Origin of the sequence: Nakamurella sp. A5-74 (assembly GCF_040438885.1) — a bacterium.
Classification (GTDB): Bacteria; Actinomycetota; Actinomycetes; order Mycobacteriales; family Nakamurellaceae; genus Nakamurella.
Genome location: NZ_CP159218.1, coordinates 398964 through 860336, shown reverse-complemented (window position 1 = coordinate 860336; position 461373 = coordinate 398964). Strand labels below are relative to the sequence as shown.

The window sequence follows — 461373 nt, the reverse complement described above, 5'->3', positions numbered from 1 at the left end:
GTGCTGTAGTCCAGGTACGCGGCCAGCCAGGGCGGCTCCCCGCGCTGCGCGCGCCCGGGCTCGAACCAGACGAAGCACCCCCGGACGACCGGCGTGCCGCTGTTGCGGCGCCACGTCTCGGTCTGGCGCTTCCCGACTTCGATCCATTCGTTCACAGGTGCTGCGTCACCGTGTCGGTGGACGAACTCGCAGCACCGAGCGGGGCGTGGGCCACGCGGGCGGACACAGTCACGCAGGTGACGCTATCGGAACGCAGCACTCGCGCCGGCTGGTTCCCCGCTCGGGCACATCGCCAGATGCGTCAGGTCCCTGTGGGCAGTCCGTAGGACGCGGCGGGGTTCAGGATCTGTCGGCCCCACAGGCAGGCACCGTCGACGCTGCTCGGCCGCGCTCGGTCTGCGGCCAGGTCCCAGCCGCGGTGGACCGAGTCGATCAGGCTGTCGACGATGGCAGCTCCCTCTGTTCGACCCAGGTCATGTTGCGATGCGGAGGAGATGAGTGCGGCGAAGTTGGCGGCACTGATCTCCGGAGCGGGAGTAGCTGATGGCTTGCGAGGCAGTGTCTCCGGACCGCGCGGCAGGACCGAGGTCCTATGCGGGTGTCAGGTGGAGGCGTTGCCCGTCCCAGAATGCGGCGTGGTTGCGCAGGTGGTCGTCGGTGTTGGACATGGCGATGTTGAACGCGGTGCGGGCGAACATTTTTCGGCCGACATCGGGATCGGCGCTGGCTTCACGCAGCGTCTCGACCAGGCCAGACCCAGACGTAGACGTAGACGTCAGAAGTCGAGTCCGTCATCACCCGAGTCCTTCCTGGGCCGCACCCGCACGATCTTCCTCACGGACGATCCGGCTGCACAGCTCTCCCAGATCCGACGCCACCAACAGCAGCTCGAGACGCAGCGCCGACGACTGGAGCAGCTCACCGGCATTCTCGATCACATCCTGCTCTGCCCACACAGTGCGCTGACCGAATGCCGCACGTGCACCGAGATCCTGCGGACCCGATCGGAAGCAGGAGACGTGCAGTTGATGCCGGGCCGAACTGTTTCAGGACAACAGGTTTCGGCCGTCGTCTGACTTGATCTCGCGAGTCGGGCCGTCCGCCCGGATCCGCCGCCGAACATGTCCGAAGTCGTCAGAGGACGGCCGGCCGCGCAGCCTCGGGCGGAGTGCCGATCTCATCGACGTGGTGGCCGGCGCACGGGTGGCGGGTTGCGGTGGCGCGCTGGACACGGGACAGATCGAACCAGCGGATGTCCGCACGCAGCCGGCACCATCCGACGAGCAGCCATCTGCCGCCGTCGAGCGCGAAGACCATCGGCTCGACCTCGCGCTCAGTGGTGCGGGCTCGGGCGTCGTGGTAGGTCATGTTCACGGTGACCTGGTCGATCATGGCCTGCTCGAGCGCGTCCATGACCCGGCGGCTGGCGCTGGGGCCGACATTCACCCACACACGGTGGGACAGATCGTCGGCTCGGCGGCGGGCGACCGGATCAAGGACGTCGAGTACCTTGCGGGCCGCGGCGCGCGCCGAGTCGGAGAACGGCGCCTGGGCAGAGGCGGCCACCGCGGCGGCGAGCGCCAACGCCTGCGCAGCGGTGAAGTTCACCGGCGGAAGCGCGGAGAACTCCGTCAGCCCGTACCCACCGCCCGGCCCGGTCCTTCCCCACACCGGGAGCCCACCCACCTCGAGCGCAGCGAGGTCACGCTTGATCGTGCGGGCGGTCACGTCGAACTCCTCGGCCAACTGGTGCGCCGTCCGACCCCGGGTGCCGGCCCGCCGCAATGACTCGGTCAGGGCGTGCAGACGCGCTGTGCGGTTCACTCCGGAATCATCTCAAAAATAGTGACTGTATTGGTGACATGCGGTTGTCCGGTGCTGGACAGATCCTCTCGGTATGGACACCGACACCCAGACGACCAGCACCACGACCGCGGCTTCGATCGTGCTCATTCCCGGCCACTGGCTCGGGGCCTGGGCCTGGGATGCGGTGGCCGCCGAGCTACGCGCCCGCGGTCACCGGGTCACCGCGGTGACGTTGCCAGGACTGGACCCGGACGACCCCCAGCGAACATCGACGACGGTGTCTGACCAGGCCGAAGCACTGGGCGCCGCCGTGGGCGCTGCGGCTGAGAGCTCCCGAGTGGTGCTCGTCGCGCACAGTGGCGCAGCAATTCCTACGTCTGTGCTTCTGGACCGCGACCCCACCGCCGTCGCCCGCGTGATCTATGTCGACAGTGGACCGAGCGATGGATCGGCCTTCGACGACTCGATCCCGCCCGAGGCGACGGAGGTGCCGTTGCCGCCGTTCGAGCATCTCGCAGGCAGCATCGCCGGCCTCAGCGACTCAGACCTGCAACGGTTCCGCGAACGATCGGTCCCGATGCCTGCATCCGTCATGCGTGAGGCCGTGCACCTGCACAACGACGCACGCCGTGACGTCCCGGCCACGATCATCGCCTGCTCGTTTCCGACGCAGACAGTGCTGAAGATGGCCAGGGACGGGAACCCCATGATGGCCGAAGTGGCAACTCTCCGGCATCTTGAGCTGGTCGACCTGCCTACCGGCCATTGGCCGATGTGGAGCCGATCCGCCGACCTCGCCACCGCCATCGCCGACGCGGCCGCAGCTGGCTGACGGTCGTCTCGCCGCCTACCCGCTGCACCACACCAGGACACCACGATCGCTGTCACCCCTGCGCGGTGGCGATCTCGCGCCGCAGCCCGGGGCCGAGCGTCACATCTGCGACCAGGACCTCCAGCGCGAGTCGGTACGCGGTGTCGAGCGCGCTGTCGGCATCGACGGCGACGTCCGGCGTCACCCCGACTCCTTCCCAGTTCGAGTTCGACACGGGATTGCGAGCTGCGACGACCGGGACTGCCAGCTCGAGATGCGGGTGGAGGGTGAAACCCTCGCGAGCATTCGCACCCCCCTTCGTGGTCTCACCGACCACCGTCGCCCGGCCCAACTGTTGCAGGTCGTAGGCGAGCTCCTCGGCACCGCTGAAGGTCGCGGCGCTGGTCAGCACCCAGACCGGTTTGTCCGCACCGAACTTCGGGCCGGGGACCCAGGGCAGCGTCCACTGCTGTGCAGCCTTCGAGGGCTCCCGAGGCACCATCGAGTTCAGGTGCGTTCGCTCGTCGACCAGGTAGCTGATCACGAGTGCGACGGTGGCCGGATCGCCGCCGCGGTTCTGCCGCAGATCGATGATCAGCGCTCGAGTCTCCGCGATCAGCGTCATCGCCGCCGCCACGGCACCGCCCACGATCTCCGCCGAGTGGAGCATGTCGGCGAAGCAGACCAGCCCGACGTTGCCGGCCAGTCGCTCGACGCGCCGGATGCCGGACATGTCGTCGCGGGCCAGGGCAGCGTAGACCGCTTGCCGCGCATCATCTTCGGCCAGATCTGCCTGCGGATCGAGATGATGCTTGAGGCGCAGATGTCGGTCGCTGTTCAGCGACTGGAGATCGACGGTCACGAGCTCTGCGAGCTCGGCGACGGTGGTCGCAGTGGCGTACTGCCCGTTCGCCAGCTGCTCCAGGAGCAGCGCTGCAATCTGGTCGCCGACCTCGGGAAACACGTAGTGCTCGCGAACGAGTTGAGTCGCGCGGGTGGCGATCGCTGCGGCGTCGAACTCGGAGGTGTCGAATTCGGGGGCGTCCAATTCGGTGGAGTCGGAGCGGGCGGTCTCGATGTCCAGGGTCATGGGTTCCATGGGACCGCTCCGTTGACAGACTGTCAAACACTCTTGACACTTGATCCGTGGACAACACCGTCACCGACCTCGATCGCCACCGCGCCCTGGCGCATCCCCTGCGTCACCGGGTACTGATGGCCCTGCGCAGCGAGCAGGGGACGATCAGCGGCCTGGCTCGTCGACTCCAGGTCCACAAGGGCAGCATCGCGCATCATCTGGCTGTGCTCGTCGAGGCCGGCATGGTGCGGCCCGCTGCACGTCGACAGGTGCGCGGCGGCACCGAGCAGTACTACGAGATCGCCGTCGGAGCGATCAGGACGTCGGATCCGGACGCGACGACGGCGATGCTGACGGCAGTGGCCGCCCAGGTGACCACTGCCGATCGCGCCGCCGGTGATGACGTGCTGCTGCACCTGCGCCACGTCAGGCTCACCGAAGAGCAAGCACTGCGCGTGCGAGCGGCCCTGGAAGGGATCGTCGACGAGCTCCCGATCTCACCCGGAGGCCGAACCCACGGCGTGCTCGTCTCGCTCTACCCGATGAGTCCATGAGTGGCAGCCGCGGATGTTCAGCGCCGGCATGCACCGGCGCCGCAGGGACCCTCGACCTCGAGTCGGGTGCCGGTCGTCCGGACCGTCCCGGTCATGCCTGGTGGACCGTCACGGCGTAGCCGTCCGGGTCGAGGAAGGTGAAGGTGTAGCCGAAGGGCCCCTGGAACGGCTCGCCGACCATCGACACCCCCGCGGCTGCGAGGGAATCGTGCAGGGCCTCGGCGTTGTCGTCGCCCATCCAGAGCGCGACCCCCACCCCCGGCCGGGGTCGGATGGCGTCGAGGTCGACCCCTGGCAGCGGATCTCGCAGCGCAAACGTGGGCGTCGTGTCGAACACGACAGCGTGCGGCGGGCTCACCGCGGCACGGGTGAGACCGAGGTGTTGCTGGTACCAGCGGGCGGCCGCCTCGAGATCTCGTACCTGCAGAGCGATGAAGTCCGGTCCGGTGATGGCCATGGGTGTTCCTCCAAGTTGATGTCAATGTCCTGACACCGTTCAACGTATGTCATGATATTGACATGAGTCAACCTGCATCTGGCCCTCCCCTCGGTGTCGGTCCGCTCGCCGAGTCGATCGGTTACACGTTGAAACAGGCCAGCAGTGCGCTCAGGACGGCTATGGGCGTCGCGCTGAAGTCGTCGGCGCTGACGGTGTCCCAGTACTCGTGCCTCGAGCAGCTGGGCCAGAACCCCGGACTGTCGAATGCCGAACTGGCACGTGGCCTGTTCGTGTCTCGCCAGTCGACCAACGTCGTGCTTCGCGGTCTGCAGGAGCGGGAACTGCTGACGCGACCGGTTGCTGTCGAGCATGGCCGCGCCCGGCCCACCGAGCTCACCCCGGCCGGCGCCGCGCTACTGCGACGGGCCAGCGCGGCAGTGCGACAGGTGGAGGACCGGATGGTCGCCGCCCTCGATGCCGACGATCGAACACGGCTGCTGCAGAACCTGCTCACCTGTGCACGTACCGTCGCGGGCCCCGCAACGGACCTCCACCCGGTCGTGGAGCCAGAGCCGGGGAGGCTCGCGGCATACTGACCGAGTGAGTTCTTCGCGTTACGGGGCCCTGAACGACGCGCATCGGCGGGACCGGCCATCCGAGACGGCGATCGGCCCTTCGAGCCGATGAACCAGGGGAGCCAGCCCGAAGAGCTGCCGGCCGAGGTCCTGGACGACGTGGCCGGCATGGTCGGCGCAGAGGTCACTCTTCTCGGTCGGCTACCCGGAGGCGTGAACGGGGGTGCCGTGCGCGTCCAGTTGGCCGGAAGGGCCGATGCAGTTCTGAAAGCAGTGCCCCGGGCACACCCCGACCAGCTGGACGGGACGTTGCGAGCCCGGAGAGTGGCCGAGCACATGCGTCGGCACGCCTATCCCACCCCGGCCTGGCTCGCAGTGGGGGCCACAGCCACTCATGTGTGGCATCTGATGGACTTCGTCGACGCGGCTCCGGTGCCAGAGCTGACCCCGTCCATCGTCGAGCAGCTGATGGAGATCATCGAACTCCAGGCCGGCCAAGCTTCCGAGCCCTACGACCACTGGTCGTACGCCTGGCGGGTCGTCACCGGTCAGGGATCGGCAGTCACCGGGCCGGATGTCGACGAGACGTCCGAGCAGTCGCTTCTGCGCCAGTCCTTGGCCAGGCTTCCGGAGCATTCCTCCGTGGTGTCGGCCTTGGTCCAGCGACTGCGGCTCGGGTGTGCCGACGTCCCGCCACCACGAGAAGCCCCTGACATGGTCCATGCCGATCTCGCAACCCCCGGCAATGTCCTGGTCCGTGACGGAGCGGTGGTGGCGGTCGTGGATGTCGGGAACGCCGGGAGCGGCACGCGCGCGACGGACCTCACCGCGCTCGTCTGGTACACCTTCCACGATCCGCTGCTGGACGCTGTCCGAAGGCGGCTGTGGACGAGAATTCTCGACCTGGTCGGCTCGGAGAGCACGACGGTGCTCGCAGCGGCACACATCCTTCACATGCTCGAGATCCCCATTCGTCATGGGCGCCATGGTGTCGTTCCGGAGGTGGTCGAGCGCGGCCATCGCGCACTCGACGAGCTGAACGCGCTTCCCTAGCTACCGTGGCCGGATGCGAGCACTGCACGCCGTGCACCGGCCGACGCAGCTCAACTACCTCATCTTCGGCAACAAGGTCCCGCACCTGCACACCTACGTGCTGCCCAGGTACTTGGACGACAGCTCCCCCGGGATGCCGCTGGATCCGTTCATCGAGCGCCCGGTCGACCCGGCGGACTTCGAGGATCAGATCGCTCGACTCCGTGCGGTGGTCGGGGCCCGGAATGGGTCAACCACCTGAGCCCAGCCAGTCCGAGACGGTGGTGAAGATCTGCGCCAGGTACTGGTGGACCACGACGCCCAGACCGATGGCCAACACGATGCTGACCACCCGGCCGGCGATCGAGGAGACCAGCCGGATGGCCGCTGTGGGATCACGATCGCCGGCAGCACCATCACGACCACGGTGCGTACACCCGGGGCGAGGTCTGCGTAGCCGGCTCGTGCCTCGTCGATGACGTCGGAGGGTCGACCGGGTGAGGTCGGGATGCTCATGCTCGACATGTGCGCGGCAAGGTCCCCAGCCCATGACCGGTCATTCGCCCCGGGGCCGTTTGCATCCCACCCTGCAGTCGCTCACAATCCGTCGATGGGCGACTTCGCAGCGGTGTGGCAGGAGCAGGACGAGCAGACCCGCCAGTGGTTGATCGATCACAACGGCGAAGTGCTGCCGAGCGACGTTCTCAAACGCCTCACAGCTTCGGCCGGCGACGCGAGCGAACTCGGATGGCTGGACCTTCACGATCCCGACGAACCGGTCCTGACTGACTCGGCTGTCGACTGGATCGAGAGCACAGCCAACGGCGAGTAACGAGATCCGGCTCCCCCGCGGCCCTGTCGTCACAGAGCGAGCTCGGTGACCGCGTCGCTCGTCAACGGGTATGCCTCGCGGCGGTAGATGTCGACCTGGCGGGTGAGCGGAGACCGGCCTGCCGAATGATCGACGGTGTCGGGGCCGGCCCAGGTGACCTGGGTGACGAACCCGGCGCAGTGGATGCCCGCAGGCAGGCGACCGGGCCGCCGGGACGAAATCGGCAGGACGTTCCGGTCCGGGTCGGGGAAGATCCGGGCATGAGCAATCCACGGGTCAACGTGCTCGGGGTCCCGAACAGTGCTGGCGCGTACTGCGTCGGTGTCGAGCGGGCGCCGGCCGTAGTGCGGGACGCAGGACTCATCGAAGCGCTGACCGCTGCCGGCTGCGAGGTCCATGACCACGGCGACCTCACCGAGCGACTGTGGGTGCCGGACCGGTCCAACAGGTACGCACAGAACCTCGACGATGAGGTCGCCGCCACGCTGGAGCTGGCCGAGGCCGCTTCCAACTTCCTGTCGGCTGAGGCGAAGCTCCTCGTCCTGGGCGGAAGCTGCGTCGTTGCGGTCGGCATGTGCGCCGCGCTGGCCCGGCTCGGTCAGAGCCCACGGCTCATCTACATCGACCGCCATCTGGACCTCAACACGCCGCACTCCACGACCGAGGGCTCGCTCAGCTGGATGGGCATGGCTCACGCGCTCGACCTCGAGGGCGCGGCTCCTGAGTTGGCCGGGGTAGCGGGTGGAACTCCTCTGCTGGACCGCTCGGACCTCGTGTACCTGGGAGTGGACCTGTCACGGGAGACCACGGAGTGGGAACGAGACCAGGCAGACTCGCTCGGGCTCACCCTCGTTGATCAGCAGGTCCTCTGCAACGATCCGGGGCAGGCGGCCCGCGAGGCGCGAAACAGCCTGGGACCCGGGGCCTTCGTGGTTCACCTCGACGTCGACGTCCTGGACTTCCTGGACGCACCGATCGCCGAGAACGTCAACGGCCGCAACAGCGGTCCCACCATCGAGCAGCTCGGTCAGGCCCTCGCAGAACTGCTGCCGGATCCCGACTGCTGGGGTATCACGATCGGTCAGCTGGACCCGGCGCACGCCGCGGCGGACCCGACGGCAGTTCCGAGGCTGGTGGCGGCCCTGGCATCAGCCCTCACCGCTCCTCGGCAGGGGTAGATCCCCCGCTGCAAGCACGTCGAAGTCTGCTGCTCGGCGCGGGAACGGGGTTTCCCGTCGGTCGACAGGAGTGCGGTCGATCGGTTCGACGAGCACATCGACCGGACGGGTCCAGGTGCGCCGGAGCTCGATCATCGTCGTGATCAGCTGCACCTTCTCCGAGATCGACGCGGTGCGGTGGGCCCGCACACGATGCTCGTCGATGATGTCGGCGATGAGCCGCGCCCCACTCACGAGTCCGGGTTCGCTGTTCTGGAGGTCTGACTTCACAAGCCAGTGATCCGAGGCCGGAGTCCGGCGCGGATGGCGAGACCGGCTGAGACGCCACTCACAGCGTCGACGCCGGTCCCCGATGAAGTCGAACACCTGCCGGCCCGGGCGCCCCTGGAAGCAAGAAACCCCCGATCAGCGATGGTGCCGCTGACCAGGGGTTCGTGGCGGTAGCGGTGGGATTTGAAACCTCTGCCTTTCGCAGGTAGGGGTGACAATATGCCTTCTGACCTGCACGGTTAGGTCTAGCTCGACCTCACTCACTCAGTGATCGATAGCTGCACTGCGGGCCAGCTGCGGGATCCGGCCCGACTACAACCCTCAGTCGTCAGTGTCGGGTCGCGCTGTGTTGTTGGCGATCGACTCCAGCGCCTTGACCAACCTGTCGTGCTTCCGTCCGAGGATCGCGATCGAACCTTTGATGGAGGCGGACGAGGTGACGTGCAGCTCGTGATGCAGTGGCTCGACGTCCAGGACGTACGACTCCGTGAACTCGCGCCTCCCCTGACCCCGGTAAGTCAGGGCGACCGTGACCCGATCGGGCGTGCCCTCGGTGCGCGTCGAGTGCCACAACGGGGCGAGACGCTGACCGGGGCCCAGAGTCGCGATAGGAGCCTTGAACATGTTCAGCACGTACTCGGCCGCCGGATGGTTTGGCGACTCCCGGACAGGCGGGGCGAAAGTGACCCGAACGTCATGCGCCGGCGTGGGTCCAGCGTTGCGAATGACCATCAGGATCGCGTCGTTGTTCGAGTGGGGTGCGAAGTCCAGTTCCGCGATGAGCACGGGTCGCGTTCGAGCCCTGCTGTCACGGACTGTGCGATTCACACCCCAGATCGCCACCAGGGCTGTCACTGTCGCAGCAGTCGCAGAGATCCCCGGGCCGTTCGCGGCCAGCCAAGTCCACATGCGCGCGCACGCTACCCGCCGCAACCGACAGGGTGCTCATGGCGCGAGCAACCACCCGCGCCCGCATCTGCTCGGATCGTTCATCCTCCGACATCCCGAACCGGCGCCAGTGCGCGACGGCCCGGGCACTGCTGCGGCGCGCGTGCCCTTGGCGCAGAGAGTCGCCGGCCAACTCGCGGAGGCGTTGAGCGAGCTTGTCCGCGGCCAACGTCGACACCTGTGGCGCCTTTCCCTCACCGCCCGCTCCTGACAGTCGCACGAGGGGCTCAGGGCGCTGCAGCACCAGACCGAGCAGCAGCACGGTGTCCATCCCTGGACGGCGCGTGCCGGCCTCCAAATGGCGAATGGATCGCTCAGCCAGCCCGGACAGCTTGGCGACTTGGGCGACGCTCAGGTCAACCGCGGTCCGGGTCTCCCGCAGCATCCGGCCGAAGCCGTCGCGCAGATGCGAATGTTCAGCCTCGTCGATCGCACCTTCCTCGGAACCGACACGCACACGCGCACACGACCCGCGACTAGACGCGGCCGTATCCCGCTCGATGTCGCTGGGGTTGTCGTTCATGGTGTCTCCGTTTCTGCTGCAGGACAGGCGTTGTGGCCTGTCCCGCAGCACGGTGCGATCAGGACGGGGTCTGGCTGGTTGCGGTCTGGCGGTCGTAGACGACGTCGGCGATGGCGTCGTAGGCGACGGTGTCGTGCTGGTGCAGTGCGGTCAGGGCGGTCGGGTTGTGGGAGCCGGCGGCGGTGCCATCGATGACGCTGGCCCACATCTGGGATCGCTCGTTCTGGGTGCGCGCGGCGACCGCGTCGCGGAACACGCGATTGCTCGCCACGGGGTCGCCGTCTGCGAGGCGGTCGATGATCGAGTTCGTCAGTGCCGAGGTGTCTGGTTCGTCGATCTGGGTGGGGTGCACGCCGTCGGGTCGGGCCTGTTGGGTGCGCAGGTAGGTGGGTCCCCATTCGGCGATGGCGGCGAGGATCTCGGGGTCCGATTCGTTGGCGACGAGGACGTCGAGGGAGCGGCCGGCGTCCAGGAGCATCTGCGCGCGCTGCCAGTGGTGTTGGCGGGTGACGGCCTTCGCGGCGTCGGTGGATCGCAGGGCGGCCAGCGCCGCGGTGTGCGCTTGTCCTGCGGCGCTGATTCCCGTCTCGGGGTCGGCGGCCTGTCGGAGCTTGTGGACGGCCGTGTCGAGGAGCTGGGCGCGGCGGGCCTGGATGGCTTGAGCTGTGAGGTTCGGATCGGTCCACTTGCGTGCGGTGTCGCGGTCGCGTCCGAACTGTTGGATCGCTGCGATGAGCTGGGGGGTGTTCATGGTGTCTCCCTGTGGTTGTCCTGGCGGCTGGTTGCCGTCTGGAGGTCTCTGGTGGCGCCGCGGAATCGACGGCGCCAGGTTGCGGCTTCGGCGCGGAGATCGGTGATCTCACGCCGGATGAGGTTGGCGGCGTCGGGGTCGGTGGTGGTGAGCCTGGCGAGTACGGCGCCGATGCTGGCGCTTCGGTCGCTCACTGGGGTACCTCCCTGCGGAGGCACTGCCTGCACAGTCCGAGGAGGACGAGGATGGCGCCGACCTGGGTGGCGGCGGGATGGATTGGGTCTCCGAGGGCGGGGATGCATTGGCGGTGGCAGCGGTCGCAGGTGCGGTCGGACGCGGATCCGGTGGCGGGGAGTAGGGCGGCGGCGCAGGGATGGCAGGTGACGAATCCGGGTTGCCAGAGTGCGAACACGGCCGGGAGCTTCACGCCGCGTCCGGTGCGGATGTGGCGGCATCCGGGTTGCGCATCGTCGATGCCCTGGAGTTGGGCGCGGAGCCAGGCGGTGGGTTCGTGGTCGAGGGTGAGGGTCATGCGGCACCTCCGGCGGCGTCGAGTCGGCAGCGTTCGCATTCGGCGCGGCCGTCGTTGAGGAGCATCGGTTGGTGGCAGGTCTGGCACGGATCGATCAGTGCGCCGGTGGCGCGGTCGTCGATGTCTTCCTGTTGGGTCTCTGAGTGCAGTGCGCCACCTATAGGCGCACTGGCGCACTCAGATTGAGCGCGCTGGCGCACTGGCGGCGCACTGCGGCGCACTGACGCGGTGGAGGGGTTCAGGTAGTGCAGAACAGCATTGCGGGGTCCGTCTTCGGTGAGGATGTCCCCCCGCCTGATCCCTGCCCGGATACCTGAGCGAACCGCCGACCGCCCGTGCTCCGACCCTGCGAGACGCTGAGCGATCGCACGGCCACTCAGCGGTTCAGTCGACTCGTCGAGGACGGCCAGGATGTCCTCGACTGCCTCCTCAGCCTTCACGTCGCGGCGGTTCCCCCCTGTGAGCGTCAAATGCCGGGTGCTCGGGTCGAACGTCAGGGCGCCCTCGGGGACGTCGACGTCCCTGCCGAACGCTGCGAAGAACCGCGGCGCCGCAGGGTCGATCTCGTCGCCGTGCTCGGCGGACTGCCTGACGAGTCGCCACTCGACGTCCGGCCAGTCACGGATTCGGGAGTCACCGCGGGACCGTTCGCCGGTGTGGCCCATGTGGTGCACGAGGATCGCCTCGTCCACGCCTGCCGCGGCCAGGAGCGCATCGAAGGCGACGAGGAACCGGCCGGCCTCCCGCGACTCGTCCAGGCCCAGGGCATCGAGCACTGGGCGGAGGCAGTCGAAGATCACGAACCCGGCGCCCACGTTACGGAGAACGTCGGCCCATGCTTGGAGTGTTGGCGTGTCGAGGAGGTCGAAGGTGGACACGCGACCGCGGAGGCTGATCGTGATGACCCGCTCGGGGTGTTCGATGCCCTGGTCGCGCAACCAGATTCGAAGCTGGGAGGTGCTCATCTCGTTGTCGATAAGCACGATGCGCCGGCCGTCGTCGAGTGCGTCGACGGTGAACTCCTCGAGGAACGGTGTGGTGTCGGCGAGCGCCCGAATGGCGTTGCCGACGAGCGTGGTTTTCCCGGCCTTGAACTGTGCGGCCAGCACTGCACGCCCGCCTTTGGGGAGGAGCCTGTCCACGCGGTAGGTGACGGGTTCGTCGGGTTGCGCCAGGAGCTCGGACAGTGGGACGGTCGGCGGTCGCTCGGTGGCGTTCTGCCGGCGCAGCGCGGCCTGGGCGTCGGCTCGGATCTGCAGGCGGTTGGTTTCCTCGGCGACGAGGGCGGCGCGGTTGAACGTCGAGACTGTCCGCTCGTCGACGGATGGGGCTGCTTCGCGCAGGTCGTGCTGGATCTGACGGAGAGTGTCGACGCTGAGGAGCTGCGCTTTCAGGTGGTCCAGGACTGCCGATTCGTCGGCGACCCTGCCCATGCTGATGAGTTCCTTGATGGCGGCCGCGACCTGCCGTGTGGTCGAGTCGGTGTAGGTGTCGACGAACACGGGTCCGAGGTAGCTGGCTTGGATGTTCCTGGGTGCTTGGAGCAGCCAGGCCAGCGTGCGGCGTTCGTCGGTGATGGTGTCGGTGTGTGCGGAATCCGCTCCCATGAAGGAGTCCGTTCCGGGCCCGGCTGCGGGCCCTGTGTGTCAGGCGGTGCCGCTGCTGTGTGCGGCTGGTGCTCGACGCTTCGGGATCTACCCGCTGGTCGTGTTGCTGCGGTCCTGGGCGCCTGGCCCGGGGGTGATACCCGCCGCCCCGACGACGTCGTCGGGGCGGCGGCGGCTCTAGTGGCCGCGCATGCCGATCGGCATTGCGACGCGATAGCGAACCACGGTGCGCTGGGCGCATCCGAGTTGCTGGCCGATGCGCATCGCGGACCATCCGCGGAGGGTCAGGATCTGTACGGCCGCCTTCCTCTCGGGAACGTTGGAGCGCACGGGGATTCCGGCGATGAGGCGATCGATGACGACCTCGTCGATGTCGACTACGCGGCCTCGGTCGACGCCGTCTGGGGGCGGTTCCCAGTGGTCGGGGAACGTCTTCACGTGTGATCACCGGGCCGGTCACGGTCGATGCCTTCGGCGATGTCGGCCTGGCGGAGCAGTTGCGCTGCGTACATGCGCGCCTCTGCGACGGTGAGGGGTTGGTAGTACTCGCCTGCGTTGTTGTGGCCGGCGTAGATGAGGGGGTCGCGGTGCAGGTCCTGCTGGGACACCCAGGCGTGGAACTGGATCGCGGTCGGGGTGTCTGTCCCGGCCTCAGGGGTGGCGCGGGTGCACCACACGACGGTCGGGTTGCTCTGGTGGACGCGTCGGCTGTTGACCGCGTGTTCGGCGTCGCACCATGACGGGCAGTCCATCGTTTGCCAGAACGGGCGGGCTTTCTCGCGTGCCGGGTGCTGCTCGGCGGTGGCGGCCTTGGCCTCCTGGTCTTCGGCGAGGATCTCGATGGACTCCAGGATCTCTTCGTAGGTGGCGCCGGCGTCGTGGGCGACGGTGATGGCGTCGAGGATCTCCTCGGACGGCACGAGGTCGTGGGCGGCCCGCACTGCGGCGCTCATCGGGTTGCCGCCGCGTCGATGACGTCGCGCAGCTGGACGAGCTGGTTATCGGTGAGGATGAGGTTGACCGCGAGGTTGTCGAGGCTGATCTCGACGCCGCCGTTCGGACGTCGGCGCGATTCGATCGCGAGGTCCTGGTCGGCCCGGTAGTCGACGGTGATGTGGTTGATGCTCATCGGGTCACCCGCGGGAACCTCGTGGTGGCAATGCGGGCGGTGGCGGGCAGTCGCCGGCCGGCCACGATCGACTGCACGAACCTGTTCGGGACGACCGGGCTGACGGGGGTCTGTGGTTTCATGGCGTTGTCTCGCTCTCTGTTCCTTGCTGGGGATGGGTGTGTGGCACTGGCCCGCCCGGCGCTCCAACGCCGTGGCGGGCTTCTTGCTGTCCTGCTGGTGGGTCCGAGTCACGCGACGCCCGCGGTTTCCTGTGCGCGGATCCACCTATCGATCTCGTGCCGGCGGTAGACGACCCGCCGCCCGATTCGGAAGCTCTGGGGCCCCTCGCCCCGTCCTCGCCAGTAGACGAGGGTGCTGCCCGGTACGCGCATGAGTCGCGCGGCCTCGCCCGTTGTCAGCAGCTCGCTGTCGTCTTCCATCCGGTCACCTCTCCTCGAAGCATCACACCGAAGTGGTGTTGTGCTCAATGCTAGATCAGACTAGCTCTAGATTGGCATAGAACGCAACAACAGATTGGAGTAACTTCGACCTATGGCAGACGAGACGAACACCACAGGCACCGATCCCGAGGAGGCCTTTGCGGTCAACGTCAGAAGCACCCGGGACCGGCTCGACATGAGCCAGGCAGACCTGGCCGAGGCAGTCCGCCTGCGCGGGCACCCGTTCCACCAGACGACGATCTACAAGATCGAGACGGGCGCACGCCGGGTCAACCTTTCCGAGGCGGTCGCCATCGCTCAGGTGCTCGACACTCCCCTCAACGAGCTGGTGATCGACGCCGACCCTGTGAAACGGCAGATGCAACGATGGGCGAGCTACTCCCTCCGATCCCAGGAAGAGGTAGCGAGATTCCGCGAACAGCTCCCCATATGGGAGCGCACTCACCAGGCCGCGTCGGCCGTGTTCTTCGCCCTCAACAACCTGTTGCGAGCCCGTGACCAGAACGACAGCCCTGCCGTTCTCGACGCCCTCGTAACCATCAGGCGCCATGCCGGATTCCACGAGGGACCCCTCAGCGAAGCCCCCACCACGTCGGCGTTCGCGACCCTGAGTGGCACCGAGGCGCGCGAACTCCTCCTGTCGGTCGGAGCTCCGCGGGAAGTGGTCGAGCAGGCATGGAGGGACACTCTGAGCGACCCTGAGCCCGCTCGCTTCGACGAGATGGATGACGACGAGTACGAACGCATCGGCCCGCCCGCTCAGGCGTTCTTCGACAAGGTGCTGACCCGATGGGCGGCCCCAGATGCAGAGGCGTAACCGCCGCGGCGGCGTGGAGGACCGGTGGAAGCTCCGCGACGGCACACCGTCAGCGAAGGCCGGCACTGGGAAGCGGTGGCGGGCCAGGTACGTCGACCACAACGCGCGGGAACGCGAACGGGTCTTCGATCGGAAGGTCGATGCAGAGTCCTGGCTCGACGAGCAGACGACCGGCCTCGTCACGGGGCAGTACGTGGAGCCGAAGGCCGGCCACGTGACGCTGGGCGAGCTGGGCCCGTCTTGGCTGGGACGGCAGACCCACCTGAAGCCGTCTGCGTTCCGGCCGCTGGAGATCGCGTGGCGCCTGCACGTCGAACCGACGTGGGGACGGGCCCGGATCGTCGACGTCATGCACACCACGGTCCAGCAATGGGTGTCCGACCTGGCCGCCGGTCCAGTCGGTGACGACGGCGAGCGCAAGGCCCGGAGCGCAACCACAGTGCAGCGGGCCTACGGAGTCCTGGCCGCAGTGCTCGATGACGCGGTCAAGGATCGGCGCCTGATCACGAACCCGGCGCGCGGGGTGAAGCTGCCACGAAAGGTCCGCCGCGAACACACCTATCTGACGCACCGACAGGTCCACGACCTGGCTGCCGCTGCCGGCGACCGCGGGCCGATGGTGCTGCTCCTGGCCTATGGCGGTCTGCGGTGGGGTGAGGCGGCAGGGCTGCGGGTGCGGGATCTCGATCTGCTGCGGCGCCGCATCTCGATCTCCCAGAATGCCGTCGAGGTGGGCAGCCGTGTCGAGCTGGGAACGCCGAAGAACCACCGGCGCCGGACTGTGCCCGTCCCGGCGTTCCTGGCCCCGGTGTTGGCTGAGCAGTGTGTCGGGAAGGGGCGCGAGGATCTCGTGTTCCCCGGCCGGGCGGGGTTCATGCGTCCACCCAGGGGGACGGGCGGGTGGTTCGAGGGGGCTCGGATCCGGGCAGGGCTGCCACGCCTGACGCCGCACGATCTGCGGCACACTGCGGCGAGCCTGGCCGTGTCGGCCGGCGCCAACGTGAAGGCGGTCCAGAAGATGCTGGGACACGCATCGGCGGCGATGACCCTGGACGTGTACGCCGACCTGTTCGACGACGATCTGGAGGCCGTGGCCGACCGCCTGGACCTGGCGGTGACAGCCGCCGGGATCCTGTCCCGGACCGGCACCCAACGATGAAGGCGCGCCACGCGGGCAGCCCTCAACATCCCGACCACGTGACCAGCTGGACGCCGCGGCCGAGGAGATCGCGGTGGCAACCCGGACCGGAGCGAGGATCCTGCACGCGGGACGGCGGGGCTGCGATCCAACGGTGGATGGACGGCGAATCCGACGGTCCGATCGAGGACGATCTCGACGATGCTGCGGGCTGACTGCGGGATCCGGATACAGGTCGACCCGCGAGCCTGGGCGTCTGCGCAGGTCGCGGGTCGGATCCCGTTGGCGGTAGCGGTGGGATTTGAACCCACGGTGGACTTTCACCCACACACGCTTTCGAGGCGTGCTCCTTAGGCCGCTCGGACACGCTACCGGGACGAATGCTACCGGAGATCCGGCGAGCGCTCGCACCCGATACTTGATCCCGGAAGGCTTCACCTGACTTCGGGTTGCCGGTCCCGGCGGGCCATGGGACTTTGCTGAACGTGCCCATCCCCCGGAAATTTCTGACATCACTTGTCACCGCACTGTTGTTCGGTGCCGGCATCCTGGCCCCGGCCACCGCCGCGCACGCTGTCACCGCACCCGTTCGACCGACCTCGGCGGTCGCCACCACCGCGAGCATCTCCGTCGCGCAGGCAATCGCCGCGCAGGGCAGCGCCGGCACCGTCACCGGGTATGTCGTCGGTCAGCCCACCGGCTCGTCGACCGTCGTCACCTCAGGCTTTCCCAGCGACTACGCGCTCGCCCTGGCCGACACCGCAGGTGAGACCGCCACCGCCAAGATCCTCTACGTCCAGATCCCGAGTGCCTTCCGCGCTGGCTACGGCCTCAAGACCAATCCCACGTCGGTCGGGAAGAAGTTGGACGTCGCCGGCTCCTTCGCCTCCTACTTCAGCCACCCGGGCCTCGTCTCGGCGAGCGCTTTCGCCGTCCCGGCCGGCGGCGGAACCGACCCGGGTGATCCCGGCGGTGGTACCGGCGATCCCGGTGCCTACTACACCGGCACCTCGGGTCTCACCGGAGCGGCCCTGCGCTCGAAGGTGCACACGATCATCTCGACCGGCGTCACCACACTCTCCTACGACGAGGTCTGGGACGGCATCAAGGACGTCGACCAGGATCCGAACAACTCGGGCAACGTCGTCGAGCTGTACACCGGCCGCAGCGTTCCCAAGTCGAGCAACGGCAGCGGCGTGGAGAACTGGAACCGCGAGCACGTCTACGCCAAGAGCCACGGCGACTTCAGTACCGCCAACGGTCCCGGCACCGACCTCAACCACCTCCGCGCAGCCGATGTGTCCGTCAACTCTTCGCGTGGCAACAAGGATTTCGCCGAGGGCGGCACCGAGAACAGTGAAGCCAAGGGCAACTACTCGACGACCACGTCGTGGGAGCCGCGCGATGCCGACAAGGGTGATGTCGCCCGGATGATCTTCTACATGGACATCCGTTGGGAAGGCGGCGACGGCAAGCCTAACCTCGGCATCAACGACATCACCGGCAACGGCACTGCGCCCTACATGGGCAAGCTCTCCGCCCTGAAGAAGTGGAACGCGCAGGACCCGCCGGATGCGTTCGAGAAGACGCGCAACCAGAAGGTCTTCGACACCTGGCAGCACAACCGCAACCCGTTCATCGACCACCCGGAGTGGGTGGCCGCGATCTACGGGAGCTGACCCTGACCCTGTGACGAGGACATGGCCCTCGATACGCATTTCGGCAGGACGTCCTGCCCCCATGATCGTCGAGGGGCATGCTCTCGTCACTCGATGAGCGAGCCGGGTGATGCCGTGCCGGCAGTGACGGAGAACGGCCGCGCGCCAGATGTTTCCGCGGCGGCTCTTGCGAAATGCTGGGCGAGCGGCCATCTTGCGTCAGCTCGTCGTGCCCGGACGGGATCTCGACTCGTTCCTCGCTCGATCAACGATGCTCGGTGGTCGAGCGAACAGAGTGAGTCGAGACCGATCGTGACCGGACGGGATCTCGACACGCTCGTCCCTCGCTGCTCGATCAGCCGTCGCAGCCGGGCTTGTGCTGCGTCATCGATTCGTCGTGACCGGACAGGATCTCGACTCGTTCGTCGCTCGGCCGGCGACAGAGGGGTGGATCTCGATTCATCGTCGTGGACGCCGGTGATCCGCCGCGGCTGCGCCCCGGGTCAGGGAGTGGCTCGGGCATGGGCGGGAATCCGCCGGGAGAGCCTGCGAACCCGCGGATCCCCGCCGGGCGGGACCCGGGGCACAGCCGTGGCCGACTCCACAAGAAGGTTCCTGCGAACCGGCGCGGCCGAGCGTGTCTCGTCACGCTCGTTCCTCGCTGCTCGACAACCGGGCGGAGCAGCGTCCTCATCCGCGGCACTGGGAGAGGCCCGGTCAGCGTCTCCGGGCGGCGAAGAACTCGCGCATCAGGGTGGCTGCCTCGTCGGCGAGCACACCGCCGATCACCTCGACGCGGTGGTGGATGCGCGGATCGGTTAGCAAGTCCCAGAGTGAGCCTGCCGCACCGGATTTCGGCTCACGGCAGCCGTACACCAGGGTTCGCACCCGCGCCTGCACGAGCGCTCCGGCGCACATCGCGCAGGGTTCCACCGTCACGTACAACGAGGTGCCGGTCAGGTTCCACTGGCCGGTGACCGCGGCGGCGGCGCGCAGCGCGACGATCTCGGCGTGCGCGGTCGGGTCGTGCGCGTGCTCGCGTTCGTTGCGCCCGACGGCCAGCAGGGTGCCGTCCGCAGTGGTGATCACGGCACCGATCGGCACATCGCCCGCAGCGCCGGCCGCAGCCGCCTCCGACAGGGCCGTCCGCATCCACGCCTCAGCAGGATCCGCACCCGGCACGACAGCCTCCGGGGTCACAGCTTCTCGATCACCGCGGCGAACTGATCGGCGAAACCGCAAGCGGCAGCGATCATCTCGAGTTGTTCGTCGGGATAGAGCTCGGCCTGGTCGACGATGATCTGCATCTGCTCCTCGGGCACACCCAGGTCTGCGAGCAGCGTCAGATCACCCTCCGGCCATGGGTCGTCGTCGACGTCGTCCTCGTCGGGGATGGGGACCTGCAGCAGTTCGAGGATGTCGGCGGCGATGTCGTAGTCGAGTGCTGCGGTGGCATCCGAGAGCATGAGTGCAGCACCGCCGGGCACCGGCCGGACGACGACGAAGAACTCCTCGTCGACGCTGACCAGCGCGAACACCGCTCCGCTGCCGGACAGTCGCCGAAGGGCGGTGATCACCCCGTCGAGGTCGTCGACCAGATCTTCGGCCAACAGCGAGCACCGCCAGTCGGTCTCCTCGCGGATCACTGCAACAGCAAAACCTTCGGTGCTCACCGGTCCAACGTACGGTGTGCACCTTCGATGATGGAAGATGACCCCATGGATGACTCCCCGATCGACGCGGCGGTGAAGCGCAGTCAGGCTCTGCCTCAGGGACTGTGTGTTCTCGGCCTCGGTCTGATCGGCGGGTCCGTCCTGCGAGCGGCCTCGGATCTCTTGCCCGTCTCCGGCTGGTCACCCAGCGAGAGCACCCGCGCGGAGGCTGCCGCATCAGGCGCACAGATCCACCCGACCCTCGATCAGGCGCTTGCCTGGGCCGTCGACCGGGACGCTCTGGTGATGTTGGCCTCGCCGGTCACCGGTTTCGAGTCGATGCTGCGCAAGATCACCGCGAAGGCGCCGGAAGTCCTGCTGACCGATGTCGGCAGCGTCAAGGCGTCGGTGGCCAGGCAGGTCACCGCCATCGCACCACTTACTCGTTACATCGGCGGGCACCCGATGGCCGGGACCTCGGCGTCCGGCTTCGCCGCAGCCGATCCAGACCTGTTCCGCGGCGCGGCCTGGGTCACCTGCCTGCAGCAGTCGTCCAACCCCATCGCCTGGGACGGCGTCGCCGCCCTCGCCCTTGCGCTGGGCTCGCACGTCGTCCCGGTGACCGCAGCCGATCACGACAGCGCCGTGGCGCGCATCTCCCACCTGCCGCATCTGCTGGCCCTGGCCCTCGCTCAGGTGGCCGCGTCCGGGATTCCGCTCACCCGCACCCTGGCCGCCGGCTCGTTCCGCGACGGCAGCCGGGTCGCCGGCACCCGGCCGGAGCTGGTCCAGGCGATGTGCGAAGCCAACCGCGACGCGTTGGTCGACGCCTTCGACGAGTCGCTCGGCATCCTGGGAGTCGCCAGGGGCACGCTCGCCTCCACCGGATCGTTGGCCAAGACCGTCGAGGCCGGTCACCGCGGGTTCCTGAGCATGCAGCAGGAACCGGCGACGACGGAGGTCACCCTGAACAATCCGACGATCGACGACCTGCTGACGCTCGGAGCGGACGGCGGCTACATCACCGGCCTGCGCCGCACCGCGCAGGAACGCATCGTCACCGGGATCGGACCGGTCGACTGACCGCGGTACCGCCCGGCGCAGTGACAGTGACGCTCGCGACGATCTCGATCTCCGAGCGCAGTGAGTTCGCGATGAAGCAGTCCCGATGGGCCTGCTCGACGAGGGCGAGCACGGCTGCGGTGTCGGTGCTGCCGTCCGGACCGGCCGCTACGGTGATGCGGGGACGGAGCTCGATCCGCTCGATCGACATCGGCCCCCTCGACGGGGTCATGGTGCCGACCGCGTCGTCGGAGTAGTGAAGGACGTCGATCCCCCGGTTCGCCGCCAGCGCCAGGAACGACAGCAGCTGGCAGGACGCGGCAGCCATCACCAAGAGCTGTTCGGGGTTGTGGAACGCAGGATCGCCGCGGAAATGACGGTCTGCCGACACCGTCAGGTCCGGTGTCCCCTCCGTCGTACCCACGTGGGTACGCGAGTACCCGCGGTATCCGCTGCCCGTCGATCCGTCCCATCGGACGGTCACCGGGAACTCATGAGCCATCACAACAGTTTACGAAAGGAGGCCGGGCTACGCTCGGTCCCGACAGCGCCCGGCGCGGGTCCGCGGTTCGGACGTACACGACGAAGGAGACGACCCATGGTGGATTTCGGTGGCCTCAAGAACAAGGTCGAAGGCTTCATCGCCGACAACGACGAGAAGATCAAGAGCGGTATCGAGAAGGCCGGTGACTTCGTGGGCGGCAAGATCGGCCACGAGAAGGTCGACGGTGTCGAGGACAAGCTGACCGGGCTCGTCGACAAGCTGGCCGGCAACGACCAGGAGCCGACCGTGCCGCCGGCCGCGACCCCGCCGGTGACGCCCCCGGCCGCGACTCCCCCGGTGACGCCCCCGGCCGCGACCACCCCGCCGGTCACCCCGCCCGCTCCGACGACCCCCACGACGCCCGCGTCCTGAGAAATCGGCACGGCACCCACAGCGCCGTCCCGTCAGGCTGCAGAGCCGATGGGGCGGCGCTGTGTGTCGCGCACACCCCGAGACCTGACGAGCAGGGTGAGGGCGATCACCAGGGCCAGCCCGAGCAGCCCGCCGACCACGGCCACGGCTGCCGTCCATCCGGAACCTGAATAGACGACCCCGACCACGGAGCCGAGCACGGCGCTGCCGAGGTAGTAGGAGAACAGGTACAGCGCGGACGCCTCCGCGCGGTGGGTGACGGCGAGGATGCCCACCCACCCGCTGGCCACTGCATGCGCCCCGAAGAACCCGGCGGTGAACAGCACCAGCCCGATCAGGACCGGCGCTACGGCCGAGGTGAGGGTCAGCGCAAGACCGGCGCCGGACACCACCACGGACACGGTCAGCACCGGCGCCCGTCCCCAACGATCGGCGAGCCGACCGGCCCACCCGGAACTGACCGTTCCGGCCAGATACGCGCAGAAGACGAACCCGACGACAGCCTGGGGAAGGTCGAACGGCGCGCCCAGCAGCCGGAACGACAGCAGGTTGTAGACCGAGACGAAACCCCCCATCAGCAGGAACGCCAGCGCGAACTGCGCCGCGAGCGCCGGCCGACCCAGGTGCCCGATCACGGTGCGGGACACCGTGATCGGGCCGACCGGCACCGCACTGAAACGGCGTGAGGCGGGCACGGTCCGCAGGAACAGTGCGGTGAAGCCGATCGAGATCACGGCCGCCACTTCCAGAGCCCACCGCCACGACATGACGTCCAGCGCGAGCGAGGTGACGAGCCGGCCGGCCAACCCGCCGACCGTGGTCCCGGCGACATAGCGACCCATTGCCCTACCGACGGAGCCCGCGTTGACCTCTTCGGCCAGGTAGGCCATCGCCACCGCGGGAACGCCTGCCAACGCGATGCCCTGCAGGGCGCGCACCACCACCAGAACGGCAAAGCTTGGGGCCAACGGCACCAGCAGCCCGAGGACGCCGGCGGCGACCGCGCTGATCCGCATCACCTCGATCCGGCCGAACCGTTCGGAGAGCGCCGAGGACGGAATGATGGCAAGCGCCACCAGCCCGGTCGTCGCGCTCACCGCGAGGGTGCTGGATCCCACGTTCACGCCCAGGTCAGCCGACAACTGCGGGAGTACTGCCTGCGCGGAGTACATGGCCATGAACGTCGTCATGCCGGCCGCGAAGAGGCCGCGGGTGAGCGTCCGGTACTCGGCTGATTCCGGCAGGTGACCGCTGTCCATGCGCCAACTGTCCGCTGCCCGCACTCTGTGCGGAAATGCATCTATTGACACTGATCCATAGTCTGAACGCATGGATGATCGCGACTCCACCGACCTGCGCCGCCGACTGCGGTGGCCCATCGTGCTGGGCGACGAGCAGAACGTCACCGTGGCGGCTGCCGTGCTCGGGCTCAGCCAGCCAACGCTCTCCCGGGCGCTCGCTCGGCTGGAGGCTGAGCTGGGTGTGCGGCTGTTCGACCGGCAAGGGCGGTCGATCCGACTGAACGCCGCCGGCGCCGCGTTCCTGGAGCACCTGCGGAGCGCGGAGGCCGCACTTGCGGCAGCCGAGCTCGCTGCGCGCCGCATCGCCGGCCGCGCGGTGCCGCCGATCCGACTCGGATTCCTGCACTCCTTCGGGACCTGGCTGGTACCCGAGCTGATCAAAGCGCACCGCGCCCTCGACGCAGGCGGCGACTACCAACTGCAGCAGGGCGCGGCCGGTCTGATCACTGCAGCGGTGACCGCCGGTGAACTCGACATCGGGATCGTGTCACCGCGGCCGGAAGCACCGACCCTGCGCTGGCAGCTGCTGATGCGCCAACGGCTGCACCTGCTGGTCCCTGATGACCACCAGTGGGCGGGAGGGTCACCGGTGCCCGTCGAGGCGCTCCGCGGGGAACCGCAGGTGGTGATGTCTGCAGGATTCGGCATGCGGACCATCCTCGACTCCCTCTGCGCCGCAGCCGGATTCACCGCGGTCACGGCGATCGAGTGCCAGGACCTCAGCACCGTCCGGGCACTCGTCGGCGCCGGACTCGGGGTGGCTCTCGTACCCGACGAGGGACGGGCGTTGCCGCCGGGGACCGTCGCGCTCGAGCTGCGCGCCGAGGCCGCAGCCGCCACCCGCCGGGAGGTGGGCCTCATCTGGCGGCGGGACGCCGGCGGAATCGCGACCGCCTTCGCGGATCGGGCACGGACCTGGTCTGCGTCAGCCCGTGCGAGGAACCGCGACGACGCAGAACACCACTACCCCTGATCGGTGAGTGCGCTGATCGCCGTCCGGATCCGCTTGTCGGACACCGGGATCGCCGTGCGCATCGGCTGCGCGAACTGGGCCACCCGGAACTCCTGCAGCATCCTGCGCACCGCGGCGACATCCGGATCGTCACGCCGGGCCGGCCGCAGCACTGCCACCGCATCCTCCAACTCGGTCTGCAACCCGATGATCCCGGCCAGCCGTTCCCGGTCGCGCTCCGGGTTGCTGCGCGCCCGTTCCGCGCGGATCGCCAGAGCCTGCAGGTACCGCTCGAGGTCGGGCAGATGCGCGGCGCCGGTGCGGGAGATCATCCCCGGCCGGAGCAGTTCCTGGAGCTGGTTGCGCATGTCGACCGCGGCCGCCGCCAATGCTCCGCCCTGCACCGTGTCGACCTCGAGCCTCGCCACGTTCCCCGCGCGCAGCGCGGCCTCGGTCGCGACCACGACGTCCCCCACCGACCTGTCCAGATGCGGGGCGAGCTTCACCCGCACCGCCTCGAACTCTGCCGCCGTCCAGACGACACCGCCGGCCCAGTCCAGCAGAGCGTCCAGGGCGGCGTCGAGAGCGTCGGCGACCAACCCGTCGAACGAACCGTGCGGGGCCGTGGCGAGGGTCATCATCTGCGCGGACGTCAGCAGATGACGGATGTAGGGGCCGGGCGGACGACTGCCCAGGGCGAGCAGGCGCACCAGGCCGCGGCGCGCCGCGCGCTGTTGGTCACGCACGGTCGCGAAGACGGTGATCCCGACGGAGGTCCGCTCATCGACCAACGCCGGGAACGCCCGCAGCTCCTGACCGCCGATCGTCCGGACGATCTCCTTCTCCACCCCGTCCGGCGGAAACGTCCGCAGACCGTGCACCTCGGCGGTGGAGTCGGCGACCGCCTGCGCCACCGCATCCCGGGTACTGCCCCGCAGCTCGTCCTGCAGTTCTGCCAGGTTCTTGCCGACCGCGACCTCGACACCGCGGGCATCGACGATGCGGAAACGCATCCGCAGATGGTCCGGCAGCTTGGCCTCGTCGAAGTCGGCGACCCCCACCTTGATCCTTGTCATCGCAGTGAGACCGTCAGCGAACCTGGACGCGAAGCCCGCCGTCGCGTCGGAGGCATCCGGATCGAGCCTGGCCAACACGGCTCGGGCGAAGTCCGGCGCCGGGACGAAGTTGCGGCGCAACGTCTTCGGCAGGGTGCGGAGCAGGGCCACCGCCAACTCGTCGCGGTGTCCTGGAACGTGCGCGGAGAACGACCCGGGATCGACCCTGGCCAGCACCGGGAGCGGAATCGTGACCGTGACGCCGTCGTCGTCCCTACTGGGGTCGAAGACGTAGTCGAGGTCGAGGTCGACGCCGCCGGAGCTGAACCGATCGGGGAACGCCTCCGCGGACACCTCCTGGGAGCCGGCGGCCACCAACATCTGTGGCGTGAAGGTCAGCAGATCCGGGTGCTCCCGGAACTCTGTGCGCCACCACGAGTCCAGGTGCCGCCCGGTGGTGACATCGGCCGGGATGCGGGCATCGTAGAGTCCGAACAAGGTGTCGTCGTCGATGACGATGTCGCGTCGTCGAGCGCGGTCCTCCCGCTCGGAAACTTCTTGCAGCGCCGCGAGATTCGTTGCGAACCACGGATGACGGGTCTCCCAGTCAGCCTCCACCAGGGCATGCCGGATGAACAGCTCCCGCGACAGCTCCGGATCGATACCGTCATAGGAGACGGTCCTGGCCGCGACCAGCGTGACGCCGAGCAGTGTCACCTTCTCGGTGGCGACCACCGCACCACGCTTGGCGTCCCACCGGGGCTCGGAGTGGTTTCGCTTGAGCAGGTGTTCACCCACCTTCTCCGCCCACACCGGATCGATCCGGGCAACGGTCCGACCCCAGAGTCGCGTGGTCTCCACCAGTTCGGCAGCCATCACGAACCGTGGCTGCGACTTCGCCAGCGCCGATCCCGGCCAGATGATGAACTTCGTACCACGGGTGCCCTGGTACTCCCGCCCGGGTTCCAGCCGGAGCCCGATGTGGGTGATCAGGCCGGACAACAGGCTGCAGTGCACCGCCTCGGTGTCGACGCCCACCACCTGCGAGCCCCTGCCCTGCTGGGTCGCATTCGTGGGCTTCGTCGCGGTGCCGTCGGTTCCGAGATCGGAGCGGACCTCCGCCTCGGCCGCCGCTCTGGCCGCGGAGAAGGCGCTGGATCCCTTGCCCCGTCGGCGTCTTCCCCGGCCGCTCCCACCCGGTCCGGCACCGGGTTCCTCCCGCACCGGGCGCGCGGAGGCCGCGGCGGTCCGGTCGGGCGCATCCTCGTCCCGACTACTGACGTCGGTGTCCATGCCGAGTTGCCTGGCAACCTGCCGGAGTTGGGCGTGCAGGTCCTGCCATTCGCGGATCCGCAGGTAGTGCAGGTACTCGCTGCGGCACATACGACGGAAGGCGTTGCCGGACAACGTGGCTGCCTGCTCCCGCAGGTAGTGCCAGAGGTTCACCACCGCCAGGAAGTCCGAGTGCGGGTCGGCGAACCGCGCATGCACGGCGGTGGCCTTGTCCCGTTCCTCCAGGGGGTACTCCCGGACGTCCTGGACGGTCAGCCCTGCCACGATCACCAGGATCTCGGCGAGACAACCGCGCTGGTTCGCCTCGACGATCATCCGGGCGTACTGCGGATCGACGGGCAGGGCAGCGAGCTGCCGACCGACCGGGGTCAGCCGCACGGTGCGATCACCCGCACCGTCGGCGCCGCTGTGGTCGAGCGCGCCCAACTCGTCGAGAACCCTGACACCGTCGGTGATCTGCCGGGTGTCCGGCGGTTCGACGAACGGGAACGACTCGATCTCCCCGAGACCGAGCGAGGCCATCTGCAGGATGACCGCGGCAAGCGAGGTACGGGCGATCTCCGGGTCGGTGAACTCCGGCCGGGTCACGAAGTCGTCCTCGGCGTAGAGCCGGAGGCAGATGCCGTCGGCCACCCGGCCGCAGCGGCCCGCGCGCTGCCCTGCCGACGCCTGGGAGATCTTCTCGATCGGCAGCCGCTGGACCTTCGTCCGGGTCGAGTACCGGGAGATGCGCGCGGTGCCCGGATCGATGACGTACCGGATGCCGGGCACGGTCAGCGAGGTCTCGGCGACGTTGGTGGCCAACACGATGCGACGGCCGGAGTGGGCGGAGAAGACCTCGTGCTGCTCGGCTGCCGACAGCCTTCCGTAGAGCGGCAGCACTTCGGTGGTCCCCGGCCGGCTCTGCAGGTGCCCCCGCAGGATCTCGGCGGTGTCGGTGATCTCCCGTTCGCCGGACAGGAACACCAGGATGTCGCCGTCTCCCTCGCGGCCGAGTTCGTCGACGGCCTGACAGATGGCGGTGGCCTGGTCGATCGGCTGGTCCGGTGACTTCCCAGTGTTCTGCTTGCCGCGCGGCGTCTTCGCAGAGCCACTGTGCTCTTCCGGTTCGTCGGTGTCCTCAGCGGCCTCGTCGGGACCGAAGGGTCGGTAACGGACCTCGACCGGATACGTCCGCCCGGAGACTTCAACGATGGGGGCACCGCCGAAGTGCTGGGAGAACCGCACCGGGTCGATGGTCGCGGAGGTGATGATGACTTTGAGATCCGGTCGCTGGGGCAGCAACTGGGTCAGGTAGCCGAGCAGGAAGTCGATGTTGAGGCTGCGCTCGTGCGCCTCGTCGATGATGATCGTGTCGTAGCGACTCAGCAGTCGATCACGACCGATCTCGGCCAGCAGGATGCCGTCCGTCATCAGCTTGACGAGGGTGTCGTCGCGGGTGTGGTCGCCGAATCGGATCGTGTAGCCGATCTGCTCGCCGAGCACGGTGTGAGTCTCCTCCGCGATCCGCTCGGCCAGTGCGCGCGCCGCGATCCGGCGGGGCTGCGTGTGACCGATCATCCCGCGTACGCCCCTGCCCAGCTGCAGGCAGATCTTGGGCAGCTGGGTGGACTTCCCGGAGCCGGTCTCGCCGGCCACGATGATCACCTGGTGCTCGGCGATCGCCGCTGCGAGATCCTCGGCACGCGCGGCCACTGGCAGATCGGGATAGGTGATCTCGGGGACTGCCGCTCGCCGGCGCTCGATGCGCTGCTCCGCCCGCGTCACCTCGTCCGCGATCTGCCCGAGCGAACGATCCCGCTTCGCGGAGTCGCGGATCTTGCGCAGACCCTCCAGTCGGCGTCCGAGTCGGCGCTCGTCGATCAGGCTGAGGTCCTGCAGGCGCTGCCGCAGCCGGCCTGCGGACGGGGGTGCCGCTGCAGGGGTCAGGGCGGGGGTGGCAGTCGCCGCGGACTGGTCGGCAGCGGTGGCATCTGCAGTGCTGGGATCTGGGGACACGGACATGACCGCTCCAGCTTAGGTGGCGTCGCCACCGGGTTCTCCGCCGCTCAGCTGCTGCGCGCGTCCGGGTGGGTGCGCTTGATCTCCCGGGCCGGCTCGAACGGTGAGGAGATCCGTTGCCGACTCCGCATCGCCCAGTCGCGGACACCGACCAGCACCATCACGAAGAAGATGATGTAGACGACCCCCGAGAAGTACAAGCCGGACGTCCAGGCCAGCGGCACACCGACCAGGTCGACGGCCAGCCAGACGAACCAGAACTCGACGATCCGCCGACCCTGCGCCCACATCGCCGCCACCGAGCCGATGAAGATCCAGGCATCGGCGAGCACGATGTGCCACGGAGCCTCGGGGAAGAAGGATCCGTTGGTGGCTTTGAGGATTCCGCCGAATGCTGCCGTCCCGAGGAGCATCGCGACCACCAGGGCGATCCGCTGCCGACCTGTCGCCCAGTGCACCGAGATCTCACCTTCGGCCGAGCGGTCGGCGTTCCATCGCGTCCAGCCCCAGATCGCCCCCAGGATGATGACGACCTGGCGGGCTGCGTTGCCGGGCAGGTGCGCCGAGAGGGTGGCCGACAGCAGCAACAACGAACCGATGATCTGGACGGGCCACGCCAGGATCCACCGCTTCAGGGCGAGCACCACGGTGGCGAGCGCGAAGACGTTGCCGATCAGATCCGACCACTTCACCTGCAGACCGAAGATCGGCACGGTGTCGTTCAGCCAGTTCATGCCGCTCCTGTCGTCCGAGATCCCGCTGTTCGAATGCGCTGCAGCGAGTCTCGCCACTGGGCTTCACCGCGTCGGCCGGGTGCCCTGCGCACGATACGCACCCCACCCACGCTCCCACCCAGTCGTGGAGGACACAGTGACCGAGGAGACAGCCCAATGAGACAGTGATGCCATGGCTCCCGTTGTCCCGCCCACCGGCCCCGTCTTCCTCACCCAACTCACGCCGCTGAGCCTGCTGGAGCGATCCGCGGACGTCTTCGGCGACAAGACCGCGATCGTCCACGGCGAGCGGCGGATCAGCTATGCCGAGTTCGCCGCCGAGTGCACCCGGGTCGCCCGCGCCCTGCAGGCTTCCGGGATCCGTCCGGGCGATCGGATCGCCTACCTGGTGCCCAACCTGCCGGAGATGCTCATCGCGCACTTCGCCGTTCCACTGGCCGGCGGCGTTCTGGTGGCGATCAACACCCGGTTGTCGACCGAGGAGGTCCGCTACGTCCTGGATCACTCCGGGGCCACCGTGTTGGTCGTCGACGCCGCCCTGCACCCGATCGTCGCTCCGGTCGCCGGCGAGCTGCTCTCGGTCAGGGAGATCGTCACCGTGCTGGATCCGGCCGCGCCGGGCGACGGGATCGGGTCCGGGTTCTCCTACGACGAGTTGCTGGCACGGGGGTCCGACGAGCCGCTGCCCTGGGCGGTGGACGACGAGAACGCGACCATCAGCATCAACTACACCTCGGGAACCACCGGCACTCCGAAGGGCGTGCAGTACTCACACCGCGGCGCGTACCTGAACAGTTTCTCGGAGTTGGTGCACAGCAAGCTTTCCCCGGACTCGGTGTACCTCTGGACGCTGCCGATGTTCCACTGCAACGGCTGGTGCACACCGTGGGCGATCACCGGCATCGGCGCCACCCACGTCTGCCTTCGGGAGGTGCGCGGCGACGTCATCTGGGCGCTGATCGACGAGCACCGCGTGACGCACCTCAACGGCGCTCCGACCGTGGTCACCACGATCATGCGGGCTCCCGGAGCGCACTCGCTGGATCGACCACTGGTGATCACCACCGCCGGTGCGCCGCCGTCGCCGACGACGCTCAAGCAGATGTCCCGGATGGGGTTCACCATCGTGCACGTCTACGGCCTCACGGAGACCTACGGGCCACACACCGTCAACGAGTACCGCCGCGAGTGGGATGCGCTCGACGAGGACGCCCGGGCGAAATTGCAAGCGAGGCAAGGGGTCGGGATGATCCACACCGATCTGATCCGGGTCGTCGATGCTGACCTGCACGACGTACCCAGGGACGGCGCCACACTCGGTGAGATCGTGATGCGCGGCAACAACGTGATGACCGGTTACTACCGGGACGAAGCGGCGACCGAGCGGGCCTTCGCGGGCGGCTGGTTCCACTCCGGCGACCTGGCCCTGTGGCATCCGGACGGATACGTCGAGATCCGCGACCGGGCCAAGGACATCGTCATCTCGGGCGGCGAGAACATCTCCACCGTCGAGGTGGAGCAGGCGCTGATGGCGCACCCTGAAGTGGTGGAGGCCGCGGTCATCGGCGTCCCGGACGAGCAGTGGGGGGAACGACCGAAGGCGTTCGTCATCCTCGAGCGGGGAGCGGAGGTCGACGAGCGGGCGTTGATCGAGCACGTCAAGACCGCGATCGCCCGCTACAAGGCACCCCGGGAGATCGAGTTCGTCGACGCGCTGCCCAAGACGTCCACCGGCAAGATCCAGAAACAGGTGCTGCGCGGGCTGCCGTCCTGACCAGCGGGCTCAGCCGAACTGCCGCAGCACCGTACTGGACAGGGGGGGCCAGGAGTCGACAGCCCACGGCCCGAAACCCTTGCTCGCCAGGCTGACGCAGGCGAGCTGCACGTCCGGATCGACCCAGAGGAAGCTGCCCGACTGACCGAAGTGGCCGAAGGTGGCCGGTGAGTTCGCCGGAGCGGTCCAGTGCGGGCTCTTACCGTCCTTGATCTCGCAGCCGAGACCCCAGTCGTTGGTGGTCTGCCGACCGTAGCCGGGCAGCACACCCGGCAGACCGGGGAATGCACAGGTGGACGCGCCGACCACGACGCCGGGGAGGGTCTGCCGGGGGGTGAGCAACTCGGCGGCCAGCGCGGCCAGGTCGGCGATGGTGCCCGACATCCCGTGGGCTGCAGAGCCTTCCAGGGTCGACGTCATGCCGAGTGGCTCCAACACCCGCTGGGCCAGCAGCTCCTTCACCGACAGTGCCGCCGCCTCCGCGGCCAGGTCGGCGGCGATCTCGATCCCCCGGTTCGAGTAGATCCGCCTCGTTCCGGGGGCCGCGAGCACGTCATCCGAGTCCATCGCGACCCCCGAAGCGTGCGAGAGCAGGTGCCGCAGGGTTGCACCCTCGGGCCCGGCAGGCGTGTCGAGCGACAACAATCCGTCCGCGACGACGTCGAGCACGGCGAGGGCGGTGACCACCTTGGTCACCGATGCCCAGCGGAAGGTGCCGTCGTCGCCGGCCGCGGTGAGCACCCCGGAGGGTCCGATCACGGCGACGGCCGCCCGGTCGACCGGCCATCCGTCGAGCACCGCGCTGAGGTCCGAGGTCACAGCGACGAAGCTACCCGCCGGGTCGTCGGAGCCGGAACGTCCACGGCTGCGACCCCGGCTCGCTACGGTGTAGGCCTCCGATCAGAGGTCCGACGAGAGGAACCCCAGCCGTGCGTCCCGGTCTGCAGCACCGCATCCTCGTCCGTCCTGCCCGCCGCGGCCCCGTGGTCTCACTGCTGCTCGGGGTGACGGCCGCTCTGGCGATCGCCGGATGCGGCGCGAGCGTCGGCGGCGTCGCGGTGGATCCCGCCTCGTCGGCTCCTGCCCTGCCGACGACGGAGGGCTCGGCGGCCTCGTCCACGGACGAGTCGCCGACCAGCACACCGGAGCCGACCACCGAGCCGACCACCGGGCCGACCACCGAGCCGACCACCGAGCCGCCGGTGACCACGGACAGCACCACCACGACCTCCACCACGACCTCCACCACGACCTCCACCAGCGAGCCCCCCGACCCCGCCGAGCCGCCGGTGCTCGCCTTCGGTCAGAGCTACAGCTGGGCCAACGGGATCACGGTGACCGTCGCGGCGCCGAAGAAGTACACGCCGAAGGACGCTGCGGAGAGCAAGAAGTACGGCAAGGAGTTCGTCACCTTCGCCATCACCCTCGTCAACGGCAGCAAGCAGGCCTACCAGGCGCAGGAGCTGCTGTTCCGGGCCGACAGCGGTGGCGAGTCCAGGGGTCGCCGGTACTACGACGGCGGCCTGCCGAGCCCACCGGAGATCTCGTTGGTACCCGGCCAGAGCGCCACCTGGACCTGGGCGTACGGATTGAGCACGAGCAGCACCGTCGCGGTGCTCGTCGCGGCGGATTCCGACAGCGAGGAGGTCGGCTACGCGCTGGACGGAACCGGCAGGACCACGAAGGAATCGGGCAGCGGCTCCCCGCTCGCCGAGTTCACCGGGGTGCAGAAGCTCGGCGGGAAGTTCACCTTCGCCAGCGGGATCTCGGTGGCCGTCGGCACGTTCAGGGCCTACACGCCCGGCGAGGACGCCTACGGCGAGAAGTCGCCGCGCTACCTGCAGACCACCCTCACCGTGACCAACGGCTCGCGGGAGACGATCACCCCGACAGCTCTCAGCTACGGACTCGCCGAGAAGACGGTGCAGCGGGTCCAGGTCCGCGCGCGGTCGCAGAAGATCGGCTCACTGCCGGAGGGCCGCTACCCACCCGGTTCGACGTTCACGGTCAAGATCGCCTTCGGGCTGTCGGGCACCGCAGGCCTGGTGCTGGACGTCCGGTTCCGGGACAGCGGATCGGTCGTCTTCACCAATCTGCCCGCCCCGATCTACAGCACCACCGAACCCGGAGCGAAGACGCCAACCCCGCCGACCTCCGGCGGCACAGCGCCCGGTCCGGTGTCCGACGACATCGCCGTGCGCGGTGCTGCACAGGTCGCCTTCGGCTCCAAGATCACCTGGACGAACGGTGTCACCGCGCTCGTCAGCAAGCCGGCGAGCTTCACGGCCAGGAACACGACCCGCCAACCCCGCGGTGCTCGTGCGGTGAAGTACACGGTGACGATCACCAACGGTTCCAGGGAACCGATCACCTCGATCCTGTTGAGCGGTGTGGTCAGCGGCGGTTTCAGCTGTGAATCGGTCGTCGATTCGGCCTCGGGTGTCGGCGATGCACAGCTGTCGGTGGAGCCGGGGAAGACCGCGACGTTGACGCTCGGCTGCTGGGCGAAGGACCCAGCGGATGTCGTCGTCCAGCTCCGACCGGACCAGCCCTTCGACGTGGCCTGGGTGTCCTCCACGGGTCCCCAGAAGCCCCGATCCGTGGCGGCGTCGAAGGAAGCGGAGGGCGACGAGGCAGAGCGGAAGCTCGGTGACACCTTCGTCTACGCCTCCGGAATCTCGGTGGCGGTGCGCACCCGATCGGCGGTCCCGGTCGGTGCGGTCGCCGGCGACGGCACCACCTACCTCGCCGTGGAGGGCACGTTCACCAACAACACCGACACCCCGTTCCGGCTCAGCGGCTGGTCACCCAAGGTCTTCGACGGCGACGCGGCGGCCGAGACGTTCTACAACGAGCGGGATTTCATCGGTCCGGCCTCCGGCCTGTACCTGCTGCCGGGGCGGAGCCTCACGCTGGCGCAGGGCGCCATCCTGAAGCAGCCGGACAAGATCTCGGTGACGAGCCGAGACCCGTCCTACGAAGGTCCCACCATCACCTGGACTCCCTGACCCTGAGCTCGTCCAGCGCGGGTGCCCGACCAACGCGGAGCCCGACCAACGCGGAGCCCCACCAACGCGGAGCCCGACCAACGCGGAGCACTCACCGCGCCGCGGCGCACTCAGCGCACCGCGGCGCACTCAGCGCACCGCGGCGCACTCAGCGCAGGGCGGCGCCGAGTACCCGACCGATCTCTGCGGTCAGGTCCTCCAGCGCGCGCTCGGTCTGCGGGTCGACGTCGTGGGCGCCGTGATCGGTCGCGTCGGCGAACACCGCGACGACGGCCACCGGCTCGCCGGCGCGGAGCAGGATGCCGGCATCGTGCCGCAGGCCGTCCAGTGATCCTGTCTTGTGGGCCAGCATGATCGGCTCGGGGAGGTGGCGCGGCAGCAGGTCGATGTGCTGCTGACGCCGCAGCGCTGTCATTGCGACCTCGCGCAGCGCGCTGTCGGCGTAGACGCCTTCGGCGCGGGCGAGCTGGACCAATCCGTGGGCTGCGTCGGCCGCGGTCATCTCGTTGCGGACGCTCGCGAAGGCGGGATCGGTGGTGTTGAGTCTGCGCCGCAGCACCGTGGAGGTCAGACCGGCATGCTGCATCGACGCGTTCACCCTGTCCATCCCGACAGCGTCGATCAGCAGGTTGGTCGCCATGTTGTCGCTGATCACGATCATCAACGTCAGCAGGTCGCGGACCGACGGCGTGGGGACGTCCTGCAGGACGTACAGCACCCCGGACGGCTCGACCCGTTCCGCCTCGTCGACCGATATCGGCTGGTCCAGCGAGAGTCGCTGGGCAGCAACGTCTTCCAGCACGGCTGTCATCACCGGAACCTTGATGACGGAGGCCGCTCTGAACACCTGGTCGCCGTCGATCGAGAATCCGCCATCGTGGAGGTCGTCAACCGCCACCGAGACGGTGAATTCCGCCGGGGCTGCGGCCAGCAGGGCTCGGACGGCGGGCTCGGCTGCGATCAGGGTGTCGGTGAAGGTCATCCCGCAATCCTCCCTCGGAGCACCTGCCGGCACCCGCCGGGGCCACCGCCCGCACGGGAGTCGGATCAGTGCGTGACGGAGAACGGCCGCTCACCGAGCATCTCAGCAGAAGGTTCTGCAGGAATGCTCGGCGACGGGCCACTTGACGTCACCCGAGAGCGACACGACCCACGAAGGGGCCACCAGGTGCTCATCGACTCCCCGACCAGGTCGGTCTCAGCCGGCCTGCAGGGTGATCAGGCTCGGGTCCGGGCATCACCGTGGTGCAGGTGTGGCCGGAACAGGGTGCCCAGGATGAGGCTCGCAGCACCACGGGCCCAGGCGGTGTCGTCCGACTGGACGAGGATCAGGTCCGACTCGCTCATCGACCCGAACATGCCGCGCTGCAACGCTGTTCGGCAGTGGGCGAGGATCAGGTCGTGGTAGCGCATCCCCTCGCCCGCCAGCACCACCCGGTCCGGATCGACCAGGTTGACCACCGTGCCCAACGCGTCACCGAGCGCGGTGGCGAACACGGCTCGGAGCGTCTCGTTCCCGGCGCGGGCCCGCTCAGCGGCCCGGCGCTGGTGCGGCTCAGCGCTCCAGGATCTCCTGAACGGTCGACTGGCGGATCATCGGAGCGAACAGGGCCATCGCCTCCAGCGCCCGTTGGTGGTCCGCAGCGGTGGCCCCGGCGCAGGCGTCAGTGGCGATCGTCACCTGGATCCCGTCGTCCGCCGCCGCCAGCGCTGTCGCCAGCACGCAGCAGTCGGTGGACACCCCGCCCAGCACCAGCTCGGTGACGCCCGGCAACGCGGCGGCCGTCGCCGCGTCCCACTTGCCGAACTTGGGCCGGTCGATCGCCACCGCACCGGTGGTGTCGACGCCGTCGACCAGGTCGTACAGCGCACTGTTGGCGGGATCGGTGGCGAACGGCCAGTCCCGGTAGTACGGCTGCCAGGCACCCATGATCTGCTCCGGCAGGACGAACCGGGTGACGGCGACCGGCCCGTGCCAACCCGCCAGCAGCCGCCGGCAGCTGTCCGCAGCGGAATCGAAATCCGGTGCGGCCCAGGGGCTCTGTGGTTCGGCGAAGATGCGCTGGAGGTCGATCAGCATGAGCGCCGTTGTCATCGCGGCGTGGTGGCGATGAGGGGGAGCGCCTCCTGTCGGCGCACCGCGTCCCGACGCAGCACGAGCGTCACCACATACCCGAGCACCAGCGCGACCAGCACCCCGATGTTGGCTCCGCCGAGCGTCCCGGCCTTGCCGCCGAGGATGCCCATGAAGTACCCCTGCCAGCCGAAGCCCTGGTAGGTACTCACCACCAGGCCCCAGCCGATGATCGTCCCGACGACGACGAGGACCACCGCCGAGACGGTGACAGTGCCGTAGCGACCGGTGCGGGAGAACAGCTCGTCGATCGCGTAGGGCTGCTTCCGCAGCTGCACATCCGCCAGGAAGATGCCACACCACACCGCGATCGGGACGCCGAGGGTGATCAGGAAGCCCTGGAACGGTCCGAGGAAGTCATCGGCGATGAACACCACGTAGATCGCCCCGGCGATCATCAGCACCCCGTCGATGGAAGCGGCGACGTAGCGCGGCGCCTTCAGCCCGACCGAGAGAAGCGCCAGGCCGGAGGAGTAGATGTCCAGCACCGCACCGCCGATCAGACCGAGGATGGCGACGATGCCGAACGGCACCAGGAACCAGGTCGGCACCGTGGTGACGAGGGCACCGATCGGATCCGCCGCGATTCCGTCCCGCAGGTCCGTCGAGCTCCCGGCGAGCAGCAGGCCGAAGATCACCAGCAGGATCGGCGCGATCGAGCCGCCGAGTGTCGTCCAGCCGACGACACCCCTGGTCGAGGCGGACCGCGGGAGGTAACGGGAATAGTCGGCGGCAGCATTCACCCAGCCCAGCCCGAACCCCGTCATCACCAGCACCAGGGCTCCGATGAACGCGCCGAGCGAGCCGGCGGGCAGCGCGCTCACCACCGCCCAGTCGATCTTGTTCGCGACCACGATCACGAACACCACCGTGAGCACCCCGGTGACGATGGTGATCCATTTCTGCAGCTTCATGATGAAGTCGAAACCGAGGATCCCGCCGATCACGATGAGTGCGGCAACCACCACCAGCGCGATGATCTTCGCTCCGGTGCCGCCGCCCCAGCCGAGGGCGTCGAACACGGTGGAGGTCGCGAGCACCGCCAGCGCTGTCAGCGCGGTCTCCCACCCGACCGTCAGCACCCAGGAGATCAGCGACGGCAGCCGGTTGCCCTCCGTCCCGAAGGCAGCTCTGGAGAGCGTCATCGTGGGGGCGTTACCGCGTTTGCCGGCGATGGACACCAGGCCGCACAACAGGAACGAGAAGACGATACCGATCACGCCGACGATCAGCGCCTGCCAGAACGAGACCCCGGCGTACAGGATGAAAGCCGCGTAGCTGATGCCGAAGACCGAGACGTTGGCTGCGAACCACGGCCAGAACAGCTCCCGCGGGGTGCCCCGGTGTTCCGACTCGTCGATGGCGTTGATGCCGTTGGCCTCGACTCCGCGAGGGGCGGCCTGCGTCGGTTCGAGCTGTGTCATGACGGGGATCCTGCCACTGAGCACCAGGAACTCCCAGAGCCCCACCCGGTCCGGTCCTGCTCAGCCCGTCGGGACCATCACAGATCGGCGGAGCACGGCCGTGGCGAAGGACCGCACCCCGGCATCGAAGTCCACCGTCGGCCGATAGCCGATCAACTCACGCGCTGCCGCGGGATCAGCGACCACGTGCCTGACGTCACCGGCCCGGCCACCTCCCACGACCACCGGCTCCGGGCCGCCCATCGCCGCTGCCAGGGCGGCCGCCAACTCGCTGACCGTGTGCGGTACCCCGGAGGCGATGTTGAGCGGCGTCATTCGACCGGGCTCCTCGAGCGGACCCCTGGTCACCTGACCCAGGGCCTCGATCGCTGCGACGTTCGCGGCGGCGATGTCGTCGACGTGCACGAAGTCGCGCAGCTGCCGGCCGTCCTCGAACACCCGAGGCGCCTCACCACGCTCGAGCGCGGAGCGGAACAACGCAGCCACCCCCGCGTACGGGGTGTCGCGCGGCATCCGCGGACCATAGACGTTGTGGTAGCGCAACGAGATGGCGCGTCCGCCGGCGGCGATCGCCCAGGATGTCGCCAGGTGCTCCTGGGCAACTTTGGTGCCGGCGTAGACATTGCGCGGATCGAGCGATGCGCCCTCGCTGATCGCTGCCCAGGTCAGCGTGCCTGCGCAGTGCGGACACTGCGGCTCGAAGCTGCCGGCCGCCAACGCCGCTGCGGAGCGGGCCGGGGGCCGCACCTCCTGGTGGACGGAGCAGCGGTAGCGGCCTTCGCCGTACACCACCATCGACGAGGCCTGGACGAAACTTCCGACGCCGGCCCGGGCCATCGCTGCCAGCAGGGTCGAGGTGCCGACGACGTTGTGAGAGGCGTAGAGCGGTGCATCGTCGAGATCCACCCCGAGCCCGACCATGGCCGCCTGGTGGCATACGACGTCGATCCCGGCCACGAGGGAGTCGAGCAGGTCGCCGTCGCGCACGTCGCCGATCACGGTGTCTGCCGGCATCCACGGCGGCGGGCCGCCGTGCGCCTGGGGGATCAGCAGGTCGAGGCCGAGCACCTCGTGGCCGGCCTCCCGCAAGCGGTCGCAGACGGTCGATCCGATGAAACCGGCAGCACCGGTGACGAGAACTCGCATACCGACAGCAGATCAGTCGTCCGACGCCGGAACGAGAGATCCTTCCTTACGGAACAACAACATCCGCACGGGTGTCGCTCGCGGGCAGACGGACCTCGAAGCGGCAGCCCGGCCAACGGTTGGCCACCGCGATCGACCCACCGTGCGCCTCCACCAGCCCCCGGGCGATCGCCAGCCCCAGTCCGGCACCGGGACCGGTGACGGCCGATTCCTCATGCGGAGAGCGCGCATCCCCGCCCCGGAATGCGGTGTCGAAGACGAACGGCAGTTCGTGCTCGGGGATCCCCCCGCAGCCGTCCTGCACGACGAGCAGCACTGCCTCCTCGTCGTTGCCGACGCTGAGCCGTACCGTGCCGCCGCTGGGAGTGTGCCGGATGGCGTTGACCAACAGGTTGCCCAGCACCCTGGCCATCTCGCGGTGCGACGCCGAGACGGTCGGCCAACTCTCCCTGATCGCATCGGTGCCGCTCTCCAGTCGCACCTGGCGGACCTGCGCCGCGGGCATCGACGCGTCGAGCGCCTGGGTGACCAGACTCTTTGTCGAGAGCAGCTCGACGGCGAGAGTCAGCGTGCCCGAGTTGATCCTGGAGAGCTCGAACAGGTCGTCCACCATCGCCGAGAGCCGATGGGTCTCGTCGCCGATGCGGCGCGCATAGCGGGTGACGTCCTGCGGATCGGTGACCACGGCGTCCTCAAGGGCCTCGCTCATCGCCCGGATCCCGGCGAGCGGGGTGCGCAGATCGTGGCTGATCCAACCGACCAGCTCCCGGCGGGACGTCTCGGCGGACCGCTCGCTCGCGCGTCGACTCTCCGCCTCCAGCTCACGCCGGATCACCCTGCGGGCGAACAACACCGACACCGGTACCACCGTGACAGCGATGAGACCGCAGGCGACGGCCGTCCAGCCGACCTGGTCGGTGAACATGAATCCGCTGATCGCGACGACGAACAGGAGCACCGACAGCACCGGCATACCGACGAGTACGCCGACAGCCACCGGGATCGCCGATCCTCGCGCGGTGCGTTGGATCCAGCGCAGCAGGATCGCCTCGAGCAACACGATCGCCACCGTCGCGAGCAGCGCCCAGGGCAGGATGTGTGAGAGGTCGGTCATGGAGTTGGTCCTTCCGGGTCGAACCGGTAGCCGATGCCCCAGAGGGTGACGATCCTCGTCGGACGACTCGGATCGACCTCGATCTTCTCCCGCAGCCGACGCACGTGGACGGTCACGGTCGACTGGTCGCCGAACGACCAGTCCCACACCTGTTCCAGCAGAGCGGTCCTGGTGAAGGCCTGGCCCGGATGCCGCAGCAGGTGGACCAGCAGGTCGAACTCCCGGGTGGTCAGCGCGAGCGGTGCACCGGCTCGCTGGGCGATCCTGCTACGCGGGTCGACGATCAGGTCGCCGTCGCACATCACTTGCGGTACAGCAGGTTCCGTCCGGACTGCCTGGGAGCGTTCGAGGATCCGACCGACCCGCAGCGACAACTCGCGGGGCGAGAACGGCTTCACCACATAATCGTCCGCCCCGTACTCCAGGCCCACGACGCGGTCGGACTCCGCGCCCAGCGCCGTCAGCATCAGGATCGGAACCGTCGAGGTCCGGCGCAGGTGCCGGCAGACGTCAAGTCCGTCGATCCCGGGCAGCATCAGATCCAGCACGATGAGATCGGGGCGCTCCCGCGCGGCAAGTGCCAGCGCGTCGGCACCGTCGGCGGCCTCCAGCACCCGGTGTCCGTCGCGCACCAGGTAGCGGCGCACGACCTCGCGGACCGTCGGGTCGTCATCGACGATCAGCACGGTGGCGCCGCTGGGGCCGTCGGTCGCGGGACGCGGGGGATCCGTCATCAGATCACCAGTGTGTCAGCAGCAGATGATTGACGAGCAGCGCTGTACCGATCTGCAGCACCAGCAACCGCCAACGCCACTGCCGCGACAGCCCTACGACCCCACAGAGCAGCCAGACGCCGAACGGCAACCAGATCCGCTCCGTCTCGGCCTTGGACAGCCCGGACAGGTCGGCGAGCAGCACGGCGATCGCGGTGGCCATCGTCAGCAGCGCCGGGACACCGATCCGCCGGCGAGCGGCGCCCTCCGTCCGCCGGCCGTGACGGACACCGGCCCAGGCCGCTCGAGCGGCGGCTGTCACCGAGGTCGCGAAGGCGGGTCCGGCACAGACCACCAGCGCCGCCAGGTTCGCCCAGACGAAGTAGCTGTACGGCCGCGCGCTCGCGATCCCCTGGTAGTAGCGCGTCTGCAGCAACGACAGAGCGGAGAACCAGTGGAAACCGTTGGCGAAGAACCAGATCGCCACGGCCGCGACCCCGACGACGACCATCGCCCAGGCACTGCTCCACAGGCGCACCGACCCACCGCGGGTGCGCACCGATCGCCAGGAGCACCAGCACACAGCGGCGACCAGCACGATGGCCACCGCCAGGCCGTACGACAGGTACAGCGTCGCTCCCAGGAGCAACCCGCCGATCGACGACCAGGGGATGGCAGCCCGGGCCGAACGCCTGGTCGAACCCCAGGCGGCAGCAGCGATCCCGGCAGCAAGCACGCCGGCGAACATGCCGTCCGCGGACGTCCCGACCCACACGGCGCCGGGGAAGAAGATCCCGAACGGCACCATCGCTCGCGCGGCGCCGGCCGCACCCAGCGCCCGCAGGGTGATCGGTACCGAGACCGCGACCGTGCTCCCGACGACGATCACGGCGATCCCAGCCCAGGTCTGTCCGCCCAGCCCGATCCGGTCGAGTGCCCAGAAGAACAGCGTGGCCAACGGCGGATGACTGGAGACGTGGGTGGTCCAGCTGCCGGGCTGGAAATCCAGGATGTGGTCGGAGAAGGACGACAGGAATCCGTGGACGTCGGAGACCCGCGGCAGATCGTGCAGGTACTCGTCCTTCTCACCCAGGGGCGCTGCCCAACTCCGTTCGCCGGTGTCGATCAGCGACAGCGAGAACGTCCAGGCGAGCGCTCCGAGATAGCTCAACGGCAGCAGCCTCGACCACCGCAGCCGGCCCAGCCACCTGCGGGCGAGCACCACCCCGAGCAGTGCGAGCAGGATCGCGGCAGGTGTCCCCGGCCCCACGTGCGGAATCAATCGGGCGATCAGCGGCGGCGCGTCGACGTAGAGCCGACTTCCCGATCGGGTCAGGATGGCTCCGACCACTGCGGCGATGGTCAGCAGGAGTACCGCCGCCACCAACGGCACGACCACCCAACTCGTGGACGGAGCACGCCGGACCGCTGCTGCAGCACCCGCGGACGCGTCCTGGTCGACGGCAGCGCCGGACCCGACAGCAGCCGAGTCGGGAGTCTGCAGCACGCTCATCCGGTCGACGCTATTCACCCGGACCGGGCACAGGGCGATCCGAGGCCGAACGTCAGCGTTCCGTAATCCCCTGCGCAGCATGACCACTGCGCCGTAAGGAACGATTCCGGTTTCAGGAGAGGTTCCGCTCCTAGTGTCGATCGCATGGAAGAACTCGACGTCGCGCGTGCTCCGGTGGACGTCATCCTCCCGTGCCTGGACGAGGCCGCCGCCATCCCCGGTGTGCTCGCGTCCCTGCCTGCGGGTTGGCGAGCGGTACTGGTCGACAACGGCTCCGTGGACGGCAGCGCGTCGATCGGCGCGAAGCTCGGCGCGACGGTCGTCCATGCGCCGAACCGCGGATACGGGGCAGCAGTGGACGTCGGCCTCTCGGCGTGCACCGCCGAGTTCGTCGCGGTGATGGACTGCGACGGCTCGCTGGACGCCGCGGAGCTGCTCCCACTGCTCGACCTGGTCCGTCTCGGGGATGCGGACATCGCCTGCGGCGCACGACGTCCGGTCAGCGCAGGAGTGTGGCCGTGGCACGCGCGGCTGGCCAACAGTGTGCTGTCCGCGATGATCGGGCTCGGTGGGCCACGGTTGCACGATCTGGCTCCGATGCGGATCGCCCGTCGACAGACCTGGGTAGCGCTCGACGTCCGGGACCGGCGGTGCGGATACCCGCTGGAGACCTTCCTGCGCGCCAAGCAGCAGGGTCTGCGGATCGTCGAACGGGACGTCAGCTACCGGCGCAGGGCGGCCGGGACCCGATCCAAGATCAGCGGTACGGCCCGCGGCAGCTGGATCGTGGCCAAGGATTTCGCCGGAGTGCTGCTGCAGAGCCGCTCCTGGGATCGTGCCGAGAGCACCCGCCCGACCTCGGTCGCCCGGTGACTCGCACCCTGCTCGTCGTCGCCAAGGCTCCGGTTCCGGGCCTGGCCAAGACCCGCCTGATCGGAACCCTCACCGCGCAGGAGGCTGCCGAGCTGGCCTCGGCCGCGCTGCTCGACACCCTGTACAGCTCGCTGGCAGTGCCGCGCGCCCGCGTCGTCGTCGCGGTGACCGGCGACTTCCGGCAGGCGATGCGTTGCGAGGAGCTGCTCCCCGCACTGCGCCACTGCGCCGTGGTGGAACAACGTGGAAGCACCTTCGTGCAGCGGCTGGTGGCCGCCCACGCGGATGCCGGAGCCTTCGGTGGCCCCGTCCTGCAGGTCGGGATGGACACACCCCAACTCACGGAGCCCCTGCTCGACGCGTCGTTCGACACGCTTGCCGACACCGACGCGGTGCTCGGACGCGCCGAGGACGGTGGTTGGTGGGCGCTCGGACTGCACGATCCCGGGCACGCCGCCGCGCTGGCCTCGGTGACGATGTCGACCGATCGGACCGGCGACGACACCCTGGCCGCCCTCGCTCGCCGCGGTGTGGCGGTCGCGCTGCTGCCGACTCTCGTCGATGTCGACACCTGGGACGATGCCAGGCACGTGGCCGGCATCGCCCCCGCCTCCCGCTTCGCCGCGGCGGTCGCTCTGGTGCGGACGCACCCGGCACGGGGTGTGGCATGAGTACCCGCGATCGGGTCACCTCTGCGGTGCGGTCGGCAGTTCCCCCGTTCGCACGACGGTTCCCGCCCATCCCCGAAGAGGGCGACTACACCTCCCGGCTGCGGTCCGTCGACACCACTGTCCGGGTGGGTCGTTGGCTGGGGATCTGTGTACTGGTCTGCTTTCTCACCGGTCTGTACAGCCATTTCGTGCAGCATCCGTTGAGCTGGCTGACCCTCCCGCACCGGCCGGTCTGGATCTACCGGGTGACCCAGGGACTGCACGTCACCAGCGGGATCGCCGCGATCCCACTGCTGGGGATGAAACTCTGGGTGGTGACGCCGAAGTTCTGGCAGCGGCCGCTGTTCGGCGGCATCATCCGGCTCCTGGAACGCGGATCGATCCTGGTGCTCATCGCCTCGGTCGCCTTCGAGCTGATCAGCGGTCTGCTGAACGTCGCCGAGTTCTACCCGTGGACGTTCTTCTTCCCGACCGTCCACTACGCGGTGGCCTGGATCGCGATCGGATCCGTGATCGTGCACATCGCCGTCAAGCTGCCCGTGATCCGCACGGTCCTGGGCGCGGGTGCTCGCGCGAGCGCTGGTGCTCGAGCGAGCACCGACGAACCCGCCAGTCCAGCGAGCGCTCCCCCGGAAGGTGGTCGAGCAAGCGACGAAGGAGCGCGTCGAGACCCCGATTCCGCTGCGATCAGTCCCGACACTGCACCCCCCGCCGATGAAGATGGTCGAGCGAGCACGGAACAACCCGGTGGTCGAGCGAGCGCAGCAAGTCGAGACCCCGACTCCGCTCCGATCAGTCCCGACACCGGCACCGAACGCCGCGACCATCCGCCGGCCCTGAGCCGCCGCGGCTTGATGCTGCTCGGTGCCGGCGCCGTCGGCACCGTCACCCTGGCCACGGTCAGCGACCGCATCCCCGCGCTCTCCCCCATCTCGGTGCTCGCCCAACGCGGCGGATCGGGGCCGCAGGGACTTCCGGTCAACCGCACCGTGGCAGCAGCGGGGGTCGGCGCTGCCATTGCCGCCGCCGACTGGAAGCTGACGATCGTCGGCACCGGAGGTACCGGCCGGAGCTTCACCCTCGCCGAGCTGAGAGCTCTCCCGCAGCGCACGGCCGACCTGCCGATCGCCTGCGTCGAGGGTTGGGCGCGCACCGCGACGTGGACCGGTGTTCCACTGGGCGATCTGCTGGACCGGGCCGGCGTCACCCGCGGTGCGGCGCAGATGGTCTCGCTGGACTCGGGGCTGTACGGCCGTTCGGTGGTGCCGCCGGGTTCGGTGGACGACCCGCTGACCCTGATCGCACTCCAGCTGGCCGGTGAGGATCTGCATCCGGAGCACGGTTATCCGGCCCGACTGATCGCTCCCGGCAGACCCGGTGTGCTGCAGACGAAATGGCTGACCCGGATCGAGGTGGCGTCATGATCACCCGCATCGTGCTGGTCGCGGTCGGCATCGGCCTGGGGGTGATCGGCCTGCTGGAACTCATCGATGCGCTGGCCGGACCGGCCGACTGGTTCAGCTTCGGCAAGTGGTTCCTGATCCCACCGATCCTGTCCGATGCAGTGATCATGCCGGCCGTCGCAGTGGTCGGCTGGCTCGTCCTGCGGTTGCCGTTCGCGGCCCGCGGACCTGCGGTGGTCGGCGGAGTCATCTCGGTGGCGCTGCTGTTCGTGGGTGCGCCGTTCCTCACCCGGCCGGGGTTGCGGCTCGACAACCCGACGTTGCTCGATCGCGATTACCCGACAGGGTTCCTCGTCTACCTCGTCATCCTGTGGGCGGCCATGCTCGGCTGGTGGTTGGTGCGTCGTCGCGGGCACCAACCGGCTCCTTCGGTGCCGGTGACCGAAGGGTCGCCGCTGCGAGGACAATGAGCCTCATGGAAGACGTGAGTATCACCGGCGACATGATCCGCCTCGGACAATTGCTGAAGTTGGCCGGCGCGGTCGACAATGGCGCGGACGTGCGACCGCTGCTGGCCGACGGCGCAGTGACGGTGAACGGCGAGGTCGACACCCGCCGCGGACGTCAGCTGCACCGCGGCGATGTCGTGGTCTTCGACGGCATCGCGGTCCGCGTCAGCTGAGGTCGGCGATGCCGGTCCACGGAATGGAAGCCTCACACGAACCCGATGGCTACCACTGCCCGCTCTGCGCCCTGCTGGTCGGTGTCGAGAACGAATGGAACCGCGCGAGCGACCTCGTCGCCGTCGAACCGCTTGCCTTCGCCCGGATCTCGCCGAAGGCCTGGGTGGATCAACCCGGAAATGCGTTGGTGTGCAACACGGATCACGTCGAGAACCTGTACGGCCTGTCTGTCGCGCAGAACGCTGCGCTGTTCGGCCTCGTGCAACGGGTCGCTGTGGCGATGCACAGCTCCTACGGCTGCGACGGGATCTCGATTCGCCAGCACAACGAGCCGGCCGGCGACCAGGATCTGTGGCACGTCCATGTCCACGTCTTCCCGCGGTACGCAGGCGACGAGCTGTACCGCCGGCACGACGACACAGCCTGGATCGACGCCGCGGTGCGGGCCGGATGGGCTGAGCGACTGCGAGCGGGATTGACCCCACCGTCGTGAGCGGCCACCAGGCAGGAGCTCAGCGCTCCCTGGCCGCCTGCCGGCGCAACCCGTCCAGCAGCAGGTCGAAGCCTGCCCGGAACTGATCGGCATCGTCGTGGCCCTCGAACTCGTCGATGATCGTGTGCAGGAACGGATATGCAGTCGGATCGAGCGAACGCCACTGCGCTACGAAACGGGCGAGGTACTCGTCCCGACCGACCTCGCCACTGACCACTTCCTGCGGGGGATCCTGGCCCATGTCGGCTGCCAACCCGATGACGAAACCCACCACTGCTGACGCGGCATGGAATGTCTCGCGCGCAGTCAGGTGGAGTCGCAGGATCTGCCCACCGATCCGCTCGTACAGCAGCAGTGAGTTCGGTTGGAACTCGGTGTTGCGCATGAAGTAGTTGCCCAGCCAGGGTCGCACGACGGCGGCGTCGTAGAGGGTGACGCCGATCCCGCGGAGGGCATCGATCGGATCGTCCGCGTCGACAAAACGCTCGGTGTCCTCGAGCACGGTCGCGAGCACGTGGTCGGCTGCCCGGTCGAGCAGCTCGTCCTTGCTCTCGACGTACCAGTAGATGCTGCCGACTCCGCCACCGAGCCGGGCCGCCAGCGCCCGGAAGGTCAGTGCCGGCTCGCCCGATTCGTCCAACAGCCTGACGGCCTCGGTCAGCACCGCCTCCATCGAGTGCGATGCACGGCGACGGACGGCGGCTGCTCCTGGGCGATTCGGCGGCATGGTTGCACTCTACCGAACGGGGTTCTATAGTTCGAACCACGTTCGATTATCGAACGTCGTTCGATACTGGAGGTTCCTCATGACCACACCGAAATCCCCCTCACCTGCCGCGGCCGACGCTGTGCCGACCGATCCCGCCACGACCACGGGGTCGCGCTCCTACCCCTCACTGCGGGCCGCCTGGATCCCGCTCGCAGCACTCTGCCTGGCCTTCTTCGTCGAGATGGTCGACAACACCCTCTTGACGATTGCGTTGCCGACCATCGGACGCGACCTGCAGGGCAGCACCACGTCTCTGCAGTGGATCACCGGGGCCTACTCGCTCACCTTCGGCGGCCTGTTGCTGACCGCCGGCTCCATCGCCGACCGGTTCGGCCGCAGGCGGGTTCTGCAGGTCGGGCTGACCGCGTTCGGCCTGATGAGCTTGCTCGTGCTTGCGGTCACGACCACCGGCGAGTTGATCGCCCTGCGGGCAGGTCTCGGAATCGCGGCGGCGGCGACGGCGCCGATCACCAACTCACTGGTCTTCCGCCTGTTCGATGACCAGGCGCTGCGGATGCGCGCCATGACGGTGATGATCGTCGTCGGAATGAGCGGCTTCATCCTCGGGCCGCTGCTCGGCGGGACAGCGCTCACCCACGTCAGCTGGCAGTGGCTGCTGCTCATCAACGCCCCCATCGCGTTGATCGCGTTCCTCGGTGTCCGGCTCGGAGTCGATCCCGACCGTCCTGAGGACCTCACGCGCGACGTTCTGGACATCCCCGGCGCCGCGCTCACCATCCTCGGGATCGGCCTCGCCTGTTACACGCTGACCAGCGGCGTCGAGCACGGCTGGCTGTCCGTACCGACCCTGCTCTCGGCGAGCGGTGCGATCGCTGCCGGCATCGGCTTCGTCGTGCGCGAACGGAGGGCCGCTTTCCCGATGCTGGACCTGCACCTGTTGCACGACAGGACGATCCGCGGGGCGGCCCTGGCTCAGCTCGGCACCTCGATGGCGATGATCGGCGTGCTGTTCAGCCTCGTCCTGCACTTCCAGTACGCCTACGGCTGGAGCCCTATCCGAGCGGGTCTGGCCAACCTGCCTTTCATCCTGACCATGCTGGCCGCCACCCCGCTGACAGAACTGCTCGTGGCGCGCTACGGCCGTCGGGTGGCCTGCCTGATCGGCGCAGTGTCGTTGACCGTCTCACTGGCCTGGTTGTCCTGGGCCGTCGACCACGGCTACCTGATGATCGCCGTCGGCATGGTGATCATGACCGTCGGTCTGCGCACGGTGATGACGATCTGCGCAGTAGGTCTCATCGACGCGATGCCGAGCAACCGGACATCGCTCGGAGCAGCCCTCAACGACACCGCTCAGGAGGTCGGCACCAGCATCGGTACCGCCCTGGTGGGCACGCTCATCGCCGCGCTGGTGGTGACGGTGCTCCCGCTCGGTGCCTGGAGTCCTGCACTCGTGAGCTCCTACTTCCACGGGGAACGCGTTGCCTACCTGGCGCTGATGGTGCTGGTCGGGGTGGTCGCCGTTCTCGGCGCACTCACCATGGACGATTCGCGAACCGCCGAGGAACACCACGATCTTGACGCGGTCTGAGCAGTGAGCCGCTCGGTCAGGATCCGCCGATCCCGTTGTCCCGCAAGAAGTCCTCCCACGGAACGGGCCTTCCCAGATGAAATCCCTGCCCGAAGTCGACGTGCATGTCCCGCAGGGCCAGCGCGGTGGCCTCGTCACCGACGTACTCGGCGATCACCTGTCGACCGGTCCCTGCGCTGAAGGCCACGACCGAGGCGATCACCAGCCGGTCGAAGGTGTCGGTGGTACACGAGCGGACGAACTCACCGTCGATCTTGATGAAGTCGAACGGCAGATGCTTGAGGTAGTAGAACGATGCGTGACCGGCGCCGAAGTCGTCCAGGGCGAGCCGGCAGCCGAGGGCGTGCAGTCGGTCTGCGAAGCTACGAGCCCGCTCCATGTTCGCGATCGCCGCGGTTTCGGTGATCTCGAAGACGAGGTGCTGGGGATCGACTCCGGCCGCCCGGACCAGCTCCTCGATGCCATCGACGAAGTCGAGGTCATTGAGCGAGTGCGCCGAGACGTTCACCGACAACTCGACCGGTCGACCGATCTCCATCGTCTCTGCGAGCATCCTCACCGCCCTCGCGATCACCCATCGGTCGACGGCGGGTGCCAGCCCCATTCGTTCCGCGACGTGCAGGAACCGGGCCGGTGGGATCAGGCTCCCATCGTCGTCGAGCATCCGCAGCAACAGCTCGACCCCAGCCACCTCCCGCGTCCGCAGATCGACGACGGGCTGGACATGCAACACGAATCGGTCGTCGCGCAGCGCGTGCCGGATCCGGGTCGCCCAGCTGACTCGGGCGGCGGCGCGCGGACTGGTGCTGTCCCTGGCGTCGAAGATCTCGTAACGGTCCCGACCGGCGTCCTTGGCGTCGTACATCGTCATGTCCGCAGCCACCAGTAGCTCGGCCGCACTGGTGGTGGCCTCGCTGATCAGCACTGCCCCGACACTGACGGTCAGCGCACGCGAGAACGGTTGCTCGGCGGACGCGGCAAACGCCCGGATGCCCTCCACGATCCGCTGCGACACCTGCTCGGCCTCTGCCCTCCCACCGCGCGGCAGCAGGATCGCGAACTCGTCGCCGCCGAGCCGGGCGACGGTGTCCGAGTCCGGCAGCAGGGTCCGCACCAGATGACCGACCTCCACGATCAGCTGATCACCGACCCCGTGCCCGAAGGTGTCGTTGACCTCCTTGAACTGGTCCAGATCGAGCATCAGCACGGCGCCCTGGGATCCGGTCCGCGCGCACTCCGCGAGGTGTTCCGCCAATGCCAGGTCGAAATTTCGACGGTTGGCCAACCCGGTCAACGGATCGTGGGAAGCAAGATGCTGCAGTTGTTCCTGGAAGCCGCGAATCTCCGCCTCCCGGTTCTGGGCGGCGCTGACGTCCCAGGCCACCACCATGGCGCTGGTGCGCCCGTGGTGGACGAACGGCACGACCGTGACTTCGTGCAGAAGTCCGTTGGCCGTCGCGAACAGCTCGACGTCCCCGCGCTCCCCGGCCAGCGCGCCGCGGTAGAGCGGCTCGAGCAGGGCGATGTTCTCGGCGGAGGAGGTCTCGAACAGGGTCGAGCCGACCCAGCCGTCCATCCGCTCCCGAAGCGTCCCGGCGCCGGCAATCATCTCGTACCGCAGGTCGGCGTCAACGATGAGGACCACGCTGTCGGGCAGCTGGCTCGCGAACAGCTGCCACTGCCGGTCGGCCGCTTCCAGGTCGGCATTGAGGTCGACCAGTTCGCGCTCCCTCGCGGCCAGTCGACGGACTGCGGCCTGCACGAACGGAACGACGATCCAGACGACGGCCATCCACATCACCGCACGGCGCCACCCGGACGCGGGGTAGTCGGCGCCCCCGATCAGCACCAGCGGCACCAGGAACAGCAGACCGGTCGCCACGGCTGCGGCATGCAGTGCCCACCGACTGCCGAACAGGGCGAGCCAGAGCACCGGGACCGTCACGATCGGCGTCAGGACCGACGACGATCCGCCCGACAGATCCAGCATCACCGCGATCACGAGGAAGAACGACAGCGGCGGGATCGCGTGCGTCCAGGATGGCCAGCGTTCCCACGGCAGCACCACCGCGGCCACCAGGACGACGGCGAGCAGGAAGCCGCTGATCACGTACTCGGCGGATTCCCGTTCGTAGGGCGGGAACAACAGCAGCACGAAACCGACGGCGGTACAGACCGCGAACGGCAGCACGGCACCGGTACGCAGCGCAGGGAACTCTCCCGGCTGCTGCGGCGCAGCACTGTGCGATGCGGTGGTGCGGCTCATCCCGTCCCTCCTGTGCGGATCGAGGGTCAGTATTCACCGTGACCTCGGAATTCGGTGCCGTCAGGCGACCTCCGTCGGTACGGCTGTCGCCTTCACCTCAGCCAGAATTTTCGCCATCTCGACCACAGCGGACTCCGGGAACAGGCTCGTCGGACCGGTGGGCGCCTGGTCGGTGAACGGCGATTCGAACAATCTTCCCGGGTCCATCACCCCGTTCGCCGTGAGCTCCTCGACGATCAGGTTGACGAAACGGATCTGGTCGATGCTGAACCGGGTGCCGTCCAGGTAGCCGGCGAACGCCTCGGCCACCGCCTCGCGGTCCAGACCGACCAGAGATCGCACGAAAAGCCCCAAGCCCCCGGTCGACTCGCTGACCCATGCCATGTCCACCCGGTAGCTGCTGTCGCTGTCCCGCAGCAGCTCACCCAGTGCCGTGAGATCTTCTGCGGTGAGCTGCTTGTTGCGTCGAAGTCGTTGCAGCGTCAGATGGTTCTCGTGTTCCAGCAGGTATGCCCGCGCCTTCGCCCGGAATCGTTCGAAGTTCGTGCCCGGGGTGATGCCGGGCAGCACGATCTCGGTGGCCTCACCCAGCTCGTCCGCGAAGTCGGTGTAGATCGGGTTTCGCTTGGTCCTCTCGACGAACCGGATCAAACCGCGCAGCTTGAGCCGCGCGTGTTCCAGCATCGGCAACGTGATGTCGATCCACCATTCATCGCCGGCGACCGACTCCAGCAGGACTGATTGCTCGGCGATCGCCGGAATCGCCGTCCGGCCCAGAAGATCAACCGCAAGCGCCTGGACAGTCTCCCGGATCTTCTCCGCCGCCACAGCGTCGCCTTCCAGCTGCGCGAGCTGGCGCCGCAGGATCAACAGGTCGAACCGCTTCGCCGCTTCGTCGGCGTCCTTGACGCTGGATGGCAGCCCGGCCAGCTCCAGAGCCTCGGCCGCTTCCTCGTTGCTGAGCGATGCCCAGGAGTCAGCTGCGGCGAACTGCTCGACCGACTTGCGGTGCGCCCGTACCAGGACGTTGTCCAAGGTCATGCCCGCAACGAAGTCCCGCAGGGTGGATGCGGTGTCGGCGCGCAGGTCATCGAAGACGTGCGCACCATCCAGCGCGGTCACCAATCCCAGCCGCGACTCGAAGATGCGCTGGGTCAACGACTTCTGCAGGGAGCCCTGCGATCCGGGAAGGTCCTGGCTGAAGAACTCAAGGTTGCCGCAGAAGTCGAACACCAGGAAGTCCTTCTTGTCCGCGCCCGGGCCGAAGAGGTCGGGGCGCAGTCTGGTGCCTCGGCCGATCATCTGCCAGAACTTCGACTTGGAGCGCACCATCTTGAAGAAGACCAGGTTCACCACGTCCGGAACGTCGATACCGGTGTCGAGCATGTCGACGCTGATCGCGATCTGCGGGTCTTTGCCGGGCACGGAGAAGTCGTCGATGAGGCTCTGTGCGTACGGCGTCCCATGGGTGATGATCCGCGCGAGATGCCCTGCATACTCGGGCCACTGGAGGTCGAACCGTTTCTGGATGAACTCGGCGTGGGCCTGACTCTTGGCGAAGATGATCGTCTTACCGATCCGGTCCCCGCCCGCGACCTTGTAGCCGTCGGCCATCAACGAACCCAGGACTTTGTCGACGGTGTCCTCGTTGAACAGGAACCGCATGATCTCCTCGGCGCCGACCTCGCTCGGGATCGCTCCGTCGTCGTCCCAGTCGATCGCGTCCCATTCGTCTTTCTCCTCATCGGAGAGGTCGTCGTACTTGATGCCCTGTCGGAGGAACTTCGTCCCGACCGCAACACCCTTGGGCGGTACGAGATACCCCTCGGACACGGCCTCTTCGAGACTGTAGGCATCTGTCGGGACACCGTCCTCCAGGTGGAAGAGCCGGTACGTGTTGTGGTCGACCTCGTCCTTGGGGGTGGCTGTGAGTCCGACGAGCAGCGAGTCGAACCAGTCGAAGATCGCACCGTACTTGGCGTACACCGAGCGGTGCGCCTCGTCGATCACGATGAGGTCGAAGTAGCCGGGCCCGAACTTCCGGGTGCCGTCGAGCTGGTTGATCAGGTTCAGCATCGTCGGATATGTGGAGACATACACCCGGCCGTCGACGGCCTTCTCCGTCACCAGGTTGACGGTCGTCACGCTGGGCAGGTGGGTCTTGAAGGCATTGGCCGCCTGGTTGACGAGCGCAGTCCGGTCGGCGAGGAAGAGCACACGCTTGCACCAGTTGGCCTTCATCAGCTGTTCGACGAGCGCGATGACGGTGCGGGTCTTGCCGGAGCCGGTCGCCATCACCAGCAGGGCTTGTCGCTGCTTGCGATCGAAGGCATCGCCCACCGCCTTGATGGCGCGGACCTGGTAGGGCCGGCCGGCGACGGCCGCATCGACAATCCCCGTGCTCAACGGCAGCCTGGTGGTGCGTCGTTGGATCAGCAGATCCAGTTCGTCGCGCGTGTAGAAACCCTGGATCTCCCGCGGCGGATAGCCGCCCTTGTCGTCCCAGAGCCAGTGCTGATAGCCGTTGGTGTAAAACACGATCGGTCGTCGACCGAACTGCTGCTCGAGGCAGTCTGCGTACAGTTTCGCCTGCTGCTGACCGTGCAAGGCACTTTTCGTGGTGCGCTTGGCCTCGACCACCGCGAGCGGCAGCCCGTCAGCACCCCACAGCACGTAGTCGACAAATCCCTTGCCCGGCCCGTTGGGCATACCGGTGACGGGATACTCGCGATTCTGTTTGTCCACGAGCGGCCAGCCCGCCTCGTTCAGCATCAGATCGATGAACAGATCCCGAGTTTCCGCCTCGGAGTAGTCGTGATCGTCGACCTTCTGGTTCGCCGCCTGCGCGGCCGCGATCTGCGCTCGCAGCTTCGCGATCTCGGCCTCGTGGGCGAGCAGCAGATCGTTCTTCGCAGCCAGCTGTTGGGCGTGGGCTTCGTCCTGGACCTTGAATTTCTGGAACAGCGCGCCGATCTCGTCGCGGCTGAGCGGTGCGGCCTTGGCGGCCAGCGCCGGGTCGAACTGGGACCCGGTCGGCGAAAGCTGCGGAGCAGCCGAGTGGTGGAAGGTCGCCCAGACCATCACATCGAACAGCTGCTGCACGACCTGGAGCGCGGTGTGCGGCGAGATCGGCTGGCTCTTGTGGACAGCGTTGTTGCCCATCATCCGGATCAACGTCAGCTTCTGGGTGATTCCGAGACCGGTGATCTTCTTGAACCCCGGCGCATCCGTGCGGGCAGCCAGGTCCTTCTTGTACGGCTGCGGGAGATCCAGCACGTCGTACAGCCGCTCGACCAGCAGCTCGATGGCGCGCCGACTGTAGAAACACACCGACCGCGGGTCGCTGCTGAGGTACGACTCGGCTCTGGCGCAGTCGCCGTATACCGACGGCATCGCCGTCCTGAGAAAGGCGAAGTTGCTCATCCGGGACCCCCGCGTTGACCTTTGACGACTGCGTAGTGGGCTACGGCAGCTCGGGTACTGCGCCACACACCATCTGCGCTCTGGACGGCTTCGAGTCGCCCTCGCTGGGCTGCTTGTCGGAGGGCGGCCACCGAGAACTCGGCGTCGGCCAGCGCAGCCAGTGGTACCAGCCGGGCCGGGCCGGCAACCGCCGGAACGATGAATCGGTTCAGGTTGTCGAGCATGCCCCGGGCCAGAATCTCGCCGAGGGCACCGTGGTCTCCGTCATCGCTGCGCTGCAGCGCAGTCAGATAGCCGGGTCGCTGCTGCTTCAGCACCACCACCGGTGGAAATCCTGACCGGACGAGCACCAGGTTGAGAGCAAGACGTCCCGTTCGCCCGTTGCCGTCGAGGAACGGGTGGATCTGCTCGAAGCCGGAATGCAGCTCGGCCAGCAGTTCCGGGACGGGGATCGCATCAGACTGCCGGTCCACCAGCGCTTCCCGGCTCGCGTTCACCTTGTCGACCCAACCCGTCAGCTGAGCCGGTACCAACGGCCAGGTCGGCGGGACCATCCCGCTGCCGAACGGCGCGATCTCGTGTTCGCGGAACTGACCGGGCACCTCCCGCTCGGTGGCATCCGGATGCGGCGCGACCTGCCAGACGGGGCCGAGTGCCAACTCGTGGATGCGCCGAATTTCGGTGACGGTGATGAGCACGGCGTCGGGGTCATTATCCGCTTCGACCGCTTGGCTGTAGACCCAGTGGGCGGCAGCCGCGTATCCCTGCACCTCCAGGTATTCCTTGAGCGGCTTCGACCCGACGGCCCGGCCACGGTCGAGCAGTGCCTCCACTTCACGCAAGACGAGGGTGTTGCCCTCCAACGCGGTCGAGTGGTGGGCTTCCAGATGCCAGATGTCGTCCCAGACGAACTTGGCTTCCGTCGGTGACGGAAGGCCGCCGAAGCGGTGGTTGAGCTCGTTGATGGCACTCTCGAGACGGGCGTACACCGTGGCGCGCGACGGCCTGCCTCGTGTCATCTCGCTCCCCCCACGGTGGCCCGATGTTCAGCAGCGTCACCAGCCCGGATCTGAAGTTAATCAGGGCTCTGGCAACCGAATTGATCTTATCAACTGCAGCACGTCAGACGTGGGCTGGATTGGCTACGTCGACAGCCGGGCCGAGCAGCAACTCGCGGGGCATTACTGCGATCAGGACCAGGCCGAACGACCTGGACACCTGAGAGTGCTCAGGCCGACAGGGGAGCCCACAGACCGTCTCGGTCGAATGCGAATCCCTCGGGCGCAGGGTGATCGAGCTCCAACGTCAGCCGCAGATGCGGGGACCCTTCTCGGGCACCCACGCGTTCGACGCGGACCGAGACGTCACCACCCTCGAGCAGCCCACGAAAACTGGGCGCGAGGAACCGCGGCACCCACGCAACCGGGGTGGCGCCAGCGACAATCAGGCACGCATTCGCGTCATGCGCGTTCTCATCTTCGGGGACCACTCGGAGCGTGTCGCTTTCGTGGAGTGCGACAAGCTCCCGTTCTTGTCGGTCCCGAGACACCCGTTCAGATCTGCCATCAAAACGAAGCTCACCGTCCGGGATGTGCCGGACCCCATTGGCGAGGAAGGTCACGCGCGCATTGCCGCCGCGTACTTCGGGCACGACCAAGAACTGGAGTGTGTCGCCCTCTCGATGACCGCCTGAGCTGACGATCTGCTCCCATGGGGTCGCGTCCTCAGGATCGAGCCCCAGTGAACGGATGTAGCTCGCGTAGTCGGGGCGAGACCGAGCGAGCACACGCTGACCGAAGACCAGAGGTATCTCCGCCGATCGGTAGCTTCGCCGCAAGTCGGGCAAGCCGGGGAGCACTCGGAAACCTTGAATTTGGGCTGCCGCCTGGGTGTAGCTGAACGCAAAATCTGAGCCGTGGTGAGTCAAGCGACCGATGGGCGCGATCTCACGCGATTCGGGATGCTGCCACAGCACGAGGAGGTCCGAGCTGAGATGTGAGGCCCGGATCGGCGGGCGAAGATCAGCCAGCAGTGCCGATGCCATCGCGCAACCTCCTCAGGTTCACTCTCAGTAGCTCGATCGTAAACCTACAGGCGGGCCCCGACATCGAAGGCACCTTGATCTCCCCGAGCACCTCTGCCAGCTCGGAGAGATCCAGCTCCATGATGTGCATACGCCACCATGCACGAGCCGCTGGAGACGCCAGATCAAGAGCCCGGCTCGCGGCATCGACCAAGGAGGCGCGGGGTTCGCCCTTCCTGTGTTCCAGACGATGCGCCGTGCCCCTGCGAGCCCACTCTTCGAGACGATCCTGCGTCAGCATCGACTCTCGGTCCGTGTCGGACAGGTTGAACCCGAGGCTTCCACCGTGGTCGAACGAGGGCGCCAGCAACACCTGGCCAGGACTGATTCCCGGATCAAGAACCCCCCAGTTCTCGGTATGCCGGTCTCGGTTCGCGATCAAGGCGTCGAGCACGTGGTAGCCCGCCAACACGTCGAACCCGGTGAACGACTGGTTCAGAAAAGTCGGCGGTGGACCGACATCGACGAGAGCCTGGCGGTAGTTCTCGAGCGTGTGACCCGGTCGCTTGACGTCGGGCCGCGCCGGGTCAACTCCGTGGGCTTCCTCCGTGTGAGGGACGTAGTCAGGTATCAACTCGTTGAGCCACACATTGGCCGGCCAGAGCGAATAGCCCCTTGGCGCAACATCAAGCGACAGCGACCCACGACGTCCATCTCGTACACACAATCGGACGTCGGCGCAGGGCACGCCGAGCGCCCCAGCGACCTGCGAGGCGACCACCTCGGCCCAGTCTTCTCCCTGCTCGACACCGGACGCTTCCAGGATCGTTGTGTTCTTGTGCAACCAGGCACGGCGCGTGTCCGGTTGATCCAGCCAGCGAACAGAGTTCGACCCTCCTTGCTCGATCCAGCGTTCCGGCCAGGTCGAGACGTTCAGGAGCGCCCACCACGCATCAGTTTCATCGGGCCCGGTCATGACTGTTCTGATCCTCGCGATACCGCCGCCGCCTTCGATCGGCAGTGATCAGCACGAACCTGGCAAGGAAGACAAGCCAAAACTTCAGCCATGCCGAGGGCGACGTGTCATTCGAAGAAATCCTCGTCAATCTCGACGACGGTGAAAGTCCGCCTGGTCTGGACGCCGATGCCGTATCGGATCATCAGCTCAGCCAGCCGCGCACCGTCGATCAGCACGACCCGGGTGGCGACGCCGGCCGCATAGTCGATGGCGCCCTTGCTGAACCGGCCGGTGGTGATGAACACGCCCTGGTTGGCCTGTTGGCCGTGCAGCGCACCGACGAAGCTCTGGATGTCGGGGCGGCCGACGGGATTGTCCGGCGCATAGCGCTTCGCCTGCACGTACACCCGGCTGAGCCCGAGGATGTCCTGGTCGATGATGCCGTCGATGCCGTGGTCGTTGGACAGCTGGGTCCGGGTGACGGCGAGGTCGCCGCCGCCGTAGCCCATGCCCACCAGCAGATCGAGCACCGCCTGCTCGAAGAACGCCGGCTCCCGGGCATGAATCCGCAGCAGCAGCTCGTGCTTGACGTCGGCATGGATGCGATCGACACCCGTCTCGACCTGCTCGACCGGATCGAGCTCGGTCTGTGGCTCGGGCTGCGGAGTCTGCTCGACGGCCGCCCACGTGGTCGCTGCGGCGCCGTTGCCCGTCCAGGTGCGAAGGTTCCGCTCGGTGATGCCGTCCGGGTGTGACGCCAGCAGCTCACGGCCAGCAGCGGTGATCGCGTAGGTCCCCCGTGCCGGACGCTCCAGGGCACCCGCCTTGAACAGGTACGTGGTGGCCCACTCAATTCGATTCTGATGACGCAAACCGCCCGAGGGGAGCACCTCTGCCCGCTGGTCGTCCGAGAGCGACTCGGCATCGGCGACCAACTCGCACAACGCGCGGAGTCTGTGGACCTGTCCGTCCAGCGTTGCACGCAAGACGGGCACCATGAAGTAATCCCATGTGGGGAGGGCCATCAGAGCTCTCCCCTGAACGCGCGGGACTGGAGGGAGGCGAAGATCTGATTGATCTGCAACAGTTGCAGTTCAATCCTTGAACGTTGCTGTGCGATCTCAGTCATGCGCAACGAGAAAGTTTCCAACGCACTCCCTGACGGCAATGCTATCGGAATCATTTTCAGCTCGGAGGCCGAGATGTTCGCCTGATTGATGGCACCCTTGGCCATTCCGCGCAGGAGCGCTTTACCATACCTACTGTTCAGGTAGGAGCTGACGAAAATGGATTGGCGCTCGGCGGCGAATCGTACGCGAACCAAGTAGCCTGCCAGAACCAGAGGGATGTCCACATCGACCACCGCGGTCTTTCCTACCAACTCAGGACTGTTTGTCCTGTTGAACAGCAAATCACCTCGGCGAGCTCCGAACTTCTTAAAATCCTTCGCGTCCAGATCAATGTATTTGAGGTCTGTCAGATCCAACTTACCCGATCTGGTGACGTTTCCCATTCGAAGGATCGGGAACTCACCCACGGCACCTGATTTCTCCGAGGTGCCGTACTGGAACGACTCTGCTAGATCCGCGATGGTTGCCATTGACCAGCGCGCAGCCCAATGGCCCGGATCTCCGAAGACGGCTATGAAACACGCCTGCTGAAGCTCGTCGAGCATTGTGAGAGAACGAAGCCGTAGAGCTCGAATGGCCGCCGCCTTGTCGAGGATCGCAGCGATCCGGCGTTGTTCTCCGAGTGACGGAAGAGGGACTTTCAGCGCCAAAAAAAGCTCAGTAGGTAGCGAACGTCGTCGGGCGGTACTTCCGCGCAGCTTCGATTTGTAGTAACTCAGAGCGGCTTCTGACCTCAAAAACTTCTTAATATAATTCGGCGACATGCGCTCAGGGTTTCTCATATCCCACACGCCATAGGCAGGACTCACGATTCCGCGGTCGTAAATGGATTGGAAATCAACGACACCCTCATCGATGGGGAATCCGACAACCAGCTGCCCGCGCTGCACAACTTTGTAGCCCGACACGTCTTCGCTGGCGACGCGCTTCTTGAACTTTGAGCTCTGATCCACGAGTCCGTCGCGCATCGTCATCGAGAGTAACGGGAAATTTCCACTTCCTGCCCGTCTCACCTTTGCGGGAGCAATCAACTCACCAAGCGGAACCATCTTCACGACAGCATCGCCTTCAGCTCGGCAGTTTCTTGGGCGATTTCGCCCTCGAGCTTCTCGATGTCGGCGATGATCTCCAGCGGGGGGCGGAGCTCGGTGTCGTCATGCACAACTTCCTTGTACCGGTTGAGGGACAGGTCATAGCCCTGCGCCACGATGTCGGCCTTGGGCACGGTGAAGCTCTGCTCGGTGCGAGCCCTCTGCTGCTCGGGCGAGTCGGGCTGGGCCAAGGTCGACCACCGGGCCAACACATCCGACAGATCGTTGTCGGCGACAGGATTGCGCTTGTCGTCCAACGAGAACCCGTCGGCGCGCACGTCGTAGAACCAGACGTCGTCGGTGCCGCCGGAGTCGGTCTTGGTGAAGAACAGGATCGCCGTCGACACTCCCGCGTACGGGCGGAAAACACCGGAGGGCAGCTTCACCACGGCGTCGAGCTTCTGCTCCTCGACCAGGATGCGGCGCAGCTCCTTGTGCGCCTTCGACGAGCCGAAGAGCACCCCGTCGGGCACGATCACCGCTGCTCGGCCGCCGGGCTTGAGCAGCTTCAAGAACAGCGCGATGAACAGCAGCTCGGTCTTCTTCGTGCGGACTGTCTGCTGCAGCTCCTTGCTGGTCGCCTCGTAGTCGAGCGAGCCGGCGAACGGCGGATTCGCGAGGATCAGCGAGTACCGCTGCGCGTTCGCGGCGACGCTCTCGGACAGCGAGTCGCGGTAGCTGATGTCCGGGTTCTCGATGCCGTGCATCAGCATGTTCATGCTGCCGATGCGCAGCATCACCGAGTCGAAGTCGAACCCGTGGAACATGCTGTGGTGGAAGTGCTTGCGCTGGGCAGCATCGGTCATCAACGCAGGATGCTGCTTGCGCACGTGTTCGGAGGCGACCACCAGGAAACCGGCGGTACCGCACGCTGGGTCACAGATCTCGTCGGCGGGCTTCGGATCGGTCATCGACACCATCAGCTCGATGATGTGCCGGGGAGTCCGGAACTGCCCGTTCACGCCGGCGCTCGCCAGCTTCGACAGCAGGTACTCGTACAGATCGCCGTTGGTGTCGCGGTCGGTCATCGGGATGCCGTCGAGCTGGTCGACCACCTTGCTCAGCAGCGCAGCCGTGGGGATGGTGAACCTGGCGTCCTTCATGTGCTCGGAGAAGGTCGAGCCGTCGCCGCCGAGCCCTCGGAGGAACGGGAAAACCTGATCGCCGACCAGATGGTGCATCACGGCCGGCTCGAGGTTCTTGAAGTGGCTCCAGCGCAGCTGCTGCTGCCCGGGAAGGAAGATCGGGTTCACCACACCACTACCGGTGAGCTGGGCCTTCTGCTCCGCGAGCGTCTGCAGATCGTCCAGCCGCCGCAGGAACAGCAGGTAGGTGATCTGCTCGATCACCTCCAGCGGGTTGGAGATGCCTCCGGTCCAGAACGAATCCCAGATCCTGCCGATCTTGCCCTTGAGCTCTCCGGTGATCACCCGAGCACCCTATCCAGCGCCGGCTCGACCCAGCGGCATCTCGGCAGCATGCCATCGGCTGACCAGTTCGTTGCCCGACCAGGACAGCCGGATCTGATGCCCAGGAAGCCTGCGCGGTGGTCGCGCGGGCTCAGCGCTGGTCGCTGCTCCCGAACTACTCGCTCAGACCCTGTGCCAGCAGCCCCAGCTGCTGTCGGGACTCGAACTGCCACCACGAGGCGACCCCGACGATGGCAGCGACCAGCACGCCGCCGACCAGAACGACCGATCCGGAGATCATGACGGCGGTACCGCCGATCAGCGCGGGCATGAACAGGCCGATCAGCAGCCCGAGCGCACCGATCACGATCATCACGACGGAGGCTGCGACCAGGCCGCCGCGCTGCGTGGCCTGGGTGAGGATCACAGCGCCGGGATCTGGCCCGGGCACGTGAGTAGGCGGCATGGTCTGGTCACTTCCGAATGCCTGGTGGTCTCGCGGGTCGGTCCCCTGAGTCATGTCATCCCCGTCTCGTCGTCGGCCTGCTGGTCCCGGCGGGACGCCACGTCAGAATGTCAGCCCGCGCGCTCAGCTGCTGGGAACTGCACCAAATCGCCGTCCACGACGTCTCACCGAACCCACCGCCACCGCGCCCCAGCAACGAACAAGGCCCCCCACTCCGGCAGACCGTCGTCTGCGGGTGGGGGGCCTTGCTCGCCTGTCTCAACAGAGTGCGCCCGGAGGGATTCGAACCCCCAGTCTTCTGATCCGTAGTCAGATGCCTTATCCGTTGGGCCACGGGCGCTGGTAGTACCTGGGTACCGCGTTCAGTTGTACTGCTCCATCGTACTGCGGTGTGCTGCGCGGAAGCGGAGGGATTTGAACCCTCGGTGCCCGTTAAAGAGCACAACACATTAGCAGTGTGTCCCATTCGGCCGCTCTGGCACGCTTCCTGGTTCCCATCCCGACGACGCTGCGGATCGGGATGCGACCCAAGCGAGCCACCGCGAGGGGCACCGAGCAGCAAGGTTACCCGGATCGCAGGCCTGGAAGCAAAGCGGCTCGACGCCTCCGGTCGACCTGCAGTAACGGGCAGACTTCAGGTCACCCGACCCTCGCGCGCCGCGGCCAGGAAACCCTCCAGCGCTGCCGGATCGGCGAGCGCGTCGACCGAGATCGCCTGCTCGACCGGCGCCCCGGCCAGGATGCGTTTGACCGGCACCTCGCACTTCTTGCCGTTGAGCGTGCGCGGGATCGCCGGCACCTCGATCACCGCGGTCGGCACGTGCCGCGGCGAGAGCTCTTTGCGGACGGTCGAGCGCAACCGGCTGGCGACCCTGGAGAGCTCTTCGCTGCCGTCGAGCACCACGAACAGCAACAGGTCGCCCTCACCGCTGGCGTCGGAGGTGTCGATCACCAGCGAATCGACGACGCCCTGCTGGTCCTCCACCAGCCGGTAGAAGTCTGCGGTGCCCATCCGCACGCCGCCACGATTCAAGGTGGCATCCGAGCGACCCTCGATGACGCACGATCCGCGGTCGGTGATCCTGATCCAGTCGCCGTGCCGCCAGACACCCGGGTAGACATCGAAGTAGGCCTCGTGCAGCTTCTCGCCTTCGTCGTCCCCCCAGAAGTGGACCGGCATCGACGGCATCGGCTCGGTGATCACCAGCTCGCCCACCTCACCGATCAGAGCTCGACCGTCGGAGTCGTACGCTTCGACCTTCGCGCCCAGCGCTCGGCAGGAGATCTCCCCGATGCGCACCGGCACGGTCGGCGCCGACCCGACGACGGCGGTGCACAGATCGGTCCCACCGGACACCGAGGAGATCTGGACGTGTTCACCGACGGCATCCACGATCCACCGGAATCCTGCCGTCGTCAGTGGCGACCCGGTGGAGCCGATCGTCTGCAGCGCAGAGAGATCCAGGTCGGCAGCGGGGGTCAGCTCCTGCGCGCGGCAGGCGTGGATGAACGGTGCTGACGTGCCGAAGTAGGTGATCCGCAGCTCAGCGGCCAGCCGCCAGAGGTTCTCCAGCGATGGATACCCGGGATTACCGTCGTAGAGCACGATCGTCGACGACACCAGCAACCCGCCGACCAGGTAGTTCCACATCATCCAACCAGTGGTGGTGAACCACAGGAAGCGATCCCCCGGGCCCAGATCGGCATGCAGTCGCAGCATCTTGAGGTGCTCCAACAGGATCCCGCCGACCGACTGGACGATCGGCTTCGGCAGCCCGGTCGTCCCCGAGGAGTAGAGCACCCACAGCGGCGCCGCGAACGACATCGGGACGAACTCGACCTGGGGCTGTGCCGAGTCGGCGCGAGCGAAGGACTCCCAGCCGATCGCGCCCTCCGGCACGCCGGCACCGAGGACGTCGATCACCACGGTCTGTTTGACGCCTGTCAGTGCTTCCCGCACTGCCACAACAGTTTCCAGGATCGGGAACTGCTTGCCACCGTAGGTGTACCCGTCCACGGCGATGAACACCGACGGCTCGATCTGGGTGAATCTGTCAATCACCGACGACGCACCGAAGTCCGGCGAGCACGACGACCAGATGGCACCGGAGGCGGCGGTGGCCAGGAAGGCCACCAGTGCGTGGATGCCGTTCGGCACCAGCGCGACCACCCGGCTCCCCGGCCCGACGCCCGCCCGTCGCAGTCCCGCTTGGGCTCCCGCGACCCGACTGCGCAGCTGACCGAGGGTGAGCTGCACGATCACGTCCGGGTCGTCCTGCCAGTCCTCCTGCACCACGATGACGGCGACGTCGTCGTCACCCCGCCCCGGCGTGGCCGCGAGCGCGTGCTCGGCGTAGTTCAGCGTTCCCCCGCCGAACCAGTGCGCGTCCTCGACCCCTTCTCCGCGCCGGAGGACCTCGGTCGGCAGCTGCATCCAGCGAACCCCGAAGTAGTCCGCCAAGGTTGCCCAGAAGCCCTCGAGATCGGTGGTGGAGTACTCCCAGAGCTCCGGGTAGTCCGCGAACCGTCGGCCGACGCGATGACCCAGGAAGGTGGCGAAATCGCTGATCGCCGCCCGCTCGATCCGGTCGCGATCCGGGCTCCACAGCAGCTCGGGCAGCGCTGCGGGACCCGCATCGTGCGAACCGTGCGCTGGATCCTCGGACCGCCCCACTCCGGACGGTGACGCACCGGCATTCGTCATGCCATGTTGATACACGAGTCAGCGCGGCAGATGCACACCCGCGCTTCGCCATGGCCGGTTGCCGTCGCCCGGGCAGCAGGGGGTCCCGCGGTGCCCGATCACCCGCAGTGCCCGATCACCCGCAGTGCCCGATCACCCGAAGTGCCCGATCACCCGCAGTGCCCGATAACCTGGCAGGACCGAACCCGAGGCAACGCGAGGAGTACCGACGATGGCCGTCCGCATCCGCGAGGCGCTCGAGACTCTGCCCGCCTACGCCCCGGGGCGCACCGTCCCCGGCGCGATCAAGCTGGCCTCCAACGAGATGAGCTTCCCTCCACTGCCGGCCGTCGTCGACGCGATCATCACGGCGGTCACCGACGACAGCGCGACAGCGGTGACGGGTATCAACCGCTACCCGGACAACGGCGCAACGCTGGTGGTCGGGGCACTGTCCGAGCTGCTGCAGGTGTCGACGGACCGGATCATCGCCGGCTGCGGTTCGGTGGCGCTGTGTCAACAGATCGTGCTCGCCGTCGCGGGTCCGGGCGACGAAGTGATCTTCGGCTGGCGGTCGTTCGAGGCCTACCCGATCGTCACCATGATCACCGGCGCCACCCCTGTCCGGGTCCCCGTCACCGCCTCCCACGAACTGGATCTGGCCGCCATCGCCGCCGCGATCACCGGGAACACCCGGTTGATCTTCATCTGCACCCCCAACAATCCCACTGGCACCACAGTGCGGGCTGCGGACCTGGAGGCGTTCCTCGACGCCGTGCCGGAAGACATCCTGGTGGTGGTGGACGAGGCGTACCTCGAGTTCGACATCGCCCCCGATTCCCCCGACGGCATCGCCCTGGCGCTGGTCCGGCCGAACGTCCTGGCCCTGCGCACGCTGTCCAAGGCGTACGGCCTGGCCGGCGCCCGCGTGGGATACGCGGTGGCCGACCCGGACGTGATCGTTGCGCTGAAGAAGGTGGCGGTGCCGTTCGCACTCAACTCCCTCGCCCAGGCCGCCGCCGTGGCCGCTCTGGGACAGGTCCACCAACTGCGACCGCGCTGGCAGCAGGTCATCGACGAGCGCGCGCGGGTCACCGCGGCGCTGCGGAAAGGCGGTTTCGAGACACCCGACTCGCAGGCCAACTTCGTCTGGTTGCCGCTGCGCGAACGGTCCATGGAGTTCGCGGAGCACTGCGAGCAGCAACGGGTCATCGTCCGGTCGTTCGCCCAGCCGGAGTTCGGTGGGGTCCGGGTGACCATCGGCGCACCGGCCGAGAACGACGCGTTCCTGGCCGCAGCACTGTCCTTCGACCTCTGATCTGCAGTCTGTTGGGCCTCAGGCGAGCAGTCGCCAGATCGCCACGCAGCCCAGTACCACGATGATCACCCGCAGCGCGGGCGCCGGCAGCCTGCGACCGAAGGTCGACCCGAGGAACCCGCCGATCAGCGTGCCGGCGGCGATGAGACCTGCTGCGGCCCACTGGATCCGGTCGTGGGCGACGATCACGTAGGCGGCTGCGGCCACCACGTTGACGGCCAGCGTCAGGACGTTCTTCAGGCCGTTCACCCGCTGCAGGGAGTCGGGCAGCATCGCTCCCGCCGCCCCGACGAACAGCACTCCCTGGGCGGCGGTGAAGTAGCCCCCGTAGACACCGATCAGGAAGGTGGCGACGATCAGCAGCACCGTCTGCCGGCGGGTCATGATCGCGAGGTCGAGTCCCTTGGCCTCCTTGCGGCGCCGGACCGTCTTCTGGATCAAGGGCTGGGTGACGACCAGCACGAGTGCGAACACCAACAGGATCGGGACGATCACCTCGAAGACCGTCGGCGGCAGGTGCAGCAACAGCCAGGCTCCGGTGATCGCGCCGAGCAGCGAGGCCGGCATCAACTGCCTGATCCGCGGCCCCTGGCCCTTGAGCTCGTTGCGGTACCCGAAGCTGGCCGAGATCCCGCCGGGGATCTGACCGACGGCATTGGACATCGTGGCGATGACCGGGGGGTAGCCGAAGGCGACCAGGGTCGGGAAGGTGATCAGCGTTCCGGAACCCACGACGGCGTTGATCGTTCCGGCGCCGATCCCGGCGACGAAGATGACGATGATCTCGAGAGCACTCACTCGGCAGACCCTACGACCGGTCCGCGTCTCAGCTCTCGGCGGCCACTCCCGCGACGACGGCGACCACCACGACGACGCCCACCACGATCCAGGCGATGGACCACGGCCGACGCTCGAACAACGGCACCAGACCCGGATGACGCTGTTCCAACAGCTTCGGGGTGATCGCCTCGGAGATGACGTCCGAGCGACCCAGCGCGCGGGTGATCCGCATCAGGTCCTCAGCGTCGTAGACCTGGCCGGACAGCCGCAGGAACGGCTTCGTTCCCCCGGCCACGGCCGCGAACGTCGGCGCGATGCTGTTGCCCAACTGCTCGTACTGCTGCACGAGCACGGTCTTGGTCACGGCGCCCACCGGCACCCGCTTCTCGGTGCCGATCAGCCGGCGGATGACGACGTCGGGACCGATGATGCTGACCTGCGTGACCATGGTGGCGATCGCCGTCACCCCGACGACGATGCCGGCGCCGACGACGGTCCAGATCGCCCAACCGGGCAGGGCGTTGTCCTGCAGACCGAGGAAGCCGACGACGACGAGCGGCAGGAAGATCGCTGCCCGGAAGGCCAGACCCTTGCCGAACGCCTGACTGCTGGGCTTGATCGTCAGGTGCGGGGCGCCGGGCGGCTGCATCGGTTGCGACGGGTGCATGCCCCGAGTGTCGCAGGGGTCGTGGAACGCCGCAGCACCCGCGTCCGTGTCGGACGCGGGTGCTGCGGCACTGAGCTGCGGAGGCGGAGGGATTTGAACCCCCGAGGCTTTTGACACCTGACCGCTTTCAAGGCGGTTCCCTTCGGCCGCTCGGGCACGCCTCCAGTGCGATCAGGGTAACGCTTCGGCGAGATCCGCGGCGATCGAGCGACCGGTCTCGACTCCTACGTCGCTCGACCAGCGACCGGTCAGGTCCAACCGTCACCACCTCAGGCGCCGTACTCCCTGCGGAGGAACTCCCGTGCGCCGGTGGCCAGCTCCATCGAGTCGTCCCAGAGGTTCCGCCAGATCGCCAGCGTCGACGACAGCGTGGGGTTGACCACCTTGGAGGAGAACGACTCGAAGGTGACCACCCCGTCGTAGCGGACCTCGCGGAGCGCACCGAAGAATTGCTGCCATGGGATCGAGCCGGTGCCGAGCTGCCCGCGGTGCGACTCGCCGACGTGTACGTAGCCGAGCTTGCCGGCGGCCGCTGCCAGCCGGACCGGCTCCGCGAACGAGGTCTCCTCGATGTTCATGTGGTACGTGTCCAGGTGCGCCACCACGTTGTCCCGGTCGGTCGCCTCGATGAAGGCCAGCGTCTCGGCGCAGGTGTTGACGACGTTGGTCTCGTACCTGTTGCAGAACTCGATGCCGAGGGTGATCCCGGATGCCGCCGCTTTGTCGGCGAGCTGCGCGATCGACTCCACGGAGTTGGCGTAGCCGCGCTCGGTGACCGGCGCCGTGTAGCGGCCGAGCTTGGAGAAGATCACCCCACCCAGGTAGTCGGCGCCGATGTCGCGGACGTAGTCCAGCGCGGCCGAGAGCCGCGCCCGGCCGGCGGCGACTACGTCGTCGTCGTCCGAGGACACGTCCGTGGCATCGTCCAGACCCAGCGACAGCGCCGCCCCGATCCCGTGCTCGTCCAACACCTTCCGGGTGTTCGCGATGACCTCGGCGCTGGCCTGCTCCGGTTGCAGCACGGAAAGCTCGATCAGGTCGTAGCCGGCCTCAGCGGTCGAGGCGATGGCCTGCCGGGCCTGCGCGTCGTTCCAGCCGCCGACCCACACCAGTGAGTGCACGCCGATCCTGTTGCTGGGCCGCCAGTCGGCCGCGGTGTCCGGCGCGCTCATCGCAGGAACGCCTGGGTGACGCCGGAATCGACCGGGATGAGCAGACCGGTGGTGATCGGCAGCGAGCCGTCGGTCAGCGCGAGTGCTGCCTTGGCGATGTGCTCGGGCAACACCTCCTCCTTGAGGACGGTGCGCTGGGCGTAGTACTTGCCGAGGTCGTCCTCCGCGACGCCGTAGGTCTTCGCGCGCGAGGCGCCCCATCCCCCGGCGAAGATGCCGGATCCGCGGACCACGCCGTCGGGGTTGATGCCGTTGACCCGTACCCCGATGTCGCCGAGTTCGGCGGCGAGCAGTCGCACCATGTGCGCCTGGGCCGCCTTGGCCGAAGAGTAGGCGATGTTGTTGGGGCCGGCGAACACTGCGTTCTTGGAGCAGACGTTGATGATGTCGCCGCCCAACTTCTGGGCCCGCAGCACGGGTTCCGCGGCCCTGGCCACCAGGAACGAGCCGCGCGGCATGATCGAGTACTGCAGATCCCAGTCCCGCAGAGAAGTGTCCGCGAGCGAGCCGGCGCGGGTGATTCCCGCGTTGTTGATGACGATGTCGACACCGCCGAAGGCCAGCACCGCCTCGGCCAGGCCGGCCGTCACGGCGTCCGGGTCGGAGACGTCCATCGCCACGCCGACGGCCTTGTCGGGCCCGCCGAGATCGGCGGCCACCGTGGCGGCCTTGGCGGCGTCCAGGTCGGCAATCACCACACAGGCACCGTGCTGAGCGAACAACTCCGCCGTCGCCAAGCCGATCCCGGACGCACCGCCGGTGACGAGCGCAACCTTGCCCGCCAACGCCTTCGGCTTCGGCCGACGAGCCAGCTTGTCCTCCTCGAGCTGCCAGTACTCGACAGAGAACTTGTCCGCCTCGCTGACCGGCGCATACCTCGAGACGCCCTGGGCGCCGCGCATCACGTTGATGGCGTTGACGTAGAACTCGCCAGCCACCCGCGCGGTCTGCTTGTCCGCGCCGAAGGAGAACATGCCGACCCCGGGCACCAGGATGATCGCCGGATCCGCGCCCCGCAGCGCGGGAGTCGAGGCGGTCGCGTGCCGGTCGTAGTACGCCTGGTACTCGACGCGGTACTCGGCGTGCAGTTCGGCGAGCCGCGCCTGCACCTTCTCCAAGGGCGCGCCGACCGGTGTGTCCAGCAGCAGCGGACGCACCTTGGTGCGCAGGAAATGATCGGGGCAGGAGGTCCCCAGCGCGACGAGCTTGTCGAGCTTGCGGCGGGACAGGAAGTCCAGCACCACCGGGGAATCGGTGAAGTGCCCGACCATCCGGCGGTCGGCGGAGGCCACCGCGCGCAGGTGCGGGAACAGCTGGGCCGCCCTTGCCCTGCGGCCCGCCTCCGGCAGCGGGGTACGGGACTTCACCAGCGCGCCGAACGGATCCGGCTTCGATGCGGAGTCCAGGTATTGCTGAGCCTCCCGGATGATCTTCTTGCTCCGGCGCTCCACCTCCGCGCTCGTGCGACCCCAGGCGGTCAACCCGTGTCCGCCCAGCACTGCGCCGATGACGTCCGGGTTGGCGGACAGCTCACGCATCGTCTTGCCGAGTTCCCAGCCGGGTCGCTTCCACGGCACCCAGGCGACCGCACCGCCCCAGATCTTCTGCACCAGCTTCTCGCCGTCAGCCGAGCAGGCGAGGGCGATCACCGCATCCGGGTGCAGGTGGTCGACGTGGTCGAGATCGACCAGGCCGTGCATCGGGGTGTCGATCGACGGGGTGGCCCCGCCGGCGCCGAAGCTGCAGAACGGGAACAGCCCGACCATCTCGTCCTCGTGGTCGACGCCGCGGTACTGCGCGTCCAGCGCGACCAGTCGATCGCGTTCGATCGCCGCCAGTCCGGCGTACGTCAGCGTGCCGAGATCGCCGCCGGATCCCTTGACGTACAACAGCTCCACCTCCGTGCCGGTTGCCGGGTTGAGTTGCCGGACCTTGGCCGAGGTGTTGCCGCCGCCGTAGTTGGTGATCGTCGGATCACTGCCCAGCCGGTTGGAGCGGGCGATCAGGTCGAGCACTCCCTGCGGTAGGTCGGGTACGGCCGGTGCGGAAGGCGCGGTCGGTGCAGCAGCCTTCGCCGGTCGCTTCTTGACAGCGGTGCGCTTCTTCGCGGGCATCTCAGGCTCCCCATCCGGCGGCGGAGCCGCCGACTCGTTCCGACACGATCTTCTCGGTGTATCCGCTGGCGGCGAAGGCCGCCATCGGGTCGGGCGCAAGGCCCTGCTCCTCACGGACCGCCGCGAGCAGCGGTCGTACATCACTGGAGTAGGCGTCCATCACGATCGCGTTGGCGGCCAACACATCTCCGCTGCTGCGCGCTCCTGCCAGTGCAGCCAGGTCGACCAGCAGTGCCTTGGCGGTGGCCTCCTGGACGTTCATCACGGAGCGGATCTGACCGGGGATCTTGGCTTCGATGTTGTGGCACTGGTCGAGCATGAAGGCGACCCCGGCGTCCGGCAGCACAGCGCCGGCCTGGGCGATCTCGAACATGATGCGGAACAGTGCGAACGGGTCGGCGGAACCGACCATCAGGTCGTCATCCGCGTAGAAGCGGGAGTTGAAGTGGAACCCGCCGAGCCGACCCTCGCGCAGCAAGGTCGCGACGATCATCTCGATGTTGGTGCCGGGGGCGTGATGTCCGGTGTCGACCAACACCTTCGCCTGCGGCCCGAGGTGCAGGCAGTGCAGCAGCGAGGTCCCCCAGTCCGGCAGGTCGGTCGAATAGAAGGCCGGCTCGAAGAACTTGTACTCGACCAGCATCGTCATGTCGTCGTCCAGCGCGGCATACGTCTCGGCGAGGGCGGCCGCCAACCTGTCCTGACGTTCTCGGATCGAGTCCTGGCCGGGATAGTTGGTGCCGTCGGCGAACCAGAGCGACAGTTCCTTGCTGCCGGTCTCACGCATGATGTCGATGCACTCGAGCAGGTGCCCGATCGCCCGTCGTCGGATCGCCGGATCCGGGTTGCAGACGCTGCCCAGCTTGTAGGCATCGTCCTGGAAAGTGTTCGGGTTGACCGCCCCGATCGCCACCCCCTCGCTGCGGGCGTGCTCGGCCAGATCGGCGTAGCTCCGCCCGGCATCGGGGGTGTCCCAGGGGATGTGGATCGCCACGGTGGGAGCGACCCCGGTGAAACGGTGCACCTGCGCCGCATCGGAGATCTTCTCGAACGCGGTGCGGGGGATGCCGTCCTGCGCGAAGACCTTGAACCTGGTGCCGGAGTTGCCGTACGCCCAGGACGGGGTCTCGATGTGCTGCTGCGCCAGGGTGGCGCGGATCTGGTCGGGGTGCATGGTGCTCGTCCTCGAATCTCGAAGTGTCTGGCTGTCTGGTCTAGTAGTGGCTGGATGTACGGCTCTGGTCAGGGAGCCGGCACGGGAACGGCCCTCTCGCCGGCGGAATGCAGGTGTTCGAGGAAGCGCTGGTAGTTCTCCTCCAACCGGCCCGTTTCGCGTCCGTCGGGCTCGACCACGACACTGCCGCTGTCCCAGGCTCGGAAGACGTCCCCCAGGCTCCGCTGTTGCACGGCCGCTGCGGCGAGCAGCGCCGCGCCGCGACCGCTGCCGGCGGCGTGTGGAACCTGCACGGGGCAGCCCAGGACGGTGGCCCTGATCCGGTTCCAGACGTCGCTGCGGGCGCCGCCGCCGGCCAACCGGTGGGTACCCCGCCGCACACCCAGTGACTGCAGCCGTTCCAGACCGAGCCGCTCGACGAACGCGACCCCCTCGAGCACCGCGCGATGGGCCTCGACCGGGCCGCTGGGTTCGCAGAGCGTCCAGCCGACGAAACCGATGTCTGCGATGGGGAACCGCTCCCCCACCCCTGCCAGCGGATAGCGAACGGTATGGGCCGGCCCCTGCGCGGCGGCGGCCTGGTCGAGCGCGGCCAGGTCGGCATGGGACGTCGTCGCGGCCAGCACCCCGGCCCCGGAGTTCGAGGCGGCGCCCGGCCACCACGAACCGTCCGGCGCCCGGTGGGAGTAGATGCTGCCGTCGGGCAGGTCGATCTGCTCCGCGGCCACACCCTTGAGCACGAGGGTGGTCCCGAGCACGCCGACGGTGTCGCCGATCTCCACTGCGCCGCAGGAGATCTGCGCCGTACAGCCGTCCGTCATCCCCGCCACCATGGCGACGCCCGACGGCAGTCCCAGTTGCTGGGCGAGAGCGGTCCTGATGTTGCCCAGGACGGTTCCCGGTGCGGTCAGCTCGGGCAGCAGCCCACCGTCGACGCCGGCCCGGACCAGCGCTTCCCGCGGCCACGAGAGTGTCGCCGGATCGATCCCCACCTTGAGGAAGTGCGAGGTGTCGGAGGCGACGGGCTGTCCGGCGAGGTCGGCGAGCACCAGGTCCGCGGTCGAGACGACGCCGGCCACGCCGGGCACACGGGCCAGCAGTCCCATCCGCACCAGCACCGAACCGGCACCGTGCCGGAAGCCGACCGCGCTGAGGTGCTCGGCGAGCGAGCCACCGGAGATGTCGTCGTAGAGCACCGCATCCGTGACCGGTGTGCCGGCGGCGTCGATCCCGATCAGCGTGCCGGACGTGCCGGTGACGCTCAGGGCGATCACCTCGGAAGCCCGGTCCCCCAACAGCTTCGCCGTCCTGCTGAGCAGTTCACGGACGATCAGATGGTGATCGGCGCGCTGTCGCGACTCACCTCGGCCGCCTCGCGTCGGTGCAGCCAGCGGCGAACCGACGAATCCGAGGTCGGCACCGGTGGCGACGTCCACCGCGGTGACGCGGGCAGCGGAGGTCGCGAGATCGACGCCGAGCACGATGCCTGCACCCCGCTGCCCGGTCGTCACGACGAACGCCCCGCCAGCAGGACGTCGCCCAGTCCGTCGAGGTCGGCGACCGTGAGATCCGGCTCCGCCCGTTGTTCATCCGTCGGGTCGTCCGGGGCGTCGCCGCGCAGCACCCACACCGTTCCCAGGCCGAGAGCGGCGGCCGGGCGGACGTCGTTGTCGAGTCGATTGCCGACGTGCACGGCGCGCTCGGCCGTGGTGCCCGCCTGCGCCAGGCACCAGTCGAACAGTTCACGGCTGGGCTTCTCGTGTCCGACGACCGCCGACACACCCCAGATGTCGATGAGCTCGCCGACACCGTCGCGGCGCAATGCATCGATCACCGATGCTTCCTGGTTGGCCAGGATGCCCACCTGTACCCGGCCGCGCAGGGACTGCAGGAACGGGAGCACATCGGAGTACAGCGATCCGACCGGATGGTGCCAGTAGCGCTCGGTCCGCGCGTGCAGCTCGCCGCGCAGCGAGGAGTCCCCGAGCACCTCGGTGGCCAGTGCGGAACGGAAGGACCCGTTCTGCGCCACCCTGATCCGGTCGTAGACGCCTTTCACCTGCGCCCGCTCGGCAGGTCCCTCGCCTCGGTCGGCACGGATGTCGTCGAGCGCCAGCGTCACCGCATCGACGAACGTCTCGTCGTGGTAGATCGGGCCGCCGACATCGATGAAGACGACGTCGAGCTCGGCAGGCAGCGTCATGGACGCACCGAGCCATCGGCCGGGTCCGCGAGCGGAGAGGTCACAGCGATCCCTGGGAGATGTTCGCGACCCGCTCGGCGATGTCGGCGCGGGCGATGAACTTCGCGACCGATTCTTCCGACAGCGGTGCCACTCCGCCGACCGAGTAGCCGATGGTGCGCACCTGCGCACCCTTGACGGCCATCGCCGAGATCCCGTCCACCGCATCGGCGGTCGGCCCCACGGCGACGATGCCGTGATTACCGAGCAGGATGAGCGACGGCATCACCCCGGTCTCGGTGACCCGCTCTCGCAGCGTGCTGTGGAAGAGCTTGCCCAGCGCGATGCCGGGCATCGCGTACGGCACGAACAGTGGACGGCCGATCACCACCGCCTCGTCCGAATACACGTGCCGGTCCCAGGCGTGTTCGGCGTGGATCGAGGCCAGCAGGCCGACCACCTGAGTCGGGTGGGTGTGGCCGACGAACCGCGTCGCAGTCGGATCGGGCGAAAGTGCTTGCACCGAGACGTGCACCAGGGCCTCGATCGAGCCGCGGCGTTGCCTGCCGTTGATCACCCCGGCATCCAGCGCCGCCGTCACAGCGGCCTGATCGGCGGCCGGATCGTCGAGAAGCGCTGCCAGAGCAGAGATCTCGGCAACCACGAAATCGTCGACCGTCGCCGAGGCCATCCCGGAGCCGGAGGCCTTGACCACCAGGTGATCCGGGTCGATCCGTTCGCTGGTGTTGCCCTCCGCGATGATGATCAGGTCGCGTTCTGGCCTGCCCAACGACAGCGTCAGGGCGAGCAGATCTGCGGAGACGGATTCCGGATCATGCCGGACTGCGCTGGCGATCATGTGGATCCTCCGTAGCGTCGGGTGGCCACTCCGTTGAGCAGCGCGGCGAACACGAGCAGCACACCGAGGGCGAGCAACTGGTACTGGATTCCTTCGTTACCCGGGAACGACAGCTGGATTCCGAGGTTCAACCAGGTGACCAGCAGTGCGGCGAGCACGACACCGGCGACCCGGCCGATACCGCCGCTGATCGCCACCCCGCCCAGCACCGCGATGGTGATGGCCGGCAGCGCAAGCCCGCTGCCGGAGGTGCCGGTGTCCGGTCGCGCCGAGGAGAACTCGGCAACCATGTACACCGCGACCACGCCGGCGATCAGACCCGACAGCGCGTAGGCCCGCAGCCGGGTGCCGGCCACATCGATCCCGGCGAAGGTGGCTGCCGTGTCGTTTGTGCCGATCCCGTACAGCCGGCGGCCGTAGGTCCCGCGGGCCAACAGGATCCACACACCGACCACGACGGGGAGCATGTAGGTGAACACGCCGAGCGGGATGTTCGGGATCCAGTCGCCGATGAGCCACAGGTTCTTGTTGTCGACCGAGCTGAACAGACCCTGGATGGCCTTGCCGGAGATCGGCTTCTGGTCGTTGATCACCACCGCCAGCGACTTGTAGGCATACCAGGTGGCCAGTGTGGCGATCAGCGCCGGGAAGCCGAGCTTGGCCACCAGGAAGCCGTTGATCAGACCCAGCACGGTTCCGGTGACCGCGGACAGCAACAGGCCGGCCCAGAACGGCCATCCCCACTGCTGGTAGGCGAAGCCGAAGACCATGCCGGACAGCGAGACGATCGCCCCGATCGACAGGTCGATCCCGCCGCGCCCGGAGATGATGACGATCAGCTCGGCCAACGCCAGCATCACCAGGGGCACCGCATCGATCAGTGCCGACGCCATGTAGTCGAAGTCGTAGTCCGCGGTCAGGTAGCCGTTGGCGGACAACAGCATGTTCACGCCGATCACCGCGACCAGCAGGACGACAAGCAGCACGACGCGCTGGGTGAGGACGGCGCGGAGCAGGCCGGAACCGATCGAGGCGGAGCGTTGCTCGGCCCGGGTGACGGGCGGCTTCGTGGGTGGGGTCGTGGGGGACTCCGTGGTGGTCATCGCTGACTCCTGGTGGCCGAGGTGCGGGCGCGCTGACGGAGCAGGTCGGTGCCGACGGCGACGATGATCGCCAGTCCGACGAACAGGTCCGACAGCTGGGACGGCCAGCCGAGCTGGGTGACGCCGGAGGTGACGGTCTGGACGAGCAGAGCTCCGAGCAGCGTGCCGAGCACGGATCCCCGACCGCCCATGATCGAGGTACCGCCGATGACGACGGCGGCGATGACTGCGAGTTCGCGGCCGGAGCCGATCGACTGGTCCAGGGTCGAGGTGCCCTTGGCGAGATAGAACAAGGCACCGATCCCCACCAGCGCCCCGGTGACGAGGTAGACGAGCAGGGTGCGGCGGCGGACGCGGACACCGGCCAACCGGGCGGCCACCGGATCCCCGCCGATCGCGTAGAGGTGACGTCCTCCGACGGTGTGCCGCAGGTACCACCACGCGATGGCGACGAGCACCACCGTGATGAAGAACGAGTGCGGAATGCCCAGCGTCCTGCCGTTGACACCGCGACCGACGACGTCGAGCGTGCTCGGGATGCCGTTGACGGTGTTGGAGCCGAAGATCTGCAACCCGAGCCACTGGAACAGATTCGCGGTGCCGAAGGTGATGATGATGGCCGGCACCCGGCCGTAGGCGATCAGGAACCCGTTGACCAGGCCCAGCCCGGCACCGATGGCGACCGAGATCAGCAGTGCCACCCAGATGGACATCTCGTATGTCACCAGCGTCTGGGCGACCGTGACCGCGCACACCATGATCGCACCGCCGACCGAGATGTCGATGCCGCCGGTGATGATCACCATGGTCATCCCGATACCGATCAGCGCGACGGGCGCTACCTCCACCAGCAGCGGCTGCAGCGAGCCGGCAGTCAGGAAGGCAGGGGTGAAGAAGCCCAGTAGCACCCACAGCACGGCGATGACGCCGAGCAGCACGAGTTCCTGCCCGGTGACCGGGGAGGCGAGGACCCGGCCACGGGCCTTGACGTCCGGGGCGGTCGGGTCTGCCCCCGGGTCGGCGATGACGGTCATGAGCTGGTCCCGTCGTTCTTCGTGAGGGAGGTGGTGCCGGTGATGTCGGGGTGTTCTCCGGCGCCCCCGGCGGCAGCGGACAGCACGTCCACCTGGGTGGCGCCCGGGCCGAACTCCGCGACGACGGAGCCGGCTCTGATGACGAGCAGCCGGTCGGAGATGCGCAACGCCTCGGACAGGTCGGAGGTGGCGACGAGCACCGCGGTGCCCTGGTCGGCCAGCTCGCCGATGATCCGATAGATCTCCTCCTTGGCGCCGACGTCGACACCCTGAGTGGGCTCGGCGAGTACCAGCACCCGAGGACGCTCGACCAGCTGCCGGGCGAGCACGACCTTCTGGGCATTGCCGCCGGACATGGCCCCGACCGGTTGACGTTCGCTCGGCGTCTTGACCGACAGCTGCTCGATGAGGTCGACGGCGGTCTGCCGCTCGCGCGCCCGGTCGACGAATGCGCCGCTCTTGGACAGCAGCGGGAGGTGCCCGACGGAGATGTTGAAGGCGATCGACTGGAAGGAGAACATGCCCTGCAGCTTGCGATTCGCCGGCAACAGGGCGATCCCGAGCTTGCCGGCGTGACGCGGACTGCGCGGCCTGATCTGCTTGCCGTCCAACAACATTCGGCCACCTGTGTAAGAGTCGATGCCATAAACGGTGGAGGCGATCTCCGCCACGCCGGAGCCGACCAGACCGTAGAGGCCGACGATCTCGCCGGCCCGGACGTCGACGTCCACCTCGTGGAAGGAGCCCACCAGGCCGAGACGCTCCAGCCGCAGCAGGGGATCACCGTCGGGAACGGTCCGCTGGCCGGCGTGCTCGGTGAGCACCCCGCCGACCATCAGCTCGGCGATCCTGCGGACCGACAAGTCGTCGATCGGGTAGGTGCCGATGGTCTCGCCGTCACGCATCACCGTGACCTCGTTGGCGATCCGGAAGAGCTCGTCGAGCCGGTGCGAGATGTAGATGACCGAGACCCCGGAGGACGCCAACCGCCGGACCACGCCGAACAGGATCTCGATCTCCGCGTCAGTGAGGATCGCTGACGGCTCGTCGAGGATCAGCACCTTCGCGCGGCCGTTGAGCGCCTTCGCGATGGAGATCTGCTGCTGGGTCGCAATGGACAACTCGCCGGCGAGAACCGTTGACAACGACGCGGGCAGGCCCAGCAGGCCGAGCAGTTCGACCACCTTCTCGTTCTGCGCGGCCCAGTCGATACGGGCCCCCTTGCGGATCTCACGACCGAGGAAGATGTTCTCGGCCACCGTCAGTTCCGCGAACAGCTGCGGCTCCTGGTACACCGTGGCGATCCCGAGCTCGATCGCCGCCAGGGTGTTGCCGATGGTCACCGGCGCGCCCTCGTACTCGATCGTTCCGGTGTCGGCGATCTCGGCGCCCGCGATGATCTTGATCAGCGTCGACTTGCCGGCCCCGTTCTCGCCGACGAGCGCATGGATGCGTCCGGCACCCACGGTGAAATCGGCGTTGCGGATGGCGCGGACACCGCCGTAACGCTTGGAGACGCCGGTCAGGGACAGGCGCGCCAGACCGGAATCCGGAGGTGCGGACATGGGTGCAGACTCCTTGCGAGGGAAAGAGTTCGAGGGAGGATCTGCCGGCCGGAGGGATGGGCTCCGGCCGGCAGACCTGGCACTGCTACAGCACCGCTGTCACCGAGACGCTGGTGGCGGCAGGAATCAGTACTGGTACTGGTCGACGTTGTCCTTGGTCAGCTCCAGCGGCGGGCCGAGCAGCAAGACCTTGGTGGCGTTGTCGTAGCTGACGTCGGGAAGGTCGGCGGAGACCTGGGGCTTGGCGTCGATCTCGTTGCCCTCGGCCAGCTGCACGCCGGCCCACACCGTGAGGTAGCCCAGTCCCGCGACGTCCCAGAGGATCGAGGCGGACGAGGAGCCGTCCTTGAGGTACGGAGCCATCGACAGCGGGGTGCCCAGACCGACGGTGAAGACGGTGCCGATCTTGCCGGCGTCCTTCACTGCCTGCGCGACACCCGGGGCGGAGCTGGTGCACTCGCCGACCAGACCGGTGAGGTCCGGGTGGGCGGTCATCAGGTCGGTGGCCAGTGTGGCCGCCTTGCTCTGGTCCTCACCGGCATAGACGATGTCCACGATCTCCGCGTCCGGGTACTTGTCCTTGGTGACCTGCTGCTGCACCTTGATCCACGAGTTCAGGTTCTGTGCGGTCTCGCCGCAGGAGACGATCGCGTACTTGCCCTTGCCTCCCATCGCCTTGAGCAGCGAATCGGTCAGAGCGGTACCGATGCCCTCGGTCGAGGCCTGCGAGACGAACACCTGACGCGCCGAATCGGGGGCATCGGTGTCCGAGGTTCCGACCTTGATCCCGGCCCCTCCCGCCTGCGAGAGAACGGGTCCCATCGAATCGGGATCGTTCGGCGCGACGAACAACGCATCGACCTTCTGCTGGATGTAGCTGCGGGCGATCTGCGCCTGCTGCGCGGCGTCGGCCGTCGTCGGGCCCTGGTACAGCCAGGTGACCCCGAGGTCGGTGGCCGCCTTCTTGCCGCCGGCGTTCATCGCCTCGAAGTACGGGATGCCCTGCAGCTTCGGGACAAAGGCGATCTTGAAGTTCTTGGACGCCTTCGTCGGGGCGCCACCGCCGCCGGCGGAGCTGCTGCCGGTGGCATCGGAGCTGCTGCCGGTGGCTTCGGAGCTGCTGCCGGTGGCTTCGGAGGACGACTCGGACGGCGCCGAGGTGTCCGACGAGCTCGCACCACCGGTCTCCGACGAGCTCGCACCACCGGTCTCCGACGCACTGGTCTCGGCCGGAGCGGAGCTGCTCTCCGACGACGGCGCCGCGGCACTGGTGGTGGCCGGAGCGGCTGCCGAGGTGTTGGTGGTGGAGTCATTCTTCTTGGTGCAGGCCGTGAGCACGAGGGCGGTCGCGAGACCTGCGGCCGCCAGTGCGGTGAACCTCCTGGAACGTGTCATGGTGCTTGTTCTCCTTCCGCAACGATGCGGCTCTGTGGTGGAAACTGCCTGCCGGAACTACCTGACGGGGACTGCGGGCGGTGCGGGTGGCGCTGCCGTGGCACGGGGATCCCGGTCACGGCGTCCGGTCACCGGCTGGGCTCAGCCGGCCGGAATTCTCATGGCGCTGCAGGCGATGCAGCCGGCCGAGCGCATCGGCCCAGTCGCTCGATTGCACTGAGTTCGTGCGGTCGGCGAAGGGAAGGTAGGTGGTGATCGGTGAGCCGGCGGCGATCACCTGACGGATCTGCCGGACGTCGTCCAACTCCCCCAGGCTCACCAACTGGGCGGCGGCGTTGCCCAGCGCGGTGCCCTCGACCGGTCCACAGTGCACCGGCAGCCCGGTGGCGTCCGCGGTGAGCTGGGACAGCAACCGGTGGTTGGAGCCGCCGCCGACGATCGAGATCGACGGCGGCGTGCTCCCGGTCGCGATGGCCAGATCGTCCACGACCGCGCGGTAGCCCAGGGCCAGCGAATCGACGACGCAGCGCGCGATCTCGCCGACCGACTGCGGGACCGGCTGTCCGGTCGCCGCGCAGTACTCACGAACCCTGGTCGGCATGTCGCCCGGTGCGAGGAAGACGGGATCGTCGGGATCGATGACCGATCGGAGTCCCGGCACTGCTGCTGCGGCGTCGGCGATCTGGGCGTAGTCGAGGTCGGTACCGCCACTGGCCCACTGCCGGCGGCACTGCTGCAGGATCCACAAACCCATCACGTTGCGCAGCAATCGGATGGTGTCGCCGTACCCGCCCTCGTTGGTGAGATTGGCGGCGCGGGTCTGCTCGCTGACGACGGCCCGGGGGATCTCCATCCCGACCAGCGACCAGGTACCGGAGGAGATGAACACGGCGCCGGGGTCGACGAACGGGGTGGCCACCACCGCGCTGGCCGTGTCGTGGCCGGGCGGCACGATCACCCGCGCTCCGGTGAGCGCACCGGTGGCCAACTCCGGGAGCAGCGGACCGACGTCGGTGCCGGGGTCGACCACCTCGGGGAGCAGTGCGGTCGGGATACCGAGCTCGTCGAGAAGCTCGGTGGCCCAACGGTTACGGGTCATGTCGTAGGCGCCCGACGTCGACACCGCGGTGTACTCGGAGACCTGCGCTCCGGACAGGGCATGGTGGAAGAGGTCCGGCATCATCAGCAGCTTCGACGCGGCGCGCAGTCGTTCGGGTCGATCGGCCACGTCCGCCATCAGGCCGAACACTGCGTTGATGGACAGGATCTGCACTCCGGTCGCGTCATACAGGCGCTCGGCGCCGACCTGCGCCAGCGCACGGTCCAGGGAACGACGGCCCCGCTCGTCGCGGTAACAGACCGGATCGTCCACCCGGCTGCCCGCAGCGTCGAGCAGGCCGTAGTCGACACCCCAGGTGTCGACACCGACGGAAGCGATCTGCCTCGACTGCCGGGCCAGGGCCCCGAGACCGGCCCGGATGGAGGTCCACAGCCCGTCGAAGTCCCAGCGCAGCAATCCGTCCGACATCCGTGGCTGGTTCGCGAACCGGCCGGTGATGCTGAGCTCCAGCTGCTCGCCGTCGTAGTGCACCGCGGTGACGCGGCCGCTCTCGGCGCCGAGATCGACGGCAGCGACCGTGATCGGCGTACGCATCAGGCCCCCCGCTGGGTCGGATGAACATCGGAGCGCCGGTACTCGGGGAGGTCGGCGCCGTCCGCGTCGTGATCGACGGTGACCCGGTGCACGTCCACCCCGGCGGCGGTCCACTGCGCAGTCTGTTCGGCGTTGAAGGCGTCGTCGGTGAACAACCCGGTGATGGTGTCGGTGGCGGCAAAGGAATGCAGTCCGAAGCGGTCCACCTTCGAGGAGTCGAACAGCCCGTAGACCTCGTTGCACGAACGAGCGATGAACGCCTTCGTCTGGGCCTCCTCGACGACGATGTCCAGCAGACCGTGCGAGACCGAGAGGCCGATCAGACCGAAGAAGCCCTTGTCGATCCGGCCACGACCGGCCAGCACGTCACCGATCGGGCCGACCATCGAGGCCGCAGACCGCCGCAGCACACCGCCGGGCATCAGCACCATCGCAGACGACTGCTCCATGAGCAGCTCGGCCGTCCGCAGCCCGTTGGTGACGACGATCAGGTTGCGACGGTCGAGGATCTCGTGGGCGAGGTACCAGCACGTCGTCGAGGAGTCCATCGCGATGACGTCACCGTTGGACACCTCGGCGGCCACCGCCCGGGCGATCGCCCGTTTGGCCCGTGCCGAGTGCCGCAGGCGCATCTCGAACGCACCCTCGTCGGAGACACCGGTGGGGACGGCGCCGCCGCGGACCCGCCGCAGCATCGAGCGCCGCTCCAGCGCATCGAGATCCTTGCGGATCGTCACCGCCGAGACGCCGAAGCGCTGGGCCAGATCGGCCACCACCACGCGACCCACCCTGTCCAGCTCGACGATGATGGCCCGTTCGCGATCGAACTCGTCGAACGACATCGGGCCTCCTCATCGAGTGGGTGCACGGCAGTTCCTGTGGTCAGCATCGAAGCCGCGCTGAGCTGCAAGGTATGGCCGTTCGACAGCAAAGGTCAACCGGGCGAAAGGAAACGAAAGCAAGTCGCTTGCCAATGAGACCTGGAGCACTTGCGGAACGTACTCGACTACCCTTCTCCGAGGTAGCGCCCGCCAGTTCGTCGGGTGCGCTCGACCGGCAACCGGCGCGGCGACATGAGGAGACCTGTTCCGATGGTGAAGTTCAACGAGGGCGCCTCCCTGAACACCGGCCAGGTCTCGGATCGTCGCGGCAGCGGCGGAGGCGGGGGCGGGGGTATCGGCGGACTGGGGTCCCTGGGCAAGGCCGGCGGCGGGCTCGGCCTGATCATCGCGCTGGTGTTCGCGGCCATCCAGCTGTTCGGTGGTGGAGGCGGCAGCACGGGCGGCGGCAGCGCAACGGGCGGGCTGCTGAACCAGGCGGTCGACTCCGGCGGCACCGCCGACAGCGGAGAACTTGCCGCGAAGTGTCGGACCGGCGCCGATGCGAACACCGACGACGACTGCCGGGCTGTGGCGTTCATCAACTCGATCCAGGACTACTGGGCGAACGCGCTGCAGCAGAGCGGTCGTACCTACCCGGAGGCCACCACCGTCTTCTACTCGGGCTCGACGTCGACGGGATGCGGTACCGGCCAGTCCGGGATGGGGCCGTTCTACTGCCCCGCCGATTCCCAGGTCTACATCGACCTCAGCTTCTGGAACGACCTGAAGACCCAGTTCAAGACCAACGGTGGGGTCTTCGCGCAGGGGTACGTGCTGGCCCACGAGTACGGTCACCACATCCAGGCCACGCTCGGCACGTCCGACCGCGTCAAGGCCGGCGACAAGGGCCCGACCTCGGGCACCGTCCGCCTCGAGCTGCAGGCGGACTGTTACGCGGGCGTCTGGGCCAAGAACGCCACCACCACTCCTGGTCCGGACGGTCAGATCCTCATCTCGGACATCACCCAACAGGACATCACGGACGCCCTGGACACCGCTTCCAAGATCGGCGACGACTACATCCAGACCGAGATCGCGGGCGGACCCAACCAGCCCGACAACTACACCCATGGCACCTCGGCGCAGCGACAGAAGTGGTTCAACACCGGCTATTCCAGCGGTCAACCCGCCAGCTGCGACACCTTCGGAGCCAGCAGCCTCGGCTGACGGGGTCTCGACTCGTTCGTTCCTCTCTCGCTCGACCACCGTGGTTCGCGCGATCGCGCGAACGCCCCTGCGGTGATCGATCGAACGCAGGAAGTCGAGCGAACGCCTCTGCGGTGATCGATCGAATGCCCTCCGTGGATCGAGCGAACGAAGGAGTCGAGATCCTGACGCATGCACGACCGGGTCTCGCTGCACCCGGCCGCACGTGAGGCTGTCAGATCATCGGAGCACGAGACGGATCCGCGCCGAGCAGCGTCAGGACCTCCTCGGTCACGCCGTCCACCTGCAGCTGCCAGTCGGGTCGCCGCAGATCCTCCGGCGTGAGCAGGAACCGCTGGTTCTCCGCCGCCTCCCCCGGCCGGCGGACCAGGGTGCTCGATCCGTTGGGCCGGTATCCGAGCTTGGTGGTCACGTTGATCGAGGCCGGGTTGTCGAAGAATGCCTCGGTCTCCGCCCGCAGTGCTCCGAGGGTGTCGACGGCGAAGAGCAGGACGGCGGCACGCATCTCGGTACCCAGACCCCTACCCTGCGCCGACTGCGTCAGCCAGGATCCGGTGCCGACGGTACGGGTGACGGCGAAGTCGTTGGCATGCAACGACTGCAAGCCCAAAACCTCGCCCTCTGCGCGCACGACCCATTCCAGGTTCCACTCCTGCGGAGCGATGCTGCCCCGTACCGACCACCAGTACTTCAGGCTGGTCCTGACCAGCTCGTGCGGTGGCTGGTCGGTCCACGGCTGGGCGAACGGCATCACGGCCGGATCGTGGATCCCGGCCAGGACGGCCTTTACCAGCACGGCGAAGTCCGCCTCACGCAGCGGTGTCAGCGTCAACCGCGGCGTCCGCAGCCGAAGCCCGTCGGTCGGCCAGAAGTCGGTGAGCTGGGGTGACGTCACCCGACCAGCATCACCGCGTCAGGTACCCGCTGCCAACCCCATAAGCTGATCCTCATGAGGGCTGTGGAGATCGAGGACGGCGCGTTGCGCTGGGGCGAGGCCCCTCGACCGGAGGTCCGTCCCGGTGAGGTCGTGATCCGGGTGGCGGCGAGCGCCGTCAACCGCGCCGACCTGCTCCAGGCAGCCGGTCACTACCCCGTACCGCCGGGCGCCTCGGAGATCCTCGGCCTGGAGTGCTCCGGCACCATCGAGGCTGTCGGCGGCGGGGTCGACGGCTGGTCGGTCGGCGACGAGTGCTGTGCGCTGCTCTCCGGCGGTGGCTACGCCGAATTCGTGGCCGTTCCCGCTGTCCAGCTGCTGCCGATCCCGGACGGGGTCGACCTGGTGACGGCCGCAGCGCTGCCCGAGGTCGCCTGCACCGTCTGGTCGAACCTCGTGATGACGGCACGTCTTCAGCGCGGCGAACGCCTGCTCGTGCACGGCGGCGGGTCAGGGATCGGCACCATGGCCGTCCAGGTGGGGGTCGCGCTCGGGGCCGAGGTGGCGGTGACGGCTTCGCGGGATGCCGCCCTGCTGCGCTGCGCCGAGCTCGGCGCCGACCTGACCATCAACTACACGACGGACGACTTCGAGGTGGTGATGCGCGCTGCCACCGGTGGAGCCGACGTCATCCTCGATGTGGTCGGCGCGAAATACCTGCAGCGCAATGTGTCCGCCCTTCGTGAGGGAGGCCGGTTGGTGATCATCGGGTTCCTCGGCGGGAGCCGTGCCGAGCTGGATCTGAACGCACTCATGCAGATCCGCGGCACTGTCGCCTGCACCGCCTTGCGCAGTCGGCCGACGGTGGGTGCCGGCTCGAAGGCCGAGGTGGTCGCCGCGGTGCGTGAGCAGCTGTGGCCGATGATCGCTGCGGGTAGCGTGCGTCCGGTCATCGAGGACGTCCTGCCGATGACCGAAGCAGGCGAGGCGCATCGACGGATGGCGGCAGGCGGCCACATCGGCAAGATCGTGCTGGAGGTTCCGTGATGATGGACAGCAAGCACCGACGAAGGGGATTGAGCGGATGAGCAGCGCAGAAGCAGCAGGAGAACAGCGACGCGTTCTGGTGATCGGACCCGACGGGCAGCCGGCGGATGCCGAGGTCACCGAGACCGAACAGCCGGTCTCCCCCGGCGGCGCTGCTGAGCTGATCGGCGAGCCCGCAAAGGTGATGCGGATCGGCACGATGATCAAGCAGCTCCTGGAGGAGGTGCGCACAGCGCCGCTCGACGAGGCCAGCCGGGTGCGCCTTCGCGAGATCCACGCCAGGTCGATCGCCGAGCTCGAGGAGGGTCTCGCTCCCGAGCTGCGGGAGGAGCTCGAGCGGATCACCCTGCCGTTCACCGAGGACTCGGTGCCGTCCGATGCGGAGCTGCGGATCGCCCAGGCCCAGCTCGTCGGATGGCTGGAGGGCGTGTTCCACGGTCTGCAGACAGCTCTGGTTGCGCAGCAGATGGCCGCGCGCAGTCAGCTGGAGCAGATGCGACGCGGTCAGCTGCCCCCCGGTTCGTCGGCGGAAGAGGGCGGCCAGCCCAGCGGGACGGGCCAGTACCTGTAGGACACTCGTCGCAAGTCCATCGGGATCTCGACCCGGTCGTTCCTCCCTAGCTCGATCACCGAAGAATGGGATGCTCGCGGATCCCCCAGGGGCTGCCGTAGGCGGTGAGCAGATCGAGGAACGGCTGGGCGTCGAATGCCTCGGGGCCCCGAACGCCGGTGCCGGACCAGGTTCCGGCGGCGATCAGCTCCAGGGCCACCACCGGGTTGATGGCGGTCTGCCACACCACGCACTGGTGGCCGTACTCGCGCATCGACCACTCGTTGTCGACCACGTGGTACAGGTAGGTCGACCGCGGCGCACCATCCTTGCCCGTTCCGGTGACCCATAGTCCGGCGCAGGTCTTGCCCGTCATCCGCGGTCCGATGGTGGCCGGATCCGGCAGGCAGGCGGCCACCACGTCGCGCGGCGACACCTCCACGCCGCCCACCTTCACCTTCTCGGTGCTGTCCAGGCCCAGCGTGTGCAGCGTCCGAAGCACCCCGATGAACTCCTCGCCCAGCCCGTACTTGAACGTCACCCGCTCGGCATCGACCCAGCGCGGCATCAACAGCACTTCCTCGTGCTCGACGTTCACGCACTCCACCTCACCGATGCCCTCCGGGAAGTCGAAGACCTCGGCCTCCGAGAAGGGGGGCGTGGTGTACCAGCCGCCCTCAGGTCCGACACCGGTGGTCCGACTCCGTTCCCAGATGACCGGCGGGTTCAAGCATTCCTCGATGGTCGTCCAGATGGAGAACGACGGCGCGAAGATCTCGTTCCCGTCCTCGTCGTGGACGGCGAGGTTCGCACCGTCCCGGGTGCCGAGCTCGTCGATGTGGGAGAACAGGTGGTCGGAGGCGTAGCGGGCGAACACGTCGGAGAGCCCTGGCTCCACCCCCATGCCGACCAGCGCGAGCTGGCCGGCCGACTCCCATTGCGGGCTGAGAGCGAACTGCTCGTCGCCGAGCTTGACGCCGACCCGGGCATGCGGCTCGGTCGGATGACGCTGCGACAACGACATCGCCATGTCGAGATAGTCGGCGCCCGCATCGAGAGCGCCCTCGAAGATCGGCATCACGAACCGCGGGTCGACTGCGTTCATCACGTGGGTGATGCTGTGCTCGCGGCAGAGCGCGGACACCGCCGCCGCACCCGACGCATCGACCGCCGCCGCGGTGAACCGCGAATCCTGCAGTGCTGCCACGGCTTTCACGGACCTGGCCTCGTCGCGGTCAGCCACCACGATCAACTCGAAGAAATGGCGCCTCGCGGCGATGGCGGTGAACGCCGATCCGACTCCGCCCGCACCCACCAGCAGGATCCGCATGGGGGCGGTCATCCTCGCACTCCGGCTCCGGGCCGGACCGGTCCGAGGGCGGCCAATGCCACCTCGTCGGACACCCGCTCGAACCCTCTGCGGGAGAAGAACACTCGGCCGGCCGGGGTGAACCGCCAGGCCACCATGAGCACCACCCCGAGAACGACGAAGAACAGCGCGATTGCCAGCGGCACGCCGAGGCCGAGCACTGCCGAACCCGAGTAGGACTCCTCGGGGTCGGCGAGTTGGATCACCGACTCGACCAGCAGGTATCCCAGGATGAGAGCGCCGATCAACGGCCCGAGACCGATGAACAAGAACGCCTTGACGGAGGTGAACAACCGGTGGCGCCAGTAGATGACGCAGGCCAACCCGGTGAGCGCGTAGTAGAAGGCGATCAGCAGTGACAGCGCGGAGATCGAATCGAACAGGAAGTTGTCGCTGATGATGCTCGCTCCGACATACCAACCGATCGCAACGAGACCGATGAACCAGGTCCCGAATCCCGGAGTGCCGTACTTGGGGTTGATGGTCGCGAAGATCTTCGGAAACGCGCCCGCCGCTGCCATCGACAGCGAGACCCTGGAGGCGGGCAGGATCGTGGTCTGGGTGGAGGCGATCCCCGAGGTGATGATGGACAGCAGCAGGATGAACGACAGCGGACCAAGGACGAGATCCCCCAACGCACCGAACAGAGTCTCGTCCTCGTACCCCGTCACGAAGTCCACGCCGGCCACCGCGATGGTGATGATGCCGACGCCCAGGTAGGTGGCCACCAGGATGACGGTGCTCCACATCCCGGCCCGACCTGGTGCGGTGTCGCCGTCGCGCGACTCCTCCGACAGGTTGACCGCCGATTCCCAGCCCCAGTAGATGAACACGCCGACCAGCAGACCACTGGTGAGCTGGGTGGCGGAGAGCCCGACCGGGTTCAGCCAGTCCCAGGACGGCGCCACCGAACCCTCCGGCAGACTGCCGTTCGCCAACCGGATGACGCCGACGACGATGAACACCACGAGCGCGGCGACCTGCGCGAAGACCAGCACGACCTGCACCTTCGCCGAGGCCTCGGTGCCGACCACACACAACCACGTCATCACCAGCACGATGATGATCGCCAGGATCATCACTCGCGGGCGGGACTCGGCCCAATCGTCCAATCCCACCAGTACGTACAGATACTTGGCCGCGACATCCGCCAGCGAACCGATCACCAGCACGCCGGTGGTGAACACCGCCCAGCCGCCCATCCAGCCGAACCAGGGACCCATCGCCCGCGTCACCCAGGAGAAGGTGGTGCCGCAGTCGGTGTCGGCCCGGTTCATGTAGAGGAAGGCGCCGGCGATGAGGAACATCGGCACGAACGACACCCACAGCACGGCGGGCGCCTGGACACCGGCGATGACGACCACCGAGCCGAGCACTGCGGCGATCGAGTAGGCCGGCGCGGTGCTGTCCAGCCCGATCGACAGGCCTTCCCAGAAGCCGATCGCGGAATCCTTGAGGCCCTTGCTCTGCCTCGGCGCGGCCACTCGACCGGCTGGTCCGTTCCCGCTCGGGTTCGTGCTGCGAGAGTCCGTCATCTGCGCTCCTGTACACCGCTGGGGTTCCAGGGTCGCTGCTGTCAACGACCCGCCTGCTGGCAGACAGTTTCAGCCGCAGACTGCGATTTCCGCAAGATCCATCGGGTTACAACCATGATTTCTTCACCTTCGGACTTGGTTCGCTGCGGATTCCATGTTCAGATGGAGCATCGGCGGTGGGATCCCATCATTCGCACCGCCGATCACTGCTTCGCGGACGAGGAGGACGAAGTGACCACCCAGATCGAGCCGGACACCGGAACCGACACACTGGCGCATCTGCAGCAGCCGGCGCGTGACCACCTGTGGATGCACTTCACCCGGATGTCGAGCTACTCCCACGCCGACGTCCCGATCATCGTCAAGGGTGAGGGCGCCTACATCTGGGACTCGAAGGGCCGCCGTTACCTCGACGGTCTGGCCGGGCTGTTCGTCGTGCAGGCCGGCCACGGCCGCCGCGAACTGGCCGAGGCCGCCGCGAAGCAGGCCTCGGAACTCGCCTTCTTCCCGATCTGGTCGTACGCCCACCCCACCGCGATCGAGCTCGCGGCTCGGATCGCTGCCATGGCACCGGGCGACCTGAACAAGGTGTTCTTCTCCAGTGGTGGTGGCGAGGCCGTCGAGACCGCGTGGAAGCTGGCCAAGAACTACTTCAAGATCACCGGAAAACCGCTGAAGCACAAGGTGATCAGCCGCGCGATCGCCTATCACGGCACTACCCAGGGTGCGCTGTCGATCACCGGCCTGCCGCCGCTGAAGCAGCAGTTCGAGCCGTTGGTGCCCAGTACGTTCCGGGTCCCGAACACCAACCTCTACCGCGCCCCGATCCACGGCGACGATCCGGAGGCATTCGGGCGCTGGGCCGCCGACCAGATTGCTGTCGCCATCGAGAACGAGGGACCGGACACCGTCGCCGCAGTGTTCCTGGAGCCGGTGCAGAACGCCGGCGGGTGCTTCCCGCCGCCGCCCGGCTACTTCGCCCGGGTACGGGAGATCTGCGACGAGTACGACGTGCTGCTGGTCTCCGACGAGGTGATCTGCGCATTCGGTCGCCTCGGGGCGATGTTCGGCGCCGAGCGCTACGGCTACCAGCCTGACATGATCACCTGCGCCAAGGGACTCACCTCCGGCTACTCGCCGCTGGGCGCGACGATCATCAGCGACCGGATCGCCGAGCCGTTCCAGCACGGTGACGCCAGTTTCGCGCACGGCTACACCTTCGGCGGCCACCCGGTCTCGACCGCGGTCGCGATGGCCAACCTGGACATCTTCGAGCGCGAGAAGTTGAACGAGCACGTCCGCGCCAGCGAGGGCGCCTTCCGCGGCACCCTGGAGAAGCTGCTCGATCTACCGATCGTCGGCGACGTCCGCGGCGACGGATTCTTCTACGGCATCGAGCTTGTCAAGGACAAGGCGACCAAGGAGACGTTCGACGCGGACGAATCGGAACGAATGCTCCGCGGGTTCCTCTCCTCCGCCCTGTTCGAGGCCGGTTTGTACTGCCGCGCAGACGATCGCGGCGATCCGGTGATCCAGCTTGCGCCGCCGCTCATCTGCGGGCAGGAACAGTTCGACGAGATGGAGCAGATCCTGCGCTCCGTGCTGACAGAGGCCTGGACGCTGGTCTGATCCGGCCGGTGCGCAGCAAGAGGTCCGGGACGAGGACGATCAGGTCATGACCACATCCGGCGACCGCGGGCGACTCGACGATCTCTCGCGGCAGATCATCGCGCTCCTGCAGGTGGATGGCCGCGCGTCCTACTCCTCGATCGGCAAGGCGGTGGGGCTCTCGGAAGCTGCCGTCCGCAGCCGGGTGCAGAAGCTGACCGAGAGCGGCGTCATGCAGGTGGTGGCGGTGACCGATCCGATGGAGATGGGGTTCGCCCGGCAGGCGATGATCGGCATCCGCGCCTCCGGTCCGCTGGAGCCGTTGGCAGCTGCGCTGGCCGAGCTTCCCGAGGTGATCTACGTGGTGATCACCGCCGGATCGTTCGATCTGCTGATCGAGGTGATCTGCGAGAGCGACCTGCACCTGCTCGATCTGGTCTCGTCCCAATTGCGCTCCCGCGACGACGTGGCCAGCACGGAGACATTTCTGTACCTCAAGCTGCAGAAGCAGACGTACGCCTGGGGCCTGCCGGCGGAGTGACCGCCGATTTCGACGGTGTCGAGCGACTGACGTTGCGCGAGCGACGTAGGAGACAAGACCTGTTCTGTCCCAACGAAATCTCGACGCGCTCGTCTCTCGCTTGCTCGATCAGCGGACCTGACGCGGACTCGAGCGACTGACGTCGGTCGAGCGACGAAGGAGACGAGACCCCGTCGGATTCGAGGCTGACCATGACGTTCGCGCGGCGCGATCGGTGTGTGTTGTTAGGGCGCGGCAGCTCACTCAGCGTCCGGTCCGTTGGTTCGTCCGCACCGTGTCCGTCGAACGTTGTGGTGGACGTGCTCCGGCTGCGGCCAGTAGCCGCTGACATGGCTCGGAGAGCGGCCGCTCGTTGGACCAGATCGCGGTGAGCGGGCGGGTGATGGCCAGATCGGCGACAGGGATCTCGATGAGGGCGCCGGCCCCCAGCGCATCGGCGACGGCGAGTCTGCTGAGCACGGCAGGGTCGGCTGCGGCGATGACGGTCGCCCGGATGGCCGCGGCCGTGGGTAGTTCCGCCGCGGGCCGGACCATGATCTTGCCGTGATCGGTCAGCGCGACCTCCAGGGCGGTACGGGTTCCCGAACCTTTCTCCCGGACCACCAGAGGGGTGGCGGCCAGTTCCGCGGCAGTCAACGAGCGTCGACGGCTGGTCCAGGGATGGCCGGGACGGACGACCACGACCAACGTGTCGGTGGCCAGATGATGGGACGACAGGTCGGCAGGAATGTCCGGGGTCTCGATGAATCCCAGCTCGTGCGTTCCCCGGCGGACCCGTTCGATGACGCCGGCACTGTTGGTCGCCGTGAGGCGGATGGTGTTGCTGTCAGGTGCGAGGGCGCGCACATCGATCAGCCACCCGGGCAGGAGCTGTTCGGCGATCGTCAGACTGGCGGCGACATCGGCGGGCGTACCGTCGCCCTCACGCAGGGAAGCGACCGCTCGTTCGAACAGCCGAGCAGCCTGCAGGACGGGGGTTGCCCACGACGCGACGAGCAACCCGGCGTCGGTGGGTCGTGACCCGCGAGAGGACCGCACCAACAGTGTCAGTCCCAGATCCCGCTCGAGCGCGCGCATCTGCAGGGACGCTGCCTGCTGGGTGATGCCGAGGATGCGAGCTGCGGCGGACAGGCTGCCGGTGACAGCCACGGACGCCAGCAGATCCAGACCCGTCAGTTGGGCCGGTCGTGTCCTGGCCACCATCGATCACCTCCACAAGCGCTCCTTGTGACCGTACAAGTCCTTGCCTCTACCGCCACCCCACCCGCAGCAGGCAGCGTGGTCGGTATGAGCATGACCGTCGAGCAACCCGACTCACCACAACTCCCGCGTCCCGCCGGTCGACTGGTGTTGCGTGATCTGCAGGCTCCGGGTCAGGCCTTCGCGCACATCACGCCGAACTGGTTCGCCTCGGTGATGGGTACCGGCATCGTGGCCACCGCGGCGGCGACCTTGCCGGTGCAGTTCCCGGGTCTGCGCGGGGCGGCGACCGTGGTGTGGGCCCTGGCTGCGCTGCTGCTCATCTGGCTCACCGTCGCCACCGCAGTGCACTGGCGACGTCACCGCGCGGCAGCCGTCGCCCACCATCTGCACCCGGTGATGGCGCCCTTCTACGGCGCCCCGCCGATGGCCCTGATGACTGTCGGTGCCGGCACCCTGCTGCTCGGGACCGACGTGATCGGCAGTACCGCCGCAGTGGCCATCGACATGGTCCTGTGGACCGCAGGCACCGTGCTGGGTCTCGTCACGGCGGTCGCGGTCCCGTATCTCACGTTCACCCGCCACGACGTCGCGGACGACAGTGCGTTCGGTGGCTGGTTGATGCCCGTGGTGCCGCCCATGGTGTCCGCAGCTACGGGGGCTTTGTTGTTGCCGCACGTCCCGCCCGGTCAGCTGCGCCTGAACCTGTTGCTGGCCTGCTACGCAATGTTCGGGCTGAGCCTGATCTCGTCGCTGATCATCATCACCCTGATCTGGGCCCGGCTCGCCCGGCACCGGGTCGGACCCGCCGGAATGGTCCCGACCCTGTGGATCGTGCTCGGGCCGATCGGGCAGTCCATCACGGCCGCGAACCTGCTCGGCGGCAACGCGCATCTGGCTGTTCCCGCTCCGTGGTCGACCGGGCTCGAGGTGTTCGGTGTGATCTACGGCCTGCCGATGCTGGGATTCCTGCTGCTGTGGACCGCCGTCGCCGCCGCCATCACCGTGCGCACGGCACGGCAGGGGCTGCCGTTCTCGCTCACGTGGTGGTCCTTCACTTTCCCCGTCGGCACCTGCGTCACCGGTCTGAGTGGTCTGACCCTGCACACCGGTTCTGTGGTGCTGCGGGTGCTGGCCGCCGGCTACTACGCATTCCTCGTCGCCGCCTGGACGCTGGTCGCGGTGCGTACCTTTCACGGAAGTGTCATCCGGGGAACGCTGCTGATTCCCCCCGGCGCGACCCCACGACCGGACGGACAACCATGACCACTGACCTGATCCTGCTGGCACCCACCCGGTCCGCGGGCAGCACTCTCGACCTCGCCGCGCTGACATCGTGATGCCCGACGCACCCCCTCCGGTCGGGACCCGGGTGACACCCCCGGCCCCCGATGCGCTGGACGACCTCGTGAGCCGTTGGCGTGCGGCTGCTCCCGGACGATTCGTGCCGGCCTTCGACCCCGACAGTGGACGTACACGGGCACGGGTGCTGGTGTTGCTGGAGCGCCCTGCCGCCGACACGGTGGCCAGGGGTGACGAGGCAGTGAGCAGCGAGGACAACCCGAACCGGTCGTCCCGCGCTTTTCGCGACGCCCGCATCGCGTCCGGCATCACCAGGCGCGACTACCTGCGCTGGAACATGATTCCGTGGGCAGACCCCGGCCCGCCGGCCGTGATCAGGTCGGCCGAGCTCGACAGTGCCCGCGACGCACTTCACGAACTGATGACAGCGCTGCCGCTGCTGCGCAGCATCGTCACCCTCGGGCAGCCGGCCCTCGACGGCGTCATGCGCTACTTCACCCTCCACGACACCCCCGTCATCCGAACAGTTCTCGCGGCCCCCCATCCTTCGCCGGCCAACGGACGCCACCGTGCCGAACAGCACGTCCGCATCGTGGCGGCGTTGTCCCGGGCGATGCAGATCTGACGGGTCGAGATCTGAGTTCCCCCGCGGTGAACCATCTCGACCGCCGCGCCGTGTCAGCCGGTACAACCACCACACCAGCTCAGGAGAATCCACCATGACCTCACGCATCCTTCTCGGCACCCTCGGTCTGGCCGCCGCCGCCGCACTGGCCCTCACCGGTTGCGGCGCGGACACCCCGGCAGCCAGTTCGACCCCGGCAGTCGCATCCACGACCGCTGCGGGAGCATCGATGACCGGCCCCCCTGCCTCATCGGCCGGCACCGCGACGGGTCCTGTCACGCTGAAGACCGCGTCCTTGTCCCTGGGCAAGATCCTCGTCGACAGTGCCGGCAAAACCCTCTACGTGTTCGACAAGGACACCGCGAACTCCGGTTCCAGCGCCTGCGTCGACAAGTGCGCCACAGTGTGGCCGGCACTCGTTGCCGGCACGGACGCCACCACCGTCGACGGGGTCACCGGCAAGGTCGGCACCATCACCGGCGTCGACGGCAGCCAGCAGGTCACCCTGGATGGACGCCCCCTGTACTACTTTGCCAAGGACGCTGCTGCCGGTGACGTCGCAGGACAGGGCGTGATGGGTACCTGGTGGGTCGTCGGGACCGACGGGGTCAAGATCACCACCAGCGGCGCCCCGATGACATCCAGCAGTAGCTGACCCGTCCACGAGACCGGCGAGACCACCGACTCGGAACCGGAATCGGTGAGCAGAGGGTGTAAGGGACGGAGAGGGCGCACATGGCTGCGGAATTGACGGCTGACGCTGCGTTCGTGGAAGGAGTGCTCCGCGAACACGGCAGCATCCTGTTCGCGTTCTGTCTGCGCTTCACCGGCGATCGGCAGCGGGCCGAGGACGCGGTCCAGGAGGTCCTGGTGCGGGCCTGGCGCCAGGTCGACAGCCTCGAACTCGGCGAGCGGTCGCTGCGACCGTGGCTGTTACGTGCGCCAGAAATCTCCTGACGGATGCGCACCGGGCGTCGTCATCGCGACCCGTGCTGGTCCATGACGACGATGCCATGGCCGCCGCCGGAAACACCGAGAACGCCATCGATCGAGCCGTGGAGTCGGACGATGGCCGAGGCGTTGCAGCGGCTCTCCGACGAGCATCGCCAGGTCCTGGTGGAGTGTTTCTGGATGGGCCGCTCGGTCAGCGAAGCTGCCCAGGTGTTGGGTGTTCCTGTCGGAACGGTGAAATCGCGCACCTACTACGCGATGCGGGCGCTCCGGTCGGCGTTGACAGAGATGGGGGTCGGGCGATGATCGATCACACGCAGGCGCAGCTGTCGTTGGGCGCGTACGTGCTCGGCGCACTGGACGCGGGCGATCGCAGCGAGCTCGAGGAGCATCTCGCGGGGTGCGCGGACTGTCGACGTGAGCTGGTGTCCTTCGCCGGCCTCCCCGGTCTGATGGGCCGGTTGTCGCTCACCGAGGTGCAGCAGCAGGAGCCGACCCCGTCCGCCGCGCTGCAGGTGTCGACCCTCGCGGCCATCCGGTCGGAGCAGGACAGCTTTCGTCGCACGGTGCGACGATGGCGGGTGGTCGCCGGCGGCGGCCTGGCCGCCGCTGTCGCCGCCTGCGTGGCACTGATCCTCGTACTGACGAGCAGCGGTCCCGCGGTGGTCGATGCTGCGACAGTTCGCCGGGACCTGACCGCCGCCACCGGTGTCAGCTCCCGCGGCTCGTTGTCGTTGCTCAGCAAACCGTGGGGCACGCAGGTGCACCTGGTGCTCTCGGATCTGCCCCGCACCGGAGCGTTCTCGGTGCGCACGATCGACGACGAGGGTCGGCAGAGCACAGCCGCGACCTGGCAGGCAACCCAGAACGGCCAAGCAGAACTGACCGGCGCCACCCCGTCCAGGATCGACGACATCGACCGCGTGGAGATCGTCACAGACACCGGAATCACCGTGCTGTCGAACCGCTGACACCCGGACACTGGCATCCCACCGGACGTGCCATCCGATCACGGGATCAGGATCCCCGGCGACGACCAGTTCCCCACCTCCGGAGACACCGTTCGGAGCGACATGCCCGTCGGGCCGCACGGGCTGGGCTCGGGTGCGAGCGACAGGCACGTGGCGACCGCGCGGCAGGACCTGGGACGAGCCCGGCTGTCAACCCTTGCCCTCATCGGTCCGGTTCAGGCACGGCTGGGCTGTAGCTGCGGTTGGTGTCATGTCGTCGACCGGTGGGTATCCCCCAGGGGGTCTTCGTGCAGTTCGATCTGCTCCTTACCGACGGGTTCGGTGACGGTCCGGTCCTCGGTCACGGTTCTCGTGCTGACTCGGATCCGTTCGATGGCAATGTTTTCCATCGTCACGACGGGGCGTTCCGCGTACAGGATGATCTCGAAGTCCTGCTGTTCGTCGGCCGTCGGGAGTAATTCGTCGGCTGCGTCGGCGTCGGTGATGGGTTCTCGGTCGATGACGATCTCTTCCCGGGATACAGGGACGGTGATGGTCTGCATCTCGGTGACGATCTGTTTCCGCAGCCGGACCCTGGTGGTGGCCACCCGTTGGGTTGTGACGCGCAGGTGCTCCTCGGATCGAGTCATCCACGCATCGTCTGGGACAGCGCGGTCATCGGTCGCCCCGCGGTCGTCGGCTCCCTGGTGCGGAGCGAACTCTTCGGGGGTCGGAGCTGCAGTCATCTATTGCCTCCCTGGAACAAGGAATGGGCGCTGGCCGACCCACTGCCCGCAGACCTTACGCCGTAAGAGATTGAGTCGTGAGGTGGGGACAGTTCACGTACGTTGCACCTACACCTTCAGCACCGTGGGTGACCTGAGTGTCGAGGAGACCAGTGTGAGCACCGATGACCGTGTGGATCCGGACAGCCCGGAGGGCCTGGGGTCGGCAGCCGCCCCCACCTTGACCGTCGAGTCTCCGACCGGCCGGGCGCCCTTGGACCGTCAGAAGATCCTGCGCGCCGCAGTGGTGATGATCGATGAGAACGATCTACGCCATCTGACGATGCGCCGCCTCGGGGCTTCGCTCGGAGTCGAAGCAATGGCGCTGTACCACTACGTCCACAGCCGGGAGGACCTGCTGGACGGTGTGGTCGAGTTGGTGATCGACGATCTGTACGGCGATCCCGACGTCCACATGTCCGGCGATCAGTGGCAGGACTACCTGCAACGGTTGGCGCACGGGGTCCGGCGGATCGCGCTTGCCCACCCGCAGGTGTTCCCGCTGATCGCGACCCGACCACCGGCGGCGCCGTGGGTGCGTCCGCCGTTGCGGAGCCTGCGATGGATGGAGTCGTTCCTGGACACGATGAAACGGTGCCGGTTCACCGACGCCTCCTGCGTCGCGGCCTACCGAGCCTTCTCGAGTTTCCTGCTCGGGCATCTGCTGCTGGAGGTCTCCGCACAGGGCGACGACATCGGTCCCATCGAACAGGCCGACCCCGATGAAGTACCTCGCACCGATCTGAGCGAATACCCGCAGCTGAAGTCCCTCGAGTCGGAGCTGTCGCAGGACCATTCTGCCGAGGAGTTCGAGGAGTCCCTGGAGAGCCTGCTCGACCGGCTGGATCATCTGGAGCGCCATCCCCCGTCGACCGCAGGCGGACCGGCCTCCTGACGCGCGACGGCGAGGAGCTCTCTGCTCACTCTGGGCGCCGCCAGCCGCACCGTACAGCGTAATAAGCCCAGCCAGTAGGCTGTTTACAAGATAAAATCAGGGGTACTTTCCTCCTGCGCAGGCTCGTCGAGGCTGCGCATGTCCAGCCCCCGATGGAGGAGTCCCCCTTGAAACAGTCCCTGACGAATGCGTTGAGCAACATCGTCACGTTCCTGCCGAAGTTGCTGGCGTTCCTGCTGATCCTGTTGATCGGCTGGTTCATCGCGAAGATGATCGCCAAGGCCATCTCCAAGCTCCTGGAGAAGGCGGGTTTCGACCGTGCGGTGGAGCGCGGCGGCATCAAGAAGGCCCTCGAGAAGAGCTCGTTCGACGCCTCGGACATCGTCGCGAAGATCGTCTACTACGCATTGATGCTGTTCGTGCTGCAGCTCGCGTTCGGCGTCTTCGGGCCGAACCCGATCAGTGACCTGTTGACCCGGCTGATCACCTTCATCCCGGCCCTGATCGTGGCCATCCTGATCGTGATCATCGCCGCCGCGATCGCCGCCGCGGTGAAGGGCCTGATCCAGAACACCCTGGGTGGTCTGTCCTACGGGAAGGTCCTGGCCAACGTGGCCAGCATCTTCATCCTGTTCCTCGGTGTGGTCGCCGCCCTGAACCAGGTCGGCATCGCCACCACCGTCACCACCCCGGTACTGATCGCGATCCTGGCCGCGCTGGTCGGCGTCATCGTCGTCGGCGCCGGCGGCGGGCTCATCAAGCCGATGCAGCAGCGCTGGGAGAAGACCCTCGCCAAGTACGACGAGGAGAAGCCGAAGATGGCCGAGGCCGCCCGCAACGCCCCCTCCGTGCAGGCGCAGACCCAGCAGGCCGCCGCCCAGGCGAAGCAGATGGGCGGCAACACCCAGGGCGCATCCCCGCGCCGTCACTGACCCCGTCGGTACCCGCATCGCTGCAGTCGATACGGGTATCAGCCCCTACAGGAGGACCGATGGTTTTCGGTGAACGCATCACCCCGACCCGACCGCGGCCGGGTCCCTCCCTGCAGTCCGCAGTTCCGCAGGCCGTCCCGGCGGAATCCGCCACCGGGACACCCACCACATCAAGGAGTCACAGCATGAGCATCAACGTGCAGGACCCGAGCGAGATCATCGGCGCCACCGTCTACGGCCCGGACAACGACAAGATCGGCACCGTCGACACCGTCTTCCTGGACAACCAGACCGGCCAGGTCGCCTGGGCAGCAGTCAAGACGGGCATGTTCGGCATGAACGTGTCCCTCGTTCCCCTCAACGACGCAACCTTCAGCGAGGGTGATCTTCACGTGCCGTACAGCAAGGACCAGATCAAGGACGCGCCGAACCACGACGCCGACCAGCCCCTGTCCGAGTCCGACGAGGACGAGCTGTACCGGCACTACCAGATCGACGGCGGCCAGCAGTACGCCGGCGGACAGACCGACGTCGACATGGACGCGCAGACCGGTGTCGAGGGCCAGGACACCTCCGGTCCCAACACCGACAACGCGATGACCCGCTCCGAGGAGCGACTGAACGTCGGCACCGAGCAGGTCGAGGCCGGCCGGGCCCGGCTGCGCAAGTACATCGTCACCGAGAACGTCACCCAGACCGTCCCCGTCTCACACGACGAGATCGTCGTGGAGCGGGAGCCGATCACCGACGCCAACCGAGGCGACGCCATGTCCGGCGGCGAACTCACCGAAGAGGAGCACGAGGTCGTCCTGACCGCCGAGCAGGCCGTCGTCCAGAAGGAGACCGTCCCGGTCGAACGGGTCCGCCTCGGCACCGAAACCGTCACCGGCGAGCAGGAAGTCAACGCCGAGGTCCGCAAGGAAGAAATCGAGACCGTCACCGACGGCGACGACCGCACCCAGCGACCGGCGCAGCAGTAACAGCAACTCTCGGCACACGCTCCACACCGGTTGACACACAACCGATTCCGCATCGAGGAAGGAACCGCCATGCAGATCCCGAAGGACAAGATCATCGAGATGATCAAGTCACGCGGCGACACCACCCAGGCCGACCAGGCCAACACCGAACTACCCGACCAGGTCGACACCGACCAGCACCAGAACCTGCTGGAGAAGTTCGGCATCAACCCGGGCGACCTGCTCGGCGGACTGGGCAACAAGCTCGGCTTCTGAGTCACCCGTCTGTCAGCTGGGCCCCGTAGTCGCGCGCCGCACCACGCACCCGCGCAATGGAACCGTGGTGCGGCGCGTCCCCCTTTGTTTCCCACCCACCCGATCTGAGGTCACCTGATGACTCGTACCAACACCATTTCCCGGTTGCTGCACGATGTTGGTGCCGCAGCATGGTTCGGCGGCAGCCTCGCCGGAGCGGTCGCCCTCAACGGCGCCGCCGGCGACGTGAAGAACCCGGCGGAGCGCACCCAGGTCGCGGTCAATGGCTGGGCTCGCTGGGCCCCGGTGTCTGCGGCCGCGATCGGAGCGCACCTGCTCGGCGGCCTCGGCATCATCCTGGACAACCGCGGCCGCATCCAGGGCCAACACGGCGTCACCGCAGGCACCATCGTCAAGTCCGCCGTCACCGTCGCTGCCATGGGAACCACCGCCTACAGCGGTGTCCTGGGTGCCCGGCTGGCCACCGCGAACGCAGCCCACACCGACAGCGCCACCGAACCCAGCAGCAAGACACCCGATGACGTTGCCGCCATCCAGCAGCAGCTCCGGGTCCTGCAGTGGGTCACCCCCGTCCTCACCGCCGTGGTGATCGGCATCGGCTCCCTGATGGGTGAGCAACAACGCCCCGCGCAGGTGGCCCGCGGTGCGGTCAAGAAGGTCGCCGACAAGGTCTTGGACACCGTCCGCAACTGATCCCGCTGCACCCTCAGAGAGGCTCCCTCATGTCCCACCCCGTCACCCCCAGCAGCAGCGACTCCGGTCCCGACCGTCGCGACGACGACCACGACGACCACAATCGTCTGGACCCGCCCGCCCCGGCTCGCGACCACACCGACTGGTCCGACGAGCGCACATCGGCCTCGTCCACACCGCTGGGCACCCACAGCTCGTCCACTGATCGGAACTCTTCGGCACCGACGGAAAGGGTTGCACCGCAACACATCGCAACCACCCCCATTCCCGCACCACAGCGTGTTGTGCCCGCTGAAACCGTCATCGTCCGGGAAGCCGAACCGACCGACCTGCTCACCCAGGAGAAGGCCGAGTTCGGCGGTATCAAATTCGGATCCGCCCTCCTGGGCTGGCTCACCACCGTCGGCACCATCGTCGTGTTGGCCGCAGTCCTCGCCGCGATCGCCTCCGGCATGAACCTGGACAGCAACACCTCCAGCTCAGATCTGCGAGGCGTCGGTCTGGGCGCCGCGATCGCGTTGCTGGTGGTGCTCTTCCTCGGATATCTCGCGGGCGGTTACGTCGCCGGCCGGATGGCCCGCTTCCATGGCGTACGCCAGGGTCTCGCCGTCTGGCTGTGGGGCGTCGTCATCGCCATCGCGCTGAGCATCACCGCTGCCATCGTCGGCAGCCAGAGCACCATCCTCGTGCAGGCCAATCTGCCGCAGATTCCCTTCACCTCGAGCGGATTCACCTGGCAGGCCATCCTCGCCCTCGTCGCTGTCCTGCTGGTCACCCTGCTCGGCGCAGTCCTCGGCGGACTGATGGGTATGCGGTTCCATCGCCGCATCGACCGCTTCGCCGCCACCAACACCCTCAACTGACCCCTGCCCACTCACACTCGAGGAACTCCCTTGCGCGGCCTCATCATCGGGGCTCTGTTCTCCGGGGAACGACGAGCCGGCATGCGCGGTTCAGGGGCCCGAGGTGCCGAGCAGCTCAGAACCAACGTTCGAGCACCTGGGCGACGCCGTCCTCGTCGTGGCGGCCGGCCTGATCGGTCGCCGCGGCGAGGGCCTGGGTGTGCGCACCCTCCATCGCGTACGACCGCCCGGCCCACTGCAGCATCTCGATGTCGTTGGGCATGTCGCCGAACGCGACGGCATCGGCAGGATCGATCCCCCACTCCTGCGCCAACCGGGCCACCGTGACGCCCTTGTTGACGCCGCCGGCCATCACCTCGATGAGGCCGGCGTCGGTCGAGTAGGTGATGGAGACGCCGGGTACGCCCAGCCCGGCCGCGACCGCGGCGAGTGCCGACGAGTCGTTCCCGTACCGGACCAGCATCTTGATCGCCGGCTGGGCGAGCAGCTCGCTGCGGGCCTGCACCTCGAAGGACCCTTCGTCCCACGGATGGTCGTAGTGCGCCTCCGACCAACTGTCGATCTGCTCCGTACCGAGCCGCTCCACCGCGATCGCAGCGCCGGGCACCTCGGCCGTGAACGCCTCGGTGAAGGCATTCAGCGTCTCCGCAGACAGCGGGCTCGCGGCCAGCACCTCGCCGTCGCCGACGTGGTAGACCATCGCCCCGTTCATGCAGACCGCCGTTCCGGCAAAACCGGCCTGCCGCACCGGATCCAACCACCAGACAGGACGACCGGTGGCGATCAACACCTTCGCGCCTGCCTCCTGGGCACGTCGCAACGCAGCGGCGTTGCGCGCGGAGACCAGACCGTCGCGGCCGAGCAGGGTGCCGTCCATGTCGGTGACGACCAACTTCGGGGGGACGACCAACTTCGGAGCAGAATTCACTCCCCCAGTGTCCCAGAGCCACCGGGTCGGCAGGGGCGACCCGGGATGAGCGTCACGCGACGGGTTCGAGAACGTCCATGCCGAGGAACGGCCGCAGCGCCGCCGGGACGACGACACTGCCGTCGCTCTGCTGGTGGTTCTCCAGGATGGCGACCATCCAGCGGGTGGTCGCCAGGGTGCCGTTCAGGGTCGCAGCGATCTGCGGCTTGCCGTCCTCGTCGCGGTAGCGAACGGCCAGCCGGCGGGCCTGGAAGGTGGTGCAGTTGGAGGTGGACGTGAGCTCCCGGTACGCCTGCTGGGTCGGAACCCAGGCCTCGCAGTCGAACTTGCGAGCGGCCGATGTACCCAGGTCGCCGGCGGCGACGTCGATCACCCGGTACGGGAGCTCCATGTCGTCGAGCATCTCCTTCTCGAAGTCGAGCAGCCGCCGATGCTGATCTTCGGCGTCCTCCGGCTTGCAGTAGACGAACATCTCGACCTTCTCGAACTGGTGCACCCGGATGATGCCGCGGGTGTCCTTGCCGTAGCTGCCGGCCTCCCGGCGGAAGCACGAGGACTGCCCGGCGTAGCGGACCGGGCCGTTGCTCAGGTCGATGATCTCGCCCGAATGGTAGGCAGCCATCGGCACCTCCGAGGTGCCGACGAGGTACAGATCGTCGTCCTGCAGGTGGTAGATCTCAGCGGCGTGTTCGCCGAGGAAACCGGTGCCCTCCATGGACTCCGGCTTGACGAGTACCGGCGGGACCATCGGGATGAAACCGTTCGCGATCGCGCGGCTCATCCCGAGCTGCAGCATCGCCCACTGCAGCTGGGCGCCCACCCCGCGGAGGAAATAGAACCGAGCGCCGGAAACCTTCGCGCCGCGCTCCATGTCGATCGCGCCGAGTTTCTCGCCCAGCTCCAGGTGATCCAGCGGCGGAGCGTCGAAAGTCCTTGGCTCACCCCGTGTCTCGAGCACCACGAAGTCCTGTTCACCACCGGCGGGAACACCGTCGATGATGACGTTCGGGATCGCCTTGTGCGCAGCCTGCAACGCCTGGTTGGCGGCGCTCTCCTGCGCTTCGGCGGCCTTGACGCCCACCGAGAGCTCCTTGCCGCGCTCCAGCAGTGCGGGTCGGTCCTCCTTGGGCGCCCTGCCGACCGTGCGACCGAACGCATTCTGCTCCGCGCGCAACTCGTCGGCCCTCGCGACGGCCGCGCGTCGGTCGACGTCGGCGGACAGCAACGTGTCGACGACCGAGGGGTCGGCACCGCGGGCGCGCTGCGAGGCGCGGACGGCGTCAGGGTCATCACGGAGCAGTCGCAGATCGATCACCGCTGCAGCCTAGCGAGCGACCGGCGAGCCTCGCGCCCGGAATCCGCCGCCGCCGCTCGGCCGACACACAACGGTCGAGGGTTCTGGACGTTCCGCCAGGAACCGGACGGGTACGCGGTCGGCGAACATCGGATCGCTCCGCCCGGTTCCGTCGGCATCATGGACGTCATGCCCATCGAGATGTCACGACGCGACTTCGACGAACTGGTGAGCGATGCACTGGATCTGATCCCCGCCGAGTTCACGAAGGCGATGGACAACGTGGTGGTGCTGGTGGAGGACCGCCACCCCACCCGCAGCCTCTACGGGCTCTACCACGGTGTCGCGCTGACCGCCCGGACCTCGAACTACGCCGGTATCGTCCCGGACACCATCCACATCTATCGCGAACCGATCCTGTGGCACGCGCACTCCGAGCAGGAGGCCATGGAGCAGGTCGCGAAAACCGTGATCCACGAGGTCGCCCACCACTTCGGGATCGACGACGATCGACTGGACGAGCTCGGCTGGGCCTGAACCGCGACCCCGGGTGGCCGACCATTACGGTGTGCCCATGGCCACCATCGCTGTCGTCGGTGAGATCGTCGCCGACGCCGTCCTGCCCGTCGACGGGATCAGGGATGGAGCAGCTTCGCTGACCGTCCACCCCGGCGGCGGCCCGGCCAACAGTGCTGTCGCACTCGCCCGGCTCGGGACGACAGCACGCTTCGCGGGACGGATCTCGACGGGGTCGTTGGGTCAACTGGCCCGGGAGAAACTCGAGGCGTCCGGGGTCGACCTGTCCGCCTCGCAGGACACCCATGAGCCGCAGACCCTGGCGATCGCGAAGCTCTCCGCGTCCGGGTCGGCGACCTATGAGTTCTACACGGCCGGCACCGCCGACTTCGGCTGGACCGACGAGGGTCTCGCCCCGCTGATCGACGGTCCCTTCACCGACGACGTCGCACCGGTGGCCGTCCACACCGGCACGCTGGCATTGGCCCTGCAACCGTCCGGCCTGGTGATCGAGCGACTGCTGCAGCGGGCCAGGGCATCGATGACGGTGTCCATCGACCCGAACCTGCGGACCCTGCTGATCCCGGACACGTACTACCGCGAGGTGATCGACCGCTGGGCGTCGCTCGCCGACATCGTGCGACTGAGCTGGGACGACCTCGTCGAACTGTGGCCCGATTCCAGCCCCGAGCAGGCCGCTGAGCGGTTGCACGCCCTGGGCGTCCGGCTGGTCGTCGTGTCGCTCGGCGAGGACGGTGCCTTCGCCTCGTTGCGCGGGGAGCAGGTGCGGGTGCCGATCGCCCCGACGACCCTGGTCGACACCGTGGGCGCGGGTGATTCCTTCCACGGCGGGCTGCTGCACCACCTGGCCGAGCACGGCTTCCTCGGCGGTCGACTCGAGACGCTCGGCGTCGACAACCTGCGAGAGGCGCTCGAGTTCGCCTCGCGCGTCGCGGCGATCACCGTCTCGAGGCCCGGCGCGGATCCGCCCTGGGCCCATGAGCTCTGATTGAACGAAAACGTCGTCCAGGTCGAACCGGGGTCACTGTCTTAGGTCTGGCAGCGGGGACGGCATCTCGAACATGTTGCAGAACAACACATTGGGCCTCCCCTGACATACTATCTGTTATCGGTGATGTCAACGTGACCACTTTGTGGTCAAGGCAAGCCCTGTGGATCACCGCGCCGCGCCGCGCCAATAGTTGCGCCAGGCATAGACCGTCACGATCAGCCACGGCCGACTCGTAGGTCGATGCGGTTGTTCGAGCCCAGCGGCGAGTCGTGCGCTATCACGCATGACTCACCGCTGGGCTCGGAAGGACTGCTAGAACGATGCTGTAGACGATCCGGCACTGCCAGAGGCCGGGGTTGAAAATACATTGTTCGCCCCAGGTTGATAGGCATCGACCGTGTTCGGCACGCCTGCTTCCTGCCGTTTGATGCACTTCCACTCGACCGTGGAGTTCGGCGGGAGGTTGCTGACGGTGCCGGACCAGGTCGGGTAGCTCGTCGGGCTGAGCTTGACCGCGTCGGTCGCGGACCAAGCCCCCATCGAGGTGGCACTGCCCAGCGCATAGACCGACTGTCCGGACGTCGTCGTGCCGTTCTGGCACGTGATCGACGCGCTGACGGTGGCCTGACCGGTGGTGAAGACCAGCGTCTTCGCGCTGCTGACGGCAAGCGCTCCGGTCTTGGCCACGACAAGGTTGCCGCCGGCGTTGTACCAACCGCTGGTCGCCGCGTCGAATGCCGCCTTGTTGGCGCGCTGGGTCAGGGCAACTCCGCCGAGCGTCACCGCGGACGCCTGGCTGCCGTCCGTGATCAGCTCCACCACGTTGTCCCGTGTCGTCGGAGCTCCGGAGTAGGTTCCGGACGCGGCGCCGATGGTCACGGTCCGGGTGGAGCCGCTGACCGTCTGCCCGATGGTCGTGGTGCGTTTGGCGCCGCCCTGGTACGCGGTCGTGACCCCGTCATCCTCGACCAACGGGAAGGACGACGACGTCGCGGACGGATAGATCTTCGCGCGCAACTCATTCCGGGTGGTGCCGTCCGTCCGCTTGCCGAAGACGTTCATCGTCTTGTCGTCGACGAACATGGTCGGCAGCACCGCGCCGGCCCTCGCGAACACCGGCAGCTGGAACTTGCCGTTCACGTAGGCGGGCACATTGTTGAACCACTGTCCGGTCGAGACATACTTGGCATTCGTCCGGTAGTCGAACCAGGTCCCGGTCGGCAAGTACACGTTGCGCTGCCGCTCGTTCGCCCCGGCGACGACCGCCACCAGTAGGTCCTTCCCGATCAGCTTCTCGTTGCCCATCTCCCGCACGTTCGGATCGTTCTGGTAGGCCCAGACCAACGGCGGCACGACGGGATCGCCGGTGACGGCAGCCTGCTGCGCCAACGAGTAGTAGTACGGCGTCAACTCGTACCGCTGCCGCAGGTTCGCCAGGTTGCTCGCGGTGTCACCGATCTTGTTCGGCGATGTCTGGTAGCAGTTACACAGGTTCTCCGTGTGCGGCCGCAGTGGGATGTCGAACCAGGCGGAGTTGGCGAACCACTGGGTGTACAGCTCGTTCAAGTCCGAGTTCAGCATCTCGCGCCGGAACCCTCCGACGTCGGACCCGAAGTAGTCGATGCCGGACATCGAAATCTGCATCTGCACGTTCTGCTGGGAAGCCAACGCGGTCAGCTTCGAGCCGATGTCACCGGACCACATGGCGGTGCCGAATCGCTGGATACCGCCGGCTCCCGCCCGCGCGAGGACGAACGGTCGCTGCGTCGAACCGGCCGCGGTGTATCCGGCTGCGACGCTCTTGGCCCACTCCAGGCCGTACAGGTTGTGATAATCCGCGTGCGCGTGCTTCCCGGTGAGGATGCCCTGGGTCCAGTCGTTGGCGTCGTACATCTCGGGTTCGCCGAGATCCAGCCAGTGGCCGATGATTCCGCTGTTCACCAGCGGAACCCGCTTGTTCTGGGCCCAGTAGGCACCAGCGGCGGAGTCGGTCCAATCGATCATCCCGCCTCGACCCCACCAGTCGTTGCTGGTGAGGTACACCGGGGCGCAGGTCGAGCAGCCGGCACGTACCAGGTATCCCTGGTTGGCCAGGGTGGTGTGTTCGGCGAGCGCCTTGCCGACGTAGGACTCCTCGATGGTCATGAGGCCGATGCCCTTGGTGTCGCGATAGTCGGCGATCTTCGTATTCGGGTTGGGGAAGTTCGTGGTGTCGAACTGCAGGGTGCCCATCCTGGTCGAGTCGGACCCGGCAGTGACACCGCCGAACCAGTTGACGTCCAACATGAACCCGTCGATCGGGAAGCCGTCAGTCCGCATGCTCGCGAGCAAAGTGTCGATCTCAGCCCAGTTGTCGTATCCGAACTCCGAGTCCCACAGACCGAAGGCCTTCTTCGGTGGAACCGGCGGCCGACCACTCAGTTCGAGGTAGTCACGGCGCAGATCCGGTAGGTCCGGACCACCCATCACGTACCACCGGAGTTGGTCCCCGTAGGTGTCCATGGTCCATGGATCCCCGGTGAGATTCCAGCTCTGCTTGTAGACTTGGTCGACGAACATCGCATAGTTGGCGCTGTTCGCACCCACGGCGTAGAGCACTGGGATCTGGGTGTTGGCCACCGGCCCGTTGTCGGCGTCGTAGAGCATCGCGTTGCCGAAGCTCCCGGCGGACGAGCGGGTTCGGCCGTCCCAGTCGCCGTCGGCGCTGCCTCCGGTGAAGAACTGCTCACCGAGTCCGTAGGCGTTCTGCATCGAGCTCTTGGTGAACGACAAGCCCTTCCAGGCAGCACCGAGATTGCGGGGACAGACCGTCTGCAGCACCAGCACCGGGTTCCTGGTCAGGTCCGAGACGGTTGCGCAGAGCGTCGAGGTGTCGACCGCTACCCGCAGTCCTGCGGAGCTCACAGTGTTGCCGGACTGGGAGAACGTGCTGGGCCCGCTGTAGTTGGTCTTCGCGATCTGGTCGGTGACCGGGATCGCGGTCCCGGCGCCGGGTGGGGTGCCCGCTCCCATCTCGAAGTGCACCAGGTCGTCGTCGAGGAACTCGACCACCAGATAGCCGGGCGCGCCGGTGAACTGCACGCGCTGGACGGCAGCGTGGGCGGCCGGGGCCACGACCACGGTCAGCGCGGTGGCGGCCAGGACGGGCACGGCGACGCGGCTCAGCGCCCGGGCGAGTTGCCGCCGGCGGCGGGTCAGCGGCGCGGCGGGTATCCGCAGCGCCGAAGTGTGGAGATCAGTTCTGCTGCTCCGGTTCATGGACGTGCCACCACCATCGAGTCGAGGTTGATCGCGCCGGCGTTCGCCGACTCGTAGGCCAGCCGCACGGTGCGACGACCGGCGGTCAGCGAGGCGGTCAGGGTGGCCGTCCCCCAGGTGTCCCAGTTCGCCAGGGCCGGCAACGACACCGTGCCGACACTGGTTCCGTCGACCCGCACGGTGCGGGTGGCCGTCGATCCTGATCCGTTGGCGTACCTGAACTTCAGTACGTGCGAGCCGGTCGCGGCGACGTTGACGTCGAAGTCGAGCTGATCGCCGACCGCGTCGAAGCCGTCGACGAACCCGGTCCCGGTGTACCCGGGGTGGTTGGTGTTCGTCGAGACCCCGGTCTGGATGGAGAACTCGGCTTCGTACGCCGACTTGTCGACCCCCGACAGCACGATCGAACGGGTGGCGGCCGCCGAGGCCACCTTGACGAACGTGAACTGCCCCACCGAATCCCAGTACCAACCCTCGGCGTTCGAGATGAGGGCGGCGAGCGAACTGCGGGCGGTCAGCGCCGTGCCACCCCTGGTCACCCCGCTGGGCTGGGTGGTCGTCACCTGCAGCGTGCTGGTCGTGGTCAGCGCCGGCAGCGAGACCGTCACCTGGTGGCCGGCCCAGTTCTCGGTGACGGTGATCGTCCGCGAGAGAGCTGGTGCGTCGTCGAAGTAGGCATAGCTGGACGTCCCCGACGGATAGATCCGGAACACCAGGTTGGTGTACGAGGTGACGCTGTTGCCGATCGAACCACCGAGTTCGTAGTTCGCATTTAGGTTCAACGGGATGATGGCGCCGGCGCTCGCGTACACCGGGATCCGATCGGTGCCGGCGTAGTACGACTTGACGCCGGGTCCTGATGCCTTGCCGCCGAAGAAGAAGTCGTACCACTCGCCCGTCGGCAGCTGCACGGCCTTGGTGGTGGCGCCGGCGGCGACGATCGGCGAGACGAGCAACTGCCGGCCGCACATCCACTGGGTCTCCAGCGCCGCTGCGGTGGTGTCGGCGGGGAACGCGATCGACATGGCTTGCATCATCGGCAGGCCGCTGTCGGCAGCCTTCTTCGCCTCGGTGTAGAGGTACGGGATCAGGTTCATCCGCACGTTGGCGAACTTGCGGAAGGTCGGCACGACCGTGGTGTCGCCCGAGCGGGACTGTACGTTCCACGGGGTCCGCGCCTCGGACGGCGACGGGTTCGACTTCTCGGAGTGGTACTGCATGATCGGCATGAACGTGGAGGCCGAAGCTGACCGCAGGTATAGCTCGCTGCTCGGGAAGCTGCCGGTGAAGCCGGCCATGTCCCAGGTCCAGAACGGCACCCCGGAAGCGCCCGCCGACAAGCCGGCCCTGATCGCGTCCTGGAAGGCGGCGAAGGTCGACGCCTGGTCGCCGGCCCAGAAGATCGAGTTCGCCTGGCAGCCGGCGGTACCGGCACGGGAGAACAGCACGCCCTGGCTGGAGGTGCCGCTCGCGACGGCAGCGGCATAGACCCGGGTGTATTCGTTCGGATACGCGTTGTGCATCTCGTCGCCCTTGCGTCCGTCGGCGAAGGTGAGCCCGCGTCCCATCACCGCCTCGCTGCCGTCGGTCTTCATCCCGTCGATCCCGACATCACTGAACAGGTACTGCCGCTTGGACATCCACCACGCCGTTGCAGCGGTGCTGGTGAAATCGGGCATCAGGCTGTCGCCGAACCACTGCCCACTGGGGATCTTGTACTGACCGCCGGCACCGTCGCCGATCAGGTAGCCCTGGGCGGCCGCGTAGGAGCGGTCGTTGAGGTGCTGCTGCGGGGCGGTCGCCGGGTTGGTGTCGAAGTTCGTCTTCAGCACAGGGATCTGCCACAGCACCACCTTGACGTTCTGGTTGTGGGCAGCGGTCACCATGGCCTTGGGGTCCGACCACTCGCCGCCGGCGGGGAACGTCAGGTCTGCGTAGGTCAGGGCGGCGCTGCCGGCCTTGGGGGTGTAGGTGGCGCCGTGCCACAGGTAGAAGGTTGCCTCGTCGCTCCACTGCTCCAGCACCAGCACGCTGTGCGGGATGTCGTAGCTGGTGACGTTGGCCAGTTGGGCCTGCACCTCGGACTGGGTGTTCCACTCGTTGGCCGACATCCAGAGTCCGAACGCCCACTTCGGCGGCAGCTTCGGCCGGGCGGTGAGTGAGGTGTAGGTGTCGAGGATCTGGCTGCGGGTACCGGTGATGAAGTAGTAGTCGACGGTGGCGTTCGCTGCGCCAGAGGCGTCGACGGTGAAGCCCGCCATGTCCGACAGGTGCGTTCCGAGGTTGAACACCGAGTACCGGTTGCTGGGGACGTAGATCGCGTAGCCGGCGGAGTTCGTCATGAACGGGACGGACAGGTAGGTCCGGTGGGTAGTGCCCTGGTCCTGGTACTGGTTGTAGCTGTAGTGGTCGACGTCCTTCCCGCGCTGGTCGAGCGAGTCGTACCGCTCCCCCAAACCCTCCAGCCGCTGGCCGACGGGGATCTGCCAGTGGTCTTCGATCTTGCGGATGGTGGTCCCGGCGTCGGTGGCCCACCCGGTGTTGCGGAACACCGAAGGGTCGTACTGCCGTGCGATCAACGTCGTGCCGTCGGCCTGGAACACCGACACCCGATACGGGCTCTTCTGGATCCGGACCTGAATGGCGCTGGTGGTCAGTTGGAGGGTGGACGCCGAATTGGTAACGGAGTACGGAGTTGACCCCGAAATGCTGAGACCCGTTCCAGCGGGGGCGATCTGCGTCCGGAACGTGCCTGCAGAGGTGAAGGTAAAGCGGATCTTCGGGCTGAGCGCACCGGCGCTGTCCGTGACAGCGACGTCCACTGACGAGCCGTTGTCGACGTAGGAGGACACGACCGCCGCCTGGGACCAGTCGGTCACCTTGAAGCTGTAGGGCCCCGTGGTCTTGGTGCCGCCGCCGTCGACGTCGGCATTGACGGAGTAGCTGATCGCATCACCCTTGGCAAAGCTGCCGAGGCTGACCGTCCAATAGGAATTGCCGCCGGAGTTGTAGTCGAAACCCGCACCGACCGGGGTCTGCGCGATCCCGTTCTTGGTCCAGGTGATCCATACGGTCTGACCTGTGGAGATCGGCCACGTGGTCGCGTGCATCTGCACCGTCTGGCTGACCATCGGATCGCGCGGAGCGCGCTCTGTCGGCGTCGTGGCGTAGAGCTCGTCGTTGCCGGTCGGCCCGTGGAACACGCCCGTGAGGGTGCCTGCCTGCGCCACCCCCTGCCCGAGCAGAGACAGCGGAACGGCACCCAATACCCCGAGCACCAAGGTGCGGCGGGAGAACTGCACGGATGGGTTCGCAGGAGGACTTGGCGTTGACTTGGTCATGGTGCTCCATTCGCGATGAGCTCGCAGATGAGGGACGGGAGGATTGTTGGCGATCCGGATACCGCGGTGGCGCACGAAGGAATTCGAAGGCTGCGCACCGTGTGCGCTGATCGGATCGGGACTTCGGGTGTCGTTAATGCGGCGGAGTGACATTCCGTGGGATGCGTTGGGGTTCAGCCGCATGCGCCCCCGAGTGGTCGTCGACGCAGATCACGATCAGGTCGAGGACGATGTCCGCCCCGAGAGCGCTTCGCTGCGTGGCCGCGCCGGCACTGCGACGGGTGGCCGCGGTGGCCTCGCAGGCGGTCTGCGGTGGAAAAGCTGCGGAACGGAACCACGACAGCGTCGCGGTCAGGGCCTCGTCCGAGGTGTCCCGCATCGAGCGCGGCAGAATCGGCTGCCCGGGCTGCGACTCCGGACTCCCGCGAGCGCGGTAGCGACAGCCGACGGCGGAGGTCGAGTGTGCGCGTACGCGGAGTGCCGATTGCCGTTTCGGGCACGCTTCACGATCCGCACCTCCTTCCGCTTCGTTGCGAACTGACGTCGACACTTTCTTCAGTACTAAACAAAGTGTGACCCTCCGATCCTATGACCACAAACGCCTGTCCTGCAACAGATTGCGCTCGCCGATCTGCAACTCCTCGAGAGGTTGACAGGTACTTGGTTCACTGCTTAGCTCACCACTAAATTAAGTGCACGAAAGGGAAGAGGTCACGGTGGCGACGACGACGAGGTCGGTGGACAAGGGTGGTTCGACCCCATCCGCGTTGCTCGGCGTGCTGGCCAGCCGGGGTCCCGCGTCCCGGGCCGAGCTCGCGCGGACGCTGGACGTCAGCTCGGCCACCGTCACCCAGCTGACGAAAGACCTCTTGCGGGCGGGCATCATCAAGGAGCTGGCCACCGTCCCCTCGGACGGGGGGCGACCCGCCCGGCTGCTCGGTCTCGCACACTCCCCCGGGAACGCCATCGGGGTGAAGGTCACCGCAGACCATGTGGCGTTGGTCGAGGTGAACGCAGACCTCGCCATCGAGCGCAGCACCCGACTGCCGTTCGACCCGATGCGCGCGGATGCTGTCGACCAGCTCGTCCGGCTCGTCGAGGGCGAGGTGGCCGGCGTCGAGCACCTGTTGGGGGTCGGCGTCGGCGTGCCCGGTTCCGTCGACGCCCAGGACTCCGGCATCGTCGACGCGCACACCCTGGGATGGAGCGGAGCAACCCTGGGAGCACAGCTGCGCTCCCGGTTGCAGGTCCCAGTTCTGGTGGAGAACGACGTCAACACGCTCGCGGTCGCCGATCGGTTGTTCGGCGTCGGACGCAACCACCGCGACTACCTGATCGTGACCATCGGCAGGGGGATCGGCCTGGCGATGATCGTGGACGGCAACGTGTATCGCGGTTCGTCGGGCGGGGTGGGCGAGATCGGCCACATCTGTGTGATCCCGGACGGACCCGTGTGCAGCTGCGGTCTGCGCGGCTGCTTGGAAGCCGTCATTGGCGACCAGGCCTTGATCGATGCCGGTGTGGCAGAGGGAATCCTCCCCGTGGGCTCCGAACCGGCCGCGCTGCTGCGCGCCGCCGACGAGGGATCGACTGCGGCCCAACAAATTTACTCCGGCGCCGGCGATGTGCTCGGCAGGACCCTCGCGGGGATCGTGCATCTGGTCAACCCCGAGGTGGTGGTCATCCTCGGTGAGGGAGTTGCCGGCTGGGCGCACTGGTCGGACGGTTTCGCCGACTCCTTCCGCCGACACCTCATCCCCGCGCGTCGGCACGTCGGATTCCAGACCGTCGTCTGGGACGAGGACACCTGGGCCCTCGGGGCAGCGTCACTCATCCTCGCGTCACCTTTCGACGCACACGGTGTCGCCGGAACCCAGGGCAAACTCGTGCGGGAGCGGCTGCACGCCCACGCATCTCGGAGCTCCGGATGAGTGCCACCGTGTCCGCCGCGGCCACCACACCGGCCACCGGACCGAGCCCGATCGCCGGAGTACCGATGCGCACCGCCGGCTCCGGGACGACCGCGCGCCGGCGCACCCCGCTGCGCTGGGTGCTGTTGTTCCTGCTGCCCAGCGCGATCCCACTGATCGTCTTCACGTTCGTGCCGATGCTCGGCTCACTATGGATCAGCTTCCACAAATGGAACCTGATCTCCGACATGAAGTGGGTCGGGTTCGACAACTATGCAAAGCTGCTGGGCGATCCGAATACCGGCGAGGTCTTCCTGCACACCGCCGTCTACATCCTCGGGTACCTGCCGCTGGTCTACGTCGGCGGCCTGGCCCTAGCTCTGGCACTCAACACCAAACTCGCCGGACGCTCCTTCTTCCGGGCGGCGGTGTTCCTCCCGGTGGTGACCAGCTGGGTGGTGGTCGCGCTGGTCTGGCAGTGGCTGCTCAACCCGGCGAACGGTCTGGTCAACAAGATCCTCGGTGGCCTCGGCCTCGGCCAGCCCGGCTGGTGGACCGATCCCGACTGGGCACTGCCCTCGGTCATCCTGGCGTCCGCCTGGAAGGACCTCGGCTTCGTGATGGTGATCCTGCTGGCCGGCCTGCAGGCCATCCCTGGCGATCTGTACGAGGCGGCCACCGTCGACGGCGCCACCGGGTGGCAGCGGTTCCGACGGATCACCCTGCCGCTGCTGTCGCCGTCCACCTTCTTCGTCGTCGTGATCTCGCTGATCAACGGGTTCCAGGTGTTCGACCAGGTCTTCGTCATGACGGGTGGCGGGCCCCAGGGCTCCAGTCAGGTGGTCGTCGGCCAGATCTACAACCTGACGTTCCGCTACGGCAGAGCAGGTGAGGCTTCCGCACTGTCCTGGATCCTGTTCGTCGTCATCCTGCTGATCACCGTCGTCCAACTCCGCGGACAGAAACGGTGGGTCAACAATGTCTGACACTGCGGTGCTGCCAACATCTCTCGGTCCCGATCACCCTCCCCGTACCGATCGGATCACGATCGCGCCGGAGGGACCGTCGACCGGACGTCGAGTCGGGCGCGTCGCCTGGTACCTCGTCATGGTGACGTGCTGTTTCGCGATGCTTTTTCCGTTCCTGTGGACTTTCGTCACCTCGATCACCCCGGACGGCAACCTGTCCGAGGGCCCGTCGCTCCTGGTCCGGAACCCCACGCTGGACTCCTACCGCACCCTGTTCGAAGCGCTGCCAATGCTGCGCATCATCCTCAACTCGCTGTGGATCGCGGTGATCACCACCCTGGTGCAGCTGGTGACCGGCTCGATGGCCGCCTACGCCTTCGCCCGGCTCGACTTCCGCGGCAAGTCAGTCGTGTTCGCGCTGTACCTCGCCACCCTGATGGTCCCCTTGCAGGTGCTCGTCGTCCCGTTGTTCATCGAGATGCGGGAGTTCAAGCTGCAGGACACCTACTTCGCCCTGCTGGCGCCGTCGTTCGCGTCGGTCTTCGGGATCTTCCTGGTGAAGCAGGCCATCGAGAGCGTGCCGCGGGAGCTGGACGAGGCCGCGACCATCGACGGGGCCGGTCACTTCCGGATCTTCGCCACCATCATCATCCCGCTCGTCCGCCCGGCGCTGGCGACCCTGGCCGTCTTCGCCTTCATGGCCAGTTGGAACTCCTTCCTCTGGCCGCTGGTGGTGATCCGGTCGCCGGAGCTGATGACGCTGCCGCTGGGTCTTTCGACCCTGCACGGGCAGTTCACCACCGAATGGAACGTCGTGATGGCCGGCTCGGTGGTCTCGATCATCCCCATCGCGATCATCTACCTGCTCGCCCAGAGACACATCGTCGACGGCATCGCCCACACCGGAATCAAATGAGCGACCACGCTTTTCGGCACCCAGCACGTCCTGGCACCAGCACGTCCCGCACTGCGCACCGTCCCGCCTGTCACCCCGATCCATCCTCGAAAGGACAATGATGTCTTCCTCCCTCTCCTCCGTCGCACGTCGACGCCGACTAGCTGCCGGCGCGATCGGCATCGCCGGCGCGTTGGTCCTGACCGCCTGCGGTCAGGGCTCTGCCACCGCACCGCAGACCACCGCGGCGACCACCGCTCCGCCCGCCGCCAGCACCCCGGCGTCGTCACCGGAGTCCAGCTCCGCACCCGCGACGGCCTCCGAGGACCCGTCGTCCGCGCCATCGAGCGCGGCTTCGACGTCCGCGTCCTCCTCCGCCACCGGGGGTTCGACGGACACGTCGGTCACCGGCACGGTCAGCTATATGAACTTCTCCGCCAACGGTGGGCACGAGGCCGACATCAAGGCGATCGCCGATGCGTTCATGAAGCAGTACCCGAACGTCAAGGTGTCGCTCGAGACCGTCCCGTACGACGACTACTTCACCAAGCTGCAAACCGCGGTCGCCGGCGGGACCGCGACCGACACGTTCGAGTTGAACTACGAGAACTTCGTGACCTATTCGGAGAGCGGCGCGCTCGCCGAGCTCTCGGATGTCGACAAGTCGCAGTACCGGACCAGCCTGGTGGACGCGTTCGCCGCCGATGGCAAACAGTACGGCCTGCCCGAGTCGTTCTCCGACGTTGTGCTGTTCTACAACAAGACCCTGTTCGACAAGGCCAAGATCGCGGTGCCGACGGATGCGTGGACCTGGGCTGACGAGCAGACGGCTGCCGAGAAGTTGACCGACAAGGCAACCGGGGTCTGGGGCGACTACCAGCCCATCTCCTACAACGAGTTCTACAAGGCACTGGCGCAGACCGGCGGCACGTTCTTCAACGACGACAAGACCGAAGCGACGTTCGCCTCCGCCGAGGGTGTCAAGGCTGCCAACTGGCTGATCGGCAAGTCCGGCAAGACGATGCCGACCGAGGCGGACGGAGCCGGTACTCCCGACTTCGATTCCAACCTGTTCAAGTCGGGCAAGCTGGCGATGTGGCACACCGGCATCTGGATGTTCTCCGCCATGAAGGACGTGCCCTTCGACTGGGACATCGTCGTGGAACCGGGCGACACCACCAAGGCTTCCGCGATGTTCACCAACGCCGCCGTCGTCAACGCAAAGAGCAAGAACGCCGCTGCTGCCCAGAAGTGGATCGAGTTCCTGACCTCGTCCGAGACGATGGTGAAGGCCCGGTTGGCGAGCAGCTGGGAACTGCCGCCCACCGCGGACGACAGCGCGCTGACCCCGTACCTGTCGGCCGGCAAGCCGGAGAACCGCAAGGCCGTCTTCGACTCGCTGGAGAAGGCCGTGCTGCCGCCCGTCATCGCCTCGCAGCAGGAGATGCAGGACACCGTGAACGACGCCCTAACCGGCGCGGCCGCCGGCCGCACCGAGGTCGAGAAGGCGCTCACGGATGCGCAGGAGACCGTCACCGGACTGATCGGCAACTGACACAGGGAACCGCTCTGCTACAACGGTTCCGGTCGGTGCGGCACGTTGGATGCCGCACCGGCCGGAACCCGGCCGTTCGCTCGTACACCACCTCGCTATGCAGAAACCGACCACACCAGCACCAGGAGTAGTCCACTGTGATCCGGCATCGTCCACTCGGCTCCGAGCACCCGTACGCCACCACGGCCGACCAACGCATTCCGGTCCAGCCCGAGGTCGGGCAGGCGGTCGTGCTCGGCGTCCGCATGGCCGCGACGGTGACCTCCGTCCGCTGCGAGTACCTCGCGATCAGCTCCGCCGGCGAACAGTCGCACACCCTCGAGCTCCGTCCGGCCGAGCTGACCGAACAGGACAGAGCGGCCGCAGCAGGCGGCGAGGGCCATCTCGCGGCCGCGCAGGCCCGTGGCGCCGTCGGCAGTGGGCACTGGTCGGTCGAGTTGCCGCCGGCGGCCGCCGACACCGAGTACCGCTACCGCTTCGTTGCCGAGAGTGCTTCCGGCCTCCGGCGCAGCCGGTGGTGCTACTTCCGGGCAGCTGTCTGGACCTCGGATGCCGTAGCGGCGCTGCAGGTCCCCACCGACCGCCTGGTTCCCGACAGCGTCAGCTGGCGGATGATCGGCGATCGACCGGATCGCGTCCGGTTCTCTCTCCGGCTGCAGCCGGCGGAGCACGTCGTCGGATTCGGTGAGCGTTTCGACCGGGTCGATCAGCGAGGACACATCCTTGACTCCGTGGTGTTCGAGCAGTACAAGAAGCAGGGCGCGCACGGTCGCACCTATCTGCCGATGCCCTTCGCCCACGTCGTCGGCGGTGAGGACGGGTCGGGCTGGGCCTTCCACGTCCGCACCAGCCGACGCACCTGGTACGACGTCGCCGCCGCCCGCCCCGATGTCCTGGTCATCGAAGCGGCCCTGGGCGCCGACGAACCCGATCTGGACGTCGGGATCTACACCGGCTCCCCCACCGAGACCCTCGCAGCCTTCACCGCCGAGGTGGGGCGGGCGCAGGAACTGCCGTCATGGGTGTTCAAGCTCTGGGCTTCCGGCAACGAGTGGAACACCCAGGACCTGGTGATGGACCGGATGGACCATCACCGCGACCTGGACATCCCGCTCGGCGCCGTGGTCATCGAGGCGTGGAGCGACGAGGAAGGCATCACCATCTTCCGGGACGCCCGCTACGCCGTGAACGAGGACGGGACCGCCCATGCAGCAGGCGATTTCAGCTATCCGGAGGACGGCGCGTGGCCGGATCCGCACGGCATGATCGCCGAGCTGCACCGCCGGGGAGTCAAGGTGATTCTCTGGCAGATCCCCCTGCAGAAGATGCGACCACATCCCCGTGGCCAGGCCAGGGCCGATGCCGATGCGATGATCGCCGGCGACCTGGTGGTCCGCGAACAGGACGGCCGTCCGTACCGCAACCGTGGCTGGTGGTTCCCACAGGCGCTGATGCCCGACCTGTCGGTGCAGCGGGGCCGTGACTGGTGGACCGAGAAGCGCCGCTACCTGGTCAAGGATCTCGACGTCGACGGATTCAAGACCGACGGCGGGGAGCACGCCTGGGGCGGCGACCTGCGGTACGGCGACGGCCGCCGCGGCGACGACGGCAACAACCTGTTCCCGGTCCACTACGCCCGGGCCTTCGGCGACCTGCTGCGCTCCGAGGGCAAGGCACCGGTCACCTTCTCCCGCGCGGGCTTCACCGGCTCCCAGGCCCACGGGATCTTCTGGGCCGGCGACGAGGACTCGACCTGGGAGGCGTTCCGCTCCTCCGTCACCGCCGGCATCACCGCGTCGGCCTGCGGAATCCTTTACTGGGGTTGGGATCTGGGCGGCTTCTCGGGCCCGGTCCCGGAGTCCGAGCTGTACCTGCGGGCGGCGGGTGCGTCGGTGTTCATGCCGATCATGCAGTACCACTCCGAGTTCAACCACCATCGCAAGCCGCTGCGGGACCGCACTCCCTGGTATGTGGCGGACACGAACGACGACCAGTCCGTCGTCCGCGTCTTCCGGTCGTTCGCCCGACTCCGCGAAGCACTGGTGCCGTACCTGACCGCCCAGGCCGCGATCAGTGTTAAGTCCGGTGCCCCGCTGATGCGGGCGTTGTTCTTCGATGACCCGCACGACGAGCGGATCTGGGAGCACGCCGATCACTTCATGCTCGGCGAGAGCCTGCTGGTCCATCCAATCACCGAACCTGGCGCGACCGCCTGGGACACCTACCTCCCCGGCGGGGACTGGGTGCACGTGTTCTCCGGCGAGGCCGTCACCGGAGGATCGGTGGACCGACGGGAGTACTCGCTGGACCAGGTCCCCGTCTACTGCCGGGCCGCTGACTGGGACGCGCTGGCTCCCGCGTTCACGTCCGTCGTCGCGGGTGCGCGATGACCGCCGGGTTGGACCTCGACCGGTCGACCGCGACGGCAGCTCCGGAGCAGCCGTGGTGGCGGTCCGCGGTGGTCTACCAAGTGTATCCGCGCAGCTTCGCCGACTCCGACGGCGACGGCATCGGTGATCTGCGCGGCGTCGTCTCCAAGCTGGATCACCTGCAGCACCTGGGGATCGACGTCATCTGGCTGTCGCCGTTCTACCCCTCCCCCCAGGTCGACAACGGGTACGACGTCAGCGACTACACCGCCGTCGACCCGCTCTTCGGCTCGCTGGCCGATTTCGACGAGTTGTTGACCCAGGCCCACGCGCGCGGCGTCAGGGTGGTCATCGATGTGGTGCCCAACCACACGTCCGACCAGCACGCCTGGTTCGCCGACTCCCGGTCGTCACGGACGGCCGCCCAGCGTGACTGGTACGTCTGGCGACCACCCCGCGACGGCATGGTCGGCGGCGAACCCGGCGCCGAACCGAACAACTGGGCATCCTTCTTCTCCGGCTCGGCCTGGCAGTGGGACGAGCCCAGCGGCGAGTACTACCTGCATCTCTTCGCCGCCGAGCAGCCGGACCTCAACTGGGAGAACCCCGCTGTGCGGTCGGCCATGGCCGACGTACTGCGCTGGTGGATCGATCGCGGTGTCGACGGGTTCCGCTTCGACGTGCTCAACCTGATCTCGAAGGTCCCCGGCCTGCCCGACGGCGCACCGATCCCAGGAACTCCCTGGGGTGATGGCACCTTGTACTACACCAGCGGCCCGCGGGTCCACGAATTCGTCGCCGAACTCACCGCGGTGATCCGGCGATCGACTCCCGAGGTGCTGATGACGGTCGGCGAGATGCCCGGGGTGTCCGTGACGGACGGCGTGCTGTTCACCGACCCCGATCGCCGGGAGGTCGACATGGTCTTCCAGTTCGACCACGTCGACCTCGACCGCGGAGTGACGAAGTTCGACGTGCGTCCCTTCGATCTCGTTGCGCTGAAACGGGTCTTCGCACGGTGGCAGGACGGTCTGGGTGATCGCGGCTGGAACAGTCAGTACTGGAGCAACCACGATCAACCACGCGCTGTTTCACGCTTCGGGAATGACGGTGAGTATCGCCGCGAGGCCGCGACGCTGCTGGGTACCGTCCTGCACCTGCACCGGGGTACGCCGTTCGTGTACCAGGGCGAAGAACTTGGGATGACGAACACCGAACTACGAGGACGCGGCGACCTGGTCGACATCGAGTCGCTCAATGCTCTCGACGAAGCGATCGCCGGTGGCGGGGATGTAGACGCGGTCATGCGCGGGATCCGAGCGGCTGGGCGGGACAACGCCCGCACCCCGATGCAGTGGACCGCTGGTCACCAGGCGGGTTTCTCCACCGGAAAACCCTGGCTCGCAGTCAACCCCAACTTCACCGAGATCAACGCGAAGGCCCAGTACGGTGATTCGGAATCGGTGTTCGAGTACTACCGGCGGCTCATCGAACTGCGCCACACCGAGCCGACCGTGGTGCAAGGCGACTACACCCAACTGCTCCCCGAGCATCCCCGGTTGTATGCGTATCTCCGGGCGACAGACACCCAAGAGCTGTTAGTCCTGGCCAACTTCAGCGCGGACGAGCTGGGGCTCACCGCCACGTTTTCCCACTGGGCCAGCAGCTCTGTTCTCATCGCCAACCACCCCGTGTCCGAGCCGCTGACTATGCTCGGACCCTGGCAGGTACGAGTACTGCGACGATCACTCTGATCTTACGTCCGCTCCGATGGAGAAGTGGTGTGCAGCAGCCTGTTTCAGTCCCTACTGGCACCCCTGCGTATCGCGGTTGGACGTATTCCTTGCTGCATGGGTGTGAGGCGAGGTCTGACCGTCCGGTCGAACGCCGTCGAGTGTGACCGCTCAATACTGCTGACTGTCGGCGAGTGTCGCCCGGGACCTGCGATGATGGTCTCCATGGACCGCCTCTCAGCCACTGAGTCAGAGCAGGCGGTCGAGTGGTTGAGGCAGACGGGCCAGACCTCTGGGTTCATGACCGGATTCAATCCCGGTGGTTGGCCGGCGCAGGTATGGCTGTTGCACGCGATGTATCAGAACGCAGCGCTGATCGGCCCGCAAACACACCACGATGCTCGCCGTTCGGTCATCGACCGTGGCGCTGTCGAACCGCTCATGATCGGTGGTGTCGACCTGGATGCTGCAAGCACCGTCAGCGGGGTCCCACTCGGGTACGTGGCGAGGCCAAATGAACCCTGGATAAGGCTGCGGTGGAGCGAGTATCTCGATCAGATTGGTGGTTCGCTTCAATCGCCCCATGATGTTCCACCGAGCATTCGTTGGTTCCCGCGCGGATCGTGGGCGCAGTCAGTCTCGCCGCCGCCAGAGGGTTCGCTCGACGAGGTCACTTGGTACACGCTCATCGACGTCCTGTCGGAGGCAAGCCCTTTGGGACAGCAGTGCTTCGCCTTCTACGGAAGCTTGCCGAGCCGGGATTTCGAAGCAGTTGAGGTATGGCGGGGTTCAGTCGGGTCTCTGGCTACCTTCATTGATTCCAGCCTGCACGACTTCACTCCGACGAACGTCTGGGCCGCTGATAGGGGTTCGTCTATTCCGATTACGACCTCCTTGCGACCAAGATCAGCGGCCCACACCTCTTAATCGATCAATTGCTGAGCCGGTCCGAGGTCGAACCACTATTCTGGGACGATTCCAGCTGAGTATCGATCTTGGCTCTGGCGTTGTCAATACAACCGCATGCAGCCACGGCGCCGAGCGCACCAACGTGACCCGACCCGCAGCGTCAACCGCCATGATCAGCTCCCAACAAGACGTTCCATCAGATGAACCAATGTTGCACCCGATGCACCGTCATGGCAATACCTGCAGGTCAACTCCCTGCGCGGCGGGCCCACGCCCCCGACCGACCGGGCCGATCGATCCTCGCCTGGCGCCTCGCAGCCAACAATCAATTGCATCGACGCAGGTCACGACATGGACAATGCCAGGATAGGAGCGTCCCAGCAGAGTCCATCATGTTGCATCAGATGCAATACGCAGAGCTTATCCGGCTCATCACAATCCGCGGTGTAGTCGGGGTCTGAACCCGCCGGACTCCAGCAGTGATCGGGCGATGTAGTGGGTGAGGTTGCGGAAGCCGAGTGCGGATCCGCGTAGGTGTTCCAGGCGGCCGTTGATGGCCTCGGTCGGTCCGTTGGATGTGCCGGGCCGGTCGAAGTACGCCAGAACGTCTGCGGCTCGCTTGAGCAGGGTCCGGCCGAGCCGTCGCAGTTCGGTCAGCACTTTTGGGACGCCCTCTGCGAGGGAGGCGATCACTGCTTTCAGCTCGGTAGCGCCGGCGGTGCGGTTCGGGTTCCGATACGCGGCGACCAGCCGCTGATAGATACCCCATGTCGCCTCGACCTCAGCGTGGTCCAGGTCGGTGAACAGCGAGGCGAGCCGTGCTTTCTGCCGGTCGGTGAGCAGATCCGTGCCGGTGTGTGAAGCGCCCCAGGTTCCCTGCCGCATCCTTGTGAGTTGGAAGGATGAGCAGCATGCCGAAGAAGATCGATCCGGAGCTCCGCACTCGTGCGGTGCGGCTGGTGACCGAGCATCGCGGGCAGTACCCGTCATTGACGGCCGCAGCAGCGGCCGTTGCGAAACAGTTGGGCGTCGGGCAGGAATCCGTGCGCCGTTGGGTGATCCAGGCCGATGTCGATGCCGGCGGACGCGACGGGATCACCAGCCAGGAGCTGGAGGAGATCCGAAAGCTCAAGGCCGAGAACCGGCAGCTGCGTGAGGACGTGGCGATCTTGAAGGCGGCAACAACTTTCTTCGCGGGCGAACTCGACCCCCGCAACCGCTGATGATGGGGTTCATCGACACCTTGCGCAGCGAAGGTGACGCGGTCGAGTCGATCTGCCGAGTCCTGCGCGAGCAGGGCTGCAAGATCGCCGCGCGAACCTACCGGGCTTGGCGGGCCTGCCGACCGGCCGCCAGGGTCATCAGCGACGCGTACGTCGTGGACGCGGTCCGGTCCGCGGCCTGGACGATCGACAGCCAGGGTCGGCGGCAGTTGACCCCGGAGGGGTTGTACGGGCGGCGGAAGATGACCGCGTTGCTGCGCCGCACAGTCGGTCAGGATGTCAGTGCCGGCGCGGTGGATCGGGCGATGAAAGTGTTGGGCCTCAGCGGGGTTCGCCGGGACAAGGGTGTCCGTACGACGATCCCGGCGAAGGACGGCAAGCGTGCCGGCGACCTGCTGGACCGGGACTTCACCGCGCCGGCGCCGAACCGGGTGTGGGTCACCGACTTCACCTACGTGCGGACCTGGTCCGGGTGGGTGTACGTGGTGTTCATCGTGGACGTCTTCGCCCAACGGATCGTGGCCTGGCACGCCGCGACCTCGAAGGAAACCGAGCTGGTCATGGTCCCGCTGCGGATGGCGTTGTGGGAACGCGGCCGGCAGGGTCACCCCGCTACCCGGGGCGAGCTGGTGCATCACTCGGATGCCGGGTCGCAATATACGTCGGTGCTGCTGACCGATCACCTGGCGCTGGAGGGCATATCGCCGTCCATCGGGTCCGTCGGCGACGCCTACGACAACGCTCTGATGGAGTCGATCAACGGCCCGTACAAGGCCGAGTGCGTCCGGCCCACCGTGTTCCACACCGGGCCATACAAGAGCATCGCGGACGTCGAGTACGCCACTGCCGGCTGGGTCGACTGTTGAACAACCGGCGCTTGCATGGCACCCTGGGAACCGTCCCGCCCGTCGAGTACGAGCAAGCCCACTACGCGGCCCTCAACCGAGAGCCGCAACCCGTATGAGGGCGGCAGGGAACCTGGGGCGCTTCAGGTAGCTGGATCGATCGTAGGTGCTCGTCGAGGGCTTCAGCGGGTGTCTTCCACCCGAGGACTTTTCGGGGTCTGCTGTTGATCGCTGTCTGGACTGCCAGAAGGTCTTCCGCGGTCCAGCGTGACAGGTCGGTCCCCTTGGGAAAGTACTGGCGCAACAGGCCGTTCATGTTCTCATTGGTGGGCCGCTGCCAGGGTGAATGCGGGTCGGCGAAGTAGACCGCGATGCCGGTCTCGATGCGGAACTGGGCGTGCGCGGCCAACTCCTTGCCGCGGTCCCAGGTCAACGATCGCAGCAGCTCGGCCGGCATCGTCGCCATCGTCGCAGTCAGCGCGTCTTTCATCGCGACGGCGCCGTAGCCGCCGAGGGCCGGGCCGTTCTTCACCCGGGGCTCGATCCCGTAGCCGTCCAGGCGGGGCAGGTGAACGAGAAGGGTGTAGCGGCTGGTGCGCTCGACCACAGTCCCGATCGCGGATCGGTTGAGCCCGATGATGAGGTCGCCTTCCCAGTGCCCGGGCACGGCACGGTCGGCGACCTCGGCGGGGCGTTCGCTGATCACGACATCGGCGGTGACGTGTCCCTGAGCTTTGTTGCGGGAGCGCTGTCGGGGTACCCGCAGTGCACGACCGGTGCGCAGACAGGCGACAAACTCCCGCTTCAGCGCACCGCGGCCCTGGATGTAGAGCGCCTGGTAGATCGCTTCGTGACTGATCCTCATGTCCTGATCATCGGGGAAATCCTGAACGAGTCGGTGCGCGATCTGTTCCGGACTCCAAGCGGTGGCCCAGCAGAGGTCTTCCCGGCGGGGCTTGTTTCGCCCCTTCCAAGCGGTCTTGGGACCAGGCGCGACCGTCCCGTCCGGGCGTTGCAGCTGACCGCTGAGTCGTTGTTGCACATACTCTTTCAGACGCGGATTCTTGACCAGCTTCGCCGGCTTGGGTCGCTTCGCAGCAGCCTGCGCCTTCCACTGCGCGACCGAGGCCCGGTAGTCGAGCTTCCCGCCACGGGTCGCGGCGTTCCGCCGCAGCTCCCGCGATATGGTGCCCGGGTCCCGCGCCATCATCCGGGCGATCGCGCGGACGCCGTTGCCCTGCGCTCGCAGCAGAGCCAACTCCTCACGCTCCGCGAACGACAAGCAGCGGCCGGTCGGCTCGACCAGACTCAGAGGTGGCATCCCGCCACCGTGCCGGAACCAACGCGATCCGACCGGAGCCGACACACCCACCGCGACCGCAGACTCTTCGCTGCCCATCCCGCTGGCGATCAGTTGCCAGAACTTGCGCTCCACGTCTCTGGGCGGCGCCGGCCGACCCGGTGAACGCATCGCCGGTCGAATCGCTCGGTCTGCTTGTTGCTGACGTCTTGGCATCTGACACCTCCATGATCAGGAAGGTGTTGCGACGACCAGTTGAATCCGCCCTGCGAACCCCTATCACTATGTGCCACCACTAGGTTGACCGCATGATGTCGACGTGGGACGCGTCTTCGGTCGGGGTGCTGCGCAGTTGCCGTCCGGCCGGGTCGTACGGGGCGCGGTACGCCGGCCGCTCCCCGAACGGCGCGAGTTGCTGGAAATGCTCGCTGCGGAATGCACGCCTGCGTTGACCTTCCCCGATCACCGATGACGTCGAGCAGGCACGGGAGTGGCTGGCCAGCTACCGACCGGCGGGCATCGAGGGACAGGTCGTCAGGGTGCCACGAGCGGCTACGAACCCGGCGCCCGTGGGTGGTTGACACAAGAGCCGCGAGACAGCACTCAGTGAGCTGTGTTGGTGCCGAGTCTGGCGGTCCATTTTTCTTCGATGCGGCCGAATTTCCAGACGGCCAGGGCCAGGAGCCAGGTGATGATGAAGAGGGCGACGATGCCGTATCCGGCGTAGTCCAGGGGGATGTCGGCGATCGCGACCAGCGGACCGCTCTGAATGTTGGCTTGGTCGACCAGGACGCCGATGAGTTCGATGGTGCCGATGATCAGCGCGACGGCGACACTGAGTGAGGTGATGGTCATGTTGTAGAACACTTTTCGTACGGGTTTGGCGAAGGCCCAGCCGTAGGCGAAGTTCATGAAGATGCCGTCGGTGGTGTCCATCAGGCACATGCCGGCGGCAAACAGGATGGGCAGCACGAGGATCGCGTAGAAGGGTAGGTCGAACGCGGCGGCGCCGCCGGCCAACACCAGCAGGCCAACCTCGGTGGCGGTGTCGAAACCGAGTCCGAACAGGACGCCGATGGGGTAGATGTGCCAGGGTTTGCGGACAGATTTGGTGAGGCCGCCGAGGAAGCGGTTCATGAACCCGCGTTTGTTGAGTTGGTCTTCGAGTTCTTGTTCGTCGAAGGCTCCGGTGCGCATTTTGCGGAACACCCGGAAGATCCCGACCAACACGATGAGGTTGAGGATACCCAGGATCCACAGGAACAGCCCGGACACGGAGGCGCCGACGATGCCGGTAACGGAGTGAAGTTCTGAGCCGTCGTCCTCGACCTGCCCGGCCAGGGCTTTGACCCCAACGGACAGCAACAGGGCGAGACCGAAGACGATGGTGGAGTGTCCGAGGGAGAACCAGAACCCTACGGACAGCGGCTTTTTCCCGCCGTCGGCGAGGAGTTTGCGGGTGGTGTTGTCGACGGCGGCGATGTGGTCGGCGTCGAACGCGTGCCGCAGGCCCAGGGTGTAGGCCAGCACGCCGACACCGACGCCGTAGACGCCGGTGGTGCCGCCCAAGTCGTAGGCCTCGGGAACCACGAATCCGAGAAGCACCCCGAACCCGATGACGTGCAGGAAAATGATGAATCCGTACATGCCGGCCAGGGCAGCCCGGTCACGTCGGGACAGTGCGGCACGGAACTGCCGGAAGGCGGACTCGCGGGATGTTGGCGGGGCTGCCGGAGCAGGGCTGGCCACGATGGGACCTCTTCTCGTTGTGGCCGGACGCGACCGGTGAGTTGGCAGTCCACGATTCTACCCGTGTCCGATCGCCAGACCGTGACGGACCATAAGTCCACGTTCGTCAGTTACGCAAGAGTGTCCGGCTGAACATGTGAGGCGCTCTGACCAGCCCATCCGGTGGGCCGGTTGGCGGCGAACGAAGGTCATGAGTCCCAGACCCGGTCGACGCGCCTACCTGGTGGCGATGGCGTCCGGGACGGTCCTTGTGCTGCGTCGACGTTCGGTGTGAGCGTTGCTCACTCGATGCAGACTGCTGCCGATTCACCCGCGGCGTGCCGAGCTCATCATGGTCGATGACATCGGCCTCCTCCCGGTCGCTCCAGACGCCACCGAAGGTCTTTACCGCCTCGTCGACGCCGCCTACGAGAAACGGTCGTTGGCGATCAGCTCCAACCTGTACCCGGCCGGGTTCGACGAACTGATGCCCAAAACGTTGGCCACCGCAACCGTCGACCGACTGCTGCACCACGTCCACATCTGCCAAACCAGCGGCGAATCCGTCCGGCTCTCCCAAGCCCTCACGGGGCAGGGCGCCACCGCCCTCACCCGATGACCGCTGCGCTGCCCGTCGACCCAGTGGGCAAGTTTTCGTGGCCACCAGTGGGCAGAAACGGTGGCCACCAGTGGACAGGTTTCATGGCCGCCAATGGGCAGAAATTCGTGGCCCTTGACATGCCGGTGGAGATGCCGGCCGACGTGCTCGCGTCGACGACGATCAGCGGGGGCGAAGCTGCCCTACCGGATCAGCGGACTGCTCGAGCAAGCGCGCCTGTCCGAGCCTGGCCTTTCGCACGCCTCCACGGCCTGACCGGCGTCGTGATTGGCTCTCTTGCCCTGTCGGAGACCAACCCCTCGATCCGGCCCACCCTCGGGCGAACGCGTGCAGGTCAGCTTGGAACGTGTTTCTGACACGGCGTATCACCGCAGTCCCGCCCCGAGATGTTTACCGCCAGCAGCTGTCTGTGCCCAGTTGGCGACCTGAGCCGCCACAGTGGTGCTGACGGATGAAAAACGGGTACAGGGTGATGCCTGCGCCTTCGGCGACCCGTAGTGCCCTTGAGAGGTGACCTCGATGAGTGATGATCCACGCGACGATGCAGATGCGACCAAGCAGGCCGAGTCGGAGGACGCTGCCGATGTCGGCATGAAAGACCCGACAGACACCGATCACCCCACCGGGTCGCAGCAAGCTGAGGAAAACAAGGCAACCGAGTCGCCCAGCTGAGGTGCCGGTTCACGTTGTCCGACAGCTTCCGACCCGAGGTCGACAGGGTCCAACCCGAAGGAGTGCACCATGACGGAATCGTCCAGCGACGAAACGCAGGAACGGGTGGCAGCCGCGATCCGGGATGCTGATTCAGGGTCCAACCACCAGGCCGGGATGGACGGCGATGAAGCGAGCGCGGCGGACCGAACCGCCGACGACGAAGAGCCGCCCAACCAGTAAGCGCCCGCCGCGACCGTCGCTGCCGGCTTCGCGTTCGCGTGTTCACCGATGATGGCAGCCTTCGGGCATCACCCCGCAGGTAACGGCTGGTGATGGTGCTTCTGTAACGGTTTGGGGTACCGGTAGTGCGGTTGTTCGTGGTTGGGGGCGTACTCTTTGGCGGGTTGAGCTAGGCGGACCCGGACCTGCGTGGTGGGGTGGTGGTGAGCCGCCCGCGGGTAGCGCTGTGTGACCTCTTCCGGACACTGCCGGAGGAGCCGGTTTGTTCCTGAATGGAGAATGCCGTGGCTGATCGGTCTCGCCGTAGGTTCCTGCAACATGGCGCGTTGGGGGCAGTCGCGGTCGGTGCCGCGTTCACTCCCGCGCTGATGTCGGGGGTGGCTTCGGCGCAGCCCCCGGCCCGCGCGGCCGTTCATCCGGGCGCGGCTGTCCATCCGGAGGCTGTCGGAGCGCTGCCGGACCAGCCTTTCATCGCTTATGTCAAAGATCATCGCAGCGGTGAGATCGTCGTGATGGTCGGTGAGCGGGAGGTGGTGTACAGGGACGCAGAGTTGGCTTCCCGGCTGGCCCGCATCGCCGGTTCCGCCAAGAACGCCTGAAGGTTTCCCATTCCACCGTTGGAGAGGTAAGGCATGTCATCTCACAAAGAGGCTCCTGGAATTTCCGGTGACCCGGCCGCGGACAACACCGACGTGTACGCGTTCGTCAGTCCGGACAAGCCCGACACCGTCACGCTGATCGCGAACTTCGTGCCGCTGGAGGACCCGGCCGGCGGCCCGAACTTCTTCGAGTTCGGCGACGACGTCTTGTACGAGATCCACATCGACAACGACGGCGACGGCATCCCGAACGTCACCTACCAGTTCAAGTTCCACACCGTCTACAAGCTTCCGAACACGTTTTTGTACAACGTGGGGCCTATCGAATCTCTGGATAGCAAGAACTGGAACCGCCGCCAGTTCGGCTCGATCACCCGCGTCGCGGACGGGAAGAGTGAGGTGCTGGGCAGTGATTTGGCGTGCCCGCCGTGCAACATCGGGCCGCTGTCGACCCCTGACTTCGCTGCGCTGGCGAGCGCGGCGATTCACAACCTGCCCGGCGGCCGCACCCTGTACACCGGGCAACGGGCCGAAGGCTTCTACGTCGACGTCGGCGCGATCTTCGACCTGGGCAATCTGCGGCCGTTCCAGAATCTGCACGTCGGGTCGCAGATGCCGCAGGCCCCGGGCGTCAACGGGCTGGCGACGAAGAACGTTCACTCCATCATCCTGCAGGTACCCAAGACGGACCTGACCGCCGACGGCGCTGCCCCGACGGACGCGACCAAGCAGGGCTCGGTCATCGGCGTGTACGCCTCGGCCAGCCGGCAACGGTCGAAGATGTACGAGGCGGACGGCACGATCGTCAACAGCGGCCCCTGGGTGCAGGTGTCCCGGCTGGCCAACCCGTTGTTCAACGAGGTTTTGATCCCGATCCCCAAGAAGGACTTCTTCAACTCGCAGAAACCGGCCGAGGACAAGCAGTTCGCCTCGAACGTCGCCGCCCCGGAGCTGTCCCACCTGCTGCCGGTGTTGTATCCGGAGGTGTTCCCGAACCTGGCCGCGCTGAACGACTCCGGTAAGCCCCGCGCTGATCTGCTCGCGATCTTCCTCACCGGCCTTCCCGCCGGTGTCGTCCCTGGTTTCCAGAACTACACCGGGCCGACGCAGGCTGACCTGGTGCGGTTGAACATGGCGATTCCGCCGACCACCGACAATCCCAGCAACCTCGGCCTGATCGGGATGGACCCGGCCGGATATCCCAACGGCCGCCGAGTCTTCGACGACGTTGTCACCATCGAACTGCGCGCGCTGGCCGGAACCACCTATGCGCTGGTCGACAAGAGTTACACCCCGGACAAGGCGGCCGGCGCGGTCACCCAGGGCATCGCCTCCAGCAACACCGACGTGACCGCCGGGAACACCGTCCACTACCTGCCGACCTTTCCGTACCTGGGCACCCCGCACGGCGGCTACCACAACCCCGGCGTCAACACCCCGGCCGCTGACCTGGGTGACATGCCGATCCCGGTCGGCGGAGTCGACACCGGCGGCGGCGGCACCGCCGGCGTCCAAGATAAGGGCGGGCTCATCGCCGGTGGGGCAGCCCTGGTCGGGGCGGCCGTCGCCGGCACCATCGCAGCGACCCGGCCGCGCCACCCCGCACCCTCAGAGGAGCCCGCCGGCCAGACGTCATGAACGACAGCGGGCGGGCCGTTGACGCCGACAGCGTCGGCGGGCCGCCCGCAGTCGGCTCCCTTGCCCAGCCGCCCTTGGACACCGAACCCTGTTTGGAGCAGAGAAACAAGCGATGACCGAACAAAATCAGATGTCTGAACAGAACCAGTTGGGACCCAGCCGCGACGGCAGCGTCATGCTGGACATCGGCGGAGACATCGGCGCATTGGTCCTGCACACGTCCGCCGAGATGCTCGGCGTCGAGATCGAAATCAGCCCCACCGGGGACGACACCCACCACCGCACCCACGTCGCAGTGAGGGAACGCCGCGGCAGCGGCGGCACCCGCTACGCCGCCATCTACCCCGCTTTGCACGCCGGCAGTTACACGCTGTGGCGACCGGACGGACAACCCGCCCTGGAGGTCACCATCACCGGCGGTGCTGTCGCGCAAGCGCAATGGTCCTGAAAGGTCCGCCGGCCGCGTGACACATATCAAGGGCGCCGCTTCGACCGTTTTCCGTCTGCTGACCCTGTGGTGGGTCATCGCCGTCGTGTTGGCCGGTGTCGGTGGCGCCGCAATTGGTGGCGCCTTGGCCGGGCAGCAACATGCGCCGCAACCCACCGCCGCCCAAGCGAACCCCGCCCCAGCCCCGACCACAATCACCATCACCAAGAAAGCGACGGCGCAAGCGCCCGGCACCCGCACCGGCACGGGCGCATCGAGTTCTCCCCGGCCGAAGCCAACGCCGACCCGACCGACTCTGGCAGGGCCACCGACGGCATCCAGCACACCCACGCCGACTGCGCCGCTGGTGCTCGCCGCCTCGGCTCCGTTGGCGATCACCATCCCCTCGATAGGTGTGCAGTCCACCCTGGTGCAGCTTGGACTGAACCCCGACAAATCCATTGAGGTGCCGCCGTTGGACGACCCGGATTCCAAGGCCGGTTGGTACAAGTACTCGCCGACGCCGGGACAGATCGGCCCGACCGTGATCCTTGGGCACGTCGACTCCGTCAAATACGGGCCGGGCGTCTTCTTCAAACTCGGGGCCCTGCAACCCGGCGCCACCGTAGAAGTCACCCTCACCGACCGGGTCGTCGCCGTCTTCACCGTCGACAAGGTTGTGGCATACCCAAAGTCCGCGTTCCCCTCCTCCGCGGTCTACGGCGCCATCCACCACCCGGGTCTACGTCTGATCACCTGCGGCGGAGCCTTCGACCCGGCTGCCGGAAGCTACGAAAGCAACATCGTCGCCTACGCCACTTTGACAGCCCGCCGCCCGGCCACCTGACCGGTCCCGACCCTCGAAACAGAACCAGAGGTGCCGGATCGTCATCGCTTGATCTCGCAGAAGGCCTCGGAAGACCCCCGCGGGAGTAGGGGCCGAAGGTTCCTGCCGCCCCGTCGGACCGGCCCCCAGCGGCGGTGTCTTCGCGTCCGGTCTCATTCGGGGTCCGTTCCCGGCTTGACCGAACCAGGGCGTCGCAGTGAACCTCTTGGAGGCCGGGATCGTCAGCCGCGGATCCCCGCATCTCCCGGAAAGGCGGAACAGCGGCGACCATCACCGCAGCTCACTGGAAAGCGCACAACACCTGGTGACCGAGTTCAGCTACGCCGTTGTAGTCGAACTACTGTTCCGCGAATTCCACGGGCAGCACCCGCTGCCGATGATCGTCGACGTGGTGCGCGCCTGTCTAACCGACCTGGAAGGACAGGTACCGCCCGGAGCCCTCGCCGAACTGCTGGAACGGTCGGCCCGGCAACGCCTCACCTACACCTGGTGTTGACATCAAGTACCAGCAGTGGGTTCGCGACACCTGGCCCGGCTCCATGCACGGCGCAGGCCGAGTTCGTCGCCAATTGCGGGGGTCGGCATCGAGTGCGCTTCGTCGGGGGGTCCCGAGTCCGAGGCCATACCGGTCCGGCGGCGGGCATATTGGGTGATCCGGCGGCACCCGGAGGTCGAGCGAGGTTTTGCTGTGCTGTGGGGTAACACAGGGGCCTAGGCCGGATCCTCCGCGCGTCCGTAGCCGTAGGTGTAGCGGCGCGTGGGTTTGCGTCTGGCCAGGACGAACGCGATCCACAACGGCACCGCAGTCAGCGCATCGGAGAAGTTGTGGATCGTATCGGCCAGCAGCGCGACAGAGCCGGTGAGGATGACCACCACCAACTGTGCGAAGGCGGTGACACCTAGGGCCACCAGGCTGATTTTGACCGCCCGGATCCCCCGCCGCATTCGACTCCAACGCGTCATCGATCGAGTCGGCGGAGTCGTGACTGTGCGGCTTGAAGATCGACAGGACAAAGCCCTTGATCCCCGTTGGATGCTGGTGACCGCCGGGCCCGTGCGAGTGCCCGTGGTCATCGTGGCCATGAGGATGGTCGTGCTCAGCGTGGTCGTGTCCGTGGCCCAGCTCGGGTGTGCTCACGCCGATGCCTCATCCGGCTGATGATGGTGCCGGGGGGTGCCGTCCAGGGAGTGTTCGGCCTGGAAGATCGCGTCGGACACCAGCTGGCTCGCATGCTCGTTCGCCAAGCGATAGAACACCCGCGTCCCCTCCTGGCGGGTGGTGACGAACCGGGCCAGCCGCAGTTTCGCCAGATGCTGCGATACCGCCGCCGGTGACTTCTCGACGATCTCGGCGAGTTGATTGACCGGCATCTCCTCATCCCGCAGCGCCAGGATCAGCCGCACCCGGGTGGCGTCGGCGAGCATCGAGAACACCTCGACCGCCAACTCAACGTATTGACTGTCCGCTTCACGCCCAGAAAACTGCTTAGCTGCATCCATGCGCATATTATTGCACGGTGCCGCTCGTTATCGGACCGAGCTGATCAGACGGCGTCTCCCCGAGACAACCGACCTACGCACGGAAACGATCGTTTCCGTGCCATTGGCCTTGCGTTGTAAAGCTTCCCGTGTCCGCATGGTTTTCGAGGTTGTGAGACGTTGTAAAGCGGACACCACTTCCGCAACACTTTCACTCCGGCAGCACCAGTCACACCCAGCCGTTCCCACCGAGCAGCCACTCAGCGTGTCAGGCCGGAAAACACCGTTTCAGGACAGTCCCGCAGCCGCAGCCCGGTGATCAGTAGAGCTGGTGCCGGGTTCCTGCGGCGTGAGCGGACTGGCGGGGCCAGAGAACGTCGAGGGTGACAGCTATCCGCTGTGATCGTGTGGGTGTTCGGGATGCCATGGGGGCACCGTTGTCGGGTGGGTGGATTCGTTGCCTGTCGACGACGCCGACCGATCGCTGACCGATGAGGAATCCGGCGGTGAAGATCGTGACCGCGATGACGCACATGCCGAGTACGGCCCACATGGTCGATCACTTCCTTTTCCCTTGCCCGTCAAGACCGTTCAGGTTCCGTCCTGCGCTACCACGGCGGTGATGCCGGCTTCCGCAGCTGCGGGGTCGAGGTAGGTGCCGCCCGGGTTGCGCGGTCGCCAGTGGCTCAGGTCGTAGCGCAGCGGTATTCCGGTCGGCAGGTTGAGGTCCTCGATTTCGACGGGGCTCAGATCGTCGAGGTGCATGACGAGGGCGCGGAGAGAGTTGCCGTGGGCCACGACCAAAGGGGTGGCCCCCACGGCGATGTCGGCGGCGATGACGTCGTGCCAGTGGGGTAGCAGCCTGCGGGTCACGTCGGCCAGGGACTCCGTGCCCGGCAGGGCGTCCGGCGGGATCGCCGCATACAGCTGATCGCGGGCCGGATGGGCGGGGTCGGAGACGGCGAGCGGCGGTGGGGTACCGGTGTAGGAGCGCCTCCACCGGAGGTAGGTGTCGTGGCCGACCTCTGCCCGCACGTCTGCCTTCAGCTGGCCCTGCAGCGCTCCGTAGTGCCTTTCGTTCAGCCGCCAGGAGGCCCGGCGGGGCTGCGAGCTGAAGTCGAGCTGGGCAAGGACGAGGGTGGCGGTGTCGATGGCGCGGGCCAGCACCGAGGTGTGCACGGTGTCAGGCCGGATACCGTGCCGGGACAGCAGCTGTCCGGCGTTCCTGGCTTCGGCGCGCCCCCGCCGGGTGAGTGGGACATCCCGCCAGCCGGTGAACTCATCGGCAGCGTTCCCGGTGCTCTCACCGTGGCGGAGCAGGATGACGCTGCCGTCTCCCACCCGGCGTGCGGATCGCGCGTTCATCCCCGGGTCGTGCCGCCGATGCCGAACGCCATGTCGGGCTGCGCGTCGGCGATGGCCAGCAGACGGTTGTACTTGGCGACGCGTTCACCCCGGGCCGGGGCCCCCGTCTTGATTTGGCCGCATCCCGAGCCGACCGCGAGATCCGCGATGAAGGTGTCGTCTGTCTCCCCGGAGCGGTGGGACACCATGGCCGCGTAGCCGGCCTGACGGCAGATCTGCATGGCCTGCTGGGTTTCCGACACGGTGCCGATCTGGTTGACCTTGATCAGGGCGGCGTTGCCGACGTGGTGGGCGATGGCGTCGGCGATGATGGCCGGGTTGGTGACGAAGTTGTCGTCGCCGACGAGTTGGACCCGCTCACCCAGTCGGGCAGTCAGCGCGATCCAGCCGTCCTGGTCGTCCTCGGCGACTCCGTCCTCGATGCTCCACACCGGGAAGTCGGTGATGATCTGCTCGTAGCGGTCGATCATGTCGGTGCCCGACAGTGACTGCCCGGCCACCCGGTAGGTGCCGTCGTGGTGGAACTCGCTGGCCGCCGGATCCATGGCGATGGCCACTCCGTCCCGACCAGGGCTGTACCCGGCGTCGAGGATCGACGCGACCAGCAGGGTCAGAACCTCCTCCGGCGAGGTGATGTCGGGTGCGAAGCCGCCCTCGTCACCCAGTCCGGTGGCGAATCCTGCGGCCATCAGGCGCTTCCTGAGCGCCGCGTAGATCTCTGCGCCGGCGCGGACCGCCTCCGGAAAGCTGGGAGCCCCGAGCGGGGCGATCATGAACTCCTGGAAGTCGAGGCTGTTCGGTGCGTGGGCACCGCCGTTCACCACGTTGAAGTGCGGGACCGGCAGCCGGGGGGTCACCCCGGTCGGTGTCAGTGCCTGCCACAGCTGGACCCCGCGGGCCGCCGCGCAGGCGCGGTGCACCGCCATTGATATCCCGATGATCGCGTTCGCTCCGAGCCGGGCCTTGTTCCCGGTGCCGTCCGTGGCTCGCAGAACGTCGTCGACGTCGGTCGGGGAGGTGAAACGGTGACCGGCCACCGCTGCCTGCAGAGGTCCGTTCACGTTCCCGACTGCTGTCAGCACCCCGGCCCCCGCGTACCGGGCCTGGTCACCGTCGCGGAGCTCGACGGCCTCGGCCGTCCCCGTTGATGCCCCGGACGGGACACCGGCGCGAGCACTGGTGCCGTCCCCGAGGGTGGCGGTGATGGCGAGCGTGGGTCGGCCGCGGGAATCGAGGATCTCGACCGCGTGCAGCTCGTCGATCTCGAAAGAGTTGATCGTCATGGCGGATCCTTCGTTTGTGGAGCGGCGGAACCGACCGCGCCTGGCCGGATGAATGGGTGGATCAGAGTGCTGCCCAGGTCGTCATGAACCCGATCGTCGCGCCGAGGACACCGGCCAGGACACTCGCGATCGCGTTCACGAGCGCGACGCGATGGGCCCGCTGTTGCAGCAGACGGATCGTCTCGTACGCGAACGTGGAGTACGTGGTGAATGCTCCGCACACCCCGATCCCGAGCAGGAGTTCCCACTCGTTCGGCGCTGCTCCGGTGAGTGCGGCCGCGGTGACCGCCCCGAGGATGACGCTGCCGGCGACGTTGACGGTGAAGGTGCCCCACGGGAACACCGAGCGATGTCGTCCCTGGACGACACGGTCGACGAGGTACCGCAGTGGAGCACCGACAGCCGCCCCGGCAGCCACCAGCAGATACCCGATCACCGGGACGTCTGCTGTTCTCCGTCGACCGGATCCTCGAGATCGGGGTCGATGTTCTCGAGGCGACCCGTTCCGGTTCCGGACGCTCCCATGCGGGCGGCGGCCATCCCGGCCGCCGCGGCGAGGACGCCACCGATGCCGGTGATCACCAGGTATCCCGCCGCCGTGACCGGTCGATCCGCACGGATCAGCAGCACGGTGTCCACCGTGAACGCCGAGAACGTGGTGAAGCCGCCGAGGACGCCCGTTCCGAGGAACGGGCGTACCCAGCGGTGTGGCTGCAGACGTTCGGTCAGCAGCACCATCAGCGCTCCCAGCAGCAGACAGCCGGTCAGGTTGATCGTCACCGTGGCCCACGGCATACCAGCCGGCCGTGCAGGCCACCACAACCCGATCCGATACCTGGCCAGTGAGCCGATGATCCCGCCAGCGGCGATGACCGCCAGCACAGCACCGTGTTCGCGGCGCAGTTCCCGCCGCTGGACGGGATCATCGAGATCGACATCGGAGTCCACCGGTTCCAGAGCCGACAGCACCAACGGACGCACAGGATTCCTTTCTCCGGCCCCCATCGGCGGGAGCCATCGGTGTAGTGCGGGACGGCGATCCGTTACATCGCAGCCGGTTGAGCGAGCAGTGGCTCGCTGTGCCCGATCGTGGAAGCGCAGCCGGCGCAGACCAGCGCCCGCACCGGATGCGGGGTATGAATGCCGGGACCCGACGGCTGCGGGTACTCATGAACGGTCACCCGCGCATGAGCCGAACAGATGCCGGACCCGCAACTCGTACAGGCGCCGACAGCGGGCGTGGTGCGGTCCTGAGACGTGCAATCGAGACAGATCATGATGAATCTCCAAACGGAGCGAAATGAACTGGCGAGTGATGCTGGAAGACACTTGATGCCGAGGTGGCACACCGAATGCGAGCCGATCCGGAGAACCCAGGAGGGCTCCGGGCGCATCTGCCACCCGCCGACAGCAGCATGCCAACGGTGATCACATCGGGTCCTGGGAACGTCATCGCCGGCTCCTCTACCTCCGGTCCCGACGCGCACGTCGGAACGGTTGGTAGAAGCCATCAGCGGAAATCCGCGGTCAAAGGCGAGCCTCATCGCCTGTCCACCCAGTGTGCCCCCCCAACAGGCGCCGGTCAATCCCCAGGCAGCCGCCACCATCACGGGACCCCGCCACGGAGCGGGACCCCTGGTGGACTATTCGTTGGCAGGGTCCGACAGGGCCTCAGTGAGATCCTCCAGCGGCGGCAGGGCATCTCGTTCTGCAGCGGGCAGCTTGTCATAGGTGTAGGTCGCCACCGCCATGGGCGCCGCAGCAGCCCGCAAGGCGTAGCGGACCACCCGCTCGTTGCGGTCGGCGCACAACAGTATCCCGACGGTCGGTGCGTGGAAGTGGGGTTGGCGGAGTTCATCGTCGACCATCGCGACGTAGACGCCCAGCTGCCCGGCGTACTCCGGCTTGAACTTGCCGATCTTCAACTCGACGACGACGTATCTGACCTGCAGGACGTTGAAGAGCAGCAAGTCGACGAAGAACTCGTCGCCATCAATGTCGAACCGGACCTGTCTGCCGACGAAGGCGAAACCGCGGCCCATTTCGGTCAACGTGTCCTGCAGTCGATTCGTCAGTGCCTGCTCCAGGTCCCGCTCCGCGGATCGCTGCGTGAGATTGAGAACGTCGAAGACGGAGGGGTCCTTGACCATCTCTTGGGCAAGATCGGAATCCGCTGCCGCAGACCCGTGGCAACGTGGTGCTCTAAAGACGTGCGTGACCAGCCTGCGTCAACGGCGCAGCTGGCGTACCACTCTCGGTCGGCGCGGTCGTCAAGACGATCCAGCAGTGTGCGGACGTGTCCCCACGGCCGTTTCCCCACAGCTGTGGGGAAATTGCCCGGGGCCGGCCAGGCCGCGGCGAACGCCCGCATGTACTGCATATTCGTCGGCGACAGCCCCGTCATCCTCGGGAACTGGGCCTGTAGATCTTTCGACAGACGATCGATAACCTGGGCGACCCAGCCTTGTCGGTCCTGCCGCTCCAGGATCAGCGCGCCGATCCGCCAGTTCAGCGCGATCACTTCCGTTCCCGCGGCGGACAACGCGCGCAGTCTGGTGTCGCGCACATCTCGGGCAATCAGCGCCAGCACCTCGCCGTAGCCCGCCGGTGTCACAGGATCCATCACGGAACTCATCCTGCTCTGTGCAAGTTCAAGGCTCCGGCCGGGTGTGGTCAGCGGCTCTGCCAGTCTGTTCCGACTCATTCTCCCCGCAGCTGTGGGAAAACTCCAGAGCACCCGCCCCGGCCGCGATGAGCTGGGTATGTATCCGGGAAGCAGTGCCCCGGCCGGAGATGGGCCGCCTGGAAGGCAGCCTTCACCTCCGGCCCACCGACCAACGTCGATTCAGCAACACCGCCGATCCCGCCAGGCTCAGGATGTCGTGCCGCGACGTCCGCAGTGCCCGTTCTGCCTGAACGGACGCCGGCAGCGCAGCGGCCGAGTTCTGCAGGTAGATCGCGCCCAGACCCTCGAGTCGCCGCCACACCGTTGCTCGCAGCCTGGTTGGCTTCGACGGACTCGACACACCAGCACCAGCCATCGCTCCATCGCTCCATCACGCCTGTCCCGGTGGCTCCCCGAGGCTGCCGCACACCCGGAGCGGGTGGCGCATCCCTTCCCGAGGTGCTGGACCGAGCAATCACCACCATCGGAACAGATGAGCCGAGGATGAACTGCGGGTGTCGAATCTGCTCCGCGCAGGTGACCTCGGCTGGTCAGATCTCGGCCACCGGGAGTTCACCTGGCGATGCTTGGCTGGTGGATCAGGCAGTCGCACTGCCACCTTGCCCAGACCACCCGAGCAGCGAAGGGTCATTCATGGAACATCATGACCACGCACATCCGCATGACCACGATGATCACGCGGGTGGCCATATCCACCCGCACACCCACAGCCACGCCCCGACCGAACTCGAGCCGGCCCTCGACCTCCAGGTCGACGACAGCGAGCTGCCGCCGTCGGAGCTGGGCAGGCGGAACTTCCTGCGGAAAGCGGGTCTGCTGGGCGCCGGGCTGGCCGCGTCGAGTGTGCTCAGTACCGCCACCGCGGGAACCGCGGCTGCGGCCGGTGTTACGCCGCCCGCCGGCCGCCCGCCCGCCGACCCGCCGAGGGGCGGGTATCGCTGGTTGACCGGCGATCACCACATCCACACCCAGTTCTCCCCGGATGCCCAGTACCGGGTCATCGACCAGGTTCGCCACGCGAATGCCTACGGGCTGGACTGGATGGTGATCACCGATCACGGCACCGTGCAGCACGCCAAGATCGGGGTGGAGAAGGTCAACCCCGACATCGTGCTCGCCCGGCAGGCAGTCAAAGACACTCTGGTCTACCAGGGCCTGGAGTGGAACATCCCCGCCGCCGAGCACGGCACGGTGTTCGTGCACCCGGGACGCAACGAGGTATCGGTGCTCAAGCAGTTCGAGAACAGCTACGACGGGACCGTGAAGTCCGCCGGCGCCAACACCCCGCAGAACGAGGCGCTGGCCATCGCCGGTCTGCACTTCCTGGCCGACTCGATCGATCAGCGCCGGGTTCAGGACGCGCTGATGCTGGCCAATCACCCGGCCCGCAAGGGCATCGATTCCCCGCACGAGATCCGGGGTTGGCGGGACGCCGAACCGCGGATCGCCATCGGCATGGAAGGGGCTCCGGGACATCAAGCCGCCGGTATTCCAAAACCGTTCGGCCCCGGCTCGGGCCGCGGTTACTACGACAACAGCCCGGACCCGGTCGCCAGCTTCCCCGGCTACCCGCTGGAAAGTTACCGGACCTTCGGCGGTTTCGACTGGATGACCTCCACCGTCGGTGGGCTGTGGGACAGCCTGCTGGCCGAGGGAAAACCGTGGTGGATCACCGCCAACTCCGACAGTCACCAGGTCTGGGCGGACACCTCGCAGCGCGGCCCGGGCAGCGATTTCACCACCAACGGCTACTACAACGACCCGGTCCACATCACCGCACCGCAGCTGGGCAACGGTGATTTCTGGCCCGGCTACTACAGCCGCACCCATGTCGGCGCGAAGGGTTTCTCCTACGCCGCGGTGATGGACGGAATGCGGGCCGGACGGGTGTGGGTGGACCACGGCGGTCTGCTCGATTCGCTGGATGTCCGGCTGACCGCAGGCGGTCATCAGACCAGCCTGGGCGGGGTGCTGACCGCCCGCCGCGGTACCCCGGTCACCCTGCAGATCAGGATCAACCCGGCCCAGCATCCGAACTGGTCGCAGTTCCTGCCCGCGCTGGCCAAGGTCGATGTGATCCGCGGCGCCGTCACCGGACCGGTCAGCAACAAAGACACCTTCACCGCCCCGGAAACCCGAGTGGTCAAGACCTACGACGTCAGCGGACAGTCCAAGGTAATCGTCCTGAACTACAACCTCGGCCGACTGGACGACGGCTTCTACGTCCGACTCCGCGGCTCGGACGGCAAGCGGCTCGCGGTCGGCCTGAACGGGGCAACGGTTGATCCGGCCGGCCCGAAGATGGACACCGTCGGCGACGCCGACCCCTGGGATGACCTGTGGTTCTACAGCAACCCGATGTGGATCCTTCCCTCCCGGTGAGTCCTTTCACCCAGACGCCGGCCACCAGCAACTCCACGCTGGTGGCCGGCGTCGATCTCCTCACCATGACCGAGCCCGACGCCGACGCGGTGCTGCACGAGCTGGCCAGGGAGCTGGCCGCGCTCGGCATACTTGACCCGACCCTGGGCACCCACCGGGCGCAGTTAACCGACGGCGCACACATCGCCCTGTCCATCGAAATCCCCATCACCGACCCGGTCCAGGCCTGGGCGCTGCTGCAGGAGCTGCTGCCCGCACCCCAGCACCGGCCACCCGGAATGAGCCTGGGCAACCGACGAAGCGGACCCACCGACCTGCACAGCAGCGCCGCCTCGGCGGCCGCGGACCACGCCGCCCGGCGCGGCGGCCGCGCCGCATATTTCCCGGGCATCGACCACCTCACCGGAGCAATCACCGTCCGCGACCTGCTCACCGGGTCAAGCATCGAGCAGGTATCGGTGCTCGCCGGCGGTGACGCCGATCCCGACACCATCCTGCAGACCCGCGATTTCGTCCGTCCCCGATGGATCGCCGGCCACCTGGTGCTACCCGTCCAGCCAGGCCCGGATGGCACCCTGGTGCCCTTCGAGGTGCCGAACCCGACCCCCTGCTGCGCCGATCACGCGCGTTAGCAGCGACATCTCGACCGCGCGACACCTACCGGCGAGCCACGGTGCGGGTCCCACCGGAGCTAGATACGTTTGCAGAGCACGCCTCACTCCGTGGCTGCGACCGGTGGTAGGGCCCACCGTCACCAACCGTGTCGCCCTACCTGCGACGACAACGGTCCCTACGCAAGACCGCCCTCATCACCATGCGAGCCGACGTGTAGGAGAACCGTATCCGCAGCAACAACCCCTCTCTCCCGGAAGGCGCCGAACCGTGTTACCTGAGCCAGGTGCGAGCCCGGCGAGCCAAGCGGATGAGCGAAGACACGGAGCCAGCGCCGGCGGTAGCGCGGCACTTCGTCATTCCCGCAGTGTTGGCCGGGGCGTTTCTGCTGGTCCTGGTCCTGGTCCTGACTTTGACCCGACCTCCGAACCTCGACGAGGCAGTGATGCATTGGCTGCAGAACCGGCGGACACCGGCACTGACGGCGATATTTCGCACCGTGACGACCATCGGGAGCCCGGTCGGGGTTGCGGTGACGACGGCGGTCGGCCTGGCCCTATTGTTCATCGGATTCCGTGCGCGGCAAGACCTGCTGATCGGCGCCACCGCACTGATCGGGGCGGAGCTGCTGGGGACCATGGTCAAACTGATCGTCGCCCGGCCCCGCCCGCCGTTATCGGATCGGGTTCCCGGAGTCAGCGCGGCGGGTCTGAGTTTCCCATCGGGGCATTCGACCCAGTCGGCGGCCGCCTACCTGATCATCGCGCTGCTGCTCGGACATCGGATGGAGCGCCCGATCCGCCGCTGGCTGGTCTACCTCGCCGCGGTGATTTGCGTCGGCCTGGTCGGGCTGAGTCGGTTGTACCTGGGCGTGCACTGGTTCACCGACGTACTAGCGTCCTGGCTGCTGGGCGGCGCGTGCGCCCTCACCGTCTGGGCACTGGCGATCACCCTCGCCCGCCGGCGGGCGCCCCTCTCGAAGTTTTGACGTGGACGGTGTCGGTCGCGCTCTTCGGTGGCGTCATGTGGGGGCATCTTGGCCCCTCGGGTCGGTCGGACCAAGTTCGACCATCTGCAATCTCCAGCACCAATGTAGGCGTATGTAATACACACGATCGTTTGTGAGCCATGTGTAACGAAACTCGTGTACGGAAGGCGAAAGACGTTGCGTTACAACGTAAAGCGAACACGACTTGCGTTACATATTCACATCCGAACCGGCTGCGTTTGCCAGGCGCATGAGCCGCAACAGCCCCAGTGCCGATGCAGGCAGTGAGGCTCACGCGTCCGCACCATCAAAGCTCTGGGCCGAGTACGAACCACGGGCTCGACGCTGACCGCGAGCCAGAAACGACCGGTCGGAATTCGTCATGAGCGCGGCACCGTCCGGTTGAGGATTCGCTTGAGGAGTGGCCGGCGGGGGGGTGAGCGATCGGCCTGGGGCCTACGGTTGGGCGATGAACTCTGTTGACATCCGGTTCTACTTCGACCCGGTCTGCCCGTTCTGCTGGTTGACGAGCAAATGGATCCGGATGGTGCAGGCCGAGCGGGGGTTCACCGTGGACTGGCGGTTCATCTCGCTGCGGCTGATCAACTCCCACATCGACTATGACGCGCACTTCCCGCCGGAGTACGAAGCCGGGCACACGGCGGGCCTGCGGCTCCTGCGGGTAGCCGCTCGGGCGCGCGCCGAGCACGGCCGGCAGGTACTGGACCCGCTACAGGCCGCCTTCGGGGCGCACATCTTCGACACAGCCTCACCCCCCGACGTCACCGACGAGCAGGAGCGCCGCGAGCGGCGCGGCACCAGAGAGTTCGTCGAGCCGATTCTGCGCGAGGCCGGGCTCCCCACCGAGCTGGCCGATGCCCTGGACGACGATTCCTGGGACGGCGACATCCGGGCGGACGGCGAGGAGGCACTCCTGTTGACCGGTAAGGACGTCGGCACTCCGATCATCCACTTCGACCCACCGGAGGGTGTCGCATTCTTCGGCCCAGTGATCAGTCGGCTTCCCGACAGGGAGACGGCCGGCGAGCTGTGGGACCACGTCGTGGGCTTGGCCCGGTTCCCCGGGTTCGCCGAGCTGAAGCGCAGCCTGCGAGAGCAGCCCCAACTGGTGGGCTTCGGTGTGCCGACCGGCACCACCGGTAAGCAAGAGGACTGGCACGCGGGCAGTCGCCGACAGAAGAAGTGAGGACCCGATGACGCAGCTCCCCATGCGCACCCGGCGCTCTACGACCTGGTCAGTGACATCACCCCCACCGGCGAGTGGAGCCCGGTCTGTACGGCGTGTTGGTGGGACGACGCAGGCGAGGCGGGCCAGATCGGCGCCTGGTTTACCGGTCATAACGAGTTGCTCGAGCGCACCTGGGAGACCCGGTCCCAGATCACTGCGGCCGACAGGGGCCGGGAGTTCACCTGGATCGTGGGCGGCAGTTTTGCACGGTGGAGCTTTACCTTCGACCCCGACGGTAAGGCGACGAAGCTGACCGAGAGCTGGCAGTTCCTGCCCACCGGGATCGCCATGTTCCAGGAGAAGTATGCCGACCGGGCGGCGGCAGAGATCGACGCGCGCACCCGGCAGGCTCACGACGGGATTCCCCGGACGCTCGCGGCGATCAAGCGGATCGCCGAGACCTCCTGAGTTTCACGAGCGCAGTGGGCACCGGACACCGGATGCGTCATAGGAGTCGCGGGCAGGGTTGACCGGCTGCCCACGATCACGCCAGCTGTGCAGCCGATCCATCTGGCGCTCGTCCGATAAGCAAGTCGCCGGACGGAACACCGATCCCAACCCCCCGAGCTGCCACAAGCCGAACCCTCGCCAGGACGCGGCCGAACTCGAAAACGACTCGGGTATCTCATCAGCGGGTCCGCGGCGGGTGGCAACCTCCTTGGCAATGGCAAGCAAATGATCGTTCACGGACAGACGTAACGGTTGCCGTGTCCGCTTGCTTCGGGAGGTTGTGAGACGTTGTAAACCGGACACGACTTCCGCGACACTCTCACTCAGGCACCACTGCCCCCAGCAGCCACCTTCGGTGGTCATTCGGGTGCCGGCCAAGTGCTGGTCGCGGACCAGAGCGTCGTCTCACGACCGTTCGGACTCGGCCCGAGACGACGCCCAGTCCTCGCCCGGGTGATCGATGATGGCGCTCAACGTCGAGCGGAAGTGGGCGATGCCAGCTGCTCCGACGACTCCGGCCAACCAGGTTTCGTAGTCGACGACCACATCGCGGCACGCGACTAGCAGGCGTCGGCCCCCAACGTGTTGACGTAGAGCTTGGCCCGACGATCACTGGGATCGGGCCGAAGTTCGACGTATCCGCGTTGCGTCAGCAAGGCGCACACCTCGGCGGTCGCCCGCTTCGTACTTGGCCCGCGCGCAGCAAGCTCGACGAGTCGGGTTCCCACCCTGGTCCACCGTGGCCAGCACTGAGACTTGCGCTGCTCCGACGTCGTCGTAGCCGCCATGCTGCCGGACTGCCGCTAGCGGTGGCCCACTGGGACGACCCAACGGAAGGTGCTGAGGACCGGTTTGCGGCACCAACATGAGGAGGGACATTCACAGCGGTGCAGCCCGGCCGCTTCCGCGGCCCGGGTTCCCAACGCCACGCTCAGGTACACAGCGGCGGCGATGACGATCCCGCGTCTCATGGTTCGACAAGCTACCCCTCGTGCCAGTTCACGGCTATGAGGAGGCCGAGATGATGTGACAGATCTGAGTGTTGGTGCAGTCGGCGGGATCGAGCCGGTGGCTGCGGTCGATGAGGCTTCCGAGCTCTGCCTCCGCGGCGGCGAGCTCACGCTGCCGCGACCGGACATCGCACAGCTTGGTCAGCAGCAGGGACTGGACGTGGCTGCAGGGAGTGGCTCCGTCGTCGCGGAGGGCGATGATGCTGGCGATCTCGACCAGGGTGAGCCCAGCGGTCTGGGCGGTCCGGATGAACCGGAGACGAACCAGCATCGAACCGTCGTAGTGGCGATAGCCGTTCGGGCCGCGACACGGTTCGGGAAGAAGGCCGCGGCGCTCGTAGAACCGGATCGTCTGGGTCGCCAAGCCGGCCGCGGCGGCGACCTCTCCGATGCGCATGGGTCGAATCTAGCCTTGACCTTGTAGTGCGGATCAAGGTCTACCGTCGCAGGCATGGGACCCCGTGCAGACCACCGACCCGACCGCGGCAATGGACCGGGGATCCACGCGTGAGCCGGCGCTACGACCTGGTCGTCATCGGCGCCGGGATGGCCGGAGTCGCCGCGGCGAACAAGTGCGCGGACCAGGGTTGGCAGGTGGCCATCGTGGACGCCCTGCCCTACGGCGGCACCTGCGCACTGCGGGGGTGCGACCCGAAGAAGATCCTGCGCCGTGGCGCGGAGATCGTCGACGCCGCCCGCCTGATGCACGGCAAGGGCATCGACGACGCCGGGTTGTCGATCAACTGGAGCGACCTGATGAAGCACAAGCACGACTTCACCGACCCCGTCCCGCAGAACATGGAAGACGACCTCGCCGGCCACCACGTCGACACCCTCCACGGTCAGGCACGGTTCACCGGCACCAACCGGCTCGAGGTCGACGGCGCCGCCTACGCCGCAGACCGCTTCATGATCGCGACCGGCGCCCGGCCGCGTCCTCTCGCCTTTCCCGGCTCCGAGCACCTGATCGACAGCACCGACTTCTTGAACCTCGACGCGCTCCCGCCCCGGATCGTGTTCGTGGGGGGCGGGTTCATCTCCTTCGAGTTCGCCCACATCGTCGCCCGGGCCGGCAGCTCGGCGATCATCCTCGACCGCGGAGGTCGTCCGCTGAAGCGCTTCGACCCCGATCTCGTCGAACGACTGATCGAGCGCGGCACGCGGGCCGGCATCGAGCTGCGCCGCTCCGCCACCATCACCGGCGTCGAGGCCGGCGACGGCGACTACCGGGTCACGCTCGAGCGCGCCGGCACCCCCGAGATCATCGAGACCGACCTCGTCGTCCACGGCGCCGGACGGGTCGCCGACCTGGCCGAGCTGGACCTCGACGCCGCCGAGGTTGCCTGGGGTGACCGCGGCGTCACCGTCGGAGACCACTTACAGAGCACGAGCAACCCGGCGGTCTGGGCCGCGGGTGACGCCGCGGACACCGCCGGCATGCCGCTGACCCCGGTTGCGGTCGCGGAGGCCAAGGTCGCCGCGTCGAACATGATCAAGGCCACCACCACCTCACCGGACTACGCCGGCATCCCGACCGCGGTCTTCACCATCCCCGAGCTCGTCCGCGTCGGAATGCTCGAGCAAGAAGCCGTCGACCACGGGATCGATCTCGACGTCCGCTTCACCGACACCAGTGGCTGGTACTCCAGCTACCGAGTGGGGGAGACCACGGCCGCGGTGAAGATCCTCATCGACCGAGCCGACGACCGCATCGTCGGGGCACACCTTTTGGGGCCCGGGTATGACGAACTGGTCAACACCATCGGCATGGCCATCAAACTCGGCCTCACCACCCGCCAACTCAAGTCCGCAACCGCCGCCTACCCGACCGTTGGATCCGACCTCGGCTCCATGCTCTGAGCGCATTCTCGGAGGCCCACGCATCAAGCGCCCCGCGGGCATCAGTGCAGTCGCCTTCTGACACCCGGTGCAGTCGAATTCCGAGACTGACAGTGAACGTAAATGATCGTTCGCGGACAGATGTAACGCATGCCGTGTCCGCTTGCTCGCGGAGGTTGCGTTACAACGTAAAGCGGACACGAGTTGCTTTACACATTCTCAACTGCCGCACCCCTCACTGGGGGCACGTGCGGCTCGTTGGCCTCGATCTTTCATGGGGTGGCTGACCTGCTCTGATCGGGGTGCGTGTTCTTTTGCTCCTCCGATTCTGTTCTGGGGTAGGGGTTCGGGCCGCGTGTCGCGCGGCTTGCGTGGGTTCCATGGCCCGGGGGTGTTCCTGGGGTTGTCGGTTCGGAGGGCAGGTTGGTCAGGTCGGTGCCGGCCGGAGATTTTCGGTCGCTGCGGTGAGCAGGTGAGCCCAGGGCGCGTGGGCGGGTAGGCGTAGGTGGACCTGCCGGGCGCGGTGAGCGATTCGGCCGGCGGTCGCGAACAAGTCGCAGCCGCAGCCGTTTCGGTTCCCACACGGATGCTTTCGTGCCGTGCAGGGCCAGTAGTTGCAACCAAGCGGTGAGCTGCCCGGCGAGCAGGACGATCGCGAGCCAGATGCGGTTCTGGTCGAAGTCATGGAGCGGGAAGTTCCGCAGGCCGGTGTCTTTCGCGTTGCGGATGCGGTCTTCGCAGCGGGCCCGGCGGCGGTGGCGTAGTTCCAGATCGGCGAGTTGACCGCTGCTGGTGTTCGTCGCGAACGCGGTGAGCCGGTTCCCGTGCAGGTCGGTGAAGCGCAGCTGCGCGCCGGGGTGTGGTCGTTCGGCCCGCACGATCACTCGCATCCCGGCCGGCCAGCCGGTCAGGTCCAACACACCGGTCACGTCGGTGACCCAGGCGCCCTCGCGTTGCACCCGGTCGGCGTCGTAAGCCGGGGTCCACGCCGCCTTGGGCAGCGCCCGGATCTTCGCCTCATGGCTGGTGCTGAGCCCGAACCCGATCGAGTACTGCAACCGGCGGGCAGTCAACCAGTCCAGGACCTCGTGGGTGCCACCGGCACCGTCTGTGCGGATCAAGACCTTCCGGCCGGGTCTGGGTCCGAAAGGCAGCTGCGCCAACGCTTGCCGGATCACCGCGACGTGGTCGGCTGCGGTGTTGGAGCCTGCGTTCCCGGCCCGCAGCAGCCCGGCGGCGGCTTCACCGGTCCCGCCTGGTCCGTGGTCGATGAAGGCCAGCAGTGGGTGGAACCCGAATCCCCGTTTGTGGGTCGGCGCCGCGAGTTCCTTGTCAGAATGAGCGGTCACCAACGTCGCATCCAGATCGATGATCACCGGCCGCTGCGCGGACGCGTCGTGGATCGGGGATCCCTCACCCCGCAACGCCCACACCTGTTGCCGCACCACAGCAGTCGCCGCGCTGATCGCCGGCAGTACCCGCTCCGCGTCGGCAGCGAGCCGATCGATGGTGCGCGACACCGTCGGATCCGACGCCACCAACCCGAACAGCCCCGGCTCGGCCCGCAAGAGGGCAATGTCAGCCAGACAGTCACCGCCCACCGCCATCGACACGGCCAGATCCAGCACCACTTTCCCCGGGTCGTGGACCGCCCACTGCGGCCGCCACGGCGCCAGCACCCGCGACAGCGCCTGATCCAGACCCATCCGAGTGGCCGTCGCGGTCAACAACACCGACCCGGCATGCGACACCACACCCGACCCGGTCTGATCAACACGGACCCGCGGATACAACGAGGTAGAGTTCGACACCAGAAAGGTGCTCCTGATCTTCAGCATCGACGGTTCCTAGACAAGACCATCCTTGCAGGTCAGAGCACCTTTCTGCATCACCGACACACGCTATCTTCGCCCCCGCGATGAAAGCGCGAGGTTGGTCGCAGATGAGCTGGCGAGTCAAGCGCTCGGGTCTGCCGGCTGTCGGCGGCGGCCGATCGGGGTCAGCGGAAGCAGCGTTCGCAGGGCGGCGTTCTCTCCGGGATCCAGGACGCTGTGCTGCACACACGCTGGAACGAGTTCCCCGGTCTCGGGATGGGCCATCGCATAGGAGCAGGCCGCCAGCCGCTGCTGGGTCTCGGCGATCCGCGGGTCTTCGCTGACCCGGCCGTCCTGCATCGCCTTCCACGCGGGGGCGACATCTTCCGCGTCCATGAAGGAGTGCATCACGAACGTCGCCGGGCGGATGTTGCGGTGCCGGACCAGTCGCCGGAGACCGACGGTGCGTGCGGTGCGGACCAGCCAGCCGGCGAAGGGGACGACGACTCGGGGGTTTCGGGTGACCGCGCGTGCCACTTTGGCCAGCAGCAGCTTCGGTGGGGTACCGGAGAAGCTGATGCCGCCGAAGTTCTTCAGGAAAGCATCGCGCACCGCAATGTCGGCGGGCTTCTCCTCATCCAGGATCGGGAAGTAGTCCGGCCCGACGTAGAAGCCGTAGGTGGTGCGGTTGCACCGTTCGTCGCCGACCTGCAGTGCGCGGAACGGCAGCCGGGTTCCCGCGCCGGCCTCGATCTGTGCCCAGACTGCGTCGGCCGAGGTGTCGCGGTAGCCCTCGTGCCAGCGGCGGTCGTCGCCGATGAATGCGGCTGGTTGGAAGGAGAACAACCCGAAGCCGAAACCGTGGCAGTCCCGGATGAGCTGGGCGATCTCACCGACGTTGCGGGGGGTCACGGTCATGTTGTGCGCCAGGAACGATCGGACGCCGTGTTCGCGGCGCAAGCGGGTGAACATGGCGACGAACTGCTGCCGGTAGGGGTTCAGTGCTGCCTCGTCGGCGGGCCGCTCGATGCCGCGCCGCCCGAACATCAGGGAGTCGAAGTGCGCCGCGAAGGACAGCCGGTCGAATCGCCGATCGCCGTCGGGTCCGACGGCAAGCGCCTGCAGGTAGTCGTAGTCGAAATCACCGTGAGTCATGCTCATCGGCTCACGGCCGTGCTCACGCATGATCAGCAGCGCAGCCGCGTGATCCTCCGGCGGCAGCAGCGACACCTCACCGCCGATCAGTTGCGCATGTGCCCGCGGGCCGCGCCGGCGACGCAACAACCCCATCTGCGCCCTGACCTCGGTCAGAGTATGGCTGCCGCTGATCGCGACCCGGTTCGCGTCCCGGGAGTGATAACACGGCGTGCATGCCAGGTCGCACTTCGGAAAGACCCCGTGGGTGCCCTCGCAGCCGACCGCGTGCTGGCCGAGGGGTCTGCGCAGGGGTACGGACGTGCTCGGGCAAACTCTGCCAACGCGTTTTCAGAGCGGCCGCGGTCTCCTCGTCGACGGGTCGGGTACGTAGTTCGAGCTCACGCAACCGCTCTGTGAGCTTCATCGGCTGTCGGCTCCGGCGTCGCGGACGGCGACGTCGCCCCAGAACGCGACGCGGTTCTTGATTCGGCGGGCCAGCGGTGAGGGGTGCCGATAGGTCCAGGCGGCATTGCGGCTGGCCGATCCGTCCACCTGCACGGTGTAGTAGGACGCCACACCCTTCCACGGACACAACGATTTCGACCGGGTGGCTGTCAGGTACTGCTCGTCGACATCGCTGAGCGGGAAGTAGTGGTTGCCCTCGACCACGACGGTGTCCTTGCTGCGCGCGATGACGCGACCCTCGTAGGTTGCCTCGATCATGTTCGCTCCTGTTCGTCGGCGTTTCCTGAACGTCTGATGAGTGTCCGGCTCTGCACGGGAACCCGGTGAGCCCTGCTCGATCTTCCACCCTCTGCGAAGTGTCTCGGATCTGGAGTTCATCGACGCAGTGGTCGGGTGAACCACCAGGCTGCGACCGCAAGAGCATCGACGGCCCAGCTCAACCCGCCGTGCCCGGATCTGGCCAGCACCACGCCGGCGACTACGAGCGCGGCGACCGGCAGCCAGGACAGCAGCCACCGGATCGACGGCCCGCCTGCCCTCGCCCCTGGAGCGCCGTCGCCCAGACCGGCCAGCTTCGCGACGCGAGCGCCACTGGGGTTGGTCAGGACCTGCGCCCCGACGCGCACGGTCGGCACAGTCTCGTTGCCGCTGTTGGCCGCCCGAACCTGCGCGCGGGCCCCCTCGTCCTCCCAGATGTTGCGCCAGGTCGCCGCGACGCCGCGGCGGGACAGGTCGGAGCGCAGGGACGAGCAGTACGGGCAGCCGGGCCGCCAGAAAACCTCGACATCAATCGGGATCACGACTTGCGCATGGACTTCCTCGGGAGTGCTCACCACACGGGAACCCGGTGACATCGGCCGTTGCTTCCGCAAACACGACCCCAGCTCTCGCGACCTTGGAACATCGACAGGCACCCTCGACGACTCGGGAGCATCCGTGGGAGGTGCTGTGTTGACCGATACGGCCATCCTCACGAACGGGGTGGACCCGGGAACGACCTGGCTGGTCGATTGAGGGACAGGGCCCGGGTCAGACAGACTGGAAGACGCCGTCGTGGTGCTCGAGCTCGATGATCGGTGCGTCTCGGAAAATCGCCGGTACCGCGAGCCCGATGCCGCAGTAGGCGGCGGGTGGGACGGAGATGTCGGCGAGGAATAGCCGGCCGACGTGCTCGGTGTTGCTGAGCCCGACCTGGGCAGCGCGAGAGTCATGGTGGCTCCGGCCGTGATGCAGGGGGAGGCTGCGACGCCGGTGTCGGCGTCGAGGCCGCTGGGGATGTCGAGAGCCAGGACCTGGCAGCTGCTGGTGTTCGCCCAGTGGATCAGTTCTCCGGTTCTCCCGCTCGGGTCGCCGTGCAGGCTGTAGCCGACGAGCGCGTCGATGAGCAGGTCTGCCGGTCGCGGTCGGTCGGTGACGGTGATGCCCATGCTGGTCAGGATGGCGAGCTGTAGTGCGGGCACCGGCGTGAGGTCCTCCGCCGCCCGGGCCAGGCACACCTGGACCTTGACTCCGCGGTTGGCGAGGTGACGGGCAGCGACGAGGCCGCCGCCTCCGTTGCCGCCCGGACCGGCTAGGACCGTCACGGTGTCGGGGCGGAAGCGGCGCACGGCGACCTCGGCGAGGCTGCGGCCGGCGTTCTCCATCATCTGCGCCAGCAAGATGTGCAGGTCCTCCACCATGATCCGGTCGATCTCACGCATCTGCCCAGCAGTCAGCGCCGGGACTGGCTCATTCAGAGGGATCATCGCGTGTCCTCACTGCGTCCGGGTGGCCGGGCAGTGGCTCAGAGGGTCGGTTGGTAGTCGTTCCACACGCCGATCGCGGCGATGGCCAGCAGCAGGATTCCGGACGCGATGCCGATGATGCGGTGGTGCGCGCCGAGGAATCGGGTGATCTGCCGTTGGTACGGTCCGGCCAACAACGGCAGAACGACCAAGGGCCAACCGAATCCGAGCCCGAAGAACAAGAAATAGGTGAGCGAACCGGCGAAGGCGCTGCTGCCACCGACACTGCCCAGGACGAACGCCGAGATGATCAGCGGACCGGTGCACGGCAGCGTCAACGGCGCCATCAAAGAGCCGTAGACGAAGGCGGACACCGCGGGCCGGCGGAGCACCGGGATCGAGGTGGTCGCCATCCGGGCAAAGGGATTCTTCCCGGCGATCATCAGGATCCCGAGGACCGCGACCAAGACGTACATCGTGGGCAGCAGCACCGGCAAAACTGTGGCCACCGGGCTGCGCAGCAGATGCAGGACGGCACCGACCGCGATCATCGCGGCAAGCACACCGGCCAGCACGAACACCCCCAACCAGCGCACCGACCTCACCCGGGCGATCGTCGGTGCAGGTGCGCTCCCGGTACCGCCCGCACTGCCTTCGACGGCGCCGGCTGGTTCGGCAGCCGCCCGGCCGGCCAGCATCACGAACAGACCCGGATACAGCGGCAGCATGCAAACATTGCCGATGATCGCGGCATTACCGAGCAGGAAGGCCTGCAGATACTCACTCACCGGCCGACACGCTGCACTGTTACGACGATCATGCGCTGGTCAACGACGCCGTGATCGCATCGGTGGCTTCCGCCCCGGTGCTCAGTTCGCCGACCGCGCCGCTGCTGGACACCAGCACGTGCGGCGTCGAGGGCGGGTTCGCGGCGTTGTTGCCGAAGGCGGCCACCACCGCGGCCAACATCTCGGGCGACATCACGGCGAAAGTGACGGCGTCGAAGTTGTTGTCGCTGCTGTATTTCGCCACGTCGGCGACGTCCAGCTCCGTCTCCACCGAGAGCGCAAGAACAACGGCATTACCGCCTGCCTGCTGCGCGGCCGCATTGGTGCTCGTGAGCTGGGCCCGGCAACTGGGGCACCAGGTGGCGAAGAACTGGACGAACACTGGCTTGCCCTGCAGGTCACCGATGGTGAAGGTCTTGCCGCTGACGTCGGTGATCGGCAGCTTCTTCCATGCCGCCTGCTCCGCCGTGTCAGCAGGTGCAGCAACGGCGCCGCTGCCCGTCGCAGCATTCGAGCTCGCCGCTGCCGGTCCTGGCGCCGAACCAACGGCCGCCGTACCGGACGAACCGCAGCCGGCCAACACCAGAACAGCAGCAGCACTCGCGGCTGCGATCGCCCTTCGAGGAGAGGAGAACATCAGGGGAACCTTTCGATCAGGAGAAAATGGATACAGCCCAAAACTTGAGAGACCTTGCAGAACAACATGTTCCGGATCAGGCGTTCACCCGGGAGAGCGATTCGCCGAACCTTCCGCGGAGTTCGAACACCGCGATGTCGGCAGGGGCCACGGAGCTGCGGCCGGCGAACGTCATCGATCCAGGCATGTCAGTCCACGCAGTGACCTCGACCTGATCCCCGCTCCGGGTCCACACCCACAGCGACACCAACCCGCCCGCAGCGTCGTGGGAGGCATTCTGGTCCAGCGCGCCGGAACACAACACGATCATCGAGCTGCCGGTGTTCGCCGCACTCACGCTCACACTCACGCTGGCCACGTCCAATCCGGGGAAGGTCCGTACCAGCGGCTCTGCTGCAGACGCGGATGTCGCGATTTCCGTTGCGGCCGTAGCAGGACCGGCCGGCCTGATGATCGTGAACAGAGCGAGGACGGCAGCGGCGGCCGTCAGCAAGCCGGCGGCCCACTGCACGGGTCGCCGGCTGGTGAACCGTCGCCGACCTGCCGTCGCACGCTGCGTGGCGGTCGGCACCGCGACGACCGGTTCGAGCGCCGGCACCGACAGCGTGGGCGGTGCAGGCAGTGCGAGCAGGGGCAGCAGCTCGGCGAGCTCGCCGACCCTGGCCTGGCAGTCCGGGCATTCGCTCAGGTGATCGCTGAACGCTGCCCGTTCGCCGACCGGCAGCAGGCCCAACACGTATTCCGCGCTGTCCAGACACCGTTCGTTCTCGATCGCACTCATGTCTGCAGCCCCCGCTCCTGCAGGGCCGCGCGCAGTGCGCGCAGGCCGTAGAACAGCCGAGACTTGGCGGTACCCAGCGGCACACCCAGTTCTGCGGCCAGGTCCTTCAGCGGGGTGCCGCCGTAGTAGCACCGCACGATGACCAGCCGGTGGGGTTCGGCGAGTGAGGCCAGCGCATCCTCGAGCAGGGTCGCGGTCAGCATTCGGTCGATCTCGTCCAGCGGTGCCGGATGCTCGGCCAGCGCGGAGTCATCGTCCGTTCGCCGGATCCTGGGGGTGCGGGACTCGTCGATCAGGATGTTCCGGACCACCGTGACCAACCAGGCGCGGGCCGATCCCCTGCTCGGATCGAAAACGTGCGGGTTGCCCCAGGCCCGCGAAAAGGCTTCCTGCACCGCTTCTTCCGCTCGATGGCTGTCGCCGGACGTCAGCCGGCGGGCATACAGGTTGAGCATCGGAGCACACTCCCGGTACAGCGCATCGAGCAGTTGCTCGTGGATGGCCCGGTCGCTCATACCCACTACACGAGCCAGGGTTCCCAGAAGTTCATCCCTCCACCATCCCAGCCCCGACAGCGGGCCGGATGGAATCAGCAGCGCAGCCACCCGGGTTCCCCACGCAGCAGCGGGGCCGACAACGGTGCCGCACCGACGAACAGGACGCACTCATGCGAGCTCTCAGCCTTCCCGCTCTCCACCGCCTGGCCCATCTGGCTCCCCTGGCGCTCCGTCTGGGGCTGGGCATCGTGTTCGTCGTGCATGGTGTGTCCAAGCTCAATGGCGGCCCCGCCACCGGGTTCGGCGGGATGCTCACCGGGCTGGGGGTGGGCGCCCCCGCGCTCTTCGCCTGGTTGGTGACGATCGCCGAGCTGGTCGGTGGCGTGCTGCTGCTGATCGGTCTGCTCACCCGGCTTGCCACGCTGCCGCTGATCGCAACCCTCATCGGCGCCATCATCCTGGTCAAGGCCGACCTCGGTGTGATCGCCGGAATGGGCTCCCCCATGCCCGGCGCCGAACTCGACATCGCGCTGCTGGCCGGTCTTGTCGCACTGCTGTTCATCGGACCGGGCATGCTGTCGGTGGACCGGATGCTCGGTCTGGAGTCCGCACCGGTGCGCGAGAACGAACCGGTATCCGCCCGGCTCTGACATCGCCTCGGGTGAACACGCCCGATGAAGATGTCCGATGAGTTCTTGAGGAAGGTCGGCGGGTCGGTGTGGCGGTGAGCGGTGCTCCGAGCGGGCAGCAGCACAGCGCGTTCCACGAGCATGTGGTGCCGCAGATCGATGTGTTGTACCGGGTGGCGCTGGCCATGACCGGCCAGCCCGCCGACGCCGAAGACCTCGTCCAGGACACACTCGTCCGGGCATTCCGGGCAATCGCCCGCTTCGACGGCGCTCACCCGCGCGCCTGGCTGCTCACGATCCTGCGCAACACCCACATCAACCGGGGCCGTCGGCAGCGCCCGGTGTTGTTCGCCGACTCCGAGCACGCGGCGCGGGCACTGGATCTGGCCGCTCCTCCCGCGCCCGCTGCCGAAGAGGTCGTGGTCGGGGAACTGTTCGAGGCAGTGGTCGCCGACGCACTGGCCGGCCTGCCCGACAAGCACCGGGCCGTGGTGACGCTGGTGGACATCCAGGGTCTGAGCTACCAACAGGCCGCCGATGCACTGGGCATACCTCGCGGCACAGTGATGAGCCGGCTGCACCGGGCCAGAGCACGCATCCGAGGACAATTGGTTTCCGCCGGATCCCTCCCTGCAGGAAGGTCGATGTGAACATGCGAAAGGGCCTGCTCAGCAGATCCGAGTGCCACCGTGCAGCCAAGATGCTGCAGAGCTACCTCGACGGAGAACTCGACCCGACGAATGCCGCAATCATGGCCTCGCACCTGGAATTCTGCCGGCGCTGCGGCCTGGCCCTCAGCACCTACCGATCGATCAAGACGGTCATCGCCGCCGTCAGCCCGAGCCCGGTCGACGCCGCAGCCATCGACCGACTGAGGGCCTTCGCCGACCAACTCGAAGCCTCAGGCGGAGAAGATCCGGCATGACGGTGCGCCGAAGGGCCGTCGTGTTCGACATCGGGAGGAACACGTCGCCGTTCGGTGATTCGCCCCTGCTGGTGTCGGCGGTCGACCGCTCCGGGAGCAGCTCCTCGCCGAAGAGCTCATTTCGACCGAAGGCCGCGAAGCCACCGCAGCACCGCTGCTATCCGTTGCACGATCGGTGCGGCAACCTTGCTGCGAACATCAGCGATCGTTGCGTTCCAGGGTCCGTCTCCGTAGGTCGGGTAGGGGTGGATCGTGCCGGCGAGGTCGCTGGTGGTGAGGTTTTTGCGAACGGCCAGGGTGAGCTCGGCCAGCGTTTCTCCGGCCCTCGGCCCGACGACGGTCGCGCCCACGATCCGCGAGCCTCTGCCGACGGTCAGCCGGCTGAACCCGTCCGTCCGGCCGTCCACCACTGCCCGGTCGACGTGGGCGTGCTCCTGGGTCAGCGTGCGAGGCGCCCTTTCCCCGTTCTCCGCCCAGGTCGGCAGGCCTACGGCAGCGACCTCCGGGTCGGTGAAGGTGACCCGGGGAACCGCCGACAGATCCACCGTCCGACGCAGACCCAGGATCGCATTGGTCGCGGCGAGACTGCCGAAAACCCCTGCGGTGTGGGTGAACGGGGGAAGAGCGGTGACGTCGCCGGCGGCCCAGATCCGCGGGTTGCTGGTGCGCAGGTGGTCATCGATCTGCACGAATCCGCGCTCGTCCAGCTGCACCCCGGCGACATCGACCTGGAGGCCGGCGGTGTTCGGCCGGCGGCCGACCGCGACCAGCAACCGATCGAACTCGACCGTGCTGCTCGACGACGGTCCGTCCAGCACGAGTTCTCCGGGGTGACCTGCACCGCCGCGCACCGCGACCACCGGCTGTCCCGCACGCACGTGGACGCCGTCCCGGTCGAACATGTCCTGCACCAGCCGGGCTGCGTCCGGGTCCTCGCGGGCCAGGATCCGAGGCAGCGCCTCGACCAGGGTGACCCGGGAGCCCAACCGGGCGAAGGACTGCCCGAGTTCGCAGCCGATGCTGCCGCCACCCATCACGACCAACCGGTCCGGCAGCGCTTGCAGGTCCCACACGGTGTCGCTGGTCAGCGGCTCGGCCTCCCGTAATCCCGGCACCGGCGGGATCGCCGGTCGGGCACCGGTGGTGATGATGGCCCGGCGGAGCTCCACGCGCCGCCCGTCCACCTCGAGTGCACCCGCAGCGATGAATCGGGCGGATCCGGTGATCACCTCGACCCCGGCAGCGACCATGGCCTCCACGGAGTCGTCCGGGGCAATGGCCTCGATCGCTGCCTTCACCTGGGCCATCACCGCAGGGAAGTCGACGGCACCGACGGGGCTGCTGACCCCGAACCCCGGCGCGCGGCGGGCCACGGCGACATGGTGCGCTGCCGCGATCAACGCCTTGCTGGGAACGCACCCGGTCCACAGGCAATCGCCGCCCGGCGCCGCGCGCTCCACCAGCGCGACCCTGGCCCCGAGCCCCGCTGCGGTCCGTGATGCCACGATCCCCGCAGTCCCACCGCCGATCACGACCAGGTCCCACTCGGTGTCGTTCGCCTTCATCATTTTCGACTCCGCTCATTCGCTGCGCGACCGCTCGATGCGCCCACAACAGCCAAACCCACTGAGGTGCGTCCGCACTTCCCTGCGGCGGGAAAGTCTCCCGGCCCATGATCAATCGGTCTGTTCATGAGCGTCGACCCCGGATGCCGCAACACGTACACCGTCGGACTCGAGCGGCAGACCAGACAATCATCGGGTTACGGCGGAGCCCCCTCGCAAGCGCAACTATCATCGGTCCATGAACGACAACACGCCGAATTCCTCTCAGCTGACCGCGTTGTTCATCAACACCACTCTGACGCGCTCGCCCGGAATGAGTCACACCCAGGTGCTGATCGATGCCAGTGCGTCGATCATGACGAAGCAGGGCGTCACGGTCAACGAGTTCCGCGCTGTCGATCTTCCGATCGCCACCGGCATCTACCCCGACATGCGCGAGCACAACTGGGATCAAGACGCCTGGCCTGAGCTGTTCGAACTGGTCCGCGCCGCCGACATCCTGGTCCTCGCCGGCCCGATCTGGCTCGGCGACAACAGCAGCGAGATGAAGAAGATCATCGAGCGTCTCTACGCGCACTCCAGTGAACTCAATGATCGTGGCCAGTCGCTGTTCTACGGCAAGGTCGGCGGCTGCCTGATCACCGGGAACGAGGACGGCATCAAGCACTGTGCGTCCAACGTCCTGTACAGCCTGCAACACATCGGGTATGCGATTCCCCCGCAAGCGGACGCCGGCTGGATCGGCGAAGCAGGGCCCGGCCCCAGCTACGGCGACACCCTCGATGACGGCACCGCTGTGGGGGTGAGCAACGATTTCACCCAGCGGAACACCACCTTCATGACATGGAATCTGTTGAACCTGGCCGGACTCATCACCGGCGCGGGCGGCTTCCCGGCCGACGGGAACGACCGCAACCAGTGGGCCGCCGGAGCCAGATTCGACTACCCCAATCCCGAATATCGTTCCTGACCGCACCCCATGCTCGTCGGCCCGTCGCCAACTGGGGTCGACCGACGGTCGTCGGGCTGCGCCATCCCCCGCAGGTCATCGACAGTCCTTGCGTGGACAGGTCTTAACCGGCTGCGTGTCCTGGACCGGGAGCAGAACTACTCGGATAGCTCGGTGCGCCCGCTGGTGAGTACCGCGGCCAATGAGTCCAGCGCAGCGGGGACGAGGGTGAAGTAGGCCCACACACCGCGCTTCTCGCGAGTCAGCAGACCTGCATCGACGAGCACCTTGAGGTGATGCGACACCGTCGGCTGGGACAGGCCCAGTGGCTCGGTGAGATCGCACACGCACGCCTCGCCGCCCTCATGCGCGGCAACCATCGACAGCAGCCGCAGCCGGGCCGGGTCCGCGATCGCCTTCAGGATCCGCGCCAACTCGACCGCCGCATCCGCAGCCAGTGGTTCCCGCGTCAACGGCGCACAGCAGGCAACCTCGACCCGGGGCGACGCCGCGTCTGTCATGCAGTCAGTATGCGGGACGTATTGACATCGGTCTATGTCTAGAGAGAGGGTGGGCACGTATCGACATCCGTCTATGGAAGGTGGCGTCATGACTGACTCCCCGGTGGCCGTATCGGCATCTCCGACGTCGTCGCCGAGGACCACCTGAGCGCGGCCGAGCGGGCCGAACGCGGGTCCTACGTCGGCTGCATCGCCGGCGCGCTCTCGCGCAGCGAATACCTCGACGGACTCGCAGCCGTCGGGTTCGTCGACACCGAGGTCACCTTCACCCACGAAGCCGCCCCCGGCATGCACGCCGCGATCGTCCGCGCCACCAGACCACACGACTGACCAGCCGCACATCCGCCCGGTCGCCGCTCGTCCAGTTCGAAGGATCCCGTACCGCATGACCGACATCTCCACCGCAGTCAGTGATCCGGCCGAGGGGCCGGTGCTGTCCCGACTGTCCACCCTGGACCGGTACCTGCCGGTCTGGATCATTGCCGCGATGGCGGGCGGACTGCTCGCCGGACGGTTCGTTCCCGGCATCGCCGACGTGCTGGACGCCGTGCAGGTCGGATCGGTCTCACTGCCGATCGCCGTCGGACTGCTGGTGATGATGTACCCGGTACTGGCCAAGGTCCGCTACCACGAGACCCGCCGGATCACCGGTGACCGCAGACTGCTGATCGCATCGCTGGTGATGAACTGGCTGATCGGACCGGCACTGATGTTCGCCCTGGCCTGGCTGCTGCTGCCCGATCTGCCGGAGTACCGCACCGGGCTGATCATCGTCGGCCTCGCGAGATGCATTGCCATGGTGATGATCTGGAACGAGCTCGCCTGCGGTTATCGGGAGGCCGCCGCCGTGCTGGTGGCGATCAACTCGGTGTTCCAGGTCCTGGCGTTCGGAGCCCTGGGGTGGTTCTACCTTCAGGTCCTGCCCGGCTGGCTCGGCCTGGCCACCACGACCGCCGGGTTCTCCATCGGCGCCATCACCATCAGTGTGTTGGTGTTCCTCGGCATCCCACTCGTCGCCGGGTTCCTCACCCGAAGCATCGGCGAAAAGCTGTTGGGCCGCAACCACTACGAAGCCGCTGTCCTGCCACGGCTCGGGCCGTGGGCGCTGTACGGCCTGCTGTTCGCCATCGTCGTGCTGTTCGCGTTGCAGGGACATCAGATCACCGACCGACCTGGGGACGTCGCCAGGATCGCACTGCCGTTGATCATCTACTTCCTCATCACCTTCGGGCTCGGTTTCGGACTGGGACGCGTCCTCGGCCTGGGCTACGCCAGGACCACGACCTTGGCGTTCACCGCTGCCGGCAACAACTTCGAACTCGCCATCGCCGTCGCCATCGGCACCTTCGGCGTCCACGCCGCCCTGTGGCTGCGCCGCCGGATCTTCCCCGCCTAAGAACCCGGCAACACCACCGCCGGCGCCACGAGCAGGGAGCCACTGACACCGTGACCGAAAATCTGCGGGTGCTGTTCGTCTGCGTCAAGAACGGCGGCAAGTCCCAGATGGCCGCCGGCCTCATGGGCAGAGCATGCGGTCCAGACGTTCGCGTCGACTCCGCCGGCACCGAGCCCGGGGCAGCGATCAACCCACTCGCCGCAGCAGTGCTCCTCGAGGTCGGGGTCGACATCTCCGCGGGCACCCCCCAGCAACTCACCGGCGACCTGGTTCAGCTCGCCGATCGCGTCGTCGTGCTCGGCACCCAAGCGCACGTCGTCCCGGTGGACGGCACGTCCATCGAGGTGTGGGAGACCGACGAACGCTCGCTCCGCGGGATCGAAGGCATTGAACGGATGCGGCTCATCCGAGACGACATCGCCCGCCGGGTCGGTGATCTCGCCATTAACCTCGAGCCGAGGCACCCCTGACCAGATCCAGCCACACACCTGTCGAGCGGGCAAGCCGTTACCCGCCTACGGGGCCACTCCGGATGCCAACCGTCGAAATTGTAAAGAATCCGATCGTTTCCTTGCCATCGGCGCCCGGTTGTAAAGCTTCCCGTGTACGCGCCAAATTTGAGGTTGCGTTACAACGTAAAACGGACACGACTTCCGCGACACTTTCACTCAGGCACCACAGGACTCAGCGGCCCCATACGGCTAGCAGTCTGAGAACCGTGGCGCCGCAGATTGCTCTGGCCCAGTCGTTTGTGCTCTCCGCTCGTCCTCGGCCCCGTCCCGTTACGCTCACGCCGTGACTCCGGGGACGAGCAACACTGCTTTCGCGCGTCGACGACGACGGGACCTTGTGATCGCCGCAGCGATCGCGTTCGTCGCCGCGGCGCTGGCCGGCACGATCTACTTCACCAGCGACATCCGTGCCGTCACCTCTACGAACGCACCGGAGACGGCGATACCCCGCAACACCACCAGGGTTCCGACCGCGCTCCGCCAGTTGTGGACTCAACCCACCGACCAAACCCTCGGCGCCGCGGCATCTGCACGCGGCGTCGTGGTGACCACAGACCAGCACAGCGTCATCGGCCGGGATCCCGCGACCGGCGCGCAACGATGGATCTACTCCCGCTCCAACCGAGACCTGTGCGCCGTGTACTCCAGCGACGTGACCGGTGGCACCAAGATCTCGGCTGGCCCCGGAGTCCGCGGCATCATCGCGATCTACCGCCACGGGAGCCAGTGCCAGGAAGTGGTGACGCTCGACCCGCAAACCGGTGCACGCAAGTACCAACGCACGATCCCTGGCGACCCCAGCGGCACGATGATCAGCGGCGGCCCGTACGCCGGCTGGCTCAGCCACGATCTGCTGGATCTGTGGCGCAACGAGCTGTACCGGACCTACCAGTACGGCAACCAGCCGGCCTCCCCTGAATCCAACACCGGTCACACCGGCTGCACCTTCCTGGACGCCGCCACCACCGACCAGCAGTTCGCCACCGTGGAGAACTGTCCGCAGACCAGTCCGACCCTGCGCCTGGTGATGAACTGGGCCGACCCCCGCGACAAGAAACCAGCTGAATGGTCCTCCTACCGCAGCGAGCCGCGGGCCGACATCGACACCGGCGCGACCGCCGCGCGGATCCTCGGTATCACCAGGGACCGGGTCGCCGTACTCGTCAACGCACCGGTGACCGCACTGGTCGTCTACGACGCTGACGGCTCCGAAGTCTCCCGCACCCCCGTCACCGTGCCCACAGGTGTCTTCGACATCACCGGTCCCACCCCGCGCACCACCCTCGACGAGGTGCAGTACGCACTGCTCGGCGCAACCCTGACGGCCGTCACCGTCGAGACCAGGACCGTCAAGGTCACGACCACCCCGACAACCACCACCACCCCGGATCTGCTGCCCACCGGCAGCACCGCCGCTTCTGCGGCTCCGACCGTGACCAGCGAGGACCGGGACACCCCGGTCCTGGCCTGGCAGCGCGACAAGGTCATCGGGCTGCCAGCCGCGGCCGGGGGGAACGTGCTGATTCCCACCGCAACCGGCATCGACATCGCCAACCGCATCGAGGGCACCACCTTCCGCAGCCTGACAGTCTCCCGACCCACCAAACCGACCCGGGTGGACCTGCTCGTCATCGGCAGCAACCTCGTCGAACTGCGCGGCAACGAGGTCGCCGTCTACGGGATGACACCCTGACCCCACACAACAAAACCTGCTCCGCCCCAACAGATACCACCCAAGGTGACCCATCCCGGGAACCCTGGTTCCACAGTCCCGCCCTGATCAGGAACATCGGACCGAGTTCGAAGGGCCATCACTGGCACCCGGTTACAACCTGACCCAAGACACCCCTACGTGACCTGCCGCCCCGGTGCCGACACGCCCTGCTCTCGACGGACCCTGCAGCAACCGCAGGTGACCACGGCTAGCCTCATTCCGGGTGGCAGCCCGCCCGGCGGCACCTGGGCTGGTGACTAGTTGTTCGACCCGGACAACGCGTCTCGCCAACGATCGTTTCCGTTACAACCTTGTCGGCGATCGTCGCCGCAGGTCACGCTGGTAAAGCAACCCGTGTAGACATCTATGTCACGCTTTCGGGTGTCTGCGTTACAGTCGGCACGTGCTGTGGGTTCGGGCGCGCGTCCCCCCGACCACTCGCCGAATCGCTGCCTGACGCTCTGACCGCGAGCAGATGTGTGTCGACGATCGGCCGGCTGTCGACAATCACCGATGGCCCACCGAACGAACGACGAGCCGGGCAGACAGCGTTCGGAACCGCTACCTCCTCGCCCAGAGCGCCGCCGAGTCTGGCGTCATCCGACGCGCAATAGCCCACTTGATTCGAATGTTGAGTTGAGGGGTTGCAACGCTGGCGGGAGTCCGGAGCAGCATGACGACCGGAGGGATCCCGGTGGTGGTGGTGTGCCGCCGATCTACTGGCCGCGCGGGTAGCTGCCGAGAAAGCGGAGCAGCACGCCGCGGCGCTGCAGACGCTCCAGCAGCTCCCGCAGCGGCTCGTCATCCGCGTGACCGTCGGCGTCCAGGATGAACAGGTACTCACCCATCAGCTCGCGGGTGGGACGCGATTCGATGCGGGTCAGGTTGACGCCTCGATCCGCCAGTTCGGTGAGTAGTCCGACCAGGCTGCCGGGCACGTTCGGCACCGTGACCACCAACGAGGTGCGATCCGTGCCGGACGACGGCGGGTGGTGGTCGGCGCTGCGCAATTGGACGAACCTGGTGATCGGCGCGCTGCCGGTGCCGATGTCCTCCGCCACTGCGACCAGCCCGTGATGCCGACCCGCGGCCGGGGCACACACCGCGCCGTCGAGCAGACCCTCGGCCACCTGCGCGGCGGCCGCGGCGGTCGACGTGGTGAGCACAGCCTCGGCGTCCGGGAAGTGCCGCGACAAGTGATCACGGACCTGGGCGTGGCCGTGCGGATGGGAACCTATCGTCCGGATGTCCACTGCCGGAAACCCCTTCCGTACCAACAGGTCGAAGCGGATCGGCACATACGCCTCAGCCGCGATCACCAGCGGCGGACCGTGGATCAGCTCGTCCTGGGTGAGCGCGATGATCCCCTCGACCGAGTTCTCCAGGGGCACGACGGCGGCGGCCGCTGCACCGCTGCGGACCGCTTCGAGCGCTGCCGGCACGCTGACGACGGGGACCAGCCCGACGTCGGCCGGAGACCGGTCACGCAGGCTCAGGGCGGCCAGCTCGGTGAAAGTTCCTTCGGGACCCAGGTAGGTCCAGCTCTCGCGCACCACCGCAGGGTAGCCCGGCGGCCGGAGCGATCCCTCGGTGAGACCATCAGCGGATGCTCATCGTCTGCCCCAACCTCGCCGTGGACCACACCATCACTCTCAGCGTGCTCACACCCGGCGCCGTCTCCCGCGCCACCACCGGCCGATCGCTGGCCGGCGGGAAGGGCGCGAACGTCGCCCGCGCGACGCAGGCGATCGGCGGATCGTCCCGGGTGATCGGGTTCCTGCCCGAGGTGGGCCGAGGACATCTGATGACGTTGTTCGCCGCGGAGGAATTCGACCTGGGCGGCGTGCCGGTCGACGGTGTCGTGCGCACGTGCACGGCGACGCTGGAGAGCGACGGCCGGACGACGCTGATCAACGAGCCGGGTGCCGAGGTCGACGGTGCGGACTGGTCAGCGCTGCTGCAGCTGGTGCCGACCGGTACCGGGTTCGTGATCGGCAGCGGCAGCCTGCCGCCGGGGTCGTCACCGGATGCTTACGCCCGGTTGGTGATGCTGGTTCACTCCTGGGGCGGCTTCTGCGCGGTCGACGTCGGCGGTCCAGCCCTGGCCGCTGCTGCCCGTTCGGGTGCGGACCTGGTGTGTCCCAACCTGTTCGAGGCAACATCGCTCACCTCTGGCGCGGCAGCAGAGGAGGTCGACGAGCAGGGCGACGACATTCCCGACCGCGCACTGGAAGCGGCGCGCGGCCTGCGCGCGCTCGGCGCCGATACCGTTGCGGTGACCGCCGGCGCGGCAGGTGTCGGGCTGATCTGGGCGGACGACGAGGTGTGGTTGCCGACGGTTGCGGTGAAGGCCGTCAACCCCATCGGCGCGGGCGACTCCTTCCTCGCCGGAGTCGTCCTGGCCCACGAGCAGGGTGAGAACTGGCCTGCAGCAGTGCGTTTCGGGATGGCGGTTGCCGGCGCGTCCGTCGAGAACCCCGGTGCTGCGCAGGTCGATCCGGAGCGGGTCGCGGAGCTGGACGCGCAACTCGCGCTCGCCCACTGCTGAGTACTCGCCGGGCTCTGGTGAAGATCAGGCCCCGATCGCGTCCAGCCGGGTGACCGCATCCGCCGACAGCGCGAGCCCGGCACCGGTGACGTTCTCGCGCAGGTGGTCGACCGAAGACGTCCCGGGAATGAGCAGGATGTTCGGCGATCGCTGCAGCAGCCAGGCCAGCGCGACCGACATCGGCGTCGCGCCGAGCTCGTCGGCAACGCTCTGCAGTTCCTCCGACTGCAGCGGGGAGAAGCCGCCGAGCGGGAAGTACGGCACGTACGCGATGCCTTGCGCGGCCAAGGATCCGATCAGGTCGTCGTCGTCCCGGTGGGCGATGTTGTACAGGTTCTGGACGCTGACCACCGGCGCGATCGACTGCGCCTCGGCGACCTGCTCGGCGGTGACGGTGCTGACCCCGAGGTGCCGGATCAGGCCCTGCTGCTGCAACTCGGCAAGCGTCTCGAACTGCTCGGCGATCGAGCCCGGCTCGGGTGCCTCGACCCCGCCGAGGCGCATGTTGACGACGTCGAGGACGTCCAGGCCGAGGCGGTCCAGGTTGTCGTGCACCTGGCTGCGGATCTCGTCCGGCGTGCGGGCGTGCGGCCATCCGCCCTGGGCGTCACGGCGCGCACCCACTTTGGTGACCAGGTGCAGGTCGTCCTGGTAGGGCGACAGTGCCTCGCGGATGATCTCGTTGGTGACGTGCGGCCCGTAGAAGTCCGAGGTGTCGATGTGGTTGATCCCGAGCTCTACGACCGCGCGCAGAACGGCGACCGCGGCGTTGCGGTCCTTCGGTGGGCCGAACACGCCCGGTCCGGCGAGCTGCATGGCGCCGTACCCGACGCGGGTGAGGTCGAGGTCGCCCGTGCGGTAGGTGCCGCCGGGGAGATTCGTGGATGTCATGTCCTCACTGTGTACCGCCGCCGGGAATCCAGGCAGTGTGTGCTCATCCTGGGGCCTGACAGGACCAGGATGGGACGCCCCACCACGGCTACGGTGAGGCAGTGGCCCCGACCAACGCTCTCGGCGCGTATCTGCGAGCCCGACGTGAGCTGGTCGCTCCCGCGGACGCCGGTATCCGGGTCACCGGCGTGCGCCGCACTCCCGGTCTGCGCCGCGAGGAGGTTGCGACCCTCGCCGGCGTCAGCGCCGACTACTACCTGCGGCTGGAGCAGGGCCGCGACCGCAATCCGTCCCCGCAGGTGCTCGAGGCGCTGGCCGCCGTGCTGCGTCTGGACGGTGCTGCGACGCAGTATCTGCTGAGCCTGTCCGCGGCCCGATCGAAGACCGCGCGGCGTCCGCGGCGCGAGGTGGTCCCGGTCGGTATCCGGCAGCTGCTCGACGCGGTGAACGTGCCGGCGTTCGTGGAGAACCGGATGTTCGACGTCCTCGCCGCGAACCGCCTCGCGACCGCTGTGTCGCCGGCCATCGCGGTCGGTGAGAACCGGCTGCGGTCGGTGTTCCTCGACCCCGACGAGCAGGACCTGCATCCGGATTGGGACCAGGTGGCCGGGGGCATGGTCGCGTCGTTCCGCGCGTCGATCGGCACCGACGTCGACGATCCGCGCACGTTGCAGCTCGTCGGCGAGCTGTCCCTGGCCAGCGAACCGTTCCGCCGGTTCTGGGGTCGGCACGACGTTCGCCCGCTGTCCGGTGCGGCCATGCAGCTGCGCCATCCGCAGGTCGGGTTGCTCGACCTGCGCCGCGAGAAGCTGGCGATCGGTGACTCGGACGGGCAACTGCTGGCGATCTACCACGCCGAACCGGGCAGCGAGACTGCGCGCTCGCTCGCGCTCCTCGGCTCTCTGGCCGTGAGCGCGCACCTCCCGCTCACCCACGGTTGACCGGCGGTCGCCGCTCGCCTCGGCGGCCGCTGGTCCGGGATCTGGACCAGAGCCGGGAGACAGCTCGCGCCGGTCAGCGCCGCCCGGGCGCGATGCCGGCAGTCCTGCCGCCACGATCCTGTCCGGTGCCGTCGTCCACGAGAACGTCCCCGTCCCCACTGCACTTGTCCACACGTCCGACCGGTTCCTGAAGCTCGTCATCAGCGGTCTCGTCGGCGGCCTGTTCCTCTGACCCCCCACCACCAGGAGCTCACATGACCAGCACCGCCGGACCGCTCGACCTCACGTTCACCTCGATCCTCGGCAAGGTCAGGGAGGGTGACACGTGGACCTGCGCACAACTGCCGAACTCGGCGGAGATCTTCGGAACCCGCGGTCTGGTGAAAGTGGAGGGCACGGTCGACGGTGTTCCGTTCAACTCCTCGTTCATGGCGCTCGGCGACGGCACCCACACACTGCCGGTCGCCGCAGCAGTCCGGCGCCTGATCGGCAAGACCGACGGCGACGAGGTCACCGTCCACCTGACGCAGCGGCTTTCCTGAGGTCAGCGGCGGCCGGTCGCGGTCGGCCGCGCGCCGACGCGACGGTCAGCGCCGTGCAAGCTCTGCGACAGCACGGATCTGCTCGGCCAGCTCCTCGGGGAACCCGGCTCCGTCCACCACCAGGTCGACGTGGAGTCCCGGCTCCGCACCTGGGGCCCGACCGGATCCGACGGCCACGGTCCCATCGCGGGCCAGGCCACGCATCCGTCTGCGGCGCAACGATTCCGCCGGGTCGATACTCACCGCGACCAGCACGGTCCCGGAGAGCATTCCGGAAAACTGTTGCCATGCAATGGGATCGGCGATCTCCGATGTGAACGGAGCCACCACCACCACCGGGCAGCCCAGCCCGGAGATCTCGGCGGCGGCGTCACGCAAGCATGCATAGCGGGCCGCCCGGACTTCGCCGCGCAGACTCGGGTGGTCCAGGTCGTCACCCGCTCCGGTGAGCGCGGCGATCTGCGCGATCAGTGGATTCGTCAGGGTGTCCTGGTCCAGCAGCGCGGCTCCGGTCGAGCGAGCGAGCAGCTTCCCGATGCTGGTCTTCCCCGAGCCCGGAGCACCGCCGATGACGATGACAGGCGCGGAGTGCAGCGCGTCGGGGGTGGTCGGGGACGCGTCCATGCCGCCATCCTGCACTGCCGGGCCTCGTTGCCAATCAGTGACCCGGGTCACAGCGCCATCACGATTCCGAACATCCGGGAAGATCCTCCGAACAGCTGTTGACAACGCTGTCATCCAGCGTGCAGAGTAGCGACACCACCAGATGACAACGCTGTCAGACTCTCAGGATCGTCCGCACCTAAACCGATGCGCGCTGACCCAGGAGCGACATCCGCTTCATCCGGCAGCCATCGCACCCGCTGAACCGGAAGGCCCCGATCTCGTGCTGGTCGTCACTCCGAATCTCTGCTTCGACGTCACCGTGCGGCTGCCCGCGCTGGTGCCGGGAGCGGTGCTGCGGGCGACCCGGACCACCACGTCCGCCGGCGGTAAGGGCGTCAACGTCGTTCGCTCCTCCCGCGCCACCGGCACCACCGGCACCCGCCTGGTCGGATTCCTGCCGCAGAACGACGGTGCGCGCCTGTCTGATCTGCTGCGCCGCGAGGGCACCGAGATCCTGGGCGTCGATGCCGACGGCGACGTCCGGGTCGCCACGATCTTCCTCGAACTGGACGGCCGGACCACCGTCGTCAACGGCCGCGGCCCGGAGATCACCGCCCGCCAGTGGCAGGCGCTGCTGGACACCGTCGCGGCGTCTCTCCGGTCCGGCGAGACGCTCGTCTGCAGCGGTTCGCTACCGCCAGGTGTCGCCGCGGACGGCTATGCCCAGCTGGTCACCCTGGCCCACGAGCGAGGCTGCCCCGCCGTGGTCGATGCAGCACCGGCACCGCTGGAAGCAGCCCTGGCCCAACGCCCGGACCTCATCTCTCCCAACCTGTCCGAGGCCGAAGGTCTGCTCGACGGCAGCACGTCCGAGCAGGTCGACGAGACCGGCGACGACATCGCGGAGCGCGCAGTCCGGGCCGCGAACGAGCTGCACCGCCGCGGTGCGGTGCGGGCCGTCGTCACGGCCGGTTCCTCGGGCGCTGCGCTGGCCACTGCGGACGGCACCTGGTGGTTCACCTCGCCGCGGGCCGTCGTCGTGTCACCGATCGGGGCCGGTGACTCCTTCGTCGGCGGCGCGGCTCCGTTGTTGGAGAACGGCAACGGCAGCGACGACGTCGCGCTGGTCGTCCGCGGGATGGCAACTGCCTCAGCCTCCTGTGAGCAGGAACTGGCCGGCGGCGTCGACCCTGTCCGGGTCGCTCAGCTCGCGGCGCAGATCACGGTCACCGCTCAGCAGCCGAGCGCGGTGCTCCGGTGAGTGGCCGCGCGACGGTCTACGACGTCGCCAAGCAGGCCGGCGTGTCGATCAAGACGGTCTCCCGCGTGGTGAACGGCTCCGAGGAGGTGAAGGCTGCCACCCGTGATCGGGTGCTGTCGGCAGTCCGCGATCTGAAGTACGTCCCCAACTCGCACGCGCTGTCTCTCAAGAGCGGCAACACCCGCACCGTCGGCGTCGTGGTCGACTCGTTGAGCGATCCGTTCTTCGCCGCCATCGTCGCGTTCGTCGAGCAGAAACTGGCCGCGGAGGGTTACACGGTGCTGGTCGCCTCCACCAATAGAAACGGCGACCGGGAGCGCGAACAGGTGATGGCGTTGGCCGGCCATCGCATCGCGGGGCTGGTGCTGACGCCGACCAACTCCGACCACGGCTACCTCGCCGATGTGCTGCACGGCATCCCGCTGGTGATCGTCGACCGCACCTGCGACGTGACCGGCACCGACGTGGTGAAGGTCGACGACTTCGGAGCCACCCGGCAGGCCGTACTCGATCTGATCGCCCTGGGCCACCGCAGGATCGCCTTCGTCGGGGACTCGAGCGCGCTGCCGACCAACCACGACCGTCACGAGGGGTACCTCGCCGCCCACGAGGAGGCCGGGATCGAGGTCGATGCTGCCCTCGAGCGCTGGGATTCCGACCAGACCGATCATGCCGCCGCCGCGACCACCTCGCTGCTGCAACTCCAGGACCCACCTACGGCGTTCTTCGCCTGCCATCCCCGAGGGGCTGCCGGAACCGTGCAGTCGCTGCACCGCAACCAGCAGACCCACCGCGCGGTCATCAGCTTCGGCGAGGTGCTGCTGGGTGATCTGCTCCAGCCGGCGCTCACCGTGATCGACCACCTTCCCGAGCGGATCGCCGAGGCGACCGCCGACATTCTGCTGCGCAGGCTCATCGAGGCGGAGGACGGCAGCGAACCCCGCCCGCCCACCGAGACACTCGTCCCGCTGACCCTGATCCGCCGCGGCTCCGGAGAACTCACACCATGATCCCGATCGTTCTGCCTCCCAACGTCATCGAACACTTCTACCGCGGTGGCTCGCGCCTTGCCCAGCTGCGAGGATTCGAGCCGGACTCCGCGTTCCTGCCCGAGGAATGGCTGGCTGCCACCGTGCACCGCGAGGGTCATCCAAACAGCGGCCAGAGCCGGCTGTTCGACGGCAGCCTGTTCTCCGATCTCGTCGCTGCCGACCCGCTCGGATGGCTCGGCAACTCCGAGGGTGGTCCGGCCGGCAAGACCGACACCGGCATCCTGGTGAAGCTGCTCGATGCCGACCAACGACTGCCTGTGCACGTGCACCCCGACCGGCCCTTCGCCGCCCATCATCTGCACCACTGCTACGGCAAGACCGAGGCCTGGTACGTGCTCGCCGCAGACGCTCCGGAATCCGCTGTGTGGTTGGGGTTTTCCGAAGACGTCGACCCCGCAGAGCTCGCCACCGCTGTCGACGCACAGGATTCCGACTGGATGCTCGCGCGACTCAACCGCATCGACGTCACCCCCGGCGATGGGATCCTCGTTCCCGCCGGGACGGCGCACGCCATCGGCGCCGGTGTCTTCGTCGTCGAGGTCCAGGAACCGACCGACTTCTCGATCGTGCTCGAGTGGTCGGTCACCACCGCCGGGCGGGACGAGTCTCACCTCGGACTCGGTCTGCCCCTGGCCCTGCAGGTGGTGAACCATCGCGCGACCACCCCCGCGATGCTGCGAGATCTCGTGACCCGCCCCGACGATGACCCCGACACCACGTCCCGCCCCTTGCTGCCCACCGACGCCGACCCGTTCTTCCGGATGGAGGAGATCAGTACCCATGGCGGAACTGTCGGCGCCGCCGCCGGTTTCAGCGTGCTGGTCGTCCTCGACGGTGCCGGCACCCTGTCCTCCCCGGAAGGCTCCCTCGACGTCACCCGCGGTCAGGTGCTGGCCGTCCCTGCGGCGTTCGGCGACTGGTCCGTGAGTGGCGCGGTGCGCATCGTCCGGGTCCGGGCCGGCCTCGAGACCCCCACTGCGGTGACGTCATGAACATGCCCGTGCTGCTCGGCATCGACGTCGGGACGACCGAGTCCAAGGTGCTGGCCACCAGCCTCGACGGCGAAGAACTGTTGGTGCACAGCCGCCGCACACACTGGGACCATCATCGGGGCGGGCTCGTCGACACCGACGGCATTGCTCTCGCCGACACCGTGATCGCCCTCGCCGCCGAGGTCGTCCACGCTCTGACAGTCGGCTTCGGTCCGGTCGGGGTCGCTGGGATCGCCGTGACCGGGATGGCCGAGGCCGGTGTGCTGCTCCGGCCCGACGGCACGGCCGAAGCCCCGACGATCGCCTGGTTCGATCCTCGCGGCCAGGCCCAGCTGGTGGACATTCCGGTTCCGATCGCAGACCGCTTCCCGGGCATCACCGGCCTACCGCTGGGGCCGCAGGTCACCGCGGCGAAACTGTTGTGGCTCATCGCCTCCGGGGTCGACCTCACCGGGTGCACGTGGCTGCACCTGCCGGAGCTGATCATCCACCGGCTCGGCGGACGGGCAGCGGCGGAAACCTCGCTGCTGGCCCGGACCGGCCTGCTCGACCAGGGTACCGGCGCCCTGTGGCCGGAGATGCTGGCGCACATCGGGATCGATGCGTCCTTGATCCCTGGTCAGGTCCCGGCCGGCGCCCCGCTCGGTGTCGCCGGCGGCGCTCACTGCCCCGATGTCCTGCGGGGAGCGGCACTCACCGTCGCCGGCCACGACCATCCCGTCGCGGCCGTCGGCTGCTGCGCCATCGGACCCGGCGAGGTCTTCGACTCCTTCGGCACCGCCCAGGTCTACCTGCGCACCCTGACCGAGCCGGTCGACGAGGAGCAGCGCGCCCGACTCGTCGCCGGTGGCGTCAATGCCGTGCGGCACGCCGTGCCCGGGTACTGGCATCTGTTGGGCGGCACCAAGGCAGGACTGGTGATGCGGCGCACGTTGGCGCTGCTCGGGGTCACCGACGACGAACGGCGCCACCAGCTCGACAGCGAGGCAGTCACGCTGGCGGACAGGGACATCGACGAGATCGTCCAGATACGCGGAGCCGCCAACGACGACGGCGTCCTGTCCATCACTGCGATCTCTGACGAGGTGTCGCCGGCCGCCGTCTGGTTGGCGACGATCCGGCACGGGATCGCCGAGGGAGCCCGCCTGCTCCACACCATGACCACTGAGTTCGGCGCTGTTCCGTCCGTTGTCGTCGCCGGCGGCTGGACCCGGATGTCCTCGGTTCGCAGGGAGAAGCAACACGCCCTGCCGCACGTCCGTTTCACCCACCGGGCCCAGGCAGGCGCCTTCGGTGCCACCGCTTTCGCCGCCTTCGCCCACCGCAGCATCGCCACCGCCGGTTGGATCCCGACCGGTGATCACGAATCGATCCCGCTCTCCGCAGCGCCCACAGCGGCGGATCTCGATCGACACACCGCCACCGCAGACCGCTCACTCGAGGAGACCATCGTATGACGAACAGCACCGACACCCGGGCCCGCCAGGACCTCAGCGCCATTGCGAACGAAGAGGGCCTGCTGGCCATCATCGCGATGGACCAGCGCAACACCCTGAAGCGGATGTTCGCCGCAGTCGGTATCGCCGATCCGAGCGTCCAGGATCTCACCGACATCAAGGCAGACACCGTGGAGGCGCTGCGCGGCTCGGCCTCGGCGTTCCTGCTCGATCCCGACTACGGAGTGCCTGCGCTGCAGCAGCTTCCGGCCGAAGGACCGCCCTACGGTGTGCTGGTCGCTGCCGAGCCGTCCATCCGCGGCAAGATCGGCACCGAGCCCCGTACCCACCGCGATCCGGCACTCTCCGCCCAGTGGGTCAAGGACCAGGGCGGCCATGCGGTCAAGTTCCTCATCCAACTGCGGGCCGATCGCTCCGCGAAGGACGGCGAGCCGGACGGCACCGCCGAAGTGCTGCAGGTGGTCCGCGAGGTCGTCGCCGACTGCCGTGCGGTGGGAATCCCGTCCGTCGTGGAGAACCTGATCTTCCCGCTGGACGGCGAGGACGCGCCCAGCCCGCAGCGGCGCGCCGACCAGATCGTCGAGGCCGCCGTGATGCTCGACGATCTCGGCTGCGATCTGATCAAGCTCGAGTACCCGGGTGACGCGGCGTCCTGCCGCAAGCTCGCCGACTCGATCGACACCCCGTGGGCGGTGCTCTCGGCCGGTGTCGCCTTCGACCAGTTCGCGGATGCGCTGCGCATCTCCTGCGACGAGGGCGGGGTCAGCGGCTTCATCGCCGGCCGGTCCATATGGAAGGAAGCCGTCGGCATGGATCGCCCGTCCCGCAAGGAGTTCCTCGGATCCGAGGGCCGCCGCCGGCTCGACGCATTGGTCGAGGTCATCCACGGGCGGGCCACCCCGCTGCCGCTCGGCGGTGTGTCGTGACGCCGATCCTGGAGGCCCGCGGGGTCTCCCGATCCTTCGGCGGAGTCCGCGCACTCGACAATGCCGACTTCGAGATCGAGGCCGGTGAAGTGGTCGCACTGATCGGCGACAACGGCGCAGGCAAGTCGACGTTGGTCAAAGCACTCTCGGGCAACCTGGAGATCGACGGCGGCGAGGTCTTCTTCAACGGGAAGCTCGTGCGACTCACCCACCCCAACGACGCCACCAAGCTCGGCATCGAGGTGGTGTACCAGGATCTCGCGCTGGCCCCCCACCTCGATCCGACCCAGAACATGTTCCTGGGCAGGGAGATTCCGGCAGCAGGCATCCTCGGCAAACTCGGTTTCATGAACAACCGCGAGATGCGCCGCAAGGCGCGGGCGTCCTTCGCCGATCTCGGCGGAACCGTCCGCTCGCTGACCGCACCGGTGGCAAACATGTCCGGCGGACAGCGTCAGCAGATCGCGATCGCCCGGGCGATCGCGTGGGCCAACGAGATCGTCTTCCTCGACGAGCCGACCGCCGCACTGGGGGTCGTGCAGACGCAGAACGTCCTCGACGCCATCAAACGCGTGCGGGACAAAGGGATCGCGGTCGTGCTCATCTCGCACTCGATGCCCGAGGTCCTGGAGGTCGCCGACCGTGTCCAGGTGATGCGGTTGGGGCGCCGGGTCGCCACCTTCAGCGGCAAGGACGTCACGATGGATCAGCTGGTCGGAGCCATGACCGGCTCGATCGAGCAGGAGAGGAAATCGGCATGAGCACCACACCATCGCTGTCCAAGCCCGACGGACCCACCCCCGGGAAGCCTGTCGCCGCCGGCAGTTCGCCCGTGAGTGGTCCGTCACCAGGCGTCCCCAGGGACGAGGAGTTGTCGGGCAATCTGTTCTCGAACCTGTTCAAGCGGCAGACCACGTGGATCTTCCTGGTGCTGGTCGTGCTGGTGGTGTTCTTCGGCATCCAGAGCGGAGGGCGGTTCTCGACCGCGTCGAACTTCCTGCTGATCAGCCAGAACGTTGCCGTGCTGGCGGTGATCGCCGTCGGCATGACCTTCGTCATCATCACCTCGGGGATCGACCTGTCGGTGGGCTCGGTGCTGGTGTTCGCCTCGGTCGTGTCGGCCAAGGTGATGTCGTCGATGGCCGACAGCAACGGGCCGGGTCTCGTGATCCTGGTCGGCGTGCTGGTGGCGGTGTTCACCGGGGCAGCCTGGGGTCTCATTAACGGCTTCCTGGTGGCCAAGGCCAAGGTTCCACCGCTGATCGTCACCCTCGGAACCCTGTCGGCGTCGCTGGGCCTCGCGCAGGTGATCTCCAAGGGCGTCGACATTCCGATCGGCAAGGTTCAAGCGCTGACCGATTTCGGTATCTACCAGCGCATTCTCGGCGTTCCCGCGTTGGTCGTCGTCGCCCTGGTGATCCTGGTGATCGGCGGAGTCGTGTTGCACAAGACCAAGTTCGGCCGGTACACCTACGCGATCGGCTCCAACGAGGAGGCGTCGCGCCGGGTCGGCATCAAGGTCGACCGCCACCTCATCCTGATCTACCTGTACACCGGGGCGCTGGCCGGCGTCGGAGCCGTGATGTTCCTCGCCCAGTTCACCACCACGAGCATCGCCGGTGGCACCCAGACGAACCTCAACGTCATCACCGCTGTGGTGATCGGCGGGACGTCCATCTTCGGTGGTCTCGGCACCATGTTCGGCACCGTCGTCGGTCTGTTCATCCCTGCGGTGCTGCAGTCCGGTCTGGTCATCATCGGCGTGCAGTCGTTCTGGCAGCTCGTCGCGGTCGGCGCGGTCCTCGTGGCCGCCGTGTACGTCGACCAGACCCGTCGTAAGGCCGCACTCCGCGGCTCCCGTACGTCCACTCCGTTCGGCAAAAGGGCCGGGCGGAAGGTCATCGCGACCGACAAGTAACGAAAGGAATTCCGCATGAAGCGCTCAACCCTGCTCAACGGAACCGGGATCGCCCTCCTGGCACTGGTGACGGCCGTCGGCTGTTCGAGCACCAAGCCGGCCGCCACCCCGACCTCCGCGGCCGCTCCGGCGACCACCTCCGCCGCTGCGCCCAGCTCCTCGGTCGTGTCGTCGGAGACCGGGTCGTCCGAGATGTCGTCGTCCGAGATTTCGTCGTCGGAGATGTCGTCGTCCGAGACATCGCCGTCGGAGAAGTCGTCGTCCGAGATGTCGTCGTCCGAAAGCTCCGCACCCGGTAGCTCGACCGGTTCGGAATCCTCGTCGCCGGTCGTGGCTCCCAGCAAGGCGTCCAAGAACTACAACCTGGCCTTCATCCAGGGCGTCACCGGCGACAACTTCTACATCACCATGCAGTGCGGCATCGAGGCCGAGGCGAAGAAGCTCGGCGTCACCGTCACCACCCAGGGCCCGGCCAAGTTCGACCCGACCCTGCAGAAGCCGATCCTCGACTCGGTGGTGCAGAACAAGCCGGACGCGATCCTGATCGCCCCGACCAGCGTCGACGCCATGCAGGCGCCGCTCGCCCAGGCCGCGGCGGCCGGCATCAAGATCATCCTGGTGGACACCACCACCAGTGATCCGTCCTATGCGGCCTCGGCCATCGCCTCCGACAACCTCGGTGGCGGCAAGGCTGCGTTCGATGCGGTCAAGCAGCTCGCCCCCGGTGGCGGCAAGGTGCTCGTGGTTTCGGTCGATCCCGGTATCTCCACCACCGATGCAAGGGCCAAGGGTTTCAACGACGCGGCTGCGGCCGACGGCACCTACACGCCTCTCGATGTGCAGTATTCGCACAATGATCCGGCGACAGCCGCCCAGATCGTCACCGCGGCCCTGCAGAAGGATCCCGACATCGTCGGTATCTTCGCCACCAACCTGTTCGCCGCCCAGGGCAGCGCCACGGGTATCCAGCAGGCCGGTAAGGCCGGCAAGGTCAAGGTCGTCGGCTTCGATGCCGGTCCGGCACAGATCGATGCGCTGAAGGCGGGCACCGTGCAGGCGCTCGTCGCCCAGCAGCCGGGCACCATCGGTACCGACGGTGTCGACCAGGCCATCGCCGCGCTCGACGGTGGCCCGGTGACCAAGGACATCCAGACCGGGTTCTCGGTCATCACCGCCGACAACGTCAACGACACGAAGGACGCCTACGTCGCCGACTGCTCCTGACGCACAGCTCATGACGGCCTCCCGTCACTGAGCGCTCCCCAGTACCCCGCAGCGGCGGTCCGGTTCTCCCGGGCCGCCGCTGTGGCCTTTCCTGGGCCGGACCTCGGTATCGCGCGCGGCGCATCCCGTGTGCGCGGCGCATCCCGTGTGCGCGGCGCATTCCCGTGTGCGCGGCGCATTCCCGTGTGTCGTCCCGAGGCTGCGATCGAGACGCAGACACCCATCCGGCATGCGCCGGGCCGATCAGCATGCGCCCGGTGGGGCGAGCGCTCATCGGGCTCTGATCCGTCTCCCATGCCGGCCCGCCTACGCTTGCTGGCGTCATGCCGAAACTGCCCCGCCCCGTGCTCTCCCGCGCGCGCTTGTCCCGCGACCCGGAGGCGGATGCCCCACGCCCGTTGAGCCGGCGGGCGATGTGGTGGGAGATCGCGCTCGTCTTCACCATCACGCTCGGGATGAGCGGTCTGCGCTCGTTGCTGTCGCTGCTGGACTCGCTGACCTCCCCCGTGCCACTGGCCTCGCAGTCGGTGACGATCGTCGCCCCGCAGGCCCAGGCAGACTTCCTGGATCTGCTGCGGCAGCTCTGCAGCATCGCGCTCGGGATCGCATGGGGCGCACTGGGTGTGTACCTGCTGTGGCGCGGCGGGGTGAACCTGGCCGACCGACTCGGCCTGCGGGGCGGCTGGCGAGACGTCCCGCCGGGTCTCGGGCTGGCAGCGCTGATCGGCATCCCCGGCCTCGGGCTGTACATGCTGTCGTACGCGCTGGGTTTCAGCCTGCAGGTCCAGGCAGCAGCACTGAACGACGTCTGGTGGCGGATCCCGGTCCTCATCCTGGCCGCGCTGCAGAACGGTGTCGCCGAGGAGTTCCTGGTGATCGGGTACCTGCTCACCCGGCTGGAGCAGCTGCGATTGCCGGTGGTCGCGATGGTGGCCTTCAGTGCAGTCCTCCGCGGGAGCTACCACCTCTACCAGGGCTTCGGCGGCTTCGTCGGAAACCTGGCGATGGGTGTGGTGTTCGCGTTGGTGTTCCTGCACTGGCGGCGGATCTGGCCCCTGGTGATCGCCCACACCCTGCTCGACACCGTGACGTTCATCGGATATCCGCTCGCCAAGAGCTGGGGTTGGGTTCCCTGATCCGCCCGCCGATGCCGCAGCCGCTCACGTTCGCGTCAGCCGCTCCTGTCTGATCGTGAGCGGCTGACCGGAACGTGAGCGGCTGACTCGAGACCGGTGCACCGTGGGGCATTGACAACAATGTGGATGACGGTGGCGGACGTTCCACCCCACAATCAGCGGGTGGACCAGATCGAGATCGTCGTTGCCCATCCCGAACGCGCGACCCTGCGGGTCGGCGGCGTGTTCCTCAAGATCGACATCGACCCCGGGCGCACCGACATCGAGGTCGAGGCGATGGCGCTGGCGCCGATCCCGACTCCGGAGATCCTGTGGCGGAACCCGCCAGTGCTCGCGCTCGCCGCCGTGCGGGGTGCGGCACTCGGCCGGCTCGGTCAGCCGTCGACGGCATCCGCTGCCGCATGGGCCGCGGCGGGGGCCACTGTCCGGCAGCTGCACGACGCACCACTGCCGCCCTGGTCCGGTCGCAGCCCCGAGGATTTGGCGGCAGAACTGGACCGCGAGTGCGGGTGGATCCTGGCGAACGACGTCCTCCCGGCCAAGCTGGTCACACGCAACCGCCAGATCGCCGAAGAAGTGATCCGCCCCTGGCGGTCGGCGTTCATCCACGGCGACCTGCAGATCGACCACGTGTTCGTCGTCGGCGACGAGGTCACCGGGATCATCGACTGGTCGGAAGCCGGCCGCGGCGACCCGCACTACGACCTCGCCGTGCTGACCGTCGGACACCCACAGCACCTCGACGACGTCCTCGCCGGCTACGGCGTCGACCTCGATGTCGACGTCATCCGCGCGTGGTGGTCGGTGCGCGGACTCCTCGGGATCCGCTGGCTGGTCGAGCACGGGTACGACCCGTTCGCGGCCGGTTCGGAGGTGGACGCGTTGAGAGCTCGGATGTGAGGCCCCCCGGCCGCAGCAGGATCAGGTCGCGGAGATGACGTTGAGCGACAACAACAACAGCACGACGGCACCCAGGATGATCCGGTAGAGGATGAAGATCGAGTAGGTGTGACCGGCGATGAACTTCAGCAGCCAGTCGACGGTGAAGTAGGCCACCACGAACGACACCACGGTCGCGACGATCGTCGCCGTCCAGCCGACCCCGCCGCTGATCTCGTCGTACTTGCTGGCCACCTGCAGGATCGTCGCGGCCGTGAGTGCCGGGATCGACAGGAAGAACGACAGCCGGGTGACAGTCAGCCGGTCGAGCCCGCGGAGCAGTCCTGCGGACATCGTCGCACCGGACCGGGAAACGCCGGGGATCAGCGACAGGCATTGCACGACACCGATGATCAGCGTGTCGCGCCAGGTGATGTCCTTCTCGTGACGGGTCTGCGTCGCACGACTGTCGGCGAACCACATCACGAACGAGAAACCCAGCAGCATGCCGCCCACCCACCACAGACTGCGCAGCGTCGTCTCGATCTGGTCCTTGAACGCCAGGCCGATGACGGCGATCGGGATGCAGCCGAGGATGACCGCCCAGCCGAAGCGGTAGTCGTCGCCCCGCCGATCTTTGTTCGCAAGTCCGCGGAACCACGCCCCGAGCACCCTGACGATGTCCTTGCGGAGGTAGATCAGGGTGGCGAGCACGGCACCGACCTGGATGATCGCGGTGAACGCCGTGACTCCCGGATCGTCGATCTGGTATCCGAGCACTTTCTCCGCGATGGTCAGATGACCGGTCGAGGAGATCGGCAGGAACTCGGTGAACCCCTCGAGGATGCCGAGCAGGATCGCGTGCCACAGGGGCATGTCGGTGGTCATGGCGCCGTCCAGGTCAGTCGTTGTGCGCAGGGAAGAGCAGTCGGTCCGCGGATGGGTCGCGGTCAGCGCAGGGTGAACTGGCGACCCAGGATGCCGTCACGGGCCCGCCGCTCGGCGTCGGTGAGGGATGCCGGGTCGCTCACCGCCGCGTCGTAGCGGGCCGCGAACTCAGCAGCCGGCCCGTTCCATTCGGTTGGGTGCGCATCGTGGTCGAGATCCCAGACCGGCACCAGCCGACCGTGGGCCCGGAACGAACCGACGTAGCGCGAGCCCTCACCGAGGTCCAGGGCGCCGAGCACGGCCAGGCGCGCCAGCGCGGCCATCACCTGCGGCTCCTCCTCGGGTCGCACCCAGCGCAGATGGGCCTTCTCGCCGGCGTCCACCCAGTACGCACCGGGCAGGCCTGCCAGCGCTGCCGTCGGCAGGATCGCCTTGTTGGCCTGTTCGAGCGACATCGCGACCTCGCTGCCCTCCGCTGCCTTGGTCTCCAGCCACCAGGCGAAGTCGTCGTGCACGCTGACCTCGAGCTCGGTGTCCTCGATCAGGTCGTGCAGGCGGGGATCGGTCGCGCGCCCCGCCGATACCGGCAGTACCGCAGAGGGTCCGGCCTCGAGCGCCCACTGCAGCGCCGCACCCAGGTCGCGGGACAGGTCGCCCGAATGCAGCTGGGTCTGGACGCCGATGAGGATCGATCCGTCGGACCGGGTCAGCGCGGCAGCCGCACCCGGAAGGACGGTGCACAGCGTCACGCTCGGTGAGTTCTCGTCGGCCTGCGCCAGGGTCAACGGCGCTGTGGCGGAGGGGACGAACTCGCGGAGGGCGATCAGCTCGACTTCGGCCTTCAGCCCTTCGAACGGCCGGGTGACGATCAGCTCGCCGGCATCGGAGCTGCCGTGGCAGTTCTTCCACCGCCGCCCGCTTCCGCAGTCGCAGGGGCGCCGCGGGTTTCCACCAACGGCATCAGGGACGGTGTTCATCGACGACTTCTTGGCCACCCGGTCACGGTACGCGAGCCCGCGACCCCCATCCGCACGCCCGGTGGTGACGAATCCTCTGCATCGGCACTAGTTGCTGCCCCACTTCGACACGCGGACGTGACGAGCATGTGGACCTTGATCCTCATCGGCCTTGTAGGCGGTCTGGTCACCGGAGTCTCCCCGTGTGTCCTGCCGATGTTGCCGATCATCTTCTTCGCCAGCGGCACCGAATCGACCCCGGCGCGACCGGACCGGGAACCACCGAAGGTGGATCTGGACCTCGCCCGGCCGCCGCCCACATCGGTTGCCGCTGCACCCCGGCGCTCGTCGACCCGGCCGGCCCTGATCGTGAGCGGGCTCGTCCTGAGCTTCTCGGTGTTCGCGTTGATCGGCTCGCTGCTGTTGACAGCGCTCGGGCTACCCCAGGGTTTCCTGCGTGGGGCGGGCCTGCTGGCGCTGTTGGTGGTCGGCGCCAGTCTGATCTTCCCGCAGCTGGAGGAACTGCTCCAACGACCGTTCCGACGGCTCCCTCGCATCGGCCGGGCGGGACGAGGAAACGCCTTCGTCCTGGGTCTGGGGCTCGGCACGCTGTACGTACCCTGCGCCGGACCAGTGCTGGCCGCCATCACCATCGCGGGAGCCTCCGGATCGATCACCGGCGGCGTCGTGGTGTTGACGGTGGCCTTCGCCATCGGTATGGCCGTCCCCCTGTTCGGCTTCGCCCTCGCCGGACGTGGGATCGGCAGACGGGTTGCCCGGTACCGGACGCGAGCCCGTCGATTCCGGGTTGTCGGCGGCGTCATGATGGTGGTGCTCGCCGTCGGGCTCGCCTTCAACCTCACCGATCGGCTGCAGCGCGCCCTGCCCGACTACACGCAGGCCCTGCAGGAGCGGGTGCAGGCGAATCCTGCAGCCCTGGATGCGCTGGCCGATCTGGAACCTTCCAGCTCGGACTCGCCGGCTCCCTCATCGACATCCGCTGGATCAGGATCAACACAGCCGTCGAGCCCGAGCCAGGAGTGCACCTCGGGTGCGCCGGTCCTGACGAACTGTGGCCCGGCGCCCGCCATCCGCGGTGTCAACCGCTGGTTCAACACCCAGGACGGGGTCGCGTTGAGCCTTGACGGGCTCCGGGGAAAGGTCGTCCTCGTCGAGTTCTGGGCGTTCTCCTGCATCAACTGTCAGCGGGCACTTCCGCACGTGAAGCAGTGGGATGCCGCGTACCGATCCGTAGGACTGCAGGTGATCGGCGTCCACACCCCCGAGTTCGCCTTCGAGCGGGAACCCGACAACGTCGCTGCCAGCATCGACGACATGGAGATCACCTATCCGGTGGCGTTGGACAACCTGGCACAGACCTGGACGGGCTATCACAACCGGTGGTGGCCGGCGATGTACCTGATCGATGCCACCGGGACGATCCGGCACCTGCAGATCGGCGAGGGCGGCTACGGCATCACCGAGCGTCTGATCCGGGAACTGCTGGTGAGCGCAACCCCCTCGGTGACGCTGGCGGCGCCGCTCGAGCCCGCCGGCTGAACCGCACTCCGGTGATGTGCGTTCAGGACCGCTGCGCATTCAGGACCGCTGCGCGTTCACGACCGATGTGCCACTGCCTCGCCCGCTGTCGGCTCGAGCGGCGCCACCGGTAGGTCCTCGAGCCGGGGCAGGATGGTCGGGCCGGTGGGCGGCAGGACCCCGGACCGGCGACGCGCCGCCGCAGGGTCGGCGACGGCAATGCGGGTGGGGTCGGGAGAGCGGACCGTCCAACCGCGGGGCAGCTCGGCCCGCGGATGCACCCGTCGCCGAATCCGACGGAACAGCACCGCGGTGACGACGGCGAGCAGCGCCGCCACCAGGTCGAGCGCGATGCGCAACTCGATGGCGTCAGCGAGGGCCTGGTCCGAGCGGCCCAGAGAACGCAGCAACGTCGCCACCACCAGCACTTCGGAGAGCACGAAACTCGCCCACCACCACCGACTCACGGCAGCACTGCGCGGCCGTCCGTCCGGAGACAAGCGGCCGCCCACCATCGCCTCGGTCTCGACGACGATCCGGCCGGCACCCCAGACGTTCCAGCCGGGAACGAACAGCGGTAACCACAGTCCGAACGGTCGGCGCGGCGGAGTTGCGCCGGCGAACTGGTGCGCTGCCGGATGGGCGCTGACCAGGGTGGCCGCGACGCCCACCGCCGTGGCCAGACCCACCACCAGCAGAGCCCATCCGGCGATCACCACCAGCAGATCGGAGGCGCGGACCACACCGGCGTCCAGCACCTCCGTACGTCCCCGCAGCACCAGCAAGAACCGCCACAGCTCGGCGCCACCGGCGACCAGGGCCAGCACCGCGGTGACCACGCACGCGATGGCTCCGACCCGGAGACCCGTGAGCGGCATCGGGCGGACGTCGCTCGTGCGAGCCCGGTCACGCACCCAGATCGAGGCCGGGAAGCCCCAGCGCGGGATCACCGGGTAGCGCGGGGTGGCGCCCGCCGGCGGGTACACCCGACGCCGCGGGCCCGGAGCTGCCGGCGGCGGGTGGGCGGCCCATCTGCGCACGGTGAGCGCGGTGCCGCAGTACAGACAGTGCCGCACTCCTGTAGGCAGCGGCGGCTGGACCCGGCCGCAACGCCGACAGGTCAGCCGCGGGGGGGCAGGGACCGCACGTCGACCAGCGCCCCAGCCCGCACCGGCGGCCGGCACGGCGGGAATCGGCCCGGTGCGTGGGTCGCTGGGGTCCATCCGGCTCAGATGATCTCGGGGGTACCGCTCGCGGACTCGATCGGCTTGCCGGCGGCCGCCCACTGCGACATCCCACCCGCGACGTTGACGGCGTCCCAGCCGTTGGCGTTCAAGAACTCGGTTGCCTTGGCCGACCGCCCGCCGCTGCGACAGACGACGTAGACCGGATCGCCCTCGGGGACCTCGGCGAGCCGCTCCGCCAGCTGCGGCAGCGGGACGTGGGTGGCGCCGGCAGCATGACCGGCGGCCCACTCGTCGTCCTCCCGGACGTCCAGCAGGACGGCATCGGCGGGAACCTCGGTGACGGCAACTTCGGGGAGTTCACTCATCCGTCCAGTGTTCCACCCGCCCTCGCACCGGCGTGGCGGAACCCGGCGGCAAGCACATCGGCCCGGTCGCCGCCGACACGAACGCCCCCTGCCTCGTCGCTGGTCTTGAGTGCTGTCGCTGGCGGGAAGGGCGTCCTTGTTGCCAGCGGATGCCCATAACACCAGCGGGAACCGTGGTGGAGGGTTTCGTCGGGACGCTCGCGCACGGTCAGCGCAGCAGGCGCGACATCCGCCGGTCGGCCAGCTTCCTGCCGCCGGTCTGGCAGGTCGGGCAGTACTGGAACGAACGGTCGGCGAAGCTCACCTCGGCTACGGTGTCGCCGCAGACCGGACAGGGCAGGCCGGTGCGGGCGTGCACGCGCAGTCCGCTGCGCTTCTCGCCCTTGAGCCGGGCCGCCTCGCCACCGACCGAGCGGACCATCGCGTCGGTGAGGATCTCGGCGACCGCCTCGTACAGCGCGTCGAGCTGGTCGGAGGTCAGCTTGCCGGCCGTCGCGAACGGCGAAAGCCGTGCAGCATGCAGGATCTCGTCAGAGTAGGCGTTGCCGATCCCGGCGATGATCTTCTGGTCGACGATCACGTTCTTGAGGCGACCGGTCTGTCCGGCGAGCGCCGTCTCCAGCGACCTGCGGTCCAGGCTCATGGCGTCGGGCCCCAGTCGGGCGACACCCAGCACCTCCTGTGGATCGTGCACCAACGCTGCGGTGACGGACTTCTTCGTGCCTGCCTCGGTGATGTCGAATCCGCCGTTCGTGAACACCACCCGCAGGTGGATCGGGCCGCCCATGCGCGGCGGTTTGGCGCTGGGCGCATCCGTCCAGCGCAGCCAGCCCGCCCGCGCGAGGTGCAGGACCAGGTGCAGATCGCCGAAGGTCAGATCGAGGAACTTGCCGTGCCGGGTCGCGTCGTCCAGAGTCCGGCCGACCAGCGTCGAGAACGGCGGGTCGTAGGTGGTCAGCACGTTGAGCGAGGTGATGACGGCGCTCGTGACCTGCTGGCCGCCGGCATGTTCGCGCAGGAACGCGGCGAGCGCGGTCACCTCCGGCAGTTCGGGCACGGGTCCAGTCAATCCGGTCCGGGGCCGGCGCGCCAGAGGTGCGCTCGACAACCCAGTGGCACGGCGCGAGGTCCGTCTGGTCTGCTGGGCACCATGGCGCGCACAGACCCCCCGCTCGACGGCACCGAGTTCGAGACCCTCAGCGGGTTCGCCGACTTCCTCCGGGAAACCATCTGGCTCAAAACGGAAGGGCTGGACTCCGCCGGCCTGGCCGTGACGCTGGCGCCATCGGACATGACACTCGGCGGCATGCTCAAGCACCTCGCCTACGTCGAGGACTACTGGGTGGGCCACATCCTGCTCGGCCGTGAACCGGCCGCGCCGTGGGATTCCGCTCCGTGGGACGACGATGCCGACTGGGACTGGCACTCGGCAGCCGACGACTCCCCCGAGCAGACCCGCAGCCTCTGGCGGGCCACCGTCGAGACGTCCCGGACGGACTTCCCCACCGATCTCGACCGGATCAGTGCCCGCGCCAACAGCCGGGGAATGCACTTCTCCGCCCGCTGGGTGCTCACCCATCTCATCGAGGAGTACGGCCGGCACGCGGGGCACGCCGACCTGATCCGGCAGTCGATCGACGGGGTCACCGGGGAATGAGGGCCGAGCGCGCGGCTATGAACGAACCACCGGAGAAGCAACCTCGGCTTCCCGGTACGCCGTCCGCCGGCGCACGTACGCGACCGTGACTGCCGCCAGCAGCGGGGACCAGGCGATCGCCGGCAGGTAACACAGCAGCATCAGCACCGACCAGAACGACACCGGCCGGTCGGCGAAACCGCTCACCGACGACCAGTGGGCGATGCTCTGCACGACGATCACCGCGACCACCACAGCCCCGATCATCGCCACAGCCGCGATCGGCGCGATGGGCAACCGCCGTCCACCGACCACCGGGATCCCACGCGGGAACCGTTCTCCCCACGGACGGATGAGACCGATGGTGAGCGACGCGGCGGCGATCGACAGCACGCTGAGCGTGATCACGTAGACGGTGCCGAAGCCTGGGATCCGTTCGCGGTCCAGGTGTTCCTGGGTCCAGCCGAGGGGGATGCCGACGCCTACTGCCGTGCGCCAGATCGCTGACGGCACCACGCTCCACATCGCGGCGTGCGCAGCGATGACCGCCCAGCGCGTCGTTCCCGGTAGCATCCTGCGCATCGCGGCCTCGGCATGTTCCCTGGTCGTCACGCCGACCAGTCTCCGTCCGCCCGGTCCGGGCTGCATCTCGGCGCGGGTTCGCCGGTTCCCCGTAGATTCGCACCCATGGACGAGCAGCTGAGCCTGACCTCCGAGCGGTCCGCGCTGAGCAGCTTCCTGGACCAGCAGCGCGAGGGGCTGATCAAGAAGATCCTCGGCCTGGACGACCCACAGGCGCGGTCGGCCCCCACCGCCAGTGCACTGTCGCTGCTGGGCCTGATCAAGCACGCAGCGACCTGGGAGGAGCGATGGTTCCACGTGGTGATGGCCGGCGGCGAATCGTCCGACGGCTGGCCCGAGGTGCGTCCTGAGCCGCGGGATGCCGACTGCTTCGTCGACGAGAGCGACACCGTCCAACACTGGGTCGGCCGCTATCGGCAGGAGATCGAGCGCTCCCACGCCGTCGTCGCAGCGCGGGAGTTGGACGATCCCTGCGCCCGTGCGGACATCATCGTGTGCAACGTGCGGTACGTGTTGTTCCACCTGATCGAGGAGACAGCCCGTCATGCCGGGCACGCCGACATCATCCGCGAGAGCATCGACGGCTCCCGCGGATTCTGAAACCCTGGCAACGTAACGCGCGGATCTACTGTGGTCGTCATGACAGCTGAGCTCTCCGGCAGGACCGCCCTCGTCACCGGCGCTGCGAGCGGGATCGGTGCCGCCGTTGCCCGCACACTGGCCGAACAGGGGGCCGCGGTGATCGTCGTCGACCTGGACACCGACCGCCTGCAACCGCTGGTCGACGAGCTCGGAGCACGGGCGCTCGGCATCGACCTGTCGGACATCGCCGGGCTGCCGGACGCGGTCGCCGATGTGGCCGGCGGCGTCGACATCCTGGTCAACAATGCCGGCGTCCAGCACGTCGCACCGATCCAGGACTTCCCGATCGAGAAGTTCGAGTTCATCCAGCGGTTGATGCTCACCGCTCCGTTCGTGCTGACCCGGGCGGTGCTGCCCGGGATGTATGAGCGCGGCTGGGGGCGGGTGGTGCACATCTCCTCCGCCCACGGTCGTCGCGCCAGTCCGTTCAAGTCCGCCTACGTCACGGCGAAGCATGGCCTCGAAGGGCTCTCCAAGGTGATCGCCCTCGAGGGTGCCGACAAGGGGGTGACGAGCAACTGCGTCAACCCCGGCTACGTCCGCACACCGCTCGTGCAGAAGCAGATCGTCGACCAGGCGAAGGCGCACGGGATGCCGGAGGACGAGGTGCTGGAGAAGGTGATCCTCGCGTCCTCACCGGTGAAGCGTCTGATGGAGCCCGCCGAGATCGCCGCGGCGGTCGCTTTCCTCTGCGGTCCGGCCAGTGCATCCATCACCGGATCGGACCTCGTCATGGACGGCGGTTGGGGCGCGCGCTGAGTCGGTGATCGAGCGAGGAACGAGTCGAGATCCCGATCGATGACGACCGGTCGATCAGCTGACGGGGTCTCGACGCGCTCGTCCCTCGCTTGCTCCTTGTCCTGAGCGACGAAGGAGTCGAAGGGGACCACCGTAAGGGGCCGGTGCGGCGGGGCTGATGTGCAGCTGGGTGGACATCGGATCGGGGGGTCGACGGGATGTCCGGGCGTCATCCCGCTGCCTACCGTCATGGGCATGAACACGGCAGAATTCGTGCACGCTGCGCCGGACGACGGGTGGGGCCCGATCGACCCGCGCACACTGAGCACTGTGACCGTCCATCCGCAGGCAGGACACGAGAGCCTCGGCACCCAGCAGCGGCCACGGCCCGGTCTCGTCCGGCGCACCCTGCGGGACACCGGCTACGTCCTCGCGGTGTTCCCGCTCGCGCTCGTCGCGGTGCCGGTCATCTGGGCCTTCTTCGGCGTCGGACTCGGTCTGTCCTTCATCGTCGTCGGTCTGCCAGTGCTCGCGTTCTGCGCGTACATCGGCAGAGCATTCGCCGTCACCCGCCGCCGGCTGATCCGCGCGACCTTGAACCAGCACGCGCCGTCGCCGGTCTACCACCGCAGTGAACGCGGCCCGCTCAGACGTGCGCTGACCACTCTGGTGGACCCACAGTCCTGGCTCGACATCGTGCACGCGATGTTCGGCTTCATCACCGCGACGATCTCCTTCTCCGTGCTGGCGGCCTGGTGGACCGCAGCACTGAGTGGGATCACCTGGATCCTGTGGAGCTGGTCGCTGCCGGACGGGGAGGGCAACACATCGCTGCCGGAACTGATGGGGCTGTCCGGCGACTACCTGACCCAGCTCGCCTTCTACACCGCGCTCGGCGTCCTGTTCCTGCTGACGCTGCCGTTCGTCGCCCGGGCCACGGTCTGGCTGGACGCCGGTCCGGCACTCCTGCTGCTCTCCGGACGTGCTGCGCTGCAACAGGAAATCCAGTACCAGGTGCAGGGTAAGGAGGCGGCACGGATCGCCGAATCCGGTTCGTTGCGTCGTCTCGAGCGCGACATCCATGACGGGCCGCAGCAGCGACTGGTGCGGCTGGGGATGGATCTGGGTCGGGCGAAGCGCCAGTTGGGCACCGACCCGGAACGAGCACGACAGACGATCGACGAGGCCATCGCCCAGACCCGCGACACCCTCGACGAGTTGCGCAGCCTGAGCCGCGGAATCGCCCCGCCGGTGCTCGCCGATCGCGGCCTGCAGGCTGCCCTCGAGGAGGTCATCGCCCGCAGCGCGGTGCCGGTCCACCTGACCATCGACGCACCCCCGAAGCTCCCCGACCATGTCGAGACCGCTGTCTACTTCGTCATCTCCGAGGCGCTGACCAACATCGCCAAGCACGCCAGGGCCGACTACGTGGTGGTGACCGTCGAGATGCTCGATCGAACGCTCCGGTTGAGCGTCAGCGACAACGGGCTCGGCGGGGCCACCCTCGCGAAGGGGCACGGCCTGGTCGGCCTGTCGGACCGGATCCGCGGGGTGGACGGCATCATGAACCTCAGCTCGCCGATCGGTGGGCCAACGGAACTGGTAGCGGAGATTCCATGCGCATCGTGATGGCTGACGACTCGTTGTTGCTCCGGGAGGGTCTGGAGCGGCTGCTCGTCGAGAGCGGTCACGAGGTCCTCGAAGCGGTCGGTGACGGGCTGTCGTTCGTCAGCGCCGTACTGCGGCACCGTCCGGACGTCGCCCTGGTCGACGTCCGGATGCCACCGTCACACACCGACGAAGGCATGCGCGCGGCCGTCGAGGTGCGCCGGAGTTGGTCTGCTGCACCCATTCTCGTGCTCTCGCAGTACGTGGAGATCTCTTATGCCGACGAGCTGTTGGCCACCGGTTCCGGCAGCATCGGCTACCTGCTGAAGGATCGGGTGTCGGACATCGAGGAGTTCCTGGACTCCGTGGAGCGGGTTGCCGCCGGCGGTACCGTTCTCGATCCCCAGGTGGTTGCGCAGGTGATGGCCGCCCGTCGGCGCTCGTCACCGGTCGAGCAGCTCACCCCCCGTGAGCGTGAGGTCATTTCGTTGATGGCCCAGGGCAAGTCCAACCTGTCCATCGCGGAGGCCATGGTCGTGACCGAAGGTGCCGTGACCAAACACATCCAGCGGATCTTCGGCAAGCTCGGTCTGCACCAGGACGACTCGGCCAACCGCAGAGTGTTGGCGGTCCTGGAGTTCCTACGCTCCTGAGCACCGGCCGCGACACCCGCGGTGGAAGAGTGAGGACGTGCAGATCCCCGGGCGGCAGATGGTGCGGGAGCAGCTCGCCCGCACCCCGCTGAGCCGAGCGCGACTGGGGATCCGTCGCCGCGACCTCGTCGACCGGGTGATCGCCTCCGACCCTGGCCTGACGCATCTACGCCTGGGGATCAAGGTCGCCACCTGCATCGCCAGCACGTTGCTGCTGCAGTGGTTGCTCGCGATCGCGCTCGGCCAGCCGCCGGTCCTGGCCATGCTGCTGGGCGCTGTCGTCGCCATGCTGCTGTCCTCAGGCGTCCGCGAGAACACGAGGCGCAGAACGATTCTCACCGCCCTGCCCGGTCTACCTGCTGCCCTGATCGGAGCCTCGCTGGCCACCCTCACCGCGCCGTGGCACACCGCCGAGCTGGTGCTGTTCGTCGGCGTCTCGTTCCTGGTGGTCTGGGTCCGACGCTTCGGCGGAGCCTGGGTGTCGTACGGGATGCTGTGCTGGCAGTCGTTCTTCTTCATCCTGTTCCTGGATCCTCCGGTGCGGGAGCTGCCGGACATCCTGCTGGTGATCACCGCCTCGGTCGCCTGGGTGTCGCTGCTGCTGTGCACCGTGCTTTACGAAGACCCCGCAAGTCGGCTGCTCAGCACGGTCAACGCCTTCCGGGCCCGGTGCCGTTCGGCCATCGCCGAGTTGATCTCCGTGCTCGACGCCGCCGACGACGAGCATCCGAGCAATCCGGCGAGACGGCTGCGCAGCCAGCTCGTCCAGCTGGGTGAGATCGCGCTGCTGATCGACGGCCAGCTCTCGGAGGCCCGGACGCTTCCCGAGGGGGTGTCCCCCACGCGGGTGCGGCAGTGGGTGATCGACCTGGAGATCGCCACCGACGATCTGCTCCGCGGCGTCACCGCCCCGGCGGTCGAGGGTCTGCAGGTGTCCGAGTCGCAGGAACTCCGCCGGATGCTGGAATCGTTGGGCTGGGCCGAGTACGACCTCGCCGCTTCCGAGGTGGCCGCGCTGTTGGACGGCGAGCGTCCGGCGGCCCTGCAGCGGGTCGGGCGGGCCGCCGACCGGCTCCTGCGGCTGTCCCAGGAGTGGCGTTCGGGCGAGGTGCTCACTGCCGGAACCGACGACGCGGCAGAAGATCTCGAGGACTACGAGTCGGTGGTGACGTTGCGGGCCGGCCGTCTGCCGGGAACCGCGCAGCTGGCCGAGGAAGCACTGGCCGACCGGTTGGCAGAGCGTGCCGGCGGACCCCGATCGCTGCGCCGACGCGCGTCCGACGCGATCCTGGCCCTGCCCCTGACCACCCGACAGGCCATCCAAGCCGCGCTGGCTGCGGCCCTGGCGATCCTGGTCGGACACCTCATCTCCCCGCAGCGCTACTACTGGGCGGTGATCGCCGCGTTCATCTCCTTCACCAACGCTGCCACCGCCAGCGAGACGCTTCGCCGCAGCATCGCACGAGTGCTCGGCACCACCGCCGGCCTGGTGATCGCCGTGGCGCTGGCGAACGTGACCGCCGGCAACGTCCCGCTGGCGTTCGCAGTGCTGCTCGGTGCGCTCGCGCTCGCCTGGTACTTCTTCTCCTTCAGCTACGCCGGCATGGTCCTGATGATCACCGTCGCCCTCGGACAGCTCTACGGTCTGCTGCGAACGTTCTCCGATGAATTCCTGGTGCTGCGCCTGGAGGAGACGATCGCCGGCGCGGTGATCGGCGCGGTGGTGGGCCTGGCCGTGCTGCCCACCAGCACCCTCGACACCGTGCGCACCGCGCGCCGCACGCTGTTGAACACCGCGGCCGATCTGTTGGACGGTGCTGCTGGAGTGCTGCGCACGGGTGACGACGACCCGGGGCTCCTGACGTCCGCCATCCGGCTGGACGACGCCGCCCGGCAGCTGGAGGCGTTGGCCGAATCCCTGGTCCATGCCCGGTTCTTCGGCTCCCGTCGTCAGGGGCTGCGCCATCGGGTCGCCGTCATCGGCAGCATCGCGGCCACCTGCCGCAAGATCGCCGTGACGGCGGCCCACGAGCCGGCAGACACCGGTGACGACGCCAGATCGACCGGGGCCCACGAACAGCTGGCTCAGATCTGCGAACTGTTGGCGACGGACTGTCGCCGGTTGGCCGGGGCAGAGCACCTGATCAACGCCGAGGACGGCGGCAGCGACCTGGGCGACCGGGTGGGCGATCTGCTGGAGCTGGTGCACTACCCCGAGCAGGCGCGGCCCGCCGGCCCGGTGTCACCCGTCGGGCTGCAGCTCGGTCGGTTGGCCGACGCACTGTCGCTGCTCAGCCCACGCGGCCGCTGAGCCGCCGTCGGCGGCGGTCTTCGGCGCCCGGAACTTGGCGCCCGAACGCTGGCGAAGGACCTGAACGCTGGCAGAAGGCACGAACGCTGGCAGAACTTTGCCAGCGTCTGCCGGTTTGGCCAGCGTTCAGACAAGCCCCCTGCCACCTCAGGGCCGTGCCCGGTCAGTCGACCTGCAGCTCACCCATCTCGCCCCAACCGTCGCCCTCGACCTGCCTGGAGACAATCTTCGGGGTCTCAGCGACCAGCGGCTTCATGTCGACCATCGCCTTCCTGAAGTGGTCGGAGTTGACGTGGGGCCCGGCACCGTCGTCGGTGAAAGCTTCGACCAGGACGAAGGTGTCCGGTTCCTCGACGCTGCGGGACCACTCGAACCACAGGTTTCCCGGCTCCTGACGGGTGGCTCGGGTGAACTCGTCGACACTGTCCAGGAAGGTGTCGGTGTGCTCGGGCCTGGCCTTGAATTTCACGACGATGAAGTACACGGTGCCTCCTGGGCGGCGCTGCCGATGTGTGATCCGGCCACGAGGCGACCGGAGTTCCATGGTCGCCACCGTCCCTTCCCCCGTCAAGGAAGCACGGGCAGGATGGAGGCATGTCCACCCCGGCAGCGGTCGGCCCGGTGGCCCGATCGCTGGCGATCCTGGAGGTCGTCGCCGACCGCGGCGGCGCCGGCGCCAAGGAGATCGCCGACGCGCTGGATCTCGCGCTGCCGACCGTCTATCGATTGGCCAGGGATCTCGTCGAGAGCGACTACCTGGTGCACATCCGGCACGAGCGTCGCTACGAACTCGGCCACAAGCTGCACCAATTGGGCCTTTCCCTGCATCGGCAGCTCGGCCTGTCGAGGCCGGTGACGGCGGAGATCGCCCGGCTGCACTCCTCCACCGGCTTTGCCGCCTATCTGGCGGTCCTGCGGGGCGCCGAACTGGTGCTCGTGCACGTGGTCGACTCACCGGATTGCCCCAGGTTGCAGCCATTGCGCTTCGGTTTCCACGAAGTCCCGCACGCCACCGCGTTCGGCAAGATCCTGCTCGCCGAGTGGGGGCCGGACTCGCGCGACGAGTACTTGGCCAGGCACGGTCTGCGCGCCCTGACTGCCCGCACCACCACCGAGCGCGACCGACTCGCGTACGAGCTGCAGAATGTCGGCCGACGCGGGATCGCGTGGGAGCACGAGGAGTTCCTGGCCGGTTGGGCCTGCGCGGCCGCCCCGGTCCGCGGTGCCGACGCCGCACTCATCGGGGCGGTCGCGGTATCTGCGCGGCCGGCGAGTTTCGACGCCCGGGAGGCGGTCACTGAGACCCGCCTCCGGCAGGTGGCGTCCCGGGTGGGAGCGCTGATTCGCGGTTCTCTCACCTGATGAGAACGACCCTGTCGCCGGTCGGATCGGACTCGTACCGTGTGATCCAGGTCGCAACGATGCGACCGTGCGCACGAGGAGGCACCACGTGACCGCCAACCCGCCCCAGGACCAAGTCGAACTGCAGCGCGACACCGCGCCGAGTTCCGCGGAAGACCGGGCCGTCGGTGACGGCGCCGAGGGCGAACTCTCCGACCACCACACGCAGGTCCTGCACCGGCTGCTGCGAGTCACCTATCCGCATCCGTCCTTCCCCGACGGGCCCTACCGCCGCAGCGCTGCCGCCATCCAGGCGACCGACGGTTCGGCCGACCTGTTGCCTGGAGGCCTGGCCGACCTCGACCGCCGCGCCGACGGCGATTTCTGCTCGCTGGACGACGCAGCCGCCACCGAGGTGATCCGGCAGATCGCCGACACCCCGTTCTTCGCGCTGGTGCACTCGACGACCGTCGTGGCCCTGTACGACGACCACGAGGTCTGGGACCTGCTGGGCTATGAGGGCAGCTCGTTCGCCAAGGGCGGCTATCTGCACCGCGGGTTGGACGACCTCGACTGGCTCCCCACGCCGCGGATCGAGGAGTACTCCGGCGAACCGCGCGTCGAGCTCGTCACGGAGCCGGACAACGCCCCGACCGCTACTTCTGCTGCCGCACAGGGAGACTGAGATGACCAGGATCGATGAGAAGGACCCCGTTGTCGTCATCATCGGTTCCGGGGCCGGTGGCGGCACGATGGCGCACGAGCTGTGCACCCAGGGGGTGAAGTGCGTCGTGCTGGAAGCCGGACCGCACCTGACGGGTGAGGACTACGAGAACGACGAGTGGCGTGCGTTCAACCAGATGGCCTGGTTGGACATGCGCACCACCAGCGGAAGCTGGCGGGTGGCAACGGATTTCCCGAACCTCCCGGCCTGGATCGTCAAGGCCGTCGGCGGTTCGACCACGCACTGGTCGGGCGCCACCCCCCGGTTCATGGAGCACGAGTTCAAGGCCGGCACCACCTACGGCGACCTCGACGGCGCCCACCTGCTGGACTGGCCGATCGACCTGGCGGAGTTGGCACCCTGGTACGACAAGGCCGAGATCGCCATGGGATCCAGCCATCGACACGGTAGGCCGCCGTTGCCGGCGAACAACAACTACATGGTGTTCGCGAACGGCGCCGACAAGATCGGGTACCGGTACTACGCCACCGGCCCCTATGCGACCAACGCGGAGCCGTACGACGGGCGACCGGCATCGATCCAGGACGGCTTCAACTTCCAGGGCGACAAACAGGGTGCCAAGTGGTCGACGCTGGTCAGGGAGATCCCACGGGCGCTGGCCACCGGCAATCTGGACCTGCGTCCGGAGTGCCAGGCCACCAGGGTGACGGTCGGCGCGGATGGCAAGGTCGACGGCGTCGAATACCTCGACTCGGCCGGCAACCTGCATCACCAGGCTGCCCGGATCGTCTGCGTCGCAGGCAATTCCATCGAGACGCCGCGTCTGCTGTTGATGAGTGCGACCAAGGGTCATGCAGATGGTCTGGCGAACTCTTCCGGCCAGGTCGGCAGGAACTACCTGCGCCACCTCACCGGTTCTGTGTATGCCCGCTTCGAGGATCCGGTGCGGATGTATCGCGGCGAGACGATGGCCGGGATCATCGCCGACGAGGCGAAGCACGATCCGAGCCGCGGTTTCGTCGGCGGCTTCTACCTGGAGACGCTCTCGTTGGGGCCGGCCTTCCTGGCCAGCTTCGTCGAGCCCGGCGAATGGGGACGGTCCTTCACCGAGAAGATGGAGGCGTACTCACACACCGCCGGGATGTGGATCGTCGGCGAGGACATGCCACAGGAGTCCAACCGGATCACCCTGAACACCGAGGTGAAGGACCACCACGGGTTGCCCGTCGCCAACGTGAACTTCGACGACCACCCCAATGACGTCGCCATGCGTGCCTACGGCTACGGCAAGGCCGACGAGCTCTACACGGCCGTCGGGGCGATCGGCACGCACCACACCCCGCCGTATCCATCGACCCACAACCTGGGAACCAGCCGGATGAGCGACAAGGCGGAGGACGGCGTCACCGACCGGTGGGGCCGCACCCATGACGTGGTCAACCTGTTCGTCAGCGACGGTTCACTGATGACGACCGGCGGGTCCGCGAACCCGACACTGACGATCGTCGCGCTGGCGATGCGACAGGCCGACCACATCCTGCAGGAGCTGGCCGCCGGCAACCTCTGAGGTTCCCCCCGACATGACGGGATCTCGACGCGCTCCTTCGTCGCTTGCTCGACCACCGGAGTTCGAGGGTGATCGAGCGGGCCCTTTGCTGATCGAGCGAGGAACGAGTCGAGATCCCGTTGCGCCACAGCAAGTTCCAGATCTGAGTGGGTCTCGACGCGCTCCTTCGTCGCTTGCTCGACCACCGGAGTTCGAGGGTGATCGAGCGGGCCCTTTTGCTGATCGAGCGAGGAACGAGCCGGAAGCCGGAACGGCGATGCCCACCCGCGTCACGGCCGGGTGGGCATCGAGTCGGAGCACGCCCGAGGAGTCGGGCAGCGATCAGGTCGCGGGGAGCACGTCCTGCTGCGCGGGGAGCTGATCCTGGCGGACGATGCCGACGGGACACGTCAGCCCGTTCGGGCCGTGGTTGCAGTAGCCACCGGGGTTCTTGTCCAGGTACTGCTGGTGGTAGTCCTCGGCGTAGTAGAACGGCCCGGCGTCCTCCGCCGACCGAATCTCGGTCGCAGGTGCATCGTATCCGTTGTCGCGCAACACCTTCGCGAACGCATCCCGGGTACTCAGCGCGGCCTGCTGCTGCTGCGGGGTGGTGGTGTAGATCGCTGAGCGGTACTGGGTGCCGACGTCGTTGCCCTGGCGGTTGAGCTGGGTCGGATCGTGGTTCTCCCAGAACGCCTTGAGCAACTGCTCGGCGGAGGTCTGCGCAGGATCGAACGCGACCAGTACAGCTTCGGCATGCCCGGTCCGACCGGTGCACACCTCCTCGTACGTGGGGTTCGGGGTGAATCCGCCCTGATAGCCGACCGCGGTGGAGACCACACCCGGAAGCTTCCACATGATGCGCTCGGCGCCCCAGAAACAGCCGAACGCGACGTACAGGATCTCGGCAGTGCCGGTCGGTTCGAACGGAGCAACCATCGGCGTGTGGAGCACGGTGTGCCGACCGGCGACCGGCACTGGAGTATCGCGGCCGGGCAGGGCTGAGTCCTTGTCGACCGTCGGCGAGTTCCGGGAGAAGAGGTTCATCATCACCACTGTACGAGCGTTGCGCGCCGTCGGGGTATTCCCGGATCGGCGCAGGTGGGGGCTGCCCCGGAGAGGTCCGGTGAAGCCGGTGGTCGGACCGCGGGCATGCCGGTGGGGACCCGGCCGCGACACGCTCGACGGAACACTCCGACATGTTGGATGAACACTCGGTGAACCAAGCCTTTGATGGCTTCGGGCACCGAACTGCGAGCCGCACACTGATCTGATGAACGCAGAGTTCTTGATCCTGATCCTGGTGGTCGTCACGGCCCTGGCCTTCGACTTCACCAACGGATTCCACGACACCGGGAACGCGATGGCCACGTCCATCGCGACCGGCGCACTCAAGCCGAAGGTGGCGGTCACGCTTTCCGCGGTGCTCAACCTGGTCGGAGCATTCCTGTCCGTCGAGGTCGCCCTCACCGTCACGAACGCGGTGATCAAGATCCAGGACAAGTCGGGGGCACCGAAGCCCGAGTTCCTGGCCGACGGTGGCTCCTCGCTCCTGATGATCGTGCTCGCCGGCCTCGTCGGCGGGATCATCTGGAACCTCGCCACCTGGCTGCTGGGGCTCCCGTCCAGCTCGTCCCACGCGTTGTTCGGCGGCCTGGTCGGCGCCGGGATCGCCGCGGTCGGCTTCGGTGGCGTCAACTGGGTCGGGGATGGCACGAAGTTGGACGGCGTGGTCGGCAAGGTGATCCTCCCTGCACTGTTCTCCCCCGTCATCGCGGCCGCGATCGCCGCGGCGGGTACCTACCTGATCCACCGCATCACCCGCACGGTGACCGATCGCTACCGGGAAGCAGGCTTCCGCTGGGGCCAGATCGGCTCGGCGTCGATGGTCTCGCTCGCCCACGGCACCAATGACGCGCAGAAGACGATGGGCGTCATCACCCTGGCGCTGCTGGCCTCCGGTCACTGGACGTCCACCACCGCCGTGCCGTTCTGGGTCAAGATCAGCTGCGCGCTGGCCATCGCCCTGGGCACCTACATCGGCGGCTGGCGGGTGATCCGCACCCTCGGCAAGGGCCTGGTCGAGATCAGCTCGCCGCAGGGCATGGCCGCCGAGAGCTCGTCCGCTGCCGTCATCCTGGTGTCCAGCCATCTGGGATTCGCGCTCTCCACGACCCATGTGGCCACCGGTTCCATCCTGGGCAGTGGCATCGGGAAGAAGGGCGCAGAGGTCCGCTGGAAGGTCGCCGGCCGGATGGCCCTGGCCTGGCTGATCACGCTGCCGGCCGCCGCGATCGTCGGTGCACTCACCTGGTTCATCGGTCACACCATCGGTGGCCTCGGTGGCGCGCTGCTCATCTTCGCCCTGCTCGCCGCTGCCGCGACGTACATGTACCTGCGGTCGCGCAGGACCGCCGTCCACGCCGGCAACGTGAACGACGACTGGGCCGACGCGAAGCGGGAAACGTCCGCACCCACCCTCACCAGCACCCACTGAGAGGCACACCGTGCACAACGTCTCACTCGCCCTGGGTGGAGCCTGGAAGGTATTGCTCTACGGGCTGCTGCTCGGCGCCGGCCTACCGGCTGTCTTCGCCCTCGGCATGAAATCGTTGTCCTGGGGGACTTCTCACGGCAGCACCACGACCGCAACGGCGCCGCATCCCGTCGGCCGGGTCGTCGCGATCCTCTGCTTCGCGTTGGTGATCGCTGTCGCGCTCACCGGGGTCGCGTTCATCATCGCCTCGGGGATGGGCAAGACCATCAGCTTCCAGCACGTCTTCCCGACGTTCGTCGACAAGTAGGCGCGGGACATGGCAACCATGACCGGATTTCTCAGCCGGGTCGTCGACTGGCTGCGTGAGGGGTACCCGGCTGGGATCCCTGCCCAGGACACGATTCCTGTGCTGGCGCTCCTCCGACGGCGTCTCACGGACAGCGAAGTGGCGGAGATCGCGACCGAACTGCGGGCCTCCGGACTGCTGCCGGCCGACCCGGACGCGGCGGTCGGCTCGACCCACATCGGAGCCGAGATCACCAAGGTGACCGACGAGCTCCCGCTGCCGGGGGACATCCAGCGGGTCGCCGAGCACCTGCTGTTCCGCGGCTTCCCGGCGCACGACTGAGCCTGCGAGCTCGCCGACAGCCGTAGATTGGCGTGGTGAGCCAGCCCATCCCGGAATCCGTCCTCGCCACCTCGCCGGCACTCGGCGGGGCCTCAGAACCCACACTCCTGGAACGCATTCGCGGCCGCGCCGAGCGCTACGACCGGGAGAACAGCTTCTTCACCGAGGATCTCGACGAGCTGCGAGCCGCCGGCTACCTGCGACCGCGGCCGTTGCTGCAGGTGGTGCGCGACCAACGCCTGCTGGCCGCCCACGCACCTGCGACCGCGCTGGGCCTCAACATGCACCTCGTCTGGGTCGGCGTCGCCAGAGTGCTCGCGGCCCGCGGTGACCACTCGTTGCAGTGGGTGTCGGACGAGGCTGACGCGGGAGAACTGTTCGCCTTCGGCAACAGCGAACCCGGTAACGACCTGGTGCTCTGGGACTCACTGACCACTGCCACAGCGGCGGACGACGGCGGGTTCTCCTTCACCGGCACCAAGATCTTCACCTCGCTCTCCCCCGCCTGGACCCGGCTGGGAATCTTCGGCAAGCAGCAGGACGGACCGGACGGACCGCGCCTGGTGCACGGGTTCCTCACCAGGGACACCCCCGGCTGGCGGTCCCTGGAGGACTGGGACACCCTCGGCATGCGCGCGACCCAGAGCCACACGACCGTGCTGGACAACGCTGTCGTCGCCGCGAACCGGGTGAGCCGGTTCCTGCCGGTCGGGCCGAACGCCGACCCGTTCGTGTTCGGGATCTTCGCGACCTTCCTGCTGTCGATCGCCGCGGTGTACGCCGGCATCGCCGACCGGGCGCTGGAGCTGGCCGTCGAGGCGACGCACCGGCGCACGAGCCTGCGCACCGGGGCTGCCTACGCCGCCGATCCGGACATCCGTTGGCAGGTCGCCGACATCGCGCTGTCGGTGGACGCGCTGCGGCCGGAGTTGGAGACGCTGGCCGCCGACGTCGACGCGGTGCGCGATCACGGCGCCGACTGGTTCCGCTACCTCACCGGCGCGAAACACCGCGCCACGGAGACGGCCCGCCGCGCGGTGGATCGTGCTGCCAGGGTCAGCGGTGGAGGCGGCTACCGCAACTCCGCCGAGCTCGCCCGACTGCAGCGGGACGTGTTGGCCGGGATCTTCCATCCCTCCGACACCGAGTCGATCCACTCGACCGTCGCGACGAACCTCCTCGGGCCCGCCTGAGACAGTCTCGACTCGCTGCGCTCGCTCGACCGGCATCAAGTGCTCGCATGTGCCGCTTGGCTGTGTACTGGTGGGGCCGTGGATGGGGGCGATGCGCAGCCCTCTGCAGCGCGTCAGATCCGCCGGTGAGCCTGCGAACCGAAGGATCCAGCGAAGGCTGCGGAGCAGCGCCCCGATCCACGCACCGGGGCTACGGGCGGGTGGAACTCGGGGTCTCGGCGGGGCGGGAGAGGTTGCCGCCGTTCTCGGGGCGACGCTGCACCTTCAGGCGGCGGGCCCACAGCAGGATCCCCCGCCAGCGGATCAGGGCCGGCACCCGCCAGCTGCGCCCGGGAACCCGGCGCAGCGCGCGGCGCATCGTGGTCGAGGTCAACGGCTGCAATGGGCCACCGACCGTGGCCGCCAGCACCAGCGCGCCGTCGCGGTGCAGATTGACGGTGACTCGTAGCGCACCGTCATCGAGGGTCCAGCTCACCCGGTACTCACCGTTGAGGTCGTTGAACGGGGAGACGTAGAAGTCCTTGTCGACGCGGTGCTGCTGCTGCGCACCGGGAAGCACGTACGCGTTGCGCTCGCCGTAGGTGTTGTGCACCTCCAGGACCATCACCCGGACGTCACCCCTGGAGTCGTACACCCAGAGCACCGACAGCGGGTCGAACACCTTGCCTGCGACCCGCGGCTGGGCGAACAGCAGCACCGTGTCGTTTCCGAGCACCTGCTGTCCCGCCTCCATCAGCAGCTCGTCGAGATCGTGGCGAAAACCGTTGCCGCGTAGATGATCCGCCGGGTCGAGGTCGTAGCGGGTGCGGCCGATCCGCACCGTCGGCAGGTCGTCGACGTCCACCAGCCAGTGCAGGCTTGCATAGCTGAAGTGATCCGCCCGCTCGATCCTGCGACGGTGCATGACCTCACCGGGGACGATCGCCGGCACCACTGGAATGCTCACCACCCGGCCCCCAGGGCTGCGGCGGCTTCCACACCCGACCGGCACCCGTCTTCGTGGAAACCCCACCCGTGGTACGCACCGGCGAACGCGGTGACGGCCGTGTTCAGTTGCGGCAGTTGTACTCTCGCCCGACCGGATGCCAGGTCGTAGACCGGGTGCTGATACTCCATCTCCGCGATGATCGTCTGCGGATCGATCCGATCGGACGCGTTCAACGTGACCAGGAACGGTCGCGGCGCGTCGAGGCTCTGCAACTTGTTCATCCAGTAGGTGACGATCGGGCCGTCGTCCGCCGACGGCGACTCGGGGACGAGATAGTTCCAGGACGCCTGGGCGCCGCGTGCCCTGGGCAGCAGCGAGGTGTCGCTGTGCAACACGGTGTGATTGGGGGTGTACTGGAATGCGGCCAGGATGCGCTGTTCGTCGGCCGACGGGTCGCCGAGCAGCGACAGTGCCTGATCGGCGTGGGTCGCGATCACGACCTTGTCGAAGGGGGCGGCGACGCCTGAGTCGTCGGTGATGTCGACCCCGCCCGGGGTGCGCATCACCTGCGTCACCTTGCGCCCGGCCCGCACGGTGTGGCCGTCCTTCGTCAGCACCTGGTGGATCGCCTCGACATAGGTGCCCGATCCTCCCGGGATGGTGAGCCATCGCGGCGAGCCGGTGACGCTCAACAGTCCGTGGTGCTCCAGGAACCTGAACAGGAAACGCGCCGGGTACTCCAGTGCCAGACCCGACCCGCACGACCACACGCAGGCCACCACCGGGACGGCATACAGCTCGATGAAGCCGGCCGAGAACTTGTTGCTGCGCAAGAAGTCCCCGTAGGTGGTCTCGTCGTCATCGGTGGACGAGCGAAGGAACGCGGAGGCCGTCCGGTGGAACCGACGCACCTGGGCGATCAACCCGAGGAACTTCGGCGACAGCAGCTGCCGCGGCTGGGCCAGCACCCCGGCCAGGCCGCGACCGCCGGCGTACTCCAGACCGCTGATCTCGTGCCGGATGCTCATGCTCATCTCGGCCTCACGGGCCTGGATGCCGAGTTCTCCGAACAACTTGCGCAGCAGTGGGTACGTCCGGTCGTTGTGCACGATGAATCCGGAGTCGACGCCGATCATCCGGCCGCGACCGTCGTCGACCTGGTGGGTGTGCGCATGACCGCCCAGGCGGGACTCCACCTCGAACAGCGTGACGTCGTGAGTCTTGCGCAGCAGGTACGCGGCGGTCAGACCGGACACACCTGCGCCGATCACTGCGGCGGTGGGACGGGTACTCATGACGGGCTCTTCTCGATCTGCTGCAGGGGCCCCTTCTTCGGGGGCAGTGGGAAGAATCCGGAGGTGGCTTCGACGTACTCGGCATAGCCGGGCTTGCTCTTGCTCATCCGTTTCTCGGTGAGGGCCTTGCCGGTCTTGTTCACGAGCAGATAGATCATCGCCACCGGTGACAGCACCGTGAGCCACCCGACCCAGGTCCAGGCAACGGTCAGGAAGATGCCCGTCCACACCGCTGCGTCGCCGAAGTAGTTGGGGTGCCGGGTGTAGCGCCACAGGCCGAAGCGCATGACCTTGCCCTTGTTGGCGGAGTCCTTCTTGAACGCGGCCAGCTGGGAGTCACCCACCGATTCGAAGAACAACCCGATGGCCCACACGACGATCCCGATGACGACGACCCACCACGCCGGTCGCTCGAGCAGCATGGCCAGCTGCACCGGGATCGAGACGAACCACATCGCCAGGCCCTGCGGCAGCTGGACCTTCCGGACGATGGCGCTCGGACCGGAGTCCTGCAGCATCTCCGTGTAGCGCTCATCCTCGGGCAGCCCGTGGTTGCGCAGCAGGATGTAGATCCCCAGCCGCAGGCCCCAGATGGTCACCATCGCCAGCACGATCCAGCGCAGCGTCGGTGTTCCGTCGCCGAGGGTCACCAGGAACGACACCCAGGCGACGACGACGAAGCCGGGTCCCCAGACCGCGTCGATGATCGAGTACTTCCCGGTGATCCGGCCGACGACGAAGCTCGCGGCCATGATCAGCAGGACGGCCCCGAGAGCCGACAGCAGCACTGCCCAGAACGGGGTCACGACTGCTCCCAGACGGCGCGGCCGGCCGGCAGTTCGGCGCTGCCGTCGGAATGGGGGCGGGTCAGCAGGATCTGGTCGACACCCATCCGGCCGGAGGTGAAGGCCAGCGATGCGCCGACCAGGTAGAGGCGCCAGATCCGCGCGCCGGTCTCACCGAGCATCGCCACGGCACGCTCCCAGTGCGCCTCGAGGATCTCCGTCCAGTCGTCGCAGGTCCACGCGTAGTGCTCACGCAGGGCGTGCACGTCGCGAACCTCGAGACCTGCCCGGCCGAAGTGTCCGAGAGTCACCGAGAGCGGCTTCATGTGCATGTCGGGAGCGATGTACGTCTCGATGAACGCGCCGCCGCCGGGAGCGTTCTCACCGCGGGACATCTGCTGGACCAGGATCCGGCCGCCGGGGCGGACGCGGTCGCGGAGCAGAGCGGCGAACGCCGGGTACTCGTCCTCGCCGACGTGCTCGCCCATCTCGATCGCGGTGACGGAGTCGAAGCTGCTCCCGCCGATGCGATCGAGGATCTCCGGCTTGTCGAGGTCGCGGTAGTCCGCGTGCACGACGGTCACCAGATCGGCCAGCCCGGCATCGGCGACGCGTTTGGTGACGTACTCGTACTGCTGACGCGACAGCGTGACGCCGACCGACCGGGTGCCGTAGTGGGCCGCCGCATGGCAGATCAGCGATCCCCAGCCGCAGCCGACATCGAGGTGGCGTTGGCCTTCCTTGAGCCCGAGCTTGCGGCAGATCAGGTCGAGCTTCGCCTGTTGGGCGTCGACCAGAGAGCCGTCTGGTCCTTGGGTGTAATAGCCGCAGGAGTAGGCCATCGAGTCGTCGAGCAACAGCTCGTAGAACTCGTTGCCGACGTCGTAGTGGTGGGCAATGGCGGCCCGGTCGCGGTCCTGCGTGTGTCGGCGGCCGCGGAGCTTGGCCGCCTGTCCGGGACGCGGCGGCTTGGTACCGATGGCACCGAGGCGGACAGCATCGCCGAGCAGCGGCAGCAACTTCTTCACGGACCGCTTGACGGGCGTCTCGGTGCTGGGCGCCCAGATGGCGCCGAGTGCGGCCAACAGGTCACCCTCGACGTCGAGATCACCGCTGATGTATGCCTCGGCGAGGCCGAGCTCGCCGGGAGCCCACACCAGCCGGCGCAGTGCACGCTGGGAACGGAACACCAGTCGCGGGGCATCGGGGCCGTCGAGGGGCGAACCGACCGGCGCCGGCACCTCCGACCCGTCCCAGGAGCGGACGCCGATGGGGAGCGGTGAGCCGAGCAGTTCCGCTGCGGCGGACGTGATGCGCTGAGCGGTACTGGTCATGCCGGTGTTTCGCAACAGCGGACATATCGGATTGCCGACACTGGTTCTCCCGGGATCGTGGATCGCCCGCTCAGTATCCAGCGCACGAGGTTCCGAATCGTCGCTGACCCATGACGACAGAGATCCCGGGTCGCGGTGCGCGACCCGGGATCTCCGGTGGTGAGTCCGTCGGGCAGGACTCAGGAGGTCCGCGGGCCTACGCCAAATCTCGGATCGACGCCGATGAGAGTGACGGCACCTCCAGCGATGAGCAGCCAGATTCCAATCCCGACCGCCCCCGAAGCGCCCGAACCCAATGCTTCGAACCGACCAATCACGGTTTCAATTTGGACCAGCTCGTAGACACCGAGGCCGAGCACTCCCAAGCCACCGATCAGTCCCAGAACACTCAGCGCCCCTTGCTTAAGGACCACCAGGAGAACCCCTCCAAGCGCTGCAACTGCTCCCGCTCCGATCACGAACCACCCATCACCAATATTGGTCTCCGGCAGCTCCGCTCCGGCGGGCAGACCGCTGACGTCGCCCATGCCGTTCACCGAGATCGAGACGGAGTTCGCACGCAATGAGGCCCAGCTCAGGAACGCAGCGACGATGGCGACCGCGCCGCCGATGATCTGTAGCGTTCCGGCAGGCAAGTTGGCGCGCCGAGCGGAAAGTTCAGCGCTAACCCTGGCATCCACCTCCTCAGGTTGCTGTCCGTAAGGCGCATTCATGCTGGGTGTCTGAGACATGTCCACACTCCACTGTGTCCTGGTGCGGTGGGTCACCGCGCAGTCTCATGACCGCTCCGTTGAGCAGCCGCACAGAGCGTAGGCACGGATGAGCCTGTGGCGTCGTAGATCTGGCGCATTCGGGTGGTCGAGATCAACAACCGGTGCCGTCACCACGGGATCTCGACTCCTCCGTCGCTCGATCAACGGAGAATTCGGTGGTCCCCTTCGTCTCCTCCGTCGCTCAGGACAGGGAGCACGCGAGGAACGAGCGCGTCGAGACCCCGTCACAGCGCCGACGGGTGTGGTCTGACGGATGGTGGCGCTCAGTCGATCTTGGCCGGACGGGTGGAGCTGACCACGAGACCGGGGGCGTCGGCTGCGACCAGGTCCTCGTGACCGCCGTCCTGCCCGCGGTCGATGTCGACCGTCACCGTGTCTCCGTCCAGGATCGCACCGGCCAGCAGCGATCTCGCCAGCTGGTCACCGATGGCCGACTGCACGAGCCGCCGCAGCGGACGCGCGCCGTACATCGGGTCGAACCCACTGAGCGACAGCCATTCCCGGGCCGCATCGGACACTTCCAGGACCAACCGACGGGCCGCCAGCCGCTTCGCCAGCTGCTCGATCTGGATGTCGACGATGGCGCCCAACTCCTCGGGGCCGAGCGCGTCGAAGACGACGACCTCGTCCAGTCGATTGAGGAACTCCGGCTTGAAGGCGCTGCGCACCACAGCCATCACGGCGTCGTGCCGTTGTCCCGCGTCCAGCGACGGATCCATCAGCGCCGCGGACCCCAGGTTGGAGGTCAGGATCAGCAAGGTGTTGCGGAAGTCGACGGTGCGCCCCTGACCGTCGGTCAGCCGGCCGTCGTCCAGCACCTGCAGCAGGATGTCGAAGACGTCGGGGTGCGCCTTCTCCACCTCGTCCAGCAGCACGACGGTGTACGGCCGACGGCGTACTGCCTCGGTGAGCTGGCCGCCCTCCTCGTAGCCGACGTACCCGGGCGGAGCACCGACCAGCCTGGCGACGGCGTGCTTCTCGGAGTACTCGCTCATGTCGACCCGCACCATGGCGCGGGCATCGTCGAACAGGAAGTCCGCCAACGCCTTCGCCAGCTCCGTCTTGCCGACCCCGGTCGGCCCGAGGAAGACGAACGAGCCGATCGGCCGGTCCGGGTCGGAGATCCCGGCGCGGGCGCGACGGACCGCGTCCGAGACGGCGCTGATCGCCCGGCGCTGGCCGATGACGCGCCTGCCCAGCTCGGTCTCCATCCGCAGCAGCTTGCTGGTCTCGCCCTCGAGCAATCGTCCCGCCGGGATCCCGGTCCAGGCGGCGATCACGGTGGCGATGTCGTCGGGGGTGACTTCCTCCGACACCATCGACTTCTGGCCGGACTGACCGGGCAACGTCCGCTCCACCGCCTGCGAGGCCTCCTCCAGCTCACGCTCCAGCTGCGGGATCTGGCCGTACAGCAGCGCCGAGGCCTGGGCCAGATCTCCGTCACGCTGGAAGCGCTCGGCCTGGATGCGCAGCTCGTCGATCTGCTTCTTCAGCTCACCGACGCGGTTCAGGCCCGATTTCTCCTGCTCCCAGCGACCCTTGAGCGAGCCCAGCAACTCGTTGCGGTCGGCCAGGTCGATCTTCAGCCTGGCCAGCCGATCGACCGAGGCCGCATCGGATTCCTTGGCCAGCGCCAACTCCTCCATCTTGAGCCGGTCCACCTGCCGCTGCAGCTCGTCGATCTCCACGGGCGACGAGTCGATCTCCATCCGCAACCGGGACGCCGACTCGTCGATCAGGTCGATCGCCTTGTCCGGCAGGAACCTGCTGGTGATGTAACGGTCGGACAATGTCACCGCGGCGACGATGGCGGAGTCGGAGATCCGCACCCCGTGGTGCGCCTCGTACCGCTCCTTGATCCCGCGCAGGATGCCGATGGAATCCTCCACACTGGGCTCACCCACCAGCACCTGCTGGAACCGCCGCTCCAACGCAGCGTCCTTCTCGATGTGTTGGCGGTACTCGTCCAGGGTCGTCGCCCCGACCATCCGCAGTTCGCCACGGGCGAGCATCGGCTTGAGCATGTTGCCGGCGTCGAGCGCACCCTCACCGGAGGCGCCCGCTCCGACGACGGTGTGCAACTCGTCGATGAAGGTGATCACCTGGCCACCGGAGCCCTTGATCTCCTCGAGGACGGCCTTGAGCCGCTCCTCGAACTCCCCGCGGTACTTGGCCCCGGCGACCATGGCACCGAGGTCGAGCGACATCAATCGCTTGCCCCGCAACGACTCCGGGACGTCTCCTGCGACGATGCGCTGGGCCAACCCTTCGACCACGGCGGTCTTGCCGACACCGGGCTCGCCGATCAGGACAGGGTTGTTCTTGGTGCGACGGGACAACACCTGGATGACCCGCCGGATCTCCGCGTCGCGGCCGATGACCGGATCGATGGCCCCTTCGCGGGCCCGCTCGGTGAGGTCGACGGCGTACTTCTCGAGCGCCTGGTAGGTGCCCTCGGGATCGGCGGAGGTGACCTTGCGATCGCCGCCACGCACGATCGGGAACGCCTCGACGAGCGCGTCCGTGGTCGCGCCGTGCTGGATCAGCAGGTCGCCGATCGGGCTTCCCTTGTGTGCCAGTGCAGCCAGCAGGTGCTCGGTGGAGATGAACTCGTCACCGGCCGCGGACATCAGCTGCTCGGCCCTGGTGATGCCGTTCGCGAGCTCACGGGACAGCTGTGGGTCGGCGATGGTCGTCCCACTGACGCTGGGCAGCTGGTTCAACTGCCCCTTGAGAGCGTTGCTGACGGCGATCGGATCGGCGCCCACCGCACGCAGCAGCGCCGGTGCGGTGGAGCCGTCGGTGGCGAGCAGCGCCAGCAACAGGTGGGCCGGCTCGACGGTCGCATTGCCGGCTGATCGGGCGGCCTGGATGGCAGCGGCCAGTACTTCGCGGCTGCGAGTGGTGAGTCGCTCGGTGTTCATGGGTGAAGTGTTCTCCTGCGGGTGTCGATCGGGGACGGATCTGTGCGCCGGACACGGGTGAATTGCTGCCGCTGACGCATCCAGAGGTGTCAACGTCCACAGAGTTGAGTGTGTTCCGCTCAACTTGATCGGCGATCGAGCGGCGAAGGAGACGAGATCCCGATCGATCCGCGATGGGGTCTCGTCACGCTAGTTCCTCGCTGCTCGACCACCGGAGCTCGGAAGCGTGAGCGCGAGGTGGGGCGGGTACCGGCGCAGCGACCCACCCGCGCACTGCGACCGGCCGCCAGGCCCGGAGGATCGACCATGACCGTCACCACCCGCACCTTCACCGTCGTCCCGAAGCCGGCTGAGGTGCTGGAGTACCTGGCCGACTTCGGCAACGCCGAGCAGTGGGATCCCGGCACGGTCAGCTGCACCCGTCTGGACAGCGGGCCGGTCACGATCGGCTCGTCCTGGCGCAACGTCTCGAAGTTCATCGGCCGCGAGGTGGAGCTCACCTACACGCTGAGGGAGAGCACCGCTTCCCGGGTGGTGCTCGAGGGCAGGAACGACAGCGCCACCTCCACCGACACCATGGAGGTCGTCCCCAACGGTGCGGGCAGCCGGATCACCTACACCGCCGACCTGGAGATGCACGGAGTGGCCAAGCTGGCCACCCCGATCGTGAAGGTGGTCTTCGAGAAACTGGGCAACGACACCGAGGACCAGATGTCCGACGTGCTGAACGGACTGTCGTCGAGCAGGAAGCCCTGATCTACGCTCGTGCCGGGTCCACCGATCCGCCCACCGTCAGCTCCCAGGGGGAACCGTGTCCGGCTCCGAGTCAGCAGCAGCGCCACAGGAGCAGCCAGCCGACAGCAGCTCCCCCGCGCATCGGGCGTCCGAGGCTCCGATGACGACCGTCGGCCGCTCCGGTCGACGTCGTCCCTCCAGGGCTGATCCGGATCCTGACCACCTGCCGTATCCGCTGGTACTGGCTGCCGGCTGGTCGTGGCGGATCATCGTCGTGCTGGCGGCGATCGCACTGCTCAACCTCGGTCTGCAGGCGCTCAGCATGGTCGTCGTCCCACTGGCCATCGCACTGCTGCTGACCGCCCTGCTGTCGCCGGTGGTGACGTTCCTGCACGGCAGGTGGAAGTTCCCCCGGGCCGCTGCGACCGCCGCAGCGCTGGTCGTGTTCCTGGCGGTCGTCGTCGGTCTGCTGACGTTCGCCGGCGCGCAGATCGCGAGCGGCATGTCCGGAATGCTGGACAGCGCCAAGGGGGGACTCGACCAGATCGTCAACTGGCTCAAGGACGGGCCGCTGCACCTGAGCGAGCAGCAACTCGACGACTATTACCAGAAAGCCAAGGACTCGTTCTCCGGCAGCGGGAGCGGCAGTTGGATCAGTCGCGGCACCGAATGGGCCGGTACCGCTGGACACTTCTTCGCCGGCGTCGTCATCGCGCTGTTCGCGACGTTCTTCTTCCTGGCGCAGGGGGAACGGATCGCGGTCTTCCTCATCGCGTTGATGCCGCACAAGGCGCAGCAGCCCACCTATCAGGCAGGCCGTCGCGGGTGGGTCAGCCTCACCTCCTACATCCGGGTCCAGATACTGGTGGCTGCCGTCGACGCGGTGGGCATCGGGATCGGAGCGCTGGTACTGCAGTTGCCGTTCGTGATCGCGCTCGCGCTGCTGGTGTTCCTGGCGTCGTTCATTCCGATCGTCGGTGCGATCGCTTCCGGCGCGGTCGCCGTGCTGGTCGCGCTGGTGACGCACGGACCGGTCTCCGCACTGGTGATGATCGCCGTCGTGCTGGCTGTGCAGCAGCTGGAATCCCATGTCCTGCAGCCAGTTCTGATGGGCAGGGCGGTCTCGCTGCACCCGCTGGCGGTGATCCTGGGAGTGGTGATCGGGTCGTCTTTGCTGGGCATCGTCGGTGCACTGTTCGCGGTGCCTTTCCTCGCCGTGATCAACAGCATGGTGCGCTACTACCACGACCTCGATCCGTTCCCGGCCCTGGGCGACGGTCCGCTGCCGAAGGCGGGTCGACCGGAGAGACCGCTCGGCCCGCAGGAGCGGAGCGGTGCAGCCGGCGGGGACGGGACCACCGTGCCGGACTCGCCGTGAGCACACCACTGATCGGGCATCGCGAGATCGAGACCAAGCTCGAGGTCCCTGACGGCCCCGACTGGGCGGAGATCCCGGATCCCACCGAGGATCCGGCCGTGACCGCCATCGGCATCGCCGGCAGACGCCCGACCGAGACGCATCAGCTCGATGCCCAGTACTACGACACCGAGTCGCTCGATCTGCTGTCCTCCCGGGTGACGCTCCGGCGCCGCACCGGTGGACACGATGCCGGGTGGCACCTGAAACTGCCGGCACGCCAGGAGGATCCCCGCGCTTCGGACCATCCGAAATTGCCCCAACAGGCGGAGGAGCGTCGGGAATGGCACATCCCGTTCACTGCCGACCAGCCCGCTGCTGCGAGCAGCGACACAGTCCGGGAGCGCGGGAGCGCGGGTACCGGCGACCGCTCGGCGAGATCAGTGCCGGCACCGCTGCTCCGCGCTGTGATCGGCACCGCACGTGGACGCTGGATCGGTCCGGTCGCCAGGCTGCACACCGAACGGACCGTGACCGTGCTGGAGGGTGCCGACGGCACACCGTTGCTGGAGATCGCCGACGACCGGGTGAGCGGCCAGCGGTACGGGGACGAGGACACCGTCACCTGGCGCGAGGTCGAGGTGGAGCTCCTCGAGGGAACGACCGATCAGCTCCACGCGGTGGTCGACCACCTGACCTCCCGCGGGGCGACCGTGTCCCGCCGACCCTCCAAGGTCGGCACCGTACTCACCCCGTCCACCCTTCCCGAAGCGGCACACACCCTGGCCGGACGGCTGCTCCGTCGATCCAGGGACAGTCTGGTGACCGCGGACCGATCGCTGCGGATGGACGTGGGAAACGCTGCCCCGCTGGCGTTCTCGGCCATCCGCTCGGCGCGAGCGGTCTCGGAACTGCTCGGCGCCGCCGATCGGCCGGCCGCGGCGGCCCTGCACCAGTGGGAGCGGGTGGTCTCCGGCGAACGCGACGTGCAGGTGGGCCGGGCGTTGCTGCTCGGAGAACTCACCGACACCCACGTCAGACATGCGGATCAGGCGCACGGCATCGTCGAACTCGAGCTGAACCGTCGCGAGCGACGACTGGCGGAAGCGATCACGTCGCAACTCGACTCGGAGGAGCATTTTGCGCTGCTGAAGGACTGGGACGAGCTCGCCGACGGCGGCGCCACACCGGTGATCGAAGCCGATCGGATCGAAGAGCGCATAGACGCGATCTGGCACGACCTGCAGGACGCTGTCGACGCCGCGCTGTCCGATCCCGATTTCTCCTCGGCGGTGGCCGATGCGCACGGCGCGGCGGTCCTGGCGAGGGACTGTCTGCTGGCTCTGATGCCCGAGTTCGTGCCCGACGCGCAGATGGACGCAGAGGACACGGTGGGCGCGCTCGACACGGTGATCGCGGCGCTGGCCGTGCACCGGGATGCCCGCAAGGCCGCGACGTTGGTGGAGACGCTCGCCGACGATCCGATGACGGACGGTCCGGTGGGTTTCGTGCTCGGCCGGCTCTACGCCCTGATGATCAGCACCCAGCACGGCGCCCTGGAGGACTTCGGCGACGTCTGGGACGAGCTCGGCGAGACCCGCCTGTCGATCAGCGTCGCCGGCTGATCGCCGTACCCGAGCGGGCCGGTCAGTAGCCGGCGCGTCGCGCCCGACCCTCGATTTCGCGCAGTGCGTCGTCCGCGACCTCCGGACTCACCTGCCCCTGGCGCCGCGCGTCGATGACGAAGGTCCGCTCGGCGTCACTGGCCCGGCGCATCCACATCGTGAGCACCCCGGCCGCATCCACGTCGCGGCCGAGGTCGGCCGCCCGCAGGTCCTGCAGGGCTTGCTGCGAGGCGATCAGGCCCTCGTACTGCTCCAGCACTGCCTGCCGCACGGTCGTCGGCACGCCCTCCGCGTCGTCATCGATCGAGCGCCGGATGAAGTGCAGCGCCGCCTCCGCGGCCCGTCGACGCAACACCACCAGCTCCTGCTCGGCATCCATGGACGACCCGCCGACGCCGAGCTGCGACGCCAGCGGTCCGAGAGTGAGTCCCTGCAGCACCAAGGTCAACAGCACACAGGTCAGCGACACCACGACGACCTGGGAGCGGTCCGGGAAGAGGTCACCCACATCGGTCAGCAGCGGGATCGACAGCGCCCCGGCGACGGTGACCACTCCGCGCATTCCGGCCCAGGACACCACAACCGACTCCCGCCAGTTCGCCGGGAGTTGCGCATCACGTCGTCGAGCGCGGAAGTTGACCAGCGCAACGGCAGGGAAGATCCACACGAACCTGAAGAAGATCAACGTGATCGCCACGACGAGGGCCAGCACAACGGTGTGCCCGTCGACGGAAGTCTGGCCGATCACCTTCACGAGCTCGAATCCGAGCAGCGCGAAGACGAGGCTGGTGAGCAGGAAGTCGACGTAGGACCAGACGGAGCGTCCGAGCAGCCAGCCCTCGGACGTCGTGCTGCCATGGCTGAACGTCGTCAGGTAGAGGCCGAGCACGAGGACTGCCAGCACACCGGAGCCGCCGAATCGCTCCGCTCCGACGTACCCGAGGTAGGGCACCAGCAGGGTGATCGTGGTCTCGGCGGCGCTGTCGTGGATACGGCCGAGCGCACGGGTGGCGAGCCAGCCGAGCGCGAGACCGACGACCCCGCCCACACCGACCGCGAGTGCCAACTCCAGCAGCGTGCCACCCCACGACAGTCCGCCCCCGACGGCCGCCGCCAACGTCACCTTGAAGGCGACGAGCGCGGTGGCGTCGTTGAACATCCCCTCCCCTTCGAGGATCGTCACCAACCGTCCCGGGAGCTGCAGCCGCCGCGCCACCGCAGTGGCCGCCACCGGATCGGGCGGTGACACGATCGCGCCGAGCACCCAGGCCGCGATCCACGGGACGCCGAGGGCGTGGGCGACGACGGCCACCACCGCGACGGTCGCCAGCGTCAGACCTACTGCGAGGGTGAGCACAGCTGTCGCGTGGTTGCGGAACTCGCGCGCGGAGGTGCGTTGGGTTGCCGCGAACAGCAGCGGCGGCAACACGACCGGCAGCACGATCTCGGGCTCGATCGCCAGTTCCGGGGTGAACGGCAACAACGCGAGCAACAACCCGAACACAGTGAGCAGCACGGGCTGGGGGATGCGGATGGCATCGGCCAACGGGGTGAGCGCCACGACGCCGATGACGAGAGCGACGACCAGAGCCAGTACGTCCATGTCGTAGTCCTCTCGTGATGCTGAAGGCAGCGGGCCGGAGGACATCCTCACAGATCGCCTCCGGCGTCGGCCGGGCAACACCGACGTTCCTGGGCGGAACTGGCTCCGAGCAGCTGTATCCGACGGCGACGACGACCACTCCCACTCCCAGGTACCCATCGTGGGTCCCACGACAAGGAGTCGCCATGAAGTCTCTTCGATCCTTCGGTCTCGGGGTGCTGCTCACCGCGTCGCTGGCGATGGGCGGTGCAGCTCTCGCATCCTCGGGCGGGCCTGTGTCGCCCAACGCCGGTCCCAGCGGTGACGGGCCGGCGGTGGTCGCACCGGCCGGTGTCACTCCGGTCTCGAAGCAGCAGATGCTGTACTCACCCATCGCACCGTGCCGGATCGTCGACACCCGCAACACCACTCCGCTGGCGTCCGGCTCGACCCGGAGCTTCTACGTGGCGGGCACTTTCGGCTTCGCTCCACAGGGCGGCAAGACCGGCGGCTGCGGCGTTCCACTGGGCGCGACCTCGGTCAGTGTGTCGGTCAGCGCCATCGATCCGAGCAACCCGGGCTTCCTGCAGGCGTGGCCGTCGGACAACGCAATCGCCAAGGTCACGGTGCTCAACTACGGCACCCAGGGCATCACGTCAGGCGCTACCGTCGGTCTCGCGCTCGGCGCCGCTGCGCAGCTGAACGTCAAGAACTCGGGTGGTCCCACCGATCTGGCCATCGATGTCACCGGCTACTACCGGCCGCAGATCCACGCCGTGCTGAACTCGACCGGCGGCATCTACTCCGGTTCTCCCCGGGTGCTGTCCAGCACCAACCTCGGGGCCGGCAGCTACCGCGTGCAGCTCGACATCGATCCGACCGACTGCACACCCATCGCGTCGATCTTCGGGTCTGCCTACTTCGCCAGCGCCTATGTCAGCGGCGGGTACATCTACGCCAACACCTACGCCCCGGGTGGCGCGCTGACGAACCTCTACTGGACGCTCGACGTCATGTGTTGAGCCACAGGGGTTCCCGGGTCCGTGCTGGGTGATCAGCGCTGGCGTGGGCGCCATCTGACCACCGCGGTGGTCGGGGTGTACGGCACGAGATCGCGCCGCATCCCGGCCACCGCAGCGGCCGCTGCACCGGCAGCGTCGATCCGCGCCGTCGCCAGCTCGGTCGTCAGCGCGGTGTTCTCGTGCTGCATCTCGTCGAGTCTGGAACGGAGCGCATCGACCTGCGCCTCCAGCTCGATGATGCGCCGGATGCCCGCACGGTTGACCCCGTCGTCCTGCGACAGTCGGTGCACTTCCCGCAGCAACTCGATGTCACGGCCCGAATACCGCCGGCCGCCGCCGGAGGTGCGCTCGGGCGACACCAGACCCTCGCGGTCGTAGGACCGCAGGGTCTGGGCGTGCATCCCGGCGAGCTGCGCCGCCACCGAGATGAGATGCGTCGCGGCATCGTCGACCAGGCCGTCGGCACCAGGGCCCAGTGGCGGCCGGTGGGGATCGGTCGGCATCATGCGTCGTCCCGGGCGGCGTGCCGGCCGGACCGGCCGACCATCCGGCTGATCTGCGGCCGCGGGTCCTCTTCGACCGCGTCGGCAAAGGCTGCGAGAGCCTCGGCGGCCTCCGCCGAGATCCGTTGCGGGACGGACACTTCGACCGTCACGATGAGATCCCCGGCGTGACCGGTGCGGGCCACGCCCGCGCCCTTGACGCGCAGCTTCCGACCACTTGCCGTGCCGGGGGCGACCCGCAACGACACCGACCCGGTGAGCGTCGGGACGGTGATCGTGGTGCCGCCCACCAGCTCCGGGAAGGTGACGGGCACCGTCAATGTCAGATTGTCGCCGGTGCGGCCGAACAGCTCGTGCTTACCGACGTGGACGACGACGTAGAGATCTCCGGCCGGTCCGCCACCCAGACCGGGTTCGCCCTTGCCCGCCAGCTTGATCCGTTGCCCGTCCGAGACGCCGGCCGGAATCCTGGTGCGCAGCGTGCGGGTCCGCAGCACGGTCCGGTCGCCGTGGCACGTCGGACACTTCTGGTCGATGACACTGCCGGTGCCGCCGCAGTTCGTGCATGGTTCGGAGAAGGCGAACGATCCCTGATTGCGGGTGGTCAGCCCGGATCCGCCACACACCCCACAGGTGTGCGGGCTGGTGCCCGGTTTCGCCCCGGTGCCGTGGCAGGTGTCGCAGGTCATCCGTTCGGTCAACTGCAGCGGGACGGTCTCGCCGTGCACCGCTTGGTCGAAGCTCAGCGCAACCTCGGTCTCGACATCCGCACCCCGCCGCGCGCGCGGCCGCTGCTGCCCGGCGCCGCCCCGGTTGAACAGCCCCCCGAAGAGATCGCCCAATCCGCCCTCGCCGCCGGCACCACCGCTGCGGGCATTGCGGAGCAGGTCACCGAGATCGAAACCGCCTGCGCCGCCACCGTTCCCACCGGAGAAGCCACGGAAGGCACCGGAGGCTGCCAGCTCCCTGGCCTCGTCGTACTCCTTGCGCTTGGCGTCGTCGGAGAGCACATCGTTGGCCTCGGAGACAGCCTTGAACCGCTCCTCCGCCTGCGTGTTGCCGGGGTTCTTGTCGGGGTGCAGATCCCTGGCCAGCTTGCGGTAGGTCTTCTTGATCTCGGCTGCGGTCGCCGTCTTCGGCACCCCGAGCTCTGCGTAGTAGTCCTTCTCGTAGTAGTCCTGGGCGGCCACCTCAGCCTCCTTCCTGGCTCTCGATCCCGGCGCGGTGCACCCGGGTACGTGCTGTTGCTCTGATTGTCGTGCACACCTGCGCCGCCGGTGCCGGAACGGCCGCATCGATCGCGGCCGTTCCGCACCCGGTCATCCCGTCGGCGACGAAATGTCTCAAGCCGGGTCGACCTGTTCGACCGTGACGCTGTCAATGTCTCCAGTGCCGTCCGGCTCGTGCTCCGGCCCGGTGACGACCACGACCGCCGGACGCACCAGGCGCCCCGAGATCGAATACCCCACCCGCAGCACGCCGGTGACGGTCTGCTCGGTCACCTCGTCGGAGGTGGCGAACTGCACCGCCTCGTGCAGCGCCGGATCGAACTTCTCACCCGTGGCGCCGACCCGCTCGACACCGAGCTTGCCCAGGATGCCGCCGAGCTTGTCGGCGACCGTCTTGAATGCACCGGTGAGATCGCCGTGCGCCTCGGCCCGATCGACGTCGTCGAGCACGGCCAGGAAGTCGGTGACCACCGCCGACTTCGCGGCCAGCACCACCTGCTCGCGATCACGGTCGACCCGCTTGCGGTAGTTCGCGTATTCGGCGCTCACCCGTTGCAGATCACCCTTGAGTTCGGCCGCCTCCAACTGCGCGAGAGTCACCCGGTCATCATCCTGGGTGACGTCCAACGGCTGGGCAGCCTGCGCCGGATCGCCCGGATCGCCCGCCGCCGGGAACGGCCCCGCCGATCCTGCCGCAGCGGTGGCTGCAGCAGGGTCACGGACGGCACCGGTCTGCGGGTCGATCCGACGGCGATCCCTGAACTGGAACGGCTTGTCCGCTCCGCTCTCGTTGTCTGGTTCGGAACCCGTCACGATCAGCTGTCCTTCTTCTCGTCAGTGCTCTTGACGTCATCGACGATCTCGGCGTCGACGATGTCCTCGTCTGCGGAACCGGTCGAGCCATCGGCGGCGGCTTCACCGGGGGCGTCCGTCTGGGCCTGCGCGTACAGCGCGGCACCCAGCTGCTGGGACTCGTTGGCGAGCTCCTCCACGGCGGTCTTCAACACCGCGATGTCAGTGCCCTGGAGCGCCTCGTTGACCTTCACGATCGACTCGGTGACGCGCTGCTTGGGCTCCTCCGGCAACTTCTCGTCGTTGTCCTTGACGAACTTCTCGGTCTGGAAGACGAGCTGCTCGGCAGAGTTGCGGACTTCGGCCTCCTCACGGCGGGCCTTGTCCTCGTCGGCGTGCGCCTCTGCCTCCTTGACCATCCGCTCGATGTCGTCCTTCGGCAGCGCGGAGCCACCGGTGATCGTCATCGACTGCTCCTTGCCAGTGCCCTTGTCGGTCGCGGTCACGTGCACGATGCCGTTGGCGTCGATGTCGAAGGTGACCTCGATCTGCGGCACGTTGCGCGGAGCCGGCGGCAGCCCGGTCAGTTCGAACATGCCGAGCTTCTTGTTGTAGGCAGCGATCTCGCGCTCACCCTGGAACACCTGGATCTGCACGGACGGCTGGTTGTCCTCGGCGGTGGTGAAGATCTCCGAGCGCTTGGTCGGGATGGTCGTGTTGCGCTCGATGAGCTTGGTCATGATGCCGCCCTTGGTCTCGATGCCAAGCGACAGCGGGGTGACGTCGAGCAGCAGGACGTCCTTCACCTCACCGCGCAGCACACCGGCCTGGAGCGCCGCTCCGACTGCCACCACTTCGTCCGGGTTCACACCCTTGTTGGGCTCACGCCCGCCGGTCAGCTCCTTGACCAGATCGGTGACCGCAGGCATCCGGGTGGAGCCACCGACGAGCACGACGTGGTCGATGTCGGCCACCTTGACGCCGGCGTCCTTGATCACCTGCTGGAACGGTGCCCGGGTGCGGTCGAGCAGATCGGAGGTGATCCGCTGGAACTCGCTGCGAGACAGGTTCTCGTCCAGGAACAGCGGGTTCTTGTCGCCGTCCACGGTGATGTACGGCAGGTTGATCGAGGTCTGCTGCCCGGCGGACAGTTCGATCTTGGCCTTCTCCGATGCCTCGCGGATGCGCTGCATGGCCATCTTGTCCCTGGTCAGGTCAATGCCGTTGGCCGCCTTGAACTTGTCGACCAGCCAGGTGACGACACGCTCGTCCCAGTCGTCCCCGCCGAGCCGGTTGTCGCCGGCGGTGGAGCGGACCTCGACGACGCCGTCACCGATCTCGAGCAGGGAGACGTCGAAGGTGCCGCCGCCGAGGTCGAACACCAGGATGGTCTGCTCCTTCTCGCCCTTGTCGAGGCCGTAGGCCAGCGCGGCAGCGGTCGGCTCGTTGACGATGCGGAGCACGTTGAGGCCGGCGATCTCGCCGGCGTCCTTGGTGGCCTGCCGCTCGCTGTCGTTGAAGTACGCGGGAACCGTGATCACCGCATCCGTCACCGGTTCGCCCAGGTAGGACTCGGCGTCGCGCTTCAGCTTGCCCAGCACGCGGGCGCTGATCTCCTGCGGCGAGTACTTCTTGCCGTCGATGTCGACGGACCAGGTGGTGCCCATGTGGCGCTTCACCGACCGGATGGTGCGGTCGACGTTGGTGACGGCCTGCCGCTTGGCGACCTCACCCGTGAGCACCTCACCGTTCTTGGCGAACGCGACGATCGACGGCGTGGTGCGCGATCCCTCCGCGTTGGCGATGACGGTGGGTTCGCCGCCCTCCAGCACCGAGACCACCGAGTTGGTGGTGCCCAGATCGATTCCGACAGCTCGTGACATGTGAATCCTTTCCTCCGGCACTCGTGCGTGCCGTTCTCTCCACCGGCTCGCGCTGTCTGCGCGGATCGCCGTCCTGCTGAATGGTCTGTCCGGCCCTGAGCCTGATCGACTCAAGTACTGACTCCATAGTGCCAAAATGCTCTGCGTCGGGCAACAAGACCTGAGCGCGCGTGACTCAACTTACTGTCCTGGAGAACGCGGCGACCCGGCCTTCTGTTCCCGGCCCGGGATCGGGCTCGTCCAGCTGGCCGCCGGGCGGATCTACAGGAACGGCCCGGTCCAGCGCATGGCGGTCAGCGGGCAGGATGACGGGATGGATGCCTCGCGTGCTCGCACGGTGTTGACCCAGGCCGCGGCCACGCTCGTGGCGATGCTGACCGGCCAGGGTGTCGCCGGGGCCGCACCGTCCACCGGATCGTCGGCGCCCAGCTCGGCCGCCGACCTGACCGGGGACGCGGTCGCCCCGTCACCATTCCAGGGCGTTCCGTCCTGGTTGCTGATCGTGGTCGGGATCGTCGTCGTCGCGTTCGCGATCCGGGTGGTCGCGCGGCGGGACGAGGGAAATCCGGGGCGCGGCGGCGGCCGTGATCGCGGCAGCTCCGATCGGCCGAGACGGCCCTTCAGGCCGGACTGATCCCGGCGGTCAGGCAGGAGTCCTGACGGCCTTCGGGATCAGGAGGACAGCGCCGGGCGGGGCGGCTTGGGCTGCTGGTCGAGCGAGTGCACCGCAGCGATCCTCGGCGTCGGCGGGCGGCTCCCCGCAGGAAGCCAGAAACAGTCGGGGCCGGCATTGCCGCTGCCGTCGGCCGGTGCATCCGCAGGGTGGAGCAACTGCTCGGACGCAGATTCGGTGTCGGTACCGCTGACGGGAGTTTGATGTGAAGCCATGATTTCGCTGACCTCCGATTCAGCACCTCGACGGTGAGGTGACATCCACCCGGTACCCCGCGGCGGATCGGCAGAAACCTGCAGATCCGATGCGGGACACCGGGTACGGAGCCGTCAGCCCGTGTGCTTCTCCAGGGCCACCCTCCACCGGCCGCTGCGCGACAAGGGTGGACTCACCTCATCCGGTGGACGCAGCCGGTCGCGCGGCGGCGGCCTTGCGGGCGGCGCCCTTCTCGGTGGTCGCACCCTCGTCGGCCAGCGCCCCACCCGAGTTCTCCAGGTGTGCCCGGATGAACCAGTGGAACAGCTCGAGCGAGCGCAGGTGGCCGATCAACATGTCCTCGGACACCGGATCGGGATCGGCGACATCGTCCGCCGCTTCGCGATGGTCGGCGATGACGCCCCGATACACCTGGTCGAGCGCCGCGAGGTGGGAAATGGTGTCGGCGCGGCCGAGCGAGTAGTCATCCCACGGCCGGTCGCGCACGATGCTGCCCGGGGTGCCCAGCACGTCCGCGCCCAAGGTCGCGATCCGCTCAGCGGTCTCGTCGGCGAATCCGCGGACCTCCTCGATCTGCGGGTCCAGCATCTCGTGGACGCCGATGAAGTTCGGCCCGACCACGTTCCAGTGCACGTGCTTGAGGGTGAGCTGGAGGTCGTTCAGCGCATGCAGGCGCAGCTGCAAGATCTTGGCGACGGCGCCACCCTCCTTGATGGACATTCCGGGAACGGTGAACTTCGGCGTGCGGGGCATGGGGGTCCTTTCCTTCGCGGAGAACGCGTCGACGGCGTTCACTCGGGTCATCGGTCCAGTACCCGTCATCGGCGATCGCATGCACGGCGGCCAGGTGCATGATCGGCCCGGGGGTGGGTACGAACGGAGTGCCGTCCACAGCCAACCGGGCCCGACGGAGATGCGGCGCAGAGCCCCTCCGTCGCACGTCAGTCACACGCGATCCAAGTTTGAACGAGCCGTCCGGTGGGAGCAGCCATGTCAGCCGACGCAGTGGGTACAGCGCCCGTAGTTGCCGTGACCCCGGACGGCTTGTCGCCCGCCGTCTGGGCGCACGCGTTGACCGGCGCGCCCGTCTGGGATCCGGCTTCGGTCGGGGACGGACCGCTGCTGGTCCTCTCCGCCCATCCGGACGACGAGACGATCGGCTTCGGCAGGTCGATCGCGCGGTGGGCCCGCACATCCGGACCGGTCGACCTCCTCACCCTCACTGCCGGCGAGGCCTGTCTGGACGCGATCACCCGAAGCTCCCCATTCCCCCTGCCCACGGTCACCCGTGCGGCGATCGGCAATCTCCGCCGTGACGAATTCACCCGCGCGGGCGCGGCGTTGGGTGTCAGGTCGACCCGGTGTCGGGATCTCCCCGACTCGGCGCTGGCAGACTTCCCCTACCGGGTCGTCGTGGAGCTCGACTGCGCGGTGTCCAGGTGCCGGCCGGTGCTGCTCGCAGCTCCCTGGGCATCGGACCCGCACCCGGACCACGCCGCGGTGGGAGCGGCCGCAGCCGAGGTTGCCGCACGGCACTCGATCCCCCTCGTCGAATACCCCGTCTGGGCATCCTTCTGGAAGCATCCGCCCCGGGACGAGGCGACGTCCGCCCGGTTGTCCCTGTTGCCGGCGGACCCCGTGGACGAAGACCGACGCGAGGCCGCGATCCGCTGCTATCCCAGCCAGTACTCGTCCTTCTTCGCAGGTCTCGGCCCGGTGGTTCCGGACTCGATGCTGGAGCACCACCGACGAGCATTTGCGTTCCGACCCCATGACAGCGTCCGACCCGATGACAGTGTCCGACCCCATGACAGTGTCCGACCCCATGACAGTGGAGACTTTCTGTGACCGCCGCGCACCCGTCCCGTCCTGACTTCGATGCCGCCTACCGGGCCGATGACGATCCGTTCGACGTCGGCTCCAGCTGGTACGAGCAGCGAAAGATCGACATCACGGTTGCCTCCCTCACCCAGCAACGATACCAACGGATCTGGGATACCGCTTGCGGCACAGGGCATCTGACCCGCTCCCTCGCGGATCGGTGCGACTCCCTGGTCGCCTCGGACCTGTCGCCCCGCGCCGTCGAGTTGACCGCGGCGCGCCTGGCTTCGGAACCCGACGACGGCCGGGCCGAGGTGACGACGCAGGTGCACGGATTGCCGGAGTCGTTGGGGAACCACGAGTTCGACCTGATCGTCCTGTCCGAGGTCGTCTACTACCTGCCGACGCTCGATCTGCTCGCGCTGCCGGCAACCCTGCTCGGGTCGGCGACACCGGACGGGAGCGAGGTCGTCCTGGTGAACTGGCGACACCATCCGCATGATGCTCCGCGGTCCGGCGAGCACGCCGCCGGACTGCTCGACGCGGCACTCACCGAGGACGGGTGGGCGCTCGCCGTCCGTCACGACGATGCCGATTTCGTGCTGCGTTCCTGGGTGCGTGCCCGTTGATCGCTCCACCCCGCGCCGACGACACCACCGGTATTGCTGAGATGGTCCGGCAGTTGGTCGGTCCGATCGCCTGGGCGGAATTGAGCTGGACCGACCTGTTCGTCGAGCTGCGGAAGCTGGGACGACGCAGCGTTCCGGGCGGCCGACTTGCCGAGGGCCACGTCGACGCTCTGCGGATCCTGCAGCAGGCCGGCCGGGTACCAAAACCTGGTGCACTGTACGGGGTCTGGGCCTCTCGCTCCCGCGGCGCCGCGGTGACGGCAAGCCCAGCGGACGAGAACGACGGCGCACTGGTGCTCTCCGGATCCATGCCGTTCGCGTCCGGGTGCGGGGTGATCGACCGGTCGCTGGTCACCGTCGTCACCGACACGGAGCCTCCGCAGAGCCTGCTCGTGGACGCACCGGTAGAGCACTGGAAGTACGACCACCACTCGTGGTGCAGCGACGCCATGTCGGTCAGTCGTTCCTTCACCCTGCAACTGGACGCCGAGCCGGTCCCGGCCGACGCCGTGGTCGGCGGACCTGGCTTCTATCTCGAGCGGCCGGCTTTCCTCCCCGGCGGTGTCGGCGTCGCCGCAGTGTGGACCGGCGGCGCGCAGGCCGTGCTGGACGTGCTCGTCGGCTGGCTGTCCGCCGGCACGCTCGATCAGGTTCAGTCGCTGCGGATCGGCGCTATCGCCCTGGAGGTCGACACCTGCTGCGCACTGCTGGACCGTGCCGCCGTCGCTCTCGACGGTCCGGCCGAGCTGACACCCGACGAGACCGCCGCCTTGTGCACCTTCACCCGGGCCGGTATCGCCGCTGCGGTCAGACGCGCGCTGCAGACCGCCAGGGACTGCGCCGGCCCGGCCGGTGCCGCGCACGTCCCCCAGCTCTCCGGGGTCATCGCAGATCTCGATCTCTATGTGCGCCAACAACATGCCGATCGCGACCTGTTCGCCCTGGCCCGACAGGCCGTGGCGGGGTGACCGCGCCACCCGCGATCCTGGTGGCCGTGCCGGCGCACGACGAGCAGAGCAGCGTCGTGACGTGTGTTCGCGCGGTGCTCGCCGCTGTCCGGGTCGCACTCGACGCGGGGCAGATCCGCTCCGCGACCATCGGCGTGGCGGCACATCGGTGCACGGACCGGACCGCGGCGCGGGCGTCCGCCGTGCTGGAGTTCTCGACGCTGCCGGACCACGTCACCGGGGTGGTCGCCCGAGACGAGATCCCGTCCAGGGTGGGCGCTGTCCGCGCCCGGTTGATCGACCGCCTCGCAGCACTACCCGGCCCGTCGACGGACTGGGTGCTGAGCACCGACGCCGACTCGATCGTCCCGGAGAACTGGGTGACCGACCTGATGCGGATCGGCGCGAGTCGCGGAGCCGATGCGCTCGCCGGACCCGTCGAGCTGGTCGGCTGGCACGGCAGCCAGGAGGCCTTGCAGCGCTACCGGGCGATCGTCGCCGCCGGCATGACGAGTGACGGTCATCGCCACGTCTATGCGGCCAACCTCGCCGTCCGGATGGCCGCCTACCGCGCGGTCGGCGGATTCCGCGCGGTCGAGCACGGCGAGGAACACGCACTGCTGAACGATCTGCGTGCCGCATCGTTCCGGGTGGTTCCGGTGCTGCGGCCCGTTGTCCAGACCTCGTCCCGGCTGCGCGGCCGGGCTCCGGGCGGACTGGCCGACCTGCTCCGTTCGTTGCATGAGGACCAACGGCTGGGAGCGTCCAGCGGCACGGCATCCTGACCCTCTGCTGCCCTCAGCCCTCGGGAAGCAGACCAGCGAAGACGTCGGTGGCGCCCGGCGGCGGGGCGGATCCGGCTGCGAGGGTGAACGATTCGGCCGCGAAGACTGCCACCCCGCTCTCCTCGTGCTCCCCCCAGAAGAAGAAGCTGTCGGCAGGGATCTGGGTGCGGTGGGCGCGCAGTGCCGCGAACCGCTGCCTGCGGTACGCACTGCCGTCCACCTTGACCGCGATGTACTCGTCCGCCACGCACATCGGCGGGATCGCGTCCGATTCCAGGTCGAAGCCCGCGAAGAACTCCTCGCCGGCCGCGCGAGCGCCCGCGATCATCATCCGCATCGCGCTGGCGGGGATCGCCGTCCACAGCACTCGCTGGATCGTCCAGGCAGCACCGAGATCCGGCCGGAATGTCAGCGCGCCGGCCAGTGCGGTCGCGTACATCGCGACCCGGTGCGCCTGGACGTGGTCGGGATGGCCGTAACCGCCCTTCTCGTCGTAGGTGATCAGTACCTGCGGGCGGCGGTCGCGGATGAGCGCGACCAGCTCGGTGGCGGCCTCGAGCAGATCGGCGTTCCAGAAGGCGTTCTCGGGGACGTCGTCGCCGACCGTGGCCAGACCCTCGTCGGTGTCGACCATGCCGGAATCGCTCCATCGGCCGTCGCCACCCAGCCGGACGAAGTCGGTCACCCCGAGGGCGCCCATCGCGGCCGCCAGCTCACCGAGCCGGTGGGGGCCCAATCCGTCGTCCTGCTCGTGGTGCAGGTGCAGCAACTCGGGCAGCACCACCGAGCCGCGCTCACCCAGGGTGCAGGTCACCAGCGTGACCTGGCCCCCGGTGGCCATCGCATCGGCCATCGTCGCGGCCGTGCTGGAGGTCTCGTCGTCCGGGTGGGCATGCACGAGCATCAATCGCCGATCGGTCATCCCTGAGACGCTAGGCGATCCGGACCGACGTCCTCCAGCTCCCCCGTCCCCTTCATCCCTCGGCGGAACGTCCCGACTGCGCACGGTTGGACTGCGGGTCGAAGGGATATCGTGGAGCCATGGCCCTGGTACGCGCGATCGCTCGCCCCCTGCTCGCTTCCACGCTGGTTTTCGGCGGCTTCGATGCCTTCCGCAATCCGGCGTCCAAGACGCCCGCGGCGGAGAAGCTCATCGGCGACCTCCCGGCGAAGCTACCGGTGGTATCGAGCACCCAGCAGCTCGTCCAGCTGGACGGTGCGGTCAAGGTGATCGCCGGCACGATGCTCGCCCTCGGCAAGTTCCCGCGGGTGGCCGCGCTGGCCCTGATCGCCAGCCTGGTGCCGACGACGCTGGCCGGACACCGCCCGTGGGAGACCGAGGACCCCGCGGCGAAGAAGGCGCACACCCTGCACCTGTTGAAGAACGCGTCGATGACCGGCGGTCTGCTGCTGGCTGCGGTGGACACTGCCGGCAAGCCGTCTGTCGGTTGGCGCGCCCGGCGGGCCGTGCGGCACGCCGGCGAGACCATCAGCGACACGGCGGCCCAGGTCACCAGCTGACTCCTGCTGTTCCCCGGCGCCGGTGACGCGTCACCGATCCTCGCGGTGCACAATCGGCGGATGCCCGAGAACGCTGCCTCCGCCGCGATGACCTTCCCGCAGATCTCGGACTACGCATTCCTGTCCGACTGTGAGGTGAACTGTCTGATCGCGCCCGACGGCTCCGTCGAGTGGATGTGCATCCCCCGGCCGGACTCCCCCAGCATCTTCACCGCGATGCTGGACCGCGGCGCCGGCTCCTTCGGGATCGGTCCGGTCGGCGTCACCGTGCCCAACGCGCGGCGCTACATCCCCGGCACCCTCGTGCTGGAGACGACCTGGCAGACACCGACCGGCTGGTTGGTGGTCCGCGATGCGCTGGTCGTCGCGCCCTGGCACGACGTGGACCAGCGGTCGGGCAGCCACCGACGCGCCCCCACCGACAACGACGCGCTGCACTGCCTGGTACGCGTCGTGGAGTGCACCTACGGCTCGGTCGACGTCTCCGCGGACTGCGAGCCCGTTTTCGGCTACGGCACCATCCCGCCCGAGTGGACCTATCGCGACGGCGGCTACCACGACCTGCGGGCGACGGCCCAGCGGCCGTCGGGTGAGATGGGACCGCACCCGCAGGAGCCGACCCTGCGGATCAACTCCTCCCTGCGGTTCGGGGTCGAAGGGCGCTCCGCCATTGCCAGGACCAGGATGACGGCCGGCGAGAAGCACTTCGTGGCGTTCTCCTTCTCGGAGCAGGAAACCCCGCGCTCGATCGCGGAGGCCGAGGGTCGGGTGGAGCACACTGTCGAGTTCTGGCGCGAGTGGCTGACCCAGGGCACCTTCCCGGACCATCCGTGGCGCCAATACTTGGAGACGTCGGCATTGGCGCTCAAGGGGTTGACCTACGCACCGACCGGTGCCCTGATCGCCGCGGCCACCACGTCGCTACCGGAAACCCCTGGTGGACAACGGAACTGGGACTACCGATACTCCTGGATCAGGGACTCCACCTTCGCCCTGTGGGGTCTGTACACACTGGGGTTCGACCGCGAGGCGGATGACTTCTTCTACTTCATCCACGACGTGACACGCGACAGTCCCGACTCCCTGCAGATCATGTACGGCATCGGCGGCGAGAAACGGCTGACCGAGAAGATCCTGGACCATCTGGAGGGATACGAGGGGGCACAACCGGTCCGGATCGGCAACGGAGCCTACGGCCAGGCCCAGCACGATGTCTGGGGCGCGCTGCTCGACTCGATCTACCTGCACAGCCGCTCCCGTCGCCGGACCCCGGAAGAGCTGTGGCCGATCATCGTGGCGCAGGTCGAGTCGGCGGCGGCGAACTGGCAGGAGCCGGATGCCGGGATGTGGGAGGTGCGCGGCGAATTGCAGCACTTCGTCTCGTCAAAGGTGATGTGCTGGGTCGCGCTGGACCGCGGCGTCCGGCTTGCCACCGCCCGCGGGGACTCGAGGATCGCCGAGAAGTGGCAGGGCATCGCGGACGAGATCCACGCGGACGTGCTGGCCAACGGCATGGACTCCCGCGGGGTCTTCGTGCAGCGCTACGGCTCCGACGCGCTGGACGCCTCCGTACTGTTGATGCCGCTGGTGCGCTTCCTGCCTGCCGACGACGAGCGCATCCGCAACACCGTGCTGGCGATCGCCGACGAGCTGACCGAGGACGGCATGGTGCTGCGATACCGCACGCAGCAGACCGACGACGGCCTCGACGGCGAGGAGGGCGCGTTCACCATCTGCTCGTTCTGGTTGGTCTCGGCGCTGGTCGAGATCGGCGAGGTCGAGCTCGCGGAGCGGTTGTGCGGTCGGCTGCTGACGCACGCCTCTCCGCTCGGCCTGTACGGCGAGGAGATCGAGCCGCACACCGGCCGGCACCTCGGCAACTTCCCCCAGGCCTTCACCCACCTGGCCCTGATCAATGCCGTCACCCACGTCATCGGTGCCGGTCGTGAGGACGGCGACGGTTCCCACTTCAGCCCGGCCAACCAGCGGGTCTGACCGGGTCGATGCTCGAGCGAACACCACGGTGATCGAACGATCACAGCCGCGGTCGAGCGAACACCACGGTGGTCGAGTGACGAAGGAGACGAGACCCCGCTACGGCCGAAACCGGCTGCAGCACAACAGGATCTCGACGCACTCGTTCCTCGCTTGCACGATCAGCGGAGAGGGTCGAGCGATCACCGTCGGTGAGACCCGGCGCACCACCACTCGCGCCGGGGAACGGAGCGGCGCCCCCATCCATGGCACGGAATCGCTCAGCGGCCCTCGGTGACCTGGCGGCGGATCTCCGCGAGCTTGGCGGCCGCCTTCTCGGCGCGCTCCTCGTCGGCCTTGCGCTGACGCTCCTGCGCGTCCTGCGCACCGGCGAGCTCAGCGCTGCCCTCAGCGGTCCCGAGTCGCTTCTCGATCCGGTCGCGCAGGTAGTCGAGGGTGGGAACACCGGCATCGGTGTAGTCGAAAGCCGGCGTCGTCACCTGTGGCGTGAAGGTGGTGTCGGGTGTCGGGACCAACTCCGCGTCGATCACCTCGTCCTCGCCGGATGCGTCCGGATCGGATGGGTCCGAGCCAGCTACGTCAGGAGCGGGTGTGGCGGGAGCCGGTGTGGCGGGAGCCGGTGCGTCGGCAGCCGGAGTCGCGTCCGGAGCGGGAGTCGCGTCCGGACCGGGAGTCGCGTCCGGAGCAGGAGTCGCGTCCGGAGCGGGATCAGGTGTGCCCATGGCGCCACGCTACGTCCCCTGCTCCCGGCGGACCGGTGGATCCGCCCGAATCGGTCCCGTGCCGCCGACCCAGCCGCCATAGTGGTCCGGTGTCCCGCGTTCCCGCATCCCGTCGCCGGCCCGAGGCCGTTGTCGGTACTCGCCGCCTGCTGGGTGCCCTCGGCACCGCGCTGACCGCCGCCGCGCTGGTCGTCGCGGGGCCGATCCCCGCAGGCCCGGTCCTGGCGGACACGGGCACACAAACACCCACACCCACAACCGCACCGGGCGCACCCAGCGCCCTCCCAGGCGCCTTCACCGGCCGCGCCCCACTGATGGTGATCCTGGACGCATCCGGCTCGATGAAGCTGGAGGACGCGGAGGGTGAGCGGATCGATCAGGCCAGGCGTCAGCTGTCCGGCATCCTGTCGGATCTGCCGGACGACGCGACAGTCGGCCTGCTGGCCTACGGGACCGGCACCGGGCCGAACGTCAGCGAACGGGAACGCGGCTGCCGGGACGTCACGGAGCTCGCCCCGCCCGCGCAGTTCGACCAGGATGCTCTGGAAGCAGCAGCCGAGGAGGTGATCCCGTCGGGGTACTCACCGATCGGCCGGGCCATCGGCCAGGCGGCTGCCGCCCTGCCCACCGATGCGCCCGCCTCGATCCTGCTGGTCAGCGACGGATTCGACCTGTGCACCGATCCCGATCCGTGCGCGAGCGCGCGGGATGCCATCGCCGCGAACCCGGCACTCACCGTCAGCGTCATCGGGATCCAGCCGGATGCCGCCGCCGACACCCTGTTCGGCTGCATCACGTCCGCCACCGGCGGCACCTACCTCCCGTTGCGCTATCCCGATCCCACCTCCACCAGCACCGTCGACACGGCGCAGGCCTCGTCCTCGAGTGCCTCGGTGTCGGTCGCGCGGGAACGCCTCGAAGCCGTGCTGGCCGCCGGGTACCGACGCGAAGCCGAGGGTTTGCGTCCCTCGGGAACTCCGGTTGTCGGCACGGTGACCGCGCAGGACGCACCGGTGCTGGTGCCCGGTGACTACCTCGATCCGGGATTCACCCGGGGCAGCTACTACGCAGACGGCGCCCAGAAGAACGGCACCGTGCGTTACTACGCGCTGCCGCAGGGCGAGGGAATGACGCCCTGGGCCTCGGCCACCGCGATCGGCGATCTGCGCTCGGACGAGTACCGCCAACTCGGTCTCCGGCTGAGCCTGGTCAACAACGACGACGACCCCTGCCTGCCACTCGTCGAGGCGACCGAGAGCGGCGGGGAGCGCGAGCCGCGGCCGATGGTCACCGCGCAGGTCGGCGGCATCGTCCCCGGTGCGGACGGTTGGTCGGAGTCGTGCGCAGTGACCGAGCCGCTGTACCTGCGGGTCGAGCGACTCGGCGAGTACCGCTTCGGGACGGCCACCCCGGTGCAGCTGACGATCCGCAGCGAGCCTCCGCTGCACGCGACCGGGAGGGCGCTGAGCACCTCGACGGAATTGCCGCCGCCGACCGCGACCACCCCGTCGGCGATCTCCGGTGGGACCAACTTCGCCACTGCTCCGCTGCTCGCGTCGGGTACGACCGTCGCCGACACCATCGTGGGCGGCGAGACCAGGTTCTTCGCGGTCCGACTCGGTTTCGGGCAACGCCTCGCCTATCGGGTGACGCCGATCGGACAGGGCACGCCGGTCGACCGGGCCGCTTCGGTGGCCGTCCAGATCCGCAATCCGCTGGCCACCCCGGTCCACACCGTGACCGGCGGGGAGGGTGGGCCGTTCGTCCAACGGGACGAGGACTCGTTCCTGTCCGGGTCGACGGACGTGCCGGTCGCCGCTGCCAACCGCACCTCGGACGACCCGGAGATCGTCCGCTATGCGTTGCCGGGCACCTATTTCGTCTTGCTCAGCATGGCGCCCGCGCAGGACGGACCGGACGCGACCGTGCCGTACACCCTGACGGTGCAGGCCATCGACGCCACCGGCACCGGCGGGGCGGCCGGCTACGACCCGCCCGCCACACCGACAGCAGGCTCCTCCGCTGCGACGTCCGCGGTCCCGATCGCCGCCGGGAAATCCTCCGGAGCGACCGGGACACCAGCCTGGACCTGGGCCCTGGGCGGGCTCGGGGTCCTGACGCTCGGGGTGGCAGCAGCAATGTTGATCAGCCGGCGGCGATCCAGCGGTAGCCGCCGTCCCGCACCCGGCAGCTGACAGCTCCCTCGGGTCCGGAACTCGTCCGCCCCTCGTCCGACCAGTCGCACTCCTGGCCGGGTCGCGGGCCGACGGCGACGGTCCCCGGCAGTCCGGCGGGAGGGCTGGCGGGGACGGTGGTGCCCAGCGGCCCGTCCGACGTCGTCGGCCCCTGGTGCAGCAGCAGGGCAAGAACCAGGCCACCGATCGCCATCGCGCCGCCCACCGCACCCACCAGCGCCGGCCAGCGGGACGGCCGCCCGGCGCGCAGCACACCCGGCGACTGCGGGGTCGGACCCACCCCGGATCCCGCTGACGGGCCGGCAGAGTGGGGCGGCCCTGACGGTTCGAGCCGGGTGGACGGTTGGTTGCTGGGCGCTGCCGCCCGCGGGTCGACCGGGTGTGCTGCGGCGGTCGGACCGTGCACCGGGTCCCATCCCGCCGGCAGCGGAGGTACCCGCGGGACGAGGTCGATCCGCTGTCCGCCGGCGGTGAGCGGGTGCGGGTCCATCCGGGCACCGGCGAGCATCCGGCGGGCCGTCGCAGCATCGGCGGGACGGCGCTGCGGGTCGAAGTCCACGAGCGCTGCCACGACCGCCCGCAGGACCGGATCGGTGATTGGAACCTCCAGCGGCACACCGAGTTTCGGCTCGTGCGCGGTCAACAGTGCAGCGGCCACGCGGCCCGCTGCGAACAGGTCCTGGGCCGGAGCAGGCCCGGCATCGGCCCGCGCCAACTCCGGTGGCAGATAGCCAGGGGTGCCGATCACCATGCCGAGTTCGGTCAGCCTGGCATCTGCGGCGCCGATTGCCAGCCCGAAGTCGATGAGCAGCACGTGCAGCGGACCGCCGCGGGTGGCCCGCAGCAACAGGTTCCCGGGCTTCACGTCGCGATGGACGAGGCCGGCGCGGTGCACCGCATCGAGTCCGTCGAGCACCTGGTCCAGGACGGCGGCGACGGTGGCTTCGGCCAACGCCCCGTACTCGGCGGTCAGACGGTGCAGCGAACCACCGTCGATGAGCTCGGTGGCGATCAGGACGTCGCTTTCCTCCGCGGCCCAGGCATAGGGACTGGCCAGGTGCCGTCCGGTGAGCCTGACCTCCTGCTCGCGCACGAACCGCAGCAGTTGTCCGGCCTCGCGGCGGCGCAGCAGCTTCGCCGCGCAGTACTGCCGCCGCTGCAGGTCGTAGGCGCGCCAGACGGTTCCGGAGCCGCCGCTCTCGAGCGGATCGCACAGTGCATAGCGGCCGGCAACCACGTCGGTGGCCGGGCCGGCCCAGCGATCCACCCGGGCGTTTCGCCGATCCTGCGGCTCAGCCGGGACCGGGAACCGACCCGCGTCCGGACCCGGCGGCGCGGTCGGCTGCCCGTGATCGTCCGCAGGCGAACTCATCCGGTCAGCTTGTCACCCCGAACGCGTCGACGCAGCCGGTCCCGCACACCATCGGGTCCGGGGATGCCGCAAGTGTCAACGCTGCGGGATGTTCACCCGACCCCTCCCGCCTCGCTTCGTGCGTCAGCGGCCCTTCACCGAGGCGAGCAGCATCTGGGCGACGTCGACGACCTCGACGTCCTCCGCCACTCCCTCGTTCTGTCTGGCCGTGAGCCCGTCGGTGAGCATGACGCGGCAGAACGGGCAGCCGGTACCGATCTGCTGGGCGCCGGTGGAGATGGCCTCGTCGATGCGCTCGAGGTTGATCCGCTTGCCGATCTTCTCCTCCATCCACATCCGGGCGCCGCCGGCGCCGCAGCACAACGCGCGGGAGGAGTTGCGCGGCATCTCGGCCAGCTGCATCCCGGACGCCTCGATCAGCTCGCGGGGCGGGGCGTAGACCTTGTTGTGGCGCCCCAGGTAGCAGGGGTCGTGGTAGGTCACCGGTGTTCCGCCGACAGTGCTGCCGCGATCCGCCGGAGCCACGGGCACCAACTTCTTGTCCCGCACCAGCTTGTTGAGGAGCTGGGTGTGGTGCAGCACCTGGTAGTCGCCGCCCACCTGCGGGTACTCGTTGGCGAAGGTGTTGAAGCAGTGCGCACAGCTGACGATCATCTTGCGGTCGGCGCGGCGACCGAAGGTCTCGTCGAGGGTCTCCACGTTCTGCTGGGCCAACATCTGGAACAGGAACTCGTTGCCGGCGCGGCGGGCCGGGTCACCGGTACAGGTCTCCCCCTCGCCGAGCACCCCGAACTTCACCCCCGCCAGGTGCAGCAACTCGGCCACGGCCCTGGTGGTCTTGCGGGCACGATCGTCGAACGCGCCGGCGCAGCCCACCCAGAACAGGTACTCGAGGTCGTCCGGCAGCTCGCCGTCACCGGCCGGACCGACGACGGGGACCTCGAAGTCGAGGTCCTTCGCCCAGGCCATCCGATCGGAGTTGTTCTGCCCCCACGGGTTTCCCTTGTTCTCCAGGTTGCGGAACAACCCACCGAGCTCGCTCGGGAACTCGGATTCGATCATCACCTGGTAGCGGCGCATGTCGACGATGTGGTCGACGTGCTCGATGTCCACCGGGCACTGCTCCACACAGGCGCCGCAGGTGGTGCAGTCCCACAGCACCTCGGGGTCGATGATCCCGCCCAGGTCGGCGCCGCCGATCAGCGGACGCTCCGCCTCGGCCAGTGCCGACGCCGGCACGCCGGCCAACTGCTCCGGCGTCGCCTTCTCCGCACCCGACGCGTCCTTGCCGCCACCAGCGGCCAGGTACGGCGCCTTGGCGAAGGCATGATCCCGCAACTGGAGCATGACCAGCTTGGGGGACAACGGCTTTGCCGTGTTCCAGGCAGGACACTGGGACTGACAGCGGCCGCACTCGGTGCAGGTGGTGAAGTCCAACCAGCCCTTCCAGCTGAAGTCCTCGACCTTGCCGGCTCCGAAGGTGTCCTTCTCGGGGTCTGCTTCCTCGAAGTCGAGCGGCACGCCGCCGGACATCATCGGCCGGAGCGCACCCAGCGCGGGCTTGTTGGCCACCGGTTCACGCTTGAAATAGATGTTGAAGAACGCCGTGAACCGGTGCCAGGCCACGCCCATCGTCAGGTTCTTCGCGATCACGACGGCCCAGCCCATCGACACCGCGACCTTGACGAAGGCCACCACGGACACCGCCACCAGCGATGCGGGCAGCAACGCTCCCAGACCGATCGAGATGGGCGCCGCCCACGTCGGATACGGCAGATCGCCGTTGGCAGCCTTGAAGGCCCTGATCAAGAAGATGCAGACGCCGATGATCGCGATCACCGACTCGACGAAGTAGGCCTGCGCGAAGTTGGAACCGGCGAACCGGCTGCGGCGCATGGTGTTCCGTGGATGAGAGCGCTGACGGATGACGATCAGGGTGCCGATCCCCAGTACGGTGGTCAACGCGATCAGCTCGACGAACAGGCCCCACACCGCCCAGTGGCCGATGATGGGCAACTCGTACCCCGGGTTCATCGTATCGCCCACGGCCTCGACCAGGGTCAGCACGAGCGCGCCGAACCCGACCATCACGAACCAGTGTGCGACCCCGACGATGCCCCACTTCAGCATCTTGGTGTGGCCGAGGACCTCGATGGCCATCGCCTTCAGGCGCGCCGGGCCAGGGGCCGCGCGGGTCGGATCGGGCGCGCCCAGCCGGACCGTGCGGTAGATGGCCAGGCCCGCCCTGATCAGCGCTCCGAAGCCCACCACGATCAGGAGGACGGACAGCGTCCCGAGAATCCAGTGCAGGATCGTCATCGTTTTCCTCCTCGGTGCGCCGACGGCATCGGAGGCCGATGTTACTGGCAAGTAACCTGCGGCGAGAACGGACGGCCCTGAGCTCGAACGGTAACGTGCCGTCACGACGAAGCGACGTGCGGCCGTCCGGTGCGCCGCGCAAGGAGGATGCGGTGGCGACCATTGCCGACGTGGCACGGCTGGCCGGTGTCTCCACGGCGACGGTCTCGCGGGTCCTCAACCACAACGCCGAGGTCGATCCCCAGCTGGTGACGCGGGTGCGCTCGGCCATCGAAGACCTCGACTACCGCCCCAGCAGGGTGGCCCGATCACTGCGCACCCGCCGCAGCACGGTGTGGGCGGTGATCATCACCGACATCCGCAACCCGTTCTTCCTGGACATGCTGCGCGGCATCGAGGACATAGCCTTCGCCAACAACTACTCCCTGGTGCTCTGCAACGCAGACCTGAGCAAGACCAAGGAGGCCGACTACCTGGCACTGGCGGTCGACGAGAACATGGCCGGCGTCATCCTTGCCCCCGGCTTCCCCTACGGCACCGACATCTCCGCGCTCAGCAAGGTCGGTATCCCGGTGGTGACGGTCGACCGTCGCCTGATCGACGAGCAGGTCGACGAGGTACTCATCGACAACTCGGGCGGAGCCGCCCAGGCGGTCGAGCATCTGTGGCAGCAGGGATACCGCCGGATCGCCTGCGTCAGCGGCCCGGTCGAGGTCTCGACGGGACAGGAACGGCTGTCCGGCTATCGCACCGGCCTGACCTCGCACGGGCTGCACGTCGATCCGGAGCTGATCCGGTACGGCGATTTCCGGGAGGCCTCCGGCCGGCGTGCGATGCAGGAGCTGCTGGCCCTGCCGCAGCCGCCCGATGCGGTGTTCGTTGCCAACAACCTGATGACGCTCGGCGCCCTCGACAGCATCAGCGAGGCCGGCCTGCGAGTCCCGGACGACATTGCCGTCGTGGGGTTCGACGACATCTCGTGGGCGAGCCTGCTGCGTCCGCCGCTCACCACCATCGGGCAGCCGACGTACGAGGTCGGGACGGAGACCGCGAAGCTGCTGCTCAGCAGGATCGGCGGCTTCACCGGGCCGGCGCGGCACGTCGTGCTACCCACCACCCTGCACGTCCGGGCCAGCTCGGCAGCAAAGCCCCCCTCTGCCTGAGCTCAAGGCCTGTCCGGCGCATTCCAGAATGGCACCGAAACGCCAGAACCAGACACCGAACGACAGACTGGAATTCGCCTGCCCCGACCACCGACTCCGCCCACCCAGCCGCATTCCCGAGTGTCGCCGAAACACCCGAATCGGGCGCCGAACGACAGACCGGAATGCGCCGGCCCGGACCACTGACCCAACCCCCGCCAGCCGCATTCCGAAGTGTCGCCGAAACACCCGAATCGGGCGTCGAACGACAGACTGGAATGCGCCGGCCCTGACCACCGACGGCCCAGTTCAGCGGGCGGTGGAGTCCCGACGGAAGTTGAGGTGCGCGCGGGACGGGGTCGGCCCCCGCTGGCCCTGGTAGCGCGACCCGTAGACAGCGCTGCCGTAGGGATGCTGAGCGGGCGAGGTGAGCCGGAACAGGCAGAGCTGGCCGATCTTCATCCCCGACCAAAGCGTGATCGGCAGGTTGGCGACGTTCGACAGCTCGAGGGTGATGTGTCCGGAGAAACCGGGATCGATGAACCCGGCGGTGGAGTGCGTCAGCAGCCCGAGACGACCGAGTGAGGACTTGCCCTCGAGCCGGCCCGCGAGGTCGTCGGGCAGCGTCACCGCTTCGAAGGTCGATCCGAGGACGAACTCACCGGGATGCAGGACGAACGGCTCATCGTCCTGCGTCTCCACCAGGCTCGTCAGTTCATCCTGTTGGGTCGACGGGTCGATGTGCGTGTACCGCGAGTTGTTGAACACCCGGAAGTACCGATCCAGCCGGACGTCGATGCTCGACGGCTGGATGAGAGTCGGATCGAACGGATCGAGAACGAGTCGCCCGGCGTCGATCGAGGCCAGAAGATCCCTGTCGGACAGCAGCATGGGGGGAGCCTACGCACTGGGCGGCCGGCGGACGGCCACCCCGCGGGCCCTCGGCCGCCGCTGGGCCGGGCTGGAAATGCAACGGGCCGGGCCTCGGACGAGGCCCGGCTCCTAGCCACTTGCAGAGCGGGCGACGGGAATCGAACCCGCGCTATCAGCTTGGGAAGCTGAAGTTCTGCCACTGAACTACGCCCGCACACACGGGCCCGGTTGCCCACGTGCATCCGCAGGGACCCGAGCTCGGTTCGGACAACTATAGCCCGCAGGTTGCACACACAGGCACTCAGCGCCGGTCCGCGGACCCATCTGCGCACGTCGCGGGCGCGAACAACTGTTGTGACCACCGACCTCGCGACACCGCCCACCCAACCGGCACCCGCACGCAACCCGGAGAACACCGTCTCCCGGTGGTGGGCCCCGGTTGCCGGGTTGATCGTCGTGGTTGTCGCCTTCGCCGCCACCGAACTCGTTGCCGCCCTGGGAGTCTGGGCCGGTCTGTTCAATCCCGCAGCCGCCCCGATCACCTCGCTGGCCAACACCTTCATCGTGCTCACGCCGGAGTGGCTCAAGCATTTCGCGATCGTGACGTTCGGCACCAACGACAAGGTGGCGCTCGAGGTCGGCATGTACGCCACCATCGGGATCGCCGCTCTGGTGATCGGTTTCATCGCCGCGCGCTGGACGAAGATCGCCCTCGCCGCCGTCGTGGTGCTCGCCGTCATCGTCGGCATCGCCGTCATCACCCGCGCGAACGCGACCATCTTCGACCTGCTGCCGCTGGCCATCGGGATCGCGCTCGCACTGATCGTCTTCAACAAGTTCTTCCCCGCCCGCTGGACGGCCACCGGTGCGCCGGCGAAGCCCGGCGTGCCGGACCGTCGTCAGTTCTTCCGCTCGGCGGGGCTCACTGCAGCGGGCGCCGTGGTGGCAGGCGGGTTGTCCAAGGTCGTCCCCACCGGCGCCGCGGCCATCCAGAGCCGCAGCGAGATCGTGCTGCCGAAGGCCGCGAAGCCGTATGTCGTGCCGGCCGGCAGCTCTCTCGACGTTCCGGGCATCACCGCACTGGTCACACCGAACAAGGACTTCTATCGGATCGACGCCTCCTTCCAGCCGCCGATCATCAACCCTGGCACCTGGTCCATGCAGATCAAGGGCCTGGTCGACAACCCGATGACCCTGACCTACTCCGACATCTCTGCCCGGCCGATGGTCGAGGCGCCGATCACGCTGACCTGCGTGTCCAACGAGGTCGGCGGCACGCTAGTCGGCAACGCGGTGTGGCTGGGTACCCCGATCCGGACCGTGTTGCAGGAAGCAGGCGTCCAGCAGGGCGCAGACTGCGTGCTCTGTACCGACGTCAACGGCTTCACCCTGTCTGCTCCGCTGGAAGCGCTGATGGACGATCGCGAGGCGCTCTTCGCTGTCGGCATGAACGGAGAACCGCTGCCGTTCGAGCACGGTTTCCCGGTCCGGATGGTCGTGCCGGGGCTCTACGGCTTCGTTTCGGCAACCAAGTGGATCGCCTCGATGGAGCTGACCACGTTCTCGAAGGTGTCCGCCTACTGGACCCAGCGCGGGTGGTCCGACCACGGCCCGATCAAGCTCTCGTCCAGGATCGACACCCCGGCCGGGTTCGCCTCGTTCGCTGTTGGCGAGTCCGTCGTCATCGGCGGGATGGCCTGGGCCCAGAACACCGGAGTGGCCAAGGTGGAGGTCCAGGTGGACGACGACCCGTGGGCCGAGGCGACGCTGTCGAAGCCGCTGTCGAAGGACAGCTGGGTGCAGTGGAAGTACACCTGGAAGGCCAAGGGCTCCGGGCCTCGCACGCTGCGCGTCCGCGCGACCGACGCGGCCGGCAAGGTGCAGACCGACCAGCGCGCCGAGCCGATCCCCGACGGATCCTCCGGCTGGAACTCGCGCACGATCACCGTCACCTGATCTGCCGCTGGTCATCGCCGGGCCCGATCACCAGATCGGACCCGGCGTTTCCGTCCGGTCCCCTCCCTGCGGCGAACGGGCTCTCCGACTTGCCCACAATCGGGCACTGTCAGGTCACGATTCGGCCACCGTCGCTCATGATGGACATCACACCGTCAACCGGGTTGCCCGAAGGTTTCAATCGTTGAACTTGTTGCGGGACAATGCTTCCGCCCTGGCCACGTGCGGCGCCACCGCAGCGTCACCGGACCAACGCTCGATCCCCAGCACCATATATTCCGTCCCGCAAGACTTTTCCCATTGCTTCACCCATCCGCGCGTCGCGGTGTGCCGAACTGCTGGTGTCGGGAGGGGAGATCCCCGCCGGCGGGGTCCATCCCCGCTCGACGGATCGAGAACCTCATACCAGCGCACACCCTTTGTGCACCAGCAGTTCCACCCACCAGCTCGACACGACGTCGACACCCCCACGAGGAGCATCATGAAGATCAAGAAGATCGTCATCGCGGCCGCGATCGGCGCCACCATGTTCGTCACCGCAGCCTGCGGTTCGGACACCGCGACCACCGCCGGCAACACCCCGGCGGCCGCCGCCACCACCTCGGCCATGGCCTCCGAGACCGGCATGTCCTCCCCCATGGAATCCTCGGGTGGCATGTCCTCCCCCATGGAATCCTCGGGTGGCATGTCCTCCCCCATGGAGTCCTCGGGCGGAATGTCTTCCGGCTCGAACGATCCGGCCGCGAACCTCGTCGGCGCCGGCTGTGCTGCCTACGCAGAGGCCAACCCGAGTGGCGCCGGCTCGGTCGGCGGCATGGCGACTGCCAAGCTCGCTGCAGCCGCTGCCGGGAACCCGCTGCTCACCACTCTGGTGGCTGCCGTGTCGGGGAAGCTCAACCCGAAGGTCGACCTGGTCGACACCCTCAACAGCAGCGAGTTCACCGTCTTCGCCCCGGTCGATGATGCGTTCAAGAAGCTCCCGGCGGCCACCGTCAACACGCTGAAGACCGACGACAAGCTGCTGACCAAGATCCTGACCTACCACGTCATCGCCGGTCAGCTGTCCCCGGACCAGATCGTCGGCACCCACAAGACCCTCGAGGGTGGCGAGGTCACGGTCACCGGTTCCGGTGACAACCTCAAGGTGGGCGACTCCACCGTCATCTGTGGCGGCGTCAAGACGGCCAACGCGACCGTCTACCTGATCGACACCGTTCTCTCCCCGCCGGCTGCCTGATCACCTGCAGTTCGATCATCAGCTGGCACCACCACAGCCCGGCTCCTCCTGGAGGAGCCGGGCTGTGGTGCGTCCACCCCGTTCCGGACCCAGCATCGCCCGGGACGCCGGTGTCACCAGTGCGGATCGCCGCAGTCCGCGTCCTCGGGCTCCACCTGCAGGGTGGCGTGCTCGATGGAGAATCGCTGCCGCATCATCGTTCTGGCCCCCTGCAGCACCCCGTTCGGATCGCAGCTGGGGTCGATCACCAGGTGCGCGGTGGCGACGTTCATCCCTGAGGTCAGGGTCCACAGGTGCAGGTCGTGCACCTCTCGGACGCCGGCGACCTCGGCGAGCGCCGAATCGGCGTCAGCCGGATCGATGCCCACCGGAGCGTGTTGGCCGAGCACGGCCAGTACTTCGCGCCCCAGGATGACGGCGCGCACACCGACGAAGGCGGCGACCAGCAGGGCGAGCAGGCTGTCCCACCAGCCGTCGCCGGTGGTCGCCACGAGCACACCGGCGATCAACACCCCGACCGACCCCGCAGCATCGGAGAGCACCTCCAGATACGCCCCCTTGACGTTCAGGCTCTCCGCAGCGCCACCCCGGAGCAGGCCGAGGGACACCAGGTTCACCACCAGCCCGATCACACCGACGACCATCATCGTCGTGGGGGTGGGCGCAGCAACGGATCCCCGGACCAACCGGTCGATCGCCTCGATCGCGATGAACACCCCGACGCCGATCATGATCAGCACCGCCAGTCCGGAGGCGAAGACCTCCGCCCGGTAGGAGCCGAACGTCCGCCGACCGGTGCGGTCGGGCCGGCCCGCGATCCAGGTCGCCAGCACGGCGGCTCCGAGGGCGATGACATCGGCCCCCATGTGTCCCGCGTCGCTGATCAGTGCCAGCGAGCCGGACAGCAGTCCACCGACGAGTTCGACGACGAAGAAGGCCGCGGTGAGGACGAACGCTGTCAGCAATCGCCACCGGTGGGTGCTGCCGGCGTGCGCAGCGTGGTCGTGGTGGCCGCTCATCCCGCCGCCCGCCCGCTGCTCCGGACGTCCTGGGCCACTGCGTGATCGATGTGCTGATGGGTGAGTGCCAGCAGATCGGCGACGTGCTCGTCGGCCAGCCGGTAGTACATCGACCTGCCGGCTCGGCGCGCCGCGACGACGCCGGCGGTCCTGAGCAGCCGGAGCGCGTGCGAGACAGCGGATTCCTGAGCCCCGACGACGCCGGCGAGATCACCGACGCACAACTCCCCCGCGGCGTGCAGGGCGTAGAGCAACCGACCCCGGGTCGGATCGCCGAGCAGCCGGAACAAAGTCACCGCGAGCTCCAACTCGTCCTCCGGGAGCGCGGCAGCCCTGGCACGCTGAGCGGCCGCGGGGTCGTCCCACCCACCCATCATCTGCTCATCTGAACGCATGATCAGATGTTAGCGCATCGACTCAGTCCTCGTGGACGTCGAACCGCACGCTACGGAGTTCGCCGATCAGTGCACCGGCAACCACCAGGCGATAACGACCGGGCGCGAGCTGATCGACCGTCGACACCCCACAGGTGGGGAACCGCGCCGAGACAGCGTGTCCGGTGGGATCGAACAGCCGCATGGCAGGGCGATCGACGGCCAGCAGTCCGTCCTGGTCGGGACATCCGGAGACGAAACGGAACGTCAGATCGCCCGTCCCGGCCATCGCGACGCTGTAGACCAGCTGTTGACCGAGGCCCGGCCGGACGTCGACCAACGTCGGCAGCTGGGAGGCCGAGGCGGGTGCCTCGTCGCGCATCGCCGGCCACCGGTTCGACAGCACCGCAGGGACGTCGACCTGCGCTGCCGAGACGAGCCGACCGTGCCCGACGGCGAAGCGCGCATCGCCGGTGAGCCCCACGTCGAAGACACACGCCGCCAGGTCCGGGGCGGCGGAGATCCCTCGCGCCTGGCAGGTCCGGGTGGCGAACGGAACCGACTGGTCGGGGACATCGGGAATGTCGGTCGGATAGCCGATGACGGACGGACCGGGGATGTCGAACAGGCTGTCGCCGGCCGGGACCGACCAGTCGGCCAGCACCGACCCGCTGTCCAGCGCGATCCCCTGCCGGTCGACGAGATCGGGATTCGTCGGGTCGCCGGTCCCGAAGATGCCACGCACCGACGACGATCTCGGGGCGGTCAGGATCGCCGTCAGCCCCAGGGCCGGGTCCGTGTGCACGGTCAGCGCCGCGCCGTCCGACCAGACCAGGGCCACCGACGACGACCCATCGTCCCCCACCGGCCACACACCCGCCACCGGCCCGCCGGTGATGCGTATCTGCTGGAACTGCGCCCTGCCCAACACCGGCTCCCCGCCGATGAGAGTCCGCCCGTCGTCGTCGATCTGAACCACGGTCCCGCCGGTGGCGATCGCGATCGACGTCGTGATGGTGACATCGGACTGATGGGGCACGTCGGCCCAGCGCAGCTGGATCCGGCGCTCCGGATCGCCGCTGCGCGCCTCGAAGTCGCCCGCGTACTGCACGCTGACCCGGCGTCCGCCGCCGGTGACGAGGTGCGGATCGCCGGTGACCCCGCCGGCGAAGGGCACCCGGCGGCCCGCTTCGTCGACGAGGGCACCCAGGTCCAACCCGGTGGCCGCGAGTGCGACGGCGATGCTCGGCTGCTCCTGCCCGGGCCGCCGCCGACCGTCGGGGGTGTAGAGCCCCAGCGGGATGCCTGCGGCGTCGTAGACGGAGCGGACCGACGAACCGTCCAGCACCGCGACGACGCCGGCTGCGTCGAAGCCGACACAGGTGCGCTCCCCCCGGCACGTGACGGCACTCCCGTCGGCACCGAACCAGCGACGTCCATCAGCCGTTCGGACGGCGTACTCACCGGACACCGGGCCCTGCCAGCGCCGGATGTCCTGCGACACCTCGATCTGCGGTCCCGCCGGCTCCGGGTCGGGGCCGAGCCAGCGCAGACCGACCACCGCCGGGATCGCCGGCCGACCGGGCGGAGCCGGGGTGCTCACCCCGGTGGCGGTCGGCCGGGTGGGGACCCCGGCGTCGGTCGTCGTGGGCGCGGAGGGTCCGACGCCGGCACTTCTCGGCATGTCGGTTCCCCCGGTGACGCCTGCGCTCACTCCGTTGGTCGTACTGGTGGTCGGTGTGGTGATCGGCGACGCCGTCGGTCCGGCCGGCGCCTGCGTGCAGGCGCCGAGCAGCACGATCCCGGACACCAGCGCGGCCCAGCGGACGAGCAGCGGTCGATGTGGGTGTGGGCGGCTTCGACCCGAGCAGTGGTGGGGCACACGGGCGCCGAACGGTTGTCGCACGCATCCCCTCTCAAGTCCTTGCAGGGATTACATCAGCCCGGGTGCGTGCTTGCGCATGTTACCGACCAGTAATAACCTGGGCCTACTCGTCAGTAACTTGAGTCGGGTCGCCTCCAGCAGGGCCCGAGCACCCGCGTCGCCGAGAGGACCCCCGGATGAGCCACTACCGCCCGAACCTGCGAGATCTCGAGTTCAACCTGTTCGAGGCCGTCGACCCCGCGGAGCGATTCGGTGTCGGACCCTTCGCCGAGATGGACGTCGAGTCCGCCCGCGGTGTGCTCCGCGAGCTGTCGACCTTCGTCCAGGGTCCGATCGCTGCGTCCTTCGCCGACGCCGACCGGAACCCGCCGGTCTTCGACCCGCAGACCCACACGGTCGCGATCCCGGAGTCGTTCAAGAAGAGCTACCAGGCCCTGATGGACGGCGAGTGGTGGCGCATCGAGCTGCCCTCCGAACTCGGGGGATACGGCGCACCACCGTCGCTGCGATGGGCCTGCGCCGAGTTGATCCTGGGCGCCAACCCGGCGGCCTTCATGTACGCCGCCGGCCCGAACTTCGCCACGGTGCTGCACACGCTGGGCACCGAGGACCAGAAGATGTTGGCCCGGTTCATGATCGACCGCGGCTGGGGCTCCACGATGGTGCTCACCGAGCCCGACGCCGGCTCGGACGTCGGCGCAGGTCGCACCAAGGCAATCCGACAGGCCGACGGGAGCTGGCACCTGGAGGGCGTGAAGCGATTCATCACCTCTGCCGAGCAGGACATGACGGACAACATCGTGCACCTCGTGCTGGCCCGCCCGGAGGGTGACGGGGTGCAGAGCCGTCCCGGCACGAAGGGCCTGAGTCTGTTCGCGGTGCCGAAGTTCCATGTCGATCTCGCGACCGGCGAGTTGGGCGAGCGCAACGGGGCCTTCGTCACCGGCGTCGAGCACAAGATGGGCCTCAAGGTCTCCACCACCTGCGAACTGACGTTCGGACAGCACGGAACACCGGCGGTCGGGACTCTCGTCGGCGACGTCCATCACGGCATCGCCCAGATGTTCCACATCATCGAGTACGCCCGGATGATGGTGGGCACCAAAGCGATCGCCACCCTGTCGACCGGCTACCTGAACGCCCTGGAGTACGCGCAGCAGCGGGTCCAGGGTGCGGATCTGACCCGCAACACCGACAAGACCGCACCGCGGGTGCCGATCATCCACCATCCGGACGTCCGGCGGATACTGATGCGGCAGAAGGCCTATGCCGAAGGGTTGCGTGCGGTGTACAGCTACACCGCCAACCGACAGGACCGGATCGCCCTGGCCGCATCCGATCCCGACACATCGGCGTCGCTCGACCTGGACCGAAAGGTCAACGATCTGTTGCTGCCCATCGTCAAGGGCGTCGGATCGGAGCGCGCCTACGAGAACCTCGCACTGTCGCTGCAGGTCTACGGCGGATCCGGGTACACCCAGGACTACCCGATCGAGCAGTACATCCGGGACGCCAAGATCGACACCCTCTACGAGGGCACCACCGCGATCCAGGCCCAGGACTTCTTCTTCCGCAAGATCGTCAAGGACAACGGTGTGGCGCTGGGTGCGCTCTCCTCCGAGATCACCGAGTTCATCGGGCAGGCGACGGCGCAGGCGACGGACGGCCGACTCAAGAACGAGATCTCGTTGCTGGCGACGGCCGTCGAGGACGTCCAGGCAATCGTCGGTTCGCTCGTCGGTTTCACCATGGCCTCCGTGCAGGATGCGAACTCGCTGTACAAGGTCGGCGAACACGCGGTGGCACTGCTGATGAGCGTCGGCGACCTGATGATCGGCTACCTGCTGCTCAAGCACGCGCTGATCGCCCAGGCGGCTGTCGACAGCGGGGCGTCAGGTGCCGACGCCGACTTCTACACCGGCAAGGTCGCGGTCGCGTCCTGGTTCGCCCGCAACGTGTTGCCGGAGATCACCGCCCGTCGGGCGATCGTCGAGGCCGCAGACACCAGCCTCATGCAGGTCCCCGAAGCCGCCTTCTGAGCCGCCGCACCGCCATCAGCGGAGAGCAGCCGCGTCGTGCCCGTCACCCTGCATGGCCCGATGATGGAGCAGGTGTCGGACAGCGGCACGGTCGACGACGAGCGGAGACATGATGACCGACTACCTGGTGTACCCGGAGATCGCCGGCGGCTTCGGCGACAACGCCGAGCTCGACACCACGTCCACACCACCGACGGTGACACGTCTGCACTACGAGATCGAAACGTGGATGGGCGGTGAACTGCTGCGCACCTATCCGGTGTACGTGGCGACCGACAGGTTTGTAGAGATGGTGACGGCGAACGGGCTCACCGGATTCGCCACCGACACCGCGGAGGTCACCGTCTCGGAGCAGGGCCGTGAGTTCATGATCGAGAAGGGCAAGAGCACCGACATCCCGCACTTCCAGTGGTTCAAGGTGGTCGGCACTCGTGGACGTGACGACTTCAGTACTGTCGCGGGGCGTGATCTGGTGGTGTCGCAGCGCGCTCTGGACGTCATCAGGCCACTGCTCGGCCCGGACCACGACATCGAAAGAACCGACCAGCCCCGCTGATCCGTCGCCGACAGTCCCCGTCCCGCCGGGACGCCTCAGCGGCGGCTGTCCAGGTGCTGGTGGGTGCAGGCATCGGCGAAGCGGAACATCTGCGGCGGCAGTGGCGCTGTTGCCGAGCCTGCGCAATTCGCCTGTCCCGCACCGCCTCCGGTCTTCACCTGGGCGGCGGCGTAGGTGAGGAACTCGCGATCGAGGCCCTGGTTGTCCGAAGTCGATCCGGTGTGCCAGTTGGTGGACCGCCCGGTGGCCGGGTCGATCACCGTGTTGAAGTCAACGGCCATCCCGCGGGGGTGATAGCCGGAATCGCAGCCTCGGCCGGACACCATGTTGTTGACGAACACCCGGTACCTGCCGGACGCGGCGTAGACCACCTGCAACATGGCGGCGTCCAGGTACACGTTCTGCCCGCAGGGGTTCCGGATGGATCCGCCCGCCGCGGTCCTCGCCAGGTCGTCCCGGACCGGCCCCAGTCCGGTGAGTCGTCCGCCCCACCGCGCCAGCAGGGCCTTGGCCAGCTCGACCCGGGTCGTGGGCGGTTTCGGAGCAGGCGGCGGGGTCGGCTCCGGTGGTGCCGGATACGGCAGGGCCGACCACGTGCAGCACGCCGATCCGACGGTGCGCTGTGACACCACACCGGAGGATGCGACGGTGAGGAATCGTCCACCCGAGGCCGACGCCGTCGCGGCCGGGTGTCCGACCGAGGTGCCGCCCCACCGTTCCGGCGTCCGCCACTTCCGCGAGCTGAAGACCGTCTGGTAACTGACCCCGCCCCCACCCCTGGCGATCACCCGCCAGCCGTCCGTTCCTGCCCGGATCACCGCGACCCCACCGGCGAACCCGGTCGGGCTCACCGGATGCCAGGCCGCCCAGCGACCGTTCATCGACGTGCGCTGCGAGATCCGTTGCTGCCGATCGACCGAGAACAGGTCGATCCGGTTGCCGGCCGCCTGGTACACCGCACTCACGTTGCCGCGCACCACATCTCCGATCAGCAGGCTCTGACGCCAGCCGGTGCGATGGTCGTGGATCGCGTGTACGACACGGCCGGCGGTGTCCGGCCCGAACAGGTGCACATCGCCTGCGGGGGTGATGAGCGAGGACAGCGGGCCCGCGAAGCCGCGCACCGATACCGAGTACCACGAACCCCAGCGCGTCGGCCCGCCGGTCTTCTGCAGCAGGCGACCGTCGGCGGCCACCGCGAACAGATCCGTCCGGCCGCCGGCCGAGCGGTAGATCGCCGTCGGCGCCGCGCGCATCGTCCCGCCGCCGAGTGCCGCCCGTGCCGTCCACGTCGTACCCCGCAACACCTGCTGGTAGGCGGCGCCACGAGTGTCGATGCCGTAGATCCGCACGTCGGTCCCGATCCGGGTGGCGTTGACCCCGAGCACCCGCGGTGCAGCCGCGGCCATGCGGACCGCTGTCGTCGCCGAGAGCTGCGCGGAGACCGGTCCGGCGGGCGCCGCCCGCACGGCGGCCGGGGCGAGCAATCCCCCGAGGACTGTCAGCAGGACGGCAGCCAGGGCACGATGAGGCCGTCGGACGAGTGCGAACATGCGTGCATCAGAACCCACCCACTCGGACTAGAGCAAACGGGAGCGGCGACATCACCCGTTCGGGCAGGCGTGTCGGCTGGACAGCGACCTGGCGGCGGTCGCCACCACCAAGGGCCGACCAGGCTCGCAGGTCGGTTCAGCCCAGGAGACCGGTCAACGCTGCGGCGCCGACGACCGGTGCATCCGTGCCCAGCGCCGCGGGCAACACCGGCAGCTCACGCAGCGGCTGCAGGACCGACTCGCGCAGGGCGGCAGCGGCCGGGACGAAGAACGCCTCGTGCAGCTGCGCCACGCCCCCACCGATGACGACGGCGTCGACGTCCAGCGCCGTGGCCAACCCCGCCAACGCCCGGCCGAACACCTCTGCGGCGTCCTTGATCGTTCGGGCCGCGACGAGATCGCCGGCCGCGAGCGCGTCCGCGACCTGGTGCAGGGTGAGGGTCTCGGACCCGCCGGTGCGCCGGACGTACTCGGCGGCGATCGCCGGGCCCGCGCTGATCGACTCGAGATGATCGAATCGCCCACAGCCACACGGGATCGCTCCGGGCCCCGGTACCAGGAGGTGAGCTATCTCCCCGGTGGTCCCGTGCGGTCCGTGGAGCACCCGACGATCCGCCACCAACCCACCACCGACCCCGGTTCCCGCGGAGGCCACCAGCAGCCGGTCGTGACCGGCCCCCGCCCCCAGCACTGCCTCGGCGAGCGCCGTCACCCGTACGTCGTTCTCGACGAACACCGGGAGGTCGAACGCGGCGGACACCGGCGCTGCGACCTCGGTACCGCCCCACCCCGGCAAGGTGTCACCGTCCTGCAGGACCACACCACGCTGGGTGTCGACGACCCCTTTCACGCCCAACCCGATGGCTTCCACGGTGTGCTGGGAGATGATGTCCTGCAGCAGAGCCACCACGGCGTGCATCACGTCGGCACCGCTCCCGGTGCGGGGAGTGTCCCGCCGGCGACGGTCCAGGATCGATCCGTCAGGAGCGACGACGCCGGCAGCGATCTTGGTGCCGCCGATGTCGATGCCCACGACGCGTCGGGGGTGGATGGCGGAGTTCACGGGGTGGTTCACAGCACGTCAACCTACCGGGGCGACAATCGACGGATGCGCACCTGGTTCACCGACGAGTTCCGACTGGACGTGCCCGTGGCCTGTGCCCCGATGGCCGGGGTGGCCGGCGGGCGGCTGGCGGCCGCCGTCTCGGCAGCCGGCGGTCTCGGGATGATCGGCGTCCCCACGACGGCGTCGGTGTCGTGGCTCCACGAGCAGATGCAGCTGGCGAAGATGCCGGGTCGCAGCTGGGGTGTCGGGTTGACGGGCTGGGCCGTCGACGACGATGCGGCCCTGCTCGAAGCGGTGCTCGCCGCCCGACCCGACCTGGTGTCCGTCAGCTTCGGCGACGTCACCGAGTACGTGGCCCCGCTGCACGATGCGGGGATCGTGGTCGCGACCCAGGCCGGATCGATCGATGACGCGCTGGCGGCGGATGCTGTCGGGGTCGACGTGATCGTCGCGCGGGGCGCCGAGGGCGGCGGGCACGGACGTAACGAGGTCGCCACACTGCCGTTGCTGCAGGAGATCCTGGAACTGGTGGATGCCCCGGTGCTCGCCGCCGGCGGCATCTCGGGCCGGCGAGGGGTCGCCGCCGTGATCGCGGCCGGCGCGGAGGGCGCCTGGGTCGGGACCGCGTTCACCGTGTGTCCCGAGGGCGACTTCCCGGCCGAGTCCCGGCACGCCGTGTTGGAGGCCCGCACCACCGACACGATCTGGTCACGCATCTTCGACATCGGACTCGGGTTGGGCTGGCCGCCGGAGTTCGGCGGCCGGTCGTTGGTCAACGAGGTGACCAAGCGATGGGCCGGCCGGGAGGAGGATCTGTTGGCAGGGGGGCCCGCAGTGATTGCACTGGGCGATCAATTGCGCTCGGCCAAGGAAGCAGGGGATGCCAGCTTCTCCGCGGTCTACGCCGGTCAGGCCGCCGGAATGATCGAGACGTCCCGGCCGGCGGCCGAGGTGCTGGCCGACCTCGGCGCCGTCGACGATCTGCTGGCCCGCCTGCGCTGAGGCCGGCCCGGGCTGCGGGATCCCTGGCGTACTACCCAGCGAGCGACCCGGTCTGTTCAGAGATAGAGCCCCGTCCCACCCGTCGGCTCCTGCATCGCGACCGCGTGGAGATCCCGCTCCCGTAGGACCAGGTAGACGTCGCCACCGACCTCGGCCTCGAGCTGGTCGTCCGGGTGGAACAACACCCGATCCCCGACCTTCACGCTGCGCACGTGCTGACCGACGCCGGCGACGTCGCCCCACACCAGACGGCGGGCGACCTCTGCGGTGGCCGGGATCAGGATCCCGGCCCGGGTGGTGCGTTCGCCGGCCGAGCCCGGTCGGATCATCACACGGTCGTGGAGCATCTGGATGGAGCGGGGATGATCGGACACCCTGGCAGGCTAGCCCCGTCGATCCCTGCGCCGCACTCGCGACGGTCGCGTCAGCCGCCGAACGCCCGGTCGAACAGTGTCCGCAGTTCCGGCGAGGCGGGACCGCCGGAACCACCGCCGCCCCGTCAGCCCGGCGGCGATCAGGTCGTGGGGTACGGCGCAACGTCACCGGGGCGCCGTCGAATCACGGACATGAAGAAACCCGACGATCCAGTAGGTCGGGGGCTTCTGGATCGCCGGGTTCGTATCTCTTATCGGACAACCGACAAGGAGTGTTACGCCGGCCCGCGAGATTTCTCGCGCGGGCACGGCGTGGATTCTGCTGGAAAACCCGCGTCAGCGGGTGATGCCCTGACGCTGAGCGAGAACCAGCAGCTCGTTGCGCATCGCCGGCGTCGCGACCTGCAGTGCTCGGTCGAGCTCCTGCCGGTTGCGGTTGGAGACGCGGTGGTCGCGGATGGCCTTGCTGAGGCGGCTCATTGCTGTCATTCCTTCTCGGGGACGATGCCGAGCCGGTGGCTCCCTCGTGGAGCCAGGTCGATCGGCTGGACATCGTGTACAACCACGACTCTACCAACGGCATTCCCATGATGCCGACGATCCGCCGGTGAATCAGCTCACGTGCCGACGATCAGCCGGTACTGGCAGCGTGACTCGCTGGCGATCAGCCGGGAAAGTTCAGCCGCTGGGTGTTGGTCGACTCTGGCTCCCGGCACGACGAAGCCCGTCGGACCAACAGGTCCGACGGGCTCTCGGACCCGAGGCTCCGATCGTCAGTAGGTGAGGGCGACACCGGGATCGGCCAGGAGCGCGCCGACCGCCGCCAGGAACTCGCTGCCCTGCTTCCCGTCGATCACCCGATGGTCGAACGACAGCGCCAGCTGGCACACCTTGCGAACCACGATCTGTCCGTCGACGACCCAGGGCATGTCCTTGATCGAGCCGAGCGCCAGGATCGCCGACTCGCCGGGGTTGATGATCGGCGTCCCGGTGTCGACGCCGAACACCCCGACGTTGGTGATCGTCACGGTGCCGCCGGCCATCGACGCCGGTGACGTCTTCCCCTGGCGCGCCACGTCGGTCAGCTCACCCAGCGCACCGGCGAGCTCGACCAGCGACAGCCGATGGGCGTCCTTGATGTTCGGCACCACCAGGCCTCTGGGGGTCGCTGCCGCGATACCGAGATTCACGTAGTGCTTGACCACGATCTCCTGGGCGGCCTCGTCCCACACCGAGTTGATCTCCGGCGTGCGCAGCGATGCCAGGCAGACCGCCTTGGCGGTGAACGTCAACGGGGTCAGCTTGATGCCGGCGAAGTCCCGTCGAGCGCGCAGCCGCTCCCGCAGCTCCATCATCGGGGTGACGTCGACGGTGAGGAACTCGGTGACATGGGGGGCCGTGAAGGCACTGGAGACCATGGCCTGCGCGGTCATCCTGCGCACACCCTTGACCGGAACCCGCGTCTCGCGTTCGCCGCTCGCCGCGCCTTGCGGTGCGATCGGAGCGGGAGTCGGGGTCGACTCCGCGACGGTCCCACCACCCGCGGCTGCCTCGACCTCGGCCCGGCCGATCACCCCGTCGGCCCGCGTCGGCGTCAGGGTGCTCAGGTCGACGCCCAGCTGCTTGGCGAGCTTGCGCACCGGCGGAGTGGCCAGTGCGGCAGCGGACCTGACGCCGTTCGACGGAACAGGCGTGGCGGTGGCGGCAGCACCGGTGGTCTCGGCGTGGGCCGCGGCGGTCCGGACCGCACTGGCGGCGATCCCCGCCTCGCCGCCGGCTGCGAGATGGGCGGCCGCCGTCGGTGCGGGACCCGCCGGTGCAGCGCCCTTGCGGGGGCGCCTGGCGCCGGAGCCGGCGGCCGGGATGTAACCGACCAGGGTCGCGATCCGGCCGTCTGCCGAGACCTCCCCGATCTTCGATCCGACCTCCTCGTCGGCGGCAGCCGCGGGCGCGCCCGGCGCGGGCGCCGGATCATCACCTGGCAACGCGCCGGCTCCTGGATCGGTGTCGATCGAGATGATCGGGCTGCCGACCGCGATCGTCACGCCGGGTTCGGCGAGCAGCGCGATGACCCTGCCCTTCCACGGGCAGGGCAACTCGACCGCCGCCTTCGCGGTCTCGATCTCGACGATGATCTGGTTGACGACCACGTCGTCACCCAGAGCGACCTTCCACTCCAGGATCTCGGCCTCGGTGAGACCTTCCCCGACATCCGGGAGCGGGAAGGTTCGCACCCGCGTGTTCGTGGCAGTAGTCATGGTGTCCGGTTCCTCGAGATGTGGGACGCGCGCCGGAGCAGCGGTCAGTAGGCGAGCGAGCGGTCGACGGCGTGGAGCACCTTGTCCAGGTCTGGCAGGTACTCCTCCTCGAGCTTGCTCGGCGGATAGGGAACGTCGAAGCCGGTGACCCGTTGGACCGGGGCGGCCAGCGAGTAGAAGGCCTCCTCGGTGATCCGGGTGGCGACCTCGGACGCGAGTGACACCTCGCCGGGCGCTTCGCTCACCACGACAGCGCGACCGGTGTGTTGGACGGATTCCAGTACCGGCCCGAGGTCGAGTGGCGACAGCGAGCGCAGGTCGACGATGTCGCAGGCGATGCCCTCCTCGGCTGCGGCAGCGGCAGCGGCGAAGACGGTCGGCATGGTGGCGCCGAAGCCGATCAGGGTGACGGCTGAGTTCTCCGTCGAACTGCGGAGCACTGAGGAGAACGTGGTGCCCGGATCGATCGAGGTGTCGAGGTCACCCTTCTCCCAGTACCGACGCTTCGGTTCGAAGAAGACGACCGGGTCGGGGCAGGCGATGGCTTCCTGGATCATCCAGTAGGCGTCCGCCGGGTTGGCGCAGGCCACCACCCGCAGCCCGGCGATGTGACAGAAGAAGGCCTCCGGCGACTCCGCGTGGTGCTCGACCGCACCGATCCCGCCGCCGTACGGGATCCGGATCGTCAGCGGCATCTGGTACGCCCCACGTGAGCGGTAAGTCAGCTTGGCGACCTGCGAGATGATCTGGTCGAAGCCGGGGAAGACGAACCCGTCGAACTGGATCTCACAGACCGGCCGGTAGCCGCGCAGCGCCAGGCCGACGGCGGTGCCGATGATGCCGGACTCGGCCAGCGGGGTGTCGAGCACCCGGTGCTCACCGAAGTCCTTCTGCAGGGCGTCGGTGATGCGGAACACGCCGCCGAGCTTGCCGACGTCCTCCCCCATCACCAGCACTTTGTCGTCGGCCTCCATCGCGGCGCGCAGGCCCATGTTGAGGGCCTTCGCCAGGGTGACGGACTGGCTCGTGGTTGCAGTGCTCATCAGTGACCGCCTCCTGCGGCGTGGGCGCTTTCCGCATCGAAGCCCTCGAGGTACTCGAGGAATTCGGCCTTCTGGCGTTCGGTCTGGGCGTGCGGGGCGGTGTAGACCCCGCTGAACATCGTCTCCGGGCCGGGCGGCTCCATCGCGACGGCGAATGCCCGGAAACGTTCGGCGAGGGCATCGGCCTCTGCCTGGATGTCGTCGAAGAAGCCTTGGTCGGCCAGGCCCTCGCGAACCAGGTGCACCCGCACCCGCTCGATCGGGTCCAGCAGCTTCCACGCCTCGGTGGTGTCGGCCAGCCGGTACCGGTTCGGGTCGTCGGAGGTGGTGTGGGCATCCATCCGGTAGGTGAAGGCCTCGATCATCACCGGTCCGTTGCCCGAGCGGCACTCGTCCATCGCCCAGCGGGTGACGGCCAGACAGGCGAGCACGTCGTTTCCGTCGACCCGGAAGCCGGGCATGCCGTAACCGGCGGCCCGGCGGTACAGCGGCAGCCGGGCCATCTTCTCGATCGGCTCGGAGATCGCCCACTGGTTGTTCTGGCAGTAGAAGACGACCGGCGAGTCGTAGGCGGTCGCGAAGACCATGGCCTCGTGGATGTCGCCCTGGGCGGTGGCGCCGTCACCGAAGAAGACGATGGTCGCCTCCGAGTCGGACTCCGGACCCCCGCCGACCTTGCCGTCGAAGCTCTGGCCCATGGCATAGCCGGCCGCGTTCAGCGCCTGGTTGCCGATGACGATGGTGTAGGTGTGGAACCGCTTCTCGATCGGGTTCCAGCCGGAGTGGTTGGTGCCGCGGAAGATGCCGAGCAACTCGGTCGGATCGACGCCCCGGCACCACGCGATGCCGTGCTCGCGATAGCTGGGGAAGGCCATGTCCTGCGGGCGCATGCCACGGCCGGCGCCGATCTGGGCGGCCTCCTGCCCGAGCAGCGGCACCCAGATGGACAGCTGGCCCTGTCGCTGGAGGGAGTTGCCCTCACGATCGAAGCGCCGAATCAGCACCATGTCGCGGTACAGATCGCGCAGCAGCTCGCCGTTCACCTCGAGCGGGAAATCCGGATGAGAGGTGAGCTCACCCTCCGGGGACAGCAACTGGATCGTGTCGGCGCCCTCACCGGTCGCGCGGAGTCCGCGGGCGACCTCGGCGGGACTGGGGCTGGTGGCAGCACCCACACCCTCGGGCGCCGTCGGCGCCTGCGGGGACGGTGTCCATTGCTCGGGAGCCATGCACTTCTCCTCATCTGACCCTGGGCCGGCCGGGGTCACCGGACGCCTCGGGCCGGTGTTCGTCGCCGGTGACGGATGGACGGAAGCCGGCGGGGGTGGTGCCGACATCGGGGAGCGGTCCAGCTGCGGACGCCCTGTCCATCTCACATCGTGACACAGCCGTGCGCCGGTCCGACACCGACGGGATCCGAACATCGCATCACCGAGCATCACGGTCCCGACCGTCCGAGGCCCGATGGTCGGACCCCCCGTTCTTTCGTCGGTCGAGCGACGCAGGAGTCGAGACCCGTTCGCCGGTCGAGCGACGCAGGAGTCGAGACCCGTTCGGCCCTGCAAACCGTACGTACGTCTTGGTAAACTCGGGTCGAACAGTCGACGACGACAAGGGACAACGATGTACTCAGGCAGTCAACCGACACCGGCACGCTGGGACCCCACCACCTACGCAGCCTTCGCCGGCCACCGATCGCGACCGTTCTTCGATCTGCTGGGACGCGTCCTCGTCGAGGATCCTGACGAGGTCGTCGATCTCGGCTGCGGCAGCGGGGAGCTGACCGCCACCCTCGCGCACCGGTGGCCGGCGGCCAGGGTGCTGGGCGTGGACAACTCCCCTGACATGTTGCAACAGGCCGCAACCCGAGCACACGAGCGACTTTCGTTCTCGTCCGCGGATCTCACGACGTACCTCCCGCCGCGGAGCACTCGGGTGGTGGTCTCCAACGCGGCGTACCAATGGGTCCCCGACCACGCTCCGCTGCTGCAGGCGATCGCGGAGCAGCTCCCCCGCGACGGCTGGCTGGCCGTCCAGGTTCCGGGTAACTTCGACTCGCCGTCACATCGCGCGATCCGCGACCAGGTCGCCGAAACCCGTTGGCAGGAAGCAACCGGCGGCCTGCAACTGCGCCCAGATCCGGTGCTGACGCCCGCGCAGTACACGGCCCTGCTCGTCGATGCGGGACTGCTGCCTGACGTCTGGGAGACCACCTACCAGCAGGTGCTGACCGGCGACGGCCCGGTGCTGGGCTGGGTCCGCGGCACCGCACTGCGTCCGGTGCTCACCGCGCTGCCTCCAGATCTGCACGAGCCGTTCCTGTCCGAACTCGGCGACCGCCTACGAAACGCCTACCCTGCAACAGGTTCGGGCGATGGTCAGCGTACGGTGTTCGCCTTCCGCCGGATCTTCCTGGTGGGCCACCGCCCCGCCTGAGCCCCGCGCCCTTCGCGGACCTGACGGTCGTTTCCGGGCCACGTTCGCGGACCTGACGGTCGTTTCCCGGACGACGTTCGCAGGCCTGACGGTCGTTCCCCGCCCGCCGCTCATGTTCGGCCCCGATGCTCACGATCGACGGCGAGCGACCGTGCTGCAGGTGAGCGAACGTCGGTCAACCGTTCGATCGAGTGCGGCGGGTGACCAGCTCGATCACCGTGCGGACCGCGAAACCTGTTGCGCCCTCGGCGCTCGCGTCACCCCGCCAGGTCGGTCCGGCGATGTCGGCGTGCAGCCACGGCTGATCCTGCGGGACGAACGCACCCAGGAACAGTGCTGCGGTGATGGCGCGTCCTGAGTCCGTCATCGGGTGGTTCCGGACTCCGCTGGGGGTGCGCATCTGCTGTTCGTACCGAGTGGCGTAGGGCAGCGGCCACCATGCCTCCCCGGCTGCGGCCCCGGCCGCCACCCACTCCGCGGTCAACGCGGCATCACGACCGATCACGCCGGCAATCTCCGGGCCAAGCCCGATCACCACCTGGTAGGTCAGGGTCGCCAGGTCGACGACGAGGTCCGGACGTTCCCGAACGGCCAGCGCGAGCGCATCTGCCAGGATCACCCGCCCTTCGAAATCGGTGTCCATCACCTGGATCTCCGTCCCGTCGGCAGCGGTGACGACGTCTCCGGGTCGGATCGAGTGCGGCCCCGGCACGTTCTCCACGAGCGGCAGCAGACCGCGGACTTCGATCGGCAGCCCGAGGGACGGCAGTACCGCCAGCACCGCGAGCACCACGGCTGCGCCCGCCTTGTCGCTGCGCATGTCCATCATCGCGGCCGGGGACTTCGCCGACAACCCGCCGGAGTCGAACACCACGCCCTTGCCCGCGAGCGTGATTCGGCCGATGGGTTGAGCCGGTCGGTAGCGCAGGTCGACCAGCCGCGGCGGGCGGTCCGAGCCGGCGCCGATCCCCAGGATGCCGCCGCAGCCGAGCTGTTCCAGCGAGTCGACATCGTGCACCGTGCACTCCAGGCCCACCTGACCGGCGAGATCGGTTGCCAGAGCCGCGAAATCAACCGGACCCAAGACGTTTGCGGGAGCGTCGGTGAGCAGCTTCGCCAGATCGACCGCATTGCCGATCGCAATCGCTCCGGCCGGGGCGTCCCCGTCCAGCAGCAGCCCACCGCGTCCGCGGGCTCCCGCCACCACACCGGACACGAACGTACCCACCGCGTCCGCGGCAACACCCTGCGGCGTCTCCACCCGGACGGGCCCGTGCTCCGGCACCGCCGCACCCGCAGAAAGACCCGCCTGCCAGGCACTCTCGGCGTCCGGACCGAGCGCTGCCAGAAGAACCGCCGGGTCGGACGGATCGATCGCCGTGCCACCGGCGGGGACCGCCGCACGCCACAGATCGGCGTCGATCACGTCCACCGGTCTGATCGTGGTGGTGATCCCCCGGTGCGACGCCGTCGGAGACAGTCGGTCTCCTGCAGCGAGCCGAGACGCGGTGGCGGCGATCCGTTGCTGCCAGCGGTTTTCCGCGCCGCGCTGCGCTCTGGCCGGAGTCGGTGCGTCCGGGTTCACGCGTGGGTCGCCAGTACCAGGTCCAGCTCGGATCGCGTCAGGCCCCGTCCGTCCGGCCGCGGCCAGTGCACGCTCAGTTCGGTGAACCCGGCGGCCGCCAACCGGTCCATCGTCTCGGAGTACCGAGCGGGGCTCTCGAACGGCCAGCGGGTGACGATGCCGAACTGGGCGATCCGTCCGATGCTGTCCGGCGCTCGTCCGGCCCGTTCCAGGGCAGCGGTGAGATCCGTCGACTGTTGTTCCAGCGCGGTGAACCACGCCTGCTCGTCGGTGTCCGGACCGTACGGTCCGTAGGTCACCCATGCCTGCCCGTACTCGGCGACCGCGGCCAGCGCCTTCGGTCCGGCACCCGCCACCGTGAACGGGGCCCGCGGCCGCTGGACGCAGCCCGGCAGCTGGTGCGCCTCGACAGCGCGGTACCGCTCGCCGTCCGACGTGGTGATGTCGTGGGTCAGCAGTTCGTCCAGCAGCGCAGTCCACTCCTGGTACCGCGCCGTGCGTTCGGCCCGGGAGTACGGCGGCTCACCGAGCACTCCGGCATCCGGTCCTTCGGTCCCGGCGCCGATCCCGATGTCGAGACGCCCACCGGACAGCCGGTCGAGCGTCATGAGCTCCTTGGCCAGCGGCACCGGGTGACGGAAGTTGGGCGTCAGCACCTGCGGTCCGAGCCGCACCGTCGATGTCACTGCCGCGGCCGCCGCGAGCAGCGGAATGCAGCCGTACCAGGGGTTCTCGCGGAGCATCGGCCACGACAGATGGTCGTAGGTCCACACCGTTCTGACCCCGGCGGCCTCGGCCTCCAGAACATCGGCGAGGAAGTCGGAGATCGGATCGCGATCTGGCAGGACGATCGCGGACAGCGCGATCTCGGTGGCGGCCATGTCTGCTCCCTGGGAATGACGGTGGTGAACGGTGTCCAGTGTGTCGGAGTGTCCCGGTTCAGCGGGTCCGCGGGCCGGGGCGGCCCGAGCGGGGCGCCCCGATAAGGTCACAGCCGGTGCAGCTCCACCAGCTCGAGCGAGCCGTCCGACACCGTCGCCGTCAGGTAGGTGAAGTGCGGCTGACGACGACGATCGGTGGGCGATCCGGGGTTGAGCAACCGCAACCCGGTCGACGCCATGGTGTCCCAGGGGATGTGGCTGTGCCCGAACACCAACACGTCGGTGTCCGGATACAGCCGGGCCATGCGTTCGTCACGTCCGGTCGACTGCCCGGTCTCGTGCACGACAGTGAAGCGAATACCTTCAAGAGTCACGTCCACGCGCTCGGGCAGCCTTTCCCGCAGTTCGGCGCCGTCGTTGTTGCCCCAGCAGCCGATCACCCGCGGAGCGCGGGCCTCCAACTCATCGAGCAGCGCAGGTTCGACCCAGTCGCCGGCGTGGACGACGACGTCGACCCGGTCGACCTCCTCCCACACGGCCGCGGGTAGGTGAAGAGCGCGCTTCGGCAGGTGGGTGTCGGCAATCAGCAGCAGCCGCTGGGTCATCGCGTGACGGGGTCACCGACGACGAGGCCGCCCTGGATGACAGTGCGGGGACCCGCCCACAGCAGCGAGGGATCGGCCGTCGGATCGCCGGGCAGCAACAGCAGGTCTGCCACCGCGCCCTGCTCCACCCGACCCAGGTCGTCCCGCCCGATCAGCGCTGCATTGGTCAGGGTCATCGAGCGCAGCGCCTCGATGAGGCCGAGCACCTCGACCTGGGCGCGGACGCCCTGCAGCTGCTCCTCCTCCAGCTCGCCCATCAGATCGGTGCCGAATCCGACGGAAACCCCTGCGTCGACCGCGAGCTCGATGGCGTGCCGACCGGCGTCCAGCACCTCGGCGTTCTTGGCGCGCGCGATCGGGTTCAGGCCGATCTCCGCGCCGCGCCGGCCCATCGCGTCGTAGGTCGCCAGGGTCGGCACCAGGAACGCGCCGTGTTCTGCCATCAGGGCGGCGGTGGGGGCGTCCAGCAGGTTGCCGTGCTCGATGCTGCGCACTCCGTTGGTCACCGAGTGCACGATCGCTTCCGGTGAATAAGCGTGTGCCGCAACATAACTCCCGCGCCGGGCGGCCTCCTCGGTGACAGCCCGCACCTCCTCCGGCGAGTACTGCGGGATACGGATGGGGTCGGTCAACGAGATGACGCCACCCGAGGTCATGATCTTGATCGCGTGGGCGCCACGCCGGAACCGGTCGCGCACGGCGACCCGCAGTGCATCGACCCCGTCCACCACCTCGCTGCCGTGGTGGTGTCCGACGCAACAGTCGAGGTCGCCTGGGCGGGGGTCCCCGTGGCCACCGGTCTGGCTGAGCGCGGGGCCGGTCCACAGGTACCGCGGGGAGTCGAGCAGGCCGTCGACGATGGCGCCGGCCAGACCCGCATCCCCGCCGGCGACGTCGCGCACCGTGGTGAAGCCCCGTCGCAGCGCCCGGCCAAGTCGCCTGGCACCCGCGATCGCCACCCACGACAGTGGTCGCGACTCGCCCCGGAACATGTCCAGATGGGCGCCGTAGGCATGGAAGTGGGCGTCGATCAGACCGGGGATCACCGTGCCGCCGCGACCGTCGAGCTGCCGTACCTCACCCGCCGGCGACCCGGCGTCCGGACCGACCCCGACGATCCGTCCGCCCGACAGGTGCACCGGCCCCGGTCGCAGACCGCCGTCGGCATCCAGCACCTGGACGTCGGTGATGGTCAGGGCATCCGGTTCGGTGCTCACGTGTGCGTCTCCCCCGATCGGGCACCAGCCGCCAGCCGCTCGGCTCGCATCTGTGCTGTCGCTTCCTCGTCGACGAGCAGGGTGCGCCCGTCGCAGACAACACCGTAGTCCCGGGCCGCCGCCTCGATCCCGATGAACCCGTTGCGCAGGTCCTGCAGCACCTTGGTCGTCGGCCGGAGCAACGGATCGCCGTATCCCCCACCACCGCCGGTGTTGTTCACCAGCACGTCACCGGTGTCCAGGATGTTGTAGCTGCCACCGGTGACGGTCTCCCGGTCGGTTCCGGGGTTGAGGATCACGTGGTTGTTGTCGCCCGGCAGCCCGCCGTCGATCGGCCACGGCTTGGTCTTCGTCTTGTACACCAGGCAGATACCCGTCGACGGAGCGGTGAAGCGGTACGTCCTACCCACCCCGACACCTCCGCGGAACTCGCCGGCGCCGCCGGTGTCCGGCCGATAACCGTACGACTCGATGAACATCGGCGACTTCGTCTCCAGCACCTCGACCGGGTTGTTCCGGCACCCCGGCTCGCTCAGGTGCATGATGCCGTCCGCACCATCACCGCCGGCGTGACCACCGAACCCGACCGCCTCGTTGGTGGCCTCCAGCCAGTGGTCCCCGGTCCGCGGGTTGATACCCAGACCCATCATCGAGCAGACGTCGCCGCCGGAGCACGCAGGAACCAGCTCCGGCATACCCTGTGCCAGGGCTTTGAGCACCACCTCGCCGCCGATCAGCGCCGTCCACAGGGTGAAGGTCGGCATCGGCGGAATCGCATGCATCACCGAGCCCACTTCGGTGATGACGGTCAGCGGCCGGAAGTTGCCGGCCACCACCGGGGTGTCCGGGGTCGTCATCGCCTTGAAGATCAAGCTGCAGAACGCTTCCGTCTGCCCGACCGGCAGGTTGATCGGGCCACGGACATCCCGTTCGCTCCCGGTCCAGTCGATGACCATCCCGTCGTCCGACACCGTGACGGTGACGTTCATCCTGATCAACCGATCGAGCTCGATACCGTCTGAGTCGACGAAGTCGAAGGCCGTCCAGGTGCCCTTGGGCAGCTTCGCCAGGGCCAGCCGCGCGAGGGCCTCGCCGTGGTCGTTGATCGTCCGCATCGCCGTGGTGAGCGTTGCGGCGCCGTACTTCTCGGCGATCTCCTGGGTCCGCCGGATCCCGGAGACGCAGGCCGAGACCTGCGCCTGGATGTCGCCGATCGTCCGTTCCGGAAGCCGGGAGTTGAACCGGATGATGTTCCAGAGGTCGTCGCACGACTCCCCGCCCCGGTAGAGCCGGCTGGCGGGAAAGAACAGGCCCTCCTGCGACATGTCGGTGGAATCCAGCACGTAACCGGGGTCCTTCTGCTTGAGGTCCAGGACGTGGATGCGGCACGAGGTGTAGCCGATCAACTCCCCCTCGAAATGGATCGGGGCGAACACCAACGGGTCGAGGGTGTGCGCCGACGACCAGTACGGGAAGTTGAGCAGGAACACATCGCCGGCACCCATCGCCTCCTTGCCGAGGAACTCCACCGCCCGTTTGATGCCGTGGTCGTTGCCGCGGGTGAAGACGGCAATGCCCGGCGCATCGGCGACCACATCGCCTGCTGCGTCATGGATCCCGATGCCGTAGTCGTGGATCTCGTAGACGACGGTGTTGTACGCGGTGCGGCACAGGTTGCGCGCCATCTCCTCGGCGGCAGCCAGCAGACCGTGTCTGATGATCTCGGTGGTGATCGAATCGGGGACCGATTTGTCGACTGTCTCGATGCTCACAGGGCTCTCCTTCGGGTGTTCAGCGGGTACCGACGGTGATGACGAGCTCACCGTGCGGGCCGACGATCAGGTGGTCACCGCGGTGCAGGACCGTGGTGGCGGTGTGCTCGGAAATCACTGCTGGGCCGGTGATCTCGTCGCCGGCGAGCAACGTCTCCCGGGTGAAGAGCCGGTAGTCGACCGCGGGTTCGGTCTCGGACACGTGGACGGCACGGACGCCGTCGGTGGCGACCTCGCCCGATTCGCGCTGCGGGAGCGTCGGCAACTCCGGCGCATCGACGGTGCCGCCGGCCCGCAGCCGGAGCGTGGTGACCTCGATCGGGTCGGTCATCCGGTGCCCGTACTGCCGCTCGTGCAGCTCGGCGAACTCGCGTTCGACGAGCTCCCGCAGATCGACCGGGCCGGCCGGCAGCTGCAGGGTCACCGAGTGCTCCTGGCCGGAGTACCGCACGTCGATGCTGCGCAGGTAGGTACGCCGGTCGGCGCCGAACCCTTCCGCGGTCAGCTGCGCGGTCGCCTCCTGCGTCATCTGCTCGTACAGCTGCTCGGCCGCTGCGAGATCGAGCTCGGCGAGCAGCACGACAGACGTCCTGGCGAGGTCGTGCTGCACGTCCGCCATGAGCATGCCGAACGCGGAGAATGCTCCCTGGCCAGGTGGGACGATCACGGTCGGGATGCCCAGCTCGTGGGCGACGTCGACCGCCACCAGACCGCCACCGCCGCCGAAGGACAGCAGCGCGAAGTCCTGCGGATCGCGCCCCACCTCGACGGTGATCGCTCGGACGGCTCCCATGATCTTGGTGGTCGAGATCTGCACGACTCCGCGGGCCAGGGCGTTCACGCTCATGCCGAGCGTCTCGGCGGTGGGGGCCAGTGCGGCGCGGGCCTTGTCCGCATCCAGCACCAAGGTGCCGCCCAAGGGCGTTCCGGTACCGAGATAGCCGATGGCCAGCGCCGCGTCGGTGAAGGTCGCCTGGGTCCCGCCGCGGCCGTAGGCGGCGGGACCCGGCATGGCTCCCGCACTCGCCGGTCCCACGAGCAGAGCGCCGGCCCCATCGAGGTGCACCAGCGAACCGCCGCCGGCGCCGATGGTGTGGATGTACAGCGACGGGGTGTTGATCGGCATCCCCTCGAACTCGGCTCCCTGGTACAGCACCGGCTCCCCGTCGAGCACCAGGGAGGCATCCAGGCTGGTGCCGCCCATGTCGATGGTGATCAGGTTGGGGACGCCGATCACCTTCGACAGAGCGGCCGCACCGATCACCCCGCCCGCGGGCCCGGACAGGATCAGACTGACCGGTTGTTCCCGGGCGGTCGTTGCGGTCATCGACCCGCCGCCCGAGCGCGTCATCAGGAACCGCCCGGTGAAACCTGTTGCCGCGAGGTCGTTCTCCAGCTGCTCCAGGTATCGGCGAACGATGGGCTTGACGTAGGCGTCCAGCACCGCGGTGGACGTCCGCTCGTACTCGCGGTACTCGCGGGAGAGTTCGTGCGAAAGTGTGATGACGACCTCGGGCGCGACCCTGGCGAGCACCTCCCGCATCTGCAGTTCGTGTTCGGGGTTGGCGTAGGAGTGCAGGAACGCCACCGCGACGGAGTCGTACCCGCGCTCGGCGATCTCCGCGGCGACCCGCTCCGCGTCCGCCACGTCCAGGGCACGGTGCACGGATCCGTCGAACAGCGAGCGCTCATCGACCTCGAAGGTGTCGTAGCGCTGCAGCAACGGGGTCGGCGGGCGGTACTTGATGTCGTAGTTGGTCCGCCGGTCGGTGCGGCCCAGCAGGTAGACGTCCCGGAAGCCCTTCGTTCCCACGACGGCGGTCCTGGCCCCTGTCCTGGTGAGCAGCGCGTTCAGACCGAGGGTGGTGCCGTGGGTGAACATGCCGACTCGTCCGACACCGGAGGCGACGGTTGCGAACGCGTCCAGGACGCCGCGGGTGGGTTCACTCGGGGTCGTCGGCACCTTGTCGAAGCGGAGCAGTCCGGTCTCCGGATCCAACTCGACGACATCGGTGAAGGTGCCGCCGACGTCGATCGCGACCCGGGTGTTCGCTGCGGACACCGGGCCGGGTGCGCCTGTCTGCTCGGAGGGAGAAGTCATCATGGTCCTCTGGTGGGTGGGAGAAAGGCCTGTACGGCTGCGGCCGAGCGATGTGCGCAAGCCGGACCGGGCGTCGAGGGAGATCGGGAACACACTGATAGCCCATCCCGGAAAGCCTGACTGGGTCAGGGTTTCCGCGGATCGGTGCGAGACGGGAACCCCCGTCGTCGGACCGGATGATCGACAGACCGCCACGGCTGCAGGATCCGACCGGGAGTGCGGCCACCGTGACACAGCGGCCGGACGCTGTCAACGGACGAGAGTCGGCGTTCGCGCGGCGCCGCAGGGCCCCCCACGACCTGCGTGGACAGCCGCGCCCACCCACGGACAGCTACGCCCGGCACTGGGCCGCGGAGCTGACCCGCGTCACTGCTCTGAATCCGAGTGATCCGCATCGAGGCCCCTGACCTGCGGCGGAGCTCCGAAGTTGTAACGAGCATGCAACACCACCACGAGTGAGCACATCGGTTCGAGTGGGCGATGTGCGCCCAGCACACCGACTCGGTTCGGGCAGCGATCACGATTCCTGCAATCCCCGGTGCACCGCCCGTTCCTGAGCGGTCACCTGGACCATCAACCGCCGCGACCTGAATCCGGGCGTGGCGCCGGCGTACAGGAGGAGAGCAGATGATCCGAAGCGTCCTCGCCCTCAGGGCCAAGGACGACTGCCGCGCTGCACTCGAGGACTTCTACCGCGACCATCGGGTCCTCGAGATCTCACGTTCGTTCCCCGGCTGTCTGGGCGCCACCCTGTGGCGGTCGGTGGACACCAACCGCACCACTCACCTCGTCATCGCCGACTGGGACGACGCGGACGCCTACCACCGTTGGGTGACAGACCCGTTCCGCGACAAGACATCTGCCGGTCTCGCCGCCCTACTCGATCTGGAGCCGGACGAGAAGATCGTCGGCAGTCTGCTCGAGCCCGTCGATCCGCCGACCCCCGCCCTCGACGGATCCTGAACCTCCGCCCGCCGTTCCGACACCAGTCCCCCGCCCCCGCCATCCCGCCCCAGGAGCATCCCCCGATGAAGCGATCCCTGAAGATCACCGGCACGGCCGTACTCGCCGCGACCGCACTCGTCCTGGCCGGCTGCAGCAAGCCCGCCAGTACCAGCAGTAGCACCACCCCGGTGGCCACCCCCGCAGCCGGATCCAGCAGCTCGGCCGGCGCGAGTTCCGACCCCGGCACGAGTTCCGGCACCGACACGAGTTCCGACACCGGTACGACGTCGGCCGCCTCCTCCGCCACCAGCAGTGCACTGTCCAGCACCTCCGGCAGCAGCGGCGGTGGCAGCACCGGCAAGACCCTGTCGGTCGGCTTCTTCGGCTTCGCCAAGGCCAACTCGTTCGCCCAGGCCGCGTGGGCCGGAGTGCAGGAGGCCGCGGCCGCCAACAACGCCACCGCCACCTTCATCGACTCGAACTTCGACGGGCCGACCCAGGTCAACCAGCTGCAGGACGCGGTGACGTCCAAGCGGTACGACGTCGTCGTGATCCAGGCCAACGACGGCACCGCCATCACCCCTGCGGTCAAGCAGGCACTCGCGGCCGGGATCAAGGTCGTCGTCGAGTTCACCCCCATCGGCGGCAAGTTCGACACCATCGAGCCGCAGGTGGACGGCGTCATCAGCATCGTCGACACTCCGACCAACAACGGCGCCGGCCTGGCCGAACTGGGTCTCGGCGCCTGCAAGAAGCTCGCCGTCGATCCGTGCAAGGTGGCCTACCTGCAGGGCTTCGCGAACTATCCGCTGGACGCGGCTCGCACCCAGGCGGTCGAGGACGGGCTCAAGGCGGGTGGCGCCGACCTGGTCGCCAGCGTCGTCGGCGGTTACACGGCCGATGCGGGTCGTACCGCGTTCCAGAACGTCCTACAGGCCAATCCCGACGTGAACGTCGTGATCGGTTCGTCGCAGGCCATCGCCGGGGCGGCCGCCCTGGCCGGTGACAAGAACATCCTGTTCGTCGGCAACGGTGGCTCCACCCAGGCCTTCGACGGCATCAAGTCGGGTAAGTGGTTCGGTACCTACAACATCCCGGAGAAGACCGAGGGGAAGACGGCCACCGAGCTCGGCCTGAAGGCTGCGCGCGGGGAGACCGTTCCGACCGCCACCGACGCCCGCGATCTGACGCCCTACCAGGCGCTGCTGACGGCTGACAAGATCGCCGGCCAGACTGCCGACTACTCCGACTGATCACGCCACAAAACCCAGCGACCGACGACGGAAACGACCGACGACGGAACGCAGCACCACCCCCGGTGCTGCGTTCCGCCTGAGGAAGGACGACAGCCGTGAGTGCACCATCGCATCGCCAGGAGCGCAGCAGCCCCGGTGACCGCGGCGTCGGTACCCGCCGCGCTCCACAGATCACCGTCCGCGGTGTCGGCAAGTCCTACGGCGGCGTCCCGGTCCTGCGGGACATCGACGTCGACATCGCTCCGGGGACCGTCCACAGCCTGGTCGGGGAGAACGGCGCCGGGAAGAGCACCCTGCTCAAGATCCTCGGCGGTGCCATCCGATCGGACACCGGATCCGTGGCGTTCGACGGCGAGCTCACCACCATCGGTAGCCCGCGCGATGCCATCGCCCACGGCGTCAGCCTCATCTCGCAGGAGGGCGCCCTGGTCCCTGCGCGCACGGTCCTGGAGAACGTCTTCCTTGGGCGGTGGGGCCACCGGGGCGGTCTGGTCCGGACGGCGGACGACCGGTCCGTCTTCGCGGAATTGTTGGCCTACACCGGTTTTGACATCGACCCGACAGCACGCGTCGACCGGTTGTCGATCGGCGCCGGTCAGCAGGTCGAGATCCTGCGCGCGCTGGCCCGTGGCGCCTCGGTGATCGCGATGGACGAACCGACCGCCGTCCTCACCGAGGGAGAGAAGGCCAACCTGCTCGACCTCATCGAGCGACTGGCGGCCGGCGGCACCACGGTGCTGCTGGTCTCGCACTTCCTGGACGAGGTGCTGAAGGTCTCCGATGGCATCACCGTCCTGCGGGACGGCAAGCTGGTCGTCACCGCCGGAGCGCAGACCTTCACCGCCCGCGAGCTGGTGACGCACATGGTGGGTCGACAGATCGACGTGCTGTACCCGCGACCGGAGCCGGTACGCGACGACGCGCCGGTCCGGTTGCGAGCCAGCGGTCTGGGCGGCGGGCCGGTCTCCGGCGTCGATCTGGAGGTCCGCGCCGGGGAGATCCTGGGCATCGCAGGACTGGTCGGCTCCGGCCGGAGCGAGACACTGCGTCTGTTGTTCGGGGCAGATCCGTTGCAGGACGGCACGATCGAGGTCGACGGTGTGCCGATCCCGACGATGACCCCGCGGAAGGCGATGCGCGCCGGCATCGCCCTCGTTCCCGAGTCCCGGAAGGAACAGGGGCTTGTGATGATGCGATCGGTCCGGGAGAACGTCGCCCTCGCCTCGCTGTCGTCCCGTCGGCGAGGCCCTCTGGTCGACCGCCGCACCGAGCGGGGCCGGGTGGCGGCCGCGACGTCGGAAGTGGACGTCCGAGCCGCCCGAGCCGATTCCCCGATGAACACCCTCTCCGGCGGCAACCAGCAGAAGGCGTTGTTCGCGAAGTGGTTGCTCCGGGAGCCGACCATCCTGTTGATCGACGAACCGACCCGCGGGGTCGACGTCGCGGCCAAGGCCCAGATCCACCGGATGATCGTCGATCTCGCCGCCCGGGGCATGGCGGTCGTGGTCGTGTCCTCCGAGATCGAGGAGCTGCTCGAGCTGTCGCACCGGTCGATCGTGCTGCGCGGCGGCATCCCGGTCGGCGAGTACCCCAGGGGGACTCCGCGAGAGACCGTGATCGCCGCCGCCTTCGGCGACGCCGAGCCACCCCCCGCACCGGACATCGTTCCGGCCACCCGGCACCATCCCGAAGCCGCTGACGACGAAGGAGACACCCGATGAGCTCGACAGTGGCTGAACCGGCTGGTCCGTCGACCACCGGAGAAGGAGGGGGCCGACGGGTGGGCCCGGGGCGCCGGACCGGCGGGGTGAGGGTGCGCGACTACGGCATCGTCGTCGCCCTGGTCGCCATCGTCGTCGCGTTGTCGTTCAGTACCGACACCTTCCTGACGACGTCGAACCTGGTCAACCTGCTCGACCAGTGCTCGGTGGTCGGGCTGCTCGCCGCCGGGGCGACGATCTGCATCATCGCCGGGGTCTTCGATCTCACCGCCAGCGCCAGCCTGGCCGTCTCGGCGATCGTCGGAGTGCAGGTCGGCGCAGCGACCAGTGTGCCGGTCGGTTTCGCCGCCTCGGTGGTGGCCGGCGCCCTGCTCGGACTGCTGACCGGCACCATCGTGGTGCGCAGCGGGGTCAACTCCTTCATCGCGACGCTGGCGACCAGCATCATCTACCGCGGGCTGGCCGTGGTGGTGACCGCAGGTGCGATCGCGTACCCGCTCGCGGGCGAGGCCGACGACTTCGCGATGTTCACCTGGCCGTCGCTGTTCGGACTGACCTCCGCGACCGTCGTCTTCCTGGTGGTCACCGCGCTGCTGTGGGTCCTGCTGTCCGCCACCACCTTCGGCCGTCGGGTCTATGCGGTGGGCGGCAACGACGAGGCAGCGAGGTTGTCCGGGATCCGGGTCGGCCAGATACGGATCGCCGCGTACATGATCAGTGGCGTCTGCTCGGCGTTGGCCGGCCTCATCCTCGCCTCCCGCGCCGGATCGGCGCAGTCCAGCATGGCCTCCGGGATCGAACTGTCCGCGATCGCCGCCGCCGTGATCGGCGGGACGTCCATCCTGGGTGGTGAGGGCGCGATCTGGCGCGGCGTCGTCGGCGCACTGCTGCTGACCCTGATCGGCAACGGCTTCAACCTGCTCGGTTGGGACACGACCTACCAGCAGGTGGTGCAGGGCCTGCTGATCCTGTTGGCGGTGACGGTCGATCAGTTCCTCCGGCGCCGCGCGCGATAGCGTCACGTGCGTGTCGGAAGCGCCCGTTCACCACTCCCGCACCGTCCTGGCGATCGTCCTGGACGGCGAGGAGGTCTGCGGGGTCACTGTCCGGGATCGCAGCATCGTGGCGCACCGGGTCTTCGACCCGGACACTGATCCTTCCGAGATCCTGGCGGCGTTGGCGGAGACCGCAGACCATTCCCCGAGCGATCCGGTGGAGGTCACCCTGACCATCGGCGGGTTGCTGACCGCGCTGCTGTCCGACGGGTCGACGGACGCCGGCGTCGCCGTGGTGCGGATCGTCCCCCGCCCGGCCAGCGATCCGAGCCTGGGTCGCAATCCCCGGCCCAGGGTGGAACGACTGGTGCGCAACCGGTTCAGCGTGCAGGGCGGTTGTGACCTGTTCGGACGGCCGGTCAGCGCTCTCGACGTGGCCGGGGTGCAGGAGGTGGCCCGCCAGGTCGCCGCGTTGGGTATTGATTCCATCGCCGTGGTGGGCAGCGGTTCGACAGCCCATCCGCACCAGGAGCGGCAGGCCGCCGACATCCTCCAGGCCCGGTGCGGCTCGGCCAGGATCATCCTCGCCGGCGATCTCGGTGGCCAGGGTTTCGTCGCCCGTGAGTCGACAGCCGTCCACGATGCCGCCCTGTTCGAGCCAGTTGATCGACTGCTCGGTGCGTGGGAAAGTGCTGCGGCGCGAATCTTCCCCGGCAGCACGACGCATGTGGCTCGCAGCGATGGCGGCCTCTCGACCCTGTCGTGGGCCCGGAACCATCCGGTGATCCTGCTGTCCTCCGAGTTGTCGACGACACTGCTGGGGGCCGCCGCGGACGCCGGCCTCGATGCGTGCCGGGTCCGGATCCACACCCACTCAGGACAGCTGGAGGGTGAGGTGCGCGATCGGCTGGTCGTGGTCGGGACGGACGCCTGGGCCTCGCTGGACGGTCCCATGGGCTGGGACCTCGTCATCCCGCAGGCGGAGTTGTCGACCGTCTTCGCGCACCCGTGGCCCACCGACCATCCGGACCGGGACGAGGCCGCGACCGAGGCAGTCGTGGAGCCGACGCTGCACCGGAATCTGTTGGCCGGGCTGGGTTCTGCCGTCAGCGCCCCGTCCGCCTGGGTCGATGAGGTCGCCTACATCACGACCGCGGAGCAGCTGACGACCCTGCGCGAGGACGTGCGGACCAGGGTGATCACGTTGGCGACCGCGAACGGTGCCGCGCCGGGTTCGGCACGGGTGGTTGAGATGTCTGCCATCGCCATGCCGTTCACCCCCGCGGGAACGGTGCGGATCACCGCCCGCGCAACGGGTTCACCGAGTCCGGGTCGCCGGCTCGTACCGGACACCGCTGACCGTGTCAGGGCAGGCTGACGGTGCCTCCGTCCCGTCCCGCTTCGGGAGCCCAGATCACGGCTGCTGACGTCGCTGCGCTCTACGCCGGTGCGAACTTCTACTCACCGTCGGTGGGCGACACCACCAGGGTCACGTTGATCGACTGGCTCACCGGGCTGCTCGGGGAGACCGGTCCGCTTCCGCTGCTGAAGCCGGAGTCGATGCCGGCGACGAGCTGGTGCGCGGCGTTGTGCATCCTCGGTTCGGGCGCCGCGCTGGCCGACCTGCCGCCCGCCGGTGACGAGTTCGTCACTGCCGTCCGCACCCTGGAGCGCACCATCGATCGGCCGTTGGCCGCTGTGTACCCGTTGGCCGCGGCGACGGTCAGTGCACTGTTCCCGGTGATCGCCGCCGCGCAGCTGGGCCTCCCTCTGCTGGACTGCGACGGGATGGGGCGAGCCTTCGCCCAGATCAACCAGACGACCATGTTCCTGGCCGGCCTCTCGGTGTCGCCGGCGGTCCTCACCGGCGCGGCCGGCGAGACGTTCACGCTCACCTCGCCGAACTCGGAGCGAGCAGATGTGTTGTCCCGCAGCGCCTTGGACGTTCTGGGCGGGTGGGCGGCATTTGCGGCGTATCCCGCGTCCATCGGGGACACCGCCCGCGGCGCCTCCCGGGGCAACGTGTCGCGACTGCTGGAGGTCGGCCGGCTGCTGCTCGAACCGATGTCGACGGACCTGCTCGTCAACCGACTCTCCGCGGTGAATGCGACCCGCCGGATCGCCCGCGGCCGGATCGTCGACCTGGAACACCTCACCCGTCCGGCGGACCTGTCGGTGCCGACACACCCCACCAGCGCGGTGCTCGACGAGGTGGGCGGAGCGATCCTGCGGCTGGAACTGCGCAGCGAGATCGTTGCCGCGTTCGTCGACGGTGTCCTCACGGCCGCTGCTCCGGATCTGATCTCCCTGTTCGATGTGCGCTCGGGCAGGATGGCCGCGTTGGACAGTCTGGAGAACGGAGACCTGCTCGACGTCCTGGTCACCCCTGCCGATGCGGTCTGGTACAGCCCTGAGGGTCTCGCCCTGGTCGGTCCGAGCGTCCACCACATCCCCCTCGACCATCCCCGTCGTCGCTGAGGAAGGCTCCATGACACCGCCCGCAGCGTTCTCCGCGCCGACCGTCCCGCTGACGATGTCCGAATTGCTGCGGCTGGACCCACTCGCCAAGGTCGAGGTCGCGCACCGCAGTGCAACGGACCAACCCGTCCAGGGTGTCGACCTGGCCAACTCCTTCGCCCGTCTGCGGCGAGTACCCCCGCACACCCTGGTGGTGCTCAGCGACGAAGCGGACAGCGGTGGATGGTCGCTGGCCACCTCGTTGCACCTCGCCTGGGAGCGCGCAGCGGCGGGGGTGGTGATCTCCAGCCGGTCGCTGAGCGCTTCCGGCTCGCTGCTCGCCGAGCGTCTCGACATCACGCTGCTGGTCGCCGAGCGCGACCCGGTGGACCTGGCCCTGGCGCTGGCCGCGCAGGTCAGCGCTCCCGGTTCGGCCAGAGCACTGAGGATCGCGCGCTGCGCCGAACAGTTGGCCGACCAGACCGCGATCCGGGGCATCATCGCGGTACTGGCGCGTGAGCTCGACCCGCTCCCGGTGGCCCTGGTCGCCGGCAGCACCCTGCTCGCCGGACGGGCCGCTGCCGTGGCCGACAAGCCCGGCACGCAACTCGTCAAGGTCCCGGTGACCACCGCAACGGGACATCTCTTCGCCGAACTCGTGACGCGGATCCCCGCCGGTGCCGGCGACAGTGGGACGGTCGAGTCGTTGCTGGCCCTGGGCCGGACCCCGATCCTGGCGGCCTGGGCGCAGGGTCGCCTGCAGCAGGCCGGCCGGGTCGAGTTGGAGCGCGTCTCGTTCCGGATGCTGCGCGAAGCGGCAGCTGCACCCGCCGTCCTGGATCTGCCACTGGCCACCGGACTCACAGAGCCCGCGTCCTGGCCCGGCGAACTGGGCTGGCAGCTCGACGGCATCAACCGGGCGATCTGGCTGACCCGCAGCACCCCCACCGCGCCGCCGGCGGACGGTGAGCAGGACGAGATGACCCAGCTGGTCCACTCGCTGTGGCACACAGTCCTGCCGAACTGGCCGCTCGCCCCTGACGAAGACGGCTGGGTCTCGTGGAGCACCGGCAGCACCGATCGCCCCGCTGCGATGCGCCGCGCGGCCCGCTCACTCAGCGACCTGCTATCCCGGCACGGCCTCGTCGCCGGGATCGGAGGCGCACATCCCGGCGCCCGCGGGTTGGTGCGCTCACGTGAGGAGGCCCGACTCACCGCCAGGGTCGCCACCACCCTGGCCGCAGGCTCCATCGAATGGTTCGACCAGATCGGGGTACGCGCCGCGCTCGGCTGGCTCCCGATCCATTCCTTGGAGGGCGTTGCACAGCTGTGCCTGACCGACCTGCTGGCCGCGAAGGATCGACGCGCGCTCATCTCGACGGTCCTCGCGGTCCTGGACAACGGCGGCTCGCTGAGCGTGGCCGCCGGAACCCTCGGGGTGCACCGCAACACCGTTCTGGCCCGCCTCGCCCGGGCACGCGAACTCGGACTCACCTTCGATCAACCGCAGGTCCGACTGGCCGTCCACACGCTGTGTTTCGCGCTCGACACCGCCTGGGGGCACGCAGCGATGGAACCGGACCGCACCCCGCCGGGACGTCGGGAACTCATGCGATAGGCAGGGTGATCCCGTACTGGGCCTGGGCGAATTCGGCGGACAGGTACCGGTCGCGGACGTCGTCGAGCACCGCGGCCGCCGGCCGCTCGGTCGCATCCCCGTAGCCGCCACCACCACCTGCGGCGCAGCGCACCACGTCGCCGGCCCGCAGTCGCAGACCGTTGGCCTTGAGCACCCGGCGTTCGTCGGCGCGGCCCGGGTTGATCACCACGTCGGGGCCGATGGCGTCGCCCCCGCCGAACAGACCCCAGGCAGGCTGACGGGACCGCTCGAACCACAGCGACACCGTGCAGTCGGTGAGCGCCTCGTACTCCCGCTGCACGCCGTTGCCACCCCGCCAACGACCCGGGCCGCCGGAGTCGGGACGGATCCGATAGTTCGTGATCCGCCACGGGTACCGGGTCTCGTAGACCTCGATCGGAATGTCCTTGAGGGATCCGTTCACGTTGTTGATCAGCGCACTCTCCCCGTCCGATCCGTCCCACGCTCCCCATCCGCCGACGGTGGCCTCGAGGCTGACGAAGTCGCGCTTCGTCCGCGGATCGTTGCCGGAGGTCAGGATGATCATCGAGTCCCCGTGGCTGGCTCCCGCCACCCGGTCGGGCATCGCCGGCGCGAGGGCCTTGGCGACCATGTCGATGAGCAGTCCCAGGTGCGAGAAGTACCACTGGCACGCGGCCGGAGCGACCGCACCGAGCACCGATCCCGACCGGACCTGGGTGCTCATCGTGCGGAACGAGCCACCGTTGCCCGGCAGATCGGGGCTGACCAGCAGCTTGTAACCGACCCGCAGAGCCGAGACCGCCTGTGCTGCACCGCAGTTGACCGGTCCGACCGCCTGGTCGGCCGACTCGGTGACGTCGAAGTCGATGGTGTCTGCTGCGACGGTGACGGTCAGCCGGATCGGGATCGGCGTGTCGAGGTCGATGCCGTCGTTGTCGAGCACTCCCTCCGCGCGATAGACCCCGTCCGGTATCGCGCTGATCACCGCGCGTTCGAGTTGCTCTGTCTGGCGGAAGATCTCGTCCCGCGCTGCCTCGAGGACGTCGAGGCCGAAACGTGCGACCAATTCCTGCAACCGCTTCTCCCCCATTGTGATGCACGCGATCATCGCGTGCATGTCACCGCTCGTCGGGTAGGGGAAGCGCACGTTGTAGGCGATGGTGTCCATCACCGACCGGACGTGCCGACCGCCCTCCACGAGCTTCATCGCCCCGAGCCGCAGGCCTTCCTGGAAGATGTTGACTGAGTCCATCGAGCCGCCGGGATCCTTGGACCCGACATCGATCCAGTGCGCCCGCGAGGCGGTGAACCCCACCAGCAACTCGCCGACGAAGACCGGCCCGAAGATCGTCACATCGTTGAGATGGGTACCGCCCAGGTAGGAGTCGTTGAGGATCCAGACGTCCCCCGGTTCCCAGACCTCCCGGCCGAACCGCTCCTCGGTCGCCCGGGTGCAGGTCTCCAGGTTGCCCAGGAAGATGGGCAGGCCGGCCGACTGGCCGAGCACCTGGTGGTCGGCGTCCAGCAGAGCGACGACGCAGTCACCCGCCTCGTAGATGATCGGGGTGTACGCAGACCGGATCAGCGTGGCGTTCATGTCCTCCGCTGCTGCGTTCAATGCGTTGCGGATGATCTCGACCGTCACCGGATCGATGGAAGTGGCTGCAGCTACGGACATCTCACACCTCGCTCTGTGCGCGGACGATCAAGGAACCGATGGCGTCGACGGTGATGTCGTAGCCCGGTGGGATGACGGTGGTCGCGGTTGCCTCGACGATCACCGCGGGTCCGCTCAGCCGGTGACCGCTGAACAGAACATCGCGGTGCACGATCACCGTGTCGTGCTGCTCGCCGGCGAACACGACGGGGCGCACCGCATGCGCGAAGTCCGGTGAGGACGCCACGGGCCAGGCCTGCGGAGCGGGCTTGCCCAGGTCTCCCCAGCCGGTGGTGCGCAGGGTGACCAGCTCGATGGGGGCACCGAGATTGGCGTGGCCGTAACGACTCTCGTGCATCTTCGCGAACCGCTCCGCCACGTCGGCGAGGAACCTCTCGCCGGAGGATTCGTCCGCGCTCTCCAGCGGCACCGTCAGGGTGTACTCCTGCTCGGCGTACCGGATGTCGACGGCGTGTGACACCGTCCGGTGCTCGGGCTGCACACCCTCGCCTGCCAGGGTGGTTGCGGCGTCGTCCTCCATCCGGCGCAGATGTGCCGCCATGTCGGCAGCGTCCAGGTCGGCCTCGGGCCGGAAGTACGGCTCGGTCAGGTCCTTGCGGATGCGGGTCTGCAGCATCCCCCAGGCGGAGAACGCGCCGGGGAACCGCGGAACGATCGTCTCGGTGATGCCCAGTTCGGCGGCGAGGAACACCGCGTGCATCGGGCCGGCGCCGCCGAAGGCGACCATGCTCGAGTCCCTGGGCTCGATTCCGCGGGAGACGGTGATCGTCCGGATCGCCTGCGCCATCTTCGAATTCGCGACATCGCAGATGCCTTCGGCCATCGCGACGTCGCTGAGCCCGAACGCGGATCCCAGTCCCGCCACGGCGGTCCTGGCGGCGTCGACGTCGAGCGTCAGCTGACCGCCGGCGAAGCCTTCCGGATCGATCCTGCCGAGTACCAGGTTGGCATCGGTGACCGTCGGTTCGGTGCCGCCGCGGCCGTAGCAGGCCGGACCGGGCCGGGCACCCGCCGACCGCGGGCCGACCCGGAGCCCACCGGCTTCCGCCCAGGCGACCGATCCACCGCCGGCACCGACGGTGTGGATGTTGACGACGCTCATCAGCATCGGCAAGCCCTCCAGGTGCGCCTCGGCGGTGACGTCCGGTTCGCCGTCGACGATCAGCGAGACGTCGAACGAGGTGCCGCCCATGTCGATGCCGATCAGGTTCGGACGCGAAGAGACGGCCGACAGCTCGGCGCAGGCGATGGCGCCGCCGACCGGTCCGGACAGCAGCGTCTGCAACGGTCGTCGTCGTGCCGACTCGGCGGTGAGGATGCCGCCACTGGACTGCATGACGTGCAGCGGCACGTGCAGGCCCTGATCCGTCAGACGCTGCTCGAGGTCCAGCAGATAGCGGCGGACGATCGGACCGGTGTAGGCCTCCACGACCGCTGAGGACGTCCGCTCGTACTCGCGCCATTCCTTCGCGGCCTCGTGGGAGAGCGAGACGGTGAAGTCCTCGCCCAGTTCCTCCAGCAGGATCTCGCGGGCCCGCAGCTCATGGCTCGGGTTGGCGTAGCTGAACAGGAACGCGACCGCGATCGCGCCGTGCCCACCTGCAGCGGCGGTGTGTGCCGCGGCGCGGACCGCCTGCTCGTCCAGGGAGCTGAGTTCGGTGCCGTCGGAGGTCATCCGGCCCCCGATCCCCACCACGTCCCGACGAGGGACGAGCGGCTCCGGTTTCCGGTAGTGCAGGTCGTAGAGCCGGGTCCGCGGGCCCCGCGCGATGTGGTAGCTGTCCTGCACGCCGTCGGTGGCCAACAGCAGCACCGGGACCCCGCGTCGCTCCAGGAAGGCGTTGAGCCCCTGGGTGGTTCCGTGGACCAGGAAGCCGATGTCGGCCGGGCTGTCGACCACCGATCCCAGTCCGGTCAGCACGCCATCGCTCAGGTTTCCCGGTGTGGTGGACGCCTTGCCCGCGCTGAACGCGCCGGTCTGTTCGTCATAGGTCACGACGTCGGTGAAGGTGCCGCCGATGTCCATGGATACGCGGATGCTCGTCATCGAATCTCCCCTGGTGGTGAACGATGACGGCAGCGTAGGAACGCCCCCGCAACGGCGGCTGTGCGCGACGCCCACACGATCACCACGCGCCGGTGCCGGTAGCCCCGTGCGAGCCCGACGGGGCAGGTCACCGGCGGCGACGGCACTGCGGACGACCACCGAGCTCGACCACCGAGCGGTGGTCAGCGCCTCGCCAACACCGCTCCGGCGATGGCCAGGTCTTCCCAGGCCATCCCGACGCTCTTGAACACCCGCGGTCCGGCGATTCCGGCCGGGATCCGGGCGCCGAGCGGGAGCAACGATCCCGGATCCAGCACGCCCTCCTGCACCGCCAGGATCACGTCGCCGGCCTCCCGAAGTGCGGTGGGCACATCCTCGACCAGCACCACGGCGGCGCGAGCGAACACCGCTGCGTCGAGCTCCCGAGAGACGGGCTCGTGGGAACCGACCGCGACGACCAGCGCATCGTCGGCGAGCCAGGAACCGTCGAAGAGCGGAGTCCTCGCCGTGGTCGCACACACCACCACTTCGGCCCCATGGACCGCCTCCGCCACCGCCGCGCTCCGGTCGGCGACGATCCCGAGGACCGGTCCTTGGAGGTCGACGAGCTGAGCAGCCGCTCGTGCCAGACCTGTTGCGTCCCTGGCGATCAGCGTCGTTCCGGTGGGCGGACGGACGGCGTCGAGCGCCCGTGCGTGGGCGATCGCCTGCGGCCCGGATCCGAAGACCACCAACGCGCCCGGTGTCCGATCCGGTGGTGCCAGCTGCAGGATGCCATGGGTCGAGACGGCGGCGGTGCGCAGCTCGGTCAGTGCCGGACCGTCGATCAGTGCCCGCGGGGTGAGGGTGTGCTGGTCGAAGACCAGGTACACACCCTGGATCCGAGGGGCACCGAGCGCCGGGTTGTCCGGCGCGATCGTCAGGACCTTGATCCCGACGGCGTCCGGCGACTCGGCCGGCATCAGCAGGAACTCGCCCCGCGCCAGCGGGACGGCACTCCGTGCCGGGCCTCCTGCGCGGTCGGTGACAGCCGCGCGAGCGATCGCCTCGACCACCACCGGCCACGGCACGGCGGCGACGTCGTCGGGGCCCAGGTGCGGCAGCAGGTACATCGGAGCAGCATCCCAGGACGGCCGCGTCCCCCGGGCATGAACCCGCACGGAACGTGCGGCCCGCCGGTCAGCCGATGGCCAGCTGCCAGGAGATGCCGAACCGGTCGTCCACCCAGCCGAAGGGTCCGAAACCGTAGTCGTCGAGCGGCATGAGCACCCGGCCGTCCTGGCTCAGTCCGGTGAACAGCCGTTGCTGCTCCTCCTCCGTCGCGCAGTCCAGCCACATGGACGTCGCCGGCGTGAAGTCCCACTCGTGCTCGACAAAGCTGTCGCTGCACCGGATGTGGGCTCCGCCGATGGAGAACTCCGCCAGCATGACGGTCCCGGCCCCGGGCGAGCCCTCGGGACGACGGTGGATGAACAGCACCTCACTGTCGTCGAACTTCTCGACGTAGAAGTGCATCGCGCTCTCGGCGCTGTGTCCGTTGGAAGGTCAGGAACGGCACCGGCTTCGACATGGTGTCCTCTCGGGTCAGGGTTGAGGTGTGAACAGGGAGGCGTACTGATCCCGCACGCGCTCCCAGCCGTACTGGAGGGACTCCGGGCCGACCACCCGTGGCGCGTCGACACCGTCGTCCAGCAGGCCCAGCACACCGAGGCAGACCTGCCAGCCGGCACCGTAGAGCGGGGCCTCGGTGCGGTCACCGAAGGACTGCTCCAGCGTGAGGTGGGTGCCGTCGGGCACCGCACGCAGCCTCCACCGCAGGACGTTGGATCCCCAGCGGTGGACGAGCTCGTCCGGAACGCGACACTGCAGCACCTCGACATCCACCGGCTCGGTGTCCGGCGACTCCCGTGACAAGGCTGGTCCCGCCGAGTCCAGCACGCGATCCGGCACGATCGGCGACCATCGCACCAGCTGCGCCGGATCGGTGAGCATGGGCCAGACCTCGGACGGCGGATGGGCCAGCACCCGCCGGACCGTGAGCACCCAGGTGCCGTCGTGCTCGCTGAGTTCCGCGTCCGTCGGCGCAGCGGCGATACGTTCGGCCGTCAACAACCGGATGTCGAAGTCGTTGCTCATCAGGGCTTCTCCCGTTGTCGGCGGTCGGCGTCCAGCGCGTCGGCCAAGGAGTCGAATGCCTGCGACCACCTGCGGTGGTAGGGCTCGACCCAGGCCAGCACATCCGGCAGTGGCTCGTCACTCAAGCGGTACACCCGGCGTCTTCCTGCGACCTCGACCGTGACGACACCGGCCTCGCGCAACACCCTGAGGTGCTTGGACACCAAGGACTGGGACAGACCCAGGGTGTCGACCAGACCTGCGACATCCCTGGCCCCGACGCGCAGCTGGTCCACGATCCGCCGTCTGCTCGGTTCCGCGATCACCGCGAATCCGTCCATCCATCGATGATGACTGCGCGTTCATATGAATGTCAAGGCATGCGAGTGATTCGTCGAGGAGCCGGTGCAGTGCTCGTCGCGCGTCGCTGTGCACCGCCCCGCCCTGGGCAGCGCGGCCCGCCCGCGAGGACAGGTCCGAGGTCGGGGACGGCCCACTACGATGGGAGCGGCGCAGGTAGCAGCACCACTGCGGAAGTACTGGGTCATCGACGAGAGGCTGGACCGTGGAACTGGAGCATCGCTTCGACCTGCCGGTGGGGGTCGACCAGGCCTGGGCAACACTCACCGACGTCGGGATCGTGGCCGAATGTTTCCCGGGCGCCCACCTGGAGAAGGTCGAAGGCGACACCTTCACCGGCTCGCTCAAGTTCAAGGCCGGCCCGCTCCGCTTGACCTACAAGGGCACAGCCAGGTTCGTCGAGAAGAACGCGGCGGCGCACACCGCGACACTCGAGGCGACCGGCACCGAAGGGCCGGGCAGCACCGGCACTGTCATGGTGACTGCCGTCGCGAAGCCCCTGTCCCCCAACATGACCCAGGTCGATGTCGTCACCACTCTGTCGCTCACCGGTCGCCCGGCGCAGTTCGGCCGCCCGCTGATGGTGGAGATCGGCAACCGGCACATCGGACAGTTCGCCGACGCGGTGTCGACCAAGTTGGTCGGCCGCGGTACCGGCGGCGCCGAACTGGTGGACGTCGAGAACCCCGACACCATCGCCGCGGCCCGCCGCGAGCAGGCCCTGCACAGGGGCGACGACAGCGGGCAGTACGTCCGACGGGTCACCGGCGACCGATCCGCCGCACACCGCTCCGGCGACGGCCGGCTGAGCTCCCTGCTGACGACCGCGCTGCCCGCGGCGCTGGTGTTCGTCGGGGTGATCCTGCTGCGGAAGTTGCTGCGGAAGGATGCGGCGCCGGCCGCACCCGCCGACAGCTGAACCCTGCTGCCGGGACCACCCGACGGGCCCAGCGCGTCAGGTCAGCCGAGGGCGAACAACCTCCGGGCGCGGCGTGGGAAGGTTCTAGGGTCGGGACATGGACCGACCGGAGCCGTCACCGACCCGTAGCGCCGACCGCGAAGAGGGTGGACGGGTCCTGGAGTTCCGCAGACCGGGTCCTGCCGCCGAGTCCCCCGCCATCGACCCGCTGTGGCGCGAACTCGCCGGCGCGCGGCTGCGCGCCCGACGCACCGAGCTCGGTCGTACCCTGGGTGAGGTGGCACAGCGGGCCGGCATCAGCCCGCAGTACCTCTCCGAGGTCGAGCGCGGTCTGAAGGACCCGTCGTCCGAGATGCTGGCATCCATCTGCGGAGCCCTGCAGCTGGACCTGGCAGAGTTATTGCGGCACAGTATTCTTCAGCTCGGTCTGACGAGCATCCGTTCCGCCGGCGACCGTCACGGACCGGTACTGCTGGCCGTCTGAGCCGGGCCACCGCTCTGCAGCTTGTGCGGCACGACGATGCGGTCCGCGAGACCGTAGGCGACTGCCTGCTCGGCGGTGAACACCTTGTCGCGCTCGGTGTCTGCGAGCAACTGATCCGTCGACCGCCCGGTGTGCAACGAGAGCACCTCGTTCATCTGCTCCCGCACCCTCAGCACCTCCTGGGTGTGCAGCGCCAGATCACTGATCGTGCCGCGACCGCCGATGGACGGTTGGTGCAACAACACCCTGGCATGCGCGAGGATCGCCCGCCTACCGACCGAGCCGCCGGCCAACAGGACCGCTGCGGCCGAGGCAGCCTGTCCGACGCAGATCGTCGCCACGGGAGCATGGACGAACTGCATGGTGTCGTAGATGGCCATTGCCGCCGACATCGAGCCACCCGGCGAGTTGAGGTACAGGCAGATCTCCAGGTCCGCGGAGTCCGAATCCAGGTGGACCAGTTGCGCGACCGCCACGTTGGCCACGTCGTCGTCGATCTCGGTGCCCAGGTAGATCACCCGGTCCGACAGCAGCCGCGAGTAGACGTCCATCGCGCGTTCACCGTTCGGCGTCCGCTCGATGACGTCCGGGATCGTGAAGTGCCCCATCAGTATCCCAGCCCCGAGTTGCGGCCTGCGGGCCGGATCTCCGCGAGCGAGGAGACGACCGAGTCGACGAACCCGTAGTCCCGTGCCTGTTCCGCGGTGAACCAGCGGTCGCGGTCGGAGTCCGCCTCGATCGTCTCGACCGACTGACCGGTGAAGGAGGCGTTCAGCTCGTTCATCACCTGCTTCGTGTGCTCCAGGCTGCGGGCCTGGATCTCGACGTCGATCGCGGTTCCCTGCACGCCGGCAGAGCCCTGATGCATCAGGATCATGCTGTGCGGCAATGCAAATCGCTTGCCACGGGTCCCGCCCGCGAGCAGGACCTGACCCATGCTGGCCGCCAGTCCCATCGCCACCGTTGCCACGTCCGGCCGGATCGCGACGATCGTGTCGTAGATCGCCAGGCCGGCGGTCACGGAGCCGCCAGGAGAGTTGACCAGGAGCAGGATGTCGCGCCGGGGGTCCTCCTCGGCCAGCAGCAGCAGCTGGGCACAGATCCGACTCGCCAGCGGATCATCCACCTCCCGGTCGAGCTGGATGATGCGTTGGTTCTGCAGTCGGTTGGCCAGTGTCTCGGACAGGCTCTCGGCCTGGGTCGGTGTCGTCATTCCTCCCACGCTGCCTCGCGTCCACCATCGGCCGCACCCTTCGCTGCCGGCAGAAGATCTGCTGTCAGCAGCGAAGAATCCCCGAGCTGCGCGGCGGGCCTGCCCGCCGGCAGTTGCTCGGGATCATCGGTGGATGATGGGGTGATGCCCGAGGCCGCCCCGCTCGAGAACATCCCCACCGGTCGGTCCGAGGGTGGTTCCGAGAGCACCACCACCGTCGTGATCGCCTTTGTCGCGAACCTGGCGATCGCGATCGCCAAGACCTTCGCGGCCCTCATCACGGCCTCGGCGTCGCTGGTTGCCGAGGCCGCACACTCCTGGGCGGACGCCGGCAACGAGATCTTCCTGCTGATCGCGAACCGACGTTCATCGCGAGAACCCGATAGAACCCATCCGCTCGGCTTCGGTCGGGAGTCCTATGTCTGGTCGCTCTTCGCAGCGCTCGGGCTGTTCGTCGCCGGTGCGGCCGTCTCGATCACCCACGGTATCCAGGAGCTCGTCAGCCCAGAGGCCTCCAGTGAGTTCCTGGTCGGCTACCTGGTACTCGCGCTGGCCTTCGTGTTCGAGGGCTTCTCCTTCCTGCAGGGGATCAGACAGGCCCGCAAGGAAGCGGCGACGCTCGAGCGCGACCTCATCGACCACGTCCTGCGCACCTCGGACCCGACGCTGCGCGCGGTCGTCTTCGAGGACGCGGCGGCGCTGATCGGTCTGCTGATCGCGGCGGCCGCTCTCGGCGCCCACCAGCTGACCGGCTCACCGGTGCCGGATGCGATCGGTTCGATCCTGGTCGGCGTGCTGCTGGCGGTCGTCGCGGTCGTCCTGATCAACCGCAACCGCCGGTTCCTGGTGGGTGAAGAGGCCGATGCGAGCACCCGGTCCGCGGTGATCCGAGCGCTGCTCGCGCTGCCCCAGGTGGATCGGGTCACCTACCTGCGGCTCGAGATCGTCGGCCCACGGATGATCAACGTGGTCGGCGACGTCGACATCGCCGGCGACCAGGTGGAGCACCACGTGGCGGTGATCCTGCGGGACCTCGAGGCGAGGATGCAGGCATCACCCGCGGTCGTCGGTGCTGTGCTCTCGCTGTCCGCCCCCGACGAGGAATCGCTCACGCCCTGAACGATCGGCCAGTACTCGTGCCTGAGGGCAGCGGCGCAGTGCGGCGGGCGAGCCGGCGAGCCGGCGAGCCGGCGGACCAGGATCCGGTCGGCCGGTGGCCGGGGCGGATACATTGATTTGGTACGGGGATGACGATCGAGGAGAGACGTGCTGTTCTTGCGACTCAACCGGATCGCGGCCGATCACCGACGTCGGCGACCGATGGTGGTGCTCGGGACGCTGGCGGGAATCGCGGCCATCGTCTTCGTGGGGGTGCTGTCGGTGTGGAACGGCGTTGCCGCCCTACCACTTCTTCCCATCTGCCTGGGCGCCTGCCTCCTGCAGGCCATCGTCTACTTCGGCATCCCATGGCAACGAGTGCCACGGGTCGCCATCCTCGTGGTGCCCGCCGTCTGGTTGGGTGGCCTGGCCGCCTGCGGCCTGGCCATCGGGCCGCTGGCCACCAACTTCGCAGGGCTGCCGATTCTCGCCTTCCTGTTCGCGGGTCTCACCCAGGCTCGCTGGCGCTCCTTGTGGTTGCTGCCCGTCAGCGTGCCCGCCTGGCTGACGTTGGTCACCGAGACAGGCGCGACGATCGTGCGCCTCTGGCTGCCGGTCGCGCTGATCCTGTGGATCGTCATCGCGGAGGCGACCGCCTACCAGACCAACAACCTCCGTCGCGAGATGCGGCGCCTGCACCGAGAGGTCGACCTCGACCCGCTGACCCGGCTCGCGAGCCGCCGGGTCCTGCCCGAGGTACTGCGCGACGTCGCCGACGGCGACGTGCTGGTGTTGATCGACGTCGACCATTTCAAGTCCATCAACGACACCCACGGGCACGCGGCCGGGGACCAGGTGCTCAAGGAGTTCGGCCGGATGCTGTTGCGGTGCCTGGGGCCGCACGACGTGGCGATCCGGTACGGCGGCGAAGAACTGCTGGTCGTGCTGGCCCACCCGACCCCGCAGGCGGTGACGTCCTTCGATCGATCACTGCGCCGGGAGGTCCTCGAGATCCGACCCCGGGTGTCCTTCACCGCCGGAGTGTCCAGGGTGGTCCCCGGCGAGAGCGTCGATGATGCACTCGCTCGCGCGGACGCCACGCTGTACGAGATGAAGTCCGCCGGCCGCAACCGCGCCGGCGGCGACATCGGGCCGCGGGACGTCACCCACCCGGCACCGGACAGCCGGCCTGCCGCGGGTGTGGTCGACGGGGTGTGATCGCACTCGATGGCAGAGGCGCAGGGCGCTCGGGCTGCGGCCGGCTCGCCCGGGTGGAGGTAGCAGGCTGCCAGCTACTTCCGGCTCGGCGGTCGAGCTGCTCGGGTCGCAAAGGGTGGGACCAGAGGAAGCCCTGGCCGTAGCGGCAGCCGAGTGCCATCAGGATCTGACGCTCCCCGTCGGTCTCGATGCCTTCGGCGGTGACCTCGAGGTGCAGGGTACGGGCGAGGGTGAGAATGGCCTGGATGATGCCGGCCGCCGCCGGGTCGTGCCCGAGGTCGGTGACGAAGGACCGGTCGATCTTCAGCACATCTGCCGGCAGATCCCTCAGCTGCGCCAGCGACGAGAAGCCGGTACCGAAGTCGTCGATGGCGATGTGGACCCCCCACTCCCGCAGCTGGGTGACAGTGGTGCGGGCCGTGCTGGGGTTGGGAACGACGGCGCCTTCGGTGATCTCGAGCCAGAGCTGGTGGACCGGGACGTCGGTCTCGTCGAGGACCTGCCGGACGAGGGTGAGGAATGCGGGGTCTGCGAGCTGGCGAGGGGACACGTTCACCGCCAGCGCGACGTCCGCCCAGGCCGGGTCAGTGGCACGCCACTGCGCCATCTGCGCACACGCGGTCCGCAGCACGAACTCGCCGACCGCTCCGATCTGTCCGTTGTCCTCGGCCGCAGCGATGAACGTCGTCGGCGGCACGTCACCGCGGGCGTCGGACGTCCAGCGTGCGAGGGTCTCCACACCGATCAGCCGGCCGTCCGACATGTCCACGACCGGTTGATAGGCGCAGAACAGTTCTCCGCGGGTCAGCGCACCGCTCAGGTCTGCTTCCAGGCTCATCCGGTCAGCGGCTTCCGCGCGCAGCCGGGCATCGTAGACAGCCACCGAGTTGCGTCCGGATCGCTTCGCGGCATACATCGCCAGGTCGGCGTTGGCGATCAGGTCTTCGGCACGCAGAAGCGTCCCAGGCAGGTGCATTTCGATGCCGACGCTCACCGATAAGGACACGGTGGTTCCCTGGACGGGCAGTGACTGCCGCAGCACCTCGACGATCTCGTGGGCGAACCGCTGGGCGTGCTCCGGTGATGTGACATCCGGACAGATGAGGAGGAACTCGTCGCCGCCGATCCTGGCGACTGCGTCTGTGTCGCGCGCGCACGCGGTCAGTCGGCGTGCCACCTCGGTGAGGTACTGGTCACCCGCGGCATGTCCGAGCGTGTCGTTGACGAACTTGAACTGGTCGAGGTCCACGAACAGCACTGCTGTCCCGGCGGTGGCCGTCCGGGTCAGATCGGTGAGCACCCGGAGGGCCTCGGTGCGATTCATCAGCCCGGTGAGCGCATCCTGCGCCGCGGCGCCGCGCAGCGCGGCCACGAACCGAACCCGGGAGATGGCCACCTCCGCCATGTTCACCCAGCGGGTCATCTGCCCCAGATCGTCCTGACTGGGTGCTCGAACCTCCCGGTAGTACAGGGCGAACGTCCCCAGAACGCGTTGTGAGCCATCGATGATCGGCACCGACCAGCACGCACGGAAACCCGCCGAGAGTGCCAGCTCACGGAAATCGTCCCACAGCGGGTCGGAGGCGATGTCCGTCACGATGACCGTCTCACGGGTGTATGCCGCAGTACCGCACGAGCCCACCGACGGCCCGATGGTCGCTCCGTCGATCGGTTGCCAGAACGACAGGGGAAGGCTGGGCGCGGCCCCGTGCAGCAACCGGTCCTCGTCCAGCAGCAGGATGGAACACACCGTGCCGGGCGACGCCTTCTCCACCGTGCGGGCAAGGGTGTCCAGAACCTCGGTCAGCGCAGCACCGGACACGATCAGGTCCATGAGCTTCGTGATGGCACCGGGCATGCCATCACAGCCCGGGCCCCCGTTGTGGGGCGGCGGAGTGTGCCTGCGGACAGGCGGCACCGAAGACGGATCAACGCCAGGACGCATCGGACACCTCGAAGCTCTCCACCGCGCGACTGGAGCAGCGCTGGACACCTACCATCGACGACCCGGTCCCCCACCGCCACCTTTTGTCGATCCATCACCCGTGCGGGTGTCGCAGACGGGCACTCGTTCACCCGTACGGGCGGCCGCCGGCGGCGGCGGTGGAACGGTCATCCGTGAGGCGACAGCCGTCGTGGCGTGCTCCGACGTGTGTTCAGGCCTCGGCGGCCCCGGACCGGCGGATGGCCTGGGCATCGGCACGCTCGCCGCGGTCCTTGTGGGGCTCGATCCGGCATGATGACTGCTCCTTCGCGGCAGTGCGAAGGCCGGGTGGACCCGGAGGGCCCACCCGGCCTTCGACTGCAGTGGCGGGTGGTGCTACGAATCGTTCAGCTGTCGGACGAGTGCTGCTGCACGGTGTCCTTGGCGTCCTGAGCCTGGCTCCTGACATCGTCCGCGGCGGAAGCACCCTCGTTCTTGACCGCATCCACTGCCTCGCCGGCGGTGGACTTGATCGACTCAACAGCCTGCTGGGCGGGCTCCTGCAAGTTGCCCGCCGCATCCTTGGCCGCATCGGTGACCTGATCCACCAACGGTTGCGCCTGCTCCTTGACCGCAGCTGCGGCCTGCGCCTCGGGCTTCGACGCCGGGAACAGCGAGGAGACCAGCACGCCGAGACCGAACGCGATCGCGCCGGCAGCCATCGGGTTCCCGCGGGTCTGCTCCTTCACCTGGCCAGGGGCACCCGTCACCGCATCCTGCGCCGATGACAGGGCGCTGCCTGCAGAGGAGCTACCGGAATCGGCGGCCCCCATGATGTGGTTGCGAACGTTGGTGGCGGATCCTCGGATCCGCCCGACCTGACGCTTGGCGATCTGGCCGGGGCTGACCTTGTCCCCCAGCTCGTCGACATCGTTGGACAACTCGGAACGGGTCCGCGCGATCTGCGCACGGATCTCATCAGGTGTGGTCATCGTCGGTTCTCCTCTTCGTGACCCTTGACGGCGTTCGGGATCTTCTGGACGGTTTCGGCAGTGCGGGGCAAACCGCGGATGGACTGGAACTCCTTGCGGCCCAACATCACCAGTACGACCGCGATGATCGCCCAGATGACGGCGACGATCAGCGCAGACCAGGCGAGACCGGTGGCGTGGCCGAGGCCCCACCACAGGGAAATGGACAGGAACAACAGCACGAAATGGCCGGCGAAACCGGCACCGCCGAACATGCCTGCACCCTTACCGGCCTTCGCTGCCGATTCCTTTGCCTCGGCCTTGGCGAGTTCGATCTCCTGGCGCACCAGGGTGGACAGGTCCTCGGTGATCTCCCCGATCAGCTCGCCGAGTGGTCGAGGATCTGTCGTCTGCGACGGGGGAACGGGGTGGCTCATCCGTCCACCCCGGGCAGGTTCCCCCGACCTCGCAACGAAGTGTCGCTGAAGTCCGATGCCCCGAGACGATCGGCGAGCTCACCGGGAGACGACGGGGCCACGGCCGGAGTCGTCATCGCGCCGAGTTGCGCCGGACTGTCGGAACGGCCCGGTGCGACCGCCGGTGCGGAGGCATCCGACGACGCGTCCGAACTCGCGGACAGACCGCGACCGAGGCGGCCGGCCAGCACACCCGCGCCCAGAGCCGCGACCAGGAAGACGCCCGGCTTGCGGCGGGCAAAGGCGCGCACGTCGTCGAGCACTCCCTGGGGGTCACGATCCTCCAACCACCCGGCCAGCTGATGGACGCGGTCAGCGGCCTGATGCGCAACATCGGTGGCGACACCGGGCTGGTCGGAGCCCTTGGCCATGGCGGTGAGTTGCTCGCCGAGGGACCGCAGGCCGCCGGCCGCCTTGGTCTGCTGCACCTGCGCCTGGTCGGACAACTCGGACCGGGCTTGCCCGACAACCTGCTTGACCTGGGTCTTGGCCTCCTGCGCGACCTGCCCGACCTGCTCCTTGGCAGTACCGGCGACCTGCTGGGCGGCGTCCTTGGCTCCGCCGGCGACATCTGCGGCCTGCGACTTCGCGACCTCCGTCGTCGATCCGGCGTCATACGGTGCTGAATTCTTGACCTGCGGCACGGGGGGTGCCGACGGAACCCCGTGCGGCACTTCGGTTCCGAACGTGGTCGGGGTGGGCGTGAACGGCTGATCAGTCATGAATGTTCTTCTTCCGTGAGGGTGGAGGTCGGTGAGCCGCTCAGCGGTTGTCGGCGTCCCGATCGGTGACGGTGCTCGGGTCGTCGACCTCGATCTGTTCCTTGCGGACCTCGCCGGAGACCTGCTCCTGCTCGGTGACGGTCTCGGTGCCCAGGCGCACCCGTTCGACCGGCACTGCCTCGGTGGTCACGACCGGCCGCTCGGCGTGCAGGACGACCTCGTGCTCCTCCTCCGAGATCGTCGGTCCGTCGACGGCGTTGCCGACGTTGGCGTCCGTGATGGGCTCGCGCTCGATCCGGACCTCTTCGTGCGACACCGGGACGGTGGTCGTCTGCTGCTCGGTGACGACGTACTTGCGCAGCCGGGCACGGCCGGCCTCGACCTGCTCGGTTCCGACCGCGAGTTGCTCCTCGGACCGGGTCATCGCCTCGTCCGTGGTGGGACCGGACGTGTCGTAACCCTCGGTGCCGTGGGCGTTCTGCGCATCCAGGTCCATGTTCCGGGTGTCACTTCCGGCGCCGAGATGCTGCTGGTAGTAGTTGTGCAGCGAGCCCTGCTCATCCGCATCGAGATGGCTGGCATCCCCGATGTCCGGCGAATCCTTCACGACGTCCTTGCCGAACGGCAGCACCAGGTTGTCGCCGTCCAGACGGGATCCCTGCAGCGGCACGAAGTTCTCCTTGGTGCCGAACATTCCGGTGTTCACGGTGACCCAATCGGCCCGGCCGGTCTCGTCGTTGAGGTAGACCTGGCCGACCGAACCGATCTTGTCGCCATCGGGTCCGACCGCGGTGCGGTTCAGGAAGTCTTCGGGGCTCTGGGCGTTGGTCATGAGTGCTCCTTGGAAGCGGGAAGTGCGGTGCGGTGGGTGTGGCACGGCGCGTTTGTTTGGCCTGCGACTGATGTGAGGAGTGGGTCCTGCGGGGTCAGAGAAGCTTTCCGAGCCCGCCGAGGCCACCCAGCTTGCCGAGCAGCTCCTGAGGGTTGATCCCGAACTTGCCGAGCAATCCGGCGTCGCGGTCCGTGCCGACCCGGTCAGGGAGTTCACCGGCGGCCCGGTCGGCCTGATCCGCGGATCCCCGGTCTGTGAGGACTGGCAGGATCTGATCCTTGGGGATGTTCACGTCGCTCCTCGAACCTCGGTGGTCGGTGGGAGTACTGCTTGGCACACCCTTCGTCCCCGCCAGCTTCAGGAGGTAAACCCACAACTCGACGAACGCCTCCGCGTCACCCGAACGCCGAGCCAGTCGCTCCCGCATCCTCCGCGCCGGGTGTCCGACGTCAGCTGAGGTGCGACGGTTGGTCTGGGTACACTGCCCAGCTCGTCGGCGGCCGGAGCCTGTCGCGCAGCCTGTTGCTCGCCGGTTCCCGCTGCGAAAGGGTGCGAACGGCTGAGCAACCCGCAGCAGATCCCGGGGGCGCCCGCCACGCTGCGTCCTACTCGTCCAGCTCCGCCCCGTCGGCCGCCATCGGCAATTCCCCTTCGCGGATCAGACGTTCCGCGACCAACTGCAGCTTGGTGTTGGTCTGCTGCGACACCCTGCGGAGCACGCCGAACGCCTGGGGCTCGGCCACCTTGAACCTCTCCATCAGGATGCCCTGCGCCAGACCGATCCGATGCCGCGCAGTGATCGCCTTCCACAGGTTCTCGTCCTGCCGACCGTGGGCCAGTTCGATGGAGATCGGGACCGCCGCCAACCGCGCAACCTCCACATCCTCGGTCGTGAAGTCCTGCCGGTCGCCGAAGAAGAGGTTCAGCGCACCCATGGTCTGATCGTGGTGGTAGAGCTGGATGCTGATGACTGCCCGGACGCCCTCGCCCGCGACTGCCGGACCCCACCGCGGCCAACGCGACCCACTGACGACATCGTTGGAGCGAATCACCCCGTCATCGTCGTAGGCGGCCTCCACGCAAGGTCCCTCACCGAGCTCGTACTGCAGTCGGTCTGCCGCTTTCGCCCGCTCGTCGGTGGCGGCCCGGGTGCGGAATTCGTGCTTCCCGATGCGCTCGGTGATGCTCACGGAGTCGGCCACACCCATCTCCACGATCGCGGTCGTGGCCGCCGCCAACGACCCCTCCACATCGTCCACTCGGACCTCGCGAGCACGACTGAGCAATGTGTCCGTCAACCTGTCCCGGCCCAGCTCCACCGACACGGCTCCTCCATTCGACCTGACCACCGGCACCGATGTGTACACCGTAAACCTTACCGGTGGGACGAGCCGCTCCCCTCAAGACCTCCGGTTCGGGACGGCGTGGCGGGTGGCGCCGTCAGCCGGGGACGATCCGTCCCCGGTTGAGTCGGACCTTCATCGAGCGGGCTCTGCGGGGCAGGCTCGGTCCATGCCCACACAGACACATGACTTCCACCGGATCGCTCTCGTCACAGGCGGCAACCGCGGCCTCGGTCGCAGCTCGGTACTCGCCCTCGCCGCGAGTGGCACGGACGTCGTACTCACCTACCGTTCGGGCGAGCAGCAGGCCACCGGCGTCATCGCTGAAGTGGTCGCACTCGGCCGTGAAGCCGTTGCACTGCAACTCGACACGACGGAACCCGACACCTTTGCCGAGTTCGCCGCGACCCTCCACGAGACCGTGCGCACCAGGTGGGGGCGCGACAACATCGACGTTCTAGTCAACAACGCGGGCTTCGCCCGGCTGACCCCACTGGGCGGCACTGAGGCCGCGACGGTCGCAGATCTCGTCGCAGTCCACTTCACCGGTGTCGTGCTGCTCACCCAGGAGCTCGCGCCGCTACTCGCCGACGGCGGCCGGATCATCAACACCTCCACCGGCCTGGCCCGTTTCACCGGCGACTTCGGCTACTCCGTCTATGCCTCGGTGAAAGGTGCCGTCGAGGTGTACACCCGTTACCTCGCGAAGGAACTCGGTCCGCGTCGGATCACCGTCAACACCATCGCACCGGGCGCCACCGGCACCGATTTCGGCGGTGGTTCGTTGCGCGACGACCGGACCGTCCGGGAACACATCGGCGCCGTCACCGCGATGGGTCACGTGGGCGTGCCCGACGACATCGGAACCGCGGTGGCCGCACTCGCCTCACCCGCCATGGGTTGGGTGACCGGCCAACGGGTCGAGGCCTCCGGCGGCATGAACCTCTGACACACCTCCCCCCACCGGCCCCGGCACGTCAGGATGGATCGTATGGACCGAGCCCAACTCGCTGATTTCCTCCGCACCCGCCGTGAGGCGCTGCAACCCCAGGATGTCGGCCTGCCCCGCGGCTCGCGTCGCCGCACCGGTGGCCTGCGCCGCGAGGAGGTGGCCGTTCTGGCCGACATCTCGGCCGACTACTACGGGCGGATCGAGCAACAGCGCGGACCCCACCCGTCCGAGCAGATGCTCGCCTCCCTCGCACGCGGGCTGCGATTGTCGACCGCCGAGCGTGACCACCTGTTCCGGCTCGGCGGGTACGCCGTCCCCAGCCGCTCCCGGCGCGGGAACCACGTCGAGGCCGGACTCCTGCGGATCGTCGACCGCCTCGCCGACATTCCGGCGATGGTCGTCGGCAGTACCGGCGAGACCCTCCTGCAGACGCCGCCGTGCGTTGCACTGCTGGGCGACGAGACGGCACACCAAGGACTTTCACGGTGTGTCACGCATCGCTGGTGGACCGATCCGCAGGCTTCACGCCGCTACCCCGAGGAGGACCGGGACGGTATCGGTCGCGCCTTCACCGCCGAGCTGCGGGCCGCCCACACCCGCGACGGCCCGGACTCGCTGGCCGCGGAGGTCGTTGCCGACCTGGAGCTGCGCAGTGCTGAGTTCCGCGCAGTCTGGGCGGAGCACCAGGTCGCCCGGCCGCACTCGAAGCACAAGCGCATCGTGCATCCCGAGGTCGGCATCATCGAGGTGTTCTGTCAGACCCTCTACGACGTCGACCAGGACCAGGGTCTGCTCGTGTTCACCGCGACCCCGGGCACGGAGAGCTTCGACAAGCTCGCGCTGCTCTCCGTCATCGGGGCGCAGCAACTCCGTTGATCCCGACCGGTCCGGGGTGTCGACACCGGCCGGGAGCATCGATCAGCTGTCGGTGCCGAGCATTCCCAGCCGCTGCTGCAAGCCTGCCAACTCCTCGTGCAGCGCCGATGGCACCGTGTCGCCCAGCTTGGCGAACCACTCCTGGATCAGGGGCACCTCGGCACGCCATTCCTCGCGAGAGACAGCCAGCGCCGCGGTGATCTGCTCCGGGGACATCCCCAGCCCGTCCAGGTCGAGCGACTCCGGTGTCGGGATGTTCCCGATCGGGGTCTCCACCGCGTCGGCCGTGCCCTCGAGCCGTTCGATCGCCCACTTCAGGACCCGTGAGTTCTCACCGAATCCCGGCCACAGGAATCCGCCGTCTGCGTCGCGTCGGAACCAGTTGACATAGAACACCTTCGGCAACTTCGAGGCGTCGGTGCTGGCGCCGATCGTGAGCCAGTGGTTCAGGTAGTCGCCGGCGTCGTACCCGATGAAGGGCAGCATCGCCATCGGGTCGCGGCGCACGACACCGACCTGACCCGTTGCAGCGGCCGTGGTCTCGCTGGACAGGGTCGCGCCCAGGAACACGCCGCTCAGCCAATCGCGGGCCTCCGTCACCAACGGGACCGTGGTCTCCCGCCGACCACCGAAGAAGATCGCCGAGATGGGCACCCCGGTCGGCCGGAAGTACTCGTCGGCGATGATCGGCACCTGGGTGATCGGTGTGCAGAATCGTGAGTTCGGATGGGCTGCAGGGGTTTCGCTGTCCGGCGTCCAGTCACGACCCTGCCAGTCCGTCAGGTGGGCGGGTGGCTCGTCCGTCATCCCCTCCCACCACACGTCGCCGTCGTCGGTCAGGGCCACATTGGTGAACACCGAGTTGCCCTGCTCGATGGCGCGCATCGCGTTGGGGTTGGTCTTCCAGCCGGTGCCCGGTGCGACCCCGAACAGGCCGTACTCCGGGTTGACCGCGTACAGCCGGCCGTCGGCGCCGAAGGTCATCCAGGCGATGTCGTCCCCCAACGTCTCCACCTTCCAGCCGGCGACCGTCGGTTCGAGCATCGCGAGGTTGGTCTTGCCGCAGGCGCTGGGGAAGGCCGCGGCGATGTAGTGCACCTGGTCCTGCGGTGAGGTCAGCTTGAGGATGAGCATGTGCTCGGCCAGCCAACCCTCGTCGCGCGCCATCGCCGAGGCGATCCGCAGCGAGTAACACTTCTTGCCCAGCAACGCATTTCCGCCGTAGCCCGAGCCGAACGACCAGATCGTCCGTTCCTCGGGGAAGTGCGAGATGTACTTGGTGTCGTTGCACGGCCAGGCCACGTCCTGCTGACCCGGCTCGAGCGGGGCACCGACCGAGTGCAGTGCCTTGATCCAGCGAGCACCGTTGTTGATCAACTCGAGCGCTCGGGTGCCCGTTCGGGTCATCACCCGCATCGAGGCGACGACGTACTCCGAGTCGGTGATCTCGACGCCCAGCATCGGCGCCGGGGCATCGTAGGGCCCCATGCAGAACGGGACCACGTACATCGTGCGGCCGCGCATGCTGCCGCGGTACAGCTCCGTCATGGTTGCCTTCATCTCGGCAGGAGCCATCCAGTTGTTGGTCGGGCCGGCGTCCTTCTCCTTCACCGAGCAGATGAAGGTGCGGTCCTCCACCCTGGCGACGTCCGACGGGCTCGAGACCACGTGGAAGGAATTCGGCTTCTTCTCCAGGCGGGTGAACGTGCCGGCCTCCACCAGGGCGTCGGTGATCCGCGTCCATTCCGCGTCGCTGCCGTCGACGAACGAGATCCTGGTCGGTTCGGTGAGCTCGGCGACCTCCCTGACCCAGGCGAGCAGATCCGGGTCATAGCCGACGTCGGATCGCTGGGCCGCCGACGACGATCCGGTCGCGGTGGTCGATCGATCCTGGTGGCGCACGGTGGGCCGGTCTGCCAATGCCGTCATGTGTTCTCCTGAGTCGAGGTGCTGTTCTCGTCGACGAAGTCATCGACGATGTCTCGGAATCCTGTTCGATCTTGTGAGATTGCCGAGAGTGGGGATTGGACACCGACGCTAACCGCTCACCTGCGCAAAGCCATCGAAGCGCCACGTGTGACCCGTCTCAGAATCGTGAAAGTAAATCGATTCAGAAGACGTAGGTCACAGCTCGTTGGGTAGATTTGTTTGATGTTGTTGAGGCCTGCCGGGCGCTGTCTCCTGCCGAGCAATCGACACCCCGCCCCGACGCCCGCGAGCGACGGGAGCCGGTGTCGCTGACGTTCAGCAGGTCGGCTCGCGCATCGCGCTCAGCACGAGCCAGGCCAACAGGACGCGCGCGGAGTCGACGAGGAACTCCTGCGAGATGTCCGCCGGGACGTCCTGCTCCGAGTGGTAGTACGGCGTCCGGAAATCCGCTCCGTCGCTCGCGAAGGCCGACGGAACGCCCCGTTCCTGGAACGCCGCGTTGTCGGAACGGTTGATGAACGCAGTGTCCGCCGGAAACGTCGCTGCCTGCACCTCGAAGTGTGGGACCCACTGCGCGGCCGCTGACCTGAAGTCCGCCACCAGCTCGTCGGATCCTTCGTAGGCCAACAGGTTCAGGTAATCGCCCGGCAGGCCCTGACTGTCGCGCTGTTGGGTGGCATAGCCGAGCATCTCGGCGCTGACCATCCCCTGCACCGAGCGGCCCGGATCCTGCACCAACAGCTCGGCCAGGGCAGCGGCGCCCGGATACTGCTCGCCCAGCTCCTCGAACGGGACCACGGCGAGCACCACTGACGCACGCAGCGGACGGCCCGCCAGGATCCGGGCGATCTCCAGGACCGCGGCGACCCCGCTGGCGTCGTCGTCGGCGCCGGGACTTCCGGGCACGGTGTCGTAGTGGGCCGTCAGAACATAAGTGGGGGTGGCGGCCGGTGCGGGGCAGCCCGACCCGGGGATCTCGACCCAGACGACCGGCAGGGTCACCCCGACAGCGGACACGTCGGTGCGACTCGGCCGCAGACCGGCCTCGGTGAACGCCCGGTCGGCATGGTTCGCCGCTGCCAGTGCCGCTGCATGGTTCTCCACGTTCGCCCTGGGTCCGACAGCAATGGTCTCGATGTGTGCCATCAACCGTCCGCGATCCACCTCGGCGACCAGCTCCGCCCCGTCGGACTGCAGCGCGATCGGCACGGATGCGGAGGGGCCGGCGCCGGATACAGCAGAGCCGGTGCTCGACGGACCGCTGTTCGCACTGCTGCTCGGCGCACTGCTGCTCGGCGCACTACTGTTCGGCGCACTGCTGCTCGGTGCACCGCCGCTCTCCGAGCCGCTCATCGACGTAACCGCCGGGCGGCTCGGTACGGGTGCCGGGGGCTTCTCCGCCGGCCCGCCCGGCGACGACACCCCCTTCGCTGCGTCGTTCGCGCTCGGTTGATCCGTGCTGCAACTCGTGATGACCATGAGCAGCGCCACCGCCGCCGGGACCAGCCGATGAATCCGCACGTTCCGCACCCCCGTGATCCGCTCGCCCGAGAACGCGTGTCACCAGCGGGTCTCTGCCGCCGACCGGAAGTAGATGATTTGTCAACAACCTACGTCCGCACTGCTTGACCGCAGGATATTTTCCTGCGAACTGATGACACACCCGCAACACTCACCTAACCTGTCGCAGTCAGTGATGGTGCGAAGTGTCACACACTCCGCCCCGTCCCCCGTTGGTGCGAACTGTCGGACACGGTGGTGTGTCGGCGGACGAACCCGTGTCGGCGCGCTCCGATCTCCACCCCCGATCGGCGAACGCCAGGAGCTCACCCATGTCGCCGGACGCTTCACGCCTGCCCGAGGAGCACCGACCACTGGTCGGCTGCGAGTCGACGGCGCACCCCTGCACGGTGATCAGCCGGTGGTCGGCGCTGGTCGACGCCGACCGCGACGCCCCGGCGGTCGTCTCCGACAGCGGCACCCTCACCCGTGGGCGGCTCGACGAGCAGGCGGCCGGACTGGCTCGGATCCTCCAGCTCGAGGTGCCGGTCCCACCGGACACTGCGCAGCAGCGCGTGGTCGCGGTGTTGGCCCCGCACGGCGAGGCGAGCGTCATCGCCATCCTCTCGGTCCTGCGGGCCGGATTCAGCTACCTGGTGCTGGATCCTCGATGGCCGAGTGCACGCATCGACTCCTGCTGCCGCGCTGCCCGCCCGCTCGCGGTGCTGGTCACCGCGGTGACGGCCGACAAGGTGCGGTCGGCAGCGGTGCCGCTGGTGATCGACATCGACGCCCACGCCGGCACCCGCCCGGACGAGCCCACCGACGCAGGCAGCGCGGATGCCGCCCCCACCTCGACGGACCCGGACGCAGTCGCCTACCTGTTGTTCACCTCGGGATCGACCGGGATCCCGAAGGCCGTGCAGCAGTCGCATCGCGGGGTGCTCGTCTGCGCCGACAACCAGCGGACGGCGCTGCAGCTGCGACCGAGCGACGTGCTCACCCTGCTCACACCGTTCTGCTACGACATGGCAGCCGTCGACCTGTGGTCGGCGCTGCTCAACGGGGCCGCCGTCGCTCCCTACGATCTGGCCACCCGGGGCCTGACCGGACTCGACGGCTTCCTCATCCGACACGGGGTGACGGTGTTCCACTGTGCCCCGACCGTGTTGCGGACGCTCGGTCTGCTCGGTGACCGGGTCGACGGCTCGGTGCACACCGTGCTGTTGGGCGGTGAAGCTGCCGTCCGCCGCGACGTCGAGGTGGCCCGCACACTCTTCGGCTCCGCTGTGACGATCGCCAGCGGATACGGATCCACCGAGGCGTCGTTCAGCACGATGTTCGTCACGCACGGGGTCCGGGAACCCCGCAGCACCGTCGAGCCGGCCGGCGGCCCGGGTTCGCCGTTGCCGATGGGACAGCCGTTGCCCGGCTTCACCGTCGAGGTGGACGCAACGGGGGAGATCCTGGTGACGGGTCGCGGCGTCGCTCTCGGCTACCTCCCGGACAGCGCCGCACCCGCGAGCGAGGAGGCCCGCTTCGGCGATGCCCCGGGTGGGCGACGCACCTTCCGCACCGGGGATCTCGGCGAGCGGATCGACGGCCTGCTGTATCACCGCGGACGGCTGGACCGTCAGATCAAGGTGCGGGGTATCCGCATCGACCCGGCCGAGGTGGAGGCGATCCTGCTGGACGTTCCCGGCGTGACCGGAGCGCTCGTCGGACCGGCAGATGCCGGTACCGGGTCGATCACGGGCGCCGAGCACCAGGCCCTCGTCGCCCAACTGACCGTCGGAGCCGCCGTGGTGCTCTCCACCGCCGAGCTGCACCGTCGGCTGTCCGCCCAGCTGCCCGCCGCGATGGTGCCCAGCCGGTTCGACATCGTCGAACGGCTGGACGTGACCGACACCGGCAAGCGGGTACGGCCGCAGACCATCGATGCGGTCGACCCGACCCCGGCCGATCGGTCGGCGGATACCCTCCTGGATCGAGTGCGCCGCACGGTGGCCGACGTGCTCGGCATCGAGGCGACGAGTATCGATCCGCGGTTGCCGCTGTTGGAGTCCGGGGCCCACTCCCTGGACCTGGTCCGAATCCACGCCGCCCTCAGCAGTTGGGGGGAGATCCAGCTGGTGGAGCTGTTCGGTCTCGGCTCGGTGACGGCCATCGCCGGACATCTCGACCGGCCCAGCGGAACCCTGGGCCCGGATGCGAGCGTGGCTGCCGGTTCCGCCGGCGCCACACCACCGGCCACGCGCGCGGCGACACGCCCGGCCGCTCCGCGCGCCGGACGTCGTGCCGCGCGGGTACCACCCAGGGGCGGCCGATGACCGCGCTGCAGCACCTTCTCGACGAGGAGCGGCCGGAGCGTCCTTCCTCAGATGTCGACGCTCCCGAGATCAGTGCCACGGACATCGCCGTGATCGGGATGGCCGGCCGCTATCCGGGATCGCCTGATCTGGACAGCCTGTGGGACAACGTGATCGCCCGCCGCGACGTGATCCGCGACCTCGACGACGCCGCGTTGCGGGCACTGGCAGTTCCGGTGAGCCTGCTGTCCAGGAGCGACCTGGTGCGCGCAGGGGGGCAACTGGAGGACGTCGACTGCTTCGATGCCGACCAGTTCGGGATCGATCTCGCCGAGCTGGCGCTGATGGATCCGCAGCACCGGATCTTCCTCGAGATCGTCGAGAGCGCACTGCAGAACGCCGGCCTCGGAGTCCGGGACCCGGCGGTCGTCGTCGGCGTGTTCGCCGCCGCCGGCCCGAACCGACACCACCTCGAGGAGTTGCTGCCGCTGCTGCGGCTCATCGATGCCAGCTGGGACACGTTGCTGCCCACCGGGATCGGCGCGGACCACATGGTCAGTCGGGTGGCGTACAAGCTCGGGCTCGACGGTCCGGCGATGGCAGTGGCGGCCACCTGTGCGGGTTCGCTGGCCGCGGTATGCACGGCGGCGACCGCGCTGATCGATCTGCAGTGCGACGTCGCCGTCGCCGGCGGCGTACATCTCACCAGTCCCCGCTACCTGCGACGCGGGCCGGGAACCACCTCCGCCGACGGACGCTGCCGCGCCCTGTCGGCGGACGCCGACGGGGCCGGGATGTCCAGCGGCGCCGGTGTGGTGGTGCTCAAGCGCCACCAGGACGCGGTGGACGACGGCGACCCGGTGCTGGCCGTCATCCGTGGCTACGCCATGACCAATGACGGTGCGGCGAGGGCGGGTTTCGCCGCCCCGGGGATCGCCGGTCAGCAGGCAGCCGTCGACCAGGCACAGGCCGCGGCCCAGGTCGGGCCCGGTGAGATCGGTGCGGTCTTCTGCCATGCCCTCGGTACGCCACTCGGAGATGCGATCGAAGTGGGCGCACTCCGGCGGGTCTGGGCGTCCGCCGACCGTCCGGCGCGGACCGCACTGGTGGCCCCCAAGACGCACCTGGGCAACCTGGATGTGGCGTCGGGAATTGCAGCGCTGCAGCTCGCGATCCTGGCCGCAAGGGCCGGAACCGTTCCCGGGAACCTTCATTTCAGCACCCCGGGCGCGCTGCTGGAGCTGGACGGCAGCGGGCTGACCGCGCAGGCCGGTGACGCCGCCTGGCCATCGGACCTCCGCCGGCTGGCGGGAGTCAGCTCCTTCGGAGTGGGCGGGACGAACGTCCATCTGGTGATCGAGGCCTCGGCGCTGCCGACGGACGAGGAGTGGGCGGCGGCGGTCCTCGACGAGCCGGTTCCGCTGTTGCTCAGCACCAGGACCGCCGCCGACCTGCGACTGTTCGCCGGCCGGCTCGCGGAGCACCTGGAGCGCCACCGACCCGCTCTGACTGCTGTGTCCCGCACCCTGCTCACCGGCCGTCGGGTCCACGCGTGCACCCATGTCGTGTGGTCCCGGTCGGTCGACGAAGCAGTGGCGCAGCTGCGGGCCGTGGCGAACGACCCGGCGCCGGCGCTCGATCACACACTCCCGACGATGCCCGCGCAATCCGCAGGGCCACAACGGGTACCGCTTCCCGCGCACCCATATCGACGCATCCGGATCCCCGGTCCGACCTCGGTCCTGCAGCCACTGATCGACGCCGGCGGTGCGGCATGACCGCAGGAACGGCCACCACCTGGTTCGCCCGTCCGGTGCGCACCCCGGCCCTCGCCGCCGATGCTGTTCCGGTGCTCTGCCTGCCCTACGCAGGCGGCGGCGCCAGCGCATTCCGCGGCTGGGCCGAGGCCTTCGCTCCGCAGGTCGACATCCGCCCCGTCCAGCTACCCGGGCGGGAGAGCCGCTGGGCGGAGGAGCCGGTGATCGATCCCGCCGCCCTGGCCGCCGCCATCAGCGAGACCGTCACCGGCGACTACCTCATCTACGGCCATTCGATGGGAGCCCGGCTGGGCTACGAGACCGTACGCTCGCTGGCCGCCACCGGCGGACCGCTGCCGCGACGCCTGGTGATCGGCGGCAGCCCGCCCCCCGACCTGCGCCTGGACGGTGATCTCAAGGACCTGTCCCGCCGCAGCGACGAGGAGATGATCACCCGGCTGGCGCGGCTGGGCGGGATGCCGCAGGAGGTGCTCGACTCAGCGGAGCTGATCGAGTTGCTGCTGCCGGCGATCCGCGCCGACTTCACCTGGATCGACGATTACCGCTGGGAACCCGGCCCTGCGCTGCCGGTCCCGGTCACGGCGGTGTGCGGGCGCCGCGACGGGGTGTGCCTACCGTGGACAGGCATCGGCTGGGCACGTCACAGCGCGCCCGGGTTCCGGCTCAGGACCATGCCGGGAGGCCACTTCTTCCTGCACGAGCAGTTCGGGCTGCTCGGGGGTCTGCTGCGCGCCGAGGCAGCCGACACCGTCGCACCCGCGAGCGCCGTCCGACCCGGAGAGGTGCACCTGGTACTCGCCGATCTGGACACGATCGACGACCGGGAGCTGGCCGGTCTCGCCGATCAGCTCGCCCCCGAGGAACACGACCGAGCGGCGCGATTCGTCGACCAACGGGACTCCCGCCGGTTCACCGCACGACGCGGCATCGCCCGCGAGGTGTTGTCCCGCTTCGGATCCCGGTATTCACGGGCGCCCTTCCCGACCGGCGTCAACGGCAAGCCGGAGCTTCACGATGGGCCGCAGGTGAGCTGGAGTCACCGCGACGGTCGGCTGCTGCTCGCCGTGGCGGCCACGCCACTGGGCGTCGACCACGAGACCGAGCACTCGCTGCCGGACACGACGCAGCTGGCCGCGTCGATCCTGCACCCCGATGAGTTGATCAGGTTGGCCGACGTCCCCGAGCAGTGGCGCAGCCGCGAGCTGCTGCGCGCCTGGACCGCCAAGGAGGCCGTGCTGAAGTGCACCGGTCAAGGACTGACCGTCGAGCCCACCTCGTTGGGCCTGCAACAACAGGACCAGCACGCCGGCATCATCGGCGCCGACGACCATCGACAGCCGGCCGTCCTGCAGGTCACGAGTGTCCCTGCAGGACTGCGGGTTCCGGCTCCTGAGGTGGTCGTGGTGCAGCTCCGGACGGGTCCTGGCGCACTGGCGACCGAGCACATGTTCCACGACTGGTCTGCCGACGAGTGGGCCGCGTCAGCCGACGAACGAACAGGAGAACGCCGATGACCTCGCCGCACACCGTCGCACTCGGCTCGACCGGCTGGGAGATCTGGCGCGACGTGATCATCCGCAGCGCCGGCTTCCCGGTCGAGGGGTTGCAGCAGCTCCAGGATGCTCCGGCGGCGGCGGCCGTTGACTCAGCGCTGGCGGCCGCAGCGACACCGCAGCAGCTGAAGGCGCTGGCCGAGGAGGCGCTGCACCGGCAGCTGCCGACCGTCGAGCGGATCGCCACCGATCCGCTGCTGCGCGAAGCCATCGCCTGGCAGAACCCGAACGTCTTCCACGCCCTGGGACGGGTGGTTCCGGACGGGCCACGGAACTCCCGCTACTACCAGGGAGTACGGACGGTCGGCCGGTACTGGCAGCGGTATTGCAGCAAGAACGAGAGCATCGGCTTCTTCGGCCCCGCCACCTGGGCCCGGATCGACGACGACGGCCCGACCGTGCAGGCTCGACCGGGTTCCGGGTTGCTCGCGCGCCGCTGGACGAAGCTGGAGGACTGGGCACTGGACGCGTTGGCCTCAGCCATCGCCGCCGACCCGGCGGTGGCTCCACATCTGCCGGTGCGGATCCCGTCGTCCGTGATCCTCACCCCGCCGGTAGCCGGTTCACCCGCCACCGCGCGTGCTGCCACCGGCAAGCCGCTGCAGCTCAGCTCCCAGGAGCAGTGGCTGCTGCAGGCCGCCGACGGCCGCGCCCGGAGCGCTCTCGTCGTCGACGCGGTCGCCGCGGGCGCCGCCCGAACGGCGGGTGACGCCGATCTCACCCTGCGCCGGCTCACCGAACGCGGCCTGCTCAGCGTCGGTTTCGACGTCCGTCACGTGCACGACGTGGCCGACCGTCTGCTGGCCGATCTGCAGGCCCTGCCGGAACCAGCCCGCGCAGCCGCACTGCATCGCTTCGACGCGCTGGACACCGCCCGGGCCGCCCTGGCCGCCGCCGCCGGCGACCCGACCGCGGTGCTCGCCGCGGACAACGCACTGAAAGAGGTGTTCCGGCAACAGGTCTCGGAGGTGACGGAGCGACGCCCTGGCGAGACCTATGCCGGCCGCAAGCTCGCCTACGAGGACACCGCACGTGACCTGGCCGTCCGCTTCGGTCCAGCGCTGGTCGAGCGGATCGCGGCGCCGATGGGCCTGCTCCTGCAGGCTGCCCACTGGTGGTGCGCCCATCTGGAGGCGACCTTCACCGCGGCGTTCGGGGACCTGGTCGACGAGATGGGTGACGGTCGTCCGATGCCGTTGTCCGACCTGCTGTTCCTGGCCCAGGGTCTGCTCTGGGGTGAGCACAACCTGGTCGCGTCCCAGACGGACGAGTTCGCCGGCCGGTGGGCGGAGTTGCTGGGCACCGCAGGGGCGGAGCCACAGGACGGGCTGACCGGCTCGATCGAGCTGTCCAGCGCCGACCTCGCGCCGGAGATGGACAGGCTCTTCCCCCGGCTACCGCTGCGGTGGCGCGCTGCCCACATCCATTCGCCCGATCTGCAGATCGCCGCGAACGGGCTGGATGCGTTGCTCGCCGGCGAGTTCACGCCCGTGCTGGGCGAGCTGCACACCGGCGGTGGGACCTTCGATTCGGCCGCCACCACGCTGGCCCACCCGCATCCCGACGTGTTGGCCGAGGCACTGACCGCGGACATCGGCTCGCACCGGGTCCACGTCCTGCACGCCGACAGCTGGCCCCGCCAGCTGGGCCGACTGTCGACCGTCTTCGACGGCCCGCAGGACAGGTACCTGCCGGTCGCGCCGGAGCCGGTGCGGGGGATCGCCGAGCCCCACTTCCTCCCTCCGGGGGACGCGTTGGTCGTCCGCGACGACCAGGGTGTCGGGGTGTTCCACGGCGGCCTGCGCTGGTCGCTGATCGACGTGCTGGCCGATCTGCTGTGGATCCACACCGTCGACGCGTTCAAGATGGTCACCCCCGCCAGGTACACCCCGCGGATCAGCATCGACGGGTTGGTGATCAACCGCCGGTCCTGGCGGATCACCTGCGGGGAAACAGCTTTCGGCCGGATCACGGACGCTCCGAACCGTTTCGTCGAAGCCCGACGGCTCGCCGCCGAGCTGCACCTGCCGGATCGTTGCTACGTCAAGCTCGGCAGCGAGATCAAGCCGTTCTTCGTCGACCTGACGAGCCCGGTGCTCGCCGACGTCTTCGGCTGCATGGTCCGCTCCGCCGTGTTGGCTGAGGGGCCGCAGGTCACCTTGTCCCTCAGCGAAGCTCTGCCCGACCTCGAGCAGAACTGGTTGCCCGACGCCGAGGGCCGGCGCTATGTCTGCGAACTGCGGATGCAGTGCGTCGAGCGGGACGAGTTCTCGACCGGTCCCCAGGCCGTCCCGGTCACCGACGCTTCCGGCGTGCCGAAGACGGACGCCCCGGCACCGCCGTCCGTCGCAGCAAGTGTGAATGCCCTGTCCGGCGGCGACCGGACCAGCACCTCCGATCCGGCGGTGGCCGGCCGATGACGAGCACCGTCGATTCCCCGGTTCGCGCCGCCGTCGGCTCCGAACCGGATGCCGATACCGCCACAGCTCCCTTCCCGACGGTCGTCGAGGCAGTCCTTCACCGGTGGCGCCGCACCCCCGATGCGATGGTCGTCCGCGATGCTGAGGGCGAGCTCACCGCCGCCGAACTGGACCGGTGGACTGCTGCGGTCGCCGAAGAGATCCTGGGCCTGGTCGGCCGCGACGGGCCTCGCCGGGTGGCGCTGGATCTCGGTCGAGGCGTGCGACACGTCGTCGGTTTCCTCGCGGCGCTCCGGGCAGGCTGCTCGGCCGTGCCATTGGATCCGTCTGCGCCGCAACGGATGGCACAGATCGTCAGGGCCGCCGCGCCAGTCGCGGTGCTGGTCGGTCCCGAGTCGGCGACCTCCGGAGCCGCCGCAACGGCCCCTGCCCGCACCGCCGGAACGGCACCTGCCAGCACCGCCGGAACGGCGCCTGCAGACACTCCCGGTGCGGCGGTGGTCAGGCTGGCCATCGACCCGCTGCGTCACCGCCCGGCCCGGGAGCACGGGTCCGCGACCGCGGCGCGGCCGGTAGCGGCACCCGAGGACGAGGCCTACCTGCTGTTCACCTCCGGCTCGACGGGTGTCCCCAAGGGCGTGCGCATCCCGCACCGTGCGCTGGTGGAGTTCGCCTGGTCGATGGGCCGCTACCTGGGCATCACCGACGCCGATCGGGTGTTGGCCCTGACGGCCACCACCTTCGATCCGTCGGTCATGGAGATGTTCTGCGCCCTGGTGCACGGCGCACCGCTGTTCGTCGCCGGCGCAGCGGAGCGGATGGATCCCGTTCTGCTGCAGGAGTTCTGCGCACACCATCGGATCAGCTACGGCTTCTTCCCAGTTGCTGTGCTGCCGCTGCTGCACCCGGCGGCGTTGCCGACACTGCGTGTGTTGCACACCGGCGCGGAGGCGCCCGGCCCCGAACAGGTCGAGCGCTGGACAACCGGCAGCGATCGGCGGTTCATCAACTCCTACGGGCCGACCGAGAGCACCGTTGCCGTCTGCTCGCTCGACGCCTCCGGCAGTTGGACGTCCGCACTGCCGATCGGGCGGCCGCACGGTGGGCACCACCTGGTCGTCGCCGATCCGGACTCCCTGCTGCCCGTGCCGTTCCAGGACGAAGGGGAGCTGCTGATCGCGGGTCCTGGGCTCGCACTCGGCTACCTGGACGATCCGGAGCTGACGGCACATCGATTCGTCGTCCTCGACGGTGTCCGCTACTACCGCACCGGAGACCGGTGCCGGTGGAATGCCGATCACACCGTGCAGTTCCTGGGCCGCGCCGATCGGCAGGTGAAGATCCGGGGCCACCGGGTCGAGCTCGGCGAGGTGGAGGCAGCGCTGACCGCGCATCCCGCTGTCGTCCTCGCGGTCGCCGACATCGATCGGGCAGCCGACGGCAGCCGCCGGTTGGTCGCCCACCACACCGGCGAGGTCGCCGCCGCCGACCTCGTCGACTGGCTGGCCGACCGACTGCCGTCTGCGATGATCCCCTCGGCGATCCATCACGAGGATGCGCTGCACCGCAACGCTTCCGACAAGATCGACCTGTCCGCGTTGGCCGCCCGCCGAGCTGCCAGGGGCGCTGCCGAGGCAGCGCGGATCGTCCCGCCGCCCGATGGCTCTCAGATCGCGCCGACAGCCGCCGACCTCCCCACCACAGACGTCCCGACAACCGATGTCGTGGAAACCGTGCTGGGGCTGTGGACCGAACACGTCGGGCCGGTGGTCGAGGGCGCCGGGCTGTACGCCTGCGGTGGGTCGTCGGTCTCGGCCATGGCCATGGTGGACGGGATCCGGCGGCGCACGAGCCGCACGGTGCGCACCGTCGAGGTGCTGCGCGCTGCAGACGCCAGATCGTTGGCACGGCTGGTCGCGGCCCGAGCCCCCGATCCGGGCGTCGAGACGCACAGCACCGCCACCCTCCCCGCCCGGTTCACTCCTCATACCCACGTCGACACCCGGGCAGGCGAGGATGCCGGCGCGGATGCTGAGCCGCCGGGCCGGCTCTCGGCCGCCCAGCAGCGGCTCTGGCTGACCGAGCTGGTCAGCCGCTCCAGCCACGAGTCGAACATCGCTGTTGCCTACTCCCTGGTCGGACCGCTGGACCCGGATGCCCTGCGGTCGGCGCTGACCTCGCTCCTGGACCGTCATCCGGTGCTGCGCTGGTCTTTCCCGGAAGTGGCCGGCCGCGGGGTGATCCGCATGTCCGCGCCGCCGGCCCGGCTGCTCGAGGTGCACGAGGTGCCCGCGGGTGCCACCGCGACCGTCGTCCGGGACCTCGTCCGGCAACACTTCGACATCGCTGCTGGACCGCTGTGGAACGCCACCCTGCTGCACGAGGTCGACCACGGCGACGACGAGCACCTGCTCGTCCTCACCTTCCACCACCTCGTCTGCGACGGCTGGTCCGTCGGTCCGTTGGTGGACGATCTGGCAGCCGGCTACCGACGCGCGACCGCCGGCAACCCGCCCGACGCCTCCTCCGCCGGCTCGTTCGCCGCGCACATCGAGTGGGAACACGAGCGCCACCGCAACGGCGGACCCGCCGATGCGCTCTGGTGGGCGGAGCACCTGGCCGGCGTGCCCGACATGATCGAGCTCGCGGACCCCGCACCGACCGCTGCCACGTCGGTCGGTGCCGAGCGGGCGATCGGCGAGTACTCCGCGTCGCTGCTTCGCGATCGGGCCGCGCTCGACGAGGCAGCGAGGTCCCTGAACGCATCGACCGCCGCCGTCCTGTTGGCAACGTTGGGAGTACTGCTCCGGCGCCGGACGGGCTGCGACGAGGTCGTCGTCGGGCTGGTGGTGGCCGGTAGGGACCATCCGGAGTCGGTGGCCACGGTCGGCATGTTCAGTGACATCGTCCCGGTCGTCCTGCGCCCAGGGGCGTCGCCGACCTTCCGCGCAGCCGTGCTCGCCGCCGAACAGGAGATCGCAGACACCGCCGACCACGCTGCCGTCTCCCTGCAGGAGATCATCCGCGTCGCACGAGCCCGCCGGGTCGACGGTCGGGGCACCCTGGTCCAGGTCCTGTTCAACCTGTACAACTTCCCGTTGCCGATCCCCGATCTCGGCGGGCCGGTGGTCACGGCTGTCGAGGTCCCCGCCTCCGGATCCCCCTTCGACCTCACGCTCTACGTGCAGCCGGACCCGTCGTCCGCCGAGCACGACGGCGCCACCGCAGCGATGATCAGCCGTGCCGTGCTGCGGCCAGGACTCGTCGCGCGCGGCGACCAGGTACCGCAGGAGTTCAGCACGTTGCTCGCTGCGCTGCTCGCCGATCCTGTTGCCCCACTGCAGATTGCGGTCCCCGCCTCACTCACCGAGGCCGCCGCCGCACCACACCCGGACGACGTGCCCGCAGGCTCCGCCTTCCACGACGCTCCCGCAGGCTCCGCCTTCCACGACGCTCCCGCAGGCTCCGCCTTCCACGACACCGGACACGGTCGTCGCGCGAGCGCCTCCGTCCCGCCCGCGACGCCCACCGAGCGGGCGCTCGTGGCGATCTGGACGGACGTCCTGCAGTCCGAGATCACCGGCGTCACCGACAATTTCTTCGACGTGGGCGGGCACTCGCTCGCGGTCGCCGAAGTGCGTGCCGGGATCGCCACCCAGTTGGGCCGTGAAGTCTCGATGGTCGACCTGTTCACCTGGCCGACCGTCCGGGAGATCGCCGACCAACTCGATGCCGCCGTCGCCCGCTCCGCCGCGCCGACCGACACCGCCGGCGACAGACCCATGACGCATGTCGCTGCCCCCGTCGACCGCGGGGCGGCCCGCCGCGCCGCCGCCCGACGTTCACCCCGCACCGCACCGCAGAGAAGAGAACGCTCATGACTGCCGTCCCCGACCAGCTGGACCTCTCGACGCATCCCGACCCGGACGATCCGGATCTGCGAGTGTCGGCCGCCGAACACGCTGCGCCGCAGCAGGATCCGACACCGCACGAACACCCGGACGACGGCAACGCCACCGACGACCTCGGTCCCGGTCTCGAACCCATCGCGATCGTCGGGATGGCTGCCCGCGTTCCGGGAGCCTCCGACGTGGAGACGCTCTGGTCCAACCTGTTGGACGGGGTCGAGGCAAAGACACGATTCAGCCTCGACGAGCAGCGAGCCCTCGGCATGAGCGACGACGACGTCGACGACGAGGAGTTCGTCCCGGAAGCCTTCGTCCTGCAGCACCACGACGAGCTGGACGCAGCACTGTTCGGGATGACCCCCCGCGAGGCTTCGATGGCCGACCCGGGGCAGCGCCTCATGCTCGAGCTGGCGCACACCGCCCTGCACCACGCCGGGATCGACCCCGCACACTTCGACGGCGACATCGGCGTCTACTGCGGCGGTGCGGGGACCCAGTACCTGTGGCGCAACGTCAAGGCCAATGCCTCGGTGCTGGCCGGCGCCGGCGAGCTGGGGGCCGCCATCGGGAACGGCCAGGACTACCTGTCCACCAACATCTCCTACAAGCTCGGCCTCACCGGCCCGAGCATGACGGTGGTCACCGCGTGCTCCACGTCGCTGGTCACCACCCACCTGGCCTGTGAGGCACTGCGGAACCACGAGTGCGATGCCGTGATCACCGGAGGGGTGTCGATCGAGCTCCCCCAGGGTGCCGGTTACATCTCCGAGCACGACTTCACCTCGCCCACCGGGCAGGTGCGCGCCTTCGATGCCGGCGCGGCGGGCACCGTGTGGGGTTCCGGCGGCGGCGCCGTGGTGCTGCGTCGACTCTCGGACGCGCTGCGCGACGGCGACACGGTGCACGCCGTGATCCTGGGCAACGCCGTCAACAACGACGGCGCCACCAAGGTCGGCTTCTCCGCACCCAGCGTGCAGGGCCAGGTCTCGGTGATCCGTCAGGCGTTGCAGGTGGCCGGGATCTCGCCGCGCAGCATCGGCTACGTCGAGGCGCACGGCACCGGAACGTCGCTGGGCGATCCGATCGAGGTGCAGAGCCTGACCACCGCCTACGGCGAGGAGCTCGCGGCCGAGCGAACAGCGAAGGACCCGAGTGCCTCGACCGACACCACGTTCGCACCGCAGGACCGGCAGTGGTGTGCGATCGGTTCGGTGAAGTCGAACCTCGGCCACCTCTCCCAAGCGGCGGGGGTGATCTCGCTGATCAAGGCGGCACTGGTGCTCCGGACAGCCACCGTGCCGCCGACCCTGCACTTCGAGAAGCCCAATCCGGCCATCGATTTCGAGTCGGGACCGTTCTATCCGGCCGCTTCGTTGGGGGCCTTCCCGGCGGTCGACGGTCCACGCCGGGCCGCCGTGTCCTCGTTCGGCATCGGCGGGACCAACGCGCACGTCATCCTCGAGCAGGCCCCCGATCCGGCCCGCGCAGCCTCCGCGCCGCAGGAGGGGCCGGCATCGTCGCGCACCCAGGTGCTGCCGCTCTCGGCCAACACCGACACCGCTCTCGCCGCAACGGCGACGCGACTCGCCGCTCACCTGCGCACCCATCCCGAGCTGGACCTGGCCGATGTGGCCAGAACCCTGCGCACCGGGCGGATCGCCTACTCGCGGCGGTCGGCCGTGATCGCCGCCGACTCGGGCGATGCCATCGCCCAGCTCACCGCCGGCCCGAAGCTGATCGGCAGCGCGGGCACCCCACGACTGGGAATCCTGTTCTCCGGTCAGGGATCCCAGTTCCCCGGAATGGGTCGTGCGCTGTACCACCGGTCCGCCGAATACGCGGCGGCCGTCGACGAGTGCAGCGACGTGCTGGGACCGATCCTCGGCCTGGATCTGCGGGAGCTGATGCTCGTCGATCCGGCCGACACCGAGGCCGCTGCACCCGCCGCGCAGGCGCTGACCCAGACCTTCATCACCCAGCCGGCGCTGTTCACCGTCGAATACGCGCTGGCCCGGTTCTGGACCGCAGCAGGAGCCCGACCCGCCGTCCTGATCGGTCACTCGATCGGCGAGTACGCGGCCGCGGTGACCGCCGGGATCTTCCCCCTGCACGCAGCGCTCGAGCTCGTCGCGACCCGCGGCCGCCTGATGCACAGCATGCCGCGCGGCGTCATGATGGCCGTCCAGTTGCCGGCCGCCGAGGTCCGGCCACGGCTCACCGACGGCGTCGAGATCGCCGGGGTCAACGGCCCCAGGATGACGGTCGTCGGCGGCACCGCCGAAGCCATCGACGCGTTCGCGGACACGTTGCCCACCAAGGCATCCGGCGCACGACTGCGCACCTCGCACGCGTTCCACACGGCAGCGATGGACCCGATCCTCGACGAGTTCGCCGCGGCGGTCGCCGCGGCGGGACCGGTGGCCCCCCAGCTGGACATCATCTCCGGTCTGACCGGCGAGCTGCTCACCGCCGAGCAGGCCACCGATCCGCGGTACTGGGCACGTCAGTTGCGCGAGCCGGTGCTGTTCGGTGCCGCGGTGGCCACTGCCCTGGCAGCCGGTGACGTCCAGTTCCTGGAGTGCGGACCGGGTCGTCAATTGGCCGGCCTCGCCCGCATGCAGACGGGCCGCGGTCCCGCCCCGCAGTACTCGCTCGCCGGTCCCGGCGACACCGAGACCGACCTGGACATCATCGGCCGCTCATGGGCGCGGCTGTGGGTCGACGGCAACGATCTCGAGCTGACCACCGCACCCGCGGGTCGCCGGGTCGCCCTGCCCACCTACCCGTACGAACGCCGTCGGCACTGGATCGACCCGTCACCCCTGGTCGCAGGATCTGCCGGCCCGGGCGCCGCACCCGCGGTGCATCGCGGACCGGCCGAGGTGATCGAGGACTGGTTCGCCGTTCCGACGTTCCGCGAGCTGCCTCCCCTGTCTGCCACGACCGTGGCCGCGCCGGTGCTCGTCATCGGCAGCGGCGCCCGCGCCGATCGCATCGCGGCAGCACTGCGGGCCGGTGGGACCGAGGTGCTCCCGCTGGACACCGACGCTGCCGGGGTCGCCGCTGCGGTCTCAGCCGCAGGACTTGCAGCAGGGCCGGCAGCGCATTCCGGCGTCACCGACCGGGCGCCGGAGGCAATCAGGTTGGTACACGTGCGCGCCCTGGACAGTGCCCCGGATGAGTTGCTGCAGAATGGTTTCCACGACCTGCTCGGCGTCCTGCAGGCACTCGCCGAGCTGCCGGAGCCGCCCACGGTGGCGTTGACGGTGCTGACCCCACCGGTCGCCCCGGTCACCGGCGGCGAGGATGTCGTGGCCCAGGCAGCGCTGGTCGCCGGTCCCGTCCGGGTGGGCGCGTTGGAGTTGCCGTTCCTGCGGACCAGGTGGATCGATGTCGACGACCGCAGCCGCGATTCGGCGGTCGTCCGCGAGTTGTTGGCCACCGGCGAACCGCGTGAGGTCTCGCTGCGATCGGACCGGCGGTGGGTCAAGGACTTCACCCAGACCCGTCCGACGGCGCAGCAACCAGGGTTCCGCGAGGGAGGCCGCTACCTGATCACCGGCGGGACAGGCGGCATCGGGGTGAGTGTGGCGACCGAGCTGGCGAACCGGTACCGCGGTCGGTTGGCGCTGCTGGCCCGTACCCCACTCCCGCCGCGGGAGAGCTGGCCGGCACCGGGAGCCGAGAGCCTCGGCGGGGATCGCACTGCACGCACCATCGCTGCTGTTCGGGCGATGGAGGGAGCCGGCGCCGAGGTAAGGGTCATCGCTGCCGACGTCACCGATCCCGCCGCGCTGGCCGCGGTTGCGGCCGAACTCAACGAGGCCTGGGGCGGGCTGGACGGCATCGTGCACGCCGCCGGTGTGGCGGGTGGCGGCATGCTCGAGGTCAAGGAGCCGGCGGTGGCCGACTCGGTGCTGGCGCCCAAGGTGGCCGGCGCGCTGGCCCTGCGGACCGCGTTCGCCGAGGTGCCGGTCGAGCTGGTGGTGTTGTGTTCGTCGATCACGGCGTTGGCCGGTGACATCGGGCAGGTCGACTACTGCTCGGGCAACGCGTTCCTGGACGCGGTGGCCGCCGCCCCCGGGTGGTCGGGGCCCGTGGTCAGCGTCAACTGGGGCGGCTGGTCGGAGATCGGAATGGCCGTCGAGACGGTCTCGGTGCCGGGCGGTGCCGTCAGCGGCGATCCGCTGGTTCCCGGAACAGCCTCTGCCGCAACCGCTCTCCAGCCGATGGAGCACCCGCTCCTGACCCGCTGCGACGGCGTGTCCGCCGAGGGCGAGATCTCGGCGGAGACCCACTGGGTGCTCGACCAGCACCGGATCGGCGGCGTGCCGGTGCTCCCGGGAACCGGGATGATCGAGGCGATCGTCGCTGCCCATCGGGCCTGCTTCCCGGACGCGCCGGGCGTCTCGATCGCCGATCTGGCATTCCTGGCCCCGCTGCGGGTGCCCGACGGAGCCGCGGCAACGCTGCGCGTCGAGTTCGTCGCCGAGCCGGGTGCCGACACCGCGACCGGGGAACGCGCGGTGACCGTGCTTCGCACGCTGGACGGCGTCACCACCCGGCATGCGCAGGCGTCGGTGACCGCGACGACCGAAGCTGCCGGCGCACTGGATCCGGAGGCCCTGCTGGCCGGCGTCCTGGAGAAGGACGCGGCCGCCAGCGGGCTGTTCCGCGGCCAGTCGAGGACGAGCGTCGTGAGCTTCGGACCGCGCTGGGATGTGTTGCGCCGGCACTGGATGGGACCGGGGATGGAAGTGGCGGAACTGGTTGCCGTTCCTGATGTGACTGCCGCTGATGTCACCGTTTCAGATGTCACCGTCCCTGAGGTCACCGTCCCTGAGGTCACCGTCCCTGGTCCTGGGGCGAGCAGCGAGGGCTGGCACCTGCACCCGGCGCTGCTGGACGTCGCCACCGCCTTCAGCGAGCGGGGCGATGGTGCCTACCTGCCGATCGGGTACGGCGAGGTGACCGTGTTCGCGCCCCTGCCGGCCGAGTTCCTGTCGGTCCTGCGCTACAGCGGAGAGCCCGGCGAAGTGGTCGCCGCCGATCTGGAGCTGATCGATCCGGACGGCCGGATCCTGGTGCGCATCAGGGACTTCGCGCTGCGGCGCATCGACCCGGAAGCCGTCACGGCCGGCGACCGGCCATCGGACGGGCAGCTGCCGGCCGCAGAACCGGTGTCCGACACCGCACCCCATCGGGTCAGCTCGGGCGCCGCCGGGATCCGGATCGCCACGGCCGACGGGGTGACCGCTTTCCGGTTGCTGGCGTCCTCCGGACTCGGGCCGCAGGTGGTGATCAACCCCATGAGCGTGGCGGAACTCCTGGACCGGGTCCGTTCCGGCGGGACCGATCCGGAGGAGGTCGTCCAGACCGGCGACGGTCCGGTGCCGTCCGGCAGTGGAACGGTGGCCACCATCGCGGCCGTCTGGTCGGCGGTGCTCGGCGTCCCCGACGTCGCAGCGGAGGACGACTTCTTCGCGTTGGGGGGCAACTCCCTCGTCGCGGTGCAGTTGATCGGCCAGATCCGCAAGGCCGTCGGGGTCCGACTGCCCATGCGGATCATCTTCGACGCCCCTACGGTGCAGGAGATGGCCGACCAGGTGGACGCGATGCGCGCCGCCGCCGAGGCCACCGGATCGCCTGCAGCGTCGGGGTCGCCGGAAGCATCGGCGGTATCCGCACTTCCTGCCGCGGAGGCGGCAGAGGTCGAGAACGCCGAGCAGCCGACCCTGTCGACCGATGGGGCAGGCCCGGAAGACGGCAGCATCCCGCGACTCGTCCGACCCGGCAGATGAGTCGCAGCCCTGCAGACCGCGCCCGCCCGTCCGGCTCCGCACCGCCGGCACCAGCATCGACCACCACGCCAGTCGTGGACCGGTCACAGATCGGGGACACAGCATGAGCACCGATACCGACATCGGTCCGACCACCGCCGGAATCGTTCGCACCGCGCCGACGGTGCCGATCCGTGTGCGCGCGGCCGGCGAGGACTTCGAGGTGCCGGCATCCGCGGCCCAGGAACGGATGTGGTTCGCCAGCCATGTCTCGGCCGACCGGGCGCTGTACCACATCTACGACGAGCTGCTCTGGGGACCGGTGGGCACTGCCACCGAGTCGCCGGCCGCGGGGACGGCGAGCGCGATCGACACCCTGACCGCAGCGTGGACGACGATCGTCGAGCGGCACGAGTCGCTCCGCACCACCGTCCATCGGCGCGAGCAGGAACTCCTCCAGCACGTGCACACCGAGATCGGCGTGGAGATCCCGGTATGGGATCTCGGCGCACTTCCGGACGACCGTCGGATGGACGGCCTGCGGATCCTGGCCCACGGCTTGTTGGATGCGCCGCTCGAGCTGGACACCCCACCACCGTGGCGGCTGGCCATCGCGCGGGTCTCCGACGACGACTGGCGGATGATCCTGTCCATCCACCACGCCGTGGCTGACGGCGCCTCGCTGTTGATCATCCGCGGCGAGCTGACCGAATTGATCGCCGCGGCCACCACCGCCCGCGCACCGCAGCTGCCGGCATCCCCGCTGCAGTACGTCGACTACTCGGAATGGCAGCGCACGGGGATGGCCACCGAGCTCGCCGCACTCGACGACTTCTGGGACGCGACGCTCGACGGACTGCCTGCAGTCCACAACATCCCGACCGACTTCCCTCGGCCGGACGAGCGGACCTTCGCCGCCGCCGACGTCTACCGACGACTCGACGCCGAGTTGAGCAGTACCTTCTCGCAGTTCGCGGCCGAACACCGCAGCAGCGACTTCATGGTGCTCTGCTCGGCGTTCCTGGCCGTTCTGCACGGATGGTCGGGCAGCACCGATCTCGTCGTCGGGTTACCGGTCACCGGTCGCAACCGGCCCGAGCTCGACAGGGTGATCGGGATGTTCGTGAACATGGTCGTGCTGCGGGTGCCGATCGCGGGCGATCCCACCTTCACCGAACTGCTCGAGCTGGCCAGGGGGAACATCCTGGAAGTGCTGGAGCACCAACAGATGCCGTTCCAGCGCCTGGTCCGGCGTCACGCCGCCCGCGCGGGCCAGGCGGTTCCGCCGCTGTACCAGATCGGCTTCAACCATCTGGCGATGGCGCAGCGGGCCACCGTCACCTCCGCCGAGGACGACATCGGGTGCGAGGTGGGCCTCGACGGGTTCGGTCGGCTCGGTCTGCGGATCGAGTACAACACGGCGCTGTTCCGCGAGGAGACCGCCGTGCAACTCGCCGATGATCTGACCGACACCCTGGCAGCCGTGTGCGCGGATCCGTCGATCCGGCTGTCCCAGTTGCCCTTGCGGCGTCGGATCACGGGCGCCACTGCCGCTGGGTCGTCGGCGACCCCGTCGCCCAAGGCACCGTCGCCCACGCCACCGTCACCCACAGCACCGTCACCCACGGCACTGTCGCCCGGCGGGACACCCGCCGGATCGGACGCGCCGGCGGCCTTCGACGCGCCGGACGGTGCGGCAGTGTTGTCGCCCACCGAGGAGCTGGTCGCAGCGACGTGGCGCGAAGTGTTGCCCGAGCAGGGGCGGGATCTGGGCGCGGATGACGAGTTCTTCGCCTGTGGCGGCCATTCCCTGCTCGCTCTCCGGGTGATCGCCAGGATCCGGGAAGCCGCGGGGGTCGATCTGTCGATCGCCGAGTTCTTCGCCGACACGACGGTCCGCGGCGTCGGCGCCGTACTGGAGCGGGCGCTGATCGCCGAGATCGCCGCATTGTCCGACGAAGAGACCGGGCAACGTCTGTCCGTCGAAGCGGCAACCGCACCAGGGAGCGATCGATGAGCACCACACAGGACCGCACGGCCCTCTCCCAAGGCCAGCAAGAGCTGCTGCGGCGCCGTCTCGGAGCGCTGAAACCTGCTGTCCGTCAACAGATCGAGCCTCGCGGGGACGGTGAACCTGCCCCGCTGTCGTTCGCCCAGGAGCGGGTGTGGTTCATGGAGCAGCTCGCTCCGGGGACCGCCGCTTACCTCACCCCGCAGGTGTTCCATTTCGCTGCGACCCTGCGGCCGGCGACCATCATCGCCGCTTGGCAGGCGGTGCTGGCGCGCCACGAGTCGCTGCGGATGGTGTTCCCTGCCGACGCCGACGGCCGACCGACGGTGCGGGTGTTGTCTGTCGACAAGCTCGTTCCGCTGCAGCTGGAGCGGCTCGAGTCCGAGGAAGTCGCCGCTGCGCGTACGGACGAGATCGCGACCGAGCTGTTCGAGCTGTCGACCGGCCCACTGTTCCGCGCCGTCCTGCTGGATGTCGCAGGGACCGGTTTCCGGTTGGTCTGCGGGATGCACCACATCGTCACCGACGGCTGGTCCAACGACGTGCTGCTCCGCGAGCTGAGCGCTGCCTGCAGCGCTCTCGAGTCGGGCCGGGAGATCCCGTGGATCGACCGGCGTCCCGTCCAGTACGGCGACTTCGCTGCCCACCAGCGCCGCTGGTGCGAGCGGCCGGAGACGGCGACGCACATCGATCACTGGGTGCAGCGGCTCGCGGCGGTCCCGCCACTGGCACTGCCGACGGACCGTCCCCGCCCGGCCACCCAGCAGTACACCGGGCAGGCCATCACGTTCCGGATCCCCCGGGCAGACGTCGAGGCACTCGAGGGTTGGGCCCGCGGCCACCGCGCCACCCAGTTCATGGCGCTGATGACCGCCTACCAGATCGTGCTGGCCCGCTTCGCCGGGCAGTGGGACTTCGCGGTCGGCGCACCGGTGGCCGGGCGCAGCCTGCCGGAGCTCGACGAGGCGGTCGGCATGTTCGTCAACATGCTGCCGATCCGCGCCGACCTCACGCCGGAGATGACCGTCGACGAGGCGCTGGCGGCCACCAGGACCCGGGTTCTGGAAGCGCTCTCGCACGAGCAGGTTCCCTTCGAGCGGGTCGTGCAGCAGCTCGGCCTCGTCCGCGACCCGTCACGCCCGCCCCTGTTCCAGGCCATGCTGGTCCTGCAGAACTACGCCAGCTTCGGCGAGAACCCCGACGCCGCAGCGGCATCCGGGCCCGCTGCCACGCCGGCGGCCCCGGCGGTCGACTGGTCGCCGATCGATCTTCCCGCCACCCGCTTCGAACTTGAGTTGCACACCCACCTGCGACCCGACGGCGACCTCGGCGGACGGCTGGTGTCGGGAACCGCGCTGTTCTCCTCGGAGTTCACCCGGGCGATCCTGGACTCCTTCACCGCACTGCTCGGGCGGTTGCCCAGCAGCGGCGCCGTCCGCATCGACGAGATCGAGATCCTGGACGAGGTCCAGCAGGCGGCCCTTGCGCACTTCAACGAAGGCGAGTCGACTCTCGCGCAGCAGACCCGCGCCGGGCGGACGCTCACCGAGCTCATCGACGCCGGCCTCGGCGAGCACCCGACAGCCCAGGTCAGGGCGGCGGACGGCAGTGTCTGCAGCTACGCGGAGCTGTCCGCGGCGGCCGATCTGGTCGCCGATCGGCTCCGCCGGGCCGGAATCGGGGCCGGGGACATCGTCGGCGTCTCCATCGCCCGGTCGATCGAGCTGATCACCGCGCTCGTCGGTGTGCTGCGCTCCGGCGCCGCCTACCTCCCCCTCGACCCGGAGTACCCGGTCGACCGGCTGACGTTCATGGTGCAGGACTCCGGCGCGCTCGCGGTACTCGCCGATCCTGGCGCCGCCGCGATCCTGTCGTCCGTGACGGTTCCCGTGGCGCCCGCCGACGCCGACGGCCTGCCACTGCTCCGGGACGGCGCAGCGCCCAGCCCGACAGCCCTGTCAGGAAAGCGAACACAGCACCACGACGGGTCCGCGGCCGACACCGCAGCTGCCTACGTCATCTACACCTCCGGTTCCACCGGTCGACCGAAGGGCGTCGTCAACGAACACCGGGGGATCGTCGCCCGGCTGATGTGGATGCAGGAACGGTTCGGCATCGGGCCGGGCGAAGGCGTCCTGCAGAAGACGCCGGCCGGGTTCGACGTCTCGGTGTGGGAGTTCTTCTGGCCGCTGGTGACCGGTGCCAACCTGGTGCTCGCAGCGCCGGGCGGGCACCGGGATCCCGCACATCTACGCACGCTGATCGCCGAGAACGCCGTCAGCATCGCCCATTTCGTGCCGTCGATGCTCGACATCTTCCTGGCCGAGCTCCCGCCGGGTGACGGTGCAGCGCTCCCCATCCGCGCTGTCGTGTGCAGCGGCGAAGAACTGTCCGCACCCACGGCGCTGCTCTGCCTCGATGCCCTTCCGCAGGCCGAGCTGCACAACCTGTACGGACCGACCGAGGCAGCGATCGACGTCAGCGCAGGGCGCTGCGATGCCGAGACCATCCGGCGCACCGGCCGGGTCTCGATCGGCGGCCCGGTGCCGGGCACCGGACTGCACGTCCTGGACGAGGCGCAGCGCCCGGTTCCGGTCGGCGCGACCGGGCAGTTGTACATCTCCGGGGTGCAGGTGGCCCGCGGCTACCTCAACCGCGCGGAGCTCACTGCGGAGCGGTTCGTCGTCCTCCCGGAATCCGCCTGGACCGGCGGCACCGCGCCCGCGTCCCGCCGCGCCTACGCCACCGGCGATCAGGCGCGATGGCGTCCGGACGGAACCCTCGAGTTCCACGGGCGGTTGGACGGGCAGGTCAAGCTGCGCGGCCAACGGATCGAACTCGGCGAGATCGAGCATCTGCTCGGTGAGGGACCCGGGATCCGTTTCACCGCAGCTGCTGTCAAGGAGCCCACCGCGGGAGACGTTCGTCTGGTCGGCTACCTGGTCCCGGAACTGGACGCGGACGGCGTCGCCGTACCGATCGATCTGGACGCGGTGCGCAGCCGCGCCGTGGCCGCCCTGCCGACGTACATGGTGCCGGCGCACCTGGTCGTGATCGACTTGCTGCCGTTGTCCCCCAACGGAAAGCTCGACCGCGGCGCGCTGCCGATGCCCGAGATCGGGGTCAGCACCGGTGAGTTCGTGCCGCCGACTCCCGGCGCCCAGCAGGCGATCGCCGAGGTCTGGCAACAGGTGCTCGGGGTGGACAAGGTCGGCGCCGCCGACGACTTCTTCGCCCTCGGGGGCCACTCGCTGCTGGCCACCCAGGTGGTCGCCAAGCTGCGTCCGGTGCTCCCGGAGGGCACCTCCATCAGCGTGATGGATCTGTTCCAGCATCCGACGGTGGCCGGGCTGGCGGCTCTGGTGGAATCCGACCAGCCACACGTGCGGGCGCTGCTCTACGAGCTGACATCCGGCCGGACGGTCGCCGGTACGCAGCGGTCACTGGTCTGCGTTCCCTACGGCGGGGGCTCGGCCGTCGTCTACCAACCGCTGGCGGACGCCCTTCCGAAGAACCACCGGTTGTACTCGGTCGCCATTCCCGGTCACGACGTCGGGCTCGAGGAAGCGGGCCTGCCCTTCGACGAGCTCGCGGAGCGCTGCACGGCCGAGATTCTCGAGAAGGTCACCGGGCCGGTGGTGCTCTACGGCCACTGCGGCGTCGGTGGCGCGCTCATCATCGAGATCGCCCGGCGGATCGAGGCTTCCGGACGGGACGTGGAGGCGGTCTATGTCGGCGGCATCTTCCCGTTCGCCCGCGCACACGGCACGTTCGCAAGGGTCGCCCACTGGTTCTCCGACCGCGCCAGCAACCGCAACCACAGCAACTGGCTCAAGTCGATGGGCGTCGACCTGGCCGATCTGGAGCCCGGCCAGGCCGACCGGATCATCTCGAACATGCGCCGGGACGGCGACCATGCGGAGGAGCACTTCACCGCACTCCTCGCCTCCGACCCGGTGAAGCTCAGCGCGCCGATCATCACCGTGGTCGGTGAGCGGGATCCGATCACCGACTACTACCTCGAGCGCTACCGGGAGTGGGAGTTCCTCACCGACCGCAGCGCGGTGGTGGTGCTGGCGGAGGCGGGCCACTTCTTCCTCAAGTATCGCGCCGCCGAGCTGGTGCAGATCATCACCAGGACGGATGCGGCGCTGCGGCAACCGGATCCGGCCGCTGCGCTGCCGTCCGAGGACGATCCGCAGGCGACCTGGTGGCTGGCCGACGACCACGTCGTCGGGGAGCCGGTGTCCGCACCGCAGGCCGTCACCATCCAGGCTCTGTCGGGTGCCACGCCCGCTGCTGCGGCGCGATCCGACGACCCCCGGCGCGAGGACCCGGTGCCGGTGGCCGGTGACGCACCGGCGGCCCAGGGAGCAACTCCGCCCCGTACCCCGGCCAGACCGGTACCGCGTGGCCCCGGAACGGAGGAGCCAAGCATGGGCCGGTTCCTGGCGATCGCGGCCGGCCAACTGACCTCCACCATCGGTTCCCAGCTGGCCGGGTGGGCGATCCCGATCTGGATCCTGCAACGGACCGGCTCGCTGGGACTGTTCGGGCTGACAGCGGTGATCGCGTTCCTGCCGGTGATCCTCACCAGCCCCATCGCGGGCGCCCTGGCCGACCGCTTCGACCGACGCAGGGTGATCGTCACCGCCTGCATCGGTGCGACCGTCGCCGAGGTGGTGATCACGACGGTCGTGATCGCCGAGAATCCTTCCGTCGCAGCGTTGTTCGTTCTCATCATGTTCCTCGGTGCGTTCGGCACGGTCCAGCGGATCGCGTTCACCGCAGCCGTCCCCCAATTGGTCCCCAAGCGGTTCATCGGGCACGCCAACGGGGTGCTGGGGATCATCAACGGTGCCGGTCAGCTCTTCGTCCCGATCGCTGCTGCCGGGCTGTATGCGCTCATCGGCCTGGAGGGGATGCTGCTGCTGGACGTCGCCAGCTACGTGATCGCACTCGGTGTGCTGGCCGTCGTGCGCTTCCCGAACAGGTTGGGACGCATCCGCAAGGAGTCCTTCGGCGAGCAGGTGTTCGGCGGCTTCCGGCTGGTCTGGAACAACCGGCACTTCCGCCTGATGAACATCTTCTTCGCCGTCGGCAACCTGCTGTACGCGCCGGCGCTGCTGCTCACTCCGCCACTGGTGCTCGGCTTCGGATCGCTCCAGAACGTCGCCGTGATCGCCGCCTGGGAGGCCGCGGGCAGCCTGCTCGGTGGCGCTGCGATGGCAGCCTGGGGCGGCCCCGTCCGGCGCCGGATGCGGTTCAACCTGTTCCTGATCGGCATCTCCGGGCTGTTCGTGATGTTGACCGGTCTCGCGCCGTCGATGGCTCCGATCGCCGCCGGGGTGCTGGGCACCACGTTCTCGCTGGGCCTGGCCAACGGGATCTACGTCACCATCATCCAGACCAAGGTGCCGCAGCGGTACCACGGTCGGGTGTTCGCGGTCGGCCAGACGCTCGCCTGGTCGACGTTCCCGATCGGTTTCCTGGTGGTGCCGTTCATGGTGCAGCACTGGTTCCAGCCGTGGATGGAGCCCACCGGATCGCTGGCCGGTTCCGTCGGTGCGGTGATCGGCACGGGAGGCGGCCGCGGAACCGCGCTGGCGTTCGTCATCTTCGGTGCGCTGATGACGCTGAACGCTGTCGCCGGCCTGTGCATCCGAGCACTGCGCGACCTCGACCTGGAGGTCCCGGACTCGCTGCCGGACGACCTCATCGGCCTCGAGGAACTGGAGCGCACCCGTGGCGCCGGACGCGGCACCGACGCCGCGCGCGAGCCCGATGCCCTCAGCGGTGCGCGCGGATGAGCTCAGGAGTGCGGGTCCCGGCACGACATCCCCCGCGGCAGGATGGGATTGGGGACCCCGGTGTGCCCACCGGTCTCACCGGGACGACCGTCGTCCTCCCGTTCGTCAACGGCACCGGCACCTGCGCTGCCCCGGCGGGGACCACCGCACCGTTCGTCGTCGCGTCGGCGGAGATCCCCTCGGCGGCAGGCGCTCTCGGGATACGGCTCGGTACCGGGTCTGCTGCTGTCGCGGTCGCCGCCCATCTGCGCGCTCTCGGACTGCTCGCCTCGGAGAACGAGGTGTCCGTCCAGATCGGCGGCGTTCTCGACGGAGCAGACCCGGCACCGATCGACTTCGGACTCTCGGGCAACTGGGCAGCCCTGATCGCCGACACCGCGGCAGCGACCGGCGCCGGCAGCACGGGCAGCGACCGGGTCCTGGTGCGCAGCGAGGGTATCCAGCTCGACGTCGACGGAGCCCGGCTCACCGTGACGATGGCGTCGTCGCTGCGTGATCCGGCCGGGGTGACCGCACATCTGGAGCACATCCGGACCGCGATTGCCGCGGCCACCGAAGATCCGGCAGCGACGGTGTCGGCCGTCGACCTGCTCACCGAGGACGAACGTGGTCTGAACACCCGGCTGGGCACCGGCGAGATCGTGGAGAAGTTGCCGCACAGTCTTTTCGATGCCCTCGAGCACCGCGCGCTCAGGCACCCGGACCGGACGGCTGTCGTGCACCGCGAGACTGCCGCCAGTTACCGCACTCTGCTCACCGCGGTGCACACCGTGCACCGCGCGGTCGAGGCTGCCGGGATTCGTCCCGGACAGGTCGTCGCCGTGGCGCTGGAGCGCAGCCCGCTGTGGATCGCGGTGGTGCTGGGCATCATGCGGGCCGGCGCGGTGTACCTGCCGCTGGATCCGCACGACCCGGCCGAGCGGCGGGAGACCCTCGTCCGTCGTTCCGGTGCGCGCCTGGTCATCGACGGACCGGAGAGCCTCGGGCTGGTCGCGTCACCGGACCGGATCGTGGTCCCGCGCAGCCCGCAGGATTCCGCAGCAGCAGGGCCGGCTGTCCGTGAACCAGGTCCGTTCGATCCCGCCTACGTGTACTTCACCTCGGGTTCAACCGGCGAGCCCAAGGGTGCGCTGTGCGGGCACGGCGGGATGGACAACCACCTGTGGGCCAAGATCCGGGACTTCGGGCTCACCGACACCGACGTGGTCCTGCAGTCCGCACAGACCACCTTCGACATCTCGCTGTGGCAGTTCGCGGCGCCGCTGATGGTCGGGGCGAGCGTGTTGATCGCCGATCATGCTGCGCTGCTGGACGTTCCGACGACGCTGCAGCTCCTCGCCGAGCACCGGGTGTCGATCGCCCAGGTGGTTCCCAGCTACCTGGCAATCCTGCTGGACCACCTGCAGGCTCCGAACGATGTGGCAGCCCTGCGGACACTGCGTTGCCTCTCGGTGACCGGTGAGGCGATCAGCCTGCCGATCGCCCGTCGCCTGTTCGAGACGCTTCCCGGGATCACCTTGATCAACGCCTACGGCGCGACCGAGGCCTCAGACGACACCACCCACGAGATCATGGACCGCGCTCCCGACGGCCCGAGCGTGCCGGTGGGGCGCCCCAACATCAACGTCGTCGTCCACGTGCTCGACGACCACGACCGCCCGGTACCGCCCGGATCGATCGGCGAGATCACCTTCTCCGGGATCATGGTCGGACTCGGGTACCTGAACGACCCGGAGCGGACCGCCGCCGCCTTCGGCCCCGACCCCGTGATCCCCGGCGCGCGCCTGTACCGCTCCGGTGACTACGGCCGGTGGTTGCCCACCGGCACGCTGCAGTTCCACGGACGCCGCGACGAGCAGGTGAAGATCGCCGGGATCCGACTGGAGCTCGGCGAGATCGAGTTCCGGCTGCGCTCGCTCGCCGGTGTCGGCGAGGCCGCGGTGATCACCATCGCGTCCGGGGACGGCAAGGAACTGGCCGGCTTCGTCACCGGCAGCAGGCCGATCGATCTGGCCGCCGCCGACGCGCAGCTGCGACTCTCGCTGCCGGCGGCCGCCGTTCCGACCACACTGGTGCAGCTGGAGGCATTGCCGCTCAACGGGAACGGCAAGGTCGACAAGAAGGCCCTGACCCGGATTGCCACCGAGCATCTCGACCGGCAGAGCACCGAGCGTCCCGGGCAGCACCGGGTCGGCGAGTCGGCTACGCCGACAGCGCGGGTCCTGGCTGCCTGGGCCGGTGCGCTGGAGATCCCGGCAGGGGCCCTCCGCCGGGACAGCGACTTCTTCGCGCTCGGCGGGACGTCGATCCGCGCCTTGCGTGCCGTTGCTGCGGCGGATCGCCTGTTCGGCATCGCCGACCTGTTCTCCCGACCGGTGCTCGGCGACCTGCTGGCGCTGGTGCAGGAGCGAGGCAGGCCGAGTGGCACCGAGCGCGGGGAATCGCGGACGAAGGCACTCGGCGCAGTCCCGGCGCTGCTGCTGCCACTCATCACTCCCGCGGACCCGTCGGCACACCTGGTGTTCCTGCCACCGGCCGGCGCGAGTGCACTCCTCGCGCGGCAGTTCGCCGGTGCCGTCGCGGCAGCGCACCCACGGGTGCGGGTGTCGGCGCTGGAGCATCCTGGCCAGAGCCTGCCCGCGGACGCCATGCTGCCCACCGGAGCCGACCTCGTCGACGCGGTCGCCACCGAACTCGGGGCGGCTCCCGCGGCCGACGGTGTGCTACCGATCGTGCTGTGGGGTCAGGGAAGTGGGGCAGCCACGGCAATCGCTCTGGCGCGTCGCCCGGAACTCCGGATCGACGGGGTGTTCCTTGCTTCGCAACCGGCCAGGGATCGGCGCGGCATCCTCCGCGGCAACGCGGTGCTCGCCGCAACTGCCGATGTCCAGCTCGCGGAGCAGGCCGCCGACGCGCTGGACGTCGATCTCGGTGCCCTCTCGGCGCAGGACGGGCAGCGGTTGGCGCGGGTCTACCGGCACGAGCTGATGCAGTCCCAGCTCGACCTGCTCGACGACGGACTCGGCGTGGCCGACACCGGCGCCACCGCGCTGCCGGTACCGCTCGTGCTCGTCCGGGCGTCGGACGACGGGTCTGCGGTGGCGACGGCTGCCGACTGGCCGGGAGCAACGGAGCTCACCGTCACCGAGGGCGGTCCGCTGTTCTGCCGGACCCGCCCCGAACTCGCCGCCGCTGTCGTGGCAGCCCGACTGACTGCGGTGGCGCGCCGATGAACACACCCCTCACCGGTCGGATCGACGGCTCTCCGCGGGCCGTGCTCGACGAGCAGATCCTGCGCCCGCAGTTCGCCCACGAGGCCGCCCGACTGCTGCCGCACTACATCGCTGCAGAACGGGCCCTGGTCGACGAGTACCACCGGATGGGCGTCCTGTCGGAGACCGACTGCGCCGACCTGCACGCCGCGCTCGTCGCCCTCGGCGCCGCGGGAATCTCCCCGGACGCAGCGGCCAACTTCTCCGACGTCGCCTTCGCGATCGAGACCGGAGTGAACAGCCGACTCGGTCGGACGGTCGCGGGATGGCATGTCGACCGCAGTCGGAACGATCTGCAGGCCACCGCCCAACGGATGTATGCCCGGGAGCGCATCGACGCGATCAGCGCATCGGTGGCGGGGTTGGCTGCCGTCACCCTCGACCGGGCGCAGGAGTACCTCACCGATCCGCTGCCCGGGCAGACGCACCTGCAGGCGGCACAGGTGATATCCCCCGCTTTCTTCCTCAGTGCGCTGGCCGAGGAACTGCTGGACACACTGGACACACTGGCAGCGGCCCGAGACCTCGTGGACCGCTGTCCGCTCGGCGCCGGCGCGATGGCCGGCGGCGACCTGCCCTGGGACCGCCGGAAGCTCGCCACAGCACTGGGTTTCGCCCGTCCCGCCCGGCATGCGCTCGGCGCGGTGGCTTCCCGCCACTGGGTGCTGGCGCTCACCGCTGCGCTGTCGAACTTCGGTGTGACACTGTCCCGCTTCACCACCGACCTGATGGGCTGGGGTTCCGGTCCGGTCGGCTACCTGTGGCTGCCCGACGACCTGGCCGGCATCTCGTCGGCCATGCCGCAGAAGCGGAACTACCCGGTGCTGGAACGCATCCGCGGCCGAACGGCGCACCTCACGGCCTGCTATCTCGATGCCGCGCTGGGCCAGCGGAACACCACCTACACGAACCTGGTCGAGGTCTCCAAGGAGGCCTCAGCGCTGCTGCCGACCGCCCTCGATGCGGCCGGGTCCGTGCTCGCACTTGCCACGACGGTCATCTCGTCCTTCCGGCTCGACACCGAGCGGGCCGCTGCCGACGCCGGCGCCGAGTTCCTCGGAGCGTTCTCATTGGCGAACCGGCTCACCCTGGATCACGGGATCGGCTGGCGGGAGGCCCAGGTGATCAGTGGCCGGTACGTCGTCGCGGCACTCGAGCAGGGGGTTGCCCCCGGCCGGGCAGGGGTGACCCTGCTCTCCGACGCACTCACGGGCGCCGGCCATCCACTGCCGCACCGCATCCTGGAATCGCTGCTGGACAACGCTTTCGACCCGGTGGCCGCATTGGCGGCCAAGGTCACCGAGGGCGGCACGTCACCCGTCAGGGTGCTCGAGCTGATCCAGTTGATCCGCCGGGATCTTGCCGACCGCACGGCTCCCCGCGGTGGTCCGTCATGACCCGGGGGGTGATCACCGGTCGGCAGGGCGTCGACGTCCGCGGAGCGACCGCATCCGCGGCCGGCACCTTCGGCGAACTGTTGCAGGGGGTGCTGCCCGACGGGACGGACTTCCTGGTGACGCTTCCGATCGCCCTGCGTTCCCATGCCACCTTCCGGCTCGGACATGGCGAGGAGCTGGTGATCTACCCGTCCCACAAGCGGAAGGCAGAGGCCGTCGCGCGGCGGATGCTCGACGCCGCAGGCCATCACGGCGGAGGCACGCTGGTGATCGACTCGGCGATCCCGACCGGCAAGGGGCTGGCCAGTTCGTCCGCCGACCTGGTGGCGACCGTGCGCGCGGTCGGTCGATGTCTCGGTCTGGCCATCGATCCGGCGTCGATCGAGAACTGGATCCGCGGCGTGGAGCCGACCGACGGTGTGATGCACGAGGGGATCGTGGCGTTCGACCACTGCTCGGTCCGGCTGCGTCACGAGATCTCCCACATTCCACCGCTCGCCGTCGTCGCCATCGATGAGGGCGGCCGGCTCGACACGGTGTCGTTCAACCGGATGCGCAAGCCGTACACCGCGGACCAACGCGGCGAGTACGCCGAGCTGCTCCAGCACCTCACCGCCGCGCTGCACCGGGGCGACCTGGCGCGCGTCGGGGAGATCAGCACCCGCAGCGCCGAACTCGCCGAGTTGGCCAACCCCAAACGGACCTGGCCGGCGCTGCGCGACGCGGCTGCCCGTACCGGCGCACTGGGGGTCGTCACCACCCACAGCGGCACCATGCACGGGTTGTTGCTCGATGCTGCTGCCCCCGATCATGCACTCACCCTGATCGCCGCTCGAGAAGCGTGTGCAGCGATCTGTCGCGGCGACGACGACCCTGCTCGAACCGACCCTGCTCGAAGCGACCCTGCGGCACGAGCGGACGTCGGCCCGCCAACGGCGATCTCCCGACGCGTCACGGTCTTCCGCACCGACACCGATCCTGGGAGCGAAGCCTGATGGTGTTCGACAGCGTGGTGGCCGCGGTCGGCCACACTCCGATCGTGCGGCTGGATCTTCCCGGTCCGGCGATCGCCTACGCGAAGCTGGAGCTGCAGAACCTGTTCGCGATGAAGGACAGGGTGGCCCGTGAGGTGATCACCTCTGCCCTGGCCAGCGGCGTCCTGCGGCCGGGCGACCCCATCATCGAGAGCTCCTCGGGAACGATGGCGCTCGGTCTCGCGCTCGTCGGTCGCAGCCTCGGACATGCCGTGCACATCGTCACCGACCCGCGGATCGACCAGGTCACCCACGGCAAGCTGCTGGCACTCGGCTGCTCGGTCCACGTGGTGACGGCGATGTCCGGGGCGGGCTGGCAGAGCGCCCGGCTGGAGCTGCTCGCCCGGCTGCTCGACGACCTGCCGGGGGCATTCTGGCCGCAGCAGTACGCCAACCCGGACAACCCGGGGGCCTACCGCTCGCTCGCCGCCGAGGTGATCGACGATCTCGGGACCGTCGACGTGCTGGTCGGCGCGGTCGGCAGCGGCGGATCGCTGTGCGGTACCGCCCGCGCGCTGCGCGCCGTGCTGCCCGACCTGCACGTGGTGGCCGTCGATTGCGTCGGCAGCATGATCTTCGGCCAGCCGGACCAGCCGCAGCGCAAGCAGAGCGGGCTCGGCAACAGCATGCAGGCCCCCAACGTCGACTACGCGGTGATCGACGAGGTGCACTGGCTCTCCGACGACGAGGCCTTCGCCGCCACCCGCCGGCTGGCCGCCCACCAACAACTGTTCGCCGGCAACTCCTCCGGCTCGGTGTACCAGGTGCTCGAGCACCTGGCGGCCACCCGGCCTGCCGGGACCAGGATCCTCGGGATCTTCCCCGACCGGGGCGACCGGTACGTGCCCTCGGTCCATCCGGCGCAGAGAACGTCGCAGGAGTCGGCCCCGCTGCGAGTCGGACCTGCCTCGCCGCAGGAGGTCGACTACGGGACGGCGGTCGCGGGCTGGTCGCGGGCGTTGCTGCCCCGGGAGCGGCCGTTCCTGGCGTTCGTCGAGTCCAACACGACCGGTACCGGCATGACGGCGCTCACGACCACCCACCGCCTGGGTGTGCAGCCCCTGTTGGTGACCGCCGACCCCGGCCGGTACACCGGTCTGCAGCACAGCAGGGCGGTCGTCGTCGTGGCCGACACCGCCGACCCGCAGGCCGTCCTCACAGCGCTCCGCGCATCGGGCCGGACAGTTGCGGGGGTCAGCACGACCAGCGAGTACTTCCTCCCGGTGGCCGCCGCGGTCGCCGGGGAGCTCGACCTGGCCGGCGGTCAGGTCGACGCTGTCCGGCGCTGTCGCGACAAGGTCGCGGTGCGGAACTTCCTGGCACACGCGGGGATCGAGCAACCGCGCTGGGCGGTCCTCGACGGCGGACCGCTGCGCACCGTCGGTCGGGCGGCGATCGAGGATGCCGTCAGCGCCGTCGGCCTGCCGTGCGTGGTCAAACCGACGCAGGACTCCGGATCCACCCATGTCCGGCTGTGCGCCGATGCCGACCAGGTGGCAGCGCAGGTCGCACTGATCCAGGCCGTCAGCCACAACGCCCGCGGCCTGCTGACACCGTCGACCGTGCTGGTCGAGGAGTACTTGGTCGGACCCGAGTTCTCCGTGGAGACCCTCGGCAGCGGCGATCGACTCGACGTGCTCGGGGTGACCGCCAAGACGGTGTCCGCGCCGCCGCACTTCGTCGAGACCGGGCATCTGTTCCCCGCGCCGGTGGACGACGACACCCGTTCCCGGATCGTCGAGTACGCCACCAGGATCATCAGGGCGCTCGGGATCACCGGTGGGGCAGCACATCTGGAGCTCAGATTGACGACGGACGGCCCGCGGCTGGTCGAGGTGAACGGCCGCGCGGCGGGCGGGATGATCCCCGACCTGGTGCGCCTCGCCACCGGCGTCGACCTGATCGAGCAGCAACTGCGCGTCGTCGCGAGCCTGCCCGTCGACGCCTCCCCCACCCGCGACCGCTCGGCCGGGATCGCCTTCCTGCTGGCGCAGCAGGACGGGGTCCTGACCGGGATCGACGGAATCGGTGGCGCCGAGGGAGCACTCGCCGTCCCGGGGGTGGACCGGGTGACCGTGACGGCCGCCGTCGGATCCGCGGTACGTACCCCGACGAACTTCGCCGACCGACTGGGGTTCGTCATCGCCCTGGGTGCCGACGCCGACGAGGTGACGGACACCCTCCACGAGGCGGTGCGGCGGATCACCGTCCGGGTCGCCGCCCGACCGACGGCCGAAGCCGGGCCGGCCCCCGCACTGACGGACGAACAACCCACCCACCACACCGGTGTCCCGGTCGCCGGCGCCTGAGGAGACAGTCCTGTCCACCACCAGCAAGTCCTCACGTCCTGCCGAACCCGCTGCGGCGCCGGCGTTTCCGGGCACGACCCGGTCCCGGATCGTCGAGCTGCGGTCGGACACCTTCACCCTTCCCACCGAGCGGATGCGCGCAGTGATGGGCGCCGCCGAGGTCGGCAACGACGACTACGGCGAGGATCCGACGGTCACCGGTCTCGAGGAGACGGCGGCAGCCCTGCTGGGCAAGCGGGCTGCCTGTCTGATGCCCAGCGGCACGATGGCCAACCTGACCGCGATCCTGGTGCACTGCCCGCGCGGCAGCTCTCTGATCGCCGGCATCGAGTCCGACATCCACCTCTACGAGGGGCGCGGCGCAGCCACCCTGGGAGGGGTTGCCTACCAGGCGGTCCCGCATGCAACGGACGGCGGCTTCGATGCCGACGCGCTTGCAGCGGTCCTCCCCGAGGACTGGGACGATCCGCAGTTCTCCCGGCCGTCACTGCTGTGTCTGGAGAACCCGCACAATCGCGCCGGCGGAGTGATCACCCCGCCGCACCGCGTCGGTGCGGCCATCAGCTTCGCCCGCACGCACGGGATGGCCGTCCACCTGGACGGGGCCAGGATCTTCAATGCCGCGGTCGCCACCGGCCGCAGTGTCGCCGACCTGGCCGCCGACTGCGACTCGGTGCAGTTCTGCCTGTCCAAGGGTCTCGGGGCGCCGGTCGGCTCGATGCTCGCGGGTTCCGTGGAGTTCATCACTGCGGCCCGTCGGTGGCGGAAGGTGTTGGGGGGCAGTATGCGTCAGGCTGGGATCGTGGCGGCGGCCGGCCTGCTGGCGATCACCGAGATGGTCGATCGCCTGGCCGACGACCATCGTCGCGCGGCGTGGCTCGGCGACACCGTGGCGGAGCTACCGGGGATCTCGCTGGTCGCGACCCCGCAGACGAACGTGGTGCTGTTCGCCCTGGACGGTGCCGACCGGGCACCGGCGGTGATCGCCGCGGCAGCCGAGCGGGGTGTCCGGCTGCTGGACTTCGGTCGGGGCCGGATCCGGGCGACCACTCATCTCGACGTCACCGACGACGACATCGAGATCGCGGCGGCCGTGCTGCAGGAAGTACTGCGGTGAGCGCCTCATCGGCAGGCGGCGACACCGTTGAAGCGCTCCGGGTCGGCGCCATCGGCGGCTGGCTGGAGCGGGAGGATGCCCGAGACGAGGTCTTCGCCGCGCTCGACGGTGCGGGAGCGCTGCTGCTGCGCGGTGACGCACCGCTGGGCGCCGAGGGGGTGGCGAGAGCCTGCGATCTGTTGGGACTGAGCGCACTGCCGACCGCTGACGACTTCGCCCCGCGGGAGGAGCTGGGCAACGGAGTGCTCGGCGCGCCGCACTGGCCGGGCGACCGGGAGATGTGCCCGCACCACGAACGCGGGCACAGCGTCACCGCACCGTCGATCATGCTCCTCTCGGCACTGCAGGTCGCACCGACAGGTGGGCAGACGGTGCTCGCGGACACCCAGGATGTGTTGCGGCGCATCCCGGACGGGGTGCGGGAGACGCTCACCGAGACCGGGTGGTTGTCGGTGCGTACCTACCGGCCGTTCTTCGGGGTCAACTGGCCGCAGATGTTCGGCACCGATGATCCGGTCGCGGTGGAGGACCTGCTCGCCGAGCTCGGCTGGGAGGCCGAGTGGAGGCGGGACGGTGCGCTCCGGACCGCCGGCCGCCGACCCGCCGTGCTGCGCCATCCGCGAACCGGGCAGGAATCGTGGTGGGGGCAGCTGACCTTCTTCAACCAGTGGGCGCTGGACGAGGCGGAACGGGAACTGCTGATCTCCTCGTTCGGCGTGGATGCATTGCCGTTCAACACGTCCCGGGGTGACGGCACACCCCTGACGCAGGCGGAGTTCGAGGCGGTGTTGGCGGCGTACGAGCCGTCGTCCCGCACGGTGGAGTGGACGCCCAGCGATCTGCTGATCGTCGACAACATCCGTACCGCCCACGGGCGTCGACCGCACGCCGGCACCCGCACGATGGCGGTGGCTCCGTGCGAGACGTTCTCGGTCCGCGCGGCCGATCCACGGTCGTTGTCCGCTCCCGGTGGACACATCGGCTGAGCCGCCGGCAATTCACCGTTGCGGAACTGCGGATCGGCTCGTACTTTCGGTAGTACACAGGAGAGGAGGTGGTCCGCAGTTGAATACCCGACGGACACGTGAGGTGACTGGCCGCTAGGCCCGTCCACCGCCCGCCAGGAACCGGTCGATCCGGGAGGATCGCGCAGCAGCAGCTGCGGAACGGCCTGGCCAACACCGGACAGTCACCCGATCCCCGGACCGTCGTCCCCTCGTCCAGGACGACACGCTGCACGCCTCAGGTGTGCAGCAGGTCCGGGGATTGTCCGTGCCCCCATCCTGAACGGCAGCCCTCCATCTTGCGGGTGCCGGCGGCCGGCGCGGGCGTGGGACCGCTGTACGCCGACGTCAGGCGGCCGCGACGGTCGTACGCTGCGCGTCGACCAGGGCGGCATAGGCGCCGCCGGCGGTGACCAGCTCGTCGTGCGTCCCCGTCTCGCGCACCCGGCCGTGGTCGAGAACCACGATCCGGTCGGCGTCCTGGATGGTGGAGAGCCGGTGCGCGATGGCGACCGTCGTCCGACCGCGCCGGGCGGCGTCCAGCGCCTGCTGGACGGCCCGCTCGGTGCTGTTGTCCAGCGCGCTGGTGGCTTCATCCAGGACCAGGATCTTCGGGTCCCGCAGGATGATCCGCGCCAGGGCCAGGCGTTGCTGCTCGCCGCCGGAGAACCGGTGCCCACGGGCACCGACCAGGGTGTCGTAGCCGTCCGGCAGCGAGACGATCAGCTCGTGGATCTGCGCGGCCGCCGCTGCGGCCTCGATCTGCTCGTCCGTGGCCTCGGGCTTCGCCTGACGCAGGTTGTCGGAGATGCTGGCGTGCAACAGATACGATTCCTGCGACACCACTCCGACCACCGACGAGATGGTCTGCAGGGTCAGATCACGCAGGTCGATGCCGTCGATCGTGACCGACCCGGACGACGGATCGTGCAGCCGCGAGAGGAGTCCCGCGAGCGTGGACTTGCCGGACCCGGTGGCGCCCACCAATGCCAGCGTCGAGCCGGCGGGGACGTCGATGGTGATGTTGCGCAACGCATCCCGGTCGGATCCCTCGTACCGGAACGTCACGTCACGCAGCGAGATCGAACCCCGGACGTCGGTGAGCGGGACCGGGCGGTCCGGGTCGGTGATGGTCGCAGGGAGATCCAGGTACTCGAAGATCCGGGAGAACAGGGCCATCGATGCGGTCACCTCGACCCCCACCGACAGCACGCCCATCAGCGGCCGGAACAGTTGCCCCTGCAAGGCGGTGAACGCGACGAGGGTGCCGATCGTCATCCCCCCGGATGTCGCCGGCATCCCGGCGAACAGATAGATGAGCGCAGGAATCACTGCGAAGACGACGCTCATGGTTGCCATCCGCCAGCGCCCGGCAAGCTGCGAGGCGACCTCGAGCGCGGTGAGGGACGAGGAGGACGCGGTGAACTTCGCCGCGAGCTGATCGCCGGAGCCGAGGATCTTCGACAGGTGCGCTCCGCTGACCGACAGCGATTCCTCGATCTGGGACTGCATGTCGGCGAGGGTGCGCTGGGCCTTCGTGGTGACGCTCCGGCGCATCCGGGCCACCGCCCTGGTCAGCAGGACTGCGGGTGGGAGCACGATCAGGCTGAGCAGCGCCAGTCGCCACGACAGCGCCACCATGGCGATCGCGGTGCCGACGACGGTGGTCAGATTGGACGCGATCGAGGTCGCGGTGTTGGTGACCACCGATTGCATGGCCGCGATGTCGTTCGTGAGCCGCGACTGCAGTTCACCACCCCTGGTCCGGGTGAAGAACGACAACGGCATCCGCTGCAGGTGGGAGAACAGGCCGGTACGCAGGCCGTGCATGACCTGCTGGCCGACCTTGGTCGACAGCCACGTCTGGATGACGCCGAAGACCGCGGTGACGATCGCGATCGACACCATGGCTGCGACCAGCAGCAGCACCAGGCGGACGTCCTTCCGCGGGATCGCGTCGTCGATGAGGTGTTTGACCAGGAACGGGGAGGCGAGGCCGACGATCGAGGTCGCGATGATCAGCAGGGTGACGATCGACAACGGCGCGCGGTGCGGGGCGAAGAGCTGTGTTATGCGCCCGAGTCGGACCGGGTGCTCCTGCAGTTGCTGCAGGTCGACCGGGCTGCGCTGGGCGCCGGAGCGACCTCGTGGCCCGCCGTGTTCGGCAGGAGCATCAGGCGGACGGCGGGAGATGATGGGTTGTGCCATGGGGTGCGGCCTCTCGGACGTGGATGGGCTCGGAAGTGGATGGGCGACCTGGTCGGGCCTGCCTGGTCCGGGACGGGAATGTCTCGGACCGTGCGGATCCGGGCGCAGGATGCGACCTGCGGGCTCCGCTATTGCTGAGGTTACCTCATGATGAGGTTGCCCCGCAACATTCGGGTAGGGTGAGCGCCGTGCGACACCAAGACCGCGCTGACGCGCCCCCGATCGATCCGGCACTGATGGATCTCCCCGAGCTGATGGTCCACCTGTCCCGCTCGTTGCGGTCCCGGCATTCCCGCGAGCTGGCGCCGTTCGACCTGACACCCTCGCAGGCCAGGGCGTTCGCCACCGTCGCACGGTGGCCGCGCCGAGCCCAGGAACCCGAGACGGCAGCGGAACTGAGGCTGTCCACGCTGGCCGAGCTCCTACAGATCGCCCCCCGATCGGCGACCGAGCTGGTGGATGCTCTGCAGGACAAGGGATTCGTCGAGCGCCGACCGAGCGAGCAGGACCGTCGAGCGATCGTCGTCACTCTCAGTCCGGCAGGTGTCGAGTTGCGCAGGCGGATGCGCGCGGCGATGGAGCAGACCAACCGCCGCACCGCCGGCGATCTGTTCCAGGTGCTCGACGAGCACGAGCGCACCCTGCTGGAGTCGTTGCTGCGCAAGGTGGCTGCAGCCGAACGGACTGTGGAGCCCTGAGGTCCCCTCCATGATCAGTACCGCACCGAAGTCCGGTGCCGTCGAACGCGGTCTGCTGGGCTGACGTCGTTCCCATCCCGCTCATGGTTGAACAGCCGGCGCCCCGACACAGGGTGCCGGCGACCTCCGACTCAGTCGCGGTACAGGCCCAGCTCCGAGCCCAGCCGTTCCCGTTCGGCGAAGCGGCGGCCGGCCCCTTTCGCGCTGGCGGTCGACAAGGTGGCGATCAGGTCGATCACCAGGGAGACGACGGCGGGCGACACTCCCGGCGTTTCCGGGTGCATGGCCAGGTCGGCGTGGATCGAGCCCGTCCGGTGCGCGTCGGTGTCGATCACCACCGCCTCGGTGCAGTGCGGGATCAGCGGGTTGGTCCGGGAGTCGGTGATCACCACCAGCGAGCCACCCGCCTGGGCGAACGGCAGTGCGTTGTCGATCGTGTACCCACGGAATCGCCGCAACGAGATGGCGATGAGCACGTCCGTTTCCCGGACGTCGGACAGGATGTCGAGCGGTCGCACGATGGTGCCGTCGACGACCGTGACCTGGGCGAGCGAGGCGTTCAGCTTGCCGGCCAGCAGCGACGCGTAGGTGAATCCGATACCGGCTCCGAGCACGAACCGTCGCCGCGCGCCGGTGATCCGGGCCGCTGCGGCCTCGATCGACGGATCGGATCCGGCCCAGGCAAGACCGGCCTCGAGCTCGGCACGGTTGGCGGCGATCAACCTGGACTTGAGCACCGACGCCGACCGCGGGGCTCTGCTGGTGATCCGTGGCGCGGCCATCAGCGTCCCTCCTGTCCGGCACCGGGGCCGATGGCGCCGCCCGGTACGTCCGGCTGCGTCCGGAGTTCGCGTGCGAAGTGACAGGCCGCCAGGTGCGTACCGGAGCCGTCGGCCGTCCCGTCCTGGAGCGTCATCTGCGGCACCTCGGTCCGGCAGATGGTCGGAACGGCCTGACCTCCGGCCTCCGGCAGGGTCGGCGCAAGCGGGCAGCGGGTGTGGAAGTTGCATCCTGGCGGCGGTGAGATCGGCGAGGGAACGTCACCCTCGAGCAGGATCTCGGGACGGCTACCGCGCCTGCTGGGATCCGGCAGCGGCACTGCCGACAGCAGGGCCTGCGTATAGGGATGCCTGGCATGCTCGTAGACCTGGGTGTCGTCGCCGTCCTCGACCAATCGCCCGAGGTACATCACGGCGACGTCGTCGGCGATGTGCCGCACCACCGAGAGGTCGTGGGCGATGAACAGGTAGGCAAGGCCCAGATCGTCCTGCAGCCGCTCGAGCAGGTTGATCACCTGACCCTGGATCGAGACGTCCAGCGCGGACACCGGCTCGTCGCAGATCAGTAGCTTCGGCTTCAGCGCCAGCGCTCTGGCGATCCCGACCCGCTGACGTTGACCGCCGGAGAACTGGTGTGGATACCGACCTGCGTGTTCGGGGTTGAGCCCGACCAGGTCGAGCAGGTCGGCCACCGCCCGGTCCACACTCCCCTGCGGTGCAGCATCCGGGTGGATCCGGTAGGCCTCGCCAACGATCTCCCCCACCGACATCCGCGGGTTGAGCGAGGTGTACGGATCCTGGAAGACCATCTGCACCTCGCGGCGGAGCCGCTTGCGATCGCGCTTTCCGACACTCGTGACGTCGACCCCGTCGATCAGGATCTGCCCGGTTGTCGGTGTCTCCACTCCGACCAGTGCCTTGGCCAACGTCGACTTGCCCGAGCCGGACTCACCGACCAGCCCGAGGGTGCGGCCGCGGTGCAGCGACAGCGAGACACCGTCGACCGCCTTCACCTGCCCGACGGTGCGACGCAGCACGGCCCCGCGCCGGACGGGGTAGTGGACTGCGAGGTCTCGCAGCTCGAGAACCGGTGTGCCCGAAGCACTCTCGGGCACGGTGAGGGCCTGTACGAGATCCCCGTCGATCGGGTCCTGTGCTGCGCGGGCCTCAGGCTCGGGTGCGGGGTGCGACATGGTCCATCACCTCCGCGGCGAAGTGACAGGCCGCTGTGCGGCCGGGGGCCGGTTCCACGTCCGGCGGCGGAGGATCGGTGCGACAGACGTCCTGCGCGTAGTCGCACCGCGGCGCGAAGGCGCAGCCCGGTGGCAGCGCGAGCAGTTCCGGCGGCCGGCCCGGGATCACCGGCAGTTCCTTGCCCTTGGAGTCCAGTCGCGGGATCGATCGCAACAGGGCCTCCGTGTAGGGATGCGCGGGTCGGGCGTAGGTGTCCATCACGTCGGCGGCCTCCACCGATCTGCCGGCGTACATCACGGTCACGTCGTCGGCCACGTCGGCGACGACCCCGAGATCGTGGGTGATGAGGATGAGCCCCATCTGCCGCTCCTGCTGGATGTCGGCCAGCAGCCGCATGATCTGCGCCTGGACGGTGACGTCCAGGGCCGTGGTCGGCTCGTCCGCGATCAACAGCTGCGGATCGAGCGCCAGCGCCATCGCGATCATCACCCGCTGCCGCATGCCGCCGGAGAACTGGTGCGGATACTCCTTCACCCGTTCCGCCGCAGCCGGCACCCTGACCAGATCCAGCAATTCGACGGCCCGGCGCCGCGCATCGCCCTTCGACAGCCCGCGGCGCACCCGCAGCGCCTCCGTGAGCTGCCATCCGACGGTGTACACCGGGTTCAGTGCGGCCAGCGCGTCCTGGAAGACCATGGCGATGTTCTCGCCGCAGAACGCCCGATGCTGCTTGCGCGACAACGACAACAGGTTCGTTCCCTGGAACACGATCGATCCGCCGGCGATCTTGGCCGGCGGTGTCTGCAGCAGGCCCATCACCGCCTGGGACGACACGCTCTTGCCCGAGCCGGACTCACCGACGATGGCCAGCGTGCGACCGGCCTCCACTGTGTAGGAGAGCCCGTTGACAGCCCGCACCACGCCGCGCGGGGTGTGGAACTCGACGATCAGGTCGGTCACCTCGAGCAGCGGGACGCCGTCCACGGGCGCTCGTCCCACGGGAGAAGGTGTCTCACGCGTCTTCGTCAGCTTCATCTGCGCTGTCTCTTCATCTGCACTGCCTCACTTCAGCTTCGGATCGAGGGCGTCGCGCAGGTTGTCGCCGATCACCACGAACGCGAGGATGGTCAGCATCAGGCAGACCAGCGGGAACAGCAGCATGTGCGGGTAGCCGCCGGAGAACCATTCGGCGCCGCTGTTCAGCATGATGCCCCAGCTGATGGACGGGGGCCGGACGCCGATCCCCAGGAACGACAGCACTGCCTCGGCACTGATGACCCCCGCGATGGCAGTAGGAATCAATGCGGTCACCGACGAGATGGCGTTCGGCAGGATGTGCCGGAACATGATCCGGAAGTCGCCGGCCCCGAGCACCCGGGCCGCAGTGACGTAGTCGAGGTGCTTGGTCTCCAGCACGCTGGCCCGGACGTACCTGGCATAGCTCATCCACCCGAACCCGGTCAGCACGATGGCCGGCTGCAGGATCGTGGCGAAGGTTCCGCCACCTGACGACACGTCCTGCCGGAACAGCGACAGCAGCAGCAGAGCCGCCAGCAGAAGTGGGATCACCAGGAAGACCTCGATGACCCGGGAGACGATCGCGTCGACCCAGCCGAGGTAGAACCCCGCAAACGTGCCCAGCGTGACACCGATGATCACCGAGAAGAACACCACGACGAACGCCAGCAAGAGCGAGGGTCGCGCCCCGTTCACCAACTGCGCCATCAGGTCGCAGCCGAACTGGTCGGTGCCGAACGGGTGTGGACCGCTGAACCACTGCGGACGGATCTTGGCCTGGCTGACATTGCAGGCCCCCGGATCCACCGAGGTGAACAGCGACGGGAACACGGCCACCACGACGAAGAACACGGCGATGACGGAGGCGATGATGACGGACGGCTTGCGCCGCAGCTGCCGGACCGCGTCCGACCAGAGGGAATGGGTGTCGGCACCCACCGGGTCGGACCCCGGCGGCGTGTTCTGCGGGTGATCGGTGGTGACCGCGATGTTCGCGGCGGAGCCCGGGTCAGTCATAGCGGATCCTCGGATCGAGCAGTGCGTAGACGATGTCGACTCCGATCATCACGACGATGGTCAGTACGGTCAGCATCGTGACGACGGCGATCACCACAGCGGTCTCGCTGTCCCGCACCGCATTCCACAACACGCCACCCATCCCGTTGATGTTCATCAGCCCCTCGGTCACCACCGCGCCGCCCAGCGCGTCGGTGAAAACGAAACCGACCGCGGTGACCACCGGGATCGCCGAGTTGCGGACGATGTGCCGGGTGGTGACGCGTCCCTCGCCCAGCCCCTTCGAGCGGGCGGTACGGACGTGGTCGGCGTTGTAGTTCTCCAGCTGGGCGGCACGCACCAGCCGGATGAACGAGGCGGTCCCGGCAAGCCCGAGCAGCAGACCGGGGATGATCAGCGTCGCCCAACTGTGGTCGGCGGAGAACGAGGGCCGGAACAGCAGCGCCAGGAACGAGTCCGAGCCGAAGTTGCTGCTGGCCCACTTGTTCACCGGCACCGTGACCACGTACTTGTAGATCAGCAGCAGCACGAAGATCGGCAGCGCGTCGATCAGGATCGACACGACCCGGATGCTGGTGTCGGGCGCGCGGCCACGGGTGCGGGCGGCGACGGAGCCGAGCGTGAGCCCGACGATCGACCAGACGATGGTGACCACGACGAAGAGCTTCAGGGTGTTCGGCGCTGCGGAGCCGACGATGTCCGTGACCTCGCGACCACGGAAGTTGGTGCCGAAGTCACCGCGCAGGTACTGGCCGAGCCGCTCGAAGAACGGGCCGATGCAGGGGTTTCCGGTCTGGCTGTAGCACGGGTTGTCCAGACCGAAGCGTGCGGTGACAGCCGCGAGCTGTGCCGCGGTCGGGATGCGGTCGCCGAAGAACGCCAGCGCGGGGTTGCCGTTGAGCTGGATGACGAGCGTGGTGAGCCAGTGCAGCAGGATCATCACCAGGAACAGCGTGAGGATTCCCTGCAGCACCCTGCGCAGGATGTAACCGGCCACGGTGGCGCGCACCTCTCCTCACTGCGGTGGTCGAGAATTCGGTGATCGAGCGGCTTCTCCGGTGGTCCCCTTCGTCTCCTGCGTCGCTCAGCACAGGGAGCAGACGAAGGAGACGAGACCCCGTCGATCACGATCGGGATCACCCCGCGGACCACCGCAACCCGCACCGCGTGCCCGATCAGGACACGCGGCGCGGATCAGCGGATGTCAGCCCTTGAACTTCAGCAGCCGCAACTTCGGCGTGCCCGAGAACGGGTCGAGGACGACGTTCTCCACGTTGGCGGAGTAGTAGACGAGATTCTGCGCGAAGCTCACCGGCACGGTCGGGAAGTCCTTGGCCAGCACCTTCTCGGCCGCCTGGTACTGCACCACCGCGGCGTCGATGTCCTTGGACTGGTCGCCGGCCTTGATCAGCTTCTCGAAGTCGGCGTCGTAGTACCCGAAGTTCGTGTTGCCCTTCTTCGCATCGCCGCTGGCGTACACCGGGGCCAGGTAGTTCTCGTTCAGCGGGTAGTCCGGGAACCAGTTGTTGCGGAAGACGCCGGTCATCTGTCGCCCAGAACGCTTGGCGAAGAAGTCGGGCGACGGATCGAGGGTGTAGTCGATGCCGAGGTTCGCCTTCAGCTGGTCGCCGATCGCCTTGAAGTAGTCGTTCTGCGTCTGGTCCTTGCCGGTCGTGATGCTCAGGACGGTGCCTGCCTTCCAGCTCGACTTCGCCAGCGCATCCTTCGCCGCAGCGACGTCCAGCTTGCAGAACTCACAGGTACCGGCGACACCACCGGGCACCCCGTCCGGGACCACCCAGCTGGTGGCCGGGACTGCCTGGCCGGGGATCACCGCGTCGATCACGGCCTGCCGATCGATCGCCAGCGAGATCGCCTTGCGGAACTCGATGTCGTTCCACGGCGCGCCCTTGTACGTCGGGAAGCCGATGTAGGTCAGCGCAGCTCCCGGGCCGGAGACCTTGCGGGAGGAGATGTCGGGATCGTCGGCAGCCGCTTGGACCTGGGCTGTGGGCGGAGTACCGAAGTCGATGGTGCCGGCCTGGAAGTCGGCCCACGACGACTCACCCTTGTACTCGGTGAACACGATGCCCGCGTAGTTCGGCGTCTCGGGCAGCGTGTAGTCGGTCCACTTGGAAAGCGTCAGCTTGGAACCCTGGTCCCACTGGTCGACCTTGAACGGGCCGTTGCCGATCGGCTTGACTGCGCAGGCCTTGACGTCGGCCAGGCAGGCCTTGGCCATCGGGAAGAACCCCGTGTAGCCGAGCATCGTGGAGAAACCGGCGAACGGCGCCTTCAACGTCACCTGGAGTGTGGTCGCGTCCACGGCCTTGAGCCCGGACAGCTCCTTGGCGGTCGGTTGCTTGGTGATCTTGCCGTCAGCGTCGGTTTCGGGCTGCATCTCGTCGTAGCCCGTGACGCGCTCGAAGAAGTAGCTGTTCGCCTTGTCGCCACCGTAGGCGGCGTAGTTCCAGGCCCGGACGAAGGAATCGGCGTCCACGGCCTCACCGTTCTGGAACTTCAGACCGGACTTGATCTTGATCGTCCAGACCGTGTTGTCCTTGGTGCTGATGTCGTCGGCGACGTAGTTGTAGGGCTTCTTGGTGCTCGGGTCGTAGCGGACCAGCCCGTCGTAGACGACATCCAGCACGGCGATGTTGTCGCCGACGTTCGAGTCGGCGGGCAGCAGGGTGTCGACGTCCTGGCCGAGCACGTCCTGCAGGATCCCGTCGCTCTGCGGCTGCGGTGCGGCCGAACTGCTCGGAGATCCGCTGCTGGAACTGCCGGTCGCGGCACTGCCGGTCGCGGAACCTGCCGTCGTCGCAACGCCGTTGTTCGTTGCTGCGTTCTGGGACGAGGTGCCGGTGTCACCCGACCCTCCGCCACATGCTGCAAGTGTCAGACACAGCGCGATCGCTGCACCTGGGATGAGTTTATTTCTCACCGGTTGCCTCCTGAGGCGGTTCGTTCGTCACAGATCCTGGGTGGCGCCGATCTTGCCACGCCGGAGCGGGGTCGAGGCGATTGCGCAACACACTTGTTACGACAATCCACCAGAGAGTTACGGTCCGCAACTCGGCGATGTCGCGCAGAACTGACCAGGTAGTCGCTGGCCCGAACCCAAGAAACGACACGTATGGCGCAACGCTCAGTCGGCGATCCGGCGTTGTGTTCGAAGCGCGGACGGGCCGGTCGCGAGAGCCGGCCCCCTCATTCCGGATGGTCGGGAACACCCCCGCGAGGCTCGGATACGACCATCCGGCAGACCGCGTCGGTCAGGAGGTCTGTCCGGGAAGCAGCCCGGCCGCCCGACCCACCGCGCCGTAGGCGGCGGCCAGCGAGTCGAGCGTCTCGTGGGCATTGAGCCCGGACGGGTTCGGGACCACCCACAGCTTGGCGCCCGCCAGCAGGTCCTCCTGCTCACCAGCGGTCGCCCCGGCGCGGTGGTAGGCGGTGCGATAGGCCGTGATGCCGGCGATGGCGACCACCTGGGGCCGGTGGGCCGCCACCAGCCGGGCGATCCGTTCGCCCCCGTCGGTCAACTCGTCCCTGGTCAGATCAGCCGCCCGGGCCGAGGCCCGCCGCACCAGGTTGGTGATGCCGATCCCGCGCTCGATGAGGTGCGCCCGGTCGGCGTCGCTCATCCCGGCGGAAGGATTGATCAGATGGTCGGTCAGCCCGCACCGGAACAGCGCCGGGAAGAACCTGTTGCCGGGCCGGGCGAAATGCGCATCGGCCGCCGCCGTCCAGAGCCCCGGATTGATCCCCACGAACAGCAGCCGCAGGCCAGGACCCAGCAGATCGTCGACCTGCTTGCCTGCAGCTTCCTGCAACTGCGCAGCGGTGAAACCCATGTACCTCTCCTTCGTCGGGCCCGACGCTAGCGCCGCTGCGCGTCGATCGCTGCACGGGGGCCTGCAGATCGACGGGATCGGGGCACCTGACGGACGACGAGCGGGCATGATGCTGGTGGACCCGGAACGCGTGGCCCTGACACCACTGCAGCGCAGCTGCACCTCAGCGAGGAGTACACACCGATGACCGGCATCAGCCTGAACAAGGGCGGCAACATCTCCCTCACCAAGGCGGCACCGACGCTCACGAGCCTGGTGCTCGGCCTCGGCTGGGATCTGCGCACCACCACGGGCGCCGACTTCGACCTCGACGCCAGCGCTCTCGTCCTGGGTGCCGACGGCAAGGTGCTGTCCAACGCGCACTTCGTCTTCTTCAACAACAAGCGGACGCCGGACGGATCTGTCGAGCACTCCGGCGACAACCTCACCGGTGAGGGCGCCGGTGACGACGAGTCGATCACCGTCAACGTCTCGGCGTTGCCGCCGGAGGTGGACAAGGTCGCGGTGATCGCGTCGATCTATGAGGCGGACAGCCGAGGTCAGAGCTTCGGTCAGGTGCGCAACGCCTACGTCCGAGTGGTCGATGCGGCGAACGGTTCGGAGGTCGCCCGCTACGACCTGACCGAGGACGCCGCCGGTGAGACCGCCATGCTCTTCGGCGAGGTGTACCGGAACAACGACGAGTGGAAGTTCCGCGCGGTCGGCCAGGGTTACGCCTCCGGCCTGACCGGCATCGCCAACGACTTCGGCGTCCAGCTCTGAGCTGGTCCGGCGATCGAGTGAGGAACGAACGAGACGAGATCCCGATGCGCCGCAACCGGTCCGGGATCTGCTACTGCGCCTTGCTCACCGACGACATGTGGAACCCGTCGACGCGCATCGGCGGCATGGCGGTTCGGGTGAACCAGTCGCTCCACTCCCTGGACAGGCAGCGCTGCGTGCCGCCGACGTCGGAGGCCCGGCGCAGCACGTCGAACGGTGACATGTTGAAGCGGAAGTTGTTGACCGCGGCCGTCACCTCACCGCGCTCGATGAGGTAGACGCCGTCCCTGGTCAGTCCGGTGAGCAGCATCGTCATCGGGTCGACCTCGCGCAGGTACCACTGCGAGGTGATGAGCAGGCCGCGGTCGACGCCGGCGACCAGGTCGTCGATGCTGCGACTCCCGTCACCACCGCGCAGCACCAGGTTGTCCGCGGGAATCGTTGCGGCAGTGGCGTATTCGGCCGCCGTCGCCCGGGTGTGGACCAACCCGTCGAGCTTGCCGTCACGCACCAAGGACGACCGACCGATCGGCGCGCCGTTGTCGAACACCGAGAACTGCTCCTCGTAGCCGGAGGAATCGACGGCGACGAACGGCACGCTCTCGATCCCCGGTTCTGCCGGATCGCAGTAGAGCTCCAGCGGACGATCGGACACCCGTTCGCCGAGTTTCACTCCGCCACCGGGAGCGGAGAACGCCGACCGGCCCTCGTAGGACGCGCGGGCTCCGGCCGACCACGCGAGGTGGATCAGGAAATCGGCGACGGATGTCGGTGGCAGCACGGTGTCGTAGCGACCCGCCTCGAGCTGGACGGTCCGATCTGCCCAGCCGAGCCGACGGGTCAGGTCGTCGGCCATCGACTCGACGTCCACGTCCCTGAAGTCCGCGGTGGAGGCCCCGGCCCAGGACGAACGCGTCAGGTCGGACGATTTCGCATTCACTTCGAGAGTGCCGGTGGGCTGGACCCACCGTCGGCGCAGACCGGTGGAGGAGCCGAGGTACGTCGTGGCCAGTTCGTGCCGGGCGAAGCCGTAGAGGATCCGCTCTCCTCCGCGCGCGCCGTCGAACGCCGCGCTCAGGCCGGGCAGCAGCGCGTCGTAGACCCCGAACGACTCGGCGGCAGGTGCATCGCCGAAGTCGGCATCGACGCCCGAGCCGGAGCCGGGTTCGATCAACGGCTGGGCATCCCGCGCCGGTCCGGAGGCGGCGGCGGATCGCGCCGCACCCTCGGCGGCGGCCACGACCCCGGCGACCGCGGCAGCCGATGCCGCGTCGACGGCCGAACCGGCGTGGGTGCCGGCCGTCCTGCCGTCCACGGCCACCACGAACCAGCTCAACGACGCTGCGAGGCCGGAGGTGGTCACGGTGTTGTTGGCCCAGCGGACGTTGGCCTCGCCGATGGAGCGGACGACCACCACGCACCCGTCGGTGCGGGAGGCAGCGAGTGCGGCCTCGATGATCTGCTGCGGGGTCAGGACGGAGGTGGCCTGATCGGAGTGGTCGCTCACGCGGCACCTTCCTCGGCGGTGTTGAGCACGTTGATCCCGCGGAACCGGGCGGCCGGGCAGCCGTGCGAGACAGCGGCGACCTGACCGGGTTGGCCCTTGCCGCAGTTGAAGGCGCCGCCGAGGACGAAGGTCTCCGGACCACCGACCGCGTCCATCGCGCCCCAGAAGTCGGTGGTGGTCGCCTGGTAGGCCACGTCACGAAGCTGCCCGGCGAGCGCGCCGTTCTCGATCTTGTAGAACCGCTGTCCGGTGAACTGGAAGTTGTAGCGCTGCTGGTCGATCGACCACGACTTGTCACCCACCACGTAGATGCCGTTCTCCACTCCGGCGATGAGGTCTTCGGTGCTGCCACCCTCCGGGTCGGGCTGCAGCGAGACGTTCGCCATCCGTTGGATCGGGATGTGTGCGGGTGAGTCGGCGTAGGCGCAGCCGTTCGAACGCGGCAGGCCCAGCTTGCGGGCGAACACCCGGTCCAGCTGGTAGCCGACGAGCAACCCGGAGGAGATCAGGTCCCACTGCTGTCCGGCGACCCCATCGTCGTCGTATCCGACGGTGGCGAGTCCGTGAGTCACCGTTCGGTCGCCGGTGACGTTCATCAGCGTCGAACCGTACTGCAGGGTGCCCAGATGATCGGGAGTGGCGAAGGAGGTCCCGGCATAGGCCGCCTCGTAACCGATCGCGCGGTCGTACTCGGTGGCATGGCCGATGGACTCGTGGATCGTCAACCAGAGGTTCGACGGGTCGATCACCAGGTCGGTGGGCCCGGCGACGACGGACGGCGACTTCCGTTTCTCGGCGAGCGTCTCGGCGATGGTGACGATCTCGGCGTCCAGGTCCCACAACGCCGCGTCCGTCAGATACTCCCATCCGCGTCCTACGGGCGGGGCGATGCTGCGCATCGACTCGAAGCCACCCGTGTCGGCATCCACACCGATCCCGGTCACCTCGGCATGCAGTCGCACCCGCTGCTGGGTGGTCCGGGTCCCGGCCGTGTCGGCGTAGAACTTGTTCTCCTTGACCTGCAGCAACGCCACGTTGGTGTGGTTGATGCCGTCGTGGGCCAGCAGCCGCTCGGAGGCGTTCACCAGCAGCGCCAGCCGGTCGGAGACCGGCACGGCGAACGGGTCGATGCGGTAGTCGGAGATCCAGCTGGCATCCGTGTACACCGGCTCGTCGGCGCGTTCCACCCGCTCGCCGACGATCGGGGCGAGCGCCCTGGAGACGGTGACGGCCTGCTCGGCGACCTCGCGTACCGCCTCGGGCGTGAACACGAAGCCGGCGGCGAAGCCCCAGACACCGTCGACCAGCACGCGGACCGCATAGCCGATGGACGTGGCCTCGCCTGCGTCCGCAACTGCGGTGTCCTTGACACCGAAGGAGCCGGTCAGCAGTCGCTCACACCGGAAGTCCGCGAAGCCGGCACCTGCTGCGGTGGCGGCTGCGAGGGCCGCGTCGGCGAGCCGACCCAACGGCAACGCGAGGAACTGCGGATCGATCTGGTGGACAGCGTGGATCTCGGACGCGTTCCTGGCATCGATGTCTGGCACCCGATCACCCTATGCACGCGCTCAGCCGATCACCATCGGGTTCCCCGCCCCTCCCCCGGTGCATTCGTCCCCGCTGCGCGGGCGGATCGGTCATGATGGACATTCCTGACCCGCACGTTTCCCCCATCGGGCAGCAGCGACGCGAGCCGGAAGAGCCGAGAGTGAAGGACGTCAGATGACGCAGGAGCCGGATCCGGGCGACACCGCGTTTCCGGCCGAAGTCGGCGGGGTCCCCAGCACCGACAGCACCGACAGCAGTGCCTCATCGCCGACACGGTCCCCCCGCCGACGTCTGCTCCGTCGGGCGGTCGTCGCCGTGGCGGTACTGGCAACGGCCGCACTCGTGGTGGTCGGCGCCTCCTATGCCTGGGTACGCATCGACGCCGGTGACCACGAGTTCACCGTGGCGCAGGCGCCGTCGGCCGAGGTCGCGCTCGTCCTTGGCGCCGGGCTCCGGGCCGACGGAACACCATCGGAGTACCTGCGATACCGCTTGGACGACGCGGCCGCGCTGTTCAAGGCCGGCAAGGTGAAGGTGCTGCTGGTGTCCGGCGACAACCGCACGGTCGTGCACGACGAGCCGACCGCGATGCGCGATTACCTGGTGGCACAGGGGGTTCCGGTCGAAAGGGTGGTGCGCGACTTCGCCGGCCAGGACACCTACGACTCCTGCGTACGTGCGAAGGAGATCTTCGGCGTCACCCGACTGTTGGTGGTCACCCAGCAGTTCCACCTCGCCAGGGCGGTCTTCCTCTGCCGGCAGGTCGGGATCGACACCGACGGGGTCGCCGACCCGCACCCGTTGGTCACGAACTCGCCAGAGGTCCGCGAGGTCCCCGCCGCGGTCAAGGCCGCCTGGGATGCCATCTGGCAGCCCGATCCGCGGCACCTGGGCCCGCACGAGGACGGAGTGACGACGGCGCTGGCCGGCGGATGACCAGATTCGGCACGGGGATTCGGCCACCAGTCTGCTGCCGTTCGACGGCAGTGCTGCCCTGCTCGACCGCGTCCCACCGGGGGATGCAACCTCGCAGGTGGGAGCTTTCTGCACTATCGTGCACAGACCATGAGCACGCAGGGGGACTCCGACCGACTCGCCGGAGAGGCGCGCGCGCGGGTGCTCATCGACCGTCAACTCACCGCGGCAGGCTGGGTGGTGCAGGACAAGAAGGCTCTGAATCTTTTTGCGGCACAGGGTATTGCGTGTCGTGAGGTCACCATGAAGCTGGGCCACGGTCGCGCGGACTATCTGCTCTACGTCGACAAGAGCGTCGTCGGAGTGATCGAGGCCAAACCGCAGGGCACAACGCTCAGCGGGGTCGAGTGGCAATCGTCGAAGTATGCAGAAGGTCTGCCCGCCGAGATTCGTCTCAAGGCGCTGACTCGGGACGGCAGGCTCCCGTTCATCTTCGAGGCCAGCAGTAGCGAGATCCACTTCACCAATGGCTACGACCCGCACCCACGAGCGCGGCAGATCTTCGGCATCCCGCAGCCCGGCACCCTGGCCCGCATCATCCGCGATGCCGCGGACGCTCCCGAAGCACCCACGTGGCGGGCGAAGGTGCTGGCGCTTCCGGAGTTGCAGACCAGCGCTCTGCGACCAGCCCAGATCACCGCCGTCACGGGTGTCGAGAAGTCCTTGGCCGCCCAGCATTTCGATCGCTCACTGATCCAGATGGCTACCGGCGCCGGAAAGACCTACACAGCAGTCACTCTCGCGCACCGGCTGCTACGTTTCGGAGGCTTCCACCGCATCCTGTTCCTGGTCGATCGCAACAACCTGGCGGACCAGACCATCGCCGAGTTCCAGAACTACCGCACCCCGGGTGACGGTCGCAGGTTCACGGAGATCTACAACGTCGACAAGCTCACCAGCGCCGGCATGCTCGGCAGCAGCAATGTCGTCATCTCTACCATCCAGCGAGTGTTCCGCGCTCTGCAGGGCGAAGAGGTGACTGCCGATGACGATCCAGGGCTGGACGGCTTCGTGCCGGATGCACCTGTCACGGTCAGCTACAGCCCGCAGTTCCCGCCGGAAACCTTCGACCTGATCGTCGTCGACGAGGCCCACCGCTCGATCTACGGGGTGTGGCGAGGCGTACTGGAGTACTTCGACGCACACGTGGTCGGGCTCACCGCCACACCGGGCAAGCAGACGTTCGCCTTCTTCCGGCAGAACCTGGTCTCCGAGTACACCTATCCGCAGTCCGTTGCCGACCGGGTGAACGTCGATTTCGACATCTACCGGATCCGCACCGAGATCTCCGAGCAAGGCGGCCTGATCGAGGCCGGCACCGTGGTGCCGAAGATCGACCGGCGGACGCGCCAGCAGCGCCTGGAGCAGCTCGATGACGACATCACCTACACCCAAAGGCAACTGGATCGGGCAGTCACCGCCAAGTCCCAGATCAGGTTGGTGCTGGAGACGTTCCGCGACCGCGTCTTCTCCGAGATCTTCCCCGGTCGGTCGACCGTCCCGAAGACGCTGATCTTCGCCAAGGATGACGCCCACGCCGAAGAGATCGTGACGACGGTGCGCGAGGTGTTCGGCCAGGGCAACGACTTCGCCGCCAAGATCACCTACACCACCAAGGACGCCAAGGTGCAGCTGCAGGCGTTCCGCACCTCCCCGAGCCTCCGTGTTGCGGTGACCGTCGACATGATCGCCACCGGGACCGATGTCAAGCCCCTGGAGTGCGTGTTCTTCATGCGTGACGTGCGTTCGGCCCAGTACTTCGAGCAGATGAAGGGCCGCGGTGCCCGCACCATCGACTCGGCCGATTTCCAGTCGGTGACCCCGGATGCCGCGATCAAGGATCGGTTCGTGATCGTCGACGCGGTAGGCGTCACCGAGCACGATTTCGTCGAGCCGCCGCTCAACCGTGACAAGAGCATCACGCTCAAGAAGTTGCTCGACAAGGCCGCAGCGCTCTCGCTCAGCGAGAACGAAACGGCCACCCTCGCTGCGCGTCTGGCCAAATTGGAACTGGATCTGACACCCGCCGAGCGCGCCGAGTTGGATGGCGTCGCCGGGGTTCCGGTGAGCGAGATCGTGCGCGGACTGGTCGACGCGGTCGACCCCGACGTCCAGGCGAAAGCTGTTGATGGACATCAAGATCCGGAACTCGCCCTCGAGGAGCTTTTGACCGCGGCCATCACTCCACTGGCGGCCAATCCGGAGTTGCGCGCCCGCATCCTGGAGCTGCGCGCGGTCCATGATCGGGTGATCGACGAAGTCAATGCGGATGCGTTGATCTCGGCGGGTGGTGTGGTCGACACCAGTCGCGCCCGCTCGATCGTCGAATCGTGGAAGGCGTATCTCGACGAGCACCGCGACGAGATCACCGCGATCCAGCTGCTCGGTGAGGCTCGCGTCCGACGGATCAACTTCGCCGACATCCAGGAACTCGCCGACCGGATCAGCCGGCCCCCGCACAACTGGACCACCGACATCGTTTGGACCGCCTACGCGACCCTGGAGGTCGAGCACGTACGGCGCAGCGATCGACGCACCCTGACAGATCTGGTCAGCTTGTTGCGTTATACCGTCGGTGTCGATGACGAACTCGTGCCGTACGCCGACAGGGTCCGCGAACGCTATGCCGCTTGGCTGGCGCAGCAGGGCCAAGCGGGGACGACGTTCACCGTCGGCCAGCACTGGTGGCTGGACCGGATGGTCGAAGTGATCGCTAACTCGGCGGGAATCACCACCGCAGACCTCGACGAAGCACCGTTCAGCGAGCGCGGTGGCGTCGACGGCGCGCTCCGCGACCTCGGCGACCAGGCAGAGGCCCTGGTCGACAGCCTGAATGCGGAGCTGACAGCGTGATCATTGTCCCTGACGCCTGGTCAGTCGTGCGACTGGGCGACCTGCTGGAGAAGCAGGATAACAACCGGCTTCTGCAGCAAGGATGGAGCCCCAAGTGCGTTCCCCATCCTGCTGAGGACGACAACACTTGGGCAGTCCTCAAGACGACTGCGATTCAGCCGGGTTGGTTCGATCCCAGACAAAACAAGGAGCTACCAACTGACCTCAGGGCCAGGCCGCTGATCGAGGTCAGATCCGGTGACCTGTTGATGACGTGTGCAGGGCCTCGTTCGAGGTGCGGTATTCCGGCTCTCGTTCGGTCCACCAGACCCAAACTCATGATGTCCGGCAAGATGTATCGATTCAGACCGATTGCAGATTTGGACGCTAGTTTCCTCGAATTTTGGCTCCTTTCGCAAGAGGCCCAGGTCCGCATCGATGCGATGAAGACCGGCATCAGCGACAGCGGTCTGAATCTCACCCAGGATCGTTTCCTTGAACTCCCCGTGCCGGTGCCCCCTCGGACAGAACAGCATAAGATTGTCGAGATCCTCGAAGACCACCTCTCCCGACTCGATACCAGCGCAACTTTGCTCGACGACAGTAGAAACAAATTTGCAGCGGTGACCGCATCACTTTCGACCGATATTGTTAATCAGGCTCGGCGAAGTTCCGTTGACCATCTTCTGGGAGACCATGCCTACTCGGTGTCGTACGGGACCAGCGCAAAGACTGGGTCGCTTGCTGCGGAGACCGATGTACCAGTCCTCAGGATGGGAAACATCCGTGAAGGCGAGCTGGATTGGAAATCACTCAAATATCTTGCAGCAGAACATCCAGATATCAACAAAGCATCGCTGGTTGATGGTGACTTGCTGTTCAATCGAACGAACAGCGCCGAACTCGTGGGCAAGAGCGCTGTATTTCATGGCGAGCGCAGTGCGGCGCTCGCTTCTTACTTGATCAGGGTCCGATTCGATGAACGATTGCTCGCTGACTGGGCCAACATCGTCATCAACAGTCCCTACGGGAGAAGCTATATTCGTTCAGTCCTTTCACAACAGGTAGGGCAAGCAAATGTCAACGGCACGAAGCTTCGTGCCTTCCCGATCCCTGTTCCTCCGTTAAAGTCACAACAAGCTGACCTCGTCCGATTCTTTGTGATTCGGGAAGCGCTCAATCGGCTTGATAGGGATCGAGCCCGCATTGTGGCCCGCGGTGTTTCATTACGTCGGGCAGTCCTCGCGGCTGCTTTCAGTGGCACGCTCACGGGCCAGAGCACGGATGCCGAAGTGATCGAGGAATTGGCCCAATGATTCCCGATTTCCAGACGGTGATGCGTCCGGCGCTCGCGTTCTTGGGCGATGGCTCGCTGCGCAAATCTCGCGAGGTCAAGGATGCGGTGGTTGATCAGTTCGACCTGACCGACGTCGAACGCGCGGAGATGCTGCCGAGCGGACGGCAACGGACCATCGACAACCGCGTCGGCTGGGCACTGACCTATCTGTTCCAGGCCGGGCTCATCGCGCGCCCGAGCCGTGGGCAGGTGTCGATCACCGACGAGGGCAGAGATGCGCTGGCGAAGAACCCCACCCGGATCGACATGAAGATTCTCGAGCAGTACCCCGCCTATCTCGAGTTCCGGGAACGCACCCGGGACAAGGCGACGAACCCGGACACACCGGCCGACGAGGGCAGAGATGCCAGCCCCAGCGACCTGATCGAGAAGGGAGTGGCCACCAATCGCGCCGCCGTCGAAGGTGAGGTGCTGCGGAAGGCTCTCGCCCTGACCCCCACCGGTTTCGAGGACCTGGTCATCCACCTGCTCGAGCAGATGGGATACGGCAGAGCGGGTGCGATCGAGCGGACCAGCGCCGCCGGCGATGCGGGGGTCGACGGCATCATCAGCCAGGATCCGCTCGGGCTCGACCGCATCTACGTGCAGGCCAAGCGCTATCGGGAGGACCGCACCATCGATCGGCCGAAGATCCACGAGTTCGCCGGCGCGCTACTCGGCAAGCAGGGAGATCGGGGCGTCTTCATCACCACCTCGCGCTTCTCCACCGGCGCCATCCTGGAAGCCGAGCGGATCAACGCGCGAATCGAGTTGATCGACGGACGCAGACTGGCAGAGCTGCTCGTGAGCTACGAAGTCGGAGTCCAGTCAGAGCAGACAGTGACGCTCTACCGCCTCGACGAAGACTTCTTCGAGGGTCTGTGAGAAGCGTGCGTCAGTGCGACGTGACGGAGCTCCGCTGCGAACACTCGATGTCAGTGCGCGTGCGCATACTGTGGATCGATCTACAGTCACCGATCACGGAGGTGAAGACATGACCCGAGAAATCGAGTTCCGACTGCTCGACCACCCCAGCGCAGCCGGCGAGTTGCTGGCTGCGGACGCGGTCGGTTTGATCCAAGCGTTCAAGGACGTCACGTACCGCCTCACCCGGTCCGTGGCAGATCGACCCGGATTGGGTCGCACAGCTGCATCGCTGGAGAGTCTCGCGACCGTCCGCGTCGCACTCAGGCCGGGAAGTACCAGGCTGGTCTTCGTCGTCGGCGACAGCTCTGCACTGCTGGATCCGTTGGCGGATGGCGTGGATGCCATCTTCTGGTCGATCGTCGAAGCCCTCGAGACCAACCGTCGGCCGGCTGATGTTTCAGACAGCATCGCCGAATCGGTCGACGGCTTGGTGGTCGCGCTGAAGAAGGCAGCCCCGCGGGCCGAGATCACGGTGCCCGGTCACGCCCCGCGTCTGGTCGAGACCGATGCCATCCGGCGGGGCCCGTGGAAGCGGGGGGACCAGGAAAGCGCCGGTCCGGCGACGCTCTACGGGATTCTCGAGATGGTCGACCTGCACACCAGGCGGTTCCGTCTCCGAGACACTGCAGGCAACACCGTCGACCTGCACGACGTGATGGAGGCCGAGACCGCGGCAGCGTTGGTCGGACACCACGTCCGGGTCTCTGGTCTGCTCGGAGTCGGCTCCGGAACCCAGCACCACCGGGTGGACACGCCGCAGATCGAGCGGGCCGAGCCCGTAGCGACCCGACTCGGCATTGAATCGCCGCCGTCGCTGGAGAGCCTCGTCGCGCACGCGCACGCGCACGCGCACGCGCTGCCTGAGCCGATCCCGCTCGAGATCTCCGACGAGGAGATGAACGAGTTCTTGGCCGCGATCCGTGGCTGACGTCGTCCTTCTCGACACCGACGTGTGGAGTTGTGTCATTCTCGCCGCGCGTGATCGAGACCCGCGGGTCGCGCAATGGCGACTGCTGCTCCTGGGCAAGGACATCGCCATCGCCGCCCAGACCGAGGGCGAAGTGCGCTTCGGCGCACTCGTGCGCAAGTGGGGTGACACGCGGATCTCGGCGTTGGAGGCAACACTCGGTGCGACAGCCACCCTGCCCGTCACCAGCCCGGTGGTGCTGTCGTTCGCCGCAGTGCGCGCGGCCTGCAAACTGTCGGGGCATCCGTTGGCGGAAAAGATTCACATGGGCGACGCCTGGATCGCGGCAACGGCGCTCGCCTACGACCTCCCGTTGCTCAGCGGCGATGAGATCTTCGACGGTGTTCCAGACTTGCAATTCCTGAAAGGTTCCGATGGCTGACTCACGACGACTGGTCGAGAAACTCTGGTCGTACTGCGATGTGTTGCGCGACGACGGTGTTGGCGTCATCGAGTACACCGAACAGCTGACGTACCTGCTGTTCCTCAAGATGGCGCACGAGCGCGCACACCGGAAGCTGGCCCCCGAGCAGGTGGTCCCGACGGCATACTCGTGGCAGAAACTGCTTGACGCCCAGGGCGATGCGCTCGAGTCGGCGTACACCCGAATGCTGAACGGTCTGGCCCGCGAGCCCGGAGTGATCGGAACGATCTTCCGCAAGGCGCAGAACCGGATCCAGGATCCGGCGAAACTACGGCGCCTGATCCACGACCTGATCGACAAGGAACAGTGGTCGCAGGCCGGGACGGACATCAAGGGTGATGCGTACGAGGAACTACTCTCGAAAGGCGCGTCCGACAAGGGATCTGGTGCGGGCCAGTACTTCACTCCGCGGGCGCTGATCCAGGCGATCGTCGACGTCATTCGTCCCAGCGTCGACGACACGATCGTCGATCCTGCCTGCGGTACCGGCGGTTTCCTCCTCGTCGCCCACGAGCACGCGTCCCGGGGTGCTGAGTCGATGACGCCCGTCCAACGAATTCATCTGCGAGATCGCTTCGTCGCCGGTTACGAACTCGTCGACGGTACCGCCCGGCTCGCGGCGATGAACCTGCTCCTGCACGGCATGGGCACCTCCAACGGAAACTCGCTGATCGAGGTGCGCGACTCGCTGATCGCCGACCCTGGGCACCGTTGGTCCGTGGTCCTGTCGAATCCACCGTTCGGTCGCAAGTCGTCCGTGACGATGGTCGGCGCCGACGGTCGGCAGGTTCGGGAAGATCGAGAGATCGAGCGCCAGGACTTCGCCGCCACCACCAGCAACAAGCAGCTCAACTTCGTCCAACACATCGCCACCATCCTGAACACGAACGGCCGCGCCGCGGTCGTCCTGCCGGACAACGTGCTCTTCGAGGGCGGCGCGGGAGAGACCATCCGGCGAAAGCTGCTCGCCGACTTCGACCTGCACACGATGTTGCGTCTGCCGACCGGCATCTTTTATGCCCAGGGCGTCAAGGCCAATGTGCTGTTCTTCGACAAGAAGGTCGCGCGGCCGGGAGATCCGTGGACGCAGCGCCTCTGGGTGTACGACTTGCGCACCAACAAGCACTTCACCCTCAAGCAGAACCCGTTGCGCCGCAACAACCTCGATGAGTTCGTCGACGGATACCTCCCAGGAGACCACGCTGCCAGGACCGAATCCGAACGGTGGAAGTCATTCACCTACGCGGAGATCGTCGCCCGCGACAAAGCGAATCTGGACATCACCTGGCTCAAGGACGACTCGCTCGATGATCTGGACAACCTGCCCTCGCCGGACATCATCGCCCGTGAGATCGTCGAGGATCTGACTGCAGCGCTGGCCGAATTCGAGGCCGTAGCAGCAGGTCTGGAGCAGCAACTCGCACCCTAGACCCGCTGCGCGGCAGGGATGCCGTGCAGCCGGTTCGGACCGGCACCGGCGGTCATCCGGTCGCGTCGCCGGTAGCCGGCGGACGGCGTCAGGTCGCCTGCATTGCAAGCTGACACCCCGGACACGAAAGGTCGCGACGGCCGACGCGTCACTGTCCAGTTGGTCGCCGGTCATCCGGTGCTTCTGCTGTGACGGCGTGCAACCCCACCTCGGGCTGCCCGTCCTTCGGTCATGAACACCAAGCCCGCCTGCAGCCGTCAGGCTCTGATCGTGCTGCCTGCACTGCTGCTCGCGACCGGGTGCGCTGGAGCAGTCACCGTTGGGGTCCCGTCCGGAGTCGGTTCGAAGAGTTCGACGCAGACCGACCTGGCCCCAGCACCACCACTGGCCAAACGGGCGCACCAAGGGTCTCCGGTACGTCAGCGGTGCCGGGCACGTCAGCAGCGGGTCCGTCGGCTGGCGATCGGTGTCAGGCTGTCGGGGTTCGCTGCCTGCTCAGGCTGACCGGCGGCCGATCCGAGGTCGGCGCTGGCCGGCGGGTGATCCGGATCAGAGGTTGTCGATCTGCAGGTCCGGCACCGCGTCCGCGGGCTGGAAGCCGAAGATCCGGCCGTAGAAGGCCAGCTCGCTGAGTGTCGCGTCCCGTACCGACTCGGACGTGCGGAACCCGTGCCCCTCACCGGCGTACATGCGCAGGGCGACCGGACGCCCCTTGGCGCGGACGGCATCGGCGATGCTGGTCGCCTGGGCAGGCGGAACGACCTTGTCGTCCTCGCCCTGCAGCACGAGCAGGGCACAGTCGAACCCGTCGACGTGGTGGATCGGTGAACGCTCCTCGTAGCGGGCCTTCTCCTGCGGGTACGGGCCGACCAGTCCGTCGAGGTACCGCGATTCGAACTTGTGGGTGTCGGTCGCCAAGGTCTCCAGATCACCGATGCCGTACCGACTCACCCCGACGGCGAAGGTGTCGCGGAAGGCCAGCGCTGCGAGCGTCGTGTACCCACCTGCACTGCCGCCCTTGATCACCAGCTTGCTCGGATCGACCACCCCGGAATCGACGAGATGCTGTGCGCCGGAACAGCAATCGTCCACGTCCACGATGCCCCAGGTGCCCTGCAGCCGATCCCGATAGGCGCGCCCGTAACCGGTGCTGCCGCCGTAGTCGACGTCCAGTACGGCGAAACCGCGGCTGGTCCAGAACTGCGTGCCCAGTGACAGGCCGGACCTCGCCGCGGCGGTCGGGCCCCCATGGCTGAGCACGAGCAGCGGGGGCAACGAACCGGCGGGAGCGTGGGCAACAGGGTTCTTCGGGAGGTACAGGTAACCGAAACTCGTTGCCCCGTCAGGGGTGTCCCACTGAATGGGCTCTGCGATCGACAGCAGCTCGGGATCGAGATCGATCTCGACGCTCCGCCGCAGGATCTGTTGGTGCCCGTCGGGCGCGACTCGTACCACCGCGGCCGGGCGGTCCGGGAACGAGGCCACCAGCACGATCCCGCCGTCCGGGTCGGAGACCAGCTCGCTGCACCCGGCGAACGAGGCAAGGGTCGAGACCGCTGCCGGCCTCCCTGCGGGGACGCGGACCAGCGTGACCCCGCCTCTGTCATGTCGCCGCAGCACGAGCGAGGAAGCGTCGGGTGCGGCCCACCCCGGATCGCTGAACACCCACGCGGGGTCCGCACAATCGGCCCGCACCGGGTAGGCCGGCGCACCGTCGATCACCAGGTTCCAGAAACCACTCTCGTCCGTGCACCAGACTTCTCGGGAATCCGGGGTCCAGCCAGGTTCGGCGATCGAGACGCCCGGTCCTCCCGCGAGCCGGTGTGCTCCGGCCCCGTCCTGGTCGCCGGACCACAGAGTGGTTGCATCCCAAGGCATGTCGGGGTGTTCCCAACTGAGCCACAGCAGCCGGTGTCCGTCCGGTGAGATCCTCGGCGACGACACGAAATCGTGTCCGTCCACCAACAACTCACCCTCGTCGTCGCCCTCGGCGTCCAGACTCACCGCGACGATCGTGTTCACGCATTCCAGGGGCCCGCCGGCCTCACCCACCCGGCGGTGGTCCTCGCGGACGGCGAGCACCCGCCGTCGCGACTCATCCAGCACCGGATCCGCGTACCGCAGTACCCGACCCGGCAGGTCAGGGGTGAGCGGCCGGGGCTCGTCGGTGGAGTCCACCCGCTGCACGTACAGTCGCCCGTCGGCGAAGTCGGAGAAGACCAGCACCCCGTCCTGGACGCGATAGCTGGTGCCGCCGTACTCGTGCACCCCGTTGCGGACGTTGAAAGGCGCGGGGGTGACGTCCTCGCGACGTCCATCGCGCCATCGCACCAGGACGGAACGTCCGGCCTCGGAGGCGCGCGATTCGAGCCAGTAGACGGATCCGTCGGCGTGGTCGCACTGGACCCCGGACAGGCCCACCGACCCGGCGGTGATCATGTCGAGGTCGATCGGTGAGGGCCAGGCGCCGTGGGGAACAGTGGAGCTGCTGGTCGGGGTGGAGTCCGCAGTCATGCGTCATTCCTACCCGGAGCCGCACACGACTGCCGGGCAGGGGGAGCCTCAGGCGGGGACGAACTCGCCGTTTTCCCCGAGCGTGCCGGTGGCTGCTTCCTCCCAGCCGCCGACGCCATCCGGTACTCCGATGGTGACGGTGCCGTCGGTGTTGATCTGGGTCACCTGATCGGTGAGACCATCGCCGTCGACGTCGGAGTAGCCGACGACGGTGCCGTCGGCGAGGGTGGTGATCACGGTGTCAGCCCGCCCGTCGCCGTCGAAATCCTCCGTAGGTACACCCAGCTCGTAGGTGATTCCCTCCGGGTCGGTGTAGACGATCGGAACGCTGCCCGCCGTGTCGTCGGGTGCGGTGGACTCGGACGCTTCGCTCTGTCCGACGGCGGGATCGGCTGCCTCCGAGGCATCGGCGGTGCCGGCGGGCAGCAGCCCCCAGGCAACGCTCTCGGCGGCCGGGCCGTCCTGGCGGAGATCGTCCGTGGTGGTACCGGTTCCTTCCGACGGAACGAAATGACCATCCGGATCGAGGGTGCCGGTCTGAGCGACCTCCCAGTCGCCGGAGGAGTTGACGACCGAGATGGTGACGTGTCGGTCGGCGGTGATCTCGGTGATCTGGTCGGCCTCGCCGTCGCCGTTGCGGTCGGTGTAGCCGATGGTGGATCCGCCGTCACCCTGCACGACGGCCGTGTCGGCGGTTCCGTCGCCGTCCATGTCGACCGTCGGCGGCCCCACGTCGACGGATCGCCCCTGGTCGTCCACCACCGAGATCACGGTGCTGGAAGTCTCGCTGGAATCGTCACCGGTCGTGTCGCTGCCGGTGGTATCTCTACCGGTCGTGTCGCCGCCGGTCGTGTCGCCGCCGGTCGTGTCGCTGCCGGTGTTCCCACTGCTGTCGGTGCTGTCGGACGAGCTGGTGGTGGCGTCCTCTCCCGAGACGTTCTTCTCCTCGAGTACCTCACCGTCGGCGCCGAACGTGGTGCGGGAGTCGACCTCACCGTCACCGTCGGTGTCCGTGAACATCACCGTGTGGTCGTCGATGCCGATGATCACCGAATCGGCAACGCCGTCGTGGTCGGAATCGTAGGAGGCCGCCCCGAGGCTCTCGTGGTCCATGACCAGCTCGTCGCCCGGCTCCACCTGGTCCGGACCGTCGCTGTACTCCATGGTGCTCTCCTTCTGGGCGGTGATGGCCGATGGTTGGGGGTGTGACTCCGGGCCCGCTGGATCGGTTCCCGGATGGTCGGCGCTGCGACCACGAAACCGCCGTGGCTAGGTGATCAGTCCGGTGCCGCGTCCGGTGCCGAGCGGCCGAAGAGTCGGCCGAGGTCAACCGGGATGATCGGCACGGTGCCGGCAGTGTGCGGCCGCAGATCCGGCCGGGACGCCGCCCGACGACGGCGTCGGGCGCTGTCGGCATCGGCGACCGCCTGCTGCACGGCTCGCGGCAACTGCATCCGGAATCCGGACCGTTGCTCCGGGCGGCGCGGGGTCGTCGGCGGAACTGGTGGGACGAACGCTCGAGCCGGCATGGTGTCCTCCTCGCCCGGGCGGGCGCCCGGTCGTCTCAGCTCCAGTGTGGCCCATCCGATCGCGGCGGCGGGGATCGATCGACATCCCGCTGCTCAAGGACCCGGAGGCACCCACAGCGATCGCGGCCCGGTGGGTGAATCGTCGGCTGCCACCTCGGGGATCCGACCGGTGCGGTCCACGTCGCGTTCGGCAACCGGACCGGTCTGCACCGGCGAAGAGGGTGCGGATGGATCGGCATCCGGCCGCGAACGGCCTCGCCCGGCGATCGCGGCCAGCGTGGAGCCGGTGGGGATGATCGGCGTCCGGGTCACGGTCGGCCCGGTCGGGAACGGTGCCCGCGGCATGCTTCCCGGCACCGGCCGTACCGGGGCCGGGGTACTGCGGATCGGTGTCGGTTGGGTGACGGCGGGATCGGGCTCCGGTGGTGCGCTGCTCCGCGGCGACGTCCGGACACCGGGGTTCGGCCCTGCCGCCGGCTGGGGCACCGGCTGCGTGCCCACCGCTCCCAGTGCGCCGGCGCCCAACATCACGGCGCCCACCCCCGGAGTCCGCTGTACTCGCCGGATCAGCTCCTCCCCGGCGCCGACCAGCGTTGCCCCCGACTTCCCGCGGTCGACCAGTGCCCGAGTGCGCGCGGCCCGCTCCGTCGCGTCCAGCTTAAGGGCGCTGTCGACGTCACGGATCTCGGTGTCGATCGCCGAGACCTGTTTCGTGAGCACGTCATCCAATGCCAGGGTGAGCTGCTCGTCGGCCTCGATGAACTGTTCGGCGATGTTCTGGTCGATCTGCGCCTTGGCCTCCGACAGCACCTCCATCAGCCACTGCTTGAGATGGGCCTTGTCCTGGACCCGACGCCTCGATCGCACCATGAAGAACGCGGCCGCGCCGCCCAGAGCCAGTGACACCGGCAGCAGCACGACGCCGAAAGCCGCCGGGAGCACTGCCCCTGCGCCCATCCGCACCAGACTGCCGAGGGTCAGACCGATCCCGCCGCCGGCGAACGACATGATCGTGTCGTCGGCGTTCTTCGTCCGTTCTGGCCCGCGCGTCACCAGCGGCTCGTACGGCCTGGTCGCGAGATGCCCTGCGAGGGTGGCCAACTCCGTCGGGGTGAACAGGTCCGCCAGCACCGAGTTGACGATCTGGTTCATCGCCTCGAGCAGTCGGCGGTGCGCGCGCGCCGTCATCGACTGCGCATAGGCATCGATGTGGAACGGCAACTGCCGCAACTGGTCTGCGTCCGCGGCGTCGATGGCGCCGCGGAACAGGTTGAGTGCTTCGCGGACCTCCCTGGCCGTCTCGTGCGTCAGGTCCACCCTGGCCCGTTGGATCTGGGCCCGCAGGATCACCTGCCACGATCGACCGCCGCCGGTCCGGCGCCGCTCCAGCAGCTCCTCCTTCCGCAGCCGCAGGTGCTCCACCTGTTCGGCCCCCGAGGTGAGGGTGCGACGTTCCGTCTCCAGGCGGACGAGCTCGCCGGCCAGCACGGTCACGGCTGTCCGGATCAGGTTGGCATCCGCCAACAGTGCGGCCCGGCCGGACACCTCCTGGGTCAGGACGGACCGCAGTTCCTCGATGCCGGACTGGGCCCGGACCACCTGGGCGATCCGGGCGTCCGGCTGCGCATCCGCCGCCACCGCGAGGGTGCTGGACACCGGATGGAACGGGGCATCCGTGAACCGCGGGACGTAGCGGGCCAGCAATTGCTGGTCGGCGGCGACGATCTCCCGCCAGCCCCGGTAGGAGTCCGTCTTGGTGACGACGAAGTGGACGGCGTCCACCCGGTCGGTCACCGACTGCAGGAACCCGATCTCCCCTTGCGAGAAGGGCGCAGAGGCATCGACGACGAACAGCAACGCGGTCGCGCCGGCCGCCGCCTCCGCAGCCAGGTCGGCATGACCGGGCACCAGTCCGCCCACGCCCGGAGTGTCCAGCAGGACCACCGCGTCGAGCAGGGCGGACGGTACCGCGAGCTCGATCCACCGCGGCGGCGGCAGGTCGCGGTCCGCCTCGACGGAGGCGCCCATGGTGGCCCAGCCGTGCAACTCCGCGATGGGGAACGAGATGTCGGCCATCCCGGGGCCGAAGTGTGCGATCGCCCGCGCCGGTGGCGCACCGTCCGCCGCGCGGCTGATCTGCAGATAGGTCGAGGTCGCCAGACCCGCATCCACCGGCGACAGGTTAGGCACTCCCAGCAGAGCGTTGACCAGGGAGGACTTGCCGCGGTTGGTCTCGCCCACCACCACGACCCTGGGGATCCCGGCGGGGCGACGGGCACTGGCCAGCACGGCCGCCGTCTCCGCATCCCTGGGACGCACCCAGGCAACAGCCTGCTCCCGCCACTGGCGGATCGCCTGCGGGAGCGCCGGCGGCGGAGATGTCATGGCGATCACGCTACTGGCCCGCACCGCCGCGGCCGGGAGAACGGTGGCCGCACCGCTCAGCCCCACGGCCGCGCCGTGCGTCAGCCGCGTCGGTAGACGACCACGATCGGTTCCCGCAGCACGGTTCCGCGATCGGTGAACCCGACCACCTCGGTCTCCGCGACGGTGTCGACCAGCGCAGGGTCATCGGTGCTCTGCACACCCCCCACCTCGTGCCGCGCCGGATCGAACGGCGCCCCGTCCGGTCGCTCGACACTCACGCCGATGGCAGCGAGTCCAGCGGTGAGCCGTTCCCACACACCCGGGCTCCGGGCCCGGTCCCAGGCATAGATCAACAACTCGAGGAGCGCCCGACGCTCTGCGGCATCGTCGAAGTCCGGCCGCTGCACCGGTGGCTCGTCCCCAGCACCCGGGACGTCCGCAGCCTCGATCAGACCGCTCGGCGCATCGTCACCGGATCCCTCACCGGCTGCGTCCACCGGGTGCTCCTGCGGGCTCATCCGAGCCTCCCTCGATTCAGTCCGGTGACGGCGGTAGTCATGGCCGACCGCCGGCCGGTCCCGGCGAGCGACCGCCCGCGAGCCCCTGGGGTGTCGTCGGCCGATGGCCCGAGAGCTGTTGCCACAGCAGGAAATAGGCGCGGTGCACCACGTGCGCGATCCGGGCCTGGGCGGGGGTGGCACCGAAGGAGGCGAAGGAGCGCCACCAGCCTGCCCGCTCCAGCGCAGCCGTCTGCAGCTGCGCCGAGGACGCCTGCGGCAGACCCAGCATCTCCTCGGGGTGCGTCGAGGATCCCAGCCGGAGAATCTCCCCGGTCAGGTCGGTGTCGAACCGCACCGAGCCGCCCGACACCAGGGTGAGCGCCTCCATCAGCCGGAGTTGGTGTGCTGCGGGACGTTGCAGCAACATCTCGATGCCGTCGGTGATCCGTTGACGTTCGTGCACATCGTCGGTGACGGACGCCAGCAGCCCGATGGAGGCCAGTGCGGCCGATGCCTTGATCCCGTCGGCCCGGAGACGGAACACCTCGCCCAGCCGACGACGCAACTCCTCGAGGCCCGACCTGGCCGAGAGTCGACGGCGGAGTTCACCTGCGGAGATCGCCGGCTCAGCGCGGATCTGTTGCACCGCAATGTTGATCCCGTACAGGTCCAGCAGTTGCAGCAGCCGCATCCGGACGGCGGTCGCCACCTCGCCCGGCACCCCAAGCTCCAGCGTGGTGAACAGATCGGCAGCCATCATCATCGCGTCGAACAGTGCTGGGTCGACGCCGGCCAGGGTGCGCAGAGCCTCCGCATCCGCGCCGGTGAACGCGCCGGTCTCGGACGTCTCGGCGAGCAGACCGTTCATCGGCAGCACGTCGGCAACCCGTGGGCGCAACAACGCCGCCTGGCTCTGTGCCACCAGCCGAGCTGCCGTCCACGCGTCACCACCGGATCCTTCGACGCTGTCGGCCGGGATGGTGTCCGCCTTGTTGAGCACCCCGAGGGCGTTGACCGGTCCGGCATCACGGGAGGCAGTGGCCGCAGTGAAGGCCGCGAGCACCTGGGTGTCGTCGGAGCGCACGGATTGGGTGAACACGTAGACGACGGCCTCGGCGCCGGCGACGGCGAACTCCGACACCCGGTCGAGGCTGTCGGACTCCGCGCCGGTGCCGGCCTCCGCGTCCCCGGCGGCGCCCTGCTGGTTCGCCGTGCCCAGCAACGCTTCCGTCCGCGAGACCGACGCCGTGTCCATCGAGCCGAGCCCCGGTGTGTCGATCACCGTGACGTCCGCCAGCAACGCGCTGGTCAGGTAGGCCTCCAGGTGCGAGACCTCGTCGATCGAGATCCCCGCAGCGGACGTGAGGTCTGGCGGGATGCCACCGTCGGGCGCGAACGGCACGGTTGTCCGGCGGCCGTCACGGTGCACCACCTCGATCCGGTCGACGGTGCCGTACTGGAAGCGGGTGACCAGCCTGGTGCACTCACCGATGTCCGTCGGCGCGACCCGGCGGCCGATGAGCGCATTGACCAGGGTCGACTTGCCCGACTTGATCCGTCCGGCGACGGCCAGCTGCAGCGGGGTGTCGAGCCGCCGCAGGATCTCACCGATCCCGCCGGCGGTGCGCGGCGACACCTGCGGCAGCAGCGCCCGGCACAGCGCGGCCACCGACTGGGACAACGGGCCTTGCACGGTACGTCCTCCTGGCTCTAGCGCGGACGGTAGGACAGGTCGAAGAAGTCGAGCAGATCATTGGCCGAGGACGACTGCACGCCGATGATGACGCCCACGTACTGACCGCTGTCCACGCCCCAGGCGATGGCGGGCACGCCGTCGCCGCTGCCGCTCGAGTCGGTACCGAACACCGCGAGGTGATCGGCCACCACCACGTTCAGCGTGCCTGCGGCACTGGGGATCTGACCACCCTTGGTCTGCACGCTGAAGGTGCCGTCGCGTTTGCGGTCGGTGGTGATCTGCGCCAGCAGTGTCTGGGCGGCGGCCGGATCCGGAGTACTGAACAGGAACAGCAACGTCCGTCCGTACAGGCCGTTGGTGTCGTCCTCGGGAATCTCGCACCGGATGATCCGGGGGGCCTGGTACGGCTGCGGCGGATTCAGCTTGTTGAAAGACGCGGTGTTGTCGCCGCAGTTCTCCAACTTGTCCGAACTCGGCCCGAGGAAGTCGAACTCCGTCTTGGACAACAGCTTCCCGGGTCCGAAACCGGTCTGCGACGGATCGGCCGGGGTCGGCCTGCCGGTCGACGCGGAGGACCCGGTGCTCGGGGCGCCGGTGTTCGAGACGCCGGTCGTCGAGACGCCGGTCGTCGGTGGGTCGGTCGGCGTCGGATCAGCAGTGCCACCGCCGAAGGGCTTGATCACCAGGAACGCAGCGACCAGGACGGCAACGACGGCCACCACCACCCCGCCGATCAGCAGGGGGGATCGGCGTTTGCCCTGCGCCGGCGGGCCGGACCCGAACTGGCCGGGGTACGACGAGCCGGTGACCGCACCGGGAGGAGGCTGTGCACCGGAGGGCTGGTGAGCCCCGCTGGCCGGGCGCACCGGCCCGGTGTGCGACGGGTTCGGACGGCTGGGCGGTCCGACGGGGAACGCGCCGGAGCTCGGTCCGCCGACCGCCGTTGTCCGATTGCCCTCGCGCTGTACCGGTACCAGCAGGGCGCCGAGCGCGACGGCGGTCTCCGGCTGGTCGAGGGCTACCGGGACGACTCCCAACTGGTCGGCGATCAGGGTGGCCACCAACGGAATCCGGCTGGACCCGCCGACCAGGAAGATTCCCGTCACCCGCTCGGCCCCGACTCCCGCCGACCGCAGCGTCGACTGCAGGACCTCGATGGAGCGCATCAGGTTCGGCCGGATCAGACCCTCGAACTCGGAGCGCGTCAGGTGCACGTCGTCGAAGGGATCCGGCAGTGCCACGTCGGTCTGCGGATACCCCGACAGTGTCTCCTTCGCGGCCCGGACATCGTCCGCGAGGGCGCGTGCTGCACGGCGGGCCGAGGAGTCCGCCGGCCGCAGGATCTGTTGCCAGCGGCCGGGATCCGTTGCACTCGCCGTGCGACCGACCTGATCCAGCACCGCCTGGTCGAAGTCGAGACCACCCAGGTCGGACAGTCCGGCCTCGGCCAGGACGTGGAACTGCTGGTGCGATCGTCCGACGACCGCGATGTCGAGGGTGCCGCCGCCGAGGTCGTACACGGCGACGGATCCACCCGGCGGCAGTTCACGCCCGGGCAGCCGGGTGTACTGCGCCGCGGCAGCAACGGGTTCGGGGATCAGGACCAGGTTCGTGCCGAGGCCTGCTGCCCGAGCGGCAGTGATCAGGGTGTTCTGGCGGGGTGCTCCCCACTGCGCGGGATGGGTGAGTCGGATCTCGTCTGGGGCTGCGCCACCGAGCTGACGTCTGACCTCAGTCGCCACCGTCCGCAGTACCGCGGCGATCAGATCGACGACCTTGACGACCGTGTCACCGAGCAGGACGTCGCCGTCGTCGATACGACGCTTCGGGTTGGGCTCGTAGCGTGCCGGATCCAGCCGCGCCTTGCGCTGCGCTTCCCGGCCGACGGTGATGGTGCCGTCGGTGTCCAGGAACACGGCCGAGGGCAGCAGCGGCGAGGTGTCGAAGGTGAGGGTGCGCGGCGCCTGGCCATCGACGGCCAGCGCGACGACGGTGTTGGAGGTTCCGAAATCGACGGACAGCAACCGCATCGTCAGGTGTGTCCCCTCGGTGTCGTCAGCGGATCCGCACAGCGCGTCCCGGCGCTGGTCCCGTGCACAGCTCTGTCCAGCATCGTGCCATGCCCCGGCGCCACCCGGACCCGGATCGGCGGTTCGACGCGGTCCTGGGTCCGTGCTGTCAGATTCAGAGGTCATCCGTGACGCCCAGGAGCATGCCGGTGTCCAGCAGTTGCTCGACGAGATCATCGATCCTGGTGCCGGTGTCCTGCGACAGGCGGTGCAGCACCGTGACCGCCGCGGACGCGCTGATCTGCAGCTTCTCCATCAGGATCCCCTGGGCCTGGCCGATCCGGTGCTGGGACTCGACAGTCCGCCAGAGTCGGTGCTGATTAACGCTGTCGGCGATCTGCAGCTTCACGATCGCAGCGGCGATGTCCATCATGGGATCGACCGGGTCAGGACGAGCCTGACCGGCTCGCTTCCAGGCCGGTGGGGAGCGGGTCCGACCACTCGGCGGCTCCTCGGGATCCGCAGCCGATTCCTGGAGCGCGAGCGCCGGACCGGCGTCCCACCGATCACACCTGTCCAGACCCGCCACCCGATCGACATCCAGGGTCAGCCTGGGTGCTTCCCCTGATCCGCTCCCGACCCTCCCGCGGGATGCTCGGAGGCAACCACCGGAACCGCCATTTCGGACATCCGGCGGCACCCACCAGGCATCATGAACGCGCATGCCTGCGCACACGACGAGGGGAATCGATCCGTGAGACGAGCACCATCCGATCAAGGGGGAACCCGATGATCGAGGCCAACGGGCTGACCAAGGTCTACGGCCGCACGGTCGCCGTCGACAATCTGTCGTTCACGATCCGTCCGGGCATGGTCACCGGCTTCCTCGGACCGAACGGTTCCGGCAAGTCGACCACCATGCGGATGATCCTGGGTCTCGACCGTCCACAACGGGGCCAGGCGACCATCGGTGGCCGCCGCTACGGCGATCTGAAGAACCCGCTCCGTACTGTCGGTTCCCTGCTGGATGCGAACTGGGTGCACCCCAACCGCACCGCCAGGGCGCATCTGCGGTGGATGGCCACCGCGAACGGCATCCCGAGGTCGCGGGTGGAGGAAGTGCTCGGGATCGTCGGACTCTCGAGCGTCGCCGGCAAGGCGGCCGGCAAGTTCTCCCTCGGCATGAAGCAGCGGCTGGGGATCGCCTCGGCACTGCTCGGTGACCCCGAGGTGCTGCTGTTCGACGAGCCGGTGAACGGACTCGATCCCGAGGGCATCCACTGGATCCGCACCTTCATGAAAGACCTTGCGACGCAAGGTAGGACGGTGTTCGTCTCGTCGCACCTGCTCAGCGAGATGGCACAGACCGCCGACCATCTGATCGTCATCGGTCGTGGACGGTTGATCGCTGATGCGTCGACGAAGGAGTTCGTCTCGCAGTCCACCGAGTCGAGCGTGCTGGTCCGCAGCCCGCAACTCGACCGGCTTCCGGAGCTGCTCGGTACGTCAGGTCCCGGGGTCAGCGTGCGTCCCTCGACGGACGGCGCCGGGCTGACCGTGCTCAACCTGCCGATCGAACGGATCGGCGAGATCGCTGCCGAGCACCGCATCGTGCTGCACGAGCTCAGCCCGCAGACCGGATCGCTCGAGGAGGCGTTCATCCAGCTCACCGGCGGATCTGTCGAGTACTCCGGACAGGGTCGGGCACCCGGAAGTGGGGGGCCGATCCCCGGTGGGCAAGGATTCGCCGCTCCGCCCGGTCACCGGTTCCCCGATCAACCGTTCCCAGGCGGCCAAGGGCCCGCCTTCAGCGGACCGGCCGGCCCTCCGGTCCAGCAGTCGGCGCCGACACGGCCGTCGCCCACCGACCGACCCGACACCGAAGGGCGGTGACGACGATGCTGCGCACGTTGTCCGTCGAACGCATCAAGCTCCTCTCCACCCGATCGCCCTACTGGTGCACGGTGCTGATCCTGATCAGCGTCTGGGGCATCGCGCTGGCCGTGTCCCTCGTCGAAAACGGTCGGGATGCCTCCGTGGCGTCCTCCCAGTTCGGCGGTCGGTTCGGAATGCTGACCTTCCTGGTGATGGCCGCGCTGGCCGTCACCACCGAGTACCGCTTCGGCACCATCCGCAACAGCCTGTTGGCCGTTCCGAGTCGGACGGTCCTGCTGGTCAGCAAGACGGTCGTGATGGCCCTGATCGGAGCCGTCATCGCTGCCGTCGCCTCCGGCGGCGCATTCCTGCTCACCCAGGCGCTGGCGAAGGCACCGCGGGACGGGGCGATCACGCTGGATTCCGACGGCGCCGTCCGCATGGTGTTCGGCTACTGCGCCCTGTACGCGATCGGCGCGGTCCTGGCTGTGGGGATCGGTACCCTGCTGCGGCAATCGGCCGGGGCCATCACGCTGCTGCTGCTGTGGCCGCTGCTCGCCGAACAGTTGGTACTGCTGATCAGCCCGTTGCGCGACCTGGTGCCGTGGTTGCCGTTCAACGCCGCGTTCACGTTCGTCAACGGCGAGGATTCCGGCGGGATGTTCGGCGGACTGTCCGGTTCCGACGGGCCCACGCCGGCCCAGGGACTGCTGATCTTCGGCGCGACCGCGCTGGTGATCTGGCTGCTGGCCCTGCTCACACTGCAGCGCAGGGACGCCTGAGCTTCGCACCCGATGCTCCCGGAGGGGCGTCATGGAACCGCTCGAGCTGCACCGGTTCCGTGACGCCCTCTCGCGCGTCGAAGGCTGCCTGCACATGGCGGAGTGGCGGGGGGCGGGCCCGTAGAGTCGCGTCCCATGCCATCGTCACGGATTCCCACCCCTGGCACCCTGCGCCCCGGTGGTGAGCCGGCCGACGGAATGCCGGAGCACTACCGCCGCATCGTCAGCTTCACCTCGCGCGGCGGACGCCTGAACCAGGTCCAGAAGCGTGCCTTCGACGCCTACGCGGACCGCTGGTACCTCGAAGCCACCGATCTCGGCGGGGCGATCGACTCGCCGTCACTGTTCGGCCGCGACGCACCGCTCGTCATCGAGGTCGGTTCCGGGATGGGCGAATCCACCGCAGCGATGGCGCAGGCCCGCCCGGAGGTCAACGTGCTGGCGGTCGAGGTCTACCGGCCGGGGATCGCCCAGACGCTGCACCATCTCGCCCGCCGAGGTGTCGAGAACGTCCGCGTCCTTCGAGCCGATGCCGTCCCGGTGCTGGACGAACTGGTGTCGGCCGACTCGCTGGAGGAGCTCTGGCTGTTCTTTCCCGACCCATGGCCGAAGAACAAGCACCACAAACGTCGGATCGTCACCGACTCCTTCGTCACCCTGGTGGCCTCGCGACTGCGGCCCGGCGGCGTGTTCCGGCTCGGTACCGACATCGAGCAGTACGCGGAGGTGATGCTCGAGGTGTGCTCACGGAATCGCCTGTTGCTCAACAGGAATGACAGTTTCGGGCCGCGGCCGGAGTTCCGTCCGACGACCCGGTTCGAGGGCCGTGGGCTCGACGAGGGCCGGGCAATCTTCGACCTCGAGTTCGAACGGATCCGCTGAACTCGTTGTCTCCCACCACATCAGGGTCGTCCGCACAGTGCGGACGACCCTGAGCTGCTGGATCAGTTCTGGGACGGGTCTCGTCTCCTGCGTCCGCTCGACCAGCGTCCCAGCATGATCAACCGCAGTGGCTGTAGGCGGAGGTCCAGGTGGTGGACCCGACCGACCCGCCCCACTTGACGCACTTGCTCGCCGCCGAGGCGGTCACCGGACCGGCGTAATAGGCGAAGCTGCCCGAGTCCTTGATCACCGAGCCGCCCTCCACCTGCAGGGTCGCACTCACCGCGCTGGCCGTGCCGAGCGAGACACCCTTCAGCGTGGTGACGCAGTTCTTGCCGCTGCCGGAGTTGTACATCAGCACGATGCTGCCGTTGCCCAGGCTGTGTCGGTCGATCTCGGTGTAGCCGGAGCCGCAGACCTCGCCCGCGGTGTACGGATTGCCACCGCCACCGCCACAGTTGTTCTTGCTGGTGAAGCTGGTGTGCGCGTAGTACGGCACTGCCACGCCGTTCAGCACGGCCCTCTGGGTGGCGCCGTTGAGGTTCTCCTCGAAGTGCAGGTGCGGCCCGCTGACGTTGCCCGTCGCGCCGGCCTTGCCCAACTCCTGGCCCTGCGTGACGGTGGCGCCGACGCTCACCCCGCGCACGCTCAGGTGCGCGTAGCGGGTCCGCCAACCGCCGCCGTGGTCCACTTCGATCCAGCGTCCGTAGCTGGTGCCGGTCGGCTCGTCCTCGGAGCGGGTTACGGTGCCGCCGGCTGAGGCGCGGACGGACACACCGGTGATCCCGTCCTTCTGGAAGTCGACCGAGTTCGCCGGGCTGTGGCCACTGAAGGTGGCCGCGGTCGCGGTGAAACCGCAGGCGAAGGGCATCTGGAAGTTCGGCATGGCGAGGGCCTCGGTCGAGGCGGCGACGGTGAGGCCGCTCGCGATCAGGAGTGCGGCGCCTGTGGCGCCGAGCATGCGACGGAAGTTCATGTCTACGAAGACCTTTCGGTTCGGTGGGGACGTGATGACTCGTCTTTGCTTGCACCGGATCGGTGTCCGGATCGGTGCCGACGCTCCTTCCTGTTCGATGCAGTGTTCGCCGGCGTGCGGGCGGACCGGCGGGGGGACCTGCGGGCAGGTCAGGCTCGCTGGTACTCCTCCCACGTCACCTTGGTGATCTGCGGTCCGTCGTCCGGTGCGCCGCTGGCCAGACCGTTCTTCCCGAGGTAGTAGTCGCCCACCTGGTGCTGGGCTCCGGAGGAGAGGTCGGGGTCGCTGATCGCCTCCGCGTGGATGTGGAACGGCCAGTCGGCCTGGTCGGGGGTGCGCAGCCACGCGGCGAACCCGACCGCGCGCAGCTTCCCGACCAACTTCGTGCGGTTGGCCGCGGAGATCCCGCTGACGGAGATGTCCATCGCCCCGCCGCCGTCGTGGGTTCCCGCCGATGCGGGGTCCCCACCGACGTTGTAGGAACCCTGGGTCAACACGACGGTCGCGCCGTACAATCCTTCCGCGGCCAGCAGCATGGCCTTCGTCCGGGCGTTGAGGGTCACGCCCCGGAAGCCGGCGCGGGCACCTGCCGAGATCTTGTTCGTTACCCCGAACCGGTCGGTGCCGAGCTTGGTCAGCGAGGTGGCACCCGGCAGCCCGGATGCGTCCAATCCGCTGTAGCCCAACGACTTCTGGTACGCCGCATAGGCAGTGACGGTTCGGGTGCCGAAGTGCCCGTCCACGTAGCTGCTGTCCAGCAGACCCCGATCCGCCAATGCCTGTTCGACGAGCACCACCGACGCCTTGGCGCCAGGGGTGAGGGCGGTGTCCGGCCGGCGCGGATCGATCTGCGCGGCCTTCAGGACCGCCTCCATGTTCACCGACGGCAGCGCGGCCGCTGCCACACCCCCGCCGAACAGCACCCCACCGGCGGTGGCGACGCCGGCGGTCACCACACCGCCGAGGAACATCCGCCGGGAGGGCCCCCGCCGGGGGAAGCGGGCATCGTCGGAGCGCGAGTGTCGGTCGCCGGTCACGGTGTCGCACATCAGCAGTGCCTCTCGGTCGATGGTGTCTCTGTTGAGAGATACCACCGATGAAATGGCTTTGCTGGTTGAAAAGTTACTCGGTCATGGGGACCTGTCCCCATCCACGCTCAGGACAGCAGGTCCCGAACTCGTTGTCGGACAACGAACCGCGGCCGCTGTCCGTCAGGGGGCCGGGTATCCCGACGGCTCGTCGCCCAGATCGATGATGGCTGCGACCGGTCCCCCACCCTCCGGCCCCTGATGTGCCGCGGACACTGACACGAAGACGGCCGGGTCGCCGGTGACGGCCGCGGTGACGCCGCCGACGCACGACTTGATCTGCCGGTGCCAGTGCACGTCCGAGTCGTCCAGCATCGCGTTGCGACGCCCGCGCACCTCCCCGTCCCGGGAGACCTCGCACTTCAGGAAGACGTTGACCAGCCGCCCCTTCAGGTCGCTGTGGTGCGGCCTGTCGGGCAGTTCGAGGCCGGCGTCCTTGATGGCCGACCAGATCCCGTCGGCGTCCAGGGCGTCGTTCATCACGGAATGGCCGATCCGGTAGCGTCCGCCGATCCCGCGAGCGTTGCCGACGACGACCACCTGCGCCTGGTCCAGCTCCACCCCGGAGGAGCACGAGGCGACCGAGGAGAACAGCCCGCGGTTGTGCATCACGTCGGCATCGGTGGGCATCTCGATCTCACCGAGCGCGACCGCGACTCCCAGTGCGGTGCAGCCGTTCGAGAGGTCCATCGACTCGTGGGTGTGCTCGGTCCACACGCTCTTGCCGCGCGACTTGGCGTCCCGGATCGTGTGGATGGTGAGCAGCGGGGTCTTGGTCTGGACGTAGTGCACGTCGGCCGGGTCGGTGATCCCGGCCCTGGCCATCGCCTCGGTGACCGCGGCGGCCACCTTGCTGATCATCGGCGTGTAGCCGATCTCCTCGGGCAGCAGCGGTTCGCTCATCGCAAAGCCGACGGTCAGCCGCGGCTCGTCCGTCTGCAACGCGACGTCGACCGGCACGGTGGCGAAGATCGTCGCGTGCGGCGAGATGACCCCGTCGGTGCCGCCGGACCAGACGATCGGGATCTGCTTGACCTCGTCGGCGCTGCGGGTGCCCTTCGCGGCGATCACCTCGCGGAACGCCCGATCGGCGATGATCCGGGTGTAGTCGTTGACCCCACCGTTGCCCTCGGTCTTGCCGATCACCGCGATGACCCGATCGGCCTCCAGGATGCCGTCGTCGATCAGCTTCGCCAGCTCACTCGCATCGGAGACGGAGTGCAGCGGAACCTTGCGGACCTCGATCGGCTGCGGTGCGGTCAGTGCGTCGGACATGCGGATCTCCTCGGTGTGCGGGTCTGCGATCTGGTGCTGCAGGGGCCCAGGACGGACGGTCGATGCGGGGACGGGTCAGTGATGCGGGGGTATCGCGCTCCGATGTCGAACCACGGTGGCGATCTCGCCGCGGGGATCGGTGACGGCGGCCGCGAGGAACTCGAGCGAGGTGATGATCGACGTCCGACCCGGCTTCGCGGCGAACCGCTGCGCCGCAGCCACCTTCGGCGCCATCGATCCGGCCCCGAACTCTCCGGCGGCATGATGCCCCGCCAGGGTGTCGGGGTCGATCTCGCCGATGTCGGCGGCGGATCCGGTGCCGTGGCCGAGCACGGCATGGCTGACGTCTGTGGCGATCACCAGCGTGTCGCAGTCGAGTTCCTCGGCGAGCAGCCCAGCAGCAAGGTCCTTGTCGACCACGGCCTCGATGCCGCGCAGGGCACCGTCCGGATCGCGGACGACGGGAATGCCACCCCCGCCGGCACAGATCACCACCACGCCGGCCCGGACCAACGTCCGGGCGACGTCGGCGTCCAGGATCTGCTGTGGCGACGGAGAGGCGACCACCCGCCGCCAGCCCTTCGCGCCGAAGTCCCGCCACTGCTGGCCGAGCGCGGTGAAGCGCACGGCTTCCAGAGCGTCGACATACCGGCCCACCGGTTTCACCGGATCGTGGAAGGCAACGTCGTCCTCATCGACGAGGGTGCGGGTGACGAGCGGAACGGCGCGCCGGGCGATCCCGCGGGCTGCGAACTGGTGCTCCAGGGCGTTGACGAGCACGAAGCCGATGGTGGCCTGGGTCTGTGCGACGCACCAGTCCAGCGGGACCGGCGGCACCACGGCTGCGGAGAGCTCGTTCTTCACCAGCAGATTGCCCACCTGGGGTCCGTTGCCGTGCGCGATGGCGACCTCGACGCCGGCGGCAACGAGGGTGGCGATGTGCCTGGCGGCCTCGGTCAGCGCGGCGATCTGGTCGGCCTCCGTCGCCCGGCCGTCCGCACCGGTCATGGCGTTGCCGCCCAGGGCGACCAGGACCCGCTGCGGACCGCCGCGCGGGCCAGCCTGGGTCGCGGGTGCGCTCATGAGGTCCGAGCCTAGGAACTGCCCGGTCCCCCACCGTGGGCAACATCTGACGACGGGCGTCCGGTCCTCCGGCGGATTCCGCCCGGCAGGCGACCGTCCGGGCATACTGATCGTCATGGTTGGCTCTGGGGGACTTCGTAGCTCTGCTGCGCGTTGGCTCGCGCTGGACCTCTCGCAGCTGGGTCGCGACGACCGACGCCGGGCGATCATCGGCGGTTCGGTCATGCTGTTCGTCGCCATCGCGGTCGCGATGCTCAACTACTTCCTGCGCGGCCCGAACCACGACCAGTACGACTTGCGGATCTACTACAGCGCGGTCACCTTCTGGCTCGACGGCAACAGCCTGTACGACTTCGCGCAGCCCGATCCGGTCAACGTCAGCCTCGGGTTCACCTACCCGCCGATCGCTGCGATCCTGATGGCTCCGATGGAGTTGATCCCGGTCGGCATCGTCGTGGTGCTGCATTTCGTGGTGCTGATCGCCTGCAGCGTCGTGCTCGCGTGGCTCTACCTGAGGCACTACTGGGAACTGCGGCCGTTCCAGATGTTCATCGTGGTCGGCGTCGTCTGCGCGCTCGGTTTCCTGCTGCAGCCGATCGCCCAGAACATCGGCTTCGGCCAGGTGAACTTGCTGTTGGCTGCCCTGGTCGTCATCGACGTCCTGGTGCTGGGCGGCCGCGGGAGTCGATGGTTCGGCGTCGGCATCGGCCTGGCCATGGCCCTCAAGCTCACCCCCGGTATCTTCCTGCTCCTGCTGGTGCTCGACCGTCGCTGGCGAGGGCTGCTGACCGCGGTCGGCAGCGCGGCCGCGGTGATCGCGGTGGGCTTCGCGATCAACTGGTCGGACTCGGTCCGCTACTACACCGACCTGATCTGGGAGTCGGACCGCGTCGGATTCCTGGACAATCCGGTCAACCAGTCGTGGAACGGCACGCTCGCCCGCTTGACGGCGCCCGAACAACCCAGCCGCGCCCTGTGGCTGCTGGGGGCCCTGCTGGTGGTGGCGCTGGGTGCTGTCCGGATCCGTCGCGCGCTGCGGGCCGGCGACCTGGTTGCCGCGCTGACACTGACGGGCTTCGTCGGCGCCCTCGCCAGCCCGGTGACCTGGGTGCACCACATCGTCTGGGTGCTGCCGGCCGCGATCGTGCTCCACCGCTACTTCTGGGTCCCCACGGCGGACGGCGGACGGCGGGTGTCCCGGCGCGCGCTGCTGCTGAGTGCCACCGGGCTGTTCCTGTGGGTGTTCGACATCCCGTCCACCTTCCACCTCCCGGACACCGGCTTCGAGAGCCTGTCGTTGGGCAGTGCTGTGATCGCGAGCCAGCAGTTCATCTGGTTGGTGCTCGCCGTCATCATGTTGCCGATCGGAGCGGCCGCTGACCGGGCGCCCTCCCGTTCGTCGACCACACGGGTCATCCACGCCGGGAGCTGATCTCACGGTCGTTGCGTGACCAGCGCCTCGTCGAGCCGAGGTTAGCCTCCCCTCACTTCCAGGTACGATGGGAGCGTGGGAGTCAAGCCGAAGACGTCGTGCTGCGAGGACAAGCCGCGCTGCAAGCGCTGTCCGATCCGCCTGCTCGCCTCCGGCCAACTCGACCCCGAACTGGCTCGCAAACTTTTTGCCAAGGACCGCAACCGCAAGGCTCTCAAGAAGGCCGGCATGAGCAAGAGGGACCTCCCCGCCGCCTGATCTTCCGGTGGTCGAGCAAGCGAGGAACGAGCGCGACGAGACCCCGACCCGGCCCTCCCCACCTGGAACAGCATTCACTTCGCCGGTCCCCTTCCACTCGTTCCTCGCTACAGGACAGGGAGCAAGCGGGGAACCAGCGCGTCGAGACCCCGTCCGATCTGTTAGACCACTCAGGCCACTTCGGTCGGCAGCGCGGTCGCTCGCACCTCGCGCAGGATCTCTACGAGCTCGTCCACGTCAGCCTGGCGGAACAGGTGTTCCGGACGGCCCGCCTGGTTGCGCAGCGCACTCACGGGCAACCAACCGGCTTCACTGGGTTTATCGAGATCCGCTCAAGCGGACCAAAGGTATTAAGAACCACCCGGAACGCCGGCAGGTGAACACTCCACCTCTCGACGGGATGGTGCATCCGCTGCATGAAGGCAGGACGCAGCACGACCGCCGTCGCCGAGCCGACCCTGGCATCCGTGGCGCTCAGCCCGTGGGGCCGCATCATCGCTTGACGTAGTGCGCACCGCGACGCATGCCCTCGAGGCTGAGCTGACCCTGGTCGACCAATCGCTTCAGCACGTTCCTGGCCTGCTGCGGACTCAACCGACACAGTTCCGCCGCCTTGGAACGGGTGATGCGTCCGAACTGATCCACGTAGGCAAGCATCATCTGCTCCTGCTGCAGGGGGTCTGTGTCGCGCATCCTGACGTACTCGCTCGCCTGCGCAGACCGATAGAACGCCGCGGCCAGGTGGACTCGTCGCCCACGTCCTTGACCCCGCTGCTCAACGAGACCCATTTCGGTCAGTCGCGCCAAGGAGGTCCTGGTGTGCTGCTCGGTCATCCTCAGCGAGCTACTCAATCCACTCACGTCCGAGTCGCCGACATCCTTGAGCTGGTGCAGCAAGCGGAGTTGGTCGAGCGGCAGCCTAACCGAGGCCGAATCCTCGAAATCGATGACGAATCGCACCATCTCCAGGTCAGCATCACTGGTGGGAATCTCGACCACGACTGATGTGTCATTGGTCAAGGAGTAGTCAGGACCAGCACGGCCCCACCGGAGAAGTTGGCCGTACATCTGCGGGATTCCACGGCCGTAACGATCAACCATGCCGGCGCGCTTGAAGGCTTCGGCGATGATCGGGCTGCGTGGTCGCGTGTCCTCGAGGAGGTTGTCGAAGGTGATCCCCGGCGGGAAGCCACCCGGGCTGGACACTCTGAGGTAGGTATCCGTCAGGCGCACGCGCACGCAGCCGAGCTCGGTGTAGTCCCGATGCACCAGAGCGTTGGCGAGGACTTCCCGGACGACTGCGGGCGGGATCCGTGGGATGCCGATTCGGTGCATCCCCACGATCAGCTCCTGCTCCGTATTACGGACCCTCAGGAGCGCCTCGATCTGTTCGGCAGTCTTGAACAATGGGGCTTGCAACTGCTCGTTCGTGACGATCTCGTCGCCCCGCTGCTCCTGGAACAGCGTTTCCGCGGTGGGTACGAACCTTCGGATCGCCCGATCGGTCCCAAAGAGCAGGACGGCCCCGAGCGTCAGCTCCCCCGACATCGGATCGTGGACGCGCAGCGCGCGCATGATCTCCTGATCGCTCAGAACTGCCAGAGCCCGCTCACCCTTGCCACCTGAAGTCATGCGCCGGAAGCGGTCGAACTCCGCGGGATCGAGATCATGGAGATCGGCTCCACGGGCCGGAACGGAGGCGTAATCCGTCCCCAGCGCGCTGAGCCCCGCCGACACGATTTCGTGTGCTCGGTAGGGCACACACTCCGGACGACCGTCTGCCCTGAGCGTCCGCCGGATGAACCTCCCTTCCGTGGTCCCGGCCGGGCTGCTCGCCTTCGGCACGTGGACGACCGCGACCTCGACACCGCCGGCCTCGACGAGTTCGACCACCGAGGCGATGTTCGGCTCCGTCTTGTTGAGAATCATCGCGGCCAGGCGATCGGGGTCGGTCACATCCCGGTGTCGTGGCTCCAGCCCGGTGATCCGTCCGTCGTCCTCGATGCCCAGCAGAAGCAGGCCGCCCTCACCGTTGGCCAGACACACCACGGCCTCGACGATCAGCGAATCCTTCAACCGGTCGTACCCACCCCGTTTGAACTCGACCGTGAGCGTCTCGCCGTGTGCGCAGAGGTCCAGCAGTTGATCCGGGGTCACCGCTTCATAGTTATGCATAGTTATGACGCTTGTCAACGCTGCACGCAGAAGTGTCAAATCTGTTCTCAAACCAAGCTGGTCACTCAAAGTTATGCATACCTATGAACTGGAGTCCCCTCAGCCCCATCACTCAATGAAGTCCTCGTCGATTTCGACGACCGAGCAGGTCTGCCGGACCTGCACGCCGACGCCGTGCCGGATCATCAGCCGAGCCAACCGGGCGCCGCCGATAAGCACGACACGGGTAGCAACACCCTCCGCGTAGTTGGTGGCCCCGGAGCTGAACCGGCCGGTCGTGATGAAGACACCCTGGTTGGCCTGTTGGCCGTGCAGTGCGCCGACGAAGCCCTGGATCTCGGGACGGCCGGTGCCGAGCGCACAGCTCTTGGCTTGCACGTAGACGCGGCTCAGACCGAGGACTTCCTGATCGATGATGCCGTCGATGATGCCGTCGTCGAGAGTTGAGTGCGGGTGGCCCGCAGGTCGCCGCCGCCGTAGCCCATCGCCACCAACAAGTCGATGACAGCCAGCTCGAAGAACGCGGGCTCCTGCGCATGAAGTCTCGAGGAGGCCGGCAGCGACCTCGGCATGGATACGGGCGATGCCGCTCTCCACCTTCCTTCGGGTCGAGCTCGCGCTCCCTCGTCGCTTGCTCGGTCACCAAAATATGGTGGTCGAGCGAACCTAGTGAGTCGAGACCATCCGAACTATGACGGGATCTCGACGCGCTCGTTCCTCGCTCGCTCGATCACCGGTTCTGCTGCCCCGTCCGTGCGTGGCGGGATCTCGGCTCCTTCGTCGCTCGATCAGCGGTTCGGCGCCGGGTCAGAAGACGTAGCGGCCGGCGCGGCGGGCGAGGCGTTGGGAGGTGGGGAGCGAGCCGAGCACCGCGAGCTCCTGGGCGAGCACCTCGCCCATCCGGCGACAGAAGGCCGCGGGCTCGTCGGCGGCGTCGTCGTGTTCGGCGACGATCCGGTCGACGACGCCCTTGCGGCGCAGGTCGACGGCCCGAACCAGTTGCGCCGCAGCCATTTGCGGCGCGAACGACGGATCGCCGTGGTGCACGATCGCGCTGGCACCCTCCGGCGGCAACGGCGACAACCACGCGTGACGCGCGGCGATCACCCGGTCGGCGGGCAGCAGCGCGAGCGCACCACCGCCCGACCCCTGCCCGAGCAGGATGCACACCGTGGAGGTCGGCAGTCGGGTCAGATCGGCCAGGCAGCGCGCGATCTCGCCGGCCAGGCCACCTTCCTCGGCCTCCTTCGACAGCGCAGCACCCGGTGTGTCGATCACCGAAACCAGCGGGATGTCGAGCTCAGCCGCCAGCCGCATCCCACGCCGGGCCACCCGCAGCTCCGCCGGCCCGAGCGGTCCGTTGGCGGCCTGCGACGCACGGTCCTGACCCAGCACGATGCACGGCAGACCGTGCACGGTGGCCAGTACCAGCGTGAGACCGGAGGCGGCCCCGGTGGCGTCACCCTGACCGGTTCCGTTGAGCGGCACCACATCCCGGGCAGCGAACCGCAACAGCTCCCGCACCCCGGGACGATCGGGACGACGGGTCCGGGTGATCGAATCCCAGGCAGCCACCTCCGGCTGGTCACTCTCCGGCTCGGCCTCGGGCATCGGTACGCCTCGCCGGGGAGCGGACAACACCGTCAGCGCTCGGGATGCGATGTCCGCCAACTTGTCCGGCGGTAGCACGGCGTCGATGAGTCCGTGGGCGGCGAGGTTCTCGGAGGTCTGCACACCGGGAGGGAACTCCTCGCCGTACAACGCCTGGTACACCTTCGGACCCAGGAAGCCCACCAACGCACCGGGTTCACCGACCGCGACGTGGCCGAGCGAGCCCCAGGACGCGAACACCCCGCCGGTGGTCGGATGGCGCAGGTAGACCAGGTACGGCAGCCCGGCGGCCCGGTGGGCGCCGATCGCATCGGTGATCCGCACCATCTGCACGAAAGCCAGCGAGCCCTCCTGCATCCGGGTGCCACCGGACGCGGTCGCGGCCAGCAGCGGGAGACCCTCGGCGGTCGCCCGCCGGATCGCCTTGTCCAGACGGTCGGCCGCCCGCAGTCCGATCGACCCGCCGAGGAAGCGGAACTCGTTGGACACCACGGCAACATCCCGCCCGCGGATCGTCCCGCGACCAGTCAGGATCGACTCGTCACAACCTGATTTCTGCTGTGCCGCAGCTAGTTCGGCCAGATAGCCGAGGTCGAGATCAGGCGCGGGAGTGATCGGGGTGTCCCAGCTCTGGTAAGACCCGTCGTCCAGGACGGTCTCGACCAGCGCCAGCGCACCGAGCCGCTGGACGCTCACGCGGGCGACTCCCGGTCGGCCAGCCCGAGCCAGTCGAGGATCTCACCGGTGTGCTGACCGAGCAGCGGCGGCGACCGGTGCTCGCGCTTCCATTCGGCGCCGTCCCCGGCGAAGAATCGCAGCGGCGGCCCCGGCAGCTCGATGGTGCCGAGCGTCGGGTGGTCGACCTCGATCACCAGGCCCTGCGAGCGGGTCTGGTCCCACGAGTAGACCTGCTCCAGGTTCTTCACCTGGCCGCTCGGCACGCCGATCTCCGTCAGCCTCGCCAACAGCGTGGCAGTGGTGAAGCTGCTGAAGGCCTCCTCCACGGCGGCCCGCACCTGCCGGCCGTTGCGCACCCGCTCTGCGTTGGTCGCGAAGCCCACCTCGCTCAATGGCAGGTCGAAGGCCGGGGCGAACTTCTGCCAGAGCCCCTCCGAGCCGACCGAGATCTGCACGATGCCATCGGAAGCGTGGAACAGGCCGTAGGGGCAGATCGACGGATGGTGCGGGCCCTCCGCCTGGGGGATCTCCTTCGCGACGGTCCACCGGGTGCCCTGGAAGGCGTGCACCCCGACGATGCCCGCCAGCAGCGATGTGCGTACCTGACCGCCCTTGCCGGTGCGCTCGCGCTCGTGCAGCGCGGCCAGCACCCCGTAGGCGCCGTACATCCCCGACAGCAGGTCGGCGATCGGCACCCCCACCTTGGTCGGCGTCTCCGGATCGGGGCCGGTCATCGACATCAACCCGCCCTCGCCCTGGGCGATCTGGTCGTAGCCGGGCCGGCCGCCTTCCGGTCCGTCGTGCCCGAAACCGGAGATCGACAGCACCACCAGGCGCGGGTTCAGCTCCATCAGCCGGTCCAGGGTGAACCCCAGACGGTCGAGCACTCCCGGACGGAAGTTCTCCAGCAACACGTCGCTGCGGCGGACCAGCTCGGTCAGTGCGGCCACCCCGGGGGCCGATTTGAGGTCGAGGGTGATCGACTCCTTGTTCCGGTTGCAGGACAAGAAGTAGGTCGCGACCGGACCGTCCGGCGAGTCGACGAACGGCGGGCCCCAACCGCGGGTGTCATCTCCGTGGCCGGGAGTCTCGACCTTGATCACCCGGGCACCGAGGTCGCCGAGCATCATGCCGGCGTGCGGTCCGGCCAGCGCTCGGGTCAGGTCGATGACGGTGATGTCGCCGAGCGGTCCGGGGGCGGATGCGAGATCCGGCGTCGACGTCTGATCGGGGGTGGACACAGGGTGCTCTCCTTCGAGTGGCCGATCCACCCAGCCTACGAACTGCGGGCCTGACGGTTCCTTCCGGGTGAGCAGACCACCGCCGACGACGGCTCAGCGAGTGATCTTCAGTGCGAACGTCTGCGAGCTCGTCCCGGTCGTCGCCGTGCCGGCGAACGAGTCGGTCACCGGATGCGTACCCCTCGTGAACTTCACCCGAGAGATGATGGTGACGGTTCTGTTCGAGGTCGACCGCCCTGTCCCGACCAGTGTCAGCGGCCGTTCCAGCTCCAGTGCCAGGACTCCGACGGCAGGTTGGAGTAGTGGTAGGCAGCGGCATGGGCCCTGAGCCAGTTGTTCACGGCCCCACCCACCTGGGCGTTCGCGAAGTCGACGGCCAGCCCGGTCTCGTGGTTGGACGTGCCGGGAATGGCGGTCGGAGGCGAGCACTGCCCGGACGGCTTGGTGTAGATGTCGTAGTCCGTCGGTCCGCAGTTCTGACGGCGCAGTGCGATCTGCTCGTCCCGGCTGCGCCATGCACTGTTCGCGCTGAGGGTGACCCCGTCGGCGGCAGCGGCGGCAACCATCGCATTCGTCCGCGACAGGAAGCAGGTGTGCACCCGGATCCCGTTGGTGGCCAACGCTGTCTCGGACAGGGGCACTCCGCCACTCACCGCGTCGCAGTTGCCTCCACCGCCGCCGGCCGCCGCGTTGAACAGCGCCGCCCAGGTCTGCGGCCCCACCACGCCGTCCTGTCCGAGGCCGGCGGAGGCCTGGAACGAGCGCACCGCGGTGGCGGTGCCGGCGCCGAACTCGCCGTCGACGCCCACCGACTGGCCGGCGCCGGCCAACAGCTCCTGGACCGCCCTGACATTGGCCCCGCTCTGCCCCTGCTGGGTCAGGACCACCAAGGCACCCAGGGTGTTCGGACCGGCCTGACCATCAGCGGTCAAGCCCTGCTGCGATTGGAAGGTCTTGACGTTGGCCGTGGTACCCGCACCGTAGACACCGTCCGCGGTGGTCGCGATCGAGCGGTGGGTGAGCAGCCACTGGAGCGCCTTGATCTTCGAGGGCGGTGAGGACGGCGTGACCGCTGCGTCGATGGCCGCGGCCGTCACCGCCGCAGCACTCACCGCACCGGACGGCGCGCTGGGCCACGGATCTGCGGCCGCCGGCAGTGCGGCGACCCCCAGTCCGAGCACCCATGCGGTGAGCGCCGCGAGGAGGGAAGGAGTGAGCCGACGACGGGTCGTTGCGTGAGCAGCCATGGACCCACCCTGGGACGGCTCGCCGGTGCCTGCAACTCGGGACAGCTGGAAACAGGCCGGCGAACAGCGGTCGACCCGGTCCTCCGTCACCCACTGGGATCAGCGGGTGCGGGTGGAATCCTGCCCGGCGATCGGAGTGCCGTCCGGCTCTCGCGGCGCGGGATGCAGGTGCACCGGCTCGCCGGCCGCGGCGTGATTGCGCTTGGCCTGGCGGTTCCGGTAGCTCAGGTTGAGCGCCTCGACTGCGATCGCGAACGCGATCGGTCCGTAGATCAGGGCCTTGTTGACGTGGGCGTCGAAACCCTCCGCGATGAGCGAAGCACCGATCAGCACCAGGAAGCTCAGCGCCAACATCTTAACCGTCGGGTGCTTGTCGACGAATCCGCTGATCCTGCCGGCCAGGACCATCATCAGGCCGATCGACAGGACGACGGCAGCGATCATGATGTACAGCTCGTCGACCATTCCGACGGCGGTGATCACCGAGTCGAGCGAGAACACCGCATCGATCAGGATGATCTGCACGATCACCGCACCGAACGTGGCCGTGCCGCCCTTCGAGCCGGAGCTGTGCTCCGTGCCCTCGAGCTTCTGGTGGATCTCGGTGACGGCCTTGTAAACCAGGAACAGGCCACCGACGATCAGGATCAGATCGCGTCCGGAGAACTGCAACGAATCGGCGGACCCGATGGAGAACCAGGCGTCGGTCAGTCCGATGATCCAGGATGCCGCGAACAGCAGACCGATCCGCATGATCATCGCGAGCGAGAGACCGATGATCCGAGCCTTGCGCTGCAGCTCCTGGGGCAGACGTTGGGTCAGGATCGAGATGAACACGACGTTGTCGATGCCCAACACGAGCTCGAGGGCGAACAGGGTCAGGAAGGCGACCCACAGGTCGGGGCTGGAGAAGAAGTCCACGACCGTCAGAACGAAGGACGTGTCGTCGAGGTTCCCGGGTTCGCCGGTGCTGAGGCCGCCGCCACCTCCCGGGCCTCGGGCGGGGTCCGGTGACGGAAGTCGCGGCGTGAACCGGGGCCCCATGGGTACCGGACAGGAGCACCGTCCGCAGGCAGAAGGAGATGACATGAAGGTCGGCGACCGCGTCAGCTGGAACACCCCGCAGGGCAGGACGCAGGGGAAGATCGTGGAGCGCAAGGAGTCCGACTTCACCTTCGACGATCAGCACTTCACCGCGAGCACGGACGAACCGTCGTTCGTCGTGGAGAGCGAGAAGTCCGGATCCCGTGCGGCACATCACGAGTCGGCGCTGCACCCACTGCAGGGCTGACGCAGCTGCGCCGCGCCGGTCTGCCCGCGGCCGGTCAGCCGGTGTACAGCCGAGGGAGGGTGCCGACGGCCCGCTCCACCACCGCGGCCGTGGCCAGCAACAGCTCCTCCCCGCCCGGCGCCGCGATCAGCTGCAGCGATTCCCCCGGGTTCGGGCCCACGGGGATCGAGATCGCAGGCGTGCCGGCCACGTTGAACGGCAGGTTGAGTCCGTTGCCCATCACCGCCTTGTCGCCCACCGGTACCGGCGCGTGCGACAGGGTCGGCAGCGCCAGGACCTCACACCGCTGCAGCAGCGCGAGCACCTCGGCCGTCCAGGTCGTCGCGGTGCGTCGGGCATTCGTGTAGGCCTCGGTGGTGACCTGCTCGCACGGTCCGAGGCGCCGGGCCACGTAGTCCTGCACCAGACCGGTGGCGAGCAGCCGGCCGCTGGACTGCCAGGCCTCGAAATCGATCATGACGGCGAAGCTGCTCGCGGCGCGGTCCCAGCCCGCGAGTGCGACCGGTTCGGACGCGAAGCCGGCGGCCGCGAGCGCCCGGTCGACCGCAGCATCGAAGGTCGGATCGACCGGCACTCCGGGCGGGGCGGCGAGCCGCCCGACCGTGGTGGCCGGCCGGATGCCCTCGATCGAGAAACCCGGCACGAGCATCTGCATCCCCAGCACCAGGCCGGCGACATCACGGGCCAGCGGACCGATCGTGTCGAACGACGGCGCGAGCGGCCACACCCCGTCGATCGAGATCCGGCCGTGTGTGGTCTTGAGCCCGGCGATGCCGCAGCAGGCCGCTGGCATCCGCACCGAGCACCCGGTGTCGGTGCCGAAGGCGACATCCGCCTCGCCCAACGCCACGGCAACGGCCGAACCGCTCGAGGACCCGCCAGGCACCAGGTCCGGCCACCGCGGGTTCGCCGGATGCCCGAACGCGGGGTTCAGCCCGGTGGTCCCGAAGCACAGCTCGTGCAGGTTGGTCTTGCCGACGATCCGCGCGCCGAACGCCCGCGCGGTGGCGATGCAGGGCGCATCCGCAGCTGCCGGCGCCCGGTCCCGCAACGCCGGCGATCCGACCGTGGTCGGGTACCCGGCAACGTCGATCGCATCCTTCACCGCCAGGCGCGGCCCGTCGGCCGGGCCCTCATCCAGCCGCAGGATCCATTCGTTCATGTTTCGCCGCCTCGATTCCGGAGCAGGTGGATATCGAGTACGTGGCACTGGTCCAGGAGCGCCGTGTCGGCCTCAGCACGGTCCTCGTCAGATTACCCAGCGGGACAGCGGGTGTGCCGGACGTCAGCCAGTCCCGGATCGCCCTCCAGGTCGCGAAGTGACTCATGGGCTCCAAGATCCAGCAGCGGCGCCTGCTCTGCCAAGATGGCCGGATGACGGCGCTGCGGAACGTGGGACGCGTAACGGGCTTCGCCTGTATGGCGTTCGGAGCGCTCCAGCTGGCCGGTGGTACGCGCGTGGAGCCAGGCATGATCGGCAACGCGACAGTCGACTCCCATGTGCGCTTCATGGGTCCTGTGTTCGCCGGCTACGGGCTGAGCTGGCTCGACGCCGCAGCGTCTGACGAGCCCGACGTGGGCAAGATGCGCGTGCTCGCCGGGTTGATGGCCCTGGGTGGCGTCGGTCGACTGGCGACCCGGCTCACCCTGGGCCGACCACACCAGCTCCACGATCTGCTGCTTGCTGTCGAGCTGAGCGCCCCGGTCGTTGTGGAGGCACTCGTCCGGCGCGCTCGCCCCGACCGGTGACACCATCTCGATGGTCCGACGGCGTCGCGCCGAGGAGCTACCGCATCCAGCCATCCTCGCGGTGACGAGAAGCCGGTCCTCGCCCGCCCTCACGTCGGCGGTGTGAGCCGCAGCTGGATCATCAGCGCGAAGCGGTCACGCGGGTCGCCCAGGTCGATTCCGCTGACCTCGGCCGCCCGCCGCAGTCGATAACGCAAAGTGTTGGGGTGCACGGCCAATCGACCAGCCGCCTCGGACGTGTCGCCGAAGGTGTCGAGCCAGACCTGCACGGTCCGGGCCAGATCTGCCGCGTGCAAGCGGTCATACTCCTGCAGCGAGTTGAGTGCGCCGAACTGTTCATATCCGTGCGCGGCAGCATGGTCGGCCAGGTCCAGCATCAGGGCGTCGATGTGGGCATCGGCGATGGTTGCCACACCCGCCTCGGCGCGTTGCGACCGCAGCACCCGCACCGCGCGATCGGCATCCACCCGGGACAGGCTGAGCTGGCTGATCCCGGCGGTGACCCGACCGACCCCGACGATGGCCGGCAGTCGGTGCTGGGTGCGCTCGACGAACTCCCGCGCAATCCGGACGGCGGTCTCCTCCCGCCGGTCGCTCGGTCCGTCGAGCGGCAGCACGCCGTAGGCGATCCCGCCGACCAGCGCAGTTGCGGCGCGGGCGTGGATAGCCGACAGGTGCACCGCGAAGGCGTCGGCCAACCGATCGCGGACGGCTTCCAGATCGACCGTCGGCCCGAACTCGGACTCCCCGGCGGGGACCACGGCCATCACCACCGAGAACCCCCGCGCCAGACCCAGTCGGTCGGCGGCGTCGACTGCCCCCGTGTCACCCCGCAGCACCGTCGCCAACAGATCGGCGCGCAGCCGCCGGCCGACGTCGGCCCCGGCCCGCTGTCGCAGCAGATGCAACGCGACCAGCCGGGCCGAATCGGTGAACGCCTGCTGACGTTCCGGGCTCAGCCGGGTTCTGGTCACCGCCCACATCGACCCCAGGATCTCGTCCCCGGCCCGCACGGCGACGGCCGTGCGGGAGATCTGCACCTTGGGATGGTCGAGGCGCCGCTGGTCGATGAACACCGGTCCGGTCGACCGGGACAGCTCCTGGAACAGCCCGATCTCCTCCAGCACGGTGCGATACGCCTGCGGGACCTGCCGACCGAGCACGGTCTCCACCCGACCCTCATCGCCCTCGTCCTGACGTCCGGAGAAGGCCAGCACCCGTGAGCTCCGGTCCTCGATGGTCACCGGTGCGTCGATCAGCGCGCTGACGGCATGCGCGAGCGCGAACAGATCACCCGAGGGGATCCCGCCGATCGTGTCGTCGCCGGACCCGCCGCCGATGTCGCCGTCGGCCAACACGGCCCGGAGCAGGGCAGCCAGCTGGGTCCAGGCCGCCCCGCGGGCCAGCGAGACGACGGCAACGCCGGTGCGGACCGCGGCGGCCAGGGCCTTCCCCTGCAGGTCCACCGGGGTCCGGACCACCACCGCCAGGGCTCCGCTCGCCCCGGCCAGCTCCAGCAGCGCTGTCGTTGCCTCGGTGCCGTAGACGCCCACCCCGAGGACGATCGCCCGTTCGGGGACGAGCTCGTCACCGCCGGGGTCGTGGATCACCAGGCCACTGATCCGGTCGTCCGGATCTGCAGGCGGCCTCACCAGCTCCAGCACGGTGGTCCCGAGGTCCTCCAGCACTCGCGTCAGACCGACTCCTCGACGGGCGACGGGCGTCATCTGCGATCTCATTCAGCCATCGTCGCGTACGCGGGAGAGTCGGTACCACCCGTCGCGCGACATCCCGTCCACCCACGCGAGCGGGGTCGGGCCTGCCAGCAGGACCCCCAAGGTGCTGCGCACCGCGTGTCGCCAGCGGATCGCGAGCTCCGGTCGCTCGCGCCGCAGGCGCTCGATGTCGGCCGGGATCCGGACCCAGGCCGGGAAATGCCCGAGATCACCGATCGGACCGGGTTCGTCCGGCCGTCCGGGCAGGTGGTCCAGCAGCACCGCATCCGGTTCCGCCGTCACCGCCCGGGCTGTCGGCCCGTGCTCGGGAGCGATGACGGGCCACTGCACGAGCAACCGGTCGCTGCCCTGACCGGCGTTGACCGAGTCCTCCATGGCTCCGTAGAAGTCGGGCAGGTACTCGCTCACCCGGACCCCCAGCTTCGCCAGGTTGAAGAAGGCGTTGCGGCGCACCAGCGGATCGAACGTCCAGGTGATGGACTCGAGCCCCTGTTCCGCAGCCCAGGCCCGCTGGTCCAGCTTCAATGCGTATCCCACCCCGCGTCCGAGGCCGGCATCGAGCACGCCGGCGATGTGCGAATGCAGAGAGCTGCGCGGCCTGCTGCCCAGGAATCCGATGCACGCACCGATCACAGCGCCGGCCGCAGCTGGTGTGCCGCGCACGTCGCGGGCGATCGCACAGTAGCCACCGGCATGGGTGACCGCCCGGAGCACCGCCATCGTCACCGGTGCATCGGCAGCGTCCGCCTGCCAGATCTGTTGCACCAGGCCGAGTGCCGCCGCCAGCAGTGCCCGGTCCTCACCCGAGGTCACCCGCACCCCGGCGGCGGCCCCGGCAGCGTCGGCCCTGGCCCTGGCCGCCGTGACCTGTACCGAGGATGCGCCGGACGGTGTTGGCGGCCGGAGTGCAGGAAGGGGTCCTGCAGCGTTCATCGTGCAGCGAGCAACGGGGTGGCCCTGACCCCGTAGTGGACGTAGCGGCTGCCATCCGCCAGCGAGTAGAACGTCACTGCCATCCAGACGGTGTCGCCGGCGATCCGACCCAGGAACCGCCCGTCGTCGGCCAGCGGGGTCAGCTCGATCTCGGTGGGCTCCTCCTCGAGTTCGGCCATCACACCGGTGGCGGTGACCTTCATCCGCAGGGCGCCGTCGACCAACGCCACTTCGGAGTCGACGGACGCTCGCTTGTACAGTCCGACGTACTGCTCGAAGTCGACGGCCGGCGGCTCGGCCGGCGGAACCGGGGTCGGCGGGACCTGCACGTCCGCGAGGTCCGCGAAGACCTCGGTGAACAGGGTCTGGGCCGCCTTGCTCGCGTCGCCGCCGTTCGTCAGCAGGCAGACGATCGTCCCGGATCCTGGGTGGATGCGCAGGAATGCCGCCTGGCCGATGGTGTTGCCGTCGTGGCCGAACACCCCGGAGTCGCCCCAGGCGAGGTGGATCCAGCCGAGTCCCCATGCCTTCATCGCGCCGCGGTCCGGGACCTCGACGAGCTGCTGCCGCATGGCGTCCACGCTCTCCTCCGACAGGAGCCTGGTGCCGTCCGGTGCCACTCCGCCGGCCAGGTGCATCGCGGCGAACGCGACGACGTCTGCAGGTCGCGCAGAGATCAGACCTGCCGGCCCCATGTTGCGGGGCAGCAGCAGAGTCGTGGTGGGAGTGGGGATCTCGCCCGGTTTGCCGACGTGACCGATGGCTCCACCGTGCAGGATCACCTCTTCCGGCAACGTCACCGTCGCCTGCAGCCCGAGCGGCGTCACGATGCTGTCACGGAGCGCCGTGTCCCACTGCTTGCCGGTGAGCACCTCGATCATCCGGCCCATCAGGGCGAAGCCTGCGTTGCAGTAGGAGAACGTGGCGCCGACCGGGTGGTTCAGCCCCACCTCCGCCAACCGAGTCACATACTTCTCGATGCAGTCGTCACCGCGACCGGTGTCGACGAAGAAGTCGCCGTCGATGCCGCTGGTGTGGGTGAGTAGGTGCTGCACGGTGATCTGATCGGCGCCCTCGTCCGCGAGCGACAATTCCGGCAGCACGTCGACCGCCCTGGTCTCGAGGGTCAGCTTCCCCTCATCCACGAGCTGCATGATCTGGGTCGCTGTCCAGACCTTGCTGATCGAGCCGATCTGGAACACCGAGTCGGCGGTGGCCGGCGCACCGGTGCGCAGGTTCAGCACCCCGGCCGCCGCATCGACGGTGCCGTGCGGGGTGCCGATGGCCAGCGAGGCGCCGGGGATGTGATGGGTTGCGATCAGCGACTCCAGCCGACCGCGCCAGTGCGCACCGTCCAGGCCGTGCTGCGCTGGGGCGTCCTGCTCCGGCGTCGAGGTCGGCGCAGAGGTCGGTGCAGAGGTCGGTGCAGAGGTCGGTGCAGAGGTCGGTGCAGAGGTCGTCGTCATGAGATGCCTTCCGTCGAGGTGTGGCGGGTGACCCACTCGGTCACCCTGGTTGAGTAGTCACGTCGGTGCGAGGGTCTTCCTTCGAGGATGAACAGGTGCGATGCGTCCGGGTACACGACCATCTCGGTCGTAATCCCACGGGAGCGCAGTGAGGTGAACCAGGATTCGGCCTGCAGGATCGGACAGCGATCGTCCTTCTCCCCGTGGAGCATCAGCGTCGGCGTGCTGACCTGCCCGACCGAGGGGAACGGGGACTGTGCGGTCAGCCGATCGGCGTCATGCCAGGGGGTTCCGGCCATCTCGCCGGTCAGGAAGTGATGTCCGATGTCGGCACCGATCTGCGTCACGATGTCCGTGACGGCCCCGCCGGCGACCGCCGCAGCGAACTCGTCGGTGTGACCGGTCAACCAGCAGGTCATGTAGCCGCCGTAGCTGTACCCGGTCAGCGCCAGCCGCCGCGGATCGGCGATGCCCTCGGACACCAACTGCCGCATCGGTTCCAGGAAGTCCGCCTCGTCGCCGGCACCCCACGCGCCGACGTTGCACGCGAAATGGTGGCCGCCGTAACCGTCGCTCCCTCGCACGTTCAGCAGCAGGATCGTCCAGCCTTGGGAGAGCAACACCTGCTGGTAGGCGTGCCCGATGTCGGGGACCCCACTCCAGGCGTTGTGCGGGCCGCCGTGTACGTCCACCAACAGCGGTCCCGGCCCGCTCGCCGACGGATCCCGCAACACGAAGCCGTGGACGCGCATCCCGTCCGAGATGGTGAAGGTGCGCTCCGTCGCAGCGATCAGCTCGACGTCCGGCAGGGATTGCGCCGTCCACGCGGTGCTGGCGAGCACCTCACCGGAGACCGCGTCGATGACGACCAGCTCACCGTAGGACGTCGGCGATGCGGCGATCACCGCGGCGAGCGGACGCGCAGCGTCGGGAGCCGTCACCGATACGCCGGCGATCACCAGATCGTCTGCGCCGTAGAACTTCCTGGCGGAGCCGAGGTCGTCGAGCGGGGTCGTGTAGAGGTGGGTACGACCGGCGTCCCTGGCGCAGAACAGCACGGCATCGCCGGCCGCCTGCGGCAGTCCTCCCGGATATCCGGGACCGCCGGGCATCACGGAACGGTCGAGTCCTTCAGCCACGACGCGGACCGCAGAACCGGCCGGGACGGCGCTGCCACCGGTTCGCACCGGATCCGGCGCGGCGAGCAGGTGCGTGTTGCCGGTCGTCGTGTCGGCGCGGCCGATCAGCAACGGGCCGACCATCCCTGCCGGCCAGACGATGCCGCCGAGATGACCGGTCGGCCCGAACCCGGCTCGGCCCGTGCCGTCAGCACCCACCACGAAAGCCGTTGTCTCGCTGGTGATGTCGCCCCGTTCGACGTCGTCGGCGATGCCCACCAGGTGGGCTCCGTCCGGGTGCCAGGCGAGCGAACTCACCTGGTGGTCCCCTGCGGTCACCTCGGTCACCTCGCCGGTGGCCACGTCGACGACCTTGACGTGCGAGCGCCAGCGGGAGAACATCCCCGTGCCGTCCAGCTTGTAGCCCAACCGGTCGATGACGATCGGCGCCGCGGCGTCATCGGGATCCGCACCGCCGTCCGTCGCCGGAACCCAGGTACGGGCCAGCATCGCGATCCGTGCTCCGTCCGGCGACCAGAGCGCCGGACCCGCCCCGTGCGTCAGCGTGGTGAGCACCCGTGGTTCACCGGGGCCGGCCGTGTCCAGCAGGTGCAGCTGCGCTGTTCCGTCCACCGGCCGGAGGAACGCGATCGAGTTCCCGTCCGGCGACCAGCGCGGGGCGCCGTCCTGCGGCCCAGCAGTGATCCGCCTGGGCTGCAACGGTTCTCGGGCGGGCATGTCGGGAAGGTCGATCCACCACAGGCTGCGGTCGTCTCGATCCTCCTCGACGTCGACCACCCGGCGGACGAAGACCACCGCGCGTCCGTCGGGGGCGATCGACGGATCGGCCGGTAGTGCAACGGCCTCCAGGTCGGCAGGGGTCAGTACGCGGTCCATCACTTCTCCATCGGTGTCGGTCGGGGATCGGTCGGTCGGGTGGTCGAGAGGTCGGTCGCGAGGCCGGCCGCGGATCCGCTCGGTGAGCGGGGCACCGCGTCGATCCGCTCGCCCAGCCGCGGGGCGGCCGCCAGCAGCTCACGGGTGTACTCCTGCTGCGGCGCACCGAGCAGCGTGGCAGCAGCGGCCGCCTCGACCACCCGGCCGCCCTGCATCACCACGATCTCGTCGCTGACGTACCGCACCACGGCGAGGTTGTGCGAGATGGACAGCATCGTCAGGCCCAGCTCGACGCGCAGCTCCTTGACCAGGTTGAGCACGGCACCCTGCACCGAGACGTCCAGGGCAGAGGTGATCTCGTCCGCGATGAGGACGGACGGCTGCGCTCCCAGCGCCCTGGCCAGGGCGACCCGCTGCCGCTGACCGCCGGACATCTCGGCCGGCAGCGCCGATGCCCGGTCGGCGGGCAACGACACCAGGTCGAGCAGTCGCCGGACCTCGGCATCCCTGGCGCGTCGTCCGCGCACTCCACACAGACCTTCGGAGATGGCCTCCCCCACCGACATCCGCGGATCGAGCGAGGAGTACGGGTCCTGGAAGACCAGCTGCACGCTGCCCGGCCGGCCGGCCCGGTGACGACGCAGCGGGCTGCCGTCCAGCAGCACCTCACCACCGCTGCAGCTCTGCAGACCCACCGCCACCCGGGCGAGGGTGGACTTTCCCGACCCTGATTCGCCGACCAGTCCGACGACGCTGCCGTCGGCGATCTCCAGGTCGACCCGGTCGACCGCACGGGTCGGTCCGAAGTCGACGGTGACCTCGCGGAACGTCAGCGTGCTCATCGCTGCGCCCCCGTGCGGATCCCGCTGCTGGTGCCCTGCGGGTGCAGACACGCGACGCGGTGCGCCGGCCCGATCGACCGCAGCTGTGGATCCTCGGTGCGACACGCGTCGGTCGCGAAGGCGCACCTCGGCGCGAAGGCGCAGCCCGTTCCGATCTCTGCCGGTGCCGGTGGCCGACCAGGGATGGTCGCGAGCGGGACGTCCAGATCGGTGTCCATCTCGGGTACCGCGGCCAGCAGTGCGCGGGTGTAGGGATGCGCGGGATCAGTGAGCAGCTCGACGGTGCTGATCTCCTCGACCACCCGACCGGCGTACATCACCAGGACCCGGTCACACATCCCCGAGATCACCGCGATGTCGTGCGAGATCAGCAGCAGTGCTGAGGCGTTGTCGGCGCGGACCTGCTGTATCAGTTCGAGCACCCGGCGCTGCACGGTGACGTCCAGCGCAGTGGTGGGCTCGTCGGCGATCAGGAGTTTCGGTTCGCCCATCAGGCCGATGCCGATCACCGCCCGCTGCCGCATGCCGCCGGAGAACTCGTGCGGGTACTGACGCGCACGTCGCTCGGGTTCGGGGATCCGAACGGCTGACAACCGTTGCACCGCACGGTCCCAGGCTGCGCGCCGGGACGCGCCCCGGTGTTCGGTGACCACCTCGGCAAGCTGTTTGCCGACCCGCATCACGGGGTTCAGCGAGGTCATCGGATCCTGGAAGACCATCGCCATCGTCGCGGCGAGCCTGCTGCGTCCCTCCCGGCCGGACAGCGCGCCGAGGTCGGCACCGTCCAGCACCATGCGTTCGGCAGACACCAGCCCTGGCAGTTCGATCAGTTGCGCCGCGGCGAGCGCCGTCAGGCTCTTGCCGGAGCCGGACTCACCCACGATGCCGACCGACTCGCCGGCAGCGATCCGCAGATCCACTCCGCGGACCGGGGTGACGATCCCGCTCGTCGTCGGGAAACCCACTCGCAGCGCACGGATGTCGAGCACGTCGGCACCGACGTCGATGGCGCCGTTGCCGGGCGAGTCGTCGGACCGGCCGACGCGTGCCCGGCCGGCGCCCGACCACAGCTCGGCGGCCCGGGCGACGCCCTTGCTCCGGCTCGAACGCCGTCCGACGGCGGCGGCCAGGAACTCCCCGCTCAGGCTGAACGCGAGACCGGCAACCACGATCGCGATTCCGGGGCCGATCGCCGCCATCGGATTGAGGTAGATCCCGGCCAGGCCCTCGTTGAGCAACCTGCCCCAGTCGAAGTCCGGCTGCTGCACCCCCAGGCCCAGGAACGAGAGTCCGGCGAAGGACAGCAGTGCGCTGCCGGCCGCCAGGGTTGCGTTGACCACCAACGGTTCTGCGATGTTGGGCAGGACGTGCCTGACCAGCACCCTGAGCCTGCCGACACCCAGCACCCTGGCCGCTGAGATGAAGTCGCGCCCGGCGATACCGGACGCGAGGGTGTGCGTCAGACGGGCGAAGGAGGGCGCCCCGGCCAGCCCGAGCGCGAGCACCGCCCCGGTGGCGCCGACCCCGAAGATGGTGGCGAAGAAGAGCGCCAGCAGCAGCCCGGGGAACGCGACGGCGACACCGATCGACGCGACAAGGGCGCGTCCGAACCGGCCGGGGAGAACGATCGGCAGCAGCCCGAGGATCACCCCGAGCACCACCCCGACGACGGTCGCCGACACAGCCAGCTGGATGGACAGCCGCGAAGCCACCAGCACCCTGAACAGCAGGTCGCGACCCAGCATGTCGGTACCGAAGGGATGCGCAGCCGTCGGACCGGAGCTGAGGGCATCCAGATCGTAGGCATCCGCGCGGGCACCCCAGATCACCGGGCCGAACACCGCCAGCGCGAGCACTCCGAGCAGCAGCAGGATGCCGACGACACCGACCGGCGTGCCGACCAGGCGCGCGAGTCCCCGACGCCGGCGACGACCACCGACTGTCGGTGTCTCCGGGTGCGCGGGATCGATCACGCCGGAGACGTCCAGCACGTCCTCGATCGGCGACGGGACGGTGCTGGTCATCAGCTCTCCCTGATCGTCGAGCGCGGATCCACCAGCGCCAGCAGCACATCCACCAGCAGCGTGATGAGCAGGATGAGACCGCCGTAGACCAGCACGATGCCCTGGATCAGCGGGAAGTCCTTGTTGATGATCGCGGCCACCGTCGTCGGACCGAGGCCCGGCCAGGCGAACACGGTCTCCACCAGCACCGTGCCGGTGATCAGCCCCGACAGCAGCAGACCGCCGATGGTGAGGGTGGCGGTGAGTGCGTTCGGGAGCGCGTGGCGCAGATAGATCAGCCTGGGGCGCAGACGTTTCGACCGCGCGGTCCGGACGAAGTCCGCGCCCAGCACCGACAGTGTCTCGATCCTGATCAGCCGGGCCAGCGCGAGGGCGGGACCGATGGCCAGCGCCATCACCGGCATCAGGTACGACGAGGCACCTTCCTTGCCCGCGATCGGCAGCCACTGCCAACTCACCCCCAGCACGGAGACCAGCCCGACAGCGAGCAGGAACTCGGGAATCGAGGCGATGGCGACGGCGGTGGAGGTGAAGCCCAGCTCGCCGATCCGTCTGCGGCCGCCGCGGGTGACGATCGCCATCCCGACGCCGAGTAGCACCGAGATCACCACCACCACCAGGAACGCCAGGATCGCGAGCTGCAGGGTGTTGCCCAGGCGGTCGGTGATCGTCTCCATGACCGGCAACCGGCTCCCGATCCCCACCCCGAGATCGCCGGTGAACAGATGCCGCAGGAAGTTCCAGTACTGCTCGATCAGCGGGTCGTTGAGTCCCAGCTCCTGGCGTCGAGCGGCGACCAGACCGGGATCGGCCGTGAGGCCGAGGGATGCCCTGACCGGATCGCCCCTGACGAGGTGGACGATCAGGAAGGAGAACGTGACCAGCGCCCACAACGAGATGACGAACCGGATCAACCGACGCCGCCAGAAGTCCGCCCATGGACGGTCGCGGTTCCGGTCGACCGCTCTGTGCGGCAGCGGATCGAGTACCTCGGTCATCTGATCCTGTCCTGTTCGACGTGCTGCTGTCCGACCCCGCTGCCCCACCTGCCGCTCCCGACGCCGGACGGGCCGGCGTCGGGAGCGTGCTGGGTCAGCCCGGCAGGCGCACCGTGCTGACGTCGATCCCGCCACCGACCAGGTTCGCGGTGGCGCCCTTGAGATACGAGCTGGTGTACAGGTCGTACATCGGGAACAGGTCGAACTTGGTGAACAGCGCCTTCTCCGCCGCTGTGTACGACTCGCAGGCCGCCTCGACCGTGGTGGCGGCTGCGGCTTTCTTGACGGCAGCGTCGTAGTCCGCGTTCTTGATCGCCGCGAAGTTCGTCCCACCGTCGGCCGGCGTCTTGCCGGACAGGAACGGCACCAGCGTGACCGGGAGGTTGACGTTGACCGCCAGCCAGGCGACGTCCCAGGCACCCGTGCCGAACAGGATCTCGTTGATCTGGGTGCTGGTGACCGACTTCACGGTGATGACGACGCCCAGGTCCTGCTTCCACTGCGCCGTCAGCAGCTCGGAGGCGGCCTGCATACCGGCGCCTCCGCCACCGCCGGCGTAGATGAACGCCAGCGCAAGCTGTTTGCCGTCCTTGGCCCTGATCCCGTCAGCACCCTTGGCCCAGCCGGCCTGGTCGAGCAGAGCGTTCGCGGCCGCGGCATCGTAGGCGGGCAGGGTGCCGGTGACGGTGTCCGTCGTGCAGCCGCGGGGTTCGAGAGTGACCATGCCCTTGGACGGGCCGCCCTTGCCGGCGGCGGCCACCTTCTGCACTGCCTCCAGGTTGGTGCCGGAGAACAAGGCCTGCCGCACCAACGGATCCGAGGTCACGTGACCGTCCGCCTCGTTGAAGAACGTCTCACCGGCGGGCCGCACGGCATTGGCCGTTGGCAGGCCGGCCGAGTCGAGCCTGGTGGAATCGGCGCCGCTGACCGCGGCGAAGTTGATCTCACCGGACAGCACCAGGTTGGCCGCGGTGGTGGCACTCGGGATCACCCGGATGTTGACCTGGGCCGGCGGAGTGCCGGCGGGGGTGGCAGGCGGTGCGCCCCAGGTGTATCCGGCGCGGCGGTCGAAGGAGTAGTGGTCCTCGGCGACAGCCTCCTTGAGGACGAAGGCACCGGTGCCGATGGTGGCCTTCTGGATGGCGGCATGGTCCTTGAGCCCGGCGGCACAGATCATGAACAGACCGGAGATGTTGTTGATCAGGAAGATGTTCGCGCTCGGGACGGTGACGGTCAGGGTACCTGCGCTGTCATCGGCGGTGGCCTTGGCACCGACGTCCAGGAACACCCCTGCCAGCGGCGACTTGTTCTTCGCGTCCGCCACGTAGTTGATGTTGTCGGCCGCGTCGGTGGGGGTGAAGTCGGTGCCGTCGGAACAGGTGACGCCCTTGCGCAGGGTGAAGACGATCTTCGTCGGGCTGACCTTCCACGACTCGGCCAGGACGGGGATCGCGGTGCCGTCGTTGGAGTAGGTGAGCAACGGGTCGTAGGCCAGCGACCCGACCGTCCGCGCCGAGTCGAGCACCGTCATCGACGGATCCAGCGAGCCGGGATCGGTGGCGATCGCCATCGTGAACTTGCCTGCGGGGGTCACCTCGGGCACTGCCGACGTCGGTGCGCCGGAGCTGGAGCCCGACGACGCCGCGGAGCCGCTTGTCGCAGCGCCGGTACCGGCGGTGGACGAGCTGCTCGCAACCGCTGAGGAGGTGGCCCCCGGCGAGGTCGAGCTCGGCGTTGCGGCGTCATTGCCACCACAACCGGACGCGATGAGGGCCATGGAGAGCGCAGAGCCGAGAGTCAGTCGCCGGACGGTGCCCGGGTTGAGGCGGTGGGCCATGGTTTCCTCACGAATCGATCAACGGGAAGTGACGTGGTCCCAGCATCAGGGTCCACGACCGCCCGGTCTTCATCGCAGCGGACAACAAACACCTGCTCCCGTTGTCCGATCGGCCTACCCGTTCGCCGGTCCCGGCTGCTCCTCCGGATACCGCCGGGAGGTGCCGTCACAGCCCTACAGCCAATCGACATCCGCGTTGACAGCTCCGCTGGAGAGTCGGGCGTACCCCGGGCCGCGGTCGAAGAACGGGCTGTCGACCGGCACGAGGGAGCGTCGCTCCGCCCGCAGGATCTCTGTCGCTTCCTCGTCGACGATCACCCGGTCGACGTGCCCCTCCAGGACCTCGGCGGCGAGCACCACCCCGTAGTCGTCCAGCGCACCGTCGACGGACACCTTGCCGCGCACCACATCCAGAGCCACCTCGCCGGCCGGGCGATCGAGCGGATCGCCCCAGCCACCGCCGCCCGTGGTCCGGACCCGTACCAGTTCACCGGCCTCCACCGGGGCGCCGTCGGCGAGCCCGTCGATCTCGCGCTCGCGCGGCCCGCCCGGATCGATGGTGACCTGGAACGACTTGCCGGCCCTGCCGCCCTTGACACCCCAGCACGACAGGATCGACCGGTCGGCGATGCACATGAAGTCGGTGGCCAACAGCATCCGGTAGTGCTTCTCGTAACCGAGGCCGCCCCGGTAGCGTCCGGCTCCGCCGGAATCGACTGCCAGGCCGAGCCTTTCGATCAGGAACGGGAACCGGGACTCGGTCACCTCGACAGGCACGTTGGACGAATCGGGAACGACGTGGATGGTGTCCTCGCCGTCCGCGTAGTACCGGCCGCCGGAGCCGCCACCCAGGATCTCGCGCATCAGGTAGGGCGTCCCGGTGCGGTCGATGCCATGGAAGCCGACGTACCGGATCGTCTCCTGGTCGGCCGGCATCCGGCCGTCGACAGCTTTCGCGAGCACTCCGGCCAGCACGCCCAGCAGGCGAAGGATGACGAACGTCCGCGCGTTGGTCGGCGCAGGGAAGATCGGCGTCAGCAGAGTTCCCTTCTCGGGGAACCTCATCTCCATCAGCGGCACCACGCCCTCGTTGACGTCGAGCTGTGCCATCCGTTCGGGTGTGTCGGCGAGATTGCGCAGGATGGGCGCCAACCATTTCGCCAGGAAGACCCCGTCCGAGTAGTCGGCCGCATGGTTGATGGGACCCTTGGCCTGCGGCCCGGTGCCGGTGAAGTCCAGGATGATCCTGCCGTCGGTGACGCCGTCGCCGGCCGACAGTTTGGTGAGGGTGATCCGCTGCCGGTGCAGCCGTGGTGCGTCCACGCCGTCGTGTTCGGCGTAGTCCTCCCAGACGTACTCGCCGTCCGGGATCTTCGACAGGATCTCGGTCCGGTAGGTCTCCGTGGTCGCGGACAGGATGGAGTCGAAACACGCCTCGACCTGGTCCCGCCCGTAGCGATCGAACAGCTCGGCGAGACGGCGGGCACCCATCAGGCAGGCGCTGCATTCCGCGTCCAGATCGGCGGCCAGCGAATCCGGCATCCGCGAGTTGCGGGTCATGATCCGCAGCGCCGCCTCGTTCGGAATTCCCTTGTCCCACAACTTGATCGGCGGCACCATCAGCCCCTCTTCGAACACACTCCGCGCGTTGCTCGGCATCGACCCGGGGACAGCGCCGCCGATGTCGTCGTGGTGCCCGAACGCCTGCACGAAGGCCACCACCTTGCCACCTGAGAAGACAGGCACGGTGACGCAGAGATCGGGGAGGTGCCCGATGCCGCCCTCGGAGAGGTAGACGTCGTTGTGGAAGTACACGTCGCCCGGCTGCATGGTGTCGATCGGGAAGTCCCGCACCACCGGCTGGACCAGCGCAGAGTACGAGCGTCCGGTCAGCTTCCGCAGCTTGAGGTCGTGGATCCCGGCGCGGAAGTCGTGCGCGTCCCGGATCATCGGCGACCGGGAGGTGCGTCCGATTGCGCTCTCCACCTCCATCTCCACCGCGGCCAGCGTGCCGGCGACGATCTCGACGAGGATCGGATCGGCCTTCACCTGCTGCTTCGACGTGTCCGGGGTGCTCATGCGCTCTCCTGCTCGGTGCTGGTGCTGTTCTCCGTGCTGGTGCTGATCTCGGTGCGGGTGATGACGAGGTTGCCGAACTCGTCGACCTTGGCGGCGAAACCGGGATGGATCGGCACGGTGGACCCGAACTCCTGGACGACCGCGGGACCGTGCACCACGTGACCGGCGCGCAACGAGGTCCGCTCGTAGAGGCCCGAGATGATCCAGCGTTGCTGCTCCGCTGCGGCTCCGGGGGCGGCGAACCAGGTCTGACGTTCACCGGTCCTGGCGACGCCCACGTCGGTGGTGGCCGGCAGGATCCGTGCCAGCTGCGGCCGCGGGATCGGTCCGATCCCGGTCGCCCGCAGGTTGACCCACTCGACGTGCTGGTCGGCGCGACCGGCGAAGTCGTACCCGTAGAGCGCGCGGTGCGCCGCGTGGAAAGCGGCGGTGACGGTGTCCGCCCACTCGCGATCGACCTCACCGTCCGGGCAGTCGACCCGGACCTCGTACGCCTGGCCGAAGTACCGCAGATCCGCGGTGCGTTCGATCACCTGGTCATCCGGCGCGAAACCCTCGCGCTGCAACGCATCCCGGACCTGGCCGGTCAATCGCCGGTAGACGCCGGTGATCGCCGGCAGGTCGAGCTGGTCGTGCCGTGAGATGAAGGTCTGCACGTAGTCGTTGCGGACGTCGACCGTCAGCAGCCCGTAGGCCGAGACGTTTCCCGGGTTGGGCGGCACCAGCACGGCCGGCAGTCCGAGCACGTCCATCAGCCGGCAGGCCAGCAGCGAGCCGGATCCGCCGAAGGTGACCATCGGGTAGTCGCGGACGTCGAGCCCACGCTTGACCGTCACCTGGCGCAGGGCGTTCGCCTGGTTCCACGCGGAGATCTCCAGGATCCCGCTCGCACAGGCTTCGAGGGTGATGCCCAGATCGCTTGCCAGCGCGGCGATCCCGCGCCGGGCGGCTTCGACGTCCAGCGGGATCTCACCACCGAGCAGATGTGGTGGGATGCGGCCGAGCACGATGTGCGCGTCGGTGATCGTCGGCTCGCTGCCGCCGTTCGGGTAGCACATCGGGCCAGGGCTGGCCCCGGCCGATCGCGGGCCCACTTTGAGAGTCCCCTCCGGGGAGAGATGGGCGATCGATCCGCCACCGGCTCCGACCGTGACGACGTCGATCATCGGGATCTTGGACGGGTAGTCACCGACGCTGCCCTCGGTGGTGAGGCTGGGCACCCCGTCGCGGATCACGGTGACGTCGGAGGACGTACCGCCGCCGTCGTTGGTGACCACGGACGGGTAGCCGGCGTTCGCTGCGATCACCGCCGCGCCCAGTGCACCCGCCGCCGGACCCGACAGCACTGTCGTGATCGGTTGGTGCGCAACCTCTTCCGCCGACAGGACGCCACCGTTGGACCGCATGATCGAGAACGGGATGGTGCGATCCAGATCCAGATCCAGCGCGGCGAGGCGCTCGGCGATCCCGTTGATGTAGGCGGCGATGGTCGGCTTCACCGACGCGTCGATGAGGGTCGTCATGCTCCGCTCGTACTCGCGGTACTCCCGCAGCACCCGGGAGCTGAGCGAGACGACGGCCGCCGGGAACTCGCTGCGGATGATCTCGGCCAGCTGCTGCTCGTGGCTGTCGTTCGCGTACGAGTGCAGCAGGCACACCGCCAGCGTGCTGATGCCCCGCTCGCGGAACCAGCGCACGGTTCGCACGGCCGCCTCGCGGTCGAAGGGTCTGACTTCGTGTCCGGACGCGTCCAGTCGACCCGGGATGGTGCGGATGCGCTCCGGCGGGACCATCCGCGGTGGCTTGACCCAGAAATAGGAGTTCCCGTAGCCGTCCGGCACCCGCTGGCGGGCGATCTCCAGGACGTTTTCGAAACCCTCGGTGGTGATGAAGCCGAGTTCGCCGATCCGACCCTCGAGCAGCTGGTTGGTGGCGACGGTGGTGCCGTGCGCGATCGATTCGATGTCCGTCGCGGTCGCTCCCATCGCGTCGAGGATCTTGTCGATGCCGGTGAGGAATCCGTCCGCCGGGTTCGCCGGGGTGGAGGGCGTCTTGGTGGTGGCCACCGCTCCGGTGCGCGTGTCGACCGCGACGATGTCGGTGAACGTGCCACCGGTGTCGACACCGATCCTCAGGTGCCCGCGACGCACCGATCCCGTCGGCCTGGGGGTTCCGGCACCGGCTGTTTCGGGCATCGCACTCCTCGTTCGGGCCGTTCCCGGCGCGCGCTGGTCAGCCCCATTGAATCGCCCCCATGACGCCGGATCGTCGGCAACACCTGCCAACGGCCGGATCGGGGCCCGGGTTCAGCCTCCGGGCCTTCGGGTACTGCGCCGTCATGACCCAGAAGATCGCATTCCTCACCTCCACCGAAGGCATCGAACGTGTCGAGCTCACCGAGCCGTGGCGGGCAGTGAAGGACGCCGGCCACACCCCCGTCCTGCTGTCCACCGAGAGCGGGCAGGTCCAGACCTTCGACCACCTCGACAAGGCTGCCGCCTTCGATGTGGACGTGGTGGTCGGCGAGGCCTCCGTCGACGACTACGCAGCCCTGGTGCTGCCCGGCGGGGTCGCAAACCCGGATGCGCTGCGCACCGACACGGATGCCGTCGCGTTCGTGAAGGCATTCGTCGAATCCGGCAAGCCGGTCGCTGCCATCTGTCACGCACCGTGGACGCTCATCGAGGCGGACGTCGTCCGCGACCGGTCCGTGACGTCCTGGCCCAGCCTGCAGACCGATCTCCGCAACGCCGGTGCGCAGTGGCGCGACGAGCAGGTCGTCGTCGATGGGAACCTGATCACCAGCCGCAACCCCGACGACATCCCGGCGTTCAACGCTGCCCTGCTGGATGCCGTCAGCTGACCGTCCGCACTGCAACGGCAGATGACCCGGTCACCCCCCGACGGGTGACCGGGTCATCTGCCGTTCGGCCTCGCAGCTCAGGACTTGTAGACCTGCACCACGGCCGGCCGCGGGCCCTTGAACTGACCGGCCTTCGGCTCACCGACGACGTAGTCCGGGAAGTAGGAGGTCTGCGCGGCGAACGTGCCCTCCTCGCCGGGGTGCTGCACGGCGACGAACACCAGGCCGTCGCGATCGTGCACCACCGGGCCGCAGGTCTCGGCCTGGTTCGGCACCGCCAGGAACTGCTGGACCCGGCCACGCTCGGAGCCGCTGAGCGGCACCTTGAACAGACCGTCGGCCAGTCCCAATGCCGACGGCGCCCCGTCGGTCGCGATCCACATGTTGTTCTCCGAGTCGAAGGCGATGTTGTCCGGGCACGAGATGGGCGACACCTTGTTCTTCGGGTAGCCCGCGAAGTAGGTGTTCGCCGCCGCCGGATCACCGCAGACCAGCATCAGGTTCCAGACGAACGTCTCGCCGTCCGACCCGTGCAGCTCGGTGAGCTCGACGATGTGGCCGTCCTTGTTGGCGTTGCGCGGGTTGGGCTCCGTCGCGCCTTCCTTGCCGACCTTGCCACGATCGGTGTTGTTGGTGCACACCACGTACACCTTGCCGGTCGCGAGCGAGGGCTGGACGTCTTCACAACGGTCCATCTTGGTCGCGCCGACCTTGTCTGCCGCCAGTCGGGTGTGTACCAACACCTGGTCGACGCTCATGCCCTTGATCCACGACCGGCCCCCCTTGATCAGCGGCACCCAGCTGCCGACGCCGTCGAACTGACCGTCCTGCGGCAGCTCACCGCTGCCGTCGAGGTCGGCCAGCGATGAGTCGCCGGTGAACCGGGCGACGTACAGATCGCCCTCGGTCAGCAACGTCTTGTTGTGGGCGCGGGCCGCGGGAGACGGGCCGCGTCGGTAGGTCTTCTTCGAGACGAACTTGTACAGGTAGTCGAAGCGTTCGTCGTCGCCCATGTAGGCAACCACGTGACCGGAGCGGGCGACGATGACGTTGGCGCCCTCGTGCTTGAGCCGACCCAGCGCCGTGTGCTTCACCGGAGTCGAGTTCGGATCCATCGGGTCGATCTCGACGATCCAGCCGAACCTGTTGGGCTCGTTGACGAAATCGGCGGTCCGCGCGTCGAACCGCGGCTCGATGGTCTCCCAACCGAGTGCGGTCGCGCTGTCCTTGAGCCCGTAACGCTTCTCGCTGTCGGTGGTACCGGCAGCGCGGAAATAGCCGTTGAAGTTCTCCTCCCCGGTGAGTACGGTGCCCCACGGCGTCGTCCCGCCGGAGCAGTTGCCGAGCGTGCCGAGCACCACCTTGCCGGTCGGATCGTCCTTCGTCCTCAGCAGTTCGCTGCCGGCGGCAGGCCCGTCGACCGCGAACGTGCTGTGGGTGTGGAAGCGGCGGTTGAGCCGCACACCGGAGCGACGCGTCGACCACGGCGTACCCGGCCGACGCCGCTCGAGTTCGACCACCGAGAAACCGTGTGCTGCCTGGGCGATCCGCTTGGCCTCGACGGCATCCAGGTCGGCCGGGAACATGATCTGCGGGTTGACGTACTCGTGGTTGCAGACCAGTACGGCCCTGGTCCCATGGACATCGGTCGAGATGATGTCGGTGTAGTCGTTGTTGTAGCCGAACTGCATGCGCTGCTTGGCCGCGGTCTGCGCCTCGATGTCGAACACCGGTGCGCCCGGCAGCACCGGATCACCCCAGCGGATGATCGGCTTCCAGCTGTAGCCACGCGGAACCGTCAGCGCATCAACGGTTTTCTCCACCGGAGCGATCGGGGTGAAGCGCAGGGTCGAGCCCTGGGTGGTGGCTGTCGCGAGGGCTTCCGGCGCCAGCTCCGGCGCGGCGGCCGGGGCGGCCGCCGCCGAGAGCGCAGCCGGACCGACAGCGATCGCGAGCGCACCGGCGCCGGCCAGTCCGATGAGTCGCCGACGATCGAGGGCGATCGCGGCGATGTCGCGGAACGTCGGGTTGTCCGATTCGTTGGGAACCGGGTGGAAGCACGCGTTCGCACACTTCAGTTCACAGGTCACCGCGCTGCGCTTGCCTGCGGTGTGCCCGAGCATCGGCAGCAGCCGGCGGCCCGCCGACCCTGGCGTGGACGACGGGGCTGTGGACGACGGAGTTACGGACGACGGTCGGGAGCTGGGGACGGTGGGATCGGCGGACATGGCAACACCTCACGGATCGGTGGGCACCGGAGCGCCGCACGCTGTGGTCGGTCAACGAACTGCGTCTGTCGGGACCTGTCACACCCTGCTGGGCCGGCGGGTACACAGCAGGTCCGGCAGGCGACGCGGAGGTGAACGCTGACCGACCGGTCCTTGGCGAGGTGGACGACGCAATCCGGCCGCTCCATCGGAGAACCTGAAGAACACTCTGCAGGAATCCTCCGCGCCCGGCCGTTCTGCGTCACCTGTGTGGCCCGAGTGCACAGACGGGGTATCGACTCCCCCGTTCTTCGCTCGCTGGACCATCATGGAAGGCGGACCCAACAAGATCACACACACCTGGTGTAGATTCTTGTTGAGTTCGGGTGAGATGCCGTACCGGCCAGGGCGGCCACCCGTACCGCGTCCGGACCGGGAGGCGTCATGCTGGCAGCCGTCCGTCAGGCCAGGATCCTCGACGAACTCCGGCGGTCCGGGGGCGTCCGGGTGGCCGACCTGACGGAGCTCCTGCAGGTGTCGGACATGACCGTGCGCCGGGACCTCGACGTGATGGACCGCAAGGGCCTGCTCACCAAGGTCCACGGTGGCGCGACCGCGGTGGAGACCGCGCACGCCCTCGAACCCACCTTCGACTCCAAGGCAATGCACGAGCGGCTCGAGAAGGAGGCGATCGCAGCGCACGCCGCGCGTCTGATCCAGCCGGGCATGGCCATCTCGATCACTGCCGGCACCACCACCTGGGCGCTGGCCCCGCATCTCGCCGGCATTCCCGACCTCACCGTCGTCACCAACTCGCTCAAGGTTGCCGAGGTCCTCTACGACCAGGAGCGTCCCGACCTGACCGTCGTACTGACCGGCGGCATCCGCACGCCGTCGGACGGATTGGTCGGACCCATTGCGGTGCAGGCGATCCGTTCCCTCCGGGTCGACCTGGTGGTGATGGGGATCCACGGCATCGACCTGCGAGCGGGCCTGACCACCCCGAACCTGATGGAGGCCGAGACCAACCGTGCGATGGTCGAGTCCGCGCGCCGGCTCGTCGTGGTCGCCGACCACACCAAGTACGGCGTGATCGGCCTGTCCCAGATCGCCCAGCTCGGTGCCGTCGACACCCTGATCACCGACGACCAGCTTGATCCGGAAGCGCGTGACCAACTCGCCGAGCAGGTCGGTGAGGTGATGGTGATCCCCATCGTGCACGACGGCGGCGCGGCCGCCATGGCACTGCGCACCGAGGGCCGCGACGCAGCACCCACCGGAATCAGTCCCCCCACCCGAGAAGGCATGTCATGAAACTCCTGGTCGCCGGCGGAGCCGGATACATCGGATCGGTCGTCACCCGGCTGCTCGTGCAGGAGGGGCACGAGGTGGTGATCCTCGACGATCTCTCCACCGGGCATGCCGACTCGGTCCCGGAGGGGGTGCGTCTGGAGTCGGCGTCCATCGCCGACGCCGACCGGATCCTGGACGGCGCCGGCTTCGACGCCGTTCTGCACTTCGCGGCCAAGTCACTGGTCGGCGAGTCGGTGGAGCGACCGAGCATCTATTGGCACACCAACGTCGTCGGCACCCGGCTGCTGCTGGACGCGATGGCGCGACACGGCGTTCCGCGGCTCGTGTTCTCCTCGACTGCTGCCGTCTACGGAGAGCCGGACCAGGTTCCGATCACCGAGGACACCCCGTGCCGACCGACCAACACCTACGGGGCGACCAAGCTCGCCGTCGACATGATGATCTCCGGCGAGTGCATCGCCACCGGTCTCGGCGCGGTCTCCTTGCGCTACTTCAACGTCGCCGGTGCCGCTCTCGGCGCGGGTGAACGACACGCGATCGAGACCCATCTCATTCCGATCGCGTTGGACGCGACCTCAGGTCTGCGAGACAAACTGACCATCCACGGCGACGACTGGCCGACCCCGGACGGCACGCCGATCCGCGACTACGTGCACGTGCTCGACCTGGCGCGGGCGCATGTCCTGGCGCTCGGCGCCGCTCAACCCGGCGAGCATCTCATCTGCAACCTGGGCAACGGCAACGGTTTCAGCGTTCGCGAGGTGATGACCGCCATCGAGGAGGTCACCGGTCTGCCGCTCCCGGCCACCGTGGGGCCACGCCGCGCCGGGGATCCGACGGTGTTGGTGGCCTCGGCCGATCGGGCGCGGTCGAAGCTTGGCTGGGCGCCGGAGTTCGATCTGCGGCGGATGGTCGCCGATGCCTGGGCCTTCCGTGGAACCGCCCCGGAGATCGGAGACCGGCGATGAGCAGCAGGAGCATCCCAGCAACACATGCAGAAGCTCTGTACCACACCACGTACGGCGGACTGCCGGACGGTGTGTGGTCGTCACCTGGTCGGGTCAACCTGATCGGTGAGCACACCGACTACACCGGCGGCCTGGTGTTGCCCTTCGCGATCGACGATCGTGCGGTGGTCGCTGCCGGCCGGATCGACGAGCCGGTGGTTCGGATCGTCTCGTCCCAGCGACCCGGCGGGATCATCGAGATCCCGATCCGTCAGCTCCGCCCCGGTTCGGCCGCGGCCACCGGGTGGCCGGCCTATCCCGCCGGCGCGGTGTGGGCGGTCGGGGATGCCGGTGCACCGGTGTCCGGCCTCCAACTGGCGCTCGACTCCGCAGTCCCCGTTGGTGCCGGGCTGAGCTCGTCAGCGGCGGTGGAGTGCGCCGTTGCGCTGGCCGCCGCCGAGCTCGCCGGCAGTGAGATGTTCGACGGGCCAACAGGTCTGCAGCAGTTGGCCAGGGTCGCCCAGCGCGCCGAGAACGAGTTCGTCGGCGTCCCGTGCGGGCTGATGGACCAGATGGCCTCCGCGGCCGGGCAGGCCGGGAACCTGCTGTTCTTCGACGTCGGCGCGGGCACCATCGAGCAGGTCCCGTTCGACCCGACCGCGGTCGGGCTGACCCTGCTGGTGATCGACACCCGAGCCCACCACTCGCTCGCCGACGGCGAGTACGCGCGTCGCCGCGCATCGTGCGAACGGGCGACCGCAGTTCTCGGCCTCACCTCGCTGAGGGAGATCGACGACCTGGACGCCGCACTCGCCGTCCTGGCCGTTGAACAGGACGGTGCGGTGCTGACGAAGCGGGTCCGACACGTGGTGACCGAGAACGCCAGGGTCGAAGCAGTGGTGGCGTTCCTCCGTGACGGCGAGATGTCTTCCATCGCAGCGGATCTGACCGCATCCCACCGATCGCTGCAGCACGACTTCGAGGTGTCCAGCATCGAACTCGACCTGGCCGTCGACGCCGCACTGGATGCCGGTGCTCTGGGCGCCCGGATGACCGGTGGTGGTTTCGGCGGCTCCGCGATCGCGCTGGTGGACACCGCCGACGCGGCCGAGATCACCCGGGCGGTCGAACACGCATTCCTGGACGCCGCTCTCGACGCACCGGTGAGCCGCAGCTACAGCCCGTCGGCGGGAGCCCGTCGGGACACCTGAGCCACCACTCCGGCCGGATCAGCGGGCCGGCACCTCGAAGGCCGCGCGCGACATGCCGTTGGGGTGCGTACCCGCTTGCGAGTACATCGACGCGTTGGAGCTGTGGAGCAGCGTCTTCCCACCGCTGGTGATCAGCCTCGCCTGCTGCAGGCGGTTGCCGGCCAGCTCCGGGTGCAGGACGTAGATGTTGACGGCCTGGTGGCCGGTGGCCGCACCGTTGGCGATGATGTTCTGGATGGCGTCGAGCTTCTTGCTGACGCCCGGGACCTTGATGCCGGTGGCCGAGACCGCACCGGCCAGCATGGCCTCCTTGATGCTGCCGTTCAACTCGTAGTTGCGATAGCCGGTGAGACCCGCCGTGGCAGTGGAGGTTCCCGCTTCGACCCGACGCCAATTCTTGGCAACCTTCGCGAAATGGTCGTCGAGAGCCTTGTACTGGCTGTTGGCGGTCTTCAACGCGCCCTTGGCCTCGCTCACACCGGTCTTCGCGTTCTTGATCGCAGCCTTCGCCGCGCGGCCGTTCCGGGTCAGGAAGGCAAGCTTCGGCTTGGCGCTCTTCGCTGCCACCAGTGCAGCCTTGGCGCCCTTGACGCCGTCGCTGGCCTTCTCGATGTTCTTCGCCGCATTTCCCAGCTTGGCCATCTTGCCGAAGGTGCTGAGCTGCTTCACCCCGGGCACCAGCCCGAGAGCATCCAGACCCATCTGGGCCCAGGAACCCTGGCCGGTGACGAGCTTGTTCAGCACGTCGATCGCCAGTGCAGTCGCTCCGGCGGCCAGCGCGATCGGGCCCATGACCGGGGTCAGGAACGGGATCAGGGCGAGCACCCCGGCAACCATCGACACCATCTTGAGCATCGGGGAGACGTACTTGACGGCGAACGCCAAGGCCTGTTTGAACTGGTGGACGACCACGGCGCCCAGCTTGTCCCAGAAGCCCGGGGGCTTCTGGAAGCGTTTGTGCTTGGCGTCGTCGATGGTGCCGCAGCACTTCTGGATCGCTTCGCGGTGCTCCTTGCGGATCGCTGCCGCCTGGGACACCGAGCCGTTGAAGGCGCTGATCGCATCCGCGTGACCGGTGTTCGCATCGGCGGTGGGGCTCTTGTAGTGCGGATCGGGGGTGGTGGCCAGGCTGTTCGTCTTGTCTGCCTGCTGGGCCTGCTGCACGGCCTGCGCCGACGAGTCGACCTTGGACTTCTGCTCGGCGGCAGCAGCCTTCAGCGCGGTCATCCGCTGCTGCAGGTCGCGCAGGGTGCCCGCATAGGTCCGGAGCGCGGAACCGACGTCCGACCAGGCATCGCCGGCCGTCGTCAGGTGCGGCGTCATGTCCTTGTTGATGCGACCGCGGTAGGTGTCGGCCTCGTCACCGGAGAACTGCGAAGCATCCAGCGAGCTCACGTCGCTGGACGCCGAGTGCGCGGACGACCCGAAGTTGGTCCAGTGCTGCGCGGAGCCGATGATCGCATCGGGGTCACCGCTGAGTTCGAATGTCTCGGTCACTGGAGGCCTTCCTGTCGTGCGGTGCCCGACACGGTGGTGCCGGCACCCCGATCGCTGGGTTCGCAATGATCCAATGCCTGCGGCGTCCACCGCGGGCGTTCGGATCGATTGTGGCCAATCGGGTGACGCGGTGGCCACTCCGAGCGATGGGGAGCACTACCCATCAGTGCTCTCACCTGGGGCGATGCGTCACAGGTCGATCGTGCGTGAACTGCGATGCCAGCGCTGCGTGTCATGGCGGTCTCCGGTCGCTCGTCGTCCGTCGGTCATGACGTGAGAGGCGGCAGCGCGGTCGACGGTTCCCCGGATGGGTACTTCGCCCCATACCGCCACCCGGACGCGTGAAGAAATCCCGGAACGCCGATCGGCGGGTGAGCCGGATCCTCACCCGCCGAGTGCGGCTCGCGGAGCTCGGTCGGCCCTTACTTGACCGAACCCGACATCAGGCCGGAGACGAAGTAGCGGCCGAGCACGATGTAGATCACCAGCGTCGGCGCGGAGGCGATCAAGGCACCGGCCATGCTCGAGCCGTAGTCCGGGTTCTGGGCACCCGAGAGTTGCTGCAGCGCGTAGGTCGCAGGACCGTTGTTGGGGCTGGAGAGGAACAGCGCGAACAGGAAGTCGTTCCAGGCCGAGGTGAACTGCCAGATCAGCGTGACCACGAATCCGGGGATCGAGACCGGCAACACGATCGAGGTGTAGGTCCGCCACATTCCGGCGCCGTCCACCCTGGCTGCCTCGAGGATCTCGTTGGGAACCGCTGTTGCGTAGTAGTTCCGGAAGATCAGCGAGCAGATCGGGATGCCGAAGATCGTGTGCACGATGATCAGCGTGGTGACGCCCTGGCTCAGTCCGAAGTCGTTGAACAGCATCTGCTGCAACGGGATCATGATCGCCGGGTACGGCAGGAACATCCCGAACAGGAACAGGGTGAAGACGATGTTCGCGCCGGGGAACTTCCACTTGGCGAACACGAAACCGTTGAGCGAGCCCAACATCGAGCTGATCGCCGCAGCGATCGTGGCGATCGCCAACGACCGACCCATCGGCGCGGCGAGCGTGTCCCAGGCCTTCGACCAGCCTGTGAGCGTCCAGTTCTGCGGTAGGAACCAGGAGCGGCTGGTGGTGATCTCGGCGGCCGGTTTGAAGCTGGTCACGAACATGACGTACGCCGGGACCAGGATGATGATCAGGAACAGGATCAGCAGCACATAGCGCACGGTGCGGGCGGTCGTGGCCCGCGAGGTGGATGCCTGCTGGTCGCGCTCCGGGGCCTCCGGAACCCCTGCCAGCGGGGTGGTGTCTGCGGCGGTGGTGGGGATCGCAGTCATGATCCGGCCTTCTTCTCGACCCGACGGGTATAGACCAGGTACGGCACCACGAAGATCGCGACGATGACCAGGATGATCGTCGAGTTCGCTCCTGCGAGGCCGTACTTGTAGGTGCTGAGTTGGGACCACAGCAGCGTTGAGGGGACACCGGCCACGTACGAGTTCGATCCGGCCAGCGCATAGATCAGGTCGAACATCTTCATCGACATGTGTCCGACGATGATCAACGCGGACAGCGCGACCGGCGAGAGCTGCGGGAAAAGTACGTAGCGGTACACCTTGTACTCGCTCGCCCCGTCCATCCGGGCTGCCTCGCGCTGGTCGTCGGAGATCCCGCGGAACCCTGCCAGGAACAACGCCATGATGTACCCGGAGAGCTGCCAGATGGCTGGCATCGCCATCGCCACCATGTTGAACTTCGAGTTGGAGGAGAACCAGGCATTCTGCAGACCGTCCAGTCCGGCCATCTGGAACAGCTGGTTCAGCCCGATCGCGTTGTCGCCGGTCTGCGGGTTCAGCAACCACTTCCAGGCGACTGCCGATGCGATGAACGAGATCGCCATCGGGAACAGGTAGACGGAACGGAACAGCCCCTCGCCCTTGGGGCCCTTCTCCAGCAGCAGAGCCCAGACGATCCCGAAGAGCATCGTGCCGACGATGAACGCCACGGTCAGGACCAACAGGTTGTACCAGGCGTGCTGGTAGTTGGAGTCCTCGATCAACCGGGTGTAGTTGTCGAACCCGATCTTGTGGACCTGCAGCTTCAGGTTGTTCGAGTTGCGATTCGTCAGCGACGTCAGGAAGTTGCGGACGATCAGGTAGTAGATGAAAACACCGATCAGGATGATCGACGGCAACACCAACAGGAAACCGGAGACCCAGGTGGGCATCCCCCGGCCACCCCTGGCGGGCGTACGGCCTGCCGCGCGGCCGGCCCTGGGAGGCCGCGCAGGCGTCGACACACTGCTCATGATGCTCCGATCTCGTTGCGGCAGAACACGTCGTGATGGTGCCGAGGGGGCAGCACCGATGGGGACAGCGGAGAGCGGGGCCGCCCGGGAGGACGGCCCCGCCTCAGCTCGGATCGACGTACAGCTCAGTTACCGGAATTGTCGGTGGCTGCATTCACCAGATCGGTCTGCAGACCGGCCTGGTCCTTGGTCGACATGAACTTGCTGATCCCCTGGCTGATCGCGGTGTTCCACCCCAGGTTCACCGCTGCACCGTGGGCGATCGAGGAGACGATCGTGTCCTTCTTGAACTCGCCCATGGCCCACTGCTGGTAGGCCGGGAAGCCCTTGTCGGTGACGTCGGTGCGCGCCGGGATGGAGCCCTTGGCGAGGTTGAACGCCTGCTGGCCTTCGGCCGAGCCGACCGTCGTCAGCCAGTCCTTGGTGCCGGCGGCGTTCGGAGCACCCTTGGGCAGAGTGAAGGAGTCGGCGAGGAAGTCGTAGACGCCTTCCTGGCCCGGGACGGCCCAGTAGTTGTAGTCGGTGCCGTCCTTCTTGCCCTTGGCAGCGAACTCCGCGACGGCCCAGTCACCCATGACGTTGTAGGCACCCTTACCTTCGATGACCATGTCGATCGCGGGGGTCCAGTCGTCACCGTCGGCCGGGGTGTTGGCGTAGGTGAGGAGCTTGGCGTAGTCGGCGATCGCGGTGGTCACCTTGGCGTCGTCCCACTTGGTGGACCCGTCGAACAGGCCGTTGTAGCCGTCGGCACCGAGATCCGAGATCAGCACGGTCTCGAACAGCTCGACCTGGGTCCAGGTACCACCCAGAGTCAGCGGGGTGGAGACGCCGGTTGCCTTCACCTTGTCCATGTCCGCCATCCAGGCGGCCAGGTCGGCAGGCGCCTTGGTCGCGTCGATGCCGGCCTTCTTGAGCACAGCGGAGTTGCTCCACACCACGTTGGCGCGGTGGATGTTCGAGGGAACCGAATAGATCTTGCCATCGACCGTGAGGCGATCCAGCAGATCCTTCGGGAACACCTTGTCCCCACCGAGGGCGTCGATGACATCGTTGACCGGCTCGACCTGACCGGCGTTGATGTAGTCGGTCAGCTCGGCCCCGGCGTGGCCCTGGAACGAGTCCGGCGGGTTGCCGGCCTGCAGATCGGAAGCGAGCTTGGTCTTGGCGTTGCTGCCCGCACCACCGGCGACGGCGAGGTTGACGAACTTGTCGGCCGGGTTCTGCTTGTTGAACACCTTCACCAGGGCATCGAGGCCGGTCTTCTCCGAGCCATCGGCCCACCAGGTGAACACACCGACGTCGCCGCCGGCGCCACCGGTACCCGCGGGGGCGGACGAACTGTCGCCGCCACTCGACGGGGTGGCGGACGAGCTGCCATCGCTCGTGGGCGCGGTCGAGGAGGCCGTGTCAGTGGTCGGGGCAGTGCTCGATGGGGAAGTGGCACCGGAAATGGTGCCGGGCGACCCGGAGTTCTCGCTGGATCCACACGCGGCCATCAGGAGGCCGACGGCGGCGATGCCGGCGACCAAGGGGGTACGGCGCATACCGATTTCCTTCCGAACTGAATCTTCCGTCCACGGCCGCCCGCGCATCGACTGGGCTCCACGGACGGAAGCAGCGCAGGTTCGGTGGTCGCCAGATGTTAAGTGGATCAACGCAGCTGAAGAAACCGCGCACGGCGCGCCTTTATCAGATTGTTTTGTTCCGGGGTCAAGCGGAATTGGGCTGTGCCGTGCCGAATCTCCGCTTCTTCGGCAGCGCCGCGGGTCAGATGGACTCCCTGACGGGGACTGCCAGCAGCGGTTCGGCTTGACTTACTGCGGAAGTACGGGCATTTTTCCCGCTGTGACCATTGACGACGACGTCGAGCGCCGCGGCGCGGGGCGTGCCTCCCCGCTCCGCGACGCCAGTCGTCGGTTGATCCTGGAGACGTTGTCGGCGGGAACACCGATCAGCCAGGTGGATCTGGTCAGGACCACCGGACTGTCCAGATCAACGGTTGCTTCGGTGGTGGCCGAGCTGACCGCCGAGGACCGGCTCGTGACGACCGGTCGGGGACACCTCGACGGTCGGGGCCGACCGCCCAAGTTGCTGGCACTGGCGGCCGGAACAGGGGTTGTCGCCGCGCTCGATCTCGGGCACGCGCATCTGGGAGTCGCGGTCGCGGACCTGGCCGGAACGGTGTTGTCGGAGCGCCGGGTCCCGATGGACATCGATTCGTCGGCCGACGCAGCTGTCGACGCGGGTGTGCAGTTGCTGCGGGAGATGTTGGTGGAGCACCACGATTCGGGGAGGCCCAAGTCGGTCGTGATCGGGGTGCCCGGACCCGTACGACGCTCCACCGGCCAGCTGCTGTCGGGCACCATCCTGCCCGGTTGGGTCGGCTCGCAACCCGCTGAGGACTTCGCGGCAGCGCTGGGCCAACCCGTCATCCTGGAGAACGACGCCAACCTGGGTGCGGTCGGTGAGCACGTGTACGGCCGGGGGCGGGGCGTGCGGGATCTGATGTTCGTCAAGGTGTCGACGGGAATCGGTGCCGGAATGATCCTCAACGGCTCGCTCTACCGGGGCAGCCGCGGTACCTCAGGGGAGATCGGCCACGTCCAGGTGAGCGAGGACGGCGCGCTGTGTCGTTGCGGCAGCCGCGGGTGCCTGGAGACCATCTCCTCGGCCGACGCCGCCCTGGGCCTGCTGCGTCAGGCGCACGGTCGGGAACTCACCCTGGAGGACGCACTGCAGATCGTCGCCGACGGCGACCCGGGCGCGGTGCGGCTGTTCACCGACATGGGCACGGCGATCGGCAGGGTGATCGCCGCGGTCGCGGCCAACCTGGACCCGGAGCTGGTGATCATCGGGGGGCCACTGGCCAGCAACCCCGGGCCGCTGCTCGACGGGATCAGTGCAGCGGTGCGTCGCTACACCCAGCCCTACGTGTCGGTGCAGCTCGTCGTCGCCGCCGGCGAGCTCGGGTCGCGCGCATCGCTGTTGGGGGCGGTCGCCACCGCCGTCCAGGTGGCCGCCGACCGTGCGTCGAATCGCTGACCGATCTCCCGTCCATCCAGATCCGGCGATCGAGCAACCGAGGAACGAGGGAGTCGAGATCCCGCCCGATCACCGTTGCGTCGTTCGAACATCGCGGGGTTGCTCGATCACCGGCTGACGCAGGATCGTGCGCAGGCGATCGGGAGCGGTGCGACGGGCATCACTCAGGTAGATCTCGTGGTGCTTCCCGGTGAGCGCGAAGCCGTTGGCGGGTACGAACTCGTGGTGCATCCGATGCAGCACCGGCCCTTCGTCGTCGTACGGACCCACGTGCAAGGTCTGCACGGCAGTGCCCTCGTCGAGCAGTTCCAGCCGGATCGCCTCGAGCGCGGGTGCACCGCCCTTGCGCTCGACGGTCTGCAGCCCAGCGGCCCAGTGCTCGCCGGTGATCCACTCCGGGATCATGATCATCGTGGTCCAACTCCAGCGCGACTTGTCCCGAGCGGCAGTGAACGACTCCATGTCCTGCGCCCACCACAGCGCTTCGAGCGGCATCACCACGTGGTCGCGGCCGAGCTCGTTCCTGCTGAGGAACTTCAGCGTGTAGGCGACCGGATACACCGTCTGCAGCGCCTCCCGGTAGGACGGGGAGGTGTTGGGATCACCGTGGCCGTCGATCATCAGGAACTGCATCTTCGGCACCGTCACGACCTCGAAGGTGCCCCGCGTCGAGGAGTACGTGGCGATCTGCTTCTTGAAGTCGCTCTTCACCTCTCACAGTGTTCCGTCCGCCGCGCCGAATGTCAGCACCCCGGTGGCCGACGACGGACAGTGCAGCCGAGAGACAGTGCAGCCTCAGTCGGCCGCGTGTCGACCGCCCTCGCGCTGCAGCCGGTGACCGCCCACCACCGGGATCTCGTCGGTCCGCGGCGACATGTCCGCAGCCGGCACGATCGGCGCAGCAGGGTGCTCCCGATCCCTCGCCCGTCCACCACGCAGCTCGATCACCCGATCCGCCAGGTCGATGAGTGCCGGGTCGTGGGTGGTGACGACGGCGGCCACTCCTCGCTCGCGCACCAGATCGTGGATCAGTGCCAGGATCCGACCGGCCGTTGCACTGTCGAGCTGCGCCGTCGGCTCGTCGGCGAGGATCAGTTGCGGCTCGCCCGCCAGAGCCCGCGCCAACGCGACCCGTTGTTGCTGACCACCGGACAATTCGCCCGGTCGTTGGTCGAGGTGCCCAGCCAGACCCATCTCGGTGAGGATCGCGACCACCCGACGGTCGCGCTCGGGAACTGCAGTCCTGGTGAGGCGCAACGGGATCTCGACGTTCTCCCGTGCGGACAGCATCGGCAACAGACCGAAAGCCTGGAAGACGTACCCGATCCGATCGCGCCGCAGCGCGGCGAGTTCCACGTCGGACAGGGCGGCATAGTCGTTGCCGTCCAACAGGACCCGTCCGTCGGTGGGTCTGTCCAGTCCGGCGAGCAGGTTCAACAACGTCGACTTGCCGGCGCCGGACGGCCCGATCAACACCACCAGCTCGCCACGACCCACCATCAGGTCGACGTGGTCGACGGCCACCACCTCACCGGCACCGGTACGGAAGACCCTGGTGACACCGTCGGCCTGCAGCAGCGGCCGCTCGGTTGACACCTGATGCGGCACATCGGGATCTCGCCCCACTCCGTTCGCTCGATCACCGAACGGGACACCGTCCGCCTGCAGCAGGGAGTGCTCTCCCGAGACCCGCCGCAGCGGCGACTCGCCTTCTCGATCGGTCACGCTCACCGTGCATCGCCTCCGTCGAAGATGTCCGAGCCGGCGTCCTTCGTCTGCGGCAACGCGGGCGGCAGTTCGCCGGCCGGCCGGATCACCACCCGATCCTGTTCGGTCTGCAGCAACACCCGATCCGCCAGGCCCAGGGCCCGCACCGACTCGGGGGGGATCTGCATCCGTCCGACGTGATCGAGCACGACGAACTCCCTGGCCACCGTCGACGGGGTTCCGTCGGCCGCACGTTCGTGGTGCCGCAACGTCTCCGAGGCGATCCGACCGTCGCGGATCCGGATCGTACGGCGGACGTGCTCGGAGACGTCGGCGTCGTGAGTGACGATGATCATCGTCGTTCCGGTCTCCTCGTTCACCCTCCGGAGTGTGCTCAGCACGAGTTGGGTCGACTCCTCGTCGAGCTCCCCGGTGGGCTCGTCAGCCAGCAGAATCCGCGGGTCGTTGGCCAAGGCGACGGCGATCGCGACCCGCTGCTGCTGTCCGCCGGACATCTCGGCGGGCAGTTTGTCGGCCTGTTCATGCGCCCCGGTCAGGGCCAGCAGCTGGGCCACCCGCAGCCGCCGGCGCTTCACCCCTGCCACCGACAACACCAGCGAGATGTTCTGTGCGCCGGTGAGATACGGGACCAGGTTGCGTGCCGTCTGCTGCCAGACGAACCCGACCGCCGAGCGCTGGTAGCGCGTGCGGTCGGCCCTGCCGAGCGCGACGAGATCGAACCCTGCCACCACAGCGCGACCGGCGGTGGGCCGATCGATGCCGGACAGGATCGACAACAACGTCGACTTCCCGGAGCCGGAGGCTCCGATGATGGCGACCAGCTCCCCACGATCGACCCGCAGGCTGAGTCCCTGCAGCGCCTGCACCTCGATCCCCTCGGTCGCGTAGACGCGCACGAGCTCGGTACACAGCACGTCCGGCTCGGCCGGTGCGGCGGGCGTGCCCACCGACGGCTCCGGACGACCCCGGTGCTGTGACGTGTGGCTCATCGCTTACTCCCTCTTGGACCTTCGTCGTGCCGCCGACATCTGGTGCAGCGCAGCCCGTCTGCTGCTGGGACCGTCATCAGGGTTCACCCCGCAGGATCGACCCTGCCGCGGCCCGCCCGCTCAGCACCGCAGACAGTCCGACCGCCATCACCACCGCAACCGCGAACCCGCCGGCCATCACCAGCAGCCGGTCGCCGTCCAGGGAGAAGTTCGGCGCGAGCACGTCGCCGGTGAAGGCCCGCAGGTCGACCGCACGCTGCACCAACACCGCCAACACGAGGCCGAAACCGCCCCCGACCACCACCGCGGTGATCACCGGCGGTCCCTGTTCCCACGCGCTCAGTGCCGCCGCCTGCCGGGGCCGCAAGCCCAGCAACCGCAACATCGCCAGCAACCTCGAGCGCTGACGCGTTCCGCCAACGGCCAGCACGAGCACCGCGAGCACGGTGAGGATCGCCGAGAGGATCGTGATGACGGTCAGCACCACCCGCATCCCCTCGACCGTCGGGACCTGTGACAGTTGCCGTTCGCTCGCGCTGGGGGAGCTGAACAGCAGGTTCCCCGATGTGGTGCCGTCGAAGTTGGCCGGCAACACCCCTTCCAGAGTGGGAATCTTCCGGTTCAGGAAGTCACTGGTCGGCTGCGAGTCGGCTCCCGGTTGCAGCGACATCAGCAGCACCGAGCCGGTCGCCCTGCCGGCTACCAGCGCGGCGACGTGTGCGGAGTCGACGAGGATCCACTCCCCCGACGCCTGCGGCAGGAAATCCCCTGCGCCGACCACGGCAGCGGGTTCGCCCTTGACCGTGATGCCCCCGCCCGCCGACGCTCCGAGCCCGCTGGAGGTCACCACCGGGACGGGGGCGCCCGCGGCGACATCCGCTGCCATCCCGCCGGGGATCACGGCGGCGCGCGGCACATCGGCGAGCACCCTGGACAGCGCTGCGGTGTCGCCGAAGAACAGCTCGGCCCGCGACGTCCGGCCGCCGACGTCGATGTCGACCGGTCCTGCGTCTCCGAGGGTGGCGACGCTCCGAACGCCCGGCGCGGTCCCGGCCAACTCGATGACGCTCGGGAAGGTCGGCGCTCCGGTCATCGTGAGGTCCGATCCGGCCGCTCGTGCTGCGGCGTCGGCGATCCCCCGGTCGATCGTGGACAGCATCGTCACCGAGAACGTGGCAACGGTGACACCCGTCAGACAGGCCAGGATCAACGGCAGACCCACCGCCGGCTCGCGCAACGACCGGGTGACGCCGAGATGGGCCACCAACCCACGTCGGCGCCGGGTCACCGACCTGATCAGCAGCAACGGCACCGGGTACAGCCGCAGCGTGAGCACGCACACGGCCAGGATCGACAGGATCGGTGCGAGCAACACCAGCAGATCAGATCCCCCGGAGGCGGCATCGGATGCCTCCGCCGGGTCCAGCGCGCCGGTCAGCAACAACGTGACCGACAGCGCGGCCAGCACGATGACGATCGCTTCCGCGACCCACCGCGATCGGGATCCGGTGGTGGTCAGGTCAGCACGGGCTCGCCGCGATCGGCCCGGCGCGGCGACAGCGGCCAGGTACACCGGCGCGACCAGCATGACCAGCAGCCCGATGAGCACCGCCCACCACGGGACCGGCCAGGAGGCGAAGGTCCGAACGGCGAGCACGCCGACCACCGCACCAGGTACCCCGATCAGCAGGCCCTGGGCCAGAGCGATGGTGCGCACCGTCGATCGTGCGGCTCCTCGGTCGACGAGCAGGGTGGTGACCTCCATCCGGCGTCTGGCGAATGCCTGCAGCCCGAGGACGAGCACGGCGATCGCCGCGCCGAACGGCCCCGACATCGCCACCCACTGCACGGAACCGGCCGCGTCGGCTCGCGCCAGAGCGGCCACCAGCGCGCCCGAGAGCTCGGTCGACAGTTGCAGGGAGTTCGCCGAGTCGGCACCCGGTGCGCCCAGTTCGACCCGAAGGCCGGTGACCCTGCGCAATTGGCTGACGAGCTCCGGAACGCCTGTGGTGTCGAGCTTCTCGACCTGCGTCGGGTACCAGAGCCGACCGGTGATTCCGCCGTTGTCGTCGAAGAGTACGCCGGCATCCCAGGCGCCGTCAGCCAGGAAGGCGACAGCAACCAGTCGGATCGGTGCATTGCCGTCGTCGATGACCAGGGCGGTCAGCGCGTTGGGTTCGATGCTCAGGAACTCCGGATCGACCGGCTGCTCGGCAGCCACTCCGACCAGCGTCACCGTTCGACCGGCCACCGACCGGGAGGTGCCGACGTTCCACTGCAGCCGCAGTGCAGCGGGCCCACCCAGCACCATCTCCAACGGCGGAAGCTGGTCAGGGACGGCGGGAAGCACGCGCGGCCACCGTCCCTGCGCAAGTCGCAGGTGCTCGGTGACGAAAGGATCGGAGTCGAACTGCAGCAGCTGATCGAACTGCTGACCGGCGTACTTGTCCACTGCCACCCTTCCAGTCCTGGACAGGAACCGCGCCTCGCCCACCAGGTCCCGGACGGGAGCGGGGAAGTCCGCCCTGATCTCGGCCAGGCGCTGCTCGAGGGGTCCCCACCACCGCTGGTCGGCGGGCAGCGCGGCCGGGCCGCCGACGTACGGCAGCGGGATCGTGGTCTGCTCCGACAGGGAACGATCCAGCAACGACAGATCCGTGGCCGCTTGCCGAACCTCCTGGTCGGCGAACGAGCGGATCAGCGACGGTCCTCCACTGACCAGCGCGGCCAGCACTGCCACGAGAACCAGCAACAGCGTCGCCGGTCCGGCGTCTGCGCGCAGCTGACGGGCGGCGAATCCGATGCGCGCCAACGGTTCACGGTTCACGGCGTCACCCACCGCGGGTCAGGAGTGGACGCTCTGCTGCGTACCTGGCGAGCACTCATGAGCACCACCAGCAGGACGCCGAGAGCGTGACACGCCAGGGGCAGGGCGAGCGTCGCGACGTCGACGGTGAGCCCCGGATCGGGAACGTCCTGGCCGCCCACCACCGAACGCACCGCGAGCCGTGGGACCACCGCGGTGACCGTCAGCCAGCCGAGGACGCCGCCGAGCACCCAGCCGATGAGCACCGTCACACCCAGCTCACGTCGCCTCATTGCGGCTTGGCGCGCGGGCCGGACCCCGATGGCCGACAGGACGACGAGTTCGGCACGGCGTCGGTGGGCGAGGGTGACGGCCACGACCGCGACGGCGGCGAGCGCCAACGCCAGCGATCCGGCGGTGCCCCACCGGTAGGCGTCGATGGCCGGGGCACTGAGGGTCGCCGAGCTGCCGATCGCCACGATCTGAGCCCCGCCGCCGAAGCTGTTACCGGCCGCGGCAGCGGTCGCCCGGGGCGAGTCCGAGCCGATCCAGATCCCGTCCGCGCCGACGAGCGTGGATGCGGCGACCAGCAGGTGTCGTTGCAGCGACAGCAGATCGGTCAGCACCGCGTCCGTACCGTCGAATCCCGGCAGCACCGGGACCACCGCGGCGATCCGGACATCGACCGGTGCGCCGGCCGGGCTCAGACCGATCACGTCGCCGACAGCGAGACCGGAGTTCTCTGCCGTGCGCGCATCGACGACACCGGCGAGCGCACTGCCCGCGGCCGGGAGTCCGGGACCGAATCTCACCAGCACCGGCCGGACGGACTCCTCCACCTCGCCGACGTTGATTCGGAACCCCGCGGCAGTGCCCACGGCAGCGTCGGAGTCTGCCCCGGTCCCGATCTGGAGGGCGTCGGCGTTGCCGCGCAACAACTCCGCGCCGATCTGCGCCCCGGAGGAATCGATGGCGGAGACGGTGAGGGAGCCGCCGAGCCGCGCCGGGCCGGCCGACCGATCGACCTGCAGATCCGCAGCGATCAGCCGCGATCCGGCCACCGGCGCAGCGGATCGCAGATCCAGCGCCCGGGTGGTTGCGGACCCGATCGTCTGACGCACCGCGAGTCCGTCGAGCGTTGCCCACCAGAGCGTCACCGTCCCCGGGCGCGCCGGACCCGTCAGCGAGCCGACCACCCGCACGCCTGAGGCGCCGCCCGGCAGCACCTCGCCCGGATCCGAGTCGTCCTGCAGTGCCGCAGCGATCAGCGCGGGATCCGTCCCCGCCACGACCGGCAGCAGCGACGGCAGCTCGGCCGAACGGAGCCCGATGATGGTGCGGGAGGACTCGCCGTCGGGCGCCGCGACCTCCAGCACCGGCGAGGTCGCGCGGACCCCTGGCAGCGCGGCGATCTGTGCAAGAACCCCCGGATCGGTCGCCGAGCCGACGATCTCGACACCGTTGACTCGGACATCCGGACCGACCTGCAACCGATCCGCCGATCGCTCGAGCTCCGCCACCGTTCCGGTGTACGTCGAAGCCAGCAGCGCGCCCCCCACCGAGAGCGACCCGAGCAGCACGATCGAGGCGTACACGGTTGCGCGGCGGGCGATCTGCCGGACCGGCAGTGCCCACCCGATCCCCCGGTCGCGGCCAGGAAGCAGGCGAGCGACGAGCGCCGCCGCCATCCCGAACAGCACGGTCGCCACCAGTCCACCCGCCAGCAGGATGACGGCAGGTGCGAGCAGCACCGCGGGCTCCACCGATCCAGTGGGCGTGCCGGGCGAACGGCGGAAGCGCCACCAGGTGAACAGGGCAGCACCGCTGACCAGCAACACCGCTCCGCCGGCCACCAGCGCCCTGCCGCGGCCCGAGTCGTCGGCCCGGTCGCGCACCAACGGGGTGGCCGCCTCGCGGTGGGCCGGCACGAGTGCTGCAACGGTCGCCACCAGCACCGCTGCCGCAGCCGCAAGCAGCCCGCCGACCGCCAGGCCGGGACCGAGCGCTGCGATCGCGATTCCGATGGCGGCCCCCGTCAGCGCCACCACCAGCGTCTCCAGCGCGGCCCACCAGGAGGCACGCGCCGCCGACAGCCCCCGGGAGAGCAGCAACACCGTTTCCGGCCGACGGTCGTCCGTCAGCAGGCGGCCCAGCTGGACCAACATCACCAGGCAGAACAGAGCGACGAGCACGAGTGGCAGCGGCGCGGCCGCGGTGGCTCTGGCGACCGCCGCGGCGGCGGCTTCCAGGGAATCGTCCAGTCCGCCTGCGAACAGGGTTCCGCCGACGTTGACAGCGGTGTCGGCCCGGACCGCCGTCGGTAGCGCCCCGACCGCTGCCCGGAGCGCAGCGACCTGGTCACCAGTGATCGCCCCGATCCGGGGGACCAGTGTCCATCCGGCCAGCACACCCCCCGCGGGGGCGACAGCCCGGTCTCCCGAGAGCACCTGCGGCGCCACCTGGAACACCGGGGCGGGATCGGTCACGCCAGCGCCCGGCACCAGCGCCCGGGACGACGACCAGAAACCGCTGACGTCCGGACGGAAGACCCCGGTCACCACCAGCTCGAACGTCGGTGGCGCTGCTGTACCGCCGAGCGGAGTGTCGACGGTCAGTCCGAGGCGACTGCCGACCCGCAGACCCAGCCGATCGGCCGCCTCGGAGGGTAGTGCCGACTCCACGCGATCAGCGGCGCCGGTGTCGGCCGGCCAGCGCCCACCGAGGAGGGTCGCGTGCTGCTCGGCCCCCGGATAGCTTCCCCAGCGCACCGCCGGCCGGGGGTCCTGCGCCCCGGCGAGCCCGGTCGTGATCGTGAACCGGCCCGAGAACGTTCGATCGAACAACTCCACGGGCATACCGCTGAACAACCCGTCGACGAGCGCATGGGCAGCAATCGTCTGGGCCTGCGGGTCGGTTCCGGGACTGGTGGCGAAGGACAGCACGGTCGTGGACCCACTGCGCTCCGCGAGGTACCCGCGGACCCCGTCGGTGCTGCCGCGCTGGACGACGCCGAGGATGACGGAGATCAGCAGGATGGCGGTCGCCACCACCAGGGCGATTGCGGCGAGCAGACCGGCGCGGACCCGTGATCGACGCACCCACCAGTCGGCTCTCGGCAGCACGATGGACCCTCTCCCCCGATCAGTGACCTCCGCACCCCGGACACCGGTGTCGTCCAGACTGCCATGATCGACAGGAGCCACGTCGGGTGAAAGCGCCGACCTGGGTCGAACTGTTGCACCGATGCGAGTGACGTGGGTCTCCCACCCCGCTGGAATGACCATGAGCATGCCGACGCTGCCCTGCAGGGACCACCATGCGCAAGTGCGCACCAAGAGCGGAGCAACCACCATGACGACGGCGACCGACGCAGCGTTCACTCCGGTGACGATCGGCAGGTACCGAGCGCGCAATCGCATCGTGATGGCCCCGATGACCCGCAACCGGGCGAACGACACGGTCCCGACACCACTGATGGCGCAGTACTACGGCCAGCGAGCGAGCGCCGGGCTGATCATCACCGAGGGAACGCAGCCGTCGGCGATCGGTCAGGGCTACCCGGCCACTCCCGGGCTGCACACCGCCGAGCAGGTCGGAGGGTGGAAGCTGGTCGCCGACGCCGTCCATGCCGCCGGCGGCCTGGTGTTCGCCCAGCTCATGCATGCCGGTCGGATCGGCCACCCGGACGTCTACCCGGAGCACACCGAGGTCGCCGGCGCACTGCCGGTGGGGCCGTCAGCAGTGGCTGCCACCGGTTCGGTGTTCACCGGCCGCGGGATGGCGGAGTTCCCGACGCCCCGCGCGCTGTCCGCCGATGGGGTGCAGGACACCGTCGCCGAGTTCGCCGCAGCCGCCCGCGCAGCGATCGACGCCGGCCTGGACGGCGTCGAGATCCATGCGGCGAACGGGTATCTGCTGCACCAGTTCCTGTCGACGAACGCCAACCGACGCACCGACACCTGGGGCGGCGACGTCGCCGGCCGGATCAGCTTCACGGTCGCCGTGGCACAGGCCGTCGCCGACGAGATCGGCGCCGATCGGGTCGGGCTACGCATCTCACCGGCGAACCCCTTCAACGACATCGTCGAGGACGGACACCGCGAGACCTACCTGGCGCTGGTGGCCGCGCTCGAGCCCCTGGCACTGGCCTATCTGCACGTTGCCGAGACCACCGATCCCGGGTTGACCCCCCTGCTGCGGAAGGCATGGTCGGGGGTCCTGGTGCTCAACCCGGCGGAACAGACTGCGGCCGAACATCTTTCGGTCATCCAGGACGGCGCCGCCGACCTGGTCTCGTTCGCCACGAAGTTCCTGGCGAACCCGGACCTGGTCGCGCGACTGCGGACCGGCGCGCCGCTCAACACCCCTGACCGCCCCACCTTCTACGGCGGGGACCACCGCGGGTACACCGACTATCCCAGCGCCGATCATCCCGGCGCCGACCATCCCAGCGCCGCACCGGTCGCCTGATCCGGTCAGGAAGCGCCGGCCTGTACTCCGGGACGCCCGCGTTGCACCATGGGCGGATGGATCATGCTCCGGACCGCGACGCTGCGGTGGCCGCGCGACTGCGGCAGGCCGGCTCGGTGTTCGCCGAGGAGGAGGCCGCCTCGCTGGTCGAGGGGAGCACGACCGCCGAGCACCTGGAGAGCCTGGTACTGGCCAGGATGGCCGGGCAACCGCTGGAGCACCTCGTCGGGCACGTCGTCTTCCACGGCCTGCGGGTGCCGGTGGGACCGGGGATCTTCGTCCCCCGGCAGCGCACTGCGCACCTCGTCGACTGCGCGCTGGGACTCGTACGGGAGACCTCGACGGTGTTGGACCTGTGCTGCGGTTGCGGAGCCATCGGGTACGCCCTCTCCCGGGCGGCAGAATGCGAGATCGATGTCTGGGCAACGGATCTGGACGAGGTGAGCGTCGGGTACGCCAGCCGTCTGCTACCGGCCGGACGGGTGGTCCGCGGTGACCTGTTCGGCGGCCTGCCGTCAACACTCCGGTTCGATCTGATCGTGGCCAACGCGCCCTACGTCCCCACCGCACGGGTGGCGCTGATGCCGCCGGAAGCCAGGGACCACGAGCCGCGCGCCGCACTGGACGGCGGTGACGACGGGCTGGCCGTGCATCGTCGGATGGCAGGGGCAGCGGGCCGGTGGATGACCTCGACGGGCCGGTTCGTGACCGAGATCGGAGAGCCGCAGATCGTGGCCGCCACCTCGCTCTACCGGTCCGCAGGATTCGACGTGACCATCAGCCGCGACGACGAGATCGACGCGACCGCGCTGATCGCCTGGCGGCGCGCAGGTCGCTGAGCTCTGCGGGTTCTCCGCGATCCCAGGAGATCCGCGGGGGCCTCGCTGTCGGAGGAGCGTCCTATCCTGCGCCGATGAGCGAAGATTCCAGGACGCCGACCGCCGACCGACCGACGATGCCGGAGGGGTACGGCATCCCGACCACCGTCGAGGGCGTGTTGCGGTGGCCCGACGTGGAGGCTGAACTCGTTGCGGCACAGCACTACTGGTTGACCTCCGTACGGCCGGACGGGCGCCCGCACGTGGTGCCCCGCTGGGGCGTGTGGCTGCTGGGCTCGTTCTACTACGACGGTGCTCCCAGTACCGTCCATGCCAGGAACGCGGAGGCCCACCCGGCGGTGACACTGAACCTCGAGAGCGGGACGCGCACGGTGATCGTCGAGGGCACCAGTACGGCCACCCGTGCCGACGCACGCGGCCTCGGCGCCGAACTCGCCGTGGCGTTCCAGAAGAAGTACGCAGCGGCCGGCTACCGACCGGAGCCAGACGCCTGGGCCTCTGACGACGGCGGTGGCCTGCGCGTCATCACCCCGGAGCTGGCCCTGGCCTGGTTCGACTTCCCGAATGACTGCACGAGATTCCGGTTCGGCGGCTCGGAACCGCCTGCGGGCCAGCAGCATCCGGATGCTCGAGCCCAGTAGCGGAGTTCGTTGCGGGGTCTGCCACCACCGGGCTCGGCGACTCAGCGGAAGAAGTCGGCGTCCTTCGGGCCGTACCGCAACTCCTGCATGGTCTCGAAGAAGGTGGTCGACGTCGGGACTCTGCTGAACACCAACACCAGCACGCCGACCGAGATTCTCAGGCCGGCTTCGATCATGGCCGCCGGCGAGTCGTAGAGGTCGGATCCCAGCACCTGGACGACCAACACGACCCCGGTGATCAGCAGGAACACCGCTCCCGTTGTCAGCGCGCCGCGCCGTCCCAGCAGAGCCAGTAGGCCACCGACCAGCAGGACTGCCGGGAACGCCAGCCGGACGGCAGACAGGTACGAATTGGCGGACCCGGCGAAGGCGGTCACGGCCAGCACGAGCAACAGGCTGCCGATGACGATGGCCAGCACTGCGGCAGCGGTGACCAGCGGCGGGGGGTCGAGCCGCCGACGTACCCCACCACCGTCGTCCGACGGCACCTCAGGACGCCAGCCGGGCAGACCGACCGACCGATCCTGCGCCCGCGGCGGCTGCGCCTGCTGCCAGTGCTGCGGCTGCGGTTGCTGCCGCGGGGCGCCCGCGACCTGCTCGACGTGCCCGTCCGATCCCGTCATCCCCCGACTCCCCTCGACCGCCCGACGGACCGTCGCCCGACGGACACCAGGATGGCAGCCTGAGTGGGTTCGTGCCGGAAACCGTCCACATCGCCGTGGGTCAGCACCGGCGCCGGCACTCAGGCGTGCGCCGCTCAGCGGGCTGGGACTGCGTCCAGCCGGCCGGCGCGCACGGCCCAGCGCTCGAACCACAGGGTGAAGAACGGCGGAATCGAAGCACCCAGCGCCAGTGCCGTCGTCCAGAACAGTGGCCAGCGCTGCCGGCGGGCGACCAACGCGGTCACCGCGACGTAGGCGACGAAGACGCCTCCGTGGATCGGGCCGAAGATCTGCACGCCGACCTCGGACGTCTGCGCGATCCACTTGAAGTACATCCCGATCAGCAGCGCGAGCCAGGAGAACGCCTCCAGCACTGCCACGACCTTGAAGATCCGGATGAGCATCGACGCGTCGCCCGCCGCGGACGGGCCGGTGGTCGGCTCTGGGCTGCCGGACCCACCAGCTCCCGGGGTGGCGGCGGGGTGAGAACGGGCTGCGGGAGGGTTCGGCAACGCGGGTCCTGATCTTCCGGGGATGTTGTCTGCTCCATCGTGCCCGAGACCCGAGCCCCCGCCGGCTCCGCGCGGCAGGACATACGTCACGCGCGGAACCCGGACCGGTCAGGCGACAGGGGCGAGCTTGAGCGTCACGGCTCGTCCGACGGTGCGCGCCGTCTCGTGCGACTCGGCGAGCTGTGCGCGGGCAAGCTCGCGCAGGCTCTCCATCTGCGGCGTGACCTCGGCCAGGGTCAGTTCGGTCTCCACGACGTCCAGGTCGAGCTGCCACACGTCGGCCAGGATGCGTCGCATCCACCCGGTCGCGTGGTCCCACCCCTCCCGGGGAGTGCCGGCGCCGTAGCCGCCACCCCGGGCGGTGACCAGGAACGCCGGTCGGCCCGCCAGCGTGGTCGACCCCGGCCCGAGCCGCGGGTCGGCGATGACCTGGTCGACCCAGGCCTTGAAGTGCTGCGAGACACCGAAGTTGTACATCGGGACGGCGAACAGGAGCACGTCGGCGTCGACGACCTCGTCGGCGAGCTGCTCGCTCAGGCGGAGTGCCGCGGTCTGTTCGGTAGTGCGCTGGTCCGCCGGCGTGTAGCCGGCGAAGGCGGCCGTGGCCCAGCCGGCGGCATCGATGGGGGCGAGGCCGACATCACGGCGGGTGACGTCAGCGCGACCGAGCCGCTCCAGAACCTCCGTCTGGATCGTGTCGGCGACGGCGCGGGTCACCGAGCCCTCGGTGCGGATGCTGGCGTCGAGTCGGAACAGGGTGCTCATCGGTTCTCCTGGGATCGAGGGGGGATCGCTCTGTCAGCATAATCATCTGTTGTATAGATCATCTGTCATCGTAACCATCATCACAGCTGATGAACGCGGATAGAATGGGCGGGTGACCAGTCCGGAGATGGTGACCCGCACCGGCGCCGACGATTTCGGTAGCGCCCTGGGCTCTTTGCTGCGCTCCTACTTGGGCGGGGCACGGGAGTCCATCGAGGACGTTCCCGGCGGCCCCCGGGGGTTCCAGGTGCTGGCGATCGCGGCCACCGGCAGCTGTCGGAACCAGGCATCCATCGCCGAGAACCTGGGCCTGGACCGCACCGTCATGACCTATCTCGTCGACGACCTCGAGCGCGCCGGCCTCGTGGAACGCCGCCCCGACCCAGCCGACCGACGCTCCCGCCAGGTCGTGCTCACCGACGCCGGACGCGCGACCTACGACGCCGCGCAGGCAACCCTCGCTCGGGTCGAGCGACAGGTGCTGGCCGCGCTCGACGATGAGGACTCCGAGCAGTTCCGGAGCCTGCTGTTGCGCGCCACTTCGGCACTGCCGACACCCGCGGACGAGTCCGCCTGCACCGGCGACAGGCCCGGTCCCTGCTGAGGGCAGGATCCCGTGCCACCCTGAGCGGGTGCTGCTGCTGCGACTGATCGTTCCGGACGACCGGACCTCCCTCGTCGTCGACGATCTGGTGGACCACGTGGGCGTCACCAACGTGGTGGTGGTCGAGGGCGCCGGGCGCGAGCCGGTCGGCGACCTGGTGACGTGCGACGTCACCCGCGAGGCTGCGTCCGACGTGCTGCTCGGACTGCAGCGCCGCGGCCTGTACACCGACGGCGCCGTCTCGATGTCCGAGGTGGAGGCGTCTCCCTCCCGCAATGCACAGCTCACGCAGGCACGGGTCCCCGGTTCGCCGGACGATGCGATCGTGTGGGACGAGGTGCTGGACCGCACGACCGGGCAGGTGCGGCCGTCGTGGTCGTACTTCCTGTTCCTGACCATCGCGGTCACGCTGGCCTCGGTCGCCGTTGTCACCGATTCATCGGTGCTGGTGATCGGCGCCATGGTGGTGGGGCCGGAGTTCATCACGGTGACGGCAATGTCCCTGGGCATCGTGCTACGACGCTCCGAGTTGGCACTCCGGGGATTGCGCCTGCTGGTGCTGGGCTTCGTGGTCGCCATCGCCGTGGCCGTCCTGCTCGCCCTGCTGGCGAAGGCGGCCGGCTGGATCACGCTCGAGCAGGTGGCCGCCGACCGACCGCTGACCGCATTCATCTGGCGACCGGACCACTGGTCCGTGGTCGTCGCGGCGCTGGCCGGGATGATCGGCGTCCTGTCCCAGACGGCCAACCGGGGACCCGCCCTGGTCGGAGTGTTCATCTCGGTGACCACCGTGCCCGCCGCCGGCGATCTGGCCGTCTCGATCGCGGTCGGTGCGACCGCCCAGATCAGCGGCGCCGCACTGCAACTCGGCCTGAACCTGGTGGGGATGACGGCGTCGGGCATCGTGACGTTGTTGGTCGCCCGTGCGCTGTGGACCCTCGGTCGACGACGTCGCCTCCAGCCGGAGAACCACCGCTGAACCGGATCCACGCTCAATTCATCGCCCCGGCTCACGACCCCGGCTCACCGCCCCCGACTCACCGCCACAGGGTGATGACGCTGACGGTCAACGCGGTGAACGCACTCGCCAGGATCACGTTCATCACGCGATTGGCCCACAACACCGCGGCGAACTCACGCAGGTAGGCACTGGGCAGGTAGTACCCGACAGTCCGGCAGCCGACCACCCTGGCCCGCATGCGCAATTCCCGCGTCAGCACCGCAGCGCGCAGCACGTGGTACCCGCTGGTGACGACGATCGCCCTCGCGTCCGGCGCGGTGAACAGTGCTCGGGAGAACGTCAGGTTCTCCCTGGTGGTGCGCGCGCGGTCCTCGGGCACGATCTGCGCTGCCGGCACCCCGTGCTCGGACCGCAGGTAGTCGGCCATCGCGGACGCCTCGGTCCGTTCCTCGTCGTCGCCCCGGCCGCCGCTGGGGACGATGGTCCCGGCACCGCCCTGGCGACGGAACTCCGCGGCGGCCCTGTCCAGCCGTCTGGCCAGCAGTGGTGAGACCTGGCGGCCGCGCAATCCCGCGCCGAGCACCACGATGTAGCGCGCCGGCAGCCTGCGGCCGATCCGTCGATACAGGAAGGTGCCGAGCAGGAAGGCGCCGAAAGCGAACGCCAGGTATCCCAGCACGCTGCCGACGACGAGCACCAGCCAGCCCAGGACCGCCACTGCCGGCGATCGGGTGTCGCGCAGGTGGATCGCGATCAGGGACAGCACGGGCAGAGCCGTCATCCCGAGTCCGAGCGTCAGGCTGAGCAGATGGGCCGGTGTCGGTCGCTCCCGGCGGATCATCGTCACGCCGTTGAGCACGAGCAGGACGGTGAGCACCGGGTAGGCGACGGCGACCACCCCACCGATGACCACCAGGGCAACGGTGAGCGTCCGCGGGAGCAGCCCCGAGGCGGACACCACCGCAGCCAGACCGATCACGGTGACGAGCGCACCGGCCAGGATCGCGACCGACGGCCGCAGCCGGCGCGGGTCGCGGCGAACGCCGACCAGACCCCACACGGTGCACGTCAACCCGAGCAGCAGCACTCCGGTTGCGATGACCACAGCACCACCCCACCACAGGCCCGGCCCCGAACTGTTCGGGGGACGGTCCGCGCTGCGAACACCAGATGCGGGCCATACGTGAGCTGCTCCCTCCGATCGGGTGACAATCTCACCTGGACAAACGACGGTCTGACCCTGATACTCATCGACGAGTGCACGAATTGTCATCATCCAACACGAATGGTCCCAATCCGGGGACCGTCAGTTCCCTCGCAGTTACCCCGCCAGTCACAGAAAGTAACAAACCATGCCCAACCATGCTTCCCCGACTTCACGCCGCAAGGGCCTGTTCGTGCTCCTGACCGGCATCGCCGCCTCGGCGATCCTCGCGCTGTCCTTCAGTCCGACGATGTCGGCGTTCGTGGCCTCGATCACCAACTCGACCGACACCGCGGCCAGCGGCTACCTCACCATGCAGGAGTCGAACTCCGACGGCAGCGTGTTGTGCAACAGCACCGACTCCACGACGGTGTCCACCAACGCCGCCACCTGCGCGACGATCAACAAGTACGGCGGCTCGACCGCGATGTTCCCGGGTCAGACCATCACCACGAACATCACCATCAAGAACACTGGCACCGTCAACGCCACCGCGTTCACGCTGACCCCCGGCGCTTGTACCCAGGCGAACAACGGCACGGTGAACGGAACTGCGGTCGACCTGTGTTCGAAGATCAACATCGTGATCAAGTCCGGAACCACCACCGTCTTCTCCGGAACCCTGACCAGCCTCAACACCGGTGGCGCGATCAACCTGACGGCGCTCGCCGGTATCGGCGCTGTCGCACCCACGATCGCGGTGCCGTTCTCGTTCGCGGTGACGTTGGACTCCTCCGCCGGCAACACCTACCAGGGCCTGCGCGCTTCCCAGCCGCTCGTCTGGAGCTTCTCGGCCTGATGACAGTCTCCCCTCCGGCCGGTCCGCGCGACCGGCCGGACGGGGGATCCTTCTCGCAGTGTTCCGACCACCTGAGACCTGCCCGCCGTACCTCGACAACCAGCTGAGGACCCGTGTACTCCACCGCCCCCCGCGACCGACGAACCCTCGTCGTGCTCGCGGGGGGCCTGTGCGCTCTGCTGCTCATAGTTCTGGTCGGTTACCTCCTGGCAGGCGGTCGGTTCCAGGCGGTCGAGACACCCTCGATGGCCGAGGCCGCGCCGGTGGGAACCCTGGTCCTGACCTTGCCGGGTGACGCCGAGGTCGGCGACATCATCACCTTCACGCCGACCGGTGCTACACACAGTTACACCCACCGGGTCGTAGAGGTGACCGATGGGAACTATCACACGCAGGGCGACCTGAACGGCGCGGTCGACCCCTGGACCGTGACTCCGGACCAGGTCGAAGGTGTTGCCTGGCTGCGCTTGTGGACCCTGGGCTGGGTGGCCCGCGCGCTGCCGATCGTGGCGATCGGCGCGCTGCTGACCTTCCTGATCACCCGATTCCTGTTCGCCGCGGACTACCGGTACGTCGGCAGGGTGATGGGCGGCACGCTCACCGTCGCAGTCGCCTCGCTCCTGCTGCGCCCGTGGACCGGCGTCCAACTGGTTGGCTACCTCCCCGCGAACGAGGGCATCACCGCCTCCGTTGTCAGTACCGGCATCCTGCCGATGCGGGTCACGGCGCGTGGCGGGACGTCGGCCGACCTCGTCAACGGACAGCTCGGATCTGTCTCCACCGCTGTCACCGACACAGCAGGCAAGTACCAATTCGACCCGGCGCTGCACCTGTCGACGTGGTGGTTGATCGGCCTGATCGCCCTGTGCAGCCTGCCGTTCCTGTTCTGCCTCAGGGAGTTCCAGCACGACAATCCCCGTGCGACGCGCGCCCACCGGTACCGGATCGCAGTCCCGGCGGCCACCATCGGCGTGCTGGCCCTCATCGCGGCGCTGCTGGTGGTCCCCACCCATAGCGCCTTCGCAGCCAGGATCACCAACTCGACGGACACCGCCGGCAGCCGCACCTGGTTCACCTGCCGGGCTGCCGAGACCGGCACCGCCGGTCTGGTCGCCGGGTACGCCATGGGAACCAGTGGGTCGACGAGCGAGGCGAATCTTGCCGGCGGGAACGCCGGGGAGTACCCCCTCAGCTCCACCGTCCAGACGGGGAATGTCGGCTGCATCCGTGATACCCCTGCCGCCTCGGTCACCTTCAACGGAACGAGCCAGTGCTTGGCGACCGGAGCCGCCACCGCGGCGGCAGCCGCCCCGAACACGTTCTCCACCGAGATCTGGTTCCGCACCAGCACTGCCGGCAACGGCAAGCTGATCGGCTCCAGTTCCAGCCGCACCGGCATCGCGGACGCCAGCTACGATCGGCAGTTGTACATCGATCCTCAGGGCAGGCTCGTCTTCGGCGTCTACAACCCCGGCGTCGTCGTCGTGTCGTCACCGACCTCCGTGGCGAACAACCAATGGCACCAGGCGATCGCCACCCTCGGCCCCGCCGGAATGCGGCTCTATCTCGACGGTGTGCTGGTCGGCGCGAACGCCAACCAGTTCGCCGGGCAGTCCTACAGCGGGTGGTGGAAGATCGGCTGCGGCAACCTCAACGGCTGGCCCAGTGCGACCGGCGCCGCCTACACCGGTCCGAACTACTACACCGGGCAGTTGCAATATGCCGCGATCTACACCGTGCAGTTGAGCGCCGCCCAGGTGTTGGAGCACTACCAGGCCCGAGTCGGCTGATCGCGCCGCCACTCCCCCGGGTGTCCTGGCCGGGTGATTTCCACGACGCCGGCGTCGATCACTCGATATCGACCGCAGGATGGCACAATGCATCCACGGGGAACCATCGAAAGGGCACACACAGTGGCACAACAGATCGTCGAGTACCTGACGTCCGACCTTTCCGGCGACGAGATTCCCAGCGACTCGCATGGCGGGACGGTCGAATTCGTCGTCTCCGGAACGCCGTACGCCATCGATCTCACCGAGGCCGAACTGGACACCTTCAACGAGATCCTGGCGCCCTACGTCGATGCGGCACAACGGTTGACGACGCGCGGTGCACCGGTCAGCCGGACGACCGTCGCCTCCTCCGCCGGCGGAAGGCGTTCCAAGGAGCAGCTCACCGCAATCCGGAACTGGGCGAAGAAGAACAACCACTCCGTCTCGGAACGCGGTCGCATTCCGGGCGCTGTTCTCGACGCGTTCGACGCCAGCCACTGATTCGACGACTCCGGCCCGCGCTCGCCGCGAGCGCGATCAAGTACCGGTGTTCGCGCGGGCCGCGGAGATCAGGGCGTTGAACAACCGCGCATCCCGCGCATTCTCGGGATGCCATTGCACCGCAACACAGAATCGACGACCCGTTCGTTCCATCGCCTCCAGGGTTCCGTCGGCAGCGGTGGCCACCGGCACGAAACCTGGGTGCCGGTCGACGGCCTGGTGGTGGTGGCACCGAACCGACACCGCGTTGCCGACGGCCGCGGCGACCCGGGATCCGGAGACCGTGGTGATCGGGACATCACCGAAGGCATCGGCACCCGGCGAGTGCAGCGCGCTGCCGAGCACGTCCGGCAGGTGCTGGACCAACGACCCACTCGCCGCCACAGCCATCAACTGCATCCCGCGACAAACGCCGAGCAGTGGCAGCGAGACCCGATCGGCCGCGGCGATGAGCGCCAGCTCCCAGCTGTCGCGCTCGGGACGGCACCCCACCGTCCGCGGGTGCGGCGCCGCTCCGTACCGAGCCGGATCGACGTCTGCTCCGCCGGCGATGACGAGCGCGTCGAGTCGCGCGACCACCGCGTCCGCCGCACCGTCGACGTCCGACTTCCCGGTGCCGACAGCGGCGCCGGGAAGCAGGACCGGAACGCCGCCGCCGCCGGCAACCGTGTCGGCATAGTCGGCGTGCAGAACGTCTGCCCGCACGTGCTGCCACACCCCCCAGCTGACCTTCTCGCGGTAGCAGGAGATGCCCACCACCGGGGGCCCGTGGGTCGCCACTACAGCGGGGTGACGTAGGCGCCGGAGATCCCGCCGTCGACCAGGAACGTGCTGGCGGTGACGAACGACGACTCGTCGGATGCCAGGAACAGCACCGCGTTCGCCAGCTCCTCGGGTTCGGCGAAGCGTCCCATCGGGACGTGTACCAGCCGGCGGGCGGCGCGCTCAGGATCGTCGGCGAACAGCTCTTGCAGCAGCGGTGTGTTCACCGGGCCCGGGCACAGTGCGTTGACCCGCACTCCGTCGCGGGCGAACTGCACCGCCAGCTCGCGGGACATCGACAGCACACCGCCCTTGGACGCCGAGTACGAGATCTGCGAGGTGGCGGCGCCCATCACCGCCACGAAGGACGCGGTGTTGATGATCGACCCGCGCCGCTGCTCGAGCATGTACGGCAGCGCCGCCTTGCAGCACAGGTACACCGAGGTCAGGTTGACCTCCTGCACCCTGCGCCAGGCGTCCAGATCGGTGTCGAGGATCGAGGAGTCCTCCGGCGGGGAGATCCCGGCGTTGTTGAACGCGATGTCGACGCTGCCGTAGGTGTTCTTCGCCGTCGCGAAGAGCGCGTCGACCTCCTCCTTGCTGGTGACGTCGACGTGCGCATAGGTCGCGACCGAGGCGCCCCCCAGCTCGGTCACCAGGCCTGCGCCGGCGTCATCGGCGATGTCGCCGATCACCACCTTCGCCCCCTCCTGCACGAATCGGCGGACCGTAGCCAAGCCGATCCCCGAACATCCGCCGGTGACGACAGCGACCCTGCCGTCCAACCGTCCTGCCATGGCGCGTTCCTTCTTTCCTGGAATGAGTGGCCGTCGCTGGCCGCGGTGGTCGAGCAAACGAAACACGTCGAGACCCGCCCCCGAACGCTGGTCGAGCGAGGAACGAGTCGAGACCCCCCGGCTCAGTGGGCGATGAACACGTTCTTCTCCTCGGTGAAGGCGTACGGGGCATCCGGTCCGAGCTCACGGCCGAGCCCGGACTGCTTGTAGCCACCGAAGGGCGTCCAGTACCGCACCGAGGAATGGCTGTTCACCGACAGGTTCCCGGCTTCCACACCGCGCGCCACCCGCAGTGCCCGGCCGACGTCGCCGGTGAAGATCGAGCCGGACAGCCCGTAGTCGCTGTCGTTCGCCAGCGCGATGGCTTCGTCCTCGTCGTCGAAGGGCAGCACGGCGACGACGGGCCCGAACACCTCTTCGCGCCAGACCGGATCGGCCACGGACCGCGGGGTCACCACGGTCGGCGGCAGCCACCAGCCCGGCCCGTCCGGGACGGATCCGGTGATGGTGACGTCGGCGTCGTCGAGGTACCGCTGGACGGTGGCCCGCTGGCCCGCGGAGATCATCGGCCCCATCTCGCTGCCCTCGCGGGTCGGATCCTCCACCCGCACCCCCTGCACCGCGACCTCGAATCGCTCCAGGAACTCCTGGTAGGCGCTGCGCTGCACCAGGATCCGTGACCGAGCGCAACAGTCCTGACCCGCGTTGTCGAACACAGCATACGGCGCGGCGGCAGCAGCAGCGGCCAGATCTGCGTCATCGAAGATGATGTTCGCACTCTTGCCACCGAGTTCCAGCGTGACCGGCTTCAGCTGGTCGGCACAGCCGGCCATGATCTGCTTGCCGACAGCCGTAGAACCGGTGAAGACGATCTTGCGCACGGCTTCGTTGGTCACGAACCGTTGTCCCACCACGGATCCCTTGCCGGGCAGCACGGTGAACACTCCATCGGGAATGCCCGCCTCCAGGGCGAGCTCGGCCAGCAGGATCGCCGTCAGCGGGGTCAGCTCCGCCGGCTTGAGCACGACGGTGTTCCCAGCCGCCAGGGCGGGAGCGAACCCCCAGCCGGCGATCGGCATCGGGAAGTTCCACGGGACGATGATGCCCACCACGCCCAGCGGTTCGTGGAAGGTGATGTCGGTCCCACCCGGCACCGGGATCTGCTTGCCCAGCAAGCGTTCCGGGGAGCCGGCGTAGTAGTTCAGACAGTCTCGGACGTTACCTGCCTCCCAGCGGGCGTTGCCGATCGTATGTCCGGCGTTGCGGACCTCGGTGCTGGCCAGCAACTCGATGTTCTGCTCCACCTTGGTCGCGAATGCCCGCAACAGGCGCGCCCGCTCGCCGGGGGCGGTGGTGCGCCAGGTCCTGAAGGCCTTGTGCGCACGGTCGATCGCGGCATCGGTCCCGGCCTCGTCGGTGCCGTTCACCTCCTCGGCCAGGACTTGGCCGGTGGCCGGGTTGATCAGCTGGGTGGTTCCTGCGGTGGTCAACCGCGTCACATCCTCTCGAAGCCGCGGGCGAGTTCCCAGTCGGTGACTGCAGCGTCGAAGGCGGCGATCTCGACGTCCGCCATGTTCGTGTAGTGCGCCACCACGTCGTCGCCGAACGCCGCACGGGCGATGGCCGATCCGGCGAACCCCTCGCGCGCGATCTGCAGCGTCCGCGGCACCCGGGGATGCGTTGACGTGTAGGCGTTCCCGGTGAGCTCGTCCTGGAGCTCGAGCTCCCGGTCGATGCCGTGCAACCCTCCGGCGATCATCGCGGCGATGGCAAGGTACGGGTTGACGTCCGCACCCGGCAGCCGATTCTCCAGTCGCGCCGACGGTCCCTTGCCCACCAGTCGCACCGCGCAGGTGCGGTTGTCCAGTCCCCAGGCCACCGTGGTCGGCGCGAACGAACCGTCAGCGAACCGCTTGTAGGAGTTGATGTTCGGGGCGTACAGCAGGGTGAACTCGTCCATCGTCGCCAGGATCCCGGCGATGAAGTGATCGTAGGTCGCCGACCGGCCATCGTCCTGCCAGAAGGTGAGCGCACCGTCGGTTCCGCGGAGCGAGAGATGGATGTGACAGGAGTTGCCCTCGCGCTCGTTGTACTTGGCCAGGAAGGTGATCGCCTTGCCGTGCGCGGCAGCGATCTCCTTGGCCTGGGTCTTGTAGACGCTGTGGTTGTCCGCGGTGGTCAGCGCGTCGGCGTAGAGGAAGCCGATCTCGTGCTGGCCGAAGTTGCACTCCCCCTTGGCACCTTCGACATCCATCCCGGCCGCATAGCTGTGGTTGCGGATGTCCCGCAGCAGCGGCTCCACCCGTGAGGTGCCCAGCAGCGAGTAGTCGACGTTGTACTGATTCACCGGGGTCAGCCCGCGCCACCGGAGATCGTGGGCATCCTCGTAGCTGTTGTCGAAGGCGATGAACTCGAGCTCCGTCCCGGCGAACGCCGCCAGGCCCCGCTCGGTGAGCCGGTCGAGTTGGGTCTGCAGGATCGTGCGCGGGGACTGCACGACCGGCGTGTGGTCGAGCCACACCAGGTCGCACTGCACCATCGCGGTCGCGGGCAGGTGGGTCAGCCGGCGCAGGGTTGCGAAGTCGGGCAGGAACTCCATGTCGCCGTACCCGCGCTCCCACGACGACATGGTGTAGCCCGCAACGGTGTTCATCTCGATGTCGACGGCGAGTAGGTAGTTGCATCCCTCCGTCCCGCTCTGCAGCGCGACATCCAGGAAGTAGGCGGCGTGCAGCCGCTTGCCCTGCAGGCGTCCCTGCATGTCGGTGAAGGCCAGGACCACGGTGTCGATCTCACCGTCGCCGATCAGTGTCCGGAGTTGCTCGATGGTCAGATAACGATCGTTGGGTACCGACCTGCGCGGAACCTCGTGCGCTGACATGACTCTCCTATCCGATCAGACCGCGGAGCAGTGCTGCGGTGTCATCACAGTGTTCCTCCATCACCCGGCGGGCACGCAGCGGGTTGCCGGCGGCGATCGCCCTGAGCACCGCGCCGTGCTGACCGTCGGAATGACCGAGGTTGGGGGCCAGCACCGGGATCGCCATCAGCATCTCGTGCAGGCTGCGTTGGACCTCGGCGACCGCCGTCAGCAGCTTCGACGACCCGGACGCCCGGGCCACTGCCAGGTGGAAGCGAGAGTCCGACTGCCGATGCTGCGCCGGATCCCGGATGCCGGTCACCTCGACCAGCGCTGCCCGCAGAGCGGCCATCGCTACATCGTCGAGGTCGCCGTCCGACCGTCGCTCGGCTGCCGCATACGCAGCTCCGGGTTCCACCACCCGCCGGAACAGCAGAGCGTCGATCATCTCCGCCCGCGGCAGGGCGTCGACCTGGCGCTGCGTCCCCCGTCCGGGGCGCTCCGGCGGCTGCAGCACGACGGTCCCGCCGCCCCGTCCACGACGGGTCTCGACCAGTCCGGCGGCCCGTAGGGCGACCATCGCCTCGCGGATCGTGGCGCGGGAGACTCCCAGCAGCGCAGCCAGTTCCCGCTCGGGCGGAAGCGCTTCCCCCTGCGGGTAGCCGCCGAGCCGGATGGCCGTGCCGAGCTGCTCGACGCAGCTCTCGAACGCATGGTGAGCGCGGACCGGGCGCAGCAGCGCTGCACCGAGATCCGCGGCTCGGGGACCAAGGGAGACGCCGGTCTGTGCTGGCACGAGAGATGTCACTTGTCCAGGGGGACGGGCTTGTCCGACGGAACGGGACGGCCGGACATGAAGTGCTTACGCCCCACGGCCAGCCACATGACGCCGGAGATCGAGAGGACGACGAGCACCGCGATCGGGGCGTAGTTGAACGTGTCGACTGTGACGGGGTTGAGCGGGGGCAGCACGAACAGGATGCAGATCAGCACCACCCAGACCACCGAGATCCAGCCGATCGGCTTGCTCCAGCGACCGAGATTCCACGGGCCCTGCACGAAGTCGGGGCGACGCAGTCTCAGGAACACCGGCACCACGTAGGCGATGTAGAGCCCGATCACAGCGATGGACGTCACCGCGAAATAGGCGGTGACGTTGAACAGCGACGGGATTGCCAGCAGCACCGACAGGGTGACGCAGAACCAGATCGAGTTGGTCGGAGTTCCGGTACGCGGGTTGACCTTCGACCACAGTCGTGACCCGGGCAGTGCCTTGTCGCGGCTGAAGGCGAACGTCATCCGGGAGTTGGCCGTCACGGACGCCATCCCGCAGAAGAACTGCGCGACACAAACGATGGCCAGCAGGAACTTGGCCACGGTGGGACTGCCCAGGGCGTCGAGGAAGATCTGTGCGGGCGGCAGCCCGGTGTCGCTGGCGGCCAGGGCGGTCAATCCGGCTTCGGAACGGTCGGGGATCGCGGCGGTGATCGAGTACAGCAGGATGAACCCGCCGATCACCGACACCAGCACGCTCAGCACGATGCCGCGCGGCGCGCTGCGGGAGGCGTTCCTGGTCTCCTCGGCGACGTGCGCCGAGGCGTCGTAGCCGGTGTAGGTGTATTGCGCCATCAGCAGGCCGAGCAGCAGCACGTACGGCCCGAAGGTCCAGCCGGTCTCGTTGTGCCAGCCGAACAGCGTCCACCCGACGTCCTGGTGTTTCTCCGGCAGCACCCACAGCGCCACCACGATGATCAGCACGCCGACGACATGCCACCAGGCGGAGATGTTGGACAGCAACGACACCAGGTTGACGCCGAAGGCGTTCAGCAGCGCGTGGGCGATGATGATGCCGACGAACAGCAGGAAAGTCCGGCCGGGGGTCACCTCGATGCCCCAGACCAGGTTCATGAACGCCATCCAGGTGAGGGCACAGCCGTAGTCGATCGCGGCGGTGACGGCGATCTCACCCATGAAGTTGAACCAGCCGACCACCCAGGCCCATGCGCGCTTGTTGCTCTTGGCGAGCTCACCGGCCCAGAAGTAGAGACCGCCGGCCGTCGGGTACCGGGAACAGACCTCAGCCATCGACATCGCGACGCAGAGCACGAACAGCCCGACCACCGCCCAACCGACCGTGATGGCCGACGGGCCACCGGATGTCAGGGCGATCCGGTAGGACGTGATGCAGCCGGCCAGGATCGAGATGATCGAGAACGACACGGCGAAGTTCGAGAACGCGGACATGCCGCGGTGCAGTTCCTGCGTGTAACCCATCTCGGCGAGACGGGCGGAATCCTCGTCGATCTCTGGTTCGGCCATCGGTGACCTCTCGCGTGACCCCCGGGAACGGACTGTGCTGCCGGACAGTCTGGAGTCACCGCCACCACCAAGTCAATGGCCTGACTTCAGACCTTTGGATGGTTGAGCGACTTCACGGCGGTCGAGCGACGTGACGGCGGTCGAGCGTCCTGACGGTGGCTGAGCGTCCTGACGGTGGCTGAGCGAACGTAGCGGGACGAGACCCCGTCCGACCAGCGACCGGTGTCAAACGGATCTCCGTGCGAGTCTGCCCTACCGTCAGTGGTCGCGGATGAGGGTGCTGTGCAGCCCTCTGCAGCGATGGCCGCGCCGGTGAGCCTGCGAACCGGCGCGTCCGAGCGAAGCCTGCGGAGCAGCGCCCTCATCCGCGGACACGGACACGGAAATGCGACGAATCAAGCCTTGACGACGACCGCGTACGAACCGACGCCGATGAAGGTCGTGCCGTCGATCGAGTGGTCACCCAGCACCAGGGAGACCACGCGGCCGTCAGCGGGATCGAAGTCGACGTCGACGACGCTGCCCACCTTCCGACCCTCCGTGGTGAGCACCTGCTTGCCGATGATGGTGTGCTGCTTGACATCCAGGGCGGCAAGCTGTGCGTCGGGCTCGACGATCAGATTCGCGTCGGCGATCGTCACCGCATCGGCACCGAAGGAATGGATGGCCTGCCAGGGCAGCACCGTTCCGTGGTCCGGCGTCTTGGAAAGTCGAAGTCCGACCACCTTCTGCGACGCCGCGTCGACGATGAAGTGCTTGATCTTGCCGACGGTCGCGGCGTTCCCGGTGCTGACGACCTGGCGTCCGGAGGCCTCGCTGAACAGAGTCATCGGTTGTTTCCGATCTGGGTACGGAAGGCATCCACCGCTGCACCGAAGGCGTTCAGGTCGTCAGTGAGATAGCCGGTCGCTGCCTCCGGCACGACCAGGTGCTGACCCGAGGCGGACATCGTGTCCGGCAACGGGATCAGCAGCGGCTGTTCCCCGCGACCGAGGGACTCGGCGGGCTTGATCTCGTATCCGACGACGTCGGCGAGTCCGCCCGGTGCTGTGACGCCGATGATGACGTCCGACACCACACCGATCGCGGTGCCGGTGTCGGTGAGCACCTGCGAACCGAGCACGTCGCCGTGACCCGACCCACCTCCCTCGACCCCATCGGACGCGAGGATCGCGTCCAGGGGCGCGAAGTGCTCCTGCGTCTCGACGATCACCGCGTCCGGTCCGAGACCGACGACGCGGCTCCAGGCCAGCGCCACCTTCAGTGGCCCGGAGAACAGGCTCCGGCCGGCCAACGTGAAGGCAGTTATCTGCCCACCGTTGCCCGCGTAGACGATGTCTTTCAGCTGCGCGACGTCCTCACCGCCGTACGTCACGACGGGCAGCTTGGCGAGGTCGCGGGCTCGCAACAGGGTGCTCATGCCGAGCCTCCGCGACGACGCGACTTGTCGGTGATCACGACGCCGCCGCTCCTGCGCTTCGACTGCAGGGCGATGAACCCGCCGACCAGTACGGCGATCACGACCAGGACGATGATCAACCAGACCCACCACTGCATGACGATCTCCTGACGACAGTGCGATGTAGACGTCTTCATCATGCCCTGTGCCCGGAGTTTCAAGCATTTCGGCGATCCTGCGCGGGACCGACGGAGTCGAGGCCTCCGATCGGGTGCCCCTGGACCGGCTGCCTGCCCGGCCGTCCCAGACGTCGAGCGCATGCTCGGTGACCAGGTCGACCGGGACGATCCCGACCGCACCGGGGCCAGCGCCAGCACCCGGGCAACCGACGGAGCACACGGAGTCGCAACCCCTGCACGCTGGAAGAGAGCCGATTCCTGCGCCGCACGGCGGTGTGCCCGGTCCCGTCACTACGGTGATCGAGCGCGGGAGGAACGACTGAGTCGAGATTCCGTGCCAGTCCACGGTGATCAAGCAAGCGACGAAGGAGCGCGTCGAGATCCCGCCAGGCCAGCACCGGTCTCGACTCCTTCGTCGCTCGACCACCAACGGTTCCGTCGACATCGTCACCGGATCGTGACCACAACTGTTGTCCCACGGCCACTTCCAGAAGGTCGACTGTCGGACCCCTTGAGTAACGTATCCCCTATGAACGGCACCGGTGAAGCGAGCGTCGCGGACATCCGCGAACACGCCGCAGCACTGAGCGCCGGACTGAAAACCCTGCACACCAACGTGTTCCAGTGCCCCACCGGCGAGCTGGGCGACTTCCTGAGTGAACTCGCCGAACTCCGCGCCTTGGCCGGCGCTGCCTGTGTGATCGTCACTGCGGACGCCGAGTCCCGGGGCGTCATCGAAGCATCCCAGTCCGCCTCGACCCGCGGCTGGGTCGCAGAACACGGCTGGCACTCCCGCCGCGAAGCGACCACCATCGCGAAAGCCGCGCACATCCTGCGACGACCAGAACTCGCCGAGATCACCGACTCCATCCGCACCGCCGACCTCGACCTGCCCACCGCCGTCGTGGTGCAGGGCGAGTACGACAAACTCGCGCCCGAGCTGCTGCTCGGCGCCCACCCCATCGTGCTGAAGCAACTGGTGAACCACGGCGCTGAACACGGACCCCGCGGCGTCAGAGAACTGCGGCAATGGATCCTGGCGCACCACGGGAAACAGGACGAACTCGCCGACTTCCAGGACCGCTGCCGCCGACACATCTCACTGTCATCGCCGACCGAAACGTCGACCGGGCTGCACGAATACCGACTCGTCGTCGACAACGAAGGCCTCACCATCCTCGAAGCAGCGATCCAGACCCTCTCCGCACCCCGACCCGACAGAGATACCGGGGAGCTTGACGGCCGGCCCGTCGATCGGCGGCGTGGTGAGGCGCTGATCGACGCGCTGCGCCGCTCCGTCCTCGCCCAAGGTCAGGGCGTCACGGCAGCACCGACCGCGACCGTGAACGTCACCATCAACCTCGACGACCTGCAGCAACGCGCCGGCGCCGGCACCTGCACCGGAACCATCGCCGACGGCACCCTGCTGGCACCCGACACAGTTCGCAAGCTCGCCTGCGACGCCGGGATCATCCCGATGGTCCTCGGCGCCGACGGCGCCGTGCTGGACTGCGGCAAGGAACAGCGCTTGTTCACCCTCGCCCAGAAACGCGTGCTGTGGCAGCGGGATCGGCACTGCACCTTCCCAGGCTGCGACATCCCCGCCCAGTGGTGCGACGCCCACCACCTCGTCCACTGGATCGACGGCGGACCCACCGACCTCGACAACGCCGCACTGCTCTGCCCGGCCCACCACACCATCGTCCACCGCGACGAACTGAACGGCGAAGTCACCGCCGGACAGGTCATCTGGGACCGCCGACCCGGCTCCTACCGACCAACACGACGTCCCGAGCAAGCCCGCCGGTCAGCCGCGGGCTCGAACCGACTACCACGACAACGCGGAGCACCCCTTCCCCTGCGGACGTGAATTGTTGAGACCTACAGGCTGAGTCCACCCACCTGGAACTGCTGGGTTGTTGCTACGACCGCGATCCCACAGATCGGGGGTGCCGCCCGTCTCGGCCTGGTCGGGCGCTCAGCCGGCGGGTCACCTGGTCCGCACGAAGACCCAGTTGGGGAGTCATCACCCCTGTTACCAGGTCGAGATCGTCCGGGCGCGCCGCCCCAGAGACCCACGGGGCCCGCCGGCCGCGCCCTGCTCATCCGCTCGGCGACGTCGGCTTGGATGCCGTTGGTGCTGAGGCAAGTGATCGATCTGCACGGAGTCCAGCACGCACGCGACGACGAGGCCGAGCGGTGGGCCCGACGACCACCTTGACGATGCGGCGGCAGGTTCGGATCACACAGGCGTCGAGCCGCCGGCGATCTCGTACGACCAGACCTCACTGTGGGTGCTCACCGGACGGTCCGACGCCTGCTCCCCCGCGCGTTCCGCGGCATTGCGGTGTCCGTGGGCGAACGACGGCGAGGCGAGCCAGGACTGGAAGCTGGCCTCATCGCGCCACCGGGTCACGACCAGCCACTGGGTGCGCTCGTCGGTCGGCTTGAACAGCTCGAATCCCTCGAACCCTGCGGCACCGTCGACGGCGCCGGCGCGGGCAGCGAAACGGTGGGCGAGCTCGTCACCGGAGTCAGCGGGGACGGTGATGGCGTTGATCTTCACGACGGTCATGGTCCCGATCGTGCCACCGGCGCACCGCGGCGGTCGCCGGTCACCCCGGGTCGACGTGCGCGTCAGGCAGGCGGATTCGCGGTCGCGAGGTGCTGGGCCAGCGTGATCGGCGCCCTCCCGGTGATGTCGAGCACCGCGGTGCTCACCTCGGCCAGGTCCCCGGAGGCGATCGCGGAGTAGGTGCTCACCCAGGCGTCGTACTGCCACGCCGGCGCCGGCCACTTCCGGCGTGATTCGTAGGCCTCCTCGACACTTTCGTCGTGATAGGTGATCGTCCGCCGGGCCGCACTCAGCTGTTCCGCTGCCTCGGCGAACGACAACGCCTCCGGCCCGGTGAGGTCGTAGCGGCAACCGAGGTGGGACCCCGGGTCCTGCAGGATCACCGCGGCCGTGCGTGCCACATCGGCACGGGAGACGAAGGCGCAGCGACCCGTTCCGCCCGGACCCCTGATGACGTCGTCGTCACCGACCACGGACGCCACGAAGTCGAGATAGAAACTGTCGCGCAGGAAGGTCCAGCCCATCCCGGAGGCTTTGATGTGCTCTTCGGTCGCGAAGTGGTCGCGCGCCAGCGTGAAGATCGCGTCCGACGCTGCGGCCAGGAACGAGGTGTAGACCACCTGCCGCACCCCGGCAGCCGCGGCCGCATCGACGAAGCTGCGGTGCTGGTCCAGTCGGTCGGCGCTCTCGGCGGCCGACACCATGAACAGGACCTCCACGCCCTCCAGAGCAGCCTGCACGGCGGCTCTGTCGGCGTAGTCGGATCGGTGCACCGAGGTGCGCGGCAGCACGGGCGCCCGGGAGGGATCACGGACCAACAGCCGTTGCGGCACAGCGGAATCGGCCAGGAGCCGGGCGACCAGGCCGCCGAGAGCGCCGGTGGATCCGGTCACCGCAAGGGGATGCGCAGCGGTCATGGGTTCTGCCTCCACCAGGTGGGTGGGTCGGGTCCCGCCGCAGGGAACGCCGCGACCTCGAGGTTCGCGGTGCCCCCGGGCCAGGGGCCTGATCGCGCATCGACCTGGCCCCGGTAACCGGTGCGCCGAGAATGGATCCATCGTGCCAGAGTGGCGCAAGGGTGCTCTGCCACGCGATGTGCTGGCCCTGTCACGAGAACGGAGGGCGGACCGATGGCACGAGTGGGGTGGGTGGCCGCCCGGGCGGACACTGCTTCCGGCGAACCTCAGTGGCTCCGACTGTCGGTGTTCGACGACGGTTGGGTGGAGGTGCCGACCTTCGGTCGGGCAGTGTCCGCGGTACGGGGCGACTTCCGCACCGCCCTGCTGAACCTTGCCGGGTTCGCGGTGGGTCTGGCGGTGGCGTGGGGTTGCCTGAACCTCGCGGGTGGCACCGACGGGGCACCTGCGGTGGTGCTACGGGTGATCGGAGGCCTGCTCTTCATCGCCTCGATCGGGATGCTGCTGGCGCGCTCGTTCCTGCTGAGATTCCGGCAGCGCACGAGCTGGGCGGCCGACGGTGCGGACCTGCGCCGGCTGAAGGCCGCCGGGCGGTTGCCGGCGCGAGCAGCCGGAGCACCACTCTGGCGACGCGCGACGACGGCTGAGGAGTTCTCCTCCTGGTTGACGAACACCACGCTCGTCCGGGCGGCCGACGTCTCGACCGTGGTCGTGACGGCGCCGTCCCCGGACGATCCCGATCAGGTCGCGGAGGTACAGCTGCAGTCCGGCGCCCGGCTGCGCTACCGATCGACCGATCGAACGCTCGGCAATCTGTTGGCCGGGTTCGGCGTGCGCTCCGTCTGACCGAGCCCACCCGACAGCGCGACCGGATCAGCGGATCGGTCGCAGACGTACCAGCGCAGCACCGACGACGACGGTATGCACGCCCGGGATCCCCAGCAGCACAACGAGATTCGAGGCCCAGCGCCAGCCCTGCAGCCAGCCGATGTCGAGCAGCAACGGCGCTCCGACGAGTACGCCGAGCACGATCGCTGCTCCGCTGGAGGCCTCGCTCGGCGGACGCCATCACCGGCATCCCGATGGTCCGGTCAACCGGACACCTGGCCGACTCGGCTCAGTAGCCTCGCTCGCCGTGGTACCGGTTGCGCAGCTCCCTTCCGTCCAGGTACCGCTGCAAGTTGTCGATGAACAGGTCGGTGAGCAGCTCGTTCTCCTGTGCTGCAGTGGATGCCGAGTGTGGCGAGAGGAGAACGTTCGGCAGATCCCAGAGTGGCGAACCGTCCGGTAGCGGTTCGACCGTGAAGACATCGAGCGCCGCCCCGGCGAGGTGGCCGGAGGTCAAGGCGGTGGTCAGGGCCGCCTCGTCGATCACCGCACCACGGGCCACGTTGACGACGATCGCGCCGGGCGGGAGCAGCGCGACCCGGGCAGCGTTGATCAGGTTCGTGGTCTGCGCCGTCAGCGGGCAGGCCAGGACCAGGATGTCGGTGTCCGGTAGTTCGGCGTCGAGCCCGTCGGTGTCGACGACACGCACCGGGAGGTCGTAGCGCTGACCCGGTCGTCCGACTCCGGTGACCCGCAGCCCCAACGACGAATACAGCTCCACCACCCGGCGACCGATGGACCCCAACCCCACGACGGTGGCGCTGCGTCCGGCGAGTTGGCCGCACACCCCGCGTTGCCAGCGGTGTTCCCGTTGCGCTGCCAGCAGTCCGGGGACGTCCTTGACGAAGTGCAATGCACCGGTGATCGCGAACTCCGCCAGCGGAGCGGCATGCGTGCCCGCTGCCGTGGTGAGGATCAGGTCGGCTTCGTCCAGCCCGTGACGCTGCACGAAGGCACCGATACCGGCGCTGGTGGCCTGGACCCAGCGCAGTTGGGGGGCCGTCTCGGTCATCGTGCCGGGCGACCGCCAGTCGAAGTCGAAGGCGATCTCGGCCACCGCCAGCAGCGCGGACCACCGCTGGTGTCGAGCGGCGGTCAGAGCCGGCGGGTGACCGCCGTGATCACCCGGGAATCGGCTGGTGGGCAACAGCTCCGGCTCGTACAGCAGCTCACACGCGGCCGCGTCGGCGATCCGCTGCACGTGTTCGGGCTCCAGTTGACTGCAGATCAGCACCTTCGGCCGCGAAGGGGCTCTCATGAGGCCGAGATCCCGCGCCGCACCAGGTCCATCGCCTCGGCCTGCGCGAGCGCATCGCCGACAGCAAGATACTCGGGGGCGGCCTGGCCGGCCATCACCTGATGGATGTGGGCGATGGCATGCTGGAAGGCCGGGACACCGTCCGCTGACCAGGTCTGCTGCCGCTCACCGTCGGTCCACAGCTCGACCGTGTCGGTGGCCAGCGGGTGGAACGGATTGCTGACCCTGAGCTCACCGGAGGTACCGATGATCCGGGTGAACGTCGAGGGGGCGCGGTGCAGGCCTGCCGAGACCACCAGCCGCACACCGGGGAAGTCCACCACCGCTGCCAGATCACGGTCGACGCCGATGATTGTCGCACTCCCGCTGGCGCGCAACGGTTCCGCGCTGCAGAGCAGCCGCGCCAGCCGGATCGGGTAGCACCCGACGTCGTACAGCGCTCCGCCGCCCCGGTCCGGGTCCAGCCGAATGTTGCCCGCCGACGACACCCGGAAGTGGAACTCGGAGACGATCTCGGACAGCGCGCCGATCCGGCCGTCGGCGATCAGCGAGCGGAGCAACGCGGTCTGCGGATGGAACGGGAACACGAAGGACTCCCAGAGCAGACCGCCGGCCGGAACCGCCTGCAGGAGCCTGCCTGCCTGCGCTGCATCCAGCGCCATCGGCTTCTCGCACAGCACCACCTTGCCGGCAGCGAGTGCCGCCGCGGCCCAGCGAGCATGCTGGTCGTTCGGCAGAGCGACGTAGATCGCCTGCACCGCCGGATCGGCGATCACCGCCTCGTAACCCGCCGAACCGGCCACCTGGTTCTCGGCCGCCCATGCGCGACCGCGATCCGGCGATCGGGAGCCGACCACCAGTGCCCGGCCGCCGGCGTCCCGCAGCGCCGGCAGGAAGGCGCGCGCGGCGATGTTGGCGGTGCCGAGGACACCCCAGCGGACCGACTCAGCCATGGGTCGGTCCGCTGGGTACCGGTGCCGGGTGGCGCCGGTGCGACCGCAATACCTGGTCCGAGCCGTCGGTCATTGCATCCTCCTCACCGCCGACCCCGGTCGGGTCGATGGTCCTGCGATCCTCGCACTGGAGCGCACCGAGAGGGCACCGAGAGCCCACGGAGAATTGACTTTGCGATGCAAAGTCCGGCATGGTGATGTCAGGTTTGAATTGCAAACCACACCCTGAAAGGGCTGACATGACCGTCACGACAGGTACTGCCCCGGCCACCTCTTCGGGAGGTTGGTCGCCGATGGGGTCCCGGCCGATCCCTGCGCTGCCCAGGGACCTTGCGGCGTCGGCCCTGGTGCTCGGCGTGGCCTCGAGCGCCTGGTTCGCCTGGGGATCGGCGGGTGCTCCCACGCTGCGGCCGTGGTTCCTCGCCGGGATCGCGGCCGGGGTTGCCCTGGCCGTCGTCGCTGTCCTGCTGCGCCGGCGTCTGCAGGGCGCTGGCAGCCACCGCGGACCTCATCGAGCCGCCGTGCAGCGGACGTACCACCGCACACTGTTCGCCGAGGTCGCGTTGATCATCGCCGGGAACGTGGTTCTGAACCTCACCGGCCGACCCGAGTACGTGATCTGCTGGACCTACGCCGTCATGTCTGCGCACTTCCTGCCGCTGGCGAGGCTGTACCGGATCAGCGCGCTGCGACTGACGGCCCTCGGGGGGATCGTGATCGCGATCGGTGCCGTGGGGCTCGGCACCACGACAACGGTGTCGCCGATCGCCGTCACCGGTGGTGTCGGTGCGTTGGTGCTGCTCGTCTCCGGCGCGGCCCAGCTCCGTCTGACCCGAGTCGCGTCGGCACAGACCGATGTCTGATCATGAGGAACTCGATCCGGCCATCGCACTCGCGCTGATCGACGCGGAGTCCGATCGGGTCCGGCGCGCTCTGGACGTCCGACTCCCGGTGCAGCTGCTGGTCTGGGGAGTCGCCTGGTGCATCGGATTCGGCACGCTGTGGTGGGACGTCCGCCGGCAGCAGCCGTTCACCGGCCCAGGGGTGTTCTCGGCGGTGGTGTTCAGCGTGCTGCTGATCGCCGCGGCGGTGGTGACGGGGGTGGTGATCCAGGCCGCGACCCGCGGGCGCGGTGGGCGGTCGGTGCGTCAGGGGCGCGATCTGGGAATCTTCTGGGGAGCCGGCTTCACCGCGTTCTTCGTCTTCGCCGGTGGCATCAGCAGCGTGGGGCTGGATCCGGCGGCCGCCGGGCTGCTGTTCGCCGGCGGATCGGTGATCCTCACCGGGCTGGCCTACCTGGCGATGGCCGCCGTGTTCGGCGGTGCCGTCGAGCGGGCTCTCGGCAGCTGGCTGCTGCTGCTCGTCGCGGCCGGGGTGTGGGCCGGCCCGGTGACGTTGAACCTGCTGATCGCCGTTCTGGGCGGGGGCGCGTTCCTGGTCGCCGCGGTCGTGACCTGGCGCAGTGGACTCCGACGTCCGGCGGACCCGGGATCCGACTTCACCTCGGGAGCCGGTCGTGGGTGACGCGCTCGATCCGGTGATCCATGCGCCGGTCCGGCTGCGGATCATGGTGGCGCTCAACGAGATCGGCACCGAGGACTGGCTGACGTTCGGACGGCTCCAGTCGCTGCTGGAGCTCACGGCGGGCAACCTGGTGACCCATCTGCGCAAGATCGAACAGGCGGGGTACGTGGACACCCTGAAGCAGAGCGGCGAGACCAGGGTGCAGCTCACCGGCCTCGGTCGCTCCGCTTTCGACGCCTATCGCGCCGCGCTGCGCAGTCTGCTGGGCTGAGCACCGCGGAGCTGGCGGTGGATGCGGAGAACCACCCGCCGGTCAGGGCTTCTTACCGGGCTTGCCCGATTTGTCGGAGGCGCCGGCGCCCGATCCGGAGGCGCCCTTCTGGTCCTGCTTCTGCTGCTTCTCGGCGGCCTTCTGCGCGGCCTTGTCGGCAGCGGCACGCGCGGCCGCAGCACGCTCGGCCGCCCTGTCGGCAGCGGCACGGGCAGCTGCTTGCTCGGCGGCTCGGGCAGCAGCCGTTCGCTCGGCAGCGGCACGCTCAGCCGCCCTGTCGGCAGCAGCACGGGCAGCTGCTTGCTCGGCGGCCCGGGCAGCGGCGGTTCGCTCGGCAGCGGCACGGGCAGCTGCTTGCTCTTCGGCTCGGGCAGCAGCGGCACGGGCAGCTGCTTGCTCGGCGGCCCGGGCAGCAGCAGTTCGCTCGGCAGCGGCACGGGCAGCCGCTTGCTCTTCGGCTCGGGCAGCAGCGGTTCGAGCTGCTGCGGCCCGGGCGGCCGCAGCTCGGGCAGCCGCAGCGGAGGCAGCTGCCGCGTTCACCGTCCGAGACGTCCGCGCAGTCGATGACGGAGGAACGGACGCTCTGGCCGCGACCGCGGTGGGGGTGGCCGAGGGAGTGATTCGACCACCGGCCGTGGCGGTGGAATGCGCCGACGTGACCGCTGGTTCCGTCGAGGATCGGGCCGCGCTGCTGCCGCCCTGCACGACCGCAGGTGAGCCGTCCGCAGGCGGTGTGGTTCCACCCGTGACGGTGATCACGGTCGTCAGCACGACCGCGGTGAGCAGCGCACCTGCACCGACGAGCACGCTGTTGCGGCGACGGACCTTTTTGGCGTCATCCCCCTCCGGGCGCAGGAACGCCGACAGGACCGACGGGCCGGCCGCGGTCACCGGTTCGGGCGACCGTTCAGGTGACCGTCGGGGTGATGCCGGCAGCAGGATCGGCGCCGGGGTCGGTCGGGGGGTGACGGCCGTACCCACCAGGGTGGCCGAGTCGGCGGCGGTCAGGATGCGCACGACCTCGGCTGCTGTCGGGCGTGCATCCGGGTCGCGGTCCGTCATCCGCAACAGCAGTGTCTGCCACGGCGCAGGGAGCCCGTCGGGGATCTCCGGGTCGCGTAGCAACCTGGCCATGGCGGAGGGCACCGGCGCACCGGGGAACTCACGCCGACACGTCAGCGCCTCCAGCAGTACCAGGCCCAGGGCGTAGACGTCGGCCGGTGGACCGACGTGTTCGCCGGCGGACTGCTCCGGGCTGAAGTAGGCGGCGGTGCCGATCAGCATCGACCCACTGGTGAGTGTCGACTCCGTGGCGACCACTCGCGCCAGCCCGAAGTCGGCCAGCTTGACCGCACCGGACGTCGCGATCAACACGTTGGCAGGCTTGATGTCCCGATGGATCAGCCCTTCCGCATGCGCGACAGCGAGACCGCTCGCCACGGCAACCGCGATCGGCGTCAGCTCGTCCGGACCCAGCGGTCCTCCGTGCAGCCGCTCGGCCAGGGTCTCGCCGTTGACGAGTTCCATGACGAGGTAGCTGTGGTCCCCGGCGGGACCGCCCGGAGACGGCTCGACCAGCCTCGCATCGTGGACGGCGACCAGATGCGGGTCGCTCAGAGCGGCGAGCGCGCGCATTTCGCTGCGCTGTCGGTCGACGGAGTTGAGGTCGGTGAGCTGGAGGTCGAAGACCTTCACCGCGACGTCCCGGCCGAGCAGTTCGTCCCGAGCCCGGTAGACCTCTGCGGTGCCGCCGCGTCCGATGAGTGAACCCAGGCGATAGCGGTCGACGAGCAGCGCTCCCTCACCTGCAGCGGGTGGGGCAGCTCTGGCCGTCGGGTCGTCGGGCGGATCGACATCGGAATGCACAGCAAGCAGTTTAGTCGATCTGTCTGCTCCTGTACGTCCGCTGACCTGCGGCAACACTCCTGGGTGACGGATGTTTGCGGTGACGCGGGCTCGGGTACCAGTTCGCGCCATGATTGCCCGCTCGCCGGTCCCGGCCGTCCGATACCGGTGCGGGGAAGGTTCACCGACCTGTGCGGACTCCGCGGACAGACCGCCAGGAATTCACCGAGGCCGCTGGAGGTCTGTACCTGAGCTCCGCAACGCCCATGCAGCCCGGGACGCCAAGAGCCCCGCCGGACGGACCCGGCGGGGCTCTGAACTGGTGGTGGGTTGTTCAGACAACTCGTTGAGCTGCATGCACGCCGACCTGCGCAAACCGTTGGCACAGGCTAAGCCCCCGGTTTGGCACACGGCCTGGTGAGAGCGGTGGACGAGTCCCAGTGCCTGATCATCCGGTCCAGCGCGCCGGGCTGGTCCTGGACGCGGTGCCCGAACCCGACTAGGTGTTCATGGGCGGCTCCGAGGTCGGTCAGCGCGAGTGCCGTCTCCTCGTACAGAGGGTTCCAGTCACCGGTGAGGACGAGGGTCGGAACGGGTAAGGGAACATCCGGGTTCAGGGCGCTGCCCCAGGGTGGTTTCATGGCACGCAACCGCGCGACGTTGGCTTCCAGAAGTTCGTCAGGCAGGTCAGGCGGCGCGGATCCCATCGCAGCCGCGAACCTGCTCGAGAAGTCCCGCGTAGGAACTGAGGGATCGTTGCTGACCGCGAACACCGGCTGCATCACCGCGATGTGCTGTTCAACGGCGTCACGTCCACGAGCCAGATCGAAGCAGGCCGGTTCCAAGAGGGTCACCGATCGGACAAGATCCGGTTCCTGCTGGGCTGCCAGGAGCACCGCGATCCCACCGAAGGAGTGCCCGACGACGTGCCCAGGACCGTGACTACGTAGCCGGTCGAGGACTCGCTGACAGTCGGTGTCCGGGTCATCGCTCACCGCTGGACGATCCAAGAATATCCATGCCGGGTCTGCAACCACTGCCTGTCGCGGCCATGCCGCAACCCCGGCTTTGCCAGCGCCGTGGAGAAACACGACCTGCTCACTCAACGTGCGGCCTCCTTCGGGCACCGGTGGATGCGGGGATTTGCGTCCTGCTGTCGCAGGGTAGGACACGACCTGGATCGGGCAGGCCAGCGCACTACTCGTGGCGGTGTCTGCGGCCGGGGTCTGTCGGTGGGCGATGCTAGCTTCCGCTGAACCGGTCATCTCCGGCTGAGTGCGGGAGGGCACGAACATGGCGCGACGAAATATCGACCCAGATGAGCGGTTGAAGCTCTGGGTGCGAGCGGGTGGGCGTTGCGAGATCTGCAACAGGTATCTGCTCGAGGGTTCGATGTCCTACGTCGAACGACGCTTCGGCGAGGCCGCGCACATCGTGGGGCAGACCAACTCCCCCCGGTCCCCGCGCGGAGTTGGGTCCGAGCTCGATGAGGACGCGCGGGACACAGCTGACAACCTCATGTTGCTGTGCGACCACGAACACGACGAGATCGACAAGCCCGGCGCCCGTGACGCGTTCTCCGTCGAGCAGCTGTTGGAGATGAAGCAAGAGCATGAAGACCGCGTGCGGCTCGCCACGGAAGTTGGTCGGGATAGGGCGACAACACCGATTCGGATGGTCGGTCGATTGCGGGGGCGGGCGATGGAACTCGACCGAGAGGGCGTGGCGCGTGCCGTGATCGCGGGCGCAGGTCGGTTCGCCAGGTTCGCTCCCGCAACCCGGAACACCCTCGAGATCGACCTTCGGAACATCCTGGGCGAGGAGGTTCCCACGGAGGATTACTACCGGGCTTCGCGGGCTATGATCGACAAGCAGCTCGCCGGGCTTATGGCCTCCGTAGCCGAGGGGGAGACCACCCACATCAGTGTCTTCGCTTGGGCTCGAATCCCGCTCCTCGTCTACTTGGGGTCGTGTCTTGACGACAACGTTCCAGTCGATGTCTATCAGCGGCACCGTTCGACGGATTCGTGGAGCTGGCCGCAGCGGGCAACTCTCGAGAAGTTCCGGGTGAACGTCCCGGTCCAAGGTGCCGCCGCTCTCGAAGCGGTTCTGCTTCTCAACGTCAGTGGAACCATCAACCCCGACGAAGTGCCACACGAGCTTCTGTCCTTGCCTCGGTTCGAGATAACCGTGGATGGTGCCACTCCTGGTCCGGACACCATCTCGAGTGTCGAGACACTTCAGCGATTTCAGGAGGCCTGCAGACAGCTTCTTGCTCGTCTGGAGCACGAAGGCCACAAGCGGGTGCGCTGGTTCCACGTCCTGGCAGCGGTACCGATCGCTGCCGCAGTGGAGTTCGGGCGCGTGTTCGTACACGAGGCCCACCCAGGGCTGAAGCTGTACGACCGCATGGACGATGGCACCTACCGCCTTGCCTTCGAGATTGGACACTTGTGAACCTGGACATGCATTTTGATCAACTGCTGCGAGATCACGTCAACCTGAACAAAGGACGGCTCGAGGAACTGAGTGACCACGTAGCCGCCATCGAGAAGGCGCTGTACGCATCTGATGAGCTCGATGACCTGATGATCGATACGATTCGTCAGGGGTCATGGACGCATCGAACCATCATCCGACCGCCCAGCGGAGAGGTCTTCGATGCGGACATCCTGATCCAGATCGCGGAACAGCCAGAGTGGAACAACGATCCACACAAGTATGCCGACGCCGTGTGGAAAGCCGTTGAGAACCACCCGACCTACGGGCCAATGAGCGAACGTAAGAACCGGTGCGTTCGCATCACATACGCGAACTTCTGTCAAGTCGATCTTGTGCCTTATGTGGAGATGCCTGACGGGAGCGGTTACATCGTCTACCGAACCGACAACACCTTTGAGGCCGCGAACCCCGTGGGTCTGACCCACTGGATCCAGACCGCAGACGATATCACCAACAAGAATCTCCGTAAAGTTCTACGCCTGCTCAAGTATCTACGCACTCATCTCGAAGAGTTCGATATCAAGTCCGTCCTACTGACCGTTCTTCTTGGGGAACGGGTCTACCCCATCGCCGCTGCGCTGGACTGCTACGAGGACGTTCCCACTACGCTCTACAACCTGGTCGCGGATCTTGCCCGCTGGCTCAACGGCCAGACCTCCAAACCAGACGTAGAGGATCCCAGTTGCCCCGACACCGACTTCAACAGACGGTGGACCAACCGGCAGTTCGAGGAGTTCCGCAAAGATATCAACGAACTAAACGACCGCATCGCCTACGCCTACACCCGTACTTCGCCACACGAAAGCATCAACGCATGGCAGCAAATCTTCGGCTTGGCATTTCCATCCGAGCTGAAAGCGCCACCCTCTGCTACGGCGAAGACAGCCAAGACTCTCAACTCCGCACCCAACGAGGAATTCATCGAGAACAGATTCAGAGTCAATGAAACTGAAACGGTGAAGGCCATCTGCGAAGTGCTGCCACCTCGGGCGGCGAACCGGGGAGACCGACGCCGCCTACGTGCACGCGGGGGCCACGTCACCAAGCAACGAGAGCTTGTGTTCAAGATGGTGAGCACCACCGTCACGGCGCCTTTCGACGTGTACTGGAAGGTTCGCAACAACGGACCCGAAGCGGTATCGCGCGGTCAACTGCGTGGCGAAATTTTGCCCGACCAGGGTCATCACGAGCGAGTGGAGAACACCTTGTACTCAGGACATCACTACGTGGAGTGCTACATCGTCAAGAACCAAACTTGCGTGGCGCGAACCCGCGTGTCCGTCGACGTCGATTAAGTGAGGATTCATCTCTGTGAACATCGCCAGCACTCCTGCGGATGCAATCGTTCCCGAATCAGGGGGCTTCTGGTCCGGTTCAACGCCTTGGTGGGGAACGGTAGGGATAGCTCTGCTCGCAACCGGAACGGCGTTGTTCGTCATGTTCCGAAACAACCGTGCCGCGAAGCAACGTGAGAAGGACAAGCGCGCTGCGGACGACCGCCGAGCGGACCGCGTGACGGCAGCAACGGTCCGAAGTGTGTGTGACGTGTTCATTCGGGCGTACCGCGAGTACTACGACATCTGGGGAGCAGCATCCGACCCGGACAACAAGATCCCTCCGGACTACGTCGCAGATCTGCGGACCACCGCGAAGGCTTCCGCCAACGCGTTGAGCATCGAACTGATGCGAGCACAGGTGATCCTAAACTCAGACCAGTTGATCGCACTTGGCAGCGAGATCGAAGTACAGGAACGAGAGCTGATGCAGAAGATGGACATGTACGAACGCGGCCTGGCGTTCCGTCTGCCACTTCCTGGATCCACGGACGTCCTCTTCGCTGGTCTTGTGGACGCGCTGCGCAACTACCTGGACGCCAGCCTGCTCGTCACTCGGGACTGACCGATGTTGCTCAACCGCGCGAGGGTCGGTGGGCGGCGACCACGTAGTCCCAAGCCCAGGGACGATCGAGGATTCGGTGCCGGTCTTCTACCGCAAGACCAAAAATCGGGCACCGGAATGCCTACTCCGTCCTTGCTGCCGGGGGCTACCGTGACGACATGACTACGACCGGGCTTGAAGTGCGCATCCATGAGGGTCGGGAGCGCGCCGAGGTCAGCCGGGTCACCACCACCCTCAACGACGTAGTGCTCTCGCTGCGGGAGATCGATCGGGTCCACTTGCTACGGGCCACTCGGGCTACGTGGGTGTTGGCTGACATGCGACGCGAGTCAGCGGATCTGGTGGTACGGCTGGAAGCGCGCGCTGAGGTACAGCAGCGGGCGCTTGCCGACATCATGGTCCCGGTCGACGCGCTCGTTGAGGGTGTGAAGGAGCTGCAGGCGCAGGCATCGGTGCCGCCGCTGTTCGCTCCGCAAACAGTCAGCCGTGTGGGGAAGCTAGCGATGCCGCGCAACGGCATCCAGTCGGTCGGTCTTGCTACCTACAACGGCGCGGTCGGACCTAACGTGGCGCTCGACAACAACGTGAAGACCAACGCAGACATTGCCGTCAAGCCGTTCGAGGTTACTTGGGGCACGGTGACCGGCAGGCTGACCAGCCTCCACGATTACTCGAAACGCCGCCAAGGAACCCTCCGCGTGACCCTGCGAACGCCTGACGGCCACGCTGCGTACGGATACGTCCAAGAGGCTATGTCCGATGTGCTTCGCGCGGCGTGGGCGCACCGAGTGATCTGCAGCGGAAAGATGAAGAGAAACTCGCGCGGACAGGCAATCGCCATCGAAGTGGAATCCATCGAGCTGATGCCCGAGGACGACCGTGGTAGACCGCGAACGGACGACCTGCTGGGTATTGCAGCGGGGTGGCTGGGAGACCTGACCGTCGACCAATTCATCGACGGGCTACGCGATGCCTAGGACGAAATCTCCGATCATTTATGTTGACACCTGCGTCTACATCGACCTCTTGACGCGGAACGACACCCAGCACGCTGACACTTCCGAACCGCGATGGCAGATCGCCAAGGGCTTGTTCGACGCTGTGAACGACAACCGGGTCGTGCTCGCATCATCCGCGCTGATTGAAGTCGAGCTGAACGGACTAGCAATCGTCCGCGATGGCGCCGCATCCGTGGTGAGCACCGTGCGCGGGTGGTTCGACGCACCCTCAACCCTGTGGACCGACATTGACCGACCGTTGGCGCGCGAAAGTGCTGTCCTCGCGCGAGAGTGGCATCCCATGCGGGCAGACAACACGAAGAGTCTGAGAGGCGCTGACGCCACCCACCTGGCCGCAGCCCTGCGGCTCGGCTGCGACTACCTGATGACTCATGATGGCGGATTCCCGTTGGGCCACACCGTCAAGTCAGTCCAGGTGCAACGACCCGCGCAAGTGTGGACCCCGCATCTGTTCGACAGCCTGCCACCTTCTGTTGCGCCCAGCGACGAAGCATCAGCAGTCACTGCTGGTGCACGTCGTCGGCGTCGGTGACGTCGCACCTGTCCGCGCGCCTACCGGCCCTCCGCAGCCTTAACCCTCCAGTGGTGAAGGGAGTGCGAGCAGCTACCTGTGTGCGTAGCTCTACGGCGAGCCATCTGCGGGCGGCGCTTGCACCCTCATGTTGGATACGTCCTCGTCCGCTGAGAAAGCCTCCGTTGACAACTCTCGGAGTTCATCGCCCTCTGCCGATCTATCCGTTCTCTCAGAAATCCTAGTCTGAGCGCTCTCCAACCGATCCTTGTTTCCCGTAAAGGCTGGAAAAGTGCTAGCAGGAAAATGGATAAGGGAAGGCCACGCCTTGTCAGAGTGGCAGGATTCTGCCAAGTTGCATATGTCCATAGCCTTCAGGTGTGGCACGTTCTGCATTCTCTGCATTGCTTGGTTGTAGGAGTCTGTCGCGGCACGATCAATCGCAAACAGTGGATAAGCACGCCCTCCCCATACCCCTTTGAGAGCAATTTCTTCAAGCAAGACCATGTTGGACACAGGTTCGTTGGTCTGGGTCTTCAGGTGTTGAGCGAACGCCCACGCGACCTCCAGTGACAACGTAAAGTATCGCTGCGAAGCTCTAGCTGAAACTCGAAACCCGGTATCTATGCTAGTACCAAGAAAATCTTGCAAATTCCCTGGACTGGGATGTTCCTTGAGGCGTTCGTTCAACAAAATGGGATCAAGGTCACTGGTGGCTTCACTTGGCGAGTGAGCAACCACAATCTCATAGTCAGGTTCGGGGAAAGTTGCAACGAAGGCGCCGCCTTTCGTCTTCATCGAATTTAACGGCGGCGAAGACGCACCCGACTCCATCATCTCATGATTCTTGGTGGACAGCATCGCTTCGTAACCGTCCATCGCACGGACCCAGGCACTGACAAAATCATGAACCTCGCTCTCCTCGTCTACGTCGACCACGAACAACAACTCGTCTCCGACGGCCTTCCAAAGCTTCAGTCTCCCTCGAAGACGTTCGGGAACTTGCTCTTCCACCATTGATGGAAAGTCTGTGTAGAACGTCAGGAAATCTGATATCCACTTGAGTGGCTCCGCGCGCTGTTGCTTATGAGCGGTCGACCCAACCAAATCACAAGACAGAAACAGCTTTGAACCTAAGCGGGATCCAGGATTCAATGGATCAAACCAAGTGACTCTGCCCTAACCTGCGCTGATAGCTGCGAGACGTCGAAGATTCGCGCTAACCGGCGCAAGTCGCCATTTTCTTGCATGAAATGTTCCCGGAATTGCTCTCGAGGCATCACCAGCTCGGCGGCGAAATAGTTTGCTTGCGTTTCTGCCGGGTTTCGCCCCAGTCGCGTAAACTTCCGTCTCACTTCATCCGGGCGGGCATTGAGATAATGGAGGAAATAATGACCCAACTCGTGCGCGATCGTAAAGCGATCACGGCGCGCAGAAGTATAACTAGGAACGTTGATCTTGAACGTGCCGCTTCGGTGAATAACCAGGGACTCAACGGTATCGTCGATAACGATCCGTCCACCAGCCTTCGCTACCAGATCGTGGACATCCGCACGGCCATTCGAGTCGTAGACACCGAACTCCAGACCTACCCGCCTGGCTAGTACTACAGCCGTAGTTGGGGTTGGAGGTCTTCTGACCTGCGGTGATAGTGGCATTCGCGGGCGGTGGCTTGGTGTTTTCGGCGCCAGGTGGACCAGTGGATGATGTGTTCGCGGGTGGCGACGGCGCCGGCGACAAGGGCGTCGAAGAGCCTGCGGAGCTCGTTGATGGTCAGGGGGATGAGGCCGGCTGGTGTGGGGTGTCGGTGTTTCTCGGCGGCGGTAGTGACGGCCAGGAATGCCATCGCCAGCATCGCCAGAGTGGACCAGCGGTGCCAGGAACACCAGCGGCGGACTTGGTGTTCATCCAGTCCTGCCTGGCCTTTCGCGGTCTGGAAAGACTCTTCGATCTTCCACCGCTGGCCGGCGACCCGGACCAGGGCGGCCAGCGGGACGGGCCGCGGGCTGTAGCAGCGGTAGTAGGCCATCTCGCCGGTGGAGATGTTGCGGCGCAGCAACAGCCAGTGACGGCCCGGCTCGTCCGGACGGATCCGGATCAGTGCCCACGAGTAGTACCGCGGCCCCTTGGTACCGGCACCTGCGGACAACGTCTGCCACGACTTGGCTGGCAGGGTGTCGGCCAGCAGATCGGCCCGGACCGGTACGTCCGGGCTGGGTGTCCGGTGGTCACACGAGACGGCCAGCACGTAGCCGACGCGCCGGTCGACCAGCGCCGAGCGGAGTTTGGAGTCATTGCCGTACACCTCGTCACCGGCCACGAATCGGGCTGGGACGCCGGCATCCAATGCCGCACCGATCATCTTGGCCGCGAGCGCCGTTTTGGTGGCGAACTCGACCCCGGCCGGCACCCCGGCGTCAGCGAGGCGGACCGGGTCATCGGTCCAGGACCTGGGCAGATACAGCGCCCGGTCGATCAACGCGTGTCCCCTCGGCGCCGCGTACGTCAGATACACCGCGACCTGCGCGTTCTCGATCCGGCCGGCGGTGCCGGTGTACTGGCGTTGCGTGCCGACGGTGTGCTCGCCCTTTTTCACATCACCAGTCTCATCGACCACCAGGATCCCGGCTGGATCACCGAACGCATCCACCACGTAGTCCCGCAGATCATCACGAACCGAGTCGGCATCCCACTTCGCCCGAGACAGCAAGTGCTGCAACCCATCCGGGCTCACCTCGCCCCGATGCTCAGCGATGGTCCAACAGTTCTTCCGATCCAACCCGGACAGCAAACCCAACATCAACGCGCTGGCATGCCGAGCTGGTTCGTAACGCGCAAAGCGGGGCCGGATCCGGTCCAACAGCGCGCCGAACCCATCCCACCAGCGGTCAGGATCTATCCTGTGGGCTGCGGCCAGCGCAGCGATTCTTGTTGTCTTCACAACCACCAATGATCATGCGCTGGCCGCTCTGACCTGCGACAACACGCCCAAGACCACCATCTACGGCTGTAGTACTAGAGCCTGCACGGCACTATGGCTCATCGGAGCAGCCTTGACCCGAACCGCGTCACTGACCTCGAGGTCCGACGTCTCTGTGGTTGACACACCGCACCTCCTCTGTGTGGGTTGCGTGATCTCTTACTCCGTAATTTTAGCTCGGACACCAAGGCCGCTCGGCGTGTCGTGATCGGCGTGTCGAAGCCGACCGTCACCCCCTACCTCAACAGAGCGGTTCGACTACCCTTTACTGGCTAGGGGTCTCCTGTGCTGTGTGCCAGCCCACTCACCACGGCGGTCACGGCGAAAGCCACGTACCAAACCGTTCGACCCGTTCCTGCCCACACCAGGTGGTGAACGGCCCGCAGAACCATCGAAGCGCGGCGTGCCGAGCCGTCGTGATCGGCTGCTACTTCGTGGACACGCCCTGGCACTCTGTCCGAGTCGTCAGGCCGCGCATGCCGTCGCCGTGACCTGAAGGGCGTCACGCACCGCAACTACCCATGCGAAGTAGCTGAACCGCTCGAACTGTGGACCGGGTCGTTGCGGCAGGTTCAATCGGTCCGCCGCTTCGTCCACGGTGGTGATTGACGGGTCGACGTAGCACTGGGCGAGGTGGACGAGCTCAGACTCGTCTCGGCTGTCGGGGCGTCCGTTCATGACAGGCACTTCCTTTCATCGGCGGTCAGGTCATGCGCCGCCAGCCTTCCTCACCACCCTCGGGGTAGGTGTGGGAGCCATAGGTCGGCGTCGGGGATGTGGCGGGCGTAGTGGTCGATGTCGGGGTCGTCGCGTTGGGCGGCGATGACGAAGAGGAGGGTGCGTGCTTGGTCTTGGGCTGCGAAGCCGGTCCAGTTGTTGAACGGTCGTCCGGCGCGGGCTTGGGTTTCGACCCAGGGTAGGTCGGCGA

409 protein-coding genes, 5 tRNA genes, 6 pseudogenes and 1 riboswitch (2 of these 421 running past the window's edge) are annotated in these 461373 nt (G+C 68.2%); of the genes and pseudogenes, 185 read left to right on the top strand and 235 right to left on the bottom strand.

All coding sequences use genetic code 11. From position 1 onward, the window contains the following. The 4 genes from ABLG96_RS03910 to ABLG96_RS03895 form a co-directional block, all read right to left on the bottom strand. Positions 1 to 155, bottom strand: partial view of a hypothetical protein gene (locus ABLG96_RS03910; protein ID WP_353650108.1) — the 5' portion only. 109 nt of this gene lie to the left of the window's left edge; only the first 155 of its 264 coding nucleotides appear in the window; it begins with the start codon at positions 153 to 155; its stop codon lies beyond the left edge, outside the window. Positions 156 to 590: 435 nt separating this feature from the next. Then, positions 591 to 698, bottom strand: coding sequence for a HipA domain-containing protein (locus ABLG96_RS03905; RefSeq protein ID WP_353650107.1), 108 nt, complete (start codon positions 696 to 698; stop codon positions 591 to 593). A gap of 96 nt (positions 699 to 794) precedes the next feature. Further along, positions 795 to 938, bottom strand: a complete 144-nt coding sequence (locus ABLG96_RS03900) for a hypothetical protein (RefSeq protein ID WP_353650106.1) — start codon at positions 936 to 938, stop codon at positions 795 to 797. Between the two features lie 196 nt (positions 939 to 1134). Then, positions 1135 to 1824 carry a WYL domain-containing protein gene (locus ABLG96_RS03895; RefSeq protein ID WP_353650105.1) on the bottom strand — a complete coding sequence of 230 codons (690 nt, stop codon included), beginning with the start codon at positions 1822 to 1824 and terminating at the stop codon, positions 1135 to 1137. Positions 1825 to 1897: 73 nt separating this feature from the next. Between ABLG96_RS03895 and ABLG96_RS03890 the strand changes: the two genes are divergently transcribed. Further along, positions 1898 to 2638 carry an alpha/beta hydrolase gene (locus ABLG96_RS03890; RefSeq protein WP_353650104.1) on the top strand — a complete coding sequence of 247 codons (741 nt, stop codon included), beginning with the start codon at positions 1898 to 1900 and terminating at the stop codon, positions 2636 to 2638. Between the two features lie 52 nt (positions 2639 to 2690). Here ABLG96_RS03890 and ABLG96_RS03885 read toward each other — a convergent pair whose 3' ends face one another. After that, on the bottom strand, positions 2691 to 3716 hold the full coding sequence (locus ABLG96_RS03885; RefSeq protein WP_353650103.1) for a S41 family peptidase: 1026 nt from the start codon (positions 3714 to 3716) through the stop codon (positions 2691 to 2693). Between the two features lie 47 nt (positions 3717 to 3763). On the opposite strand from ABLG96_RS03885, the gene ABLG96_RS03880 reads away from it, so the two are divergent. Continuing rightward, on the top strand, positions 3764 to 4249 hold the full coding sequence (locus tag ABLG96_RS03880; protein WP_353650102.1) for a winged helix-turn-helix domain-containing protein: 486 nt from the start codon (positions 3764 to 3766) through the stop codon (positions 4247 to 4249). A 91-nt stretch (positions 4250 to 4340) separates the two neighbouring features. Here ABLG96_RS03880 and ABLG96_RS03875 read toward each other — a convergent pair whose 3' ends face one another. Then, the gene (locus tag ABLG96_RS03875) at positions 4341 to 4706 is read right to left on the bottom strand and encodes a VOC family protein (RefSeq protein ID WP_353650101.1); all 366 of its coding nucleotides are present in this window, start codon (positions 4704 to 4706) and stop codon (positions 4341 to 4343) included. Positions 4707 to 4768: 62 nt separating this feature from the next. Here ABLG96_RS03875 and ABLG96_RS03870 point away from each other — a divergent pair, with 62 nt between their 5' ends. The 5 genes from ABLG96_RS03870 to ABLG96_RS03850 all read left to right on the top strand — a co-directional run bounded on the left by ABLG96_RS03870 (position 4769) and on the right by ABLG96_RS03850 (position 8305). Next, entirely contained in the window at positions 4769 to 5284 is a 516-nt protein-coding gene (locus ABLG96_RS03870; RefSeq protein WP_353650100.1) for a MarR family transcriptional regulator, read from the top strand. Positions 5285 to 5371: 87 nt separating this feature from the next. Beyond that, positions 5372 to 6316, top strand: coding sequence for a phosphotransferase (locus tag ABLG96_RS03865; RefSeq protein WP_353650099.1), 945 nt, complete (start codon positions 5372 to 5374; stop codon positions 6314 to 6316). Between the two features lie 13 nt (positions 6317 to 6329). Further along, positions 6330 to 6557, top strand: a complete 228-nt coding sequence (locus ABLG96_RS03860) for a hypothetical protein (RefSeq protein ID WP_353650098.1) — start codon at positions 6330 to 6332, stop codon at positions 6555 to 6557. Positions 6558 to 6905: 348 nt separating this feature from the next. After that, positions 6906 to 7127, top strand: coding sequence for a hypothetical protein (locus tag ABLG96_RS03855; RefSeq protein ID WP_353650097.1), 222 nt, complete (start codon positions 6906 to 6908; stop codon positions 7125 to 7127). A 260-nt stretch (positions 7128 to 7387) separates the two neighbouring features. After that, positions 7388 to 8305, top strand: coding sequence for an arginase family protein (locus ABLG96_RS03850; RefSeq protein ID WP_353650096.1), 918 nt, complete (start codon positions 7388 to 7390; stop codon positions 8303 to 8305). On the opposite strand, the gene ABLG96_RS03845 is transcribed toward ABLG96_RS03850, so the two are convergent. From ABLG96_RS03845 to ABLG96_RS03790, 12 genes are all read right to left on the bottom strand, one after another. Beyond that, positions 8276 to 8575 (bottom strand): hypothetical protein, encoded by a 300-nt coding sequence (locus tag ABLG96_RS03845; RefSeq protein WP_353650095.1) that lies wholly within the window; start codon positions 8573 to 8575, stop codon positions 8276 to 8278. The two genes, ABLG96_RS03850 and ABLG96_RS03845, sit on opposite strands and share 30 nt — an antisense overlap. Positions 8576 to 8896: 321 nt before the next feature. Beyond that, complete coding sequence (locus tag ABLG96_RS03840) at positions 8897 to 9361, bottom strand: hypothetical protein (protein WP_353650094.1); 465 nt, start codon at positions 9359 to 9361, stop codon at positions 8897 to 8899. Positions 9362 to 9383: 22 nt separating this feature from the next. Beyond that, a complete protein-coding gene (locus ABLG96_RS03835) occupies positions 9384 to 10046 on the bottom strand; it encodes a helix-turn-helix transcriptional regulator (protein WP_353650093.1) in 663 nt (220 codons plus the stop codon). A 58-nt stretch (positions 10047 to 10104) separates the two neighbouring features. Beyond that, the gene (locus ABLG96_RS03830; protein ID WP_353650092.1) at positions 10105 to 10797 is read right to left on the bottom strand and encodes a hypothetical protein; all 693 of its coding nucleotides are present in this window, start codon (positions 10795 to 10797) and stop codon (positions 10105 to 10107) included. Further along, entirely contained in the window at positions 10794 to 10991 is a 198-nt protein-coding gene (locus ABLG96_RS03825; protein WP_353650091.1) for a hypothetical protein, read from the bottom strand. The genes ABLG96_RS03830 and ABLG96_RS03825 overlap by 4 nt, the downstream gene beginning before the upstream one ends. Beyond that, a complete protein-coding gene (locus tag ABLG96_RS03820; protein WP_353650090.1) occupies positions 10988 to 11329 on the bottom strand; it encodes a hypothetical protein in 342 nt (113 codons plus the stop codon). Before ABLG96_RS03820 ends, ABLG96_RS03825 begins: the two co-directional genes overlap by 4 nt. Further along, entirely contained in the window at positions 11326 to 12936 is a 1611-nt protein-coding gene (locus tag ABLG96_RS03815; protein ID WP_353650089.1) for an AAA family ATPase, read from the bottom strand. The genes ABLG96_RS03820 and ABLG96_RS03815 overlap by 4 nt, the downstream gene beginning before the upstream one ends. Positions 12937 to 13113: 177 nt before the next feature. Next, positions 13114 to 13374, bottom strand: coding sequence for a hypothetical protein (locus ABLG96_RS03810; protein WP_353650088.1), 261 nt, complete (start codon positions 13372 to 13374; stop codon positions 13114 to 13116). After that, a complete protein-coding gene (locus ABLG96_RS03805; RefSeq protein WP_353650087.1) occupies positions 13371 to 13889 on the bottom strand; it encodes a hypothetical protein in 519 nt (172 codons plus the stop codon). Before ABLG96_RS03805 ends, ABLG96_RS03810 begins: the two co-directional genes overlap by 4 nt. Continuing rightward, the gene (locus tag ABLG96_RS03800; RefSeq protein ID WP_353650086.1) at positions 13886 to 14065 is read right to left on the bottom strand and encodes a hypothetical protein; all 180 of its coding nucleotides are present in this window, start codon (positions 14063 to 14065) and stop codon (positions 13886 to 13888) included. Before ABLG96_RS03800 ends, ABLG96_RS03805 begins: the two co-directional genes overlap by 4 nt. After that, positions 14062 to 14187, bottom strand: coding sequence for a hypothetical protein (locus ABLG96_RS03795; protein WP_353650085.1), 126 nt, complete (start codon positions 14185 to 14187; stop codon positions 14062 to 14064). Before ABLG96_RS03795 ends, ABLG96_RS03800 begins: the two co-directional genes overlap by 4 nt. Positions 14188 to 14295: 108 nt before the next feature. Continuing rightward, positions 14296 to 14487, bottom strand: a complete 192-nt coding sequence (locus ABLG96_RS03790; RefSeq protein ID WP_353650084.1) for a helix-turn-helix domain-containing protein — start codon at positions 14485 to 14487, stop codon at positions 14296 to 14298. Positions 14488 to 14599: 112 nt separating this feature from the next. On the opposite strand from ABLG96_RS03790, the gene ABLG96_RS03785 reads away from it, so the two are divergent. Both ABLG96_RS03785 and ABLG96_RS03780 read left to right on the top strand, forming a co-directional pair. Continuing rightward, complete coding sequence (locus tag ABLG96_RS03785) at positions 14600 to 15325, top strand: helix-turn-helix transcriptional regulator (protein ID WP_353650083.1); 726 nt, start codon at positions 14600 to 14602, stop codon at positions 15323 to 15325. Next, on the top strand, positions 15312 to 16484 hold the full coding sequence (locus tag ABLG96_RS03780) for a site-specific integrase (protein WP_353650082.1): 1173 nt from the start codon (positions 15312 to 15314) through the stop codon (positions 16482 to 16484). Before ABLG96_RS03785 ends, ABLG96_RS03780 begins: the two co-directional genes overlap by 14 nt. A 262-nt stretch (positions 16485 to 16746) precedes the next feature. Here the strand turns inward: ABLG96_RS03780 and ABLG96_RS03775 are convergent. Further along, positions 16747 to 16836: transfer RNA gene (locus ABLG96_RS03775), tRNA-Ser, on the bottom strand. Between the two features lie 112 nt (positions 16837 to 16948). On the opposite strand from ABLG96_RS03775, the gene ABLG96_RS03770 reads away from it, so the two are divergent. Further along, positions 16949 to 18142, top strand: coding sequence for an endonuclease (locus ABLG96_RS03770; RefSeq protein WP_353650081.1), 1194 nt, complete (start codon positions 16949 to 16951; stop codon positions 18140 to 18142). A 696-nt stretch (positions 18143 to 18838) separates the two neighbouring features. On the opposite strand, the gene tadA is transcribed toward ABLG96_RS03770, so the two are convergent. Both tadA and ABLG96_RS03760 read right to left on the bottom strand, forming a co-directional pair. Then, a complete protein-coding gene (tadA, locus tag ABLG96_RS03765) occupies positions 18839 to 19273 on the bottom strand; it encodes a tRNA adenosine(34) deaminase TadA (RefSeq protein WP_353651370.1) in 435 nt (144 codons plus the stop codon). Between the two features lie 44 nt (positions 19274 to 19317). After that, complete coding sequence (locus ABLG96_RS03760; RefSeq protein WP_353650080.1) at positions 19318 to 19794, bottom strand: tRNA adenosine deaminase-associated protein; 477 nt, start codon at positions 19792 to 19794, stop codon at positions 19318 to 19320. 45 nt (positions 19795 to 19839) lie between these two features. On the opposite strand from ABLG96_RS03760, the gene ABLG96_RS03755 reads away from it, so the two are divergent. Beyond that, positions 19840 to 20856: a prephenate dehydrogenase gene (locus tag ABLG96_RS03755; RefSeq protein WP_353650079.1), complete on the top strand. Its 1017-nt coding sequence runs from the start codon at positions 19840 to 19842 to the stop codon at positions 20854 to 20856. Here ABLG96_RS03755 and ABLG96_RS03750 read toward each other — a convergent pair. Beyond that, positions 20831 to 21337, bottom strand: a complete 507-nt coding sequence (locus ABLG96_RS03750) for an OsmC family protein (protein ID WP_353650078.1) — start codon at positions 21335 to 21337, stop codon at positions 20831 to 20833. The genes ABLG96_RS03755 and ABLG96_RS03750 overlap by 26 nt on opposite strands. 96 nt (positions 21338 to 21433) lie before the next feature. Here ABLG96_RS03750 and ABLG96_RS03745 point away from each other — a divergent pair, with 96 nt between their 5' ends. After that, on the top strand, positions 21434 to 21751 hold the full coding sequence (locus tag ABLG96_RS03745; RefSeq protein WP_353650077.1) for an antitoxin: 318 nt from the start codon (positions 21434 to 21436) through the stop codon (positions 21749 to 21751). 32 nt (positions 21752 to 21783) lie between these two features. Here the strand turns inward: ABLG96_RS03745 and ABLG96_RS03740 are convergent, their stop codons facing one another. Beyond that, positions 21784 to 23010, bottom strand: coding sequence for an MFS transporter (locus tag ABLG96_RS03740; RefSeq protein WP_353650076.1), 1227 nt, complete (start codon positions 23008 to 23010; stop codon positions 21784 to 21786). A 70-nt stretch (positions 23011 to 23080) separates the two neighbouring features. On the opposite strand from ABLG96_RS03740, the gene ABLG96_RS03735 reads away from it, so the two are divergent. Then, complete coding sequence (locus ABLG96_RS03735) at positions 23081 to 24025, top strand: LysR family transcriptional regulator (RefSeq protein WP_353650075.1); 945 nt, start codon at positions 23081 to 23083, stop codon at positions 24023 to 24025. Here ABLG96_RS03735 and hrpA read toward each other — a convergent pair. After that, positions 24016 to 28356 carry an ATP-dependent RNA helicase HrpA gene (hrpA, locus tag ABLG96_RS03730; protein ID WP_353650074.1) on the bottom strand — a complete coding sequence of 1447 codons (4341 nt, stop codon included), beginning with the start codon at positions 28354 to 28356 and terminating at the stop codon, positions 24016 to 24018. The two genes, ABLG96_RS03735 and hrpA, sit on opposite strands and share 10 nt — an antisense overlap. A 44-nt stretch (positions 28357 to 28400) precedes the next feature. Next, positions 28401 to 29087, bottom strand: coding sequence for a nicotinamide mononucleotide transporter family protein (locus ABLG96_RS03725; protein ID WP_353650073.1), 687 nt, complete (start codon positions 29085 to 29087; stop codon positions 28401 to 28403). A 172-nt stretch (positions 29088 to 29259) separates the two neighbouring features. Between ABLG96_RS03725 and ABLG96_RS03720 the strand changes: the two genes are divergently transcribed. Then, on the top strand, positions 29260 to 30861 hold the full coding sequence (locus ABLG96_RS03720) for a long-chain-fatty-acid--CoA ligase (protein ID WP_353650072.1): 1602 nt from the start codon (positions 29260 to 29262) through the stop codon (positions 30859 to 30861). 9 nt (positions 30862 to 30870) lie between these two features. Here the strand turns inward: ABLG96_RS03720 and ABLG96_RS03715 are convergent, their stop codons facing one another. Next, positions 30871 to 31680, bottom strand: a complete 810-nt coding sequence (locus tag ABLG96_RS03715) for a serine hydrolase domain-containing protein (protein WP_353650071.1) — start codon at positions 31678 to 31680, stop codon at positions 30871 to 30873. A 110-nt stretch (positions 31681 to 31790) separates the two neighbouring features. Between ABLG96_RS03715 and ABLG96_RS03710 the strand changes: the two genes are divergently transcribed. Next, on the top strand, positions 31791 to 33869 hold the full coding sequence (locus ABLG96_RS03710) for a hypothetical protein (protein ID WP_353650070.1): 2079 nt from the start codon (positions 31791 to 31793) through the stop codon (positions 33867 to 33869). 148 nt (positions 33870 to 34017) lie between these two features. Here the strand turns inward: ABLG96_RS03710 and ABLG96_RS03705 are convergent, their stop codons facing one another. From ABLG96_RS03705 to ABLG96_RS03670, 8 genes and pseudogenes are all read right to left on the bottom strand, one after another. After that, positions 34018 to 34851, bottom strand: a complete 834-nt coding sequence (locus ABLG96_RS03705) for a serine hydrolase (RefSeq protein ID WP_353650069.1) — start codon at positions 34849 to 34851, stop codon at positions 34018 to 34020. A 236-nt stretch (positions 34852 to 35087) separates the two neighbouring features. Then, positions 35088 to 35399, bottom strand: a pseudogene (locus tag ABLG96_RS03700) (ROK family protein); the annotation flags it as partial. Between the two features lie 25 nt (positions 35400 to 35424). Continuing rightward, a complete protein-coding gene (locus ABLG96_RS03695; RefSeq protein WP_353650068.1) occupies positions 35425 to 35964 on the bottom strand; it encodes an isochorismatase family protein in 540 nt (179 codons plus the stop codon). Continuing rightward, positions 35961 to 37427, bottom strand: a complete 1467-nt coding sequence (locus ABLG96_RS03690; RefSeq protein ID WP_353650067.1) for a cytosine permease — start codon at positions 37425 to 37427, stop codon at positions 35961 to 35963. The genes ABLG96_RS03695 and ABLG96_RS03690 overlap by 4 nt, the downstream gene beginning before the upstream one ends. Positions 37428 to 37487: 60 nt before the next feature. Then, positions 37488 to 38573 (bottom strand): NAD-dependent epimerase/dehydratase family protein, encoded by a 1086-nt coding sequence (locus ABLG96_RS03685; RefSeq protein ID WP_353650066.1) that lies wholly within the window; start codon positions 38571 to 38573, stop codon positions 37488 to 37490. A gap of 46 nt (positions 38574 to 38619) precedes the next feature. Next, positions 38620 to 39687, bottom strand: coding sequence for a HAMP domain-containing sensor histidine kinase (locus ABLG96_RS03680; RefSeq protein ID WP_353650065.1), 1068 nt, complete (start codon positions 39685 to 39687; stop codon positions 38620 to 38622). Continuing rightward, the gene (locus ABLG96_RS03675) at positions 39684 to 40421 is read right to left on the bottom strand and encodes a response regulator transcription factor (protein WP_353650064.1); all 738 of its coding nucleotides are present in this window, start codon (positions 40419 to 40421) and stop codon (positions 39684 to 39686) included. Before ABLG96_RS03675 ends, ABLG96_RS03680 begins: the two co-directional genes overlap by 4 nt. Before the next feature lie 4 nt (positions 40422 to 40425). Next, positions 40426 to 41913, bottom strand: a complete 1488-nt coding sequence (locus tag ABLG96_RS03670) for a hypothetical protein (RefSeq protein ID WP_353650063.1) — start codon at positions 41911 to 41913, stop codon at positions 40426 to 40428. Positions 41914 to 42057: 144 nt separating this feature from the next. Between ABLG96_RS03670 and ABLG96_RS03665 the strand changes: the two genes are divergently transcribed. From ABLG96_RS03665 to ABLG96_RS03640, 6 genes are read left to right on the top strand one after another with little or no spacing between them, the layout of a single operon-like run. Continuing rightward, positions 42058 to 42786, top strand: coding sequence for a glycosyltransferase family 2 protein (locus ABLG96_RS03665; protein ID WP_353650062.1), 729 nt, complete (start codon positions 42058 to 42060; stop codon positions 42784 to 42786). Continuing rightward, on the top strand, positions 42783 to 43457 hold the full coding sequence (locus tag ABLG96_RS03660) for a DUF2064 domain-containing protein (RefSeq protein ID WP_353650061.1): 675 nt from the start codon (positions 42783 to 42785) through the stop codon (positions 43455 to 43457). The genes ABLG96_RS03665 and ABLG96_RS03660 overlap by 4 nt, the downstream gene beginning before the upstream one ends. Beyond that, entirely contained in the window at positions 43454 to 44881 is a 1428-nt protein-coding gene (locus ABLG96_RS03655; RefSeq protein ID WP_353650060.1) for a molybdopterin-dependent oxidoreductase, read from the top strand. Before ABLG96_RS03660 ends, ABLG96_RS03655 begins: the two co-directional genes overlap by 4 nt. Next, the gene (locus ABLG96_RS03650) at positions 44878 to 45330 is read left to right on the top strand and encodes a hypothetical protein (protein WP_353650059.1); all 453 of its coding nucleotides are present in this window, start codon (positions 44878 to 44880) and stop codon (positions 45328 to 45330) included. The genes ABLG96_RS03655 and ABLG96_RS03650 overlap by 4 nt, the downstream gene beginning before the upstream one ends. A gap of 5 nt (positions 45331 to 45335) precedes the next feature. Next, positions 45336 to 45542 carry an RNA-binding S4 domain-containing protein gene (locus ABLG96_RS03645; RefSeq protein WP_353650058.1) on the top strand — a complete coding sequence of 69 codons (207 nt, stop codon included), beginning with the start codon at positions 45336 to 45338 and terminating at the stop codon, positions 45540 to 45542. Positions 45543 to 45565: 23 nt separating this feature from the next. Next, a complete protein-coding gene (locus tag ABLG96_RS03640; RefSeq protein ID WP_353650057.1) occupies positions 45566 to 46036 on the top strand; it encodes an HIT domain-containing protein in 471 nt (156 codons plus the stop codon). Positions 46037 to 46055: 19 nt separating this feature from the next. On the opposite strand, the gene ABLG96_RS03635 is transcribed toward ABLG96_RS03640, so the two are convergent. Continuing rightward, positions 46056 to 46709 (bottom strand): TetR/AcrR family transcriptional regulator, encoded by a 654-nt coding sequence (locus ABLG96_RS03635; RefSeq protein WP_353651369.1) that lies wholly within the window; start codon positions 46707 to 46709, stop codon positions 46056 to 46058. A 52-nt stretch (positions 46710 to 46761) separates the two neighbouring features. Between ABLG96_RS03635 and ABLG96_RS03630 the strand changes: the two genes are divergently transcribed. After that, a complete protein-coding gene (locus ABLG96_RS03630) occupies positions 46762 to 48357 on the top strand; it encodes an MFS transporter (protein WP_353650056.1) in 1596 nt (531 codons plus the stop codon). A gap of 16 nt (positions 48358 to 48373) precedes the next feature. Here the strand turns inward: ABLG96_RS03630 and ABLG96_RS03625 are convergent, their stop codons facing one another. The 12 genes from ABLG96_RS03625 to ABLG96_RS03570 all read right to left on the bottom strand — a co-directional run bounded on the left by ABLG96_RS03625 (position 48374) and on the right by ABLG96_RS03570 (position 63827). Continuing rightward, the gene (locus ABLG96_RS03625; protein WP_353650055.1) at positions 48374 to 50623 is read right to left on the bottom strand and encodes an EAL domain-containing protein; all 2250 of its coding nucleotides are present in this window, start codon (positions 50621 to 50623) and stop codon (positions 48374 to 48376) included. Between the two features lie 60 nt (positions 50624 to 50683). After that, on the bottom strand, positions 50684 to 54046 hold the full coding sequence (locus ABLG96_RS03620; RefSeq protein ID WP_353650054.1) for a DEAD/DEAH box helicase family protein: 3363 nt from the start codon (positions 54044 to 54046) through the stop codon (positions 50684 to 50686). Beyond that, positions 54043 to 55065, bottom strand: a complete 1023-nt coding sequence (locus ABLG96_RS03615; protein WP_353650053.1) for a Fic family protein — start codon at positions 55063 to 55065, stop codon at positions 54043 to 54045. The genes ABLG96_RS03620 and ABLG96_RS03615 overlap by 4 nt, the downstream gene beginning before the upstream one ends. Before the next feature lie 209 nt (positions 55066 to 55274). After that, positions 55275 to 56090, bottom strand: a complete 816-nt coding sequence (locus ABLG96_RS03610; RefSeq protein ID WP_353650052.1) for a hypothetical protein — start codon at positions 56088 to 56090, stop codon at positions 55275 to 55277. After that, positions 56068 to 57045: a hypothetical protein gene (locus ABLG96_RS03605; RefSeq protein WP_353650051.1), complete on the bottom strand. Its 978-nt coding sequence runs from the start codon at positions 57043 to 57045 to the stop codon at positions 56068 to 56070. Before ABLG96_RS03605 ends, ABLG96_RS03610 begins: the two co-directional genes overlap by 23 nt. A 107-nt stretch (positions 57046 to 57152) precedes the next feature. Then, the gene (locus ABLG96_RS03600; RefSeq protein ID WP_353650050.1) at positions 57153 to 58052 is read right to left on the bottom strand and encodes a restriction endonuclease; all 900 of its coding nucleotides are present in this window, start codon (positions 58050 to 58052) and stop codon (positions 57153 to 57155) included. Then, the gene (locus ABLG96_RS03595; protein ID WP_353650049.1) at positions 58052 to 59212 is read right to left on the bottom strand and encodes a type I restriction endonuclease; all 1161 of its coding nucleotides are present in this window, start codon (positions 59210 to 59212) and stop codon (positions 58052 to 58054) included. Before ABLG96_RS03595 ends, ABLG96_RS03600 begins: the two co-directional genes overlap by 1 nt. Next, complete coding sequence (locus tag ABLG96_RS03590; RefSeq protein ID WP_353650048.1) at positions 59209 to 60678, bottom strand: class I SAM-dependent DNA methyltransferase; 1470 nt, start codon at positions 60676 to 60678, stop codon at positions 59209 to 59211. The genes ABLG96_RS03595 and ABLG96_RS03590 overlap by 4 nt, the downstream gene beginning before the upstream one ends. A gap of 154 nt (positions 60679 to 60832) precedes the next feature. Further along, the gene (locus ABLG96_RS03585) at positions 60833 to 61108 is read right to left on the bottom strand and encodes a hypothetical protein (RefSeq protein WP_353650047.1); all 276 of its coding nucleotides are present in this window, start codon (positions 61106 to 61108) and stop codon (positions 60833 to 60835) included. A gap of 282 nt (positions 61109 to 61390) precedes the next feature. After that, positions 61391 to 61463, bottom strand: a tRNA-Arg gene (locus ABLG96_RS03580). Positions 61464 to 61522: 59 nt separating this feature from the next. After that, positions 61523 to 61611, bottom strand: a tRNA-Ser gene (locus tag ABLG96_RS03575). Between the two features lie 146 nt (positions 61612 to 61757). Then, on the bottom strand, positions 61758 to 63827 hold the full coding sequence (locus ABLG96_RS03570) for an acetoacetate--CoA ligase (RefSeq protein WP_353650046.1): 2070 nt from the start codon (positions 63825 to 63827) through the stop codon (positions 61758 to 61760). 211 nt (positions 63828 to 64038) lie between these two features. On the opposite strand from ABLG96_RS03570, the gene hisC reads away from it, so the two are divergent. Beyond that, entirely contained in the window at positions 64039 to 65124 is a 1086-nt protein-coding gene (gene hisC / locus ABLG96_RS03565; RefSeq protein WP_353650045.1) for a histidinol-phosphate transaminase, read from the top strand. An 18-nt stretch (positions 65125 to 65142) separates the two neighbouring features. Here hisC and ABLG96_RS03560 read toward each other — a convergent pair whose 3' ends face one another. From ABLG96_RS03560 to ABLG96_RS03490, 15 genes are all read right to left on the bottom strand, one after another. Continuing rightward, positions 65143 to 65922 carry a sulfite exporter TauE/SafE family protein gene (locus ABLG96_RS03560; protein WP_353650044.1) on the bottom strand — a complete coding sequence of 260 codons (780 nt, stop codon included), beginning with the start codon at positions 65920 to 65922 and terminating at the stop codon, positions 65143 to 65145. 28 nt (positions 65923 to 65950) lie between these two features. After that, positions 65951 to 66571, bottom strand: coding sequence for a hypothetical protein (locus ABLG96_RS03555; RefSeq protein WP_353650043.1), 621 nt, complete (start codon positions 66569 to 66571; stop codon positions 65951 to 65953). A 78-nt stretch (positions 66572 to 66649) separates the two neighbouring features. Beyond that, positions 66650 to 66735, bottom strand: a tRNA-Ser gene (locus ABLG96_RS03550). A 105-nt stretch (positions 66736 to 66840) separates the two neighbouring features. After that, a complete protein-coding gene (locus tag ABLG96_RS03545; protein WP_353650042.1) occupies positions 66841 to 67743 on the bottom strand; it encodes a sugar phosphate isomerase/epimerase family protein in 903 nt (300 codons plus the stop codon). Continuing rightward, positions 67740 to 69857 carry a bifunctional rhamnulose-1-phosphate aldolase/short-chain dehydrogenase gene (gene rhaD, locus ABLG96_RS03540; RefSeq protein WP_353650041.1) on the bottom strand — a complete coding sequence of 706 codons (2118 nt, stop codon included), beginning with the start codon at positions 69855 to 69857 and terminating at the stop codon, positions 67740 to 67742. The genes ABLG96_RS03545 and rhaD overlap by 4 nt, the downstream gene beginning before the upstream one ends. 1 nt (position 69858) lies before the next feature. Next, the gene (gene rhaI, locus ABLG96_RS03535; protein ID WP_353650040.1) at positions 69859 to 71031 is read right to left on the bottom strand and encodes an L-rhamnose isomerase; all 1173 of its coding nucleotides are present in this window, start codon (positions 71029 to 71031) and stop codon (positions 69859 to 69861) included. 68 nt (positions 71032 to 71099) lie between these two features. Continuing rightward, complete coding sequence (locus ABLG96_RS03530; RefSeq protein WP_353650039.1) at positions 71100 to 72542, bottom strand: FGGY-family carbohydrate kinase; 1443 nt, start codon at positions 72540 to 72542, stop codon at positions 71100 to 71102. Continuing rightward, the gene (locus ABLG96_RS03525) at positions 72539 to 73234 is read right to left on the bottom strand and encodes an HAD family hydrolase (protein ID WP_353650038.1); all 696 of its coding nucleotides are present in this window, start codon (positions 73232 to 73234) and stop codon (positions 72539 to 72541) included. The genes ABLG96_RS03530 and ABLG96_RS03525 overlap by 4 nt, the downstream gene beginning before the upstream one ends. Positions 73235 to 73274: 40 nt before the next feature. Further along, the gene (locus ABLG96_RS03520) at positions 73275 to 74072 is read right to left on the bottom strand and encodes a class II aldolase/adducin family protein (protein ID WP_353650037.1); all 798 of its coding nucleotides are present in this window, start codon (positions 74070 to 74072) and stop codon (positions 73275 to 73277) included. Then, positions 74069 to 75175 (bottom strand): ABC transporter permease, encoded by a 1107-nt coding sequence (locus ABLG96_RS03515; RefSeq protein ID WP_353650036.1) that lies wholly within the window; start codon positions 75173 to 75175, stop codon positions 74069 to 74071. Before ABLG96_RS03515 ends, ABLG96_RS03520 begins: the two co-directional genes overlap by 4 nt. Next, the gene (locus ABLG96_RS03510; protein ID WP_353650035.1) at positions 75172 to 76209 is read right to left on the bottom strand and encodes an ABC transporter permease; all 1038 of its coding nucleotides are present in this window, start codon (positions 76207 to 76209) and stop codon (positions 75172 to 75174) included. The genes ABLG96_RS03515 and ABLG96_RS03510 overlap by 4 nt, the downstream gene beginning before the upstream one ends. Next, positions 76206 to 77774, bottom strand: a complete 1569-nt coding sequence (locus ABLG96_RS03505) for a sugar ABC transporter ATP-binding protein (protein WP_353650034.1) — start codon at positions 77772 to 77774, stop codon at positions 76206 to 76208. Before ABLG96_RS03505 ends, ABLG96_RS03510 begins: the two co-directional genes overlap by 4 nt. Positions 77775 to 77900: 126 nt before the next feature. After that, positions 77901 to 79169, bottom strand: coding sequence for an autoinducer 2 ABC transporter substrate-binding protein (locus tag ABLG96_RS03500; protein ID WP_353650033.1), 1269 nt, complete (start codon positions 79167 to 79169; stop codon positions 77901 to 77903). A gap of 115 nt (positions 79170 to 79284) precedes the next feature. Continuing rightward, complete coding sequence (locus ABLG96_RS03495) at positions 79285 to 80823, bottom strand: rhamnulokinase family protein (RefSeq protein WP_353650032.1); 1539 nt, start codon at positions 80821 to 80823, stop codon at positions 79285 to 79287. Beyond that, the gene (locus tag ABLG96_RS03490; RefSeq protein ID WP_353650031.1) at positions 80823 to 81665 is read right to left on the bottom strand and encodes a DeoR/GlpR family DNA-binding transcription regulator; all 843 of its coding nucleotides are present in this window, start codon (positions 81663 to 81665) and stop codon (positions 80823 to 80825) included. The genes ABLG96_RS03495 and ABLG96_RS03490 overlap by 1 nt, the downstream gene beginning before the upstream one ends. Positions 81666 to 81917: 252 nt before the next feature. Between ABLG96_RS03490 and ABLG96_RS03485 the strand changes: the two genes are divergently transcribed. Beyond that, a complete protein-coding gene (locus ABLG96_RS03485) occupies positions 81918 to 82871 on the top strand; it encodes a neutral zinc metallopeptidase (RefSeq protein WP_353651368.1) in 954 nt (317 codons plus the stop codon). A gap of 214 nt (positions 82872 to 83085) precedes the next feature. Here ABLG96_RS03485 and ABLG96_RS03480 read toward each other — a convergent pair whose 3' ends face one another. Continuing rightward, the gene (locus ABLG96_RS03480) at positions 83086 to 83766 is read right to left on the bottom strand and encodes a GNAT family N-acetyltransferase (RefSeq protein ID WP_353650030.1); all 681 of its coding nucleotides are present in this window, start codon (positions 83764 to 83766) and stop codon (positions 83086 to 83088) included. 54 nt (positions 83767 to 83820) lie between these two features. On the opposite strand from ABLG96_RS03480, the gene ABLG96_RS03475 reads away from it, so the two are divergent. Continuing rightward, on the top strand, positions 83821 to 84792 hold the full coding sequence (locus tag ABLG96_RS03475; protein ID WP_353650029.1) for an NAD(P)H-quinone oxidoreductase: 972 nt from the start codon (positions 83821 to 83823) through the stop codon (positions 84790 to 84792). Between the two features lie 37 nt (positions 84793 to 84829). Further along, the gene (locus ABLG96_RS03470; protein WP_353650028.1) at positions 84830 to 85363 is read left to right on the top strand and encodes a bacterial proteasome activator family protein; all 534 of its coding nucleotides are present in this window, start codon (positions 84830 to 84832) and stop codon (positions 85361 to 85363) included. 55 nt (positions 85364 to 85418) lie between these two features. Here ABLG96_RS03470 and ABLG96_RS03465 read toward each other — a convergent pair whose 3' ends face one another. Both ABLG96_RS03465 and ABLG96_RS03460 read right to left on the bottom strand, forming a co-directional pair. Then, positions 85419 to 86672 (bottom strand): saccharopine dehydrogenase C-terminal domain-containing protein, encoded by a 1254-nt coding sequence (locus ABLG96_RS03465; RefSeq protein WP_353651367.1) that lies wholly within the window; start codon positions 86670 to 86672, stop codon positions 85419 to 85421. Positions 86673 to 86680: 8 nt separating this feature from the next. After that, on the bottom strand, positions 86681 to 88246 hold the full coding sequence (locus ABLG96_RS03460) for an APC family permease (protein WP_353650027.1): 1566 nt from the start codon (positions 88244 to 88246) through the stop codon (positions 86681 to 86683). 309 nt (positions 88247 to 88555) lie between these two features. Here ABLG96_RS03460 and ABLG96_RS03455 point away from each other — a divergent pair, with 309 nt between their 5' ends. Both ABLG96_RS03455 and ABLG96_RS03450 read left to right on the top strand, forming a co-directional pair. Further along, positions 88556 to 89875, top strand: coding sequence for an aspartate aminotransferase family protein (locus ABLG96_RS03455; RefSeq protein WP_353651366.1), 1320 nt, complete (start codon positions 88556 to 88558; stop codon positions 89873 to 89875). Between the two features lie 46 nt (positions 89876 to 89921). Continuing rightward, positions 89922 to 90395, top strand: a complete 474-nt coding sequence (locus ABLG96_RS03450) for an Lrp/AsnC family transcriptional regulator (RefSeq protein ID WP_353650026.1) — start codon at positions 89922 to 89924, stop codon at positions 90393 to 90395. A 243-nt stretch (positions 90396 to 90638) separates the two neighbouring features. Here the strand turns inward: ABLG96_RS03450 and ABLG96_RS03445 are convergent, their stop codons facing one another. Beyond that, the gene (locus ABLG96_RS03445; RefSeq protein WP_353650025.1) at positions 90639 to 91595 is read right to left on the bottom strand and encodes a LysR family transcriptional regulator; all 957 of its coding nucleotides are present in this window, start codon (positions 91593 to 91595) and stop codon (positions 90639 to 90641) included. 87 nt (positions 91596 to 91682) lie between these two features. On the opposite strand from ABLG96_RS03445, the gene ABLG96_RS03440 reads away from it, so the two are divergent. The 6 genes from ABLG96_RS03440 (at position 91683) to ABLG96_RS03415 (ending at position 95444) form a co-directional block, all read left to right on the top strand. Further along, entirely contained in the window at positions 91683 to 92861 is a 1179-nt protein-coding gene (locus tag ABLG96_RS03440) for a TDT family transporter (RefSeq protein ID WP_353650024.1), read from the top strand. A 106-nt stretch (positions 92862 to 92967) separates the two neighbouring features. Further along, positions 92968 to 93522: a uracil-DNA glycosylase family protein gene (locus ABLG96_RS03435; protein WP_353650023.1), complete on the top strand. Its 555-nt coding sequence runs from the start codon at positions 92968 to 92970 to the stop codon at positions 93520 to 93522. 94 nt (positions 93523 to 93616) lie between these two features. Then, complete coding sequence (locus ABLG96_RS03430) at positions 93617 to 94177, top strand: hypothetical protein (RefSeq protein ID WP_353650022.1); 561 nt, start codon at positions 93617 to 93619, stop codon at positions 94175 to 94177. An 80-nt stretch (positions 94178 to 94257) separates the two neighbouring features. After that, entirely contained in the window at positions 94258 to 94479 is a 222-nt protein-coding gene (locus tag ABLG96_RS03425; protein WP_353650021.1) for a sigma factor, read from the top strand. Positions 94480 to 94590: 111 nt separating this feature from the next. Then, positions 94591 to 94779, top strand: a complete 189-nt coding sequence (locus ABLG96_RS03420) for a sigma factor-like helix-turn-helix DNA-binding protein (protein ID WP_353650020.1) — start codon at positions 94591 to 94593, stop codon at positions 94777 to 94779. Continuing rightward, complete coding sequence (locus ABLG96_RS03415) at positions 94776 to 95444, top strand: zf-HC2 domain-containing protein (RefSeq protein WP_353650019.1); 669 nt, start codon at positions 94776 to 94778, stop codon at positions 95442 to 95444. Before ABLG96_RS03420 ends, ABLG96_RS03415 begins: the two co-directional genes overlap by 4 nt. 248 nt (positions 95445 to 95692) lie before the next feature. Here ABLG96_RS03415 and ABLG96_RS03410 read toward each other — a convergent pair whose 3' ends face one another. After that, on the bottom strand, positions 95693 to 96073 hold the full coding sequence (locus tag ABLG96_RS03410) for a YsnF/AvaK domain-containing protein (RefSeq protein WP_353650018.1): 381 nt from the start codon (positions 96071 to 96073) through the stop codon (positions 95693 to 95695). Between the two features lie 316 nt (positions 96074 to 96389). On the opposite strand from ABLG96_RS03410, the gene ABLG96_RS03405 reads away from it, so the two are divergent. From ABLG96_RS03405 to ABLG96_RS03380, 6 genes are all read left to right on the top strand, one after another. After that, a complete protein-coding gene (locus tag ABLG96_RS03405) occupies positions 96390 to 97103 on the top strand; it encodes a TetR/AcrR family transcriptional regulator C-terminal domain-containing protein (protein ID WP_353651365.1) in 714 nt (237 codons plus the stop codon). Between the two features lie 167 nt (positions 97104 to 97270). Next, positions 97271 to 98035 carry a hypothetical protein gene (locus tag ABLG96_RS03400; protein ID WP_353650017.1) on the top strand — a complete coding sequence of 255 codons (765 nt, stop codon included), beginning with the start codon at positions 97271 to 97273 and terminating at the stop codon, positions 98033 to 98035. A gap of 185 nt (positions 98036 to 98220) precedes the next feature. Beyond that, positions 98221 to 99015 (top strand): PRC and DUF2382 domain-containing protein, encoded by a 795-nt coding sequence (locus tag ABLG96_RS03395; protein WP_353650016.1) that lies wholly within the window; start codon positions 98221 to 98223, stop codon positions 99013 to 99015. A gap of 69 nt (positions 99016 to 99084) precedes the next feature. Beyond that, positions 99085 to 99270: a hypothetical protein gene (locus ABLG96_RS03390; protein WP_353650015.1), complete on the top strand. Its 186-nt coding sequence runs from the start codon at positions 99085 to 99087 to the stop codon at positions 99268 to 99270. Between the two features lie 117 nt (positions 99271 to 99387). Continuing rightward, complete coding sequence (locus ABLG96_RS03385; protein WP_353650014.1) at positions 99388 to 99963, top strand: hypothetical protein; 576 nt, start codon at positions 99388 to 99390, stop codon at positions 99961 to 99963. 29 nt (positions 99964 to 99992) lie between these two features. After that, positions 99993 to 100826, top strand: coding sequence for a hypothetical protein (locus tag ABLG96_RS03380; protein ID WP_353650013.1), 834 nt, complete (start codon positions 99993 to 99995; stop codon positions 100824 to 100826). Positions 100827 to 100941: 115 nt separating this feature from the next. Here ABLG96_RS03380 and ABLG96_RS03375 read toward each other — a convergent pair whose 3' ends face one another. Next, on the bottom strand, positions 100942 to 101754 hold the full coding sequence (locus ABLG96_RS03375) for an HAD family hydrolase (RefSeq protein WP_353650012.1): 813 nt from the start codon (positions 101752 to 101754) through the stop codon (positions 100942 to 100944). Between the two features lie 52 nt (positions 101755 to 101806). Next, the gene (gene serS / locus ABLG96_RS03370) at positions 101807 to 103069 is read right to left on the bottom strand and encodes a serine--tRNA ligase (protein WP_353650011.1); all 1263 of its coding nucleotides are present in this window, start codon (positions 103067 to 103069) and stop codon (positions 101807 to 101809) included. 168 nt (positions 103070 to 103237) lie between these two features. Between serS and ABLG96_RS03365 the strand changes: the two genes are divergently transcribed. Beyond that, a complete protein-coding gene (locus ABLG96_RS03365) occupies positions 103238 to 103585 on the top strand; it encodes a metallopeptidase family protein (RefSeq protein WP_353650010.1) in 348 nt (115 codons plus the stop codon). Positions 103586 to 103622: 37 nt separating this feature from the next. After that, positions 103623 to 104573, top strand: a complete 951-nt coding sequence (locus ABLG96_RS03360) for a carbohydrate kinase (protein WP_353650009.1) — start codon at positions 103623 to 103625, stop codon at positions 104571 to 104573. A 315-nt stretch (positions 104574 to 104888) separates the two neighbouring features. Here ABLG96_RS03360 and ABLG96_RS03355 read toward each other — a convergent pair whose 3' ends face one another. Together ABLG96_RS03355 and ABLG96_RS03350 are read right to left on the bottom strand one after the other, a co-directional pair. Beyond that, a complete protein-coding gene (locus ABLG96_RS03355; protein WP_353650008.1) occupies positions 104889 to 107834 on the bottom strand; it encodes a TIM-barrel domain-containing protein in 2946 nt (981 codons plus the stop codon). Continuing rightward, positions 107831 to 111136: a TIM-barrel domain-containing protein gene (locus ABLG96_RS03350; RefSeq protein ID WP_353650007.1), complete on the bottom strand. Its 3306-nt coding sequence runs from the start codon at positions 111134 to 111136 to the stop codon at positions 107831 to 107833. Before ABLG96_RS03350 ends, ABLG96_RS03355 begins: the two co-directional genes overlap by 4 nt. Positions 111137 to 111891: 755 nt before the next feature. On the opposite strand from ABLG96_RS03350, the gene ABLG96_RS03345 reads away from it, so the two are divergent. The 3 genes from ABLG96_RS03345 (at position 111892) to ABLG96_RS03335 (ending at position 114969) form a co-directional block, all read left to right on the top strand. Next, complete coding sequence (locus tag ABLG96_RS03345) at positions 111892 to 113106, top strand: ROK family protein (protein WP_353650006.1); 1215 nt, start codon at positions 111892 to 111894, stop codon at positions 113104 to 113106. A 65-nt stretch (positions 113107 to 113171) separates the two neighbouring features. Continuing rightward, positions 113172 to 114071, top strand: coding sequence for a sugar ABC transporter permease (locus ABLG96_RS03340; RefSeq protein ID WP_353651364.1), 900 nt, complete (start codon positions 113172 to 113174; stop codon positions 114069 to 114071). A 142-nt stretch (positions 114072 to 114213) separates the two neighbouring features. Beyond that, positions 114214 to 114969, top strand: a complete 756-nt coding sequence (locus tag ABLG96_RS03335; protein ID WP_353650005.1) for a carbohydrate ABC transporter permease — start codon at positions 114214 to 114216, stop codon at positions 114967 to 114969. Positions 114970 to 115161: 192 nt separating this feature from the next. On the opposite strand, the gene ABLG96_RS03330 is transcribed toward ABLG96_RS03335, so the two are convergent. After that, positions 115162 to 115347: a hypothetical protein gene (locus ABLG96_RS03330; RefSeq protein ID WP_353650004.1), complete on the bottom strand. Its 186-nt coding sequence runs from the start codon at positions 115345 to 115347 to the stop codon at positions 115162 to 115164. A gap of 25 nt (positions 115348 to 115372) precedes the next feature. On the opposite strand from ABLG96_RS03330, the gene ABLG96_RS03325 reads away from it, so the two are divergent. The 4 genes from ABLG96_RS03325 (at position 115373) to ABLG96_RS03310 (ending at position 121532) form a co-directional block, all read left to right on the top strand. Continuing rightward, the gene (locus ABLG96_RS03325) at positions 115373 to 116503 is read left to right on the top strand and encodes a sugar ABC transporter substrate-binding protein (RefSeq protein ID WP_353650003.1); all 1131 of its coding nucleotides are present in this window, start codon (positions 115373 to 115375) and stop codon (positions 116501 to 116503) included. 137 nt (positions 116504 to 116640) lie between these two features. Next, positions 116641 to 118893, top strand: a complete 2253-nt coding sequence (locus tag ABLG96_RS03320) for a TIM-barrel domain-containing protein (protein WP_353650002.1) — start codon at positions 116641 to 116643, stop codon at positions 118891 to 118893. Beyond that, positions 118890 to 120626, top strand: coding sequence for an alpha-glucosidase (locus tag ABLG96_RS03315; RefSeq protein ID WP_353650001.1), 1737 nt, complete (start codon positions 118890 to 118892; stop codon positions 120624 to 120626). Before ABLG96_RS03320 ends, ABLG96_RS03315 begins: the two co-directional genes overlap by 4 nt. 192 nt (positions 120627 to 120818) lie before the next feature. Beyond that, positions 120819 to 121532, top strand: a complete 714-nt coding sequence (locus tag ABLG96_RS03310; RefSeq protein WP_353650000.1) for a hypothetical protein — start codon at positions 120819 to 120821, stop codon at positions 121530 to 121532. A 414-nt stretch (positions 121533 to 121946) separates the two neighbouring features. Here ABLG96_RS03310 and ABLG96_RS03305 read toward each other — a convergent pair whose 3' ends face one another. After that, positions 121947 to 122504: a transposase gene (locus ABLG96_RS03305; protein WP_353649999.1), complete on the bottom strand. Its 558-nt coding sequence runs from the start codon at positions 122502 to 122504 to the stop codon at positions 121947 to 121949. On the opposite strand from ABLG96_RS03305, the pseudogene ABLG96_RS03300 reads away from it, so the two are divergent. Beyond that, a pseudogene (locus ABLG96_RS03300) lies at positions 122426 to 123701 on the top strand (IS3 family transposase). The gene ABLG96_RS03305 and the pseudogene ABLG96_RS03300 sit on opposite strands and share 79 nt — an antisense overlap. Here the strand turns inward: ABLG96_RS03300 and ABLG96_RS03295 are convergent. Both ABLG96_RS03295 and ABLG96_RS03290 read right to left on the bottom strand, forming a co-directional pair. Beyond that, complete coding sequence (locus ABLG96_RS03295; protein ID WP_353649998.1) at positions 123665 to 125098, bottom strand: IS30 family transposase; 1434 nt, start codon at positions 125096 to 125098, stop codon at positions 123665 to 123667. The pseudogene ABLG96_RS03300 and the gene ABLG96_RS03295 overlap by 37 nt on opposite strands. A 387-nt stretch (positions 125099 to 125485) precedes the next feature. After that, a complete protein-coding gene (locus tag ABLG96_RS03290) occupies positions 125486 to 126631 on the bottom strand; it encodes a HoxN/HupN/NixA family nickel/cobalt transporter (RefSeq protein WP_353649997.1) in 1146 nt (381 codons plus the stop codon). A gap of 316 nt (positions 126632 to 126947) precedes the next feature. Here ABLG96_RS03290 and ABLG96_RS03285 point away from each other — a divergent pair. From ABLG96_RS03285 to ABLG96_RS03250, 8 genes and pseudogenes are all read left to right on the top strand, one after another. Further along, a pseudogene (locus ABLG96_RS03285) lies at positions 126948 to 127229 on the top strand (ATP-binding protein); the annotation flags it as partial. A 510-nt stretch (positions 127230 to 127739) separates the two neighbouring features. Beyond that, on the top strand, positions 127740 to 127901 hold the full coding sequence (locus ABLG96_RS03280) for a hypothetical protein (RefSeq protein ID WP_353649996.1): 162 nt from the start codon (positions 127740 to 127742) through the stop codon (positions 127899 to 127901). Positions 127902 to 127970: 69 nt separating this feature from the next. After that, positions 127971 to 128123, top strand: a complete 153-nt coding sequence (locus tag ABLG96_RS03275; protein ID WP_353649995.1) for a hypothetical protein — start codon at positions 127971 to 127973, stop codon at positions 128121 to 128123. Between the two features lie 284 nt (positions 128124 to 128407). Then, positions 128408 to 128722, top strand: a complete 315-nt coding sequence (locus ABLG96_RS03270; protein ID WP_353649994.1) for a twin-arginine translocation signal domain-containing protein — start codon at positions 128408 to 128410, stop codon at positions 128720 to 128722. A 33-nt stretch (positions 128723 to 128755) separates the two neighbouring features. Continuing rightward, entirely contained in the window at positions 128756 to 130360 is a 1605-nt protein-coding gene (locus tag ABLG96_RS03265; protein WP_353649993.1) for a DUF4331 domain-containing protein, read from the top strand. A gap of 130 nt (positions 130361 to 130490) precedes the next feature. After that, positions 130491 to 130808 (top strand): phospholipase, encoded by a 318-nt coding sequence (locus ABLG96_RS03260; RefSeq protein ID WP_353649992.1) that lies wholly within the window; start codon positions 130491 to 130493, stop codon positions 130806 to 130808. Between the two features lie 16 nt (positions 130809 to 130824). Further along, a complete protein-coding gene (locus ABLG96_RS03255; RefSeq protein WP_353649991.1) occupies positions 130825 to 131634 on the top strand; it encodes a class F sortase in 810 nt (269 codons plus the stop codon). A 196-nt stretch (positions 131635 to 131830) separates the two neighbouring features. Next, positions 131831 to 132130: a hypothetical protein gene (locus tag ABLG96_RS03250; protein ID WP_353649990.1), complete on the top strand. Its 300-nt coding sequence runs from the start codon at positions 131831 to 131833 to the stop codon at positions 132128 to 132130. Between the two features lie 224 nt (positions 132131 to 132354). Here the strand turns inward: ABLG96_RS03250 and ABLG96_RS03245 are convergent. From ABLG96_RS03245 to ABLG96_RS03200, 10 genes and pseudogenes are all read right to left on the bottom strand, one after another. Beyond that, positions 132355 to 132757 (bottom strand): annotated as a pseudogene (locus ABLG96_RS03245) (cation transporter); the annotation flags it as partial. 11 nt (positions 132758 to 132768) lie between these two features. Continuing rightward, complete coding sequence (locus ABLG96_RS03240) at positions 132769 to 133134, bottom strand: metalloregulator ArsR/SmtB family transcription factor (RefSeq protein ID WP_353649989.1); 366 nt, start codon at positions 133132 to 133134, stop codon at positions 132769 to 132771. Between the two features lie 570 nt (positions 133135 to 133704). Continuing rightward, positions 133705 to 134478, bottom strand: coding sequence for a 2,3-bisphosphoglycerate-dependent phosphoglycerate mutase (locus ABLG96_RS03235; protein WP_353649988.1), 774 nt, complete (start codon positions 134476 to 134478; stop codon positions 133705 to 133707). Further along, entirely contained in the window at positions 134475 to 135761 is a 1287-nt protein-coding gene (gene eno / locus ABLG96_RS03230; RefSeq protein ID WP_353649987.1) for a phosphopyruvate hydratase, read from the bottom strand. Before eno ends, ABLG96_RS03235 begins: the two co-directional genes overlap by 4 nt. A 61-nt stretch (positions 135762 to 135822) precedes the next feature. Continuing rightward, positions 135823 to 136194: a fluoride efflux transporter CrcB gene (gene crcB / locus ABLG96_RS03225; protein WP_353651363.1), complete on the bottom strand. Its 372-nt coding sequence runs from the start codon at positions 136192 to 136194 to the stop codon at positions 135823 to 135825. After that, positions 136194 to 136742 carry a CrcB family protein gene (locus ABLG96_RS03220; RefSeq protein WP_353649986.1) on the bottom strand — a complete coding sequence of 183 codons (549 nt, stop codon included), beginning with the start codon at positions 136740 to 136742 and terminating at the stop codon, positions 136194 to 136196. Before ABLG96_RS03220 ends, crcB begins: the two co-directional genes overlap by 1 nt. 62 nt (positions 136743 to 136804) lie before the next feature. Then, positions 136805 to 137038: a DUF2180 family protein gene (locus ABLG96_RS03215; protein ID WP_353649985.1), complete on the bottom strand. Its 234-nt coding sequence runs from the start codon at positions 137036 to 137038 to the stop codon at positions 136805 to 136807. A gap of 217 nt (positions 137039 to 137255) precedes the next feature. Then, positions 137256 to 137318: riboswitch (Fluoride riboswitch) on the bottom strand. An 86-nt stretch (positions 137319 to 137404) separates the two neighbouring features. Further along, positions 137405 to 137911, bottom strand: coding sequence for a PDDEXK nuclease domain-containing protein (locus ABLG96_RS03210; protein ID WP_353649984.1), 507 nt, complete (start codon positions 137909 to 137911; stop codon positions 137405 to 137407). Further along, positions 137833 to 138384: a DUF1016 N-terminal domain-containing protein gene (locus ABLG96_RS03205; RefSeq protein ID WP_353651362.1), complete on the bottom strand. Its 552-nt coding sequence runs from the start codon at positions 138382 to 138384 to the stop codon at positions 137833 to 137835. Before ABLG96_RS03205 ends, ABLG96_RS03210 begins: the two co-directional genes overlap by 79 nt. Positions 138385 to 138577: 193 nt before the next feature. After that, on the bottom strand, positions 138578 to 138802 hold the full coding sequence (locus ABLG96_RS03200; protein WP_353649983.1) for a Chromate resistance protein ChrB: 225 nt from the start codon (positions 138800 to 138802) through the stop codon (positions 138578 to 138580). A gap of 278 nt (positions 138803 to 139080) precedes the next feature. On the opposite strand from ABLG96_RS03200, the gene ABLG96_RS03195 reads away from it, so the two are divergent. From ABLG96_RS03195 to ABLG96_RS03175, 5 genes are all read left to right on the top strand, one after another. Further along, positions 139081 to 140829 carry a PHP domain-containing protein gene (locus tag ABLG96_RS03195; protein ID WP_353649982.1) on the top strand — a complete coding sequence of 583 codons (1749 nt, stop codon included), beginning with the start codon at positions 139081 to 139083 and terminating at the stop codon, positions 140827 to 140829. Next, a complete protein-coding gene (locus ABLG96_RS03190; RefSeq protein ID WP_353649981.1) occupies positions 140826 to 141461 on the top strand; it encodes a hypothetical protein in 636 nt (211 codons plus the stop codon). Before ABLG96_RS03195 ends, ABLG96_RS03190 begins: the two co-directional genes overlap by 4 nt. Positions 141462 to 141751: 290 nt before the next feature. Continuing rightward, entirely contained in the window at positions 141752 to 142429 is a 678-nt protein-coding gene (locus ABLG96_RS03185; RefSeq protein ID WP_353649980.1) for a phosphatase PAP2 family protein, read from the top strand. 469 nt (positions 142430 to 142898) lie between these two features. Then, positions 142899 to 143636, top strand: a complete 738-nt coding sequence (locus ABLG96_RS03180) for a DsbA family protein (RefSeq protein WP_353649979.1) — start codon at positions 142899 to 142901, stop codon at positions 143634 to 143636. Between the two features lie 45 nt (positions 143637 to 143681). Continuing rightward, on the top strand, positions 143682 to 144086 hold the full coding sequence (locus ABLG96_RS03175) for an SRPBCC family protein (RefSeq protein ID WP_353651361.1): 405 nt from the start codon (positions 143682 to 143684) through the stop codon (positions 144084 to 144086). A gap of 602 nt (positions 144087 to 144688) precedes the next feature. Here the strand turns inward: ABLG96_RS03175 and ABLG96_RS03170 are convergent. Beyond that, complete coding sequence (locus ABLG96_RS03170) at positions 144689 to 144856, bottom strand: helix-turn-helix domain-containing protein (RefSeq protein ID WP_353649978.1); 168 nt, start codon at positions 144854 to 144856, stop codon at positions 144689 to 144691. A 277-nt stretch (positions 144857 to 145133) separates the two neighbouring features. Next, complete coding sequence (locus ABLG96_RS03165; protein WP_353649977.1) at positions 145134 to 145535, bottom strand: heavy metal-responsive transcriptional regulator; 402 nt, start codon at positions 145533 to 145535, stop codon at positions 145134 to 145136. A gap of 110 nt (positions 145536 to 145645) precedes the next feature. Here ABLG96_RS03165 and ABLG96_RS03160 point away from each other — a divergent pair, with 110 nt between their 5' ends. Then, entirely contained in the window at positions 145646 to 146998 is a 1353-nt protein-coding gene (locus tag ABLG96_RS03160; protein ID WP_353649976.1) for an NAD(P)/FAD-dependent oxidoreductase, read from the top strand. Positions 146999 to 147404: 406 nt separating this feature from the next. Here the strand turns inward: ABLG96_RS03160 and ABLG96_RS03155 are convergent. From ABLG96_RS03155 to ABLG96_RS03120, 8 genes and pseudogenes are all read right to left on the bottom strand, one after another. Beyond that, positions 147405 to 148788, bottom strand: a pseudogene (locus ABLG96_RS03155) (IS1380 family transposase). A gap of 144 nt (positions 148789 to 148932) precedes the next feature. Further along, positions 148933 to 150081, bottom strand: a complete 1149-nt coding sequence (locus ABLG96_RS03150; protein ID WP_353649975.1) for a radical SAM domain-containing protein — start codon at positions 150079 to 150081, stop codon at positions 148933 to 148935. Positions 150082 to 150348: 267 nt separating this feature from the next. Then, on the bottom strand, positions 150349 to 150651 hold the full coding sequence (locus tag ABLG96_RS03145) for a DUF427 domain-containing protein (protein ID WP_353649974.1): 303 nt from the start codon (positions 150649 to 150651) through the stop codon (positions 150349 to 150351). Between the two features lie 116 nt (positions 150652 to 150767). Then, entirely contained in the window at positions 150768 to 152138 is a 1371-nt protein-coding gene (locus ABLG96_RS03140; protein ID WP_353649973.1) for an NAD(P)H-hydrate epimerase, read from the bottom strand. Positions 152139 to 152176: 38 nt separating this feature from the next. Then, positions 152177 to 152905, bottom strand: a complete 729-nt coding sequence (locus ABLG96_RS03135; RefSeq protein WP_353649972.1) for a cytochrome c biogenesis protein CcdA — start codon at positions 152903 to 152905, stop codon at positions 152177 to 152179. A gap of 28 nt (positions 152906 to 152933) precedes the next feature. Next, positions 152934 to 153542: a redoxin family protein gene (locus ABLG96_RS03130; protein ID WP_353649971.1), complete on the bottom strand. Its 609-nt coding sequence runs from the start codon at positions 153540 to 153542 to the stop codon at positions 152934 to 152936. Between the two features lie 76 nt (positions 153543 to 153618). After that, positions 153619 to 154323: a zf-HC2 domain-containing protein gene (locus ABLG96_RS03125; protein WP_353649970.1), complete on the bottom strand. Its 705-nt coding sequence runs from the start codon at positions 154321 to 154323 to the stop codon at positions 153619 to 153621. Continuing rightward, positions 154320 to 154838 carry a sigma-70 family RNA polymerase sigma factor gene (locus tag ABLG96_RS03120; RefSeq protein WP_353649969.1) on the bottom strand — a complete coding sequence of 173 codons (519 nt, stop codon included), beginning with the start codon at positions 154836 to 154838 and terminating at the stop codon, positions 154320 to 154322. Before ABLG96_RS03120 ends, ABLG96_RS03125 begins: the two co-directional genes overlap by 4 nt. A gap of 152 nt (positions 154839 to 154990) precedes the next feature. Here ABLG96_RS03120 and ABLG96_RS03115 point away from each other — a divergent pair, with 152 nt between their 5' ends. The 3 genes from ABLG96_RS03115 to ABLG96_RS03105 all read left to right on the top strand — a co-directional run bounded on the left by ABLG96_RS03115 (position 154991) and on the right by ABLG96_RS03105 (position 156374). Further along, positions 154991 to 155470, top strand: a complete 480-nt coding sequence (locus tag ABLG96_RS03115) for a DoxX family protein (protein WP_353649968.1) — start codon at positions 154991 to 154993, stop codon at positions 155468 to 155470. 74 nt (positions 155471 to 155544) lie between these two features. Beyond that, complete coding sequence (locus tag ABLG96_RS03110) at positions 155545 to 156099, top strand: sigma-70 family RNA polymerase sigma factor (RefSeq protein WP_353649967.1); 555 nt, start codon at positions 155545 to 155547, stop codon at positions 156097 to 156099. A gap of 2 nt (positions 156100 to 156101) precedes the next feature. Continuing rightward, entirely contained in the window at positions 156102 to 156374 is a 273-nt protein-coding gene (locus ABLG96_RS03105; protein WP_353649966.1) for a zf-HC2 domain-containing protein, read from the top strand. A 116-nt stretch (positions 156375 to 156490) separates the two neighbouring features. On the opposite strand, the gene ABLG96_RS03100 is transcribed toward ABLG96_RS03105, so the two are convergent. After that, a complete protein-coding gene (locus tag ABLG96_RS03100) occupies positions 156491 to 157942 on the bottom strand; it encodes an FAD-dependent oxidoreductase (RefSeq protein ID WP_353649965.1) in 1452 nt (483 codons plus the stop codon). A 235-nt stretch (positions 157943 to 158177) separates the two neighbouring features. On the opposite strand from ABLG96_RS03100, the gene ABLG96_RS03095 reads away from it, so the two are divergent. Then, positions 158178 to 158909: a flavodoxin family protein gene (locus ABLG96_RS03095; protein WP_353649964.1), complete on the top strand. Its 732-nt coding sequence runs from the start codon at positions 158178 to 158180 to the stop codon at positions 158907 to 158909. A gap of 137 nt (positions 158910 to 159046) precedes the next feature. Here ABLG96_RS03095 and ABLG96_RS03090 read toward each other — a convergent pair whose 3' ends face one another. After that, positions 159047 to 159409 (bottom strand): metalloregulator ArsR/SmtB family transcription factor, encoded by a 363-nt coding sequence (locus ABLG96_RS03090; protein ID WP_353649963.1) that lies wholly within the window; start codon positions 159407 to 159409, stop codon positions 159047 to 159049. A 96-nt stretch (positions 159410 to 159505) separates the two neighbouring features. On the opposite strand from ABLG96_RS03090, the pseudogene ABLG96_RS03085 reads away from it, so the two are divergent. The 4 genes and pseudogenes from ABLG96_RS03085 to ABLG96_RS03070 form a co-directional block, all read left to right on the top strand. Then, a pseudogene (locus ABLG96_RS03085) lies at positions 159506 to 159739 on the top strand (arsenite S-adenosylmethyltransferase); the annotation flags it as partial. A 55-nt stretch (positions 159740 to 159794) separates the two neighbouring features. Further along, positions 159795 to 160805, top strand: a complete 1011-nt coding sequence (gene arsB, locus ABLG96_RS03080; RefSeq protein WP_353649962.1) for an ACR3 family arsenite efflux transporter — start codon at positions 159795 to 159797, stop codon at positions 160803 to 160805. Between the two features lie 50 nt (positions 160806 to 160855). Further along, positions 160856 to 161275, top strand: coding sequence for a low molecular weight phosphatase family protein (locus ABLG96_RS03075; RefSeq protein ID WP_353649961.1), 420 nt, complete (start codon positions 160856 to 160858; stop codon positions 161273 to 161275). Positions 161276 to 161600: 325 nt separating this feature from the next. Continuing rightward, positions 161601 to 163010: a hypothetical protein gene (locus ABLG96_RS03070; RefSeq protein ID WP_353649960.1), complete on the top strand. Its 1410-nt coding sequence runs from the start codon at positions 161601 to 161603 to the stop codon at positions 163008 to 163010. Between the two features lie 737 nt (positions 163011 to 163747). Here the strand turns inward: ABLG96_RS03070 and pheA are convergent. Beyond that, entirely contained in the window at positions 163748 to 164584 is an 837-nt protein-coding gene (gene pheA, locus ABLG96_RS03065) for a prephenate dehydratase (RefSeq protein ID WP_353649959.1), read from the bottom strand. A gap of 53 nt (positions 164585 to 164637) precedes the next feature. Here pheA and ABLG96_RS03060 point away from each other — a divergent pair, with 53 nt between their 5' ends. Next, the gene (locus ABLG96_RS03060; RefSeq protein ID WP_353649958.1) at positions 164638 to 165579 is read left to right on the top strand and encodes a PfkB family carbohydrate kinase; all 942 of its coding nucleotides are present in this window, start codon (positions 164638 to 164640) and stop codon (positions 165577 to 165579) included. A 24-nt stretch (positions 165580 to 165603) separates the two neighbouring features. On the opposite strand, the gene ABLG96_RS03055 is transcribed toward ABLG96_RS03060, so the two are convergent. Then, entirely contained in the window at positions 165604 to 166470 is an 867-nt protein-coding gene (locus tag ABLG96_RS03055) for an oxidoreductase (protein WP_353649957.1), read from the bottom strand. Positions 166471 to 166571: 101 nt separating this feature from the next. On the opposite strand from ABLG96_RS03055, the gene ABLG96_RS03050 reads away from it, so the two are divergent. Next, entirely contained in the window at positions 166572 to 167411 is an 840-nt protein-coding gene (locus ABLG96_RS03050; RefSeq protein WP_353649956.1) for a helix-turn-helix transcriptional regulator, read from the top strand. 254 nt (positions 167412 to 167665) lie between these two features. Further along, positions 167666 to 167953 carry a DUF1905 domain-containing protein gene (locus ABLG96_RS03045; RefSeq protein WP_353649955.1) on the top strand — a complete coding sequence of 96 codons (288 nt, stop codon included), beginning with the start codon at positions 167666 to 167668 and terminating at the stop codon, positions 167951 to 167953. 45 nt (positions 167954 to 167998) lie between these two features. Here the strand turns inward: ABLG96_RS03045 and ABLG96_RS03040 are convergent, their stop codons facing one another. Then, complete coding sequence (locus ABLG96_RS03040; RefSeq protein WP_353649954.1) at positions 167999 to 168577, bottom strand: AAA family ATPase; 579 nt, start codon at positions 168575 to 168577, stop codon at positions 167999 to 168001. Positions 168578 to 168839: 262 nt separating this feature from the next. Here ABLG96_RS03040 and ABLG96_RS03035 point away from each other — a divergent pair, with 262 nt between their 5' ends. The 10 genes from ABLG96_RS03035 (at position 168840) to ABLG96_RS02990 (ending at position 179425) form a co-directional block, all read left to right on the top strand. Then, complete coding sequence (locus ABLG96_RS03035; protein WP_353649953.1) at positions 168840 to 169820, top strand: hexose kinase; 981 nt, start codon at positions 168840 to 168842, stop codon at positions 169818 to 169820. Next, a complete protein-coding gene (locus tag ABLG96_RS03030) occupies positions 169817 to 170830 on the top strand; it encodes a LacI family DNA-binding transcriptional regulator (protein ID WP_353649952.1) in 1014 nt (337 codons plus the stop codon). The genes ABLG96_RS03035 and ABLG96_RS03030 overlap by 4 nt, the downstream gene beginning before the upstream one ends. After that, on the top strand, positions 170827 to 171864 hold the full coding sequence (locus tag ABLG96_RS03025; protein WP_353649951.1) for a class I mannose-6-phosphate isomerase: 1038 nt from the start codon (positions 170827 to 170829) through the stop codon (positions 171862 to 171864). The genes ABLG96_RS03030 and ABLG96_RS03025 overlap by 4 nt, the downstream gene beginning before the upstream one ends. Beyond that, a complete protein-coding gene (locus ABLG96_RS03020) occupies positions 171861 to 173321 on the top strand; it encodes an FGGY family carbohydrate kinase (protein ID WP_353649950.1) in 1461 nt (486 codons plus the stop codon). Before ABLG96_RS03025 ends, ABLG96_RS03020 begins: the two co-directional genes overlap by 4 nt. Further along, positions 173318 to 174247, top strand: a complete 930-nt coding sequence (locus ABLG96_RS03015; protein ID WP_353649949.1) for a hypothetical protein — start codon at positions 173318 to 173320, stop codon at positions 174245 to 174247. Before ABLG96_RS03020 ends, ABLG96_RS03015 begins: the two co-directional genes overlap by 4 nt. Further along, the gene (locus tag ABLG96_RS03010) at positions 174244 to 175008 is read left to right on the top strand and encodes an ATP-binding cassette domain-containing protein (protein WP_353649948.1); all 765 of its coding nucleotides are present in this window, start codon (positions 174244 to 174246) and stop codon (positions 175006 to 175008) included. Before ABLG96_RS03015 ends, ABLG96_RS03010 begins: the two co-directional genes overlap by 4 nt. Next, positions 175005 to 176165 carry an ABC transporter permease gene (locus ABLG96_RS03005; RefSeq protein ID WP_353649947.1) on the top strand — a complete coding sequence of 387 codons (1161 nt, stop codon included), beginning with the start codon at positions 175005 to 175007 and terminating at the stop codon, positions 176163 to 176165. Before ABLG96_RS03010 ends, ABLG96_RS03005 begins: the two co-directional genes overlap by 4 nt. Positions 176166 to 176180: 15 nt before the next feature. Beyond that, positions 176181 to 177389: an ABC transporter substrate-binding protein gene (locus ABLG96_RS03000; RefSeq protein ID WP_353649946.1), complete on the top strand. Its 1209-nt coding sequence runs from the start codon at positions 176181 to 176183 to the stop codon at positions 177387 to 177389. A 323-nt stretch (positions 177390 to 177712) separates the two neighbouring features. After that, a complete protein-coding gene (locus ABLG96_RS02995; RefSeq protein WP_353649945.1) occupies positions 177713 to 178525 on the top strand; it encodes a type II CAAX endopeptidase family protein in 813 nt (270 codons plus the stop codon). Between the two features lie 162 nt (positions 178526 to 178687). Then, entirely contained in the window at positions 178688 to 179425 is a 738-nt protein-coding gene (locus ABLG96_RS02990; protein ID WP_353649944.1) for a phosphotransferase, read from the top strand. A gap of 21 nt (positions 179426 to 179446) precedes the next feature. Here ABLG96_RS02990 and ABLG96_RS02985 read toward each other — a convergent pair whose 3' ends face one another. Beyond that, positions 179447 to 180280, bottom strand: coding sequence for an undecaprenyl-diphosphate phosphatase (locus ABLG96_RS02985; protein WP_353651360.1), 834 nt, complete (start codon positions 180278 to 180280; stop codon positions 179447 to 179449). A gap of 74 nt (positions 180281 to 180354) precedes the next feature. Then, a complete protein-coding gene (locus tag ABLG96_RS02980) occupies positions 180355 to 181287 on the bottom strand; it encodes a DUF5926 family protein (RefSeq protein WP_353649943.1) in 933 nt (310 codons plus the stop codon). Between the two features lie 108 nt (positions 181288 to 181395). Between ABLG96_RS02980 and ABLG96_RS02975 the strand changes: the two genes are divergently transcribed. Continuing rightward, positions 181396 to 182808: a cytochrome c biogenesis protein/redoxin gene (locus tag ABLG96_RS02975; protein ID WP_353649942.1), complete on the top strand. Its 1413-nt coding sequence runs from the start codon at positions 181396 to 181398 to the stop codon at positions 182806 to 182808. Between the two features lie 56 nt (positions 182809 to 182864). On the opposite strand, the gene ABLG96_RS02970 is transcribed toward ABLG96_RS02975, so the two are convergent. The 3 genes from ABLG96_RS02970 to ABLG96_RS02960 form a co-directional block, all read right to left on the bottom strand. After that, complete coding sequence (locus ABLG96_RS02970) at positions 182865 to 183827, bottom strand: DUF4328 domain-containing protein (RefSeq protein WP_353649941.1); 963 nt, start codon at positions 183825 to 183827, stop codon at positions 182865 to 182867. 188 nt (positions 183828 to 184015) lie between these two features. After that, entirely contained in the window at positions 184016 to 184339 is a 324-nt protein-coding gene (locus ABLG96_RS02965; RefSeq protein ID WP_353649940.1) for a rhodanese-like domain-containing protein, read from the bottom strand. A 208-nt stretch (positions 184340 to 184547) separates the two neighbouring features. Beyond that, positions 184548 to 185396: a DNA-formamidopyrimidine glycosylase family protein gene (locus tag ABLG96_RS02960; protein ID WP_353649939.1), complete on the bottom strand. Its 849-nt coding sequence runs from the start codon at positions 185394 to 185396 to the stop codon at positions 184548 to 184550. 93 nt (positions 185397 to 185489) lie between these two features. Between ABLG96_RS02960 and ABLG96_RS02955 the strand changes: the two genes are divergently transcribed. Then, positions 185490 to 185996 carry a DUF664 domain-containing protein gene (locus ABLG96_RS02955; protein WP_353649938.1) on the top strand — a complete coding sequence of 169 codons (507 nt, stop codon included), beginning with the start codon at positions 185490 to 185492 and terminating at the stop codon, positions 185994 to 185996. Positions 185997 to 186011: 15 nt separating this feature from the next. On the opposite strand, the gene ABLG96_RS02950 is transcribed toward ABLG96_RS02955, so the two are convergent. Next, positions 186012 to 186587 (bottom strand): hypothetical protein, encoded by a 576-nt coding sequence (locus tag ABLG96_RS02950; protein ID WP_353649937.1) that lies wholly within the window; start codon positions 186585 to 186587, stop codon positions 186012 to 186014. A 75-nt stretch (positions 186588 to 186662) separates the two neighbouring features. Between ABLG96_RS02950 and ABLG96_RS02945 the strand changes: the two genes are divergently transcribed. The 5 genes from ABLG96_RS02945 to ABLG96_RS02925 all read left to right on the top strand — a co-directional run bounded on the left by ABLG96_RS02945 (position 186663) and on the right by ABLG96_RS02925 (position 192509). After that, positions 186663 to 187157 (top strand): DinB family protein, encoded by a 495-nt coding sequence (locus tag ABLG96_RS02945; protein WP_353649936.1) that lies wholly within the window; start codon positions 186663 to 186665, stop codon positions 187155 to 187157. A 39-nt stretch (positions 187158 to 187196) separates the two neighbouring features. After that, positions 187197 to 187958: a 3-hydroxybutyrate dehydrogenase gene (locus ABLG96_RS02940; protein ID WP_353649935.1), complete on the top strand. Its 762-nt coding sequence runs from the start codon at positions 187197 to 187199 to the stop codon at positions 187956 to 187958. A gap of 234 nt (positions 187959 to 188192) precedes the next feature. Beyond that, complete coding sequence (locus ABLG96_RS02935) at positions 188193 to 189566, top strand: sensor histidine kinase (protein WP_353649934.1); 1374 nt, start codon at positions 188193 to 188195, stop codon at positions 189564 to 189566. Further along, positions 189554 to 190198 carry a response regulator transcription factor gene (locus tag ABLG96_RS02930; protein ID WP_353649933.1) on the top strand — a complete coding sequence of 215 codons (645 nt, stop codon included), beginning with the start codon at positions 189554 to 189556 and terminating at the stop codon, positions 190196 to 190198. The genes ABLG96_RS02935 and ABLG96_RS02930 overlap by 13 nt, the downstream gene beginning before the upstream one ends. 37 nt (positions 190199 to 190235) lie before the next feature. Beyond that, positions 190236 to 192509 carry an FUSC family protein gene (locus ABLG96_RS02925; protein WP_353649932.1) on the top strand — a complete coding sequence of 758 codons (2274 nt, stop codon included), beginning with the start codon at positions 190236 to 190238 and terminating at the stop codon, positions 192507 to 192509. A 163-nt stretch (positions 192510 to 192672) separates the two neighbouring features. Here ABLG96_RS02925 and ABLG96_RS02920 read toward each other — a convergent pair whose 3' ends face one another. Continuing rightward, the gene (locus ABLG96_RS02920; RefSeq protein WP_353649931.1) at positions 192673 to 192993 is read right to left on the bottom strand and encodes a putative quinol monooxygenase; all 321 of its coding nucleotides are present in this window, start codon (positions 192991 to 192993) and stop codon (positions 192673 to 192675) included. A 110-nt stretch (positions 192994 to 193103) separates the two neighbouring features. Between ABLG96_RS02920 and ABLG96_RS02915 the strand changes: the two genes are divergently transcribed. From ABLG96_RS02915 to ABLG96_RS02905, 3 genes are all read left to right on the top strand, one after another. Further along, on the top strand, positions 193104 to 193871 hold the full coding sequence (locus tag ABLG96_RS02915; protein ID WP_353649930.1) for an IclR family transcriptional regulator: 768 nt from the start codon (positions 193104 to 193106) through the stop codon (positions 193869 to 193871). Between the two features lie 88 nt (positions 193872 to 193959). Next, the gene (locus ABLG96_RS02910) at positions 193960 to 194535 is read left to right on the top strand and encodes a hypothetical protein (protein ID WP_353649929.1); all 576 of its coding nucleotides are present in this window, start codon (positions 193960 to 193962) and stop codon (positions 194533 to 194535) included. Between the two features lies 1 nt (position 194536). Then, on the top strand, positions 194537 to 196102 hold the full coding sequence (locus ABLG96_RS02905) for a GMC family oxidoreductase (RefSeq protein ID WP_353649928.1): 1566 nt from the start codon (positions 194537 to 194539) through the stop codon (positions 196100 to 196102). Between the two features lie 321 nt (positions 196103 to 196423). Here the strand turns inward: ABLG96_RS02905 and msrA are convergent, their stop codons facing one another. Then, positions 196424 to 197131, bottom strand: coding sequence for a peptide-methionine (S)-S-oxide reductase MsrA (gene msrA, locus ABLG96_RS02900; protein WP_353651359.1), 708 nt, complete (start codon positions 197129 to 197131; stop codon positions 196424 to 196426). Between the two features lie 223 nt (positions 197132 to 197354). Between msrA and ABLG96_RS02895 the strand changes: the two genes are divergently transcribed. The 4 genes from ABLG96_RS02895 to ABLG96_RS02880 are packed head-to-tail and all read left to right on the top strand — an operon-like array spanning position 197355 to position 200399. After that, positions 197355 to 198578 (top strand): inorganic phosphate transporter, encoded by a 1224-nt coding sequence (locus tag ABLG96_RS02895; protein ID WP_353649927.1) that lies wholly within the window; start codon positions 197355 to 197357, stop codon positions 198576 to 198578. A 10-nt stretch (positions 198579 to 198588) separates the two neighbouring features. Further along, positions 198589 to 198885 carry a hypothetical protein gene (locus tag ABLG96_RS02890; protein ID WP_353649926.1) on the top strand — a complete coding sequence of 99 codons (297 nt, stop codon included), beginning with the start codon at positions 198589 to 198591 and terminating at the stop codon, positions 198883 to 198885. A gap of 9 nt (positions 198886 to 198894) precedes the next feature. After that, positions 198895 to 199206: a DUF3349 domain-containing protein gene (locus tag ABLG96_RS02885; RefSeq protein ID WP_353649925.1), complete on the top strand. Its 312-nt coding sequence runs from the start codon at positions 198895 to 198897 to the stop codon at positions 199204 to 199206. A gap of 47 nt (positions 199207 to 199253) precedes the next feature. Next, entirely contained in the window at positions 199254 to 200399 is a 1146-nt protein-coding gene (locus ABLG96_RS02880) for an acyl-CoA dehydrogenase family protein (RefSeq protein WP_353651358.1), read from the top strand. A gap of 190 nt (positions 200400 to 200589) precedes the next feature. Here the strand turns inward: ABLG96_RS02880 and ABLG96_RS02875 are convergent, their stop codons facing one another. The 6 genes from ABLG96_RS02875 to clpB all read right to left on the bottom strand — a co-directional run bounded on the left by ABLG96_RS02875 (position 200590) and on the right by clpB (position 208438). Continuing rightward, positions 200590 to 201345: a DUF1365 domain-containing protein gene (locus tag ABLG96_RS02875; protein WP_353649924.1), complete on the bottom strand. Its 756-nt coding sequence runs from the start codon at positions 201343 to 201345 to the stop codon at positions 200590 to 200592. Next, positions 201342 to 202622 (bottom strand): FAD-dependent oxidoreductase, encoded by a 1281-nt coding sequence (locus ABLG96_RS02870; RefSeq protein ID WP_353649923.1) that lies wholly within the window; start codon positions 202620 to 202622, stop codon positions 201342 to 201344. Before ABLG96_RS02870 ends, ABLG96_RS02875 begins: the two co-directional genes overlap by 4 nt. Further along, positions 202619 to 203428 (bottom strand): DUF1295 domain-containing protein, encoded by an 810-nt coding sequence (locus ABLG96_RS02865; RefSeq protein ID WP_353649922.1) that lies wholly within the window; start codon positions 203426 to 203428, stop codon positions 202619 to 202621. Before ABLG96_RS02865 ends, ABLG96_RS02870 begins: the two co-directional genes overlap by 4 nt. After that, positions 203425 to 204741, bottom strand: coding sequence for a cyclopropane-fatty-acyl-phospholipid synthase family protein (locus tag ABLG96_RS02860; protein WP_353649921.1), 1317 nt, complete (start codon positions 204739 to 204741; stop codon positions 203425 to 203427). The genes ABLG96_RS02865 and ABLG96_RS02860 overlap by 4 nt, the downstream gene beginning before the upstream one ends. A gap of 179 nt (positions 204742 to 204920) precedes the next feature. Then, complete coding sequence (locus tag ABLG96_RS02855) at positions 204921 to 205472, bottom strand: hypothetical protein (protein ID WP_353649920.1); 552 nt, start codon at positions 205470 to 205472, stop codon at positions 204921 to 204923. 305 nt (positions 205473 to 205777) lie between these two features. Next, positions 205778 to 208438: an ATP-dependent chaperone ClpB gene (clpB, locus tag ABLG96_RS02850; RefSeq protein WP_353649919.1), complete on the bottom strand. Its 2661-nt coding sequence runs from the start codon at positions 208436 to 208438 to the stop codon at positions 205778 to 205780. A gap of 306 nt (positions 208439 to 208744) precedes the next feature. On the opposite strand from clpB, the gene ABLG96_RS02845 reads away from it, so the two are divergent. From ABLG96_RS02845 to ABLG96_RS02835, 3 genes are all read left to right on the top strand, one after another. Beyond that, positions 208745 to 209194, top strand: a complete 450-nt coding sequence (locus ABLG96_RS02845; protein ID WP_353649918.1) for an SRPBCC family protein — start codon at positions 208745 to 208747, stop codon at positions 209192 to 209194. Positions 209195 to 209333: 139 nt separating this feature from the next. Further along, complete coding sequence (locus ABLG96_RS02840; protein ID WP_353649917.1) at positions 209334 to 210551, top strand: AI-2E family transporter; 1218 nt, start codon at positions 209334 to 209336, stop codon at positions 210549 to 210551. Further along, complete coding sequence (locus ABLG96_RS02835) at positions 210548 to 212155, top strand: CYTH domain-containing protein (protein ID WP_353649916.1); 1608 nt, start codon at positions 210548 to 210550, stop codon at positions 212153 to 212155. Before ABLG96_RS02840 ends, ABLG96_RS02835 begins: the two co-directional genes overlap by 4 nt. Positions 212156 to 212177: 22 nt before the next feature. Here ABLG96_RS02835 and ABLG96_RS02830 read toward each other — a convergent pair whose 3' ends face one another. After that, positions 212178 to 213758 carry a Na+/H+ antiporter gene (locus ABLG96_RS02830; RefSeq protein WP_353649915.1) on the bottom strand — a complete coding sequence of 527 codons (1581 nt, stop codon included), beginning with the start codon at positions 213756 to 213758 and terminating at the stop codon, positions 212178 to 212180. A gap of 185 nt (positions 213759 to 213943) precedes the next feature. On the opposite strand from ABLG96_RS02830, the gene ABLG96_RS02825 reads away from it, so the two are divergent. Further along, positions 213944 to 214759 (top strand): hypothetical protein, encoded by an 816-nt coding sequence (locus ABLG96_RS02825; protein ID WP_353649914.1) that lies wholly within the window; start codon positions 213944 to 213946, stop codon positions 214757 to 214759. 32 nt (positions 214760 to 214791) lie between these two features. Here the strand turns inward: ABLG96_RS02825 and ABLG96_RS02820 are convergent, their stop codons facing one another. The 4 genes from ABLG96_RS02820 to dnaK form a co-directional block, all read right to left on the bottom strand. Beyond that, positions 214792 to 215262: a helix-turn-helix transcriptional regulator gene (locus ABLG96_RS02820; protein ID WP_353649913.1), complete on the bottom strand. Its 471-nt coding sequence runs from the start codon at positions 215260 to 215262 to the stop codon at positions 214792 to 214794. Beyond that, positions 215262 to 216452, bottom strand: coding sequence for a molecular chaperone DnaJ (dnaJ, locus tag ABLG96_RS02815; protein WP_353649912.1), 1191 nt, complete (start codon positions 216450 to 216452; stop codon positions 215262 to 215264). The genes ABLG96_RS02820 and dnaJ overlap by 1 nt, the downstream gene beginning before the upstream one ends. Before the next feature lie 153 nt (positions 216453 to 216605). Continuing rightward, a complete protein-coding gene (locus ABLG96_RS02810; protein ID WP_353649911.1) occupies positions 216606 to 217304 on the bottom strand; it encodes a nucleotide exchange factor GrpE in 699 nt (232 codons plus the stop codon). A gap of 2 nt (positions 217305 to 217306) precedes the next feature. Further along, positions 217307 to 219166, bottom strand: coding sequence for a molecular chaperone DnaK (gene dnaK / locus ABLG96_RS02805; RefSeq protein WP_353649910.1), 1860 nt, complete (start codon positions 219164 to 219166; stop codon positions 217307 to 217309). A 313-nt stretch (positions 219167 to 219479) separates the two neighbouring features. Between dnaK and ABLG96_RS02800 the strand changes: the two genes are divergently transcribed. Then, positions 219480 to 219800: a hypothetical protein gene (locus ABLG96_RS02800; protein ID WP_353649909.1), complete on the top strand. Its 321-nt coding sequence runs from the start codon at positions 219480 to 219482 to the stop codon at positions 219798 to 219800. A gap of 38 nt (positions 219801 to 219838) precedes the next feature. Here ABLG96_RS02800 and ABLG96_RS02795 read toward each other — a convergent pair whose 3' ends face one another. Beyond that, positions 219839 to 220054: a hypothetical protein gene (locus ABLG96_RS02795; RefSeq protein ID WP_353649908.1), complete on the bottom strand. Its 216-nt coding sequence runs from the start codon at positions 220052 to 220054 to the stop codon at positions 219839 to 219841. 178 nt (positions 220055 to 220232) lie between these two features. Continuing rightward, positions 220233 to 220808, bottom strand: coding sequence for a DNA starvation/stationary phase protection protein (locus tag ABLG96_RS02790; RefSeq protein ID WP_353651357.1), 576 nt, complete (start codon positions 220806 to 220808; stop codon positions 220233 to 220235). Positions 220809 to 221045: 237 nt separating this feature from the next. On the opposite strand from ABLG96_RS02790, the gene ABLG96_RS02785 reads away from it, so the two are divergent. Genes ABLG96_RS02785 through ABLG96_RS02770 form a run of 4 tightly spaced genes read left to right on the top strand, consistent with a single transcriptional unit; the run spans position 221046 to position 224237 of the window. After that, positions 221046 to 221903 (top strand): PIG-L deacetylase family protein, encoded by an 858-nt coding sequence (locus ABLG96_RS02785; RefSeq protein ID WP_353649907.1) that lies wholly within the window; start codon positions 221046 to 221048, stop codon positions 221901 to 221903. Next, entirely contained in the window at positions 221900 to 222505 is a 606-nt protein-coding gene (locus ABLG96_RS02780; protein WP_353649906.1) for a class I SAM-dependent methyltransferase, read from the top strand. Before ABLG96_RS02785 ends, ABLG96_RS02780 begins: the two co-directional genes overlap by 4 nt. Continuing rightward, entirely contained in the window at positions 222502 to 223473 is a 972-nt protein-coding gene (locus tag ABLG96_RS02775) for an acyl-CoA dehydrogenase (protein WP_353649905.1), read from the top strand. Before ABLG96_RS02780 ends, ABLG96_RS02775 begins: the two co-directional genes overlap by 4 nt. Further along, positions 223470 to 224237 carry a glycosyltransferase family 2 protein gene (locus ABLG96_RS02770; protein ID WP_353649904.1) on the top strand — a complete coding sequence of 256 codons (768 nt, stop codon included), beginning with the start codon at positions 223470 to 223472 and terminating at the stop codon, positions 224235 to 224237. The genes ABLG96_RS02775 and ABLG96_RS02770 overlap by 4 nt, the downstream gene beginning before the upstream one ends. A gap of 13 nt (positions 224238 to 224250) precedes the next feature. Here ABLG96_RS02770 and mshB read toward each other — a convergent pair whose 3' ends face one another. Further along, positions 224251 to 225159, bottom strand: a complete 909-nt coding sequence (gene mshB, locus ABLG96_RS02765; protein WP_353649903.1) for an N-acetyl-1-D-myo-inositol-2-amino-2-deoxy-alpha-D-glucopyranoside deacetylase — start codon at positions 225157 to 225159, stop codon at positions 224251 to 224253. 119 nt (positions 225160 to 225278) lie between these two features. Here mshB and ABLG96_RS02760 point away from each other — a divergent pair, with 119 nt between their 5' ends. Beyond that, the gene (locus tag ABLG96_RS02760) at positions 225279 to 225758 is read left to right on the top strand and encodes a DoxX family protein (RefSeq protein WP_353649902.1); all 480 of its coding nucleotides are present in this window, start codon (positions 225279 to 225281) and stop codon (positions 225756 to 225758) included. A gap of 60 nt (positions 225759 to 225818) precedes the next feature. Next, positions 225819 to 227753, top strand: a complete 1935-nt coding sequence (locus ABLG96_RS02755; protein ID WP_353649901.1) for a glycoside hydrolase family 15 protein — start codon at positions 225819 to 225821, stop codon at positions 227751 to 227753. A gap of 260 nt (positions 227754 to 228013) precedes the next feature. Here the strand turns inward: ABLG96_RS02755 and ABLG96_RS02750 are convergent, their stop codons facing one another. Further along, positions 228014 to 228475, bottom strand: a complete 462-nt coding sequence (locus ABLG96_RS02750; RefSeq protein WP_353649900.1) for a hypothetical protein — start codon at positions 228473 to 228475, stop codon at positions 228014 to 228016. Between the two features lie 89 nt (positions 228476 to 228564). On the opposite strand from ABLG96_RS02750, the gene ABLG96_RS02745 reads away from it, so the two are divergent. Beyond that, positions 228565 to 230670 carry a VWA domain-containing protein gene (locus ABLG96_RS02745; protein WP_353649899.1) on the top strand — a complete coding sequence of 702 codons (2106 nt, stop codon included), beginning with the start codon at positions 228565 to 228567 and terminating at the stop codon, positions 230668 to 230670. On the opposite strand, the gene ABLG96_RS02740 is transcribed toward ABLG96_RS02745, so the two are convergent. Together ABLG96_RS02740 and ABLG96_RS02735 are read right to left on the bottom strand one after the other, a co-directional pair. Further along, positions 230621 to 232042 (bottom strand): protein kinase, encoded by a 1422-nt coding sequence (locus tag ABLG96_RS02740; RefSeq protein ID WP_353649898.1) that lies wholly within the window; start codon positions 232040 to 232042, stop codon positions 230621 to 230623. The genes ABLG96_RS02745 and ABLG96_RS02740 overlap by 50 nt on opposite strands. 123 nt (positions 232043 to 232165) lie before the next feature. Next, complete coding sequence (locus ABLG96_RS02735; RefSeq protein ID WP_353649897.1) at positions 232166 to 234361, bottom strand: (Fe-S)-binding protein; 2196 nt, start codon at positions 234359 to 234361, stop codon at positions 232166 to 232168. A gap of 152 nt (positions 234362 to 234513) precedes the next feature. Here ABLG96_RS02735 and ABLG96_RS02730 point away from each other — a divergent pair, with 152 nt between their 5' ends. Further along, entirely contained in the window at positions 234514 to 235524 is a 1011-nt protein-coding gene (locus ABLG96_RS02730; RefSeq protein ID WP_353649896.1) for a LacI family DNA-binding transcriptional regulator, read from the top strand. Positions 235525 to 235812: 288 nt separating this feature from the next. Here the strand turns inward: ABLG96_RS02730 and dcd are convergent, their stop codons facing one another. Further along, positions 235813 to 236394: a dCTP deaminase gene (dcd, locus tag ABLG96_RS02725; protein ID WP_353649895.1), complete on the bottom strand. Its 582-nt coding sequence runs from the start codon at positions 236392 to 236394 to the stop codon at positions 235813 to 235815. A gap of 125 nt (positions 236395 to 236519) precedes the next feature. Continuing rightward, positions 236520 to 236590 (bottom strand) — tRNA-Gly (locus ABLG96_RS02720). Positions 236591 to 236730: 140 nt separating this feature from the next. Between ABLG96_RS02720 and ABLG96_RS02715 the strand changes: the two genes are divergently transcribed. Beyond that, positions 236731 to 238332 carry a molybdopterin-dependent oxidoreductase gene (locus tag ABLG96_RS02715; RefSeq protein ID WP_353649894.1) on the top strand — a complete coding sequence of 534 codons (1602 nt, stop codon included), beginning with the start codon at positions 236731 to 236733 and terminating at the stop codon, positions 238330 to 238332. Between the two features lie 177 nt (positions 238333 to 238509). On the opposite strand, the gene ABLG96_RS02710 is transcribed toward ABLG96_RS02715, so the two are convergent. After that, complete coding sequence (locus tag ABLG96_RS02710) at positions 238510 to 238641, bottom strand: hypothetical protein (protein WP_353649893.1); 132 nt, start codon at positions 238639 to 238641, stop codon at positions 238510 to 238512. Positions 238642 to 238858: 217 nt separating this feature from the next. On the opposite strand from ABLG96_RS02710, the gene ABLG96_RS02705 reads away from it, so the two are divergent. Further along, positions 238859 to 239569 carry a fasciclin domain-containing protein gene (locus ABLG96_RS02705; RefSeq protein WP_353651356.1) on the top strand — a complete coding sequence of 237 codons (711 nt, stop codon included), beginning with the start codon at positions 238859 to 238861 and terminating at the stop codon, positions 239567 to 239569. 113 nt (positions 239570 to 239682) lie between these two features. Here ABLG96_RS02705 and ABLG96_RS02700 read toward each other — a convergent pair whose 3' ends face one another. Genes ABLG96_RS02700 through ABLG96_RS02690 form a run of 3 tightly spaced genes read right to left on the bottom strand, consistent with a single transcriptional unit; the run spans position 239683 to position 242772 of the window. After that, positions 239683 to 240588: a cation diffusion facilitator family transporter gene (locus ABLG96_RS02700; RefSeq protein WP_353649892.1), complete on the bottom strand. Its 906-nt coding sequence runs from the start codon at positions 240586 to 240588 to the stop codon at positions 239683 to 239685. After that, positions 240585 to 240983: a metalloregulator ArsR/SmtB family transcription factor gene (locus ABLG96_RS02695; protein ID WP_353649891.1), complete on the bottom strand. Its 399-nt coding sequence runs from the start codon at positions 240981 to 240983 to the stop codon at positions 240585 to 240587. Before ABLG96_RS02695 ends, ABLG96_RS02700 begins: the two co-directional genes overlap by 4 nt. Positions 240984 to 241005: 22 nt before the next feature. Then, positions 241006 to 242772, bottom strand: coding sequence for a hypothetical protein (locus ABLG96_RS02690; RefSeq protein WP_353649890.1), 1767 nt, complete (start codon positions 242770 to 242772; stop codon positions 241006 to 241008). Between the two features lie 251 nt (positions 242773 to 243023). Here ABLG96_RS02690 and ABLG96_RS02685 point away from each other — a divergent pair, with 251 nt between their 5' ends. Both ABLG96_RS02685 and ABLG96_RS02680 read left to right on the top strand, forming a co-directional pair. Beyond that, complete coding sequence (locus ABLG96_RS02685; RefSeq protein ID WP_353649889.1) at positions 243024 to 244886, top strand: acyl-CoA dehydrogenase; 1863 nt, start codon at positions 243024 to 243026, stop codon at positions 244884 to 244886. A gap of 112 nt (positions 244887 to 244998) precedes the next feature. After that, a complete protein-coding gene (locus tag ABLG96_RS02680) occupies positions 244999 to 245442 on the top strand; it encodes a hypothetical protein (RefSeq protein ID WP_353649888.1) in 444 nt (147 codons plus the stop codon). A 35-nt stretch (positions 245443 to 245477) separates the two neighbouring features. Here the strand turns inward: ABLG96_RS02680 and ABLG96_RS02675 are convergent, their stop codons facing one another. Both ABLG96_RS02675 and ABLG96_RS02670 read right to left on the bottom strand, forming a co-directional pair. After that, positions 245478 to 246995, bottom strand: a complete 1518-nt coding sequence (locus ABLG96_RS02675) for a hypothetical protein (RefSeq protein ID WP_353649887.1) — start codon at positions 246993 to 246995, stop codon at positions 245478 to 245480. Between the two features lie 136 nt (positions 246996 to 247131). Further along, positions 247132 to 248070 carry an ROK family protein gene (locus ABLG96_RS02670; protein WP_353649886.1) on the bottom strand — a complete coding sequence of 313 codons (939 nt, stop codon included), beginning with the start codon at positions 248068 to 248070 and terminating at the stop codon, positions 247132 to 247134. Here ABLG96_RS02670 and ABLG96_RS02665 point away from each other — a divergent pair. Then, complete coding sequence (locus tag ABLG96_RS02665; RefSeq protein WP_353649885.1) at positions 248041 to 249063, top strand: nitronate monooxygenase; 1023 nt, start codon at positions 248041 to 248043, stop codon at positions 249061 to 249063. The two genes, ABLG96_RS02670 and ABLG96_RS02665, sit on opposite strands and share 30 nt — an antisense overlap. A 56-nt stretch (positions 249064 to 249119) precedes the next feature. Here the strand turns inward: ABLG96_RS02665 and ABLG96_RS02660 are convergent, their stop codons facing one another. The 5 genes from ABLG96_RS02660 to ABLG96_RS02640 all read right to left on the bottom strand — a co-directional run bounded on the left by ABLG96_RS02660 (position 249120) and on the right by ABLG96_RS02640 (position 253967). Beyond that, positions 249120 to 249410 carry a co-chaperone GroES gene (locus tag ABLG96_RS02660; protein ID WP_353651355.1) on the bottom strand — a complete coding sequence of 97 codons (291 nt, stop codon included), beginning with the start codon at positions 249408 to 249410 and terminating at the stop codon, positions 249120 to 249122. 363 nt (positions 249411 to 249773) lie between these two features. Continuing rightward, positions 249774 to 249917, bottom strand: a complete 144-nt coding sequence (locus tag ABLG96_RS02655; protein WP_353649884.1) for a hypothetical protein — start codon at positions 249915 to 249917, stop codon at positions 249774 to 249776. 293 nt (positions 249918 to 250210) lie between these two features. After that, on the bottom strand, positions 250211 to 251695 hold the full coding sequence (locus tag ABLG96_RS02650) for a dihydrolipoamide acetyltransferase family protein (protein WP_353649883.1): 1485 nt from the start codon (positions 251693 to 251695) through the stop codon (positions 250211 to 250213). Positions 251696 to 251739: 44 nt separating this feature from the next. Next, positions 251740 to 252738, bottom strand: coding sequence for a transketolase C-terminal domain-containing protein (locus tag ABLG96_RS02645; protein WP_353649882.1), 999 nt, complete (start codon positions 252736 to 252738; stop codon positions 251740 to 251742). Then, positions 252738 to 253967: a thiamine pyrophosphate-dependent dehydrogenase E1 component subunit alpha gene (locus tag ABLG96_RS02640; protein ID WP_353649881.1), complete on the bottom strand. Its 1230-nt coding sequence runs from the start codon at positions 253965 to 253967 to the stop codon at positions 252738 to 252740. The genes ABLG96_RS02645 and ABLG96_RS02640 overlap by 1 nt, the downstream gene beginning before the upstream one ends. 394 nt (positions 253968 to 254361) lie before the next feature. Between ABLG96_RS02640 and ABLG96_RS02635 the strand changes: the two genes are divergently transcribed. Beyond that, complete coding sequence (locus tag ABLG96_RS02635; RefSeq protein ID WP_353649880.1) at positions 254362 to 255174, top strand: methyltransferase domain-containing protein; 813 nt, start codon at positions 254362 to 254364, stop codon at positions 255172 to 255174. A 175-nt stretch (positions 255175 to 255349) separates the two neighbouring features. Here ABLG96_RS02635 and ABLG96_RS02630 read toward each other — a convergent pair whose 3' ends face one another. The 6 genes from ABLG96_RS02630 to ABLG96_RS02605 form a co-directional block, all read right to left on the bottom strand. Then, positions 255350 to 256606 (bottom strand): M17 family metallopeptidase, encoded by a 1257-nt coding sequence (locus tag ABLG96_RS02630; RefSeq protein WP_353649879.1) that lies wholly within the window; start codon positions 256604 to 256606, stop codon positions 255350 to 255352. Positions 256607 to 256755: 149 nt separating this feature from the next. Next, on the bottom strand, positions 256756 to 257640 hold the full coding sequence (locus ABLG96_RS02625; RefSeq protein ID WP_353649878.1) for an LLM class flavin-dependent oxidoreductase: 885 nt from the start codon (positions 257638 to 257640) through the stop codon (positions 256756 to 256758). A gap of 107 nt (positions 257641 to 257747) precedes the next feature. Then, complete coding sequence (locus ABLG96_RS02620; protein ID WP_353649877.1) at positions 257748 to 258245, bottom strand: metallophosphoesterase; 498 nt, start codon at positions 258243 to 258245, stop codon at positions 257748 to 257750. Beyond that, entirely contained in the window at positions 258242 to 259462 is a 1221-nt protein-coding gene (locus ABLG96_RS02615) for an amidohydrolase family protein (RefSeq protein ID WP_353649876.1), read from the bottom strand. Before ABLG96_RS02615 ends, ABLG96_RS02620 begins: the two co-directional genes overlap by 4 nt. Next, entirely contained in the window at positions 259459 to 261234 is a 1776-nt protein-coding gene (locus ABLG96_RS02610) for a hydantoinase B/oxoprolinase family protein (protein ID WP_353649875.1), read from the bottom strand. The genes ABLG96_RS02615 and ABLG96_RS02610 overlap by 4 nt, the downstream gene beginning before the upstream one ends. A 19-nt stretch (positions 261235 to 261253) precedes the next feature. After that, complete coding sequence (locus ABLG96_RS02605) at positions 261254 to 263335, bottom strand: hydantoinase/oxoprolinase family protein (RefSeq protein ID WP_353649874.1); 2082 nt, start codon at positions 263333 to 263335, stop codon at positions 261254 to 261256. Positions 263336 to 263962: 627 nt separating this feature from the next. Here ABLG96_RS02605 and ABLG96_RS02600 point away from each other — a divergent pair. From ABLG96_RS02600 to ABLG96_RS02570, 7 genes are all read left to right on the top strand, one after another. Continuing rightward, positions 263963 to 264298, top strand: coding sequence for an antibiotic biosynthesis monooxygenase family protein (locus ABLG96_RS02600; protein WP_353649873.1), 336 nt, complete (start codon positions 263963 to 263965; stop codon positions 264296 to 264298). A 65-nt stretch (positions 264299 to 264363) separates the two neighbouring features. Further along, positions 264364 to 265533 carry a sugar ABC transporter substrate-binding protein gene (locus ABLG96_RS02595; protein WP_353649872.1) on the top strand — a complete coding sequence of 390 codons (1170 nt, stop codon included), beginning with the start codon at positions 264364 to 264366 and terminating at the stop codon, positions 265531 to 265533. Between the two features lie 98 nt (positions 265534 to 265631). Next, positions 265632 to 267257: a sugar ABC transporter ATP-binding protein gene (locus ABLG96_RS02590; protein ID WP_353649871.1), complete on the top strand. Its 1626-nt coding sequence runs from the start codon at positions 265632 to 265634 to the stop codon at positions 267255 to 267257. Then, complete coding sequence (locus tag ABLG96_RS02585; protein WP_353649870.1) at positions 267254 to 268273, top strand: ABC transporter permease; 1020 nt, start codon at positions 267254 to 267256, stop codon at positions 268271 to 268273. The genes ABLG96_RS02590 and ABLG96_RS02585 overlap by 4 nt, the downstream gene beginning before the upstream one ends. A gap of 10 nt (positions 268274 to 268283) precedes the next feature. Further along, positions 268284 to 269630: a hydantoinase/oxoprolinase N-terminal domain-containing protein gene (locus ABLG96_RS02580; protein WP_353649869.1), complete on the top strand. Its 1347-nt coding sequence runs from the start codon at positions 268284 to 268286 to the stop codon at positions 269628 to 269630. A 2-nt stretch (positions 269631 to 269632) separates the two neighbouring features. Next, positions 269633 to 270730 (top strand): DUF917 domain-containing protein, encoded by a 1098-nt coding sequence (locus ABLG96_RS02575; protein WP_353649868.1) that lies wholly within the window; start codon positions 269633 to 269635, stop codon positions 270728 to 270730. Positions 270731 to 270740: 10 nt separating this feature from the next. Continuing rightward, the gene (locus ABLG96_RS02570) at positions 270741 to 272327 is read left to right on the top strand and encodes a helix-turn-helix domain-containing protein (RefSeq protein WP_353649867.1); all 1587 of its coding nucleotides are present in this window, start codon (positions 270741 to 270743) and stop codon (positions 272325 to 272327) included. Here ABLG96_RS02570 and ABLG96_RS02565 read toward each other — a convergent pair. The 6 genes from ABLG96_RS02565 to ABLG96_RS02540 all read right to left on the bottom strand — a co-directional run bounded on the left by ABLG96_RS02565 (position 272317) and on the right by ABLG96_RS02540 (position 278511). After that, entirely contained in the window at positions 272317 to 274008 is a 1692-nt protein-coding gene (locus ABLG96_RS02565) for a hydantoinase B/oxoprolinase family protein (protein ID WP_353649866.1), read from the bottom strand. The two genes, ABLG96_RS02570 and ABLG96_RS02565, sit on opposite strands and share 11 nt — an antisense overlap. 1 nt (position 274009) lies before the next feature. After that, the gene (locus ABLG96_RS02560; protein ID WP_353649865.1) at positions 274010 to 276055 is read right to left on the bottom strand and encodes a hydantoinase/oxoprolinase family protein; all 2046 of its coding nucleotides are present in this window, start codon (positions 276053 to 276055) and stop codon (positions 274010 to 274012) included. Positions 276056 to 276237: 182 nt separating this feature from the next. Next, positions 276238 to 277167, bottom strand: a complete 930-nt coding sequence (locus ABLG96_RS02555; protein WP_353649864.1) for an ornithine cyclodeaminase family protein — start codon at positions 277165 to 277167, stop codon at positions 276238 to 276240. Between the two features lie 67 nt (positions 277168 to 277234). Beyond that, positions 277235 to 277570, bottom strand: coding sequence for a VOC family protein (locus ABLG96_RS02550; protein ID WP_353649863.1), 336 nt, complete (start codon positions 277568 to 277570; stop codon positions 277235 to 277237). A gap of 69 nt (positions 277571 to 277639) precedes the next feature. Beyond that, entirely contained in the window at positions 277640 to 278191 is a 552-nt protein-coding gene (locus ABLG96_RS02545; RefSeq protein ID WP_353649862.1) for an SRPBCC domain-containing protein, read from the bottom strand. Continuing rightward, positions 278191 to 278511, bottom strand: a complete 321-nt coding sequence (locus tag ABLG96_RS02540) for a metalloregulator ArsR/SmtB family transcription factor (protein WP_353649861.1) — start codon at positions 278509 to 278511, stop codon at positions 278191 to 278193. Before ABLG96_RS02540 ends, ABLG96_RS02545 begins: the two co-directional genes overlap by 1 nt. 224 nt (positions 278512 to 278735) lie before the next feature. On the opposite strand from ABLG96_RS02540, the gene ABLG96_RS02535 reads away from it, so the two are divergent. Next, positions 278736 to 279449 carry an SRPBCC family protein gene (locus tag ABLG96_RS02535; protein WP_353649860.1) on the top strand — a complete coding sequence of 238 codons (714 nt, stop codon included), beginning with the start codon at positions 278736 to 278738 and terminating at the stop codon, positions 279447 to 279449. 97 nt (positions 279450 to 279546) lie between these two features. After that, entirely contained in the window at positions 279547 to 279933 is a 387-nt protein-coding gene (locus ABLG96_RS02530; protein WP_353649859.1) for a helix-turn-helix transcriptional regulator, read from the top strand. On the opposite strand, the gene ABLG96_RS02525 is transcribed toward ABLG96_RS02530, so the two are convergent. Both ABLG96_RS02525 and ABLG96_RS02520 read right to left on the bottom strand, forming a co-directional pair. Then, complete coding sequence (locus tag ABLG96_RS02525; RefSeq protein WP_353649858.1) at positions 279906 to 280541, bottom strand: ATP-dependent Clp protease proteolytic subunit; 636 nt, start codon at positions 280539 to 280541, stop codon at positions 279906 to 279908. The two genes, ABLG96_RS02530 and ABLG96_RS02525, sit on opposite strands and share 28 nt — an antisense overlap. After that, the gene (locus tag ABLG96_RS02520; protein WP_353649857.1) at positions 280541 to 281146 is read right to left on the bottom strand and encodes an ATP-dependent Clp protease proteolytic subunit; all 606 of its coding nucleotides are present in this window, start codon (positions 281144 to 281146) and stop codon (positions 280541 to 280543) included. Before ABLG96_RS02520 ends, ABLG96_RS02525 begins: the two co-directional genes overlap by 1 nt. 144 nt (positions 281147 to 281290) lie before the next feature. Between ABLG96_RS02520 and ABLG96_RS02515 the strand changes: the two genes are divergently transcribed. Next, positions 281291 to 282265: a cation diffusion facilitator family transporter gene (locus tag ABLG96_RS02515; RefSeq protein WP_353649856.1), complete on the top strand. Its 975-nt coding sequence runs from the start codon at positions 281291 to 281293 to the stop codon at positions 282263 to 282265. Between the two features lie 147 nt (positions 282266 to 282412). Beyond that, positions 282413 to 283462: a GGDEF domain-containing protein gene (locus tag ABLG96_RS02510; protein WP_353649855.1), complete on the top strand. Its 1050-nt coding sequence runs from the start codon at positions 282413 to 282415 to the stop codon at positions 283460 to 283462. Here ABLG96_RS02510 and ABLG96_RS02505 read toward each other — a convergent pair. From ABLG96_RS02505 to ABLG96_RS02475, 7 genes are all read right to left on the bottom strand, one after another. Then, on the bottom strand, positions 283407 to 285320 hold the full coding sequence (locus ABLG96_RS02505; RefSeq protein WP_353649854.1) for a GGDEF domain-containing protein: 1914 nt from the start codon (positions 285318 to 285320) through the stop codon (positions 283407 to 283409). The two genes, ABLG96_RS02510 and ABLG96_RS02505, sit on opposite strands and share 56 nt — an antisense overlap. Positions 285321 to 285793: 473 nt before the next feature. Next, on the bottom strand, positions 285794 to 286378 hold the full coding sequence (locus ABLG96_RS02500) for a DUF3618 domain-containing protein (RefSeq protein ID WP_353649853.1): 585 nt from the start codon (positions 286376 to 286378) through the stop codon (positions 285794 to 285796). Beyond that, positions 286375 to 286794: a phage holin family protein gene (locus ABLG96_RS02495; protein ID WP_353649852.1), complete on the bottom strand. Its 420-nt coding sequence runs from the start codon at positions 286792 to 286794 to the stop codon at positions 286375 to 286377. The genes ABLG96_RS02500 and ABLG96_RS02495 overlap by 4 nt, the downstream gene beginning before the upstream one ends. Next, positions 286791 to 287555 carry a hypothetical protein gene (locus tag ABLG96_RS02490; RefSeq protein WP_353649851.1) on the bottom strand — a complete coding sequence of 255 codons (765 nt, stop codon included), beginning with the start codon at positions 287553 to 287555 and terminating at the stop codon, positions 286791 to 286793. Before ABLG96_RS02490 ends, ABLG96_RS02495 begins: the two co-directional genes overlap by 4 nt. Positions 287556 to 287595: 40 nt before the next feature. Further along, positions 287596 to 288387: a PRC and DUF2382 domain-containing protein gene (locus ABLG96_RS02485; RefSeq protein WP_353649850.1), complete on the bottom strand. Its 792-nt coding sequence runs from the start codon at positions 288385 to 288387 to the stop codon at positions 287596 to 287598. Between the two features lie 94 nt (positions 288388 to 288481). Next, on the bottom strand, positions 288482 to 288814 hold the full coding sequence (locus tag ABLG96_RS02480; protein ID WP_353649849.1) for a hypothetical protein: 333 nt from the start codon (positions 288812 to 288814) through the stop codon (positions 288482 to 288484). 178 nt (positions 288815 to 288992) lie between these two features. Then, positions 288993 to 289712 carry a GAF and ANTAR domain-containing protein gene (locus ABLG96_RS02475; RefSeq protein WP_353649848.1) on the bottom strand — a complete coding sequence of 240 codons (720 nt, stop codon included), beginning with the start codon at positions 289710 to 289712 and terminating at the stop codon, positions 288993 to 288995. A 187-nt stretch (positions 289713 to 289899) separates the two neighbouring features. Here ABLG96_RS02475 and ABLG96_RS02470 point away from each other — a divergent pair, with 187 nt between their 5' ends. Together ABLG96_RS02470 and ABLG96_RS02465 are read left to right on the top strand one after the other, a co-directional pair. Beyond that, positions 289900 to 290679 (top strand): SDR family oxidoreductase, encoded by a 780-nt coding sequence (locus ABLG96_RS02470; RefSeq protein WP_353649847.1) that lies wholly within the window; start codon positions 289900 to 289902, stop codon positions 290677 to 290679. A gap of 42 nt (positions 290680 to 290721) precedes the next feature. Then, positions 290722 to 291558 carry a helix-turn-helix transcriptional regulator gene (locus tag ABLG96_RS02465; protein ID WP_353649846.1) on the top strand — a complete coding sequence of 279 codons (837 nt, stop codon included), beginning with the start codon at positions 290722 to 290724 and terminating at the stop codon, positions 291556 to 291558. Between the two features lie 42 nt (positions 291559 to 291600). On the opposite strand, the gene ABLG96_RS02460 is transcribed toward ABLG96_RS02465, so the two are convergent. Together ABLG96_RS02460 and ABLG96_RS02455 are read right to left on the bottom strand one after the other, a co-directional pair. Further along, positions 291601 to 293487 (bottom strand): phosphoenolpyruvate carboxykinase (GTP), encoded by a 1887-nt coding sequence (locus tag ABLG96_RS02460; RefSeq protein ID WP_353649845.1) that lies wholly within the window; start codon positions 293485 to 293487, stop codon positions 291601 to 291603. A gap of 315 nt (positions 293488 to 293802) precedes the next feature. After that, positions 293803 to 294696 (bottom strand): M20/M25/M40 family metallo-hydrolase, encoded by an 894-nt coding sequence (locus tag ABLG96_RS02455; protein ID WP_353649844.1) that lies wholly within the window; start codon positions 294694 to 294696, stop codon positions 293803 to 293805. A 37-nt stretch (positions 294697 to 294733) separates the two neighbouring features. On the opposite strand from ABLG96_RS02455, the gene ABLG96_RS02450 reads away from it, so the two are divergent. The 15 genes from ABLG96_RS02450 (at position 294734) to ABLG96_RS02380 (ending at position 330671) form a co-directional block, all read left to right on the top strand. Next, positions 294734 to 294940 carry a hypothetical protein gene (locus tag ABLG96_RS02450; protein ID WP_353649843.1) on the top strand — a complete coding sequence of 69 codons (207 nt, stop codon included), beginning with the start codon at positions 294734 to 294736 and terminating at the stop codon, positions 294938 to 294940. Positions 294941 to 295319: 379 nt separating this feature from the next. Further along, on the top strand, positions 295320 to 297317 hold the full coding sequence (locus tag ABLG96_RS02445) for a non-ribosomal peptide synthetase (protein WP_353649842.1): 1998 nt from the start codon (positions 295320 to 295322) through the stop codon (positions 297315 to 297317). Beyond that, positions 297314 to 299074, top strand: a complete 1761-nt coding sequence (locus ABLG96_RS02440; RefSeq protein ID WP_353649841.1) for a beta-ketoacyl synthase N-terminal-like domain-containing protein — start codon at positions 297314 to 297316, stop codon at positions 299072 to 299074. Before ABLG96_RS02445 ends, ABLG96_RS02440 begins: the two co-directional genes overlap by 4 nt. Then, positions 299071 to 300588 carry a thioesterase domain-containing protein gene (locus tag ABLG96_RS02435; RefSeq protein WP_353649840.1) on the top strand — a complete coding sequence of 506 codons (1518 nt, stop codon included), beginning with the start codon at positions 299071 to 299073 and terminating at the stop codon, positions 300586 to 300588. Before ABLG96_RS02440 ends, ABLG96_RS02435 begins: the two co-directional genes overlap by 4 nt. Beyond that, positions 300585 to 303047: a lantibiotic dehydratase gene (locus tag ABLG96_RS02430; RefSeq protein WP_353649839.1), complete on the top strand. Its 2463-nt coding sequence runs from the start codon at positions 300585 to 300587 to the stop codon at positions 303045 to 303047. The genes ABLG96_RS02435 and ABLG96_RS02430 overlap by 4 nt, the downstream gene beginning before the upstream one ends. Continuing rightward, entirely contained in the window at positions 303044 to 306928 is a 3885-nt protein-coding gene (locus ABLG96_RS02425) for an amino acid adenylation domain-containing protein (protein ID WP_353649838.1), read from the top strand. Before ABLG96_RS02430 ends, ABLG96_RS02425 begins: the two co-directional genes overlap by 4 nt. Beyond that, positions 306925 to 312756, top strand: a complete 5832-nt coding sequence (locus tag ABLG96_RS02420; protein WP_353649837.1) for an SDR family NAD(P)-dependent oxidoreductase — start codon at positions 306925 to 306927, stop codon at positions 312754 to 312756. The genes ABLG96_RS02425 and ABLG96_RS02420 overlap by 4 nt, the downstream gene beginning before the upstream one ends. Before the next feature lie 103 nt (positions 312757 to 312859). Next, the gene (locus ABLG96_RS02415; protein WP_353649836.1) at positions 312860 to 314752 is read left to right on the top strand and encodes a condensation domain-containing protein; all 1893 of its coding nucleotides are present in this window, start codon (positions 312860 to 312862) and stop codon (positions 314750 to 314752) included. Further along, positions 314749 to 320556: an amino acid adenylation domain-containing protein gene (locus ABLG96_RS02410; protein ID WP_353649835.1), complete on the top strand. Its 5808-nt coding sequence runs from the start codon at positions 314749 to 314751 to the stop codon at positions 320554 to 320556. The genes ABLG96_RS02415 and ABLG96_RS02410 overlap by 4 nt, the downstream gene beginning before the upstream one ends. Positions 320557 to 320618: 62 nt before the next feature. Further along, entirely contained in the window at positions 320619 to 323789 is a 3171-nt protein-coding gene (locus ABLG96_RS02405) for an amino acid adenylation domain-containing protein (protein WP_353649834.1), read from the top strand. Next, positions 323786 to 325225, top strand: a complete 1440-nt coding sequence (locus ABLG96_RS02400) for a lyase family protein (RefSeq protein WP_353649833.1) — start codon at positions 323786 to 323788, stop codon at positions 325223 to 325225. The genes ABLG96_RS02405 and ABLG96_RS02400 overlap by 4 nt, the downstream gene beginning before the upstream one ends. Beyond that, positions 325222 to 326220, top strand: coding sequence for a kinase (locus ABLG96_RS02395; protein ID WP_353649832.1), 999 nt, complete (start codon positions 325222 to 325224; stop codon positions 326218 to 326220). The genes ABLG96_RS02400 and ABLG96_RS02395 overlap by 4 nt, the downstream gene beginning before the upstream one ends. Then, a complete protein-coding gene (locus ABLG96_RS02390; protein WP_353649831.1) occupies positions 326220 to 328568 on the top strand; it encodes a pyridoxal-phosphate dependent enzyme in 2349 nt (782 codons plus the stop codon). The genes ABLG96_RS02395 and ABLG96_RS02390 overlap by 1 nt, the downstream gene beginning before the upstream one ends. Then, on the top strand, positions 328546 to 329685 hold the full coding sequence (locus tag ABLG96_RS02385; protein WP_353649830.1) for a GntG family PLP-dependent aldolase: 1140 nt from the start codon (positions 328546 to 328548) through the stop codon (positions 329683 to 329685). Before ABLG96_RS02390 ends, ABLG96_RS02385 begins: the two co-directional genes overlap by 23 nt. Next, positions 329682 to 330671 carry a TauD/TfdA family dioxygenase gene (locus ABLG96_RS02380; RefSeq protein ID WP_353649829.1) on the top strand — a complete coding sequence of 330 codons (990 nt, stop codon included), beginning with the start codon at positions 329682 to 329684 and terminating at the stop codon, positions 330669 to 330671. Before ABLG96_RS02385 ends, ABLG96_RS02380 begins: the two co-directional genes overlap by 4 nt. 366 nt (positions 330672 to 331037) lie before the next feature. Here ABLG96_RS02380 and ABLG96_RS02375 read toward each other — a convergent pair whose 3' ends face one another. Beyond that, the gene (locus tag ABLG96_RS02375) at positions 331038 to 332897 is read right to left on the bottom strand and encodes an ABC transporter ATP-binding protein (protein WP_353649828.1); all 1860 of its coding nucleotides are present in this window, start codon (positions 332895 to 332897) and stop codon (positions 331038 to 331040) included. 188 nt (positions 332898 to 333085) lie between these two features. Between ABLG96_RS02375 and ABLG96_RS02370 the strand changes: the two genes are divergently transcribed. Further along, positions 333086 to 333595: a MarR family transcriptional regulator gene (locus ABLG96_RS02370; protein ID WP_353649827.1), complete on the top strand. Its 510-nt coding sequence runs from the start codon at positions 333086 to 333088 to the stop codon at positions 333593 to 333595. 131 nt (positions 333596 to 333726) lie between these two features. On the opposite strand, the gene ABLG96_RS02365 is transcribed toward ABLG96_RS02370, so the two are convergent. The 7 genes from ABLG96_RS02365 to ABLG96_RS02335 all read right to left on the bottom strand — a co-directional run bounded on the left by ABLG96_RS02365 (position 333727) and on the right by ABLG96_RS02335 (position 341456). After that, positions 333727 to 334377 carry an SIS domain-containing protein gene (locus tag ABLG96_RS02365; protein ID WP_353649826.1) on the bottom strand — a complete coding sequence of 217 codons (651 nt, stop codon included), beginning with the start codon at positions 334375 to 334377 and terminating at the stop codon, positions 333727 to 333729. Then, entirely contained in the window at positions 334377 to 335567 is a 1191-nt protein-coding gene (locus ABLG96_RS02360) for an oligopeptide/dipeptide ABC transporter ATP-binding protein (protein WP_353649825.1), read from the bottom strand. Before ABLG96_RS02360 ends, ABLG96_RS02365 begins: the two co-directional genes overlap by 1 nt. Then, positions 335542 to 336603, bottom strand: a complete 1062-nt coding sequence (locus ABLG96_RS02355) for an ABC transporter ATP-binding protein (RefSeq protein ID WP_353649824.1) — start codon at positions 336601 to 336603, stop codon at positions 335542 to 335544. Before ABLG96_RS02355 ends, ABLG96_RS02360 begins: the two co-directional genes overlap by 26 nt. A gap of 27 nt (positions 336604 to 336630) precedes the next feature. Continuing rightward, positions 336631 to 337602, bottom strand: coding sequence for an ABC transporter permease (locus ABLG96_RS02350; RefSeq protein WP_353649823.1), 972 nt, complete (start codon positions 337600 to 337602; stop codon positions 336631 to 336633). Then, positions 337595 to 338611 (bottom strand): ABC transporter permease, encoded by a 1017-nt coding sequence (locus tag ABLG96_RS02345; RefSeq protein ID WP_353649822.1) that lies wholly within the window; start codon positions 338609 to 338611, stop codon positions 337595 to 337597. Before ABLG96_RS02345 ends, ABLG96_RS02350 begins: the two co-directional genes overlap by 8 nt. Before the next feature lie 195 nt (positions 338612 to 338806). After that, on the bottom strand, positions 338807 to 340546 hold the full coding sequence (locus tag ABLG96_RS02340) for an ABC transporter substrate-binding protein (RefSeq protein WP_353649821.1): 1740 nt from the start codon (positions 340544 to 340546) through the stop codon (positions 338807 to 338809). Positions 340547 to 340877: 331 nt separating this feature from the next. Continuing rightward, positions 340878 to 341456 carry a mismatch-specific DNA-glycosylase gene (locus ABLG96_RS02335; protein ID WP_353649820.1) on the bottom strand — a complete coding sequence of 193 codons (579 nt, stop codon included), beginning with the start codon at positions 341454 to 341456 and terminating at the stop codon, positions 340878 to 340880. 183 nt (positions 341457 to 341639) lie between these two features. Between ABLG96_RS02335 and ABLG96_RS02330 the strand changes: the two genes are divergently transcribed. Beyond that, positions 341640 to 342218 carry a TerD family protein gene (locus ABLG96_RS02330; protein WP_353649819.1) on the top strand — a complete coding sequence of 193 codons (579 nt, stop codon included), beginning with the start codon at positions 341640 to 341642 and terminating at the stop codon, positions 342216 to 342218. A 70-nt stretch (positions 342219 to 342288) separates the two neighbouring features. Here the strand turns inward: ABLG96_RS02330 and ABLG96_RS02325 are convergent, their stop codons facing one another. Both ABLG96_RS02325 and ABLG96_RS02320 read right to left on the bottom strand, forming a co-directional pair. Then, complete coding sequence (locus tag ABLG96_RS02325; protein ID WP_353649818.1) at positions 342289 to 343725, bottom strand: metallopeptidase TldD-related protein; 1437 nt, start codon at positions 343723 to 343725, stop codon at positions 342289 to 342291. After that, on the bottom strand, positions 343722 to 345239 hold the full coding sequence (locus ABLG96_RS02320; protein WP_353651354.1) for a TldD/PmbA family protein: 1518 nt from the start codon (positions 345237 to 345239) through the stop codon (positions 343722 to 343724). The genes ABLG96_RS02325 and ABLG96_RS02320 overlap by 4 nt, the downstream gene beginning before the upstream one ends. A gap of 208 nt (positions 345240 to 345447) precedes the next feature. On the opposite strand from ABLG96_RS02320, the gene ABLG96_RS02315 reads away from it, so the two are divergent. From ABLG96_RS02315 to ABLG96_RS02285, 7 genes are all read left to right on the top strand, one after another. Then, positions 345448 to 346209: an ElyC/SanA/YdcF family protein gene (locus ABLG96_RS02315; RefSeq protein WP_353649817.1), complete on the top strand. Its 762-nt coding sequence runs from the start codon at positions 345448 to 345450 to the stop codon at positions 346207 to 346209. A gap of 129 nt (positions 346210 to 346338) precedes the next feature. Further along, positions 346339 to 349101 carry a DEAD/DEAH box helicase family protein gene (locus ABLG96_RS02310; protein ID WP_353649816.1) on the top strand — a complete coding sequence of 921 codons (2763 nt, stop codon included), beginning with the start codon at positions 346339 to 346341 and terminating at the stop codon, positions 349099 to 349101. Further along, a complete protein-coding gene (locus tag ABLG96_RS02305; protein WP_353649815.1) occupies positions 349098 to 350396 on the top strand; it encodes a restriction endonuclease subunit S in 1299 nt (432 codons plus the stop codon). Before ABLG96_RS02310 ends, ABLG96_RS02305 begins: the two co-directional genes overlap by 4 nt. Further along, positions 350393 to 351301, top strand: a complete 909-nt coding sequence (locus tag ABLG96_RS02300) for a restriction endonuclease (protein ID WP_353649814.1) — start codon at positions 350393 to 350395, stop codon at positions 351299 to 351301. Before ABLG96_RS02305 ends, ABLG96_RS02300 begins: the two co-directional genes overlap by 4 nt. A gap of 109 nt (positions 351302 to 351410) precedes the next feature. Then, a complete protein-coding gene (locus ABLG96_RS02295; RefSeq protein WP_353649813.1) occupies positions 351411 to 352271 on the top strand; it encodes a hypothetical protein in 861 nt (286 codons plus the stop codon). Next, positions 352264 to 352692, top strand: coding sequence for a PIN domain-containing protein (locus ABLG96_RS02290; RefSeq protein WP_353649812.1), 429 nt, complete (start codon positions 352264 to 352266; stop codon positions 352690 to 352692). The genes ABLG96_RS02295 and ABLG96_RS02290 overlap by 8 nt, the downstream gene beginning before the upstream one ends. Next, positions 352685 to 354163 (top strand): class I SAM-dependent DNA methyltransferase, encoded by a 1479-nt coding sequence (locus ABLG96_RS02285; RefSeq protein WP_353649811.1) that lies wholly within the window; start codon positions 352685 to 352687, stop codon positions 354161 to 354163. Before ABLG96_RS02290 ends, ABLG96_RS02285 begins: the two co-directional genes overlap by 8 nt. A 549-nt stretch (positions 354164 to 354712) precedes the next feature. Here the strand turns inward: ABLG96_RS02285 and ABLG96_RS02280 are convergent. From ABLG96_RS02280 to ABLG96_RS02245, 8 genes are all read right to left on the bottom strand, one after another. Beyond that, complete coding sequence (locus ABLG96_RS02280; protein WP_353649810.1) at positions 354713 to 356677, bottom strand: prolyl oligopeptidase family serine peptidase; 1965 nt, start codon at positions 356675 to 356677, stop codon at positions 354713 to 354715. 48 nt (positions 356678 to 356725) lie between these two features. Continuing rightward, positions 356726 to 357841 carry a DUF6802 family protein gene (locus ABLG96_RS02275; RefSeq protein WP_353649809.1) on the bottom strand — a complete coding sequence of 372 codons (1116 nt, stop codon included), beginning with the start codon at positions 357839 to 357841 and terminating at the stop codon, positions 356726 to 356728. A 113-nt stretch (positions 357842 to 357954) separates the two neighbouring features. Further along, complete coding sequence (locus ABLG96_RS02270; RefSeq protein WP_353649808.1) at positions 357955 to 358206, bottom strand: hypothetical protein; 252 nt, start codon at positions 358204 to 358206, stop codon at positions 357955 to 357957. Between the two features lie 93 nt (positions 358207 to 358299). Then, positions 358300 to 360591 (bottom strand): dynamin family protein, encoded by a 2292-nt coding sequence (locus tag ABLG96_RS02265; RefSeq protein ID WP_353649807.1) that lies wholly within the window; start codon positions 360589 to 360591, stop codon positions 358300 to 358302. An 80-nt stretch (positions 360592 to 360671) separates the two neighbouring features. Further along, a complete protein-coding gene (locus ABLG96_RS02260) occupies positions 360672 to 361091 on the bottom strand; it encodes a nucleotide exchange factor GrpE (protein WP_353649806.1) in 420 nt (139 codons plus the stop codon). A 37-nt stretch (positions 361092 to 361128) separates the two neighbouring features. Then, on the bottom strand, positions 361129 to 362766 hold the full coding sequence (locus ABLG96_RS02255; RefSeq protein WP_353649805.1) for a dynamin family protein: 1638 nt from the start codon (positions 362764 to 362766) through the stop codon (positions 361129 to 361131). A gap of 17 nt (positions 362767 to 362783) precedes the next feature. Continuing rightward, complete coding sequence (locus ABLG96_RS02250) at positions 362784 to 364799, bottom strand: Hsp70 family protein (RefSeq protein ID WP_353649804.1); 2016 nt, start codon at positions 364797 to 364799, stop codon at positions 362784 to 362786. A gap of 154 nt (positions 364800 to 364953) precedes the next feature. Then, on the bottom strand, positions 364954 to 365211 hold the full coding sequence (locus tag ABLG96_RS02245) for an ANTAR domain-containing protein (protein ID WP_353649803.1): 258 nt from the start codon (positions 365209 to 365211) through the stop codon (positions 364954 to 364956). A gap of 356 nt (positions 365212 to 365567) precedes the next feature. On the opposite strand from ABLG96_RS02245, the gene ABLG96_RS02240 reads away from it, so the two are divergent. The 3 genes from ABLG96_RS02240 to trmB all read left to right on the top strand — a co-directional run bounded on the left by ABLG96_RS02240 (position 365568) and on the right by trmB (position 368317). Then, complete coding sequence (locus ABLG96_RS02240) at positions 365568 to 366671, top strand: ABC transporter ATP-binding protein (RefSeq protein ID WP_353649802.1); 1104 nt, start codon at positions 365568 to 365570, stop codon at positions 366669 to 366671. After that, entirely contained in the window at positions 366668 to 367435 is a 768-nt protein-coding gene (locus tag ABLG96_RS02235) for a hypothetical protein (RefSeq protein WP_353649801.1), read from the top strand. The genes ABLG96_RS02240 and ABLG96_RS02235 overlap by 4 nt, the downstream gene beginning before the upstream one ends. A gap of 135 nt (positions 367436 to 367570) precedes the next feature. Next, a complete protein-coding gene (gene trmB / locus ABLG96_RS02230; RefSeq protein WP_353649800.1) occupies positions 367571 to 368317 on the top strand; it encodes a tRNA (guanosine(46)-N7)-methyltransferase TrmB in 747 nt (248 codons plus the stop codon). Between the two features lie 118 nt (positions 368318 to 368435). Here the strand turns inward: trmB and ABLG96_RS02225 are convergent, their stop codons facing one another. From ABLG96_RS02225 to arcC, 4 genes are all read right to left on the bottom strand, one after another. Then, positions 368436 to 369293, bottom strand: a complete 858-nt coding sequence (locus tag ABLG96_RS02225) for a M23 family metallopeptidase (protein ID WP_353649799.1) — start codon at positions 369291 to 369293, stop codon at positions 368436 to 368438. 149 nt (positions 369294 to 369442) lie between these two features. Next, on the bottom strand, positions 369443 to 370342 hold the full coding sequence (locus tag ABLG96_RS02220) for a peptidoglycan-binding domain-containing protein (protein WP_353649798.1): 900 nt from the start codon (positions 370340 to 370342) through the stop codon (positions 369443 to 369445). 162 nt (positions 370343 to 370504) lie between these two features. Then, a complete protein-coding gene (locus ABLG96_RS02215; RefSeq protein WP_353649797.1) occupies positions 370505 to 371656 on the bottom strand; it encodes a ring-opening amidohydrolase in 1152 nt (383 codons plus the stop codon). Between the two features lie 75 nt (positions 371657 to 371731). After that, the gene (arcC, locus tag ABLG96_RS02210; RefSeq protein ID WP_353649796.1) at positions 371732 to 372739 is read right to left on the bottom strand and encodes a carbamate kinase; all 1008 of its coding nucleotides are present in this window, start codon (positions 372737 to 372739) and stop codon (positions 371732 to 371734) included. A gap of 115 nt (positions 372740 to 372854) precedes the next feature. On the opposite strand from arcC, the gene ABLG96_RS02205 reads away from it, so the two are divergent. Both ABLG96_RS02205 and ABLG96_RS02200 read left to right on the top strand, forming a co-directional pair. Next, complete coding sequence (locus ABLG96_RS02205; protein ID WP_353649795.1) at positions 372855 to 374171, top strand: glycosyltransferase 87 family protein; 1317 nt, start codon at positions 372855 to 372857, stop codon at positions 374169 to 374171. A 75-nt stretch (positions 374172 to 374246) separates the two neighbouring features. After that, a complete protein-coding gene (locus ABLG96_RS02200) occupies positions 374247 to 374429 on the top strand; it encodes a hypothetical protein (RefSeq protein ID WP_353649794.1) in 183 nt (60 codons plus the stop codon). A gap of 170 nt (positions 374430 to 374599) precedes the next feature. Here the strand turns inward: ABLG96_RS02200 and ABLG96_RS02195 are convergent, their stop codons facing one another. The 7 genes from ABLG96_RS02195 to ABLG96_RS02165 form a co-directional block, all read right to left on the bottom strand. Further along, entirely contained in the window at positions 374600 to 374722 is a 123-nt protein-coding gene (locus tag ABLG96_RS02195; RefSeq protein ID WP_353649793.1) for a hypothetical protein, read from the bottom strand. 199 nt (positions 374723 to 374921) lie between these two features. Further along, on the bottom strand, positions 374922 to 376604 hold the full coding sequence (locus tag ABLG96_RS02190; RefSeq protein ID WP_353649792.1) for an RNA-binding domain-containing protein: 1683 nt from the start codon (positions 376602 to 376604) through the stop codon (positions 374922 to 374924). Between the two features lie 108 nt (positions 376605 to 376712). Further along, entirely contained in the window at positions 376713 to 377201 is a 489-nt protein-coding gene (locus tag ABLG96_RS02185; RefSeq protein ID WP_353649791.1) for a restriction endonuclease, read from the bottom strand. Positions 377202 to 377411: 210 nt separating this feature from the next. Further along, positions 377412 to 378911 (bottom strand): carboxyl transferase domain-containing protein, encoded by a 1500-nt coding sequence (locus ABLG96_RS02180; protein ID WP_353649790.1) that lies wholly within the window; start codon positions 378909 to 378911, stop codon positions 377412 to 377414. Beyond that, positions 378908 to 380134: a CoA transferase gene (locus ABLG96_RS02175; RefSeq protein WP_353649789.1), complete on the bottom strand. Its 1227-nt coding sequence runs from the start codon at positions 380132 to 380134 to the stop codon at positions 378908 to 378910. The genes ABLG96_RS02180 and ABLG96_RS02175 overlap by 4 nt, the downstream gene beginning before the upstream one ends. 251 nt (positions 380135 to 380385) lie before the next feature. Beyond that, positions 380386 to 381381, bottom strand: coding sequence for a peptidoglycan-binding protein (locus ABLG96_RS02170; RefSeq protein ID WP_353649788.1), 996 nt, complete (start codon positions 381379 to 381381; stop codon positions 380386 to 380388). 99 nt (positions 381382 to 381480) lie between these two features. Further along, entirely contained in the window at positions 381481 to 382425 is a 945-nt protein-coding gene (locus tag ABLG96_RS02165; RefSeq protein WP_353649787.1) for a TerC family protein, read from the bottom strand. A gap of 43 nt (positions 382426 to 382468) precedes the next feature. On the opposite strand from ABLG96_RS02165, the gene ABLG96_RS02160 reads away from it, so the two are divergent. Next, positions 382469 to 382672, top strand: coding sequence for a DUF2945 domain-containing protein (locus tag ABLG96_RS02160; RefSeq protein WP_353649786.1), 204 nt, complete (start codon positions 382469 to 382471; stop codon positions 382670 to 382672). A gap of 34 nt (positions 382673 to 382706) precedes the next feature. On the opposite strand, the gene ABLG96_RS02155 is transcribed toward ABLG96_RS02160, so the two are convergent. Beyond that, positions 382707 to 383834 (bottom strand): amidase, encoded by a 1128-nt coding sequence (locus tag ABLG96_RS02155; protein ID WP_353649785.1) that lies wholly within the window; start codon positions 383832 to 383834, stop codon positions 382707 to 382709. A 164-nt stretch (positions 383835 to 383998) separates the two neighbouring features. Here ABLG96_RS02155 and ABLG96_RS02150 point away from each other — a divergent pair, with 164 nt between their 5' ends. After that, complete coding sequence (locus ABLG96_RS02150; protein ID WP_353649784.1) at positions 383999 to 384421, top strand: DUF4345 domain-containing protein; 423 nt, start codon at positions 383999 to 384001, stop codon at positions 384419 to 384421. 89 nt (positions 384422 to 384510) lie between these two features. On the opposite strand, the gene ABLG96_RS02145 is transcribed toward ABLG96_RS02150, so the two are convergent. The 10 genes from ABLG96_RS02145 to ABLG96_RS02100 form a co-directional block, all read right to left on the bottom strand. Beyond that, positions 384511 to 386160 (bottom strand): helix-turn-helix domain-containing protein, encoded by a 1650-nt coding sequence (locus tag ABLG96_RS02145; protein ID WP_353649783.1) that lies wholly within the window; start codon positions 386158 to 386160, stop codon positions 384511 to 384513. Further along, on the bottom strand, positions 386161 to 387090 hold the full coding sequence (locus ABLG96_RS02140; RefSeq protein WP_353649782.1) for a GNAT family N-acetyltransferase: 930 nt from the start codon (positions 387088 to 387090) through the stop codon (positions 386161 to 386163). Beyond that, positions 387087 to 388556, bottom strand: a complete 1470-nt coding sequence (locus ABLG96_RS02135) for a serine hydrolase (protein ID WP_353649781.1) — start codon at positions 388554 to 388556, stop codon at positions 387087 to 387089. Before ABLG96_RS02135 ends, ABLG96_RS02140 begins: the two co-directional genes overlap by 4 nt. Further along, on the bottom strand, positions 388553 to 390571 hold the full coding sequence (locus ABLG96_RS02130; protein WP_353649780.1) for a prolyl oligopeptidase family serine peptidase: 2019 nt from the start codon (positions 390569 to 390571) through the stop codon (positions 388553 to 388555). Before ABLG96_RS02130 ends, ABLG96_RS02135 begins: the two co-directional genes overlap by 4 nt. After that, complete coding sequence (locus tag ABLG96_RS02125) at positions 390571 to 391413, bottom strand: ABC transporter ATP-binding protein (protein ID WP_353649779.1); 843 nt, start codon at positions 391411 to 391413, stop codon at positions 390571 to 390573. The genes ABLG96_RS02130 and ABLG96_RS02125 overlap by 1 nt, the downstream gene beginning before the upstream one ends. Continuing rightward, on the bottom strand, positions 391410 to 393437 hold the full coding sequence (locus ABLG96_RS02120) for a dipeptide/oligopeptide/nickel ABC transporter permease/ATP-binding protein (RefSeq protein WP_353649778.1): 2028 nt from the start codon (positions 393435 to 393437) through the stop codon (positions 391410 to 391412). Before ABLG96_RS02120 ends, ABLG96_RS02125 begins: the two co-directional genes overlap by 4 nt. Further along, a complete protein-coding gene (locus tag ABLG96_RS02115) occupies positions 393437 to 394435 on the bottom strand; it encodes an ABC transporter permease (protein ID WP_353649777.1) in 999 nt (332 codons plus the stop codon). The genes ABLG96_RS02120 and ABLG96_RS02115 overlap by 1 nt, the downstream gene beginning before the upstream one ends. A 94-nt stretch (positions 394436 to 394529) precedes the next feature. Then, complete coding sequence (locus tag ABLG96_RS02110) at positions 394530 to 396272, bottom strand: ABC transporter substrate-binding protein (protein WP_353649776.1); 1743 nt, start codon at positions 396270 to 396272, stop codon at positions 394530 to 394532. A gap of 174 nt (positions 396273 to 396446) precedes the next feature. Further along, positions 396447 to 398351 carry a hydantoinase B/oxoprolinase family protein gene (locus ABLG96_RS02105; RefSeq protein WP_353649775.1) on the bottom strand — a complete coding sequence of 635 codons (1905 nt, stop codon included), beginning with the start codon at positions 398349 to 398351 and terminating at the stop codon, positions 396447 to 396449. Further along, on the bottom strand, positions 398348 to 400546 hold the full coding sequence (locus ABLG96_RS02100) for a hydantoinase/oxoprolinase family protein (RefSeq protein WP_353649774.1): 2199 nt from the start codon (positions 400544 to 400546) through the stop codon (positions 398348 to 398350). Before ABLG96_RS02100 ends, ABLG96_RS02105 begins: the two co-directional genes overlap by 4 nt. Positions 400547 to 400689: 143 nt before the next feature. On the opposite strand from ABLG96_RS02100, the gene ABLG96_RS02095 reads away from it, so the two are divergent. Further along, positions 400690 to 401214, top strand: coding sequence for a type 1 glutamine amidotransferase domain-containing protein (locus ABLG96_RS02095; protein WP_353649773.1), 525 nt, complete (start codon positions 400690 to 400692; stop codon positions 401212 to 401214). Positions 401215 to 401291: 77 nt separating this feature from the next. Here ABLG96_RS02095 and ABLG96_RS02090 read toward each other — a convergent pair whose 3' ends face one another. Then, positions 401292 to 403337: a PhoX family phosphatase gene (locus ABLG96_RS02090; RefSeq protein WP_353651353.1), complete on the bottom strand. Its 2046-nt coding sequence runs from the start codon at positions 403335 to 403337 to the stop codon at positions 401292 to 401294. A gap of 528 nt (positions 403338 to 403865) precedes the next feature. Here ABLG96_RS02090 and ABLG96_RS02085 point away from each other — a divergent pair. From ABLG96_RS02085 to galK, 3 genes are read left to right on the top strand one after another with little or no spacing between them, the layout of a single operon-like run. Then, positions 403866 to 404735, top strand: coding sequence for a DeoR/GlpR family DNA-binding transcription regulator (locus ABLG96_RS02085; RefSeq protein ID WP_353649772.1), 870 nt, complete (start codon positions 403866 to 403868; stop codon positions 404733 to 404735). Continuing rightward, positions 404732 to 405703 (top strand): UDP-glucose 4-epimerase GalE, encoded by a 972-nt coding sequence (gene galE / locus ABLG96_RS02080; RefSeq protein ID WP_353649771.1) that lies wholly within the window; start codon positions 404732 to 404734, stop codon positions 405701 to 405703. Before ABLG96_RS02085 ends, galE begins: the two co-directional genes overlap by 4 nt. Beyond that, positions 405700 to 406893: a galactokinase gene (gene galK / locus ABLG96_RS02075; RefSeq protein ID WP_353649770.1), complete on the top strand. Its 1194-nt coding sequence runs from the start codon at positions 405700 to 405702 to the stop codon at positions 406891 to 406893. Before galE ends, galK begins: the two co-directional genes overlap by 4 nt. An 18-nt stretch (positions 406894 to 406911) precedes the next feature. On the opposite strand, the gene ABLG96_RS02070 is transcribed toward galK, so the two are convergent. From ABLG96_RS02070 to ABLG96_RS02055, 4 genes are all read right to left on the bottom strand, one after another. Further along, on the bottom strand, positions 406912 to 408390 hold the full coding sequence (locus tag ABLG96_RS02070; protein WP_353649769.1) for a putative T7SS-secreted protein: 1479 nt from the start codon (positions 408388 to 408390) through the stop codon (positions 406912 to 406914). 422 nt (positions 408391 to 408812) lie between these two features. After that, on the bottom strand, positions 408813 to 409721 hold the full coding sequence (locus ABLG96_RS02065; protein WP_353649768.1) for a carbohydrate ABC transporter permease: 909 nt from the start codon (positions 409719 to 409721) through the stop codon (positions 408813 to 408815). Next, positions 409718 to 410611: a sugar ABC transporter permease gene (locus ABLG96_RS02060; RefSeq protein WP_353649767.1), complete on the bottom strand. Its 894-nt coding sequence runs from the start codon at positions 410609 to 410611 to the stop codon at positions 409718 to 409720. Before ABLG96_RS02060 ends, ABLG96_RS02065 begins: the two co-directional genes overlap by 4 nt. A gap of 206 nt (positions 410612 to 410817) precedes the next feature. Further along, complete coding sequence (locus ABLG96_RS02055) at positions 410818 to 412236, bottom strand: extracellular solute-binding protein (protein ID WP_353649766.1); 1419 nt, start codon at positions 412234 to 412236, stop codon at positions 410818 to 410820. Between the two features lie 301 nt (positions 412237 to 412537). On the opposite strand from ABLG96_RS02055, the gene ABLG96_RS02050 reads away from it, so the two are divergent. After that, complete coding sequence (locus ABLG96_RS02050) at positions 412538 to 413734, top strand: ROK family transcriptional regulator (RefSeq protein ID WP_353649765.1); 1197 nt, start codon at positions 412538 to 412540, stop codon at positions 413732 to 413734. 69 nt (positions 413735 to 413803) lie between these two features. On the opposite strand, the gene ABLG96_RS02045 is transcribed toward ABLG96_RS02050, so the two are convergent. The 5 genes from ABLG96_RS02045 to ABLG96_RS02025 all read right to left on the bottom strand — a co-directional run bounded on the left by ABLG96_RS02045 (position 413804) and on the right by ABLG96_RS02025 (position 422379). Further along, positions 413804 to 414445: a GyrI-like domain-containing protein gene (locus ABLG96_RS02045; protein ID WP_353649764.1), complete on the bottom strand. Its 642-nt coding sequence runs from the start codon at positions 414443 to 414445 to the stop codon at positions 413804 to 413806. 84 nt (positions 414446 to 414529) lie between these two features. Next, positions 414530 to 415330 (bottom strand): ABC transporter ATP-binding protein, encoded by an 801-nt coding sequence (locus tag ABLG96_RS02040; protein WP_353651352.1) that lies wholly within the window; start codon positions 415328 to 415330, stop codon positions 414530 to 414532. Positions 415331 to 415461: 131 nt separating this feature from the next. Next, entirely contained in the window at positions 415462 to 416451 is a 990-nt protein-coding gene (locus tag ABLG96_RS02035; protein WP_353649763.1) for an ABC transporter ATP-binding protein, read from the bottom strand. Positions 416452 to 416527: 76 nt separating this feature from the next. Then, the gene (locus tag ABLG96_RS02030; RefSeq protein ID WP_353649762.1) at positions 416528 to 419278 is read right to left on the bottom strand and encodes an FtsX-like permease family protein; all 2751 of its coding nucleotides are present in this window, start codon (positions 419276 to 419278) and stop codon (positions 416528 to 416530) included. Further along, positions 419275 to 422379 carry a hypothetical protein gene (locus ABLG96_RS02025; protein ID WP_353649761.1) on the bottom strand — a complete coding sequence of 1035 codons (3105 nt, stop codon included), beginning with the start codon at positions 422377 to 422379 and terminating at the stop codon, positions 419275 to 419277. Before ABLG96_RS02025 ends, ABLG96_RS02030 begins: the two co-directional genes overlap by 4 nt. A gap of 229 nt (positions 422380 to 422608) precedes the next feature. Between ABLG96_RS02025 and ABLG96_RS02020 the strand changes: the two genes are divergently transcribed. From ABLG96_RS02020 to ABLG96_RS02010, 3 genes are all read left to right on the top strand, one after another. Then, complete coding sequence (locus ABLG96_RS02020; RefSeq protein ID WP_353651351.1) at positions 422609 to 423727, top strand: alkene reductase; 1119 nt, start codon at positions 422609 to 422611, stop codon at positions 423725 to 423727. A gap of 56 nt (positions 423728 to 423783) precedes the next feature. Then, positions 423784 to 424566, top strand: coding sequence for a putative protein N(5)-glutamine methyltransferase (locus ABLG96_RS02015; RefSeq protein ID WP_353649760.1), 783 nt, complete (start codon positions 423784 to 423786; stop codon positions 424564 to 424566). A 74-nt stretch (positions 424567 to 424640) separates the two neighbouring features. Further along, positions 424641 to 425207, top strand: a complete 567-nt coding sequence (locus ABLG96_RS02010; RefSeq protein WP_353649759.1) for a pyridoxamine 5'-phosphate oxidase family protein — start codon at positions 424641 to 424643, stop codon at positions 425205 to 425207. A 41-nt stretch (positions 425208 to 425248) separates the two neighbouring features. On the opposite strand, the gene ABLG96_RS02005 is transcribed toward ABLG96_RS02010, so the two are convergent. From ABLG96_RS02005 to ABLG96_RS01995, 3 genes are all read right to left on the bottom strand, one after another. Next, on the bottom strand, positions 425249 to 425830 hold the full coding sequence (locus ABLG96_RS02005; protein WP_353649758.1) for a hypothetical protein: 582 nt from the start codon (positions 425828 to 425830) through the stop codon (positions 425249 to 425251). A gap of 134 nt (positions 425831 to 425964) precedes the next feature. Continuing rightward, positions 425965 to 426273 carry a DUF3817 domain-containing protein gene (locus ABLG96_RS02000; protein WP_353649757.1) on the bottom strand — a complete coding sequence of 103 codons (309 nt, stop codon included), beginning with the start codon at positions 426271 to 426273 and terminating at the stop codon, positions 425965 to 425967. A gap of 216 nt (positions 426274 to 426489) precedes the next feature. Next, on the bottom strand, positions 426490 to 427146 hold the full coding sequence (locus ABLG96_RS01995) for an NAD(P)H-dependent oxidoreductase (protein ID WP_353649756.1): 657 nt from the start codon (positions 427144 to 427146) through the stop codon (positions 426490 to 426492). 112 nt (positions 427147 to 427258) lie between these two features. On the opposite strand from ABLG96_RS01995, the gene ABLG96_RS01990 reads away from it, so the two are divergent. Further along, positions 427259 to 427750: a MarR family transcriptional regulator gene (locus tag ABLG96_RS01990; RefSeq protein WP_353649755.1), complete on the top strand. Its 492-nt coding sequence runs from the start codon at positions 427259 to 427261 to the stop codon at positions 427748 to 427750. 28 nt (positions 427751 to 427778) lie between these two features. Next, a complete protein-coding gene (locus ABLG96_RS01985; protein ID WP_353649754.1) occupies positions 427779 to 428729 on the top strand; it encodes a DUF389 domain-containing protein in 951 nt (316 codons plus the stop codon). Between the two features lie 58 nt (positions 428730 to 428787). Here ABLG96_RS01985 and ABLG96_RS01980 read toward each other — a convergent pair whose 3' ends face one another. Beyond that, positions 428788 to 429816 carry a YdcF family protein gene (locus ABLG96_RS01980; RefSeq protein WP_353649753.1) on the bottom strand — a complete coding sequence of 343 codons (1029 nt, stop codon included), beginning with the start codon at positions 429814 to 429816 and terminating at the stop codon, positions 428788 to 428790. 247 nt (positions 429817 to 430063) lie between these two features. On the opposite strand from ABLG96_RS01980, the gene ABLG96_RS01975 reads away from it, so the two are divergent. The 3 genes from ABLG96_RS01975 (at position 430064) to ABLG96_RS01965 (ending at position 432987) form a co-directional block, all read left to right on the top strand. After that, the gene (locus ABLG96_RS01975; RefSeq protein ID WP_353649752.1) at positions 430064 to 430714 is read left to right on the top strand and encodes a hypothetical protein; all 651 of its coding nucleotides are present in this window, start codon (positions 430064 to 430066) and stop codon (positions 430712 to 430714) included. A gap of 113 nt (positions 430715 to 430827) precedes the next feature. Beyond that, positions 430828 to 432504 (top strand): LamG-like jellyroll fold domain-containing protein, encoded by a 1677-nt coding sequence (locus ABLG96_RS01970; protein WP_353649751.1) that lies wholly within the window; start codon positions 430828 to 430830, stop codon positions 432502 to 432504. A gap of 123 nt (positions 432505 to 432627) precedes the next feature. After that, entirely contained in the window at positions 432628 to 432987 is a 360-nt protein-coding gene (locus ABLG96_RS01965; protein ID WP_353649750.1) for an Lsr2 family protein, read from the top strand. Between the two features lie 36 nt (positions 432988 to 433023). On the opposite strand, the gene ABLG96_RS01960 is transcribed toward ABLG96_RS01965, so the two are convergent. The 9 genes from ABLG96_RS01960 to ABLG96_RS01920 form a co-directional block, all read right to left on the bottom strand. Further along, the gene (locus ABLG96_RS01960; protein WP_353649749.1) at positions 433024 to 433767 is read right to left on the bottom strand and encodes a gamma-glutamyl-gamma-aminobutyrate hydrolase family protein; all 744 of its coding nucleotides are present in this window, start codon (positions 433765 to 433767) and stop codon (positions 433024 to 433026) included. After that, the gene (locus tag ABLG96_RS01955) at positions 433767 to 434546 is read right to left on the bottom strand and encodes a 3-oxoacyl-ACP reductase (RefSeq protein ID WP_353649748.1); all 780 of its coding nucleotides are present in this window, start codon (positions 434544 to 434546) and stop codon (positions 433767 to 433769) included. The genes ABLG96_RS01960 and ABLG96_RS01955 overlap by 1 nt, the downstream gene beginning before the upstream one ends. 122 nt (positions 434547 to 434668) lie before the next feature. Next, complete coding sequence (locus ABLG96_RS01950) at positions 434669 to 436036, bottom strand: aldehyde dehydrogenase family protein (RefSeq protein ID WP_353649747.1); 1368 nt, start codon at positions 436034 to 436036, stop codon at positions 434669 to 434671. A gap of 5 nt (positions 436037 to 436041) precedes the next feature. Beyond that, positions 436042 to 437427, bottom strand: a complete 1386-nt coding sequence (locus ABLG96_RS01945; RefSeq protein ID WP_353649746.1) for a glutamine synthetase family protein — start codon at positions 437425 to 437427, stop codon at positions 436042 to 436044. 7 nt (positions 437428 to 437434) lie between these two features. After that, positions 437435 to 438214 carry an FCD domain-containing protein gene (locus ABLG96_RS01940; RefSeq protein WP_353649745.1) on the bottom strand — a complete coding sequence of 260 codons (780 nt, stop codon included), beginning with the start codon at positions 438212 to 438214 and terminating at the stop codon, positions 437435 to 437437. Next, on the bottom strand, positions 438211 to 439725 hold the full coding sequence (locus tag ABLG96_RS01935; RefSeq protein WP_353649744.1) for an amino acid permease: 1515 nt from the start codon (positions 439723 to 439725) through the stop codon (positions 438211 to 438213). The genes ABLG96_RS01940 and ABLG96_RS01935 overlap by 4 nt, the downstream gene beginning before the upstream one ends. Positions 439726 to 440120: 395 nt before the next feature. After that, the gene (locus ABLG96_RS01930) at positions 440121 to 440555 is read right to left on the bottom strand and encodes a PRC-barrel domain-containing protein (protein WP_353649743.1); all 435 of its coding nucleotides are present in this window, start codon (positions 440553 to 440555) and stop codon (positions 440121 to 440123) included. Continuing rightward, entirely contained in the window at positions 440552 to 441145 is a 594-nt protein-coding gene (locus ABLG96_RS01925; protein ID WP_353649742.1) for a PRC-barrel domain-containing protein, read from the bottom strand. Before ABLG96_RS01925 ends, ABLG96_RS01930 begins: the two co-directional genes overlap by 4 nt. Beyond that, positions 441142 to 441324, bottom strand: a complete 183-nt coding sequence (locus tag ABLG96_RS01920) for a hypothetical protein (RefSeq protein ID WP_353649741.1) — start codon at positions 441322 to 441324, stop codon at positions 441142 to 441144. Before ABLG96_RS01920 ends, ABLG96_RS01925 begins: the two co-directional genes overlap by 4 nt. 508 nt (positions 441325 to 441832) lie before the next feature. Between ABLG96_RS01920 and ABLG96_RS01915 the strand changes: the two genes are divergently transcribed. Beyond that, positions 441833 to 443173 (top strand): DUF222 domain-containing protein, encoded by a 1341-nt coding sequence (locus tag ABLG96_RS01915; RefSeq protein WP_353649740.1) that lies wholly within the window; start codon positions 441833 to 441835, stop codon positions 443171 to 443173. Positions 443174 to 443545: 372 nt separating this feature from the next. Here ABLG96_RS01915 and ABLG96_RS01910 read toward each other — a convergent pair whose 3' ends face one another. Continuing rightward, the gene (locus ABLG96_RS01910; protein WP_353649739.1) at positions 443546 to 443878 is read right to left on the bottom strand and encodes an antibiotic biosynthesis monooxygenase; all 333 of its coding nucleotides are present in this window, start codon (positions 443876 to 443878) and stop codon (positions 443546 to 443548) included. Positions 443879 to 443940: 62 nt separating this feature from the next. Next, positions 443941 to 444795, bottom strand: coding sequence for an SDR family oxidoreductase (locus ABLG96_RS01905; protein ID WP_353649738.1), 855 nt, complete (start codon positions 444793 to 444795; stop codon positions 443941 to 443943). Positions 444796 to 445008: 213 nt separating this feature from the next. Here ABLG96_RS01905 and ABLG96_RS01900 point away from each other — a divergent pair, with 213 nt between their 5' ends. Further along, complete coding sequence (locus ABLG96_RS01900; RefSeq protein WP_353649737.1) at positions 445009 to 445641, top strand: hypothetical protein; 633 nt, start codon at positions 445009 to 445011, stop codon at positions 445639 to 445641. Positions 445642 to 445668: 27 nt separating this feature from the next. On the opposite strand, the gene ABLG96_RS01895 is transcribed toward ABLG96_RS01900, so the two are convergent. From ABLG96_RS01895 to ABLG96_RS01885, 3 genes are all read right to left on the bottom strand, one after another. Beyond that, positions 445669 to 445824, bottom strand: a complete 156-nt coding sequence (locus ABLG96_RS01895) for a hypothetical protein (protein WP_353649736.1) — start codon at positions 445822 to 445824, stop codon at positions 445669 to 445671. An 88-nt stretch (positions 445825 to 445912) separates the two neighbouring features. After that, positions 445913 to 446941, bottom strand: coding sequence for a D-2-hydroxyacid dehydrogenase (locus ABLG96_RS01890; RefSeq protein WP_353649735.1), 1029 nt, complete (start codon positions 446939 to 446941; stop codon positions 445913 to 445915). After that, positions 446938 to 447894 carry a Gfo/Idh/MocA family oxidoreductase gene (locus ABLG96_RS01885; RefSeq protein ID WP_353649734.1) on the bottom strand — a complete coding sequence of 319 codons (957 nt, stop codon included), beginning with the start codon at positions 447892 to 447894 and terminating at the stop codon, positions 446938 to 446940. The genes ABLG96_RS01890 and ABLG96_RS01885 overlap by 4 nt, the downstream gene beginning before the upstream one ends. Positions 447895 to 448133: 239 nt before the next feature. Here ABLG96_RS01885 and ABLG96_RS01880 point away from each other — a divergent pair, with 239 nt between their 5' ends. The 3 genes from ABLG96_RS01880 to ABLG96_RS01870 are packed head-to-tail and all read left to right on the top strand — an operon-like array spanning position 448134 to position 449689. Continuing rightward, a complete protein-coding gene (locus ABLG96_RS01880) occupies positions 448134 to 448757 on the top strand; it encodes a hypothetical protein (protein WP_353649733.1) in 624 nt (207 codons plus the stop codon). Then, positions 448750 to 449418 carry a hypothetical protein gene (locus ABLG96_RS01875; protein ID WP_353649732.1) on the top strand — a complete coding sequence of 223 codons (669 nt, stop codon included), beginning with the start codon at positions 448750 to 448752 and terminating at the stop codon, positions 449416 to 449418. Before ABLG96_RS01880 ends, ABLG96_RS01875 begins: the two co-directional genes overlap by 8 nt. Further along, positions 449411 to 449689: a transcriptional regulator gene (locus ABLG96_RS01870; RefSeq protein WP_353649731.1), complete on the top strand. Its 279-nt coding sequence runs from the start codon at positions 449411 to 449413 to the stop codon at positions 449687 to 449689. The genes ABLG96_RS01875 and ABLG96_RS01870 overlap by 8 nt, the downstream gene beginning before the upstream one ends. Positions 449690 to 449731: 42 nt before the next feature. Here the strand turns inward: ABLG96_RS01870 and ABLG96_RS01865 are convergent, their stop codons facing one another. Beyond that, positions 449732 to 451555, bottom strand: coding sequence for a serine/threonine-protein kinase (locus ABLG96_RS01865; protein ID WP_353649730.1), 1824 nt, complete (start codon positions 451553 to 451555; stop codon positions 449732 to 449734). A gap of 368 nt (positions 451556 to 451923) precedes the next feature. Continuing rightward, positions 451924 to 452799 (bottom strand): alpha/beta hydrolase, encoded by an 876-nt coding sequence (locus ABLG96_RS01860; RefSeq protein WP_353649729.1) that lies wholly within the window; start codon positions 452797 to 452799, stop codon positions 451924 to 451926. Positions 452800 to 452926: 127 nt separating this feature from the next. On the opposite strand from ABLG96_RS01860, the gene ABLG96_RS01855 reads away from it, so the two are divergent. The 5 genes from ABLG96_RS01855 (at position 452927) to ABLG96_RS01835 (ending at position 457486) form a co-directional block, all read left to right on the top strand. After that, the gene (locus ABLG96_RS01855) at positions 452927 to 453991 is read left to right on the top strand and encodes an SAVED domain-containing protein (protein WP_353649728.1); all 1065 of its coding nucleotides are present in this window, start codon (positions 452927 to 452929) and stop codon (positions 453989 to 453991) included. After that, positions 453988 to 455331, top strand: coding sequence for a cyclic GMP-AMP synthase DncV-like nucleotidyltransferase (locus ABLG96_RS01850; protein ID WP_353649727.1), 1344 nt, complete (start codon positions 453988 to 453990; stop codon positions 455329 to 455331). Before ABLG96_RS01855 ends, ABLG96_RS01850 begins: the two co-directional genes overlap by 4 nt. Before the next feature lie 16 nt (positions 455332 to 455347). After that, entirely contained in the window at positions 455348 to 455935 is a 588-nt protein-coding gene (locus ABLG96_RS01845) for a hypothetical protein (RefSeq protein ID WP_353649726.1), read from the top strand. 158 nt (positions 455936 to 456093) lie between these two features. Further along, positions 456094 to 456912 (top strand): hypothetical protein, encoded by an 819-nt coding sequence (locus ABLG96_RS01840; protein WP_353649725.1) that lies wholly within the window; start codon positions 456094 to 456096, stop codon positions 456910 to 456912. Then, positions 456905 to 457486 (top strand): PIN domain-containing protein, encoded by a 582-nt coding sequence (locus ABLG96_RS01835; RefSeq protein WP_353649724.1) that lies wholly within the window; start codon positions 456905 to 456907, stop codon positions 457484 to 457486. Before ABLG96_RS01840 ends, ABLG96_RS01835 begins: the two co-directional genes overlap by 8 nt. A 90-nt stretch (positions 457487 to 457576) precedes the next feature. On the opposite strand, the gene ABLG96_RS01830 is transcribed toward ABLG96_RS01835, so the two are convergent. From ABLG96_RS01830 to ABLG96_RS01815, 4 genes are all read right to left on the bottom strand, one after another. Beyond that, a complete protein-coding gene (locus tag ABLG96_RS01830) occupies positions 457577 to 458482 on the bottom strand; it encodes a hypothetical protein (protein WP_353649723.1) in 906 nt (301 codons plus the stop codon). Between the two features lie 134 nt (positions 458483 to 458616). Then, complete coding sequence (locus tag ABLG96_RS01825) at positions 458617 to 459123, bottom strand: ImmA/IrrE family metallo-endopeptidase (RefSeq protein WP_353649722.1); 507 nt, start codon at positions 459121 to 459123, stop codon at positions 458617 to 458619. Further along, the gene (locus tag ABLG96_RS01820) at positions 459072 to 460265 is read right to left on the bottom strand and encodes an IS701 family transposase (RefSeq protein ID WP_353651345.1); all 1194 of its coding nucleotides are present in this window, start codon (positions 460263 to 460265) and stop codon (positions 459072 to 459074) included. Before ABLG96_RS01820 ends, ABLG96_RS01825 begins: the two co-directional genes overlap by 52 nt. Before the next feature lie 908 nt (positions 460266 to 461173). Further along, positions 461174 to 461373: the final stretch of a hypothetical protein gene (locus ABLG96_RS01815; RefSeq protein WP_353649721.1), read on the bottom strand. It continues 373 nt past the right edge of the window; only the last 200 of its 573 coding nucleotides appear in the window; its start codon lies off the right edge, out of view; it ends in the stop codon at positions 461174 to 461176.

What these genes read in the sequence shown, in the direction of transcription:
- ABLG96_RS03905 (WP_353650107.1), bottom strand. Translation starts at nt 698, where the DNA reads ATGTTCGCCCGCACCGCGTTCAACATCGCCATGTCCAACACCGACGAC.
- ABLG96_RS03890 (WP_353650104.1), top strand. Translation starts at nt 1,898, where the DNA reads ATGGACACCGACACCCAGACGACCAGCACCACGACCGCGGCTTCGATC.
- ABLG96_RS03885 (WP_353650103.1), bottom strand. Translation starts at nt 3,716, where the DNA reads ATGGAACCCATGACCCTGGACATCGAGACCGCCCGCTCCGACTCCACC.
- ABLG96_RS03875 (WP_353650101.1), bottom strand. Translation starts at nt 4,706, where the DNA reads ATGGCCATCACCGGACCGGACTTCATCGCTCTGCAGGTACGAGATCTC.
- ABLG96_RS03870 (WP_353650100.1), top strand. Translation starts at nt 4,769, where the DNA reads ATGAGTCAACCTGCATCTGGCCCTCCCCTCGGTGTCGGTCCGCTCGCC.
- ABLG96_RS03865 (WP_353650099.1), top strand. Translation starts at nt 5,372, where the DNA reads ATGAACCAGGGGAGCCAGCCCGAAGAGCTGCCGGCCGAGGTCCTGGAC.
- ABLG96_RS03860 (WP_353650098.1), top strand. Translation starts at nt 6,330, where the DNA reads ATGCGAGCACTGCACGCCGTGCACCGGCCGACGCAGCTCAACTACCTC.
- ABLG96_RS03855 (WP_353650097.1), top strand. Translation starts at nt 6,906, where the DNA reads ATGGGCGACTTCGCAGCGGTGTGGCAGGAGCAGGACGAGCAGACCCGC.
- ABLG96_RS03850 (WP_353650096.1), top strand. Translation starts at nt 7,388, where the DNA reads ATGAGCAATCCACGGGTCAACGTGCTCGGGGTCCCGAACAGTGCTGGC.
- ABLG96_RS03835 (WP_353650093.1), bottom strand. Translation starts at nt 10,046, where the DNA reads ATGAACGACAACCCCAGCGACATCGAGCGGGATACGGCCGCGTCTAGT.
- ABLG96_RS03830 (WP_353650092.1), bottom strand. Translation starts at nt 10,797, where the DNA reads ATGAACACCCCCCAGCTCATCGCAGCGATCCAACAGTTCGGACGCGAC.
- ABLG96_RS03820 (WP_353650090.1), bottom strand. Translation starts at nt 11,329, where the DNA reads ATGACCCTCACCCTCGACCACGAACCCACCGCCTGGCTCCGCGCCCAA.
- ABLG96_RS03815 (WP_353650089.1), bottom strand. Translation starts at nt 12,936, where the DNA reads ATGGGAGCGGATTCCGCACACACCGACACCATCACCGACGAACGCCGC.
- ABLG96_RS03805 (WP_353650087.1), bottom strand. Translation starts at nt 13,889, where the DNA reads ATGAGCGCCGCAGTGCGGGCCGCCCACGACCTCGTGCCGTCCGAGGAG.
- ABLG96_RS03800 (WP_353650086.1), bottom strand. Translation starts at nt 14,065, where the DNA reads ATGAGCATCAACCACATCACCGTCGACTACCGGGCCGACCAGGACCTC.
- ABLG96_RS03795 (WP_353650085.1), bottom strand. Translation starts at nt 14,187, where the DNA reads ATGAAACCACAGACCCCCGTCAGCCCGGTCGTCCCGAACAGGTTCGTG.
- ABLG96_RS03790 (WP_353650084.1), bottom strand. Translation starts at nt 14,487, where the DNA reads ATGGAAGACGACAGCGAGCTGCTGACAACGGGCGAGGCCGCGCGACTC.
- ABLG96_RS03785 (WP_353650083.1), top strand. Translation starts at nt 14,600, where the DNA reads ATGGCAGACGAGACGAACACCACAGGCACCGATCCCGAGGAGGCCTTT.
- ABLG96_RS03780 (WP_353650082.1), top strand. Translation starts at nt 15,312, where the DNA reads ATGCAGAGGCGTAACCGCCGCGGCGGCGTGGAGGACCGGTGGAAGCTC.
- tadA (WP_353651370.1), bottom strand. Translation starts at nt 19,273, where the DNA reads ATGCGGACGGCCCTGTCGGAGGCGGCTGCGGCCGGCGCTGCGGGCGAT.
- ABLG96_RS03755 (WP_353650079.1), top strand. Translation starts at nt 19,840, where the DNA reads ATGGATGACTCCCCGATCGACGCGGCGGTGAAGCGCAGTCAGGCTCTG.
- ABLG96_RS03750 (WP_353650078.1), bottom strand. Translation starts at nt 21,337, where the DNA reads ATGGCTCATGAGTTCCCGGTGACCGTCCGATGGGACGGATCGACGGGC.
- ABLG96_RS03745 (WP_353650077.1), top strand. Translation starts at nt 21,434, where the DNA reads ATGGTGGATTTCGGTGGCCTCAAGAACAAGGTCGAAGGCTTCATCGCC.
- ABLG96_RS03740 (WP_353650076.1), bottom strand. Translation starts at nt 23,010, where the DNA reads ATGGACAGCGGTCACCTGCCGGAATCAGCCGAGTACCGGACGCTCACC.
- ABLG96_RS03735 (WP_353650075.1), top strand. Translation starts at nt 23,081, where the DNA reads ATGGATGATCGCGACTCCACCGACCTGCGCCGCCGACTGCGGTGGCCC.
- hrpA (WP_353650074.1), bottom strand. Translation starts at nt 28,356, where the DNA reads ATGTCCGTGTCCCCAGATCCCAGCACTGCAGATGCCACCGCTGCCGAC.
- ABLG96_RS03725 (WP_353650073.1), bottom strand. Translation starts at nt 29,087, where the DNA reads ATGAACTGGCTGAACGACACCGTGCCGATCTTCGGTCTGCAGGTGAAG.
- ABLG96_RS03720 (WP_353650072.1), top strand. Translation starts at nt 29,260, where the DNA reads ATGGCTCCCGTTGTCCCGCCCACCGGCCCCGTCTTCCTCACCCAACTC.
- ABLG96_RS03705 (WP_353650069.1), bottom strand. Translation starts at nt 34,851, where the DNA reads ATGACCTTCACCGACACCCTGATCGCAGCCGAGCCCGCCGTCCGAGCC.
- ABLG96_RS03695 (WP_353650068.1), bottom strand. Translation starts at nt 35,964, where the DNA reads ATGACAACGGCGCTCATGCTGATCGACCTCCAGCGCATCTTCGCCGAA.
- ABLG96_RS03690 (WP_353650067.1), bottom strand. Translation starts at nt 37,427, where the DNA reads ATGACACAGCTCGAACCGACGCAGGCCGCCCCTCGCGGAGTCGAGGCC.
- ABLG96_RS03685 (WP_353650066.1), bottom strand. Translation starts at nt 38,573, where the DNA reads ATGCGAGTTCTCGTCACCGGTGCTGCCGGTTTCATCGGATCGACCGTC.
- ABLG96_RS03680 (WP_353650065.1), bottom strand. Translation starts at nt 39,687, where the DNA reads ATGACCGACCTCTCACACATCCTGCCCTGGGCGCTGCTCGCGACGGTG.
- ABLG96_RS03675 (WP_353650064.1), bottom strand. Translation starts at nt 40,421, where the DNA reads ATGACGGATCCCCCGCGTCCCGCGACCGACGGCCCCAGCGGCGCCACC.
- ABLG96_RS03670 (WP_353650063.1), bottom strand. Translation starts at nt 41,913, where the DNA reads ATGAGCGTGCTGCAGACTCCCGACTCGGCTGCTGTCGGGTCCGGCGCT.
- ABLG96_RS03665 (WP_353650062.1), top strand. Translation starts at nt 42,058, where the DNA reads ATGGAAGAACTCGACGTCGCGCGTGCTCCGGTGGACGTCATCCTCCCG.
- ABLG96_RS03655 (WP_353650060.1), top strand. Translation starts at nt 43,454, where the DNA reads ATGAGTACCCGCGATCGGGTCACCTCTGCGGTGCGGTCGGCAGTTCCC.
- ABLG96_RS03650 (WP_353650059.1), top strand. Translation starts at nt 44,878, where the DNA reads ATGATCACCCGCATCGTGCTGGTCGCGGTCGGCATCGGCCTGGGGGTG.
- ABLG96_RS03645 (WP_353650058.1), top strand. Translation starts at nt 45,336, where the DNA reads ATGGAAGACGTGAGTATCACCGGCGACATGATCCGCCTCGGACAATTG.
- ABLG96_RS03640 (WP_353650057.1), top strand. Translation starts at nt 45,566, where the DNA reads ATGGAAGCCTCACACGAACCCGATGGCTACCACTGCCCGCTCTGCGCC.
- ABLG96_RS03635 (WP_353651369.1), bottom strand. Translation starts at nt 46,709, where the DNA reads ATGGAGGCGGTGCTGACCGAGGCCGTCAGGCTGTTGGACGAATCGGGC.
- ABLG96_RS03630 (WP_353650056.1), top strand. Translation starts at nt 46,762, where the DNA reads ATGGTTGCACTCTACCGAACGGGGTTCTATAGTTCGAACCACGTTCGA.
- ABLG96_RS03625 (WP_353650055.1), bottom strand. Translation starts at nt 50,623, where the DNA reads ATGAGCCGCACCACCGCATCGCACAGTGCTGCGCCGCAGCAGCCGGGA.
- ABLG96_RS03620 (WP_353650054.1), bottom strand. Translation starts at nt 54,046, where the DNA reads ATGAGCAACTTCGCCTTTCTCAGGACGGCGATGCCGTCGGTATACGGC.
- ABLG96_RS03615 (WP_353650053.1), bottom strand. Translation starts at nt 55,065, where the DNA reads ATGACACGAGGCAGGCCGTCGCGCGCCACGGTGTACGCCCGTCTCGAG.
- ABLG96_RS03610 (WP_353650052.1), bottom strand. Translation starts at nt 56,090, where the DNA reads ATGGCATCGGCACTGCTGGCTGATCTTCGCCCGCCGATCCGGGCCTCA.
- ABLG96_RS03605 (WP_353650051.1), bottom strand. Translation starts at nt 57,045, where the DNA reads ATGACCGGGCCCGATGAAACTGATGCGTGGTGGGCGCTCCTGAACGTC.
- ABLG96_RS03600 (WP_353650050.1), bottom strand. Translation starts at nt 58,052, where the DNA reads ATGGCCCTCCCCACATGGGATTACTTCATGGTGCCCGTCTTGCGTGCA.
- ABLG96_RS03570 (WP_353650046.1), bottom strand. Translation starts at nt 63,827, where the DNA reads ATGACGAATGCCGGTGCGTCACCGTCCGGAGTGGGGCGGTCCGAGGAT.
- hisC (WP_353650045.1), top strand. Translation starts at nt 64,039, where the DNA reads ATGGCCGTCCGCATCCGCGAGGCGCTCGAGACTCTGCCCGCCTACGCC.
- ABLG96_RS03555 (WP_353650043.1), bottom strand. Translation starts at nt 66,571, where the DNA reads ATGCACCCGTCGCAACCGATGCAGCCGCCCGGCGCCCCGCACCTGACG.
- ABLG96_RS03545 (WP_353650042.1), bottom strand. Translation starts at nt 67,743, where the DNA reads ATGAGCGCGCCGGACACCGCGGCCGACTGGCGGCCCAGCAACAGGATC.
- rhaD (WP_353650041.1), bottom strand. Translation starts at nt 69,857, where the DNA reads ATGCCCGCGAAGAAGCGCACCGCTGTCAAGAAGCGACCGGCGAAGGCT.
- rhaI (WP_353650040.1), bottom strand. Translation starts at nt 71,031, where the DNA reads ATGCACCCCGACCAGATCCGCGCCACCCTGGCGCAGCAGCACATCGAG.
- ABLG96_RS03525 (WP_353650038.1), bottom strand. Translation starts at nt 73,234, where the DNA reads ATGACGCTGCCTGCCGAGCTCGACGTCGTCTTCATCGATGTCGGCGGC.
- ABLG96_RS03520 (WP_353650037.1), bottom strand. Translation starts at nt 74,072, where the DNA reads ATGATCGCCAGCGCAGTCCGGCATGATCCGGAATCCGTCTCCGCAGAT.
- ABLG96_RS03515 (WP_353650036.1), bottom strand. Translation starts at nt 75,175, where the DNA reads ATGACCACCACGGAGTCCCCCACGACCCCACCCACGAAGCCGCCCGTC.
- ABLG96_RS03510 (WP_353650035.1), bottom strand. Translation starts at nt 76,209, where the DNA reads ATGACCGTCATCGCCGACCCGGGGGCAGACCCGACCGCCCCGGACGTC.
- ABLG96_RS03505 (WP_353650034.1), bottom strand. Translation starts at nt 77,774, where the DNA reads ATGTCCGCACCTCCGGATTCCGGTCTGGCGCGCCTGTCCCTGACCGGC.
- ABLG96_RS03500 (WP_353650033.1), bottom strand. Translation starts at nt 79,169, where the DNA reads ATGACACGTTCCAGGAGGTTCACCGCACTGGCGGCCGCAGGTCTCGCG.
- ABLG96_RS03495 (WP_353650032.1), bottom strand. Translation starts at nt 80,823, where the DNA reads ATGCGTACGCCGATCACGGTCGCTGCCGTCGATCTCGGCGCCGAGAGC.
- ABLG96_RS03490 (WP_353650031.1), bottom strand. Translation starts at nt 81,665, where the DNA reads ATGTCGTTCGACGAGTTCGATCGCGAACGGGCCATCATCGTCGAGCTG.
- ABLG96_RS03475 (WP_353650029.1), top strand. Translation starts at nt 83,821, where the DNA reads ATGAGGGCTGTGGAGATCGAGGACGGCGCGTTGCGCTGGGGCGAGGCC.
- ABLG96_RS03470 (WP_353650028.1), top strand. Translation starts at nt 84,830, where the DNA reads ATGAGCAGCGCAGAAGCAGCAGGAGAACAGCGACGCGTTCTGGTGATC.
- ABLG96_RS03465 (WP_353651367.1), bottom strand. Translation starts at nt 86,672, where the DNA reads ATGCGGATCCTGCTGGTGGGTGCGGGCGGAGTCGGATCGGCGTTCACC.
- ABLG96_RS03460 (WP_353650027.1), bottom strand. Translation starts at nt 88,246, where the DNA reads ATGACGGACTCTCGCAGCACGAACCCGAGCGGGAACGGACCAGCCGGT.
- ABLG96_RS03455 (WP_353651366.1), top strand. Translation starts at nt 88,556, where the DNA reads ATGCACTTCACCCGGATGTCGAGCTACTCCCACGCCGACGTCCCGATC.
- ABLG96_RS03450 (WP_353650026.1), top strand. Translation starts at nt 89,922, where the DNA reads ATGACCACATCCGGCGACCGCGGGCGACTCGACGATCTCTCGCGGCAG.
- ABLG96_RS03440 (WP_353650024.1), top strand. Translation starts at nt 91,683, where the DNA reads ATGAGCATGACCGTCGAGCAACCCGACTCACCACAACTCCCGCGTCCC.
- ABLG96_RS03430 (WP_353650022.1), top strand. Translation starts at nt 93,617, where the DNA reads ATGACCTCACGCATCCTTCTCGGCACCCTCGGTCTGGCCGCCGCCGCC.
- ABLG96_RS03425 (WP_353650021.1), top strand. Translation starts at nt 94,258, where the DNA reads ATGGCTGCGGAATTGACGGCTGACGCTGCGTTCGTGGAAGGAGTGCTC.
- ABLG96_RS03420 (WP_353650020.1), top strand. Translation starts at nt 94,591, where the DNA reads ATGGCCGAGGCGTTGCAGCGGCTCTCCGACGAGCATCGCCAGGTCCTG.
- ABLG96_RS03415 (WP_353650019.1), top strand. Translation starts at nt 94,776, where the DNA reads ATGATCGATCACACGCAGGCGCAGCTGTCGTTGGGCGCGTACGTGCTC.
- ABLG96_RS03410 (WP_353650018.1), bottom strand. Translation starts at nt 96,073, where the DNA reads ATGACTCGATCCGAGGAGCACCTGCGCGTCACAACCCAACGGGTGGCC.
- ABLG96_RS03395 (WP_353650016.1), top strand. Translation starts at nt 98,221, where the DNA reads ATGAGCATCAACGTGCAGGACCCGAGCGAGATCATCGGCGCCACCGTC.
- ABLG96_RS03390 (WP_353650015.1), top strand. Translation starts at nt 99,085, where the DNA reads ATGCAGATCCCGAAGGACAAGATCATCGAGATGATCAAGTCACGCGGC.
- ABLG96_RS03385 (WP_353650014.1), top strand. Translation starts at nt 99,388, where the DNA reads ATGACTCGTACCAACACCATTTCCCGGTTGCTGCACGATGTTGGTGCC.
- ABLG96_RS03380 (WP_353650013.1), top strand. Translation starts at nt 99,993, where the DNA reads ATGTCCCACCCCGTCACCCCCAGCAGCAGCGACTCCGGTCCCGACCGT.
- ABLG96_RS03365 (WP_353650010.1), top strand. Translation starts at nt 103,238, where the DNA reads ATGCCCATCGAGATGTCACGACGCGACTTCGACGAACTGGTGAGCGAT.
- ABLG96_RS03360 (WP_353650009.1), top strand. Translation starts at nt 103,623, where the DNA reads ATGGCCACCATCGCTGTCGTCGGTGAGATCGTCGCCGACGCCGTCCTG.
- ABLG96_RS03355 (WP_353650008.1), bottom strand. Translation starts at nt 107,834, where the DNA reads ATGAACCGGAGCAGCAGAACTGATCTCCACACTTCGGCGCTGCGGATA.
- ABLG96_RS03340 (WP_353651364.1), top strand. Translation starts at nt 113,172, where the DNA reads ATGCGCACCGCCGGCTCCGGGACGACCGCGCGCCGGCGCACCCCGCTG.
- ABLG96_RS03335 (WP_353650005.1), top strand. Translation starts at nt 114,214, where the DNA reads ATGCTTTTTCCGTTCCTGTGGACTTTCGTCACCTCGATCACCCCGGAC.
- ABLG96_RS03325 (WP_353650003.1), top strand. Translation starts at nt 115,373, where the DNA reads ATGAACTTCTCCGCCAACGGTGGGCACGAGGCCGACATCAAGGCGATC.
- ABLG96_RS03315 (WP_353650001.1), top strand. Translation starts at nt 118,890, where the DNA reads ATGACCGCCGGGTTGGACCTCGACCGGTCGACCGCGACGGCAGCTCCG.
- ABLG96_RS03310 (WP_353650000.1), top strand. Translation starts at nt 120,819, where the DNA reads ATGATGGTCTCCATGGACCGCCTCTCAGCCACTGAGTCAGAGCAGGCG.
- ABLG96_RS03305 (WP_353649999.1), bottom strand. Translation starts at nt 122,504, where the DNA reads ATGACGGGTACTGCCCGCGATGCTCGGTCACCAGCCGCACCGCACGAG.
- ABLG96_RS03295 (WP_353649998.1), bottom strand. Translation starts at nt 125,098, where the DNA reads ATGCCAAGACGTCAGCAACAAGCAGACCGAGCGATTCGACCGGCGATG.
- ABLG96_RS03275 (WP_353649995.1), top strand. Translation starts at nt 127,971, where the DNA reads ATGACGGAATCGTCCAGCGACGAAACGCAGGAACGGGTGGCAGCCGCG.
- ABLG96_RS03265 (WP_353649993.1), top strand. Translation starts at nt 128,756, where the DNA reads ATGTCATCTCACAAAGAGGCTCCTGGAATTTCCGGTGACCCGGCCGCG.
- ABLG96_RS03260 (WP_353649992.1), top strand. Translation starts at nt 130,491, where the DNA reads ATGTCTGAACAGAACCAGTTGGGACCCAGCCGCGACGGCAGCGTCATG.
- ABLG96_RS03240 (WP_353649989.1), bottom strand. Translation starts at nt 133,134, where the DNA reads ATGGATGCAGCTAAGCAGTTTTCTGGGCGTGAAGCGGACAGTCAATAC.
- ABLG96_RS03235 (WP_353649988.1), bottom strand. Translation starts at nt 134,478, where the DNA reads ATGAACGCGCGATCCGCACGCCGGGTGGGAGACGGCAGCGTCATCCTG.
- eno (WP_353649987.1), bottom strand. Translation starts at nt 135,761, where the DNA reads ATGACGATCAACTCTTTCGAGATCGACGAGCTGCACGCGGTCGAGATC.
- ABLG96_RS03215 (WP_353649985.1), bottom strand. Translation starts at nt 137,038, where the DNA reads ATGATCTGTCTCGATTGCACGTCTCAGGACCGCACCACGCCCGCTGTC.
- ABLG96_RS03210 (WP_353649984.1), bottom strand. Translation starts at nt 137,911, where the DNA reads ATGGTCAAGGACCCCTCCGTCTTCGACGTTCTCAATCTCACGCAGCGA.
- ABLG96_RS03205 (WP_353651362.1), bottom strand. Translation starts at nt 138,384, where the DNA reads ATGGATCCTGTGACACCGGCGGGCTACGGCGAGGTGCTGGCGCTGATT.
- ABLG96_RS03200 (WP_353649983.1), bottom strand. Translation starts at nt 138,802, where the DNA reads ATGGCTGGTGCTGGTGTGTCGAGTCCGTCGAAGCCAACCAGGCTGCGA.
- ABLG96_RS03195 (WP_353649982.1), top strand. Translation starts at nt 139,081, where the DNA reads ATGGAACATCATGACCACGCACATCCGCATGACCACGATGATCACGCG.
- ABLG96_RS03185 (WP_353649980.1), top strand. Translation starts at nt 141,752, where the DNA reads ATGAGCGAAGACACGGAGCCAGCGCCGGCGGTAGCGCGGCACTTCGTC.
- ABLG96_RS03180 (WP_353649979.1), top strand. Translation starts at nt 142,899, where the DNA reads ATGAACTCTGTTGACATCCGGTTCTACTTCGACCCGGTCTGCCCGTTC.
- ABLG96_RS03165 (WP_353649977.1), bottom strand. Translation starts at nt 145,535, where the DNA reads ATGCGCATCGGAGAGGTCGCCGCCGCGGCCGGCTTGGCGACCCAGACG.
- ABLG96_RS03150 (WP_353649975.1), bottom strand. Translation starts at nt 150,081, where the DNA reads ATGGGGTTGTTGCGTCGCCGGCGCGGCCCGCGGGCACATGCGCAACTG.
- ABLG96_RS03145 (WP_353649974.1), bottom strand. Translation starts at nt 150,651, where the DNA reads ATGATCGAGGCAACCTACGAGGGTCGCGTCATCGCGCGCAGCAAGGAC.
- ABLG96_RS03140 (WP_353649973.1), bottom strand. Translation starts at nt 152,138, where the DNA reads ATGATCCCTCTGAATGAGCCAGTCCCGGCGCTGACTGCTGGGCAGATG.
- ABLG96_RS03130 (WP_353649971.1), bottom strand. Translation starts at nt 153,542, where the DNA reads ATGTTCTCCTCTCCTCGAAGGGCGATCGCAGCCGCGAGTGCTGCTGCT.
- ABLG96_RS03125 (WP_353649970.1), bottom strand. Translation starts at nt 154,323, where the DNA reads ATGAGTGCGATCGAGAACGAACGGTGTCTGGACAGCGCGGAATACGTG.
- ABLG96_RS03120 (WP_353649969.1), bottom strand. Translation starts at nt 154,838, where the DNA reads ATGAGCGACCGGGCCATCCACGAGCAACTGCTCGATGCGCTGTACCGG.
- ABLG96_RS03115 (WP_353649968.1), top strand. Translation starts at nt 154,991, where the DNA reads ATGCGAGCTCTCAGCCTTCCCGCTCTCCACCGCCTGGCCCATCTGGCT.
- ABLG96_RS03105 (WP_353649966.1), top strand. Translation starts at nt 156,102, where the DNA reads ATGCGAAAGGGCCTGCTCAGCAGATCCGAGTGCCACCGTGCAGCCAAG.
- ABLG96_RS03100 (WP_353649965.1), bottom strand. Translation starts at nt 157,942, where the DNA reads ATGATGAAGGCGAACGACACCGAGTGGGACCTGGTCGTGATCGGCGGT.
- ABLG96_RS03095 (WP_353649964.1), top strand. Translation starts at nt 158,178, where the DNA reads ATGAACGACAACACGCCGAATTCCTCTCAGCTGACCGCGTTGTTCATC.
- ABLG96_RS03090 (WP_353649963.1), bottom strand. Translation starts at nt 159,409, where the DNA reads ATGACAGACGCGGCGTCGCCCCGGGTCGAGGTTGCCTGCTGTGCGCCG.
- arsB (WP_353649962.1), top strand. Translation starts at nt 159,795, where the DNA reads ATGACCGACATCTCCACCGCAGTCAGTGATCCGGCCGAGGGGCCGGTG.
- ABLG96_RS03060 (WP_353649958.1), top strand. Translation starts at nt 164,638, where the DNA reads ATGCTCATCGTCTGCCCCAACCTCGCCGTGGACCACACCATCACTCTC.
- ABLG96_RS03055 (WP_353649957.1), bottom strand. Translation starts at nt 166,470, where the DNA reads ATGACATCCACGAATCTCCCCGGCGGCACCTACCGCACGGGCGACCTC.
- ABLG96_RS03045 (WP_353649955.1), top strand. Translation starts at nt 167,666, where the DNA reads ATGACCAGCACCGCCGGACCGCTCGACCTCACGTTCACCTCGATCCTC.
- ABLG96_RS03040 (WP_353649954.1), bottom strand. Translation starts at nt 168,577, where the DNA reads ATGGACGCGTCCCCGACCACCCCCGACGCGCTGCACTCCGCGCCTGTC.
- ABLG96_RS03025 (WP_353649951.1), top strand. Translation starts at nt 170,827, where the DNA reads ATGATCCCGATCGTTCTGCCTCCCAACGTCATCGAACACTTCTACCGC.
- ABLG96_RS03020 (WP_353649950.1), top strand. Translation starts at nt 171,861, where the DNA reads ATGAACATGCCCGTGCTGCTCGGCATCGACGTCGGGACGACCGAGTCC.
- ABLG96_RS03015 (WP_353649949.1), top strand. Translation starts at nt 173,318, where the DNA reads ATGACGAACAGCACCGACACCCGGGCCCGCCAGGACCTCAGCGCCATT.
- ABLG96_RS03005 (WP_353649947.1), top strand. Translation starts at nt 175,005, where the DNA reads ATGAGCACCACACCATCGCTGTCCAAGCCCGACGGACCCACCCCCGGG.
- ABLG96_RS03000 (WP_353649946.1), top strand. Translation starts at nt 176,181, where the DNA reads ATGAAGCGCTCAACCCTGCTCAACGGAACCGGGATCGCCCTCCTGGCA.
- ABLG96_RS02995 (WP_353649945.1), top strand. Translation starts at nt 177,713, where the DNA reads ATGCCGAAACTGCCCCGCCCCGTGCTCTCCCGCGCGCGCTTGTCCCGC.
- ABLG96_RS02985 (WP_353651360.1), bottom strand. Translation starts at nt 180,280, where the DNA reads ATGCCCCTGTGGCACGCGATCCTGCTCGGCATCCTCGAGGGGTTCACC.
- ABLG96_RS02975 (WP_353649942.1), top strand. Translation starts at nt 181,396, where the DNA reads ATGTGGACCTTGATCCTCATCGGCCTTGTAGGCGGTCTGGTCACCGGA.
- ABLG96_RS02965 (WP_353649940.1), bottom strand. Translation starts at nt 184,339, where the DNA reads ATGAGTGAACTCCCCGAAGTTGCCGTCACCGAGGTTCCCGCCGATGCC.
- ABLG96_RS02955 (WP_353649938.1), top strand. Translation starts at nt 185,490, where the DNA reads ATGGCGCGCACAGACCCCCCGCTCGACGGCACCGAGTTCGAGACCCTC.
- ABLG96_RS02945 (WP_353649936.1), top strand. Translation starts at nt 186,663, where the DNA reads ATGGACGAGCAGCTGAGCCTGACCTCCGAGCGGTCCGCGCTGAGCAGC.
- ABLG96_RS02940 (WP_353649935.1), top strand. Translation starts at nt 187,197, where the DNA reads ATGACAGCTGAGCTCTCCGGCAGGACCGCCCTCGTCACCGGCGCTGCG.
- ABLG96_RS02935 (WP_353649934.1), top strand. Translation starts at nt 188,193, where the DNA reads ATGAACACGGCAGAATTCGTGCACGCTGCGCCGGACGACGGGTGGGGC.
- ABLG96_RS02930 (WP_353649933.1), top strand. Translation starts at nt 189,554, where the DNA reads ATGCGCATCGTGATGGCTGACGACTCGTTGTTGCTCCGGGAGGGTCTG.
- ABLG96_RS02915 (WP_353649930.1), top strand. Translation starts at nt 193,104, where the DNA reads ATGTCCACCCCGGCAGCGGTCGGCCCGGTGGCCCGATCGCTGGCGATC.
- ABLG96_RS02905 (WP_353649928.1), top strand. Translation starts at nt 194,537, where the DNA reads ATGACCAGGATCGATGAGAAGGACCCCGTTGTCGTCATCATCGGTTCC.
- msrA (WP_353651359.1), bottom strand. Translation starts at nt 197,131, where the DNA reads ATGATGAACCTCTTCTCCCGGAACTCGCCGACGGTCGACAAGGACTCA.
- ABLG96_RS02895 (WP_353649927.1), top strand. Translation starts at nt 197,355, where the DNA reads ATGAACGCAGAGTTCTTGATCCTGATCCTGGTGGTCGTCACGGCCCTG.
- ABLG96_RS02885 (WP_353649925.1), top strand. Translation starts at nt 198,895, where the DNA reads ATGGCAACCATGACCGGATTTCTCAGCCGGGTCGTCGACTGGCTGCGT.
- ABLG96_RS02870 (WP_353649923.1), bottom strand. Translation starts at nt 202,622, where the DNA reads ATGAGTACCCGTCCCACCGCCGCAGTGATCGGCGCAGGTGTGTCCGGT.
- ABLG96_RS02860 (WP_353649921.1), bottom strand. Translation starts at nt 204,741, where the DNA reads ATGACCAGTACCGCTCAGCGCATCACGTCCGCCGCAGCGGAACTGCTC.
- ABLG96_RS02855 (WP_353649920.1), bottom strand. Translation starts at nt 205,472, where the DNA reads ATGTCTCAGACACCCAGCATGAATGCGCCTTACGGACAGCAACCTGAG.
- clpB (WP_353649919.1), bottom strand. Translation starts at nt 208,438, where the DNA reads ATGAACACCGAGCGACTCACCACTCGCAGCCGCGAAGTACTGGCCGCT.
- ABLG96_RS02845 (WP_353649918.1), top strand. Translation starts at nt 208,745, where the DNA reads ATGACCGTCACCACCCGCACCTTCACCGTCGTCCCGAAGCCGGCTGAG.
- ABLG96_RS02840 (WP_353649917.1), top strand. Translation starts at nt 209,334, where the DNA reads ATGACGACCGTCGGCCGCTCCGGTCGACGTCGTCCCTCCAGGGCTGAT.
- ABLG96_RS02830 (WP_353649915.1), bottom strand. Translation starts at nt 213,758, where the DNA reads ATGGACGTACTGGCTCTGGTCGTCGCTCTCGTCATCGGCGTCGTGGCG.
- ABLG96_RS02825 (WP_353649914.1), top strand. Translation starts at nt 213,944, where the DNA reads ATGAAGTCTCTTCGATCCTTCGGTCTCGGGGTGCTGCTCACCGCGTCG.
- ABLG96_RS02820 (WP_353649913.1), bottom strand. Translation starts at nt 215,262, where the DNA reads ATGCCGACCGATCCCCACCGGCCGCCACTGGGCCCTGGTGCCGACGGC.
- dnaK (WP_353649910.1), bottom strand. Translation starts at nt 219,166, where the DNA reads ATGTCACGAGCTGTCGGAATCGATCTGGGCACCACCAACTCGGTGGTC.
- ABLG96_RS02800 (WP_353649909.1), top strand. Translation starts at nt 219,480, where the DNA reads ATGGATGCCTCGCGTGCTCGCACGGTGTTGACCCAGGCCGCGGCCACG.
- ABLG96_RS02795 (WP_353649908.1), bottom strand. Translation starts at nt 220,054, where the DNA reads ATGGCTTCACATCAAACTCCCGTCAGCGGTACCGACACCGAATCTGCG.
- ABLG96_RS02790 (WP_353651357.1), bottom strand. Translation starts at nt 220,808, where the DNA reads ATGCCCCGCACGCCGAAGTTCACCGTTCCCGGAATGTCCATCAAGGAG.
- ABLG96_RS02785 (WP_353649907.1), top strand. Translation starts at nt 221,046, where the DNA reads ATGTCAGCCGACGCAGTGGGTACAGCGCCCGTAGTTGCCGTGACCCCG.
- mshB (WP_353649903.1), bottom strand. Translation starts at nt 225,159, where the DNA reads ATGACCGATCGGCGATTGATGCTCGTGCATGCCCACCCGGACGACGAG.
- ABLG96_RS02760 (WP_353649902.1), top strand. Translation starts at nt 225,279, where the DNA reads ATGGCCCTGGTACGCGCGATCGCTCGCCCCCTGCTCGCTTCCACGCTG.
- ABLG96_RS02755 (WP_353649901.1), top strand. Translation starts at nt 225,819, where the DNA reads ATGCCCGAGAACGCTGCCTCCGCCGCGATGACCTTCCCGCAGATCTCG.
- ABLG96_RS02750 (WP_353649900.1), bottom strand. Translation starts at nt 228,475, where the DNA reads ATGGGCACACCTGATCCCGCTCCGGACGCGACTCCTGCTCCGGACGCG.
- ABLG96_RS02740 (WP_353649898.1), bottom strand. Translation starts at nt 232,042, where the DNA reads ATGAGTTCGCCTGCGGACGATCACGGGCAGCCGACCGCGCCGCCGGGT.
- ABLG96_RS02735 (WP_353649897.1), bottom strand. Translation starts at nt 234,361, where the DNA reads ATGACGATCCTGCACTGGATTCTCGGGACGCTGTCCGTCCTCCTGATC.
- dcd (WP_353649895.1), bottom strand. Translation starts at nt 236,394, where the DNA reads ATGCTGCTGTCCGACAGGGATCTTCTGGCCTCGATCGACGCCGGGCGA.
- ABLG96_RS02705 (WP_353651356.1), top strand. Translation starts at nt 238,859, where the DNA reads ATGTTCGTCACCGCAGCCTGCGGTTCGGACACCGCGACCACCGCCGGC.
- ABLG96_RS02700 (WP_353649892.1), bottom strand. Translation starts at nt 240,588, where the DNA reads ATGAGCGGCCACCACGACCACGCTGCGCACGCCGGCAGCACCCACCGG.
- ABLG96_RS02695 (WP_353649891.1), bottom strand. Translation starts at nt 240,983, where the DNA reads ATGCGTTCAGATGAGCAGATGATGGGTGGGTGGGACGACCCCGCGGCC.
- ABLG96_RS02685 (WP_353649889.1), top strand. Translation starts at nt 243,024, where the DNA reads ATGAGCCACTACCGCCCGAACCTGCGAGATCTCGAGTTCAACCTGTTC.
- ABLG96_RS02680 (WP_353649888.1), top strand. Translation starts at nt 244,999, where the DNA reads ATGACCGACTACCTGGTGTACCCGGAGATCGCCGGCGGCTTCGGCGAC.
- ABLG96_RS02675 (WP_353649887.1), bottom strand. Translation starts at nt 246,995, where the DNA reads ATGTTCGCACTCGTCCGACGGCCTCATCGTGCCCTGGCTGCCGTCCTG.
- ABLG96_RS02660 (WP_353651355.1), bottom strand. Translation starts at nt 249,410, where the DNA reads ATGCTCCACGACCGTGTGATGATCCGACCGGGCTCGGCCGGCGAACGC.
- ABLG96_RS02655 (WP_353649884.1), bottom strand. Translation starts at nt 249,917, where the DNA reads ATGAGCCGCCTCAGCAAGGCCATCCGCGACCACCGCGTCTCCAACCGC.
- ABLG96_RS02650 (WP_353649883.1), bottom strand. Translation starts at nt 251,695, where the DNA reads ATGACTACTGCCACGAACACGCGGGTGCGAACCTTCCCGCTCCCGGAT.
- ABLG96_RS02645 (WP_353649882.1), bottom strand. Translation starts at nt 252,738, where the DNA reads ATGAGCACTGCAACCACGAGCCAGTCCGTCACCCTGGCGAAGGCCCTC.
- ABLG96_RS02640 (WP_353649881.1), bottom strand. Translation starts at nt 253,967, where the DNA reads ATGGCTCCCGAGCAATGGACACCGTCCCCGCAGGCGCCGACGGCGCCC.
- ABLG96_RS02635 (WP_353649880.1), top strand. Translation starts at nt 254,362, where the DNA reads ATGTACTCAGGCAGTCAACCGACACCGGCACGCTGGGACCCCACCACC.
- ABLG96_RS02625 (WP_353649878.1), bottom strand. Translation starts at nt 257,640, where the DNA reads ATGGCCGCCACCGAGATCGCGCTGTCCGCGATCGTCCTGCCAGATCGC.
- ABLG96_RS02620 (WP_353649877.1), bottom strand. Translation starts at nt 258,245, where the DNA reads ATGACCCAGCGGCTGCTGCTGATTGCCGACACCCACCTGCCGAAGCGC.
- ABLG96_RS02605 (WP_353649874.1), bottom strand. Translation starts at nt 263,335, where the DNA reads ATGACTTCTCCCTCCGAGCAGACAGGCGCACCCGGCCCGGTGTCCGCA.
- ABLG96_RS02600 (WP_353649873.1), top strand. Translation starts at nt 263,963, where the DNA reads ATGATCCGAAGCGTCCTCGCCCTCAGGGCCAAGGACGACTGCCGCGCT.
- ABLG96_RS02595 (WP_353649872.1), top strand. Translation starts at nt 264,364, where the DNA reads ATGAAGCGATCCCTGAAGATCACCGGCACGGCCGTACTCGCCGCGACC.
- ABLG96_RS02585 (WP_353649870.1), top strand. Translation starts at nt 267,254, where the DNA reads ATGAGCTCGACAGTGGCTGAACCGGCTGGTCCGTCGACCACCGGAGAA.
- ABLG96_RS02570 (WP_353649867.1), top strand. Translation starts at nt 270,741, where the DNA reads ATGACACCGCCCGCAGCGTTCTCCGCGCCGACCGTCCCGCTGACGATG.
- ABLG96_RS02565 (WP_353649866.1), bottom strand. Translation starts at nt 274,008, where the DNA reads ATGTCCGTAGCTGCAGCCACTTCCATCGATCCGGTGACGGTCGAGATC.
- ABLG96_RS02560 (WP_353649865.1), bottom strand. Translation starts at nt 276,055, where the DNA reads ATGACGAGCATCCGCGTATCCATGGACATCGGCGGCACCTTCACCGAC.
- ABLG96_RS02555 (WP_353649864.1), bottom strand. Translation starts at nt 277,167, where the DNA reads ATGTACCTGCTGCCGCACCTGGGCCCCGACGACGTCGCCGCCGTGCCG.
- ABLG96_RS02550 (WP_353649863.1), bottom strand. Translation starts at nt 277,570, where the DNA reads ATGCACTTCTACGTCGAGAAGTTCGACGACAGTGAGGTGCTGTTCATC.
- ABLG96_RS02545 (WP_353649862.1), bottom strand. Translation starts at nt 278,191, where the DNA reads ATGAGCAACGACTTCGACATCCGGTTGTTGACGGCCGAACGTATCGCC.
- ABLG96_RS02540 (WP_353649861.1), bottom strand. Translation starts at nt 278,511, where the DNA reads ATGGACGGATTCGCGGTGATCGCGGAACCGAGCAGACGGCGGATCGTG.
- ABLG96_RS02530 (WP_353649859.1), top strand. Translation starts at nt 279,547, where the DNA reads ATGGACCGACCGGAGCCGTCACCGACCCGTAGCGCCGACCGCGAAGAG.
- ABLG96_RS02525 (WP_353649858.1), bottom strand. Translation starts at nt 280,541, where the DNA reads ATGGGGCACTTCACGATCCCGGACGTCATCGAGCGGACGCCGAACGGT.
- ABLG96_RS02520 (WP_353649857.1), bottom strand. Translation starts at nt 281,146, where the DNA reads ATGACGACACCGACCCAGGCCGAGAGCCTGTCCGAGACACTGGCCAAC.
- ABLG96_RS02515 (WP_353649856.1), top strand. Translation starts at nt 281,291, where the DNA reads ATGCCCGAGGCCGCCCCGCTCGAGAACATCCCCACCGGTCGGTCCGAG.
- ABLG96_RS02505 (WP_353649854.1), bottom strand. Translation starts at nt 285,320, where the DNA reads ATGCCCGGTGCCATCACGAAGCTCATGGACCTGATCGTGTCCGGTGCT.
- ABLG96_RS02500 (WP_353649853.1), bottom strand. Translation starts at nt 286,378, where the DNA reads ATGACCACACCTGATGAGATCCGTGCGCAGATCGCGCGGACCCGTTCC.
- ABLG96_RS02495 (WP_353649852.1), bottom strand. Translation starts at nt 286,794, where the DNA reads ATGAGCCACCCCGTTCCCCCGTCGCAGACGACAGATCCTCGACCACTC.
- ABLG96_RS02490 (WP_353649851.1), bottom strand. Translation starts at nt 287,555, where the DNA reads ATGACTGATCAGCCGTTCACGCCCACCCCGACCACGTTCGGAACCGAA.
- ABLG96_RS02485 (WP_353649850.1), bottom strand. Translation starts at nt 288,387, where the DNA reads ATGACCAACGCCCAGAGCCCCGAAGACTTCCTGAACCGCACCGCGGTC.
- ABLG96_RS02480 (WP_353649849.1), bottom strand. Translation starts at nt 288,814, where the DNA reads ATGCGGGAGCGACTGGCTCGGCGTTCGGGTGACGCGGAGGCGTTCGTC.
- ABLG96_RS02470 (WP_353649847.1), top strand. Translation starts at nt 289,900, where the DNA reads ATGCCCACACAGACACATGACTTCCACCGGATCGCTCTCGTCACAGGC.
- ABLG96_RS02465 (WP_353649846.1), top strand. Translation starts at nt 290,722, where the DNA reads ATGGACCGAGCCCAACTCGCTGATTTCCTCCGCACCCGCCGTGAGGCG.
- ABLG96_RS02460 (WP_353649845.1), bottom strand. Translation starts at nt 293,487, where the DNA reads ATGACGGCATTGGCAGACCGGCCCACCGTGCGCCACCAGGATCGATCG.
- ABLG96_RS02445 (WP_353649842.1), top strand. Translation starts at nt 295,320, where the DNA reads ATGTCGCCGGACGCTTCACGCCTGCCCGAGGAGCACCGACCACTGGTC.
- ABLG96_RS02440 (WP_353649841.1), top strand. Translation starts at nt 297,314, where the DNA reads ATGACCGCGCTGCAGCACCTTCTCGACGAGGAGCGGCCGGAGCGTCCT.
- ABLG96_RS02435 (WP_353649840.1), top strand. Translation starts at nt 299,071, where the DNA reads ATGACCGCAGGAACGGCCACCACCTGGTTCGCCCGTCCGGTGCGCACC.
- ABLG96_RS02430 (WP_353649839.1), top strand. Translation starts at nt 300,585, where the DNA reads ATGACCTCGCCGCACACCGTCGCACTCGGCTCGACCGGCTGGGAGATC.
- ABLG96_RS02425 (WP_353649838.1), top strand. Translation starts at nt 303,044, where the DNA reads ATGACGAGCACCGTCGATTCCCCGGTTCGCGCCGCCGTCGGCTCCGAA.
- ABLG96_RS02420 (WP_353649837.1), top strand. Translation starts at nt 306,925, where the DNA reads ATGACTGCCGTCCCCGACCAGCTGGACCTCTCGACGCATCCCGACCCG.
- ABLG96_RS02415 (WP_353649836.1), top strand. Translation starts at nt 312,860, where the DNA reads ATGAGCACCGATACCGACATCGGTCCGACCACCGCCGGAATCGTTCGC.
- ABLG96_RS02410 (WP_353649835.1), top strand. Translation starts at nt 314,749, where the DNA reads ATGAGCACCACACAGGACCGCACGGCCCTCTCCCAAGGCCAGCAAGAG.
- ABLG96_RS02400 (WP_353649833.1), top strand. Translation starts at nt 323,786, where the DNA reads ATGAACACACCCCTCACCGGTCGGATCGACGGCTCTCCGCGGGCCGTG.
- ABLG96_RS02395 (WP_353649832.1), top strand. Translation starts at nt 325,222, where the DNA reads ATGACCCGGGGGGTGATCACCGGTCGGCAGGGCGTCGACGTCCGCGGA.
- ABLG96_RS02390 (WP_353649831.1), top strand. Translation starts at nt 326,220, where the DNA reads ATGGTGTTCGACAGCGTGGTGGCCGCGGTCGGCCACACTCCGATCGTG.
- ABLG96_RS02375 (WP_353649828.1), bottom strand. Translation starts at nt 332,897, where the DNA reads ATGGCACAACCCATCATCTCCCGCCGTCCGCCTGATGCTCCTGCCGAA.
- ABLG96_RS02365 (WP_353649826.1), bottom strand. Translation starts at nt 334,377, where the DNA reads ATGGCCGCGCCACGGATCACCAGCAGAGCCCCGCGGTCGGCGTCGGTG.
- ABLG96_RS02360 (WP_353649825.1), bottom strand. Translation starts at nt 335,567, where the DNA reads ATGTCGCACCCCGCACCCGAGCCTGAGGCCCGCGCAGCACAGGACCCG.
- ABLG96_RS02355 (WP_353649824.1), bottom strand. Translation starts at nt 336,603, where the DNA reads ATGAAGCTGACGAAGACGCGTGAGACACCTTCTCCCGTGGGACGAGCG.
- ABLG96_RS02350 (WP_353649823.1), bottom strand. Translation starts at nt 337,602, where the DNA reads ATGACTGACCCGGGCTCCGCCGCGAACATCGCGGTCACCACCGATCAC.
- ABLG96_RS02335 (WP_353649820.1), bottom strand. Translation starts at nt 341,456, where the DNA reads ATGGGTTTCACCGCTGCGCAGTTGCAGGAAGCTGCAGGCAAGCAGGTC.
- ABLG96_RS02330 (WP_353649819.1), top strand. Translation starts at nt 341,640, where the DNA reads ATGACCGGCATCAGCCTGAACAAGGGCGGCAACATCTCCCTCACCAAG.
- ABLG96_RS02315 (WP_353649817.1), top strand. Translation starts at nt 345,448, where the DNA reads ATGACGCAGGAGCCGGATCCGGGCGACACCGCGTTTCCGGCCGAAGTC.
- ABLG96_RS02310 (WP_353649816.1), top strand. Translation starts at nt 346,339, where the DNA reads ATGAGCACGCAGGGGGACTCCGACCGACTCGCCGGAGAGGCGCGCGCG.
- ABLG96_RS02300 (WP_353649814.1), top strand. Translation starts at nt 350,393, where the DNA reads ATGATTCCCGATTTCCAGACGGTGATGCGTCCGGCGCTCGCGTTCTTG.
- ABLG96_RS02295 (WP_353649813.1), top strand. Translation starts at nt 351,411, where the DNA reads ATGACCCGAGAAATCGAGTTCCGACTGCTCGACCACCCCAGCGCAGCC.
- ABLG96_RS02285 (WP_353649811.1), top strand. Translation starts at nt 352,685, where the DNA reads ATGGCTGACTCACGACGACTGGTCGAGAAACTCTGGTCGTACTGCGAT.
- ABLG96_RS02280 (WP_353649810.1), bottom strand. Translation starts at nt 356,677, where the DNA reads ATGACTGCGGACTCCACCCCGACCAGCAGCTCCACTGTTCCCCACGGC.
- ABLG96_RS02275 (WP_353649809.1), bottom strand. Translation starts at nt 357,841, where the DNA reads ATGGAGTACAGCGACGGTCCGGACCAGGTGGAGCCGGGCGACGAGCTG.
- ABLG96_RS02270 (WP_353649808.1), bottom strand. Translation starts at nt 358,206, where the DNA reads ATGCCGGCTCGAGCGTTCGTCCCACCAGTTCCGCCGACGACCCCGCGC.
- ABLG96_RS02265 (WP_353649807.1), bottom strand. Translation starts at nt 360,591, where the DNA reads ATGACATCTCCGCCGCCGGCGCTCCCGCAGGCGATCCGCCAGTGGCGG.
- ABLG96_RS02260 (WP_353649806.1), bottom strand. Translation starts at nt 361,091, where the DNA reads ATGAGCCCGCAGGAGCACCCGGTGGACGCAGCCGGTGAGGGATCCGGT.
- ABLG96_RS02250 (WP_353649804.1), bottom strand. Translation starts at nt 364,799, where the DNA reads ATGCGGTTGCTGTCCGTCGATTTCGGAACCTCCAACACCGTCGTCGCG.
- ABLG96_RS02245 (WP_353649803.1), bottom strand. Translation starts at nt 365,211, where the DNA reads ATGATGGACATCGCCGCTGCGATCGTGAAGCTGCAGATCGCCGACAGC.
- ABLG96_RS02240 (WP_353649802.1), top strand. Translation starts at nt 365,568, where the DNA reads ATGATCGAGGCCAACGGGCTGACCAAGGTCTACGGCCGCACGGTCGCC.
- trmB (WP_353649800.1), top strand. Translation starts at nt 367,571, where the DNA reads ATGCCATCGTCACGGATTCCCACCCCTGGCACCCTGCGCCCCGGTGGT.
- ABLG96_RS02225 (WP_353649799.1), bottom strand. Translation starts at nt 369,293, where the DNA reads ATGAACTTCCGTCGCATGCTCGGCGCCACAGGCGCCGCACTCCTGATC.
- ABLG96_RS02220 (WP_353649798.1), bottom strand. Translation starts at nt 370,342, where the DNA reads ATGTGCGACACCGTGACCGGCGACCGACACTCGCGCTCCGACGATGCC.
- ABLG96_RS02215 (WP_353649797.1), bottom strand. Translation starts at nt 371,656, where the DNA reads ATGTCCGACGCACTGACCGCACCGCAGCCGATCGAGGTCCGCAAGGTT.
- arcC (WP_353649796.1), bottom strand. Translation starts at nt 372,739, where the DNA reads ATGAGCGCACCCGCGACCCAGGCTGGCCCGCGCGGCGGTCCGCAGCGG.
- ABLG96_RS02205 (WP_353649795.1), top strand. Translation starts at nt 372,855, where the DNA reads ATGGTTGGCTCTGGGGGACTTCGTAGCTCTGCTGCGCGTTGGCTCGCG.
- ABLG96_RS02190 (WP_353649792.1), bottom strand. Translation starts at nt 376,604, where the DNA reads ATGCATAACTATGAAGCGGTGACCCCGGATCAACTGCTGGACCTCTGC.
- ABLG96_RS02170 (WP_353649788.1), bottom strand. Translation starts at nt 381,381, where the DNA reads ATGGCTGCTCACGCAACGACCCGTCGTCGGCTCACTCCTTCCCTCCTC.
- ABLG96_RS02165 (WP_353649787.1), bottom strand. Translation starts at nt 382,425, where the DNA reads ATGGGGCCCCGGTTCACGCCGCGACTTCCGTCACCGGACCCCGCCCGA.
- ABLG96_RS02160 (WP_353649786.1), top strand. Translation starts at nt 382,469, where the DNA reads ATGAAGGTCGGCGACCGCGTCAGCTGGAACACCCCGCAGGGCAGGACG.
- ABLG96_RS02155 (WP_353649785.1), bottom strand. Translation starts at nt 383,834, where the DNA reads ATGAACGAATGGATCCTGCGGCTGGATGAGGGCCCGGCCGACGGGCCG.
- ABLG96_RS02150 (WP_353649784.1), top strand. Translation starts at nt 383,999, where the DNA reads ATGGGCTCCAAGATCCAGCAGCGGCGCCTGCTCTGCCAAGATGGCCGG.
- ABLG96_RS02145 (WP_353649783.1), bottom strand. Translation starts at nt 386,160, where the DNA reads ATGAGATCGCAGATGACGCCCGTCGCCCGTCGAGGAGTCGGTCTGACG.
- ABLG96_RS02140 (WP_353649782.1), bottom strand. Translation starts at nt 387,090, where the DNA reads ATGAACGCTGCAGGACCCCTTCCTGCACTCCGGCCGCCAACACCGTCC.
- ABLG96_RS02135 (WP_353649781.1), bottom strand. Translation starts at nt 388,556, where the DNA reads ATGACGACGACCTCTGCACCGACCTCTGCACCGACCTCTGCACCGACC.
- ABLG96_RS02130 (WP_353649780.1), bottom strand. Translation starts at nt 390,571, where the DNA reads ATGGACCGCGTACTGACCCCTGCCGACCTGGAGGCCGTTGCACTACCG.
- ABLG96_RS02125 (WP_353649779.1), bottom strand. Translation starts at nt 391,413, where the DNA reads ATGAGCACGCTGACGTTCCGCGAGGTCACCGTCGACTTCGGACCGACC.
- ABLG96_RS02120 (WP_353649778.1), bottom strand. Translation starts at nt 393,437, where the DNA reads ATGACCAGCACCGTCCCGTCGCCGATCGAGGACGTGCTGGACGTCTCC.
- ABLG96_RS02115 (WP_353649777.1), bottom strand. Translation starts at nt 394,435, where the DNA reads ATGACCGAGGTACTCGATCCGCTGCCGCACAGAGCGGTCGACCGGAAC.
- ABLG96_RS02110 (WP_353649776.1), bottom strand. Translation starts at nt 396,272, where the DNA reads ATGGCCCACCGCCTCAACCCGGGCACCGTCCGGCGACTGACTCTCGGC.
- ABLG96_RS02105 (WP_353649775.1), bottom strand. Translation starts at nt 398,351, where the DNA reads ATGAGCACCCCGGACACGTCGAAGCAGCAGGTGAAGGCCGATCCGATC.
- ABLG96_RS02100 (WP_353649774.1), bottom strand. Translation starts at nt 400,546, where the DNA reads ATGCCCGAAACAGCCGGTGCCGGAACCCCCAGGCCGACGGGATCGGTG.
- ABLG96_RS02095 (WP_353649773.1), top strand. Translation starts at nt 400,690, where the DNA reads ATGACCCAGAAGATCGCATTCCTCACCTCCACCGAAGGCATCGAACGT.
- ABLG96_RS02090 (WP_353651353.1), bottom strand. Translation starts at nt 403,337, where the DNA reads ATGCTCGGGCACACCGCAGGCAAGCGCAGCGCGGTGACCTGTGAACTG.
- ABLG96_RS02085 (WP_353649772.1), top strand. Translation starts at nt 403,866, where the DNA reads ATGCTGGCAGCCGTCCGTCAGGCCAGGATCCTCGACGAACTCCGGCGG.
- galE (WP_353649771.1), top strand. Translation starts at nt 404,732, where the DNA reads ATGAAACTCCTGGTCGCCGGCGGAGCCGGATACATCGGATCGGTCGTC.
- galK (WP_353649770.1), top strand. Translation starts at nt 405,700, where the DNA reads ATGAGCAGCAGGAGCATCCCAGCAACACATGCAGAAGCTCTGTACCAC.
- ABLG96_RS02065 (WP_353649768.1), bottom strand. Translation starts at nt 409,721, where the DNA reads ATGACTGCGATCCCCACCACCGCCGCAGACACCACCCCGCTGGCAGGG.
- ABLG96_RS02060 (WP_353649767.1), bottom strand. Translation starts at nt 410,611, where the DNA reads ATGCCCACCTGGGTCTCCGGTTTCCTGTTGGTGTTGCCGTCGATCATC.
- ABLG96_RS02055 (WP_353649766.1), bottom strand. Translation starts at nt 412,236, where the DNA reads ATGCGCCGTACCCCCTTGGTCGCCGGCATCGCCGCCGTCGGCCTCCTG.
- ABLG96_RS02035 (WP_353649763.1), bottom strand. Translation starts at nt 416,451, where the DNA reads ATGAGCCACACGTCACAGCACCGGGGTCGTCCGGAGCCGTCGGTGGGC.
- ABLG96_RS02020 (WP_353651351.1), top strand. Translation starts at nt 422,609, where the DNA reads ATGACGACGGCGACCGACGCAGCGTTCACTCCGGTGACGATCGGCAGG.
- ABLG96_RS02015 (WP_353649760.1), top strand. Translation starts at nt 423,784, where the DNA reads ATGGATCATGCTCCGGACCGCGACGCTGCGGTGGCCGCGCGACTGCGG.
- ABLG96_RS02010 (WP_353649759.1), top strand. Translation starts at nt 424,641, where the DNA reads ATGAGCGAAGATTCCAGGACGCCGACCGCCGACCGACCGACGATGCCG.
- ABLG96_RS02005 (WP_353649758.1), bottom strand. Translation starts at nt 425,830, where the DNA reads ATGACGGGATCGGACGGGCACGTCGAGCAGGTCGCGGGCGCCCCGCGG.
- ABLG96_RS02000 (WP_353649757.1), bottom strand. Translation starts at nt 426,273, where the DNA reads ATGCTCATCCGGATCTTCAAGGTCGTGGCAGTGCTGGAGGCGTTCTCC.
- ABLG96_RS01995 (WP_353649756.1), bottom strand. Translation starts at nt 427,146, where the DNA reads ATGAGCACCCTGTTCCGACTCGACGCCAGCATCCGCACCGAGGGCTCG.
- ABLG96_RS01975 (WP_353649752.1), top strand. Translation starts at nt 430,064, where the DNA reads ATGCCCAACCATGCTTCCCCGACTTCACGCCGCAAGGGCCTGTTCGTG.
- ABLG96_RS01955 (WP_353649748.1), bottom strand. Translation starts at nt 434,546, where the DNA reads ATGGCAGGACGGTTGGACGGCAGGGTCGCTGTCGTCACCGGCGGATGT.
- ABLG96_RS01945 (WP_353649746.1), bottom strand. Translation starts at nt 437,427, where the DNA reads ATGTCAGCGCACGAGGTTCCGCGCAGGTCGGTACCCAACGATCGTTAT.
- ABLG96_RS01935 (WP_353649744.1), bottom strand. Translation starts at nt 439,725, where the DNA reads ATGGCCGAACCAGAGATCGACGAGGATTCCGCCCGTCTCGCCGAGATG.
- ABLG96_RS01930 (WP_353649743.1), bottom strand. Translation starts at nt 440,555, where the DNA reads ATGACTCTGTTCAGCGAGGCCTCCGGACGCCAGGTCGTCAGCACCGGG.
- ABLG96_RS01925 (WP_353649742.1), bottom strand. Translation starts at nt 441,145, where the DNA reads ATGAGCACCCTGTTGCGAGCCCGCGACCTCGCCAAGCTGCCCGTCGTG.
- ABLG96_RS01920 (WP_353649741.1), bottom strand. Translation starts at nt 441,324, where the DNA reads ATGATGAAGACGTCTACATCGCACTGTCGTCAGGAGATCGTCATGCAG.
- ABLG96_RS01915 (WP_353649740.1), top strand. Translation starts at nt 441,833, where the DNA reads ATGAACGGCACCGGTGAAGCGAGCGTCGCGGACATCCGCGAACACGCC.
- ABLG96_RS01910 (WP_353649739.1), bottom strand. Translation starts at nt 443,878, where the DNA reads ATGACCGTCGTGAAGATCAACGCCATCACCGTCCCCGCTGACTCCGGT.
- ABLG96_RS01905 (WP_353649738.1), bottom strand. Translation starts at nt 444,795, where the DNA reads ATGACCGCTGCGCATCCCCTTGCGGTGACCGGATCCACCGGCGCTCTC.
- ABLG96_RS01900 (WP_353649737.1), top strand. Translation starts at nt 445,009, where the DNA reads ATGGCACGAGTGGGGTGGGTGGCCGCCCGGGCGGACACTGCTTCCGGC.
- ABLG96_RS01890 (WP_353649735.1), bottom strand. Translation starts at nt 446,941, where the DNA reads ATGAGAGCCCCTTCGCGGCCGAAGGTGCTGATCTGCAGTCAACTGGAG.
- ABLG96_RS01885 (WP_353649734.1), bottom strand. Translation starts at nt 447,894, where the DNA reads ATGGCTGAGTCGGTCCGCTGGGGTGTCCTCGGCACCGCCAACATCGCC.
- ABLG96_RS01880 (WP_353649733.1), top strand. Translation starts at nt 448,134, where the DNA reads ATGACCGTCACGACAGGTACTGCCCCGGCCACCTCTTCGGGAGGTTGG.
- ABLG96_RS01875 (WP_353649732.1), top strand. Translation starts at nt 448,750, where the DNA reads ATGTCTGATCATGAGGAACTCGATCCGGCCATCGCACTCGCGCTGATC.
- ABLG96_RS01860 (WP_353649729.1), bottom strand. Translation starts at nt 452,799, where the DNA reads ATGACCGGTTCAGCGGAAGCTAGCATCGCCCACCGACAGACCCCGGCC.
- ABLG96_RS01855 (WP_353649728.1), top strand. Translation starts at nt 452,927, where the DNA reads ATGTCCTACGTCGAACGACGCTTCGGCGAGGCCGCGCACATCGTGGGG.
- ABLG96_RS01840 (WP_353649725.1), top strand. Translation starts at nt 456,094, where the DNA reads ATGACTACGACCGGGCTTGAAGTGCGCATCCATGAGGGTCGGGAGCGC.
- ABLG96_RS01835 (WP_353649724.1), top strand. Translation starts at nt 456,905, where the DNA reads ATGCCTAGGACGAAATCTCCGATCATTTATGTTGACACCTGCGTCTAC.
- ABLG96_RS01830 (WP_353649723.1), bottom strand. Translation starts at nt 458,482, where the DNA reads ATGGTGGAAGAGCAAGTTCCCGAACGTCTTCGAGGGAGACTGAAGCTT.
- ABLG96_RS01825 (WP_353649722.1), bottom strand. Translation starts at nt 459,123, where the DNA reads ATGCCACTATCACCGCAGGTCAGAAGACCTCCAACCCCAACTACGGCT.
- ABLG96_RS01820 (WP_353651345.1), bottom strand. Translation starts at nt 460,265, where the DNA reads ATGTTGGGTTTGCTGTCCGGGTTGGATCGGAAGAACTGTTGGACCATC.